This window comes from Microbulbifer sp. ABF4_107, from assembly GCF_056312215.1.
Genome location: NZ_CM149983.1, coordinates 3,744,118 through 4,202,500 on the forward strand (window position 1 = coordinate 3,744,118; position 458,383 = coordinate 4,202,500).

389 protein-coding genes, 1 tRNA gene, 3 pseudogenes and 1 other annotated feature (1 of these 394 cut by a window edge) are annotated in these 458,383 nt (G+C 57.9%); of the genes and pseudogenes, 180 read left to right on the top strand and 213 right to left on the bottom strand.

Translation table 11 applies throughout. From position 1 onward, the window contains the following. From ACYX4K_RS15330 to ACYX4K_RS15340, 3 genes are all read right to left on the bottom strand, one after another. Window positions 1-737, bottom strand: partial view of a monovalent cation:proton antiporter-2 (CPA2) family protein gene (locus ACYX4K_RS15330; RefSeq protein ID WP_475091278.1) — the 5' end (the start) only. It extends 1,153 nt beyond the left edge of the window; 737 of the gene's 1,890 nt are visible here — the first part of the coding sequence; its start codon is at window positions 735-737; its stop codon lies off the left edge, out of view. Between the two features lie 42 nt (window positions 738-779). Next, on the bottom strand, window positions 780-2,093 hold the full coding sequence (locus ACYX4K_RS15335; protein ID WP_475091277.1) for a cation:proton antiporter: 1,314 nt from the start codon (window positions 2,091-2,093) through the stop codon (window positions 780-782). 64 nt (window positions 2,094-2,157) lie between these two features. Continuing rightward, window positions 2,158-3,051, bottom strand: coding sequence for a pirin family protein (locus ACYX4K_RS15340; RefSeq protein WP_475091276.1), 894 nt, complete (start codon window positions 3,049-3,051; stop codon window positions 2,158-2,160). Between the two features lie 162 nt (window positions 3,052-3,213). Here ACYX4K_RS15340 and ACYX4K_RS15345 point away from each other — a divergent pair, with 162 nt between their 5' ends. The 4 genes from ACYX4K_RS15345 (at window position 3,214) to gstA (ending at window position 6,911) form a co-directional block, all read left to right on the top strand. Next, window positions 3,214-4,101, top strand: a complete 888-nt coding sequence (locus ACYX4K_RS15345) for a LysR family transcriptional regulator (RefSeq protein WP_475091275.1) — start codon at window positions 3,214-3,216, stop codon at window positions 4,099-4,101. Between the two features lie 53 nt (window positions 4,102-4,154). Continuing rightward, window positions 4,155-5,141, top strand: coding sequence for a Gfo/Idh/MocA family protein (locus ACYX4K_RS15350; protein WP_475091274.1), 987 nt, complete (start codon window positions 4,155-4,157; stop codon window positions 5,139-5,141). A 180-nt stretch (window positions 5,142-5,321) separates the two neighbouring features. Beyond that, window positions 5,322-6,293, top strand: a complete 972-nt coding sequence (locus tag ACYX4K_RS15355; protein WP_475091273.1) for a glutathione S-transferase family protein — start codon at window positions 5,322-5,324, stop codon at window positions 6,291-6,293. An 18-nt stretch (window positions 6,294-6,311) separates the two neighbouring features. After that, complete coding sequence (gene gstA, locus ACYX4K_RS15360; RefSeq protein ID WP_475091272.1) at window positions 6,312-6,911, top strand: glutathione transferase GstA; 600 nt, start codon at window positions 6,312-6,314, stop codon at window positions 6,909-6,911. Window positions 6,912-6,936: 25 nt separating this feature from the next. On the opposite strand, the gene ACYX4K_RS15365 is transcribed toward gstA, so the two are convergent. Then, window positions 6,937-8,190 carry a multidrug effflux MFS transporter gene (locus ACYX4K_RS15365; RefSeq protein ID WP_475091271.1) on the bottom strand — a complete coding sequence of 418 codons (1,254 nt, stop codon included), beginning with the start codon at window positions 8,188-8,190 and terminating at the stop codon, window positions 6,937-6,939. A gap of 210 nt (window positions 8,191-8,400) precedes the next feature. Continuing rightward, window positions 8,401-9,255, bottom strand: coding sequence for a transcriptional regulator HexR (hexR, locus tag ACYX4K_RS15370; RefSeq protein WP_475091270.1), 855 nt, complete (start codon window positions 9,253-9,255; stop codon window positions 8,401-8,403). A 293-nt stretch (window positions 9,256-9,548) separates the two neighbouring features. On the opposite strand from hexR, the gene uvrD reads away from it, so the two are divergent. The 4 genes from uvrD to ACYX4K_RS15390 all read left to right on the top strand — a co-directional run bounded on the left by uvrD (window position 9,549) and on the right by ACYX4K_RS15390 (window position 15,014). Then, window positions 9,549-11,765, top strand: coding sequence for a DNA helicase II (uvrD, locus tag ACYX4K_RS15375; protein ID WP_475091269.1), 2,217 nt, complete (start codon window positions 9,549-9,551; stop codon window positions 11,763-11,765). 189 nt (window positions 11,766-11,954) lie between these two features. Further along, window positions 11,955-13,094 (top strand): TRAP transporter substrate-binding protein, encoded by a 1,140-nt coding sequence (locus tag ACYX4K_RS15380; RefSeq protein ID WP_475091268.1) that lies wholly within the window; start codon window positions 11,955-11,957, stop codon window positions 13,092-13,094. 238 nt (window positions 13,095-13,332) lie between these two features. Further along, the gene (locus ACYX4K_RS15385) at window positions 13,333-13,842 is read left to right on the top strand and encodes a DUF6795 domain-containing protein (RefSeq protein ID WP_475091267.1); all 510 of its coding nucleotides are present in this window, start codon (window positions 13,333-13,335) and stop codon (window positions 13,840-13,842) included. Between the two features lie 2 nt (window positions 13,843-13,844). After that, window positions 13,845-15,014, top strand: a complete 1,170-nt coding sequence (locus ACYX4K_RS15390; protein ID WP_475091266.1) for a lipase family protein — start codon at window positions 13,845-13,847, stop codon at window positions 15,012-15,014. An 83-nt stretch (window positions 15,015-15,097) separates the two neighbouring features. Here the strand turns inward: ACYX4K_RS15390 and groL are convergent, their stop codons facing one another. Both groL and groES read right to left on the bottom strand, forming a co-directional pair. Continuing rightward, window positions 15,098-16,726: a chaperonin GroEL gene (groL, locus tag ACYX4K_RS15395; RefSeq protein ID WP_475091265.1), complete on the bottom strand. Its 1,629-nt coding sequence runs from the start codon at window positions 16,724-16,726 to the stop codon at window positions 15,098-15,100. Beyond that, window positions 16,723-17,043, bottom strand: coding sequence for a co-chaperone GroES (groES, locus tag ACYX4K_RS15400; protein ID WP_475091264.1), 321 nt, complete (start codon window positions 17,041-17,043; stop codon window positions 16,723-16,725). Before groES ends, groL begins: the two co-directional genes overlap by 4 nt. Window positions 17,044-17,270: 227 nt before the next feature. Here groES and ACYX4K_RS15405 point away from each other — a divergent pair, with 227 nt between their 5' ends. Then, window positions 17,271-17,867, top strand: coding sequence for a hypothetical protein (locus tag ACYX4K_RS15405; RefSeq protein WP_475091263.1), 597 nt, complete (start codon window positions 17,271-17,273; stop codon window positions 17,865-17,867). Window positions 17,868-17,908: 41 nt separating this feature from the next. Here ACYX4K_RS15405 and ACYX4K_RS15410 read toward each other — a convergent pair whose 3' ends face one another. From ACYX4K_RS15410 to ACYX4K_RS15420, 3 genes are all read right to left on the bottom strand, one after another. Beyond that, window positions 17,909-18,298 carry an acyl-CoA thioesterase gene (locus tag ACYX4K_RS15410; protein ID WP_475091262.1) on the bottom strand — a complete coding sequence of 130 codons (390 nt, stop codon included), beginning with the start codon at window positions 18,296-18,298 and terminating at the stop codon, window positions 17,909-17,911. Window positions 18,299-18,471: 173 nt separating this feature from the next. Beyond that, complete coding sequence (locus tag ACYX4K_RS15415; protein ID WP_475091261.1) at window positions 18,472-19,833, bottom strand: TRAP transporter large permease; 1,362 nt, start codon at window positions 19,831-19,833, stop codon at window positions 18,472-18,474. Continuing rightward, window positions 19,830-20,465 (bottom strand): TRAP transporter small permease subunit, encoded by a 636-nt coding sequence (locus ACYX4K_RS15420; protein ID WP_475091260.1) that lies wholly within the window; start codon window positions 20,463-20,465, stop codon window positions 19,830-19,832. Before ACYX4K_RS15420 ends, ACYX4K_RS15415 begins: the two co-directional genes overlap by 4 nt. 254 nt (window positions 20,466-20,719) lie before the next feature. On the opposite strand from ACYX4K_RS15420, the gene ACYX4K_RS15425 reads away from it, so the two are divergent. The 6 genes from ACYX4K_RS15425 (at window position 20,720) to ACYX4K_RS15450 (ending at window position 27,612) form a co-directional block, all read left to right on the top strand. Further along, window positions 20,720-21,787: a PstS family phosphate ABC transporter substrate-binding protein gene (locus tag ACYX4K_RS15425; RefSeq protein ID WP_475091259.1), complete on the top strand. Its 1,068-nt coding sequence runs from the start codon at window positions 20,720-20,722 to the stop codon at window positions 21,785-21,787. Between the two features lie 164 nt (window positions 21,788-21,951). Further along, on the top strand, window positions 21,952-23,331 hold the full coding sequence (gene pstC, locus ACYX4K_RS15430) for a phosphate ABC transporter permease subunit PstC (protein WP_475091258.1): 1,380 nt from the start codon (window positions 21,952-21,954) through the stop codon (window positions 23,329-23,331). Then, a complete protein-coding gene (gene pstA, locus ACYX4K_RS15435) occupies window positions 23,324-24,625 on the top strand; it encodes a phosphate ABC transporter permease PstA (protein ID WP_475091257.1) in 1,302 nt (433 codons plus the stop codon). Before pstC ends, pstA begins: the two co-directional genes overlap by 8 nt. 225 nt (window positions 24,626-24,850) lie before the next feature. Further along, the gene (gene pstB, locus ACYX4K_RS15440; protein WP_475093904.1) at window positions 24,851-25,591 is read left to right on the top strand and encodes a phosphate ABC transporter ATP-binding protein PstB; all 741 of its coding nucleotides are present in this window, start codon (window positions 24,851-24,853) and stop codon (window positions 25,589-25,591) included. A 25-nt stretch (window positions 25,592-25,616) separates the two neighbouring features. Next, window positions 25,617-26,312, top strand: a complete 696-nt coding sequence (phoU, locus tag ACYX4K_RS15445; protein ID WP_475091256.1) for a phosphate signaling complex protein PhoU — start codon at window positions 25,617-25,619, stop codon at window positions 26,310-26,312. Between the two features lie 499 nt (window positions 26,313-26,811). Further along, entirely contained in the window at window positions 26,812-27,612 is an 801-nt protein-coding gene (locus tag ACYX4K_RS15450) for a putative porin (RefSeq protein ID WP_475091255.1), read from the top strand. Window positions 27,613-27,690: 78 nt separating this feature from the next. Here the strand turns inward: ACYX4K_RS15450 and ACYX4K_RS15455 are convergent, their stop codons facing one another. Beyond that, the gene (locus ACYX4K_RS15455) at window positions 27,691-28,983 is read right to left on the bottom strand and encodes a M48 family metalloprotease (protein ID WP_475091254.1); all 1,293 of its coding nucleotides are present in this window, start codon (window positions 28,981-28,983) and stop codon (window positions 27,691-27,693) included. A 72-nt stretch (window positions 28,984-29,055) separates the two neighbouring features. Here ACYX4K_RS15455 and ACYX4K_RS15460 point away from each other — a divergent pair, with 72 nt between their 5' ends. The 4 genes from ACYX4K_RS15460 (at window position 29,056) to ACYX4K_RS15475 (ending at window position 31,508) form a co-directional block, all read left to right on the top strand. Further along, complete coding sequence (locus ACYX4K_RS15460; protein WP_475091253.1) at window positions 29,056-29,547, top strand: DUF4265 domain-containing protein; 492 nt, start codon at window positions 29,056-29,058, stop codon at window positions 29,545-29,547. Window positions 29,548-29,665: 118 nt separating this feature from the next. After that, window positions 29,666-30,445: a peroxide stress protein YaaA gene (yaaA, locus tag ACYX4K_RS15465; protein ID WP_475091252.1), complete on the top strand. Its 780-nt coding sequence runs from the start codon at window positions 29,666-29,668 to the stop codon at window positions 30,443-30,445. A gap of 18 nt (window positions 30,446-30,463) precedes the next feature. Beyond that, entirely contained in the window at window positions 30,464-31,078 is a 615-nt protein-coding gene (locus ACYX4K_RS15470; protein ID WP_475091251.1) for a DUF938 domain-containing protein, read from the top strand. A gap of 67 nt (window positions 31,079-31,145) precedes the next feature. Then, the gene (locus tag ACYX4K_RS15475; RefSeq protein WP_475091250.1) at window positions 31,146-31,508 is read left to right on the top strand and encodes a hypothetical protein; all 363 of its coding nucleotides are present in this window, start codon (window positions 31,146-31,148) and stop codon (window positions 31,506-31,508) included. 76 nt (window positions 31,509-31,584) lie between these two features. Here ACYX4K_RS15475 and phoR read toward each other — a convergent pair whose 3' ends face one another. The 4 genes from phoR to ACYX4K_RS15495 form a co-directional block, all read right to left on the bottom strand. Further along, entirely contained in the window at window positions 31,585-32,904 is a 1,320-nt protein-coding gene (gene phoR / locus ACYX4K_RS15480) for a phosphate regulon sensor histidine kinase PhoR (protein WP_475091249.1), read from the bottom strand. Between the two features lie 298 nt (window positions 32,905-33,202). Further along, window positions 33,203-33,907: a phosphate regulon transcriptional regulator PhoB gene (gene phoB / locus ACYX4K_RS15485; protein ID WP_043319916.1), complete on the bottom strand. Its 705-nt coding sequence runs from the start codon at window positions 33,905-33,907 to the stop codon at window positions 33,203-33,205. 130 nt (window positions 33,908-34,037) lie between these two features. Beyond that, the gene (gene ubiA, locus ACYX4K_RS15490) at window positions 34,038-34,937 is read right to left on the bottom strand and encodes a 4-hydroxybenzoate octaprenyltransferase (protein ID WP_475091248.1); all 900 of its coding nucleotides are present in this window, start codon (window positions 34,935-34,937) and stop codon (window positions 34,038-34,040) included. 27 nt (window positions 34,938-34,964) lie between these two features. Next, on the bottom strand, window positions 34,965-35,540 hold the full coding sequence (locus ACYX4K_RS15495; protein ID WP_475091247.1) for a chorismate--pyruvate lyase family protein: 576 nt from the start codon (window positions 35,538-35,540) through the stop codon (window positions 34,965-34,967). 344 nt (window positions 35,541-35,884) lie between these two features. Between ACYX4K_RS15495 and ACYX4K_RS15500 the strand changes: the two genes are divergently transcribed. Next, window positions 35,885-37,207 (top strand): dicarboxylate/amino acid:cation symporter, encoded by a 1,323-nt coding sequence (locus ACYX4K_RS15500; protein ID WP_475091246.1) that lies wholly within the window; start codon window positions 35,885-35,887, stop codon window positions 37,205-37,207. Window positions 37,208-37,281: 74 nt separating this feature from the next. On the opposite strand, the gene ACYX4K_RS15505 is transcribed toward ACYX4K_RS15500, so the two are convergent. The 4 genes from ACYX4K_RS15505 to ACYX4K_RS15520 form a co-directional block, all read right to left on the bottom strand. Beyond that, window positions 37,282-37,962, bottom strand: coding sequence for a hypothetical protein (locus ACYX4K_RS15505; RefSeq protein ID WP_475091245.1), 681 nt, complete (start codon window positions 37,960-37,962; stop codon window positions 37,282-37,284). A 260-nt stretch (window positions 37,963-38,222) separates the two neighbouring features. Then, on the bottom strand, window positions 38,223-38,927 hold the full coding sequence (locus tag ACYX4K_RS15510; RefSeq protein ID WP_475091244.1) for a hypothetical protein: 705 nt from the start codon (window positions 38,925-38,927) through the stop codon (window positions 38,223-38,225). Window positions 38,928-39,273: 346 nt separating this feature from the next. Then, window positions 39,274-41,403: an ATP-dependent DNA helicase RecG gene (gene recG / locus ACYX4K_RS15515; RefSeq protein WP_475091243.1), complete on the bottom strand. Its 2,130-nt coding sequence runs from the start codon at window positions 41,401-41,403 to the stop codon at window positions 39,274-39,276. After that, window positions 41,400-42,323, bottom strand: a complete 924-nt coding sequence (locus tag ACYX4K_RS15520; RefSeq protein ID WP_475091242.1) for a LysR substrate-binding domain-containing protein — start codon at window positions 42,321-42,323, stop codon at window positions 41,400-41,402. Before ACYX4K_RS15520 ends, recG begins: the two co-directional genes overlap by 4 nt. A gap of 233 nt (window positions 42,324-42,556) precedes the next feature. Between ACYX4K_RS15520 and ACYX4K_RS15525 the strand changes: the two genes are divergently transcribed. Both ACYX4K_RS15525 and ACYX4K_RS15530 read left to right on the top strand, forming a co-directional pair. Next, complete coding sequence (locus ACYX4K_RS15525; RefSeq protein ID WP_043319923.1) at window positions 42,557-42,811, top strand: GlsB/YeaQ/YmgE family stress response membrane protein; 255 nt, start codon at window positions 42,557-42,559, stop codon at window positions 42,809-42,811. 218 nt (window positions 42,812-43,029) lie between these two features. Beyond that, entirely contained in the window at window positions 43,030-43,908 is an 879-nt protein-coding gene (locus ACYX4K_RS15530; protein ID WP_475091241.1) for an NAD-dependent epimerase/dehydratase family protein, read from the top strand. A gap of 118 nt (window positions 43,909-44,026) precedes the next feature. Here the strand turns inward: ACYX4K_RS15530 and ACYX4K_RS15535 are convergent, their stop codons facing one another. From ACYX4K_RS15535 to ACYX4K_RS15585, 11 genes are all read right to left on the bottom strand, one after another. After that, window positions 44,027-44,410 carry a RidA family protein gene (locus ACYX4K_RS15535; protein WP_475091240.1) on the bottom strand — a complete coding sequence of 128 codons (384 nt, stop codon included), beginning with the start codon at window positions 44,408-44,410 and terminating at the stop codon, window positions 44,027-44,029. Between the two features lie 375 nt (window positions 44,411-44,785). Further along, the gene (gene spoT / locus ACYX4K_RS15540; protein WP_475091239.1) at window positions 44,786-46,903 is read right to left on the bottom strand and encodes a bifunctional GTP diphosphokinase/guanosine-3',5'-bis pyrophosphate 3'-pyrophosphohydrolase; all 2,118 of its coding nucleotides are present in this window, start codon (window positions 46,901-46,903) and stop codon (window positions 44,786-44,788) included. Between the two features lie 58 nt (window positions 46,904-46,961). Beyond that, the gene (gene rpoZ, locus ACYX4K_RS15545) at window positions 46,962-47,225 is read right to left on the bottom strand and encodes a DNA-directed RNA polymerase subunit omega (protein WP_231759024.1); all 264 of its coding nucleotides are present in this window, start codon (window positions 47,223-47,225) and stop codon (window positions 46,962-46,964) included. Between the two features lie 300 nt (window positions 47,226-47,525). Next, window positions 47,526-48,146 carry a guanylate kinase gene (gene gmk / locus ACYX4K_RS15550; RefSeq protein ID WP_475091238.1) on the bottom strand — a complete coding sequence of 207 codons (621 nt, stop codon included), beginning with the start codon at window positions 48,144-48,146 and terminating at the stop codon, window positions 47,526-47,528. Window positions 48,147-48,390: 244 nt separating this feature from the next. After that, the gene (locus ACYX4K_RS15555) at window positions 48,391-49,635 is read right to left on the bottom strand and encodes a sterol desaturase family protein (RefSeq protein WP_475091237.1); all 1,245 of its coding nucleotides are present in this window, start codon (window positions 49,633-49,635) and stop codon (window positions 48,391-48,393) included. A 168-nt stretch (window positions 49,636-49,803) separates the two neighbouring features. Then, entirely contained in the window at window positions 49,804-52,608 is a 2,805-nt protein-coding gene (locus ACYX4K_RS15560) for a CshA/CshB family fibrillar adhesin-related protein (protein ID WP_475091236.1), read from the bottom strand. A gap of 32 nt (window positions 52,609-52,640) precedes the next feature. Continuing rightward, window positions 52,641-58,835: an OmpA family protein gene (locus ACYX4K_RS15565; protein ID WP_476178722.1), complete on the bottom strand. Its 6,195-nt coding sequence runs from the start codon at window positions 58,833-58,835 to the stop codon at window positions 52,641-52,643. Between the two features lie 62 nt (window positions 58,836-58,897). Continuing rightward, window positions 58,898-59,953: a hypothetical protein gene (locus ACYX4K_RS15570; protein ID WP_475091234.1), complete on the bottom strand. Its 1,056-nt coding sequence runs from the start codon at window positions 59,951-59,953 to the stop codon at window positions 58,898-58,900. Between the two features lie 97 nt (window positions 59,954-60,050). Next, window positions 60,051-60,530, bottom strand: coding sequence for a hypothetical protein (locus ACYX4K_RS15575; protein ID WP_475091233.1), 480 nt, complete (start codon window positions 60,528-60,530; stop codon window positions 60,051-60,053). A 29-nt stretch (window positions 60,531-60,559) separates the two neighbouring features. Next, window positions 60,560-61,564, bottom strand: coding sequence for a hypothetical protein (locus tag ACYX4K_RS15580; protein ID WP_475091232.1), 1,005 nt, complete (start codon window positions 61,562-61,564; stop codon window positions 60,560-60,562). Window positions 61,565-61,851: 287 nt separating this feature from the next. Beyond that, entirely contained in the window at window positions 61,852-62,424 is a 573-nt protein-coding gene (locus ACYX4K_RS15585) for a TetR/AcrR family transcriptional regulator (protein ID WP_475091231.1), read from the bottom strand. Between the two features lie 235 nt (window positions 62,425-62,659). Here ACYX4K_RS15585 and ACYX4K_RS15590 point away from each other — a divergent pair, with 235 nt between their 5' ends. Next, the gene (locus ACYX4K_RS15590; RefSeq protein WP_475091230.1) at window positions 62,660-63,202 is read left to right on the top strand and encodes a carboxymuconolactone decarboxylase family protein; all 543 of its coding nucleotides are present in this window, start codon (window positions 62,660-62,662) and stop codon (window positions 63,200-63,202) included. Window positions 63,203-63,286: 84 nt separating this feature from the next. Here the strand turns inward: ACYX4K_RS15590 and ACYX4K_RS15595 are convergent, their stop codons facing one another. The 4 genes from ACYX4K_RS15595 to ACYX4K_RS15610 form a co-directional block, all read right to left on the bottom strand. Beyond that, a complete protein-coding gene (locus ACYX4K_RS15595; RefSeq protein WP_475091229.1) occupies window positions 63,287-65,368 on the bottom strand; it encodes a S8 family peptidase in 2,082 nt (693 codons plus the stop codon). 309 nt (window positions 65,369-65,677) lie between these two features. Continuing rightward, window positions 65,678-66,880, bottom strand: coding sequence for an MFS transporter (locus ACYX4K_RS15600; protein ID WP_475091228.1), 1,203 nt, complete (start codon window positions 66,878-66,880; stop codon window positions 65,678-65,680). 36 nt (window positions 66,881-66,916) lie between these two features. Further along, a complete protein-coding gene (locus tag ACYX4K_RS15605) occupies window positions 66,917-68,167 on the bottom strand; it encodes a glycosyltransferase (protein WP_475091227.1) in 1,251 nt (416 codons plus the stop codon). 7 nt (window positions 68,168-68,174) lie between these two features. Then, a complete protein-coding gene (locus ACYX4K_RS15610) occupies window positions 68,175-69,044 on the bottom strand; it encodes a YicC/YloC family endoribonuclease (RefSeq protein WP_475091226.1) in 870 nt (289 codons plus the stop codon). 158 nt (window positions 69,045-69,202) lie between these two features. On the opposite strand from ACYX4K_RS15610, the gene rph reads away from it, so the two are divergent. After that, on the top strand, window positions 69,203-69,922 hold the full coding sequence (gene rph / locus ACYX4K_RS15615) for a ribonuclease PH (RefSeq protein ID WP_475091225.1): 720 nt from the start codon (window positions 69,203-69,205) through the stop codon (window positions 69,920-69,922). 92 nt (window positions 69,923-70,014) lie between these two features. On the opposite strand, the gene ACYX4K_RS15620 is transcribed toward rph, so the two are convergent. Next, window positions 70,015-70,782, bottom strand: coding sequence for an exodeoxyribonuclease III (locus ACYX4K_RS15620; protein ID WP_475091224.1), 768 nt, complete (start codon window positions 70,780-70,782; stop codon window positions 70,015-70,017). A gap of 123 nt (window positions 70,783-70,905) precedes the next feature. Here ACYX4K_RS15620 and pyrE point away from each other — a divergent pair, with 123 nt between their 5' ends. Then, on the top strand, window positions 70,906-71,562 hold the full coding sequence (gene pyrE / locus ACYX4K_RS15625; protein ID WP_475091223.1) for an orotate phosphoribosyltransferase: 657 nt from the start codon (window positions 70,906-70,908) through the stop codon (window positions 71,560-71,562). A gap of 135 nt (window positions 71,563-71,697) precedes the next feature. Next, a complete protein-coding gene (locus ACYX4K_RS15630) occupies window positions 71,698-72,294 on the top strand; it encodes a hypothetical protein (protein WP_475091222.1) in 597 nt (198 codons plus the stop codon). 42 nt (window positions 72,295-72,336) lie between these two features. Here ACYX4K_RS15630 and slmA read toward each other — a convergent pair whose 3' ends face one another. The 4 genes from slmA to coaBC all read right to left on the bottom strand — a co-directional run bounded on the left by slmA (window position 72,337) and on the right by coaBC (window position 77,794). Further along, window positions 72,337-72,948, bottom strand: a complete 612-nt coding sequence (slmA, locus tag ACYX4K_RS15635; RefSeq protein ID WP_475091221.1) for a nucleoid occlusion factor SlmA — start codon at window positions 72,946-72,948, stop codon at window positions 72,337-72,339. 237 nt (window positions 72,949-73,185) lie between these two features. Continuing rightward, window positions 73,186-74,109, bottom strand: a complete 924-nt coding sequence (gene argB / locus ACYX4K_RS15640; protein ID WP_475091220.1) for an acetylglutamate kinase — start codon at window positions 74,107-74,109, stop codon at window positions 73,186-73,188. Window positions 74,110-74,149: 40 nt separating this feature from the next. After that, complete coding sequence (locus ACYX4K_RS15645) at window positions 74,150-76,495, bottom strand: phosphomannomutase/phosphoglucomutase (protein ID WP_475091219.1); 2,346 nt, start codon at window positions 76,493-76,495, stop codon at window positions 74,150-74,152. Between the two features lie 84 nt (window positions 76,496-76,579). Then, window positions 76,580-77,794 (bottom strand): bifunctional phosphopantothenoylcysteine decarboxylase/phosphopantothenate--cysteine ligase CoaBC, encoded by a 1,215-nt coding sequence (gene coaBC, locus ACYX4K_RS15650; RefSeq protein WP_475091218.1) that lies wholly within the window; start codon window positions 77,792-77,794, stop codon window positions 76,580-76,582. A gap of 141 nt (window positions 77,795-77,935) precedes the next feature. Here coaBC and radC point away from each other — a divergent pair, with 141 nt between their 5' ends. The 6 genes from radC (at window position 77,936) to ACYX4K_RS15680 (ending at window position 81,312) form a co-directional block, all read left to right on the top strand. After that, entirely contained in the window at window positions 77,936-78,610 is a 675-nt protein-coding gene (gene radC, locus ACYX4K_RS15655; RefSeq protein ID WP_475091217.1) for a RadC family protein, read from the top strand. A 411-nt stretch (window positions 78,611-79,021) separates the two neighbouring features. Beyond that, window positions 79,022-79,258: a 50S ribosomal protein L28 gene (gene rpmB / locus ACYX4K_RS15660; protein WP_010132080.1), complete on the top strand. Its 237-nt coding sequence runs from the start codon at window positions 79,022-79,024 to the stop codon at window positions 79,256-79,258. A gap of 32 nt (window positions 79,259-79,290) precedes the next feature. Beyond that, window positions 79,291-79,446: a 50S ribosomal protein L33 gene (gene rpmG / locus ACYX4K_RS15665; protein WP_043319942.1), complete on the top strand. Its 156-nt coding sequence runs from the start codon at window positions 79,291-79,293 to the stop codon at window positions 79,444-79,446. Between the two features lie 234 nt (window positions 79,447-79,680). Next, a complete protein-coding gene (mutM, locus tag ACYX4K_RS15670; protein WP_475091216.1) occupies window positions 79,681-80,496 on the top strand; it encodes a bifunctional DNA-formamidopyrimidine glycosylase/DNA-(apurinic or apyrimidinic site) lyase in 816 nt (271 codons plus the stop codon). Between the two features lie 61 nt (window positions 80,497-80,557). Continuing rightward, the gene (locus ACYX4K_RS15675; RefSeq protein ID WP_475091215.1) at window positions 80,558-80,716 is read left to right on the top strand and encodes a DUF5993 family protein; all 159 of its coding nucleotides are present in this window, start codon (window positions 80,558-80,560) and stop codon (window positions 80,714-80,716) included. Between the two features lie 20 nt (window positions 80,717-80,736). Further along, window positions 80,737-81,312, top strand: coding sequence for a disulfide bond formation protein B (locus tag ACYX4K_RS15680; RefSeq protein WP_475091214.1), 576 nt, complete (start codon window positions 80,737-80,739; stop codon window positions 81,310-81,312). Window positions 81,313-81,320: 8 nt separating this feature from the next. Here the strand turns inward: ACYX4K_RS15680 and sugE are convergent, their stop codons facing one another. The 4 genes from sugE to rsmD form a co-directional block, all read right to left on the bottom strand. Next, the gene (gene sugE, locus ACYX4K_RS15685; protein WP_475091213.1) at window positions 81,321-81,647 is read right to left on the bottom strand and encodes a quaternary ammonium compound efflux SMR transporter SugE; all 327 of its coding nucleotides are present in this window, start codon (window positions 81,645-81,647) and stop codon (window positions 81,321-81,323) included. 52 nt (window positions 81,648-81,699) lie between these two features. Beyond that, on the bottom strand, window positions 81,700-83,484 hold the full coding sequence (gene ggt, locus ACYX4K_RS15690) for a gamma-glutamyltransferase (protein WP_475091212.1): 1,785 nt from the start codon (window positions 83,482-83,484) through the stop codon (window positions 81,700-81,702). 76 nt (window positions 83,485-83,560) lie between these two features. Beyond that, the gene (gene coaD / locus ACYX4K_RS15695) at window positions 83,561-84,040 is read right to left on the bottom strand and encodes a pantetheine-phosphate adenylyltransferase (RefSeq protein ID WP_475091211.1); all 480 of its coding nucleotides are present in this window, start codon (window positions 84,038-84,040) and stop codon (window positions 83,561-83,563) included. Window positions 84,041-84,167: 127 nt separating this feature from the next. Further along, on the bottom strand, window positions 84,168-84,764 hold the full coding sequence (gene rsmD / locus ACYX4K_RS15700) for a 16S rRNA (guanine(966)-N(2))-methyltransferase RsmD (RefSeq protein WP_475091210.1): 597 nt from the start codon (window positions 84,762-84,764) through the stop codon (window positions 84,168-84,170). Between the two features lie 409 nt (window positions 84,765-85,173). On the opposite strand from rsmD, the gene ftsY reads away from it, so the two are divergent. From ftsY to ACYX4K_RS15735, 7 genes are all read left to right on the top strand, one after another. Continuing rightward, the gene (gene ftsY, locus ACYX4K_RS15705; RefSeq protein ID WP_475093903.1) at window positions 85,174-86,196 is read left to right on the top strand and encodes a signal recognition particle-docking protein FtsY; all 1,023 of its coding nucleotides are present in this window, start codon (window positions 85,174-85,176) and stop codon (window positions 86,194-86,196) included. 107 nt (window positions 86,197-86,303) lie between these two features. Continuing rightward, a complete protein-coding gene (ftsE, locus tag ACYX4K_RS15710) occupies window positions 86,304-86,987 on the top strand; it encodes a cell division ATP-binding protein FtsE (protein ID WP_475091209.1) in 684 nt (227 codons plus the stop codon). After that, window positions 86,971-87,984: a permease-like cell division protein FtsX gene (gene ftsX / locus ACYX4K_RS15715; protein ID WP_475091208.1), complete on the top strand. Its 1,014-nt coding sequence runs from the start codon at window positions 86,971-86,973 to the stop codon at window positions 87,982-87,984. Before ftsE ends, ftsX begins: the two co-directional genes overlap by 17 nt. Window positions 87,985-88,421: 437 nt before the next feature. Further along, on the top strand, window positions 88,422-89,276 hold the full coding sequence (rpoH, locus tag ACYX4K_RS15720) for an RNA polymerase sigma factor RpoH (protein ID WP_226703451.1): 855 nt from the start codon (window positions 88,422-88,424) through the stop codon (window positions 89,274-89,276). A 266-nt stretch (window positions 89,277-89,542) separates the two neighbouring features. Next, entirely contained in the window at window positions 89,543-89,920 is a 378-nt protein-coding gene (locus ACYX4K_RS15725) for a DUF423 domain-containing protein (RefSeq protein WP_475091207.1), read from the top strand. A 224-nt stretch (window positions 89,921-90,144) separates the two neighbouring features. Then, the gene (gene trmB / locus ACYX4K_RS15730) at window positions 90,145-90,882 is read left to right on the top strand and encodes a tRNA (guanosine(46)-N7)-methyltransferase TrmB (RefSeq protein ID WP_475091206.1); all 738 of its coding nucleotides are present in this window, start codon (window positions 90,145-90,147) and stop codon (window positions 90,880-90,882) included. A 90-nt stretch (window positions 90,883-90,972) separates the two neighbouring features. Further along, window positions 90,973-91,797, top strand: coding sequence for an outer membrane beta-barrel protein (locus ACYX4K_RS15735; RefSeq protein ID WP_475091205.1), 825 nt, complete (start codon window positions 90,973-90,975; stop codon window positions 91,795-91,797). A gap of 33 nt (window positions 91,798-91,830) precedes the next feature. Here ACYX4K_RS15735 and ACYX4K_RS15740 read toward each other — a convergent pair whose 3' ends face one another. Continuing rightward, complete coding sequence (locus ACYX4K_RS15740) at window positions 91,831-93,750, bottom strand: ABC-F family ATP-binding cassette domain-containing protein (protein ID WP_475091204.1); 1,920 nt, start codon at window positions 93,748-93,750, stop codon at window positions 91,831-91,833. Window positions 93,751-93,819: 69 nt separating this feature from the next. Here ACYX4K_RS15740 and ACYX4K_RS15745 point away from each other — a divergent pair, with 69 nt between their 5' ends. Next, the gene (locus ACYX4K_RS15745; RefSeq protein WP_475091203.1) at window positions 93,820-94,371 is read left to right on the top strand and encodes a TIGR02444 family protein; all 552 of its coding nucleotides are present in this window, start codon (window positions 93,820-93,822) and stop codon (window positions 94,369-94,371) included. A gap of 19 nt (window positions 94,372-94,390) precedes the next feature. Here ACYX4K_RS15745 and ACYX4K_RS15750 read toward each other — a convergent pair whose 3' ends face one another. After that, window positions 94,391-95,404 (bottom strand): histidine kinase, encoded by a 1,014-nt coding sequence (locus ACYX4K_RS15750; protein WP_475091202.1) that lies wholly within the window; start codon window positions 95,402-95,404, stop codon window positions 94,391-94,393. 468 nt (window positions 95,405-95,872) lie between these two features. Between ACYX4K_RS15750 and ACYX4K_RS15755 the strand changes: the two genes are divergently transcribed. Continuing rightward, window positions 95,873-96,673 carry an FKBP-type peptidyl-prolyl cis-trans isomerase gene (locus ACYX4K_RS15755; RefSeq protein WP_475091201.1) on the top strand — a complete coding sequence of 267 codons (801 nt, stop codon included), beginning with the start codon at window positions 95,873-95,875 and terminating at the stop codon, window positions 96,671-96,673. Between the two features lie 79 nt (window positions 96,674-96,752). Here ACYX4K_RS15755 and rsd read toward each other — a convergent pair whose 3' ends face one another. From rsd to ACYX4K_RS15815, 12 genes are all read right to left on the bottom strand, one after another. Next, window positions 96,753-97,220, bottom strand: a complete 468-nt coding sequence (gene rsd, locus ACYX4K_RS15760) for a sigma D regulator (RefSeq protein ID WP_475091200.1) — start codon at window positions 97,218-97,220, stop codon at window positions 96,753-96,755. A gap of 139 nt (window positions 97,221-97,359) precedes the next feature. After that, window positions 97,360-98,118 (bottom strand): LrgB family protein, encoded by a 759-nt coding sequence (locus ACYX4K_RS15765; RefSeq protein ID WP_475091199.1) that lies wholly within the window; start codon window positions 98,116-98,118, stop codon window positions 97,360-97,362. Continuing rightward, on the bottom strand, window positions 98,108-98,506 hold the full coding sequence (locus tag ACYX4K_RS15770) for a CidA/LrgA family protein (RefSeq protein ID WP_475091198.1): 399 nt from the start codon (window positions 98,504-98,506) through the stop codon (window positions 98,108-98,110). The genes ACYX4K_RS15765 and ACYX4K_RS15770 overlap by 11 nt, the downstream gene beginning before the upstream one ends. A 12-nt stretch (window positions 98,507-98,518) precedes the next feature. Then, window positions 98,519-99,019 (bottom strand): disulfide bond formation protein B, encoded by a 501-nt coding sequence (locus ACYX4K_RS15775; protein WP_475091197.1) that lies wholly within the window; start codon window positions 99,017-99,019, stop codon window positions 98,519-98,521. Between the two features lie 48 nt (window positions 99,020-99,067). Next, window positions 99,068-99,655, bottom strand: coding sequence for an acyl carrier protein phosphodiesterase (locus tag ACYX4K_RS15780; protein ID WP_476178723.1), 588 nt, complete (start codon window positions 99,653-99,655; stop codon window positions 99,068-99,070). Continuing rightward, window positions 99,656-101,248, bottom strand: a complete 1,593-nt coding sequence (gshA, locus tag ACYX4K_RS15785; RefSeq protein WP_475119938.1) for a glutamate--cysteine ligase — start codon at window positions 101,246-101,248, stop codon at window positions 99,656-99,658. 182 nt (window positions 101,249-101,430) lie between these two features. Beyond that, complete coding sequence (locus ACYX4K_RS15790; RefSeq protein WP_475091195.1) at window positions 101,431-101,805, bottom strand: hypothetical protein; 375 nt, start codon at window positions 101,803-101,805, stop codon at window positions 101,431-101,433. 334 nt (window positions 101,806-102,139) lie between these two features. Next, window positions 102,140-103,393, bottom strand: a complete 1,254-nt coding sequence (locus ACYX4K_RS15795) for a malic enzyme-like NAD(P)-binding protein (protein ID WP_475091194.1) — start codon at window positions 103,391-103,393, stop codon at window positions 102,140-102,142. Window positions 103,394-103,559: 166 nt separating this feature from the next. Further along, complete coding sequence (locus ACYX4K_RS15800; protein WP_475091193.1) at window positions 103,560-104,393, bottom strand: thermonuclease family protein; 834 nt, start codon at window positions 104,391-104,393, stop codon at window positions 103,560-103,562. 29 nt (window positions 104,394-104,422) lie between these two features. Beyond that, the gene (gene rpmE, locus ACYX4K_RS15805; protein ID WP_043319964.1) at window positions 104,423-104,635 is read right to left on the bottom strand and encodes a 50S ribosomal protein L31; all 213 of its coding nucleotides are present in this window, start codon (window positions 104,633-104,635) and stop codon (window positions 104,423-104,425) included. A 146-nt stretch (window positions 104,636-104,781) separates the two neighbouring features. Continuing rightward, window positions 104,782-105,096, bottom strand: coding sequence for a winged helix-turn-helix domain-containing protein (locus ACYX4K_RS15810; protein ID WP_475091192.1), 315 nt, complete (start codon window positions 105,094-105,096; stop codon window positions 104,782-104,784). Continuing rightward, window positions 105,093-105,668 carry a hypothetical protein gene (locus tag ACYX4K_RS15815; protein ID WP_475091191.1) on the bottom strand — a complete coding sequence of 192 codons (576 nt, stop codon included), beginning with the start codon at window positions 105,666-105,668 and terminating at the stop codon, window positions 105,093-105,095. Before ACYX4K_RS15815 ends, ACYX4K_RS15810 begins: the two co-directional genes overlap by 4 nt. Window positions 105,669-105,914: 246 nt before the next feature. On the opposite strand from ACYX4K_RS15815, the gene ACYX4K_RS15820 reads away from it, so the two are divergent. Together ACYX4K_RS15820 and ACYX4K_RS15825 are read left to right on the top strand one after the other, a co-directional pair. Continuing rightward, on the top strand, window positions 105,915-108,158 hold the full coding sequence (locus ACYX4K_RS15820; protein ID WP_475091190.1) for a primosomal protein N': 2,244 nt from the start codon (window positions 105,915-105,917) through the stop codon (window positions 108,156-108,158). An 80-nt stretch (window positions 108,159-108,238) separates the two neighbouring features. Then, the gene (locus tag ACYX4K_RS15825; RefSeq protein ID WP_475091189.1) at window positions 108,239-108,805 is read left to right on the top strand and encodes an SPOR domain-containing protein; all 567 of its coding nucleotides are present in this window, start codon (window positions 108,239-108,241) and stop codon (window positions 108,803-108,805) included. A gap of 10 nt (window positions 108,806-108,815) precedes the next feature. On the opposite strand, the gene ACYX4K_RS15830 is transcribed toward ACYX4K_RS15825, so the two are convergent. Beyond that, window positions 108,816-109,049 carry a DUF2798 domain-containing protein gene (locus ACYX4K_RS15830; RefSeq protein ID WP_475091188.1) on the bottom strand — a complete coding sequence of 78 codons (234 nt, stop codon included), beginning with the start codon at window positions 109,047-109,049 and terminating at the stop codon, window positions 108,816-108,818. Window positions 109,050-109,169: 120 nt separating this feature from the next. On the opposite strand from ACYX4K_RS15830, the gene hslV reads away from it, so the two are divergent. The 4 genes from hslV to ACYX4K_RS15850 all read left to right on the top strand — a co-directional run bounded on the left by hslV (window position 109,170) and on the right by ACYX4K_RS15850 (window position 113,388). Beyond that, on the top strand, window positions 109,170-109,709 hold the full coding sequence (gene hslV / locus ACYX4K_RS15835) for an ATP-dependent protease subunit HslV (protein WP_010132036.1): 540 nt from the start codon (window positions 109,170-109,172) through the stop codon (window positions 109,707-109,709). Between the two features lie 207 nt (window positions 109,710-109,916). Continuing rightward, entirely contained in the window at window positions 109,917-111,230 is a 1,314-nt protein-coding gene (gene hslU / locus ACYX4K_RS15840) for an ATP-dependent protease ATPase subunit HslU (protein WP_475091187.1), read from the top strand. Between the two features lie 63 nt (window positions 111,231-111,293). Continuing rightward, entirely contained in the window at window positions 111,294-111,671 is a 378-nt protein-coding gene (locus tag ACYX4K_RS15845; RefSeq protein WP_475091186.1) for a gamma-butyrobetaine hydroxylase family protein, read from the top strand. 103 nt (window positions 111,672-111,774) lie between these two features. Continuing rightward, window positions 111,775-113,388 (top strand): alkaline phosphatase, encoded by a 1,614-nt coding sequence (locus ACYX4K_RS15850; RefSeq protein ID WP_475091185.1) that lies wholly within the window; start codon window positions 111,775-111,777, stop codon window positions 113,386-113,388. 112 nt (window positions 113,389-113,500) lie between these two features. Here ACYX4K_RS15850 and ACYX4K_RS15855 read toward each other — a convergent pair whose 3' ends face one another. After that, window positions 113,501-116,374, bottom strand: coding sequence for a TonB-dependent receptor domain-containing protein (locus ACYX4K_RS15855; RefSeq protein WP_476178724.1), 2,874 nt, complete (start codon window positions 116,372-116,374; stop codon window positions 113,501-113,503). Window positions 116,375-116,755: 381 nt separating this feature from the next. Between ACYX4K_RS15855 and ubiE the strand changes: the two genes are divergently transcribed. From ubiE to ACYX4K_RS15900, 9 genes are all read left to right on the top strand, one after another. Beyond that, on the top strand, window positions 116,756-117,505 hold the full coding sequence (gene ubiE, locus ACYX4K_RS15860; RefSeq protein WP_475091183.1) for a bifunctional demethylmenaquinone methyltransferase/2-methoxy-6-polyprenyl-1,4-benzoquinol methylase UbiE: 750 nt from the start codon (window positions 116,756-116,758) through the stop codon (window positions 117,503-117,505). 220 nt (window positions 117,506-117,725) lie between these two features. Continuing rightward, window positions 117,726-118,409, top strand: coding sequence for a ubiquinone biosynthesis accessory factor UbiJ (locus ACYX4K_RS15865; protein WP_475091182.1), 684 nt, complete (start codon window positions 117,726-117,728; stop codon window positions 118,407-118,409). A gap of 1 nt (window position 118,410) precedes the next feature. Beyond that, window positions 118,411-120,045: a ubiquinone biosynthesis regulatory protein kinase UbiB gene (ubiB, locus tag ACYX4K_RS15870; protein WP_475091181.1), complete on the top strand. Its 1,635-nt coding sequence runs from the start codon at window positions 118,411-118,413 to the stop codon at window positions 120,043-120,045. A gap of 54 nt (window positions 120,046-120,099) precedes the next feature. Next, window positions 120,100-120,507, top strand: a complete 408-nt coding sequence (gene hisI, locus ACYX4K_RS15875) for a phosphoribosyl-AMP cyclohydrolase (protein ID WP_475091180.1) — start codon at window positions 120,100-120,102, stop codon at window positions 120,505-120,507. 8 nt (window positions 120,508-120,515) lie between these two features. Further along, entirely contained in the window at window positions 120,516-120,863 is a 348-nt protein-coding gene (locus ACYX4K_RS15880; protein WP_475091179.1) for a phosphoribosyl-ATP diphosphatase, read from the top strand. Window positions 120,864-120,941: 78 nt separating this feature from the next. Next, window positions 120,942-121,187, top strand: coding sequence for a twin-arginine translocase TatA/TatE family subunit (gene tatA / locus ACYX4K_RS15885; protein WP_475091178.1), 246 nt, complete (start codon window positions 120,942-120,944; stop codon window positions 121,185-121,187). Between the two features lie 51 nt (window positions 121,188-121,238). Next, window positions 121,239-121,952, top strand: a complete 714-nt coding sequence (gene tatB, locus ACYX4K_RS15890; RefSeq protein ID WP_475091177.1) for a Sec-independent protein translocase protein TatB — start codon at window positions 121,239-121,241, stop codon at window positions 121,950-121,952. Then, on the top strand, window positions 121,949-122,689 hold the full coding sequence (gene tatC, locus ACYX4K_RS15895) for a twin-arginine translocase subunit TatC (RefSeq protein ID WP_475091176.1): 741 nt from the start codon (window positions 121,949-121,951) through the stop codon (window positions 122,687-122,689). Before tatB ends, tatC begins: the two co-directional genes overlap by 4 nt. A 139-nt stretch (window positions 122,690-122,828) precedes the next feature. Next, window positions 122,829-123,572 (top strand): esterase/lipase family protein, encoded by a 744-nt coding sequence (locus tag ACYX4K_RS15900; protein WP_475091175.1) that lies wholly within the window; start codon window positions 122,829-122,831, stop codon window positions 123,570-123,572. Between the two features lie 39 nt (window positions 123,573-123,611). On the opposite strand, the gene ACYX4K_RS15905 is transcribed toward ACYX4K_RS15900, so the two are convergent. Beyond that, a complete protein-coding gene (locus tag ACYX4K_RS15905; RefSeq protein ID WP_475091174.1) occupies window positions 123,612-123,842 on the bottom strand; it encodes a hypothetical protein in 231 nt (76 codons plus the stop codon). Between the two features lie 115 nt (window positions 123,843-123,957). On the opposite strand from ACYX4K_RS15905, the gene ACYX4K_RS15910 reads away from it, so the two are divergent. Further along, window positions 123,958-125,058: an aminopeptidase gene (locus tag ACYX4K_RS15910; protein ID WP_476178725.1), complete on the top strand. Its 1,101-nt coding sequence runs from the start codon at window positions 123,958-123,960 to the stop codon at window positions 125,056-125,058. On the opposite strand, the gene dtd is transcribed toward ACYX4K_RS15910, so the two are convergent. Continuing rightward, window positions 124,989-125,435: a D-aminoacyl-tRNA deacylase gene (dtd, locus tag ACYX4K_RS15915; protein ID WP_475091172.1), complete on the bottom strand. Its 447-nt coding sequence runs from the start codon at window positions 125,433-125,435 to the stop codon at window positions 124,989-124,991. The genes ACYX4K_RS15910 and dtd overlap by 70 nt on opposite strands. 96 nt (window positions 125,436-125,531) lie before the next feature. Here dtd and ACYX4K_RS15920 point away from each other — a divergent pair, with 96 nt between their 5' ends. The 4 genes from ACYX4K_RS15920 to ACYX4K_RS15935 all read left to right on the top strand — a co-directional run bounded on the left by ACYX4K_RS15920 (window position 125,532) and on the right by ACYX4K_RS15935 (window position 131,729). Continuing rightward, window positions 125,532-127,670 (top strand): prolyl oligopeptidase family serine peptidase, encoded by a 2,139-nt coding sequence (locus ACYX4K_RS15920; protein ID WP_475091171.1) that lies wholly within the window; start codon window positions 125,532-125,534, stop codon window positions 127,668-127,670. A 48-nt stretch (window positions 127,671-127,718) separates the two neighbouring features. Then, window positions 127,719-128,729 (top strand): NAD-dependent epimerase/dehydratase family protein, encoded by a 1,011-nt coding sequence (locus ACYX4K_RS15925; RefSeq protein ID WP_475091170.1) that lies wholly within the window; start codon window positions 127,719-127,721, stop codon window positions 128,727-128,729. Between the two features lie 171 nt (window positions 128,730-128,900). Continuing rightward, a complete protein-coding gene (locus ACYX4K_RS15930) occupies window positions 128,901-129,740 on the top strand; it encodes a mechanosensitive ion channel family protein (protein ID WP_475091169.1) in 840 nt (279 codons plus the stop codon). Between the two features lie 102 nt (window positions 129,741-129,842). Then, complete coding sequence (locus ACYX4K_RS15935) at window positions 129,843-131,729, top strand: DUF885 domain-containing protein (protein ID WP_475091168.1); 1,887 nt, start codon at window positions 129,843-129,845, stop codon at window positions 131,727-131,729. 57 nt (window positions 131,730-131,786) lie between these two features. Here the strand turns inward: ACYX4K_RS15935 and ACYX4K_RS15940 are convergent, their stop codons facing one another. Continuing rightward, window positions 131,787-133,466: an NAD-dependent malic enzyme gene (locus ACYX4K_RS15940; RefSeq protein WP_475091167.1), complete on the bottom strand. Its 1,680-nt coding sequence runs from the start codon at window positions 133,464-133,466 to the stop codon at window positions 131,787-131,789. 235 nt (window positions 133,467-133,701) lie between these two features. Here ACYX4K_RS15940 and ACYX4K_RS15945 point away from each other — a divergent pair, with 235 nt between their 5' ends. Further along, complete coding sequence (locus tag ACYX4K_RS15945; protein WP_475091166.1) at window positions 133,702-134,091, top strand: acyl-CoA thioesterase; 390 nt, start codon at window positions 133,702-133,704, stop codon at window positions 134,089-134,091. 30 nt (window positions 134,092-134,121) lie between these two features. On the opposite strand, the gene ACYX4K_RS15950 is transcribed toward ACYX4K_RS15945, so the two are convergent. Further along, window positions 134,122-135,213: a GGDEF domain-containing protein gene (locus ACYX4K_RS15950; protein WP_475091165.1), complete on the bottom strand. Its 1,092-nt coding sequence runs from the start codon at window positions 135,211-135,213 to the stop codon at window positions 134,122-134,124. A gap of 108 nt (window positions 135,214-135,321) precedes the next feature. On the opposite strand from ACYX4K_RS15950, the gene ACYX4K_RS15955 reads away from it, so the two are divergent. The 3 genes from ACYX4K_RS15955 to ACYX4K_RS15965 all read left to right on the top strand — a co-directional run bounded on the left by ACYX4K_RS15955 (window position 135,322) and on the right by ACYX4K_RS15965 (window position 137,309). After that, entirely contained in the window at window positions 135,322-135,837 is a 516-nt protein-coding gene (locus ACYX4K_RS15955) for a macro domain-containing protein (protein ID WP_475091164.1), read from the top strand. A gap of 31 nt (window positions 135,838-135,868) precedes the next feature. Next, a complete protein-coding gene (locus ACYX4K_RS15960; protein ID WP_475091163.1) occupies window positions 135,869-136,615 on the top strand; it encodes a VIT1/CCC1 transporter family protein in 747 nt (248 codons plus the stop codon). A 127-nt stretch (window positions 136,616-136,742) separates the two neighbouring features. Continuing rightward, the gene (locus ACYX4K_RS15965) at window positions 136,743-137,309 is read left to right on the top strand and encodes a glutathione S-transferase family protein (RefSeq protein WP_475091162.1); all 567 of its coding nucleotides are present in this window, start codon (window positions 136,743-136,745) and stop codon (window positions 137,307-137,309) included. Between the two features lie 14 nt (window positions 137,310-137,323). Here ACYX4K_RS15965 and ACYX4K_RS15970 read toward each other — a convergent pair whose 3' ends face one another. The 6 genes from ACYX4K_RS15970 to thiI form a co-directional block, all read right to left on the bottom strand. Beyond that, window positions 137,324-138,121, bottom strand: a complete 798-nt coding sequence (locus tag ACYX4K_RS15970; protein WP_475091161.1) for a helix-turn-helix transcriptional regulator — start codon at window positions 138,119-138,121, stop codon at window positions 137,324-137,326. 74 nt (window positions 138,122-138,195) lie between these two features. Next, window positions 138,196-142,572, bottom strand: a complete 4,377-nt coding sequence (locus ACYX4K_RS15975; RefSeq protein WP_475091160.1) for an Lcl domain-containing protein — start codon at window positions 142,570-142,572, stop codon at window positions 138,196-138,198. 182 nt (window positions 142,573-142,754) lie between these two features. Then, entirely contained in the window at window positions 142,755-144,563 is a 1,809-nt protein-coding gene (typA, locus tag ACYX4K_RS15980) for a translational GTPase TypA (protein ID WP_475091159.1), read from the bottom strand. Window positions 144,564-144,819: 256 nt separating this feature from the next. After that, window positions 144,820-145,197: a VOC family protein gene (locus ACYX4K_RS15985; RefSeq protein WP_475091158.1), complete on the bottom strand. Its 378-nt coding sequence runs from the start codon at window positions 145,195-145,197 to the stop codon at window positions 144,820-144,822. A gap of 133 nt (window positions 145,198-145,330) precedes the next feature. Then, entirely contained in the window at window positions 145,331-145,939 is a 609-nt protein-coding gene (locus ACYX4K_RS15990; RefSeq protein WP_475091157.1) for a hypothetical protein, read from the bottom strand. Between the two features lie 191 nt (window positions 145,940-146,130). After that, a complete protein-coding gene (gene thiI, locus ACYX4K_RS15995) occupies window positions 146,131-147,597 on the bottom strand; it encodes a tRNA uracil 4-sulfurtransferase ThiI (RefSeq protein WP_475091156.1) in 1,467 nt (488 codons plus the stop codon). 390 nt (window positions 147,598-147,987) lie between these two features. On the opposite strand from thiI, the gene glnA reads away from it, so the two are divergent. The 6 genes from glnA to ACYX4K_RS16025 all read left to right on the top strand — a co-directional run bounded on the left by glnA (window position 147,988) and on the right by ACYX4K_RS16025 (window position 154,538). Next, window positions 147,988-149,391: a glutamate--ammonia ligase gene (glnA, locus tag ACYX4K_RS16000; RefSeq protein ID WP_475119913.1), complete on the top strand. Its 1,404-nt coding sequence runs from the start codon at window positions 147,988-147,990 to the stop codon at window positions 149,389-149,391. A 228-nt stretch (window positions 149,392-149,619) separates the two neighbouring features. Continuing rightward, entirely contained in the window at window positions 149,620-150,303 is a 684-nt protein-coding gene (locus ACYX4K_RS16005; RefSeq protein ID WP_475091154.1) for a DUF4124 domain-containing protein, read from the top strand. A gap of 310 nt (window positions 150,304-150,613) precedes the next feature. Beyond that, window positions 150,614-151,687, top strand: coding sequence for a nitrogen regulation protein NR(II) (gene glnL / locus ACYX4K_RS16010; protein WP_475091153.1), 1,074 nt, complete (start codon window positions 150,614-150,616; stop codon window positions 151,685-151,687). Window positions 151,688-151,755: 68 nt separating this feature from the next. Beyond that, on the top strand, window positions 151,756-153,174 hold the full coding sequence (gene glnG, locus ACYX4K_RS16015) for a nitrogen regulation protein NR(I) (protein WP_475093902.1): 1,419 nt from the start codon (window positions 151,756-151,758) through the stop codon (window positions 153,172-153,174). 138 nt (window positions 153,175-153,312) lie between these two features. Continuing rightward, window positions 153,313-153,648 (top strand): zinc ribbon domain-containing protein YjdM, encoded by a 336-nt coding sequence (locus ACYX4K_RS16020; protein ID WP_475091152.1) that lies wholly within the window; start codon window positions 153,313-153,315, stop codon window positions 153,646-153,648. 92 nt (window positions 153,649-153,740) lie between these two features. Further along, on the top strand, window positions 153,741-154,538 hold the full coding sequence (locus ACYX4K_RS16025) for a bestrophin-like domain (RefSeq protein WP_475091151.1): 798 nt from the start codon (window positions 153,741-153,743) through the stop codon (window positions 154,536-154,538). Here ACYX4K_RS16025 and ACYX4K_RS16030 read toward each other — a convergent pair whose 3' ends face one another. From ACYX4K_RS16030 to ACYX4K_RS16075, 10 genes are all read right to left on the bottom strand, one after another. Next, complete coding sequence (locus tag ACYX4K_RS16030) at window positions 154,539-155,663, bottom strand: AI-2E family transporter (protein WP_475091150.1); 1,125 nt, start codon at window positions 155,661-155,663, stop codon at window positions 154,539-154,541. Window positions 155,664-155,739: 76 nt separating this feature from the next. Next, entirely contained in the window at window positions 155,740-156,462 is a 723-nt protein-coding gene (locus tag ACYX4K_RS16035) for a D-Ala-D-Ala carboxypeptidase family metallohydrolase (protein ID WP_475091149.1), read from the bottom strand. 40 nt (window positions 156,463-156,502) lie between these two features. Further along, window positions 156,503-157,183, bottom strand: a complete 681-nt coding sequence (locus tag ACYX4K_RS16040) for a D-Ala-D-Ala carboxypeptidase family metallohydrolase (RefSeq protein ID WP_475091148.1) — start codon at window positions 157,181-157,183, stop codon at window positions 156,503-156,505. Window positions 157,184-157,349: 166 nt separating this feature from the next. Then, window positions 157,350-158,909: a phosphoenolpyruvate carboxykinase gene (locus ACYX4K_RS16045; RefSeq protein ID WP_475091147.1), complete on the bottom strand. Its 1,560-nt coding sequence runs from the start codon at window positions 158,907-158,909 to the stop codon at window positions 157,350-157,352. 362 nt (window positions 158,910-159,271) lie between these two features. After that, a complete protein-coding gene (gene hslO / locus ACYX4K_RS16050) occupies window positions 159,272-160,150 on the bottom strand; it encodes an Hsp33 family molecular chaperone HslO (protein WP_475091146.1) in 879 nt (292 codons plus the stop codon). Between the two features lie 131 nt (window positions 160,151-160,281). Further along, window positions 160,282-160,743 carry a DUF4124 domain-containing protein gene (locus ACYX4K_RS16055; protein WP_475091145.1) on the bottom strand — a complete coding sequence of 154 codons (462 nt, stop codon included), beginning with the start codon at window positions 160,741-160,743 and terminating at the stop codon, window positions 160,282-160,284. A 45-nt stretch (window positions 160,744-160,788) separates the two neighbouring features. Beyond that, a complete protein-coding gene (locus ACYX4K_RS16060; RefSeq protein ID WP_475091144.1) occupies window positions 160,789-162,345 on the bottom strand; it encodes a S1C family serine protease in 1,557 nt (518 codons plus the stop codon). Between the two features lie 355 nt (window positions 162,346-162,700). Next, a complete protein-coding gene (locus ACYX4K_RS16065; protein WP_231759125.1) occupies window positions 162,701-163,081 on the bottom strand; it encodes an RNA-binding S4 domain-containing protein in 381 nt (126 codons plus the stop codon). 208 nt (window positions 163,082-163,289) lie between these two features. Further along, a complete protein-coding gene (yrfG, locus tag ACYX4K_RS16070) occupies window positions 163,290-163,946 on the bottom strand; it encodes a GMP/IMP nucleotidase (protein WP_475091143.1) in 657 nt (218 codons plus the stop codon). 62 nt (window positions 163,947-164,008) lie between these two features. Beyond that, window positions 164,009-164,695: a lysoplasmalogenase gene (locus ACYX4K_RS16075; protein ID WP_475091142.1), complete on the bottom strand. Its 687-nt coding sequence runs from the start codon at window positions 164,693-164,695 to the stop codon at window positions 164,009-164,011. Between the two features lie 172 nt (window positions 164,696-164,867). Here ACYX4K_RS16075 and cysK point away from each other — a divergent pair, with 172 nt between their 5' ends. The 5 genes from cysK to ACYX4K_RS16100 all read left to right on the top strand — a co-directional run bounded on the left by cysK (window position 164,868) and on the right by ACYX4K_RS16100 (window position 168,417). Then, the gene (cysK, locus tag ACYX4K_RS16080; RefSeq protein WP_475091141.1) at window positions 164,868-165,785 is read left to right on the top strand and encodes a cysteine synthase A; all 918 of its coding nucleotides are present in this window, start codon (window positions 164,868-164,870) and stop codon (window positions 165,783-165,785) included. Between the two features lie 279 nt (window positions 165,786-166,064). Beyond that, entirely contained in the window at window positions 166,065-166,901 is an 837-nt protein-coding gene (cysQ, locus tag ACYX4K_RS16085; RefSeq protein WP_475091140.1) for a 3'(2'),5'-bisphosphate nucleotidase CysQ, read from the top strand. 187 nt (window positions 166,902-167,088) lie between these two features. Next, window positions 167,089-167,295, top strand: a complete 207-nt coding sequence (locus tag ACYX4K_RS16090; RefSeq protein WP_475091139.1) for a hypothetical protein — start codon at window positions 167,089-167,091, stop codon at window positions 167,293-167,295. 158 nt (window positions 167,296-167,453) lie between these two features. After that, complete coding sequence (locus tag ACYX4K_RS16095; RefSeq protein ID WP_475091138.1) at window positions 167,454-167,729, top strand: type II toxin-antitoxin system HicB family antitoxin; 276 nt, start codon at window positions 167,454-167,456, stop codon at window positions 167,727-167,729. 91 nt (window positions 167,730-167,820) lie between these two features. Then, window positions 167,821-168,417: an outer membrane protein gene (locus ACYX4K_RS16100; protein ID WP_475091137.1), complete on the top strand. Its 597-nt coding sequence runs from the start codon at window positions 167,821-167,823 to the stop codon at window positions 168,415-168,417. 60 nt (window positions 168,418-168,477) lie between these two features. Here the strand turns inward: ACYX4K_RS16100 and ACYX4K_RS16105 are convergent, their stop codons facing one another. Next, window positions 168,478-169,578: a hypothetical protein gene (locus tag ACYX4K_RS16105; protein WP_475091136.1), complete on the bottom strand. Its 1,101-nt coding sequence runs from the start codon at window positions 169,576-169,578 to the stop codon at window positions 168,478-168,480. A gap of 298 nt (window positions 169,579-169,876) precedes the next feature. Here ACYX4K_RS16105 and ACYX4K_RS16110 point away from each other — a divergent pair, with 298 nt between their 5' ends. Genes ACYX4K_RS16110 through ACYX4K_RS16125 form a run of 4 tightly spaced genes read left to right on the top strand, consistent with a single transcriptional unit; the run spans window position 169,877 to window position 173,418 of the window. After that, the gene (locus ACYX4K_RS16110; RefSeq protein WP_475091135.1) at window positions 169,877-171,277 is read left to right on the top strand and encodes a YjgN family protein; all 1,401 of its coding nucleotides are present in this window, start codon (window positions 169,877-169,879) and stop codon (window positions 171,275-171,277) included. A gap of 14 nt (window positions 171,278-171,291) precedes the next feature. Beyond that, window positions 171,292-172,377, top strand: coding sequence for a M48 family metallopeptidase (locus tag ACYX4K_RS16115; protein ID WP_475091134.1), 1,086 nt, complete (start codon window positions 171,292-171,294; stop codon window positions 172,375-172,377). A 22-nt stretch (window positions 172,378-172,399) separates the two neighbouring features. After that, window positions 172,400-173,026 carry a DUF2939 domain-containing protein gene (locus tag ACYX4K_RS16120; protein WP_475091133.1) on the top strand — a complete coding sequence of 209 codons (627 nt, stop codon included), beginning with the start codon at window positions 172,400-172,402 and terminating at the stop codon, window positions 173,024-173,026. A gap of 2 nt (window positions 173,027-173,028) precedes the next feature. After that, entirely contained in the window at window positions 173,029-173,418 is a 390-nt protein-coding gene (locus tag ACYX4K_RS16125) for a DUF2237 family protein (protein WP_475091132.1), read from the top strand. Between the two features lie 281 nt (window positions 173,419-173,699). On the opposite strand, the gene ACYX4K_RS16130 is transcribed toward ACYX4K_RS16125, so the two are convergent. From ACYX4K_RS16130 to ACYX4K_RS16200, 15 genes are all read right to left on the bottom strand, one after another. Next, a complete protein-coding gene (locus ACYX4K_RS16130) occupies window positions 173,700-174,494 on the bottom strand; it encodes a response regulator transcription factor (RefSeq protein ID WP_475091131.1) in 795 nt (264 codons plus the stop codon). 204 nt (window positions 174,495-174,698) lie between these two features. Continuing rightward, window positions 174,699-175,376, bottom strand: a complete 678-nt coding sequence (locus tag ACYX4K_RS16135; RefSeq protein ID WP_476178726.1) for a LuxR C-terminal-related transcriptional regulator — start codon at window positions 175,374-175,376, stop codon at window positions 174,699-174,701. A gap of 390 nt (window positions 175,377-175,766) precedes the next feature. Further along, window positions 175,767-176,786, bottom strand: a complete 1,020-nt coding sequence (locus ACYX4K_RS16140) for an AgmX/PglI C-terminal domain-containing protein (RefSeq protein WP_475091129.1) — start codon at window positions 176,784-176,786, stop codon at window positions 175,767-175,769. A 13-nt stretch (window positions 176,787-176,799) separates the two neighbouring features. Then, window positions 176,800-177,321 (bottom strand): ExbD/TolR family protein, encoded by a 522-nt coding sequence (locus ACYX4K_RS16145; protein WP_475091128.1) that lies wholly within the window; start codon window positions 177,319-177,321, stop codon window positions 176,800-176,802. After that, window positions 177,318-177,887: an ExbD/TolR family protein gene (locus ACYX4K_RS16150; RefSeq protein WP_475091127.1), complete on the bottom strand. Its 570-nt coding sequence runs from the start codon at window positions 177,885-177,887 to the stop codon at window positions 177,318-177,320. The genes ACYX4K_RS16145 and ACYX4K_RS16150 overlap by 4 nt, the downstream gene beginning before the upstream one ends. A gap of 54 nt (window positions 177,888-177,941) precedes the next feature. After that, window positions 177,942-178,631, bottom strand: coding sequence for a MotA/TolQ/ExbB proton channel family protein (locus tag ACYX4K_RS16155; RefSeq protein ID WP_475091126.1), 690 nt, complete (start codon window positions 178,629-178,631; stop codon window positions 177,942-177,944). Between the two features lie 37 nt (window positions 178,632-178,668). Further along, a complete protein-coding gene (locus tag ACYX4K_RS16160; protein WP_475091125.1) occupies window positions 178,669-178,962 on the bottom strand; it encodes a hypothetical protein in 294 nt (97 codons plus the stop codon). Next, entirely contained in the window at window positions 178,963-179,622 is a 660-nt protein-coding gene (locus ACYX4K_RS16165; RefSeq protein WP_475091124.1) for a tetratricopeptide repeat protein, read from the bottom strand. Then, window positions 179,609-182,524, bottom strand: coding sequence for a tetratricopeptide repeat protein (locus tag ACYX4K_RS16170; RefSeq protein ID WP_475091123.1), 2,916 nt, complete (start codon window positions 182,522-182,524; stop codon window positions 179,609-179,611). Before ACYX4K_RS16170 ends, ACYX4K_RS16165 begins: the two co-directional genes overlap by 14 nt. After that, a complete protein-coding gene (locus tag ACYX4K_RS16175; RefSeq protein WP_475091122.1) occupies window positions 182,521-184,644 on the bottom strand; it encodes a tetratricopeptide repeat protein in 2,124 nt (707 codons plus the stop codon). The genes ACYX4K_RS16170 and ACYX4K_RS16175 overlap by 4 nt, the downstream gene beginning before the upstream one ends. 19 nt (window positions 184,645-184,663) lie before the next feature. After that, window positions 184,664-185,227: an AraC family transcriptional regulator gene (locus ACYX4K_RS16180; RefSeq protein WP_475091121.1), complete on the bottom strand. Its 564-nt coding sequence runs from the start codon at window positions 185,225-185,227 to the stop codon at window positions 184,664-184,666. Between the two features lie 175 nt (window positions 185,228-185,402). Then, complete coding sequence (locus ACYX4K_RS16185; protein ID WP_475091120.1) at window positions 185,403-186,419, bottom strand: FAD:protein FMN transferase; 1,017 nt, start codon at window positions 186,417-186,419, stop codon at window positions 185,403-185,405. A 47-nt stretch (window positions 186,420-186,466) separates the two neighbouring features. After that, window positions 186,467-188,038 carry a hypothetical protein gene (locus ACYX4K_RS16190; protein WP_475091119.1) on the bottom strand — a complete coding sequence of 524 codons (1,572 nt, stop codon included), beginning with the start codon at window positions 188,036-188,038 and terminating at the stop codon, window positions 186,467-186,469. Window positions 188,039-188,085: 47 nt separating this feature from the next. Continuing rightward, window positions 188,086-190,593, bottom strand: a complete 2,508-nt coding sequence (locus tag ACYX4K_RS16195) for a LamG domain-containing protein (RefSeq protein WP_475093901.1) — start codon at window positions 190,591-190,593, stop codon at window positions 188,086-188,088. A gap of 82 nt (window positions 190,594-190,675) precedes the next feature. After that, on the bottom strand, window positions 190,676-191,896 hold the full coding sequence (locus ACYX4K_RS16200; RefSeq protein ID WP_475091118.1) for a hypothetical protein: 1,221 nt from the start codon (window positions 191,894-191,896) through the stop codon (window positions 190,676-190,678). Between the two features lie 372 nt (window positions 191,897-192,268). Between ACYX4K_RS16200 and ACYX4K_RS16205 the strand changes: the two genes are divergently transcribed. From ACYX4K_RS16205 to ACYX4K_RS16265, 13 genes are all read left to right on the top strand, one after another. Further along, window positions 192,269-194,977 (top strand): HzsA-related protein, encoded by a 2,709-nt coding sequence (locus ACYX4K_RS16205; protein WP_475091117.1) that lies wholly within the window; start codon window positions 192,269-192,271, stop codon window positions 194,975-194,977. 45 nt (window positions 194,978-195,022) lie between these two features. After that, window positions 195,023-195,841 carry an SH3 domain-containing protein gene (locus tag ACYX4K_RS16210; RefSeq protein WP_475091116.1) on the top strand — a complete coding sequence of 273 codons (819 nt, stop codon included), beginning with the start codon at window positions 195,023-195,025 and terminating at the stop codon, window positions 195,839-195,841. Then, window positions 195,811-196,479 carry an outer membrane beta-barrel domain-containing protein gene (locus ACYX4K_RS16215; protein WP_475091115.1) on the top strand — a complete coding sequence of 223 codons (669 nt, stop codon included), beginning with the start codon at window positions 195,811-195,813 and terminating at the stop codon, window positions 196,477-196,479. Before ACYX4K_RS16210 ends, ACYX4K_RS16215 begins: the two co-directional genes overlap by 31 nt. A 31-nt stretch (window positions 196,480-196,510) precedes the next feature. Then, window positions 196,511-196,996: a TlpA family protein disulfide reductase gene (locus tag ACYX4K_RS16220; RefSeq protein WP_475091114.1), complete on the top strand. Its 486-nt coding sequence runs from the start codon at window positions 196,511-196,513 to the stop codon at window positions 196,994-196,996. Window positions 196,997-196,999: 3 nt separating this feature from the next. Then, entirely contained in the window at window positions 197,000-197,230 is a 231-nt protein-coding gene (locus ACYX4K_RS16225) for a DUF4266 domain-containing protein (protein WP_475091113.1), read from the top strand. Window positions 197,231-197,405: 175 nt separating this feature from the next. Further along, the gene (locus tag ACYX4K_RS16230) at window positions 197,406-198,515 is read left to right on the top strand and encodes a DUF3570 domain-containing protein (RefSeq protein ID WP_475091112.1); all 1,110 of its coding nucleotides are present in this window, start codon (window positions 197,406-197,408) and stop codon (window positions 198,513-198,515) included. A 223-nt stretch (window positions 198,516-198,738) separates the two neighbouring features. Next, window positions 198,739-200,268, top strand: coding sequence for a TonB-dependent receptor (locus ACYX4K_RS16235; protein WP_475091111.1), 1,530 nt, complete (start codon window positions 198,739-198,741; stop codon window positions 200,266-200,268). After that, window positions 200,265-201,488 carry a TonB-dependent receptor domain-containing protein gene (locus ACYX4K_RS16240; RefSeq protein WP_475091110.1) on the top strand — a complete coding sequence of 408 codons (1,224 nt, stop codon included), beginning with the start codon at window positions 200,265-200,267 and terminating at the stop codon, window positions 201,486-201,488. The genes ACYX4K_RS16235 and ACYX4K_RS16240 overlap by 4 nt, the downstream gene beginning before the upstream one ends. Before the next feature lie 101 nt (window positions 201,489-201,589). After that, on the top strand, window positions 201,590-202,174 hold the full coding sequence (locus ACYX4K_RS16245) for an RNA polymerase sigma factor (protein ID WP_475091109.1): 585 nt from the start codon (window positions 201,590-201,592) through the stop codon (window positions 202,172-202,174). Further along, complete coding sequence (locus tag ACYX4K_RS16250) at window positions 202,174-203,217, top strand: FecR family protein (protein WP_476178727.1); 1,044 nt, start codon at window positions 202,174-202,176, stop codon at window positions 203,215-203,217. Before ACYX4K_RS16245 ends, ACYX4K_RS16250 begins: the two co-directional genes overlap by 1 nt. Before the next feature lie 449 nt (window positions 203,218-203,666). After that, on the top strand, window positions 203,667-203,864 hold the full coding sequence (locus ACYX4K_RS16255) for a transposase (protein WP_476178827.1): 198 nt from the start codon (window positions 203,667-203,669) through the stop codon (window positions 203,862-203,864). Next, window positions 203,827-203,943 (top strand) — a sequence feature (AL1L pseudoknot). (Overlaps the previous gene by 38 nt.) After that, window positions 203,935-204,657 (top strand): IS3 family transposase, encoded by a 723-nt coding sequence (locus ACYX4K_RS16260; RefSeq protein WP_476178728.1) that lies wholly within the window; start codon window positions 203,935-203,937, stop codon window positions 204,655-204,657. It overlaps the preceding feature by 9 nt. 377 nt (window positions 204,658-205,034) lie before the next feature. Then, a complete protein-coding gene (locus tag ACYX4K_RS16265) occupies window positions 205,035-207,764 on the top strand; it encodes a tetratricopeptide repeat protein (RefSeq protein WP_475091105.1) in 2,730 nt (909 codons plus the stop codon). 38 nt (window positions 207,765-207,802) lie between these two features. Here the strand turns inward: ACYX4K_RS16265 and ACYX4K_RS16270 are convergent. The 6 genes and pseudogenes from ACYX4K_RS16270 to ACYX4K_RS16295 all read right to left on the bottom strand — a co-directional run. Beyond that, window positions 207,803-208,391: pseudogene (locus ACYX4K_RS16270) on the bottom strand (IS21 family transposase); the annotation flags it as partial. Between the two features lie 190 nt (window positions 208,392-208,581). Continuing rightward, on the bottom strand, window positions 208,582-212,205 hold the full coding sequence (locus ACYX4K_RS16275) for an AAA family ATPase (protein WP_475091104.1): 3,624 nt from the start codon (window positions 212,203-212,205) through the stop codon (window positions 208,582-208,584). A gap of 326 nt (window positions 212,206-212,531) precedes the next feature. Continuing rightward, entirely contained in the window at window positions 212,532-213,095 is a 564-nt protein-coding gene (locus ACYX4K_RS16280; protein ID WP_475091103.1) for a condensin complex protein MksE, read from the bottom strand. Then, window positions 213,088-214,545 (bottom strand): hypothetical protein, encoded by a 1,458-nt coding sequence (locus ACYX4K_RS16285; protein WP_475091102.1) that lies wholly within the window; start codon window positions 214,543-214,545, stop codon window positions 213,088-213,090. Before ACYX4K_RS16285 ends, ACYX4K_RS16280 begins: the two co-directional genes overlap by 8 nt. A 1-nt stretch (window position 214,546) precedes the next feature. Next, window positions 214,547-217,558 (bottom strand): AAA family ATPase, encoded by a 3,012-nt coding sequence (locus ACYX4K_RS16290; protein ID WP_475091101.1) that lies wholly within the window; start codon window positions 217,556-217,558, stop codon window positions 214,547-214,549. Further along, window positions 217,551-218,264, bottom strand: a complete 714-nt coding sequence (locus tag ACYX4K_RS16295; RefSeq protein WP_475091100.1) for a hypothetical protein — start codon at window positions 218,262-218,264, stop codon at window positions 217,551-217,553. Before ACYX4K_RS16295 ends, ACYX4K_RS16290 begins: the two co-directional genes overlap by 8 nt. A gap of 488 nt (window positions 218,265-218,752) precedes the next feature. On the opposite strand from ACYX4K_RS16295, the gene ACYX4K_RS16300 reads away from it, so the two are divergent. From ACYX4K_RS16300 to ACYX4K_RS16315, 4 genes are all read left to right on the top strand, one after another. Next, the gene (locus ACYX4K_RS16300; protein ID WP_475091099.1) at window positions 218,753-220,735 is read left to right on the top strand and encodes a DUF2779 domain-containing protein; all 1,983 of its coding nucleotides are present in this window, start codon (window positions 218,753-218,755) and stop codon (window positions 220,733-220,735) included. Window positions 220,736-220,829: 94 nt separating this feature from the next. Next, window positions 220,830-221,621, top strand: a complete 792-nt coding sequence (locus ACYX4K_RS16305) for a hypothetical protein (RefSeq protein WP_475091098.1) — start codon at window positions 220,830-220,832, stop codon at window positions 221,619-221,621. 53 nt (window positions 221,622-221,674) lie between these two features. Continuing rightward, a complete protein-coding gene (locus ACYX4K_RS16310; protein WP_475091097.1) occupies window positions 221,675-221,896 on the top strand; it encodes a hypothetical protein in 222 nt (73 codons plus the stop codon). A 57-nt stretch (window positions 221,897-221,953) separates the two neighbouring features. Continuing rightward, on the top strand, window positions 221,954-222,229 hold the full coding sequence (locus ACYX4K_RS16315; protein ID WP_476178828.1) for a lysozyme: 276 nt from the start codon (window positions 221,954-221,956) through the stop codon (window positions 222,227-222,229). On the opposite strand, the gene brxL is transcribed toward ACYX4K_RS16315, so the two are convergent. From brxL to ACYX4K_RS16355, 8 genes and pseudogenes are all read right to left on the bottom strand, one after another. After that, window positions 222,226-224,277 carry a protease Lon-related BREX system protein BrxL gene (gene brxL / locus ACYX4K_RS16320; RefSeq protein ID WP_475091096.1) on the bottom strand — a complete coding sequence of 684 codons (2,052 nt, stop codon included), beginning with the start codon at window positions 224,275-224,277 and terminating at the stop codon, window positions 222,226-222,228. The two genes, ACYX4K_RS16315 and brxL, sit on opposite strands and share 4 nt — an antisense overlap. Window positions 224,278-224,316: 39 nt before the next feature. Next, window positions 224,317-226,632: a PglZ domain-containing protein gene (locus ACYX4K_RS16325; RefSeq protein WP_475091095.1), complete on the bottom strand. Its 2,316-nt coding sequence runs from the start codon at window positions 226,630-226,632 to the stop codon at window positions 224,317-224,319. Window positions 226,633-226,644: 12 nt separating this feature from the next. Next, window positions 226,645-230,364, bottom strand: coding sequence for a BREX-1 system adenine-specific DNA-methyltransferase PglX (gene pglX, locus ACYX4K_RS16330; RefSeq protein WP_475091094.1), 3,720 nt, complete (start codon window positions 230,362-230,364; stop codon window positions 226,645-226,647). Window positions 230,365-230,368: 4 nt separating this feature from the next. Beyond that, window positions 230,369-234,040, bottom strand: a complete 3,672-nt coding sequence (brxC, locus tag ACYX4K_RS16335) for a BREX system P-loop protein BrxC (protein ID WP_475091093.1) — start codon at window positions 234,038-234,040, stop codon at window positions 230,369-230,371. A gap of 14 nt (window positions 234,041-234,054) precedes the next feature. Then, entirely contained in the window at window positions 234,055-234,603 is a 549-nt protein-coding gene (locus ACYX4K_RS16340) for a hypothetical protein (protein WP_475091092.1), read from the bottom strand. Further along, window positions 234,587-235,387: a BrxA family protein gene (locus ACYX4K_RS16345; RefSeq protein WP_475091091.1), complete on the bottom strand. Its 801-nt coding sequence runs from the start codon at window positions 235,385-235,387 to the stop codon at window positions 234,587-234,589. Before ACYX4K_RS16345 ends, ACYX4K_RS16340 begins: the two co-directional genes overlap by 17 nt. Continuing rightward, the gene (locus tag ACYX4K_RS16350; RefSeq protein WP_475091090.1) at window positions 235,384-236,307 is read right to left on the bottom strand and encodes a helix-turn-helix transcriptional regulator; all 924 of its coding nucleotides are present in this window, start codon (window positions 236,305-236,307) and stop codon (window positions 235,384-235,386) included. The genes ACYX4K_RS16345 and ACYX4K_RS16350 overlap by 4 nt, the downstream gene beginning before the upstream one ends. Before the next feature lie 417 nt (window positions 236,308-236,724). After that, a pseudogene (locus tag ACYX4K_RS16355) lies at window positions 236,725-237,464 on the bottom strand (transposase); the annotation flags it as partial. 1,228 nt (window positions 237,465-238,692) lie between these two features. On the opposite strand from ACYX4K_RS16355, the gene ACYX4K_RS16360 reads away from it, so the two are divergent. Continuing rightward, window positions 238,693-239,364: a helix-turn-helix domain-containing protein gene (locus tag ACYX4K_RS16360; RefSeq protein WP_475091089.1), complete on the top strand. Its 672-nt coding sequence runs from the start codon at window positions 238,693-238,695 to the stop codon at window positions 239,362-239,364. Between the two features lie 63 nt (window positions 239,365-239,427). On the opposite strand, the gene ACYX4K_RS16365 is transcribed toward ACYX4K_RS16360, so the two are convergent. Together ACYX4K_RS16365 and ACYX4K_RS16370 are read right to left on the bottom strand one after the other, a co-directional pair. Beyond that, window positions 239,428-239,652, bottom strand: coding sequence for a hypothetical protein (locus ACYX4K_RS16365; protein ID WP_475091088.1), 225 nt, complete (start codon window positions 239,650-239,652; stop codon window positions 239,428-239,430). A 184-nt stretch (window positions 239,653-239,836) separates the two neighbouring features. Continuing rightward, the gene (locus ACYX4K_RS16370; protein ID WP_475091087.1) at window positions 239,837-240,529 is read right to left on the bottom strand and encodes an antitoxin Xre/MbcA/ParS toxin-binding domain-containing protein; all 693 of its coding nucleotides are present in this window, start codon (window positions 240,527-240,529) and stop codon (window positions 239,837-239,839) included. A 2,135-nt stretch (window positions 240,530-242,664) separates the two neighbouring features. On the opposite strand from ACYX4K_RS16370, the gene ACYX4K_RS16375 reads away from it, so the two are divergent. Beyond that, window positions 242,665-242,853, top strand: coding sequence for a helix-turn-helix transcriptional regulator (locus tag ACYX4K_RS16375; RefSeq protein ID WP_475091086.1), 189 nt, complete (start codon window positions 242,665-242,667; stop codon window positions 242,851-242,853). Between the two features lie 15 nt (window positions 242,854-242,868). Here the strand turns inward: ACYX4K_RS16375 and ACYX4K_RS16380 are convergent, their stop codons facing one another. From ACYX4K_RS16380 to ACYX4K_RS16410, 7 genes are all read right to left on the bottom strand, one after another. Beyond that, window positions 242,869-244,107 carry a tyrosine-type recombinase/integrase gene (locus ACYX4K_RS16380; RefSeq protein ID WP_475091085.1) on the bottom strand — a complete coding sequence of 413 codons (1,239 nt, stop codon included), beginning with the start codon at window positions 244,105-244,107 and terminating at the stop codon, window positions 242,869-242,871. 416 nt (window positions 244,108-244,523) lie between these two features. Continuing rightward, window positions 244,524-244,599 (bottom strand) — tRNA-Phe (locus tag ACYX4K_RS16385). Window positions 244,600-244,721: 122 nt separating this feature from the next. After that, window positions 244,722-245,003: an oxidative damage protection protein gene (locus ACYX4K_RS16390; RefSeq protein ID WP_475091084.1), complete on the bottom strand. Its 282-nt coding sequence runs from the start codon at window positions 245,001-245,003 to the stop codon at window positions 244,722-244,724. 8 nt (window positions 245,004-245,011) lie between these two features. Beyond that, entirely contained in the window at window positions 245,012-246,145 is a 1,134-nt protein-coding gene (gene mutY / locus ACYX4K_RS16395; protein WP_475091083.1) for an A/G-specific adenine glycosylase, read from the bottom strand. 174 nt (window positions 246,146-246,319) lie between these two features. After that, window positions 246,320-248,437, bottom strand: coding sequence for an AsmA family protein (locus ACYX4K_RS16400; RefSeq protein ID WP_475091082.1), 2,118 nt, complete (start codon window positions 248,435-248,437; stop codon window positions 246,320-246,322). Between the two features lie 97 nt (window positions 248,438-248,534). After that, window positions 248,535-250,811, bottom strand: coding sequence for a TonB-dependent receptor (locus tag ACYX4K_RS16405; RefSeq protein WP_475091081.1), 2,277 nt, complete (start codon window positions 250,809-250,811; stop codon window positions 248,535-248,537). 130 nt (window positions 250,812-250,941) lie between these two features. Beyond that, window positions 250,942-251,232, bottom strand: a complete 291-nt coding sequence (locus ACYX4K_RS16410; RefSeq protein WP_475091080.1) for a hypothetical protein — start codon at window positions 251,230-251,232, stop codon at window positions 250,942-250,944. A 151-nt stretch (window positions 251,233-251,383) separates the two neighbouring features. Here ACYX4K_RS16410 and hisB point away from each other — a divergent pair, with 151 nt between their 5' ends. From hisB to ACYX4K_RS16435, 5 genes are all read left to right on the top strand, one after another. Continuing rightward, window positions 251,384-251,971 (top strand): imidazoleglycerol-phosphate dehydratase HisB, encoded by a 588-nt coding sequence (gene hisB, locus ACYX4K_RS16415; RefSeq protein ID WP_066960431.1) that lies wholly within the window; start codon window positions 251,384-251,386, stop codon window positions 251,969-251,971. Window positions 251,972-251,984: 13 nt separating this feature from the next. After that, window positions 251,985-252,629 carry an imidazole glycerol phosphate synthase subunit HisH gene (hisH, locus tag ACYX4K_RS16420; protein ID WP_475091079.1) on the top strand — a complete coding sequence of 215 codons (645 nt, stop codon included), beginning with the start codon at window positions 251,985-251,987 and terminating at the stop codon, window positions 252,627-252,629. Window positions 252,630-252,840: 211 nt separating this feature from the next. Beyond that, window positions 252,841-253,584: a 1-(5-phosphoribosyl)-5-[(5-phosphoribosylamino)methylideneamino]imidazole-4-carboxamide isomerase gene (gene hisA, locus ACYX4K_RS16425; RefSeq protein WP_475091078.1), complete on the top strand. Its 744-nt coding sequence runs from the start codon at window positions 252,841-252,843 to the stop codon at window positions 253,582-253,584. A gap of 27 nt (window positions 253,585-253,611) precedes the next feature. Next, complete coding sequence (hisF, locus tag ACYX4K_RS16430; RefSeq protein ID WP_475091077.1) at window positions 253,612-254,373, top strand: imidazole glycerol phosphate synthase subunit HisF; 762 nt, start codon at window positions 253,612-253,614, stop codon at window positions 254,371-254,373. Window positions 254,374-254,506: 133 nt separating this feature from the next. Next, entirely contained in the window at window positions 254,507-255,472 is a 966-nt protein-coding gene (locus ACYX4K_RS16435) for an AraC family transcriptional regulator (protein ID WP_475091076.1), read from the top strand. Between the two features lie 510 nt (window positions 255,473-255,982). On the opposite strand, the gene ACYX4K_RS16440 is transcribed toward ACYX4K_RS16435, so the two are convergent. The 4 genes from ACYX4K_RS16440 to gpmI form a co-directional block, all read right to left on the bottom strand. Next, complete coding sequence (locus tag ACYX4K_RS16440) at window positions 255,983-256,228, bottom strand: DUF6316 family protein (protein WP_475091075.1); 246 nt, start codon at window positions 256,226-256,228, stop codon at window positions 255,983-255,985. 162 nt (window positions 256,229-256,390) lie between these two features. Further along, a complete protein-coding gene (locus tag ACYX4K_RS16445; RefSeq protein ID WP_475091074.1) occupies window positions 256,391-257,800 on the bottom strand; it encodes a S41 family peptidase in 1,410 nt (469 codons plus the stop codon). 181 nt (window positions 257,801-257,981) lie between these two features. Then, complete coding sequence (locus ACYX4K_RS16450) at window positions 257,982-259,139, bottom strand: murein hydrolase activator EnvC family protein (protein ID WP_475091073.1); 1,158 nt, start codon at window positions 259,137-259,139, stop codon at window positions 257,982-257,984. A gap of 54 nt (window positions 259,140-259,193) precedes the next feature. Next, window positions 259,194-260,738: a 2,3-bisphosphoglycerate-independent phosphoglycerate mutase gene (gpmI, locus tag ACYX4K_RS16455; protein WP_475091072.1), complete on the bottom strand. Its 1,545-nt coding sequence runs from the start codon at window positions 260,736-260,738 to the stop codon at window positions 259,194-259,196. A 380-nt stretch (window positions 260,739-261,118) separates the two neighbouring features. Between gpmI and ACYX4K_RS16460 the strand changes: the two genes are divergently transcribed. The 6 genes from ACYX4K_RS16460 (at window position 261,119) to smrA (ending at window position 264,777) form a co-directional block, all read left to right on the top strand. Further along, complete coding sequence (locus tag ACYX4K_RS16460) at window positions 261,119-261,535, top strand: rhodanese-like domain-containing protein (RefSeq protein WP_475091071.1); 417 nt, start codon at window positions 261,119-261,121, stop codon at window positions 261,533-261,535. 57 nt (window positions 261,536-261,592) lie between these two features. After that, window positions 261,593-261,844 carry a glutaredoxin 3 gene (gene grxC / locus ACYX4K_RS16465; RefSeq protein ID WP_475091070.1) on the top strand — a complete coding sequence of 84 codons (252 nt, stop codon included), beginning with the start codon at window positions 261,593-261,595 and terminating at the stop codon, window positions 261,842-261,844. Window positions 261,845-261,993: 149 nt separating this feature from the next. Beyond that, a complete protein-coding gene (gene secB, locus ACYX4K_RS16470) occupies window positions 261,994-262,497 on the top strand; it encodes a protein-export chaperone SecB (RefSeq protein WP_476178729.1) in 504 nt (167 codons plus the stop codon). A gap of 290 nt (window positions 262,498-262,787) precedes the next feature. Continuing rightward, window positions 262,788-263,234, top strand: coding sequence for an acyl-CoA thioesterase (locus ACYX4K_RS16475; protein ID WP_475091069.1), 447 nt, complete (start codon window positions 262,788-262,790; stop codon window positions 263,232-263,234). Between the two features lie 31 nt (window positions 263,235-263,265). Continuing rightward, on the top strand, window positions 263,266-264,129 hold the full coding sequence (locus ACYX4K_RS16480) for an SDR family oxidoreductase (protein ID WP_475091068.1): 864 nt from the start codon (window positions 263,266-263,268) through the stop codon (window positions 264,127-264,129). A gap of 51 nt (window positions 264,130-264,180) precedes the next feature. Then, window positions 264,181-264,777, top strand: a complete 597-nt coding sequence (gene smrA, locus ACYX4K_RS16485) for a DNA endonuclease SmrA (RefSeq protein ID WP_475091067.1) — start codon at window positions 264,181-264,183, stop codon at window positions 264,775-264,777. 453 nt (window positions 264,778-265,230) lie between these two features. On the opposite strand, the gene ACYX4K_RS16490 is transcribed toward smrA, so the two are convergent. The 3 genes from ACYX4K_RS16490 to ACYX4K_RS16500 form a co-directional block, all read right to left on the bottom strand. Further along, window positions 265,231-265,779 carry an META domain-containing protein gene (locus ACYX4K_RS16490; RefSeq protein WP_475091066.1) on the bottom strand — a complete coding sequence of 183 codons (549 nt, stop codon included), beginning with the start codon at window positions 265,777-265,779 and terminating at the stop codon, window positions 265,231-265,233. 93 nt (window positions 265,780-265,872) lie between these two features. Beyond that, the gene (locus ACYX4K_RS16495) at window positions 265,873-266,346 is read right to left on the bottom strand and encodes an META domain-containing protein (RefSeq protein WP_475091065.1); all 474 of its coding nucleotides are present in this window, start codon (window positions 266,344-266,346) and stop codon (window positions 265,873-265,875) included. A gap of 719 nt (window positions 266,347-267,065) precedes the next feature. Beyond that, entirely contained in the window at window positions 267,066-269,234 is a 2,169-nt protein-coding gene (locus tag ACYX4K_RS16500) for a TonB-dependent receptor (RefSeq protein WP_475091064.1), read from the bottom strand. 180 nt (window positions 269,235-269,414) lie between these two features. Between ACYX4K_RS16500 and ACYX4K_RS16505 the strand changes: the two genes are divergently transcribed. From ACYX4K_RS16505 to ACYX4K_RS16515, 3 genes are all read left to right on the top strand, one after another. Then, window positions 269,415-272,840, top strand: coding sequence for a PAS-domain containing protein (locus ACYX4K_RS16505; RefSeq protein ID WP_476178730.1), 3,426 nt, complete (start codon window positions 269,415-269,417; stop codon window positions 272,838-272,840). Window positions 272,841-272,938: 98 nt separating this feature from the next. Beyond that, complete coding sequence (locus ACYX4K_RS16510) at window positions 272,939-274,138, top strand: MFS transporter (RefSeq protein ID WP_476178731.1); 1,200 nt, start codon at window positions 272,939-272,941, stop codon at window positions 274,136-274,138. Continuing rightward, on the top strand, window positions 274,125-275,057 hold the full coding sequence (locus tag ACYX4K_RS16515; protein ID WP_475091061.1) for an alpha/beta hydrolase: 933 nt from the start codon (window positions 274,125-274,127) through the stop codon (window positions 275,055-275,057). Before ACYX4K_RS16510 ends, ACYX4K_RS16515 begins: the two co-directional genes overlap by 14 nt. 388 nt (window positions 275,058-275,445) lie before the next feature. Here ACYX4K_RS16515 and ACYX4K_RS16520 read toward each other — a convergent pair whose 3' ends face one another. The 6 genes from ACYX4K_RS16520 to ACYX4K_RS16545 form a co-directional block, all read right to left on the bottom strand. Then, window positions 275,446-276,123, bottom strand: coding sequence for a response regulator (locus ACYX4K_RS16520; protein ID WP_475091060.1), 678 nt, complete (start codon window positions 276,121-276,123; stop codon window positions 275,446-275,448). Beyond that, window positions 276,108-276,893, bottom strand: a complete 786-nt coding sequence (locus ACYX4K_RS16525; protein ID WP_475091059.1) for a 3-hydroxybutyrate dehydrogenase — start codon at window positions 276,891-276,893, stop codon at window positions 276,108-276,110. The genes ACYX4K_RS16520 and ACYX4K_RS16525 overlap by 16 nt, the downstream gene beginning before the upstream one ends. Window positions 276,894-277,030: 137 nt before the next feature. Further along, a complete protein-coding gene (locus ACYX4K_RS16530) occupies window positions 277,031-277,441 on the bottom strand; it encodes a hypothetical protein (protein ID WP_475091058.1) in 411 nt (136 codons plus the stop codon). Between the two features lie 99 nt (window positions 277,442-277,540). Continuing rightward, the gene (locus tag ACYX4K_RS16535; RefSeq protein ID WP_475091057.1) at window positions 277,541-277,813 is read right to left on the bottom strand and encodes a hypothetical protein; all 273 of its coding nucleotides are present in this window, start codon (window positions 277,811-277,813) and stop codon (window positions 277,541-277,543) included. Between the two features lie 378 nt (window positions 277,814-278,191). Then, window positions 278,192-279,286 (bottom strand): hypothetical protein, encoded by a 1,095-nt coding sequence (locus tag ACYX4K_RS16540; RefSeq protein ID WP_475091056.1) that lies wholly within the window; start codon window positions 279,284-279,286, stop codon window positions 278,192-278,194. Beyond that, window positions 279,283-279,462, bottom strand: a complete 180-nt coding sequence (locus ACYX4K_RS16545; protein ID WP_475091055.1) for a hypothetical protein — start codon at window positions 279,460-279,462, stop codon at window positions 279,283-279,285. The genes ACYX4K_RS16540 and ACYX4K_RS16545 overlap by 4 nt, the downstream gene beginning before the upstream one ends. Here ACYX4K_RS16545 and serB point away from each other — a divergent pair. Beyond that, a complete protein-coding gene (serB, locus tag ACYX4K_RS16550; protein ID WP_475091054.1) occupies window positions 279,461-280,492 on the top strand; it encodes a phosphoserine phosphatase SerB in 1,032 nt (343 codons plus the stop codon). The two genes, ACYX4K_RS16545 and serB, sit on opposite strands and share 2 nt — an antisense overlap. Before the next feature lie 6 nt (window positions 280,493-280,498). Here the strand turns inward: serB and ACYX4K_RS16555 are convergent, their stop codons facing one another. The 7 genes from ACYX4K_RS16555 to epmB all read right to left on the bottom strand — a co-directional run bounded on the left by ACYX4K_RS16555 (window position 280,499) and on the right by epmB (window position 293,056). Continuing rightward, window positions 280,499-280,690: a hypothetical protein gene (locus ACYX4K_RS16555; protein ID WP_475091053.1), complete on the bottom strand. Its 192-nt coding sequence runs from the start codon at window positions 280,688-280,690 to the stop codon at window positions 280,499-280,501. Window positions 280,691-280,863: 173 nt separating this feature from the next. Further along, the gene (locus ACYX4K_RS16560) at window positions 280,864-283,983 is read right to left on the bottom strand and encodes an efflux RND transporter permease subunit (RefSeq protein WP_475091052.1); all 3,120 of its coding nucleotides are present in this window, start codon (window positions 283,981-283,983) and stop codon (window positions 280,864-280,866) included. Then, entirely contained in the window at window positions 283,980-285,050 is a 1,071-nt protein-coding gene (locus ACYX4K_RS16565) for an efflux RND transporter periplasmic adaptor subunit (RefSeq protein ID WP_475091051.1), read from the bottom strand. The genes ACYX4K_RS16560 and ACYX4K_RS16565 overlap by 4 nt, the downstream gene beginning before the upstream one ends. Before the next feature lie 229 nt (window positions 285,051-285,279). After that, on the bottom strand, window positions 285,280-287,274 hold the full coding sequence (locus ACYX4K_RS16570; RefSeq protein ID WP_475091050.1) for a M1 family metallopeptidase: 1,995 nt from the start codon (window positions 287,272-287,274) through the stop codon (window positions 285,280-285,282). A gap of 208 nt (window positions 287,275-287,482) precedes the next feature. Then, the gene (locus ACYX4K_RS16575) at window positions 287,483-289,564 is read right to left on the bottom strand and encodes an EAL domain-containing protein (RefSeq protein WP_475091049.1); all 2,082 of its coding nucleotides are present in this window, start codon (window positions 289,562-289,564) and stop codon (window positions 287,483-287,485) included. Window positions 289,565-289,844: 280 nt separating this feature from the next. Continuing rightward, window positions 289,845-291,728, bottom strand: a complete 1,884-nt coding sequence (locus tag ACYX4K_RS16580) for a hypothetical protein (protein WP_475091048.1) — start codon at window positions 291,726-291,728, stop codon at window positions 289,845-289,847. A 278-nt stretch (window positions 291,729-292,006) separates the two neighbouring features. Further along, a complete protein-coding gene (gene epmB, locus ACYX4K_RS16585) occupies window positions 292,007-293,056 on the bottom strand; it encodes an EF-P beta-lysylation protein EpmB (protein ID WP_475091047.1) in 1,050 nt (349 codons plus the stop codon). A 107-nt stretch (window positions 293,057-293,163) separates the two neighbouring features. On the opposite strand from epmB, the gene efp reads away from it, so the two are divergent. Then, window positions 293,164-293,736: an elongation factor P gene (efp, locus tag ACYX4K_RS16590; protein ID WP_475091046.1), complete on the top strand. Its 573-nt coding sequence runs from the start codon at window positions 293,164-293,166 to the stop codon at window positions 293,734-293,736. Between the two features lie 222 nt (window positions 293,737-293,958). Continuing rightward, window positions 293,959-294,912, top strand: coding sequence for an EF-P lysine aminoacylase EpmA (gene epmA, locus ACYX4K_RS16595; protein WP_475091045.1), 954 nt, complete (start codon window positions 293,959-293,961; stop codon window positions 294,910-294,912). 25 nt (window positions 294,913-294,937) lie between these two features. Here epmA and ACYX4K_RS16600 read toward each other — a convergent pair whose 3' ends face one another. The 3 genes from ACYX4K_RS16600 to ACYX4K_RS16610 all read right to left on the bottom strand — a co-directional run bounded on the left by ACYX4K_RS16600 (window position 294,938) and on the right by ACYX4K_RS16610 (window position 297,724). Next, the gene (locus ACYX4K_RS16600) at window positions 294,938-295,804 is read right to left on the bottom strand and encodes a GNAT family N-acetyltransferase (protein ID WP_475091044.1); all 867 of its coding nucleotides are present in this window, start codon (window positions 295,802-295,804) and stop codon (window positions 294,938-294,940) included. 63 nt (window positions 295,805-295,867) lie between these two features. Beyond that, the gene (cysE, locus tag ACYX4K_RS16605) at window positions 295,868-296,686 is read right to left on the bottom strand and encodes a serine O-acetyltransferase (RefSeq protein ID WP_475091043.1); all 819 of its coding nucleotides are present in this window, start codon (window positions 296,684-296,686) and stop codon (window positions 295,868-295,870) included. Between the two features lie 30 nt (window positions 296,687-296,716). Continuing rightward, entirely contained in the window at window positions 296,717-297,724 is a 1,008-nt protein-coding gene (locus ACYX4K_RS16610; protein ID WP_475091042.1) for a serine/threonine protein kinase, read from the bottom strand. 97 nt (window positions 297,725-297,821) lie between these two features. Between ACYX4K_RS16610 and ACYX4K_RS16615 the strand changes: the two genes are divergently transcribed. Next, on the top strand, window positions 297,822-298,157 hold the full coding sequence (locus ACYX4K_RS16615) for an antibiotic biosynthesis monooxygenase family protein (protein ID WP_475091041.1): 336 nt from the start codon (window positions 297,822-297,824) through the stop codon (window positions 298,155-298,157). On the opposite strand, the gene ACYX4K_RS16620 is transcribed toward ACYX4K_RS16615, so the two are convergent. The 4 genes from ACYX4K_RS16620 to ACYX4K_RS16635 form a co-directional block, all read right to left on the bottom strand. After that, entirely contained in the window at window positions 298,154-299,299 is a 1,146-nt protein-coding gene (locus ACYX4K_RS16620; protein ID WP_475091040.1) for a beta-ketoacyl-ACP synthase III, read from the bottom strand. The two genes, ACYX4K_RS16615 and ACYX4K_RS16620, sit on opposite strands and share 4 nt — an antisense overlap. A gap of 272 nt (window positions 299,300-299,571) precedes the next feature. Further along, window positions 299,572-300,732 carry a hypothetical protein gene (locus ACYX4K_RS16625; RefSeq protein ID WP_475091039.1) on the bottom strand — a complete coding sequence of 387 codons (1,161 nt, stop codon included), beginning with the start codon at window positions 300,730-300,732 and terminating at the stop codon, window positions 299,572-299,574. A gap of 47 nt (window positions 300,733-300,779) precedes the next feature. Further along, complete coding sequence (locus tag ACYX4K_RS16630; protein ID WP_475091038.1) at window positions 300,780-301,670, bottom strand: hypothetical protein; 891 nt, start codon at window positions 301,668-301,670, stop codon at window positions 300,780-300,782. A 170-nt stretch (window positions 301,671-301,840) separates the two neighbouring features. Beyond that, window positions 301,841-302,563, bottom strand: a complete 723-nt coding sequence (locus tag ACYX4K_RS16635) for a double zinc ribbon domain-containing protein (protein ID WP_476178732.1) — start codon at window positions 302,561-302,563, stop codon at window positions 301,841-301,843. Window positions 302,564-302,768: 205 nt separating this feature from the next. Here ACYX4K_RS16635 and bioB point away from each other — a divergent pair, with 205 nt between their 5' ends. From bioB to bioC, 3 genes are read left to right on the top strand one after another with little or no spacing between them, the layout of a single operon-like run. Beyond that, complete coding sequence (gene bioB / locus ACYX4K_RS16640; RefSeq protein ID WP_475093899.1) at window positions 302,769-303,848, top strand: biotin synthase BioB; 1,080 nt, start codon at window positions 302,769-302,771, stop codon at window positions 303,846-303,848. A 14-nt stretch (window positions 303,849-303,862) separates the two neighbouring features. After that, the gene (gene bioF / locus ACYX4K_RS16645) at window positions 303,863-305,065 is read left to right on the top strand and encodes an 8-amino-7-oxononanoate synthase (RefSeq protein WP_475091036.1); all 1,203 of its coding nucleotides are present in this window, start codon (window positions 303,863-303,865) and stop codon (window positions 305,063-305,065) included. Then, the gene (gene bioC / locus ACYX4K_RS16650) at window positions 305,062-306,603 is read left to right on the top strand and encodes a malonyl-ACP O-methyltransferase BioC (RefSeq protein WP_475091035.1); all 1,542 of its coding nucleotides are present in this window, start codon (window positions 305,062-305,064) and stop codon (window positions 306,601-306,603) included. Before bioF ends, bioC begins: the two co-directional genes overlap by 4 nt. Window positions 306,604-306,609: 6 nt before the next feature. Here bioC and ACYX4K_RS16655 read toward each other — a convergent pair whose 3' ends face one another. The 7 genes from ACYX4K_RS16655 to ACYX4K_RS16685 form a co-directional block, all read right to left on the bottom strand. Continuing rightward, window positions 306,610-307,443 carry a cyclase family protein gene (locus ACYX4K_RS16655; protein ID WP_475091034.1) on the bottom strand — a complete coding sequence of 278 codons (834 nt, stop codon included), beginning with the start codon at window positions 307,441-307,443 and terminating at the stop codon, window positions 306,610-306,612. A gap of 27 nt (window positions 307,444-307,470) precedes the next feature. Then, window positions 307,471-308,124, bottom strand: a complete 654-nt coding sequence (locus ACYX4K_RS16660) for a DUF6515 family protein (protein ID WP_475091033.1) — start codon at window positions 308,122-308,124, stop codon at window positions 307,471-307,473. Window positions 308,125-308,269: 145 nt separating this feature from the next. Then, the gene (gene speB, locus ACYX4K_RS16665) at window positions 308,270-309,142 is read right to left on the bottom strand and encodes an agmatinase (protein ID WP_475091032.1); all 873 of its coding nucleotides are present in this window, start codon (window positions 309,140-309,142) and stop codon (window positions 308,270-308,272) included. 383 nt (window positions 309,143-309,525) lie between these two features. Beyond that, window positions 309,526-310,719, bottom strand: coding sequence for a carboxynorspermidine decarboxylase (gene nspC / locus ACYX4K_RS16670; protein ID WP_475091031.1), 1,194 nt, complete (start codon window positions 310,717-310,719; stop codon window positions 309,526-309,528). 111 nt (window positions 310,720-310,830) lie between these two features. Then, entirely contained in the window at window positions 310,831-312,024 is a 1,194-nt protein-coding gene (locus tag ACYX4K_RS16675; protein ID WP_475091030.1) for a saccharopine dehydrogenase family protein, read from the bottom strand. Window positions 312,025-312,107: 83 nt separating this feature from the next. Continuing rightward, on the bottom strand, window positions 312,108-314,030 hold the full coding sequence (gene speA / locus ACYX4K_RS16680; RefSeq protein WP_475091029.1) for a biosynthetic arginine decarboxylase: 1,923 nt from the start codon (window positions 314,028-314,030) through the stop codon (window positions 312,108-312,110). Between the two features lie 348 nt (window positions 314,031-314,378). Then, entirely contained in the window at window positions 314,379-315,059 is a 681-nt protein-coding gene (locus tag ACYX4K_RS16685; RefSeq protein ID WP_475091028.1) for a DUF6515 family protein, read from the bottom strand. A 236-nt stretch (window positions 315,060-315,295) separates the two neighbouring features. Here ACYX4K_RS16685 and panC point away from each other — a divergent pair, with 236 nt between their 5' ends. The 5 genes from panC to acs all read left to right on the top strand — a co-directional run bounded on the left by panC (window position 315,296) and on the right by acs (window position 322,202). Next, on the top strand, window positions 315,296-316,144 hold the full coding sequence (gene panC / locus ACYX4K_RS16690) for a pantoate--beta-alanine ligase (RefSeq protein WP_475091027.1): 849 nt from the start codon (window positions 315,296-315,298) through the stop codon (window positions 316,142-316,144). A 32-nt stretch (window positions 316,145-316,176) separates the two neighbouring features. Next, window positions 316,177-316,566 carry an aspartate 1-decarboxylase gene (gene panD / locus ACYX4K_RS16695; protein WP_231759215.1) on the top strand — a complete coding sequence of 130 codons (390 nt, stop codon included), beginning with the start codon at window positions 316,177-316,179 and terminating at the stop codon, window positions 316,564-316,566. Window positions 316,567-316,992: 426 nt separating this feature from the next. Further along, window positions 316,993-318,894: a GNAT family N-acetyltransferase gene (locus ACYX4K_RS16700; protein WP_476178733.1), complete on the top strand. Its 1,902-nt coding sequence runs from the start codon at window positions 316,993-316,995 to the stop codon at window positions 318,892-318,894. Between the two features lie 2 nt (window positions 318,895-318,896). Beyond that, window positions 318,897-319,823 (top strand): histone deacetylase family protein, encoded by a 927-nt coding sequence (locus ACYX4K_RS16705; protein WP_475091025.1) that lies wholly within the window; start codon window positions 318,897-318,899, stop codon window positions 319,821-319,823. A gap of 441 nt (window positions 319,824-320,264) precedes the next feature. After that, window positions 320,265-322,202, top strand: a complete 1,938-nt coding sequence (acs, locus tag ACYX4K_RS16710) for an acetate--CoA ligase (RefSeq protein ID WP_475091024.1) — start codon at window positions 320,265-320,267, stop codon at window positions 322,200-322,202. A 182-nt stretch (window positions 322,203-322,384) separates the two neighbouring features. On the opposite strand, the gene ACYX4K_RS16715 is transcribed toward acs, so the two are convergent. Further along, complete coding sequence (locus ACYX4K_RS16715; RefSeq protein WP_475091023.1) at window positions 322,385-324,934, bottom strand: TonB-dependent receptor; 2,550 nt, start codon at window positions 324,932-324,934, stop codon at window positions 322,385-322,387. 372 nt (window positions 324,935-325,306) lie between these two features. On the opposite strand from ACYX4K_RS16715, the gene ACYX4K_RS16720 reads away from it, so the two are divergent. The 3 genes from ACYX4K_RS16720 to ACYX4K_RS16730 all read left to right on the top strand — a co-directional run bounded on the left by ACYX4K_RS16720 (window position 325,307) and on the right by ACYX4K_RS16730 (window position 326,709). Further along, window positions 325,307-325,786 carry a YciI family protein gene (locus ACYX4K_RS16720; protein ID WP_475091022.1) on the top strand — a complete coding sequence of 160 codons (480 nt, stop codon included), beginning with the start codon at window positions 325,307-325,309 and terminating at the stop codon, window positions 325,784-325,786. A 30-nt stretch (window positions 325,787-325,816) separates the two neighbouring features. Next, window positions 325,817-326,233: a RipA family octameric membrane protein gene (locus ACYX4K_RS16725; protein ID WP_475091021.1), complete on the top strand. Its 417-nt coding sequence runs from the start codon at window positions 325,817-325,819 to the stop codon at window positions 326,231-326,233. A 92-nt stretch (window positions 326,234-326,325) separates the two neighbouring features. Further along, entirely contained in the window at window positions 326,326-326,709 is a 384-nt protein-coding gene (locus tag ACYX4K_RS16730; RefSeq protein WP_475091020.1) for a VOC family protein, read from the top strand. Between the two features lie 56 nt (window positions 326,710-326,765). Here the strand turns inward: ACYX4K_RS16730 and ACYX4K_RS16735 are convergent, their stop codons facing one another. After that, entirely contained in the window at window positions 326,766-327,317 is a 552-nt protein-coding gene (locus ACYX4K_RS16735; RefSeq protein ID WP_475091019.1) for a PadR family transcriptional regulator, read from the bottom strand. Between the two features lie 321 nt (window positions 327,318-327,638). Here ACYX4K_RS16735 and alaE point away from each other — a divergent pair, with 321 nt between their 5' ends. The 3 genes from alaE to ACYX4K_RS16750 all read left to right on the top strand — a co-directional run bounded on the left by alaE (window position 327,639) and on the right by ACYX4K_RS16750 (window position 330,497). Continuing rightward, entirely contained in the window at window positions 327,639-328,238 is a 600-nt protein-coding gene (gene alaE / locus ACYX4K_RS16740; RefSeq protein ID WP_475091018.1) for an L-alanine exporter AlaE, read from the top strand. A 352-nt stretch (window positions 328,239-328,590) separates the two neighbouring features. Continuing rightward, entirely contained in the window at window positions 328,591-330,018 is a 1,428-nt protein-coding gene (locus ACYX4K_RS16745) for a hypothetical protein (RefSeq protein ID WP_475091017.1), read from the top strand. Window positions 330,019-330,143: 125 nt separating this feature from the next. Then, window positions 330,144-330,497 carry a DUF4870 family protein gene (locus ACYX4K_RS16750; protein ID WP_475091016.1) on the top strand — a complete coding sequence of 118 codons (354 nt, stop codon included), beginning with the start codon at window positions 330,144-330,146 and terminating at the stop codon, window positions 330,495-330,497. Window positions 330,498-330,658: 161 nt separating this feature from the next. Here the strand turns inward: ACYX4K_RS16750 and ACYX4K_RS16755 are convergent, their stop codons facing one another. From ACYX4K_RS16755 to ACYX4K_RS16785, 7 genes are all read right to left on the bottom strand, one after another. Then, window positions 330,659-331,918: a DUF945 family protein gene (locus ACYX4K_RS16755; protein WP_475091015.1), complete on the bottom strand. Its 1,260-nt coding sequence runs from the start codon at window positions 331,916-331,918 to the stop codon at window positions 330,659-330,661. Between the two features lie 89 nt (window positions 331,919-332,007). Then, window positions 332,008-332,928, bottom strand: coding sequence for a hydroxymethylglutaryl-CoA lyase (locus ACYX4K_RS16760; RefSeq protein WP_475091014.1), 921 nt, complete (start codon window positions 332,926-332,928; stop codon window positions 332,008-332,010). 14 nt (window positions 332,929-332,942) lie between these two features. Continuing rightward, complete coding sequence (locus tag ACYX4K_RS16765) at window positions 332,943-334,946, bottom strand: acetyl/propionyl/methylcrotonyl-CoA carboxylase subunit alpha (RefSeq protein ID WP_475091013.1); 2,004 nt, start codon at window positions 334,944-334,946, stop codon at window positions 332,943-332,945. Between the two features lie 336 nt (window positions 334,947-335,282). Further along, window positions 335,283-336,080, bottom strand: a complete 798-nt coding sequence (locus ACYX4K_RS16770; protein ID WP_475091012.1) for an enoyl-CoA hydratase/isomerase family protein — start codon at window positions 336,078-336,080, stop codon at window positions 335,283-335,285. 179 nt (window positions 336,081-336,259) lie between these two features. Then, on the bottom strand, window positions 336,260-337,867 hold the full coding sequence (locus ACYX4K_RS16775; protein WP_475091011.1) for a carboxyl transferase domain-containing protein: 1,608 nt from the start codon (window positions 337,865-337,867) through the stop codon (window positions 336,260-336,262). Between the two features lie 175 nt (window positions 337,868-338,042). Further along, a complete protein-coding gene (locus ACYX4K_RS16780; RefSeq protein WP_475091010.1) occupies window positions 338,043-339,212 on the bottom strand; it encodes an isovaleryl-CoA dehydrogenase in 1,170 nt (389 codons plus the stop codon). A 69-nt stretch (window positions 339,213-339,281) separates the two neighbouring features. Further along, a complete protein-coding gene (locus ACYX4K_RS16785; protein ID WP_475091009.1) occupies window positions 339,282-339,677 on the bottom strand; it encodes a MerR family transcriptional regulator in 396 nt (131 codons plus the stop codon). Window positions 339,678-339,903: 226 nt separating this feature from the next. On the opposite strand from ACYX4K_RS16785, the gene ACYX4K_RS16790 reads away from it, so the two are divergent. The 4 genes from ACYX4K_RS16790 to ACYX4K_RS16805 all read left to right on the top strand — a co-directional run bounded on the left by ACYX4K_RS16790 (window position 339,904) and on the right by ACYX4K_RS16805 (window position 341,842). Beyond that, window positions 339,904-340,401 (top strand): RNA polymerase sigma factor, encoded by a 498-nt coding sequence (locus tag ACYX4K_RS16790; RefSeq protein WP_475091008.1) that lies wholly within the window; start codon window positions 339,904-339,906, stop codon window positions 340,399-340,401. A 9-nt stretch (window positions 340,402-340,410) separates the two neighbouring features. Then, a complete protein-coding gene (locus ACYX4K_RS16795; protein ID WP_475091007.1) occupies window positions 340,411-341,010 on the top strand; it encodes a hypothetical protein in 600 nt (199 codons plus the stop codon). 75 nt (window positions 341,011-341,085) lie between these two features. Next, complete coding sequence (locus tag ACYX4K_RS16800) at window positions 341,086-341,394, top strand: superinfection immunity protein (protein WP_475091006.1); 309 nt, start codon at window positions 341,086-341,088, stop codon at window positions 341,392-341,394. Window positions 341,395-341,500: 106 nt separating this feature from the next. Continuing rightward, on the top strand, window positions 341,501-341,842 hold the full coding sequence (locus ACYX4K_RS16805; RefSeq protein ID WP_475091005.1) for a hypothetical protein: 342 nt from the start codon (window positions 341,501-341,503) through the stop codon (window positions 341,840-341,842). Window positions 341,843-341,888: 46 nt separating this feature from the next. Here ACYX4K_RS16805 and hutH read toward each other — a convergent pair whose 3' ends face one another. The 3 genes from hutH to hutC all read right to left on the bottom strand — a co-directional run bounded on the left by hutH (window position 341,889) and on the right by hutC (window position 346,332). Next, window positions 341,889-343,439 carry a histidine ammonia-lyase gene (gene hutH, locus ACYX4K_RS16810; RefSeq protein ID WP_475091004.1) on the bottom strand — a complete coding sequence of 517 codons (1,551 nt, stop codon included), beginning with the start codon at window positions 343,437-343,439 and terminating at the stop codon, window positions 341,889-341,891. Between the two features lie 139 nt (window positions 343,440-343,578). Further along, a complete protein-coding gene (gene hutU, locus ACYX4K_RS16815) occupies window positions 343,579-345,252 on the bottom strand; it encodes a urocanate hydratase (protein ID WP_475091003.1) in 1,674 nt (557 codons plus the stop codon). Between the two features lie 351 nt (window positions 345,253-345,603). After that, window positions 345,604-346,332: a histidine utilization repressor gene (gene hutC, locus ACYX4K_RS16820; protein ID WP_475091002.1), complete on the bottom strand. Its 729-nt coding sequence runs from the start codon at window positions 346,330-346,332 to the stop codon at window positions 345,604-345,606. Between the two features lie 532 nt (window positions 346,333-346,864). On the opposite strand from hutC, the gene hutI reads away from it, so the two are divergent. The 3 genes from hutI to ACYX4K_RS16835 all read left to right on the top strand — a co-directional run bounded on the left by hutI (window position 346,865) and on the right by ACYX4K_RS16835 (window position 351,819). Beyond that, window positions 346,865-348,094, top strand: coding sequence for an imidazolonepropionase (hutI, locus tag ACYX4K_RS16825; RefSeq protein WP_475091001.1), 1,230 nt, complete (start codon window positions 346,865-346,867; stop codon window positions 348,092-348,094). Further along, entirely contained in the window at window positions 348,078-349,031 is a 954-nt protein-coding gene (hutG, locus tag ACYX4K_RS16830) for a formimidoylglutamase (protein WP_475091000.1), read from the top strand. The genes hutI and hutG overlap by 17 nt, the downstream gene beginning before the upstream one ends. A gap of 298 nt (window positions 349,032-349,329) precedes the next feature. Further along, complete coding sequence (locus tag ACYX4K_RS16835) at window positions 349,330-351,819, top strand: TonB-dependent receptor (RefSeq protein WP_475090999.1); 2,490 nt, start codon at window positions 349,330-349,332, stop codon at window positions 351,817-351,819. Window positions 351,820-351,888: 69 nt separating this feature from the next. On the opposite strand, the gene ACYX4K_RS16840 is transcribed toward ACYX4K_RS16835, so the two are convergent. Next, entirely contained in the window at window positions 351,889-352,473 is a 585-nt protein-coding gene (locus ACYX4K_RS16840; RefSeq protein ID WP_475090998.1) for an NUDIX hydrolase, read from the bottom strand. 203 nt (window positions 352,474-352,676) lie between these two features. On the opposite strand from ACYX4K_RS16840, the gene ampC reads away from it, so the two are divergent. The 4 genes from ampC (at window position 352,677) to ACYX4K_RS16860 (ending at window position 356,070) form a co-directional block, all read left to right on the top strand. Continuing rightward, window positions 352,677-353,888: a class C beta-lactamase gene (gene ampC / locus ACYX4K_RS16845; protein WP_475090997.1), complete on the top strand. Its 1,212-nt coding sequence runs from the start codon at window positions 352,677-352,679 to the stop codon at window positions 353,886-353,888. A 3-nt stretch (window positions 353,889-353,891) separates the two neighbouring features. After that, a complete protein-coding gene (locus ACYX4K_RS16850) occupies window positions 353,892-354,125 on the top strand; it encodes a hypothetical protein (RefSeq protein WP_475090996.1) in 234 nt (77 codons plus the stop codon). Between the two features lie 93 nt (window positions 354,126-354,218). Further along, window positions 354,219-354,992, top strand: coding sequence for a 4'-phosphopantetheinyl transferase family protein (locus ACYX4K_RS16855; protein ID WP_475090995.1), 774 nt, complete (start codon window positions 354,219-354,221; stop codon window positions 354,990-354,992). Window positions 354,993-355,380: 388 nt separating this feature from the next. Continuing rightward, window positions 355,381-356,070 carry a TetR/AcrR family transcriptional regulator gene (locus ACYX4K_RS16860; RefSeq protein ID WP_475090994.1) on the top strand — a complete coding sequence of 230 codons (690 nt, stop codon included), beginning with the start codon at window positions 355,381-355,383 and terminating at the stop codon, window positions 356,068-356,070. A 101-nt stretch (window positions 356,071-356,171) separates the two neighbouring features. Here the strand turns inward: ACYX4K_RS16860 and ACYX4K_RS16865 are convergent, their stop codons facing one another. The 4 genes from ACYX4K_RS16865 to ACYX4K_RS16880 are packed head-to-tail and all read right to left on the bottom strand — an operon-like array spanning window position 356,172 to window position 357,854. After that, window positions 356,172-356,555, bottom strand: a complete 384-nt coding sequence (locus ACYX4K_RS16865) for an energy transducer TonB (RefSeq protein ID WP_475090993.1) — start codon at window positions 356,553-356,555, stop codon at window positions 356,172-356,174. A 36-nt stretch (window positions 356,556-356,591) separates the two neighbouring features. Then, window positions 356,592-356,840 (bottom strand): DUF2164 domain-containing protein, encoded by a 249-nt coding sequence (locus ACYX4K_RS16870; RefSeq protein ID WP_475090992.1) that lies wholly within the window; start codon window positions 356,838-356,840, stop codon window positions 356,592-356,594. Next, a complete protein-coding gene (gene map / locus ACYX4K_RS16875; protein WP_475090991.1) occupies window positions 356,837-357,637 on the bottom strand; it encodes a type I methionyl aminopeptidase in 801 nt (266 codons plus the stop codon). The genes ACYX4K_RS16870 and map overlap by 4 nt, the downstream gene beginning before the upstream one ends. Beyond that, window positions 357,630-357,854 (bottom strand): ParD-like family protein, encoded by a 225-nt coding sequence (locus ACYX4K_RS16880; RefSeq protein WP_475090990.1) that lies wholly within the window; start codon window positions 357,852-357,854, stop codon window positions 357,630-357,632. The genes map and ACYX4K_RS16880 overlap by 8 nt, the downstream gene beginning before the upstream one ends. 203 nt (window positions 357,855-358,057) lie before the next feature. On the opposite strand from ACYX4K_RS16880, the gene ACYX4K_RS16885 reads away from it, so the two are divergent. From ACYX4K_RS16885 to ACYX4K_RS16900, 4 genes are all read left to right on the top strand, one after another. Then, complete coding sequence (locus tag ACYX4K_RS16885) at window positions 358,058-359,767, top strand: phytoene desaturase family protein (protein ID WP_475090989.1); 1,710 nt, start codon at window positions 358,058-358,060, stop codon at window positions 359,765-359,767. Window positions 359,768-359,855: 88 nt separating this feature from the next. Further along, the gene (locus tag ACYX4K_RS16890; RefSeq protein WP_475090988.1) at window positions 359,856-360,530 is read left to right on the top strand and encodes a pseudouridine synthase; all 675 of its coding nucleotides are present in this window, start codon (window positions 359,856-359,858) and stop codon (window positions 360,528-360,530) included. Window positions 360,531-360,732: 202 nt separating this feature from the next. Next, complete coding sequence (locus ACYX4K_RS16895) at window positions 360,733-362,319, top strand: bifunctional AfsR/SARP family transcriptional regulator/alpha/beta hydrolase (RefSeq protein WP_475090987.1); 1,587 nt, start codon at window positions 360,733-360,735, stop codon at window positions 362,317-362,319. Window positions 362,320-362,445: 126 nt separating this feature from the next. Then, entirely contained in the window at window positions 362,446-363,324 is an 879-nt protein-coding gene (locus ACYX4K_RS16900; protein WP_475090986.1) for a hypothetical protein, read from the top strand. Window positions 363,325-363,382: 58 nt separating this feature from the next. Here the strand turns inward: ACYX4K_RS16900 and ACYX4K_RS16905 are convergent, their stop codons facing one another. From ACYX4K_RS16905 to ACYX4K_RS16925, 5 genes are read right to left on the bottom strand one after another with little or no spacing between them, the layout of a single operon-like run. Beyond that, window positions 363,383-365,455 carry a TonB-dependent receptor plug domain-containing protein gene (locus ACYX4K_RS16905; RefSeq protein WP_475090985.1) on the bottom strand — a complete coding sequence of 691 codons (2,073 nt, stop codon included), beginning with the start codon at window positions 365,453-365,455 and terminating at the stop codon, window positions 363,383-363,385. 31 nt (window positions 365,456-365,486) lie between these two features. After that, a complete protein-coding gene (locus tag ACYX4K_RS16910) occupies window positions 365,487-367,757 on the bottom strand; it encodes a TonB-dependent receptor (RefSeq protein ID WP_476178734.1) in 2,271 nt (756 codons plus the stop codon). Window positions 367,758-367,794: 37 nt separating this feature from the next. Beyond that, window positions 367,795-369,030 carry an MFS transporter gene (locus ACYX4K_RS16915; protein ID WP_475090983.1) on the bottom strand — a complete coding sequence of 412 codons (1,236 nt, stop codon included), beginning with the start codon at window positions 369,028-369,030 and terminating at the stop codon, window positions 367,795-367,797. 2 nt (window positions 369,031-369,032) lie between these two features. Then, window positions 369,033-369,854, bottom strand: a complete 822-nt coding sequence (locus tag ACYX4K_RS16920) for a Rossmann-like domain-containing protein (RefSeq protein ID WP_475090982.1) — start codon at window positions 369,852-369,854, stop codon at window positions 369,033-369,035. Between the two features lie 3 nt (window positions 369,855-369,857). After that, the gene (locus tag ACYX4K_RS16925) at window positions 369,858-371,126 is read right to left on the bottom strand and encodes an ATP-grasp domain-containing protein (protein WP_475090981.1); all 1,269 of its coding nucleotides are present in this window, start codon (window positions 371,124-371,126) and stop codon (window positions 369,858-369,860) included. A 130-nt stretch (window positions 371,127-371,256) separates the two neighbouring features. On the opposite strand from ACYX4K_RS16925, the gene ACYX4K_RS16930 reads away from it, so the two are divergent. From ACYX4K_RS16930 to ACYX4K_RS16940, 3 genes are read left to right on the top strand one after another with little or no spacing between them, the layout of a single operon-like run. Continuing rightward, window positions 371,257-372,201: a GHMP family kinase ATP-binding protein gene (locus ACYX4K_RS16930; protein ID WP_475090980.1), complete on the top strand. Its 945-nt coding sequence runs from the start codon at window positions 371,257-371,259 to the stop codon at window positions 372,199-372,201. After that, window positions 372,198-373,262 (top strand): pyridoxal-phosphate dependent enzyme, encoded by a 1,065-nt coding sequence (locus ACYX4K_RS16935; protein WP_475090979.1) that lies wholly within the window; start codon window positions 372,198-372,200, stop codon window positions 373,260-373,262. The genes ACYX4K_RS16930 and ACYX4K_RS16935 overlap by 4 nt, the downstream gene beginning before the upstream one ends. Window positions 373,263-373,264: 2 nt before the next feature. Next, the gene (locus tag ACYX4K_RS16940) at window positions 373,265-374,491 is read left to right on the top strand and encodes a DUF418 domain-containing protein (protein WP_475090978.1); all 1,227 of its coding nucleotides are present in this window, start codon (window positions 373,265-373,267) and stop codon (window positions 374,489-374,491) included. A gap of 120 nt (window positions 374,492-374,611) precedes the next feature. Here ACYX4K_RS16940 and ACYX4K_RS16945 read toward each other — a convergent pair whose 3' ends face one another. Beyond that, window positions 374,612-376,963 (bottom strand): Tex family protein, encoded by a 2,352-nt coding sequence (locus tag ACYX4K_RS16945; protein ID WP_475090977.1) that lies wholly within the window; start codon window positions 376,961-376,963, stop codon window positions 374,612-374,614. 358 nt (window positions 376,964-377,321) lie between these two features. Between ACYX4K_RS16945 and ACYX4K_RS16950 the strand changes: the two genes are divergently transcribed. From ACYX4K_RS16950 to ACYX4K_RS16975, 6 genes are all read left to right on the top strand, one after another. Then, the gene (locus ACYX4K_RS16950; RefSeq protein WP_475090975.1) at window positions 377,322-378,581 is read left to right on the top strand and encodes an efflux RND transporter periplasmic adaptor subunit; all 1,260 of its coding nucleotides are present in this window, start codon (window positions 377,322-377,324) and stop codon (window positions 378,579-378,581) included. A 2-nt stretch (window positions 378,582-378,583) separates the two neighbouring features. Next, window positions 378,584-381,718, top strand: a complete 3,135-nt coding sequence (locus tag ACYX4K_RS16955; RefSeq protein WP_475090973.1) for an efflux RND transporter permease subunit — start codon at window positions 378,584-378,586, stop codon at window positions 381,716-381,718. Window positions 381,719-382,195: 477 nt separating this feature from the next. After that, the gene (locus tag ACYX4K_RS16960) at window positions 382,196-382,936 is read left to right on the top strand and encodes a 16S rRNA (uracil(1498)-N(3))-methyltransferase (RefSeq protein WP_475090971.1); all 741 of its coding nucleotides are present in this window, start codon (window positions 382,196-382,198) and stop codon (window positions 382,934-382,936) included. Between the two features lie 93 nt (window positions 382,937-383,029). Continuing rightward, window positions 383,030-383,392 (top strand): hypothetical protein, encoded by a 363-nt coding sequence (locus tag ACYX4K_RS16965; protein ID WP_475090969.1) that lies wholly within the window; start codon window positions 383,030-383,032, stop codon window positions 383,390-383,392. 21 nt (window positions 383,393-383,413) lie between these two features. Beyond that, window positions 383,414-384,073 carry an HAD family hydrolase gene (locus ACYX4K_RS16970; protein WP_475090967.1) on the top strand — a complete coding sequence of 220 codons (660 nt, stop codon included), beginning with the start codon at window positions 383,414-383,416 and terminating at the stop codon, window positions 384,071-384,073. A gap of 44 nt (window positions 384,074-384,117) precedes the next feature. Further along, window positions 384,118-384,282, top strand: coding sequence for a hypothetical protein (locus ACYX4K_RS16975; protein WP_475090965.1), 165 nt, complete (start codon window positions 384,118-384,120; stop codon window positions 384,280-384,282). Between the two features lie 45 nt (window positions 384,283-384,327). Here the strand turns inward: ACYX4K_RS16975 and ACYX4K_RS16980 are convergent, their stop codons facing one another. Beyond that, on the bottom strand, window positions 384,328-385,080 hold the full coding sequence (locus ACYX4K_RS16980) for a hypothetical protein (RefSeq protein WP_475090963.1): 753 nt from the start codon (window positions 385,078-385,080) through the stop codon (window positions 384,328-384,330). Between the two features lie 273 nt (window positions 385,081-385,353). On the opposite strand from ACYX4K_RS16980, the gene ACYX4K_RS16985 reads away from it, so the two are divergent. Further along, a complete protein-coding gene (locus ACYX4K_RS16985) occupies window positions 385,354-385,980 on the top strand; it encodes an OmpA family protein (RefSeq protein ID WP_475090962.1) in 627 nt (208 codons plus the stop codon). Between the two features lie 50 nt (window positions 385,981-386,030). Here the strand turns inward: ACYX4K_RS16985 and metF are convergent, their stop codons facing one another. The 4 genes from metF to ACYX4K_RS17005 form a co-directional block, all read right to left on the bottom strand. Continuing rightward, on the bottom strand, window positions 386,031-386,870 hold the full coding sequence (gene metF / locus ACYX4K_RS16990) for a methylenetetrahydrofolate reductase [NAD(P)H] (protein WP_475090960.1): 840 nt from the start codon (window positions 386,868-386,870) through the stop codon (window positions 386,031-386,033). A 103-nt stretch (window positions 386,871-386,973) separates the two neighbouring features. Further along, window positions 386,974-388,350 (bottom strand): adenosylhomocysteinase, encoded by a 1,377-nt coding sequence (gene ahcY, locus ACYX4K_RS16995; RefSeq protein ID WP_475090959.1) that lies wholly within the window; start codon window positions 388,348-388,350, stop codon window positions 386,974-386,976. Window positions 388,351-388,481: 131 nt separating this feature from the next. Continuing rightward, window positions 388,482-389,702 (bottom strand): methionine adenosyltransferase, encoded by a 1,221-nt coding sequence (metK, locus tag ACYX4K_RS17000; RefSeq protein WP_475090957.1) that lies wholly within the window; start codon window positions 389,700-389,702, stop codon window positions 388,482-388,484. Between the two features lie 52 nt (window positions 389,703-389,754). Further along, window positions 389,755-390,732: a metalloregulator ArsR/SmtB family transcription factor gene (locus ACYX4K_RS17005; RefSeq protein ID WP_475090956.1), complete on the bottom strand. Its 978-nt coding sequence runs from the start codon at window positions 390,730-390,732 to the stop codon at window positions 389,755-389,757. 320 nt (window positions 390,733-391,052) lie between these two features. Between ACYX4K_RS17005 and tkt the strand changes: the two genes are divergently transcribed. The 3 genes from tkt (at window position 391,053) to ACYX4K_RS17020 (ending at window position 394,855) form a co-directional block, all read left to right on the top strand. Then, window positions 391,053-393,053 (top strand): transketolase, encoded by a 2,001-nt coding sequence (gene tkt, locus ACYX4K_RS17010; protein WP_475090955.1) that lies wholly within the window; start codon window positions 391,053-391,055, stop codon window positions 393,051-393,053. Window positions 393,054-393,265: 212 nt separating this feature from the next. Then, window positions 393,266-394,291: a type I glyceraldehyde-3-phosphate dehydrogenase gene (gene gap, locus ACYX4K_RS17015; RefSeq protein WP_475090954.1), complete on the top strand. Its 1,026-nt coding sequence runs from the start codon at window positions 393,266-393,268 to the stop codon at window positions 394,289-394,291. 66 nt (window positions 394,292-394,357) lie between these two features. Next, window positions 394,358-394,855, top strand: coding sequence for a DTW domain-containing protein (locus ACYX4K_RS17020; protein ID WP_475090953.1), 498 nt, complete (start codon window positions 394,358-394,360; stop codon window positions 394,853-394,855). 13 nt (window positions 394,856-394,868) lie between these two features. Here the strand turns inward: ACYX4K_RS17020 and ACYX4K_RS17025 are convergent, their stop codons facing one another. Together ACYX4K_RS17025 and ACYX4K_RS17030 are read right to left on the bottom strand one after the other, a co-directional pair. Continuing rightward, complete coding sequence (locus tag ACYX4K_RS17025) at window positions 394,869-395,537, bottom strand: hypothetical protein (RefSeq protein WP_475090951.1); 669 nt, start codon at window positions 395,535-395,537, stop codon at window positions 394,869-394,871. Between the two features lie 525 nt (window positions 395,538-396,062). Continuing rightward, complete coding sequence (locus ACYX4K_RS17030) at window positions 396,063-397,358, bottom strand: hypothetical protein (RefSeq protein ID WP_475090950.1); 1,296 nt, start codon at window positions 397,356-397,358, stop codon at window positions 396,063-396,065. A gap of 224 nt (window positions 397,359-397,582) precedes the next feature. Here ACYX4K_RS17030 and ACYX4K_RS17035 point away from each other — a divergent pair, with 224 nt between their 5' ends. After that, window positions 397,583-398,101, top strand: coding sequence for a peroxiredoxin (locus ACYX4K_RS17035; protein ID WP_475090949.1), 519 nt, complete (start codon window positions 397,583-397,585; stop codon window positions 398,099-398,101). Window positions 398,102-398,154: 53 nt separating this feature from the next. On the opposite strand, the gene ACYX4K_RS17040 is transcribed toward ACYX4K_RS17035, so the two are convergent. The 3 genes from ACYX4K_RS17040 to ACYX4K_RS17050 all read right to left on the bottom strand — a co-directional run bounded on the left by ACYX4K_RS17040 (window position 398,155) and on the right by ACYX4K_RS17050 (window position 401,163). Then, complete coding sequence (locus ACYX4K_RS17040; RefSeq protein ID WP_475090948.1) at window positions 398,155-398,979, bottom strand: hypothetical protein; 825 nt, start codon at window positions 398,977-398,979, stop codon at window positions 398,155-398,157. A 10-nt stretch (window positions 398,980-398,989) separates the two neighbouring features. After that, window positions 398,990-400,126, bottom strand: coding sequence for a hypothetical protein (locus ACYX4K_RS17045; RefSeq protein WP_475090946.1), 1,137 nt, complete (start codon window positions 400,124-400,126; stop codon window positions 398,990-398,992). Window positions 400,127-400,353: 227 nt separating this feature from the next. Continuing rightward, window positions 400,354-401,163: a DUF2884 family protein gene (locus ACYX4K_RS17050; RefSeq protein WP_475090945.1), complete on the bottom strand. Its 810-nt coding sequence runs from the start codon at window positions 401,161-401,163 to the stop codon at window positions 400,354-400,356. Between the two features lie 343 nt (window positions 401,164-401,506). On the opposite strand from ACYX4K_RS17050, the gene ACYX4K_RS17055 reads away from it, so the two are divergent. After that, window positions 401,507-403,813: a zinc-dependent metalloprotease gene (locus ACYX4K_RS17055; RefSeq protein ID WP_475090943.1), complete on the top strand. Its 2,307-nt coding sequence runs from the start codon at window positions 401,507-401,509 to the stop codon at window positions 403,811-403,813. A gap of 113 nt (window positions 403,814-403,926) precedes the next feature. Here ACYX4K_RS17055 and ACYX4K_RS17060 read toward each other — a convergent pair whose 3' ends face one another. The 3 genes from ACYX4K_RS17060 to ACYX4K_RS17070 form a co-directional block, all read right to left on the bottom strand. Next, entirely contained in the window at window positions 403,927-405,864 is a 1,938-nt protein-coding gene (locus ACYX4K_RS17060; RefSeq protein WP_475090942.1) for a S8 family serine peptidase, read from the bottom strand. 206 nt (window positions 405,865-406,070) lie between these two features. Continuing rightward, window positions 406,071-406,886: a transglutaminase domain-containing protein gene (locus ACYX4K_RS17065; RefSeq protein ID WP_475090941.1), complete on the bottom strand. Its 816-nt coding sequence runs from the start codon at window positions 406,884-406,886 to the stop codon at window positions 406,071-406,073. A 9-nt stretch (window positions 406,887-406,895) separates the two neighbouring features. Continuing rightward, window positions 406,896-407,126, bottom strand: a complete 231-nt coding sequence (locus tag ACYX4K_RS17070; protein ID WP_475090939.1) for a DUF350 domain-containing protein — start codon at window positions 407,124-407,126, stop codon at window positions 406,896-406,898. A gap of 141 nt (window positions 407,127-407,267) precedes the next feature. On the opposite strand from ACYX4K_RS17070, the gene ACYX4K_RS17075 reads away from it, so the two are divergent. The 3 genes from ACYX4K_RS17075 to ACYX4K_RS17085 all read left to right on the top strand — a co-directional run bounded on the left by ACYX4K_RS17075 (window position 407,268) and on the right by ACYX4K_RS17085 (window position 409,093). Then, window positions 407,268-408,179, top strand: a complete 912-nt coding sequence (locus ACYX4K_RS17075; RefSeq protein ID WP_475090938.1) for an SPFH domain-containing protein — start codon at window positions 407,268-407,270, stop codon at window positions 408,177-408,179. A 16-nt stretch (window positions 408,180-408,195) separates the two neighbouring features. Further along, a complete protein-coding gene (locus ACYX4K_RS17080) occupies window positions 408,196-408,606 on the top strand; it encodes a hypothetical protein (protein WP_475090937.1) in 411 nt (136 codons plus the stop codon). A 115-nt stretch (window positions 408,607-408,721) separates the two neighbouring features. Continuing rightward, the gene (locus tag ACYX4K_RS17085; protein ID WP_475090936.1) at window positions 408,722-409,093 is read left to right on the top strand and encodes a hypothetical protein; all 372 of its coding nucleotides are present in this window, start codon (window positions 408,722-408,724) and stop codon (window positions 409,091-409,093) included. A gap of 112 nt (window positions 409,094-409,205) precedes the next feature. On the opposite strand, the gene ACYX4K_RS17090 is transcribed toward ACYX4K_RS17085, so the two are convergent. Next, on the bottom strand, window positions 409,206-409,403 hold the full coding sequence (locus tag ACYX4K_RS17090; RefSeq protein ID WP_475090935.1) for a CPXCG motif-containing cysteine-rich protein: 198 nt from the start codon (window positions 409,401-409,403) through the stop codon (window positions 409,206-409,208). Window positions 409,404-409,890: 487 nt separating this feature from the next. Here ACYX4K_RS17090 and ACYX4K_RS17095 point away from each other — a divergent pair, with 487 nt between their 5' ends. Together ACYX4K_RS17095 and fba are read left to right on the top strand one after the other, a co-directional pair. After that, window positions 409,891-411,054, top strand: coding sequence for a phosphoglycerate kinase (locus tag ACYX4K_RS17095; protein WP_475090934.1), 1,164 nt, complete (start codon window positions 409,891-409,893; stop codon window positions 411,052-411,054). A 268-nt stretch (window positions 411,055-411,322) separates the two neighbouring features. Continuing rightward, on the top strand, window positions 411,323-412,387 hold the full coding sequence (gene fba / locus ACYX4K_RS17100; protein ID WP_043320188.1) for a class II fructose-bisphosphate aldolase: 1,065 nt from the start codon (window positions 411,323-411,325) through the stop codon (window positions 412,385-412,387). A 78-nt stretch (window positions 412,388-412,465) separates the two neighbouring features. Here the strand turns inward: fba and ACYX4K_RS17105 are convergent, their stop codons facing one another. Further along, on the bottom strand, window positions 412,466-415,024 hold the full coding sequence (locus ACYX4K_RS17105; protein ID WP_475090932.1) for a S8 family serine peptidase: 2,559 nt from the start codon (window positions 415,022-415,024) through the stop codon (window positions 412,466-412,468). Window positions 415,025-415,139: 115 nt separating this feature from the next. On the opposite strand from ACYX4K_RS17105, the gene ACYX4K_RS17110 reads away from it, so the two are divergent. Further along, window positions 415,140-416,117 carry an alpha/beta hydrolase gene (locus ACYX4K_RS17110; protein WP_475090930.1) on the top strand — a complete coding sequence of 326 codons (978 nt, stop codon included), beginning with the start codon at window positions 415,140-415,142 and terminating at the stop codon, window positions 416,115-416,117. A gap of 193 nt (window positions 416,118-416,310) precedes the next feature. On the opposite strand, the gene rarD is transcribed toward ACYX4K_RS17110, so the two are convergent. Continuing rightward, window positions 416,311-417,240, bottom strand: a complete 930-nt coding sequence (rarD, locus tag ACYX4K_RS17115; RefSeq protein WP_475090929.1) for an EamA family transporter RarD — start codon at window positions 417,238-417,240, stop codon at window positions 416,311-416,313. Between the two features lie 134 nt (window positions 417,241-417,374). Next, window positions 417,375-418,607: a phosphoglycerate dehydrogenase gene (gene serA, locus ACYX4K_RS17120; protein WP_475090928.1), complete on the bottom strand. Its 1,233-nt coding sequence runs from the start codon at window positions 418,605-418,607 to the stop codon at window positions 417,375-417,377. Between the two features lie 154 nt (window positions 418,608-418,761). Here serA and ACYX4K_RS17125 point away from each other — a divergent pair, with 154 nt between their 5' ends. Beyond that, window positions 418,762-419,424: a fumarylacetoacetate hydrolase family protein gene (locus ACYX4K_RS17125; RefSeq protein ID WP_475090927.1), complete on the top strand. Its 663-nt coding sequence runs from the start codon at window positions 418,762-418,764 to the stop codon at window positions 419,422-419,424. Between the two features lie 327 nt (window positions 419,425-419,751). Here ACYX4K_RS17125 and coq7 read toward each other — a convergent pair whose 3' ends face one another. The 11 genes from coq7 to ACYX4K_RS17180 form a co-directional block, all read right to left on the bottom strand. After that, a complete protein-coding gene (gene coq7, locus ACYX4K_RS17130; protein ID WP_475090925.1) occupies window positions 419,752-420,399 on the bottom strand; it encodes a 2-polyprenyl-3-methyl-6-methoxy-1,4-benzoquinone monooxygenase in 648 nt (215 codons plus the stop codon). A 32-nt stretch (window positions 420,400-420,431) separates the two neighbouring features. Beyond that, window positions 420,432-421,727, bottom strand: a complete 1,296-nt coding sequence (purD, locus tag ACYX4K_RS17135) for a phosphoribosylamine--glycine ligase (protein WP_475090923.1) — start codon at window positions 421,725-421,727, stop codon at window positions 420,432-420,434. Between the two features lie 299 nt (window positions 421,728-422,026). Further along, window positions 422,027-423,601, bottom strand: a complete 1,575-nt coding sequence (purH, locus tag ACYX4K_RS17140; RefSeq protein WP_475090922.1) for a bifunctional phosphoribosylaminoimidazolecarboxamide formyltransferase/IMP cyclohydrolase — start codon at window positions 423,599-423,601, stop codon at window positions 422,027-422,029. 313 nt (window positions 423,602-423,914) lie between these two features. Beyond that, window positions 423,915-424,214: a DNA-binding transcriptional regulator Fis gene (fis, locus tag ACYX4K_RS17145; RefSeq protein WP_226704799.1), complete on the bottom strand. Its 300-nt coding sequence runs from the start codon at window positions 424,212-424,214 to the stop codon at window positions 423,915-423,917. Further along, window positions 424,211-425,248, bottom strand: a complete 1,038-nt coding sequence (gene dusB, locus ACYX4K_RS17150; RefSeq protein WP_475090920.1) for a tRNA dihydrouridine synthase DusB — start codon at window positions 425,246-425,248, stop codon at window positions 424,211-424,213. Before dusB ends, fis begins: the two co-directional genes overlap by 4 nt. Before the next feature lie 179 nt (window positions 425,249-425,427). Next, on the bottom strand, window positions 425,428-426,702 hold the full coding sequence (locus tag ACYX4K_RS17155; protein ID WP_475090919.1) for a DUF3426 domain-containing protein: 1,275 nt from the start codon (window positions 426,700-426,702) through the stop codon (window positions 425,428-425,430). A 311-nt stretch (window positions 426,703-427,013) separates the two neighbouring features. Next, entirely contained in the window at window positions 427,014-427,904 is an 891-nt protein-coding gene (gene prmA, locus ACYX4K_RS17160; protein ID WP_475090918.1) for a 50S ribosomal protein L11 methyltransferase, read from the bottom strand. 400 nt (window positions 427,905-428,304) lie between these two features. Beyond that, entirely contained in the window at window positions 428,305-429,648 is a 1,344-nt protein-coding gene (gene accC, locus ACYX4K_RS17165; protein ID WP_475090917.1) for an acetyl-CoA carboxylase biotin carboxylase subunit, read from the bottom strand. Window positions 429,649-429,664: 16 nt separating this feature from the next. After that, window positions 429,665-430,141 carry an acetyl-CoA carboxylase biotin carboxyl carrier protein gene (gene accB, locus ACYX4K_RS17170; protein WP_475090916.1) on the bottom strand — a complete coding sequence of 159 codons (477 nt, stop codon included), beginning with the start codon at window positions 430,139-430,141 and terminating at the stop codon, window positions 429,665-429,667. 88 nt (window positions 430,142-430,229) lie between these two features. Then, window positions 430,230-430,667, bottom strand: coding sequence for a type II 3-dehydroquinate dehydratase (gene aroQ, locus ACYX4K_RS17175; RefSeq protein ID WP_475090914.1), 438 nt, complete (start codon window positions 430,665-430,667; stop codon window positions 430,230-430,232). Window positions 430,668-431,042: 375 nt separating this feature from the next. Further along, window positions 431,043-432,911: a protein-disulfide reductase DsbD family protein gene (locus tag ACYX4K_RS17180; protein ID WP_475090912.1), complete on the bottom strand. Its 1,869-nt coding sequence runs from the start codon at window positions 432,909-432,911 to the stop codon at window positions 431,043-431,045. A 355-nt stretch (window positions 432,912-433,266) separates the two neighbouring features. Between ACYX4K_RS17180 and ACYX4K_RS17185 the strand changes: the two genes are divergently transcribed. The 4 genes from ACYX4K_RS17185 (at window position 433,267) to ACYX4K_RS17200 (ending at window position 437,090) form a co-directional block, all read left to right on the top strand. Then, the gene (locus tag ACYX4K_RS17185) at window positions 433,267-433,896 is read left to right on the top strand and encodes an N-acetylglucosaminyltransferase (RefSeq protein WP_475120209.1); all 630 of its coding nucleotides are present in this window, start codon (window positions 433,267-433,269) and stop codon (window positions 433,894-433,896) included. Between the two features lie 26 nt (window positions 433,897-433,922). Further along, window positions 433,923-434,450, top strand: a complete 528-nt coding sequence (locus ACYX4K_RS17190; RefSeq protein WP_475090909.1) for a copper chaperone PCu(A)C — start codon at window positions 433,923-433,925, stop codon at window positions 434,448-434,450. Window positions 434,451-434,650: 200 nt separating this feature from the next. Next, entirely contained in the window at window positions 434,651-435,229 is a 579-nt protein-coding gene (locus ACYX4K_RS17195) for a YajG family lipoprotein (protein ID WP_475090907.1), read from the top strand. Window positions 435,230-435,305: 76 nt separating this feature from the next. Beyond that, complete coding sequence (locus ACYX4K_RS17200; RefSeq protein ID WP_475090905.1) at window positions 435,306-437,090, top strand: EAL domain-containing protein; 1,785 nt, start codon at window positions 435,306-435,308, stop codon at window positions 437,088-437,090. A gap of 199 nt (window positions 437,091-437,289) precedes the next feature. On the opposite strand, the gene ACYX4K_RS17205 is transcribed toward ACYX4K_RS17200, so the two are convergent. After that, entirely contained in the window at window positions 437,290-438,306 is a 1,017-nt protein-coding gene (locus tag ACYX4K_RS17205) for an adenosine kinase (protein ID WP_475090903.1), read from the bottom strand. Window positions 438,307-438,594: 288 nt separating this feature from the next. Here ACYX4K_RS17205 and mrcB point away from each other — a divergent pair, with 288 nt between their 5' ends. From mrcB to ACYX4K_RS17220, 3 genes are all read left to right on the top strand, one after another. After that, window positions 438,595-441,291: a penicillin-binding protein 1B gene (gene mrcB, locus ACYX4K_RS17210; protein WP_475090902.1), complete on the top strand. Its 2,697-nt coding sequence runs from the start codon at window positions 438,595-438,597 to the stop codon at window positions 441,289-441,291. Window positions 441,292-441,402: 111 nt separating this feature from the next. Continuing rightward, window positions 441,403-442,395: a winged helix-turn-helix domain-containing protein gene (locus ACYX4K_RS17215; protein WP_475090900.1), complete on the top strand. Its 993-nt coding sequence runs from the start codon at window positions 441,403-441,405 to the stop codon at window positions 442,393-442,395. A gap of 292 nt (window positions 442,396-442,687) precedes the next feature. After that, window positions 442,688-443,044, top strand: a complete 357-nt coding sequence (locus tag ACYX4K_RS17220) for a response regulator transcription factor (protein WP_475090898.1) — start codon at window positions 442,688-442,690, stop codon at window positions 443,042-443,044. Between the two features lie 129 nt (window positions 443,045-443,173). Here ACYX4K_RS17220 and hemB read toward each other — a convergent pair whose 3' ends face one another. The 7 genes from hemB to ACYX4K_RS17255 form a co-directional block, all read right to left on the bottom strand. Then, a complete protein-coding gene (gene hemB / locus ACYX4K_RS17225; RefSeq protein ID WP_475090896.1) occupies window positions 443,174-444,184 on the bottom strand; it encodes a porphobilinogen synthase in 1,011 nt (336 codons plus the stop codon). 111 nt (window positions 444,185-444,295) lie between these two features. Continuing rightward, window positions 444,296-444,922 (bottom strand): GntR family transcriptional regulator, encoded by a 627-nt coding sequence (locus ACYX4K_RS17230; protein ID WP_475090894.1) that lies wholly within the window; start codon window positions 444,920-444,922, stop codon window positions 444,296-444,298. Then, window positions 444,922-446,106, bottom strand: a complete 1,185-nt coding sequence (locus ACYX4K_RS17235) for a benzoate/H(+) symporter BenE family transporter (RefSeq protein ID WP_475090893.1) — start codon at window positions 446,104-446,106, stop codon at window positions 444,922-444,924. Before ACYX4K_RS17235 ends, ACYX4K_RS17230 begins: the two co-directional genes overlap by 1 nt. A 127-nt stretch (window positions 446,107-446,233) precedes the next feature. Then, window positions 446,234-447,517, bottom strand: a complete 1,284-nt coding sequence (gene hemL / locus ACYX4K_RS17240; protein ID WP_475090892.1) for a glutamate-1-semialdehyde 2,1-aminomutase — start codon at window positions 447,515-447,517, stop codon at window positions 446,234-446,236. Between the two features lie 134 nt (window positions 447,518-447,651). Next, window positions 447,652-448,443, bottom strand: a complete 792-nt coding sequence (gene thiD / locus ACYX4K_RS17245; RefSeq protein ID WP_475090890.1) for a bifunctional hydroxymethylpyrimidine kinase/phosphomethylpyrimidine kinase — start codon at window positions 448,441-448,443, stop codon at window positions 447,652-447,654. Between the two features lie 106 nt (window positions 448,444-448,549). Then, the gene (gene hemJ / locus ACYX4K_RS17250) at window positions 448,550-448,984 is read right to left on the bottom strand and encodes a protoporphyrinogen oxidase HemJ (RefSeq protein ID WP_475090889.1); all 435 of its coding nucleotides are present in this window, start codon (window positions 448,982-448,984) and stop codon (window positions 448,550-448,552) included. Between the two features lie 72 nt (window positions 448,985-449,056). Continuing rightward, on the bottom strand, window positions 449,057-450,877 hold the full coding sequence (locus tag ACYX4K_RS17255; RefSeq protein ID WP_475090888.1) for a chloride channel protein: 1,821 nt from the start codon (window positions 450,875-450,877) through the stop codon (window positions 449,057-449,059). 124 nt (window positions 450,878-451,001) lie between these two features. Between ACYX4K_RS17255 and argC the strand changes: the two genes are divergently transcribed. The 4 genes and pseudogenes from argC to erpA all read left to right on the top strand — a co-directional run bounded on the left by argC (window position 451,002) and on the right by erpA (window position 453,876). Further along, entirely contained in the window at window positions 451,002-452,057 is a 1,056-nt protein-coding gene (gene argC, locus ACYX4K_RS17260) for an N-acetyl-gamma-glutamyl-phosphate reductase (protein WP_475090887.1), read from the top strand. A 241-nt stretch (window positions 452,058-452,298) separates the two neighbouring features. Then, window positions 452,299-452,852: pseudogene (locus ACYX4K_RS17265) on the top strand (DUF6776 family protein). Between the two features lie 112 nt (window positions 452,853-452,964). Further along, window positions 452,965-453,378 carry a bactofilin family protein gene (locus ACYX4K_RS17270; protein WP_475090886.1) on the top strand — a complete coding sequence of 138 codons (414 nt, stop codon included), beginning with the start codon at window positions 452,965-452,967 and terminating at the stop codon, window positions 453,376-453,378. Between the two features lie 144 nt (window positions 453,379-453,522). Then, the gene (gene erpA / locus ACYX4K_RS17275; protein WP_043320216.1) at window positions 453,523-453,876 is read left to right on the top strand and encodes an iron-sulfur cluster insertion protein ErpA; all 354 of its coding nucleotides are present in this window, start codon (window positions 453,523-453,525) and stop codon (window positions 453,874-453,876) included. A 30-nt stretch (window positions 453,877-453,906) separates the two neighbouring features. Here the strand turns inward: erpA and ACYX4K_RS17280 are convergent, their stop codons facing one another. Further along, window positions 453,907-455,031, bottom strand: a complete 1,125-nt coding sequence (locus ACYX4K_RS17280; RefSeq protein WP_475090885.1) for an anhydro-N-acetylmuramic acid kinase — start codon at window positions 455,029-455,031, stop codon at window positions 453,907-453,909. Further along, window positions 455,032-456,411 (bottom strand): peptidoglycan DD-metalloendopeptidase family protein, encoded by a 1,380-nt coding sequence (locus ACYX4K_RS17285; protein ID WP_475090883.1) that lies wholly within the window; start codon window positions 456,409-456,411, stop codon window positions 455,032-455,034. Window positions 456,412-456,785: 374 nt separating this feature from the next. On the opposite strand from ACYX4K_RS17285, the gene tyrS reads away from it, so the two are divergent. After that, window positions 456,786-458,093 (top strand): tyrosine--tRNA ligase, encoded by a 1,308-nt coding sequence (tyrS, locus tag ACYX4K_RS17290; protein ID WP_475090882.1) that lies wholly within the window; start codon window positions 456,786-456,788, stop codon window positions 458,091-458,093. The last annotated feature ends 290 nt before the right edge of the window (window positions 458,094-458,383 follow it).

Below are 458,383 nucleotides of genomic sequence, written 5' to 3' on the forward strand. Positions count from 1 at the left end.
GCCGGCGACAGATTCAGCGCCGACATGAGCGCCGCGGCACTCAAAACGATTAGCAGCGCGCAGGCGGTAAACAGTTCCCGGGTGCGGGTGCCCACCACAATGCGCAGCAGCGGCGTAAGCAGAAAGCGCCCGGCCAGAATCAGGCCGGTTACCGCACCCAATACCGCCAGAGCGTAGGTCCACCCCTGCAGGTCGTCCGGATCGCTGGCAATTTCCACGGTGGCCAGCAGCGGCAGCAACGCAAGAATGGGAATGACGGCGATGTCCTGGAACAGCAGTACGCTGAACGCATTGCGCCCGCCTTCGGTTTTGAGCAGGTCTTTCTCCGACAGCGACTGCAATACGATAGCGGTAGAGGAAAGTGCGAGCACCAGCCCGACCGCGGTCGCGGTGCGCCAGTTGAAGTCGAACAGCGCCATGGCCAGGCCACAGATCGCAAGCGCGGTCAGCAGAACCTGGGCGCCACCGGTGCCGAAAATGGCGCCGCGCAGCGCCCAGAGTTTCCGCGGTTGCAATTCCAGGCCGATCAGAAACAGCATCAGCGCCACGCCAAACTCGGCAAAGTGCAGCTCTTCGCTGGTATCCCCCACCAGGCCAAAGGTGTGGGGGCCGATCAACACCCCGGCGACCAGATAACCGAGCACCGAGCCAAAGCCCAGCCGCTTGGCGAGCGGTACGGACACCACTGCAGCGGCGAGAAAGATAACGGTCTGAAGTAGAAAATTGTCGTGCGGCATGAAAAATCGTAAGCGTTATATCGGGGCCGCAGCGCGGCAGTATCAGTCGGGTTGCGGCGTCGGCGGCTCGTTTTCGGAAAAGCTGGCCTCGCGACTGCGGCGGATCAGCGGCGCGATGGTAGAGCCCTGTACCACGATCGAGAAGAGTACCACGCCGTAGGTCATCACCACCCACAGGTGGCGCAGATCGTGAGTGGCGTCTTCAAACACACCGTCCACCACATAGCCGGCGGGTATCGACATTGCCAACGCCAGCGCAAGGCCGCCGCGCAGGCCGCCCCAGATCAAAATACGCTCGGTGTAGGGGTGGTAGCGGCGGTGGCGCTTCAGGAACAGGAACGGCAAGCCGACCGCAAGCACCCGCCCCAGCAGCACGATCACGATGGCGGCGGCGATCAGCACATAGTCGATGGGCTTGAAGTCGATGGTGATCAGGAACAGTCCCACCAGCAGGAACAAAATCCCGTTCAGGAACTCCTCGGTAATGGACCAGAAGTTATCCAGCTCGTGCTGACTCATGCGCGAGAAACCTTTCTCACGGGTGAAGTTGCCGATGATGATCCCCGCCACCACCATGGCCAGTGCGCCGGAAACACCGAGCATATTGGCCGCCGCAAAACCTGCCGTGGGTATCACCAGGGTCAGCAACAATTCCAGGCTGTGATCGTTGGTGGAGCAGATCAGCCAGTGGAACAGGCCACCGATGGCCAGACCCAGCGCGATACCACCGAGGGCCTCCACCATAAACAGATGGCTGATGGCGGCGACGGTAGGCTCGGTGCCCTGGAACGCCAGCGCATAAATCACCGCGAACACCACCATGCCGAAGCCGTCGTTGAACAGGGATTCCCCCTCCACCTGAATCGACACCTGTTCCGGAGCTTTCAGGCTTTTGATGATGGCGAGCACCGCAATGGGGTCGGTGGGGGAAATCAGTGCGCCAAACAGCAGGCAGTACACCAGTTCAACCGGCATACCGATCAGGCCGAAAAAGAAGTACAGCATGTAACCGACGGCGAAGGTTGAAATCAAAGTGCCGACAATCGCCAGCAGCGTAATCTCCACCTTCTGGTTGCGCAGCATCAGCAGGTCGATATGCAGTGAGCCCGCAAACAGCAGGAAGCCGAGCATGCCCTTCAGCAGCAGGTCCGGGAGGTTCATCAGCGGCAGCAGTTGCGCCACCCAGTCGCGCAGCTCGACAACTTCCAGTTTGCCGAGACCGGTGACGATCAGAGAGAGTGCAAGGGAACCCGCGGTAATGGCGATGGTGGTCTGCGTGCGCAGCACATACTGATTGATAAACCCGAGGAACACGGAAACGGCGGCGAGAAAGCAAAAGATGTAATAGACGTCCATGCCCGGGGGATTACCTCAAGTAGATAGGCGGCACGCCGGGCGGGTTACCCGGCGTGCGCGAAACTCAATCCGTAAGCGTGCCGTTATTGTAGTCGCGCACCGCCTGTTCGATCTGTTCGCGGGTATTCATAACAAAGGGACCGTAGTGGGCGACGGGTTCGTCCAATGGAGTGCCGTGTAACAGCAACAGTCCAACGCCCTCCTCTGGTGCACCTTGCGGCGCGCGCAATTGTAGCGATTCACCATCGCCAAACAACACCAGATTGCCGCGCTCCACCACACCGCGGCCGGTGTCCAGCGCACCGCGATATAGGTAAACCAGCACTGAGTGCTGCGGAGGCACCGGTAAGTTAATTTCTGCGCCGGGTGCCAGGCGCACATCGGCCACCGCCGCATCCGCGGCCGCTTCCAGCAGCGGACCACATTCCGGTTCTCCGGCAATCTGCCATTGCCCGGAGATCAGGCGGATCAGCGAGCCGCTCTCGTCCAGGGAAATCTCCCGTACCTGCTGCGGCTGGATATCGCGCCAGTCCGGCTTACTCATCTTGTCTTTCGCCGCCATGTTTATCCACAGCTGGAAGCCGTGCATGCCGCCCTCACCCTGGGACGGCATTTCCGAGTGAATAATGCCGCGGCCGGCGCGCATCCACTGGGCACCGCCCTGATTGATGGCGCCGCGGTTGCCCAGGTGATCCTGGTGCTCGAACTCGCCGCTCAGCATATAGGTGAGGGTTTCTATCCCGCGGTGTGGGTGCGGCGGGAAGCCGGCGATATAGTCATCAGGATTTTCCGAGCGAATCTCATCGATCATCAGGAAGGGACTGAAGTCCCGGGACTGGAAACCCGCCACCCGGTGAATCTTCACCCCGGCGCCATCGGCAGAGGGATGGCCCGCCACAACCCGCGCAGCGGGGCGGATGCTGGCGCTGTTTGCGCTATTTGATGTGACTTTAGACATGGTTCTGTTCCTCCATTTCCGGCAGTATAGGCCGATAAAATCGCCAGAAAATGGCAAATAATCGCAGCTAAGTTTCGACAAGCTCGATAGATTAATCGGAATTCCGTTTTACCCGGTGGTGCGAGGCGGAATCAGTTTTCGAATTCAGACGAAGGACAGTCTATGGCCAAGGTAACACTGGAACAGTGGCGCATGTTTCAGGCGGTGGTAGAGCACGGGGGCTTCTCCCAGGCCGCAGATGCGGTGCACAAAAGCCAGTCTTCCATCAATCACGCGGTGCACAAGCTCCAGGAAAGTTTGGGGGTTTCGCTGCTGGAAGTGCGCGGGCGCAAGGCGGAGCTGACCGATGCCGGGCGCGTGTTGTTGAATCGGGCCGGCGGCCTGCTGGACGAGGCCGAGGCGCTGGAATCCGTTGCCGCCAGTCTTGCGGAGGGTACCGAGGCGCAGTTGCGTCTGGCGGTGGATGTGCTGTTCGACTACGAGGCGCTGTTCAACGCGGTGGAGCGCTTTGCCAGTGAATACCCGCACACCCGGCTGGAAATTCGCGAAACGGTGCTCTCTGGCGGCGAGGAGCTGCTGTTGCAACAGGAAGTGGACTTCATTCTTACCGCGCGGGTGCCCCAGGGGTTTGTGGGTGAGCCCGTCTCGCGGGTAAAGTTCGTGCCGGTGGCACACCCGGACCACCCGTTGCATCAGCTGGGCCGGCCGGTAAACCGCGAGGACCTGAAAGCGGCGCGGCAGATTGTGATGCGCGATTCCGCTTTGAAGAATCGCCAGGATGCCGGCTGGCTCGGTTCCGACCAGCGCATCACCGTCACCAACGTGCACACTTCCATCGAGCTGATTGAACGGGGCCTGGGTTTTGCCTGGCTGCCGCAGACCCGCATCCGCGATTCCCTGTCTGCCGATCGCTTGCTACCCCTGCGCACCGAGGAACCCTGGGAGCGGGAAGCCACAGTGTATCTGGTGTACGCCGACCAGGATCGCGCCGGCCCCGCCGCCTGTCTGCTGTTGCGCGCACTGCGCGAGGGTTTGCCGCCGATCGAATGATCGCGGTTGGCGCCTCGCGAGGCCTTAGCATTATTTAAATTGGGATCTAAGAGATGACTGGTGAGAGCGACAAAATCCGCTGGGGCATTATTGGTTGCGGCAATGTCACCGAGCTGAAAAGTGGCCCGGCATTTAACAAGGTGGCGGGTTCGAAGTTGCTGGCGGTGATGCGCCGGGACCGGGAAAAGCTCGCGGACTACGCCGCGCGCCACGGGGTACCCAAAACCTACGCCAGCGCCGACGAGCTGATCAACGACCCGGAAATCGATGCCATCTATGTGGCCACCCCGCCGGGCAGCCACCGCGAGTACGCCCTGAAGATAGCGAGCGCCAACAAACACTGCTGTCTGGAAAAGCCCATGGCGCTCAATTTTGCCGAGTGCGAGGAAATCATCGGGGCGTTTGAGGGGCTGGATGCGCAGCTGTTTGTCGCCTATTACCGCCGCTCCCTGCCCCGCTTCAATAAAGTCAAAGAGTGGATCGACAGCGGTCGTATCGGCGCTGTGCGCCATATCAACTGGAGCTATGCGCGCACCCCTTCCGCCGCCGATCTGTCACCGGAGTACGACTGGCGCACCGACCCGGCGGTATCCGGCGGCGGACATTTTGTCGACCTGGCCTGCCACGGCCTCGACCTGTTTATCCACCTGGCCGGTGACATTACCGATGCCCGCGGTATCGCGGTCAATCAGCAGAATCTGTATGACGCTGAAGATGCGGTTTCCGCCTGCTGGGTATTTGAAAATGGCGCCACCGGTGCGGGTTTCTGGAATTTCGGCGCCAGTGACTACTGTGACGAGGTGGTAATCTGCGGCGCCAAAGGCACAATCCGCTTTTCCGTGTTTGCGGAGAATCCACTGCAGCTCGAAGCGGGCGATGACCGCGAAACGGCCGATATTGCCCACCCGGAGAATATCCAGTTCTTTCATATCGAGAATATGGTCAAACACCTGAACGGCGCGGATGCGCACCCGGTCGCCGGCGCCGAGGGCGGCAAGGCCTCGCGGGTGATGGACCAGATTCTGGCGGGGTTTCGATAGTGAGCCCCCTGCCCTTTCTCTTTTCTTGCTAAAAAAACGGTGTTTCCCGCCGAATAACTGCGATTTTAGTTTCGAATCTCCGAATTACACTGAACTGCATGACAGCTTCTTACACTTTCGTGGGGAGTGGTGTGTGGAACAGTGTGAAGCCCGGTGCGGATCCGGTAACAGGAGTGAAGAATGGGACTGCTGGTAAACGGCGAGTGGAAAGACAAGTGGTACGACACGGACAAAAGCGGCGGTGAATTCGAGCGCGAGGCGGCACAGCTGCGCAACTGGATCACCGCCGACGGCAGCGCCGGCCCCAGTGGCGAGGGCGGCTTCGAGGCGGAGAAAGGGCGCTATCACCTCTACGTTTCCCTCGCCTGCCCCTGGGCCCATCGCACCCTGATATTCCGCAAACTCAAGGGCCTCGACGACTACATCGACGTTTCCGTGGTCAGCCCCTACATGATGGAAAACGGCTGGACCTTCGATAAGGACGAGGGCAGCCGCGGCGACAAGCTGTTCGGCAGCGACTTCCTGCATCAGGTATATACCCGCAACCGCGCCGACTACTCCGGGCGGGTGACGGTGCCGGTGTTGTGGGACAAGCAGCGCGAGCAGATCGTCAGCAACGAGTCCGCGGAAATCATCCGCATGTTCAACTCCGCATTCAATAAACTGACTGGCGACGAGCAGGATTTTTATCCACAGGAACTGCGCGGGGATATCGACGCCACCAATGCGCTGGTTTACGAAAACGTCAACAACGGTGTGTACCGTGCAGGCTTCGCCACCAGCAAGGAAGCCTACGAGGCCGCCTACCACCGGCTGTTTGAAGTGCTGGAACAGCTGGAGCAGCGCTTGCAGAGTAACCGCTACCTGACCGGTGATCGCGTGACGGAAGCGGACTGGCGGCTGTTTACTACACTGATCCGGTTCGACGCCGTGTACCACGGCCACTTCAAGTGTAATAAACAGCGGCTGGCGGATTACCCCAATCTGTGGGGTTATGTGCGCGAACTGTACCAGTGGCCGGGTGTGGCGGAGACGGTGGATTTCCACCATATCAAGACCCACTACTACGCCAGCCACAAAAACATCAATCCCACCGGCATTGTGCCCGTGGGTCCGGAACTCGACTACAGCGCGCCCCACGGCCGCGGATAACGCTACGAGGAGAACGCCATGAAGCTGTTTTACGCCCCCGGTGCCTGTTCCCTGTCACCGCATATCGTCGCCTGCGAAGCGGGCATCGATCTCGAGCTGTGCAAGGTGAACCTGAAAACCAAGGAGACCGAGAGCGGTGGCGACTACACGGAAGTGAATCCGAAAGGCTATGTGCCGGCGCTGCAGCTGGAGGGTGGCGAGCTGCTCACCGAGGGCCCGGCAATTGTACAGTTTCTGGCGGAGCAGAAACCGGAGAAAAAACTGGCTCCGGAATACGGTACTCTCGATCACTACCGGGTGCTGGAGTGGCTGAATTACATTTCCACCGAGGTGCACAAATCCTTCCTGCCCCTGTTCTGGGGTGGAAGCGATGATGAACAGGCGGCAGCCAAAGAAAAACTGGCGAAGCGCTTCCAGTATGTGGAGGACCAGATGGCCGGAGACTACCTGATGGGTGACGACTTCAGCATCGCCGACGCCTACCTGTTTACCGTGTACAACTGGTGCAGCAAGGTGGGTGTGGATACCGGCAGTTGGCCCAAACTTGCGGCGTTTGCCGAGCGCATGGGCCAGCGGGAAGGGGTGCAGAAGGCACTGAAGGCGGAAGGCCTGATTTAAAGGCCTGCAGAGCCACGGCTGCGGGTCATACCCGCAGCGCCTGCTCCTCTATTTCGATCGGCCGGCGCGCCCGCGCTACAAACAGCGCCATGCACAGGGCGGCGGCGGAACAACACAGCATCCCCAGTGCGATCGGCACCAGAGTGCCGGTGTGCACCGCGTTCACTGCTCCACCCAGGACCCCACCAAAAATAAACAGCGAGGCGCCGTACAGGGCATTCGCAGTACCGCTGATCCTGGGGAAGAACTCGAGATAACAGGCCGCCGAGTTGGGGGTGATGATGCCGATGGCACCCATCGCCATCACCAGCGGAACCATCCACGCCAGCAACACCTGGTCCTGTCCGAAATACAGGGTGCTCGCCAGCAACAGCGCGCAGGAAAACAACTGCAGCCCCATACCCGCCAGCAGTATCTGGCGCGGTTCAAATACCTTCAGCAGGCGAATGTTCAGCTGCACCATCAACACCAGTCCGAGTACGCAACTGCCAAACAGCATTGGGAAGGTCGCGGAAGACACCCCGAAATGCTCCATAAACACGAAGGGCGCGGTGGTGATGTAGATAAACATACTGCCGCTGATCAGCGCCTGCCCGAACAGAAACCCCAGTGCGCGCGGGGTGCGGAAGATCTGCGCATAGCCCTTGAGCATACTGCGGCGGGATTCCCGCTGGCGGCGTGCGCGGCGGAACTTGGATACCGTCTCCGGTAGCACCCCGCGCACCAGTACCATCATCAGCAGACCGTACACCAGCAGGAAGATAAAGATCGCGTGCCAGTCGCCGAAGGTCAGCAGGGTCGCGCCAATCGCCGGCGCCGCCATGGGGGCTATCAGCATCATGGTGGCAATCATCGACATGATCCGCGCCGCGTCCCGCCCGTGGTACAGGTCGCGCACGATCGCCCCGCAGATCACCGTGGCAAACCCGCCACCCAGCGCCTGGCAGAAGCGCAGTGCCACCAGCAGTTCCACGGTGTTGGTAAACAGGATCAGTGCCGAGCTGACGATAAAGATTGCGAGCCCGATGGTGCCGGTGACAATGCGACCCCAACGGTCCGACAGTGGCCCACCAATCAATTGGCCCACCGCAAACCCCAGCAGATAACTGGATACCGAGTGCTGTACCTGCGCCACCTCCACACCCAGCGCCACGGCCATGGCGGGAATTGCCGGCAGGTAGGTATCAATGGCAAATGGCGTCAGTGCCACCAGTGCGGCGAGACAGGGGGCGAGCCAACGCGGCGGCTTGCCTTCGGCGTCGAAGAAATTCGGGGGCATAACAACTCAATTGAAGAGAATCTCGAGTACTTGTTGCAAGTACTCGGTTGAGGTGGCCGGCACCGGCTGTTCCGGCTAAAACCGAGACACCGGCGGGCGCCGGCATGGTAACGGGGGCCAAGGCCAGTTTCCATGACAGTTCGGGAATTTGCGGTCAGGGACAGGGGAGCCGGGGTCGAAGCGCGGCGCTGACCGAACGATCAGTCCGTGTCAGTGTTTCTCTTCCCGCAGATTGTAGAGGCCTTTCTTCAGCTTCAGCAGGTGTTCCTGCAGCTGTGGACCCTTGCGCTGGGCGACGCCGATCGCGAGGACATCGATCACCACCAGGTGGGCGATGCGCGACGAGAGCGGTGTGTACAGTTCGATATCTTCTTCCACGTCCACTTCCAGCGGGATGCTGGACTGGCGTGTCATGGGTGAGCCGCTGGGGCCGAGGCCGATTACGGTGGCGCCCTGCTGCTTGGCCATTTCCATGGAGCGCAGCAGCGAGGAGGTGCGGCCGCTCTGGGAGATGGCGACCACCACGTCGCCGGGCTGCATGCTCATCGCGGACATGCTCTGCATATGGTGGTCGGAGTGGGCGGCGGTGGCCATCTGCAGGCGGAAGAATTTGTGCTGGGCGTCGGCGGCTACGGCACCGGAGGCACCGAAACCGAAGAATTCAACCCGTTTGGAAGCAGCGATGGCGGCGACAGCGGCTTCTAGGGCGCGGCCGTCGATCTTGTCGCGCACGTTCAGCAGGGTGTCGACGGTGGAGTCGAAGACCTTGCGTTTGTATTCGGCGATGGTGTCGGTTTCGGTGACGGCGATCTGGCCGAAGCTGGGGCTGGAGGCGAGCTGCTGGGCCAGGTTCAGCTTGAATTCCTGGAAGCCGGAACAGCCGACGGCGCGGCAGAAGCGCACGACCGTGGGTTCGCTCACCTGGGCTTCGGTGGCGAGATCGACGATCCGCATATGAATGATTTCGCCGGGATTGGCGAGGATATATTCCGCAACCTTACGCTCAGATTTGCGCATGGAACTCAGCTGTTCGCTGATCTTCTGCGTGACTTCCGCTGGCTTCACGACAACACCTTCTCTGGTTCAAGCTGTGCAGTTTAGCGGCATGGCTCGGTGCTGGCGAGCCTTCCATTGGCCTGATACTTGTCCTGTGGCGGCCCTGCTACCGGGTCTGTCTGTGCGAGACACGGGCTAGGCGCCCCCCCTCAACCCATCCCTGGGGGCTCTTCCGCGAGGTCCCTCTCGCAGAAGGTCTCGCACAGACAGACCCGGCATCAGGGCTTTCGCATCGAATTTCAGTGGTTCAAAACCCTGTTTATATACCCAGTTATCACAAAACCCCTGATACAATCCGCCCCATGGACGTATCTGAACTCTTAGACCCCCTCAACGACCCCCAGCGCGAAGCCGTCGCGGCGCCGCCGGGCAATCAACTGGTTCTGGCCGGCGCCGGCTCGGGCAAAACCCGCGTGCTGGTGCACCGTATCGCCTGGCTGATGCAGGTGGAGGGGGCATCGCCCTACTCCATTATGGCAGTGACCTTTACCAACAAGGCCGCACGGGAGATGCGCGGGCGTATCGAGGAACTGCTGGGGGTGAATACCTTCGGTATGTGGGTGGGCACCTTTCACGGCCTCGCCCACCGCCTGCTGCGCGCCCACTGGCAAGAAGCGAAGCTGCCGCAGAATTTCCAGATTCTCGATTCCGACGATCAGCTGCGCCTGATCAAACGGGTGCAGAACGAGCTGGGGCTGGATGACAAGAAGTGGTCCCCACGGGAGACCCAGTGGTGGATTGGTGCACAGAAAGATGAGGGGGTTCGCCCGCAGTATATCCAGCTGACCGGCGATCCCTGGCTGCAGACCATGGTGCAAATTTACAGCGCCTATGAAGCGGCCTGTCAGCGCGCCGGTGTAGTCGACTTTGGCGAGCTGCTGCTGCGCGCCCACGAACTGTTGCGGGATAACGACGGCATACTCGCCCATTACCGCCGCCGTTTCCCCCATATCCTCGTCGACGAGTTTCAGGATACCAACACCATCCAATACGCTTGGCTGCGCCTGCTGGCCGGCGACCAGTGCACGATCACCGCGGTGGGTGACGACGACCAGTCCATTTACGGCTGGCGCGGGGCCAAAATCGAGAATATCCAGCACTTCGAGGCGGATCTGAAAGACGTGCAGACGGTGCGCCTGGAGCAGAACTACCGCTCCACCAGCACCATCCTGAACGCCGCCAACGCAGTGATCGCCCACAACTCCGGCCGCCTCGGCAAGGAGCTGTGGACCGAGGGCGACAAGGGCGAGCCCATCTCCCTCTACTCCGCCTACAACGAACAGGATGAGGCGCGGTTTATCGTCGAGCGTATCCAGGACTGGGTGCGCGACGGCAACCGCCGCGACAGCATTGCCATCCTGTATCGCTCCAATGCCCAGTCGCGGGTGCTGGAAGAAGGGCTGCTGCGCGAACAGGTGCCCTACCGCATCTATGGTGGCCAGCGCTTCTACGAGCGACTGGAGATCAAAAACGCATTGTCCTATATGCGCCTGATCACCAACCGCCACGATGACACTTCCTTTGAGCGGGTGGTGAATACCCCCACCCGCGGCATCGGCGCCCGTACCGTGGATACCGTGCGCGAATTCGCCCGCGAACACGGCTGTTCCATGTGGGATGCCGCCGCCAAGATGCTGCAACAGAAAGTCCTCGCCGCCCGCGCCGGCAATGCCCTGGCCAACTTTCTCAGCCTGATCGACGCGCTGGACGAAGAGAGCACCGACAAAACCCTCGACCATATCGCCGAGCTCGCCATCGAACAGACTGGCCTGCTCGACTTCCACGGCAAGGAAAAGGGTGAGAAGGGTCAGACCCGGGTGGAGAACCTGCAGGAACTGGTCAGCGCCTGTCGCGGCTTCGACGGCCTGCCCACCGTGGACGCTGATGGCGAGGCGGTGGACGAGGAAGAGATTCCACTGATCAACCAGTTCCTCGACAGCGCCGCGCTGGACGCCGGCGAAGGCCAGGCAGATGAGTTTGAAGACGCCGTGCAGCTGATGACCCTGCACTCCGCGAAGGGTCTGGAATTCCCACTGGTATTTATGGCCGGTGTGGAGGAAAACCTGTTCCCGCACAAGATGTCCGCCCAGGAACCCGGGCGCATGGAGGAGGAGCGCCGCCTCTGTTACGTGGGTATCACCCGCGCCATGCAGAAACTGTATATCACCTACGCGGAAAGCCGCCGCCTGTTTGGCAGTGAGACTTACAACAAACTGTCGCGGTTTGTGAGCGAAATCCCGGTGGAATACATCCACGAGGTTCGGCTGAAAACCGAAGTCTCCAAGCCCCTGTTTCAACCCAATTATGGACGAGCAGGCCAGTTCTCCGACCCGGCCCCGGAGTTCGACGACGACCTGCCGCCACTCGCCCTCGGCGGCCGCGTCGACCACGCCAAATTCGGTGAGGGCACCGTGGTGCAGTTCGAAGGCAGCGGCCCGCGTGCAAGAGTACAGGTCAACTTCGACGACGCCGGGGCCAAATGGCTGGTAGTATCCATGGCCAAACTACAGCCGCTGTAATCACGATCGACACCGTCATATTTTAGCGACAACGTCATCCCGGACTTGATCCGGGATCCAGAAACCACAGAACCGGCAGTAAACTCCGATACCCTGCCACACTCACTGGATCCCAGATACTTTTGTCATGCCGGACGCGATCCGGTACCGGGATGACGCAATAAAACGAAAAATAAAAATCAAACGGACATGAAAAAAATAAACTGGTATCCCCCCGTCATCCTAGGCCTGCTCGCCCTGCTGGTGCTTACCTTCGGCGCACTGGTGATTTCCCGCTCCGATCAGGTACAGACCGTCACTTCGATCGAAAACGCCGGCCAGCAGACCTTCGAGTGGAAACTCGTCACCACCTGGCCAAAAAACTTCCCCGGCCTTGGCAGCGCCCCGGAGCGCTTTGCCAAAAATGTGGAAGCCATGTCCAACGGCCGGTTGAAAATCAAAGTCTTCGGCGCCGGTGAGCTGGTACCCGCCATGGGTGTCTTCGGCGCAGTGTCCAGTGGCGCCGCCCAGGTAGGCCACGGTGCCGCCTATTACTGGAAAGGCAAAATCCCCGCAGCCCAGTTTTTTACTGCGGTACCCTTCGGATTAAACGCTCAGGAAATGAATGGCTGGCTGCACTACGGCGGCGGGCTGGAATTGTGGGAAGAGCTCTACGCACCGTTTGACCTGATTCCCATGGCCGGCGGCTCCACCGGCGTGCAGATGGCGGGCTGGTTCAACAAGGAAATCAATTCCGTAGCGGATCTGAAGGGCCTCAAAATGCGCATCCCCGGCCTCGGCGGTGAAGTGCTGAACCGCGCCGGCGGCACCGCCGTCACCATTCCCGGTGGCGAACTCTATACCGCCCTGCAGACCGGCGTCATCGACGCTACCGAGTGGGTAGGCCCCTACAACGACCTCGCCTTCGGTTTCCACCAGATCGCCAAGTATTACTACTACCCGGGCTGGCACGAGCCCGGTTCAATTCTAGAAATCATCATCAACAAAACCGCCTTCGAGAAATTGCCCAAAGACCTGCAGGCCATCGTCCGCACCGCCGCCCGCGATGCCAACCAGGATATGCTCGACGAGTACACCGCGCGCAACAACCGCGCGCTGAAAGAACTGGTGGATGAACACGGGATTGCACTGAGAAAATTGCCGGACGATGTCATCGCCCACCTGAAAAAAATCAACCAGGGCATCATGCAGGAAACTGCGGCCAATGATCCGCAGTTCAACCGCGTGTATCAGGCGTTCCGGGAATTCGAGTCACAGGTCATCCCCTATCACCGGATCAGTGAAGAAGCCTATTACGATACCCGTGACGTAGTACCCGAGCAGGAGTAGTCCGCCACTTCATCTATATACGTGCCGACAGAATTCCGCATCCATCGTTGGCACGTTATTCCCTCTATTTTATTGACTCCCGCGATCGCAAAAATTGGTACGATCGTGCGCATTTCGTAAATTGACTCTGACACCATTTTATATTTTTGACAAAGGTATCGCGCCCTTTAGTATAACTTCAGGTGCCGGTAAGTTCCGCCGTGCGTTGCACTTCGTTTTTTGATCCGGGCTTCAATACGTGGATATCAACACAATATTGTATCGATTCACTGTTTCTTTAATTGCATTAATATTTTCAGGTTCTCTGCACGCTATGTCGATATTTGATACTGGTAAAGCTTGTACGTTTTCTGGGGTTTCTGGCGTAATTTTACAAAATGGAGTGCCGGTAGCTGGTGCTAAAGTAACAAGAACTACAGACTTTCAGAAAAAAAAGCAGGATGAAACCATTACGGATGATAAGGGTTACTTCGAGTTTTCCGCTCGATTCGAGCGGAATATTGTCAATATCTTGCCTCAAGAATTTGTAGTCGGTCAGAAAATTACCGTGGCAGTGGGCGAAGAAGAGATAGAAATTTGGTCCGGCGTAAAGAGAAAGAAAGCTGAAAATTCGGAAGCGCGCGGTGTTCCTATATCAGTCACCTGTGAATTAGAGAGTGAAACAAAACTTATCAACGTAAACAATCAGCCTTTTTTTACCCGGTGCATTTGGGATGTTGAACCGGATGTCATTGATAATGGGTTTTAAAAATGGAACTTACACCTCAACAGTCTGCTAGTTTATCTAGAGATGTTTACGCCTTAAGCAAGATTGACAGGCTGGATCGTGCGATAGAGGTTTTGAATGTAAGGTATAAAAATCAAATCCGGTTTTTCGAAACCAATATGCTGAAAGGCAAGACCGGCGGGCCAGGTTTTATCAAAGTAAGAACAGCGTTCGGGTTTTTGCTCGTCGGCCAAGAAGCATTCCAGGGGCATGCTTTTATTTTGTTTCGCGGCACACAATATCTCGCTGACTGGCTGACAAATCTAAATATAACCTTGTCCTCTTCCGCAAGGGGCCAACCGGTTCATGATGGCTTCAAAAAGTCATTTCAGTCGATGTTGCCGCAGATACAAGACTTTGTTGCCACACTACCTTCCGGCACTTTTGTGCATTGCCTGGGACATAGCCTCGGGGGCGCACTGGCAACACTTGCTGCTGAATGGATTAAAGCCAACACCATACACCAACCGAAGCTGTATACCTTCGGCAGCCCAAGAGTGGGCTTGATCGGTTTCTCAGAAAACTGTACTCAGTTGCTCAACGACAAGAATATGTACCGAGCCTATCATCGTACGGATATTGTCCCATGTATCCCGATATGGCCCTTTGTACATACCCCGAGTACTGACAGGGAATATTTCCTACCATCTCCAGGGTTGATTCCGTGGGCGACATATCACGATATGGATCTGTATGTGGATTCGGTAAGCAAAAAAAGCTGGTCTGAAATTCATGCAATGCGTCCGGCTGCCCGTACCGATAGCGGCGTCGAAGCCTGGCTGCGATCCAAGGCCGCAATCGGACAGACGATGTCTGCAATTGAATGGTTGAACGATGCCATTATCTACGTGGTGAAAAAGTGCATGGAGTTCGCAGGGCGCGTAATCAATTTTACTGCCACCACCTATTTCACTCTAATGGACCAGTTGGCCATGGTGCTGAATAGCGGCGTAAAACTGCTCGTCGGCTCGGTGAGCCTGGTGGCGCTGCTAGTCAAGAAAATCATGCAGTTCCTTGGCCTCAAGCCCATTCTTGAATCCGCCAGTATCACACACGACTTTCTGCGTAACCTACTGTTAAAGCTATCATCCCGGGTTAACGAAATCAGTAAGCAGGCCCTGAGTGCGACGCTGGCTGAAGGGCGCGGTATTTAGCGATTAGGGGTGCACCGCGCCAAACAAAAAAGGGGCCTTGCGGCCCCGAAAAGAAAAGCACTGGGGATGGGTCTTTGGAAAAATCAGTAGTCGTAGGCGTCTGCCGCAGGCTCTGATTTTTTCTCTTCGGGTTTGTCGGCCACCATCACTTCGGTGGTGAGCATCAGGCCCGCGATGGAGCCCGCGTTCTGCAGCGCAGAGCGGGTGACTTTGGCGGGATCGATGATGCCGAACTCCAGCATATCGCCGTAGTCTCCGGTCTGGGCGTTGTAGCCGAAATTGGTGCTCGCGTTAGAGCGAACCTTGTTCAGCACCACGCTACCTTCGACACCGGCGTTGGCGATGATCTGGCGGAAAGGCTCTTCCATCGCACGCAGGGCGATATTGATACCAACCTGCTGATCGTCGTTGGCACCTTTGAGGCCGTTCTTGCGCAGGCTGTCGGCAACCCGCACCAGGGTCAGACCACCGCCGGCCACAATGCCTTCTTCCACAGCCGCGCGGGTCGCATGGAAGGCGTCGTCCACCAGGTCTTTCTTCTCCTTCATTTCCACTTCGGTGGCGGCGCCGACCTTGATCACCGCAACACCGCCGGCCAGCTTGGCCACGCGCTCCTGCAGTTTTTCCTTGTCGTAGTCGGACGTGGAGTTTTCGATTTCCGCGCGGATCTGTTTCACGCGGCCATCGATTGCGGATTTTTCTCCCGCGCCGTCCACCACTACGGTGTTGTCTTTACTGATCACCACGCGTTTGGCGCTACCCAGTTGCTCCAGTTCGACCTTCTCGAGGGTGAGGCCGACTTCTTCGGAGATCACCGTACCGCCAGTAAGGATGGCGATATCCTCCAGCATGGCCTTGCGGCGGTCACCGAAGCCCGGCGCTTTTACCGCAGCCACCTTGATGGTGCCGCGCAGGCTGTTGACCACCAGGGTGGCCAGGGCTTCGCCTTCGATGTCTTCGGCAATCAGCACCAGTGGGCGGCCGGCCTTGGCCACAGACTCCAGCAGCGGTACCAGGTCGCGGATATTGCTGATCTTTTTGTCGAACAGCAGGATGTACGGATTATCCAGTTCCGCCTGCATCTTTTCCTGGTTGGTGACGAAGTACGGAGACAGGTAGCCGCGATCGAATTGCATACCCTCCACGACTTCCAGTTCGTTCTGCAGGGACTTGCCCTCTTCCACGGTAATCACACCGTCGCGGCCGACTTTTTCCATGGCCTCGGCGATGATCTGGCCGATGTCCTCGTTCCAGTTGGCGGACACGGTGCCCACCTGGCCAATGGACTTGGTGTCGTCACAAGGTTTGGCCAGTTTCGCTAGCTCTTCCACGGCGGCCTTCACCGCGGTGTCGATACCGCGTTTCAGGTCCATGGGGTTCATGCCGGCGGCGATGGACTTGTGCCCCTCGCGCACTAGTGCCTGGGCCAGCACGGTTGCAGTGGTGGTGCCGTCACCGGCCACGTCGGCAGTTTTTGAGGCCACCTCCTTCACCATTTGTGCGCCCATATTCTGGAACTTGTCCTTGAGCTCAATTTCTTTGGCTACAGACACACCATCTTTGGTCACGCGCGGTGCGCCGAAGCTTTTGCTCAGCACCACGTTGCGGCCCTTGGGACCCAGTGTGGCTTTTACCGCGTCGGCGAGAATGTTTACGCCCGCCAGCATGCGTTCGCGGGCATCGTCAGAAAACTTGACTACCTTGGCGCTCATGCGGCTTTCTCCTGTTGTTTATCTTCCACTTGTTGCAGTACAGCGAGAATGTCGGATTCTTTCACGATTAAATAGGTCTCGCCGTCGTGTTTGATTTCGGTGCCAGCGTACTGGCCGAACAGGACACGGTCTCCCACTTTAACGGCCAAGGGGCGTAGCTCACCGTTGTCCAACGGTGCTCCGTCACCAGCGGCAATCACTTCTCCCTGGGTGGGCTTTTCGGCAGCCTTGTCCGGAATAACGATGCCACCTTTGGTGGTGGTTTCTGCGGCAAGGCGTTTCACAACCACCCGGTCGTAGAGCGGTTTGATACTCATCGGATTTCCTCCCAATAAGCATTTGGATGTTTCAATGGTTAATGGTTGGTTGCCGGGAAGGGAGTGCCCTTCCGACAAAGCCGAAAATAGGAGCGTTGAAAGGTTTTTCAAGGGGGCCAAAAACTAATTTTTTATAAAAAATTTTTATAAAAAAACGAGGTAAAAAAATAGAAGCGGGATAACGGCAGATTTATATTTACAGTGAAGAATAGAAAAAGGAGGAGCTGATGCCATCCGTATCGCAAACCACCTTTGAGCAGACACTTGCAGAATTTTTTCGCCAGCGCCTGCAGGACGGGGCCGACGATCTGGATCCGCGCCCCCAGGAAGAAACCCTCTGGTACCTGGGCAGCCTGCTGGCGCGCTTCGGCGACAGTGGCCAGGTGTTCAGTTACGACAGCGGCGAAATGTCGGTGCGACCACTGGCACTGTTGTATCGCGACGCAATTGAGGTGGACAGTCATTACCACCGCTGCCTGATCCTGCGCCAGCTCGGCGATCTGGCCCTGTTTATGGGGGCCCTCTTCCCGGACAACTATTCCAGACGGGGGATTAGTCGGGACTATTTTATCGGCATGGGCGGTGGTGCTTACGACTACCTCGGGGAGAATGCCCGCAACAACCGGCGGGTATTCAGCGAACTGGCCGAGCGCTTTGCGCGCTTACTGGAGCTGGTGGCGAGAGTGTGCGGGCGCGCCCGGGAGATGGATGCGACGGATATTCTGCAGTTGTTCCAGCGCTGGCGGGAAACCAACGATCCGCAACTGGCGGCGCAGTTGCGCAGATTGGGTGTGGTGCTGCCGGAGGTGGGAGGGATGCATTGAGGCCGATCACGGCCTCAATTCTAGGCGAATAAGCTACCCTATCAGGGCAGCGGCCGGGTGCGCCCGCGATCGTCGATGGCAACAAAGACGAATTCACCCTCGGTGACTTTCACCTGTTCACCTGTATCCACCCGGGTCAGCCAGACTTCCACCATGGTTTTAATGGACGATCGTCCTACTTCTACTGCTTCCGCGTAGCAGCTCACGGTGGAGCCGACGGTTACCGGGCGCAGGAAAACCATGCTGCCAACGGCGACGGTGGTCACGCGGCCGCGGGCGATGCTCTGGGCGAGGATGGCACCGGCCACATCCATCTGCGACATCAGCCAGCCGGCAAAAACATCACCCTGGGGGTTGGTGTCCTTGGGCATGGACTGGGTCTGGAGGGTCAGGGTACCGCTGGGTTGCGGTTCTTCATCAATGGCGGACATCGCGGGTGCTCACAAATTCTTAGATTTATTGGCCCGGCGGTGCATTCACCGTCACCTTGGCCGGGTGGCGCATTCTAGCACAATCTGGGTACTAATTAGCCAGAGCGTAGAGGGCAAATTCTGCGCCGCTGACGGTATTTTCTGCTGGTTGAGTCTACCCGAGCCGGATGTCACTACGACGTCAGGTAGCCTGGGAGCCAGGTCGCCAGCGCCGGCCACAGGGCCAGCAGACACATCACCAGCAGCTGAATCGCGATAAACGGTACCGCGCCTCGGTAAATTGCCCCTGTTGCCACTTCCGCCGGCGCCACGCCGCGCAGGTAAAACAGCGCGAAGCCGAAAGGCGGGGTGAGGAACGAGGTCTGCAGGTTCAGGGCGATCATGACGCCCAGCCATACCGGATCCAGCCCCATGGCCAGCAGTACCGGGCCGACAATCGGTACCACCACAAAGGTGATCTCGATAAAGTCGAGGATAAAGCCCAGCAGGAAGATCACCAGCATCACCAGCAGGGTGGCGCCAACCACGCCACCGGGCAGGCTTTCAAAGAAGTGGGTAACCACTTCCTCACCGCCAAAGCCACGGAATACCAGCGAGAACAGCGAGGCGCCGATCAGGATGGCAAACACCATGGCGGTGACCTGCAGGGTGCTCTGCCCGACCTCGCTGGCCCGCGCCCAGTTCAGGGCACCGCGGCCCCACGCCAGTATGCCGGCTCCCAGCGCGCCGACGGCGGCGGCTTCAGTCGGTGTGGCGGCGCCGGTGATGATGGAGCCGAGTACCAGCAGCATCAGTGCGATGGGCGGGAACAGGCTTTTCAGGGTCTGCAGCAGCTCTACTTCCTCCCGCTTGTCGCGGGAAACGCCAGGTTCGCGGCGGGCGATAAACAGCAGGTAGAGAATGTAGGCCGCCACCAGCAGCAGGCCGGGAATGATCGCGCCCATAAACAGGTCGCCTACACTCACCGGTTTGGGGTTGAAAATCCCCTGGCTCAACTGCGCCTGCTGGTAGGCGTTGGACAGGGTATCCCCCAGCAGCACCAGGGCAATCGACGGCGGAATAATCTGGCCCAGGGTACCCGTCGCACAGATGGTGCCGGTGGCCAGTTTGGGGGAATAGCCGCGGTTTAGCATGGTGGGCAGGGACATCAGGCCCATGGTTACCACGGTGGCGCCGACAATACCGGTGCTGGCGGCGAGCAGCGCGCCAACCACCACCACGGAGACCGCCATGCCCGCGGGGATTCCGGAAAAGACCCGCGCCAGATTGACCAGCAGCTCCTCGGCGATCCGCGCTCTCTCCAGCATCACGCCCATCAAAACGAACAGCGGCACCGCCATCAGGGTGCCGTTCTGCATAATGCCGTAGAGCCGGTCCGGGAACGCCTTCAGCAGTTCCGCGTCGAAGATGCCGCCGACAATGCCGAGGCCAGCGGCGAGCAGCGCGGTGCCGCCCAGGGTAAAGGCCACCGGGTAGCCGAGCATCAGTGCGGCGCATACCGCCAGGAACATCAGCAGTGGGATCAGCTCGATCATGCGCCCACCTCCGAAGCCGAACCCGGGGTCGCTTCCCGCACCAGCGGGCGGGGTTGTGACTCGGCCCCCTTGCGAACAGGTGCGTGAGTGGCGGGTTGAGAGGATAGGCTCCCGTCGCTGCCGGCCTCCACCTGCATCAGGGTATTTAATGCCCGCGCAAACTGACTCAATCCCTGCACGGCGAGGGTGGCGGCGGCCAGGGGAATCAGGCTTTTCAGCAGGTAGACACCGCCGAGGCCATCGGCGCTGTTACTGGTCTCGCTCACCGCCCAGCTGCTGGCGGCAAACTGCCAGCTGCCGTAGCCGATAAACACACACAGCGGCAGCAGAAAGATCAGGCAGCCCACCGCATCGACCCAGGCTTTCCCCCGCGCGCTGAGCGTGCGATAGATTACATCCACCCGCACGTGGGCGTTGGCCTGCAGGGCGTAGGCGAGACCGAGCATAAACGCGGCGCCGTGCAGATAGGCCACCGTGTCCTGCAGGGCCAGGGAGCCGCCGTCGAATCCGTAGCGCAGGGCCACGACAAGACTCTGGATCAGCACCATGGCCAGGGTAAACCAGCCGAGTAGCCGCCCGCAGTTGCTGGCAAAGCGGTCCAGGGCACCGGCGGTGCGTAGTAGAAACTTCATGGGAGGTCTCTCAAACCATCTTTATTGTTCTGTTATCAATGGGGGGAGCGTACCTGCTGGTCAGAAATTGCGCCAGTTGCGATGCTCGGAATGAACTGACCGCGTGAGGTTTGCTGGTCATAAACTGCGCTGCATTCTGTAATCTGTTTGTAACTTTTCATTCATAGAATCGTCACCAGTTCGAAATAGCATGCGCGGCGTGCAGAGACTACAGACTAATTCTCGACCAATTCGCGACCATTTCTGGAGAAATCATGAACAACCGTTCTGCGAACAAAAAAGTACTGGCCTCGGCCCTGGCGGCCCTGACCATCGCGGCGTCCAACGCTGCCCTGGCGGCGCGCGATCATATCAGCATCGTGGGCTCGTCCACTGTTTATCCGTTCACTACCGTGGTTGCCGAGCGCTTCAGCCGCGCTACCCAGTTCAAGACCCCGGTTGTTGAATCCACCGGTACCGGCGGCGGCATGAAGCTGTTCTGTCAGGGCGTGGGCGAGAGCACCGCGGATATCACTGGCGCTTCCCGTCGCATCAAACAGTCCGAGCTGGACATGTGTAACGATAACGGCGTGGATGTGGTAGAAGTACAGATCGGCTTCGACGGCATCGTGCTGGCCAACGCCAAGACTTCCAAGCCGTTTGAACTGACCCGCAAGGACATTTTCCTGGCCCTGGCCAAAGACGTACCGAACCCGGATGGCTCTCAAACACTGGTTGAGAACCCCTACAAAACCTGGAAAGACGTAAATCCGACCCTGCCGGCGACCAAAATCGAAGTGCTGGGTCCGCCCCCGACTTCCGGTACCCGCGACGCCTTCGCCGAGCTGGCAATGGAAGGTGGCTGTAAGAAGTTCGACTGGATCGCGGCCAAGAAGTCTTCCGACAAGAATGCCTATAAAGCGATCTGCCACAATGTGCGCGAAGATGGCGCCTACGTGGAAGCCGGTGAGAACGACAACCTGATCGTTAACAAGCTGGTTGCCAGCCCCAATGCCCTGGGCATCTTTGGCTTCAGCTTCCTCGACCAGAACGCGGACAAGGTGCAGGGTTCCGTGATCGAAGGTCAGGAGCCTACCTTTGAGTCCATCGCCGATAACAGCTACCCGGTCTCCCGCCCGCTGTTCGTGTATGTAAAGAAAGCCCACGTGGACGTGGTGCCCGGCATCAAACAGTTCCTGGCGGAACTCACCAATGATCGCGCCTGGGGCGAAGAAGGCTATCTGGCCGACAAAGGCATGATCCCGCTGCCCGACGCCAAGCGTCAGCAGGTTGCCACCAATGTGCGTAAGCTGAACGCACTGGGTAATCTGGCTGCTAAATAAGAACCCGCTACACAGGTAGATGGATTTACCGGCCAAGCCCCTTTCTGAAACGGGGGCTTGGCCGTTTACGTATATACGGCGTTGTTTTTATTCTCATGGAATTACGGCCCCAACTACGGATAATGGCCGGCGTTTTAATCCAATACAGATAACCGAGCGAATCGATGCAGACCCCCACTCTCTTCGCACTGCTGTTGCTGTTGGTTCTGGTGGCTTACGGTACCGGCTTTAGCCGCGCCATCGCCGCCGCCCGCAGTCGCGGTGGTGTGCGCAGTCTCGCCTCCCTGCCCAATTACTATGGGGTGCATACCGCACTCTGGTGCGGCCTGCCGGCCCTGGTGATTTTGGGGTTCTGGCTATTGTTTGACGACGCCATCATCCGCACCCTCGTGATGGGTGGTATTGCCGATAAGCCGGAGTCCATTTCTGGTCAGAATTTGCTCTACGCGCAGATTCAGAATCTGGCCGCGGGCAACCTGATTGGGGGTACCACCCCGCAGATCCAGGCGGCCGCGGATCATCTGCTCAGCCTGCGCGAGCGCGGCCAGTGGCTACAGACCACAATTACCCTGATTCTGGCGGCGGGCCTTGGTGCATATACTCTGCTGCGTATTTCACCGGAACTGCGTGCGCGCGAGAAGGTGGAAAAGGTCTTGCGCATAATATTGCTGGCCTGTGCCTCCGCTGCCATTTTCACCACCGTCGGCATCCTGATGTCGGTGCTGTTCGAATCCCTGCGTTTTTTCCAGTCGGTTCCGGTGACCGAATTCCTGTTTGGCCTGCACTGGAGCCCGCAAATGGCACTGCGCGCGGACCAGGTCGGCTCCAGCGGCGCCTTCGGTGCGGTGCCGCTGTTTACCGGTACCCTGATGGTGTCTGCCATCGCCATGTTTGTGGCGGTACCAGTGGGATTGATGTCCGCCATTTATCTGGCGGAATACGCCGGCAACAAGGTGCGTGCCTTTGCCAAGCCGCTGATCGAAATTCTCGCCGGTGTCCCCACGGTGGTGTACGGCTTCTTCGCCGCGCTTACCGTGGCACCCTTCGTGCGCGAAGTGGCCCAGTCCGTAGGGTTGGAGGCCTCCAGTGAGAGCGCCCTGGCCGCCGGTCTGGTGATGGGGGTAATGATTATTCCGTTCGTGTCGTCGCTCTCTGATGACGTGATCAACGCGGTGCCCCAGTCCCTGCGCGACGGCGCTCTCGGACTCGGTTCCACCAAATCCGAAACCGTGCGCAAAGTGGTGATCCCTGCCGCGCTGCCCGGCATTGTCGGTGGTGTTCTACTGGCAGTATCCCGCGCGATCGGCGAGACCATGATTGTGGTGATGGCCGCGGGTCTGGCTGCCAATCTCACCGCCAATCCGCTGGAGTCGGTGACCACGGTAACGGTGCAGATCGTGACCCTGCTGGTGGGCGACCAGGAATTTGATAGTCCCAAGACCCTCGCCGCGTTTGCCCTCGGCCTGATGCTGTTTATCAGCACCCTGATTCTGAACTTTATCGCCCTGCACGTAGTGAAAAAATACCGGGAACAGTATGACTGATCTGACTCAATCCAACTTGACCCAGAAGCAGGTCCGCGAGCGTATCGAAGCGCGGCTCGCCAGTCGTCACCGCAAGGAAAAAATCTTCCGTGGTTTTGGCATCGCGAGTATCGCCTTTGGCGTGCTTGCGGTACTGGTGCTGTTCACCGATATCATCAGCAAGGGCAGCAGTGCCTTTGTGCAGACGGATATCCAGCTGCAGGTGACCTACGACCCGGCCGCCCTCGGCATCGAAACCGTGGACGACGAAAGCCTGGCCTGGGCCAACTTTGATGCGGTGATTCGCAATGCCCTGCGCGAGCGCTTCCCGGAAGTAACCGGCCGTCGCGACAAGCGCGAGCTCTACTCGCTGGTATCCAATGGTGCCGGCTTTGAACTGCGCGAGCGTCTGCAGGAAAACCCGCAGCTGCTGGGCAAAACCGAAACCCTGTGGTTTAACGCCGATGACGATGTGGACACCTATGTAAAGAGTCTGTCCAAATCCAAAGAGGGTTTCCTCGGCCGCACCTCCGAGCAGAAAGCGGAATGGATTCTGGCGCTGCGCGAAAGCGGTGAGCTGGAAAAGCGCTTCAACACCACCTTCTTTACCAATGGTGACTCCCGCGAACCGGAACAGGCGGGTATCCGCGCGGCATTGGTCGGCTCGCTGTTTACCCTGCTGGTTACCCTGGCGTTGTCCTTCCCCATCGGTGTTGCCGCAGCTATTTACCTGGAGGAGTTTGCCCCCAAGAACCGCTGGACCGACTTGATCGAGGTGAATATCAACAACCTCGCCGCGGTACCGTCCATCGTGTTCGGTTTGCTGGGCCTGGCGATCTTTATCAACTTCTTCGAACTGCCGCGCTCGGCGCCGCTGGTGGGTGGCCTGGTGCTGACGTTGATGACGTTACCGACGATCATTATTTCGAGCCGCGCCTCGCTCAAGTCCGTGCCGCCTTCCATTCGCGAGGCGGCCATGGGCATGGGTGCCTCGCGCATGCAGGTGGTACTGCACCACGTACTGCCGCTGGCCATGCCCGGCATGCTCACCGGTGCGATTATCGGTATGGCCCAGGCCCTGGGTGAAACCGCACCGCTGCTGATGATCGGTATGGTGGCGTTTATCGTCGATGTGCCCCACGGCATTACCGATCCGTCCACCGTATTGCCGGTACAGATTTTCCTGTGGGCCGACAGTCCCGAGCGCGCCTTTGTGGAGCGCACCTCCGCCGCGATCATGGTACTGCTGGCAGTCCTGATCACCATGAACACCTGCGCAGTGTGGCTGCGTAAAAAACTTGAACGCCGCTGGTAACGCGCCCCGTTACCTGTGAATGCTAAGATAGCGAATCGAGAAAGAGCCATGAGTACCATGACCCTGAACGCCGGCGAAGCTGTACCGGCGCAGAAAGAAGCCACCCAACCGGTAGCGGAGCCCTCTTCAGTGAAAAACCCGGAAGTGAAAAGCAGAGCGGCTAATCCCAATAGCCAAGTGGACGGTACCGTCGGATCGCCGTTTTGCGACGACGCCAAGCTGCGCATGCGCAACGTGAATGTGTTTTACAGCGAGACTCAGGCGATTCACGATGTGAGCCTGGATATCGGCCGCAACCAGGTGGTGGCCATGATCGGCCCATCCGGCTGTGGTAAATCCACTTTCCTGCGCTGCCTCAACCGCATGAACGACACCATTGAGGGCTGTCGCGTGGAAGGCGAACTGAGCCTGGACGGCGAGGCCATCTACGGCCCCAAGGTGGACGTGGTGCCCCTGCGCGCCCGTGTCGGCATGGTGTTCCAGAAGCCGAACCCCTTCCCCAAATCCATTTACGACAACGTCGCCTACGGCCCCAAGATTCACGGCATCGCCAGCCGCCGCGCGGAACTGGATGAAATCGTGGAAAACAGCCTGCGTCGCGCCGGCCTGTGGAACGAAGTGAAGGATCGCCTGGACAAGCCCGGCACCGGCCTCTCTGGCGGTCAGCAGCAGCGCCTGTGTATCGCCCGCGCCATTGCCGTGAGCCCGGAAGTGATCCTGATGGACGAACCCTGCTCGGCGCTGGATCCCATTGCCACCGCCCGCATCGAGGAGTTGATCGACGAACTGCGCGAGAACTACACCATCGCCATCGTCACCCACTCCATGCAGCAGGCCGCGCGGGTCAGCCAGCGCACCGCCTACTTCCACCTCGGCAAGCTGGTGGAAGTGAATGACACCGAGACCGTGTTCACCAATCCCGAACACGATCTCACCGAAGCCTACATTACCGGCCGTTTCGGCTAAGGTTGGGGGGAGCCCACAAAACGCTATGGATATGCATTTCGATCAACACATCTCCCGCCAGTTCAACGAAGATCTTGAAAGCCTCAAGACGGAAATGCTGGAAATGGGTGGCCTGGTGACCCGTCAGGTAGCCGATGCCGTAGAAGCCCTCGCAAACGCCGACAGTGAGCTGGCGGAAAAGGTTTTGCAGGTGGAAGAGGAAATCGACCGCTGCGAAATGGAAGTGGACGAGCACGCGACCCTGATTATCGCCAAGCGCCAGCCGGCGGCGTCTGACCTGCGTATGGTGATGTCGGTAATCCGCATCGCCCGCGACCTGGAGCGCGTCGGTGACGAGGCCAGCAAGATCGCCAAGATGGCCATCGCCCTGACCGACGAAGGCACCGCCCCGCGCGGCTACACCGAGATCCGCCATATCGCCAACGCCGTACGCAAGATGCTCAATGACGCGCTGGACGCCTACACCCGCTTCGACGTCAAATCCGCCATGGAAACCCTGGCCAAAGACGAGCAGGTGGATATGGACTACCGCAGCGCAATCCGCGAGATGGTCACCTATATGATGGAAGACCCGCGCAGTATTTCCCGGGTGATGAATGTGCTGTGGACCCTGCGTTCGCTGGAACGTATTGGCGATCACGCAAAGAATATCTGCGAACAGGTGGTTTACCTGGTAAAGGGTGCCGATATTCGCCACGGCAATGAAAAAAATATGCGATAACAGCGCGCTGTAATCAACGGCAAGTTCGGATTGCTTGTATTAATTCCAGATTACATTTAATTACACCCTGAATAAAAATGGCCGAAATTGCGGCCATTTTTTTCACCTGAACTTTAGTGCCATTTTTAATTGAGAATCGCTTACAGGAATTAATCGCTTGTTTGGTAATGCCAAAGCGTAAAGAGTTAATCCCCTGCCTTACCGAAGCTCGCGTTAACACGCAATATTCCGTAATTTTTCTAAAACGAAATACATTCAGCTTCGGTTCAGTTCCCCAGCGACAAAATACCCTGGCGGCTGTAGTTAAACTACCGAATTCAAATTGTATTTGAGACGTCCGTCGCAATTAATTCTTTTCGTTGCACTTAAATTTTCCTGCACTTAGAATCCGCGCCGAATTTGTCCGGGTGCCTTATTGGCTGGTCTTTGAGAGAGGGATCAAACGGGCAAATCAAACGGGTACCAAAGTACAGATGTAAATTAAACAGGGAACACTTCTATGAAGTTCAAGTTTGCAGCACTTCCTCTGATGCTGGTTTCTGCGGTTGCTTCCGCGGAGCAATATAATTCTTTTACCGACGCTGAATACGAGAGCCGTGATAATGGCGTGGCGGACATTGATACACTGAGCTTTGACTCCAAGTATTACTTCGGCACGCTGGAGACTCTGGGCCCGCGCAAGGAATTCAATTACATTCTGCCGGTTTCCAATATTTACGGTGGTTTTGACTACGTAGATTATGACGGCGGTGATAGCGACAGTCTGAATGTTGGCGGTGAGTACTTCACCGGCCAGTGGAAAGTATTCGGTGAGGTGCAAGATAACGAATTCCGTGACGCTTACAGCGCTGGTGCGGGCTTCCTGTTTACTCCGAACTTCCTCGCTGAAGTGGAAGCAGTAAAAATTGAAGATACCGATACAGTTCTGTTTGCTCGCGCTCAGTACAACCATCAGCTAAGCGGCAATGATTACATCGGCTTTACCGCGCAGGTGGACGATGAGTTCGATTCTCGCGCAGTATCTGCAAAATATTTCACCGCTCTTTCGGGCGGCCAGTACTTGACCACCGAACTCTCGCTGATCGATATTGATGGTCAAGACCTGTTTTGGGGTGGTGAGGCTGAATTCTATTTCAACGAAAACACCTCCATCGGCGCGGGTTATAACGAAGCGGAAAACTACGAGTTTAACGCTACCCACTTCTTCAATCGCAATGTTGCGGCCAAAGTTTCCTATGGCTCCAGCCGCGATAATGACGATCTGGATGTATTCAGCCTGGGCGTAACCGTTCAGCTGTAATTTCCTCAAGGAAATTATCCAAAAAAAAGCGGGCGAAGAAATTCGCCCGCTTTTTTGCGTCTGGGGTCTGGTAAAAAATCAGCCCTTGTTGCTGAGCGCCTGCACCCGCGCCTGCGCCTTGGTGGCAATATCGCCGGAAGACTGGGCGGCGATCTGGTACTGGCTCAGTGCATTTTTGGTATTGCCCTGCTGCTCGTATACCTGGCCCAGGTAATAGTGTGCGTGGGGGGTGTCCAGATAGCTGGTGGAACGCTGCAGATCCCGCTCGGCGGCGGTGTAGTTCTTCAGTTGCGCATTGAGCATGCCGCGCATCAGCCAGTTGGAAAACAGCGTCGGGTTTTTCTGCACCGCGGTTTCGTAGGATTGCAGAGCCGACTGGTACTGCTTTTTCTGCGCGAGCAAATCCCCTTCCAGCGCGTAAAAGGCCGCTTCTTTCGGCTGTTGCTTCTGTGCTTGACGGGTCAGGGTCAGGGCGCGGTCGTACTCTTTCTTTTGAACGGCGGCCACCGCGTTGTCGTAACTTTTATACGCGTCTGCATCTTTCTTCAACTGGGCAATGGCGCGCTGGTATTCGTTGCGGTTGGTGACGCCGCCACCCAGCTTCTTCGCGTGTTCAATATTCGCATCGACGCGGGATTGTGACGGCGGGTGGCTGGCGAAGAGTGCGTCGAGGCCGCCGGACTGTTTGCCCTTGGAGAGCTCCACGAATTTCTTCTGTAGCCCCACCGCACCCTGCGGGTCGTAGCCGGCGGCCACCATATATTTCATACCGTATTCATCTGACTCCAGCTCGTTGTCGCGGCCGTACTTGGCGATATACGCGGAGCCGCCAAACTGGCTGCCCAGGGAAATCAGATCGCCGTAACCGGTGTTCTGGGTAGTGGCACCGAGAATGGCAATACCCGCACCGAGGATCTGTTGCTGGGACATGGCGGCGGCGGAGTGGCGGGCGGCGGCGTGAACGATTTCGTGGCCGAGGACCGCGGCCAATTCGGCTTCATCTTCCAGCAACACCAGCAGGCCGCGGTTGATGGCGATCTTGCCACCGGGCAGGGCCCAGGCGTTGGGAGTGGAGTTGTTCAGCACCACAAACTCGTAGGGCAGGTTTGGCTGATCGGAAACCTTCGCCAGCTTCTGGCCTACACGGCTGACATAGCTCTGCAGGGCCGGGTCGACCAGGTATTCACCGCCCTGGGTCTGCTGGGCCTTGGGGTATTGCTGCTCGCCCAGCGCCACTTCCTGGCCCTGGGACATCAGTGACAGCTCTTTCTTGCCGGTCACCGGGTTGACCGCACAGCCAGCGATACCGCCGGTCAGAGAAGCGGCAATAGCGGTGGCCAGCAGGCGGTTTGAGATTGAACGCGGAAACATGATCCTCTCCCTGTATAATGCGCTTCGCAAATTTTATCGCCGAATATTGTACACAGTCCGGAGAGAGAGGTTATGACGACCGCACTGCAGATTATCGAATTGTTTGCCGGTACCAACCCTGACGGGGAGCCGGTGGTCGAGCGCATGCAGGTGCGGGTCAATGAGGACGACAGCGTGCAGCTGGTGCGCTCTCCGGCGTTTATCAAGGGCATCGCCAGCGGCGACACCATCAAGGTGAACCGGGAAGATCCGGAGAAGCCCAGCTTCGAGCTGGTCAAGCGCTCCGGCAACCTGGCGGTGCGTATCTTCTGCCGCGAAGACAGCACCAAGCTCTCCGATCAACTGACCCCGCAGCTGGAAAAGCTCGGTGGTGAGCTGGATCTGGAAAGCCCACGCCTGCTGGTGTACAGCATCCATGTAAGCTGTGGTTTCGCCGAGATCGAGCAAATTCTCAACAGTGTCTGTGACGGTGCCAACAGTGTCTGGTACTACGGCAATGTGTACGATCCGGTGGATGGCCAGACGCCACTCAACTGGTGGCAGGACATTTTGAAGCCAGAATAATCCGACGCCCTCTCACCACCGTCATTCCGGCGTAGGCCGGAATCCAGCACTCCGGACTCTGGATCCCGGCATGATGCGCCGGGATGACGCAAGTCATTGACCGCTTTCGAGTTCCCCTATGCTTATCGTTATCTCCCCCGCAAAAACCCTCGATTTTGATAGTGAAATCCCCGCACTGGACACCACCCAGCCGGATTTTCTCAAGGAGTCCGCGGCGCTGATCAAGGAGCTGAAGGCCCTGAGTCCGCAGGATATCTCGAGTCTGATGAAGATCTCGGACAAGCTGGGGGTTCTGAACTACGACCGCTTCCACAGCTGGAAGCGCCCGTTCACCGACAACAATGCCCGCCCTGCCCTGCTCGCTTTCAAGGGCGATGTGTATACCGGACTCGAAGCGGAAACCCTGGGCAAGCGGGATTTTGCCTTTGCGCAAAAGCACCTGCGCATGCTTTCCGGCCTCTACGGCCTGCTGCGCCCCCTGGACTTGATGCAGCCCTATCGGCTGGAGATGGGCACTAAGTTTGCCAACAGCGGCGGCAAGAACCTGTATGAATTCTGGGATGGCAAGATTACCGAGGCCCTGAATACTCAGCTGCAGGCACTCAAGAGCAAGGAGCTGGTGAACCTGGCCTCCAACGAGTACTTCAAATCCGTGCAGAAAAAGAAACTGCAGGGGGAAATTATTACCCCGCATTTCAAGGACTGGAAAAACGGCCAGTACAAGATGATCAGTTTCTTCGCCAAAAAAGCCCGCGGCATGATGAGCCGCTGGGCCATCGACAACCGGGTAAAGAGGGCCGAGCAGCTGAAAGACTTTGATGTTGCCGGTTACACTTTCAGCGAAGAGCATTCCCATGGCAACGACTGGGTGTTCCTGCGCGACGAACAGCCGGCCTGACGAGGGCGGCAGGACAGCATGACGGATAGCGAACTACCAGACGCGCCCTCCACCGCGCGCAATCGCGAACCCATTTGCGACCAGCTGCAACGCCTGCTGGCCGCAAGCGGTCATGTGCTGGAAATCGGCAGTGGCACCGGCCAGCACGCGGTGTACTTCGCCCCGCGCCTGCCCCATCTCACCTGGCAGACCTCCGAGCGCCCGCAGAACCTGCACGAGGTGCAGGCCTGGCTCGGCAACCGCCCCGCGGCCAACCTGCCGGTACCGGTTGCGCTCGATGTGACCGGCGACTGGCCCGAATTGCGGGTGGACACGGTGTTTACCGCCAATACACTGCATATTATGCCGGCCGTCGCAGTGGACACGTTTTTCCATAAACTGCCGCGGGTATTGCAGCCCGGTGGTCAGTTAATCGTATACGGCCCGGTGAAAATCGCCGGCGAGTATATTGGTCCCGGCAATGCGGGTTTTGATGTGTGGCTGAAAGAGCAGGACCCACTGCGCGGGATTCGCGATCTGGAGTGGCTGGATCAGCTGGCGGCAGCCCAGGGGCTGCAGCGAATCGAAAACAATTACCTGCCTGCCAACAACCAGTTGTTGGTGTGGCAAATGAGTGAGAACCGCACTTTGTAGGACCCTGCAGGGAGGCTCCTACAGCGGGCGTTAAAAACGAACAATCGCAGGACAAGGAAACATCACTATGCCCCCATGGTTAGAAACCGCCCTCGCTATCTTCGCCGCTGTTGCTGCCGTGTTTTTCTTCGGTAAATATCGCGAATACGCTGCTGCATTGCACGAATCCGAGCGCATGAAGCACAAGCTGTCCAAGGACCTGGACCGCTACCGGGATGTACCCCAGCTGCGTGCCCTGCGCGACGGGCTTTTGGGCGAACGCAATCTGCCGGTGGATGACGAGGGCCGCGAACATATCCTGATCCGCGACAGCGCGCGCAAGCTGGTGCATATCACCGTGGAAAAGCGCAAATCGGAGGGGGTATCCCCGGATGCTCCAGTGCAGTACACCGCCGCGGGAGAGTCCCGGCAGCTGCAAGAGCTGGAGTAATCGTTGAAGTCTTTCCATGCTGGAAACGAAAAAGCCCCTCTCGGGGCTTTTTTTATAGCAGTCAGTTTTGTAGCCGTCAGCTAGTGGCGGTGCTGGCCTGGGTGAGCTTCTGCCGGGGGAAATTCAGGGTAAAGGTACTGCCGCGGCCGGGTACACTGGTTACGTTCATGTTGGCGCTGTGGCGTAACAGCACATGCTTGACGATCGCCAGACCCAGACCGGTGCCGCCGCTCTCGCGGGAGCGACCGGCGTCCACCCGGTAAAAGCGCTCCGTCAGACGCGGAATATGCACCGGGTCGATACCGATACCGGAATCCTTCACCGAAAAATGCCCACCGCTGGCATCCATGCGCCAGCGCAGTTCAATCGGTCCGCCATCCGGGCTGTACTTCACCGCATTAAACGCCAGGTTGGCAAAGGCGCTGTGCAGCTCACCGGCGTCCCCGGTAATCGTGCAGTCCTCATCGCAGGCCACAGAAATCTCATGCCGCTCACCGCTCAGTGAGCGGGCTTCGCCAGCCACCCGTTCCATCAGCTCGCGCACCGACACCCGGTCGCGCCCACTGTCGCGCTCGGATGTCTCCAGCCGCGCCAGCAACAGCAGATCGTTTACCAGACCGGTCATACGCACCGTCTGCTCACTCATCTGCCCCAGGGGCCTGTCCCAATTGCGCGGCGCCTGGCCACTCATCTGCAGCGTCTCCAGGTAACCCGCGATCACCGTCAGCGGTGTGCGCAGCTCGTGAGAAACATTCGCCACAAAATCCCGCCGCATCTGCTCCAGGTTATGCAGCCGGGTAATATCCCGCACAATCACCAGCGCTTCATCCTGACCGAAGCGCGTAACTTCCACCTGCAGAATCCGCGAATCATCCCCCGGCGCCGGCAGCGTAATCGGCTGCTGATTCGCCCGCTTGCCGCCGCTCATTCGCTCGTACATATGCTCGACAAAACGCGGGTCGCGCACAAAGTTGACCAACGGCTGGCCCGCATCGTCCGGCTGTAAACGCAACATTTGCCCGGCGGCAGGGTTCCACCACGCCAGATTGCCATCGTCCTCCAGCGCCACAATACCCTCGCGCAATGCACTGGTACTGTCCTGCACCCGCCGCAGCATCGCGTGGAGCTTCTGCTTCTCTTTGCGGTGGCGGCGCTGCATGCGGTAGAAATCGTCGGTGATATCCCCCCACACACCAAAATTCGTCGGCGCCGGGCCGCGGCGGCCGTTGGCGAGCCAGCGGTCAAATTGATTTTGTTGCCACAGCAACCAGAAAACATAGGCGGCAAGACCAGCGCACAGCGCCAGCCACCAGTGGCCGCTGGCAAAACCGAGAATGGTGGTGCCGAGGGCGATAATGATAAAGCGGGAAAACTCGCCAATACTGCGATCGAGCATGATGGTTTGGCCATCTTGTTTCAGGTAGGTAAACCCGGTAATAGGAAAAACTACCGAGGTTCTAAGCGAAGGTCGAGTGCCGGGTAGGCGTTTTTGAAAGCGTCGGCGACAGGGATGTCGCCGACGCAGCGTACAGGGAAGTATTCACAGCGGTTTAGCTGAGCACATCCGTGTGCTCAGCCCTACGGGCAGCTAAAGCTGCTGAAAATTGTTCCCGACAATTTTTTCAAAAACTTTTACCTGGTGCTCGGCCGCCACAGGACTCGCTACGGAGCCCTCTACAATTCTTGGGTGTAGGTTACACCCTTTCCGCGGTCTGTACAGAAAAGCGGTAGCCGGTGCCGCGCACGGTCTGGATGTAGCGCTCGTGGCCATCCACCGTCAGGGCCTTGCGCAGGCGACGGATGTGAACATCCACGGTGCGCTCTTCCACATACACGTTGCCACCCCACACATGGTCCAGCAACTGGGTGCGGGTATAAGCGCGCTCCTGATGGCTCAGGAAAAACGTCAGCAGGCGGAACTCGGTTGGACCCATATCCACCGGATTGCCATTGATCGTCACCCGGTGGCTGATCGGATCCAGCACCAGGCCACCCGCCGTCAGCGGCTCCTCCGGCGTGCTCGGGCCCGCGCGGCGCAACACCGCCTTCAGGCGTGCAACCAGCTCGCGCGGTGAAAACGGCTTGGTAATGTAATCGTCCGCACCGGTCTCCAGACCCTTGATCTTGTGATCTTCCTCACCCTTGGCAGTGAGCATGATGATCGGCAGAGAAGAAGTCAGCTCATCCCGCTTCAGGCGACGGGCCAACTCAACCCCGGAAACATCCGGCAGCATCCAGTCCAGCAGAATCAGATCCGGTTTCTCATCAATGACCAGCGCGTGGGCCGCCTGGGCATTTTCCGCCTCAAGACAACGGTAATCCGCCATCTCCAGTGCTACCCGTAACATATCCCGCACCGGGGCTTCGTCGTCGACTATGAGGATCGTCTTGCTGTGCATCTGCCTGCCATACCCTAACTGAAGTGATTGTCATTTAACTGACTATTCTAGAGTGGCCATTTAACGTCACTTTAGTGACAAAAATATGACAGCCGTACGGGAAGCGCGGCTTGCGGGTCGGTGTCTGCGCTTAATTCCACAGGTAGTGGGAAAATATGCCTGCAAACAGCGCCATACCCACCCAATTATTGTTCAGGAATGCCCTGAAGCAGGCTTCTCGTTGCCGTGCGCGAATCAGCCACTGCTGGTAGCAAAACAGCCCGGCAGCTACCGCAACACCGCCGTAATACAGGGGGCCCATATCCGCGCGCCCTCCCAGCATCAACAGAGCCAGGATCACCATGCCCTGCAGGCAGCCGGTCATCACCCGGTCCATGTCGCCGAACAGGATGGCAGTGGACTTCACCCCGATCTTCAGGTCGTCGTCCCGGTCCACCATGGCATAAAAGGTATCGTAGGCCACGGTCCACAGCAGGTTGGCGGTAAACAGCACCCAGGCCACCGCCGGTACCTCATCGGTGACCGCGGCAAATGCCATGGGGATTCCCATACTGAACGCCGCACCCAGCACCACCTGGGGCAGATGGGTGTAGCGTTTGGCAAAGGGATAACAGAAGGCCAGCGCCAGCGCCGGCAGCGACAGCAGAATGGTCAGCTTGTTGGTGGTGAGCACCAGTAAAAATGCCAGCAGCATCAGGCCGGCGAACAGCATCAGTGCGCCTTTCGGGGTGGCGGCGCCGGTGGCGAGGGGGCGCTGGTTGGTGCGCTTTACGTGGCCGTCGATGTTGCGGTCGGCGAAGTCGTTGATGGCACAGCCGGCGGCGCGGGTGAGAATCACACCCAGGGTAAACACTACAAACAGGTGCAGCCCCGGCCAGCCCTTTGCGGCAATCCACAGCGCGGCCCAGGTGGGCCAGAGCAACAGCAGCGAGCCGATGGGCCTGTCCAGCCGGGCCAGTTGCCAATAGGGCTGGATACTGGGCCAGTGCTGCGCGAAGCGCTGCTGGACTTGTTGGCGAATGGCTTGCATGGCAGTTCCCGTATTCTTCCTGTCTCTTCAGATCATTGGCGGTTTGTGGGGATTGAACCCGCTGAGGAAGGTCTCTGCAACCAGCAGGGGTTTGTCGTGCAGCCAGAAGGTGGAGCGGCGGCCCCAGGCGTGGGTTTCGCTCTGGTCCAGTTCCGCCAGCTGGCACTGGGAATTGCGCTTTAGCTGATTGAGGACGATGGGGCCACGGCGGATGTCCGGCTGGCTGAACAGGAGTTCGCCGAGGGGGCGGTTGTCGAGGCTGCGCAGGTAGCGGGATTTGCCGGCGAGGGTGCGCTCGGGAAGGACGCTGCGGGCGTAAACCCAGGGCTGGGTGTCGCTGCCGTAGAGCAGGACTTCGCGGATCAGGGCGCGGTTGCGCTCTTTGAGGTTGAGGGCGCGGCGCTCTTCGAGGTTGGGTGTGTGCCAGCCCTGGTTGAGTATTTGTACGCTAAACTCGCCGTGGCTCAGGTGTTTGAGGGCGGCGGTGAGGGACCCTTTGTGTTGCAGCCAGGGCAGGAGGTGGTCCGGCGGGGTGTGGCCGTGCAAGCTTTCGAGGGGTTGTGGGTGCCAGTCGCCGATGGCCTCAAAGGGGGAGTGGTACAACGCAGACTCCGCGCGGGGTTATGCTGGTTTGAATTAACCGCATTGTACCTGAGGCGGACACGAGGGGAACTCGCTTTGCCCCTTGGGGGTGGGGTGGATATAGTGACGCACTGCCTTTACCCAGTTAAGAGGCTCTGAACAAACCCGGTGGCGGTGGCGCTACCGGGCACAGTCTTGTGAGACACGCCGTGAACCCATCCATGGGGGCTCTGCAAAAACATCCTGTTTTTGAAGGTCTCACAAGACTGTACCCGGTATCACCACCTTCGCCCGAATATAATTAGCGCTGAAAAACGATCAGAAAATCTGCCATTTGAAAGGTGGATGCAAAAACAGGACGGACCATGGGGCTTACCAAAAAAATCGTACTGGCCATGATCACGGGGATCTTGCTTGGCCTGTTGTTCAATGTACTCAACTCCAGTCAGGTGTTGGGTGCGACGGTTACCGGATTTATCAACAATTACCTCACCAATGGCCTGTTCGACATCATCGGACGGATTTTCATTGCGTCGCTGAAACTGATGGTGGTGCCACTGGTGCTGGTATCGCTGATCTGCGGGGCCTGCGCGTTGTCCGAGGGCAGCCGGGTGGGTGTGCTGGCGGGGAAGACGCTGCTGCTTTATTTGTGCACAACGGCGGTGGCGATTTCACTGGCGCTGCTGCTGGCGCTGGTGATTCAGCCCGGTGTGGGTATGGAGCACCTTGCGACGAATACGCAGTTCGAGGCGAAGGAGTCGCCGCCGCTGTCGGATGTACTGGTCAATATTTTCCCGACCAACCCGGTAATGGCGATGGCGGAAGGCAATATGCTGCAGATCATCGTGTTTGCCCTGCTGCTGGGTTACGCGATTTCCCGCAGCGGCAAGCCGGGTCAGCGGGTGGCGGCGTTCTTTAATGATCTGAACGAGGTGATTCTGCGCATGGTGGGTGTGCTGATGGTGTTTGCACCTTACGGGGTGTTTGCGCTGTTGGTGAACAAGATTGCGCTGTTGGGACTGGAGGCGATTCCGACTCTGGCGAAGTATTTCGGGGTGGTGCTGCTGGCGCTGATGATCCACGCCTTCGGTGTCTATCCGCTGCTGCTGAAATTGCTGTCGGGGCTGAACCCGGTGAAGCTGATCAAGAAAATGCGCCCGGCGATGGCGTTTGCCTTCAGTACCGCGTCTTCCGCGGCGACGATTCCGGTGACGCTGCAGACGGTGGAGAAGCGTCTGGGTGTGGATAACAAGATTGCCTCTTTCACTGTTCCCCTGGGTGCGACCATCAATATGGATGGTACGGCGATCATGCAGGGGGTGGCGACGGTGTTTATCTCCCAGTTGTATGGGATCGAGATCGGTCTGATGGGTTACCTGACGGTGATTCTGACCGCGACTCTCGCGTCTATCGGCACCGCTGGTGTGCCGGGTGTGGGTCTGATTATGCTGGCGATGGTGCTGGGCCAGGTAGGCCTGCCGGTTGAGGGCATTGCCATTGTGATGGGTGTGGATCGTTTGCTCGACATGGTGCGCACGGCGGTGAACATTACCGGGGATTCAGTGGTGAGCACGATTGTTGCGAAAAGTGAGGGGGCGCTGAACGTGGATACCTTCAATGACGACAACTACAACAGTGTGGTAAGTGAGGGTGAGGGCAAGGGCAAAGGAAAATCTTCCGCGGCCTGATCGCCTTCCTGCAGCTAAAGAAGGGCGAGCGCGTTGCGCGGCTCGCCCTTTTTCATTTCTGGCACTTTTCGCAATTACAGCGTGGCCATATCCCGCAATTCGTCGGCTTCGAGGTTGTCCTCCATCGCCTCCACCAGTTCTTCAACCATTTCCGTAAGCGCTTCCTTGATGGCTGCTTCGGTGGTGTCTTCGCCGGCGCGATTGTCGTGATAGCTGCGCACCCGGTATTTCTCACTGATTTTCAGATTGTCGATACTGATGCGTTGTTCACGCAGCGCGGTGCCACTGCGGTTGCTCAGGACGTAGCGAAATTCGCCGTTCAGGGTCACATTACCCTGTTCCAGGTCGTGGTCGCTTTTGGGTTTCATCGCGCTCAGGTGCTTGATGACTTTGAGGTTGATCGTGTTCTGCAGGTTCAGCAGGCCATTCTCCGCAACCAGAGGTACTTCTTCATCCTCGAGGTACTCAAACAGCACCCGCGCCAGTTCACTGTGAATGTGTTGGGTGTAATTGCGGATTGCTTCCTTCTTAAGATCGGCGAGACCGCCACCGTTGCCGGCGAGTGCCAGCATCAGCTGCATATTGCCGCTCGAAACCGGCATGGGTACATCGAGCTCGATTTCAGTCGGGGCAATGACCAGACTGGGGGTGTGGTCGTCGTTCCCCCAGAAGCTGTCCTGGGCAATGGTACTGGTGGATAGCGCAAGGCTACACACACCGACGGCGAGTAGCCGACGGATTCCTTGGGTTCTCATGCATCGCTCCCTGTTTTGATTTTTATACCGGGATAATTTTTCTTGGCGCTGTTTGATTGGGCGCGCCACGGCGAATGGTTTCGCTCTGTAATTTTTAGACGTCCGTCACAGGCTGCCACTTATCGATGCGGAGAGCAAAAAATTTCGGTGACTTGTGCGTCAGTGGTAGTCAGTTGTGTGAGGTGGGTCGCAGCGGAGGATTTGGGGATCAATTAGGGGGTGGGCGCCACCAGGATGGTGGCGCGGAGTTGTGCCCGCTGTCAGCCGCGACTGCTCAGCTCGCGCAGGGCGTCGGCTTCCAGATCGTCTTCGATACGATCGATGACCCGCTTCACCAGCTGGTCCGCCATCTGGCGCAACTCTTCGGTGGTGTTGTCCTCCCCCGCATCGCCGCGCAAGGAAGTCTTGATCCGGTACTTACCCTTCAGTCGCAGATCGCCAATGTCAACACGCCTCTCCACCAGCAACCGCTCCCCGGGTGCCTGCAGACGCAGGTGGTAGTCGCCGCTGGCGCTCAGGCTGCCTCTCTCGATTTCGTAGTCGCCACCGCTCTTGAGGCCGCTCAATCGCTTTACTACGGAAATATCAAAGAAGTTGTAAAGAATGAACGAATTATTATCGGTGTACAGCGGGATGTTTTCATCGGCGAGGAGTTCGCGCAGGGCGCCGTCCAGACGGGTGCGCAGGTAGTTGGCAAATTCTTGGTTTGCGGTCTCTTTGGCGGCGCTGAGGGTGCCGTTGTTCGTTGCCTGCGCCAGCATGCTTTCAAAGTCATTCCCCACCAGTGGGGTGGGTACCTCTGCGGCCACTTCTGTTCGGGCGAGGGTGAGATGGGGGATGGGTTCGTCGCTGCCGCCAAACAGGCCCTGGGCATTTGCGCAGGTGTACGACAGTGCGGCGCACAACAGTACGCCGAGTGACGGCAGGTGGCGGATTAATTGGCCGGGGTGTAACAGATAGATCACCGGGAAGCTTCCTGATTGCTGAGGCTGACTGGATTGCAGCCACTTGGTTCACCGGCGCGGGGCGGATGAACGCGATTGATTGTGGTGTGTGACCGGCGATACGCCTGCCGGACTTCGGGAGGTGGTTTGATTCACCCTGTTATTTGGCTGCATAGCTCTTTTGGGCAGGCTGCCACTGCTGCGGCGGGAGCGCAAAAATATTAGTGACCGACTATGACTTGGTGGTCTCGGCAATAAGCCGGTGTTTAAAAATGCGTGCGCCGGTTCTCAAAACGGGCAATCGGGCGGTATGGGGACGGAGATCAGGGTGAGTTGAAAGCGGCAGAAGTTTTGCGAAGTCGTAACCTCAGGCTTCGGCAAAGCGTGGTTTGTTGTGCAGCCAGCGGCGCACCAGGGCCGCGCGGGACTCTGCTGTCAGTTGCGCTGCCGCGGCGATTTTCTGTACCTGGGGGAGCAGGTGGGCATCCCGCTGCAGGTCTGCGATGCGATGCTGGATTTCGCCGGTCTGGCGCGTGCCCAGAATCTCCCCGGGTCCGCGCAGACGCAGGTCTTCCTCGGCGATGGCAAAGCCGTCCGCATGGTCGCGCAGGGCCTGCAGACGCGCGCGGCCGTTGGCCGAGAGCGGAGTGGAGTACATCAGCACGCAGTGGCTGGCGATGCTTCCCCGCCCTACCCGACCTCTCAACTGGTGCAACTGGGCGAGTCCCAGACGCTCCGGGTTTTCGATAATCATCAGGCTGGCATTGGGCACATCCACGCCCACTTCGATCACGGTGGTTGCCACCAGCAAATCCACTTCGCCGGCCTTGAAGGCCTTCATCACGAGATCTTTAGCGTCCGGCTTCATGCGCCCGTGTACCAGTGCCACGCGCACCCCGTTCAGGGTATCTGCCAGTTCCTCGGCGGTGGACTCCGCAGCCTGAGCCTGCAGGGTTTCGGATTCCTCGATCAGGGTGCATACCCAGTAGGCCTGGCGCCCTTCCTGCACCGCACTGTGCACCCGCGCCATCACGTCGTAACGGCGCTCGCTGGAGATGGCCACGGTGTTGATGGGCTGGCGACCGGGCGGCAATTCGTCGATCACCGAGCAGTCCAGGTCGGCGAAGGCGGACATGGCCAGCGTGCGTGGAATCGGGGTGGCGGTCATGATCAGCTGGTGGGGTTGGGTACGCTGCTGTTTACCGGGAGCACCTTCAACCGAACCTTTCTCGCGCAACTGCAACCGCTGGGCCACGCCGAAGCGGTGCTGTTCATCGATGATCACCAGGGCCAGGCGGTGAAACTCGACGCCTTCCTGAAACAGTGCGTGAGTACCCACTATCAACTGGGCATCGCCACTGTGGATCGCGGCCAGTTGCGCGCGCCTTTCCGATACTTTCATGCTGCCGGTAAGCCAGGCCACGGTAATACCCAGGGGCTCCAGCCAGCCACTGAAATTGATCCGGTGCTGCTCGGCCAGAATCTCCGTGGGCGCCATCACCGCGCATTGATAGCCGGCGCCGATCGCCTGCAGTGCAGCGCGGGCCGCGACCAGAGTCTTGCCCGCGCCCACATCGCCCTGCAACAGGCGCATCATTGGCGCGCTGCCGGCGAGATCCTCGGCGATCTCCCGGCCCACACGCTGCTGGGCTTTGGTGGGGGTAAACGGTAGGCGCGCGAGAAAGTCCCGCTCCAGTGCCGCGTTCGCGGAAAGCGCCGGCGCATTGACCTTCGAGGCACTGCGGCGCAATTCCAGCAGACTCAGATGGTGGGCCAACAGCTCTTCCAGCGCGAGGCGCTGTTGCGCCGGGTGCTGACCCTCGGCCAGCTGCGACAGATCGGCATCTGCCGGCGGCTGGTGCAGGTACATCAGCGCGCCGGCGAGCGGCATCTGCAGTGAACGCGGCAGCAGGTCCGCGGGCAGCAGCTCGGTGACATTCCCCTCGGCGAGCCAGTCCAGTCCCTGGCCGATCAGCGCGCGCAGGCGCCCCTGGCCCAGGCCTTCAGTGAGCGGGTAAATGGGGGTGAGGGTTTGTGCGGTTGGCGAAACATCTTCCCCGAGAACCTCGGTTTCCGGATGGTAAAGCTCTACACCCGCGCTGCCGCGGCGGGCTTCGCCGTAGCAGCGCACCCGGGTACCGGGGGCCAGGCGATTTTTCTGCGCGGCAGTGAAGTGGAAAAAGCGCAGGGTAATACTGCCGGTGGAGTCCTGCAGGCGCACCGCCAGGCTGCGGCGGCGGCCGAAGGTCACATCGGCGGCGCGCACCTCGCCTTCAACTACCGCATCCATCCCCGGGCGCAGGCCCGCCAGTGGCACCACGCGGGTGCGGTCCTGATAGCGGGCGGGCAGATGGAACATCAGGTCCTGCAGGGAACTGATATGCAGTTTGGCGAGGGTTTCCGCCAGCTTGGCGCCAACCCCTTTGAGGGCGGTAACCGGTATTTCCGCTAAGGGTTTCGCTGGCGGTTTTTTTTGTTTGCTTGGCTTCTGGCTCACGGACTCTTCAGTTGGCACTGATTGATCGCGTCGCGCAGCATGTCGATGGCGCGGTGACGGGGAAAGCTGGCACGCCAGGCCAGAGCCACGGTGCGCTGCGGTGCCGGCGCCACAAACGGACGGGTCACCAGCACGCCGGTGGCGTATTGGGAGGCGGCCGCGGCGGACAGCGGCAGTACGGTGATACCGAGGCGCGAAGCCACCATATGGCGCAGGGTTTCCAGAGAGCTGCCGTCGGCGGCGGTGCGGATATGACCACTGCCCGCTTCTTTCTCGATGGACTGCTGCAGTTGCGGGCAGGCTTCCAGCACCTGATCGCGGAAGCAGTGGCCCTCACCCAGCAGCAGCACATTGTCTTCGCACAGCTGTTCCGGTTTCAGCGCTTCAAATTTTGCCAGCGGGTGGTCCGATGGCATCAGTACCACGAAGGGCTCGTCGTACAGGGGCTGGGTCACCACGTCCGGTTCGGTAAATGGCAGTGCGATGATCACCGCGTCCAGTTCGCCCTTGCGCAGGCGCCCGCGCAATGTGGAGGTGTAGCCCTCCTCCACATACAGCGGCATCTGCGGTGCCAGTTGCTGCAGCTGGGGAATAAAGTGCGGGAACAGATAGGGGCCGATGGTAAAGATGGCGCCCACGGAAAGCGGGCTGCTCAGCTGATCCTTGCCGGCGCTGGCGATGTCCTTGATCGCGGCGGATTGCTCCAGTACCAGTTGCGCCTGGGCGACGATACGCTCTCCCAGGGGCGTGGCCTGTACACGGGTCTTGGATCGCTCGAACAGGGCAACGCCCAGTTCCTTCTCCAGCTTTTTCACCGCGATGGACAGGGTCGGCTGGCTCACAAAGCAGCGCTCTGCGGCGCGGCCAAAATGCTGCTCCTGTGCCAGGGTGACGATGTAACGAAGTTCGTTCAGTGTCATGGCAAACGCAATCAGATGAATCTTGGCGATAGAGTTTATTCATAAACACCCCCTGGCGGCCAGTAAAACCGCCAGACACCTGTGTAAATGTCACAAACTAGAAAAAAATGCTATTAGCATTGTTTATACTTAGTAATTTTTGCTATTAACTAGCGCCGCAAACCGGTGATATGGCGCTTTATTTGCTATACATGGTAGGCAAGTGTTCGAAACACACAAAGCGGAGAATCGCTATGGGAATCTTGTCTTGGATAATTCTTGGTCTGATCGCCGGTGCGCTGGCCAAATGGATCATGCCCGGCCCAGATCCGGGTGGTTGGATCGTGACCATGATCATCGGTATTGTCGGCGCCTTTATTGGCGGCTGGGTGGGCAGTTTTGTCGGCCTGGGCACCACCGGTGGTCTGTCACTGGGTAGCATTATTACCGCGGTAGTCGGTGCCGTGATCTTGCTGTTTATCTATCGGCTGGTGAAATCCCGGGGCTGACCGCAACGCGGCAGTACCCCGGTGCCGGGCTCGCAGTGAACTGTGGGCCCGGTTCACAGACTTAGCGGTCTAAATTGGCTATAAAGAGCCAATAGACTGCATACTCACAGTAATTCACAGATTACACTCAACCAACTATTCTAAGCGGCGCCCGGTGGAATGTGGCGTGGCAACTATTGGGGTCGGAATTCGATACCCGGGGGTTTAATCGAGCGGTTATGGCAAAGGAAAAAGTCTGGATCTTCGGTTGCGGGGATCTGGGGACCCGTCTGGCACTGAAGCTGGATCGCAAGGCCTACGATGTATTTGGCGTGCGACGAAATCCGCTGCAGGCGCTGGCCCGCAAGCGTCGAGCGGACGTGGTCAACTGGCGTCGCGGCGACGCTACAAAAGCAGAAGATATCCACCGCCATCTGAGTAACGGTGCCGACGTGGTCATCGCCACCTTCACCCCCGGCGCCAGCACCCCGCAAGCCTATCAACGCGCCTACGTCGAAACCGCCACCTGCCTGCGCCAGGCCCTCGCGGATATGGAAAAGCCCCCGCGCCTGCTGCTGTGGGTCTCCTCCACCCGTGTCTACGGCCAGAGCGGCGACCAGTGGCTCGACGAGCGCTCACAGCCCCTGCCCGGCAGCTATCAGGGCGAAGCCCTGCTCGCCGCAGAAAAAATTGCCCAGCAGAGTGACGTCGACACCTGCGTTGTGCGCTTTGCCGGCATCTATGGCCCGGGTCGCGACCGACTCCTGTCCCAGGTCCGCGCCGGCCGCTGCGCCCCGCCGTCACCACCCCAGTTCAGCAACCGCATTCACGTGGACGACGCCGTCGGCTTCCTCGCCCACCTGATCGAGGGCCAGAAAAAAGGCATGCCGCTGGAAAAACTCTACATCGGCGCCGACTGTACCCCGGTCCCCATGTACGAGCTGCAGAGCTGGCTGGCGAAATCCATGGGCTACACCAGCGCCCACCTGCGTGAAGAAGTGGCCACCAGCGAACGGCGCTCCAAGAAAATGAGCAACAAACGCATGCTGGATAGCGGCTATGAAATGCTCTATCCCGACTATCGCGCCGGCTACCGCACCCTGCTGGAAAATGACTGAGCCGCAAAATAGCTCAAAAAGAAAAGCCTAAACGAAGTGCGCCGCCCTTGATCGATCAATCGCGAGCGGCGCATGGCGGTTCTCGGGCTAATTCCTCGGACTAAATCCGAGAATATCCTCAGATAACCAGAATCCCTTCCGCCTCAAACTGCGCACCCTTCGGCAGCTGGCTCACACCCACCGCAGCGCGCGCCGGAAACGGCTTGGTAAACATCTCCTCCATCACCTCATTCACCGTGGCAAAATTGGCGAGGTCCGTGAGATACAGATTCAACTTCACCAGATCATCCAGCGAACCGTTCGCCGCCTCACACACCGCCTGCAGATTCTTGAACACCTGCACCGCCTGCTCACGGAAATCGTCGGAAACCAGCTCCATCGTCTCCGGAACCAGCGGGATCTGACCAGACAGATAGATCGTGTTATCTACCTTCACAGCCTGTGAATAACTGCCGATAGCCGCCGGTGCTTTATCCGTTTTTATCACTGCACGATTGGGCATGGATGACCTCTCCCGGCCCGAACGGGGCCACTTAGCTGAAAAAGAAAGCGGGAGAATATAGCGCGGTTTGAAAGCCTTGGGGAGCAGCGGAAAGGTCCAAATCCCCAGATGCGGAACCTGTCCACATTCCAGGAATTTTCGAGCAAAACCCCACCAACTTTCACAACAAGGTCGCAACAACCATCCGCAAGAACAAAAAAATCCGCAGCATCCAAGAAGGCCCAGTGCCGGGGTCTATCCGACAAACGATTGCCGATGAGGTTGTTTGGCGGGTAGACCCCGGCACTGGGCCGGACCTGACAGGAGCACCGAAGGCGGCCCGGCCCTGTTCAGAGCAGACGGACGAACAGGGCGAAGTGAAAGAAAAGGCAAGAATTAAGGACGAGCGATTTTAATAACCGCAGGCAGGTTGCGAAGCCGCTTCATAACCTGAGCCAGATGCACCCGGTTAGCAACTTCCAGAGTCAAAGCAATCACACTGTGCTGAGCATCTTTCTCATCCACATGGATCTGCTCAATACTCGCACCCTCCTCGGTAATGCGCGTCGCCAAACGTGCAATAATGCCGCGCTCCGACTCCACCTCAACCCGCACATCCCCCAGGAACTCACCCTTCACATCCGGCGACCAGGCCACCGCCATAATATTCTCCGGATGCTCCCGCAACTCCGCCGCATTCCGACACGTATCCCGGTGCACCACCACCCCCTTACCGGAACTGATGTGCCCCATGATCGTATCCCCCGGAATCGGACGACAGCAGCGGGCAAAACTGATCAGCATGCCCTCCTGGGCATCGATGGTCAGCGGCGAGGAAATGCTGCTCGCCTCCGTCTCCGTGGTGCCCGGCGGCACCAGCAGTTTTGCTGCAGAAAACGCCGCGCGGTTACCCAGTCCGATCTCCTCGAGAAGATTGTCAAAGGTGTCGCACCTGGCCTCTTTCACCCCGCGCTTGATCTGCTCCTCTTCCAGGTCGGTAATTTTCAGATGGAACTTGGTCAGCGCCTTCTCCAGCAGGCGGCGCCCCAGCTCAATGGAATCGTGGTGACGTTGATGCTTGAGGTAGTGGCGAATCGCACTGCGCGCCTTCGCGGTTACCACAAAGTTAAGCCAGTTGGGATTCGGCTGCACATTCTTGCTGGTCAGGATCTCGACCTTCTGCCCACTCTCCAGCGGTTGCGACAGCGGTGCCAGGCGCTGATTGATGCGCACCGCCACACAGGAATTGCCAATATCTGTGTGCACCGAATAGGCGAAGTCCACCGCCGTGGCACCGGCCGGCAGATCGATAATCTTGCCCTTCGGGGTAAATACGTAAACCTCGTCCGGGAACAGATCGATTTTTACGTTTTCGATAAATTCCAGGGAATCGCCGGCGCGCTGCTGCATCTCCAGCAGGCCCTGCACCCAGCGGCGCGCGCGCACCTGGCTGGTACCGCCGGTATTCAATACCTCATCGCCGGAGGACTTGTACAGCCAGTGCGCGGCAATACCGCTGTTCGCCATCTCGTCCATTTCCTTGGTGCGGATCTGCACCTCGATGGGCACCCCGTGCATACCGAGTAGCACGGTGTGCAGCGACTGGTAACCGTTGGACTTGGGGATGGCGATATAGTCTTTAAATTCGCTGATCACCGGCTTGTAGAGGTTGTGGATAACCCCAAAAGTCCGGTAACAGGTATCGACACTGTCGACGATGATGCGGAAGGCGTAGACGTCCATGATTTCCTTGAACGACTTCTTCTTCGAGCGCATTTTCTGGTAAATGCTGTACAGGTGCTTTTCGCGGCCGATCACCAGCGCGTCGATATTCTCCCGCTCCAGGCGCAGCTCGATAGCGTTCTGGATTTTTTCCAGCAGCTCTTTGCGGTTGCCGCGGGCGGCCACCAGCGCTGCGCGCAGGCGACTGGCGCGCAGTGGATAGATGGCAAAGAAGGAGCGGTCTTCAAACTCGATCCGCACATCGTTCATGCCCAGGCGGTTGGCAATGGGAGCGTAGATCTCGAGGGTCTCACGGGCGATGCGCGCGCGCTTTTCCGGCTTGAGCGAGCCGAGGGTGCGCATGTTGTGCAGGCGGTCGGCGAGCTTTACCAGAATCACGCGGATATCCCGCGCCATGGCCAGGGCCATTTTCTGGAAATTTTCCGCCTGCTTTTCCGCAGGGCTGTCGGTCTCGAACTGGGTCAGCTTGGAGACGCCGTCCACCAGATCCGCAATTTCCTCCCCAAACTGCTCCGCCAGAGCCGCCTTGGGGATGCCGGTGTCTTCGATGACATCGTGCAGCATCGCCGCCGCCAGGCTCTGGGCATCCATATGCATGCCGGCCAGAATAGTGGCTACCGCGAGGGGGTGGGTAATGTAGGGTTCTCCGGAACGTCGCTTCTGGCCCTCATGGGCCTGCTCCGCGTAGAAGTAGGCGCGGCGGACGAACTGGATCTGGTCGGGGGGTAGATAGGACGAGAGGCGATGGGCCAGACTGTCGATAGTGTGCAAAGCCGCGATCGCCTCTTAAATTACCTGCAAATCCTGCATCAATACGTCGTAAATAGGATTACAGGTCCTGCTCGGACAGGAAGACCGGCGCCGGCGCGGCGTGCTGCACTGGCTCTTCTTCCGGCTCGTCCAGGATGCTGGCGTCAACGAAGCCTTCTTCGATTTCGCGCAGGGCGATTACGGTGGGCTTGTCGTTTTCTTCCGGCACATGCGGGTCACGGCCGCCGGTGGCGATCTGACGGGCGCGCTTGCTGCCGACAATCACCAGCTCAAAGCGGTTGTCTACGTGGTCGAGGCAATCTTCAACGGTAATACGTGCCATAAATCTTCTGTTCCAGTGTGTAAGTTCGCCCGGCTGGGCAAAATTGACGAATTCTGTTGTCTGTGCGGTCAGCGCCAGCACGGACGGGGTTGACTATTCTACCGGACCGCGCGGTGTACGCAAATCGAACAGTGCCTGTAAGTGCACCAAAAGTACGATGCGAAGGTGGCGATGCCGGGTATGGGTTTGCCAGACCTTCTGCGAGAGGGACCTCGCAGAAGAGCCCCCATGGATGGGTTCACGGCGCGTCTGGCAAACCCATACCCGGCAGCGTCACCGCCACGAAATCTGTTTAGAGCTCTACTGACTGCGCAGCAACGACTGCAGCAAGCTGGAGTGACGCTCCTGCTGTCGCACCAGCCGCTGGCGCTCCGCCACCATAATAGATCGCAGTTCGTTCAGGGCGGTGGTGAAATCGTCGTTGATGACCAGGTAATCGGTGGCCACGTAGTGGGACATCTCATCGATTGCCTGGGCCATGCGCTTGTCGATCACCGCCTGGTCGTCCTGGCCGCGGCCGGTCAGGCGCTCCAGCAGGGCCTGCTGGGACGGGGGCAGGATAAAAATGCCCACCGTTTCCGGCATCAGCTTGCGCACCTGTTCCGCGCCCTGCCAGTCGATTTCCAGAATCACATCGCGGCCGCTGGCGAGGGTTTCTTCGACCCACGCCTTGGAAGTGCCGTAGAAATTCTCGAAAACTTGGGCGTGTTCCAGGAAAGCGCTCTCGCCGAGCATGGCGATGAAGCCGTCGCGATCCACAAAATGATAGTTGATGCCGTCGATTTCACCGGGGCGCATGGGCCGGGTGGTGTGGGATACGGATACGGTGACCTGGGTGTCGGCCTCGATGAGCGCCTTTACCAGGCTGGTTTTGCCGGCGCCGGAAGGCGCGGAGACCGTATAGAGAGTACCTGTGGACACGGCGAACCTTGCTGCAAATAAGTGAATGGAGTGGGGCTTGTAGGGCGGGGATTATAACGAATGCGGATGGCAGGGTGCGAACGCAATACAGGCGACCCCCGACCGGTGCTGGGGGCAAAGTGTTGGGCTTTTCCGGTCCGCCTGCCACGGGGAGGCAGGTTTTCCGAACCCGGTCGGGGGTGCCTGCGGAATCTCAACCTGTGGGACTTTGGGGAAGTCCCGGGGCTACTGCGGATTCCTAGCGTTAATGACTAACGGAGGTGACTGTATCGTCTTTGTTGGTAAAAACCAACACCCACCAGACAGCCGCGCTTACCAGGCAGTATCCGGCAACCGCGGCCCAGATGGCGAGGGGCAACAGGGGAATGGTGGCGCCGAGCAGTGCCAGCCGGCCGATTTCCCACCCGCGGGTGCGGGGTTCGCCGTCGAGGATACGACCGTTGATGACCAGGCCGATCACCAGCATCAGCACCATCAGTGCGGTGAGTCCATAGCCGAGATCTTTGTTGAACTGCAGTAGTGCCAGGGTGGCTATCGAGTAGACCAGGTGCTGAGCCAGGGCGTACCAGCGCAGGCCGCGGGTAATCCGCGGGTCGAAGCGGTGGAAATTATCGAGGTCGCCACTGGGAACCGGCATCGCCGCTTCCGCATCCGCCGGGCGGTAACCGGTGGCGCGGAACCAGAGGGTGAACTTATCCTTCCAGCTTTTGGTGTACACCGCGTCCAGCCACATGCGTTTGAAGTGCTGCAGGTTGGCGGCTAGGGGGTCGAAGGTATTCAGGGGTTTGCGCACGCCGTAGATACAGGGTTCCTCGTCCAGCTCCTCCTGATAGGTGCCGAACAGCCGGTCCCAGATGATCAGCACACCGCCGTAGTTGCGGTCCACATACACCTTGTTCTGGGCGTGGTGCACCCGGTGGTTGGAGGGGGTGACCAGGATCCACTCCATCCAGCGGACCTTGGGGAATTTCTGCGTGTGTACCCAGAACTGGTAAATCAGGTCGATGGCGCCGGCGGTAATCAGCACTTCAGGGGGCATGCCGATCAGCAGCAGCGGCAGATAGAAAATCCAGCCCAGGGGCACCAGGTCGCTGGACTGGCGCAGGGCGGTGGTGAGGTTGTAGTCCTCGCTCTGGTGGTGCACCAGATGTTCCGCCCAGAAGATATTGATCTCGTGGCAGATGCGGTGCTTCCAGTAGTAGCAGAAGTCATAGGCGATTACCGCCAGCAGCAGGTGCCAGGGATTGTCCAGGGACCAGTTGATGCCGAGGCTCTGGTAAGTGGGTTCCAGCCACTGATACAGCGGGATATACAGCAGCATCAGGATGCCGACTTTCACCAGCCCCAGGATGCGGCTCAGGATGCCGGCACCGAGGCTGCCAATGGCGTCGTTCAGCCGGTACAGACCCCAGCCGCGCCAGCGGTCCAGCGCCAGCTCGATCAGCACGGCGAGAAGGAAAAAGGGAATGGCAGCGGTGACTAAACCCACGGGGACCTCGAAGATTGTCTGGCTATTGTTGTTGTGATCTTGCCAGCCATACTGCCACAGGCCGCCACCTGCACAATGTCCCCAAAGACCGGATTTCGAAATCCGTCGGGGATTTATCAGCCCCCGACGGGCGGACCGCCGGGCGCGACATAGCCCAGCTTGCCGGACTTACCTCACCCGCACACGGAATGAAAATTCCGCCCAGGGGTCGGCACCGCCCGACTGTGCGTTCATGCGCCCTGCGGGTTTCAGTCGAATATAGCGTACCGCTGAGTCGAAGCCGTTGGCGTCCGGCACCGGCGTATAGCTCCAGTCGCTCCCGTCGGTGGAGAAGTCCAGGTGATCACTGTTGCTGTTCAGTGCGCTGAATTGCCAGTTGAGCCCACTCGCTGGGCTGCCGTCGGTAAAGGCGACCGGACCGCTGCCCGCGCCGCCCATATCCCCCACGTAGAGATCCACCTGAGCCGGTAGTGCATCGCGCAGTATCAGGCTGTCCACATCCGTGAGCCCGTCGCCACTGTTGCTCAGGCGCAGGGTGTAATGAATCACCGCGCCGGGAATTGCCTTGGGACTTGCGGTGCCGTTAACCGGGTCCGACACGGTGTTGCTGACCTTCAACACCGAAAGCACGGGCGAACCGCCAACCTGAAAAGTGACCACGCGCGAGTGGGTCACCGTGCCTTCGGTGCCTTCATAGGCGGTGATACGCGCGGTCCAGTTTCCCCTGGCCGCAGCGGGCGGGATTGTGTAGGGGAATTCGTAGGTTTTGGTAGCGACGCCCGAGTCGTTAACTTCTGTCATGGCAGTCAGCGACTGTACGGTGTTTCCGTTTGCATCGGCGATTTCGATGGCAGCGCCGGTGATATCGAAACTGCCAAACGGGTCGCTCACCACAGCGCGGATAAATGCCTGTGTGCCCGCGCCATAGGAGGCCTGAGTTGTGGTGGCGGGATAGGCCGAGCTGTAGACAATTGCACTATCCACATTGATCACGGTGCTGGTATCAAAGGCCACATGGGAATCGCCAGTGCCGCAACTTGTAGAACTCAAGTATGTGTCTCGCTGCCCCGCGCCACTGGAATCGTTGGTTACCCTCATCCGGATGGCGGTGCCTGGATTCAACGTGACATCACTGGGAAGGTCGATGTTGAACATAATTGGCAGCCAGCTAAAAAGTTCTAACCCCACGGTTCGCGTTTGGCTGCCAATAGTGCCACTTGATGCGCCCACATAATCCAATTGGACGCTCACTGTGCGCGAGCGAGTGCTACCGTCGAGATAGGTGCTGCGGCGCATACACAGGGGAATTTGGATACTTCCGGCGGTTAACCTAAGAGGTGCCTGAGTTTGCGGCGTCATCGTCAGCGTGGTTGCACCCCCTTCACTCAAAGTCGTGTTTGAATTCGCTCCCGGTACAATTCGCTGCAGAGTATTGCGGTTCGCGCCGGAAATACTGGCGTAATAGGGGTAAAGCTTCTTGATGCCCTCTGACGGAGGGAAGGGAGAAGTAACAGTCACTGAAGGCGCCGTCACCTGCACGGTAGATCCGTCAACGGGGTGAATCACCACTGCGGTATTGTTGATTGTGTCACCGGGCATGGCGCCGGCGGCGATACGCGCTTCGAAGACAATTTCCGCGGAGCCGTTGGCCGGTAGGTCGATATCACGCACGTCCAGCGGCCCGGTACCGGCGGTGGAATAGTCGGTGGCACCCGCGGGCAAACTGACTACGGTGAAGTCTTCCAGCAGGGCATCGATATTGTCGGTGACACGGATACCACTGGCCGATACGCCGTCGGATTCATTGATCGTGATGGTATAGCGCAATATGTCGCCGGGATTGGCATCGGCGCCATTGATGTCCGAGACGCTTTTGCTGGAATTGGACAAATTCGCGATGGGTACTTCGGTTTCGTAGAACGTACATTGCACCGCATCCCCATACTGCAGAGTGCCGAAGTTGTAGGAAATAGTCTCCACGTTGTTCGGGAGCGGCGTGCTTGAACCCGTTGGGTTGGTACAAGTCAGCACCGTGCGATAGCGCGAGATCGCACTGCTGCTTCCGCTTGCCATCGACTGGTTGAGTGTCAGCGGGAGCGCGGCTGTGCTCGACAGGGTCGCTCCTGTAAACGGCCCCGGCCCGGTGCCGCTCGAGGTTCCCTCGGCAAGTACCGCACCGCTGTTGGTGGCGTTGATGGAGAACCGGAACTGGTCGGAGGCATCGACACGTCCGCCGGCGATCTCGGAATTGAGACGGATCGAGGCAAAGCGCACAGCGAACATGGCGCCCTGTAATCCGCTGCCGACGAGGGTAGTGGTGACCGCGGTTGGCGCGCTGGACCCGACAATGTGGGCGCCTACCGTGCCCGAGCGCCCGGTGATCTGAACATCGCTGCTGCCGACACCTGAAATGCCCGGATAGGACGAGCCGCTGGTTGGCCCTGCCCGGTCCAGCAGTGCCCAGTTTCCCCCGTTGGTCTCAAAGCGCAGGCTTTCTCCGCCGTTCGAAGACTCCCCATCACCGGCGACAAACATATAATTGGTAACCGTGCCTCCGGCCGGTGGCGCTAGGTTGATATTGGAAATGGTCGCCGTCGTGGTGCCCCCACTGACCTGATAGAGCACAGGCCTTCCGGCTATTCCGAGGAATGCGGTATTCCCCACGGCTGCGCCGGACCAGGACGGCGTGGCAGCCGCCCTCGCCGCCGAGCCACTGACCCTCAGGTTGAAGGTCATGACGGTGCCATCGGGGAGGTTGTAGGTGAAGTTTTGCCCTGCCCCGGAGCGTGCGGCGACGTCATTGTACGAGGAAAGGTCCAGCCAGCAGTAAGTCTCCCAATCCGCAGGGCCTGTAGAGCCCTGTGCGGTTGCGTGATAACAGTTGTCTGCCACTGCCGGGTTAGCCCACAGCGTCGAAGCCAGCAGCACGGCGAGCCCACAGAGAGCGATATAAAAACGTCGCAATCTCGCCAACAACGGTCTCTCCAACAACAGCCTCGCCAACATCACTGATCCTCCGCCGCGTCACCAAAGCCGAAGCGGGTGTTCTGGTCAAACTTGAAGCGCAGCTGCAGGTACGGGCCCTGGGCAGTGTAGCGGGCGGCTTCGAAGTCCCGGTCGCGGAAGCCGCGCAGGTTCCAGCCAAGGGTGATCCAGCCATTGCGCACCGGCGACAGCCCCAGCTGCGGACCGAACGAGTACACATGGGTGCCGGCAGTCCACGAGTTCAGTGCACTCGCCTGCAGCCCTACATCCATCCATTCGTTCAGGTCAAAGCGGAACTCGGTGCCGAGCAGGTCGGTATACCCGGAGTAATCGACGCCGTCGAAATTGTCCTGCACATACTTGGCGCCGTAATAGAGGGACCACTGACTGCGCTCGTAGCGCTGGAACAGGTTGCCGTGCCGGTCTTCTGCCTGCCACTCCCGGGATACCCGGTTGAGGGCAAAATTATTGATCAGGCGCCGGCTGCGGGCATCGGCTGCGGTCAGGCCGTCAAAACCGTAGATACCCAGGTTGGTCGCCAGCGCCGGGTCCCAGATACTTTCGTAGCGGAATTCGGTGCGATTGAGCAGTGACCACTGGCTGCCGAGCGGGCGCCAGGCCCAGGACAGGTCGAGGCTCGCCAGGTCCGCTTTCACGCCGCCGTTCAGTTCCGAGCGGAATGCGTCGAGGCTGCTGGCAAAGGCCACTCCGGCGCGGGCCTGGCGCAGGAAGCTGGTAGTCATTCCGAACCGGTCGCTGCTGTCACTGCGGCGGTTTTCCAGGCGCCCGCGCCAGCCCCAGAACTCGCCGCGCCAGGTGGCGCCGGCCGTGATTGCGACAAAGTCTTCGCTGATATTGCTGAGGGATGACTGGCCGAACGGGCTCTCGCGGTTGGCCTGTGGATAAACGTTGTCTTCGCTGGTGACATCCTGCCAGTCGCCATCCAGTGAGCGGCTCGCATCCAGCCCGAAATCCAGGCGCCAGTCTTCTCCCAGCGTGGCCACCTGGGTCAGCCCCAGCTGGCTGTAATGGCGCGGTGCGAAGTCGTCTACCCGCGACTGGTTCAGGGTGGTGGTCACCCGGGTGCCGCGCAGGGGTTCTACCTGTACACCCATTCGGCTGCTTGTGGTGTTCTGTGCATCACCGTCGGTAAATTCCTGGGCTGCCAGCAGGCGGGTGTTGTCGGTCAGCGCGTAGCTGGCACCGAGCAAGTATGTATCCGGGTAGTCCGCGCTCTGACGCTGCTGGTCGTCGAGGCTGGCCTCGGCCTGCAGGGAAACATCGAGCTTGCCCTCCATCAGCTTGCGCCGTGCGGTGACCACCGCCTGGGAGGATTCCGCCTGTTCAAATACCTGTGAATTGTCGGAAGCCGGCAGTTCGTCCACGATATGCTGGGCGCCGACGGCCAGGCTGCCGGCGTCATTTTCATAGCGCAGTCTGCCGCTGGCGGCGTTGCGGTTTGCGTCGTTGTCCAGGTTCTGCTGGCGGTAGGCCTCACCCTGCAGTGACCAGCCCGGGGCAAGGTACACCTGACCCTGGGCACCGGTTTTGCGCTGGCCGCTATCGCCGAGGTTCTGCTGGTTTACACCGAATTCCTGATCCTGACTGCGACTGTAGGCCAGCAGGTCAAAACGGCTGCTGTGGTGCTCCACTTCCGCAAGCCACGCGTCGCCACTGCGTGCACTGCCCTGATGTGTCCCGTCGCTCTGCGCGGACTCGAGGCGCAGCTCGCTGTCATCGGCAAAACGCCAGCTGAGGTCGACGCCGGTGAGGTCGGTGGTGCCCGCGGCGCTGTCGTCCCGCAGCCCGCTGATACCGATATCCAGGGTGTCTTCCCAAAGGTTCAGGCCCACGCGCCCGCCGCCATTGAACTGGCGGTTGTCACTGCCCTGGGTCTCGTATTCGGCAACGATGTATACCGGGTTGAAGTCCCCATCCCGACTGAAGATTGGTTCGCGGAAAAACAGGGTGCCGGCGGCGTAGTCGATCTCGTAATCGATAAACGGCGCCAGGCTGCGGCTGCCGAGAACCGTATCGCGATGAATGGCGTCCCGTGTTTCCAGGCGAATGCGCTCACTGTTGAGCACGATATCGGGGTAGCTGAGTTGGTAGAGGCCGGAGGTACCGTTGCCCTGAATTTCATCGCGCGCGTAATTCTGTTCGGTATCGGCGGCAAATACGCTGAATACCAGAGGGCCGTCACTGCGCTCCGCCTTGAATCCGTTCAGGGTTCGGCTGTAGCGGGACAGCTGTGTATGCACCAGACCGGTTTCATAGTCGCCGAATAGTGCATAGAACTGCCCTTTTTCCATCTTCACGTACAGCTTGTCGCGACTGGCGGCACCGTAAACCTGGGTGGTGCCGTCGCCGTACAGGGTGTAGTAGCGTGACGGATCGATGGGAGCCATCAATGTGGTGTCGCGGGGCTTGTCACTGTCGTAGGCCATGGTAAGCAGCCACTCTCCACGGACCTGGCCCTTGGCGTAGAAGCTCAGCTGGCCATCGGTATAGGTACCGGACTCCACGTCCTCGGGCAGCGGTTCCATCTGGTTTTTGATGGTGCTGTAGCCGAGTGTGCCCTCGGCGAAGCCCACGACCACCCAATCCCGCGCGGCCGGCGCAATCCAACCCTGCAGTTGCTGTTCACGCACGGAATCGACGTTGGTGCGGAAGCGGAAGTTCAGGGTAAAGGCGCCGGAGCGGGTGGTCGGCGCCAGCTCGATGCGTGCGATACCTTCATCGCCGACAACCTGATACTGGGGCTGCAGGCGGTCCATGCCCACCAGGTCCCGCTGCTGGCGGCTGTCGAGGCTCTGCCACGCCTCGTAGGGGGCGCTAATGTCGAGACTGCCGGTAATGCCGTCGCGCACCGGGTAGCCGTCGCGGTCGAGAATTCGAATGGCAATTTGTGGGCGGCTCACGCCGTCGGCGACCAGTTGCGACTGATCTGCCAGCAGCACAGCGCGCGCCGGGGTATTGGCAAAATGCACCTCGCGCTCGTGCTTCCGGAGCTGGGCACCGCTGTCGTCGACAACCGTGGCGTGCAGCAGGTTGCCACCCTCCGAAAGCGGAAGTGCCCGCCATACACTGATGGCGGATCGCCCGTCGGCAGACTTTTTGATCCCTTCGTAGCTTATGGCCGGTGCGGGCTCGCCATTGATGGTGAGGTGCACTATTTCACCGATATCGTGCGCAATGACCGCGCGCAGAGCCGGTGCTCTAGGGTTGTGTCGCTCCTGGGGAAACAGGAATCCGCGCTGGCCGCTCGCGCGCGCCAGCCAGTCTGTGTCGCCACCGGCGGCGCGAACGGACGACTGGTTTGCGGACTCCTGAGGTTGTGTCGGTTCCGGAGAGGCCGGCACTGCGGCGGAGATTGCGGTGGTGTGGTGGCCGCTGTCCCCGGAGACGGGGTCTTGCGCAAGGGTGGCGCCCTCGCCAGGTTTCCCGTCCACATTCGCGGCGCCGCAATCGAGTCGATTTTCTACCACCGGCAGGCGGATATTGGCGGCGCTGTCGGTATCGATCAGGGCGTTGATTTTGATGTTCAGCGGTTGTGTGCATCCACCGGTAGAGTCACTTACCGACTGCTGTGATGGCGCATCGCGCCGCCAAAGCTCTTCGGTTTCAAAGGTGAAGGTGCGACGCAGGCCGGAGACAGCACTGGTGGCGCCCGTTTGCGTGCTGTTTTGCAGCCGCCACAGGTACATCTCACCGTTCTGATTGGGGTCGGCGACAAGTTCACCGTCCAGCTCTGCGGTGCCCGGGACATACTGTAACTGTGAGGGAATCATTGCGGTGATGCGCAGGTTTCCGAAGCCGTGGCTGCTGGTATCGAGCTCCACCTGGTGCCGGTGCCGCCTGCGCTCACCGACCACAACTTCTCTGGTGCTTGCGCGGGAAAGGACGGTGACTTCCACGCGGCGATTCTTCGCCATCTCTGCAGGCGTATCGTTGCCGGCAATTGGCCTGGAGGGTCCGAGACCACCGATGGTGACGCGATCAGCGGACAGGCCGGTGGCACCGGCCAGTGCTTGTGCCACGGTGGTTGCGCGGGCGATGGACAGACCGTAATTGTCGCGGAACTTTTGCTGTGCGCGCACCGAAAGCCGCTGGGTATCGGTGTGGCCGGTAACCTCCATGGAGACCACGTCCGCTTTTTGCAGCTCGGCTTTCAGTGCTTCCAGCTGTTGCAGGGACTCTGGCAGCAGCTGGTCGTCGCCGGAGGCAAAGTTACCGTAGAAGGTATAACGGTGTGGCTGCGCCGGCTCCAGTATGGGGGTGACGGTCGGGCTTTGCGTCTGCAGACGGAGGCCCGCGCGGGCCGGTTGCAACTGAAAGTCCGCTCGCCACAGGCTGCCGCCCTGGGCGTCGACAAACTGGGAGTAGGTACTGCCGGCAAAGCGGGTATTGTCGATACAGGAGACCGCTTCCCAGCCCGCCGGGAGATTGTCGATATCCAGTTGTACCACATGGGTGCCGGGCCGGACGCCTTCGAAGTGATAGCGGCCATCGCTATCGGTAACCACGTAGGTGCCGTCGTCCAGCAGCAGGCGAACACCGGCAACCCCGTCGAGCTGCGACCAGGGTGTACCACAGGCGCCGGCAGAAACTTGTCCCACCAGAGTAAAGCGGTCGCTCATCAGTGGCTCGGTAACCAGCACCGCGGCCTGCCCCTGATTGGAGGACATGCTGCTACCGCCGGGGCTCAGGCCGCGCGCGGTCGCGCGGTTGACCGCGTCGCCAGTGGGTGCGCCGGCCACCACTTCCACCACATAGCGCACCTCAGTCTGTGCGCCCCCAGCCAGATCACCGGTGGCAATCTGCAGGGTGCGGCCATTCGCCGAGATATCCGGGTCGCCCTGGCGCTCGCCGTTTACGCTGAGAGAGCCACTGCGGTAGCGCATACCGAAAGGCAATTCGTCGGTGACCGTCACCGCGGTTGTCGGGGCGGTTACCTGACTGGTGATATTCAGGCGGTACTGCAGAAAATCACCGACCGAGGCGACTGCCTGTGATACGGATTTCTCCAGCAGCAGCGCGTCATCGCTCGGGTCCAGGGGGATATCCACCACCAGCGCGGGCCCCACCGGAACATTGAACAGGTCGCCGCGTGAGCCCGGCCCGACCTGATAGGGCGCGCCACTCGGTGAGGTGGGCATTTCGTCATCGGCCAGAATCGAAGGTGCGGTGTAGCCTCGCGGCGGAACCACTACCAGGCGGTAGTCACCGGGGGCGACATAGGGAAAGCGAAAATACGGGGAATCTGCACCCAGCACTTCGCCGGTGACCTGCTGGTGGTCGATCCGGGTCACGCCATCATCGGCAAAAACGGTTGCAGGGGTGCCGTCGGCGTTGACCAGGGAAACGGTTGCCCCGAGCACCGGGAGACCGTCCACCGCGTCGAACACGGTACCGAGCGGGTCTACTCGTACCTCGCCGCGCGCGCTTTCCCCCGCGCACATGGGGTCTTCGTAGCCGAGGGTTAAACGGGCATTAACCCCCAGTACCAGTTGGCCGTCGGCATCCCGAACCGGTATTTCGTCGATGGGTCCGTGGCTTTGAATGGCGGCACTGAACAGGCCACTATCCCGGCTGGTTTCCAGCAGGTACAGCGTTTCCCGCTCGGGGATGAGACTGCTCGGATTCAGTGCGCCGGTTTCGTAGCTGGTGTGCAGCGAAATCTCGATCGTTTCCCGCTGCTGGGGGTCGATATTGCGGTTCGCATCCTCCACCGAGATCAGGATGGGTTCACCGGCGTGATAAACGGTAGCGGGCGCACTGTTGACGGCGGAAAGTTCCAGCGCGGTTCCGTCGAACGCGGTCGCGGCTGTCAGTGGTACGCGGTTGTCCGATGTATCGAGAAACGCCCCGCCATCGAAGTATCGCGCTGCGGCACCGGAGATCTCACGTTCGCCAGGCAAGTGCTGGTAGAAATGCGCGCTGGAGGGGGTGCAGGCGGGCAGCTCCAGTCGCGTGACACTGACCGGGTTGGAATCCTGCGAGAGCGTTGCCGTGGGGTTTTTCGGGTGCAGCCAGCTGGCCTGCGCGATATTGCGAATCTGGTCGGCCTGGGCCAAAGCCTGGGGAGCAGGCAGCAGCAGGCCCAGCCACAAAAATGCTGAAGCGCATAACCAGGCAATGGGCTTGCCGGCGCTTAGGGTACGCAACGGACTTGCGTAGCCCGCCGTGGCCCGCCCTTGCGATCGCAGATCCAACTTGGGGTACTCAATGTAAAGGGCCCCGGGTATAGATCACCCCGGGAGCCCCCATACTGGCGTCAGTTCAGGGTGACCTGGAAACTGACCCAGACACTGTTGCTGGCGCCGACGGAGGTGAAGGTTGCAGTGACCTCGCCGCCAGATTCGGAGCCCAGGGGTGTGCCATCGGTATTGGCACCACAAGTCCCACCGGTACCGGTGGCGATGGAATTGGCCACGTAGGTGGTTTGACTTGGGAAGTCATCCGTCAGGGTAACGTCGGTGGCCGCCGCGCTACCGCTATTGGTAACAACCATGCAGTACTCAACGGTCGCACCCGGGATGAATTTGGGATCAGTTGTGCCGTTGAACGGGTCTTCGATCACTTCTGAACTTTTGGCGACCGCAATGCTGGCGGACTCCAGCGCGTAGGCACCGTAGCTGCTGATTGCGGCATCGCGCGCTCCATCGGTAGCGCCTGCGATATCGCCAAACACTGTGTCTTCACCGGTGGTGTTGGCGCCACTGGTTTCGGTCAGCGCGCTGCCATCACCGTCGAGCGCCGACGCGGTCAGCTCGACGCCAAGAATATCGCTGTCGGTGGCGGTGCTGGGGACATCGACAACCACAAACACTTTGGTCTGGTTGTCATCGCTGCCGCCCGCGTCGCCGGTGAGATTGTCAACCGTGGTGGCGGTGTCGGTACCGGGGTCATAAACACCGTTGCCGTTGGTGTCCCAGAATACGGTTACGGAACTGGCGTCGATATTGTCGGTTCCGAGAGCACCCATATCCGCATTCGCGGCGTTGATCGCACTCAGGTCAAAATCCAGAGTGTCGTTCGAGGTGTTGGTCAGGGTGTAGGTGGTGACCTGTGCGGTGGCTCCGGGAACGGTAGTCACCGGGCTGTCGTCGGGGGTCAGGGTCATGCGAATGACGCGGTCGACGGTAAACACTTCGTCATTACTGTCGACTGGTGTTTGTGCCACGCCGCCTACCTGGTATTCCACGCTGGCGGTGTTGGTTACCTGGGTGCCCGCAGCGGTTCCGTCTGCAAGCGCCTGGGGGGCTAGAACTGCCATGAGCAGGCCGCCCAGGGAGGCGAGTCCGCGGGCATTTTTATTGAAGAAGTTCACTGGGATTCACTCCTGGTTTATTGATCTTCCGTGCGATGAGCAACCGATAAATATCTAAGGTGTTCTTATTTCGCTGTTTTAAAAAAGGGTTCACTGTCTACTTCAGTACTGCCCGGTAACGCACCTCACCGGAGCCGCCGGCGGGCAGATTACCGTTCAGGATCCAGCGCACCGCCGTGACATCGTCCGCCTGAGCTGGTCGGGTGGAGCCGTCGTCTGCGGTGACGGTGAGGGTTGCGAGATCCGCAAAGTTACTGCCGTCGACACTGACCTCTATGGTGGTGCCGCTCCCCTCGGCAGAATCGGCGACATAGCGCATTTGCGCGGGGACCGGATTATTCACAACCAGGTTTTGCGCCGGCTCGTCACCGGAGTTGCGGTAGCGAATCACATACACAACTTCCTGGCCCGGTGCAGCGCGTTCCAGTGCTTCCAGCTTTTTCTCCGGGGTGCCACTGGCACTGTTCACTTCCACCTCGCGGTAGGCGCGGGTTTCCAACTCCACCGCGGCCGCGAGAGGCATGGCGATGGCGAATATCAGTGCGCCCAGTGCCCGGGCAATGAGTGTTGTTTTCAAGGCAACCTCCTATGGCTGTCCGTCAGGGCTCAGTCTATTTGCACCTGGAACGTAACGGTGTGTGTTGTTGGGGGGGTAACATCCCCAAGGTTTACATCGATACGTTGCGGAGACGCAGCGGATTCAAATGTGGCCTCATCATCGCCGGATGCGTCGGTTTTTGCGGTGCTGTCGAGGGTAATGGAGCCCGCAACATAGCTGGTGTTATCGGGGATGTTGTCACTGAGTACCAGGCCGGTAATGGTGCCGGTGCCGGTAGACTCGAAGGTGAGGGTGTAGGTAATGATTGAACCCTGAACCGCACTGGTGCCACCAAAGGGATCGGCGATGCTCTGGTTCTTGGTGAATGTGGTTTCCACCTGTGCAACTAGATAGGCGTTTTGTTCGCTCACCAGGGCCGTGCTGCTGCCTACTACCGCATCGCCGCCGCCGTCGCCCTGACCGGCAAACACATAGCCCGGAACTTCCGCTCCGGCATTGGCCTGAGCGGTCACCGATTCTACGGTCAGTTCGACGAGACCAGTGTCGCCGTTACTCAGTGCGTCGGGGATATCCGAAACCAGGAATACGGTGATGGCGCCGTCGGCATCCAGGAGCGGTGCGGCTGAACTGCCCGGGGTGAACAGGGTGTCGGTACCGGGGTCATAGCTGCCATTGCCGTTGGCATCGATATAGATCTGGACGTTTTCCGGATCAAAATCATCGCCGGTCAATGCACTGTCGATGTCCAGGTCATAGTTTTCTTCACCATTACCGGTGTTGGTAACCGTAAACGAAAGGACTGCGCCAGTTTCGTCGGAAACCACGGAGACATTGCCTGAGTCATTGGAAGTCACCGTTACGTCCAGCAACTCGTCGACCTTCAGCGTGGTTGTATTGGAGTCAACGGACTGGGAGGCACCGAGGCTATTGGTAAAGCTCGCCGTAGCGGTGTTGGTAATGTCGGTACCGGCATCTGTGCCGGCCGCGAATGAAATTTGGGACAGCGACAGTGCTACGCACCCGGCGAGCCAGTTGCGGACAAAGATACCCATGGTTACCCCTTAGTGGTCTTAATAGACGTAAATGTATTTCCGAACGAATACTTATATTTGTGATTAGAGTCACAGTAATTTTTGGTTTTTCACTGCGGCAATATTGACACGATTAGGTGCGAGATTACAGGTTTCGCGGGTGTTGCGCCTCATTAAACCAATAAAGAACGGAGAATTTTTGAGCTTTGGACGCGTAATTCAACGAGTACCGGCTGAATGGCGAGTGGGCCGAGCCATTGCGGGTCGGTCCGCACTCTCTGATCCCTGCGCGCGCTGCTGCGACAGGATCAATTAAACAACCGCGAAACCAGCTCCTCGACGGCGGCCCTGTCGCCGGTGGCACGCAAATAGCTGCGCAGGCCGATCAGCTGGATTTGCAATTGCCGCGCTGCCAGAGCGGTATCGGTGCTCACGGGCAGCTCACCGTTGGTGACGGCCCTGGCCAGCGCCTGCTGAAAACGCTGCTCGGTCGCTGCCAGCAGTCTGCGGGTCTCATTCAGTAATTCTGCCTCGCCCTCTTCCAGCTCCGACAGGGATTTGGCCAGCAGGCACAGCTCGCTGGGCGCATCGTCGCCCCCCTCCAGGATCACGTGGCGCATGAAGGCGCGCAACCCGCCGATGATTGTGTCGTGTTCAGTTAAAACCTGCGACAGCTGGCCTGCCATACTGTCTGCATAAAAGTGCAGAACTTCGCTAAAAAGTCCAGATTTGCTGCCAAATGCTGCATAAATACTGCCCGGCTTCAGGTTGGTAGCCTGCTGGATATCCCGCGTGGAGGTGCCGTGATAACCCTTCTGCCAGAACAGGCGTGTAGCGCTTTCCAGCACTTCCCGGCGATCGAATTTTGCCGTGTTGGCCATGGTGCTTCACCTGGTTGATGGGTTGATCAGGCGCTCAATTTTATGGCCGGGAGCCGGTTTCGGCAAATTTGCCAGGTCTTGAACAGCTGCTCAAAATTGGGTAGGTTGTGCATTCTTGATCATCTGCTCAAAAATATGGGCCGCCAGTGCGGTTGCCCGAGCTGATCACTATCACTTGTCAGGTGATCTACACGCCCAGAGGCACGAGAGGTAAGAGAGGAAAAAGAGGTACGATATGTCCGACTTCAAGATTCACGATATCGAAAGCGCACCGGAAGACAGCAAGCCGCTGTTGCAGAACTCCATTGATGCGTTCGGCTCTATCCCCAACCTGCACGGGGTAATGGCAGAGGCACCGACGGCACTGAAGTCCTATCAGGTGCTGCACGAACAGTTTCTCAATACTTCCTTTTCTGCTGAGGAAAAAACCGTTGTGTGGCAGGCAATCAATGTGGAGCACGGTTGCCACTACTGTGTGCCCGCCCATAGCGCGATTGCCAAATCCATGAAAGTGGACGACGAAATCAACGAGGCTCTGCGCAATAAAACGCCCTTGCCGACGGAAAAACTGGAAGTACTGCGGGAGACAACCCTGGCGGTAGTGCGCGATCGCGGTGTGGTATCCGACGAGGTAGTAAAGCGCTTCTACGATATGGGCTACAGCCAACAACAGCTGCTGGAAATTATTGTGGGTGTCGCGCAGAAGGTGATGAGTAATTACATCAATCACTTCGCCGATACTCCGGTCGACAAGCAGTTCCAGCCGTTTGTGAAGTAATCCGTTCCTGCCGGATAAAAACCCGCTACAAAAAAGGCCGGCAAAGGCCGGCCAATCAAGGAGGGGTCGTTCTTGTGACGGCTATCAGGGGGCGGCTTCAGCCTGCAGGGTTACGCCGGAGTAGGCACTGTATCCGCGGATACTGATATACCAGGTGCCCGCCTGCGGGTTACTGAAGCTGCAGCTCTCGTTGTTGCCCCAGCGATAGGGACGGCAATCGTAGCTGCTGGTGGTGGGCTGGCTGCCAAAGCGCACATACAGGTCGCCGTCACCGCTGCCTCCACTCATGAGCACTTCCAGTGATGCCATGCCACTGTTTACATCGAGGGTAAAGTGCTGCCAGGCGTTGGCCGCACCGGCTACGTTGGTTTCGGTCCAGCCGGTGGCGCCGCCGCCACTGCCGCCTTCGTCAAAGCTGCCCACCAGGCTGACGCCGGAGAAGCTGCTGTAGGCGCGTACCATTACGTGATAGGTGCCTGCCTGCACATTGCTGATGGTGCAGGTCTCGTTGTTACCGTTCAGGTAGGGGCGGCACTCGTAACTGCTAGTGGTGGGCTGACTGCCGTACTGTACGTAGAGATCCGCATCGCCGCTGCCACCGGAAATCTGGAAGCTCAGATTGCTCGCACCCGCCGGGACATCCAAGGTGAAGCGCAGTTCCTGACCTGAACTTGCAGAGAGGCCGGTCTCGGCCACGCCGTTGGTCAGCTCGCCATCGCCAGGCTGCGGGTCGCCACCGCCACCACCATTGGCCGCGTCTACTGCCGCCGCCGCGTCGACAATACCGCTGCCGCACTGGCTACAGGAACCGGGGAAGCCGCGCGCCGTATTCTTCAGGGTGGACTCAACCTCGTCCGGAGTAATTCCGCTATCAACGGCGTACAGCAGTGCCGCGGCGCCCGCCACGTGGGGAGCTGCCATGCTGGTGCCCTGGTAGAAGGCGTAGTTGTCACTGCCGGGGCCCTGAGAGCCGCTGTTGAGTGTGGAAAGTACGCCGTTGGAACTCACGGAAGTTTCGCCACCGGGCGCTGCCACATCCACCACACTGCCGTAGTTGGAGTAGTAGGCACGGCTGCCGGCGCGGTTGGTGGAGGCTACAGTGATAACCCCGTTACAGCTCGCCGGGCTGTAATTCCCGGCATTGGCATTGGAGTTACCCGCGGCCACTACCACCGTAGTGCCGAGACTGCGTGCGGTATTGATGGCATTTTGTGTGGTGGTATCGCAGCCACCGCCTCCGCCCAGGCTCAGGTTCAATACCTGCGCCGGGTTGGCGTTGGCCGGAACCCCACTGACACTGCCGCCAGCACCCCAGATAATGCCGTCGGCAATGTCTGAGGTGTAGCCGCCACAGCGGCCAAGTACGCGGATGGGTACGATTTTCGACTTGTAAGCAACGCCGGCCACACCGGTGCCGTTATTGGTAACAGCGGCAATCGTCCCGGCCACGTGGGTACCGTGCCAGCTGCTGTTGCGTGCCGGTTGTCCCGCACCACAGGCGCCCGCGGGGGACCAGTCACCCGGGTCACTGGCGTCGCTGTCACGGCCGTTACCATCCTGGGCCACAGTGGTATCGGAGATCATGTCATAGCCGGGCAGCAGGTTGGCATTGAGGTCCGCGTGCGGGCGATAGCCGGTATCGATCACGGCAACCACAACGCCCTCCCCCTGAGTCACATCCCAGGCCGCAGGCAGGTTGAGGCCGCCGGTGGCTTCAAAGTAATGCCATTGCTGGTTGTAGTTGCTGTCGTTGGGGGTTGCCATAGGTTGCATCAACCGGTCTGGCTCTGCGTATTCCACCTGCGGGTCCTGTTGCAGTCGCGCAATGATTGCGTCCAACTCCATTTTGCTTGCGCGCTTTTCCAGCTTCATCAATTGCGCACCGGTCGCCAGGCGGCGCATATGTTTGAAGCGGTGACCGGCCGTTTGCGCGATACGATCGATTGCGGTTTGGGACATGGCCATGGAGTTTGCACCGGCGAGAGTGCTTTTGTACTTCACGATGATGCGATCGGTAATCACCTCGTCCGCCGCCACAGACATGGCGGACAGTTCCGGCTCGACGGCATGGGCTGAATAGCTCGCGCCGAAGGTGGCACTCAGCAAAAGCGTCGCTGCGCCGAGGACGGCACCGGGGGAAGGTTTCAATAACGCTGATAATTTCATTGTTGCGAATTTCTCCATAATTATTTTTATCGGCGGCGCTGGGTAGAGCCGCCGTGAAAACACCGCGATACTCCTGTGCGGCAACCCGGGTTTTCCCCGCAATTTTGTTGCGGATTTATTTCCCAAGGTTTTGGTATAACGAGGAGGTTCATTGCGCCCGCAATTGAAAATGGGGACAACTCTTTGGATTTCGCGCCAAAATTAGGTCTTAATTGGTGCGATCGTAACCCATTGGGGGAGGGGTGTGATGGAGGTCTCGGCGCCTGGCACCGATTTGATTTTCGGTCAGGTGTACAAGGTAATTCGAATTCAGCGCGCGGTTTGCCGCATGGTAAGCGTGAAGCCCAGCAGGCCGAATATCGGACCGGGTAGCAGCAACCAGATTGCCTGGGGTCCGCTCAACTCGAAAAGTGTGCTGACACCAGCGATTGAAATGACCGTAATGGCAAATCCAATGGAGTTCTGAATGGCCAGCGCTGCGCCGACGATTTCACCGGGACAGGCGGTGGCGGAGAGTGCAGAAAACTGCGGCGAGTCCGCAATCACCGTGGCACCCCAGATCAGCAGCAACACCGCCAACCAGAGTGCGGGTAGTCTGTCCCAGAGCAAAACGAAAAGCAGTGCGCAAGAACCTGAGGTTGCAAGTGCACCCATGGCAATCGGTGCGCTGCCAAATTTTCGCGAAAGTATCCCGCCCAAAACACAACCCAGTGCGCCAGCGGCGATAATCCCGAAGGATAGCCCGGGAATTCCCAGTGCCGGAAACTGCTCGAATAAAGCCGTGCTTGAAACCAGTAGCGGAACCATCGCCCAGAAAGCGTAAAGTTCCCACATATGGCCGAAGTAACCCCAGGCGGCGGCCCGAAATTGAGGAATACGGAAAGCCTGTACCACCGCTGGCTGGCTGAACCCGCGATGTTCCGGCTGTGGAAGAGCGGCTGAAGTGGGTTGTGGCAGGTGTGGACCATCTCCAAGGCGGTGAATGAAAGCAGCGGCAATTACTGCCAGCACCGATGAAGCACTGATGATCCACTGCCACGGCACCCCTGCACCGATTTCCCGCATGCCGTGCGGCAAGGCGGTGCCGAGGGTAAGCATTGCCACCAGTTGCGCCAGCGCCACACCGGCTCGCTGCGGCTCCCAGCTCACGATCAATTTCATGCCCATGGGGTAAATACCCGCAAGACAAACCCCGACAAAAAAACGCAACACCAATGCACTGGTCAAACCGTCCGCCAGCCAGGCAAAGCAGGCATTAAACAGCGCCCCTGCCAGTGCGCTCAGGATAAAAATCTGGCTTGCGCGAAAGCGGTCGGCGATGCCGCCGAGGGCGAGTATCAACGTGCCCAGAATAAAACCGCACTGCACGGCATTGGTCAGCCAGCCCATATCGGTAGCGCTAATCTGCCAGCTCACTGCGAGAGAATCTGCGGCACTGTTCGCGCTGAACCAGAGCGACGTGCCCAACAGTTGAGCTACGGCGATGATGGTAATTGGGCGTGAGAGTGGCATGGAGATCACATGGAAAATATAAACCGAGCGTTCGGGTCAACTGGCACCGGGCAATTTGTTTTTTGCTTCGATCCAGCGGCTCATGAATTCTTCCGCGCGATGTTCGGTTCTTCTCAGAATACGCCCCCACATATTGCGATTGCGATGCGCTTCGAGGCAGTGGGTGGTGGACTCGATGCGTTCGATAAACGCCTGCGCGTGGGATGCATGGGAAAATCCCGTATGCAGCGCCCGAGCGCTGGCTTCGCGCACCGCCAGCCAGTCTGCCTCGTGCTGGTAGATACGCGCGGCGATTTCTGCAAATTGATCCGGACCATCTGATAACGCGTAGCCCCAGGCATCCGGTGATGCCATGGATTCCGCACCGATGGGCGTGGTGATGGTGGGTGTGCCGGAAAGCCAGCCGTCGAGAATCTTTCCTTTTTGCCCCGCCCCGAATCGCAACGGGGCGAGATTCAGGCGATAGCGCGAGAGCGTTGCGAGCGCATCGTCGGTACGGCCGATAATCCGCAACCCTGCCCCAGGTTTGTGAAATTGCTGCATGGCATGATCGGCATATGCCCCGTACACATGGCACTCTACACCCGGTAGCAGCGAATGCAGCGTTGGCCAAATATCTTCGGCCAACCAGCGCACCGCGTCGCGATTGGGCGCGTGTTTAAATCCGCCGATCATCGCCATATGCTGGCGCTCGGCAAAGCCGGGCAGAGCGGAAAAGTCCGGAATTTCCCGCACCAGAAAAGGCAGGTAGTGCAGTTGCCAGTCCGGCAGGCAGAAATGTTGCTTTAGCAAATCCACTTCAACCTGCGAAATCATGATGGTGAGATCGCAGCGCGCCATGGCGGCGATTTCGCGCTCGGCACTCGCGTTGAACAGGTTTACCGGCTGGCCGCTCTTCAGCGCCTGGTGGCGCGCCTCGCGCAGGCTGTGGAAATCGCTGGTATCGAGAAGGGTGAGCGCATTCGGGCACTGCTCGCGCACCCGCCAGCCAAACTGCTCCTCCATCATAAAGCGGTCGTAAATCACCAGGGTGGGTTTCAGTGCGCGTACCCAGGTGTCAAAACTGGATTCGTTCACATCGATCCGGTGCTCGCCAAATCCGGTGCTCGCCTGGAAGGGGGTGGGCTGCGCTGGGCTACCAATTTCTATTTGATAGCCCGCCTCGTGAAGCAGCTCGAGAATATCCAGAGTGCGCCTGCCGGCAGCCGTAGAGGCGGGTTCTGGCCACTGCTTGGCGATCAGCAGCGCCACTTTCCTGTCGGCGGCATTGGGGCTTTTGCGGGACATCAGCGGATTATTCGATGTTCTGCACCTGCTCGCGCATCTGCTCGATCAGCACTTTCAGTTCCACTGCGGCCTGGGTAGTGTCGGTGACCACCGCTTTGGACGAAAGCGTATTCGCTTCCCGGTTAAACTCCTGCATCAGGAAGTCCAGGCGGCGGCCGATAGGTCCACCGTTTTTGAGCACGCGACGGGTTTCGGTGATGTGGGCTTCTAGGCGGTCGAGTTCTTCATCGACATCGGCCTTCTGCGCCAGCAGGGCAATTTCCTGCTCGATACGGTCCTTGTCGATTTCTTCCAGTAGCTCTTCCAGGCGACCTTTCAGCTTCTCGCGCTGGTTCTGAAGAATCTGCGGCAGCAGTGCACGCACGGTGGTGACCTGCTCATTGATACCTTTGATGCGCGCCTCAATGAAACCGGCGAGCTCCGCCCCTTCCCGTTCGCGGTTATCCACAACCTGTTTGAGTGCCTGCCTGAAGCCGTCGAGAATGGCACCGGCCTGCTCTTCCGCATCGGTCTCCGCTTCCGCAATGACGCCCGGCCACTTGAGTACTTCCAGCGGGTTCAGGGGCTGGCTGTCGGGAGCGACCTGAGCGGCGGCCTTGACCAGTTCCTCCACCAGTGCCTGATTGACCTTGATACCCGCAACCTCGCCGCTGCTGGGCTTCAGGTTCAGTGTCATTTCCACCTTGCCGCGATTCAGGGATTTGCGTAGCAATTCGCGTAACTTTGGCTCCAGTGCGCGGCCGGCTTCCGGCAGGCGGAAGTGAGGCTCCAGGTAGCGATGATTGACGGAGCGCATCTCCCACACCGCAGTGCCGGTGGAATAATTGACTTCCGCGCGCCCGAAGGCGGTCATGCTGCGCACTTTGTTGTTGGCCATAATATTGCCGTACTCCGGAAATGCGTTGAGATCAGGGGTGAAAAAACAGCGGCAAAGCATAGCACAGGGTGATTGTGTGCTCAGATGGCTATAATGCCGGGCCTTGAAAGTTAACCATCACACTTTTCTTACAATTCCCGATTAATCAGAGGTGCTTTATGCAGCGACCCAGCGGCCGCAAACCGGAACAACTGCGCGATGTGCGCATCACCCGCAACTATACCCGGCATGCGGAGGGCTCGGTGCTGGTGGAATTCGGTGACACCAAAGTGCTGTGCAATGCCTCGGTGGCGGCGGAAGTGCCGCGTTTTCTGCGCGGTCAGGGCAGCGGCTGGATTACCGCTGAGTACGGCATGCTGCCACGCTCTACCGGTTCGCGCATGGGCCGGGAGGCGGCGCGCGGCAAACAGGGTGGCCGCACGGTAGAAATCCAGCGGCTGATCGGCCGGTCACTGCGCGCAGCCGTGGACCTGAAGGCCCTCGGTGAACACCAGATCACTTTGGACTGCGATGTCATCCAGGCCGACGGCGGTACCCGCACCGCGTCGATTACCGGAGCGTGCGTGGCACTGGTGGATGCCATCCGCTATATGCAGCGCGAAAAAATGATCGCCACCGATCCGCTGAAAAACATGGTGGCGGCAATTTCGGTGGGTATTTATGACGGCGCTGCGGTGCTCGATCTGGATTATCCGGAAGATTCCAATGCCGATACCGATATGAACCTGGTGATGGCGGAAGACGGCGGCATGATCGAGGTACAGGGTACCGCCGAAGGTGCGCCCTTTACCGAGCATCAGTTTGCGGAGATGCTGGCGCTGGGCAAGGCCGGTATTAAAGAGCTGGTGGAACTGCAGAAGAAGGCGCTGGCGGAATAGGTCCCCGGCGTTTACTTGCGATCGCCATACAAAAAGGGCCCGCTGGATTTCCAGCGGGCCCTTTTTGCATCTTGGTATCGCGTAACGGAAAGCTACACTTCCAGATCGTAATCCATGATCACCGGCAGGTGGCTGGAAAAATTGACGTTCTTGTTGATGGCGCCGTATTCAATCTTGTTTTTCAGGGTCTGGGACACGATCTGCATATCCGTGCGCCAGCCGTCGCCCTTGCCGGGTTCGCCGCTCGGCCACCAGGTAAACTCATCCGCGTCTTTCACCACCCGGCGGAAGGCATCGATATAGCCGATATCGTTGAACAGCTGGTCAAACCAGCGCTGTTCGTGGCGCATGAATCCGGGAGTGTCCTGATGGTCCTGCCAGTTCTGCACATCGGCGCGACGGTGTGCCATGCCCCAGTTTCCACAGAAAATAAAATCCCGGCGCTTGCGGCTTATCTTGGCCAGATGGGCTTGCATATCGTCGAAGAACTGGACTTTTACTTCCAGCGAGGCCTCATCCCTGGCAACGGGCGCCAGCAGGGAGCCAACGCTCAGGCGCTCAAAGTCTGCCTGGAGGTAGCGGCCGTACATATCCACGCCATTGGCAAAGCCCATCCCGTAAATCAGCGCTTTCGGCTGGGCACGGGTATATATGGCCACGCCATTTTCATGGGGGGTCCCGGAATCAAAGAAATAACTGTAGTAACCGTCCGGATGGAAGATGGGGTGATCCAGCTCCGGCTCCAGTGAACGGAGATCCTGGAGACAGATGATGTCTGCGTCCTGTTCCGCCAGCCAATCATAGAGTCCGCGCTGCGCAGCCTGGTGCACACCATCAACGGACAAGCTCACTATTCGCATTATTAGCCCCTTACCAGCGGACTGTGTAAAATTGCAGTCGTTATTCGTCTGAACATTTTTCGATTGCCGCTCCCCTTTCCGTGGGGACCTTCCTTCACCTTAGCCAATAGTTATCAAATTGCCATGCAGCAGTACCAGCGCGACTTTATACAACTGGCCCTGGAGCACGATGTGCTCTGTTTCGGGGATTTTACGCTGAAATCCGGGCGCCAAAGCCCCTATTTCTTTAATGCCGGCCGTTTCCACAGCGGTGCGGCGCTCGCCGCATTGGGCAATGCCTACGCGGAGGCGATTATTGCCTCTGGAGTGGAGTTTGATGTCATATTTGGGCCGGCCTACAAAGGCATCCCGCTGGGTGCGGTGACCGCGGTGGCACTGGCACAGAAAGGGGTTGATAAACCCTTCTGTTACAACCGGAAAGAGGCCAAGGACCACGGCGAGGGCGGAACCTTAGTGGGTGCGCCGCTGAAAGGCAAGGTTTTGATCATCGATGACGTGATTACGGCCGGAACAGCGGTGCGCGAAGTGATGCAGATCATTCAGGCCGAAGGTGCCGAGCCCGCGGGTGTGGTGATCGGTCTGAACCGGCAGGAGAAGGCCAACGACGATACGGATCTGTCCGCGATTCAGCTGGTTGAGCAGGAATACAGTATTCCTGTGATCGGGATTGTGGAACTGGACGATATTATTTCTTATCTTAAGTCGGAAGCTGCCAGCGACGAGTTGCTGCAGCGGATTATTGGCTATCGCCAGAAGTACGGTGTTTCCGCTGAAGGTTAGGCGGGTAGGAATACGTAATTAACCCTATGGGGCTAACTACACCGGACTAGTTGTGGGGTACTCTCAAACCCTCGGTGCTCGGGAGTATCTTTGATCAACGAGTGGCGTTTAGAGTGAACAAAAAATGAGGCAGGTGTGAAAACCGCAATCGCGCTGGCAATGGCCAGCGCTCTTCTGACAATGGATGTCGGAGCTGTAGACTCGGGGTGGGACGGCAAGAGGCTGTACCGCTATACCAACGAACACGGCGTTCAGGTGCTGGACGATGTGGTGCCTCCCCGTTATGTGGCCGGTGGTTACGAGGTGCTAACCGCTACCGGGCGTGTGCTGGAGGTGGTGGCTCCTGAGCTTTCAGGCAAGGAGCTGGAGGAAAAGCAACGTCGCGAAGCCCAAAAGGAAGCGGACCTGCAGTTGCTGAAGCGCTATAACAGCCTCGCCGACATCGAATCTGCGCGTAAGCGCAAACTTGCCATTGTGCAGCAGGATATTGCGATCCTGCGTTCTAATATGACCTCGCTCAATCGACAGATCGAGAGCGAAGAGTCGGTCGCCGCGCGTACCCAGCGCAATGGCGGTACCATTGCTGCAGTACTGCTTGAGCGGATTGAAAACCTGCGCAAGGAGGTGAGTGTGGTCAACGAGCGTCTGACATTGCGTGAAAAAGAAGCGGTAGCAATCAACAGCGAGTTCGACCAGGCTGCCAACCGCTACCAGGAAATAGCCGGCAACTGACGATTGATTCAGCCGGCTCGCTGTCCTCTCCCGATTCTTACCTTACCCTTGCGCAGCCAGTGCGCTTTCCCGGAAAAATCCCGCAACCAGTACCGGCCACTGCTCCGTCCAGTGCTCCGTCGGTTTGCGTTTGAAACCACTTCTTACGTACTGAACGATGCGCCCCTCGGCGCTGGCCAGCAGCAGGTTGGCGGCGGCAGTCAACGGAATCGCCGGGCGCAACTGCTCGCGGAGCTCCGCTTCACGGAGAATCTGCTTGAGTTGGGTTTCCAGACGGTCGAACAGCTGCAGGATGCGGCCGTGCAAGCGCTCGGTTTCACCGGTCAGGGCGTCGCCGGTAAGCAGGCGGGTAATGCCCGGGTTGCGCTCACAAAAGGCCAGCAACAGGTGTAGGATCTTCTGGCAGCGCGCCAGTGCGCTGGGCTCGTCCTGCATGATCAGCTTGATGCGGCTGAATATGGTCTCCTCGATAAATTCGATAAGACCTTCGAACATTTTGGATTTGCTGGGGAAGTGACGGTACAGCGCCGCCTCGGAGAATCCCACTTCTTTGGCCAGTGCCGCAGTGGTGATGCGGGCGCCGGGGCTGGCTTCCAGCATGTGGGCCAGGGCCTGGAGGATCTGCTGGCGCCGATTGATTTTTTCGCTGCTCATGAACTGCCTTTGCCCGGAGTATTCAGCCGGGATCTGATTTTGTTGTTGTGCCGGTATTGGTCTCGTTGCGTGGCTTTTCAGCGCTGGGGTGTCAGAAGCCCGCGTTCTTACAATAAAAAGATTACTGCGCCGAAAGCCTGTAAACCGGCGCCAGAATCGTAACGATTCGACGCCATGCCATCAATTGTTAGTGATCGTTAACACCGGTTATGTGATAGAGATCACGCAGGGTGTCGGTCAATCATCATCCGCATTGTCACTCAGGTTGGCGTTGGTGATCAGGGTGCCGACGCCGGTATCGGTAAAGATTTCGAGTAGCACTGCGTGCGGCACGCGGCCGTCGATGATGTGCGCGGAGGTTACACCCGCCTTCACCGCGTCCAGCGCACAGGCGATTTTCGGCAGCATGCCACCGTAAATGGTGCCATCGGCGATCAGGCCGTCAACCTCCAGGGTGGAAAGGCCGGTGAGTACCTCTCCCTCTTTGTCCTGCAGGCCCGCCACATTTGTCAGCAGCATCAGTTTTTCTGCTTTCAGGTACTCGGCAATCTTGCCGGCCACGAGGTCGGCATTGATATTGTAGGACTCGCCTCCTCTGCCCACGCCAATTGGCGCGATTACCGGAATAAAATCGCTGTTGAGCAGCATGTCGATCACGCCGGTATCGACACTTTCCACTTCGCCCACATGGCCGATATCGATGATTTCCGACGCGTGCAGACCGGCAGTCTCCTCTTTGCGGCGCAGCTTTTTCGCGCGGATCAGCAGGCCGTCCTTGCCGGTCACACCCACGGCGCGGCCGCCATTTTTGTTGATCAGGTTGACGATCTGTTTGTTCACGGTGCCACCGAGCACCATTTCCACCACATCCATGGTCTCGCTGTCGGTCACGCGCATGCCGTCCACAAAGCGGGACTCGATACTGAGCTTGTTCAGCAGATCGCCGATCTGCGGGCCGCCGCCGTGCACGACCACCGGATTCATGCCCACCAGCTTCATCAGGATCACATCGCGGGCGAAGCTGTTCTGCAGCTCCTCGTCCACCATGGCGTTACCGCCGAACTTGACCACCACGGTCTTGCCGATAAAGCGCTGGATATACGGCAGCGCTTCATTGAGAACCTGTGCGACGCGCAGGGCGGATTTCTGATCCAGGGACATAGCGTTTTCCTTACTGCTTGGGGAGACTGCCGCCTGGTGCTTAGGGAAGCACCAGAGAGGGGTCGATTTTCTGTAGTTGGTTGGCCACCTGCTCGCGAATACGCGCGAGGGCGGCTTCGTCGTCGGCCTCGAAGCGCAGGGTCAGTGCGGCGGTGGTGTTGGAGGCGCGCACCAGGCCCCAACCGTCGGCGAACTCGATGCGCAGGCCGTCGATGGTGTTGAGGTCTGCTCCCTCGAATTTAGCTTCGCTGCGCAGGCGCTCGATTAGCGCAAACTTGTCGCCCTCCGCCACCGGCAGCAGAATTTCCGGTGTGTTCACCATCTGCGGTAACGAATCGAGTAATTCATCGAGGCTCTGTTCGCGCAGTGCCATGATCTCGAGGATCCGTGCGGCGGCGTAAATGCCGTCATCAAAGCCGTACCAGCGGTCCTTGATAAAAATATGGCCAGACAGTTCGCCGCCCAGCAGCGCGCCGGTTTCCAGCATCTTGGTCTTCATCGGTGCGTGGCCGGTTTTCCACATAACCGGGCGTCCGCCGTACTGGGTGACCAGGTCTGCCAGCGCACGGGAGCTCTTCACATCGAATACGATATCGGAGCCCGGGTTGCGCGCGAGAATATCCCGTGCCAACAACATCACCAGCTGATCCGCCCAGACGATACGTCCGCTGCCGGTAATCAGCGTTACCCGGTCGCCGTCGCCGTCCAGGGCAATTCCCAGGTCCGCACTCTCCCCTTTCACCGCAGCAATCAGGTCCTGCAGATTTTCAGGGCGCGACGGATCAGGTGCGTGGTTCGGAAAGTTGCCGTCCACTTCGCAGTAGAGTGTTTCCACCGCGCAGCCCAGCTGCTCGAACAGCGCCGGCGCGAGGGTTGAGGTGGCACCGTTACCGGCATCAATCACAATATTGGGTTGCCCGGCCAGCGCTACATCATTGAAGATTTCGTCGATATAGGTGTCGCTGATGTCCTGGGCACTGTGGTTACCCTTTCCGCTGGAAACCTGGATGCTCTGCATCGTCCCTTGCAGCTCCCGCAGTTTGTCATCTGCCAGCGGGCGACCATCCATCACGATCTTGAAGCCGTTGTACTCCGCCGGGTTGTGGCTCGCCGTAACCATCACGCCGCTATTGGCATTCCTGCCCTTGGCACAGGCGAAATAGAGTACCGGTGACGGAACCAGCCCGAGGTCGACGGCGTTGCAGCCACTCTCCAGAATGCCCTCAACAAGGCAATCCCGCAGCAGCTCACTGCTATTGCGACCATCGCGCCCGACCAGCAACAACTTCTGTCCCGCCTGCAAGGCGATGGTACCCAGCGCGCGACCAAGCTGATAGGCAAAGGGCTCATTGATTTCTTCGCCGGCGATACCGCGAATATCGTAGGCACGGAATACGTGCGCGGGAATTTCGGTGCTCGGGGTGCGCATCAGGTCGCTGGCAGAGGCCTCTTCCACCTGTGGGGCTGCCGGCGCTGGAGAAGGTGCGGCGGCTACCGCAGTGCTGGTGTTCTCTTTCGCCTGTGGTGGTTTTTCCAGGTCTTCTTTACGCAGTCCGTTTCTGGTTGTGGCCTTGCCGTGGCGTCCGGCTTTTTCCCAGGGGGCAGCGCCACCCTCTGCGGGGACCAGCTGGCGCAAGGCTAACAGGCTGGCCAGCAGGCCAATGAGCGCAGCGCTATATATCCACAGGCCCGGAATACGGTGCTTGGTGGCGAAAATTGTCGATGGTGTGAACGATACTTTTATATAGCTCCCGGGCACCGGCGCGAAAGCGGCATCGCCACCGGAGGCTTGCGCCGGCGAATTCCATAGCGGGCGCGCCGGGCCGTCGGGAAACTGCTGTGCTATCTGGATACTGCCTGGCGTCGAGTCCAGCTTTGTCAGTTCGCGTTCGAATACGCTGAAGGGCTGCGCGACCAGCAATGCACCCCCCGGTTGCGGGCGCGCGCTGTAAAGCTGCCACTCGTCTCCTTCATTGCGCAGGAATTCAGGTTTCTGTTCGCCATCCTCCTGGCTGCGCTTCAGTAGATCCACCAGAGCGAAATTGAGCGGCGGCTTCCCGGTGCCCACCTGCAGCTCGTCGGTCCTGAAATATTGTACCGATGCCTGAGTAACTGCGCTGGTGCCGGTGCGAATGGCAGATTTATGTAGAGGCTGCAGGTCTTTCAGTTGCTGCTGCCGCTGGCCGAAAAAAATTTCCAGTTGTCTGGCATAGCTGTCGGCTTTTTGCTGTGCCGCTTCGCGCACACTGTCTGTATTGTGCTTGGAAATTACATTCGACATCAGCAGGTGCGCGCCGCCCACCCAGAGGGCAGTTGCGAGCAGAGCAGGCAGCGTCAGGCCACTGTGCCACAGAGGCTTGTTTTGAGTTTGTGCTTGTACGGCCACGACTTTTCAGTCTCCCCAGACCACGGTTCAGTTATTGTGGGCTCTGAATCTTGTGTGTTGTTATGTACTTGTTGGTTTCGTAATTTATTCGTTCGGAAATGCACGTGCTGCAATGCGTGCGATCAAATTTGTGGCGAGCTCGGATTTCAGCGCAGGCGGCAATGGCTGTTCGCCATTCTTGTCGATCAGCGTTACCTCGTTGCGATCACTATTGAAGCCCCCTTCCGGGTTACTTACGTCGTTGGCCACAATCATGTCGAGATTCTTGCGTGCGAGCTTACCCTTCGCGTGTTCCACAACTTTTTCCGTTTCCGCGGCAAAGCCCACCACAAACGGGCGCATGGTGGTGCGCGCGGCGATGGTGGCGACGATATCCGGATTTTTCACCAGGCTCAGTACGTCGCTGTCGTTGCCGTCTTCTTTCTTTATCTTCTGGTCTGCGACGATTGCGGGGCGGAAATCCACTACCGCGGCGGCGGCGATAAACAGGTCGCAGCGGTCGGCGGCTTTCTCAGAGGCGGCGAGCATTTCGTCGGTGCTGACCACATCTACACGCGTCACTCCTTTGGGCGTTTCCAGCCGTACCGGGCCGGCAATCAGGGTCACTTCGGCACCGGCACGCGCTGCGGCGGCGGCAATGGCAAAACCCATCTTACCGGAGCTGTGGTTGCTTAAATAACGCACCGGGTCCAGCGCCTCACGGGTGGGCCCCGCGGTGATGGTGACTCTTTTACCGGCCAGCACCTGCGGGGGCTGCAGAAAATTTGCCAGCCCTTCGACAATATCCAGTGGCTCCAGCATGCGGCCCGGGCCTACATCGCCACAGGCCTGGCTGCCCGCGTCCGGTCCCAGCAAGGTCGCGCCCCGGACTTGCAAGGTCTGTGCATTGGCCTGGGTGGCCGGGTGGCGCCACATGGCTTGATTCATGGCCGGTGCCAGTACTACCGGTGCTTCGGTGGCCAGACACAGGGTGGACAGCAGGTCGTCGGCCATGCCGGCGGCAAGCTTTGCCATCACGCTGGCGCTCGCTGGAGCGATCAGAATCGCATCGGCCCATTTGGCCAGCTCGATATGCCCCATGGCGGCTTCGGCAGCCGGGTCCAGCAGGGTGGTATGCACCGGGTTGCCGGACAGGGCCTGGAAGGTAAGCGGACGCACGAATTCCTGGGCACCGGCGGTCATGACCACGCGCACGCGGGCGCCCTGATCCTGGAGCCTGCGTACCAGGTCGGCGCTTTTGTAGGCAGCGATGCCGCCAGAGACGCCAAGCAGTATCCGTTTGTCGGCCAATTTGGGCATATTCTGTGTTTCCGAAACGCTGGGAGCGCGTAAGATTACCATCTTAGCGCCGGTGGCCATATGGGCCATGCGCAGTAGTTGCGGGCTCGCAGGGGAAGCGAGCGTTTACTTTGACTGATAAGTTCTACCCAGGGAGGGGAGATGGCGATTACGGACTGGCCGGCGGAGGAGCGTCCGCGGGAGAAGTTGCTGGCGAAAGGCGCGGCGGCACTGTCGGATGCGGAGCTGCTGGCGATCTTTCTGCGCACAGGGTTACCGGGTATCTCGGCGGTGGATCTGGCGCGGCAGCTGCTGGCGGATTTTGGCGGGCTTCGGCCCTTACTGGAGGCGGAGCGCAAGGCGTTCTGTGCCGGCAAGGGGCTGGGGGATGCGAAGTTCGTGCAGTTGCAGGCGGTACTGGAGATGGGCCGCCGGCATCTGGCGGAGGATCTGAAGCGATCGGATGCGCTGACCAGCCCGCAGGCGGTGCGTGACTATTTATCCGCACAGTTGCGGCATCGCACCCGGGAGGTGTTCTGCTGTCTGTTTCTGGACAGCCAGCACCGGGTGATTGCCTATGAGGAGTTGTTTGAGGGCACCTTGAACGCAGCGAGCGTATATCCCCGCGAGGTGGTACAGGCGGCCCTGAGTAAGGGAGCCGCAGCGGTGATCCTCGCCCACAACCACCCCTCCGGGGTGAGTGAGCCCAGTCAGGCGGACATTCATATCACCGGGCGGCTGAAGGATGCGCTGGCGCTTGTGGATATTCGGGTGCTGGATCACCTGATTGTTGGAGAGGGTGGAGGGTGTTCTTTTGCGGAGCGGGGGCTGATTTAGCTCCCTCTATATAAGGGACTTCGTAGTCACCGCCGTGGCGGCGAAGCGCCAGGGGTGGGTTTTCGAAATCGCTGTGAACCCATCCCTGGGCGCTCCGGCGGCGACGTCCTGTCGCCGACGGTTTCGAAAACCCACCCCTGTCACTCCGCCTTCCCCCCAGAGCGATGGCGCTACGTAGCCGGGGTGCGATTCCCTGAATTGTGGCGGGATTAACGCCTCCAACCCAAAGTGGCTGCTCAGACAGCAAAAAAGCTGGTCAAAACTTGCCCCACCTAGGGTGTTCTGGTATAAAACGCCGCTCTTTGCGGCCGGGCCAGATTCTGTACAGATCCCGCGGTCCGCTGGATAACGAATTTTGCATTTGCCCCGCCGCCGAGCTGAGGGCACGAGAGTTTTTAAGAGGCTAATCAGATGTCCAAGGTATGTCAGGTAACCGGTAAGCGCCCGGTAACCGGAAACAACGTTTCTCACGCCAAAAACCGCACCAAGCGTCGCTTCGTGCCGAACCTGCAGTCCCACCGTTTCTGGGTGGAAGCAGAGAAGCGCTTCGTTAAACTGCGTGTTTCTACTAAAGGTATGCGCATTATCGATAAGAAAGGTATCGATACCGTACTGGCAGAGCTGCGCAAGCGCGGCGAGAAAGTTTAATTACTGCTTAACCGCAGATTGGAGACAGAACAATGCGTGACAAGATTCGCCTGAATTCCAGCGCCGGCACCGGCCACTTCTACACCACTGACAAGAACAAGCGCAACATGCCTGAGAAAATGGAGATCAAAAAATACGATCCCGTTGCTCGCAAGCACGTTATGTACAAGGAAGGCAAAATCAAGTAATTGATTGCCTGACGAGTTCGCGAAAAAGCCCGGTTTTCCGGGCTTTTTTGTGTCTGATCGAAGTGAAAATCTGCAAATCGAAGGTCGTGGTGCCGGTGGAAGTTTGCGGGACCGTCTGCGGCCCGGATGGCCGCAGCCGAGCCCCCAGGGATGGGTTTACGGCGTGTCCCGCAAACTTCCACCGGCACCATGACCGCCACTGGACTCGCTAGTGGTTGCCCGGAACCCAAAACGATGCCTGAACTACCTGAAGTAGAAACTACCAAGCGCGGCCTGGCCCCCCATCTGGAAGGCCGAAAGGTAAAGCTGTGTGAGATCCGCCAGCACAGCCTGCGCTGGCCGGTGGATGCGGACTTTGCCGAGAAGATTCAGGGTGCCCGGATTCAGCGCCTGGACCGCCGCGCAAAATATCTGCTGGTGGAAACCGATAAAGGCCTCGCCATCTGGCACCTGGGCATGTCCGGCAGCCTGCGGATCGTCGACGGCAAACTGCCGCTGGAAAAACACGACCATATCGACTGGCTCCTCGACAGCGGCCAGCGCCTGCGCTTCCACGACCCCCGGCGTTTCGGCGCCCTGTTGTGGACAACCGAAGACATCGCCGATCACGAACTCATCGCCCATCTGGGCCCCGAACCCCTCAGCGATGAATTTCACAGCGACCACCTGTTCAGCGCCTCCCGCAGCCGCAAAGCCCCGGTAAAGACCTTCATCATGGACGGTCGTATCGTCGTCGGCGTCGGCAACATCTACGCGTCGGAAGCCCTGTTTATGGCCGGCATCCGCCCGCAGACCCCCGCCGGCAAAATCTCCCGCCCGCGCTACGAGCGGTTAGTGGAATCCATCAAAACCGTCCTCGCCGCCGCCATCGAACAGGGCGGCACCACCCTCAAGGACTTCGTCGGCGGTGACGGCAAACCCGGCTACTTTGCTCAACAACTCAACGCCTACGGCCGCGCCGGCCACCCCTGCCCTCGCTGCCCCGGTACCATCCGTGAGCAGATCATCGGACAACGAAACACCTTCTTCTGCCCCCGCTGCCAGCACTGATTGGGAATCCATTTGCACCCACCCTAAATTTGAGTCCGATATTCTCATCGGACGCATTTCCATGATTATGATGTTGCCCTTACTCACGGCACTCATCTCCGCCTGGTTCGCCTGGCGTGGGCACCGTTGTACCGCCATGGTCTGGTGGGGGATTACCGCGGCTATCTATGTGGCCTGGTGCTTCTACCATATGACGTCGAGCCTGAACATTTCCCTGTAACGCCACCGGAGACCTGCGCCGTGATTCACCAATTGCTTGGTCTGCGCCGCTGGACCGATTGTCTGAACGCTCTCGCCCTGCTCGGAATTAGCGGGGTACTCTGGTTCGCCTTTGCCTGGCAGATTGTGCTGCACGAACTGCCCTGCCCATTGTGCCTGCTGCAGCGGGTTGCCTTTGCCATGGCCGGGCTCGGTCTGATGCTGAACGTCTGTTTTGGTAGTCGCCCGGCCCATTACGGCATAGCGATTCTGTCGGTGCTGGCGGGGATGGTGTCGTCGGCGCGCCAGGTTCTGCTGCACATCGCTCCCGGTGATCCTGGTTTTGGTTCACCATTTCTCGGGCTTCATTTTTACACCTGGGCGCTGCTGGGCTTTTTTGCGCTGGGGCTGTTTCTCGGTGGGTTGTTACTGCTTGATCAGATGAAGCTGAAGGAGGCCGCCGATGTACCGCGCACACCGGGATGGCTGGGGAGGCTGGCGGTGTACAGTTTTCTCGCGATACTGCTGGTTACGCTAATAGCCACACTGCTGGAGTGTGGCGTTGGCCCCTGCCCGGATGATCCCACCAACTATCTGTGGTTGCCGGGAAGGTCTTAGATGTGAAATTAAACCGGCGAGGTGAGTTTGAGTCCGGCAATGCCGGCCACAATCAGGCCGATACACAGCAGCCGCGGCAAAGCTGTGGATTCCGCAAACAGGGCAATACCAAGAATCGCAGTGCCTACCGCACCAATGCCGGTCCACACTGCGTAGCCGGTACCAACGGGAATCGTCTTTAATGCCTGTGCGAGGAAATAGAAACTCGCGATCATGGCAATAATGGTGAGCACACTGGGCAACGGCTTGCTGAAGCCCTGGGTGTACTTGAGGCCGATGGCCCAGCCCACTTCCAGTACTCCGGCAATCAGTAGCAGTAGCCAGGGATTGGCCATGTGGATTTACCTCTGTTGATACCCGGTTTGTTGCGAGCCTCTTCGTGAACTTTTAGCGCCCGACGGCACTGCCTTCGCGGCGTGTGTCTGCGCCGCCATACAGCGCTCCGTCTTTCAGTGCGATACCGTGAATACCGCTGTTCAATTCCTTGCGCACCACCTTGTGACCCAGGGCTTCGAGCTTTTTCAGCTCGGTATCCGTCAGCGTGTCCGGCTCCACTTCCACCCGATAGCCAATCGCGCCGATATTGCCCGCGTGTATCGCCTCGGCAATCGGCATGCCCTTGGACAGATGGTAGAGAATGGTACGTGCAGTGTAATCAATAATCCGCGATCCGCCCGGGGAGCCGACAACCATGCGCAGGCTGCCGTCCTTGTTGAAGACGATGGTGGGCGACATGGACGAGCGCGGGCGCTTGCCCGGTTGTACACGATTCGCGACCCGCTCCTTTTCCGCATTGCGCGGTACAAAGGAGAAATCGGTGAGCTGATTGTTGAGCAGAAAACCTTTGACCAGCAGGCGCGAACCAAATCCGGTTTCAATACTGGTGGTCATACTCACAGCATTGCCGTACTGATCGACAATGGACAGATGACTGGTATTGGGCATTTCCGGGGACTTGGCTTCAATATGTTTGCCGGAAAGTTCTCCCGGTGCACCTGAGCGCGCCGGCATAGCTTTTTCCAGGTTGATCAGCTTGGCCCGCTGCGCCAGATAGTGCGGCGCGACCAGTTCATCGGTAGGCACCTCGACAAAGTCGCTGTCCGCCGAGTAGGTATTGCGGTCGGCGAAGGCCAGTTCGGAGGCTTCCACGAACAGATGGGTCAGTTCCGCACTGCCGACGTCCAGCTTTTCCATGGGAATATGCTGCAACATACCGAGGATTGCTCCGACGGTGGTGCCGCCGGACGACGGCGCCGCGGCCCCGCACACTTCATACTCGAAAAATTCGCTGCACACCGGTTTGCGCACCTTGGCCTGGTAGTCGGCCATATCTTTCAGGGTCATCACGCCGGGGTTGATGGGATCGTCGCGCACTGCATCGACAATGGCCTCGGCAATCTCACCCTCGTAAAAAGGCTTGGCACCCTTGGCCGCCAGCAATTTCAGGGTGGCGGCGTACTCGGGGTTTTTCAGGATATGGCCAACGGGCAGCGGCTCGCCTTCTTTGCCGAACAGGTATTCGCTGATGGCCGGGCGCACCGCGACGCGCGGCATCCGGTCCGCCAGATGGTAAAGGCGGGGCGATATGGCAAAGCCGTTTTCGGCAAGCGCAATCGCCGGCTGAAACAGCGCCTTCCACGGCAGTTTGCCGTCGCGCTTGTGGGCCAGCTCCAGCATACGCATCACACCGGGCACGCCTACGGAGTAACCGCCGATTACCGCTTCGAGAAAGCCGCGGGGTTTGCCGTCCTGAATAAAGTAATTTTCGTCCGCCGCCATGGGCGCAGTTTCGCGGCCGTCGTAGGAGTAGAGTTTCTTGTCGTCGGCGCGGTAGCTCAGGATAAAGGCACCGCCACCGATGCCGGAGGATTGCGGCTCCACCAGACCGAGTACCAGTTGTGCGGCAATGGCAGCATCCACCGCGGTGCCGCCCTTGGCGAGCATCTTGGCGGCGGCATCGGAGGCGTGGGGGTTGGCGGTGACCGCCATATAGGACTCGGCAGTGGCAGATTTGATTTCCGTGCGCCCGGTAGCGATCTCCGGCTGTACTTCCGTTTGCTCGGCTTGGGTGCCGGGCACAGCGGCACTCGCCGTGGCTATCAGCAGACTGGAAAGCAGCTGACCGGACAGGGCGGTGGAAAGAATGAGGGAGAGAAGCGGAATACGTTTCACTGGGCGATCCAAAATGACTGGAATCGCCCGAGTGTATCAGACTGCCAGCGCCGAGGCTGACAATCGACGGTGGGCCTTAGCGGCTGTATTTTTCCTGCAGGGCTTTCTGGACGCCGGGGGGGACGAACTTGGTGACGTCGCCGCCGAGGGAGGCGATCTCGCGCACCAGTGAGGAGGAAATGTAGGAGAGGTGCTCCGCCGGGGTCAGGAACAGGCTTTCCATCTGCGGCGCCAGCTGGCGGTTCATATTGGCGAGCTGGAATTCATACTCGAAGTCGGATACCGCACGCAGGCCGCGCACTACACCGTGGGCATCCAATTGGCGCACCAGATCGGCGAGCAGGATGTCGAAGCCGATCACCTCGATATTGTTGAGGTGGGCCAGCTCCTGCTGGGCCAGTTCCACCCGCTCTTCCATGGTGAACAGCGGATTCTTGCGAGTGCTGGCGGCAACGGCGACCACCACGTGATCGAACATGCGGCAGGCACGCTCAACCAGGTCCATGTGACCATTGGTGATGGGGTCGAAAGTACCCGGATAAACCACTTTTTTCATAAGCCAATTCGCCTTGCCGGCCAGAAGGGACGCGCATCTTAAACAATTTAGCCCCCGCTCTCAAAAAGTCCGGGGAAAATCCGTCAAACTCGGGTGAATGTTCGGGATTCACGCGCGAAATTTTGCATCAGCTGGCTTTAAAAAGTCGCAGGCAAACCTGCCCGGCCTGCTTTTCCTTTTCCAGCTGCCAGTTTGCAGGCGCGGGAACCTGGGTATTCCGCGGGGATTCCACGTAGATCAGGGTGTCCTCACCGATACAGCCGGCCTCCACTAGACCCGTCAGGGCTGCTGTCCACAGGTCGTTGGCGAAGGGCGGGTCGACAAAGATTACATCAAACGGCTCGGCGGGCTGGCTCAGGTACACCTCCGCCGGGCAGTTGTGCACCTGTGCGCCCTCGGCTTCCAGTAGATCCAGCTGCTGCCTCAGTATCTGCGCGGCTCCCCGATTCAGCTCCACAAAGTCGACCTGCGCGGCGCCGCGGCTCAGGGCCTCCAGGCCCAGCGCGCCGGAGCCCGCAAACAGATCCAGGCAGCGAGCACCGGGCAGGTGAAACTGCAGCCAGTTGAACAGCGTCTCCCGCAGCCGGTCGCCGGTGGGGCGCAGTCCTTCAATGGGGGCAAAGGCCACTTTGCGCCCGCGCCAGCGGCCGCCAATGATGCGCAACTGCGATGCTGCCGACGGGCGAGCACTGTCGTTAGGTCGGGGGCGGCGGTTTCTGGGCATTGGCAGTCCGGAAAAATCGTTACAGCGGCAATTAGAGACGGGCAACTGTGTGCTAAACAGTCAGCGGTGCTAAGATTAGCGCCTTTCCAGGGCCGGCTGCCAGCCGGTATTCGCCAGTCACCCTTTTCCTTCGAAGAATCCACACCCGATGATTTTTGATTTTCTGCGCAAGAAGAAGCCCGAGGACCAGGCCGCCGAGGAGGCGACACCCTCGACGGAGGCCCAGAACCCGCTGGTAGAGACAGCGGATGAGGTCGAGTTTGAGATTCCGGAGAACCTGCAGGCAGATGCCCCGGCCGAGGAGGCCGTAGAGCAGCCAGTGGAAGAAGAGACGCCGGTGGCGGCGGACGAGGGTGAAACCCTGTCGGCGGAAGAGGCCCCGGAATCCGGGTTTGATCCGGTGGCTGCGGTGGAAGCGCCACCTGCTCCCGAAGCGTCTGTTGCCGCCGCGCCGGAAGAACCAGTTTCTCCAGTTCCTACGAAAGAACAGGAAAAGCCCAAGAAAGAAGGCTTCTTCGCCCGTATCCGCCGCGGTCTGTCCCGCACCAGCAGCCAGTTTGCCGAGGGCATGGGCAACCTGTTCCTGGGCGCCAAGGAGATCGACGAAGATCTGATGGAGGAGCTGGAGACCCAGCTGCTGATGGCGGACGTGGGCGTAGACGCCACCACCGAGATTATCGATCGTCTGACCGAGCGGGTTTCCCGCCGCGAGCTGTCCAATGGCGAGGCGCTGTACACCGCGCTGCAGGAAGAGCTGGCTGGGCTATTGGACAAGGTTGAAGCGCCGCTGGCCATCGATCAGGCGAATAAGCCGTTTGTGATCCTGGTGGTGGGCGTGAACGGTGTCGGCAAGACGACGACCATTGGCAAGTTGGCGCACCGCTTCCTGAACGAGGGCAAGTCGGTGATGTTGGCGGCCGGTGATACCTTCCGTGCGGCGGCGGTGGAGCAGCTACAGGTGTGGGGCCAGCGCCACAATGTGCCGGTGGTGGCCCAGCATACGGGGGCCGATAGCGCCTCTGTCATCTTTGATGCGATACAGTCTGCCCAGTCCCGGGGTGTGGATGTGGTGATTGCGGATACCGCGGGTCGCCTGCACAACAAGTCCAATCTGATGGAGGAGTTGTCGAAGGTGCGCCGGGTGATGGGCAAGCTGGATGATTCGGCGCCCCATGAAGTGTTGCTGGTGCTGGATGCGGGCACCGGGCAGAACGCTTTGTCTCAGGCGGAGACCTTCAAGAATTCTGCCGGGGTGACGGGGTTGGTGCTGACCAAGCTCGATGGTACGGCCAAGGGCGGGGTGATTTTCGCGCTGGCGCAGAAGCTGGGGATTCCGGTACGCTTTATCGGTGTCGGGGAGCAGGCAGAGGACTTGCAGCCGTTTGTGGCCAAAGACTTTGTGGCGGCGCTGTTTAATCGCGCTCAGGGGTGATAGCACTGGAAGGTCTTGCAAGGCTATACCCGCTATCAGCGCCTTCGCATTAAACCGAAGTGCAATAGACGCGCTCTCGAAGAAACTAAAACAACAAAAACGCGCTCATGATCCAGTTTGATAACGTCAATAAACGCTACGAGTCCGGCCAGGATGCGCTGGGGCGGGTCAGTCTGGAGATCGATCGCGCGGAGATGGTGTTTCTCACCGGTCATTCTGGCGCCGGTAAAAGTACCCTCCTGAAACTGCTCACCGCCATCGAGCGCCCTACCCGCGGCAGCATCATCGTTGGCGGCCAGAATCTGAATCGGCTGCGTAATGGCCAGATCCCCTACTACCGCCGCAACCTCGGTATCGTGTTCCAGAATCACCAGCTGCTATTCGATCGCACCGTGTTCGATAACGTGGCGCTGCCTCTTTCCGTGTCTGGCTGCAGTAAGCGTGAGGTGGGCCGGCGGGTGCGGGCGGCGTTGGACAAGGTGGGGTTGTTGCACAAGGAGAAGCAGAATCCGATTGTGCTCTCCGGCGGTGAACAGCAGCGAGTGGGTATTGCGCGGGCGGTGGTGAATAAGCCGGCGCTGCTGGTGGCGGATGAGCCAACCGGTAACCTGGACCCGAAGTTGTCGGAGGAGATCATGAATCTGTTCCGGCAGTTCAACGGGGTGGGCACCACGGTGCTGATCGCGAGCCACGATCTGGAGCTGATTGCGCGCATGCGCCAGCGGGTGCTGACCCTGCAGCAGGGCCAATTGATCTACGACGGATACCCGAGCCGTGAACCAGCGTATTAAATCTTCATCCGCAAGAACCCAACCGCAAGCCCCCGAGCGCGCCCGCTCTACCGGCGCGGTGACCGCGCGCACCGGTGTGGGTGACCGCTTCGGCAGCTGGCTGGATCATCACCGGGAGATGTGGCGGGAGTCCTGGGTGCGTTTTTTTGCCTCGCCCATGTCCAGCGGTATGACGGCGCTGGTGATTGCCATTGCGCTGGCGCTGCCGGCGGCACTGCAGTTGGGGCTGACTAACTTCCAGAAGGCGGTGGCCGGCTGGGATGGGCAACCGCAGATTTCGGTGTTCCTACACAAGCGCGCCAAGCAGAGTGCGGTCACGTCCTTTGCGGACGATCTGCGCGGTGATCCACTGGTGGCGCAGGTGACGTACATTTCTCCGGAGCAGGCGCTGGCGGAATTTCAGCAGGCGTCCGGGCTCGGGGATGCGCTGCTGGGAATGGACAGCAACCCGTTGCCGGCGGTGTTGCTGGTGCGCCCACGGGGTTCCGACAGTGCTGCGCTGGAGTCTCTGGCCGAGCGCCTGCGCGAGAGTGCGCTGACCGACTCGGTGGTGCTGGATATGGCCTGGGTGCAGCGGCTGGCGAATCTCACCGAACTCGGCCGCCGTATGAGCCTGGGGCTGGCATTTCTGCTGGCGCTGGGGGTGCTGCTGGTGGTGGTAAACAGTATCCGCCTGCATATCGAGAACCGCCGGGACGAGATTCTGGTGGTGAAGCTGGTGGGGGCGACGGACGCCTTCGTGCGCCGGCCCTTCCTGTATACCGGGTTGGTGTATGGCCTCGTCGGTGGGCTGATTGCCTGGCTGCTGGTGAGCATTGGGGTCTGGTTGCTGGCGGGGCCGGTGAGCGGGCTGGCGAACCTCTACGGCAGTGGCTTCCGCCTCGATGGCCCCGGTTTTACCTATCTCATTGGCCTCGCCGGAGGCGCGGCCCTGCTGGGGCTGACCGGCGCCTGGCTGGCCGTGGCGCGGCATATTTCCGCGATTCAACCTCGCTAGTGCCCGCCTCGTCATCCCGGCCTCGAGCCGGGATCCAGAATCCCACGATGCTCAAACTCTGCACTGGATACCGGCCTGCGCCGGTATGACGGGGTTTACTTCATATTTTGGGGTGTAAAACAGAGGTTGACCGAATGGTCAGTCAAGAATCGTAAAGCGCGGAACTTCCCCTGTGGATAATCGCTCTAATCACCCGGAAATCAAGGGCTGGCGCGGTTTGCCGGCCTCCTGCAGCCGGGGTTCCATTTCCCGGTGCGGGTGCTAAACTGTGGCCAACTTTGCTCTCCCGGTGCCGCTTAAAAACTGATCGCTGTTCGTTTGAAAGTGCTCAGTTCAGGGCCGCAAGAGCAAGCCGCCGCAAACTACTGGTCTTGGTAAGAAAGAGTCCAAGCAGCAAGTGCCAAGCGGGGCAACCTGAGTTACGAGGAGAATCCTGAATGGGAACCAGTTTACAGCCGATTCACACACTGTCGCCGGGCGCCAATCTGAACGCCTACATCCAGACGGTCAGCGGCTTTGAGGTACTCTCCGCCGAGGAAGAAAAGAAGCTCGCGGAAGATCTCTACTATCACGAAAATCTCGAGGCGGCCCGTCAGCTGGTCATGTCTCACCTGCGCTTTGTTGTGCACATTGCCAAGTCTTACTCCGGCTACGGTCTGAACCAGGGCGACCTGATTCAGGAAGGTAACGTGGGCCTGATGAAGGCGGTGAAGCGTTTCAATCCGGAAAAGGGTGTGCGTCTGGTGTCCTTTGCGGTGCACTGGATCAAGGCGGAGATTCACGAGTTCATCTTGCGCAACTGGCGCATCGTCAAGATCGCCACCACCAAGGCGCAGCGCAAGCTGTTCTTCAACCTGCGTGGCCAGAAGAAGAAGCTGGCGTGGCTGACCAACGATGAGGCCAAGCGCGTTGCCGCTGAGCTGAACGTGGATGTGCAGCACGTACACGATATGGAAGGTCGCTTGGCGGCCCACGATGCGGCCTTTGATGCCGGCGTGGACGACGACGAAGATTCCGCGTGGCAAGCGCCGGCCCACTACCTGGAAGACCGCCGTTACGATCCGGCCACCATGCTGGAAAACGATAACTGGCAGGAAACCAGCGTGAACAACCTGACCGCCGCGATGGAACAGCTGGACGACCGCAGCCGCGATATCATCGAGGCGCGCTGGTTGAGCGAGTCCAAGTCGACGCTGCACGAGCTGGCCGACAAGTACGGTGTTTCCGCTGAGCGAATCCGCCAGCTTGAAAAGAACGCCATGAAAAAAGTCCGGGTGGCGATGGAGGCCTGACAGCCTTCTCACTGACCGGATTCAAGAACCGCGCTACTGGCGCGGTTTTTTCGTATGGGGGCTTTGTTCGGGGTTAGTGGGATTCGCCTTGAAGCTGGTCTGGTGGCGGTGAGGCACCGGGTATCTGTTTTCGGAACCACTGTGAACCCATCCCTGGGCGTTGCGGCGCAAACTTCCTGTTTGCGACGCTTCCGAAAACAGATACCCGGTACCTCCCCTTCAATTTTGACTGCTGCTCTTCGTAAGCCAGAACGAAAGGAATAACGATGGCTAAATTGTATTTATTGCTCGCCGCATTTTTTGGTGGCACCGGTGTGGTTCTAGGTGCGTTTGGGGCCCATGGTCTGCGCGACAAAGTCGCGGAAAACTTGTTGGAAGCCTATAAAACCGGTGTGCACTACCAAATGATTCACGCCCTGACCCTGATCGCTGTGGCGGTATTGATTCATCAGATCGGCGCAAAAACCTCACTGGTTGTAAGCGGTGCCCTGTTTGCTATCGGCATCCTGTTTTTCTCCGGCAGCCTTTACGGCCTGACCTTCGGCGGTCCCAGAATTTTGGGTCCCATCACCCCGTTGGGCGGCACCCTGCTGATCGGTGGCTGGATAGCACTATTTGTCGCCGCCTTGAATTACGGAAAATAATCGCCAACCAAAGGCGGTAAAAACACAGAAATACGAATTGAAGGCCAAGTGCCGGGTATGGGGTTTCAGAAGCGTCGGCGACAGGGACGTCGCCGCCGCAGCGCCCAGGGATGGATTCACAGGGGGGCGCCTAGCCCGGTTCTGAAACCCCATACCCGGTGCTGGGCCGCCCCACCACCAGCTACGGAGCACCCAAAAAAAGCTGCGGAGCTCAGAGGTAAGAGATGCAAGAAGAACCCAACAACGAACCAGGTAACGAGGAAGAAGACTTCCCCTACCGCACCGAATTCAAAAAGAAATCCATCCGTAGCTACGTGATTCGTGGCGGGCGTATGACCGAGGGCCAGCGCAAGGCCTTCGATAATTACTGGGGCCCGTTTGGTCTGTCCCTGTACGACGGCGCCATTGACCCGAAAGAAATCTTTGGCCGCGAAGCGCCAGTAGTACTGGAAATCGGATTCGGCATGGGCGACTCCCTGCTGGAAATGAGCGAAGCCGAAACCGACAAAGACTTTATTGGCATCGAAGTCCACCCGCCCGGGGTCGGTCGCCTGATCAACAACGCCGGCAAATCTGAAGTCAAAAACCTGCGCGTCTACATGGCCGACGCCATCGACGTGCTCAACGACTGTATTCCTGACGCCAGCCTCGACCGCTTCCAACTGTATTTTCCCGATCCCTGGCACAAAAAGAAGCACAACAAACGCCGCATCGTACAGCCCGAGTTTGTAAAACTCCTGTGTAGCAAACTGAAGCCCGGCGGTCTGATGCACATGGCCACCGACTGGGAAAACTACGCCGAACAGATGCTCGAAGTACTCGAAGCCGAAGAACTGCTGGAAAACACCGAAGGCGAAGGCAGCTACGCCCCGCGCCCCTCGTTCAGACCGCAGACCAAATTCGAGCGCCGCGGCGAACGTCTGGGCCACGGCGTTTGGGACCTGCTCTACAAAAGGAAATAAGCCGACAAACACCGCGGGTCAGATAGGAAATAACTCCCGGCCCGCTGTGCTATCTTCTGTCTACCGGTAAATGGATGCTCCGGAGCAACAATGACAACAAGCCCCACCCTCGTCTCAAATCAAATGCGCGCCTTACTACTGGGCGGTGCACTGCTCCTGCTGAGCGGACCGACCCTGGCCGATCAGGAAGGGACACTCAATCTTTATCTTAACGCCGGACAGTACTGGTTTGACGACCAGCGCCTCGACGGCACGCCCTACTTCGGATTTGAGCTGGACGACAGCTCGGGAGGCGGTATCGGCTTCGGCTACAACATTACCGACCGCTGGGCCATCGAAGGCGTGTACGATTATTTCAGCGTCAATGTCCGTGACACCCGCGAAGACGTCGGCGTGCAGAACTATCACCTCGACCTTATGTACCAGTTTGCCGGTCAGTTCTGCGGCAATTATCTGTGGCAGCCGTATGTGGTGGCCGGTGTCGGCGAGTTACGAATCGACGAGGATACCTACGGCTACCCGGATGACTGGCACCAGCGTCAGACGATGGTCAACTTCGGCGCCGGTGTGAAATACCAGTTTCTACCGCGCTGGCAGATCCGCGGTGATCTGAGGGGGTTCCAGGGGGTTGAGGAAGGCGGTATGGACAGCTTCCTGAGCTTTGCCATCGGGTATCAGTGGCAAGATGAGGTCGCCCCGAGAGACTGGGACGGCGACGGGATTTACAGCAATATCGACCAATGTCCGCAGACACCGCCGGGAATTGATGTGGACCAGCGGGGCTGCCCCATCGACAGCGATGGCGACGGGGTGCCGGACTATCTCGATCAGTGCCCCGGAACGCCCATGGGTATGGCGGTGAACGTCGACGGCTGCCAGCGGGAAGCCTACGATCCCAGCGACTTTTCCAAGTAAACGTCGATTGCGCCTATCGGGGGGAGAGGCAGATTACTCTCCCGCCCGAGCCGCTTCCAGCGCCTCCGATACTTCCAGCCATTCCATTTCCAGCTCTTCCAGGGACTCTTTCGCTTCCCCTTGGGCCCTGGTCAGGCGGGTAATTTCGTCCTGCTGGCCGCCGCTGTAGAGATCTTCATCCGCCAGCTTTTCATCCAGGACCTGTACCTCCTTCTCCGCCTTCGCCATCTTCTGCTCGATACTCTTTAGCTTGTTGGTGAGTGGTTTCAGCTGCTCGCGCAGTGCCGCCGCAGCGCGGCGTTGGGCCTTTTTGTCTTCCACCGGCCTGGCGGCCGTATCGCTAGCGGCCGACTCACTGCCGCTCTGCCGCTTCTCCTCGCGCTTGAACGCCAAAAGCCACTGTTTGTAGTCATCCAGATCGCCATCGAAGGGCTCCGCGCGCCCCTCGGCCACCAGGATAAATTCATCGGTGGTATTCGCCAGCAGGTGGCGATCGTGGGATACCAGGATCACCGCACCGGGGAATTCTGCCAGCGCCAGGGTCAGGGCGTGGCGCATCTCCAGGTCCAGGTGGTTGGTGGGTTCATCCAGCAGCAGCAGATTGGGTTTTTGCCACGCCAGCAGTGCCAGAGCCACCCTCGCCTTTTCACCACCGGAGAAGCCGCCTACGGCCTCGAACACGCGATCGCCAATAAACCCATAGCCGCCGAGGAAATCCCGCAGTTCCTGCTCGCTGGCGTTGGGGGACAGGCGCTGTACATGCAGCAGAGGGGAAGCCTTCGAATCCAGCGCCTCCAGCTGGTGCTGGGCGAAGTAGCCGATCTGCAGGTGCTCGCCGCACTGGCGCTCGCCGTGAATCAGGGGTATTTCCCCGGCGAGGGTTTTGATCAGAGAGGATTTACCCGCGCCGTTCGGCCCGAGCAGTCCGATACGGCGGCCGGGCTGAATACCCATTTCCACCCGCGGCAGAATGGTCTTGCCGGGGTAGCCGATCTCCGCCTCGCGCAGATCGATCAGCGGGTTGGACACCTTGTCAGACGACGGCAAACGAAAGCGGAACGGAGAGTCCACGTGTGCCGGAGCAATCTCCGCCATGCGGTCCAGTGCCTTCAGGCGGCTCTGGGCCTGCTTGGCCTTGGTGGCCTTTGCGCGAAAGCGCCGCACAAAGTCCTCCATATGCGCGCGCTGCGCCTGCTGTTTCTCGTACTGCACCTGCTGCTGTGCCAATCGCTCGGCACGGGCGCGCTCGAAGGCGGTGTAGTTACCGCTGTAGAGCACCAGGTCCTGATGCTCAAAGCTGACAATACCGTCTACCACCGCATCGAGAAAATCGCGGTCGTGGGAGATGATCAACAGGGTACCGGGGAAACGCTGCAGCCACTGTTCCAGCCACAGGGTCGCATCCAGATCCAGGTGGTTGGTGGGTTCGTCCAGCAGCAACAGATCCGCAGGGCACATCAGCGCCCGCGCCAGGTTCAGGCGAATGCGCCAGCCACCGGAAAAGCTTTTCACCGGGCGCTGCTGGTCGGCGTGGGAAAAACCCAGGCCGTCGAGCAACTGTGCGGCACGGGAAGGACCGCTGTAACCATCAATCGCCGCCATGCGCTCGTGCAGTTCCGCGATGCGTTTGCCGTCGCTGCCATCGGCCTCGGCGGCATCCAGCTGTCCCTGCAGCTCCCGCAGGCGGTGGTCGCCATCCAGGGCGTAGTCCAGCGCGCTGCGCTCGCTGGCAGTTACCTCCTGAGCCATATGGGCAATTTCCCAGCCGGAGGGAACCTCCACACTGCCGGCATCGCTGTCCTGCTGCTTCAACAGCATCTTGAACAGGGTGGACTTGCCGCAGCCATTGGCGCCGATGACGCCGACCTTGTGACCGGGGAAGATACGGCAGCTGGCGTCGTTGAGCAGGTCGCGCCCGCCCACCTGCAGCGATACGCCTTGCAGATTAATCAATGGAAACCTCTTTGAATTCGCCCGATTTTGACTAGGCTATCGGCTATAACAAACCGCCGGGATTCTAACGTGACAGAAACCGCACCTCCATCTCCACCGCTCTGCCCACTGCAAAACCCGCTGTGGCACTTCAGCCTGGAGTTTTACCGGCAGCCCTCGGTGGCCGAATTCCTGCTCGACTGCCAGGACAGTAAAGGTGCCGACGTGTGCCTGTTGCTGTGGGCCAGTTACACCAGTGCCTGTGGTCGTCAGCTCAGTGATGAGAGCTGGCGCGTGGCCGACCGGGGACTGGCGCCGCGGCGGCGCATGATCAGCAGCGTGCGCAACATGCGCCGATTGCTCGGGCGGCTGAATAAGCAGAGCCGTATCTACGAATGGTGCAAGCGCTGCGAGCTCCGTATGGAGCAGCGGCAACTCGCTGCGTTGTGGAAGTTGAATGGTGAAACCTGGCCGGAGACCCGTTCGCCGCTGGCGCTGGCGGGTGAGCAATATGGTTTGATGCAAAAAGATCAGGCCCGCTGGGCGGGCCTGATTGACGCCTACAGTGCTGCCGGCAGTGCCGGTGGCAGCGAGGCTGGCCGGGAACCGCGCGGCGGCAGTATTCCCGGCGTTACACTTTGACGGCGTTGTGAGCCAGGGCTCAGTGCTTGTGTTTGTGCTCTTCCGGACCGTAGTGCGGGTTTTCTTCAGTGGCGAACAGGCTGTTGGCCGGGGTGCTTGGGGTGATGCTAGGTGTTACCGGGTTGGCGGCCGCGGTGCTGGACTCTGGAACCAGTGGCTTTGGCTCTGAAGCCTTGCCCATAACCGGTGCAGGAGTTTCAGGTGCTGGGGTTACTGCGGGTTTCGCAGTCGGGGTCGCTGGCGTAGACGGTTGAACCGCGGGCTTGGCAGCGCCTGCGCCATTGGTTTTTTGTACCGGCTTACTCTCTGCGGCCTTCTTGGTTGTCTTCTTCGGCGCCGCCTTCTTGGCTACCGCCTTCTTAGCATCCGATTTGTCGGCAGTGGCCTTTTTCGGTGCGGCTTTCTTTGGCGCTGCCTTCTTGGGCTCAGCCGTTTTTGCGGCGGCTTTTTTCGCAGGGGCTTTCTTCGCGGTTGCTTTTTTAGCGGCGGCTTTCTTCGGTGCAGCTTTCTTGGCCGCGGTCTTCTTGTCAGCCGGTTTTTTCGCGGAGGCCTTTTTCTCTGTTGCAGGCTTGGCTGAAGCAGCCTTCTTCACCGACTTTTTCTTCTTCGGCTTGCTGGCGGCCATCACCGATTTCGCTGCAGCTTCACCGGCCTTCTTCACTGTCTTGGCGGTTTTCTCGGCCAGTTTGGCTGCAGCGGCGGCGGCTTTGGAATCTGCGAGGGATTGAGCAGCCTCTTTGGCAACCTTTTCAACTTTGGCCACGGCGGCTTTGGCCGCATCCACTTTTTTCTTGGCGGAGGTTTTAGCGGCTGGCGTTTTTGCTTTGCTGCCCGCGGTGCGCGCCGTGGCAAGCTTGGCCTTGGCTTTTTTCACCTGGGCCTGAGCCTTGTCGGCTTCCTTGGTGGCTTTGCTCAGGGCTTTGTCGGCATCGGCCGCTTCCTTGGCCCGTGCTTTTTCGAGTTGGGTGGCAATCTTGGCGATCTGTTTTTCCAGATCGGCAACGGAAATAGCGGCTTTGCGTTTGGCGGCCATGGTTCAAAATCCTGCGGTTGAAACGGGTTGTGTACATGCTCTTGAAAGAAACCCCGACGATTCCCATTTATTGATAGCAGAACCACCTCTCTGCCTGCGAACTTACTGTGAAAAAACGGGGCTGAACGCTGATAATAGCGCTGTTATTTCGGAAGTGCATCCCCGCCGCCTGTGGGAATTGTTGTGGAATTTACTGGGGGTTTTTTCTGGTGCAATTCAAAAGTGACAATTGTCAGGAAAATGAAACAACCGCGGTCCGCTGTGGTCCTACCTGGAATCCCCGGGTGCCTGCGGATTGCCGGTGTGCAGCCGTTCCCAGCATGGGTTAGACTTGACTGTCGCTGGGCCCGCTTGTGCTACTGTGATCTGCCGCACAAAGTGTGTTTGGGTCAGGGTGTAAAACAGCAGAGAAGGGTGGAACCCTGCTCGTACAAATAAATGCTTCACGGAAATAAAGAGACAATTCTCATGAATAAAACTTCTTTGGCTGCTGCGATTGCTCTGGGTATTGCACTGGTCGGCTGTAACAAGCAGGAGTCTGCAGGTTCCGCAGATATCAAACTGGAATCCCAAGAGCAGAAAGTCAGCTATATCATTGCCGAAGATATGGCCAACCGCCTGAAAAGCCAGGAAGTTGCTTTGGACCCAAAAATTGTCGCCATGGCGCTGGAAGATGTAGCCAGTGGTCGCGACTCCCGTCTGAGCGAGGAAGAAAAGCAGCAGGTTATCCAGGTATTCCAGGAGAATATGCAGGCCAAGCAGAAAGAGCTGATGGCCAAGCAGGAAGAAGAGTTCAAGGCTTCCGCGGAAAAGAACCTGGAAGAAGGTAAGAAGTTCCTGGAAGAGAATGCCAAGAAAGAGGGCGTGCAGACCACGGACTCCGGCCTGCAGTACAAGGTGGTCACTGAAGGCACCGGCCCCAGCCCCAGTGAATCCAGTGTTGTCGAGGTGGACTACAAGGGCACCCTGATCGACGGAACCGAATTCGACAGCTCCTACAAAAACGGCAAGCCGGTACAGTTCCCGGTGAAGGGCGTAATCAAAGGTTGGACCGAAGCCCTGCAGCTGATGAAAGAAGGTGCAAAGTGGGAACTCTACATCCCGTCTGAGCTCGCCTATGGTCCCGGTGGCGCGGGCGGCCTGATCGGTCCCAACTCCACCCTGGTATTTGAGGTGGAATTGCACAAAGCCAATGTTGGTGGTGACGAAGGCGCGGCCGAAGAAGAGGCGGCTAAAGAAGATGGCGCGGAAGATCAGGCGACCGAATAATCGGAAGCTGATTCACCGTCATCAAAAAAGGGGCCGCTGGCCCCTTTTTTTTATTCGCCTGAGTTGAGTGTCAAGTCGATCAGGCCAACTGGTTTTTGTGCGCAGTGTGCAGGGTATCGATCATAAGGTCTTCCGCGGCAAAGCGGGTTTCCAGTGCAACACCCAGCACCGACAGATCTTTTACCAGGGTGGTGAGATCATCGGTTTCCAGATATTTGTCGTTGAAATCTACCGCCACGTCGGTGGTGCCGTCGATTTCACGGTACAGGGCCTTGGCCTGCTGCAGACCCTCGGCATCGCCAAATGCCTGCCCTTCCTGAATTAGCTGGTCGTACACCTCAAAGTGGCCAGCGGAGACATAGTCCACCAGCTGCTGACACAGGGTGCGCACGCTGGCTTCCGCTTCTTTGTCGCCGTCGGCAAATTCCTTGTGCTCTGACAGCTGGCAAAAGCTCACCAACAGCGCCTGACGGGATTGCAGCCAGCGGTCAATAATCTGGCTGACGCCGCCCCAGCGCTCTTGCGCGTTTTTACAGTTCTCCAACATCTCCAAGTTTCCTTTTGTGACTTCTACAACTGCTCTTAGGAATGTAGAAGCTTCTGCCGCCGCGGGCAAGGACGGCGCGGGAAAAAACGACGGCAAAGACGAGTTCCGGGAATTGGGTCAGGTCGGGACCGACTTTGACTCAAATGTTGACCAGTACCGGAAGTAGCAAAGCAGTCAGCGCGCCGCAAAGCCCCATGGCGAGGGCGGAAAAGGCGCCGCACAGGGCGCTGATTTCCAGCGCGCGCACGGTGCCGATGGCGTGGGCGTTGACACCCAGGGTGAAGCCGGTGACCCGCTCGTCGGTGACCCCCAGCAGCTTCAGCAGGCCGGGACCGCACACTGCGCCAACAATACCGGTAAACGCCACCACGCCCGCAGCGAGGCTCTGGATACCGTTCATCTGCTCGGTCAGCGCCAGGGCCACCGGCGTGGTTACGGATTTGGTGGTCAGCGCGATCAGTACCGCAGCGCTGCCGTTTAGCAACATAGCAATCAGCACCGCCACCAGCGGCGCCAGTATCGCGCCCACCGCGAGGCCCAGTATCAGCGGCCAGCCGACTCTCCGCACCATTGTCAGGTTCTGTTTCAGTGGAATGGCCAGCGCAACCACGGCGGGCCCCAGCAACAGATACAGCAGGCCGCTGCCGCGCTGGTAACCGGCGAAGTCCACGTTCATTAGCAGCAGCCCGGCAAACACCAGCAGGCTGCCGCCCACCACCGGGTGCAGTATCGGTGTACCGGAGCGGCGGTAAATCTTCAGTGCCAGCCAGAAGCCGAGAATATTGAGCGGCAGTATGACCAGCGGGTGTGTGCAGGAAAGTGGCTCCGCAAAGTTGATGGCAACCTGCTGTACCTGTGCCAGCCACTCGCGCAGCGGCGTGATTGCATTACTCGCCATTGTCGCCACCCTCGCGGCCTCGTCCGTTGCGTCGGATCAGGTGATTCAGCAGCAGTGCGGTCAGCGCGATGCTGATCAGGGTACCCACCACCATGGCAACGATCAGGGCAAACCAGTCACCGCCGGACAGGTCGCGCAGGAAGTAGATGCCCACGGTGGCGGGAAGGAAAATCAGTACCAGCAGGCGCAGTATCTGCTCGCCCACCAGCCCAAGACCGCGCGGCACGCGACCGTAGAGCATCATCGCCAGCAGCAACAGGAGCATGCCCAGCACCGGGCCGGGCAATGGCAATGACAGTGCGGCAACGAGGACGCGGCCAGTCAGGTCAAAGGCCAGCAGCAGGCTGGCCCCCAGCAGCCAGCGCGGGAGTGCGCGCAGGAACGACACGGGAAGAATCGGTCAGTGCTTGCGGAAGGCTTGCCACAGGCCGAACAGGATCAGGCCCACAAAGCCCACCGCGGCCCAGCCGGCGATGGACAGGCCGAGCATGGTCCATTTTACTTCCGCGCAGTTGCCGTCGCCGGTGAGCAGGGTTTTGATCACTTCCGCCATGGGGAATACGTCCACCATGTAGCTGATGCCGGGGCCGCAGGCGGGCACCTGGTCTTCCGGCAGGCTCTGCAGCCACAGCTGGCGACCGGAGAAGTAGAGGCCGCCGATGGCCCACAGGGAAACCAGCAGGCCGTAGATACGACGACCGATGTTGGTGGCGCCGGTGGGGTTGTGCAGAAACGCAATCAGGGAGGTGAGGCCGACACCCAGAAACATGACCCGCTGGGTGATACACAGTGGGCAGGGTTCGAGGCCCATCGCATATTCCATGTAAAAGGCGATGCCGAGTACGGCGATGACGGCGAGGAACATGATCAGGAAGGTGATGCGTGGGCTTGGCAGGGTCATGTGATTATTGTCCGGATACTGATAAGCGATTCTTTAAAAAGCGATTTTCTAATTAATAGTCTGTCGGAACTGCTCGGCCTGCTGGCTGAGGTCGGCAAACAGTTGGCGGAATTCCTGTTCCAGTGCGCTTTGGTCCCGCTGCAGCAGTGGCAGCATGTCGGCGAGGGGCTGCGGGCGTCGCAGGCGCTGGCCGACCCGTTCGAGGGTGCGCCGGATGACGTTTACCTCGCGGTAGCCGGGCAGGAGTTTAAATTGCTCGGCTCTTTGAATAAACGTTTGTGCGTTTTCGGGGATCCACTGGTTGCGCTGGTGGAAGTTGGACCAGCAGTTGTGGGTAAAGGTTTCGAGCGGTTGCGGGTACCAGTGGTGCCAGTCGTTGGCGAGCAGGTGGTCGAACCAGATATCGAGGGCGATGCCGCCGAGGCGGCGCCACTGGGGGCCGAGGCGTTTGAGGGCGCTCAGGTAGGCGGGGTGCTGGTCACTCAGCAGGTCGATGCGGCGGTGCAGGCGGATGCCGTCTTCGATGGCTTTGGGGCGCTCCCCTTTCATGGGGCCTTTGACGAAGTCGCCCAGTAGCCCGCCCAGTTGCCAGTCCGGGTCCGGGCCCGAGAGCAGCAAATGGGCGAGGTAATTCACTCAGAGCCCTTTCTGGCAGAACACGTACTGCGCGTAGTACTTGCCGAGAAAGTCTTCGAAACTGCCGGTATCGGCGTCTTCTACCTGTTTTTGCTTGTCGAGTGACTCTTTTGCGAGACGCTCGAAATCGGCCTGCTCTTCCTCGTTCAGCGGGCGGTCCAGGAAATACTGGCGGTGCTGTTCCGCTTTGGCCTTGGCCCACTGGAAGAAGGTCTGGTTGTGCTCGTGCATTTCCGCGAGCATTTGTGCCGCCGGGGTGGGTACCTTGCCATCGACCTTGTCGCGCTGGGCGGAGACGGCGCGCTGGTAGTCGTGGCTGCCCCACGCCTGGTCAAGTAGTTCGGCCATGGGGGTGATCTCATCGAGCAGTTCGCCGGCCCAGTCGGTGAGCTTGCGCTCGCCGCCGTTGTGGATAAGTTGCAGGTCGGGCTCGCGGCCGCGGTCGACGATGCGGGTCTGGTTTTCCTGTACCGCGCGGTAGTCGGCTTCGTCGGTTACCGGGCTTTCGCTCAGTAGGCAGTGCAGCAGGAAGGCGTCGAGGAAGCGCATTTGTGGGGCTTCGATGCCGAGCGGGACGAAGGGGTTCAGGTCGAGGCAGCGCACTTCGATATATTCGACACCGCGGGCGTCGAGGGCGGAGAGTGCGGTTTCGCCCATACCGGCCGGGTTTTTCGGGCGGATCGGGGAGTAGAACTCGTTTTCGATCTGCAGCAGGCCGGTGGAGAGCTGCTGGTATTCGCCGTGCGCGTCTTTTACACCCTGCTGGTGGTACTCGGGGTAAGGCTTGCTGATGGCTGCGCAGAGGGTAGACAGGTAAGTCTGCAGATCGTTGTAACACACGATCAGGGACTTCTGTGCGTCGCTGGTATAGCCGAGGCCGCCCATGCGCAGGGAGGTGGCCTGGGGGGCATACAGGGTGCGGGCATCACCGTCGAAAGGCTGCAGCTGGTGCTCGCGGTTCTGCACAAAGGTGCCGCACACCGCGGGCGCGGCACCAAACAGGTAGATCAGCAGCCAGTAGTGGCGGCGGAAGTTGCGGATCAGGTCGAAGTAGCGGCGGGTTTTGAAGTCTTTCAGAGACTCTTCCTTGCCGCCCTCTTTTTCCTGCAGCCAGGTCCAGAATGCGTCCGGCAGGGAAAAGTTATAGTGAATACCCGCGATGGTCTGCATGGCGCGGCCGTAGCGCAGGCCGAGCCCGAGGCGGTAGATGGTTTTCATGGTGCCGCTGTGGGAGCTGCCGTAGCGGGCCACGGGGATCTCTTCATCGCGGCCGAGTTTGCCGGGCATGCTGTTTACCCACAGGCGCTCGTCGCCGATCTGGCTGTAGGTGTAGCGATGGATCTGGTCGAGGGTTTCCAGCGCCTGCTCCGGCGTCGCCACCGGCGGGGTGATGAATTCCAGCAGGGCTTCGGAGAAGTCGGTGGTGATGTACTCGTGGGTGAGCGCGGAGCCGAGGCCGATCGGGTGATCGGTCTGCGCCAGCTCACCTTCCGCAGAGACCCGCAGGCCCTCTTTCTCAATACCGCGGCGGATGCCCTTTAACAGCGCTAAACCTTGCGGCTGGGCCAGATCGGCCAGATCGAGTTTGGACAAGGGAATCTCCTGTGGCAGCCGGTTGGCTGATGGGCCGGGTGCGCCACCGGGACGCGGTACTTCTTAATCACAAAAAACGTCAATCACCAAAATGGCGATCCGGCCTAAATGGGGGCGCCTGCTGCTATCTCAAGTAAGTGGGCTCAGTAAACAAGCTCAAGAGTAGGCTCAAGGCAGGTCTGTCAGGGGCTCGGGAGCGGTTGGTCGGGCTGGCTCTCTGCCGCCTCGGGTTGCGGCAGCTCCTCGGACTCGGCGACGTCATTCGCTTCCGCGATTATTTCGGGCTCATCCACTGCTTCCCCTGGCACCGCAGACTCAAGCGGTGTCTCGCTCAGGGCTTCTTCCGGGACGATGGGCTGGCGCTTGGTGTCCAGCTCGCACTCCAGCAGCTCAATGCGCAGGGCGACGTTGCGAGTATTGGCCTCGAACATCTGATTGATGGCGACGTCCTTGTGTTCGGTGCGGAACAGCTTGGTGTTCTCGCGGCCGTCGATCCATTCGTTGCTTTTGCTTAAAAACTGCTGGTGCTGATTGGTCAGCACATAGACGTGGCTCATGCGGGGGGACAACTTTGCTCAGACATGGAACGCAGTTTAGCGGCGGTAGGAGGGAGGCTCAAGGATTGGGATGTAGGCCGTGTTGGTTCACACGTTGAGAAATCAGTTCGTGATAGTGAGCTAGGTGCGAAGGTGGCGATGCCGGGTACAGCCTTGTGAGACGTTGATTCGCTGCGCTCACCCTGCGGGCGCCTCCGGCGTCCAAAGCTCGCGCTTTGTCCGCGAGAGGGACCTCGCGGAAGAGCCCCCAGGGATGGGTTTACGGCGTGTCTCACAAGGCTGTACCCGGTAGCGCCACCGCCACCGGGTTCGTTCGCGGAACTTGCGAGTGGGGTTACACCGGCTTCAACGGATAGTGCGCCGGATACGGCAAGCGCGCCGCGCCGCTGTCCACCGCCGCGCGGGCCACTGCCGCCGCCACTTCCGGCAGCAGGCGCGGATCTGTGGGCTTGGGCAGGATGTATTCGGCCCCAAAGCTCATCTCTACACCGCCGTATCCGGCGCGCACTGCTTCCGGTACTTCCTCTCGGGCCAGCTTGCGGATCGCCTCGATGGCGGCGAGCTTCATGTCTTCGTTGATGCGCGTAGCGCGTACATCCAGGGCACCGCGGAAAATAAACGGAAAACACAGCACGTTGTTTACCTGGTTCGGGTAGTCCGAACGGCCGGTGGCCATGATCAGGTCATCGCGGGTCTGGTGCGCCAGCTCCGGGCTGATTTCCGGATTGGGGTTGGAGCAGGCGAATACCACCGGCTTGTCCGCCATATGTGCCAGTTGCTCCGCAGACAGCAGGTCAGGGCCAGACACACCCAGGAATACATCGGCGCCCTCGATGGCGTCATCCAGAGTGCGCATCTCGGTATCCCGCGCCCACTCTCCCTTGTAAGCGTTGATATCACTGCGCCCGGAGTGAATCACCCCGCGGCTGTCCAGCATGGTGATCTGGTCTTTCTTGGCACCGGCGGCCAGCAGCAGTTTGCAGCAGGCAGTTGCCGCGGCACCGGCACCCAGGCACACGATACGCACGTCTTCGATCTGCTTACCCTGGATTTCCAGCGCGTTCAGCATTCCCGCCACGGTCACGATGGCGGTGCCGTGCTGGTCGTCGTGGAACACCGGTACCGAGCAGCGCTGGATCAGCGCCTCTTCGATGTGAAAACACTCCGGGGCCTTGATGTCTTCGAGGTTGATACCGCCGAAGGTATTGGCAATCGCCGCGACGGTCTCAATAAACCGCTCGGGGCTGGGGCATTCCACCTCGATGTCCACGGAGTTGATATCCGCAAAGCGCTTGAACAGCAGGGACTTGCCTTCCATCACCGGCTTGGACGCCAGCGGGCCCAGATTGCCGAGACCGAGGATGGCACTGCCATTGGAGATGACCGCGACCAGATTGCCCTTGCCGGTATACAGGTAGGCGGCCTCCGGGTCCTTGGCAATTTCGCGCACCGGTTCGGCCACGCCCGGGCTGTAGGCCAGAGACAGGTCTTCCTGGGTTTGTGCAGGGGTTGTGAGTTCCACCGAAAGTTTGCCCGGTGTCGGCAAGGCGTGGTAATCGAGCGCTGCCTGGCGCAGTGAGTCGGTCATCAGGATGTCATCTCTTGGTTTGGAAGGCGGCCAACATTCTGCGGTTGGCAGCAGGTTACTGCGGAAATATTGATTTTATGGTGGGGGCGCTAAGTCCCCTTTTCCGAGGCGCGGAGAATAACCGAGACGACTGCAAGTCCACAAGCTCAAAAACTGAGCGCAAATGTTATTTTCTACTAATATTGATGGTGAATTCGGAGTCGGACGAAATAAAAAATCGTTTATTTTTTTTGTTTTGGGATGAATATTTCTTGCCTCTGTCGATCAGCCAGCCTTTCACCACTATTTTACGCCCTTGCCAATTGCGCCGGTTTGCGTGGCCATAATCCCGTTTAGGGTCCAGCCGCACTGCCACCGGGCCGTCCAGTTCTAGCCACAGGAAGCGGTTGTGATCCACCTTCTTGACGGTACCGGTCAGCAGTACAAATCCGCCGTCCCCGGGACGCACATCGGCGGCAGCCAGGGTCGGCCAGACACCGCTGCGCCAGACCCCGCGCTGGCGCTCCTTTGCCTCCTGTTCGCGGCTGGACAGGCACTCGGCCAGGGCGAAGTTGGGGGCCACGGCAATATGGAAGGCCAGGCCCGCGGACAGCAGTGCGGATTCCAGGCTGTCGCCGCGGTGGTTATAGACGTGGGCCAGGGTGCGGCCGTGGTTATCGTAGCGGTCGCGATCGTACACCAGCTCCAGATCGCCGCCGGCGAGAAACCGCTGCACAAACTCTTTCGCTTCTTCCGCCAGTGGCTGCGCCGGCCGCCGGCCGCGGGCCAGTTCCGGGGCGTTTACGCCGAGAAGGCGCACCCGGCGGCCGTCTTTCAGGCGCAGGGTGTCCCCGTCCACCACCTTCTGCAGGGCCACAACCTCGTCCGCCTCCCCCAGCACACAGTCGGCCAGCGCCGCTGCGGGGTGGAAAAGGCCGATCAGTAACAGGCAGGCACAAAAAAAGACGCCAAGGGAGTCCCAGGGCGTCTTTTTCGTCGCTGCCGGAGGTGCGCAGGGCATACCGGAGCGGGTCTCGATAGCGCTTTCTCTTACTTGGAGATGCGGCTGCCGAAACGTTTCTTGAAGCGGTCTACGCGGCCGCCGGTGCTGGCTTCGCGCTGCTTGCCGGTGTAGAACGGGTGGCAGTTGGAGCACACGTCCAGCTGGATGTCCTTGCCCAGAGTGGAACCCATTTTGAAGGAGTTGCCACAGGAGCAGGTTGCAGTGATTTCGGCGTAATTCGGGTGGATATCGTTCTTCATGATGGCCTCTATTCGATACCGCCACCCAGTCGTTCGCTGAGCACGGGATCGTCATTGGTGCAGGGGAAGCTTCCCCGGGCTGTTTAAAAAGTCGGCGCATACTATCAGATTAGCCCGCCGATTCAAGCGTAAATGCGGCTTCGGGGTCACGGCTCCCCGGCGGGGGCGCCCGCCGCGTCGATCAGTGATCGCAGCGCCGCCATATGGGACTCCAGTGCGGATCGCCCCGCACTGCTGAGGCCGTACCAGGTGGTGGGTTTGCGCTCGACGAAATCCTTGCGGCTTTGCAGGTAGCCCCGTTCTTCCAGCTTGCGCAACTGTGCTCCCAGATTGCCGTCGGTAGCCTGCAACTGGCTCTTCAGGCGGGCGAAACTGAGTTCACCGTGCTTGGCCAGCAACACGCAGGCGCCCAGGCGGATACGGTGCTCCAGCAGCGGGTCGAGGGAGGTCAGCGCCTTCATTGGGAGTCGCCCGTGTTCAGCGCCGCCCGGCGGCTGAAGCCCGCCCAGCACAGAGCGATACCCACGGTGATCCCGGTGATTGTCCAGATAAAAGGAGGCATGAGTACCACCAGTACCCCGTAGGCTACCAGCATCAGGATGCCGCACCACAGCAGCGGTCGCTCCAGGTGAACCCCGGCGAGGCTATAGGCGATACCGGTCACCAGCAGGAAGTTGGCCCCGCCCATCTCGGGTGTGATACGTCCCAGCATTAATGGCAGGAAGCAAAGCAGAAATGCGGCACCCACAAGGCACCAGTGCAGGCCGTAGCGCCGGCCCAGCTGAGAGTTGTTATAGCCGTGGCGCCGGCTCTCGCGGGCGCCGAGCCACGAGCTGAAAAGACCGCCGCCAGCACCGGCAAACAGCCAGTACACGCCGGCAAACCGGGGAGCCAGGTCCGGCAGGCTGAAGCCTACCGCGATCAGTGCCGCCCACAGAAAGTACAGGGCCGGGATACCGCCAGCAGCGGCGTCCTGGTCAATGGCGCCGCGAATATAATCCAGGTCACTCTGCAGTTTGTTTACGTCGTTCATGGTCACAGATCCTTGTTGCGAAAGGGGTCGGTAGTGCGTCCCGGGGTTAACTCTAAAAGATAGAGTTGATGTGTAGAGTACTCTGATTTTTAGAGTTTGCAAGGCGCGCGCGGCTCGCGGGTGGTTTTGGGTGCCATGAATTTGCGCGTGGTGGTTTGCCGATGTCGGCTGTAACCGTGGGCTTCAGCCGGTAAACTAGCCCGCTCAAAAAAATCCGCGCAGCAGAAATTGTTATTTGGGGGCCGCTTGCAGTTACAACCGGATCAGTATCGCTCGGACGCGACAAGCGAGCGCCCGCGCGTCATTTTGCGCCTGGCCGTACCGGTACCTCTGCGCCGCCTGTTCGATTACCTGCCGCCGGCGGGAATGCCCGACCAGGACTTGCAGCCCGGCCAACGCTTCCATGTACCTTTCGGCAACCGCGACCTGGTGGCTGTGCTGGTGGATGTGGTATCGGAATCGCCGCTTGCGGAGCTGAAGCCCGCCAGCGAGTGCATCGATCACCAGCCCATTTTCGATTCCCGCAGTCGCCATTTTCTGCAGTGGGCGGCGGATTACTATCAGGCGCCCATCGGGGAGCTTTACGCCGCGGCGTTGCCGGCCGCCCTGCGCAAGGGTAAGCCGGCGGACCACTGGGCGGAACAGTGGCTGGAGCTGACCACCGAGGGCAAGGGCCTGCCGGAAACCGCGTTGGCGCGGGCCAAGAAGCAACAGGAGTTATTGCAGCTGCTGTTGAGTAGCGGGCGCCAGAGTCGCACCGCGCTGAACGCCCGCGGGCTCAACAGCACCGTGTGCAAAGCGCTGATCGAGCGCGGACTGGCACGCTGGGTGTCCGGGCCCACTGCGCCGCCGCCGATGGAAGAGGTAGAGCCGCGCCCCGCGCCAGAGCTGAACGAAGAGCAGCGTCAGGTTATCGACGCGGTCCCGGCCACCGGCTTCAGCGCCTCTCTATTGGAGGGCACCACCGGCAGTGGCAAGACCGAGGTGTATCTGCGACTGATGGAGCGCGCCCTGCGCGATGGCAATCAGGCGCTGTTGCTGGTGCCGGAGATCGGCCTGACCCCGCAGACCCTGCGCCGTATCGCTGCGCGCTTTCCCGATTTTCGTATCGCCGCCCTGCACTCGGGCCTCGCCGATGGTGAGCGCGCCCGCGCCTGGCTTTCCGCCGCCAGCGGTGTGGCGGATATTGTGATCGGCACCCGTTCGGCCATTTTTACCCCGCTGCCGCGCCTCGGCGTGATCCTGATCGACGAGGAGCACGACGGTTCCTTCAAGCAGCAGGACGGTGTGCGTTACTCCGCCCGCGACCTGTCGGTAGTGCTGGCAAAAAATGCCGACGTACCGGTGCTGCTCGGCTCGGCAACCCCGTCTCTGGAAAGCCTGCACAATGCGCTCTCCGGCCGCTATCAACATCTGCGTCTGCGCCACCGCGCCGGCAATGCGCGCCCACCGGAAATCAGTGTGGTGCCCATCTTGCACCAGCAATTACAGGAGGGTTTTGCCCCGCAGGTGTTGCGGCATATCGGCGAGACCCTGAACCGCGGCGAGCAGGCGCTGGTTTTCATTAATCGGCGCGGCTACTCGCCGGCGCTGACCTGTGACGACTGCGGCTGGCTCGCCGACTGCCCCCACTGCTCCGCCAAACTTACCCTGCACCGGCGCCAGCGCCATCTGCGCTGCCACCACTGCGACTACCGCATGCCGGAGGTGCACAGCTGCCCGCAATGCCACAGCCGCAACCTCAACGCCCTGGGCGCGGGCACCGAGCGCAGTGAGGACTTCCTTACTCATACTTTCAACCAGTTCCCGGTGATCCGCGTGGACCGGGATACCACCGCCAGCAAACAGGCCCTGGATAAACTGCTGGAGCCGGCGCGCAACGGCGAGCCCTGCCTGTTGCTTGGCACCCAGATGCTGGCCAAGGGGCATCATCTGCCCAAGGTGACCCTGGTGGTGATCCAGGACGCCGACGGCGGCCTGTTCAGCGCCGACTTCCGCGCTCCCGAGCGCATGGGGCAGCTGCTGGAGCAGGTCGCCGGCCGCGCCGGCCGCGGCGACCTGCGCGGTCATGTGCTGGTGCAGAGCCGGTACCCGGAGCACCCCCTGCTTCAGTTATTGCTCAACAAGGGCTACGGCGCTTTCGCCCGCCAGTTGATGGAAGAGCGCAAAATCGCCCAGCTGCCGCCGCTGCGGGCCATGGCACTGGTGCGCGCCGAGTGCGAGGAGCCGCGTTGGGCCGAGGAGTTCCTGGCCAATGCCCGGGATTATCTGCAGGCGATGGCACCGCCCTCCCCGGCGCTTCAGTATCTGGGGCCAGTGCCCGCGCTACTTGAGCGCAAGTCCGGCCGCTTCCGCTTTTACCTTCAGGTCACTGCGGAGAAACGCGGCCTGTTGCAGAAGCTGCTGGCACAATTCAGCCAGTGGGCGGAAGGGAACCGAAACCGTCGTCTGCGCTGGGCGGTGGATATGGATGCGCAGGAGCTGTCCTAAATTCCACCCACAGCGCCGCGCGCAGGCGGTACAATTTCCCGCCTGTAGCAATCACGATTTACAAGACCGAGAGAACGCCCATGGCCCGCCGCAATACCCGCCGCCAACAATCCACCGGCAAACCCGCCTGGGTCTGGTTTGTGCTGGGCAACTTTGTGGGTGGCTTTGCGGTATTTGTATTTCTGCTAAACGACCTCAAAACCGGGCAGACCCAGGTGGTCAAGCGCACCGAAAAGCCCGCTGCCGAGCAGCCCGCGCCGGGGGAATCGAAACCGCGCTTCGATTTTTACAAGTTGCTGGAAGAGAATGAGGTGAAAGTGCCTCAGCCGAAGAATCAGCAGGTGCGGGTCCGCAATGAGAACGGCTCCGATGCAGAAACAGCGGTGCGCAATGAGCCCAAGTCCGACCTGGTGTATATCCTTCAGGCCGCCAGCTTCCGCGAAAAGGAAGAGGCCGAGCGCCTGCGCGCCCAGCTGATGCTGGCCAACCTCGACGTCAAAGTGGAATCCGCCACCGATAGCCGCGGCACCTGGCACCGGGTTCTCGTCGGCCCATACACCAATCGATCCAAAATGGCCGCCGCGCGCGGTGTGCTCGCCGAACACCGGCTGATGCCGCTGGTGCTCAAGCGCCCGGCGCAGGGTTAATTGATCGAGACTACTCGGTCTCCACAAACTTCCGAGTCAGCCAGTGCGCCAGCGGCGCAAATAAAGAAACCAGCGGGAAGGCAATGACCCAGGCCGCAATACCCGCATGCAGCCAGCGTTCGAGAAACCCCTCCGTCAGGCCGGTATTGATGAATGTCACCACGCCAGACATCACACTCGACATCAGTAGCGACATGAAAAGCGCAAAAACCAGGGTGTAATAACGGCGCTTGATACGGGCCACAGGCAGTCCTCTCGATACTTCTGAAAGATGGCCTTGAGTATAAAGCCGCTCCCACTTAGTTGAAATCCAGCCCCGTCGACCACACTTAGTGCTCTCGAAATGTAAAACACCGAGGCACACGTGGAACAATATCGCGGCACTACCATCCTCTCCTGCCGCCGAAACGGCAAAGTCGTAATCGGCGGTGACGGGCAAGTCTCCATGGGCAATACCATCATGAAAGGCAACGCCCGCAAAGTACGCCGCCTGTACAACGACAAAGTCATCGCCGGATTCGCCGGCGGTACCGCCGACGCCTTCACCCTGTTCGAGCGCTTCGAAGCCAAGCTCCAGGCCCACAACGGCCAGCTCACCCGCGCCGCTGTGGAACTCGCCAAAGACTGGCGCACCGACCGCGCCCTGCGCCGTTTAGAGGCCCTCCTCGCCGTCGCCGACGAAACCGCCAGCCTGATCGTCACCGGCAATGGCGACGTGATTCAGCCCGAAGACGACCTCATCGCCATCGGTTCCGGCGGCCCCTTCGCCCAGTCCGCAGCGCGCGCGCTGCTCGACAATACCGAGCTGGATGCGAGAACCATTGTGGAGCAGGGATTGAAGATTGCCGGTGATATCTGTGTGTACACCAACCACAACAACACGATTGAAGAGTTGAGTTACTAGAGCTTGTCGAAGTAACGAATTGCGAATTGAAGGGCGGGCGCCGGGAATAGGTTTTCAGGACTGTCGGAAACAGGGATGTTTCCGACAGAGCGTACAGGGATGTATTCACAGCGGTCCTGAAAACCTATTCCCGGTGACCGCCCGCCACCGAACCAGCGATAGAACTTTCGAAGCTGGAACGAAGCGAAAAGAATCCGAGTAAAGACCATGTCCATGACCCCCAGAGAAATCGTCCACGAACTCGACCGCCATATTGTCGGCCAGAACGACGCCAAGCGCGCCGTTGCCATCGCCCTGCGCAATCGCTGGCGCCGCATGCAGGTTAACGAAGAACTGCGTGCGGAAATCACCCCGAAAAATATTTTGATGATCGGTCCTACTGGCGTCGGTAAAACCGAAATCGCCCGCCGCCTCGCCAAACTCGCCGGCGCACCGTTTATCAAAGTCGAAGCCACCAAATTCACCGAAGTCGGCTACGTTGGCCGCGATGTGGAATCCATCGTTCGCGACCTCGTCGAAATGGCCATCAAACTCGAACGCGAGCGCGCCACCGAAGGCGTCAAACAGCGCGCCATGGACGCCGCCGAAGACCGCGTCCTCGACGCCCTGCTGCCGCCGGCACGCAACACCGACCCCAGCGAAAAAGATTCCAGCACTCGCCAGGTCTTCCGCAAAAAACTGCGCGAAGGCGAGCTGAACGACAAAGAAATCGAAATCGAAGTCTCCGCCGGTCCAATGGGTGTGGAAATCATGGCACCTCCCGGCATGGAGGAAATGACCAATCAGCTGCAGGGCATGTTCTCCAACATGTCCAAGGGCAAAACCCAGAAGCGCAAGCTCACCGTCAAACAGGCGCTCAAGCAACTGACCGACGACGAAGCCGCCAAGCTGATCAATGACGAAGAAATCAAAACCAAAGCGATCCAGTCTGCCGAGCAGAACGGTATCGTGTTTATCGATGAAATCGACAAGGTCGCCAAGCGCCAGGAAAGCGGCGGCGCCGACGTGTCCCGCGAAGGCGTGCAGCGCGATCTGCTGCCATTGATCGAAGGCTGCACCGTCACCACCAAGTACGGCATGATCAAGACAGACCACATCCTGTTTATTGCCTCCGGCGCCTTCCACCTGTCCAAGCCCTCCGATCTGATTCCGGAGCTGCAGGGCCGTTTGCCGATTCGCGTGGAGCTGAGCTCGCTTACCTCCAAAGATTTCCAGCGTATCCTGACCGAACCCAGCGCATCGCTTACCGAGCAGCAGAAAGCGCTGCTGGGCACCGAAGGTGTCAATCTGGAATTTGCCGACGACGGTATCCAGCGTATTGCCGAAGTGGCGTTTGAGGTGAATGAGTCCACCGAGAATATCGGCGCCCGCCGCCTGCACACGGTACTGGAAAGGTTGCTGGAAGAAGTTTCCTTTGCCGGTGGTGATGGCGATACTGCGATCACCATTGATGCAGCCTATGTGGACAGGCAATTGGGCGAGCTCAGTAAAGACGAAGACCTGTCTCGTTTTATTCTCTGACGTACAACACCTTGCAGGAGCCCGCAAGCAGGCTCCTGCAGGGTTAATCTTTCCGGACACACAATGCCCCCACCGCAAAAAATCCGTCTGCAAAAAGCCGACAAGACACTCATCCTCCACTACCCGGATGCAGAATTCGAACTCCCCGCCGAGTACCTCCGCGTTTACTCTCCCAGTGCCGAAGTGCGCGGTCACGGCGCCGGCGAAGGCACCCTGGTGACCGGAAAACTGCATGTGGGAATCGAGCGGGTAGCTGCCGCCGGTCGGTATGCCCTGCAGATCTTTTTCGATGACGGTCACGATAGCGGTATCTACACCTGGGCGTATCTGCGGGAGCTGTGTGAAACCCGGCAGGAGAAGTGGCAGGCTTATCTTGAGCGCCTGGAAAACGCCGGTCAGGGCCGTGACCCTGACGAAAGCCCAGTCAAACTGATTGGCTGAATCCGAAGCAAATCTGACGCATATTTCCGGTATCCTCCCACCCCAATCACCCGGCCACGCCGGGCGCTGATCATCTTCTAAATTGCCACCGGGGGGAATACTCGTGCAATTGAACCGCTTCACACTGGCTTTCGCGCTGGCCTTTGTCGTCACACTGGCCGCCTGCCACAGTGGAAAATCTGAAACAGTCGCCGCCGACAGCTCTTCAGCCAAACCCGCCGCACCCAGACTGCCGGATAATCAGCGCAACAGTAGCTGGTTCGAGGGTGCTCGCGACGCGATCGCCAGGGCGAGCACAGTCACTATCAACAACCAGCCCGGTGCGGCAAAAAACGTCATTCTGTTCGTCGGTGATGGGATGGGTATTTCCACGGTGACCGCCGCACGGATTCTGGCGGGGCAGCTGCAAGGGAAGCCTGGTGAGGAGTACCAGCTCAGCTTTGAGAAAATGCCGTTTGCGGGCCTGATCAAGACCTACAACACCAATCAGCAGACCCCGGACTCCGCCGGTACTGCTACCGCGATGCTCTCGGGGGTGAAAACCAAAGCGGGTGTCCTCAATGTCGATGAAACCGTGGCCCGCGGCGACTGTGCGGGCAGTCTCGAGCGACCGCTGACCACCGCGGTGGAGCTTGCGGAAGAACTGGGTAAACGCACCGGTATCGTGAGCACCGCGCGCATCACCCACGCCACCCCCGCCGCCGCCTATGCCAAAGTACCGGAGCGCGGCTGGGAGCATGCTGCGCCCGCAGAGTGCAAGGATATCGCCACCCAGATGGTGGAGTTCGCGTCGGGTGACGGCGTGGACGTCATCATGGGCGGTGGCCGTCGCAGTTTTCTGCCAAAGGACGTCACCGATATCGAGGGGAAAAACGGCAAACGTGAAGACGGCATCAACCTGATTGACGCCTGGCGGGAGCGCTACGGTCGCGAGGGCGGCAATGCGGTATACATCGAAGACCAGGCGGGCTTTGATGAAATCGATGTAACCGGCACCGACAAATTATTGGGCCTGTTTGCCAGCTCCCATATGCGCTATGAGGCGGATCGTAAAAACGACAAGGCCGGTGAGCCTTCCCTGTCGGCGATGACCGGCAAAGCCATAGAACTACTGAACAAATCAGAGCGCGGATATTTCCTGCTGGTCGAGTCAGGTCGCATCGACCACGGGCACCACGCCGGCAGCGCGTTTAATGCGCTGACCGATGCCGTCGAAATGGCCAAAGCGGTACAGGTCGCGATGGACGCTACCAGCGCCGAAGATACTCTGATCGTTGTCACCGCAGATCACAGTCACGTGATGACCATCGCCGGCTACCCCACCCGTGGCAATCCGATTCTCGGCAAGGTGGTCACCAACAATAGTGAGGGCGCTCCGGAACCGGCGGTGGCGCTCGCCGCTGACGGCAAGCCCTATACCACCATTACCTACGCCAACGGTCTCGGCCATGCACACTACGGAGACAGCACCGACGCAGATGATCGCTACGAAGACCCCGTCAGTGCCGGACGCCACGACATTGCTGCTAGCGATACCGAATCTTCCGGTTACCACCAGGAAGCACTGGTACCACTGGGAAGTGAAACCCATGCGGGAGAAGATGTGGGTGTATGGGCCCGCGGCCCCGGGGCGCATCTGTTATCTGGCACCAATGAGCAGAGCCTGATTTTTCATGTGATGGCGCATGCGGGTGGGCTGCTGGAAGGTAACCAGTAGCCAGGCCAAACAGGCAGGCACAAAAAAGCCGCACTCTGGAGTGCGGCCAATCGGTAGGGGCCAGATGGCCCCTTTTTATCACTGCGGATGCAGCCTCGATCAAGAGTTGTTGTTAGAAGGTGTAGTTCACGCCCAGGTAGAAGCTGCGACCCATGGTGTCATACATGCCGGAGCCTTCGCCGGTGCCCGTCAGACGTGCAGGCGGTGCTTTGTCTTCCAGGTTGTTGATACCACCGTAAACTTCCATGTTGTCCTGGTACAGGTAGCTGGTGCGCAGGCTGTTGTAGCGCACTTCACCGGTATAGGGAATTGCGACCGCGTACTTGGATTCCTGACCGATGTCGTACAGTGCCTGATCGCCAATATAGCGGTGGCCCCAGTTTACGGACAGGTCGCCATAGCGGTAGGTCACATTTAGGTTGTAAGCGTCTTCAGGGTCACCGATTTCGCCTGCAATCGGGTCAACGCTATCCGGTTCGTTCTGGAAGGAGTAGTCGTCACGCTCCAGCAGACGGGTTCCCTGCAGGCTGAAGGTCAGGTTGCCCAGTTCGGAATTGAACAGGTCAGCCAGCGCCAGATCGTAGCGAACTTCGTAGTCGATGCCGCGAGCGGTCAGCTTTGACGCGTTGAGCGCTGAACTGGTCAGGGAGGTCAGGTCACCATTAGCCGCGCGGGAAATGTTTCCGCAGAAAGCGTTCTCGATGGAGGCGCCGTCCACACATTTATCGAGAATGGTCTGTCCGTCATAGTAGGAAATCGCATCTTCGATTTCGATATCCCAGTAGTCCATGGTCAGGGTCAACCCATCGGCGAAACGCGGGGTAATCACGACACCATAGGTGAGGGTGGATGCGGTTTCTTCCTGCAGAGTGGGGTTGCCGCCACTGAAGCCAGGCAAAGTGGGGCCGCCGTTCCAGGGTGACTCATAGTCGGGGCTCAGGCCAAGTGCTGCACAGTTGGCGCGACGCAAATCGGGGTCAGGCGCGCTGCCCAACTCACGATAGTCACAGGGGTCGTTGACGTTGTAGAAGTTTTCGCCGAGCGGCGCAAACAGCTCATCAATATTCGGGGCGCGCACCGCCTGAGATGTGGTAGCTCGGACGCGCACATCGTCGATGATTGCCCAATCGAGACCCGCTTTCCAGGCGCCGGTGCTGCCGATCGTGGAGTAGTCGGCTGCGCGGTAAGCAGTGTCGAATACCAGGCTCTGCACACCCGGCAGGTCAGACAGCAACGGAGCCGATACTTCGACATAGGCTTCTGTTACGTCGTACTCACCTTCGGCAGCTGCCAACGCGTTCATGAAGGTTTCACCGTTTTTGATGATTTCGTCGTAATCAACAGCGCTGGTTTCTTCACGGTATTCAAAGCCGCCCACGACGGACAATGGGCCCGCAGGCAGATCGATAAGGTCGCCGGTAACAAAGCCTGAAGCGACAGTCTGGGTCATTTTCTCTTCGGAGCCGGTGTCATCCAGCATGATCCAGTCAACTGTCTCTGCGGAATTCAGGCCAAATCCAAACAGATTTAAAGGCTGGCAGCCGGCGGCGCGGGCATCGGCATCGGCACAGACGATTTCACCGTCGATCTCAACAGCGTCGATTGCCTGGGAGTAGCGCTCCAGATGCTTGTTATTGATGTAGTAAATATCCGCGTTGTACTCGCCATAGACAAGGCTGGTCTCATAGCTCCAGCCACCGCCCAGTTCGCCTTTCAGGCCGGTGACAAAACGCATGGTTTCACGTTCGGCGAGATTACCGCGATAGCCCAGGTCGGAGTGCATGCGGTACATGCCAAACGCCGGCACCTCGTCCGCGACCAAGCGATCGGACAGCTCTTTATCCAGGAACGGGTTGGTGGATGAGAAGACGTTATAACTGAAGCTTCCCTGGCCCCAGCTCTCCGCTTCGTGATTGACGTACTTGGCTTCGCCGAAGAGACGCATGGAGTCGTTGATATCGAAGTGACCCTTTACGAACACATTCGATGTTTCCATACGCGGGTACATCTGGTACTGACCGACAAAGGCATAGCCGTCACCGCCTGAACAGCGGCCATCGATATCACAGACCTCGCCGGGAACGACCGGGCGCGCCGAGCCGTCATTGTTAAACGTGTAGTCGCCGTAGGGAAGGAACGCGATGCCGTTGTCGCTCAGGAAAGGAATCCGGTAGTCCTCCACGGAAATGCGGTCGGGAATATTATCGTCAGCGATAACCGCGCCAGTTTCCGGGTCGATGTTGTCCGGATTGACCAGTGACCCGTAGCCTTTGGTGATCCAGTCGCGATCGGTACCGTAGACATCGCCGCGGGTGGTGTGCTGCACACTACCGGCGATATTCGCGCGGCCGTCGAAAAGGTTCTGACCGAAAGTTACGGACAGTTCTGTGGTTTCCGCGCCACCACGCTCGGTGTCGCTGCCAAAGGCGCTGATTTTTACGCCTTCAAAGTCGTCTTTCAGAATAAAGTTGACCACGCCGGAGACCGCGTCGGCACCGTAAATAGCGGAAGCGCCGCCGGTGATCACGTCGACACGCTCTACCAGGTCTTCTGGAATGGTATTCACGTCAACCGCAGAGGTGCCTACGGAGGAAGAGATGTGGCGGCGACCGTCCTGCAGCACCAGGGTACGGGAGGTGCCCAGGCCGCGCAGGTCCAGCAGGTTAAGACCCACGGTGCCGATATAACGGCCAGAGTTTTGACCGGAGAAGGTAGAGCGCAGCGCGGGCATGGTGTTCAGAAAGTCACCCAGATTGGTCTCACCACTCAGGCTGATATCTTCAGCGGTCAGCGAGGTAACCGGGGTCGGGCTTACCGCGTTAGGGCGCGCGATACGGGAGCCGGTAACGGTGACCTGCTCGATCATCCCGTCGTCCGCCTGGGATGCGTTTACCGATTGGGTGTCTTCTTGAGCAAAAGCGGGTGAAACACCCACAGCGGCCAGAATGGCGCCGCGGATGGCCATGGACAATGCATTTGTTTTCATTATTCCCCCTTAGGGCATTTACTTGGTCAGAAATCGGCATTTAGAGTTATTTGCCGTATACCTGTAACGAATGGGAGGAAAGTTCCTTCATAAGAAAATTCCGCAAAATTATATATTGCGAGTGATGCAATAAAATCGTTATACAGTTGTCCGATTTCGGTAATATTTTGATTTTCCTGCTAAAGATTTTGGGGTGTGGCGGGTAGTTCATCTTGCTGTTTGCTGTCTGATTACTCGCGGGGCGTTCTTTTTTTAAGCGGATGGCACACCTGCAGAAACTTGGGTGTGGGCTGTCGACCTGCGTGCGGCATATCCCTTTCCAGCGGCGCCCATGTACAATATCGTCCCTAATTTTCCCGCAGCGGCAGGCACAGGCTCACAATGACGGAACGCAAAACAACCCATTTCGGCTACCAGCAGGTGCCGGTGGATGAGAAGGCCGGACGGGTGGCGGATGTTTTTCACTCGGTGGCGGCCCGCTACGATGTGATGAACGATCTGATGTCTGCTGGCATCCATCGCCTTTGGAAGCGTTTTACCATCGAGCTGTCCGCGGCGCGTCCGGGGCAGGCGATTCTGGATATTGCCGGTGGTACCGGGGATCTGACGGCGCGTTTTTCCCGTATTGTCGGCCCAACCGGCAAGGTGGTGTTGGCGGATATCAATGCGTCGATGCTGAAGGTGGGCCGCGATCGTCTGCTGGATCGCGGTATAGCGGGCAATGTGGAAACGGTGCAGGCGGATGCCCAGTACCTGCCCTTCCCGGACAATACCTTTGATTGCATTACCATTGCGTTTGGCCTGCGCAATGTGACGGATAAGGATCTGGCGCTGCGCTCGATGTTGCGGGTGCTGAAGCCCGGCGGTCGGCTGCTGGTGCTGGAGTTTTCCAAGCCGGAGTCGAAGCTGCTGGAGAAGGTCTACGATCAGTATTCTTTCCGCCTGTTGCCGTTTATGGGCAAGCTGGTGGCGGACGATGCGGACAGTTACCGCTATCTCGCCGAGAGCATCCGCATGCACCCGGATCAGGAAACCCTGAAAGGCATGATGAGCGAGGCCGGTTTCGTGGACTGTGAGTTCCACAATATGACCGGTGGCATTGTGGCTTTGCATAAGGGCATCAAGCCATAACGCTTGGGCTTCGGCCCTTGTTCTGTGGCGGCGCCGCTACCGGTGCCTGTTCGCGGGACACGCCGTAAACCCATCCATGGGGGCTCGGCTGCGGCCATCCAGGCCGCAGACGGTCCCGCAAACAGACCCCGGTATCGACGCCTTCGCATGTGACTTCAGTGCTCTAAATGCACAATGAGAAGTACAGCGACGATTCGGACATGGACGAATTCAGAAAATAATGACCGATCCCACCTTCCGCGCCGGCTTCGACGCCACCCTGGAGACCGCCATCAACACTGCCCTGCGCTACGACCCGGGTAGCCGCCAGCGCCTGGCCAGACTGGCGGGCAAGGTGCTGGCGGTAAATCTCACCGCGCCAACCCTGTCACTGTTTCTGGTCATCGACGACGAGGACGGTGAAGAGGGGGGCTATATCGAGGTCCACAGCCGCTGGAGCGGTGAGGTGACCACGGAGCTGTCCGGCTCCGCGCTGGCGTTTATCCAACTGTTGAGAAACCGCGATGCCACCCCGGCCAAACTGGGGGTGACGGTGCGTGGTTCCAGCGCTCTTTTGGCGGAGCTGCAGTCGATCCTGCGGGACCTGGATATCGATTGGGAGGAGCCGCTGGCGAAGCTGATCGGGGACTCTCCGGCACATCAGCTCGGTACCGGTGTGCGACTGGCGGCGAGTTGGTTGAAGGATGCGCTGGGGACTGCGCCGCAGGCAGCGGCGGAAGCGGTGAGTGAGGAGTGGCGGATGACGCCGCCGCAGGCGCAGTTTGAGGCGTTTGCGGACGATGTGGCGGAGTTTACTCAGGGAGTGGACCGGTTGGAGGCGCGTATTGCCCTTTTGCAAGCAAAGATAGAGGGACGAGCAAAGATAGAAGGGCGTGCAAAGCCGGACGCTCGGGGGAAACGCTGACGTGCCGATTGCGAGAAGTCTGACCATTGCGCGGGTGTTCCAGCGCTACCGCCTGAATGAATTGATCCCGGCCGAACACCAGCCGCTGTGGCTGCGCACTCTGTGGGCACCAGCGAGGCTGTTGCCAGCCAGTGCTGCGAAAAACATGGGCCGCGGTGAGCGGTTGCGTCGCGCCCTGGAGGATCTGGGGCCGATCTTTGTGAAGTTTGGGCAGTTGTTGTCCACCCGCCCGGACCTGTTGCCGCCGGATATGGTGTTGGAACTGAACCGGCTGCAGGACAATGTGCCGCCCTACCCGGCGGAGCAGTGTATTGCCCGTATCGAGGCGGCGCTGGGTGCGACCGTGGATGCGCTGTTTGCGGAGTTTGAGCGCGAGCCTCTGGCGTCTGCCTCCGTGGCCCAGGTGCACGGAGCACGCCTGAAGGGTGAAAACGGTGAGCCGGGCGCGTCGGTTGTGGTGAAGGTGTTGCGCCCGGGCATCGACAAGATCATTCAGCAGGACCTCGAGCTGCTGGGCTTTATTGCCCGCTGGATTGAGCGCTATCTGCCGGATGGTCGCCGCATGCGCCCGGTGGAGGTGGTGGAAGACTACCGCCACACCATCGAGGGCGAGCTGGATCTGGTGCGTGAGGCGTCCAACGGCTCTGAGCTGAAGCGCAATTTCACCAATTCCCCTCTTCTTTATATCCCCGAGGTCTACTGGGACTACACCCGTGAGAATGTGCTGGTGCTGGAGCGTATCGACGGTATCCCGGTTACCGATCTGAAACAGTTGCGCGCGCAGAATACCGATATGCAGCTGCTGGCCGAGCGCGGGGTGGAGATCTTCTTCAAGCAGGTGTTCGAGCACAACTTCTTCCACGCGGACATGCATCCGGGGAATATCTTTGTCTCTCGCGAACACCCGGATCGGCCCAAATACATCGCCATTGATACCGCCATCGTCGGCAGCCTGACCCGTGAGGACCAGTACTACCTGGCGCGCAACTTGCTGGCCATGTTCCGGCGCGACTATCGCATGGTGGCGGAACTGCATGTGCAGAGTGGCTGGGTGCGCAGGGATACGCCAATCAATGCCTTCGAGTCGGCGATCCGTGCGGTGTGCGAGCCGATATTTGAAAAGCCCCTGGGGGAAATCTCCTTTGCGCGGGTGCTTATCAGCCTGTTCCAGACCGCCCGGCGCTTCGATATGGAAGTGCAGCCCCAGCTGGTACTTTTGCAGAAAACTTTACTCAATATAGAAGGGTTAGGGCGACAGCTGTATCCTCAACTGGATCTGTGGAAGACTGCTCACCCGTTTCTCGAGGGGTGGATGCGCGAGCGCATTCACCCAAAGACCATCGTCGGCGAAATCCGTCGATATGGGCCGGAGTGGCTGGAAAAATTCCCGCAACTACCGCAACTGGCGTTATCTGCCCTGGAGCAGGGGCGGGAGCTGGGACCACAGCTGCAGCAGTTGAGTGAGCAACTGGCGGGCAGTAAGCGGCGGGGCCGGGCTCGCTACGCGCGTATGATTGTGGGTGGTCTGTTGGCCGCGGGGGCCGCACTGGTGGCTTCTCCGGGACTGCTGGCACAGATTCCGGTTGCCAGCTGGGTGCTGGGAGCGACGGCTTTGGCCCTGTTGCTCTGGCCTTGAGTCGCCGGGGCCCTGAAGCGTACCCGTGAGCCTACAATAACGAATGCAGTAAGGATGCACAGCGTGAGCGAAACCAAATTTACCCAGGCAGTCAGCTGGAACAGTGACGGGTTGGTGCCCGCCATTGCTCAGGACTTCAAGTCCGGTCGGGTGCTGATGATGGCGTGGATGAACGAAGAGTCCCTGCGCCTGACGGCAGCAGAGGGGCGCGCGGTCTACTGGTCGCGCTCTCGCGGCAAGCTCTGGCGCAAGGGCGAGTCCTCCGGGCATGTGCAGCAGGTGCGCGAGATCCGCCTCGACTGCGACGGCGATACCATTGTGCTGTTGGTGGAACAGCTTGGTGGCATCGCGTGTCATACCGGACGCACCAGCTGCTTTTATCAGGTTCTGGAAGATGGCCAGTGGCATATCCGCCAGCCGGTGATTACCGACCCGAAAGAGATCTATTCAGGGGAGAAATAGGCCGCGTCATGAGTAACATGCTGACACAACTGGATCGGGTGCTGCGGATGCGCATGCACGAGGGTGACGCAGAGTCTTCCTACGTGGCGAGTCTGCATCGCAAGGGTCTGAACAAAATTCTGGAGAAGGTGGGCGAAGAGGCCACCGAGCTGGTGCTCGCGGCAAAGGATGCCGAGGGCAAGGGCGCGGAAAGCGATGAGCACCGCGCAATGATTTCAGAGACCGCAGACCTGTGGTTTCACTCGCTGGTGATGCTCAACCACCTGGGTGCCGATTCCCGCGAGGTACTGGATGAACTGGGGCGCCGTTTCGGGCTCTCCGGGCTGGATGAAAAAGCGTCCCGCGGCAAAGACTGAGCGACGGGAACTTTGCAATGAACAGCGCAGCACCAGCGCTGGGCGAACAGTGAAAGAATTTAATCAGGAGCATTTCTCATGGGTATTAGCTGGCAACAACTACTGATTCTGCTGGTCATCGTACTGTTGATCTTTGGTACCAAGCGCCTGCGCAATCTCGGTGGTGATCTGGGCGGTGCCATAAAGGGCTTCAAAAAAGCCATGAAAGAAGAAGATAAAAAAGGCGAAGACGAAGACAAAGAGCCGGAGCTGCTGGAAAAAGACGAAACTGCCAAGCCGCAGCAGAAAACTGCTACCGAAGAAAAACAGTCCCAGGACAAATAAGTCCCGGCAGACCGTTTTGGTCTCGTCCGTGGTTAACTGAGCGAGTCGCGCGTGTTTGATATCGGATTTTTTGAACTGTTGTTGATCGGTGTCGTTGGCCTTGTGGTCATCGGTCCCGAGCGCCTGCCCGACGCGGTGCGTACCACCGTGCGCTGGTGGACACAGATCAAGCAGACCCTGGGCAGTGCCAAGGAAGAGCTGGAGCGGGAAGTTGGTGCCGACGATATTCGCCGCGAGCTGCACAATGAGCGGGTATTGAAAGAGTTGCGCGAAAGCCAGCAGGCCATGGAGCGCACCTTTAGCGAGGCCGAGCGCAAGTTTGAACAGGATCTGAAATCCGTAGAAGCGCAGGCGCAAGCCCTGAAAGAGGATGGTGACAGTACATCCACATCACCTCCTTCAGAGCCTGATCCGGAGGCCGACAAGCGCCGCCGCGCTGCGGACTATCTTCCCGAAGAAGATCGCAACGCGCCTGTAGACGAAAAGCCTGAAGAAGATTACCTGCCCGAAGAGGACGAGGACGACGAGGATCTGGAAGATCCCGAGTATCCCGAGCACCTGCACGACCACGGTGATCCGGAACACAACCCGCACCACCCCGACCATTTCAAGCACGAAGAAGACGACGCCTGGGCGGAAGTGGATCGTTTGGATCCTGCCAGCCCTGAAAAGGCAGAGACGGTGGCTTCGCAAGAAGACGATGTACCGCCAACCAACGCACCGAGCAGTGACAGTCCCACCGATCCGGAAGACAAGCGTCAATGAGTGAAAAAGACCAGCCGTTTATCGAACACCTGATCGAAATGCGGGACCGCCTGCTGAAAACCCTGCTGGTGGTGGTGGCGATTTTTGCCTGTATGGTGCCCTTCGCCAACGACATCTACAATTTCGTCGCCGATCCGTTGCAGGCGCGTCTGACCGAAGGCGCCGGCATGATCGCCACCGAGGTCACCTCTCCTTTCCTGACACCATTCAAAACCACTTTTGTGCTGGCCTTTTTTGTCGCCATACCGTTTGTGCTGTATCAGTTCTGGGCTTTTATTGCGCCCGGTCTGTACAAGCATGAAAAGCGCCTGATTGCGCCCCTGATGATTTCCAGTATTTTTCTGTTTTATGCCGGTATGGCATTCGCCTACTTTGTGGTTTTTCCCCTGATCTTTGAGTTCTTCATCAGCTCCGCTCATGCAGACATCAAGGTGATGCCAGACATCCGCAGCTACCTGGATCTCGCGTTAAAGTTATTTTTTGCCTTCGGTTTCGCGTTTGAAATCCCTATAGCGACCCTGCTGTTGATCTGGAGCGGCGCAGTAACCGCAAAAGACCTGGCCAAGAAGCGTCCCTACGTTATCGTCGCCTGCTTCGCCATGGGCATGCTATTGACGCCGCCGGATGTCATTTCACAAACCCTGCTCGCCGTGCCCATGTGGATTCTCTTTGAGGTCGGCATCTTTTTCGGGCGATGGGTCAAGCGCGGCAAGCCGGAAGAAATCGAAGCCCAGTAGAAATCTGAAGCCGTCGTGCTCACGTATGTTTCTAAAGCGATATGTAGCTTTGCGAGCGTGAAAGGAGCAATCGAGGGTGGTTAGTTGGATCAGGGCGCGGCAAAACTTTGTGGCAGGCCCCACGGCGGTATTAACCGCTATGGCAATTGTTCTGTGTACGGTATTGGCTACCAAGGGCTTAGCCGCTACTGACGGAATCGGCGACGCTGACAAGCCCTGCGCTATTCTCTTACACGGAATTACCAAAGACTCTACTTCCATGGAAGCCATTGCAACTGCATTGCGCGGGGCCGGCTTCCACACGGTGAACCTTGATTACCCATCGAAAAAGTATCCTATAGAAACTCTCGCGGATATGACGATTCCCCGGGGTATTTCCGCCTGCAAGCAAGCGGGCGCCGCACCACTCTATTTTGTTACCCACTCTATGGGCGGGCTGCTCTTGCGACAGTACTACGAGCAGCGGGATGCCAGTGAGATCACTCGCGCCGTCATGCTCGGTCCTCCGAACCAGGGTAGCCGCCTTGGCAATTTTCTCTCCTGCATCCCCGTCATCAAGGACGTAAATGGACCCGCGGGAAAACAGATGGGTATCGATGAGCGGAGTCTGCCCAGCCGATTGGGCCCGGTAAAGTTTCCGCTGGGTGTCATTGCCGGCACGCGTTCATTCAATCCATTTTTCTCAGCGATTATCAGTGGTGATGATGATGGGATCGTGGGATTGCCGAGCACCTATGTGGAGGGTACATGTGCACGCGTGGCGTATCCGTTGACGCACAATGCCCTCACGGGTAGTTCAGAAGTGATAGAACAGGTGGTCGCATTCTTAACGTCGGGAGCGTTCACCGGTAATACAGTGGAGTCTTTTAGCTGCGGAGACTAAACCTCAACTTGATAAAGTATTGGCCAGCTCGGGTGAAGGCTACGTAAAAGCGACTATGCTGGAAAGCAACAGGACGGCGACAAAAAGCGTGATCAATGACTTCCGATGCATTGGATTGGCGAGAAGTATTAGTAGCGCCAATGGAGGGAAAATAAGCGCCGCAATAGTCATTCCTGCAGAGATCGCAAAAGATAGCCGTATCAGATAAATCCACAACACGGCACTGAGCACCAGCAAAAATACCAGTGAAACAGCGGCAACGGGCGGCATGGACGACTCCCTGATTAAATCTTTCCTCTATAGAATTAAATTAGCTGTTCAACCCCGGCACATCACCCTTCCGGGGGCGCGGAGGCGTCTCCTGCTGCGCCTTTCGGCACTGGTGATGGCGGTGGCGATCAGTGGGTGTGAAACCGTACATTTCTATTCCCAGGCTGCCACTGGCCAGCTCAAGATTCTGGCGGGTCGCAAGCCCATCGATCGCCTGGTGGTGGACGAACAGACGGACCCGAAACTGCGACAGCAGTTGGAGTGGGTTCAATCCATTCGTGCCTATGCGGCCGGTGAGCTGCACCTGCCGGTGGGCACCGCTTACAGCGACTTTACCCAGCTGGAAGACGAGTACGTGCTGTACAACGTCGTGGCTGCGCCGGAGTTTTCCCTGTCCCCCAAACGCTGGTGCTACCCCATCGCGGGCTGCGCCAGTTACCGCGGCTACTTCGACAAGCGCGATGCCCAGACCCAGGCGGGACAGCTGAGGGCCCAGGGCTACGACGTGTATCTGGGGCCGGTGCCGGCCTACAGTACCCTCGGCTGGTTTGACGATCCGGTGCTCTCGAGTTTTGTTGACTGGAAGCCGGATCGATTGGCCAGTTTGCTATTCCATGAACTGGCGCACCGCCGGGTTTATATTGCTGGAGATACTCAGTTTAACGAGAGTTTTGCCACGGCGGTGTCGCGTATTGCCCTGCCGGCATGGCGCAAGCGCAATGGTATTCCCGCTCCCAGAGTGGCGAACGTGGAGCAGGCGCGGCGGGTGAACGGTTTGATGGTAAGTGCGCGCAGGCAACTGCAGGAAATTTACCGTTCGGATTTGACCGATGACGAGAAGCGCGAGCGCAAGGCCAATACCCTGCAGCGACTGCGCCACTGCTATCGCAAAGAGTCTGAAGGCTGGACCCAGGACGAAAAATTCGCCCAGATGATCGAGAAAACCAACAACGCCACCCTCGCGCTGGTTAGTGAATATCAGTCACAAGTGCCGGCTTTCGTGCAGCTGTACAAAGATAGCGGCAGCGACTGGGAAGCTTTCTACCGAGCGGTAGAGCAACTGGGCGCCCAGCCCAAAGAGCAGCGCAAGGCGCAGCTGGAATCCCTTAGCAAGCGTGCCCAAACCTACCAGAATAAGGCGCAGAATCACGCTTCCAGCAAAAAGGTCACGGGCCCGTCATTACACAGTGATACCTGCATGTCCGCAGCGAACTGACCACCGGCGACAGGGCAGCCGTCGGCAATTTTGCTCTGCGCCTCGGCGAGGAAGTATTCATACAGTTCATTGGCCTGCTCTGGACTGGCTCCGCGGCTGAAACTTGGGCGCAACCCTTTGGCGGTGTCTGCCACAAGCGTGAACTGACTGACCACCAGCAGTCCGCCGGCGGCCTGTTGCACATTCAGGTTCATCTTGCCCTGGCCGTCGCTGAAAATCCGGTAGTGCAAAACCTTGTGCAGCAGCTTGTCTGCGGTGGCTTCCGTATCGGTGGCCTCGACACCGAGCAACAGCAGGATTCCGTGATCAATGGCGCCGACGGATTCACTACCGACTTCCACTTTCGCGTGTTTTACCCGCTGAATCAGGCCTTTCATCGATAACCTCTTCTAAAATTCTGTTGCCCGCTGGATGCTTGGCGGCGAATTTTCTAGATTAGCCCACTGATCGCCAATAAAAAACCGGAAGTCTCCATGAACAAGACCGCTTTGACTCTCATAGCCGGAGCTGCCATTCCCGTGCTGGCCGCAGTGGCTGCCATCGCCGCGCATAGCGACAAACCCGCGCTGGAATACCCCGAAACCGCAACCGTCGCGCAGAAAGATGATTACTTTGGCACCAGTGTCAGCGATCCCTACCGCTGGCTCGAAGACCAGGAATCCAAGCCGGTCAAAGACTGGGTAACCGCCCAGAACGACTTCTCGCTGCCCAAACTCAAGGCACTGCCCGGTTGGGACAAGATCAACAAGCGTCTTACCGAGCTGTGGCAGTACGAACGATACGGAGTGCCCTACAAGAAAGCCGGACAGGTTTTTTACGAGTACAACGATGGCACCTGGGACCAGAGCGTTTTTTACAGCACCCGCGATATCCATAAGGATGGCGGCGTGGTACTGGATCCCCGCGCACTCAGTGAGGATGGCACTATTGCGGCCAAACGTTATTCGGTCAGCCCCAATGGCCGCTACCTCGCCTATGGTACCTCCGACGGCGGTACTGACTGGACCGATTACCATGTGCGCGACCTGAAAACGCGCCGCCTGATTCCGGATCGCCTGACCGGGATCAAATTCAGCGGCGCCAGCTGGGCCAAGGACGAATCTGGTTTTTACTACAGCCGCTACCCGTTTAACCAGGACGGCAGTGCCGACGACAGCAAGCAGGTCTCCGTCTATTTCCATAAAATCGGCGAGCCCCAGAGCAAGGATCAGCTGGTTTACCAGATTACCGATCATCCCACCCGCAACCCGGGCGCAGAAGTCAGTGACGACGGCAAATACCTGATCCTCGGTATTTTCGATGGCTATGACAGCAACGGCGTTTACTACAAGGATCTGACGGATCCCAAGGCCGAAGTCGTCAAACTACTGGACGGCTGGGACGCTCTTTACACCTTCCTCGGCAACGACGGCAAAACGTTCTTTTTCGAAACCAATGCCGACGCAACCAATGGTCGCATTGTCGCCATCGATCTGGACAAGCCGGAAAAAGCCCACTGGAAAACCCTGGTGCCAGAGCAGAAAAACGCCCTGCAGGGCGCCAGCCTGATCGGTGGTCGCTTTGTGCTGCACTACCTGGAGGATGCGAAATCCAAGGTGCTGGTAACCGATCTGAATGGCAAGCAGCAGTACGAACTGAAATTGCCCGGTATGGGCACCGTGGAAGGCTTCTACGGCGACCCGGAAGACAGCGAAACTTACTATGCGTTTAGCAATTTCCTGACCCCGCCCAGTATTTACAAGCTGGATGTGGCCAGTGGCAAAAGCGAAAAGGTCAAAGCGCCGAAATACCCGGCCGACTTTTCCAGCTACACCGTTAGCCAACACTTTTTCACCAGTAAAGATGGTACCCGTGTGCCCCTGTTCCTGGTGAGCAAGAAAGGCCTGAAAAAAGACGGTGAAAATCCCACGCTGCTGTACGGCTACGGCGGCTTCAATGCGGCGCAGCTGCCCCAGTTCTACACCCGCTTTGCCGGCTGGCTGGATATGGGCGGCACCTTTGCCATGGTGAGCCTGCGCGGTGGCAGTGAATACGGTGGCGACTGGCACAAGGCCGGTACCAAACTGCAGAAACAGAATGTGTTCGATGATTTCATTGGCGCAGCGCAATGGCTGATTGATGAAAAGATCACCTCGCCGGAAAAGCTCGGCATCATGGGCCGCTCCAATGGTGGGCTATTGGTGGGTGCCACCGAAGTACAGCGCCCGGAACTGTTCAAGGTAGCCCTGCCCATCGTCGGCGTGCTGGATATGCTGCGTTATCACACGGCCTCGGCCAATGCGCGCCAGTGGTCGAGCGACTATGGCCTGTCGGAAAACAAGGACGAGTTCAAAGCGCTCTACGCCTACTCCCCAGTGCACAACACCAAAAAGGGCACCTGCTATCCGGCCACTCTGATTACTACCGCGGACCGCGATGACCGTGTGGTGCCCTGGCACAGCTACAAGTTCGCCGCGGCACTGCAGCGGGACCAGGGTTGTGACAACCCGATCTATCTAGCAGTGGAAACCCGCGCGGGCCACGGTGCCGGCAAGCCGGTGTGGATGCAGGTGGAAGACTTTACCAACCAGTATGCGTTTCTTGCCCATGAATTGGGGCTGGAGATCAAGTAGTCTCTGTTATCCAGGGGCGCATTCCGCGCCCCGGAATCGGAAGACACGATGCGCGCATTTGTAACCGGTGGCACCGGGTTTCTCGGCGCCAACCTGATCGAACAGCTGATTGGCGATGGCTGGCAAGTCACCGCCATGCACCGTCCCGACTCCAGCACCCGGCGTCTGCGGATGCTGGGGGCCACTCCTGTGCAGGCCTCTCTCGACAGTCTGGAGTCCCTGCAAAATGCCTTGCCGGCGGAGCTGGATGCGGTGTTCCATCTCGCCGGTAATACCAGTATGTGGCGTGGTGGCGATGCGCAACAGTGGCAGGATAACGTGGTGGGGTCTGCCAACCTCGCGCAGGCGGTGCGGCAGCATTTTGCCCGCCAGAGCAAACCGGGGCGCATGATCGTCACCAGTTCCATCTCGGCCTACGGCCACCAGCAAGGTGTCATCAGCGAGGCCAGTCCGCAACTGGCCACCAATCCCCGTTACCACTACCACTATTCCAAACTGCACGCGGAGCTTGCGGTGCGTGACGAGATTGCGCGCGGTCTCGACGCGGTGCTTCTCAACCCCTGTGCCATTGTGGGCAAGTACGATGTGTCCAGCTGGGCGCAGACCTTTTTCCTGCTGGCGGAGAACAGGTTGCCGGGGGTGCCGCCTGGCGCCGGTTCGTTCTGCCACGCGGGTGCCGTGGCGCGGGCGCACATCGAGGCGTTCCACCGCGGTCGCAGCGGTGAGAACTATATTCTCGCCGGCACCGATGCGAGCTTTCTGGAGTTCTTCCGCACCATTGCCGAGTTGGTGGGAGTGCCGGCCCCACGGCGCACCACCCCCGCGCTGCTCATTCATGGTATCGCTGCCGTGTCCGATGCGGTATCCCGAATCAGTGGCCGCGAACCTGCGGTAACGCCACAGAAGGCGAGTATGTTGACCAGTCGTGCGCTGGCTGACTCCACCCGCGCGGAGCGTGAACTGGGCTATCGCAATGCGATGCCGCTTGCGGATATGCTGCGCGAATCCCGGGACTGGCTGGTAGCGGAAGGCCTGCTGACTCTGCCCGCTTCAGGTTGACAATTATTTTCAGATATCGGTTATGAATCGCCAAAATCTTATTTTTATTCTGGTACTCACCCTGCTCGTATTGCAGCTGGTACAGCACTATTTCTTCTCCGGGGCCCCATAGCCCTCGGGGCCTTCCCTGTCTTATGCTTCGCACTGAATTTTGAATCGGGAGATTTCGCTGTGGACGGATTGAAAGCGCAAATGGAAGAGCTGTGGCCAGTGTTGATGGACGTGGGCCTGAACGTACTCTGGGCAATACTGGCCCTGCTGGTGACCTGGATCGCGGCAAAAATCGTCGCCCGCGCAGTGAACCGTCTGACCGAACGCGGTATCGATGAGACTCTGGTACCGGTACTGGAAACCCTCGCGGTGTGGGGCACCTATGTGGTGGGTGGCCTGGTGGTGCTGGACATATTCGGTGCCAATACCACCTCGCTGGTGGCGCTGCTGGGTGCCGCCGGTCTCGCGGTGGGCCTCGCATTGAAAGACACCCTGCAAAGCATTGCCGCCGGATTTGTGCTTTTGGGGCTGCGTCCGTTTCGCGTAGGTGAAACCATTCAGTTTGGCAGCACCATCGGCACAGTCCGCAAGATCGGCCTGTTTACCACAGAGATGGACACCCCGGACGGGTTGCGCATTTCCGCTCCCAACGACAAGGTGTGGGGCGAGACTCTGACCAATTTCACCCGTAATTCCAGCCGGCGGATCGAAATCATCGCCAGTATCGCCTATGGCGATGACATCGAAACCGGTATGCGCGTACTGCGCAATCTGGTGGCACAGGAGCCGCGGATTCTCACTGACCCGGAGCCTGCCTACGCGGTGCGTGCACTGGCGGACAGCTCGGTGAATCTGCACCTGCGTGCCTGGGCCAAGACCGATGAATACTGGGACGTGTACTGGGAACTGATGAAGAAACTCAAGCCGGCACTGGAAGCCGAAGGCCTCTCCATTCCCTTCCCGCAGCGCGAACTGCACATCGTCCATGGCGATGAGAAGAAAGTGCCCAAAATCGGCTGATATTTTGCAAAGAATCGGTATTGTTACATTCGATATCCCATCCCTGATGTTGAATTCTGATCGATTCCACATTCTTAAAACGCTTTTACGAGAGGCTAAATTATGCGCAAAGCGCTCCTGAGTCTGGTGATTGCAGCGGCTGCGGCCGGCTGCCAGCAGAATGAAGACCCGAAGAAACAGTCTGAGCAGGCAACTGCGGCACAAACCGGCGAGCAGGCTACCCAGCTGCCGGCGACACCGGAAGATCAACAGGACGAAACCAAGCGTCTCACCGAGTGGTTTGATGCCAAATTCGAAGAGGAACTGCAGTTCAGCCCGATCAAGCTCAGCTACCTGGGCCGCAAGGAGCAGTACAGCAAGATCGACGATATGACCAAGGCCGCAGACGAGCGCGAGCTGGCGTGGAAGAAAGCGACCGTCGAGGAAATGAAAAAGCAGTTTGATTACGACAAGCTCTCCACCGAGGGCAAAGAGTCCTACGATCTGTGGATTCAGCAATACGAGCAGGAAAAGGCAAACCAGCCCTTCGCAGACCACAGCTACTTCGCCAGTGAGCTGGGTGGGCCGGAAGCCCAGCTGCCGACCTTTATGATCAACCAGCACAAAGTGGAAACCGAACAGGATATGCGCGATTACATAGCGCGTATCGGCGGTATCAGCACCGCCCTCGGCCAGCTGCTGGAACGCGCCCAGGGATCGGCGAAAAAAGGCATCCGCCCGCCGCAATTTGCCTATGATCTGGCCATCGAACGTGCCGAGAAAGTCACCACGGGGCAACCATTCAGCGATGGCGAAGACGCGCCGCTGATGGCCGATGCGAAGAAAAAGATCGCGGCGCTGAAAGAGGCCGGCACCATCGATGATGCCACTGCGAAGGAATTACAGGAACAGGCCGCGGAAGCCCTGACCAGTAAAATGAAACCTTCCTACGATGCCTATATCGCGTGGCTGAAGGAAGACCGGGTAAACGCCGACGAGGAGCCGCGAGGCGTTTCCAGCCTGCCCGACGGGAACAACTACTACGCCAACCGCCTGGCCCATTACACCACCCTGCCGATGACTGCCGATGAGGTGCACCAGCTCGGCCTGGAGGAGGTGGCACGTATCCGCAAGGAAATGGAAGCGATCAAGGACCAGGTAGAGTTTGACGGCGACCTGCAGGAATTCTTTACCTATATCCGTACCGACGACGAATTCTATTACCCCAACACCGATGAGGGTCGCAAGGAATATCTTGAAGAGGTCGAAGGCTACCTCGCCGACATCGAAGCCAAGCTGCCGGAATACTTTGGCACCCTGCCCAAGGCGGATCTGGTAGTGAAACGCGTTGAACCTTTCCGCGAAGTTCCCGGTGGTGCACAGCACTACTCGTCAGCGACGCCGGATGGTTCCCGCCCGGGCACTTACTACGTGCACATGTCCGATATGAGTGCGCTGTCCAAGGCGGATATGGAGACGGTGACCTATCACGAGGGTAACCCTGGTCACCATATGCAGATTTCCATCGCCCAGGAGCTGGAAAATATTCCGCAATTCCGTACCCAGGCACATTTCACGCCGTATATCGAAGGCTGGGCGCTGTACTCGGAAAAACTTTCCAAGGAAATGGGACAGTTTAAAGACCCCTATCGCGATTTTGGCCGCCTGACCGCAGAAATGTGGCGTGCGATTCGCCTGGTAGTGGATACCGGCATGCACTCCAAAGGCTGGAGCCAGGAGCAGGCGGTGGAGTACTTCCTGGAGAATTCTGCGATTCCGGAGGGCGCGGTACGCTCAGAGGTACGTCGTTACCTGACTTATCCCGGACAGGCGACTTCCTACAAAATCGGTATGCTGAAAATTGAAGAGCTGCGCGCGAACGCAGAAAAAGAATTGGGCGATCAATTCGATATTCGCGCCTTCCACGACACGGTTCTTGGTGGCGGCGCGCTGCCATTGCCGCTGTTGGAGAAGCGGGTGAATGCCTGGGTAGAAAGCGTAAAAAACTGATCTATCCGGCATTCGAAAAATAGCGGGCCTGGTGCCCGCTATTTTTTTGCCCGTGAATCAGAATGCCACGCGACGGTAGCGCCGATAGTTGGGCGACCAGAAATTCTTTTCGATATTCTTTTCCAGCTTTTCCCGGGTGATACCCGGGGCCACGCCGTCTTCCTGTGCCTGCAGTCCCACCGCCATGGCGATGGCTTTGCCCACTTCGCGGATATCCGATAGCGACGGCAGCAGCGCGCCACTGCCCTTCTGCACCACCGGCGCATTTTCTGCCAGCGCGTTGGATGCCGCCATCAGCATATTTTCGGTTACCCGGTTGGCGTTGGCCGCGATGACCCCGAGGCCGATACCGGGGAAGATATACACGTTGTTGCACTGGGCAATCGGATACTGCTTGCCGTTGAGTTCAACCGGCTCGAACGGGCTGCCGGTGGCCACCATGGCTTCGCCCTGGGTCCATTGCAGTACTTCCTGAGGGGTTGCCTCTGCGCGGGAAGTGGGGTTTGACAGCGGCATAACCAGCGGGCGCTGGCAGCCCTTGTGCAGCGCTTCGATTACCGGTTGGGTAAACAGGCCGCCCTGGCCAGATACGCCGATCAGTATCGTGGGCTTCACCTGTTCGATCAGGGTTTGCAGGTCCCACTCCGGCGCCTGCGGATATTTGTCGGTGCTCTGAGCAAGCTTTTCCTGGAAGTCGTGCAGGCCTTTCATGTCATTGGTGACCAGGCCGTAGCGGTCGAACATGAAGATACGCTCGCGGGCGTTGGTGTCGCTCAGGCCATCATTCACCATCGCCGCCACCACCTGCTCGGCGATGCCACAACCGGCGGAGCCGGCGCCCACTACCAGCACTTTCTGTTTGGACAGATTTTCGTCTTTCGCCTTGCACGCCGCCAGCATGGTGCCCAGTGCCACGGAAGCGGTGCCCTGGATGTCATCATTGAAGCAGCACACCTTGTCGCGGTAGCGGTTCAGAATCGGCATGGCATTGGTCTGGGCGAAATCCTCAAACTGAATCAATACCTTGGGCCAGCGACGTTTTACTGCGGCGATAAACTCTTCGATAAATTCGTCGTACTCCTCCTGGGAGATACGCTCGTTGCGCCAGCCCATGTACATGGGGTCGTTCAGCAGGGTGCGGTTGTTGGTGCCCACATCCAGCGTCACCGGCAGCGTGTAGGCCGGGCTGATACCGCCACAGGCGGTGTACAGGGACAGCTTGCCGATGGGGATGCCCATGCCGCCGATACCCTGGTCGCCGAGACCGAGGATCCGTTCGCCGTCGGTAACCACAATGACTTTTACATTCTGTTTGGTGGCGCTGCGCAGAATATCGTCCATATGCTTGCGGTCCGCGTAGGACACAAACAGGCCGCGGTGGTTGCGGTAGATATTGGAGAACTCTTCGCAGGCGGCCCCCACCGTCGGGGTGTAGATGATCGGCAGCATCTCCTCGATATGCTGCTCGATCAGGCGGAAGAACAGCGTCTCGTTGTCGTCCTGAATGGCGCGCAGGTAGATGTGGCGCTCGAGGTCGGTATTGCACTGCTGGTACTGGTGATAGGCGCGGCGCACCTGTTCACTGATGGTTTCCACATTGGTGGGCAGCAGGCCGATCAGGTTGAATTCAATGCGCTCCTGCAGGGTAAAGGCACTGCCCTTGTTGAGCAGCGGGATTTCCAGCAGGGAGGGGCCGGCGTGGGGAATATACAGGGGACGTTTATCTTTTTGACTCATAAATCGATTCTGGTCTGTTGTGTGCTGCAGACTGGATGTGGACCAAAAACACAGCGTAGCGGATTTCGGCGCAGATTTTACGCGCACTTGACCAGATATGCCGCACTAGATTGCAAATGCAAACAATAGTCCGGGGTATCCGCAATTTATGGCCGATGATATCTGGATGCTGGACCCGCCAGCTGATTAAATCTGCGCTGGCGCTTTTATTTCGATTAGGCGAGAGAAAAATTCGATGTTCACTTACCAGATAGAGCCGCGCTTCAGCGAGACCGATGCCCTGGGGCATATCAACAATACCGTGGTACCCGTGTGGTTCGAGCAGGGACGCACGCCAATTTTTCAGCTGTTCAACCCGAATCTGAACCTCAATCAGTGGAATCTCATCCTGAAAAAAATGGATGTGGATTTTGTCGCACAGATTTACCTCTACTCACCGGTAGAGATTCGCACCAGCCTGAGTGCGGTGGGTAATACCTCGATGACCATTCACCAAGAGGTGTGGCAAAAGGATCAGCTGGTGGCGCAGGGAGACTGTGTGATGGTGCACTTTGACTACGAGCAGCAGGCCAAAGCGCCGATTCCGCCGGAGGTGAAAGAGAAGCTGTTGCAGCATTTGGTGTGACGGCTAACCGAATCAGGTGATCATTGGCCGTCAGGCGCTGATCACCTGGTTGCGGCCCGCGCCCTTGGCGCGATAAAGCCGCGAATCCGCCTCCGCCAGCAGCTGGCTCTGACCACTTGTGAGAGCGGCGTTGGTGCCACCTTCGGCAACGCCGAAGCTGATGGAAATACTCACCTCTTCCTCGTAGCGCGCACTCAGTGCTTCCACCTTGTGGCGCAGCTTTTCGGCGAGGATACCGCCACCCTGCACATCGGTATTGGGCAGCAGAATCAGAAACTCCTCCCCGCCCCAGCGCGCGACTATGTCATCGGCGCGGGTGTTGTTGCGCAGCACCTCCGCCACATCCCGCAGTACCTGATCACCAAAGCCGTGGCCAAAGGTATCGTTGATTGCCTTGAAGCTGTCCAGATCACCGATCAGCACGGTGTAGCGCCCTGCCAGTTCACGGTTGCGGCGCTCGAGTTCGTCGATGGCGCGGTAGGCCTCGCGGCGGTTTGCCAGCCCGGTCAGCGCATCGGTGCTGGCATGGCTCTCAAGCTCCGCGGTGAGCTTGTGCAGCATCTGCTGGGTCTGGTGGCGGCTGCTGTCGAGAATCGCGGTGAGCGCCGTCAGTGCACCGAATACGGCGATAAAGCGCGCGCGGTGGGCGGTGTCGTAGCTCGCCAGCAGGCCGGGGAAATCCGGGTAAAACAGAATCAGCGCGGTGGCGCCGCCGATGCCGGCGAGCGTGACCGTGCCCCATTTGTAGCCGTACAGATTGATAAACCCGGGCACCAACATCACCGCCCACATCAGGCCGGTGTTGTTCACTCCGCCGGACAGCAACAGGTAGAAATACAGCACCAGCAACAGAGCACCCACCAAAAGTGGTGTCTTGCTGCTTGGGCCGGCGATATTGACGCCCACGTAGGACAGCAGAATCACGCCGGCCACGGCGAACAGGCTGGCGGACAGAAACAGGTCCGCGGCCATCAGTGCGATGACACCCATGGCGCCGGTGATGGCAAGGGCGAAGATCAGCATATAGCCGGATGCCTGGATGCGCCGGCGCAGTTCCAGGGTGCGAGCTTGAGTGACCGGATCTGAGCTTCCGGTCGGAACTTGTGGTGTGGTGATATCCATGATTTTGTCGTTTTTCTAGGTGGCCTGGTCCATCAGCCCTTTGTCCCGCCGGTAGCGGGGGTCGAGCGGGCTATAGTAATGGCGAATGCCTTAGGCGCGGAGAGGCCCATGGGAAAGCTGCAACTAATTTGTGATGATGTTCTCACTCTGAAGGCGGATGCGCTGGTGTGCCCGGCGCATAAACACCTGATTCGAGGGCGGGGGCTGTCGGAACAGGTCTTCGAGCAGGCCGGCGAGGCGCTGGTGAGTGAGTGCTCGCAGCTGCCAGAATGCCCGGTGGGCGAAGCGCGGATCACCAGCGCGCCCAATCTGGCGGTGAACTATCTGATCCATACAGTCACGCCTCAGTGGAGCAGTGGTGACCAGTGGGGGGCGAAGGGGGTGGCGCAGTTGCGAGCGTGTTACGAGAGCGTGCTGGCACTGGCGCGAGAGGGAAACCTGCAGCGCCTGCTGTTCCCGGCCCTGGGAGCCGGCACCAATCGATTCCCTCATGAAATCGCTGCTCACCAGGGGCTGGAGGTTTTGCGCGAAGCGCTGGGTGACTTTTCCCTGCTGACAGTGTGCCTCCATTCCCCGACGGCCCTGGTAACCTGGCAAAAGGTGGATCAGCGCTTTTTCGGATAATACTTGTCGAGGAGGCACAGGAGTAAAGGCCATGCCAAACCCGGGTCGGCGGCAACTGCTACGCGATCACCTTCCGGGCAATATCGCCCGCCGGCTCGATCAACCACCGGCACCCAGTCACTTGTCAGACGCGGTACTCGGTGCCATTGATGGCTGCATAACGACCTTTGCCATTGTGTCCGGTGCCTTTGGCGCCGGCTTTTCGCCGGTAGTGGTGCTCGTTATGGGCGCCGCAAACCTGCTGGCGGACGGTGTCAGCATGGCGGTGAGTAATTATGAAGCGGTCAATGCGCAGAAGGCCGAGGTAGAACACGCGCGGCGCACGGAAGAGCAGCATATTCGTCTGGTACCGGAGGGGGAGGTGGAAGAAGTTCGCCAGATTTTCGCCAGAAAGGGGTTCAGCGGCGAGAACCTGGAAAATATCGTCAGCACCGTTACCGCCAACCGCGCACTGTGGATAGAGACCATGCTGCGAGAGGAGTACGGCCTGTCCGACATCCCTCCGAACCCTCTGGCATCTGCCTGCTGGACCTTTGGCTCCTTTGTTGCCGTGGGCATGGTGCCGCTGCTGCCTTTCCTGTTCCGTGGATTATCCATGCCGCGGCAATTTCTGTTGAGCACCTTGCTGGCGGCGTTGGTATTTTTCCTGATCGGCCTGGTGAAAGGCTGGGTACACAGCAGCTCGCTGCTGCGCGCCGGAATACGCACCTTTGCCCTGGGTATCTTCGCCGCCGCGGTGGCCTATTTTGTCGGCAAATTGTTGGGCGCACTGGTGTAGCCATTGGTGTGATTGGTTACTCTCGCCGCGACTGTGCCTGGTTGCCCGCGCCTGTATACTGGCGTCAGTCCATCAGCCAGCGTGCGCGGATGGCAAGCGAAAACAGCTAAAACAAGGGAGCAGCCACGTGATAGAACTTTTCGGCAGCCTGACCTCACCATTTGTTCGCCACTGCCGCTTGGCGCTTATGCAATCTGGCCTCGATTGGGAAATGGTAGAGCTGGATATCCACAGCAGCCAAGATCCGGATACCCCCACCATGCGTGTCCCCTATCTGGAAGACGGCGAGGTAAAACTGACGGATTCCACTTCTATCGTTCAGTACGTGCGTGAGAAATCCGGAGGGGGCTTTATTTCAAGTGCACAGGATATGGACCGCTATTGCCTTGCCAATACGCTATTGGATACGGCAATCAACCTGTTCCTGCTGGAGCGCAGCGGTCTGGATATCGAGGAAAATGTCTACACCCGTCGCCAGCAGGCTCGGGTAGAGCGAATTCTCAGTGAGCTGGATTCGGCGCCACTGCCTGAGGTGGGAAAGCTGAACGATGCGGACTATCGCGTGGCGGTGGGTGTGGCCTGGGGTGCGTTCCGCAATCGCTTCTCCATCGATGACCACAAAAATCTGCAGCAGCTACTAGCCATTGCCGGTAACGATGCCGCCTTTGCCAAGACAGCTCCCCCTTCCGCCTAGGGGGGAAGGGAGGTTCAGCCGTTGTGTCCCAGCCACAGCGCCATTAGCGCTGCGCGGCTGGTGACATTGAATTTGCGGTAGATATTCATTACGTGCTTGTGGGTGGTGTCTGGCTTCAGGTCGAGTCTGGAGGAAATCTCTTTTTCCGTCAGGTCGGTCAGGAGCCAGTGCAGCACTTTCTTCTCAGTGGGGGTCACTGGGTTTTCCGCTACCAGCAGGCCGTGGACCAGTAGCAGCTTGCGATGGAACCAGCCGAGGGGGCGCAGTATTTCCATCGCCAGGAGCAAGTCTGCCATTGCAAAAGGTGGCTCACCATCCATTCGATTGAAACAGTAGTAAGATTCCGCATCCCCGCCAGAAGGCGCTACCACAAACAGCGTATCGGTCACTCGCTTTTCCCGATAAAATTCTTGGTAGTGCGCGGTGTCGTAGAAGGCTGCAGATACGTGATCGCGCATCAGTGTGCCGCGAAATTGACCCGCCTGGCGAATGTGATTGAGGGTACTCTCATCCACTTCATATTTCCCCGCCGTCACCTCTCTGGTGTAGTGCTTGTGCAGCTGGCGATCAGAGGGCAGCTCCCGGTAAAAAAACACCGGCCCCGGGCGCCACCCGAGCATGTAGTCCCGCTCGGGATTCAGGTGCTCCAGGCACACCGCACTCAGCCAGTAACCGTGGTCGGCGCCGATCAGGGTGCTGATGGATTCGAGGAGAAAGTGCAACCCTTCAGTGGGAAACCGGGACGCGGGAAATTCAGCGAGGTGATCCCAGATCCGCTGCTTGCCAGCTTCAATAGATAAAGTCGATGTCACAGTCCTGTTCCCTGTGTAGGAATTGGCTATTCGGAGAGTCAGCCGGCTAATTTAGCACAGGGAACAGGTTGGGTTTATCGGAACATTTCGTCAATCATTTTAATGGAGGCATTCAGAATTTCACCCTGAACACGGTCGCTATGTTCGGTGCTGGTAAAGGTCTCCACGGTTTCGAAGCGCTCGAGGTTTTCTGAAATGAAGGTGTCGTAGGCCGCCCTGTTGTCATTCGCTTCCATGAAATTTGAAACCGTCATGACGGTGGAAATCACGGCGATACCGATAACCGCGACCGGTAACGCTGCCAGGCTGGCGGCCGTTGCAATCGCGGCCCCGCTGGCAATTGCTGCGCCACCATGGGGAAGGACCACAGCCAGTACCGCGGAGGATGTAGCGGCGAAATAGGTGCCGGCGCCAGTGATTACCGCCGTTCCCCCAGCGGTTCCCAGTGCGGCGAGATCGGCATCTGTTTCAGAAATGGATGTCAGAATGACATCGGGAAAGCCTGCGGTGGTAAACAGGCAACTAAAACTGATGCAGTTAATATTGTTGAAATATTCCTCCAGTTTCTGTTCGCCGGTAGTTACCAGCAGCGCCCGACGATCATTGATATGCGCCATAAGGATGGTCAGTAGCCAGATTTCGTCATTGTTTAGCGCGGTGTGATCCTGTTTGGCAAGCTCAAACATCAGGTTATTCATGGTGGCCAGCAGAATGGCACCTGCAATTTCACTTCCGCTGCGGGTGTCTTCTATCAATTGTGTAAAAATTTCAGCGGGAGGCTCTTCTGAGCCGAGCGGTGCATCGATATATTCCAACAGCGGCCCAAGTTCGGGAGTTTCGGCGGCGCCAGATTCCAAACTGTTGTGAAAACTTGCCAGAAAATCATTGATTATCTGCTGGCTGGTGGGGCTTTCAATCACGCGACGTAATCGTGGCCAATCAAGATTGACGCCGTAGGCCGGAGTTTGGGGCACTTCAACCACGATGCCCGGCGTATTAAAGGTAATCTCGATTGGATCTGGAATAGTGATTGGAGGCACCGTGTCGGGCGGATCGGGAAATGTTCTTAGGCAGCGGTGTGGCTCCGGGCATATTTCGTGCAGGAATCTACCCGTTGAACTTGTGTAAGCACGACAACGCATGATTTCCGAGTCGAGACTGGCGAACCGGTAATCGCACTCGTATTTAAGGTCGACCTCCGGGGCGCTGTTGACCGCAATACATCGCTCTTCATCACATCCGATATCCCAGCCAAACTCCCAGTTGCACAGATTGTAGGGGACCAATTCTGGATACTCATATTCACGACAGTAGTGATCTAGCCGATTTTTCTGCGCCTCACTACTGCCTGCCAGCTCTAGATAAACAGGTCCCTTTTCGTCGAAGCTTGCCCGCAGTCGGACATACAGCGTTTTTTCCTCGCGGATTGCCGCTTCGAAAGATGCTCCGTCGCTGGCGGTGGCCTGTGTTAGCGGAGCGCCTGAAAAGTCAGCTTCGGTGAACAGATCGAAGGTGTAGTGGGTGGCGTATTCTGAACGGATATTTTGCGCTGTCAGTAGAAACCGGAGGTCCTGCTTGAGAATGGGGTTCGCTGGCACCCGGATACTCAGGTAGCCCTGTACCTGACCGTCGTTGGCAATGATGTCTTCCAGCAGGAAGGGCTGAACAGGTGGTCCCGCAAGTACGGGTGAGCCTGTAACCAGTTCACTGAGGTCGACCGGTGTTGGGGTCGCCGGGTTAGTGCTGATCATCGCCCCAATACTGATCCTCACTGTAGCCGGCTCTGAGGTGTAGTGGCCATCACTTACTGTAAAACTGAAGCTGTCCTCACCACTTTGTCCACGGTAGGAATATTCCAGATTCGGTGGAGTGCCCTTCAGTTCTCCACGTTGCGGGTCAGAAACCACGGTATAGGTCAGCTCGTTACCCTCGGGATCTTTACCGGTGAGGGTTATATCCAGCTGACCAAAACCAAAGTATTCGTCGATTGGCGTCGTGCCTAAGTGTTGATGAATTGCTACCGGTGCCTGATTGCCGCTGACAAGGCGGAGTTTCAGGGCTTCGTGGGTTTTCCTGAGTACGGCCTGTCCGGTGCTAAAGTCCAATGCCTGGGCGTGCCATTTGTCGCCGCCGTCATTGCTCCAGTACTGCGATCCGGGCACCTCGTTTAGCCCGGGAAATTTGGACGCACCAATATGCTGGCCGCTGCCATTGTCATCCTGGCTGAACAGAGTTGCCAGTTCATCCTTACCTGGAACACGCCAGTCGTTTAAACCACACAGGTTTTCCTCTTGGGTGCGCTCGGCAAAAGCGCGGGTGTTGCAGTCGGATCCGCCGGTCAAGTTCCCGTCTACATTGCATTGCCCTACACCTGTGCCCTTGCTCAGGGTTTCACTGTCTGGATTGTGCCAGCTGAAGGTGCTCGCGACAGCGTGTAGCCCCTCTTCAACGCCGGGCTGTTTGACCTCCCAGACCAGACCGGTAGTGGTGTCTTGCACACAGGCCCACTGGCTGCCGTCGGCTTCACTGCCCGAGTCACTCCAGGCGAGGTTTTGCACTGCCAGTGGTAAACCGTCGGCGCCAAGCTTCACCAGGTGTGCCTCTCCCGGAGCTATAGGGTCTTCGGGGTCGACGGGATCTGGATCCTGCGGATCCTCAGGAGGGATCAGGCAATCATGGGGTGCCGGGCATATCTCATACAGGAATTCATTACTGGAAGCTTCGTAGGCGTGGCAGCGCATAACCTGCCCGGGTTCTGGCGAGTCTCGATAGGCGCACTCGAACTTGAGATCTACCGACTCCGAGTAATTGACCGCGCTACAGGAATCGTCGTCGCAACTGATTTCCCACGTCGTATCCCCATTGCACAGTTCATCGGGCAAAAGCTCAGGGTGCTCGAATTTCTCACAGTATTGATGCAGGGTATTTTCCTGAAGATGACGGGAACCGTTAATTTCAAAATACACCGGTGCAGGTGTATCGACATCTGCGAAAATGCTTAGGTACAGGTTTTTTTCGCTGTGGTGTGCGGCTTTCAGCTGCAGTTCTCCGGAGGCGGTAACCTCGTAAACTGGCGCGCCGGCAAACTCTGGTGATTCAAAAAGTCCCAAGCGGAATGGGGAAGGCTGATCAGAGCGCGAACCGTGAAGCCGCACGGTGTAATACAGGTCGCGCATAAGATCGTTGTTCTGCGGCAGCGCGATCTGCCAGTATCCGTTTACCTGACCATCGTCGGGTTTGAGGTCCTTGAGGATAAAAGACTGAGGTTTGTCGCCGCTGAGCTGCTCCGGTGTCAGCGCGGTGGGGTTTACCGGATCGCTGCTGACTCCGGGCGCTATCGCGATGGTTACGGTGGCGGGCGCGGAGGTCTGGTAGTTGTCGCTGACGGTAAAGGTAAACTCGTCTTCTCCGGTAAAGTCGAGTGCGGCGCGATACTCAAGATGGGGTGGATCGCCAACAAGTACACCATTTGTTGGTGCGGTGGCCAGTGAGTAGGTTAGTTCGTCGCTTTCGGGGTCTTCTCCGGTAAGGGTGACGCTGACAACGTACTGATCACCGGCATCGGTGCTGGGAATTTCTTCCACCGCACGGTCCACCCGTTGGGCGTTTGCCTGGGGAACCTGATTCGTACTGACCAGCCGCAGGTTCAATGCGGTCGATGGGACTGTCGCGACGGCCTCGCCACTGGCAAAGTCCAGAGCCCAGGCGGTCTGTGCGTCGGCGCTGTCGGCGCTCCAATAGGGGGTGCCTCCTTTGGCCTCCACGCTGGGGAATACCCCGATACCTGTGTGGTGGTATTGTCCTGCGGCCTGTTGCTCCACCAGAGTGTGCAGTTCATCCGCACTGGGAACCCGCCAGTTGCTGCGGCCACACAGCCCTTCCGCGCGAACGCGATCTACGAATGCGCGGCTGTTGCAGTCGGCACCACTGGTGAGAGTTCCGTCGACGTAGCACTGCCCCTGGCCGTTGGCATCACTGTTGGTATCACTTTCTGGGTCGAACCAGCTGAAACTGCTGTCGGCGGCATGGTGATGGCCAGAGCCGGGGCGCTTTACCTCCCACACCAGCCCGCTTTCGCGGTCTTCAATACAGGCCCATTGAGTGCCTTCCGTTTCACTGCCGGTATCACTCCAGGGCTCGGTCTGGGTTTGTAAGGGGGCGCCACTGGCGGTGAGCTTGATCAGATTCGCCGGCGTGGACGGCGGGATATCCTCCTCGACCGGATCCTCCTTCTGTTCTTCTCCAGGGGCTTCTTCCTGATCGCCCTCTCCTTCCTGTTGGTCTTCCTCGTCGTCTTCCGCTGCGTCTTCCTCGCCGTCATCAGGTGCTTCCGGAGAAGAGTCGGATGTCGGTGGAGGCAGATACCGGCGGCTGTCGAAGTTCAGCCCGCGATCACAGGCGGGCAGCGTCAGGACCAACAGGAGTAGAACAAGGCAATTGCGAATGAACATGCGTTCCCCAAATTTATATATCTAGCGATACTTTTCGGCGGGAAACTATCAGATGGTCGCGAAGTGTCCATTCCCTATTCAGGTACTGCGTGGGGAATAAGCGGGAATGTGGAATTTAAAATACATTGGCGGCAAATAAAAAACGGGGCCAATGGCCCCGTTTTTTATTTGATTGCGAAGAATTACTTCTTCGCGCGCTTGCGCATATTTTCCTGCAGGATCTTTTTGCGAATCCGGATGCTTTCCGGAGTCACTTCCACCAGCTCATCGTCTTCGATGAATTCCAGTGCCTGCTCCAGGGTGTGGCGGATGGGCGGTGACAGGGTCAGCGCGTCGTCGGTACCGGAAGCGCGCACGTTGGTGAGCTGCTTGGCCTTGGTGGGGTTTACCACCAGGTCGTTACCGCGGGAGTGAATACCGATGACCTGGCCTTCGTACACTTCCTCACCGTGGCCCATAAACAGGCGGCCGCGGTCTTGCAGGGCGAACAGGCCGTAGGCCAGGGTTTTGCCCTTGGTCATGGACACCAGTACACCGTTGATGCGCTTGGCCACATCACCCAGCTTCACCGGACCGTAGTGGTCGAAGATGCTGGTCATGATGCCGGAGCCGCTGGTAATGGTCAGGAACTGGTTGCGGAAACCGATCATGCCGCGAGAGGGCACGATAAAGGTCAGGCGCACGCGGCCCTTGCCGTCCGGTTCCATATTGGTGAGGTCGGCCTTGCGCAGACCCAGCTCTTCCATAATCGGACCCTGGTGCTGCTCTTCAACGTCGATCACCACCTGCTCGTAGGGCTCGTGGATCTCGCCGTCGACTTCTTTCTGTACCACTTCCGGGCGGGATACACCCAGCTCGAAGCCTTCGCGGCGCATGGATTCGATCAGCACCGACAGGTGCAGTTCACCGCGGCCGGATACCTTGAACTTGTCCGGGGAATCGCCCTGCTCCACACGCAGTGCCACGTTGTGGATCAGCTCCTGGTCCAGGCGGTCCTTGATGTTGCGCGAGGTCACGTACTTACCTTCTTTACCGGCGAACGGGGAATCGTTCACCTGGAAGGTCATGCTCACGGTGGGCTCGTCCACAGACAGTGCCGGCAGTGCTTCCGGGTGGTCCGGGTGGCACAGGGTATCGGAAATGTTCAGCTCGCCCACACCGGTGATACACACGATGTCGCCGGCGCTGGCCTGTTCCACTTCCACGCGTTCCAGGCCGAGGTAACCCATGACCTGCAGGACCTTCGCCTTGCGCGACTTTTCGTCGCGGTCGAGGATCACTACCTGCTGGTTCGGCTTCAGGGTGCCGCGGGTGATACGGCCAACACCGATCACGCCCACGTAGCTGTTGTAGTCCAGTGCGGAAACCTGCATCTGGAAAGGACCGTCGCTGTCCACCTGCGGCGGCTTGACCTTGTCGACGATCATCTGGAACAGCGGAGTCATGTCGTCCGCCATATCGGTTTCGTCCAGACCGGCGATGCCGTTCAGGGCGGAGGCGTAGATCACCGGGAAGTCCAGCTGCTCTTCGGTAGCGCCGAGGCTGTCGAACAGGTCGAACACCTGGTCCATTACCCAGTCCGGACGGGCGCCCGGACGGTCGATCTTGTTGATGACCACGATCGGGTTCAGGCCCTGCTCGAAGGCCTTGGAGGTGACGAAGCGGGTCTGCGGCATGGGGCCGTCTACCGCGTCCACCAGCAGCAGTACAGAGTCCACCATGGACAGTACGCGCTCTACCTCACCGCCGAAGTCGGCGTGCCCGGGGGTGTCCACGATGTTGATGCGGTAGTCGTTCCAGCGGATCGCGGTGTTCTTGGCGAGGATGGTAATACCGCGCTCTTTTTCCTGATCGTTGGAGTCCATCACGCGCTCGGAGTCGGCGCTGCGGCGGTCGAGGGTGCCGGACTGCTGCAGCAGCTTGTCCACCAGGGTGGTCTTGCCGTGGTCAACGTGGGCGATGATCGCGATATTGCGAAGATTGTCTATCACTGGGGGCCTCTGGGCGTAATGCGTGATTGGGTGCGACCAGTGGGTCGCACCAGAGAATTAGGTCAGGCGGGGGCTGGGCTGAGAGGTAAAACAGCGGCTATCCGGCCAAAGCGCGCGCATTATAGAGGTGAAGTGTGGCAATTGGGAGTCGGATTGGCGGAAATTTGTGCGGTTTTGAGGGCTGCCGGGCCCTGGCCCGGCTGGAAAGGCGGTTTGAAGCGGGTAAACCGGTGCACTTATCCGTGGAATTCAGACTTTACAGGCGGCGCATCGCACAGATTTTGTTGCCCGCCGGGTCACGCAGGTAGGCCAGATACAGCTTCAAGCCGCCGCCCTCACGTACCCCGGGCGGGTCCTCGCAGGGAGCGCCGCCGTTGGCGAGACCGGTTGCGTGCCAGCGGTCGGCCTGTTCCGGGCTCTCCACCGCAAAGCCGATGGTACTGCCATTGCCACAGCTCGCCGGTTGGCCGTCGATGGGTTTGGTAATCGCAAATACCCCGGTGTCGGTGAAGTAAAAGCAGCGGCCTTTTTGATCGATAACACCGGGCTTGTAGCCGAGCTCGCCGAGGATGGCATCGTAAAAGGCTTTGGATTCCTGGATATCGTTGGCGCCGAGCATGATGTGGCTGAACATCTTTAGTCCTTTTTGCATTATATGTAAGGGCGGTATACATGCCCTGCACTGTGAGGCGTAAAGGAAAATAAACCATGGGGGCTGTACAGGCCTCCTGTTTACGAGGTCACTAGGCCGGGTATTGTTGAAAACTCTATACGGTGAATCTTTTATCGAAAAAGGGTTTGGTCACTTTTTTACCTTTTGCGTTGTACCACTCTAACCGCTCTACTCCTGCTGCCGCTAGCGCAGATTTGTGAAAAAGTTTTTTATCAGTGTTTAGGTCAACCAAAGAGTATGCAGAGCCCCGACCGGTTTGCGCGTCGAATCCATCATATATCACAGAGTCAATATACCCTCCCACCACAATGTCTACATAACCCAAATGACCGAGTTCTATCGCCAACTGTTGAGCGACATGGTTCAGTTCACATCCCAGCAAGCGAATTTTCACGTGAGATACAGGCAGGGCCCAGAAACTATGCAGCCAGTTTGCGAGCTGAGCGGGGCTGCAATAAATCCGTTGCTCACCACGCAGGCCATTGCTAATTCCACTGACAGGTTGGTTAAAGCCAGCTTGCGCACCGTGCCCACTGATCAGGACTGTTGCCTCCCTCTCCACGTTGTTAAGACAGTGCCACGCTGTGGTATCTACAGTTGTGCAATTGGTTTTCAACCTGTATTTGGTGAGACTCGTTGCAAGAACGTTATCAATATTTTGCAAAAATGGATTTATATAGTACTGCGGTCGTGCTTGTGGCATGTCAATTCCCTCTGGTTTTTATCTAAGCTAATAGTGCACGACTCTATGCAGCATTAGAAAGAAACAGCTGACAAAATAAATTGAGGCAGGGTGAATTGTTTGTCTGCAGCAGTTTGTGATTGTACGTGCCTGGTTGTTGTAGGGAGCGGTCTTTCAAGTGGCGCATTTTTTGCGTTTGGAATATGCACGACCTACTTCTTGAGCTTCTGCGGCCGAAAAACCCCCACATTCCGATAACCCTCATCCAGCAGATGCGAAGCATGTAACTGGCTCATTACCCCGCGCGCGCAGTACAACAGGTACTGCTTTTCCTTATCCAGTTTCTGGAAGGCGGTGCTGAGACGATAGAAGGGGATGGTTTCCACTTCTGCATTTTCCAGCTCCAACGGGTTCACTTCTTCTTCGGTGGGATGGCGGATGTCGATGATGATGGCATCGCCGGGCTCGCTGAAAATATCCACCGGCGGTGCATCCTCGCCGAGGTCGTCCATCACCTGATCGATATTCTGCATCACCCGGTTGCCGATGGCGCGGTCGAGGACGGTGAAGTCGAAGCGGGTTTCCTCGTGTTCGATCTTTTCCATTTTTGCGCGGGTGGTGGGTTTTACCGAAATCACCCCGCAGTACTCCGGCATATTCGCGGCAAACTCCTCGGTACCGATTTCCCGCGCGGTGCGAATGATGTCGGTTTTGTCGGAGGTGATCAGCGGACGCAGTACCAGGGTGTCGGTGACGCTGTCGATTACCGACAGGTTTTTCAGGGTCTGGCTGGAGACCTGGGCGATGGCTTCGCCGGTTACCACTGCGTCCACTTCCAGTTCTTTGGCCACGGCGGTGGCGGCGCGCAACATCATGCGCTTGAGGGTGACCCCCATATAGGAATCGTCCACCTGTTCCAGAATCTCCGCCACCACTTCATCAAACGGCACGGTAACAAAGCGCACCCGGTGTGAGGCGCCGTACTTATTCCACAGGTAGAAGGCCACTTCTTTTACCCCCAGTTCGTGCTGGCGGCCGCCGAGGTTGAAAAACAGAAAGTGGGTGCGGATGCCGCGTTTCATGGTCAGGTAACTGGCGACGGTGGAATCGAAGCCGCCGGACACCAGTGACAGCACCGGGTCCTGGGTGCCAAGCGGGAAGCCGCCGAGGCCCTGGTGCAGTTCCTCGATCACGTTCAGCTTGTCGTGGCGGACTTCCAGTTTGACGGTGATGTCCGGGTTTTTCAGTTTTACCCCGGCGGCTTGGGTATTCATATTCAGGCCGCCGCCCACATACTGTTCCACGTCGAGGGACTGGAATTCGTGTTTGCCGGTGCGTTTCACCCGCACGCAGAACGTCTTGCCAGCCAGTTGCGGACCCCAGATCGCCAGGGTCTTCTGATAGATGTCATCCAGGTCGCCCAGCGGGAACTGCTGCACCCGTGCAAAGTTGGCGATTCCCGGGGTGTGCGCCAGTACCTCTTCGATACGGTCGGAAAGGTGGGATACTGCGTCCGGCGCAATGACGTCGATCTTTTCCCAGTCCTTCTGCACCTTGATACGGTCATCCAGCTGGCGCATCAGCTTGCGCAGGTTATCGGCGAGCTGTCGCGACATGCGCTTGCGCACGGGGTTGCTCTTGATGGTGATCTCTGGGAAAAATTTGACGACGAAGTGCATAGAGGTGTGCCGGAACCGCGGTTGAATTTGAGGCCGGGAGCGGATTTGGTGGCTTCCCGGAAAAGGTGGCGAATTATAAACTCGCAATAAGGAATTTGCTCGCGGCACCAAGTTGGTGCTTCTCGTGACTTTCTGGCCCCAAAATAGTGCAAATAGAGGTTTGAGGGCACCATTATTGGGACTATCGTGACCTGAGAGGGAGTGCTGGCGCTTGAAATAACGTGCTGGTTGGTTGATTTGCACCCGATTGCTCCCGCGGGTGGCCATTTCCAACGACCCGAATCACATTGTTACCGGTTTGCCCCAATTTGGCACACTCTTTGCTTTTACTGTTGCCACAAGATAAAGCGAATCGGCGCGAACATAACTTTTCATTCTTGGAGGACTGTAATGTCAAAGACGCTCGACCTGATCAAAGAGAGCGAAGCCAAATGGGTAGACCTGCGCTTCACCGATACCAAAGGTAAGGAACAACACGTTTCCATTCCGTCTAAGGAAGTTGACGGTGAGTTCTTCGAAGAAGGCAAGATGTTCGATGGTTCTTCCATCGCTGGCTGGAAGGGCATCAACGAATCCGACATGATCCTGATGCCGGATGACGAAACTTCGTTCATTGACCCGTTCACCGACGAAGCGACCGTGATCATTCGCTGTAACATCGTTGACCCGATCACCGGTCAGGGCTACGAGCGCGACCCGCGTTCCATCGCACTGCGCGCCGAGGAATACCTGAAGTCCACCGGTCTGGGCGACACCGTGCTGATGGGCCCGGAGCCCGAGTTCTTCGTATTCGACGACATCACCTGGGGTGCCGAAATGGGCGGCGCCTTCTACAAAATCAACTCTGAAGAAGCGGCCTGGTCTTCCGGCGCCTCTTTCGCAGAAGGCAACATGGGTCACCGCCCGGGCGTTAAGGGCGGCTACTTCCCGGTTCCGCCGGTCGACTCCCTGCACGACATCCGTGCCGCCATGTGTTCCGCCATGGAAGCCATGGGCCTGGAGATCGAAGTACACCACCACGAAGTGGGTACCGCTGGCCAGTGTGAAATCGGCGTTGGCGCCAACACCCTGACCAAAAAGGCTGACGAAGTTCAGATCCTGAAGTACGCGGTACACAACGTAGCGCACGCTTACGGCAAAACCGCCACCTTCATGCCCAAGCCGCTGGTCGGTGACAACGGTTCCGGTATGCACGTACACCAGTCCTTCAGCAAGGACGGCGTAAACCAGTTCGCGGGCGACGCCTACGCTGGCCTGTCTGAAACTGCCCTGTTCTACATCGGCGGTATCATCAAGCACGCACGCGCCCTGAACGCGATCTGTAACGCGTCTACCAACTCCTACAAGCGTCTGGTTCCGGGCTTCGAAGCGCCGGTAATCCTGGCCTACTCCGCGCGTAACCGCTCTGCGTCCATCCGTATCCCGTTCGTGCCGAGCCCGAAAGGCAAGCGTATCGAGACCCGCTTCCCGGATCCGACCGCCAACCCGTACCTGGCCTTCGCTGCACTGCTGATGGCTGGCCTCGACGGCGTGAAGAACAAGATCCACCCTGGCGACGCTGCAGACAAAGACCTGTACGACCTGCCGGCGGAAGAGCTGGCCGAGTACCCGACCGTTGCTGCCAGCCTGGATCAGGCCCTGGAAGCACTGGATCAGGACCGCGCCTTCCTGACCGAAGGTGGTGTATTCACTGACGACGCCATCGACGCCTACATCGAACTGAAGAAAGAAGAAGTACAGCGTCTGCAGATGACCACGCACCCGGTTGAGTTCGAGCTTTACTACTCTTGCTAATGTAAGTCCTGCCAATTAGCAGGTATCATCTCTGCGCCCCCGCCGGTTCTTTTGAAGGGCCGATGAGAAGGTGCAAAGATGACGAGAAAGCCCATACCGACAGGTGTGGGCTTTTTTTATGCGCCGAACTCGGTGGTATATGGCTGGAGTATTTATGCGGTTATATCGTTCGCGAGTACACTAGCCTTTAGAGAACGGAATGTTGCAAAGAAGATTGCGGGAGCGCCCATGATCAGATCCACCGCGCAGTTGTCCATACTCTGGCTTGCACTACTGGCAATGCCGGGTTTGGCCCAGGAGCACAGTGACGACAAATCCGCCGCCCAGGGGAATTCCTCCGGTAGCGCCGTCTACAAGATTGTCGGCCCCGATGGGCGCGTGACATTCAGCGACAACCCTCCCGCTGGAGAAAAGGCCGAAAAAGTGGAAATCGGCCCTATCAATGTCCAGCCGGCCACCCCCGGGGAGGGTCTCCCCACGCGCAAACTGTCGCCGCGCAGTGAAGCAGAGCGTGAGCGCGCCGAACTGGGGCCGGTGAATTTTGCCATTGTCAGCCCAGCCAACGATGCGACTATTCCCCCGGGGCAGCGCTTTATTGTGCTCGAAGTGGCGCTGAACCCGGTACCGCGGGACGGATATCAGTTTTTTGCGGTCATTGATGGCCAGCGCTGGTCCGGCAGCTCCTCCGGTACCAGCCTGGATATATCGGCGCTGGAACGCGGCACTCACACCATCCAGGCAGTATTGCTCGGTGCCAGCGGCGAGCCCCTGGCGCAGTCCCAGACCATCCAGGTACACGTTAAGCGCCCCGGCGGTCAGGTGCCGGACTTCCCCGCCGAGCAGGCCCCACAGATGCCGCGCTTGCCGCAGGCCCCCGGAGTGGCGAAGCCAATCAAGCCCCAGCCGCGCTGAGGCAGGCACAATACCTGCCCCTCCGACACAGCCCTCGCCAGCGTCCGCAGCGGGGGCTTCATTCTTTCTCGGTTTGTTCTCGGTTTGCAGTTGCGCCCCGCACTGACTCACTCGCCCGTACCCACGCCCCACAATGTGCTTCGGCGCTGGCCATTTTTTGCTCTGCGCACAATAATGGTGCGATCGATATTGGCTGCAGCCGCCAGTGGCTCGTAAATCTTCATATGGGCCCGATTTTTTGCGCCATTTTGGTTTGCTTCTTGCACTGCCATTAAGCGAACCGGACATGTGAATTACTTCGGAACCGCGAATGCTCAATGACCGCCAGTTGCGCCTGCTGTTGGACAACCTCACCTCGGCCGTTTTGGTGCTCGATGAAAACCTGTCCCTCTGCTATCTGAACTCCGCCGCGGAAGACCTGGTGGCGGCGTCCAGCGCCCGCGCCTGTGGCCAGCCCCTCGAGGAGGTGGTACGGGAAAACCCCGCGGCCCTGCAGGCGCTGCGCTCGTCACTGGCCAGTGGTGAGAAATACACCGTGCGTCGCGCCCTGTGGTTTTTGCACAACCTGGAAGAGTGCACCGTCGACTACTCGGTAACCCCGCTTACCGAATTGGGGCTGCTGTTGCTGGAAGTACAGTCGATGGACCGCCTGCTGCGCATTGCGCGCGAGGATGCACTGATCTCTGCGCAGGAGACCACCCGCAATCTGGTGCGTGGCATGGCGCACGAAGTCAAAAATCCCCTCGGTGGTATTCGCGGAGCGGCACAGTTACTGCAAAGAGAGCTGAGTGAGCTGGATGATGAAGGGCTTGGGGAGTACACCCAGATCATCATCGAAGAAGCCGATCGGCTGCGTAATCTGGTGGACCGCATGTTGGGGCCAAGGATTCCAGTAAGGCTGGAGCCGGTGAACGTGCACACCATCACCGAGCGCGTCGCGCAATTGGTGGAAGCCGAGTGCAGTGGCGAGCTGATTATCCAGCGGGATTACGATCCCTCGATACCGGATATTCCGGCAGACAGCGAGCAATTGATCCAGGCGGTATTGAATATCGCGCGCAACGCCATGCAAGCCATCGAAGAAAATATTGGCCTGGCGGAGGGCAGTCTGACCATTCGCACGCGGGTGCAGCGCCAGTTCACCATTGGCCGCCGCCACTGTTCGCTGGTGTGCCGAATCGACATCGTCGATAACGGCCCGGGGATTCCGGAAGACATCCGTGAGCGGATTTTTTATCCGATGATTTCCGGACGAGCAGAAGGGTCCGGGCTGGGACTTTCTATTTCCCAGCACATCATCAACCAACACCGGGGGCTCATTAAATGTGAGAGCCAGCCGGGACAGACCGAATTCCAGATTTATCTGCCGCTGGCCACGGACTAGCCGCGACGTTTTTACCAGGGCAGGTTGAAGACCGAAAGAACGAGTTGAATTAAAAACGCAGGCCGGAAATTACTATGAACAATCGCGTTTGGATCATTGATGACGACCGCTCCATCCGCTGGGTACTGGAGCGCGCGCTTTCCCGCGCCGGGATCGATACCACCTGTTATGAAAACGGCGATCGCGCCCTGGACGATTTCTACAGTGAATCACCGGATGTGGTGATCAGCGATATTCGCATGCCGGGCTCCGACGGCTTTAAGCTGCTTCAGCGTTTCCAGGCGGAACGCCCGTCGCTGCCCATCATCATCATGACCGCACACTCGGATCTCGACAGTGCGGTCGCCGCCTACCAGGGTGGTGCCTTTGAATATCTGCCCAAGCCATTCGACGTCGATGAAGCGGTGGCGGTTACCCGCCGAGCTCTGGCGCTGGCCAACGAGCAGCAGCCGGAAGAGCCGGTAGTAATCGAGAACGGCACCGGCAACAAGGAAATCATCGGTGAAGCGCCGGCGATGCAGGAGGTGTTCCGGGCGATCGGTCGCCTGTCGCACTCCAATATTACGGTGTTGATTAATGGCGAATCTGGTACCGGTAAAGAACTGGTCGCAGCGGCGTTGCACAACCACAGTCCGCGTAAAAACCAGCCGTTTATTGCCCTGAACATGGCTGCCATTCCCAGGGACCTGATGGAGTCCGAGCTGTTCGGTCACGAAAAAGGCGCGTTCACCGGCGCCAGCGCTCAACGCGCCGGCCGTTTTGAGCAGGCCAACGGCGGTACTCTATTTCTGGATGAAATCGGGGATATGCCCGCGGAGACGCAGACCCGTCTGCTGAGGGTGCTTGCAGACGGGGAGTTTTATCGGGTGGGCGGCCACACCCCGGTTAAAGTCGATGTCCGCATTATTGCCGCTACCCACCAGGACCTGGAGCGCCTGGTAGAAGAACACAAATTCCGCGAAGACCTGTTCCACCGCCTCAACGTCATCCGTATTCACATCCCTCGCCTGGCAGATCGCCGCGAAGACATCCCGCGCCTGGTGCGATTCTTCTTCAACAGCGCCGCCAAAGATCTGGGCGTCGAGCCCAAAATTCTTACCAAAGAAACCGAAGAATATCTGTCTGGTCTGGATTGGCCCGGCAACGTGCGCCAGCTTGAAAACACCTGCCGCTGGATCACCGTCATGGCTTCCGGCCGCGAAGTGCACATCGACGATCTGCCGCCCGAGCTCCACCAGCAGGGCGCCACCAGCGAAGCACCCCAGGACTGGCAGAAAGCCCTGCGATTGTGGGCGGATCAGGCGCTGGCTACCGGTCAGCGGGAGATCCTCAGCGAAGCGGTCCCCGCGTTCGAGCGTGCACTGATCGAAATCGCCCTAAAGCATACCGCCGGTCGCAAGCGCGACGCCGCGGAACTGTTGGGCTGGGGGCGCAATACCCTGACCCGCAAGCTCAAGGAATTGGGTATGAACGGGGCTGACGACTGAGCATTCATAGAAAAATGGTTATAACGGGCACCACCAGGTGCCCGTTTTGGTTATACTTGGTCCTGATTCCTGGCGACAGCGCCCAGCCAGGGGTGCCGCCAAACCTATCACCGCTGCCACCATTAAGTGTCCAGAACCATGAGTGAACTGCCCAATTGTCCCCAGTGCCAATCCGCGTATACCTATGAAGACCGCGACCTGTTCGTTTGCCCCGAGTGTGGCCACGAATGGAGCGCTGGTGATCCGGTGGAAGAGGAGGGGCTGAATATCAAGGACGCCAACGGCAATCCGCTGGCAGATGGCGACACCATTACCGTGATCAAGGACCTGAAAGTGAAGGGCTCGTCCGCGGTGGTAAAAGTGGGTACCAAAGTAAAAAACATTCGCCTGGTGGAGGGCGATCACGATATCGACTGCAAAATCGATGGTATCGGGCCCATGAAGCTCAAGTCGGAGTTCGTCAAAAAAGCGTGATGCGACCGGGCGCCACCGGCGGCGCCCGCATTCCCTCCATGGTCGGCGATGGCATTCTGGACCAGACTTAGTGAAAGTTCTGGGGTCAGCCGATGTTAGCCGACAACTTCTTCCACGCCATACCTCTGCCAGCGGTTTACTTCTTTACCGTGTTCTGGGTGATCGCTGCCCTATGGCTGGGGCTGGCGCTGGGGCGGCGATATATCCGACGGTTGGGTTCTGATAAAGAGCCTTCCATTGGCAGTGCCGTTACCGCAACACTGGGGCTTCTGGCCTTTCTACTCGCATTTACCTTCAATATGACCGCGGACCGTTACAACAAGCGCAAAGCGTTACTGTTGGATGAGGTCAATGCGATTCACACCGCGTATCTGCACGCCGACTTTCTCAAGCCTCAGGCGGCGCGCGCAACACAGGACTTGCTATTGGAATACGCCACGCTGCGGTACTTCGACCCGAAACGGGAGGGGGTACCGCAGAAGGTGCTGGACAGGAGTGTGGTGATTCACGAGGCGCTGTGGGCGCAGGTGCGGGCGCACGTGGCAGAGGGTTACCAGGGCGCGTATTTGCGGCAGTTTGTAGATCCGGTGACCGATATCATTAATGCGCACAACGCACGCGTGGTTATCGGGATGGAGTATCGGATTCCCGGCCCCATCTGGCTGGCACTCTACTTTCTGACCGGGTTGGCGATGCTGGCGATTGGCTTCCAGTTTGGCGTCAGCCGCAGCGGCTCGGTGCAGCTGGCGGTGACTCTGGGGCTGACCTTCGGCACCGTGATTCTTTTAATTGCCGATCTGGACCGCGCGCTGGAGGGAGTGATCATCGTCGACCAGACTCCCATGGCGGAAATGCGGGATATCCTGCGCGCGTCGGAGGCCCTGCGCTGACTAACCGGTTGGTTTGTCGCTGAGGTTTTGCGGCTCATCCAGTGTCAGTGCAGACTCGTCGTCCGGAGGCAGCAAGGGCTCATCTTCGGCAATAAACTCCCGCATAAAGATTTCCCAGAACGCCATAAACAGCGCGGCCAACAGAGGCCCGATCGCAAAGCCGCTAATGCCAAACATCAACAGGCCGCCAACGGTGGAAAACAGCACAATATAGTCCGGTAACTTGGTGTCGCGGCCTACCAGGATCGGGCGCAAGATGTTGTCTACCAGGCTGATTACCGCGACACCGTAGATCATCAGCACGGTTGCCTTGACGGAGTCACCGGTGGCGTAGAGGTACAGCGCGGCGGGGAACCAGATGATTGCGGCACCCACTGCCGGCAGCAGTGACAGCACCGTCATTACCACCCCCCACAGCAGCGGCGCAGGCAGCCCGAGCACCCAGAAAATCAGACCGCCCAGAGTGCCCTGAGTTACCGCCACTACCAGGTTGCCCTTGATGGTGGCGCGGGTCACTTCGGCGAATTTTGCCAGCAGCAGTTTTTCACGTTCGTCACCCAGTGGCAGGGCGCGAATCAGCAGCGCCACCAGTGAGTTGCCGTCGCGGATCAGGAAGAAGGTGAGGTACAGCATCAGGCCGAGGCTGACGAAAAAATTGAGGGTGTTCTGACCCAGCGCAAGCGCGTTTTTGGCGATCAGGCTGCCGGCGGTCATCAGTCCGCCCAGCAGGCGCTCTTTCAATCCATCGAAATCCAGCCCGAAGCGCTCGAGGGCGGCGTTGACACCGGGAAACGCCTGGCGTACCTGTTCTACTTTGGCGCCGAGATTGACTTCACCGGACTGGACCTTCTGATACAGGGCGGCTACTTCACTGATAAACGAACTGGCCACCAGCAGCACCGGAATCACCACCACCACGATGCACAGGATCAGCGTGGTCAAAGCGGTGAGGTTGGGCCACTTAGGAAAGCGGTTCAGCAGATAGCGGTACAGCGGATGAAAAATCAGCGCGACCGCACAGGCCCAGAAGATGGCGGTAAAAAATGGTTTGAGCAGAAAGGCAAAGGCCACGGTGACCATCGCCAGGGTAAATATGAACGAGCGTCTTTCCAGTCTTTCCTGCACCTGGGAGTCCCTGCTTTCTTGTTATCAAAAGAATCTAGGCGCAATGAAAACAGATAGACTGGCGCTTTGCCAGCGGTTACCAGCGTCGATAGCCGCAGGTATCCACATGGAAGCGGATGCCGCTGTAGATACCCAACCCCATGTTCCACTTGCGGCCGTACTTTTTGTGAATACGGCGCAATTTGGGTAGCAGCTGTTTACGGGTGTATTCGTCCTCCGGGATCATGTCGAGTCCACAGAAGTGCATATGTTTACTGGTGCGCGCGCCGCCTGCCTTGGCGTTGTAACCGGCGGTGCGCCAGCCGGACAGCACGATAACCGGGCCAATGGCCGGAATGATGTATTCCTTTAAGACCTTGAGGGTATCCACCATGGTCTCCCAGGTGTCCTCCGGAGGAATGGCAAAGGGGGGCTCGTCGATCTCTTGCCAGTCGGTGCCCTGGCGCATCAGTTCAAACGGCGGCACCACTTCATTTACGTGGTTGATTTCCAGAAAGCGTTCGAGCTTTTCAAACTTCGCGCGGTTGTCCCCCTCGTCGAGAAATTTCTCAAACGCCAGCGGAGTTGCTGCGGTATACCCTTTGATGCGGTAGATCAGCGGGACGTCCGGGTCGACGGGTTCCGGCTCGATATGGGCGACCGGAGAGACGATGCGCTCGGCCAGCTGCTTTACCTTTTCAACCGTGAGCACTACCAGCACCAGTGAAGCAGCGAGAACCAGTGCGACAATCCAGATGACCCGCCGTCGCTCGATATGGATGTCAATAAATTCGTGGTCTTCACTTTCTTTGATATCCATAGAATCGACTTACTACTAAACAGACAAAGGTATTAAATAATCACCAGCGGCGGAAACCGCAGGTGTCCACGTGAAATCGCACACCACTGTATATCCCGAGGCCCATATGGCTTTTGGGTCCGAGACGAGCGTGCAGGCTGCGCAGCTCCTCAATCAATTCCTTGCGGCTGATATTTGATTGCGGCACCAGGTCCACCCCGCAAAATGTCTTGTGCTTACTTTTCTTGGAGCCACCCGCCTTGCGGTTGTATTCATCGCTGCGAAAGGCGGAGACAATGTCCACCGGACCGATGGCGGGCACCAGTTCGTCGCGGATCAGCTTCAGGGTGGCGACCATATTCGGCCAGTATTCCTCGGGTGGAATAGCGAAGGGAGGCTCGTTGATATCCAGCCAATCAGAACCCTGGCGCAACAGGTTTTCGGGCTCTGTGGCGTCGGCGACGCCCGCCTGTTTGAGGAAGCGTGCCAGCTTCCCGAATTCACGCCGGTTGCGCCCCTGGCGCAGAAACTGATTGAGAGTAGCGTGGGTGGCGACCCGATAGCCCTTGAGTTCGTAGTAGGGCTTTTCTGCGGCCTTGTACTGCAGATACAACCACAGCGCCACTAGCAGCACCAGCAGCAAGCCGACAACCCCCGCCACTACCCACCAGTTGGTTTGCTGGTCCGGTGGCAGATGATCGTACTGACGTTTTGCCTTGGAAAATGGATTGCCCGATGGCATGTGCGCTAGCCGCTCGCCCGTAAAAACTGATCCTTTATTGACTATAGCCGTCTCTACTCAGGCTGCTGGTATCGGTATGTCAGGCACAAAAAAAGGCGATCCGAAGATCGCCTTTTACTGGGGGGCGGTCGCGACACCGCCGTGGATCAAACACTCTGGCCGGCAGTTATGCCTTGGGGCCGGCGCCTTTGATGCTGTCGCTTACCGCGAACTTCTCGATGTTCTCGGCAAACAGGCCGGCCAGTTTTTTGGCGGCCGCGTCGTAGGCATCCTGATCCGCCCAGGCGTTGCGCGGATTCAGGTAGGACTTATCCACACCCGGTACTTCGGTGGGGATTTCCAGGTTCATGGTGTCCAGCTTCTCGGTCTGGGCGCCTTCCAAAGCGCCGCTCTGGATCGCCGCAACCACCGCGCGGGTAACCGGGATCGGGAAGCGCTTGCCCTGATGTTGAGAAGAGCCGCCAGAGCCGCCAGTCCAGCCGGTATTGACCAGGTACACCTTGGAGCCGAAGTCCTCGATGCGCTTCATCAGCAGGTCCGCGTATTCGCGCGGTGCACGCGGCATAAACGGTGCGCCGAAGCAGGTGGAGAAGGTCGGGTGGATGCCCGCTTCCGCGCCCAGCTCGGTGGAGCCCACGCGGGCGGTGTAGCCGGACAGGAAATGGTAAGCGGCCGCTTCCTTGGACAGGACGGAAACCGGTGGCAGAACGCCGGTGACATCGCAGGTCAGGAAGATCACATTTTTCGGCTCGCCAGCGCGGTTTTCCAGCTGGCGCATTTCCACGTGCTCCAGCGGGTAGGAGCAGCGGCCATTCTCGGTGAGGCTGGTGTCGTCGTAGTCCGGTACCCCGGCGTCATCGGTTACCACGTTTTCCACGATGGCACCGAAGCGGATGGCATCCCAGATCACCGGTTCGTTCTTCTGGCTCAGGTTGATGGTCTTGGCGTAGCAGCCGCCTTCCATATTGAACACACCGCCCTTGGCCCAACCGTGCTCGTCATCGCCGATCAGGTAGCGATCCGGGTCCGCAGACAGGGTGGTCTTGCCGGTGCCGGACAGGCCGAAGAACAGGCATACATCGCCGTCTTCGCCCACGTTAGCCGCGCAGTGCATCGGCATCACGTCTTTTTCCGGCAGCAGGAAGTTCTGCACAGAGAACATGGCCTTCTTCATCTCACCGGCGTAGCGCATGCCCGCCAGCAGCACCTTGCGCTGGGCAAAGTTGATGATCACGCAGCCCTCGGAGTTGGTGCCGTCGCGGGACGGGTCACACTCGAAGTTGGCCGCGTGCAGGATGCGCCACTCTTCCTTGCCCTTGGGGTTGTACTTTTCTGCGCGGATAAACATGTTGCGACCGAACAGGTTATGCCAGGCGGTCTGGGTAGTGACTTTCACGGGGATATAGTGGTCTTCATCCTGGCCCACGTGCAGTTGCTGCTCGAAGCGGTCGTGGCTGGCCACGAAATCTTCAACGCGGCTCCACAGAGCGTCGAATTTTTCCGCGGGGAAAGGACGGTTTACGTTGCCCCATTCGATGCTGTCGGCGGTGGACGGTTCTTCCACCACGAAACGGTCCGCAGGAGAACGACCGGTGCGCGCGCCGGTTACCGCCAGAAGTGCACCGGTGTGAGTGAGGTGACCTTCACCGCGCTGCAGCGCCTGTTCGACCAGTTGTGCCGCGGAAAGGTTGGAGAACGCCTGCACCGACTCGTTTTGCTGTGCCATTCGCTTATTACCCATGAAAGTTGTATCACTGAAATAAATAGTAGGGGGTGCCGCCCGGAGTTGCTAAACAGATGCGAGATGGAGCCGCGATAAAACTGGCGCCCCAGGCTGCTGGCGCGCGCATTATTACAAACTTCAAATCCCGATCACAGGAATGTGTGTATAAAGTTTGAGCAAAAATGGGGTTATATGGGAATTTTTTCGCGGAAATTTATTCAAAATTATGATGTAGTTTTTTTACTTCATAATTTTGGGGAATATTGGGTGTTCTGTAGTTTTTACTACAGTCGGATTATCCGAGACGGTTGCCGTTTGGCTGGACCGGCGGGCACAAAAAACGCGCCGTTTGGCGCGTTTTAGATTCAGTGCAGAGTATGTGGCGGGGCGTTAAACAGCTCTTCGACCTTGTCGCGATCGAAGCGGTAGGTCTGATTGCAGAACTGGCAGTCCGCGGTAATCTCGCCGCCCTGCTCTTCCAGCAACTGGTAGACATCCTCCGGTCCCATCGCAATAAGCGCCCGCGCACTGCGCTCCGCAGAGCAGCTGCACTTGAAGCGGATATTCGCGGTGCCCAGGCTCGCCGGCTCCATCTGGTGGAACAGGCGGAACAGCAGCTCGTCATGGGGCAGGTTGTGCAGCTCCTCGGCGGTGACCGTCGAAGCCAGCTGCACCCCGGTCTCCCAGGCATCTTCATTCTCCACGGCAGTCGCCGCGTTGTTTCCCGGCAGTACCTGCAGCATGATCCCGCCCACCGTATCGGCACTGGACTCGATCCAGAAGCGGGTTTGCAGTTGTTCGGACTGGGTAAAGTAGTCCTCCAGGCACTCTGCGAGGGTATCCTTCTCCAGCGGCACAATGCCCTGGTAGCGCTCGCCGTCCTGCGGATCCACGGTAATCACCAGCGCACCGCGGTTGCCCACCAGCTCGCGCAGGGTGGCGCCTTCCTTGATCTCGGCACCGTCGGCCACACGCGCCAGGCCGCGCACGTCACTTTGATGGGTACACTCGGCCACCAGTAGGGGCACATCGCCCTCGCCGCGGGCCTGCAGCATCAGCATGCCTTCGAACTTGAGCGTGGTGGCGAGCAGGCAGGAAGCGGCGAGGAATTCGCCCAATAGTTTCTGTACCGGCAGCGGCAGCTGGTTTTGCGTCAGTACTTCCCGGTAGGCATCGGTAAGCGTGACCAGCTGACCACGGATATCGTGCTTGGAGAAGATAAAGCGTTCCAACTGATCCGACATGATGTGTGCCTCGCTGACTATCGGTGGAGTATGGGGTGGGGTACGGGGGGAGGCGATTTTAGGGGCTGCCCAGCGGAAATGCGATAGCCTTCCATGGTAGTGCGCGATCTGGACAACCGCACAGGCGGTGCCTAGCCACACAGTTGACGGATCTGCGCCTCCAGCTTGCGCGCCTCCGCCACTCGCTGGCGCTCGCTGATGGTCGATTCCTTGCCCTCCGCATCTACGAAGTACACCGGCCCCTGCAGTATGGAAAGCTGCTTGCGAGCGCGCTGGCAGGCGAGCTGCTGCTGCCGCAACAGTTGGGCCTGCTCGGATTGCTTGCGCGCGGCGTATTCCTGATCGATCTGGTTGCTGCGGCGGGTTTCGGGGAAATCCTGACGCCTTGTAGGGTCGGCGCCGTTGACCGGCTTTAACTGGCCGTCCAGAGATTCTGCCTTGGCCGCGGCTGGCGGGCGGTCGCCAAAGTGCACCTTGCCGTCCTTGTCGACCCAGCGGTATAGCTCGCCGGCCAATACCTGCTGACCTGCCAGCATGGCCAGCAGGATGACGCCCCGTGTCAGCCGGATTAATCCAGTGCCTCGCCAGTTCATCGCGTCCCCGTCCCCAGTTGCTATCTGATCTGTCGGTACTTGTTGTTATTGAACCTGGCCCAGCTCCGCTTCATCGGAAGCGACTTCGCCATCGTCATTGGCATCCGCCAGGGTGCCAAACAGCCCGAGAGAGTGGCGCTCGGGAATCTGGTAAGTCTGCAGGATTAGCGGTTGCTGTTCCCGCGCTGCCGCGCCGTCGAGCACCATGCGGTAGCCGGCGCCGTCCTTCAGTTCGATATATTCATGCTCGCTGCTTTCCATCAACCGCGCAAACTGCTGGAAGTCGCGGATTTTCTCACCATTCACGGTTTCGATGATCCAGTTTTTCCAGTCGTGGTAACCCAGGTTGACCGGTGCCGGCAACACTTTCAGCGCGACTACCAGCTCCCGTTGCTCCGGGCTCGACCACTGATTGCGCGAGTAGAGGTACTCGATCGGTGCCTTGGAGTGCCAGTTGCCCCCCCAGCGCTTGATCAGGTTCATATTCAGCGGCACAAACACCACGCCGCCATAGATGTAGTAGCGCGGGCGCTGATCGAACTTTTCGCCCTGTACCAGTGAGCGCGAGGGCGGTGTGGCGGCGATGGTGATTTCTTCGTTGTAGATCTTGCCGTCGCGGGCAAAGCGCACCGGCAGCTGGTCGCCAACATGGTACTTGTCCACCGCGTAGTGGTAGTTGGTGCGCTGGTGCTCGCGCCACTCGATGGTGCGGTCGGCGGCGATATCGAAACCGTCTACCTGCAGCAGTACATCCCCGGGCTTCAAGACCTGCGCTGCCGGGGCATCTTCAAACACCCGCACCACCAGTGCACCTTCCTGATCCGGCGCCAGACCCGCGGCGGCCTTCATGGAGGGGCTCTCCAGGCTCTGGGTTACCGCGCCGAGTTCCGGGAAGCCCTGGTGTACACCGTCTTTGGCGTCTTCCAGAACATGGTCAATGACACTCGGCGGAACAAAGTAACCGAGGTTTTCCGCGCCGTTGCTGTTGTTGGTCTGCATGGCGACACCGACGATTTTGCCGTTGGAGATCACCGGGCCACCGCTGTTGCCGGGGTTGATGGCGGCGTCGATCTGGCCGGCCATCAGGTAGCTTTCGGCGTGGGCGTAATACTGGTGTTCCACCCGGGATAGCACGCCGCGAGTGATGGACAGGGATTTGCCGCCGATGGGGTAGCCGTAGACGGTGACCTCTTCCTGCAGCTCGGGAAGGCTGCCAAAGGTGAGTGCGCGGGTGTCGTCGAAGAAGGCTTCGTCGTCGACGGTGAGCAGTGCGAGGTCGGCGTCGTGGGAGACGAATTTGACCCGCGCGCGAAACTTCTGCGCATCGCCGTGGCGCTGTACCTGGATAAAGCTGCCGTTGGCGATGACGTGGGCGTTGGTAAGGATTTGCTTACCTTTGATCACGGCGCCGGAGCCGGACAGTTGCTGGGCGTTGAGCAGGGCCCAGGGGTTGAAGTAGTCGGGGGCGGCGGCGGTGGTGTAGATCTTGATGATCGAGCGCTTGAGCTGCTCCCGCTCGCGGCTGTCGGCATGGGCGAGTTGGGAGAAGCAGAGAATCAGCAGGCCCAGTTTGAACAGGCAGGGTTTCAGCAGGTGTTTCATTACGGCGTCGGGTCTTTGATTATTTGTTGGTCTGGGGCAGTTTAGCACTTTGGCGGGTTTGTGCTCTGTTGTGGTGGTATTGGGTTGTGGGGTTCGTTCTTTTGGAGTTGGGTGGCGGCCAGGCGCCGGGTGACCCTTTTCAGGACCGCTGTGAATACATCCCTGTACGCTGCGTCGGCGGCGTCCATGCCGCCGACGCTCCTGAAAAGGGTCACCCGGCACCTGGCCTTAGCATTTAGCTTCTGCACTTCGTAGCGCTGGATCCCGGATCGAGTCCGGGATGACGGCGTATGGTGAAATCTTCATCGTCATGCCGGGCTTGACCCGGCATCCAGTGGGGGTGGCAGGGAGTGCATTAGTCTTGCGACTCTCGCAGGAATCGATGAATCTGCCGACGCTGTTTCTTGTTCGGTCGCTCGTGGGAAATATTTGCGTTGCTCGCCTTGCGATCCGCTGCGAACTGCTCGCGCTTGGCAATACTGTCTTCGGTTTCCCGATACAACGTCTGTGCGATATCCGCACCACGGCGCTGGTCGGAAAGTACAAGCACTTCCACCACTTTTTCATCCCAACCTTGGCGAATGGTCAGCAGTGTGCCGGTAGTAATTTCCTTACTGGCTTTCACCCGCTGCCCTTCCGCATGCACCTTGCCGCCTTCGATGGCCTGTTTGGCAATACTGCGGGTCTTAAAAAATCGCGCGGCCCAGAGCCACTTATCGATACGTACTTTTTCCATCAGGCTAAAACTGAACCCATTCAGAGCGAATAACGCTACGAAGTAAAAATATTCGATTGAAGGCGGAGCGTCGGGTGCGGGTTTTCAGGAGCGTGAGCGACAGGGACGTCGCTCACGCAGCTTACAGGGATGTACTTGTAGCGGTCCTGAAAACCCGCACCCGATGTTCCGCCGCCACAAAAGGTCAAGACGGAGCTGTCACGAAGATTCAGCGGGCCACTAAAATTTCATCAAAATCATGAATCGCCGGAAACTCGGTAATTTCCCGGACCGGGCTCTTGCTATCGGGCTGGCGGATACACAGCAGATGTTCGATGCCATATTCCTGCGCCGCACCCAACACATGCAGATTGTCATCCACAAACAGCGTACGCGCCGGGTCAAACGGCTGGCGCTCCTGGAGCGAATGCCAGAACAGCGTGCTCTCCTTCGCGTGGCCCAGATCGTGGGAGGAAACAATCTCATCCAGCCACTGATCAATCCCGGTAATTTCCAGCTTGTGGCTCAACCCATCTGGGTGCGCATTGGTCACCAGCAGCGCGCGTTTTTTCATTTCTCTCAGGCTGCGCAGGAAATTGTCCGTGTGCGGGCGCAGCGCAATGCGGTCCTCGATCTCCCGGTAGATCGCCGGCACATCCAGCTTCAACACATCCGACCAATACCGCAGGCAATACCAGTCCAGGGTGCCGCGCAACTCATCGGTCATACGGATCACCAGCTGCTGCGCCTCAACCACAGAGATACCGTTTGCCTCCGCATAGCGCAGGGGCAAATGTTCCATCCAGAAGTGATTGTCGTAATGCAGATCCAGCAGGGTGCCGTCCATATCCAGCAGCACCGTATCGATCCGGCTCCAGTCCAGCATATCCACCCTATTCTGCGGGCCCAGGCCCACAGTTGCACAAAAAATGGTCGCCCATTATGCCCTCAAGCCTCTCTGGCCGCCAAATCCGCGCGAATCAGGCCGATCACCAGCAGCGCCTGAGCGGCATAGTAAGTCAGCATGATCCAGGTGCCAGACAGCGGAATCGGGTCCACAAAGCGGTTCAGCGCGATCAACGCATCGGAGACCATAAAGGTGACCGCGCCGGCAAACAGCAGCGAGGAACCGCTGCGATGGGCTGCGGCAGACAGCGCCATAAACACGATCGCCACAATGTAAAACGCGACCGGCAACGCCAGTGCGCCGGCACTGGGCAGTACCTGTCGGGCCAGCAGCAGCGCCGCGATCACAATCGCAGTGCCGCGCAGGGCGAAGCGGCGGCTACCCAGTTGGAGGTTGCGCAGGAAGTTGCCGGCGTAGGTGAGCTGGGCCAGCAGGAAGGCGCCCAGGCCGAACACGAAGTGGTTGTGGAAGGGAATGGCCAGCAGTACATCCCCGGTGGCGGACAGGCCAAGAGCGACCAGTGCGAGCAATCGGGTCGTGCCGCCGAGCGAGGTCGCAGCCAACCAGAAGAGCGCGCCAATGGGCACGATTTTCAGTGCCGCCATCCACAGGGCGCTTGTGCCCAGTGCATCCAGGGTCATATACACCAGGGCACCGAGGGCAAGCAGGGCCAGCGGTGCCTGCTGCGAGCGGTTTACGGGGCGGGTTTCCATCGCTAACGTCGTCATGTTTTTATCCATCTTTTTATATTTGCTGCTTTGGGGGGTATTCTTGCCCGAGTATTCGCGAAAGTGCCGCGCCGTACAATTGCGCGCCGGGTGACATTTTCGACCACCCATTCCGTATCCTGATATCAGGTTTTAAACACGCCATCCCTTTTGTCCATTCAAGGAGCGACAGATGAAGGCCAATAACATCCTCGAAACCATCGGCAATACGCCCCACGTACGTATCAACAACCTCTTCCGCGACGATATCGAGGTGTGGATGAAGGTGGAGCGTTTCAATCCGGGCAGCAGTATCAAGGACCGGATTGCTCTGGGGATGATTGAGGATGCGGAGAAATCGGGCGCGCTGAAGCCCGGCGGGGTGATTGTTGAGCCGACCTCCGGCAATACGGGTATCGGTCTGGCTATGGTGGCGGCGGTGAAGGGTTACCGCCTGATCCTGACCATGCCGGAGTCGATGTCGGTGGAGCGGCGCAAGATCATGAAGGCACTGGGGGCGGAGTTGGTGCTTACCCCGAAAGAGAACGGCATGCCGGGGGCGATCGCGAAGGCAGAGGAGATTCTGGCGCAGCACGAGAACAGCTGGATGCCGCAGCAGTTTATCAATCCGGCGAATGTGACGGCGCACAAGAACACGACGGCCCAAGAGATTCTGGCGGACTTTTCGGAGGGGCTGGACTATCTGATTACCGGTGTGGGTACCGGTGGGCATATCACGGGTTGTGGTGAGGTGTTGAAAGAGTCGATGCCGAATCTGCAGGTGCTGGCGGTGGAGCCGGAGAAGTCGCAGGTGATTGCGGGCAAGGAGAAAGGTATGCACCGGCTGCAAGGTATTGGTGCGGGCTTTGTGCCGGAGGTGCTGAACAAGGAGGTGCTGGATGGGACGATTCCGGTGTCGGAAGAAGACAGTTTTGAGATGGCGCGTCAGTGTGCGTTGAAGGAGGGTATCTTTATCGGGATTTCTTCCGGGGCGTCGCTGGCGGCGTTGAAGCAGAAGGAGCAGGAGTTGGCCCCGGGCAGCCGGGTACTTGTGTTCAGCTATGATACCGGTGAGCGCTACCTGTCTATCGAAGACCTCTTTTCCGCGTAAATTACCCTCCCTTCTGGCCTGGCGGGATCAATCCCCAAATCCCGCCCGGGCCTGCGTATAATCTCGCCTTTCTTTTTTTCGGGTCGTCGGCCACTTGAGTGGCGGTGGCGCTACCGGGTACAGCCTTGCGATACACGCCCTAGGCGGCCCCCCGTGAATCCATCCATGGGGGCTCTTCTGCGAGGTCCCTCTCGCAGAAGGTCTCGCGAGGCTGTACCCGGTATCACCACCTTCTCGTCGACCCAAGTTGTATTCGAATAAAACTGTATCGGGGGAATCATGGAAAACGTAGTAAGCAGGGAACTGCTGGATCAGGTCATCGCCATTTCAGCGGAGGCGGGCGAGGCGATTCTGGAGGTGTACAACGCCAGTGGTGAGCTGGAGGTGGATACCAAGTCCGATGATTCTCCGGTAACCGCCGCGGACCTGGCGGCGCACAAGATTCTGGAGCCGGCGCTGGCGAAGCTGCTGGACGGGGTGCCAGTGCTGTCTGAGGAGGGCGAAATGCCTTCTTACGATGTGCGCGGTCAGTGGGATCGCTACTGGATTATCGACCCACTGGATGGCACCAAGGAGTTTATCCGCCGCAACGGTGAGTTCACGGTGAATGTGGCGCTGATTGAGAACGGTGAGCCGGTGCTGGGGGTGGTGCATGTGCCGGTGCTGGATATTACCTATGCGGGCGCGAAGTCCCTGGGGGCGATCAAGCGCGATGCGTCTGGTGAGAAGACGATTTCTGTGCGGGCGATGCAGCCGCGTCTGGAAGCGAAGCAGCCGATCGAGGTGGTGGCGAGCCGCAGTCACGGTGCTGGTGCGGTGGATGCGCTGTTGGAGCGTATTGAGGGCACCTTGGGTGAGACCGGGCTTAAGAATATGGGCAGCTCGCTGAAGCTTTGTCTGGTGGCAGAAGGTGCGGCGGATCTGTATCCGCGTCTGGCGCTGACCTGCGAGTGGGATACGGCGGCGGCGCAGGCGGTGGTGGAAGCCGCTGGGGGTGTAGTGGTGGACGACAAGTTCGAGTTGCTGCGCTACAACCAGAAAGATGAGCTGCTGAACCCGTTCTTTTATGTGATTGGCGACCGGTCCTTTGACTGGAAGGCGCTTCTGCTGGGCTAAGGCTCTCTTTTTTGGGCTAAATTGCCCCGCAGATAGTTGCTCCGGTGAAATCTGCAAAACTGGTCTAGGCTTTACCGTATACCCGCCCGTCGCCGTTGCTTTTAACGTCAGCAACTGGCGGTGGCCGGCTCCATCCACCTGCTCCATCCGTCTGCTTCATTCGAAACGGGGATAGGGAGGTAAAGCTATGACCAGTGCCCGCGCTGCCCATGTGAACATCAATGAAACCGAAACCCGCTATTTGCGTCAGCGTCTGCAAGTAGAGATTACCTGGCTGTCGCGCCAGATGCAGGACCTGTACGGTTCAGACCAGTTGCCAGACCATTCGCTGCGACAAACCTACCGGGAAATGATCTTTTCCCGTCGAGCGCTTCTTGGGCGCATACCTCGTTAATTTCGTTTTCCGCAGGAAAATATTTCTATTGCGGTGATTATTTCCGCAATTTTTGACGCGTGCGTCGCGCATTTTTTTCTTTGCCGAGAATTTTTTTCACGTTCGAACAATTGGGTCTACGCTTGGTGGGATAAAAGTTAACTTAAAAGAGAAAGCCCATGCGTTATCCGGTTGTGGTACACAATATTGAATTTGCCGGTTACGGTGCCATTGCGCCCGACCTGCCCCACTGCCACTGCCATGGAGAAACACTGGAAGCTGCACTGCAGAAAATGGCGGAAACGATTGCCGGCCGGCTCGACGAAATTCAGGACGCGGGTGACACGCCACCGGAACCCGGTGACCTGGAAAAACTGCGGAAAAATCCTGCGTTCGCCGGTGGCGTCTGGGCCATTATCGATATCGAACAGAACGCCTTCAGCCCCCGTTCCTGAAACGCAAACAATCGAAATACGGATTTTAGTAAGCATGCGCTGATACCGTTGGCAAGCCGGTTTCTGCGCGGTTAAACAGGGAAGTCAAATAATGAAAGCACTGGTATTTGCTCTCGCTTTGTTCGCCTCCGCTCTGGCCTCCAGCAGTGCGCTGGCGCAGTGGAACAATCCCATCGATGGATACTGTAACGGTGAATACCACATTGTTGGCACCGTGGGTCTTGGTGTGGGTGAACTGCAAATCAACGATGAGCAGGACTTTGCCGGGTACGCCAGTATCGGTGTAACCCCGGACGCGGGTATCTGGCAGGTGGAGCTGCGCTATACGGGCTTTGATGACGGCAGCGTTTCGGTGGATCAGTGGGGTATCGGCGCCAAGGTGGATTTCACCGTAAGCTGCGATGTGCAGTGTCTCTACTGGATGGTCGGCTGGAACTACGGTGAATTTGATGTGGATACCATCGAGCGCCGTGGATTGATCTACGACCTCGACGGCAGCGCCGACGATAACTACTGGAATGCCGGTGTCGGATACCGCTACAACTGGACCAAGGACTTCGATACATCCATCGAGTACAACTACAACGATGTCGACACCAAGTTTTATTATTACGATGGTGTCGACGATGTGCGCTTTGATCTCGGGCACCTGCGCACACTCACGGTCAACTTCAGTTATCGCTTCTGAGCGCAATCATCTGAAAGCGGGCCCGATGGCAGGAGCATCGGGCAGCCCCTTCTCAAATCTTCAAAGTGCGTAAGACAGGCTCATATTGAGACCGTCATCGCGCCCCAGCTGGTATCCGTTGTAGTGCGCGGACACACTGCTGGTCCATTCCAGCCCCAGTCGCACACCGGCAAATGGCCCTGACTGTGGCACCAGATTTGCGCCCACGGCCGCATCCACAAACTCTCCCCCGTAATTTTCCTGCAAGTCCGACGGACTGGCGTGATTGTGGGGGCCGTTGTAGTGGCCGTTGATGTCGTGCTGTTTGGTGTAACCCAGTCGCGCGGACACGCTCACCCAGTCAGCTACACGATAGGCCCCCCAGGCGGTAGCGCCATAGCGTTCGCCGAAGCTGAAGCCGGAATCGTTTTCGTCCTGCATGGGCAGGCGTGCAGTGGCCTGAGCCCCCCAGCTGAGCTGCTCGTGCCCACTGGTGTACGTTACCGAGGGCATCAGGTCCCAGGTGCCGGTACCCAATTGCATACCGTAGTGTACAAAGGTGCCGTCGGCGTTTTTCAGATCGACATCGCCGGTGGGCGCGCTGACCCCCAGCGTACCGTGAAGCTTGTAGCCGCGGTTATCCACAAGGCGGAACAGACCCGCGACCACCGTGTCTCCGGTACCGCTGGTTCCGTGGCTGTGACTGCCGTGCATGCCCATGTCGTGGCCCATGCCATCTCCATCCATCCCACTCATTTCACCCATGCCGCCCATATGATGGTCGTGGCCTGCACCGGTCATCGACATGGTCATATCCATAGACATGGTCTGGGGCATAAACATCAGGGTCAGGTTATCGCTGACCGCATACATGATGTCGAGCATATGCATTTCCATCGCCATGCCGGTGGGCACCATGGAGTAGCCTGCGTGGCCTGCCGCCGCGGCAGTGGTTTTTTGGGAGCCGGAATACAGATCGGAGTAGTCCTCGCGCATGTAGCGGTACCCGAACATCCACTCCCCCTGCTGGTGCAGGTGATCTGCCATTACCCCCGCCGGCGCGTGGCTTTCAGGCAGGTACGCTGGTGTCGCCGTGTCATGGCTCAGTGCAGGCATACTCCCGCTGGCGAGCGCGAGAACTAGTGGTGCAGAGTAAGTGAGAAGCTTCCCATGGCGATTCATTGCTGATTCCTTGTTATGCAAGCTTTGCCACGCGGTCGACAGACCGAGCGGGCGTTGATGGTCGTATTAGCGGTTCTGCCCAGTACCCAGTACCCAGTACCCAGTACCCAGTAGCACAGGCTACCAGTGCCCCAAACAGACGAAAGCGAGTGCGACGAAATGCCCCACCCTCTCCGGCCGCGGCAGGCTTGGGCCGAAGGATGACCCTCACACCGCCGCCCAATAGGTGACCCTGATCACTTGTGGCATCATTGAAGGGCGAATGCAGAAAACAAAAGAATCGAACAAGGAATGATCAGTGAACGATAAATACAATATTGAAATTACCGGTGAAGCGGTTGGGGGGAAAAGCCAGCACGAAGCCGTTGCGGCGCTGGCCCGTTACGCGGGCATTAGTGAAGAGCGCGCGCAGCAGATGTTTGCCAGTGCGCCAACCGTGGTGAAGCGCGATATTCCCGAAGACCTCGCCCAGCGCTACGAGCGCAAGCTGGCGGATCTCGGTATCGGTGCGCGGCGTGCCGTTGCCAGTGTGCGCGAAGAGGCATTGGCACTGGAGCCGATGGAAGCCGGCGAAGATTCGTCCGAAGAGGTAACCAGTGCGGCATCATCGACCCCTACAGCGCGCCAGTCCGTGGATGCTCCGTCACCACAGGCCAGCCAGGTACCACCCGGCGGTGGCAGCGCGGGTGGCGAAACGGAAGGCAAGCGTCATATCGGATTTGTGTTTTCCGGAAACGGGTACGAATACTTCAAGATCTGGATTGTGAATATCCTGTTGACCATCGTGACCCTGGGCCTCTATGCACCCTGGGCCAAGGTGCGAAATGCGCAGTATTTTTATGGCAACACCAGCCTGGACAACGCCAGCTTCGCGTTTACCGCGGATCCAAAGAAAATGCTTATCGGCCGCCTGATTGCCCTTGGGTTGTTGCTGGCTTTAACGGCGATTTATAACTTCTCGCCAATGACGGGTATTCTGTTGAGCATTGGTTTGATTTTTGTTTTCCCCTGGGTGTTGAATCGCACCTTTGCGTTCTATGCCCGCAACAGTACCTACCGCAATATCCGCTTCCGGTTTGTGGGCCGCTACACCGATGCGCTAATAAATTTTCTCGGCTGGCCAATCCTGGCTTCGCTGAGCCTCGGTCTGCTGTCACCGTTTATGCTCTATAAACAGAAGCAGTATGTGATTGATAACCACCGCTACGGCAACAAGAGCTTTGCGTTCCGTGCCAAGGTCGGAGATTTCTACGGACTGGTGTTTATCGCTATCGGCATTGGTCTGGCAGGGCTGATTGCCGGTTCCTTGGTGGGGGTGGTCTTGGCGCTGATCTATACGCCGCTGGGTGTTCTTTCCGGTGTTGCTGCCCTGGCTGGTTACGCGGCGGGTATCCTGTACTTCGTCACCAACATGCAGAACCTGATTTTCAACAACACCAGCCTGGCGGATAACGATTTCAAGGCCCGTTACCAGATGAAGTCTTTCGGATTGCTGATGGTGACCAACTTCCTGTTGACCGTGGTCACTCTCGGGCTGTTTATTCCCTGGGCCAAGGTGCGTGTTGCACATTATGCCGCCGAGCACACCGCAGTGGATGTAGCTCAGGACCTGGATAAGTTCGCAGCGATCAGCCAGCCGGATGAATCCGCCTTTGGTGAAGAGTTCGGTGATGTGTTTGATATGGAAGTGGGCATCTAAGAAATCCGTATACCATGCAATACATCATCAAAGGAAAATGGCAGGACGGCGCGACCAGCGCCGTTGTGCCTGCAGAGTTGCGTTGCCTGGAAGGACGGGTATACCTGTGTGTGGATGGGCGGGAAATCCTGCGCGCACCCCACAGCCAGCTGAAGTTGTCCGCCAGGCTCGGGCGCACACCGCGATACCTTCATTTTGCCGATCAAGCCGGCCAGTTTGAAAGCGATGACCATGAACACCTTGACCGCCTGAGCGGTGACCTGGGTGGCCGTGGATTTGCACTTATTCACCGTCTGGAAAACAGTCTCGGCATGGTGCTCATGGCCACGGTGGTGGTGGCGGCACTGATCTGGGGCTATTTTGTCTGGGGCGTGCCGGTGGGCAGCAAGGTACTGGCCGAGCGGATGCCTGCGGATCTGCTGGATCGATCCGCACAGGAAACCCTGTTATTCCTCGAGAAATTTCAATTCGAGGAAACCGCGTTAAGCCTCGAGCGGCAGCAGGAAATCCGTGACACTTTCCAGGCGTTTGCGCCGGAATACCAGATTGAGAAACTGCGCTTCTATCGCGGTGGAGACCAGGGGGCGAATGCTTTTGCCTTGCCGGATGGCACGATTATTTTTACCGATGAAATTATCGCACTGGCAGATACCGATGAAGAGTTGCTGGCGGTATTCGGCCATGAACTTGGCCATGTTGCGCACCGTCATTCACTGCGCCATGTGATACAGGGGTCGGCCCTTTCCCTGACGCTGGCCCTGATTACCGGAGAGGTCTCCGCACTGGGTGACTTGCTATTGACCGCACCGGTGGTATTTAGCCAGCTATCCTACTCGCGACAGTTTGAGCTGGAGTCAGATGATTACGCGGTACGTATGCTGCGTGAGCGTGGTCACTCCGCCGACGCCCTCGCGGATATGCTGACCAAGCTCTATCTCAGTAAGCACTGCGAAACCGATAGCACCTGTGACATTACTGATGACGAAACCGCAGGTGGCAATGCCGACACTGCAAGGGATCAGGAAGCCAACTGGTTAAAATACCTCAGTACGCATCCCCATCTTGAAGAGCGTATCGCGCTCACCCGTGACCGAGAATAGATACCGGAAAAGAGATGTACTCATGAGCGCAAAATGGTTACTGCGGTTCGGGTTGGTACTGCTCCTCCTGATCATGGCATACGCGGCACTGCCGTGGTATTCCGCCCGCCAGCTCATTGAGGCTGCCCAGCACAACGATGCCGCCAGGCTGGAGCGCTACGTGGATTTCCCCCAGCTGCGCAGTAATATTCGCCGGCGTCTTCAGGAAGAAATGCACCGTTCCATGGGTGGTGATTTACCTCCGGAGCTCGGAGACTTGTTCAATGCGGGTGCCGACCTGTTTCTCGGCCCATTACTGGAGCGCCTGATCAGCCCGCAGGGGATTACCCAGTTGATTCAGGGGCAGCGAGATTGGCGGGAGTTAGAGCGAGAGTTAAGTAATCTCGGAACCGGGCAGCGGCGTCAGGGCCCTGACGAAAATGACACCTCGCGGCACTCCGGGGATGCGAACTCCGAAAGTGGAAGTGGCACCGATCACGATCATCACTGGCAGCTTGAGCACTGGTACTTTGTCGGTCACAGTACAGTGGAAGTTATGTGTGGCAACCGTGAAGATAAAGAGCTGGTACAACTGCGGTTGCAGCGCAAAGGCCTGCGCTGGCAGCTGGTGGATATCCGACAGTTAGACGAACTTTCCGGGGAAGAATAAACATGGCCCTAACCCTGCAAATGCACGAGTCACTGAACGTGTTTGGAGACCCGCTGATTCCCTGTAGTACAGACCCCCTGACCGGTTTTTTCCGCGACGGTTGTTGCAATACCAACGATCAGGATATCGGCTCACACACCGTGTGTGTGGAAGTAACCCGGGATTTCCTGAAGTTTTCCGCAGAGCGCGGCAATGATCTCAGCACACCGGTGGAAGAGTTTGGCTTTCCCGGATTGAACCCCGGCGATCGCTGGTGCCTGTGCGCGGCGCGCTGGCTGGAGGCGCAGAAAGTGGAAATGGCGCCGCGGGTATTCTTACAGCGCACTCACGTGCGTGCGCTGGAAATTGTGCCACTGGAAATACTGCGCCAATACGCGGCCGATTTAAACTGACTCACAGCGTTTGATTGGTCGGGAAATGGTTAGAAGGGAAGTATTACGCGGGCAGTGAAAAGTGCTCTGAAGTAAGCCGTCCAGGCTTACCCAGAGCCAGCCTTGCGGCCGAAACCAACTCACAGGATGAAAATTTGTTGGTGAGCGCGAAGTCCATATCTGGTGCGGATGTCGTTAAGATTCCGCCCTGCTCAGTGGATAGAATGCGCCTCGCGAGGTTAGTGAGCAATAGCCCATTCGGGCCAAATGACAGAGGGTTATCTACCCTTGCACACCTTCCCTTAAATCAGACCCTCACTGATACTTTTTGAAACCAGTTGGCCGGTTGTCTTGCATCCGGATTTTTTTAGAATATTTTTCCGGTGATTCTTTACTGTGTGCGGAGAAATGTTCAGCAGCCTTCCCACGTCCGCACTTGTTTTTCCATCAGCCAGCAGGCGCACGATTTCCATTTCACGCTGGGTAAACAGCGAGGGTGCCGCAATACAATTCTGCGGATTGTTCATGACATCGATATTCAGGTAGCTCTCGCCGCCAAACAGATTCAGTAGCGAGAGCTTGTAGTTGCTGGCGCTGGTGAGATGGGTGATATCGGTGTGAATACCCAGAGTGCGCGCCACGCCAAATTGCTCGTCGGTATCCAGAATAATCGCCTGGTGGTTGAACAGCCGGTAGCTGCCATCGGCCACGCGCATACGCCCGCTATAGGAAATCTTGTAGTTTTTCACCTGATCCATACCGATGTGGTTCTTCAGGATCGACAGTGCAGTCTCTTCGGCTTTGGCGGCGAAGGGAACGTCATCAGGGTGCCCTCGCTCGATTAGCGACTGCACCGTGGCAATCTTGGGGTCAACGCCCAAAATCGCTTCGATGGATGGACTCACCAGCATCGGCTTGTCGAGATTCAGAAAATCGAGGACGTAGTAATAACAGGGGCCGCTGCTGAAAGTGGTGGCAATAAACTGATCGAGTTCATAGCGTTGCTGCGCAACACCCCGTTTGGCGAAAAACCCCGGGATATTGTGCCAGGCCCGATAAATCAGGTTGTTGTCTGCTTCGATGGTCTCGAGGTCCATGGAGAATTCCCTGTTTATCATCAGCCTGGACGGTCACGCATGGAAGTTGTGATCTGCATCACGAGATGCTCATCTTTATACCAAATAAGTGGGTAGCGGCACAGATTCCGTTCGGGGCTGGCTCTAGGAATCTGTGGCTGAGCGGCCGGATTAGTTTCCAGTTTGCAACTTAATTCAGGTAATACAGCTTAGGTCGCTTATGTCCTAGATCAGTCCGTCGATAGCGCAGCTTGCCAGAAGCTGACTCATGTTCTGGCAGCCAGCCTTTTTCAAAATACGTTTGCGATGGTTTTTGATGGTGTATTCGGACAGCGATAGAGCTTCACCGATCTGTGCGCTGGTCAACCCCTTGGATACCAGTTGAATGACAGATATCTCGCGTTCGGTAAATACCGGTTTGCTCGGGCTGGTTTTTTCCGCGTGATTGTCGACTTCAATATTGAGGTAGGAAGGTTGACCGTTCATGCCGATCAACGACAGACGGTAGTTATTTTCCGAAGTGAGATGTGAGATATCCGTGTGCACATTCAGTGCTTTGCCGATTCCACCTTTGTCATCGGTATTGAGCACAATGGACTGATGATTAAACAGGCGGTACTCGCCGGTTTTTACCCGAAAGCGAAAACAGTAGGAAAATTTGTAATCGGTAATCTTGTCCATCCCGATACGCTGTTGCATGACACGTATCGCGGTGGCTTCTGCGTTGGAAACAAATGCCATGTCATCCGGATGAATCAGCGCAAGAATATCCTGGAAGGTCATTGTGGCAAGATTGAGATCGTGAATCTGTTCTACCTGTGGGCTGATGTACAGCAGTTCCAGGTCGAACAGGTCAAAAATGTAGTGGTAGTGCGGGCCGTTACTGAATACCCGGCTGACCATTTCATCTGACCTGCAGTTTGGCCAGCTCGGTTTTGTTTTTCGCAAACAGCTCGTTGCGCTGGTTCCATACGCTGGTCAACATGTCGCTGTTCGGCTTCTCTTGTTTAGTTTCACTGGCCACTAGGGCGCGTCCTTTGTGATGTGTGTCTCATTTATCATGAGACACTTGTACCAGAAAGTTGTCGTATGGCGCAAATGTATTTATCTGGTGCCCCCTAAATAAGTCTGCGCAATACAGGATAGACATGAGAGGTTGTGTGGGTAATAGGGTGCGGGTGCAATAGGGCGCTGGGCCAGGCGGAATGTGAGTGAGGCTTTGCGCGAGCGGAAAATGGAGAGTGTGCTGTAGCAGCCACCACGCCGCGATGGCTGCTACAGGAGGTGTCATTATCAGGATGGCAGGAAATCGATCGAGTAATTGAGGGTCGATTTTTCCACATTGGCCGTGCCAAAGTTGATCAGGCGGATGCGCGCGAGCAGCTTGCGTTCCAGATCCTCGTCACCCAGCTCACTGCTGACCAGGCTCACCCCGGAGATAACCCCGTTGGGCTCGATCACCAGCTTTACTGTCACCTTGCCGGCCAGGGTCGGATCACGGCGCAGGGCGCGGTTATAAATCGCGAAGATAGCGCCCTTGTTGGCTTCCATAACCTGACGGATGGATTCCTCACCGCGGGTACCGCGTTCACGGCGGGCTTGCCTGCTGCTGGACTTCGCGGCCACTTCAGCTTCCGCCACTTCCACCTGGGTGGTTTGACGGCCAGACAGGGCGGAACCACCGGTGTTGCGGCTCAGCTGCCCGGTGTTGATGCCGCCACTGGCTGCCTTGGATTTATCCGTAATCAGTGAGCGGTCGATCTTCTGTGCATTGGCAGCGCCGCTGGCCAGGGAATTGGCATTGGCCACCTGGGATACGTCGAGACTATCGCGCATATCCATCAGGTCGTCCTGCAGCTGCATTAGGCCGCTGTTGGCTGCCTTTTCCCGCGCCTTGGCCACTTCTTCGGCCGGGGCCTTTTCCGTCAGCGGTTTGGGCTTGACGGTCTTGATCGGCTTGGGTTTGGGCTTTTCGATCGGCTTGGGCTCTTCCTTTTTAACCTCTTTGGGTTTTTCGATTTTCTTCTCAACCGGCTTTGGCTTGGGTTTTTCCACCGGCTTCGGCAGTTCTTTTTTCTCCAGAATCACACGCGCCAGTTGCGGCGGCAGCTGTTCTTTCTGCTCGCGGGTGAGTTCCGGAGCCGGAATAAACGTAAACAGCGCACCGAGCACCACAAACGCGGCAAAGCCGGATTTGAGGAACTTGATAAAGCGCTGGTCCTCTTCTTCCGTAGAGGCCCAGGGCAAAACCGAGTTGTAGTAGTGCCACGGCATCAGGGCCGGGCGGTTTGTGCTGGGGGAGACGGTAGTCATTCTCTGCCTCCCGTTATTGACCGGCGGCCGGAGCGGCCGGGTCTTGTGCGGATGTCTGTGTCACGGCCAGGTCGATATCCCGGTAGTCCGCTGCGGCGCAGGTGTTCATGATCTGCTTGAGCAGCGCGTAGGGCACCTCCTCGTCGCCGAGAATGGTCACCGGACGGCCCACTGCGACCTTGTCTTCCGGCAGGGGCTCGGCGCGGCTGGCGAGGTATTTCAACTCGTTCAGCAGCGGTTCGATCTGATCCTGCCCGTTGGGGATGTCCGCGACCTTGGCGATCATGCGGTTGCCCACTATCAGCTGGTCGCCATTGACCCGCACCACGGTGGTGGTTTCCGGTTTCTGGGTGGAAGTGGATTCCGGCAGGGTAATGGTTTTGTCTGTCTGCAGTACTTCCACATCCGAGGAGTTCACCAGCAGGAAAAATACCAGAATGGTGAAGATATCCATCAGTGAAACCAGGTTCAGTTTCGTTTCTTTATGCCGACGCGTCTTGCGCCCTTTCAGCTTGCCGCCGATCGTCGCTTTCATAGTCCGTTGCCTGCCAGCTGTTCATCTTGCCCCTGGCCACTCTGGGCCACGTCGTCCTGCTGTGATGAATATCCTTGGGGCGCATCCCCCAGGGAGATCTGCGGGAACAGTTCCGCATCCACCACGGACGCCGCCACCACCGCGCGGAAGGAGCGCGCGGTATCCATGGCGCTCACCAGGGTGCGGTAGGGGGTGCCGGGTTCCGAGAGAATCACCAGGTCTTTCTTGTCGATATCCTTATCCCGCAGGGCGCGCTTGATTTCCTGCAGTACATCCGACACCAGCTTCAAGTCCGGCTTGCCGTCCCGGTTGGGAATGCGTTTTACGCGAATTCCCGCCGGATAGTTGATGTCGATGTACTCGGCGCGCAGCACCATTTCCAGTTGCCGGTTTTCTTTCTGCTCTTCCACACTGGCATCGCTCAATCCCGGAAGGTTGAGGTTCAGCACGGAGATATGGGAAAACACCATATTCAGAAGCAATACCGGGACCAGAACGGTCATCAGACTCATAAACGAGGTGATGTCCAGATCCGGATCGGTTTCCAGCCTGCGTCGGATAGCCATGGCTCTCTCTTGTTCTAGTTCTTAACGTTTACGATTGTTGCGTCTGCGGTCGCGTTAGGCCGGTGCGCCGGATTTGGCGGCGGGACGCGCTGCGGATGCTTCCGCTTTCTGACCGCGGGTCAGGGTAATCAGGTTAAGAAACTTCACTCCGGCCATTTCCAGGCTGTCGATGATCTCGTTGGTCTTGTTCTGCAGCATGGAGTACGCCAGCAGCAGTGGGATCGCGGAGATCAGACCGAAGGCGGTGGTGTTCATCGCGACAGAAATACTGGAAGACAGCATGCTGGCTTTCTCAGAAGGATCCGCATTGGCAACCGCGGTAAACGCCGCGATCAGACCGATGATGGTACCCAGCAGGCCCAGCAGTGTGGCTATGTTGGCCAAGGTGGCGAGGTAGTTGGTGCGTTTTTCCAGGCGCGGCACGGCTTCGAGGATGCTCTCCTCAATGGCCATGGCGATATTCTCGTCCTTGCGCGCGTGCTGTGCGGTGCTAATGCCGGCGGCAACGAGCTGGCCCATGGGGGCCTGTTCGTTCTGGGCGAACTTCAGCGCTGCGGCAAAGTTGCGCTGCTGCATCATTGGCAGAATCTGGCCGTAGGCGCGGCGATTGGCAAGCTTGGCGCGGGACAGGAACACCCAACGCTCTACAACCAACACCACACCGATCACCAGTACCAGTGCGATGGGATACATAAAAGTGCCGCCGTTCTGAAAGAAGCGCAGCAGTGTGTTGAAAAACTCCATGGTCAAATCTCCGGGACTTAAAGATTTTTTGTCGAATTTACTCTTCGGCGTCTTCCGCCTTGAGTAGTTTTATTTCTCGGTGCAGTTCCGAGTATTCCTGGTGCTGGAAACTGTGGGTAATAGCGTTGGGCAAAGTGCTTTCAATTTTTTCCAGGCTCGCGGCCTGCTTCCAGGGGATGATGTAAAGCACCTTGGGTTGTTCCTGGCTGCCAATGATCGTGGATTCCAGGGTGATGACCTCGCCACCGTCTTCCTGTGCAGACGCGCTCGCGCTCAGGAAGAGAGCAATCAAGTTAAAAAGAAAAGCGGCAGTCAGTTTTGCACTTTTCATTTACAGTCTCCGCTCCAGATCCATAATCCAGCCCAATAATGCTCGGTCTTCCTCGGACTCAAGTGCCCTGGCTTCGCGGTAGTGATGCAAAGCCTGTTCCGGCTGGTGCAGGTAAAGATCAAACAGAATACCCAGGTTGCGGTGGCCCACGGCGAAATCCGGCCACTGCTTGAGGGCGCTTTCATAGGCTTTGCGGGCCTCATCAAAACGGCCCTGGTCGCGCAGCAATACGCCGAGGGAATTCCATGCGAAGACATTTTTCGGGTTGGCAGCCACGGCCTGTTGCAGGCTTTTTTCCGCCTGCTCGGGTTGTTCCAGTTTCAGCTGAACCTTGGCCAGGTTCAGCCAGGCACCGGATAGCTCCGGCCACTGGGTGATTACCTGTTGCAGCTCGGTTTCCGCCGCACCAAATTGTTGCTGCTCGAAATAGCTGCGGGCATTGGCCAGCGCCTGTTGCGCCGCACTGGGCACGCTTGCCGCTTCCGCCAGATAGGGATTGGGTGTGGCGACGCGCTGTACGATTTCGCCCTCGGCAATACCGACCGTTTCGGTTTCTGTTGCGCCGGAGCCGGTAGGATTGCTGGCGCAGGCGCTCAGCAGCAGTGCGCCTGCCGCGAGCAGGGCGAAGCCTTTCAGGGCTTTCAGATCAGTAGGCCGCATCGCTCCACTCCACAGTTGATTCCGGTTTGCGGTAACGGGCGGGCAACAGATTTTCCAGGGAGGAGAAGCTGTTCTTGATCCACTCGTCGTAGACGCCATCGGCGGTGCGCTTTACGTTGGCCTCGTGCAGTTCGATGGCTTTTTCCTCGAAGGGGTAAGCCTGTTCTTCCAGCAGGATTTCGTACTGCTCCAGTTCCAGTGGGTTGAGCCCGTTGGGTCGTTGGGAGTCCATCAGGTCGCGGCTCAACTGGCGATAGATTTCCGCGAGACGGAAGTTCGCCGCAGTAGTGAATTCGGCAATGCCGAAGTCGAGCACCTTTTTGTAATCCGCCACCGTGGTTTCCATCGCCTGTTTCTTATTGCGCAGGCTTTGCTTCAGCGGAAGGGTCAGTGCCAGGCGTTCAAAGCGGGCGAAGCTCTGGCCGGCCAGGTCGTTCTGGGCGAAGGCGGCGAGATAGCGGCCGCGGGGTTCCGATACCTTGTTATTCGCCAGGCTCTTCAACCACTGGTTGCGTTCGCGCTGGTTGCCGGATTTTTCATACAGTGAAACCAGCTGGTTCTGTGCTTCCAGGTTTTGCAGTGCGGGCTCGCGCCAGTCACGCGCGTACTGGCGGTAGGCGCTGATGGCGCGGTCGCGGTTGCCGGCCTGTTCGAACTGTTCTGCGGCCAGATACAGGGAGTCCCGGCGCACATTCGGATTCGGATCGTTCTGGGCCAGAGCCATCAGTTCACTGGCCGCCGCCTCCGGCATATCCATACCCTGGTAAATCACCACTGCTTTTGCGGTGAGGGTCGGGGTCAGCTTGTGCTGTGGATAAAACTTGCGGAAGTCCGCCAGTTCGGCCTGTGCCTGCGGCCAGCGCTGCAGGCGAACCAACTGATTGATGGCATCGTACTGGGCGGTGGCGGCAATGGGCGAGCGGCCACTATCACGCACCCGCAACAACAGGGCGATGGCTTCCTCGGTGGGTGCCACAAATTCCATGCTGTCGGTGGTCAGGTGGACCTGCTTGAGAATGACCTCGGCCTGTTTGTAAATGGAGGACTGCAGGCGATCGCGGGTATTCAGATACTCCGGGTCGTCAGAGCCCATCCCCGCCAGCAGCTGGTTGTAGGCTAGCTCCGCGGCCGGGTAGTTTTCTGTTTCAAACTGGCTGTGCCCCAGCAGCAACAGGATACTGCGTCGCTGTTTCGCGTTGGGCGGTGGTTGCCAGGCGGCGGCCTTGATGGCGGCGTCGATGGTCTCCTGGTGGCGGTACTGGGCAAACAGGTTGTGTGCGGCATCCAGTTGCACCGGAAGCGCGCGCGGGTCCTGTGACCAGCTGTCGGCAAAGCGCAGGCTGGTTTCGGTTTTGAGATCCAGCCACAGGTTGGCCTGTTCCTCGTTGTCCGCAATCTTTTTCTCGGCGTCGTGCATGCGCCCGGCCATCAGGATCGCGGCGTAGCCGGCCTCGGTGGCCTGGCGCGATGTCGGTTTAGGCGATGGGCCTGTTTCCGCCGCGAAGCCCCAGGCAACCCGACGATACGCGTTGAACGCCTGGGCGTATTGGCCGGATTCGTTAAGGCTTTCCGCCATCAGGAAGGTGAGTTCCGGGGCCTTGTCATCGCCCGGGAAGGTATCGATAAATTCGCCATAGAGCGCAGCCGCAGCAATAAACGCCTCGCGAGACTGCTGTTGCGCGTGCGCCGCGGCCTTGCCGCGGTTACGCGGGTCGGAAGCTTCCTTGGCCAGCGCCTGCGCTCGGGCGTGGTCGAAGCGCGCCAGCTCCTCCAGCCAGGGTTTCAGCTGAATCTTGAGCAGGCCGCGCTGCTGATCGTCGGCACTTTCCCAGTAGCCACCGCGACTGCCGTAACGGGTGACGAATTCGCGCTTGGCCGGAATTACCTCGCTGGGGAAATTGCCCTGCTGCAGAATTTCCACCGCGCGCACGTGCATGCCCGGTGCCTTGAAGCTTTGCGGGTATTGCTCTGCATAGGCCAGGAACGTTTCCGCACCGTCTCGGTAGCGCTCGCTCTCTGCGTACCAGTCGCCAAGCGCGCGGTACAGTAAATGGTGATAAGTGCGTGGGCGTTCGTCGACGACAAACGATTCGATGACCTCGGCACCACCCAGGTAATTGAACCCCAGTGCCAGCACCCGCAGGGTATCGTCAGCGAGACGACGCTCGCCTTTTTCCAGCTCGCCAAGGAAGCGCTGCTGCCCGTGGGTTTCGCCCAGCAGATCATCCATCAGAGCCAGGAACGTTTCACTGGCCGCCTTGTAGCGGGCGTCCTTGAACTGGCTCCAGCCGAGCATATAGCGGGCGTTACGTGCAAAGGGAGAATCGCCCTGCGCCAGGACGTCGCTGAAATCGCGCTCGGCGGCGCGATACTGTTTGCGACCGAATGCTGCTTCACCGCGGCGGAACAGCGCCTCGGCGATAAACGGGGAGTCCGGGTTGCGCTGTACGATATTTTCCAGCGCATCCAGCGCGCCGGGGTTGTTACCGTCCAGGGAACGGGCGCGCGCCAATCGATAGGCCAGGTAATCGTCGTCGGCAGAGGTCTGCAGCAGCGCCTCGTAGTGGCGCACAGCTTCCGCATAGGCCACCGCTATTTCCGGATTGTCCGCCTGTAACTGTTCCAGCCGCTCCATTTCCAGATCGGCGAGGCGCAGTTGTATCTGGCGGCGGGTCTGCGGATTCTGTTGTGCGGCCAGGGCGCGCTCATAGCTGTCGATCAGCGCCGGCAGCTCCAGCTTTGGCATTTCCACCAGTGGTTCCGGCGGCAGCACTGCAGGCGGTAGATCCGCGAGAGTCTTGCTTTTATCCACATAACCGGCGCAACCGCCGAGCGCGAAACTGGCACTCACCGCGAGCGCCAGCAGGTGTTTGCGGGGTGGACGTGAAAAAATAACGCTCACGATTCCGGCTCTCCCTGCTGGGCTGATTGCGGTTCTTGTGGAAGGTCTAGCGGCGGCTCTTCGGGAATACTGTCTAGCTGATCCGCGGGGGGGCTGCCGGCAAGATCCGTGGGGGCAGCTGCGGGAGAGGTTGCGGGTGTGCTAGCGGGGGGATCAAAGTGTCCCTGCATTGCCGCGTCCTGAATACGTGCGATAGCCAGGCGGGTGTGGGCCATATACTGCTCGACGCGCTCGCGCGCTCCGCTTAATGCGGTTTGCAGGTCGTTGCGAATCTGTTTTTCGATGATGGCACTGGCGCGGTCTATCGCGCTGCGCTGCTGGTCGATCCGCAGGCTGGCATCTTCCACACTGCCGGCAAGCAGGTTTAGTTGCGGCGCGTCGGCAGAAATGCGAGCCACCTTGCGCTGACTGCGCGCTGCGTCAACCAACTCGGCTTCCAGCGCAGTAATGGCTTTGCGCTTCTGCCACAGGTTCTGGTGGTATTCCTCCGAGGCCTGCCACTGCAGAATACCGCGAGCGCGCGCCAGGGTCTGCTGCTGGTAGTTGCTGGTTTTACCGGCACCGGTCAGGTACTCGTAGCGGGCTTCTGCATCGCGCAGCATCTGCAGGTACTCAGCGCCTTGGCTACTGCTTGAAGTTGCGAACATTGCCAGAGCATCTTTTTTCGCTTCTACTCGTGCCAGGGATGCCTGCAATTTTTCCAGTTGCTGCTCGGCAATCTGTACCTGCTGGTCGTATTGGGCGCTGTCGTGCTCACGTATGATATTGACGCGTCGTTGCTCGCGCTCATTGATCAGGGTGTGGAATTCTGGCAGTCGCTGCTGCCAGCGCTCCAGTACCCGGCGTAATTGCTGCAGATCGCGCAGCTCCGACAGCTGTAATTGAAGCCGGTCGCTCTGCATCATTTGCAGCAGGTAATGCTGGTTCATACGGATAAGCGCGGGAGTCTCAGCGTCTTCCAGCCAGCCATAACGCTGCAGGTCGATGCGCTCGTCACCGTCAATTTCCGCAAACTGTAGCTGACCGGCGGCATCGGTCAGCTTGATCAGGTCGTCGAGTGCACGCTGATACTGTTGCTCGGCATTTTGATAGCTGCGCAGTGCCAGCTTCGGGCGGTCCAGTGCTTCGTAGGTATAGGGCAGGGCCAGCAGGGCTTCTTGAACCTGGGGTAAAAGCCGGTTCTGGCGAATCAGGTAGCCCAGCGCATCGACCGCCTGGCTGTGTTCGGCACCATTGACCGAGGCCCAGCCAAGACCCAGTAGCGCATCCGGAGACCAGGGTGTATCCAGCCTTACCCGGCGGAATTCGTCTGCCGCCGCGGTGTAATCGCCTTGCAGAGTGAGGGCATAACCGGCGCCGATACGCGCCTTGTCGCGCAGGATATAGAGCTCCTCGCGCAGATCTGATGCCAGTTCTTTGTCTTGAGTGACGGCATCAACCAGATCCGCAGCGCGCTGGTACTCTTCTGCCGCCGCGGGAAAATATTCGCCCCGGGCGAAGGCCGCGGCCAGGTTATTGTGTCCAAGCGCGCGCTCCGCGACCGGCAGATCTGCCATGCGCAAAAGTTGCGCGGCCTGGCTCAGGTCGCCATTGCGGATCGCGAGATTCAGGGTAAGGGTGGTCTGGTGAATCGCTCCGGACTTTTCCAGCTGCAGGGCCGCAGTGTCCCAGTTCTGGTGACGGTAATTGAGTTCCGCCAGCTTCAGCCAGGCGATTTCGCGAAAATGCTCGATGCGCTGCTGGTTTTCTTCGTCAGCGGCTTTTTGTAACTGTTGCTCAAACAGTTCTGCCGCCTGGCGCTCGAGTCCAAACGCGAGGCTGATACCGCCGCGAATCAGTTCCGCATTGTCGGCATGATAAGAAATTCCACCGCGCAGGTCAGACACCATCAGGGTACTCAGGGCATCGAAGGTATTGCCCTGGAAGTAGTGGTACAGGGCGGCTCCGTAGCGCATGTCCTGCGCCTGCTGGAATTTCTCACCCCCGGCTTTAGCGGAAGCAGTGCCAGGGCCCGCCTCATCGATTTGTACATCCTCCGCCGCATAGGAGAAGGTACCGGCAATCAATCCGGTCAGTGCGAGCGCGAGGGAAGCTTTTTTGAACGCGACAGGTTTGAGCACAACAGACCCCACGGGGAACTCAGGGAGCCGGCCATTGGACGACGGTAAATTCCGGTTGCTGCTTGCCACCGGCGTCGGAGATGCGCAGTTCAATTACCGCGGGTTCATCGGTCTTGCTGAGTTCCAGGGTGGCTGCGCGCTTGAACTCGCGCTGCTCGGGACCGATGCCATTGAAGAACGCGGTAATCGTGTGCTCGCCGGATTTCAGGTTGCCCTTGAACAGGGGCTGGATGCCGCCGCGAAACAGCGCGTCTTTCTGATGTTCGGTGTACAGGTGGGTTTCCACCAGTTTGTTGTTGATATGTAGCTTTACCGAGTCCAGATCAAAAAAGTGACCGACATCCATGGAGACGTATACGGCAACCTGGCTCTGTGCGGGAAACAGAAGGTCCTCTTCCAGTACCAGCAGATCGCGGTTCAGTTTGAGCACTTCTTTTTTTAGCGATTCCAGGTCGTCGGTGGGGAAGTCGGCGTTCTGCGCTCCTGCCTGAGCTGCGACCGCAAGAGTAAATGCAGCGAACAGTACGAAAATATGGGTTTTGAGACTGTTGCGGATGGTGAAAGCGGAGCGCAGGGAAAACATGCTGGAACCTGAAAAATAGTGTGATCGGTTGTCGTTTAATTATTCGCACAATTGGACGCGCGATTATGCCCGGGTGTCACATTTTGGTTGTGACGCAGTTCACGTTTGCGTTGCGGCACGCAGGGTATTTCACGGTGGTGACAGATTTGGGCAGCTCCCCCAACGGTGCATCGAGCTACCGGTCCGCCAGGCCGCGGGAAAAAAACATGCGTCGATTGGCATCAATGACTATCGCTTCATATCCGTCCATCTTATCGATCAGTGCCAGCCCTTTACTTTTACCCAGTACAAAGACACTGGTGGACAGAGGATCGGTATCGAACCCGGCGGGGCCAATGACGCTGACGCTGATCAGTTTTTCTTCCGCAGGGTCACTTTCGGTTCCCTCGCTTTTTGATCCGCTGTCGGTGTCTGCTGGCTTGCCGGTGGCCGGGTTGAAGATATGGTGTACCCGGTGATCGTCGTCATCGATAAAAAACCGCTCGTAATCTCCGGAAGTGGAGATCGCGGTATTTTCCAGCGGTATCACCGCCGCATTTTTGCTTTTATCCCTGGGGTGGCGAATGCCCACCAGCCAGGGTTTACCCCGTTTGTCTCCCAGTAGCCGTGCATCGCCTCCGGCGCTCACATTGGCATTGGTGACACCGTATTGTTTCAGAATATTCACTGCGCGGTCTACCGCGTAACCCTTGGCAATACCACCGAGATCAATTTTGGTGCGGCTGTCGCCATAGCGAAGCGTACCGGCGCTACGGTTCAGCTGCAGGTGGTGATAGCCGATGGCGTCGCGCAGACTTTCGGTAGTTTCCCTGTCCACCTGTTTGCCTTCGCGGAAATTGTACAGGCTGCCCAGGGTGGCAAAAGTGATGTCGAAAGCCCCGTGGGTCTGTTTACTGTAAAACAGGGACTTATCCACAATCCGTGCCAGCTCGTCGGATATCTGCACGGGGCCCTGCCCCGCCTCCCGGTTGACCCGGGAGAGCTCGCTGTCTTCTTTATAGGGGGATAGGGCTGCGTCCAGACGGCGGAACTCGTCCATCACCGCGCGGTTAATCTGCTGCGCTTTTTTGTCGTCTTCGTGCCAGAACTGCAGGTGTATCTCGGTACCCATGATTGCCTGCTTGTCGTAGTGCCACTCGGCGTGTGTGGTGGCGGACCCCAGCAGGGTGCAGGCAATCAGAAGCAGGCGCATTGGGTACATCGTTTTATATTTGCTGTGTCAGTGCGTTAAGTACGGAATCACCGGATTGGTGCAAATGCCGTGAGACTGTCCATCAGGCTGGCATTGCCGAGGCCGTGATTGGGGAACAGGCTGGCAAAACTGCCCTGCTCTCCGTGCAGTGCCATGTAATTGAGCACCACGGTCTGTACCAGCTGGTTGACGTTGTTGGCGGCCGGACTGCCCGCGGTTTCCACATCGCCGGAGGGGCGCATATAGCCAAGTTGCTGGTGCCGCGCCTGCTCATCGGTGCTGCCACCTAACAGCTGCGGGCGGCCCGCGGGATTGTAAACCAGGAAGTAAGACGCCGCGGTTTGCTGGTTGTCTCCGGTCCACACACCCTTGCCGCGACCTTCCGCGGAATCGTCGATCATACCGTTACTGAATACGGAGCCATCACTGAATACGTACACCATCAGTGGCTGGCCAACCCGCGCGGCGTATTCCAGGCAGGCGCCGATACAGCGGCCGGCGCGCAGATCGCGAATCTCGCCGGTTGCGCGGTCACCGGTGTGATAGTCGTAGCCACCCATGGTAATGGTGCCCGCACCGGCGTAGCCGTTGACCACTAGTTTCATGGTGGAGGCGGCCTTCTGGAATTCGCGATCGCCGAAGAATTCATCGGAGGAGAAAATGCCACCGGGGCCGACGATATCAGGATCCAGCGCCGGGTCCAGCGCGCTCGGATTACCGAAACGATCCGCCAGATCTGCACTCTTCATATACCCGCATTTCACCAGATCCTTGATGACCGCATCATTACTGACCTGAGTATTTACCTTGCCCAGTTTGGCGTTGGAGATACGGTACATGGATTCCATGACTGCGACGGTATCTTCCTGGCTGAGCAGGCCCACAAGGTCACCCACGTCCACCAGGCCGGTGACGTCGGAGGGACGGTCGATTTTGGTGGGGCGCACTTCCGCGTTGATCAGGTCCATGGGTGCCATGGAGTTGCCGCCGGATTCACTGGTTTGTGAGCCGATCAGTGCAAGCAGTGAGCCGTTGGCTCCGGCGCGATTGATGCCGTACATGGGGTTGTGGGGATTGTTGCCGGTATCGTTTTCGGAGCGTGCCGGAATCACTGCGCCGTTGATGGCGCCGGAGGTGCCGGGGCCGACTTTTTCCAGAATACCGCGCAGCATCTGGCTGTCGCTGTGGAAGGCGAGGCCGAGGTCGGTGTTGTACAGCGGGTTGCCGAGGCCATCGGTGAGCGATGGCACCATGTCACCGGGCAGGCCCTGTTTGCTGTAGCCGGCGGTGCTGAGAAAATCGAACTGTCCGCCCTGTTTGCCGACAAGTACGTTGGAGCCGGCAATATTGGCGCCGCCAGCCAGGTCGAAACAGATAAACGGGATCTTGCCAGCGCCGTTGGCGCTGACGCCGCAGGTTGCGCGCATGGCTTCCAGGTCTGAAGACAGCGCGGCCTGGGCTGAACGCGGATTGGCAAACAGGCTGAAGACCGAACCGCCCAGCACCGTCGCCATACCCGCGCGAAAGCCCTGGCCGAGAAAGTCCCGTCGGCTCACCGGCCGGTGGTGGTCCGGGTGGCGCAGTGGTTGGTCCAGTTCAAAATATTTTTTCTTGCTCATGGCTCTTCCGGGGTCCCCGTTTATCGAGGTAGTCCGTTGTATTGAAATCAGTGAATCAAAATCATCGCACTACCCATAGCCGCCGCACAGGTAGCCTTCACAGTGGTCGTGGTGCGATCCGCGCTACAGCTTCCGCCGCACTCCGTCATGGTATCGATCAATCCGTCCAGCTCCGCGCGCACCGCGCTCTCATCCGGAGCGCTGGCCAGCTGGGCGGTGTGCCCACCCATGGCGGCAGACCAGGTGATTGGGCGGCCCAACAGCTTTTCCAGCAGTGGATCGATGATCTGGGCGCGCTTGGTGTCATCGTCGAAGGCGCTGTTCGCCCCGGCAGAGAAGTCGAAGCCCGGGAAGTAGCTGGCGCGTGCGGTCTCGTCGTCCACCAGTGTGCTGCAGTACTTCACCGCCAGCTGGGTGATGCCCATCTGCTGAGCGGCGAGGAAGCCGCGCACATCGGATTCAACCGGTAACTGCTGTTTCACCTTTTCCCAGGTGTCGACCACCGCCGGGTGCGCGCTGGAGATGCCGGTGGCTGCAGATAGCGCCGCGTGGATCTGTTCGAAGCGGCGGATACCGATACGCGGTTGCGGAGTGAGATCTGAAGGCATGGCCGGCGCCGCCGGGGTGGCTTCCACACGCACAAACTCTTCGTTGCCCAGGCGCTCGAAGGTCAGGAAAAATTCGTCAGAAGTCGGGCCTTTTTCCAGGGTGATGATGGTACCCAGGGGAGACAGCTTCTGACCGGTTGCCGGATCGTAATCCGCCGCGGTTACGGTTGTGTCGAGATTCGCCCACGCCTGACCAACCACCGCTTCGCGGCCGTTGATGCCGATGCGCATACCTTCAATTTCGATGCCGTCCGGTGTGACGCCATCTTCAAGGGTGATGAATTTGGGTTCGCTGAACAGGTAACCGTGGTTGTCGTATTGCTGTACTTCAAACATTACGTAGCCCTGGGGCACGCCGGTTTCCTCTTCCACCTTGAACAGCAGCAGGTACTTTTCTCCCACGCCGGCTTCGTAATTGGTGAGGATGTCGTCCTGGGTCAGGGCGCGGGAGTGAATGGCCAGCAGGCGGATGGAGCCGTGCCACTGGTTTGCATTGGATACCTCGCTGCCCAGTGCCAGGGCGAAGGTGTCATCCCAGGTGGACAACAGGCCCGGTTCTACCGGGTCGGCGTCGCCGGTAAATTCACCATTCACATACAGACGGCGGCCGTTGATCGGGTCAAAGGTCGCGACCACATGTTGCAGGGTGGCCTGCACCCGCTCCGCCATATCCTCAGTGATCAGCGCCGGCATGCCGTTGGCATCGGTGCTGGCGTCGTTGCGGTTCTGGAAGGTGTAGTTGTACATCGCCTGGCCGAGGGTGAAGTTGCGGATGTCGTTGCCACCGGAGTAGCTGACGATCCGCGCCGGGCCTTCCTGCACCACGTTGGCGGGGGCGACCCAGGCTTCGATGGTGTATTCACCGGTGCCGCTCAGGGTGTCGAACAGGCGTTTGCTGGTGGCGGTGGCAGCCTGGGCCTTGCCGCCGGCCAGCTGGATACCCCAGGAACCCAGCCACTCCACGTCCCCGGACAGGTTCAAATCGATGGCGGGGTTGATGCCCGAGGTGTCGTATGCGGTGGTGCCGCTGCCGGATTTGAACTCGTACAGGGCAATGGCATTGTTTTCAATACGTCCGCCGCCACTGCTCACCACGCCGTCGGTAAGAAACAGCGCTTTGCTGATTACCCAGTTGGGATCCACTTCGGTGAGGGAAATACCATCGGCGAAATTGCGAATGGCCGCTGCCATGGTGTCGGCGTTTTCTGAACAGTCACCCCAGCAGTTGTGGAAGTCGCTACCCAGGCGTACCACGAAGCGGGAATTCTCCGGGCTGTCCAGATCGATCCGCGCTTTTGAGGCCTCGTAGGCCTGGTCGATATCGCTACTGGCAAAGTACGGCTGTTGCGCCGTTTCAGCGTCTTCGCTGTGGCAGCTCGCGCAGTACTCTTCCAGCAGTGGGTAGACGGTGGTGGCAAAATTGCCGCTGGCGGCGGGGAAACTTTTGCTCGCGCCGACTTCGCGCTCGGTGGGTGGAGTCAGGGTGATGGTGCTGGCCTCGGAGCCCGCCGCAGATGCCCAGTCCTCAATGTAATTGGTGATGATTTCCGCACAGGCGTCGGCGCTGGCGAGCCAGCAGTTGTGGCCGCTGGCCACTTTGGTAACCAGGCGAGATTCTTCCGGTGAGCTCAGGTTCACCAGCTCGCGGCCTTCGCCGTGGGCCAGGTTGATATCGTCACTGCGCACAAAACGCGGGCTCTGGTTGCCTTCGACATGACAGCTGCCGCAGCGGTTTTCCGCCGCCAGGTTGTCCCAGATATAGCGTTTGTAATTCTGCACGTCCTCGCTTTCCGGTGCGGGGCCGGAATAACTGGTATCACCGGAGTCCGGATTGGTGTTTGGTAATTCCTCGGTGGACTGGCCGCTGCCGCCGGAGCAGGCGACGAGTACGGCGGAGCTGAACACGGTCGCCAGTAGTGCGGCGCGGCGCAGACGCGGCGGTGTCATGACCTGACACAGATCGAATATGGCTTGCAGCGGGGTTTTGGTAACAAAAGAATCACTGAGTGCGGTTTGGTGTTTCATGAATTTATTCCCCCGCACAGTAAGCAGCAGTATCGGCATATACCTGCTTCAGTTTGTAGCCATTGCTGGTGAAGCTGTCGGTGATGCTGTCGATACGATTGCGGTCGCTGCTGTCTTCCGGTGCGCGCAGGCACACCTGTTCGAATACTTTGGTGACCTGGCACTGGGCAAAGGCTTCACTGTTGGCAAGTTCCCGCCCCATGGATTTTGCACCGTTGCCAGAGCCGGGCAGCGCTTCGCTCCACCCCAGATGGAGGTTGGGCCCCTCGCGCCAGTAGTTGTCCCATTTGTCGTCGGGAATGACAAAGCCGTAGGGGAAGGTGGCGCTGTTGATATGGTTTTTCGCTTGCACGCGTGTTCCGGTGGTCGGGTCGGTTTCACCGGCGCGGTTGTAGTCGAGTCGGCCATTTTCGCCGGTGGGATCATTGTCCACGTCGTACTCGAAGTTGTAATACGCGAAGGCCTGGGTCATGGGGTCCATGCCACTGTGGCAACCCACGCAATTGTTCTGGAATACGCGACTGTCGCCGCCGGGACTGCGGCTTACATCCTGGCGGATACGATCCGGCGGTCTTGAGGTATCGTGCACCTGCTCCAGATCGCGGCACAGATGGTTCATCAGGGTGAAGCGGAACATAGCGCGGTTGGTGCCGGCATAGAAAAAGGCCTTGGCGCCGCCGCGGGTGGTCATCACTCCGGCGGTGGCTTCACTGGGAAGGCCGGTAACGGAAGATTGTGTCTTTCGCTCCAGCGTCGTCTGCAGTGGATACCCTGCGGCTTCCAGTGACTCGTAATGGTCGTTGTTGGCACTGTTGTAAGCGGGCAGGCCCAACCCGGAAGCGCCGGTGTAGATAATATCGCCGGAGAGAATCTCGCGAAAATCCACGTCGTCGCGCACCATACCAATGACTGTTGCGGTGTAATCGTTCAGCGGTGCAAAGTTGTCGCCATCGCGGTTGGTCCACGGCGTCACCAGGTTTTTCAGGGTGACGTTGTAGAACGCATCATTTTCCATCGCCCGCTCAGCCGCGGCGTTGGCATCGCCACTGGCGATGTCTTCTGCCATGGCGGTGAGCACTTCGATGCTGGGTTTTACCCCGGTCAGCCGGCTGTGCATTTGCGCCGCCTGCTCTTCCGGGCCGGCGACGGCAGACATGGGGAGCGAGGCGCCGAAGCAGGCGGTCGCCGCGAGCAGTGCGCGCGCGGCGGGCGAATTTATTTTCATGATTGGATTTGTTCGCGTCTGGTTCTCGTGCCCGGGTTTCGCCAAAGGGGTTTTGCCATCTGGGTCTGACCGTGGGGACTGTATGCGTTGTAACCTCGCCAGATAGTAAAGAATGCGGAGGGATACGCCAGCGGCAAAAATATAAAGCGTGTTCTGGTTGGCAAATTACTTGTGCACAACTTGAGATTACCCAGACCAAACGGGAGAATCAGAAATTATTCTGGCGTCATTGGCTGGCGAATATCCAGCTATTCTGCGGCTGCTGCGGTGAGTGAGTACTACGTGGCACGGGTGAGCTGTCGCTAAAAATTCACAAAAATTGTTGAAAAATACAACGCCGCGCACAGGGGTGGCGATAAAAGAGGTGGACTCTTGAACATTTTTTGCACGCGGGCTGCGGCGGTTGGCCGGAAATTGTCACTACTGTCGATTTTTTCCGCAGTTGCCCTGGTAGGGTGCGGTGGCGGGTCTGGTGACGGGTCCAGTCTCGGCGGTGGCGACCAGGCGGAAGACCCGGTGGTGGTGGATTACCCCGTGGTGTACGTGCGTCGCGCACTCAATCGCGATGAAGATGACGCGCTGATGGGTGACAGCATCTATATGCCCTCCGCGTTTAATCCCGGTGCCGAGCTGTTGTTGCGCGACCGCGCCACTGCGAGTGCGCCGGAGCGCTCTCTGACGGAAGGGCTGTTTGTCAGTGACGAAGAAGCGGGCATTGTTTATGAAGGCGGCTACGACGTAAAAGATCTGGCGGTGTCAGCCGATGGTAGCCAGCTGGCATTTTCCATGCGCGCGCCGGATATCGATGGCCTGGACGACGATGAACAGCCCAGCTGGAATATCTGGCTGTATGAATTCGACACGGCGCAACTCAAGCGGGTTATTCAGTCTGACCTGATCGCCGAGGAAGGGGATGATATATCCCCGGCTTTTTTGCCTGACGGTCGCCTGGTGTTTACCTCTACCCGCCAGCGCCGCTCCCGCGCGTTACTGCTCGACGACAACAAGCCGCAGTTTTCCGCCCTGGCTGAAAACCTGGATGAAGCTGCGTTTGTTCTGCATGTGATGGAGTCCGACGGTAGCGATATCCAGCAGATCTCCTACAACCAGAGCCACGACCTGTCGCCAACAGTGCTGTCCAGTGGCCGCATCCTGTTCAACCGCTGGGATAATATGGGCGGGGTGGATCGCCTCAGTCTCTACACCGTAAAACCTGACGGTACGGATCTTCAGTTTTATTACGGTTACCACAGCCAGGCGACAGGCACTGGCAGCGGTGAAGACCCGATCCCGGCAACCTTCAGCAAACCCCAGCAGATGCCGGATGGTCGAATTCTCGTCACCCTGCGGGCCCCGGAGGGTATTACCTACGGCGGCGATATGGTGGTTATCGACGGGGAGAATTACACCGAGGCCTACAGTGAGCCGGAGCAGGAAGGCGTGTTGGAAGGGCAGGAATCCCTGTCCGTCGAGCAGGTGATTACCGATGGTGGCCTGTCGCCCCATGGACTGTTTGCCAATGCCTGGGCGTTTCACGATGGCACCAGCCGCCTGCTGGTGAGCTGGAGTGAATGCCGGGTGATCGACCCGGAAACCGAAACCCCGCAGCCCTGTACCGACGAGTGGCTGGCGACACCGGATATTGTCCCCGCCGACCCGCTCTACGGACTGTGGATATACGACTACGGCGAAGGCACCCAGCGCCCGATCATACAGCCGGAGGAAGGCATGATGATCAGCGAAGCGGTTACTGCCGATACCCGCCCGGTAGCGGAATTTATTCCCCAGCCGATTCCCGGTATCGATATCGACCGCGACCTCTACGAAGAGGGTATGGCGGTACTGGATATTCGCAGTGTTTACGACTTTGACGGCAGCGCAGTACTGGATATTGATGTGCTCGCCGATCCACTGCAAACCACTGCCGCCGAGCGCCCGGCACGTTTTCTTCGGGTGGTCAAAGCGGTCGGTATACCCGACCGCGACACGCTGGATTTTGACCGCTCCGCATTTGGCCGCAATCGCAGCCAGCTGATGCGTGAAATTATCGGTTACACCCCGGTGCAGCCGGACGGCTCGGTGCGGGTCAAGGTGCCTGCGGATATGCCCCTGGCGATTTCCGTTGTGGATGCCAATGGCCGCCGGATCGTAGGGCGCCACAACAACTGGCTGCAGTTCCGTGCCGGGGAGGTGCGCAAGTGTCAGGGCTGCCACACCCGCGATAGTGAAGTGCCCCACGGACGCACGGACAAAGAACCGGCTGCGGCCTGGGCCGGCGCAGCCACCAGCGCCGCACCCTTCCCCAACACCGAACCTGCGCTGATTGCCGACATGGGCGAAACCATGGCGCAGGTACTGGCGCGTATCGCCGGCCATCCGGAACTGGAAGGAGACCTCAAGTTTGTCGATCACTGGACCGATCCGGCGCTGCGCGACAAGGACCCTGCCAGCGAATTGCTGATGAGTGATCTGCCGACCCCGGCGCCTACCAGCGTGGCCTGCCAGAGCGGATGGAGCACGGATTGTCGCACCATCATCCACTACCCGGACCACATCCAGCCAATCTGGGATCTGCCCCGGGAAATTACCGACGAGATGGGTGTGGTGCTGGAAGATCGCACCTGCACCGCCTGTCACAGCAATCGCGATGCCGACGGCATGGCGCAGGTGCCGCCGGGCCAGCTTGACCTGCGCGGTGATCAGTCCGGGGTCAATACCAATTACAGTACCTCCTATGTGGAGCTGATCTTCGATAACCCGACACAGGAGCTGCGCGATGGCGCTGTGCAGAATGTGCTGGTGCAGGATACGGACGACAACGGCAATCCTCTGTTCGAGACCGATGAAGATGGCGAATTAATTCTGGATGCCGATGGCAACCCGATTCCTGTTATGGTTACCGTCAATATTCAGCGGATCATGGACACCAACGGCGCCAACGCCAGCCGCTTCTTCAATGTGTTTGAAGCCGGGGGCGTACATGAGGGAGAATTGTCCGCTGCGGAGTTGCGTTTGATTTCCGAATGGTTGGATATCGGTGCGCAGTATTACAACAATCCATTTGAAGCGCCGGTTAACTAAAAAATGAACAGGCAGCTCGGTTTCAGAGCACATGGGGGCGTGGCAGTGAGCACGGCCCTTTTTATCCTGGGGGTGCTGGGGAGCATTGCGCCTCCCGTTCACGCACAGTCGGATACTGCCAGTGATGAACTGGTCACCGACAGCTTCTCCGCACACCAGTTCGGCGAGCGTCAGCCGCAAACACTGTCATTCGACAGCGAGCAGGTCATTGTCGGGGCGGAATTCCTGAACCTTTACACCGGCCCTGGTCGCGGTTACGTGATTGATCACGTGGTCGAGTACGGTGAGCCGCTGTGGTTACTCAAGCGTCGCACCGACTGGGTCAAGGTGATGACCCGCACTGGCAAGACGGGTTGGGCCAAGATTGCCGAGCTGGACGAAATCTACACCCCGCAAGGTGAGCAGGTCGCAGTACCCACGCCCGGAATTGACGACTATCACGAGCAGAGCTTGCGTATGGGGTTTGCCTACGGTGACTTTGCCGGTGCCAACTCCATGGGACTTTCACTGGGTTACCGCTTTACCGGCAATATTTCTGCAGAAGTGCGCGCGGCGCAGACCATCGGCGCCTATTCCGATAGCCAGACCTATCAGATAGCGGTAGTACATCAGCCGTTTCCGCGCTGGCGTCTGTCCCCGTACTTTCTGCTGGGTACCGGGGTAAACATCACCTCTCCCAACGCCACCATTGTTGCGACCGAAGACCGCAAGGATACCGCCATGCTCGCGGGTCTCGGTGTTACTACCTATTTATCCCGTCGCTTTGCCCTGCGCGCGGAAGTTGCCAATCATTACCTGCTCACTTCGCGGGACGAAAACCAGGAGATAGTCGAATGGAAACTCGGATTCGACGTATTTATGTAAAACTCGCGGGCCTGCTGCTGGCGGGCGCCGCGGCGGTCCCCTTTTCCTCTGCCGCACTCGCACAAGCGGGGCAGGAAATCGACGATATTATTTCCCCGGACCTGGAGCGTCGCGAAATCCGCGAGGCCAAAATCGACAGTGAGGACTTCGAGTTCACCCTGTACCTGGGTGGCATTCTCAGTGTGGAAGACTTCGGTACCAGCCGCATGATCGGCGGCAGCCTCGCTTACCACATTAATGAAGATTTCTTTATGGAGGCGGCCTACGCCCAGTCCACGCTCGGGGAGTCCAGTTACGAGCGGCTGAGTGGGTCGGCGCCGCTGCTGACCGAGGACGAGCGCGACCTCAGCATGTACAACCTGTCCCTGGCCTGGAATTTCCTGCCCGGGGAGATTTTTATCCTCGACAAGTTTGCCCTCAACAGCAACCTGTACCTGATCGGCGGCGCCGGCAATACCAATTTTGCCGGTGAGGAACACTTCACCTACAACATCGGCGCCGGTGTGCGCATGCTGGCCCAGGACTGGCTCGCACTGCGCCTGGACGTGCGCGACCATATTTTCGAGCACGAGATTTTTGGCGAGCCATTGAATACCAATAACCTGTCCGCCCAGCTGGGCGTGTCGATTTACTTCTAATCACAACAAAGAAAACCATTGGAGTTATTCCATGCGTAAACTGATAGCCGCCCTCTGCACCAGCGCCGCTCTTCTCGCGGGAGCCCCCGCCATTGCCAAGGTGCCAGCCAGTGATTTCACCCTGGCTTCCCTCAAAGATGGCAACCTCAAGCTGAGCGAACAGCGCGGCGAAGTGATCATGCTGAACTTCTGGGCCTCCTGGTGCGGTCCCTGTCGCGAGGAAATGCCACTGCTGAACGACCTTCACGCCCGTTACGAACCTGTGGGTTTTCAGGTGTGGGGTGTGAATGTGGATGCAAATCCGCAGGATGCCCAGGCGATGCTGAATAAGATTCCGGTAGATTTCCCGGTGCTTTTCGATTCCCAAAGTGATGTGAGCAAGTTGTTTGGTGTGGAAGCCATGCCGAGCTCCGTTTTTATCGACCGGGACGGCAACGTGCGTTATGTGCACAAGGGCTATCGCACTGGCGACGAAGCCGAATACAAAAAAATCATCAAGGAATTGATTCGGGAATAAGCCATGACCATGCGCGCGCTTCTGTTATTGCCGGCTCTACTGTTGTTGGGTGGTTGCGAAACCATCATGCCCGAGCCCTGGGTAAAGCCGTACGAGCGGCACTACCTCGCCGACCCGATCATGAGTTTTGAGCGGGATCCCGTGGCGGCCGGTTTTATGAACCACGTCTATGAAGCGCGTGAAGCCGCCCGCGGCGCCGAAGGTGGGTCTGGAGGCGGTTGTGGCTGCAACTAAAAAATTACTTGAGAGCTACTGCGCTCCACGCTTTGGCGGTCGGCGGTGCTGGAGCGCCAGCCCGGGCGTCTCCTCACGCACAAAAAGTGCGCTGCGGGCGCTGTGCTCCGGCGCTCACCAAATCGCGTTCGCTCGCGACGCTCTCAAGCGATTTTTACTCTGTTTGGTTTTCGTGGTGTCGCCAGTGGTGAATGCCGCGGTATTGTCGGAAGAGCGCGCGGATACCCTGTATCACAGCTATAGCGGCGGTGGTGTCACCATTGATGGCCCTTCGATCCTGGTGCGTAAAAATATTGGCAATACGGTATCCCTGTCGGCCAACTATTACGTGGATATGATTTCCGGCGCGTCCATTGACGTGGAGGCCACCGCCAGTCGTTACACAGAGCAGCGGGATGAATTTTCTGTGGGGGCGGATTACCTGGTGGATAAAACCACCATGAGCCTGAGTTACACCAATTCCAGCGAAAACGACTACCAGGCGGAGACGGTTGGCTTCGGTATCTCACAGGATTTTTTCGGCGACCTCAGCACCCTGTCCATGCGTGCCACTTACGGCAGCGACGATGTGATGCGCAATGGCGACGAGAACTTTCTTGAGCACGCGGAGCACCGCCGCTACTCCCTGGGCTGGAGTCAGATTCTCACCACCAAACTGATCGCCGAGCTGAGTGTGGAAACCGTAGCGGATGAAGGGTTTCTGAATAATCCCTACCGCAGCGTGCGCTATCTGGACTCTAATTCCGGAACCGGGTTCAGTTACCAGGCGGAACTCTACCCGACTACCCGCAACAGCGACGCGGTAGCCCTGCGCGCAAAATACATGCTGCCTTACCGCGCCGCGGTAAAAACCGAATATCGCCGCTACGCGGACAGCTGGGGTATCGAGGCCGACAACCTGGAGTTTCGTTACACCCACCCACTGGAAAGTGAGAACCTGATTCTTGAAGGCAAGCTGCGTTTCTATAAGCAGGACGGTGCGGACTTTTACAGTGATCTCTTCCCCTATCTGAACGCGACCAATTTCCGCGCTCGGGATAAAGAACTGAGCGATTTCAGCAGTACCGCGATCGGCTTCGGGGTTTCCTACCAGATGCCCGAGCGCTGGGCACTGTTCAATCGTAAAAATACACTGAACCTCTACTGGGACTACATCCTGTTCGATTACGAGAACTTCCACGATGTTCGTGTGCACGATGGCGATGGCAGCTACCTGCCCGGTGAAGAGCCTGCCTATAGTTTCAATGCCCACGTAGTACGTGCGTTCTGGTCCATGTGGTTTTAATTGTTCGAAACCAGACGAGGTCCGCAGATTGGGGGATTGGTTCTCCCGCTGCGGCGCGTCTTATCTTGTCACCCCGCTGACTATTGTTGTATGTTTTCCACACAACAGAATAAGTGATCGGGTGTGAGCCGAAAGCCGTGGTGGTTGTGATCTAGTACCGCCAGCAAGCTGCCGTCGCACGCCCGACCCCGCCCGCGCGGGCATCAGCGATGACGAACTGCCTATGCTCAAGACCTACCTCAGGTCAATGTGCGCCCGGATCCTGGCGACGCAGCTGAGTGCCATTCCGGCCGGCATTGCTGTTGCCGAATCGAAAGTCCAGGATCCGACGCTTTCTGGATCCGCACTCTACAGTTTCCAGCTCCCGGCCCAGTCCCTGGAGCAGTCACTGCTGGCGTTCTCCCGCGAAACCGGCCTCGCAGTTATGGTTGGCGCGCAAGGGCACGCCCACCTCGATGCGCCCCCACTGACCGGAATGTTCAGTATCGACGAGGCGATGCGCCTGCTGCTTGCCGAGTCCGGGTTACAGTATCGTCGGGTGGACGGGCAGGGCATCGTGATACTGCCTTCCCCTGAGGAGTCTGCCGAACCGGAAATAGAAACCCGAATTCCCGAAGACGTCCGCCCGTTGCTGGAAGAAATCGAGGTGGTCGCCAGTAAGCGTCGTACAAACCTGCAGCGCACACCGATGACGGTGACCGCGCTGCACGGTGGTCTGTTGCAGGAGCGCAACATCGACAGTCTCGAGGCGCTGGCTGCGGAGGTGCCGAGTCTGCAGGTCACCCGCAATGGGGACCACACCGCATCCATGCTGTATCTGCGGGGTGTCGGCTCTGACAACCACACCGAGGCGGGAGACTCCGGCGTGGCGACCCATGTGGACGGCATCTTTAGCAGCCGGGTGCAGGGCACTGCGGTACTGCTGTATGACCTAGATCGGGTCGAAGTCTTGCGCGGCCCCCAGGGTACCCTGTTCGGGCGCAACTCCACGGGCGGTGTCATCAACTATCACACAGCGCGCCCGGAGCGCGAGTGGTCGGCGGAACTCAGCACGTCCATGGGCAGTTTTCAGGAGCAGAAGCTGGCCGCGGTCGCCAACGCACCGCTGAACGAGGACTGGTCGCTGCGCTGGGCTGCGGTCAAGCACCTGGCGGACAGCCCCATCGAATACAGCGATGACTCCGTCTATGCCAGAGCCGGTGACCGCTATAACAATACCGACCTGTACAGTTATCGCCTCAGCTCCGCCTGGCAGCGTGAAGGCCTGTTCAATTGGTGGCTGAGCTACGAGCGCTTTGAAGACCGCGGGGCGGGCAGTCTGCCCATAGTGGATTACGACACGCCGGTAGTCATCGACACCCCCGGGCGCACCGAGCTGGACCAGGATGCCTGGCGCAGCCGCTTGGAGCTGCAGTTGCCATCTGCGCACACCCTCACGTACATCAGTGGCTACGGGATTACCCGTCGCAGCCAGGACTGGGATGCGGACCGCACCGGCCCGGTGGGCAGTGAGACCGATCCCGCGCTGTATCACCAGAGTAATCGCACCATCTGGTCGCGGTATCGCGCGCGCCAGCACGAAGTGCAGTTGAAAAACAGCGATGACCAGCAGTTGCGTTGGTTGCTGGCGTATTTTCACTTCGCGGAAAAAAATGCAATCCGCTTCGATCTCGAGCACCAGCTGGCCAATGGCAGTGGCTGGGGGGAGCGCCGGCGCACAGTTTTCAACAGCCGGATCGCGGCACACGCATGAGCGCGGTTTACGGGCAGCTGGATTACGATATTACCGACAACTGGCAGGTCAGTGCCGGTGCCCGGAGCGGACGCGATCAGCGGTACGACCGAGGTGGGCGCAATATTGCCTGCCCTGATCTGATCCGCACCGATCGCGGCGGTGTACTTGGCGACATTGCGGTAAACGATGCCTCCGCATCGGCCGATCAGTGCTATGTGGCCAACTACAACGATGTGGATCGCGCGTGGCGCAGCACGACCGTGATGACACGCGTCAGCTATCAACCCAGTGATGACCTGCTGCTGTATTTACTTTATGCCGAAGGGTTCAAACCCGGAATCGTGCAGGATGGTGCGAGCCTGCAAGGGGAGTACGACGGCGCGGGCGATCCGGCCTATCAATCTGCACTGGCGGCACTGATTCGCCGCAATAACAGTGGCGCCGCCTACGTCGGGCCGGAGACCAGTGCCAATGTGGAGCTGGGGTTCAAGCTGGGTTTGCTGGATGGCGCCATGACCCTGAACGGCGCCCTCTTTGACACCTGCTACCGGGACCTGCAGGTGTCGGGGATTGCGGTAGAGGAGGACGGCACCGAGCTGATTCGCAGCACCAATGCCCCCAGTGCCACCATCCGCGGCCTCGAGCTGGAGCTCAACTGGGCGTCCAGTCACAATGGTCGGGTCAGTGGATTCCTGTCCTGGCTGGACGCGCGCTACGACCATTTCCTGGCCGTGGACAACGAGTACCCGGACCATGGCCGAACCTGGAACCCCGGTGCCGACAATCCGGAAATTACCAACCTGGTGGACTTCAGTGGCAATCGCCTAAAGCAGGTACCCGGTCTCAGTCTCGGGCTCAACTACCGGCACGGCTTCACCCTCACCGACCGCCTGCGGGCCACCGCCCGCGGGGGCCTGCGCTACACAACCAGTATGTACTTTGACGAGGCCAATCGGGGTAACCGGACCGGTTGGCTCCTGGAGAACGACAGCGGCGACTGGGTAGAGGATCCCGCCGGTGCCACCCGCAATATTGACCGCCGCGATGCAGCCACCCTGCTGAACGTCGGGTTGAAGCTGCAGCCCGTAGATGGCAACTGGTGGTTAGATCTCTACGGGGACAATCTCACAAACACCCTGCTGGCGAGCGATGTGCACGAAGCCGATGTGGCCACTCCCGCCTACTACTACAACCCGCCGCGCACCTTTGGCGTGCGCCTGGGACTACATTTTGACTGAATCGCAAAAAAACCTCCCCGCAGGGGGGACGTTCTTTCCCGCCCACCCGTTCTAACGACGAGAGTAGTATCCGATAACAAAAACAATGGTGAAGAGAATCCATGGCGACAGCGTTGGCGAGCCCGATGACGCCCGATAGTGACGACCGGAGGGTGCCCGAGATCGAAAGGGACCTGGATTTCTACTACCGCGAGTATCAGCAGGAACTGTGTCGATATGCGGTGAGTAAGTTCGGTTTGTCCTACAGCGAGGCCGAGGATCTGGTGCAAGAGGCATTTGCCCGGATGGCACCGCAACTGCAACAGGGCGATATCGAGCATGTTCGCGCCTTTCTTTACCGCTCCGTCCACAATGCAACCATCGATGCGTTGCGCAAAGGGCAGGTGCGGGAAAGTTACGCGCAATCCGTGCAGGGCGACCCCGACCGTGAACAGGATAGTCGCAGCCCCGAGCGGGTAGCGGCTGGCCGGCAGTTTCTCGGCCTGATCAGTCGCGCCCTGTGGAGCATGCCCCACAAGCGCCGGCGGCTGTTATTGATGAACCGTGTCGACGGGCTCTCCTACGCGGAAATCGCGCGTCGAGAAGGGCTCTCCGCCACGGTAGTGAAAAAACACGTGGCCAAAGCCCTCGCAGGATGTCAGGAAGCCCTGCGGGTCAATGGTGGTAAGTACGGTGGAGAAATATGATGGCGACTGGTAACAGTCATCCGCAAACCGATATCCGGCGGATCGAAGCGGAAGCCCGCGAGTGGTTCATGCTGCGGGCTGAACGTCCGCTATACGCCGCTGAGCAGGACGCATTCGACACCTGGCTGCAACAGGGGGGCAACCGAGACGCCTACCAGCAGCTGGAGCAGATTGACCGCAGTCTCGCTGTTCTCGCCGCTAGTGACGAAGGCGCTCGACTGCGTCGGCCCGGTGCTTTTATCAGTCTGTTACAGAACCTCAGAAGCTACTTGGGCGTCAGCCCCCTGAGTGGCCTCGCGTTTGCCTGCACCCTGATTCTCGCCGTCGGCGTTGTGTTTCTGGCGCCCTGGCAGAGCGAGAGTGATTCTGCACATGGCTATGCATCGGAGCTCGCGCAAACCCGCCAGGTCACCCTGCCCGATGGTACCCTGGTAACCCTTGGTGGTGACTCCGCCATTGAAACGGATTTTGGAGCCGCCGCGCGCAAGGTCAAACTGCTGCGCGGCCAGGCATTTTTCGCCGTGCGCAAAGATTCCAGTCGCCCGTTTATTGTGCGCGCCCAGGGCGCTGAGGTGCGCGTGATCGGTACCCGCTTTGACGTCAACGCCGGCAACAAAATGAACCCGGCGGTAAAAGTGACGGTGGAAGAGGGGATCGTCGATGTGGCAGCCAGGCCGCAGGGTCAGTCTGGCGCAACCGCAGGCAGCAAAGTGCGGCTGACCGCGGGCCAGCAGGTCAAGGTGCGCGAGGATCAGGTGAGTCGCATCAGTAAAGTTGACGCCGCACAGGTCGCCGGTTGGCGCCAGGGCAAATTCAGCTACCGGGATGCCCCCCTTGCGGAAATTGTCGCCGATGCCAATCGCTACCGCAAACAGCGTATCGTGATCGGTACTCCGGAACTCGAAGATTTACGTGTGACTACCGCATTTACCGCTGATCAGGCCGAAACCTTGGTGGCCATGCTCGAGCAGTCGCTGCCGGTACGGGTATTCCGGGAGCCAGACGGGCGGGTGATTATCTGGCCCGGTAGTGTGGAGCACTGAATTTACCGTATTGAAAAGCTTCGTATAAGCGCCCGGGGTCATCCCCGGGCATTGTGCTTTCCGGTACATACAAAAAAGGCCGCACCCTATCGGGAGCGGCCATTTTTGGTATGGTGCCCAGAGGCGGAATCTAAACATCTTCTGATGTTCCTTTCGTGTTTAAAGGCTAGATGGCTGATATCAGTGATAACCACAGCTATAACCACAGAATAGTGAGTTCTCTAAATTTGCAAGTCAGATTTTCATAGCCTAGAAAGCCAAGATATTGAATTGTAGTAATTGCCGCCTTCTTTACTTTAGTGTCATCATTACCGAGTTGGCCTGGCGCTGGGTCGTTCCATACGAATTTTGTGTTGCACGAATAGACTCGATTCCTTGCTCTGAGCTAATTGGATTGAGTGAGTGAGGTATGGACCTCTGACCTTTCGCAGTGGGCCGCCATCGAGACCGTGGCTAGCAAGATCGGCTGTACTACCCAGGCTCTGAGCAGCTGGATCCGCAAGGCGTCTCGGCCGACACCTTCTGCCGCGGGCGCCGATGACCGCGTCGAGGCGATGGAGCGCGAGGTTCGCGAGTTGAAGCGGGCCACGAGGCCCTCAGCCTGGCCAGCGCTTTTTTCGCCCAGTCGGAGCTCGATCGCCGTCTGAAGTGATTTGGACCTTCATCGACGTCCATTGAGACCGGTTCGGGGTCGTGCCCCTCTACAGGACGCTGCAGGTGGCCCCGTCAGCTTATCGCCTCCTGCGCAATCCTATGCAGAGATTGGACCGCGCTAAGCGGGACGAAGCCCTCTCTGCGGACAATCACCGCGTCCGGACAGCGAACCGAGAGGTCTATGATGCCCGCAAAGTCTGGCGCCAGATGCACCGCAGAGAATCTGCCTATGGCACGCTGCACCGTGGAGCGCCTGATGCAGGGCATGGGTCTCCAGGGCGTGGTCTGGGGCAGGAAGGTTCGCGCCATGCTGCAGGACTCAGCGGACCCTGTCCCCGGGACCTGATCAACCGCGAGGTCAAGTCTGAGCTGCCAAACCAGCTCTGGGTGGCCGACTTTACCTACGTATCGACATGGGAAGGCTTCGCCTATGTAGCCTTTATCGTCTACGTCTACTCACGCTACATCGTGGGCTGGGGAATCGGCCGGAACATGCGTACGGACTTTGTTCTAGATGTGTTGGAGCAGGCCCTGCACGCGCGGAAGCCGACTCCGCACCGGCTGATACACCAGAGCGACCGTGGTTCGCAATACCTGTCTATCCGCTATGGTGAACATCGTGGTGAAGCAGGTATCGAGCCCTCGGTCGGCAGCGTAGGCGACAGCTACGATAGCGCCTTAGCCGAGACCATCAACGGTTTGTACAAGACCGAGCTGGTCCACGAACATGGGTCTTGGAAAACCATAGAAGCGCTGGACTGGGAAACCCTAAACTGGGTGTCCTGATTCAACCAGCAGCTCCTCTTAGAACCCATCGGCAATATCCCGCTGCGGAGTTTGAGGCATTATAGAGCATAGACAGGCCGCCCTCCCGCAAGCCGCCTGGCTCAAACTAAACGGCCTTCGTGAAACCCGGGGCGGTCCACACTCCCTCCTGTCGACCTGAAAACTCAACAACGGTATTCTTACCCATAGCGACGTATTCTTAGTTGGTTGGTTTTGTTTGGCGACAACAAATGAACCAGATACGCTGCACTCTGTATATCCCTCAAACACCAGATTCGGTCAAAACTCGATCTATTTCCGGGCATACTATTTGAGGTTTTATAGTCCCTACTGGAATTGACCCTATATAGAAATCACAATAGTAAGGTTAAAACTCAATGGAAGAAGTTGCCTGGAAAAACCTATTTATCGGAAGAGAAAAAGAAATTGCAGAATTGCAAAAGGCCTGGAAATCAGTAAAAGAGGGTAAGCCGGCATTTATTGTTTTACGAGGAGAGCCGGGGAACGGAAAGACGCGAGTAGCTCGAGAGTTTTATCGGTGGCTAAGCACGACCAAAGAAAATGCAAGCGATTATTGGCCAAAAGATTTGGATGTTGGGGAAATGGCAATAAATCCATCTCCAAGCTCGTTTTCAAGAAAAACAATAAGTATTCCTTATCTTTGGTGGGGAGTGCGGTGCTTGGATCCGGCAGAGAGGAATCATGGAGAAAGAACTCCATGTGCGCTAAGAGAGAAGAAGTACCATCTTGAGACCCATATAGAAGCAATAAAATACTTAGAGAGAAAAATAGGTCGTGGAATAAAAATCGCAAAGCAGATTGGCATGACGATAGGAAATCCAATTCTGCTTGGATTACCTGAAACTGTATCTAATATACTAGATATGGTTTCTACTTGGCGCGAAGAGCAGAAAGAAAAAGGAATGTTATCTGAGTCCAATGAAGTTTCACAAAAAAGACTAATAAAAGAAGATTTAAAATCTCTTCATGAATCGCTCATAGAAATTTTGTCAATAAAAAATAAGGCCACATCAACTTTACCAATTATTATTTTTTTGGATGATGCACATTGGTTGGATGAGTTTAGCTTGGAAGCAGTTGAAGATTTATATAAGGAGGCCATTGAGAAAAAGTTGCCTCTAATGCTAATTGCGACACATTGGGAGCGTGAGTGGCTAAGGCAAGAAAGCGCTAAGCAAACTGAAGCATCAACTGATAGTTTGGCCTTCCTGTTTCGAAGGCTTAATGCTTATAAGGAGGAGGAGAGTTATCACGGTATTGTTGATTGCGCTCCTATTGGTTCTTTCACCAAGATAATAAGCTTCGCTTTTCCCGGGTTGACAAGTGAGCAACAAAATTTTATAGATCGGCAATCTGCTGGAAATCCTGAGATTCTAAATGCAATCTTGCAAGAACTTTTTAAGTTTCCTAGTTACTTTGAAGGAAAAGATTCTAGTAGGGCTTTAACAGATGATGCGATGGTTATCTTAAAAAGATCTAGCTTTAAGCTGCATGACATACAAGAACGTCGATTCGATGGCTTGAGTGAAAATCTTAAACAACTACTCACGCTTGCTAGCTTTCATGGGATGAGGTTTTTATCGGATTTAGTTTTAGAAGTAAGTCGATTGTTGGATTGTCGGAAATGTGGGAGCATAGATTTATTAGAAGAGTCGGTTTATCCATATGCAATTCTCGCAAAGGATGGTGGATCCATATATGAATTCAGAAGTAAAGTTGAATTTGATGTTATTAAAAGTAGAATTGAAAAGTTCCCATCTCTACAAGCTGAAGTCTCCCAGTGCTTGTTACTAGCTTCAAAAAAATGGATAACGGAAGAAAAATATCAATCATTGCCGATCCAGGAGAAAAGAAGCTTTTTCTATCTTTTAATCTATAAGTGCGAAAAATTTATAAGCTTGGATAGCCAGATATACCAAGTAATTCTTACGCAGCTTTTCTTTATCGACTTTAGCCTAGGTTATCTTACTCAGGCTAATACGTGGTCAAACAAGCTTCGTCAAATCCTTGATAAGTGTGGGGGCCTGCAGGTCGGAGTTGAGGAGGCTGTAAAACTCGCAGCAATATGGCATATACGTGGTCAGCTTGAATCTGCGCTAACACTTTATAAGTCAATTTTGGAGGATAAGGAAAGTGAATCTACTGCAAATGTTGATGCTGAAGAACATCTAGATGGAATTGCATCTATACAATGCGAAATATCAAATATTTATGAAGAACTTGGAGAGTGCAGTGCTGAAGTAGATGATGAAAGAATAATTGAGTCAGCTTGGAGATCTCTTTCTCTCTGTAAGTTTCTAGTGTCTAAATTCGGGGATGCTCCAATTCGTTTGGAACGATTGGCCCTTAGTTACTGTCGAATCGGAAGGCTCTTGAAGTCTGAGGACGATTCGATTGAAAATATTGCTGCTTATAAAGATGGGATTTCTATATTGAGAAGGCTGATTCTTGAATATGGCGAAACTCAGAAGCGTTTGAAATATCTATTATGCAGCCTAGGAGAGGTTGGTCTACTATTTGAACGGAAAGGTGAGGTCGAAAAGGTAATTTCTATATATCAAGAAAAAATCGAAATTCGCGTAAAACTCATGAAAGAGTATAGCGAAGTAAGAGTTAATCGAGTTCTTCTACTTCAGGAAAAACTTAAAATTATTGAATTTTATCTTAACTTTAAAAATACAGAGTATGCTTTAGCTGCATACCATGCAATTATCGACTATACAAAAGACCTTGAGCTAGACGGTTTAGATTTTAATTTGACTATGGTGCTAGCTTTAGGTTACGCGAAAATCGGTTCATCATTTGCTCTCAATGGCATGTTTGTAGAGGCTATCGAAGCTTTTCTTTCTAGTATTTATGCTCACGAAATTCGAATACAAAAAGGATATAAAATTCACACTGATATGGTTGAGGCCAAACTCCAACTTGCGAATTTGTTATTGGGCCAAGGGAATAAAGAAGCTGGAATATCGTATTTAGCTTCTGTATTAAGTGATTGTGAAAAAATTGAAATGGAGTATGGCAATAAGAAGAGAGTCTTGGCTTTCGTTGGTGATGTTCGTAAGAGGGCTAAAGAATTGTCGTAAGCGCTCAATTAACTCCATCTAAAGAGGGTGTTCATAACGTGGCGGCAGGCGCGGATGACGCCGCTGCGGAGATTGTCCGGCAACACCACCTCGGGGCAACTGCCGAATTAGGCCAGCATGCGCACATGGCTGACCAGTCAGTCCGGCAATGGCTGACTTCGTGTGGCCTCAGCGAAGGTTTAGTTGGAAGCACCGAGCACGCCGACGAACACCTGTGCGGCGTGGATCTCGCCGGTGTCGAGATCGATGATCGGGCCGTCTGCCCGCAGCAATCAACGAAGCACTTCTCGCCCGCCCGATGCTGTTGGCGCATGGAGCGCTTCCGCTTGGCGCACCACTGGCGGTAACGGTCGCAGAATTGGGAGTAGTTGTAGCAGCAGTTGGGGTGCTGCTAGGTGTATTCCTCCCACAGCAACTGCTTGATCACCTCCTTGCGCTTCAGCTCCTGGTGGAGCTGCGCCCAGTTCGGCTGTTTGAAGCGACGGATACACGGGTATCGGAGCTGGTATAGAAACAGGCCGCCAGGGCGAAATCGTCGAGCAGCGGCTAGGACAGCTCCAGTTCTGCGGACAGGCGCAAGCGAAGAGTTTCTCGGACGTTGCGCATTGTGATTCTCGGTGCTGCCACGCCCGGCCTTCCAAAAGGCTGGAAGCGTAGCAAAAGGCTTGAAGAAAAAATGCGTTATGAGGTGTTCACGATGAACTAGAATGGGTGTTCAGGATGGGTCGGAATATGCAAATAGCACGGTTATTATTTGAAAGGGATTCATGGTGCATATCAATGCAATATGGGCAATATTGTAATTGTGTATCTTGATCTAAGCGGGAGTGGATTCAAGACCAGTTTGTTTAAAAAAATTAGAGAGCAAAACCTTTGCTTCATCGCCATTTAGGGATTCCTTGATTGATAATTGCTTAGCAAAAGCATCTAAGAAGCCTCTGTTTTGCTCAAGTAGGCTCGTAGCCTGCTGCTCGGCCAGTAAGAGCCATTCAGTCACCTTACCCTGTGCCAGAGAAAGCAATTCACTTTCCTCAAATTTTGTCAATAACTCCAGATTGACAGGGCCGATATCATCATCGAGTCCAGCCTCGTAAATCGCATGTAAGGCCAATTTTGTCGCTTTCGAAATATCATCTGTTGCACCAGAGCTCATTCCACAATCGCCAAAACACAGGCGCTCGGCAGCCCTCCCAGATAAAAGTACAATCAATCGCTGAAATAATTTTTTCTTGGATAAACCCTCAATCTTTTCGGAAGAACGGAGAGCTACGAAACCCAAGGATTGATTACGTGGCTCAATAGTTATGTAATCTAGCTTAGACTCTGGAAATAAAAGAGTTGTAGCGATCAAGTGCCCGGTTTCATGATAGGCAACTCTTAGTTTCTCATCTTCATTGAGGTAGTTGACACCGGTTGGCGAGCCGTAGCGGACTTCGGACACTACCGAAGTGAGTAAATCGTAGTCACAAGGTTTATCATCGGTTAGCGCCAAATAGACTGATTCTCTGACCACTTGATCTATTTGTGCAAAGGAAAATCCTTGACAGGATGAGGCCAGATTCTTTATCTGGTTTGGTCCGAGCGACAATTCGTGCTTCTTGCTAACAACACCAAGGTAAGCGGCCCGATCATCAAGACCTGGCAAATCGCAGGGGAGAACTTCATCAATCCTACCGGGGCGGAGAAGTGCGGGGTCTAGCAGCTTCGGGTGGTTTGTTGCTGCCAGGAAAAGCACAGGGAACTCATGCTGTTCAAATCCCTGAATTTCCGTAAGAAGAGTGTTGACCGTTAGGTTGGCATCCCGGTCGGAAGCGCTTGAGGCGCCGCCTCTTTTTGCGGCAATAGCATCAATTTCGTCGATAAAAACAACCGATGGTGCATATCGTCGTGCCACCTCGAAGAGTTTTCGAACCTTCTCTGAGTTGCCTCCAATGGTTTGTGCACTGAGGTCTGCCGCTGATACAGAGAAGAATGGAACACCACACTCGCCGGCAACTGCACGGGCAAGTACAGTCTTACCCGTCCCCGGGGGGCCTGCCAGCAGGTATCCTGGAGGAGGACGAACACCGTACTCTTTGAGGCCGCTTGGATCTCGAAGCCAGCCGACCGCACGTCTCAACTTCTTGATGGCGCGTTTGAGTCCAAAAACATCGTCAAAAGATGTATTCGGCAAACTTTTTTCAAAGAAATTGGTATCTCTGACGTCACCAAAGTCAATGACCTGCTCGTAATTCAGCTCATGCAGTTCTACAGATACTGTTTCACCATCTATGCCAATTTTAGTTGTATAGTCAAGTCTTTGATTACGCTTAATACAGACTTCAATAATTGCTCCTAAGTCATTGGTCTCGTCATATAGATAGTTACTTTTTCCATTATTCTGATAATCATTATTTTCAGCATAACCTAGAAATTCAAAATATTTATTAATGATATGTTGAAAATCTATATTCACTTGAATATTTTTTATGGAGTTAGGGCTTTCAGCAGCGATACCCATAAAAATTTCTGCTCGGAACTCCCGAACGGCTGAAATCAGTTTCCTGGGGCCAATTTCTGGAATATTTGCGGAAAGCAGAAAAAACCAGAAGTCATCGGGAAAATTGAAATCAGGTTCATGCTGATGTTTTGATCGGACCTGTATTTCTTTCTGTAAAATTTCCTTCAGACCGTTAATGCCTACAGGAAAAAATAGAGCCGCAACTCCCCTTGCTAGTCTGTTAACAAATTCAATAGGTAAAGTATGTCGGGATGTTGCTGAGGTATTTCGCAAAACATCAAAGGCCGTTAAGCGGCTTTTATTGTTGGTCTGGGTGAGGACCTCTTGTCCAATATTAGAAGTAAAGATAAAAATTGCCTGGGAGAAATCAACTTCCTCCATGGAAGTCGCATCTTTTGCCCTGCCCTCATCGAGAACACCGAGCAGCGATCTGATTACTTCAGGGCTTGCTTTCTCGATTTCATCCATGAGGATGATCTTTCTTGGCATATTGCGGACTGCTGTCGTCAGCTCGCCAAGGCCCGCATCAGTATATTGAGAGCCACTGCCGAAAAGTCGTCCGACATCTCGACTATCCGATAACCCCTCCATTGAGAACTGTACAATCTCATAGCCAGTTCGTTCAGTTTCGCGCAAGCCGTTAGCCAGCTCTCTCGCGAGTAATGTCTTTCCTGACCCTGACGCACCTACAAAGGTATATATCTGCCTGCAGCCACTGTTCTGCCCAACAAAGGATCCAATGTAACCTCGAACTACCTGCTCGATGGCCTTATCTTGGCCAAAAACCTGCGATTCTAGATGGCAGCGCAACTTTTCTGACGAAGCTAGAAAAGGAATTACTTTAGCTTCCTCTAGGTTCAGATTCCTTAGCTGAAGAACAAGCGGATTTTCCAATTCCATCAAGCTGGAAACTATTGACTCTGCCCACTCCGCCTTGGTCGACGTCAGTGAAGCATTTATCAGTGCGTCGGAAATGTCTCCGAATGATAATTTTCGGTATAGTCGCTTCGCAATCTGATACCAGGGCGCGGAAGAGGAGGAGCCAGTGTCAATAGTGCGTCGAGAAACTACCTGATCAAGTTGTACTCTCAGAGAGTATATTTTCTGAGGGAATACTACTGAGTGAGCAGGTTTCCCAAAGAATGTACCTAATGCATTCATTAGGTCGCGGCTGGACAGCATTGCGGTGAAAACAAATTCCAAGCCCGCGGAGTTGTCAAGAGCTTTCGGTTTCTCTATCAGCTCTATAATGCTGGAAGCGCTCCCACGTGCCAGGCAATCTCCCGCAAAAATTATTGATATTTCTTCTTTCAGCCAGAGTTTTTGCTTAGAAGCGATTACGCTCACTACATCATCCATTATATTTGGCTCCAAACTTTGAATAGTCTGTTTTTGTTGTTTCTCCTCTGAATCAGCCGGTTGGTCCTCAAACCCATCCTTGATATCAAATGTGATAGAAGAAAATTGGTCATTGCAGTAGGTGTTGAAAACTTGCCGTCTCAAATGGGGTAGGTCTTTACCAAATACTGCAGAAATCAACTTCCCGGGTATGACCTGGCTCGAATCGGTAAGACCGTTTACGTGATGACGAATACTGTCTACCACTGGTTCGAAATCAAAATATCCTTTTCTCTTCTCTACAAAGACCAAGTTTAGATTCTGGGATAGTGCCTTCAGGAGATCTAATAATGCTTGGTTTTCCTGTAATTCATATTTATCACACACGAGATGGCACAGGCTTTGCTTTTCTATTCGCAAACTGTATTGATGTGAAATGCGCTGCTTCCCTATATCCGGGAGCAGGCAGTCAACTAATAAAAGACTGAATGGTAGGAGGCAGTCAAAATCTGACGCAATCTCAGGGTCGACTTCCAGCTCCCCACAACATATTTTCTGGCCAGAAAGAAATTTGCGGGTCAGTAATTCTTTGGAAATTTTCATTATTCGCATTATCCGATTGCGATGAAATACGGTAGATTTCCTTATCTACAGTTCCAGGAAACCGTGAGATAGAGGTATATATACGATTGCTACGCTGCTTTTGTCAAAGATCTTTTCACGGCAAATTCACTCTAAGCCTGTATTTAAATCATGGGGAGTTATAGTGGTCAGTGGCAAGCCGCTAGTATTCTAGAAGCTTGATAACAGCGTGTTTATGGATAGATACCGCCTCGTGTCATTACGTAATGGCTTTGCGTTCTGAGCCAGATTGTGGCAGTTTCAGGGCTGCTGAACCAAACGGTTCTATCCTGTTGTGCCCGCAACCTTCAACTGATCGCTCCTTGCCCATTCATGGCCTCAATTTCAAGCTGCATCCGATCCATAAGCGCCACGCCTCCTGTGCTCAGCACCAGCCGGTCCAGATGGTTCCAGTAGGCCAGCTTGCGCATCACCAGAATGTTTTCCACTTCCTTTTCGAAGCTGCCTTTAAGTCCAACTGCGCGCAGCATTTGCTGGTATTCATCCACCATCCCGATCTTCCCCACTTGGTCACGGGTCAGGCCCGCCCTATGGGTAGTCACGATACTGGTCAACTGCGGTAACTGCGACGTACCACGGACCAACACTACCAGCATGACCTGAATGCGCATGGCGGCGTCGGATAAGACATCGCTTTTGTTCAGCTCGTTCAGAAAAAAGCACCCACCCATTTCCTTCAGCTCGTATCCGATGCAGCTGTAGAGCTGGATGTAGTGCTCCCGGTTCAATGCTGAAGATAGCTCGTCATACAGCGGGTTGGGTACTAGCAGATCCCCCTCCATCACTTGCTTGTTGATGACCCAGCCATTGATGAGCTCGTTGTAGATTTGCCGACTGTACTCTTTATCCACGGGCATGCTCCTCAGTTGGTGTCCCGTTCTCGCTGACGACGGGCGTATAAGTTCGTATCTGGTAGGTAAGGGTCTGACCCGCGTAGGCGATTTGCAGCTCTGGTCGTGGCGGTGCCAACGTCACCTCTCCAAGCCCCTGAACACAGGGAACCGCATCAAAGATATCTTTCATCGTGTATCCCGGCATGGCGCGCACCAGGTGCTCGTGCAGCGTGCGATATATATCCGGCGAATCCTCGCCGTAAGGAAAGCTTTCCATCGCCGCCAGTATGCGGTCCATGTTGTTGCGCCGCGCGATTTCCTTTTCGCTCAAGCCCCCGGACACCGCCACCAGCTTCGCCTCGGGAATCTGCTCCTCGGCCTCCAGCCGCACTCGCAGCAGCTCGTCTAATAGCGCGGTGCCATCTTCCTCTGGCCAGCTGATTTTGCTGTTCTGGGATCGGTTGAAGCTCTTCAGAGTGCCCAGTACGCGCACGGGTCTGAACACCTCATCGTCCGGACGCAAGCGCCAGTCGCGCAGTTGCCCCGTCTGTCGCTCCTGCACGGCGCTGCGCAGAGCGTTGTAAAGGTCCTCGACGCGGTTGTACCGGCGTCGCTCGTCTTCCGCGAACTTGATGTAGGTATCGAGGCTTTTGGCGATATCCCCGATCTCCTGCGCATTGCTCAGGATATGCAACTGTACCCGGGTCAACCGGCTCACGTGCTCGGTCATCTTGCGCTGGCGAAAGCGGTCGATGATCTGCCGAACAAGTGCCATGGGCGCGTGGCTGCCATCCAGTTCGGTCACGTCGCGGTGGATGTCCAGCCGCTCATCCAGGAACTGCAGGGTAGGAGTGACATGGCGCTCGTGGATATGCAGGATCGACTTCAGTGCCTCCCGCATCTGGTCCGTCTGCTGCAGGTCGGTGAACGCATGCTCATCGACCTTACTTGCTAGCCGCTCCGCCTGGCCGCGCAGCGCGCGCAACGCAATCCGCAGGCGCGAATCCACATGTTGCAGGGTGTAGTAGACCGCTTCCACCATCTCCTCGAACTGCGGTTCCCCAGGGGCCCACTCCACATGGAAGTTACTGACCTGCTTGTAGCACTGCTCAAGCTGGGCCATCAGCTGGTTCAGCTCCGCCGACGAAAGCTCCCGCATTCGTGTGTTGTCGAGGTGGCGCAGCATCTCCAGCACGAAGTCCTGAAGCCGGAAGCGCCCGGAGCGGCTGTCCTGATAATTGAGTAGCCCGTTCTGTTCCAGGTTATCCAGTGACAGGGTATCCAACTGTTTCTGCTGGTCTTTCTTGTCGAGGTGTGCAGTGGATTTCACCAGCAACTGGTTGTAGTCGCTGATGGTGAATTCCATCGACGGGTTGTTCTGCTGGCGCTCCACCTTGTCCATCAGTGCAAAGAATAGGTTCTTGTGCTCAAGGATGGTGATCAGTGTGCGATCCGTTCTGACCGGCATATCAGGCCTCGTCCTCCGCAGTCACCACGGTCTCTGCGGCGGATTGTTCCGATGCGGCATTCTCGCCGGTGCTGCCGGGCAGGGTCACCTCGCCGCTTAGTGCTTCATGCCGGATGACGTGCACCGCCTGACATTTGCCCACGGCAAAACCCTCGCTCAGCTTGCGGGTATAGATGTCGTGCCAGCGGCCGATGTATTGCACGATGTAGCCGTTGTTGTGGGGGTTGGCCACCAGCAGCACCATGCGGCTGCCCTCCACTACCCGGCGCAGCTCCGGCAGGTTCTTCTCGTCGAGGCTGCCTACCTCGTCAAACACCACCGGCAGAGTGAACACCACGTCTTCAGGTACCAGCTTCTTCATCAAGATCGACAGTAGCACCGCATTGATCATGCCGTTGGTACCGTGGGACTGGGAGGTGTCTTCTTTCTGGCCCCGGATTTCGTAGATGAAGCGCACTCCGGTGATGATCTTTTCCAGGTTCAGCTTGGTGGAGCCGCGCGCGCTGGTCAGATACTTCTCGCTGAAGTCCATCAGCCGGCGGTGGAAGGATTCACTCATCAGCTCGGTGGTACCGCGCCCGTAGTCCTGCAGCTCCTTGCGCAGTTCGATGAACGCCTGCAATGCCTGGATACGGATGCTGACCCCGGACAGGTTGGAAATCCGGATGCCTTCCAGCGTTTCGTTGATGCGGCTCTGGAAATTCTCGATGGCCACTCCCATGCTCTCCAGCATGCTCATTTCGATGCTGGTGCGGTGGTTATGGTTGGCGATCTGGGATTTGTGGTCGTGCTCCTTTCTGTCGATGTTTTCGAACTCGGAGCGGATCTGCTCGTAGATGGCCTGGAACTCGGTGTCGTCGAGCTGCGGTTTGTGGGTAATCTCCGGCGGCACGTCCATGATGCCGGCCCCCGCCAGCACCCGGAACCGGTGCTCCGCTTCCTGGACGGCACCGGTCACCGCCCGCAAGCTCTGTTCCAGTGGCTGGTAGTGGGCGCTGAGCTCACCCGGATCTGTGATCAGCTGTGCGCTGCTGCTCGCGGGACGCGCGCTGTTTTCAAGCTCTGGGAGACTGCGCACCGCGTGGTTGAGCTCCTGCCTGGTGGTCTTGATGGCGTGTTGCAGGTCGTCCAGCGCGCGGAGTGCCTCGGTGACTTCTTCCTGCTCTGCCAGCAGCTGCCCGAGGTGCTCCTCGGCGTATTTCAGCTCGATGTCGTATTCATCCTGTTGCGCACGGAGCGCCTCTTGTTCCACCAGCCGGTTTTGCACATCGTCCTGGATGCCGGGCAAGCGCTGCAGCAGGGCGATTTCGCCCCTTAGCTCGGCGATTTCGGTTTTTTTCTCCCCCAGCATTTCTTGAGACAGGGGGCCGCTGGCGGAGATGAGTCGGTTGAGTTCGCTGATGCGTTTATCCACCCCCTCGATGTCCCGCCGTACTGCATCCAGCCGGTTTTCGGCTTCCTTGCGGCTGCTCTCTTCGTCGTAGTGATTGACGCGTGCGGTTGGCAGGGTCTCTCCGCCCAGCACCAGGTGACCCTCCTCGTTGAGGGTGAATAATTCCGCGAACCCTTGAATGGTCTTTGCCTGGCTCCCCATTGGGGTGATGCTGAGGCGACGGAAGTCGGCGTTCAAGCTGTTGAGCACGGTCGCGCTATGATGGTCGAGGTGGTTCAGGAAGCATTGGCCGAAGTCGGCGATCAGTGCCTCCAGCTTGGCTGCCTCCTGCTGCGCGGTCTTTTTCTCTCCTAGTCGTCTCTCTAGTTCGGCGGTGGCGCTCTCCTTGGACTCCATGCTGCGGAGCGCTTCCTCTTCGTCACGAAGGATTCCTTGCAGGTATTCCACCACTTCCTGCGGGTCTCCGCTTTCGCACATCAATTGGTTCTGCTGGATGATGGCCTCGGCCTCCTGCAGGTTTTTCTGCCCGGTGGCGAGGTTCTTTGCGAGCAGGCTAAGCCCGCCCTTCACTTCGCTAAGCTTGCGGTTGGCGAGGTTGCGGCTGTCCTTGGCGCTGTTGAGCTGACCCTGCAGACTGGCCTTGCGGCCATGCAACTCCTGCAATTGCGGCTCGAGTCCTTCCTGCATTGGCTCCAGTGACGCTCGCAGCAGCCAGTAACGCTTGTGGGCTTTGATCTTTTCGGTATTGAAGGTGTGGTAGGCCCGGTTAAGTGCCTGCCAGTCGTCGCTGTGGTTCTTGATGGCCTGAATCTGTAGAGCGTTGCGCCGCAGGCTCTCGCGGTCTTCGCTGATCTGCTTGAGGTCGATGTTCACTGACTTTTTGGTGAGCGCGATCTCGCTGTCGATGATGTTCGCGATGGCCTGGGGGAGGTTGCCGCCGCTCGCGCCCTTGATGTCAAACGACAGTTGCAGCAGGGCCTTGATAGACTTCAGCAGCGCGCCACTCGGGGGTTGCACCGTGGGCATGATGCAGTAGCGGGTTTCCCGGCGCCCGGGTGTGTAGCGGGTGTACATCGCCGTACGAATCCGCTCCTGATCGTCAAACACCTCGCCGTGCATCTGCAACAGGGTTTGTTGCACGTCGCTCAGCGCCATAGCTTCCGGGGGCTTGCCCAGGCCGTTATTGGCCTCGGAATGGATATCCCAGAATAGGTGGCGGATGGCCTCGTAGGGCTTGTCGATCATGATGCGCGCGTATCCCAGTTCTTCCTTGCTGCGGTGCAGCACCACACAGAAGTCGCCCACCGGGTTCTCCGCTTCCAGAATCAGGAAGGAATTGGGCGCGGGGAAGTAGTAGTTGAAGCTCTTGATGCCGGAATACACCTCCCCGCCCGACTTGAATTCAAACTTCTGCTCGCAGTTACGGAAATTGACCTCTGGCAACAGGAACAGCTTCAGAGCGTTGAGCCCGGAGGTCTTGCCTTCGTTGTTGCGCGAGAGCAGAGCGGCGGTTTCATTGAGCGGGATCTCGACGTACGCGGCGTTGCCCGAGTTCACCATGATGAGGGTTTTCAGCCGGTACTTGTCGCCATCGACCAAAGAGTGTTGCGCGTTATTCATTAAGCGGGTCCAGATAGGTTTCCTGCTCGAGCTTTTTACCGGTGAGGTACAGGCGTTGGAGGAGGGAGGTGAGTTCTGGGTGTGCGCGTCCGGCACAATGTATCGCGGTGCGCTCGTCCTGGCTCATGCTGGAGGTGGCACGGGTGAGATAGGCGTCAATGTTGTCGGGCACAAGAAAGCGTGGCTGCAGGCCGGTATCCGCCAGCAATGCCTTGATGCTGCCGTAGATCTTGATACCGCCGGCGTCTAGGTCCAGGAGGGTGTGCACCTCCCGGTACCTGGTATACAGGGTGCGATTACAGGCTTTGGCAGCCGCCTGCCCGGCGCCAAATAGCAGGGTAATCTCACTGGGGGCGACAGACAGGCCGCAGCGTTCCACTAGTAGGGCAATCGTTTCTTCAAAGCGGATGAAATTCTGCAGGTTTTCGACGATGACAAGGACGTTGCCGGCAGTGTGATCGTCGACCCATGTATGGCCATCCCGGCTGAAGGCGACGCGCGGCCTATCCCAGTCGATGTGCTGAATCATCAGCGCGTTGCCCTCGACCCGCGCACTATGGGACTTACCGCTATGGGCTGCGCTTACGCGGTCGATGATAGGGGCGGGCGCCGGGAACCGGGATTCAATCTCCTGCAGAGCCCGATCGTCGAGTATTTGAATAACGCTCTCGCTGGCGAATTGGGACTCGGGTTGTAGGCACCTCATCAGATGTCCGGGCAATACGCCATTTCTGCCCATGGCGTTCCGAAACCGGCCCCAGTTGATGGGGGTGCCGGCCCGTATAGCACGGAGGTATTCGTGGGGTTTGTGCATAAGATTTTATTCTTAGGTATGGGCGCGATAACGGCAATTCATCCTATACATGAATGAACAATGGGGCCAGCTTCGAACGGGTATGCCGTCCCTGGTGCAACTGGGTCGCCAATCCTCGCCCACTACTGGCCCCGGAGGGCCCCCATTTGCCGAACCCTATAATTCGGCAAAAAAATCTAGTCGTCTACTAATCCTGGGCACCAATTTAGGTGGCGGGGTTTCCTACTCAAACCGAGGTGTTCAATGAGTAGGCTATTATGTTCCGCTGATCCCTTACACCGGTTCGTATGATCGCGGATTGCCGCTAGAGAACATCGTAATGAGCTTCTATCTGCGTAAATTTGTGTAGGGTAAGGGGGCTGTCGGAAAAGGGAGGCGCCATGCATAAGAATTCGCTCCATCAAAAGTTGCCGGCGCTGTTAACCAAGTCGCGCTTCAGGCGAGCCCTTGAATGCCCCACCAAGCTTTATTATGGCGAACAACCAAACTATGCCAACCAGAGCCTGGAAGATGACTTCCTCGCTGAGCTGGCCCGTGGCGGATTCCAGGTTGGTGCCCTAGCGAAGTGCTATTTCCCTAATGGGGAAGACCTTTCAGACCTGGATACCGATGCCGCCCTGGTGCGCACAAAAGAGTTATTACGCCAGGGAAAAGTCACGATTTTTGAGGCCGCATTCCAGTATGACCAGCTACTGGTGCGTGTGGATATTCTCATCAAGGATAGTGACCGCTACCAGCTGATCGAAGTCAAAGCGAAAAGTTGGGAGCCGGCAAGCGATCGCTTCCTGAATAATAAAAGAACCGGCATCCTAAGGGAGTGGGAACCTTACGTCTGCGATGTTGCATTTCAGAGAGTGGTGCTTGAAAAAGCGCTGAACACCAACAACATCGAAAGCTATCTTATGCTGGCCAATAAGCAGGCCAGCGCCGCTACTGACGGGTTGAACAGCAAATTCCTGGTGGTAGGCGAGCAGCATAAGGTGGTGGTATCTCCCGACCTAACTGACGAAGACCTAGCCAATGAGCTGCTCATAAGAGTCAGTGTCAAAGAGCCGTTAGACTTTGTCCTGGCAAAAGGCGAATACCACGGACTGTCCTTCGAGGGCTACATTGCGGTCGCTGTTGATGCCCTGCAAAAGGGGGCGCGCTTGGCCGGGCGTATTGGTACGGTTTGCAAGAAATGCGAATTTCACTGTACCCCGCAAGACGACATCAATGGATTACAAAGTGGTTTTCGCGAGTGCTGGAAGGAGGCACTGGGCTGGCAGGATAAGGACTTTGGAGATCCTTCGGTACTGGAAATTGCCAACTTCCGCAATGCCGATAAGCTCCTCGCCCAAGGCAAAGCCAAACTGATAGATGTCGAAAAGGCCGATATAAACCCCACGCCTGACAGCAAGCCTGGTCTTTCCAATAGCCAACGCCAGTGGCTGCAGATTACCAAGGTGCAGGAGGGAGACAGCAGGCCGGAAATCTGTATAGATGAACTGCGAGAAGAAATAAATCGCTGGACGTACCCACTGCACTTTATCGATTTCGAAACCATCACCGCCGCGCTTCCCTTCACTCGCGGTCGTCACCCCTACGAGGGCGTGGCCTTCCAGTTTTCACACCATGTGGTGCAGGAGGATGGCACTGTCGCACACGCGCACCAGTTCCTGGATACCACCCTGGGACATTTTCCCAGCTTCGACTTTATCCGCAAGCTCAAGGAAGCATTGGATAGTGACGACGGCACAATCTTTCGTTATTCAGCCCATGAAAACAGTATCCTCAACCTGATCCACCGCCAGCTGCGGGATAGCGGACTGTCGGATAAGGACGTCCACGAACTGTGCACGTTTATCGAGTCCATTTCCCATTCAACGAAAGGTAGTGAAAGAGAGTGGCGTGGACCGCGGGATATGGTCGATATGCTGGAATTGGTCAAGCGCTATGCCTACTACCCGGCGACCAAGGGTTCCAATTCCATCAAGTATGTACTGCCGGCCGTGCTGAGCGACTCTGCCTTTCTGCAGGAGAAATACGCCCAGCCAATTTATGGCGCGGCAGGTGGTATTCCCAGTCACAACTTTACAGACTGGCAGTGGATACAGAAGCAAAACGGCCAAGTTCAGGATCCCTACCGCCTGCTGCCGCTCATGTTTGAAGGTATGCCGGAAAATCTTGATGAACTACTGTCGGAAAGCGACAGCCTGGCCAATGGTGGTGCGGCGCTGGCGGCATACGCAAAGATTCAGTCCACGGAGATGGGCGATTATGAGCGCAAAGAGCTGCGGGCGGCGCTGTTGAAATACTGTGAGCTGGATACGCTGGCTATGGTGATGATTTTTGAAGCGTGGCAGGCAGCGGTGAGAAGCTAGATCGCTATCTGAAATCCGGCTTTATTGCCCGTGCGGTTCCTAGTAATGTTCAGTATCCATAAGAAAAATTCAATGATATAGCGATTAGTAGCTGATGATCGATAGCAGTATCTCTGGCCCCCTATTTATCGGATGGGATGTTGGCGGTTGGAACTGCGACCGCAATGCCAATAGCCGTGACGCACTGGTGGTGCTGGACAGCGAGCGAAACATCCTAGGCCAGCCTTGGCGCGGTAATGTTCGCAGGTTGATCAATGAGGCCGCCAATACGCAGGAGTGGATAAAGGCTCTACTAGCTTGTTGTCAGATAGAGGCTTTCGGTAGCCCACCATCGGTAGTGTTGGCTATCGATACGCCGCTGGGTTTCTCCCAGGCCTTCCGGCAGCTGATTTCCGGTAAGGGAGCGGCTGGAACTATTGAGACATCCGCTGATAATCCCTACCTATTCCGTTATACCGAACGGATCCTCTTCCAGCGAGGTTTGACACCACTTTCTCCGGTCAAGGATATGATCGGTAGCCAAGCAACCAAAGGCATGCATGCATTGGCGCGTTTTGCGCCCGAGAGTCCGGCCACGGGGCTCGGGACTGACGGCAGCAACCTTACTGCGCTCGAGGCTTATCCCGCTGCCTGTAAGCCTTCGGCACTAGTGCTTGAACTACTCAAATCTTACCGTCACACGCCTGCTGCTAACCAGGTTGATGCTTGGGAAACTACGGGGTTTGGTTATGGCATCAACCACGAGGACGAGCGCGATGCCTTACTCTGCGCTCTGGTGGCGTGGCTCTATCACTTCCACCCAGATGACCTATTCCAGCCTGATCTAGCTACACCGCAAGGCGAAGGCTGGATATTCGTGCCTAGTGATTCCCTGACTGGCGGTTAGCGACTCCATCATCTAGAAAGATATGAAAATAATAACAAGGGCCTTAACGGCGCATGGATCTCAGTCAATTCCTTACTGAATATGACGATAGCCTTGGTGGTGACTTAAACATAGACCCGCTGGAGTTGCAGGTGATCTGGTCGGCCTTCGGCCAGGATATCTTCCGCTATCGTGTGAGTTCCACCTCCAATGACGTGCGCAATTACACTCTCAACCTGCATCATCACTGTCTGATCAAAGAACTGGTAGCAGATGAGCGGTTGAGACTTAGCTAGCAGCTGGGCAAGACCTCTGAGCGGCTCGGCACACTCAGTTTCAAGTCCGCCTGTCTGATTTACCTCGAAGACGCTGTTTTGAGTCTAATCGATGTGCCGCTGACCCATGGGCAGTTTGATGCGCTGGTGTCTTTCACGTTCGACCTGGGAGCTGGCGCCCTGCAGCGGTCGATCCTACGCCATAAGGTCAACCTCCAGGCTCACAACGAAGTACCGGAACAGCTCGTGCGCTGGGTTTGGGCGGTTAGAAGGAGGCCAAATGGCCTTGCTCGTAGAAGACGAGCTAAGGCCATTTCGTACAGATCTTTTGATTTTGAAATAACTACAGCTTAATCCAGCAAAATCGCCTTCTGCATCAGCATCTGATTATTCTGATAAAACGGTACATCTGTGTTGCCCAGAACCGATGCAGGAATGTTCGCCAACTCGGCTAAGTTATCCATAGGCACAACAACGGCCTTAGCCCCATTTTCTGACAACATAGTTATCTTATCTGCAAAGTTAATAGATCTTTCAATCGCGCCACCTACGGATATGTTGCCTAACACTGCAAGGCCAGGCTTCAGGTTCTTCTTGTACAGCGCTGAGACTATGGCTATATACACTGCGGATCCTACACCAGTTGAAATCGAAGCACCGAGCATATTGGTTACTTGGATTGTAATGTCATAATTTTTTAACGAGTGCTGCTCACTCAGAATATTTTTCTCATTGGCTTTAATATACTGATAAGTATTCTTGATGTTTTCCTTAACCCCAGTGTTACTTACACCAGAAATATTTAGCCTACCGGAACCAAAGGTGGTCACAGCCTCAATTCGTACCAATGCAACATTATCCCCGTCACTAGTACTGGTATAACAGACGCCAGGAGGTAGTGGTGTGTTCTCAATAAGATGAGACCCTTTTTCTTCTGGCAATCCAACAAAATGCTCTTCTTGAGTTTCTTTGTCGATGTACGAGAAGTTGGTATCCCAAAATTCCATACCGCCGATTCGCTTTAACTGTTCCTTGACGCGGCGACGCATTTCGATGGCTATCTCGAGGTATTCACGGACATCTTCTTTAGTATATTCACCATTAGGATGCAGAAGTTTAATAAGACCAGAGACCGTCTTTTTCACAGGCTTAGTGTCACGTTGTTTCAAGTGTGAACCTAATGAAAAAAAGTCTTCAAGTGCATCAGTGTAGGTGACACGACGAAATGACTTCAATGCTTCTGAAAAATAGTCTGTACTAAATCCAAAATTAGATGTGAAGTGCTTAGGGGCAAACTTTATCATTTCCCAACCTGGCAGATAGAAATGAATGCGATCGAGGAAGGCGGTATCGTTATTCACTTCGTCAGAAAGTGGACTAAATAAGTGAGAAGTCTGTAGAACCGTCTCGACTGGCTGATTTATATTACCGTTTAGGATTATTGAAGCAACCCCGGTGATTTCACCGCCTGCACCAGCGCGTGAAAAGGAGCCAGACTCCATGTAATCTTTCATTAAAGGAACAGCGTCCTTTTCCTTGAAGATCTTGTCCGTTGCTTCATCGAAACATATCGCGTCCCACTGACCAACGGCTCCAACTTTTCCAGTTGATCCATGTACAAACAGCTTGGCAACTGTTCCTTGGCCACCTGAAATAAGCACAGCATAGGGTGTAAGTTCTTTAAAAACGAAGGATTTACCTGTTGATCGAGGTCCTAACTCTACGAAGTTGAAGTTGCTCTCAACCATTGGCAATAGACGAGCCAGTAGCAGCATTTTAACGCGCGTTGTCATCCCTTCTGCATCAGGTTCATATCCACAGCTACGTAACAGTACATTCAGCCATTCATCCCTAGAAAACTCATTTCTTTTCTGGATTATCTTGCTGTTATCAAAGGTTGATAGCTGAATAGGCTTTATATTTGTGACGACGAATGGATAGATGTTCTGGCCAATTCTTATATCTGGATCATATTCAACATCGATAATGGCCCAGATCCCTCCCATCAACATTTTTTCATGCTCTTTCACAAGACTATCACGAATATTACCGTTATTAATGTTGCTATTTTGAAGCTGTGCCCAATAGATGTCCTTTTTTGAATCTAACTTAACAGATATTTTGTCGATTATTTTAAATCGACCTTTCTCTCTGATTTTAGAGTGAATTAGAGAGCTTTCTTCAGGGTTAACGTAATGCTCGCTAAGAATCTTCTTAACGTTCACCATGCCTTCTTTAATTTTTACTTCATCATCTGTAGAGCAGGAATTGGCAATCAAGTATTCCAAAACAAATACCGGCACGTTAGCGCCGACTTTTACCATGCGTACCAGGTCTTTTTTAACCACATAGCCTCTAAAGTGCTCTAACAGCTTGTGGTCTAAATCATTCAAAATGGCCATCGCCCATTCCTCTCTCGCATTCTTAAAAATAACAGGCCTTTAAAACAATCCACCAAGATCTCTATCGTTGTTCTTTTTCACTACAACCCGATCCAGAAGTTGCTTTGTCATCGCATCTACCAGTTGCACCTCAACTTCATCATAGCCATCAAAGGTGTATTCTTTGGTGGCGTTACCATTACACTGCACAGTAATTATATCGCTCTTGTTAACCTGGATTTTATTGAAAAAGAATAGCAGTATTACCTTACGTTCTTGTGTAAATAAATTGCCTTCGCCACTTTCAGCCACATTACCCGCACAGAGTTTTAATTGATACAGCTCGCCAGTCACACTGGCTAAGGCGTGTTTATTGGTAATCATTACCGGTAGTTCACCCATGCCATCATTTTCTTGCTCCCAGCAAAAAAAAGGCGTAACCAGTTCCTGCGGGGCTAAGCCGCCATGCGCAAATCCATAGGTGCCAGGGGTTTTAAACGGGTTCATATTACGGGCGAAGTAGAGATAGTTGTAGTCTTTATAGCCCTTAGCGACCTCAATAAATTGAGGCGTTAAATCATCTTGCTTATCACTGGTCCAGATAAAACGCTCATCAATGTAGTTTGGACCTGAAGGCTTAACTACAATCTTATCTGCTTCGCTCAGCAAGCCAGTCAATACGAAACCATGGTCGGTGATTAAATATACTTTCCCATAGCCGATATTGAGCAATTGATTGATCTTTTCAGCAAAAAAATCGATAGATTCTGGGAAGTATTTGAGCGCCTTATGATTGAGCTTGTCACCCATATCATCGATGTCTTTATAGGTACAAATAAGCACTTGCCCAGAAAGGACCTCATCACTTACTTCGTCTAAGCGGATGTAATCGATATTAATGCTTGGATTTTTTGCTGAAAGATACTTTTCTCGCTTGTTTTGAACTGCCTCAATCACACCGTTAGCGATGTAAATATGGCTCATGTTGTTTTCAGTTTCAGAGGGGCAGTCGGCCAAAATATGTTGGCGAGTAAGCTCACTATGGCTTCCAAGCTGCTTCACCTTGATAGCAACCTGTTCGGCAATTTCATACGCCACGCCATCACCTACAATAACGGCTATTTTGTTGCTTTTCCCTGGGCGGGCATTCTGAGTGTCGCGGTCAATGATCGCCTGTAAGATACCCGTCTGATCTTCCCGATACTGATCGAAATACTGGAACCACTTATCTAAAAACAGCGTGACGTATTCTTTGTAGCGCTCTTGAAATGGCTCTAAAGCATCGCGTTGTTGCAAAAATTCGGTGTACAGGTTGCGTATGGCAGTATCGAGTGGGCAGAAGTGCTTTTTATAGAACTCAACGCATTCAGCAAAGCTGCTTAAATACGCCATATCCTTCGGGTCAAAGTCGAGCAAGGTAATAATGTCGTTCCAAAACACAATGCCAAGCGCCTGAGCCTGTTTGCTTTGATGGCGTTGTTTGAGCCTAGCAATCAGCTGTGCCGACTCTCCTTGTGCCAGAGACTTGTTGGCCAGTTTTGCCCCTAGCTCCTTTAACCAAGCCTCATCCACTTGCCTGAACGGATGGTCTGGATTAACTTTCCAAATGTCAGCACTGTTTAAAAAAGAGGGCTCTAGCTTGTATTTTGCAAGGTATGACCCAAATGAGCCGCGATAGCTCATGGAGTCCAACCAGTTGCTGTACACTGCTAACAAGGTCTTGTCGCAGTTATTCGTCGTTATGCCGTTTAACATGGCCGTGACAACTTCAGATGCTAAAGTCGCGGCGGGCTTGTCGATATATTCTTGGCCAAGTAACTCATTCACCTTGCGGTAAAAGGTCTCGCGTAACTGCGCGTCGTATTTCTCGGTGGCATAGGCTTCTGGGTCATGTACAAAGGGCAGTAGCTCTTTGTCTAAATCGAATATTTCAGAAGCCCCTTTGTGGCTTAAATCCATCCAGTAGGTGCGATCTTTACCCACGCTCACTTTTGCCGCAGCGATCAATTCGTCTTTCGGCAAATTGATATTCAAATTCAGGGTCTGGTGGACCTTGTCTTTAATGTAGTTCTGCAAATAACGAATTTCGATGCAGCCATTGGTCTCGCAATACTCACGTGCAAAGCTTAAATCCTCTTTGTTGAGCTGCGTGTAGATGAGGTACTTATGTTCGGACGTTGGATTTTCTTTCAAGGCCTTCTCAATGCGATATTTCGCTTCCAGCTCATCCAGTTCGCCATTGGTGCGATATACATCACAATCACTTTTTAGGCTCTTTAATAGAAAATCCGCCTCTCCGCTCTCATCAATAAACACGGCTACAGGGTGCTGTTCTAGAATGCGCGCTAAATCGTCTTTAAACCAGGTGTCAATCATAGTTGGGCATCCTTACCAATCGGCGTTCAAGTATTTTTTCAGCTGACCAGCATTCAACACGTCATAAGCCAGCATTTTCTTTTTCTGCAAAGGCGCAATGTTCTTGCCCACCCCGTCATCGAGAATCGGGTTATAGCCTTCGGCTAATAGCTCGTCGATTTTCTTCTTAAAGGCGTCGATTTCCTTTAATTGCTTGAAGATGCGCTCTTTCTCGTTTTGCGCTTCTGCGCTTTCATTACCGGCAATATCACTCTGACGGTTTTGTAAAGCGCGTTCGCGGTTTTCGATATACACAGAACGCAAGCGTAACAAGTTGTCGCGGCTCCACTTATAAATGATGATGTAGCAGTCGAAGCCTTGCTCTGGGCCGCTGGTTAGGTGCCAGATAAAAGGGGTTTTAGGTAGGTTGGGAAACATATTCAGATGGTTGGATAAGTCAGCAAATAAATTTGCATTCAAGTATTCATTGATAGGTCGGCCAAGTACTGAATCAAAACTTGAGTATTGAGCCAAACTAAAGCCCTTTTCTAGAAACTTCTCTTCAATTCGGTCTAGTAGTACCTTTTCACCGGCATTGGGCACTAAGGGGATAATCCCATCTTCATCTTCCATCAGTATTTCACGGGCCATGTTAGAAAGAAATTCCATAGCCATCGTTTTCATATGTTGCTTAGGGACAATGCTTCCCTGTTTAAACCAGTACCAGACATTAATTGGGTTTACTTGATGATTAGTGCAGAAAGCTTCGTATTCATTGTTGCTTTGATATATTGAAGACAACCCATTCTCGACATTATCCTGCTCTTCCTCACTGAATTGAGTCGTTGGGAGGCTTTCTATGAATTCGCGAATATTTTCAATGGGAAATATCTTTGAAACATTGTCTTCTGCTAAGAAGGCATTTCTAGCCTCCTGTGATACCGGGAGGCCACCGATACTTTCTCCTTGCTTGGCAATTACCATTGCTTTGTCGTGATCCGTCAATGCATACGCTTCATATATCCTCTCATTGATTATCGCTTCATTAATTAAGCATTGTGTAGATTTGTAGTTACAGTCATTAATTAGCGCTTTAAAAGACTGTTTGATGTCTGTACCAATACTTTTGATTAAATCGCCAGAATAATTGGGCTCATATATTCTTTGTGAGGCAAGGTTCTGCGTGATTGCTACGTTAGTTTTTGAAAGCCTTTCAATTTCTGCTTTTAATTTGGGGGCAGGATCAAGAAAAGGTATTCGCTCAATGTCGCCGGACTGAATACTTACAGTTGGATTGAGGCAATCCGATATGTAATAGACAATATTTGAATTTAACAAACCTAGAAGATAGTGGTAATCGTCTCTGTCCTTCCCAAATATGGATTTGCCAGATCTTTCAAAAATACAATAAGGCGGTTGGTACCTTACAGATAAACCTTTAGATGTGGAGCCACTAAACGCTAAGCCTTCCTCAAAATAATAATGGTCATATGAATATCTAATAGATGGGCACTTTTTCTTTAGTGACTTTAACTCTTGCCCTTCTTTTTCCCATTTGAAAACTAGCCATAAATTTCCATACCATTTTTGATAATCACCACCTTTATTAATAGTTGCCCATTTATACGTGTCTATGTTTTCAGAGTTAAGTATTTCGTTTTTCGATACTTCCCACCAATAACGATAAAAGCGCTCATTATTTCCACCAGAAGATATTCCGTTGCAAACATCAAAGTGGTCAGAGACCGACGGTAGTGTAAACTTCTCTCGAAAATCGTCAGAAATCCAGTATATAAACGGAAAATTTTTAATCGTTTTTAGTTTAGATTGTTTAGTCGTATATAGCAGTTCATGCTCTTCACCAGCACAACATTTTTCATAGGCATCAAACAAGGCCCCGAGACGCTTTGTTTCATATAGATGATTCAGCTTTATAAAAGAAGCTTCTGTTTCTATATCTCGTCCTTTTTCCAGAACATAGAGAGCGCTATCGACACGGGCAGACGGATTAAACATGCCCAAGTAACCCCATTCAACAAAAAGGCTAATGTTGGTGTTGTCTAGTATAAATTTTCGTGCATCTGAAAAAGATTTTATATACATGAATGTAGGGGGGTGAACCATGGCCACAAGGCCTCGTTCACTTACAAATTCAACTGAACGTTTAATGAAGCTGGCGTATAGATTTGTATTGAACTTATACGGAAACTGGTAGTTTTCATCTAAGTAGCTTTTTAGTTCGGGCCCAAAATCTCTGTCGTCAGTATAAGGCGGATTAGCTGTCGCCACGTCGTATTCAGTCGTTAATAACTCTAAAAACGTAATCGCATCTCGCGTTTTACTGGTTAGAAAAGTATTCGAGCCTGTGCGAGCATATTGTTCAACTGCTTTGGTGAGGTTACTAAAAAAGCTGGCTGCAAAGTCTTGATGCTCTGAAAGTTCTGCCTTCGCAAATAGATCATCCTCGGCACGCTCTTCAATGGCGTGTAGCTGTTTGTTCAGCTGCTCATCGATATGCACCAAGGAGCCGAACTTATAGGCATATTTCAGATCGTTCCAGATTTTTTCAATCAGCTCTTGCTGATTGCGTTCGATACCTGTCCCTTGCTCAAAAATATGGCGCACGTCATTGTATTCTGGTAGGTAAAAGTCTGACGATACGACTCTGAAATTCAGCTCACCCACTGTGCGGCGTTTTTTCTTGGCTTTGATAAATAAGCCCAGCTGGGCCAGCTGGATAGCACGATCGTCTAAATCGATGCCATACAGGTTATTTTCAATAATGAGTTTAGGAATATCTTTTTCGTCGTAATCCGCACCATAGTTTTCAATTTGGTCCAGATAAAGCTCGTAGTAGAAATCGAAGGCGTACAACAAAAAGTTGCCCGAGCCACAGGCTGGGTCAATCGTACGTACTTCATGCAACGGTTTTAGTGTGCGCGTTTGCGTTGTTGGCGCATTGGCTATTTTATAGTGCTTTTTGATTTCTGAATTGGGATACATCTCGAGGTACATCTTACCCAGTGAATTTTCCACCAGAAACTGCACCACCCAGCGCGGGGTATAGACCTGCGATTGTAGAGACACTTTGTTGTATTCGGTTTTATCACCACTGTCTTTGTGTGCCTTCTTCTTTTTATTGTTATAACTTTCGTACATCCAGCCCAGTACGTCATCACTTTGCCAGATGACCTCTTCTGATGAATCGTTAGCCTGTGCGTCAGTATCAACTGCATTAAAAGCATCGATAATATCATTTAAGCTCACGGCATCGGGTAGTACCGCGTAGGGGTAGGCTTTGCTATACAGCGGCAAGGTTTGCCCCAGTTCATCAAAGGCGGATTTTAAATAATCGCGAATACCTTCCAGCTCTTCATCGCGCATGTGCGGATTCATTTCTAACCAGGCTTTATGCCCAAATGAACGATCACCATGCTCGCTTTGTTTGGTTAATATCGGGGGGAATAAGCTGGCAGCTTCCATGACTTTGATGGCCGCTAGACGGTTGAATAGCGTAAAGGTTAATTCATCCAGCAACTTTTCACGGGCGCTTTCATAACAGCCTGTTTCACCGATATGATTATCCAGCATAACGACGAAGCGTTCTCGATTGGCTTTGACTTCCTCTGGCAGTTTTTCTACCTGGGCGGCGTCCAACTGCTTGGTTTTACCAAAGCCAAGTCTAGCGAACTGCTTATCGAAGGCGGCTTCAATCAGCTCTCTTAAATGGTCTACGTGGTCAGCTAATTTCATGGGGTTACAGTTCTTCGTTATTGATATCTACAGACAATTCGATTTCGTCATCGGGCTTGGCGGCAGCGAGCGCCGTTAGCTGCGTAGTCAGCAAGGTTTTGTATTCCTGTACTGTCATCACCCTGCTGGGTACTTTCAATGCTACCTTGCGGGGCTGTTTCGGTGCTGGTGTTGGGACTGAAGTCGGGGCCGGTGCAGGCTCACCACAAGCGGGATGCGGAGTGGGGACAGGTTCAGGCTGCGGTTCTTCTGTGATAAAACTGCTTTGCACAATAAGCAGCTCGCTATCTTTTAGCGGTGCTTGGGCGGTGTAGTTCAAAATATCAGAGAGTGAAAAGCCGCTATTTGAGCAACTAATGCTGTACTCAAGTACAGGCTCACCGACGACACGCTTGTCAGCATAGGCTTTTAGGGCATCAAGCTTTTGCTGGTTTTGTTGGTTCCGCCCGGCCGGGTAGCCTTTTAGTTCACGTAAAGCGGCATCGATTTTACCGCTGAGAATTTGATACTCATGACTCATTCCAGCAGAAGCGGTCTTAACTAACTTGTAATAGGCATCTTTGACAACTTGTACTTGCTGCTGAATGTTGCCAAAGTTTTTCACCATATCATGCTTGAATAAGCGCTCGAATTCCTCATGGGCCTCTTCAATGTTGTTGTCGCTGCGATCTGCTTTTGTCAGCTCACTACGAACATCGCCAATAAAGCGCCTGAAATCTTTAACTTTGGGGAAGTTCTTTTTGATGAATTTTTGCGCTTTTAATATGGCTTGGATCGCGTCACTGAAAGTGTCGCTATTATTAAGCAAGTACTCGACTTTTTCGATGTAGTTACTCTCAGTAACCTTACCTGCGTAGCCTTGTAAGTCTTGCTTTAAACCAGCCACTTTAGGGAATAATGCGTCGAAGTCCTGAACAGTATCACTCAGGTTGGTAATAGCGCTGATAAAGTGTTCAGCCATTAAGCGAATGCTGTCGGCTAGGTCAAAGTCGTTTGTATTCCAATCTACCTTCTTGCCGATATGATCCTGTGTTTCCAGCTCCATAAGCAGTTGCACTGCCTGGTTCTTTTGCGCAGCGCTCAACGTGGCAGTAATCGACTTAAAGGATGCTGATTTAAACTTAGTGGTATTGGTAAAGGCATCATGAACGGCTTTTTGTTCATGAGAAAAATAGGTGTCGCCATTAAACTTAACGGAAAGCCGACCTGCACGAAATAATGCTGCAAGTGTTGCAACCAGCGTCCCGTAGTTATAGCCCCAAGGCGCGCCGGATAAGTCCGTTTCTAAGGATTTACCATCCATATAGCGCGACTTTATCTTGGCGTTGATCTCTTCAACAATTTTAAGGTGATCGCCGGTGAAATTGCCGTGTCCGTCGAAGAATGCAAAATCATTGGCGGTAAATAACTTATTCAGGCTTTCTTTGTGTGTGCTGAAAATCTTTGATACCAGACTATCTGAGAGCTGACTAGATAAGCGCTTGGTGTAGATATTTTTTACCATTTTTCGCTGGTTGTCAGCGATAGTCCCTTTAAATTTATCAGCGTTCAAAAGGTGCTCGTCGAACATGTAAATAAGGGATGCATTATGATAGGCGTCTTGTATTAGTCCCCTCAAAGTGCGTTGTTTCTCTTCTCTTATGATTTCAAATTCTCTAATGATCTGACGCTTATCGGCGTCCTTTTCATTGGAGTATTTCTCCTCCATGTAGGCGTAGCGCATAACTTCGCCTATTAACTTATCAATTTGGGAGAATTCAGCGGTATCTGGTACTAAGGTGATGAGGTCTTTCTGGTACTGTGTATCTTGCTTTAACTGCTCGATAAAATCCTGACGATTATCATTGATATTGAACAAGCTATAGGCTGTGACTTTTAAGTGCTTGCTACCCGCTGGTGCTAACTCATCGTCTTGGTCCGATAGCACACTAAATTTGAAGGTGTCACTGCCTTCGCTGTAGGATGCAACAGCATTAAAGGTTTTGTAGTTCTTTAGATACTTGATTAACTCACGCTTTTTACTGAACAGTTCGACATCAAAATCTTTCATCTCCTCGAGCATTTTGCCCTCAAGGTCTGAGGTGATTTTGTAGTTGTTATTTGATAGCAGCAATACTTTTGCTTCGAGCAGCAGCTTAAGCGCATCTTCGATTGCTGGTTTTAAATCGTAGTAAGACGTGATGTCCGTGATGTAGCTTTTTGTGATGTTTTCGACCGTTGGTGCTACTACTTCAAAGTCGGCTAAAAGATGCATGGTTTTAAGCAGTTTTTCGCCATCAATGCTACTTCCATTTTCCTTTAGTATTTTTCGGCTTGTATCGTATTTATTGACCAATCCTACTGGCGGCGCGGTTTGGGCCTCATCACAGATCGCGAATCCTGGCGTAAAGCTATAGAGCTCTTTGTCACGCATTTGCTTACGCAATACGTCAAACGTAGTGATAATCATGCCTCGAGCTGCGATTTGGGTAGCAACTAATGCGTTTGAGCTAAATAAGAACTTTTGCAGAATATCGAACTGATATTTGTGGAATGGGTAATAAACAGCAAAATCTTCAGCTGATTCCGTTTTGGTTGGAAATGATGACTTGAGGTTCGTTGCGTCGCTGATTAGACCTTCATTCTTCTGGTGATACGCGAGTAGGTCTTGTTTTGCGTGCTCTGTTTTTTGAAGCAATCGACTGCGAATGATGACGTCTACCTCAGTAGATTCGAGGTGGATCTTGGTTTTAAAACGATCGGTAACCTTGGTCAAGCTGCTGCGACTGACGTTGGCATTGTTAATCACATCGTCGAGCTTTTCTTGTGCAATCGCTATGGTCCAAACTTTATTGCTTATGCTCGATAGTGATTCGCTAATCCCTTCCAAATCTAATAGCGTGAATTTCTTTTGGCTTATCGCTTCACTCGCCTCATCGAAAACAAAGACAAGTGTTTCTTCTGAATTAAACTGTAGGTATTTTTCCAATTCAGTTTTAAATTTACTGGCAGAAAAGTCTTCTATAGCAGCGCTGTATACATTTTTGGTGTCTTCATAGTCTGATTCGCTGTAGCCCATCTCTGAAAAGGCTTTTCGCATGACTCTGGCAACATGGCGATTGCTTTTCTTGAGTTCATCCCATTCTTTTGATTCGATATTTTGGGCGATCGCTTTGAACTCGTCATACTTGCCATCGAGAAGTAAATCGAACTCCATGTATCCGTAAATATCATCACGAAAGCCGAGATTCTTTAGAAGATTGGCAAATAGAGTGAATGCTAGCCCACGTTCGGTGTTCTGTTTTGCGACATCCAGAAACACCACGCGGCTGCTAATTGCATCAAGATTGCGTATGGCATTTTCAATAAGCCCTGCATCACTAACACCCTTTAAGCGTGGAATGAAGCGATCTCGAGCAGGGGTGCCGTTGATAATCTGGTTGTCGATGATGTAGCCTAGCATCTTTCCGAAGTAAGACTTACCTGAGCCATAAAACCCGGATAACCAAACACCGGTCTCTTTGATGTTGGACGTGAACTGGTTTGTAAAGTCGTAGAGGTGGCGACCAATACCTTCGGTAACGATGTATGATTCGATTTCCTGCTGGATTTCTGTTTCTGATCGATCTTCAAGGTCGATAACGTTTTTAATGTCTTCTTTAAGATCTAACGTTAGTATTTCGTTAATGGTTGTCATGCTGTTTTTAATCCTTATTTCACTAACGTGCAGCGGTATTTAGATGCTGGCTTAAAATTCAAAAAGAAGATGTTATTTTCGGAAATTTTCGATGGATAAAAGATAACAAGTGGATGTTTTAAACCCATAACATCCCTGTGTTCCATGATGTTGACATTTTCTATACCTGTTCCGTACAAGCACCCACTGCGAATAAGCACTGGAATTTTGTCTTCTTCACAAGCGTGTTTAATGGCTGAAATAATCATGTCAAAAAGGTCAGGTTCCGGGTCTTCAGATCTAAAGACTACATGTGGCGTATTGCTAAAATCTCTGTAGTACTCGGAAAAAGCATCCCAGCCATCGATGTCGATGAATTTAACCAGCAGCTGGCTAATATCTATAAATTCCGCTTTGTCGCCATAAAGGTCTCTTGCTTTTTCAGTGTAGAGATTTTCTTCATTGGGTTGATAAGAGAACAATATGCTGTTGCCACCATTGGCTTGCCGACGTAGCTGGTCTTGGTTGTCGATGTTAAAGTTCAAGTCAGCAAACTTTTGTTTGTGATCAGCAATATAGGGCATCGCATATATCCTTATGGCTATGAGTTAATTCGATATTGAGTGCCACGCCATTAAAGCTCATATCAAAGAAGCCTTTCATTGAAAGTTTTTTGAAGCGGTCTTGAATATCTTCTTTGGCTATAAAGCATGCAGGGAGCAATTTATGTTCAAAAATATTTTTTATCTCAGGTGAGAATAAATTGCAGAAATATATAAAAAGCACTAATGCTTCAGACGTAGGGCGAATATGATTAAAGGACTTCACCCGACCCGCTGACACGAAGTCAAATTTAGTCATTAAATTCAGATACTTGGTTGCTAGTCGGTAAACGGTTTCTTCGGACCAACCTAGTTTGCCTGCATCTCGGTTGCCAGATACACCTTTGATATATGCAATAATATCCTCTTTAGATATTTGAGCGCGTCCCGAGAAATAGACTTTGGAGAATACTTCGATAGTGATTTCTCTAAACAGTCTGTTGTTTAAGCAAAAATGCCAGAGAAAGGCGAACTTCTTGTCTTGCAGAGGGACATTTTCACAAAAAGCTTTACTAACTAATTCTCTATGTTCATCGCTAACAAAAGTAAGAATTGATTTATTGATCGCCCAGCTAACTTTAGTGCGTGTTTTGGAAGCTCTCATATCAAACTCATTGTCATCAGTGATTTTTGAGTTAGTCGATTCCGGTTCACTAAAGTAAGTGTTGATAATGTTAAAAATCAGGCTGTAGTCTTTTATGCCCGCTATATCTTTGATAGCAGTGTTGTACTCACCTGAAATTTTATGGTTAATGTTTTCTGTCATTGACTAAGTCTTTCTTTGTTCTGCTCCTCACATTGATAGCCTGGTGCAAGGATTAATTTTTCTACGCCATATAACGTTTGCCTGTTTTGAAGCCATAGGTGGTTTTCAGGGCCACCCAGTTTATGGTCTTCGGAACAGTCAATATTCCACTTGCGAAGCAGATAACCAGCGACTGCTGCACGTGTCTGTACAAGCAAAAAAGCACCCTGAATGCCATATTCGACTTTAATGGTTTCTGGATGTTTTAGATTCGGGTGTGGAACGATATGTAAATCGACGATGCGATTCCATTGGTTGTCTGCTGACTTGGTTTGCTCTGCAGGAATATCTTGATCGAGTTGTTTTGGCGACTCGATTCGATTGATAACAAAATCATCGAAAGCTGCTTGCGCTCGATCGTATGCCCTTACATGCCATCGCAGACCGTTATCTACCATCGCGAAAGGTACGATCTCTCTTTCGGTCAATCCGCTAGATAATGACCGATACTGAATCTTCAAAACTCGGTTGTTGTGAATGGCGCGCGTTATACATGCCAATGTGGCAATGTTGGGGAAATTGAGCTGTGTGGGCGCCTCACAGGTGATTATCGACTTTTGGTTGCCAACGAAATCATCACCAAAGCCATGTAGCAATGCTGCGATTGTCTGGCTACCAGTGTATTCAAAAAGCGGGGTAAAGCTTTCACGCTGGATGTAGGTTTTGGCTTTGGTGTCGTATTCGATGTTTTTGGGGGCGAGTGCTTTGTAGAGTGAGAGATCGCGAGAAGCGGCTGCTTCCTTGATGCCAAAACGTGATACCAGATCAGATCGATTTACCGAGCCCAGGAAATAGAGCTTGAAGTCTATGTGGAATAGACGCTCCCGCTGAGACTGGTTTACTGCTGCCAACTGTTCTTCGATGACTTGTGCGTTGGGCATTCGATTCCCTGTTATCTATGGGCTAAAACATTCATATTCGCAAACTGCTGAGCCGGTTACTGGGTTGCCAAAGGTGCTGCAAACCCGTTAGGGCTGCATGTACTGTTTAATAGTGTGCATTCTTAATTGATATGTTAGTGTGTGTCAATATGATAACCACGATCATTTTAAGATCTTATGCTACTTTTTCCTCCGCTTACCCAATTTACCAATCAAGCTCCTTCGCTGAATTCGTTAAGTAAGCTACTGACTTTAAAGAGTTCGCTGTTCTCAGTTCATAGACTTAGGCCTATGGGATGGGGAGAGGCACTGAGAGTATTCGGCCGTTCAGATAAGAATTGCCGGTAGAAGTCCGTGATTACATAGGTGGCGAAGTCCCTAAACCCCTGCCGCGCAAGGCGTGCAGCTCGAATCCGTAGCCAGGTAGCACCAGCGAGAGCCGGCCCAGATATAGGTGATATCGCCACACCATACATGGTTTGGCTTTCCAGGTTGAACTCGCGATCGAGCTCACTCGGTATGTCGACTCGCTCAACCGTTGCCTTCTTGTACTTGTGGGGGCCTGGCTGCGTGCAGATCAGGCCAGCTTCGCGCATCAGGCTACGGACTTTGAAGCGTCCAATGGCGATTCCCTGCTCGCAGAGCAGCCCTACGATTGTTCGGCCGCCAGCGTCGCTACGGCAACGTTTGAAGGCCTCATTGACCCTGGCTCGAAGCTGGATTCTGGGTACGTCAATAGCGCCTTTTCTTGTACTCGTAGTAGCATGATCGAGTTACTTAAAGCGCTTCACAGACCAGCTCCACAGGCTCTTGCTCACTTAATCGGTTTATCAGCGCGTACGATTTATCTCGTCGGACATCAAGAGAGCGGAAGCTTTTTTTGGTATCTCTTTCTCCCGTGCGAGGCGGTTGACCCGGGCTTCCAGCCCTTGGGTTCTCTGCTGCTCTGGCGTAAGGGCCTCGCTGGATGGCGTTTCACCGCCACGTTCAGCCTCAAGCTGCTTCACTCAGCGGCGGATAGCGGTGGTAGCGTCATCCAGTGACCGGGCGGCCTAAGATGCTGAATATCCCTGGTCCACGACTAGCCGGGCAGCATCCAGCTTGGACTCTGGGGAGAAGGATCTAAGTTGTCTGCTCTTTGAACAGCTCTGTCTCAGGCGGCAACTTTACCACCTAAATTGGTGTCCGGGATAAGTAGACCATTACAGCCTGACTACACAGTGTGGCAAGCTCCTTTCGAATTCATAGCGAGGCCACGCGTCCTCATCCTCCAAAATCCCCTTGCCGGATCTGCATCAATAGGCCAAGAACTTTTTCTCGCCCTCTGTTGCTGGCAAGCAGGGCTAAAGGGGCGCATCCCACTGCGGGTACATGGCTCAAAAGCCATAACTTGGCTTTTTCCTCGCTCGAAAAGACACTAACTGCGACAGTCCACACATCAAGCAGCTGGCGAATTCCCTCAGTGCCGTTTTGAAGTGCGCATTCCGTGGGTGCGTTATCTGTATTGGCCACGGAAGGCAGTTCGATTTCAGCCTGATCAGCAGGATGCTGGCCCGATCTAGCTTGTCACGGTCGACGGCAAAAGATCCCAGGGAGAGATATTCGTTCGGGTCAATATGGCTCTCATGATCAAGACCTAGCAAGCTCAGTCTCTGGGGGGGGGGGGCAGCTGCCAATGTTCAAAGAGCTTGAGCAGTGTCTGGCCGATCCGGCCCCTCTCCTCGGGTGCTCCTTTCATAAAGTTTCTTCCTCATTACGTAGTTGCTGCTAGTCGGGTTTTACGCCATCCCTCGTATGCTCCGGCCAACAAATAACCTCAGCCAATACACATTCTTGGCTCATCCAATCACCTATACACACCCAGGCAAACCAGTCCCCGGCTTCAGGTATTGAGCAGCCGCTACTATCAGCCAGCGCGACGCAGTATGCTTGATTCGCGACTTTGAACCGGTACAACAGTGACACATGACCGGAATAAGTAGGGGTTCTCTGAAAATCGGCTATCTGTTGTGGCAGCTCAAAAAAGCAAGCCTCAGCTAGCAGGTCGTGCCCTTTGTCACGTAGGGCGGTACGAAGTGCATGTCGAATTGTGGATAGCATGATCTCTCTCCTGTTAAGAGATATCACCATATCCACAGTTGAAAAAATGCAACCTTTCCTGTTTCGGTCCCTTTGGCTGCTCGCTATAGCCTAGATAGTGGCGACGGAGTAATGGCACACTGGTGTGAACTGGAAAGCTTACAGTTATCGAGTCCATGAAGTGGCCGATGCGTGGGGGAACACATAGCCCATGTTGTGATTTCAATGTGATCCTCCCAAAAAATGCGGGCACGAACAGTCGCAACTAGACTAAAGAACACGGTTTCCTTTAATTGATCTTAAATCATGAGTGATTTGACTAACAAAGTTTCAATGGTCAGCAGGTATGGCGGGACTCTTGATGAACAGCTAGCGGAGCTGATCGAAAACTCGAGCCAAATTTTCGAGAGTGATAGTTTGACGCGGTTTCTCAAGGCCGCTAGACAGCTCAATGCTCGCGGGCTGGATCCGGCTAAGATACTCGAAAGCGCTTTGTCTGAATTAGGTGAAGATGAGGCGGTTCAAGCCGCGCTCAGCCATCATGAGCTCTTTATACTAGGTGGTGGAGGGATATTACCGCTGGCGTCAGAGCAAGAAATTGCAGATGCCCGCATAGCCAGGCAGAAACGATACCAGCAAGCATTATTTAATGGGCTGTCTGCCCGGGAAGTCGCAGAGAAATTTCAAATAAGTGACGCAAGTGTGCAGCAACTGGTAGATGAGGGAAAGCTTTTTGCAATTGGCTCTGATGAAGAATATCGATTTCCGCGCTTCCAGTTCACACCAAAGGGGATTCTTCCGCATTTGGACGAATTACTATCGGCAATGAAGGGTTGGCACCCACTGACAATTATTCGTTTTTTTACAGTTCCTGACCCAGATATAAATCTCGGAGTTGATAGAGCTGCCTCTGTCGCCGAATGGCTCGCTGCAGGTGGCGATGTAGCAGTAGTTCAAGCGTTAGTGGAGGGACGCTGACACAGTTTGGCAGAGTTTAAATTGGTGCTTTCGAATGTCTCGGTTTTTCTGCAATGATCTTCCTTAATCCTCGCCAATAATTGGCACGAACTCGCCTTCTTCGAACGTGCCAATGGTCACTATCCCATGTTCATCAATACGCTCCAGCTTGCCCGGGTGCGCCTTGGAGGCCTGATATCGAACAGTGGCTCTTGTAACGATGCAAGCCAAGTGGCCACTCTCCCTTGCCAGATCTACCGCGTCGAACACTTGCTTCGCGTCGAGTACCAGATTGGGCTTTGTGTTCATCTGAGCTCCGCCTTAGTCATAATAACCTCCGCATAATCTTCACTTTCCCACCTAGACTAGCTGTGTGCTGAGGAGTGGTTGAGTGGTCAGCCACCTTAGGGAAAGAGAGAGCTAAAAGTTAGCGTCAGTGCTACCCAGAAGTCCAACTTTTTTAACTCTACTCGGTAGGGCTCCTCCGAATTTTTTAGCCGAAGTCAGCTGACTCAATTCGTTTGAGCGCATTGAACACCTTTTCGCGCCCTTGCTCTGATTGTAGAAGGGCAACTGGCGTGTCACCGAGCGCCGGAATAGCCGTCCTTATCCAGTCCTTGGCTTTTTCGTCATTTCCGAATATTCGCAATGCCGCGGTCCAAATATCAAGCATTGCGATCACATCTTCATTTTCAAAATTGCCTACTTGCGCGGGAAATTCTTTACCTGCTGGTGCCATAGCGAGCCATTCCCGATCATTCGAGTTTAGGCTGAGATCGGGGCTCCCATCGGTCAAAGACTCAATAGTCATTCTTTGCGCGGCACCATACCCATCCAGGTAATCGCGGACCATGTACATTCCTAACATGCCATTGCGCTCTATTACATCAAGGGGCGTTAAACCATCGAAATGCTTATTCGGCTGTAAAATCCATCGGTATGCGATTTCTCGGTTCTGAGGAAACAATATCCGCAGCGCTCTGTGTATATGCAGAAGGATTTCCACGCGATCCAGCTTGTCGCGGTCTTTGGCGAGGGAACGTTTTAGGGACTTGTTTATGCCGTTGTCTGTGGTTTCGGTCAGGCCCAGCGCTATATGTTTCTGGGCACAGGATAAATTCCAATTTTCAAAGAGCCTGAGCAGCATTTGCGAAATGCTTGGGTTGCTATTTTTTGATTCGTTCATATCCCAGTTTCCTAGTTCACGCTAGCAAAGTGCACAGTCTTCATTCTCATGCAGAACCACCAGGAGAATTGATCTTCAGGATAAGCCCCCGGCTCACCGATGTGTGAGGGCGCGCTTCAGGACGAGGATCAGCTTTTGGTCGCTGGTGTTGCTGCGATTGTTGTTTACGCCGGACACAGGCACGACAGCAACGCGGGGAGGACTGGGTTGCCGACGGACTGGCCAAACTTATTTTGGCTGTTATTGATCGCCGTAAGGGCGATAACGCCGAAAAAAACTTGCCGGCGGTGCCGATGGCGCGCCAAAGCTTGTGCACACGACGGTCCTTGCGCTCTGCGACAAGGTACTCCGCCAAAAGGGCACTGATCGTCTGATCGCCTGATCGTAGATTACGGGTTGGCGTTTTCTGGAAAGCATTTTGGGGCAACCTATAGCGATGCAATAGGTGCAAGCGTGCCCGATGGAGCTGGGGGCGTGGGTTTTGAGTACCGCCCGCAGAGGGGGCGCTCGTGGACGAGTTAGCGGTCGAGGATGACGGCAAGCATGTCGCCGGCACGATGCATGCGGTGGCGGGTATTGCGTGGTGGGCGTCGGCCCGAAGACACATCGCGGTAGGCGAGAGTCAGATTGGGAACGGTGGAGAGGGGAGAAGGGCGACCTTGATGTAGTGCGGCGGCTTACCGGTTTGCACAAAGCGCACAAAGCCGAACGGGGCCGGGGCAAACCGGCAGCCGAGAGGCAGATAGCCTGTACTGGAAGCTGGATGATGTGGTTGGGCCAAACGCGAGGAGACTTGCTTGCTGCAAGGGTCTTGGTCTTGACCGGTTAATGGCCGCAAGGCGCGCGCCAGCCCTGACCCACGCGGCAGGGCCCGGTGGCATATAGAGGGGGCGCTCATCGAGGGCCAGCCTGGCGGGCTCTTAGCTCAGGGGGTAGCAGCACTTGGGTACGGGAGACCCAGGCAAAAAGAGCCAGGGAGCACACGTTAGAACAACCAGAAAAATAAGCATGAAGCTAGGCTAGCGAGGGCTTAAGCAATGCTCAAGGGGTACGTTTCCCCTAGAGATTCCATTCCAGATAGCCCCCCTAGGGGATTAGTGTAGTTATTACTCCCATTTCAATCTCGGAGTAATAAACAAAGTGGCCGGGAATGGGAGTAATAAACAAAGTGGCCGGGAATGGGAGTAATAAACAAAGTGGCCAGGAATGGGAGTAATAAACAAAGGAGCGATGAATGAGAGCAAATGGAAATAGAACCTGTCAGGTGAAAATACGCTATTTGCATTGGGTGTTGGCCGGAAAGGGCGGATGTGGAAAAACCGTGGTGGCTCGGTTGCTACTGGAGTCATTGGTATGCGCAGGGTACAGCGCCCGCGGGATCGAGCTTTCCGAACGGTTTGGTGGGGCTGAAGGTATCGCGGGCGCAACGCCCGACCTGGCAGTAGGTGCCCCCGAAACAAACCCGCGTCATCCAGCATGTCTCACCAAGTTGCACGCGGAACCGAGGGGATTATTCCACGGGGAATTTGGGCTTGATCACAAAACATACATACCTTTGTAAATCAATGGCTTATAAAAGGTTATGAGTTTGTACCGGCCGGTACAAAACGTGCAAACGGGGAAAAGGGGAGCCGGAAATCACCTTGTCTCAGCTGAGACAAATCGCGCAAACGGGGAAATGGGGATCCAAAAATGGCCTTGTCTCCGGGGAGACAAAACGTGCAAATGGGAAAATGGGCAGCCGAAAAAGGCCTTGTCTCGGGCGAGACAAAATGTGCAAACGGCGAAATGGGGAGCCAGAAATCCGGCTTGAGCGAGCTGGAACAAATCACGTAGACATTGACTAAAGAAAGTCAAAATAAGGGCTTTGTCAGTTGTTAAACCGCGCAAAGGATGGAAGGGAAAGTCGATTGTAGAGGATGGTAAAAGAGTACAGGCCGAGATCAGATCCTACCGGGCAGCATGATGGCCGAGGCCGCCGAATAACCACGCCCACACGCTGGAGCTGGTGCGGATCAGAATGGTTCAGATGTGGATATTCGACGTCAGCGTGGGGTATTCGCGGGGCGCCCATGCCGCTCGGGTTCTCCCCCTCGTGGTATACATGTTCGTGATAAATCATCGAGGGTATTGTCATGAGTGAATATGATGAGCATCGGCTTCTGCGCCGGTCTGAAGTGGCTAAAATTCTCGGAATAGGTGAATCAACGTGGTCTCGTTGGGTTGCAGAGGGTAAGGCGCCGCGCGGGATTTACCTTTCGTCACGCGCAGTCGCTTGGCGGTACTCCGACATACAAAAGTTCATCGAAGAGCGAACGGGCTAAGCGAGCAAGGATACTTCAGCTCGCCGAGCTTTTGAGCTGATCTAGGTAGTCAGCCCAGCGCTGCATCAAGGCGCGACGTTCGGATAAAAATGTTGTGCGGTTGTAAGCTCGGCCGAGCGAATCACGCACGCGATGCGCAAGCTGCGCTTCGATGAGCTCTACTCGTTCGTGAAGTATTTCATCAAGCAATGTGCGTGCACTTGCCCTAAATCCGTGTGCGCTATGATCCGGCCTTTTGGTGTGGCTTTTTTGGCTATTAATTCGATCTTTGTAGCCGAGTTTTTCTAAGGCACGATTTAGCGACTCTGGATTCGCGTGATTTTGGTGGTCGCGTTGACCGCGAAACACGTACGGTAGGTGACCAGTGTAGGGATGAATTGTTCTAAGCAGATCGATTGCCTGCCGTGACAGGGGAACTAGGTGATCCATTTTATTGCTTTTCCCTTCCTTTTTATCTTGCCAGGGAATAATCCAAAGAGATTCTTCCCAATTGATATTTTCCCAGCGCATTTTGGCCAGCTCGACCGGACGCTGAAAAACCAGCGGTGCGACCTGCAGCATGGTACGGATGACCCTAGACCCCCGGTAATTGTCGATCGCGCTAAGCAGGCGCCCGAATTCGACCGGCTCCACAATTGCCGCATGATGCTCGACCTGTTTCGGTGGCAGCACGCCCTGAAGTACCGCAGCCGGATTGTGGCGGGCGAGTCCGGATTGAACGGCAAACCTCAGTATCTGATTCAAAACTTGGCGCGCATTGTGCGCTGACTCCAATGCGCCGCGGCCTGCAATCTCCTGTAGGAGCTGTGCGAGTTCAAATGTCTCAATCTCGGTAATTGGGCGTGATCGCAAACGCGGAATTAGATCATTGTCCAGTAGCGCCCGCCGCTTCTTCCGTGTCGACGGTGCCCAGGTTGGTTCACGGAGTTTGTACCAGTGTTCTGCCACCTGCTCGAATCGATTATTCTGGAGTTGAAATTTCTCCCGCTGTTGTTGTTCGCGCCAAACGCGGGGATCAATCCCGTCTGCCAATAGTTCCCGGTAATCCTGGCGAACGGTACGGGCCTTCTTGAGAGTGACAGCGGGGTAGGTACCAAGGCCGATATCGCACCTTTGCCCCTGCCAGACATAGCGGAAGAGCCAGCGTTTGGTGCCACTGGGAAGTACCTCGATCAGCAGGCCCTGCCCATCGCTCTTTCTGTACTTTTTATGTTCTGGTTTCAGAGACTTCAACTTGGGGTCTGTCAAATACATGTGGCTTGCTCTCCTATCCTCTCTGGCGCGTAGGGAGCGCCGATGATTGTTGCCTCGCGGCACGGCGTTCCAAGGGTGCCTGTCGCGTAGAGGTAAATGCTGGCAAGGAACGGGTAGGGCAGGCGCGGCGAGCACCGGGGATAGAGGGTGTGCTCACCTACGGCGTGGTAGGAAGGTGGGTGCTTGAATTCGGGGGATTGGCGTAGGGTAACAATCCGCGCTAACGCCCATGGTATAAGGGCTGGAGGCCAATTGTGTGGGTACGAAATTGCGGAAAGGCGCTGTAACCACACCTGTAACCACAGATTGTGGGTATACAGCGAGTGGAGGCGAGTCGTTCTGAGAATACAAAAAAGCCAGTAGACCTTGCGGTTACTGGCTTTTGAGCAAATCGGAGAAAATCCGATAAGAGTAGATGGTGCCCAGAGGCGGAATCGAACCACCGACACGGGGATTTTCAATCCCCTGCTCTACCGACTGAGCTATCTGGGCATTGCTGATTCGGGGTTGTCCCCGGCAGCGAGGCGCGTATTAAACCTGCTCTCTCGGGGGGAGTCAACCCTTTGATTGATAAATAGTTTTTGCGATTGATCAGGGGGTTGGCGAGCGGTCGCTTACTTGTCGCCGTCTTGCTCGGGGACGAAGCCTTCGGCGTCGTCGTAGTCTTCGCCGCTGAAAAATTTGCTCATCTGGTCGGCTAAATAGGCGCGGGAGGAGGGTTCCATCATGTTGAGACGCTTTTCGTTGATCAGCATGGTCTGGTGGGCCATCCACTCCTGCCAGGCCTTGGCGGAGACGTTGTCGAAGATGTCCTGCCCTTTGGGGCCCGGGAACGGCGGGTTGGGGAGGCCTTCGAGTTCTTCCTGGTATTTGCGGCAGAAGACGGTGCGGGACATGGTTTCTCCTAACAGGGTGCCAATAGTGGGGCCCGCAGTGCCAGCAGCTGTTTGACCAGCCTGGTGATGGGTGCGGGCAGGCCCAGATCCTGGCCGGATCTAGGGCGGTCGAGCTGGCGCAGTTTATACCAGCCGCTGGCCCCTTCCGCCACCTGGCAGGGCCTGCTGGGCAGACTTATCCACACCGGGTGGATATCCAGATGGAAGTGACTGAAGGTGTGGCGCATGGGCGGCAGAGCCTGAATCTCGCTGGCGTCCAGATCCTGCGCTGCCAGCCATTCCTGGGCGCTGGCCTCGCCGCCGTCGTCGCCCTCCAGCTGTGGCGGTATCCACAGGCCACCCCAGATACCACTGGCGGGGCGCTGTTCGAGATACAGCTCGCCGTCGTGCTCGATCAGCAACAGGGTAGTCTGGCGCTCGGGCTTCTCCTTTTTCGGTTTCTTGCCGGGGTAGTCCGTGGGGTTGCCCTGGGCGTGGGCGATACAGTGACTCCCGAACGGGCAGCGCTCGCAGGCGGGTTTGGCGCGGGTGCACAGGGTGGCGCCGAGATCCATCATCGCCTGGGTATAGTCGCCGGTACGCTCCGCGGGGGTGTAGCGCTCGGCGATTTCCCACATCTGCTTTGCCACGGCGGTCTGCCCCGGCCAACCTTCAACGGCGTGGATACGGGCCAACACCCGCTTGACGTTGCCATCGAGAATCGCCGCTTTCAGACCCATGCTGATACTGGCAATGGCGCCGGCGGTGGAGCGGCCGATACCTGGCAGCTCGCTTAGTGCCTCGACATCCCTTGGGAATTCTCCGTCATGATCGTTCACCACGGTCTGCGCACATTTGTGCAGATTGCGCGCGCGGGCGTAGTAGCCGAGGCCACTCCAGTGGGCGAGAACCTGATCTTGGCTGGCGGCGGCGAGGGCCTGCACTGTAGGAAAAGATTCCATAAAGCGCTGGTAGTAAGGGATAACCGCCGCGACCTGGGTCTGCTGCAGCATGATTTCCGATACCCACACCCGGTAGGGGTTGATGTCCTGCTGCCAGGGCAGGTCGTGACGGCCGTGTTGGTCGAACCACTTCAGCAATGAGGACTGGAATCGGCCCGGGGTCTTGGGCTTGATGGCTGACTTGTCGATGGGATTGGGCATGAACGTAAACAAAAATGGGCACCGCGAAGGGTGCCCATGCTACTGCGTTATGTGTTTTCGTCATACCGGCGAATGCCGGTATCCAGTTAGTGTTGGCAGTTCAGTGGAGCTGGACCCCGGCCTTCGCCGGGGTGACGAGATGAGAGGCCGGGGCGACGGTACGTGGTATGAAGATCAGTCGCCGCGGTTGAACAGGCCTTTGAATTTGTCTTTCAGCTTGTCCTTCAGCTCGTCGGTTTTCTCTTCCACCTTGTCCCCGTACTTTTTCTCCGCCTGGTATTTCAACTCATCGCGGATCAGGTCGTCGATGCGACGGCTGTCGGGTTTGCAGGTAGTGGCGCCGGCCTCGTTGAACTTGGCGTTGCAGCGCAGTGGCAGCGGGCGGTTGCGCCAGCGGGAGTTCTGTACGGAACAGCCGTTGCCGGAGGTGCGCTCGCCGACAAGGGCGAGGCCTAGGGCGAAGTCAAAATCCTGTTGCTCCAGGTTGACGGTGCCATCGCCGGTGAGTGCGATATTTTCGATACCCGCATTGATGCCTTCCACCTTCGCCACATCGCCGTCCAGGTTTACGCTGGCACGCAGATCCTGCAGGCGGGTCTGTGCTGGCCACTCTACTTCGGGCATGGGGGTCTTTTCCGCATAGCTCACCAACTGGCACATGCCTTTTTCCAGGTTGAATGGCGCCAGTGCAAGTTCCTCGGAATTGAGTTGCACCGCCGCGCGCAGGTTTTTCTGCAGAGCGAGGGTGTCGGCGCCGCTGGTCTGACCTACCCAGGTGAGGTCGGTCTTGCCGGACAGGGTGACCTTTTTCTGGTCTGCGGGCTCCGGCTCATCACTGGCGAACAGGGCCTCCTGCACTTTGGAAATTTCCACTCCCGTCAGGCCGCCGCTCAATTCGCCGCGGGCGGAATTGCCACGGGCGTTGAATACCCCGGTGCTGTTCAGGGCGCCGCCGTAGACACCGGCGGCCAGCTTGTTCAACTGGTACAGGCCGTTGTTTATGTTTACCGCCAGCTGAGGATTGTCGATATCGAAATCCAGCGCGTGCAGCTTGTCCAGGGTCAGGTCCAGCTTGGCGTTGAATCCGCGCATGGCTTCCAGTGGCAGTGCCACCGGTTGTGCAGCGGCGACATCTGCGCTCAGTTCGTCCTGCTCGGAGGTGGTGGCTGGCGGTGGCAGGTAGTCGTCCACATTCAGCTCACCGCCTTTCAGGTCCAGGGAAACACTGGGAACGGCTTTGGCATTGGTGGCGGCCTGGAAGCTGGCGCTGCCGTTGAACGTATTGTCGTCCAGTGCCAGCTCCAATGGCTGCAGGTTCATCTGAGTGTCGGTGCCGCTGATATCGGCGTCGATGCGTAGGCTTTGTAGCGCACTGCTGCTCTGCGGCTTGTACTCGCTACCCACCGCGGCGAGCCAGCCGGCAATTGGTTCCACATCGACCTTCAGGTTCAGCTGAATCTGCCAGGGCGAATCGGCTTCGACGCGGCGCACATTGCCGCGCAGGCTCACCTCGGCCTTGGCACCCTCGGCACCGGTGAGCTTGATATTGGCCGGCTGCAGGCGCAGGCCGTTCAGCCCCTCATCAATCGCGAGACTGCTGTGGATATCCAGGCTCACCGGCTCGGGTAGATCACTGCTGGCCAGTTCTGCCTGCAGGCGTACGTCGCCGGGTTTGCCGCCGGGGACCAGATTATCCGCGGCGATGTGCAGTTTGCTGATGGCGTACTCGGTACCGTTCTGCTTGTCGGTGTAGCGCAGAACGCCGTCTTCCAGACGCAGTTGCTCCAGCGCCAGCTCCAGTCCACTACCTGAAGCGGATTCTTCCTGTTTGGGGATGTCGAGGGTGGGTGGGGTTTCGCGCTTAGTTTTGGCGTCCTGTTCGGCCTTGGCTTCCATCGCGTCGGTGATCAGTTCCCAGTTGCCCTTGCCGTTTTTATCCACGGTGAGCGCCACCTGCGGGCCGAGCAATACGATTTCCTTGGCTTCGATACGCTTGTCCAGCAGTGGCATCAGCGCTACACCGACCGCCACCTTGTCCGCTTCAAGCAGGGATTCACTGGGCAGTGCCAGGGGCGCAAGTTTTACCCCTTCGAGCTTGAGCGCGATATTCGGCCAGATCTGCCAGCCGATATCGCCGTCGAGGGTCAGGGCAATACCCTGGTCGGCGGCGAGCTTTACGATTTTGGGTTTGTATTGATTGGCATCGAGACCGGAGAGGAACCAGGCGATGACGCCGGCAAAAAGAACGAAGAGAACAACGAGGGTAATAAGACCGCGTTTGATCCAGGCCATACAGAGCGCATCCTTAATCTGAATTTGGCGAGAGCGTAGCGTTACCCGAAACGAGTGTTTCGGGTAACGCGGATGCGACTATTGAAGCAGTTGCCGGTCAGAATTGGAACCGGATACCCGCTTCCACGCTGCGCCCCGCTTCCGGCGCGAAATCGCGCAGCAGGGAAGTGGAGTTGCGGATCTCTTCATCCAGCAGGTTGCGGGCGCTGGCGAATAGAACCGCATCGGTGCCACCCAGGTTCAGGTTGTAGCGCGCGGTTAGGTCCATGCGGGTATAACCCTCGGTGGTTTCCTCGAAGGCGCCGGCGCGGTCCTGGGCTGCGGCTTTGGTGGTGCGCAGTTCCCAGTTCAGCTGGTCGTAGTTACCGCCCAGTGCCAGGCCTACACGCAGCGGCGGCATGCGCGGAACCGCGCGGTGGTAGTCGGCGACTTCCTCGTGCTCATGTTCGTGCTCATCGTGGTCCGCCTCTTCTTCGTGCTCGTGCTCATCGTGATGCAGCGTGAGATCACTGGTGAAGCTGGCGCGTACGCTGTCACCGAACAGTTCCACATAGTGACCGCCGGCGAAGGGGAAGCGCACGGAGGCTTCGGCACCGTAGAATACCGCGTCGCGATTGGTGTAGCCGTAAATCGCCAGCTCTTCATCGTGGTTTTCTTCGCCGGTGTTGGCGGCGTAGATATAGTCGGTCACCCGGTTGTAGAACAGGTTGGTCTCGACCTGTACCGCGTGCCAGCCGGATGCCTCCTGGTTGTGGTGGTGGTAACCCAGCTCCAGATTGAAGGACTTCTCTTTGTCGAGATCCTCTTCACCTTCCAGGTAGCGGGCTTCCGCCAGGTGGGCGCCATCGGCAAACAGCTCTTCCGCGACCGGCGCGCGCTCCGCGTGGGTGAGTCCAAGGCTCAGGTGCTGGTGCTCCGCGAGGAAGTACTGGATAGAACCGGACAGTCCCAGCAGATTGAAGTCCTGGGTTTCACCCTGCTCCGGATCGACGGTGACCTGCTCGACACGGCCGCCCAGATCGAGGTGCCAGTCGCCCCAGGCGCGCTCTTTCATGGTGAACAGACCGATGCTCTGGGTATTACTGGGCTGTACAAACGCCTCGTCGCCAACCGCGGCAAAATCCTTGTTGCTCAGCTGCATGCCGTAAGCGCCGCGCCACAGGCCGCCGTTGTCGTGAGTCAGCTCCACGCGGCTTTCCCAGGCTTCGTTGGTAAAGCGGGTGCCTTCGTGGAAGTGGTCTTCGTGAGACTCCAGCTCTACGTGCTCGTAATCGTTGTAGCCGAGACGCACGCTCAGCTTGTCCCAGTACTCGCTGTTGAAGCGGTGCTCACCCTTGATGTCGTAGCGGGTCTGGGTCATGGCGATGCGCACGCGCTCTTCACCATGCTCCTCATGTTCTTCTTCGTGCTCGTGTTCGTGCTCTTCCTCGAGGGCGTGATCTTCGTCTTCGTGGTGCTCGTCTTCCCCGTGCTCATCTTCGTGGCTGTGCTCGTGGGTGCCCAGGGGAATGCCGTAGTTGTTTTCCAGGCGGTTCACCGAGAAGCCCAGGAAGCCCGTATCGGTTACCCAGGACAGGCCGGCGCTGGCGCTCTTGGCGCGGGCGTTGGTGTTGCCGACGAAGCCATCCGTGTTGAACTCTTCCTCGTGGTGCTCTTCTTCGTGGTGCTCTTCACCTTCGTGCTCTTCGTGGTCGTGCTCTTCATGCTCACCGTGTTCACGGATGGCGAGGCCCGGAATCTGGGTGTCGTCGTTGTCGCGGTAGACTCCGTCCAGGTACCAGGCCACGTTGCCCGCACCACCGGTCAGGCGAAAGACGCCGGCGTCCTGGCTGTTGGCGGTGTCGTGGCGCATTTCAACCGCGCCTTCCATTTGCTCCGGTACTTCGGTGGGGATACGGCCGTCGAGTACGTTGACCACGCCGCCGATGGCGCCGCTGCCATAGCGCAGGGCCGCCGGGCCGCGAAGGATTTCAATGCGCTCTGCCAGTAGAGGCTCAACGCTTACCGCGTGGTCGGAGCTGGTATTGGAGGCGTCGGCCACGTCCAGGTTGTCGTTCAGCACCTTCACCCGGTTGGCGCTCTGGCCGCGGATGACTGGCAGGCCTACACCGCTGCCGAACGCGGCATTGGCAACCCCCAGCTGATTGTTCAGGGTCTGCCCCAGGGTGCCGGCGGCCTCCTGGCGCAGGGCCTCACCGGATAGCACCGACACTGGCGCGGCGACCACATCGGCCGGCTTTGCCAGAGGTGAAACAGTGACGTTTACCTCTTCGATAGATTCTTTCTTGTCAGCAGTCTGTGCGGAAACGGCAGAAGGCACAGCAGAAGACAGCGCGCAGGCAACAGCCAGCGCCAGAGTGTTTACTCGGTACATTGTTGGTTATTCCTGTAGATTACAGGCAACGGCCACCCAAAAGGCCGACGCCAGAATACATAAGCGTTATTTGGCGACTAGCCGAAATGGCAGGCCATAGCAGGCGAGCCGGGGCTAGCAGCGAGAGCGATTAGCTGAAGGGCTGGAATGCGGGCGGGCCGCGGGCAGACTGGCTTTCCGGTTGGCAATCGAGGGCTGCAGGAGCCTGCTGTTCGATATACAGCGGTGCCCTATCTGCGGAAATGAAAGTGAACACACTGCCTGCGGGCGCAGGTGTGTGGTTGTTGGACAGGTCGCACATGGCGTGGGCCTGCTCTTCGACATGAATATGCTCCGCCAGCGCCGGCTGCGCGAGCATCAGCGCGAACAGCAACACAAAGCTGACCCACACAGGGGTCTTGTGGCGGGGAGTTATATTCATGGGGCGTATGATATTTGATCTCTACGGTGAATCAAGTTTCATCTGTCACTAACGTCCAAAATCCACCGCGTTTGAGCGTATAATTCGCGCCTTCTGTCTCAGGGACCGGCCAAAGGGCCTGTCCCGCTCTCCAATCAAGGATGTAGACCTCATGCGCACCGCCAGCGTCAACCGCGACACCCTGGAAACCAAGATCCAGGTCAGCCTCAACCTCGACGGCAAAGGCACCGGCAAATTCAACACCGGCGTCCCCTTCCTCGAGCACATGATGGACCAGATCGCCCGCCACGGCATGATCGACCTGGACATCACCTGCGACGGCGACGTGCATATCGACGACCACCACACCGTGGAAGACATCGGCATCACCCTCGGCAAGGCCATCAACCAGGCTATCGGCGACAAGAAAGGCATGACCCGCTACGGCCACGCCTATGTGCCCCTGGACGAAGCCCTCAGTCGAGTCGTCATCGACTTCTCAGGGCGTCCCGGTCTCACCATGAACGTGCCGTTTACCCAGAAGCGTATCGGCAACTTCGATACCGAACTGTTCTACGAATTCTTCCAGGGCTTCGTAAACCACGCTTTGGTAACGTTGCACATCGACTGCATCCGCGGCTTCAACGCCCACCACCAGATCGAGACCGTATTCAAGGCGTTCGGCCGCGCCCTGCGCATGGCCCTGACCCCGGACCCGCGCATGGAAGGCGCCATGCCCTCCACCAAAGGCGTGCTGTAAGGCTGGGATGACAATGCAAAAGATCGTCGTCCTCGACTACGGCATGGGCAACCTCCACTCCGTCGCCAGCGCCCTGCAAAAGGTCGCCCCCGGTGATGAAGTCGTCCTCGCCACCACCCCGCAGGAAGCCGAAGGCGCAGACCGCCTTATCGTCCCCGGCGTCGGCGCCATCCGCGACTGCGTAGAAGGTTTCATCCGCCCTGGCTTCGTACCGCTGCTGAACCAATGTGTCGAATCCGGTATGCCCATCCTCGGTATCTGCGTGGGCATGCAGATCATGATGGCCAGCAGCGAAGAAAACGGTGGCGTCGACTGCCTGGGTATCTTCCCGCAGCCGGTGAGATTCTTCGGCACAGACCTGCATGAAAATGGCGAAAGGCTGAAAGTCCCGCATATGGGCTGGAACCGTGTGCAGCAGAAAATCGACCACCCCATGTGGGACGGTATCGAAAGCGGCAGCCGCTTCTATTTCGTGCACAGCTACTATGTGCCTTCTGAAGGCAATGAAGCCGTTGCTGGCGAGACCGACTACGGTGTGCCATTCGCCGCGGCTGTCACCCGCAACAATATCTTCGCCACCCAGTTCCACCCGGAAAAGAGTGCGGATGCGGGTATGCAGTTATTGAAGAATTTTGTCGGTTGGAACGGTGCGGCGTAATAACTGCGGCTAACAAAGTAAATAACTACATGCGAAGGCGGAGTGCCGGGTAGGAGTTTTCAGAAGCGTCGGCAACAGGGATGTTGCCGACGCAGCGTACAGGGACGTATTCGCAGGGGGGCGCCTAGCCCGGTTCTGAAAACTCCTACCCGGTGCTCTGCCGCCACAGGGCGTCAACAAAACAGGGCCCCGAAACAGGAAGTTAAACAAAATGATCGTAATCCCAGCCATTGATCTGAAAGACGGCGAGTGCGTACGCCTGCGCCAGGGTGAAATGGAAGACGCCACCGTCTTCTCCGACGACCCGGTCGCCACCGCCGAACACTGGCTCAGCCAGGGCGCCAAACGCCTGCACATCGTCGACCTCAACGGCGCCTTCGCTGGCAACCCCGTCAACGGCGACGCCGTCAACGCCATCGCCCGCCAGTTCCCGCAATTCCCCATTCAGATCGGCGGCGGCATCCGCGATCTGAAAACCATCGAGTGGTACCTCACCGCCGGCGTCAGCTGGACCATTATCGGCACCGCCGCGGTAAAGAACCCCAAATTGGTCAAAGAAGCCTGCCGTGAATTCGAAGGCCACATCATCGTCGGCCTCGACGCCAAAGACGGCCTCGTCGCCACCGAAGGCTGGGCCGAAGTCTCCGACGTGCAGGCCACCGAACTCGCCAAGGAATTCCAGGACTGCGGTGTCAGCGCCATTGTCTACACCGACATCGCCCGCGACGGGATGATGCAGGGCGTAAACCTGGAATCCACCATGGACCTCGCCCGTGCCGTGCAGATCCCCATCATCGCCTCCGGCGGTGTCAGCTGCATCGAAGATATCGAAAAGCTGCTCGAAGCCGGCGACGACAAAACCGAAATCTTCGGCGCCATCACCGGCCGCGCCATTTACGAAGACAAGCTCGATCTGCGCAAAGCGCAGGAGCTGTGTGATAACTGGACCAAGTAACTGACATCAGGTAATCGGGATACAAACATGGGCCTCGCCAAACGCATTATTCCCTGTCTCGACGTCGACGCCGGCCGCGTGGTCAAGGGCGTCAACTTTGTCGATATCCGCGATGCCGGTGACCCGGTGGAAATCGCCCGCCGCTACAACGAGGCGGGCGCCGATGAGGTGACCTTCCTCGATATCACCGCCACCCACGAAGGCCGCGATACCACACTGCACACCGTGGAAAAAATGGCTTCCCAGGTATTTATCCCACTCACCGTTGGCGGCGGTGTGCGCGAGATCCAGGATATCCGCAACCTGCTAAATGCCGGCGCGGATAAAACCGCGATCAATTCGGCCGCGGTATTCAATCCCGACTTTGTGCGCGAAGCCGCCGACCGTTTCGGTAGCCAGTGCATCGTTGTCGCCATCGACGCCAAGCAGGTGGCGGATGGCAAGTGGGAAATCTTCACCCACGGCGGACGCAAGCCAACTGGCATCGACGCGGTGGAATGGGCGAAGAAAATGGACAGCTACGGCGCCGGTGAAATCCTGCTGACCAGTATGGATCGCGACGGCACCAAAAACGGTTTTGACCTGGCCCTGACCCGCGCCATCTCCGACGCGGTCTCCGTACCGGTGATCGCCTCCGGTGGTGTCGGTAACCTGCAGCACCTGGCCGATGGTGTATTGCAGGGCGGCGCCGATGCCGTGCTCGCGGCGAGTATTTTCCACTTTGGTGAATACACCGTGGGCGAAGCCAAGCAGTTTATGCAGGATGCCGGTATCGAGATGCGCCTGTAGCCGAAAGTGATTACCGCGACTGTTGCCCGCAGAAGTGTGACTGACTCACCAGTTCTGGAGTTTGACCTGCGGGTTTCCGATATTCTCGGAAAATAGTGCTATAAATTAAGGTCCGGCAACTGGCTGGTTCGTTATGGGCTATTTTCGATTCAACTCGCAGGATTACTCCGAAAGCGAGCGCCGCACGGCGCTGGCGGAGACCTATGCGCCACTGTGCGGCCTGGATGTGGACGTCGGTTGTGAGCAGTTGGATGTCAATGTCGCGGTGCGGTCGCTCCCGCGCACAGTAGTGGCAGACTCTTTTCTGGTTGATCACAAAGCCTGGCGTACCCAAACCCATATTGCCGACGGCGACGATTCCATGATGCTGGTGATTCCGCGCCAGGGCGTATTGGGTATTGCCTCTGGTGGTGCCAACGAACAGTTCTGTACGCCAGGGGAGCTCTATTTACTGCCACTGGAAGACCCTTATGTGAGCCGGAATGAGGGGGCTCACTTTGTTACCAGTATTGGCCTGCCGAAACAGTTTCTGGAAAGTCGGCTCGCTGCACCGGACCGGGTGATTGGCAAGCGTTTTCGGCCTTGCGACGCCAGCGCATTCGAGTTACTTCTCGGCTATTTGAAGAACCTGTATCACGCCAAGGACGATTTATCAGCCTCTGCAGCGAAGCTCGCCGAAATCCAGATTATGGATCTGGCTGCTCTGGTGCTCGGGGTTGATAGCGATTGTGAAGTGGCGGCTGGCAACCGCGGTGTTCGACATGCCCGCTATCAGGCCATGCGCAACTATATCAAGTTGCGCATGTTCGACCCGGAATTAAGCGTAGATGTCGTGGCTCGCCACTTCAATATTTCGCCCCAGTATCTGCGCAAGATTTTTGGTGAATTCAACTTCACCTTTACCGATTACCTCAATGCCATTCGCCTGGACTGGGTGTACCAGCAGCTGGTCAACCCGGCCAAGGCGCGGGACTACATCTCTACTCTTGCCTATCATGCAGGCTTCAGTAATCTGGCCTGGTTTAACCGCGCCTTCAAACGCCGCTTTGGTCTCTCCCCGTCAGACGTTCGCGAGAAAGTCACCGAGCACTCGTCATGATCAGCCGCACCGTATGGGGCGCAGATTGTCGCAAATAGTATGTATCCGGGCAGCGGATAGTATTGGCGCGAAAATTCCTTTTTCGGTTGAATCAAACTAGCCTTGGGGTTGTGAACCTCACGCGATTTCAGAAATGGCGAAATGCCAATGGATTGGCGTGGGCAGCGGGGTTTACGTGGTTAATCTCGCTGAATTGCGTGCGGTTTGCAGCCTCGGGGCGCTTGGCGCGAAATTGCCTGCGGGATAGTGGCTTGAAAGATATGCGGCTAGTATCTGCCCGGGTAGCGAATAGTATCAGGGCGTGCGCCATGGTGCGCTTTACTTAATAAGCAGCTTGATTTGCTTCTTTGCATTGACGGTAGCACTACCTGCCCCGGCGCTTCAATGGAGTTGGAGTGAGTTGTTCGGCAAATGGACTTGCTGATTCCGGGCTTATCAGGCTGTCTCCAGCAGTAACTTTTTAGTACCTTCAAAATTCTCAAGTGCCAGGTTCCCTCCCTGGCATTTTTTTTAGAACCTGTTCGCACTGCGCCAGCGGCGCGCGCGCAGGCTGCCAAAAGGGCGAACATTGCCGGTGTAGTTTTGAGCCGGATTGAGAAATAGTGCCGCCGCTTTCTCCGCCTCCGCCTTGCACGTATAGGGCCCAAAAGTTTTTCCACCTCGGGCGGTAAAATACCAGTCATCCCCGAGTTTATAGAATCGATCCGAACGAGGTGGAATCGCTTTTCCCTGTTCGCCACGACGATACTGCTGCATGACACCCTCGCTACTGCTTAATCACAAAACTGCACGAACTTTGCTGCCGGACAAAATAAAACCGGCGACCCTGAATTCAGTCTAGCTACTTGGTAGCTCGCTCAAAACACAGGGGCGCCGGTTGTTATTTTTGTTGGGACTTTAGGGCTCAAAGACGACCGGTTAGAGATCTTCCGGCTGTACGCGCGCCACTTTATCTCTGGGTTCATCCGCTTCTGCCGTACGCTTCTCGCTGCTTTCGGCGGGGATGCGACGCACGTAGAGATTCAGCCCCTTGAGCACGTTCAGCGCTTCAAAAACCTGGTTGTCGCGGCTGTACCAGTCGTCCTGGTCGGCCTTGGCCCGCTTGCGATCTTCTGAACCACTTTCCTTGCCGCCATTGCCATTCCCAAGGTGACCAGCGAGGTCCGCTTCGGTGGTACGAGTACGGCCGCCCACTCGGGTTACCTGCACTCTTTCTACGGTAATGTCGGGCTTGATACCCTGGGCCTGGATGGAGCGACCCTTGGGTGTGAAATACAGCGCCGTTGTGAGCTTGATGGCGCGGTCATCGTTGATCGGAATCACCGTCTGCACCGAGCCCTTGCCAAAACTGTCGGTGCCCATAACCACCGCGCGGCGGTGATCCTGCAGTGCGCCGGCAACAATTTCGGCGGCGGAGGCGGAGCCGTCGTTAATCAGCACAACCAGTGGTGCACCTTTGCTGAGGTCGCCGGGGCTGGCGGAATAGCGCAGGTTGGAGGATTCATTGCGGCCCTCGGTGTAGACCACCAGGCCTTCTTCGAGAAAGGCGTCGACCACTTCCACAGAAGACTGCAAAACGCCACCGGGGTTGTTGCGCAGGTCAATCACCAGCCCTTTGAGCTCGCCTTGTTTCTTGAGCTTTTTCATCGCGCGCAACAGGTCGCCGCCGGTGTCCAGCTGGAACTGGCTGATACGCAGATAGCCGTAGCCATCTTCGAGCATTTCACCGCGCACGCTGTAGACGCGTACCTTGTCGCGCTTGAGAGTGACGTCGAACGGTTCTTTGTGGCCCTTGCGTCCGATGGTCAGCGTCACTGGCGAGCCCACCGGGCCGCGCATTTTCTCCACCGCATCATCCAGGCTGACGCCACGCATGGATTTTCCGGACATGCGCAGGATGACATCACCGGCGCGCAATCCGGCGCGTTCGGCGGGGGTGTCATCCATGGGAGTGATGATGGTGATGTAGTCGTCTTCAATACCGACTTCGATACCCAGGCCGGCAAATTCACCGGTGGTGTTGGCCTGCAAATCGGTAAAGGAGCGACTGTCGAGGTAAGAGGAGTGCGGATCCAGCCCCTGCAGCATGCCCTTGATGGCAAACTCCAGCAGGGTGCTGTCGTCGACTTCTTCGACGTAGCCCCGGCGGATCTGTTCAAAAACCTTGGCGAAGCTGCGCAGGTCTTCCAGTGGCAGGCGGGATTCGGCTTCCAGCGAGATTCGGTCATCGCTGCTTTCGAGCTGACCGGCCTGGCTGAGTCCCATCAGCGGCAGAGCGGTGAGTGCCGCGACGCCAATCAGGCGAGCGAGCATTTTGGGGGTGAACATAATCTGCACGTCCTTGGCATTTATCGTTACTTTCCAACAGAAATTGTAGACCCGGCGATAGCGCAGGGTTCTGAACTTGGCGGAGATTGGAACTGGCGTGCTGACCGGGAGGTAAAACTGCAAGGGGAATTATGTTAGGGACGAGGTGTATGGCGACCGCAGGGAGCGCGGTCGCTGGAGGTCAACCTCTACACCAGGCAGTGGGGTCCTGGGGTTTGCCGTTGCGGCGGATTTCGAAATAGAGACCGGGCTGGCTCATACCGCCGGTGTTGCCGACCTTGGCGATGGTGTCGCCGCGCTCTACCCATTCCCCGATGGCGCGGGTGAGGGACTGGTTGTGGCCGTAGAGGCTCATGTAGCCGTCGCCGTGATCGAGGATGATCAGCATGCCCTGGCCACGCAGGTAGTCGGAGAAGACCACACGCCCGCGGTGAATCGCTTTCACCGGTGCGCCTTCACTGGCGCGCAGGGTGACCCCGGTCCAGGTAATGCCGTTGGCGCGGCGCTGGCCGAAGGCGTTGGCGCGACGGCCGCTGGCGGGCCATTGCATACGCCCGCGCTGTTTTGCGAAGGGGGTGTCGTCGCTGGGGTTGATCAGGCTGGCAATGGCGCGGCCCACATGATCCACCAGTTTTTGCAGGCGACTGCGATCGCTATTGAGCTGATCCAGTTCGCCGCCTTTGCTGGCGAGCTGTTTGGCGAGTTTGTCGAGGGTGCGCTGGCGATTGTTCTGGGCACTGACAAGTAAGCGGCGCTTTTCTTCCAGCTGGTCGCGCTCGCGGGCGAGGGTGTCCCGTTCCCGTTCGATACCGGTAGTGACGGTGGAGAGCTGATCGAGAGTGGAAACGTAATCTTCGATAACGCGGCTGCGTTGCTTGAGGAAGTAGTCGTGGTAGCGGAGTTGGCGGGCGATGTGCTGGGGGTCTTGCTGGTTGAGGAGCAGCTTGATCTGCTCCTGGCGTCCGAGTCGGTAAGCGGCGGCGACTTCCTGCTCGACCCGCCGCTGCATACTTCGCCGGGATTCCTGTAGCTGTTGCTCTTCCTGCTTTAACTCCTGCAGCTTCTCACCGCGGGACTGCATGTCCGATTTGATCTTGTCGATGCGCTGCAGCAGCTCCGAGATGTCTTTCTCGTTGGATTCCAGGTCTTTCAGCAGCTGGTCGCGCTCGCCTTTGACCTGGTTGAGCTCCTGCTGCAGGGTCTCGATGCGCTGCTTGATTTCCGCCAGGCGCGCCTGCTGTTCTTCGTCGGCCGCCTGCGCGAAGCAAGCGGGCACCAGAGACAGTGACAACAGTGCAGTGAAGAAAATTGCAGAAAATTTCTTGCTCGAAAGCTTCATGGTGTCAGCAAATTCCCGCTTGTAGTTTGCGCCCGCGATGCGGGCGCATTCCAATTAGTTGATTTTAACCAGCGGCTCGCCGTTCATTTCCACCGGCTGCGGCAGGCCCATCAGCGCCAGCATGGTCGGTGCCACGTCTGCCAGGCTGCCGCCGTCACGCATGGTGACATTGCGCTCGCCCACGTACACAAAGGGTACCGGCAGGGTGGAGTGCTGGGTACTCACCTGGCCGGAACCGGCGTCGAACATTTCTTCCACATTGCCGTGGTCGGCGGTGATCAGCACCTCGCCCCCGGCAGCCAGAGCGGCTTTGGTTACGCGATCCACGCAACCGTCCAGGGCTTCCACCGCTTTAACCGCAGCTTCGAAGACGCCGGTGTGGCCCACCATGTCGCCGTTGGCGTAGTTGCAGACGATAGCATCGAATTTGCCGCTTTCGATGGCGGCCACCAGTTTGTCGGTCACTTCCGGTGCGCTCATCTCCGGCTGCAGGTCGTAGGTGGCCACGTCCGGCGATTTGATCAGGATACGCTCCTCGCCATTGTAGGGCTCTTCGCGTCCGCCGCTAAAGAAGAAGGTCACATGTGCGTACTTTTCTGTCTCGGCGATACGCAGCTGGGTCTTGCTCTGGTTCTGCAGGTACTCGCCGAAGGAGTTCACCATCGGCTCTGGCGGGAAGGCGCAGGCGGCGTCGATGGAGCTGGCGTATTCGGTGGTCATCACGAAGTCGGCCAGTTTCGGGGTGACGGCGCGCTCGAAGCCGTCGAAGTCCGCTTCGGTAAAGGCGCGGGTCAGCTGGCGCGCGCGGTCCGGGCGGAAGTTCATAAAGATAAGTGCGTCACCATCTTTGAGCGGCGCGGGTTCGCCGATCAGGGTGGGGGCCACGAATTCGTCATTCTCGTCGCGGGCGTAGGCGGCTTCCAGACCGGCCAGGGCGGAGTCCGCCTGATGCTCGGCTTTGCCCTGGGTAATCAGGTCGTAGACCGGCTGCACGCGATCCCAGCGGTTGTCGCGGTCCATGGCGAAGTAGCGGCCGGCGATGGTGGCGATGCGCGCGGTGCCCAGGGCATCGCACACCTGGGTCAGGCGCGCCAGAGGGGTTTCCGCACTGCGCGGTGGGGTGTCGCGACCGTCGGTGAAGGCGTGGATATACACCGCCTTTGCGCCGCGCTGGGCGGCCAGGGTGGCCATGGCAACAATGTGGTCGTCGTGGCTGTGCACACCGCCTTCGGAGGCCAGGCCCATAATGTGCACGGCGCCGTCTTTGGCGATGGCCTTGTCCACCGCGGAGGTGTAGGCCGGGTTCTTGAAGAAGTCGCCGTCTTCGATCGCCTTGTTGATACGGGTGAAGTTTTGGTACACCACACGGCCGGCGCCGAGGGTCATATGTCCCACTTCCGAGTTCCCCATCTGCCCTTCCGGCAGGCCCACCGCCATACCGGAGGTGTGGATCAGGGTTTTCGGGCGATTGCCCCAGATCTGGTCCCACACCGGGCTCTTGGCCGCGGCGATGGCGTTGTGTTCGCTGTGCTCACTGTGGCCGAAGCCGTCCAGAATCAGCAGTACCAGGGGGCGCTTGGGCGAAGACTCGGATGCCATGGGATCGGAATTCCTGTGTTGAATGTCTGAGAAAAGCTGGTGTGTCAGGTCGCGTAACCGGTAACTGGCCCGCTCGTAAGCAGAAAGACCTACCGGAATATCCTCCGGCGTCATTGCCAGAACGCGAAAACTTTGGGGGTGCACTACCGCAGGTGGCGGATTTTAACCTGTTTGAGCCCCCGAGGTCAGTATGTACCCAGCTATGGCCGCGATTGACCGGCCCAAATGGCTGATTAAGAAGTGGTCATCATCGTGTATACTGCGCGGCCTTCAGGCCATCGCCTATAAGAGTTTTACTCTGGGCGGCGGCAAACTGGTCGACCGTAAAGTCAGCGGTTTGATCGCATCAAAACAACAAATTGTGAAATTTCGGGGGCGAAGTGGACTTTTTCGTCTTTATCAGCGAGCAGTGGCTGCTGGTGAGTGTGTTGGTGGCATTGATCTATACATTGGCCATCACCGAGCGTATCAAGGCGGGCAAACCCGCATCGGCCCACGCGGCCACCCAGCTGATCAACAGCGACGGCGCCAAGGTCGTAGACCTGCGCGACCGCTCCGACTTCACCGCCGGGCACATTGTGGACGCCATCCACATCCCTCACGGTGAGATGGAGGGGCGTATGGGAGAGCTGGCACCCTATAAAGAGAAGACCATTATCCTCGCGGACAAAATGGGTCAGCACGCAGGCCCCGCCGGTCGTATGCTGAAGAAAGCGGGCTACACCGTGCGCCGCCTGGAAGGTGGCATGTCCGAGTGGGCAAATCAGAAGCTGCCGCTGGTAAAAGGCAAAGGCTGATTGCCGCGGCTGTAGAGTGTTAACAGGAATCGAGTGACGCAAAGAGGTTATCTGGTCGTGAAAGAAGTTGTTATCTACACCACCCGCTACTGCCCCTTCTGCATCCGCGCCAAGTATCTCCTGGACAACAAGAATGTCCCTTACACGGAGATTTCTGTGGACGGAGATCGGGCCCTGCGCGCCGAAATGACCGCCAAAGCCGGCCGCCACACCGTGCCGCAGATCTGGATCGGCGATCACCACGTGGGCGGCTGCGACGAGTTGATGGCCATCGAGCGCAGCGGCGAGCTGGAATCCTTACTGGCGTAACAGCCCCCGCGCGGTCAAAGAATTTCCCGAGTATTTTCTAGAATGTGCCTTGAAAGGGCTTTTCGAGGCCCCCATTAGAAGATTCCATACAGGGAGTCTTCTATCAGGGAAGGCAATTACAAACATTATTGAGTGAACAGGCTTGTAACATGGCTGAAGAACAAAACGGCGCTGCGGTTAACGGCGAAGATCAACAACAAGTACAATTCGCGATGCAGCGCATTGACCCGAAAGACCTGTCCTTCGAGACCCCGATGGGCGCCGAGATTTTCAAAAAGCAGTGGAAACCGGAAGTCTCTCAGGAACTGAACACCAAAACCGCCAAGATCGACGAAGATCTGTACGAAGTGGCCCTGACCCTGACCATCACCGTCAAGGTTGAAGGCGAGACCGCTTTCCTGGTAGAAGTACAACAGGCCGGCCTGTTCGGCATCAAAGGCCTGGAAGGTCAGCAGCTGGCTCAAGCGCTGAACACCGCCTGCCCGAACATCCTGTTCCCCTACGCGCGCGAAGTCGTCGACAACGTCGTCACCAAGGGCTCTTTCCCCGCCCTGATGCTGCCGCCGATCAACTTCGACGCTCTGTTCGCCGCCGCTCTGCAGCAGGCGCAACAGCAAGCCGCCGAGCAAGGTGGTGAGAAAGCTGACGCCTAAGCTTCAGTGATACTGAAAAAGGCTCCCTTGGTTTCGACCGAGGGAGCCTTTTTTGTATCTGACGTAATGTTTCACGGATGCTGAGCTTGTTAAGTTACGCGAACTTTGATGCGAAGGCGCTGCTGCCGGGTGCAACTGTGCGAGACCTTCAAAAACAGGGCCGAAGGCGCCGCGCTGAAGCGGCTGGACACTTTTTGCAGAGCCCCCAGGGATGGGTTGAGGGGGGGCGCCTAGCTCGTGTCTCGCAAACATGCACCCGGCAGTAGCGCCGCCAATGAATTGGAAAAGATATGCAGTGGGACTTGCCCCAACCCTATACCTACAAAGTCCGCGTCAATGCAGAGCACGTCGATGGCCTGCACCACGCCAACAACGCCGAATACGTGCGCTGGTGTGAGCGCGCCGCCTGGTCGCACAGTGTCGAGCTGGGTCTTGATGTCACCAATTATCAAGCCATGGACCGGGGAATGGCCATTCGCCAGGCCGAGTACGACTATATACTGGCGGCAAAGGAAGGCGACGAGCTGCTGATCGGCACCTGGCTCACCATGGTGGACGGCCGCCTCAACATGACCCGAAAGTTCCAGATCCACCGCACCGGTGACCAGGCCCTGATCCTGCGGGCCACCTGGCAAATGGTGTGTATCGAACTCTCCAGCGGCAAACCCAAGCGCATGCCGCAAACCTTCAAAGACATCTATTGCCCCGCGGTGGTCGAAGACCCCCGCAATCCCTAGGCTGGAAATCACCCGAGACCGAGGAGCGCCCATGACCGACCCGATCACCCTCACCAAGAACACCGGCGCCCTCAAGGGCAAAACCATCTTTATCACCGGTGCCAGCCGCGGCATCGGCCGCGCCATTGCGCTCAAGTGCGCCGCCGACGGCGCCAACATAGCCATCGCCGCCAAGTCCGCCGAGCCCCACCCCAAACTTCCCGGCACCATCTACTCCGTTGCCGAGGAGATCGAAGCCGCCGGTGGCAAGGCCCTGCCCATGCAGGTCGACGTGCGCGACGAAGAGCAGGTGGCGGAAGCCCTCAAGAAAACCGCCGACACCTTTGGCGGTATCGACGCCGTGATCAACAACGCCGGCGCCATCAACCTCACCAGCGTTGAAGCCACCCCGCCCAAGCGCTACGACCTGATGATGGATGTTAATGCCCGCGGCGTGTACCTGACCGCGCACCTGGCCATTCCCTACCTCAAGCAATCGGACTGCGGGCATATCCTCAGCCTGTCGCCACCACTGAACATCGAGCCCCGCTGGCTGGGTCCGTTTGCCCCCTACGCCCTGTCCAAATTCGGCATGACCATCCTCAGCATGGGGCTGGCAGAAGAACTGAGCAAAACCAGTATTAGTGTGGCCACCCTGTGGCCGCGGACCCTGGTCGCCACTGTTGCCATCGAGTTTGCCGTGGGCAGCCGCGAAATGTTCGAGCAGAGCCGCAAGCCCATGGTCATGGCCGATGCCGCCTACGAAGTGCTGATTACCGAAAACCAGGGGCTCAACGGCGCCCAGCTGATCGACGAAACCCTGCTGCACGAACGGGGGGTGGAAGATTTCACCCAATATGCGCACAATCCCGCCAAGGCCGGCGATCTGGCAGTGGATCTGTTCCTCGATCCCTGAGGGTACCGGCAGCGGCGCTGTTCAGGCCGGTACTCGAAGTGGGGAGATGTTGTGGACAAGAGTGAACAGGACGATTTTCGCGGTGCTATGGGTGCCCTGGGCGATGTAAAGCCGCTGCCGTCCGGTCAGCGACAGAGCGCGCTGAAGAAAGAGACCAGAGATCCCCTCAATCAGCGCGCCCGCCGCGAGGCCGCCACCGCGCAGACCTACCGCGAACTCAATCCCCTCGGCGGCGAGTATGTGGAGCCGGTGGAGCCCTTCGACCCTATAGAATTCAAGCGCGACGGCGTGCAGAACGGTGTTTACCGCAACCTGCGCCTGGGCAAATACACCGTGGATGCGCGGCTCGACCTGCACAATCACACCGTGGAAATGGCTCGCAGCGCGCTGTATCAATTTGTGCGGGACTGTGTGGAAGCCGATGTGCGCTGCGCACTGGTAACCCACGGCAAAGGCGAAGGGCGCAAAACCCCGGCCATGTTGAAAAGCTGTGTGAATGCCTGGCTACCCCAGTTGGAGGAAGTGCTCGCGTTTCACAGTGCGCAGAAACAGCATGGCGGTCTCGGGGCGACTTACCTTCTGTTGAAGAAAAGTGAGCGCAAGCGCCAGCAGAATCTGGAGCAGCATCAGCGGCGCTCCCGCCCCTGACCCCGGCCGTTAAGATCGCGCTGCAAAAAGTTACCCGGAGATGGGAAATTTTCCTGTTTCGTAATTTGTTTGTAACGGGCGCCGATTACATTACTCACACAACGAAATTTTGCTTGTCCGGTTGTTTCATCGCGCAACTGACTTGTTTTCGTTGTTCTTCTCTCTTTGCATCGCACCAATCTTTATTGGTGATTTTTGCTTCCGAGTTTGGAAGTGCCTCCACTTGGAGGATTGGACTCGAGCTCGCAGTTGCGAATCGAGACCCTTCTTGAATGGTTCTTCAGGCGGCCCTATGGCCGCCTTTTTTCGTCGCATCACCGGAAATCTACTGCGCGTGCGCCTGACGGCGTCCGGCGCTGCTCACAATGCTCATGTACTAAAGTACACTCCGCTTGCTGCGCTGCGGCGGCCACCATCAGCCACCCGCTCGCTACGATTTCTGATGATGCGAATTTAAGGGGAAGAGCTCGGCAATTCGCCGGTCTGTTTGAACTCTATTCGAGTACCTTCGCCGCCCTGCAGCGTCAGTATGTCGCCCGCGACGCTGGCGCGATCAATACGCGGTAGCGCTTTCAGAAAGTCCTTCTCCAGTTCGCTGCTGTCTTTGCGACCCACCATACGGGAGATTTTCGGGGCCTTGATCCACTCGATCGAGCCATCGTCGGCCAGGTCGAACTTGCCGAGATAGGGGTTGGAACCGGCGTTGCCGCGTACAAAGCCCAGTTTGTCGCAGGTGAGGTAGGGGCGGTCGCGGACCATTTTCTGCCAGAAAAGTCGCGACTTCTGCTCGCGTCCGTCCACGTTTATGCCGTGCAGTATCCACTGGTAATTGCAGATGTCGCCCGGGGCCATGGGCTCGGTGGCTGACAGCTGCTGCGGGTGGGACGAACAGCCGGAAAAGAACAGTGAGGCCAGCAATAGCCCGGCCAGTGTCGCGCAGAGTGCCAGGTGTGACCCGGAAACCGGTGAGAATTGCGGGCGCGAGCGGTGTGAGAAGTCCATCGGGTCTGTCCGGTAGCCGTTTGCAGTATTAAACCGCAAAGCCCGCGCAACGTCTGTGACCCAGGCGGGCTATTTAGTAGCGCTTAATGACGCTCAGTTACCCGCCTTGATGTATTCGATATACCGGTCACCTGAGGCGTCGCGCAGGATCAGGCGACCACCGCCGCTTTTGACGAACGCCTGTGTCGTGCCCGCCAGTGCACCCAGGTACTGGGATTCCTGCTCCATCACCTGTGGCGGTCCGGCCATTTTTGTCGAGGCAAAACTACCGGTATCCCACAGGATCTGGCCGTTCGCCGTAATCTGCATGGCGCCGCGGTAGGTATTGATACCGCTCTTGCCCATGGCTTCACCGCCGCTGTTGCACAGGAAGGTAAATTCCTGCGGCTGGTCGACGGGGACGGCCTGGCCGTTGATGCGCAACAGGCGCATTTCCCATTTGTCGCCACAGACACTACTGACGCTGCCGGGAGTCTGGCTGGGGCCCGAATCCTTGCCGCCCATATTCATACACCCCGCAATCACCAGCGCGAGCCCAAATAGCCATATCGGTAGCAGTTTTTTCATTCTCGAATCTCCTTCCTGTGCTACGTCCGTGTAGATAGATCAAGCTTAGTCAGCCAACGTCCATGCGAGTGGAATTGGGCGACAGCTTGTGGCGGAAATGGTCACAGCGTGTGGAGAATGCGGGCGCCAGGGCCCGCAGGGAATTCAATTTGGCGTCACGACTGGCGCACGCAACGCACCACCACCTTGGAGTCGAGCTCCTGTTCGAAGCAGCGAAAGCGGGTGCCGTTGACGTTGAGCGAGCGCGGCGCCTCGCGACTGCTGGTGCGCGGCCTTCGGTCTGAGGACCGCACGGAAAAATGGGCTGGGTCCATATGTGGGGGGACGGCGCTGCTGAAGGCGCGATTTGTATGATTTTCCGTGGGCGCGGTTGTAGTACAACCGGCAACAACTCCTGTCGCTATGACCGCCGTCAGCAGAATACTACTCAATTTCTGCACGCGGATACCTCGATGGCTGATTCAAGTAGCGGCGTCACTGCCGCCCTCACTTTCAGATTAGAAGAGGTTGCCGCCAAAGTGTGAATTTGCGCGCCAATTTAATAAATCCCGCGCCGGATGGAGAAATCCCCGACAGATAGGGGCGTGAATAAGGGCCTGAACGAGCGCGCTAATTCGGCGCCAAACAAAAAAGGGGCCCAGTGGGCCCCAAGTGGAAAGTGCAATGACTAAGCATGAATCACGCGTTGCACAAATTTGCGAAGATGACAGTGACGGTACTCAGAAGTTGTAGCTACCTGTGAGCGCGATAGTGCGAGGTGCGCCGTAGAAGCCGGTATCGAAGGCGCCGCCGAAGCCGTAGCCACCAACACGATACTCTTCGTCAGTCAGGTTTTTACCGGCGAGGCCCAGATTCCAGTTGCCGTTCGCGCTGTAGTAGGTCGCGGTCATGTCGACCAGGGTGTAGGCCTCCTGGTCGAGAATGCTAGGCGTCTCGAAAATCTGGGTGTCTGCGCGATAGGAAACGGTAGGCAGGAATACCAGCTCGCCCCCGTTACCCACAGGCAGTGAGTAATTCAACTGGAACATGGCAGTGGTATCCGGCGTGTTCTGCATGTCGCGGTCGTCGGACACATCCACTCCACCGGAAATGAACTCGACGAATTCAGTGTCGGCCAGACCCAGGGTGAAGTTAGCCAGCAGGTTGTCGGTCATTGCCAGGGTGGCTTCAAGCTCCAGGCCCTGAATACGCGCCTGGCCGGCATTCAGTACCGCACTGGAGAAGCCTCCGCCGGGATTGAGCTGCTGGATGGTGACTTGCATATCGTCGTAGTCGGCGCGGAATGCTGCTGCGTTAAGGCGCAGGCGATTGTTTAGCAGGTCAGACTTTACACCGAACTCATAGGTGTCCACGGTCTCTGGATCAAATCCATCTACGGTGGAGGGCAGAGTGCTGGCATCGCCGCGCATATCGAAACCGCCGGACTTGAAGCCCGCGCTGTATTTTGCGTACAGCAGAACGTCGTCATTTACCTGGAAGTCCACACCGAGATGCGGAGTGAATTGACCCCAGCTATCGCTATTTTCGTAGTCTGTCAGTGCGCCGAGGAAAACAGCCGGATCCTGACCGGGGTTATATTTTCCAGCAAACAGCGGGCTGTAGATGCCTGCGAAATTTGCCTTGAATACTTCCGCGTCTTTTTCATCTCTGGTGTAGCGGCCGCCGACACTCAGATTCCAGTCCGGTGCAAACTGCCAGTTGTAGTGGGCATATGCAGACAGGCTGGTTGTATCGACAGAGCCGGCCACTTGCTGGGTAAGATTGATATATCCAAGTACCGCGTCGAAGGCGCCCGCAGCGGTACCCGTGTAGTAGTAGAGACCGCTTACCAGGTCGGCATTGTCACCCTGCCAGATCAGCTGGAACTCCTGGGTAGTTTGATCGTCCTCGTAAAAAGCGGGAACGTCAAAATCCGGTCGACTGGTGCTGTCGAAGTCGATAGCCGTCTCAGTTTCGCCCTGGCGATATGCTGTGATCGATTTTACGGTAACGCTGTCGGACATTTCCCACTCGGCAATCAGCGACATACCGCTGGTTTCTACCAAGTTGTCCGAAGTCATGTTTGATTCGGTGTCGTAGATGCTGTCCAGAACGGGCTCGCCACCGAGGCCCGGGGCGAAGCGATGGCCGTGTTTGGAGGCAGACTCGTCCACGGTTTTGTCACCGGCAAACCGCACCCAGACAGCGTCTGAGGGGTTCCACTCAACAGCAAAGCGGCCGCTGATGATGTCCTTGTTGTATTGATCCTTACCAGTAACCACGTTTTCACCGTAGCCGTCGCGCTGGAAGCTGGCGATGGCACCGCCAATGTTGACGGTTTCGGAAATCGCTGTAGAGCCGGAGACTTTCAGGTCGCGCTGGTTGTAGGAGCCCAGGCCACCACCAATTTTCAATTCGGTGTCACCAGACATCTTCTTGGTGACATATTTCACCGCGCCGCCAATAGTGTTCTTGCCGTACAGGGTACCCTGCGGGCCGCGCAGAACTTCCACTCGCTCTACGTCGAGGATGTCGAGCACGGCACCTTGAGGGCGTGCCACGTAAACGTCGTCAATATAGATGCCTACGCCCGGCTCAAAACCCCAAAGCGGGTCCTGCTGGCCGATACCGCGGATAAACGCGGTCAGGGTCGAGTTGGTGCCACGACTGGCTTGCAAAGTGGTGTTGGGGGACAGTTTCTGAATGTCGGTCAGGTCGCTGATACCGTTTTGCATCAGTTGGTCAGCGCCAATTGCAGTCACGGCAACCGGTACTTCCTGCATGGACTGCTCGCGCTTCTGCGCGGTCACGGTCACTTCTTCCAGTTGGGGGTCTGCGTAGGCGAGGGACGCTCCGCAGGCGAACATGATGCCTGCGGCTAGGGGGTTGAATTTCATTGGATTGCGCATGGCTCTCTCCGATCACCGGTTTATGGTTTTTATCTAAGTTACGGATCTGCACTGTATCGGCTGACGGTGCTGTTGCCTGCTAGACCAAGGTATGACGATGGTTCTGCGCGCAGAGCAGGACAAAAAACGCACGATCAGTTACTCTGTGCATAATAAACAAAATAATGAATGAGGCGCCAATTGTTCAGCCTTACCCTGCTGGCCGCCGTGGGCCTGAGCTACCTGCTGTTGCTGTTTGCCATCGCCTTCTGGGGGGATCGGCTGCCGGTCGGGCGTATCCGCCCGGTCAAACCCCTGCTGCTCGCGCTCGCCGGTACCTATACCAGTGCCTGGATGTTCTTTGGCGTGCCCGCCCAGGCGGTGAGCGAGGGATGGGTGCTGCCCCCTACCTTTGTCGGCGCCTGCCTGATGCTGATCTTCGGCGCCCCCCTGCTGATGCGTTTTGTGCGCCTGTCCAAGCAGCAGGGATCCACCTCTATTGCGGATTTTATCAGCGCGCAGTACGGCGGATCCCAGTGGCTGGCGGCTGCGGTCGCGCTATTGGCGGTGGTGGCCATTGTTCCCTACCTGTCCCTGCAGTTGCGCGCGGTGGCGGACAGTTTTCTGCTGCTGGCGCAGGCGGGTGAGGGCTCAACGGACACTAGTGCCTCGGTGGTCACTGCGGTCGTGGGCATCACTCTGGGCCTGTTTGCCCTGCTGTTCGGCACTCGCCATATCGACAGTTCGGTGCACCGCAACGGCATGCTGCTGGCGGTGGCGTTCGAGGCACTGGTCAAGATCGGCGCGCTGGTGGCGGTGGCGTGGTTCGTACTCTACTCCGCCTTTGACGGCACTGCCGACCTGGCGCGCAGCGCCCTGGCCAGCGAGCGGGTGGCGGCAATTGCCGAGTCCCGCCCGGCGGATACCGGGTATTTTGCCGTGGTGGTATTGGGGATGGCGGCCATCTTCTGCCTGCCGCGGCAATTTCACATCCTGATGATCGAGAGCGACGGCGAGCGGGATATCGGCCCGGTGCGCAAGCTGATCCCGGTATATCTTGCGCTGGTATCTGCCGCGGTGCTGGTGGTGGGATACGGCGGGTTGCTGTGGTTGCCGGACACCTACACCAATGCCGAGCGCTTCGTGCTTGGCATCCCGCTTGAGAGCGGCACGCCGTGGCTTGCCCTGCTGGCGTTTATTGGTGGCCTTTCCGCCGGCTCCAGCATGGTCATCATCGCCACCATCGCCCTGTCTACCATGATCGCGAACACCATGGTGGTGCCCCTGTGGCTGAAACGCCTGCAGCAGCGCCCCGCAGGTGTTGCCCTGGGCAGTGACCTGCGGCGGGTGCGGCGGGTGATTATCGCCCTGCTGATGCTGGCCGCCTTCGGGGTGAGCGAGTTGATTGGCTCCGGCGTGAGCCTGGGTACTTTCGGACTGCTGTCCCTGGCATTGGCCGCACAGTTGGCGCCGGCGATGATCGCCGCGGTGACCTGGCCGGCACGCTGGCCGCAGCTGCGCGCGGTGGGGGTGATTGCCGGGCTGGTAGTCGGCGCCCTGATCTGGGCGCTGTCTGCGCTACCGGCGGCGCTGGGGCAATGGGATTTGATCGCCAACACCCTGGGACTGGAGTGGCACGCGCTCACCACCAGCTGTGTGTTTGGGCTGGGGCTCAACGGGCTCACTTTGATCGGCGTTTCCCTGCTGCAGGGGCGCTGGCTGCCCGGCGGTGCCGCGGTGCAGGCCGCACCGGTGGACAAGGCGCGGCTGCGACAGCTGCTGGCGCGCTTTGTGGGAGAAGATGCGGCGGCGCGGGCGCTGGCATCCCTGGGGCAGGGTGCAGGAAGTGAATCGACCGGCAGTAGCGCGGCGGATACTTCCCAGAGTTACCGCGAAGCAGTGGAGAAAATCCTTGCCGGCATCGTTGGCAGCACCAGCGCCCAGCGCCTGGTGCGCCAGCTGGGCGAACCGGAAAGCACCTCCCATGAGCTGGAGCAGGCGTCCGATATTTACCAGTTTGGTCGGGGGCTGCTGCAGAGCAGTATCGATAATATCGACCAGGGTATTTCGGTGGTGGATGCCAATCTCAACCTGGTGGCCTGGAATCGCCGCTATCTGGCGTTGTTCCACTATCCGGCGGAAATGATTTATGTGGGGCGTCCGGTGGCGGAGCTGGTGCGCTACAACGCGAGCCGCGGCGAGTGCGGGCCCGGCGATGTGGAAGAGCATGTGCAGAAGCGGGTCGAGCACCTGCGCAATGGCACCGCCTACCGGGTACAGCGCAATCGCACCGACGGTACGGTTCTCGAAATTCGCGGCAACCCGCTGCCCGGTGGTGGTTTCGTAACGACCTATACCGACGTTTCCGATTACCAGCGGGCGCTGGGCGAACTCACCGAGATCCGCAATTCCCTCGAGCAGAAAGTAGCGCACCGCACCGCGGAACTGGAGACGGTCAACGATGAGCTGCAGGAGTTGAACCGTGAACTGCAGGCGGCCAGTGCCGGCAAGACCCGCTTCCTCGCGGCCGCCAGTCACGATCTGGTGCAGCCCCTGAACGCCAGTCGTCTGTTTATCGACGCCCTCGCCGCCCATCCTTTGGAAGACAGCAGTCGGCAACTGCTTACCCGCGCCGACCGCGCGCTCGCCTCCGCCGAGCAACTGATTACCGACATGCTGCAGATTGCGCGCATGGATGCGGGGGATATTCGCCCCAGCTTCGCGCCGGTTTCCCTCGACAGTATTCTCGACGACGCGGTGGCCCAGGCGAGGGTTGCCGCCGGCAGTCGCGGTATCCGCTTGCGCTATCGTCGCAGTCACCTGTGGGTGCACAGTGATGAGAGGATGCTGCGCCGGGTGGTACAGAACCTGTTGGACAACGCGGTCAAATACACCGCCCGCGGCGGGGTGTTGGTGGCCGCGCGCAAGTGCGGTGCCGATATTTCTCTGGAGGTGTGGGATACCGGTGAGGGTATTGCCCGCGAACAGCAACAGGCGATCTTCCGCGAGTTCTGCCGGCTGACGTCTCATGATCCTGAGAATACCGCGCGACAGCACGGTTACGGCCTCGGCCTGGCTACGGTGGAGCGTCTGTGCCGCCTGTTGAACAGTCCGATCAGTCTGTCCTCGGTACTTGGCCGCGGCAGTGTATTCCGCGTGCGTCTGCCCCGCGCCACCGCCCGTGTAAATCCGCGCTCGGCCATTGCGGCGGTGCCGGGGCGCGGCGCCAGGCTGGATCTGAATGTGCTGTGTGTGGATAACGAGCCGTCGATTCTGGAGGCGATGAGTGCTCTGCTCGGCGGTTGGGGCTGCACAGTGCACTGCGCGCGCAATCGCGCCGAGGCGCTGGCCGCGGACGAGCCGGACCTGCTGTTGATGGACTTCCACCTGGATGACGGTGACAACGGCATCGACCTCGCCGCCAAGCTGCTGTCGCGCTGGGGTGGCGGCATCCCCTGCGTGATCATCTCTGCGGAAAACACCAACACCGTGAAAACCCGCGCGCAGAACGCCGGCTGGCAGTTCCTGCAAAAACCCCTGCGCCCGGCGGCCCTGCGTGCGCTACTGCAGCAACGGCAGAAAACCCGTGTGCGCGAACCGGCAGAGCCTGCGACCAAGGTCGTATAGCGGTGGTGGTGCTGGAAAAGCACTCTGTCATTGAATAATGAAAATAGTATTTCGCCTGTAGGAGCCTGCCCTGCAGGCGAACAAGAGCGGTGTAAAAAATGAAAAAATATGTTTTGGAAATACTCATGTTCAGCGCTTATGCGCTGTTCGCCGCAAGTTGGGTTTCGGGGGCCATTCTCACCCCGGCGATCCAGTCTTCCTTTGGCGAGGAAGGCTTCGCCAACGCCACCTGGGGTAGCAACGTCATCACCATCGCCAAGATCGTCGGCAACCTGGCGGCGGCAGCGCTGCTGATGCGCCTCGGTGCCAAGCGCGCCTTTGCCATCGCCATCATCCTGATTGCCGCCGGCGGTTTCGGTGCGCTGGCGGGTAGCTACGGTGCCTGGCTGATGTCGCGTCTGGCGCTGGGTCTCGGCGGCGCCCTGGCCATCGTGTATTTCGCACCGGTGGTTCTGCACTATTTCGCCGCCAAAGAGCGGCCGCTGATCAATGGCATCAACGCTGCCGCTTTCAATACCGGTAACCTGCTGGCCCTGCTCACCACTACCACCCTGCTGAGCTGGCTGGGCAGCTGGCAATCCGTGGTGGTGCTGTACGGCGTGATGGTGCTGGCGCTGGGCGTGCTGTGGTGGCTGACCGCGGAGAACTTCTCGCTGTCTGGCGGTGGCGACAAGCCCGCGGAAGAATACGGCTTCAAGCATGGCGCGAAGGAAGGCTTTAACTGGTGGCTGCCTCTGGCCTACTGCGGTGTTCTTTTCTGCTACATCGCGGTATTCGCACTCTTCCCGCTGATCGACGGCTTCGCGGTGGCGAGCCACCACCTGTCTGCGGTCATGATCGCCGCCGGCATGCTCGGCACAGTGGCCGGTATTATCGTCACCAAGCGCTTCCCGCTGCGCCTGCCGGTACTGCGCTTTGGCGGTCTCGCCCTGGTCATTTTCGCGGCCCTGATGGTCACTAGCCGCGACCCGATCATCGCCTACACCGCTGCGGCCCTCGCCGGCTTCTGTATGTTCCTGCCTATGACCGCGCTGGTTACCCTGCCGCAGGAACTGCCCGGCATGACCCCGGCAAAAATTACCGTTACCTTCGCCATGTTCTGGTCCATCTCCTACGGCGTTGAAACCGTGCTGATGTACGGCGCAGGTGTGCTCGCGGATATCACCGGCGAACCGGCAACCGCCGCCTACTTCGCGGTGGCCTGCTCCGCGTCCCTGTTTGTGTTTTCTTTCCTGCTGCCGGAAAGTGGCAAGAAACCCGAAATGGAAAACCTGGAGGCGGACAATGCGACAGCTTGAACCCAAACTGGCCGAGTGGCTGGAAGCGGTCAATGCACAGATTGCGCAGTTGAAAGCCGCGGGCTTTGAAGCGACCCCGGTAAATGCCCGCGAAAGCCTCGCCAACCTGACCCGCAATTTTGTAGAGCCGGGCCCGGAAATGGCGGTGGCGGATACGGTGGTAAAAGGTGGGGAATATTCCGTGCCGGTGCGCATTTACCAGCCGGAGGATGCGGCCGAAAGTGCATCCATTATTTACTGCCACGGCGGCGGCCACATGGCCGGCAGCGTCTCGGTTTACGATCCAATCTGCCGCCGTGTTGCCGACGCGTGCAAGCGCAATGTAATTTCCGTGGAGTACCGTCTGGCTCCGGAAAATCCCTACCCGGCAGCGCTCAATGACCTGATCAGTGTGGTGCGCAACCTCGGCGAAACCCTGGATCGCAAAAACGTTGCCCACAATGGCCGCTGGGTTCTGATGGGTGATTCCGGCGGCGGTGCCCTGGTCGCTACCGCCACGCGAATCCTGCAGCACCAGCCTCATACCATCGATGCCCAGGTTCTGATTTACCCCAGCCTCGACTACACCATGCAGGCGCCGTCCATCGAAGAAAATGGCCGTGGCTATTTGCTGGAGAAAGAAAAAATTCTCTGGTACTTCGAAAACTATTTGCAGAGTGGTGAAAATCCCTGCCAGACATCTCCGCTACACGGTGAGTTCACCAAAAACATGCCTGCGTCTATGGTGATCACCGCCGAGTTTTGTGCGCTGCGGGATGAAGGTGTGGAATATGTGAATAAAGTACGAGCCGGTGGTGCCAATGCCGAGCATCTGCACTTTGACGACATGATTCACGCTTTTCTGAATATCGAAAATATTGTTCCCGATGCGTGTGGCCGGGTCTACCGCCATGTTGCTGAGTATCTTCAGGGGATTTAGTTCAGTGGTATGGGTTTGGTGCTCTGGTCTTCTAATGTGGCGGCCAGGCACCGGGTATCCGTTTTTGAAACCGCTGTGAATACATCCCTGTACGCTGCGTCGGCGACGTCCCTGTCGCCGACGCTTTCAAAAACGGATCCCCGCCACCTGCCCTTAAATTTGGGCATCACTACCTCGTAAGCAACAAATTTCCTTACGGAATGTAATGGTCAAAATTGAAGGTGGAGTGCCGGGTGCAGGTTTTCAGGAGCGTCGCAAACAGGATGTTTGCGCCGCAGCGCCCAGGGATGGGTTCACAGCGGTCCTGAAAACCTGCACCCGGTGATCCACCGCCACAGATCCAAGGACCAAGCTCCGAACAAAAAGGCTACGAAGTAAAAAACCAGACTCAGAGTTGAATCAGTACCTGAGCCTCACGAATTAGCTGCTTGCGATCCCGTAACTCCAGCTTGCGTAAAATCGCGGTCACGTGGCTTTTTACGGTGGGTTCGGTGATATCCAGGTCGTAAGCAATCTGCTTGTTCAGCATCCCCTGGGCAATCATCTGAAAAATTTTCAGCTGTTGTGGCGTCAACTGGCCGAGCTTCTCCGCCAGCGCCGATTCCGTCTCAGCCTGTAATGCCTCTTCGCTAAACCACTGGTCACCAGCAAGCACAGTCTCGATACACTGCAGAATCTCATCCGGTCGCGCCGTTTTGGAAAGAAAGCCGCTGGCCCCCAGGCTGGACGCCTGCTGGATCACCGAGTGCTTGTCACTGCCGGAAACCACAACCACCGGCACCGCCGGGAAATCGTTGCGGATACGCGCAAGCCCCGAAAAGCCCTCACTGCCCGGCATATTCAAATCCAGTAATAGTAAATCGACTTCAGATTGGGAAAGCCGCTCAAGGGTCGAATCCAGATCCTCACTCTGCAGCAGATCCGAATTGGGGAAATGACTGGAAAGGGTCGTCGCCAATGCATCGCGGTAGAGCGGATGATCGTCGGCAATCAACAACTGATAATTCACGGCAGCACCCTGCAGGATAAATTGATCGGGTGCGAAGGATACTACTGCGCGGTCCATCCACCGTCCACCGGCAGCGCCGCACCGGTAATGGTGCTGGCAAAATCGCCACACAAATACAGCGCCAGCTCGCCAATGGCCTCAGGCTTGCTCGCCTTCGCCATCGGTTGCTTCGCGCCTACCAGCTCCGCCCGTGCAGACTCCAGGTCTACCTGCTGCTCACGGCTGATTGCCTCGATCTGCGGTTGAATCAGCGGTGTCTCTACCCAGCCCGGGCAGATCGCATTGGCGGTTATATTGCAATCCGCGTTCTCCAATGCCAGTACCTTGGTCAGGCCGATCAGTCCGTGCTTGGCGGCGCAATAGGCCGCCTTGTGTTCGGATGCCACCAGTCCGTGCACCGAGGCAATATTGATCACGCGACCCCAGTTCGCCGCGCGCATCGCCGGCAGCAGGTCGCGGCTCAGGTAGAAGCCTGCACTGAGATTGATGGCGAGAATCTGTTGCCATTTTTCCGCGGGAAAATCGTGGGCGGGGGCGGTGAACTGGATGCCGGCGTTGTTTACCAGTACCGAGGGGTTGCCGATGGCTTCGCGGGTGTCACTCACCAGCTGCGCGCAACCTTCCTCGGTCGACAGGTCGGCGCTGCTGAAGCCGCTTCTACCACTGTAGTGCGCGAACTCTGCCAGTAGTGCCTGCGCGCTGTCCCGGTCGGCGAGGCCATGCAGCATCACGTGATAGCCGGCGCGCCCGAAACAGTGGGCCATGGCCAGTCCGATTCCACTGGTGGAACCGGTGATCAGAACGGCGTGTGATGAATCTTTGTGCACGGCAAACTCCCGCATGCATTTTTATTTATGAAGATCCTAGCAGCGGGAGGAGATACGGGTCTGTATGACCAAGGTATGAAACGCGAGAAGCCGCCCTCAGGCGGCTTCTCTCATCGTGAGGGTTTCAATACACCCTGTTAGCGGCGGCGACCACCGCGAGCCGGGCGGGAAGGACGATGCGCCGGACGACCTGGACGATGAGCGGGGCGACCTGGGCGATGTGACGCGTGCGGAGGGCGATGCCCAGGACGGCCGGGACGATATCCAGGTTTACCGGGGCGATAGCCCGGACGGTTGTAGTAGTGGCGACCGTGATAGCGATAGTAGCCACCGCGGTAGTAACGGGGATAGGCGCCGTAGCGGTAATAGCGCGGTGACGAATAGTAGAAGGAGACACTGCCCGAGGGGTAGACATAGGGGCGTGAGTACGGGTAGGTGGAATAGCCTGTGGTGCTGGAGCTGTAGTAGCCGTCCGAGACACAGGCACCCAGGGTCAGGCTGCCGAAAACCGTTAAGGCCATTAGGGCTTTTTTAACGATGCGATTCATGTGAGACCTCCGCGAGGCGGTTTTTGGTGCGGGGCTGTACGCGTTCACGCGGGCAGTAGGTGCACCGGGTTCATTGACTGATCAGCGATGAGAAGGCAATCAGCGGGGCTGATTGACGCGGTGCCTGGGCAGATCGTGGCGATAGTCACCACTGCCGCGCTGGTAGTAACTGGGGTTGCGCACGTTGTGGCATTTCCCGTTCTGGTGGCAGTGGTAGTAACGGCCTTTTACCGAGTAGTAACCGGGGCCTTCGCCAGTTCGGTTTACCGCTGTGGTCGTGTCAGTCATGTCCTCCATGCTGGTGCAACCAGTGAGCGTCAGCAGTGCCGCTGCCCCCAATGCCCCGGCGAGTCCTCCGAGTGAACGCTTCATGAAAACCTCCGCGCCCGCAGGCGGGTAACTTTCTTACTTTCCTTCGAGCCACCCACCGGTCAAAACCTTCTGTTGACAACCGGCGAAAATGGTTCGAAACCCAAGTGAAAGTTATTAAAGGGTGGCGCAGGAGCAATCACGACCCGTTGCGATGAATATCAACAACTAAAAAGTTATGACGGGGGGAAGGGATATAAGTGGAATTGTCGAAAGGAAGAGGTGGTGCCGCTATCCGGTGCGGGTTTGCGAGACACGCCGTGCACCCATCCCTGGGGGCTCTGCGAAAACATCCATGTTTTCGAAGGTCTCGCAAACCCGCACCGGATATCGACACCTTCGCATCTGACTATGTACTGAATAGCTGGTTTCGTTCGCGATTCACGCGCTAACCAGCTGCTGCAATTGATTATCCAGCAACTGCTGCAATTTCGGATTCAACCCGGTCACTTCCGCGCCCCAACTGGTGGTGTGGCACTGGATACGATTTTCCAGCGACTCGTCATCCAGCAGTTGCGGATGCAGGGTCAGGCCGCGGGACTGGCTGAGCAGTTGTTCGCCGTTGAAATCGAACTGTTCCGGTTTTGCCGGCAACACGGACAGCGCCAGTTGCAGGCCGGTGGCGCGGCTGGACTGTTGCAGGCCGCGCAGTAGCAGGCCTGCGCATATTGCGCGAAAGGCGGCGTCTTCACCGGCGAAGCCGAGACCCACAAATGGACCGGCACTGGGCAGCGGGCGGGCGTCGTAGATTCGAGTGAGCAGCTGCAGGCGCTGTTCCAGTTCACTCTGCAGATTATCCAGCGCGCTGCGGGAAAGCTGGTTGCCGAGCTGGGCCCAGTTCAGCGGGCGCAGGTAGAGGCCGGCGGTGACTTCCGGGGGCGGTTTGGGTTGGGCTTTGGGGACCAGTAGTGGTTTGCGCTGCTGGGGTTTGGCGGATACCAGCTGGGTAATGGCCAGCGCGCAGGCGGCGCTGAATGGCAGGGCGAAGATCAGGCACAGCAGCAAGCTCGCCCAGGGGTAACCGACCCCGGAGCCGGGCTGGATATTCAGCGCTACGCTACCGGCGAAGCTGTCGTGGAGTACCACAGGCTCGGTGATCATCTCGCCGCGGTCGCGCACACCGGTCTGTGCCAGGGGACTGGAATCCACGTCCTGGATGGTCACGCCGTGCACCGCGGGCAGCTCCAGGGTCTGCTGTGCCAGTAACTGCAGGCTGATACGGTCACCGGCGACGATCTGTTGCAGACTCTGGCCCGCGAGCAGTCTGGCGGCGGCCTGGGCGCTGGCGCGGTCTTGGCGTTTGGCTGTGGATAACTGCTGGCTGTAGGCGTGGCCGAGGGTGGCGACACAGAAACCGGCGAGGGTCAGCCAGATGGTGGCGGCGAGCAAATGGCGCTGTTGGTTGCGGCTAAGACCGGCCAGCCACTGGGGCAGGCTGGCTGAGAGTCCGGACAGGCTGGCGAGAAGGTTTTTCATCTTGTTATGCATTCGCTGGCAGTACAGCCGCTGATTTTATCCCACTTCTTCAGCGAAAAAACGCGCCGGGCTATAATGCGCGGCCATTTCGCCGGGTTGCGGCAGGTTTTGCTGCCGGGCCGGTCAATTTGCCGGCAATCGCCGCCGGCAGCCGTTAACAAGAAAGAGTCAGTCATGGACGCCAACTCCCCCACTTCCCAGTACGCATCCCTCGCCGCCCACTGCGCGTCCGCCTTTGCCTTTCCCGTCGCCCGGGCGCTCCCGGAAAAGCCCGCCGCGGTAACCGCTCCCTGGTGTCTGACAGTACTTGCCGGAGACATTGAGGCAGCGCAGCTGGAAAAACTGGCCGCATTTGTGAATGCGGACCAGTGGCGCCCGGTGGCACTGGATATCCTGGCGGCCCGCGCCGACTGCAAGGTGGTACGGATTCAGCTGGAGGGCGATATCGCCTTTGCCGCGGCGCGCCTCGCGCTGCTGGATCTCGGGCAGTCACTGGGACTGGAGCTGGTGTTGCAGGCGGGGGTAACCCAGCGCGCACCGAAACTGGCCTGCTTCGATATGGATTCCACCCTGATCCAGGCGGAAGTTATTGACGAGCTCGCCAAGATCGCCGGCGTTGGCGACCAGGTGGCGGAAATTACCCTGTCTGCCATGCGCGGTGAGCTGGACTTCCAGCAGAGCTTCCGCAAGCGCATGAGCCTGCTGAAAGGCTTTACCGAGGCCAGCCTCGCGGAAATTGCCCCGCGGATTCCGATTATGCCCGGTGCCCAGCGTCTGCTGCTCGCCCTGCGAGCCCTCGGCTGCAAGAGCGCGATTCTCTCCGGCGGATTTACCTATTTCGCCAACTACCTGCGCGAAAACCACCTGGCGGTGGATTTTGTGCACGCAAACCTGCTGGAGTTCGATGGCGGCGCACTGACCGGTAATGTGATCGATCCGATTGTGGACGGTGCGCGCAAGGCGCTACTGCTGCAGGAGATTGCGCAAGAGCTGGAGCTGCCCCTGGATCAGGTGATTGCGGTGGGAGATGGTGCCAACGATCTGCCGATGCTGGCATTGGGAGCGCTGGGAATCGCCTTCCACGCCAAGCCCAAGGTGCGCGCCGAGGCGCCGCAGGCGATTGACGGCTTTGGCCTGGATGCAGCGCTGTACCTGTTTGGCCTCAACGACCGGCAAATCGCGCAACTGCTGCACGAAGGCGCGTAATTTCGCTCAGTGAAGGGTAGTGTAGGCGCCAGCGAGTCCCGCCACCGGTGCGAATTCGCTGACCACGCTGGCGAACGGAATTGGCGGTTTGCGCTTGTTGTTGCCGTCCTTGTAGCAGGCCTGTTTGTTACAGGCGGCCATAAACAGCGCGAATATGATCAGTACAATGGCGGCGAGTGTGCGCTTACCCATCAACATGTTGAGTCCCTGTCAGCGTTTTGCAGTGTCTTTCCGATGATGCCGGTGGTGTTGTGACCGGCAATCAATAGACGCACCGGGCCCGGAAAAAGTTGCACCCGGCACGTGAAAGTGCGCAGAAGATTAAGAGAAAAGCGTCGGCGCCGATAGCCCCCGGTGATAATCGGCGCCAATCAATCTCCTTTTTGCACCGGATGCTCTGCTTCGAGCGCATCCACGTCCCGCGCTACCTGGCCCGGTGATCCGGTGCGCCGCGCCAGCACATCGTAAGCCACCGGCACGATATAGACGGTAAACAGCGTTGCCGCCAATACCCCGAACAGCACCACGGTACCGATCACCGCGCGGGTTTCCGAGCCGGCACCGGAGGACAACAGCAGTGGCAGCGAACCGGCAGCGGTAGTGATGCCGGTCATCAGAATAGGGCGCAGGCGGGTTTCCGAGGCCTGGCGCAGAGCCTGGCCAAACTCTACACCGCGATCGCGCAGCTGGTTGGCAAATTCCACGATCAGAATGCCGTTCTTGGCCGCCAGCCCCACCAGCATGATCAGTCCCACCTGGCTGTAGATATTCAGCGACTGATTGGTGAGCAGCAGGCCCAGCAAGGCACCGGCCATGGCCAGGGGCACGGTGAACATAATCACCAGCGGGTGCACGAAGCTTTCGAACTGGGCGGCGAGTACCAGGAATACCACCAGGGCTCCCAGCAGGATCGCGAACAGAATGGTATTGCTGGAATCCTGGAAGCTCTTGGACTGACCCTTGTAGTCGATCACCGGCGAACCCTCGAGATTTTCCTCCGCCAGCTGATTCAGGTATTGCAGAGCCTCGCCAAGCACCAGGCCGTCCGCCAGGTTGGCGTCGAGGGTAATGGAGCGCACCCGGTTATAGCGCTGCAGTTGCGGTGAATCCGCGTACTCGCTCACTTCCACCAGGCTCTGCAGGGGAATCATTTCACCGGTAGTTTTTGAGCGCACATAGAGATTCTCCAGGCTGTCCGGGGTGCGTTGCATTTCCCGCTCGCCCTCGAGGATCACGTCGTACTCTTCACCGTTATTGATAAAGGTGGTGGCGCGGAGCGAACCGAACATGGTCTGCAGGGTGGTGCCCACATCGCTCACCTGCACACCGAGATCCGCGGCGCGCTCGTAATCCACATTGATGCGTAGCTGCGGCTGGGTTTCCTTGTAGTCCCAGTCCACACCCAGCAGGCCCGGGTTGGATTCGTCGATGGCTGCACTCAGCTGATCCCGCCACTGGGTCAGCTGCTCGTAGCTGCTGCCACCCAGTACAAACTGCACCGGCTTACCCAGGCCACCGCCAAAGCTCTGGCGCATTACCGGGAAGGCGCGCACCCCGCTGAGGTCCTTAACCGCTTCGCGCACCTGGTTCATCAATTCAAATCCGGATGGCCGCTCGCCCCAGGGGGCCAGGGTGAAAATCACCATGCCGGTGTTGAAGGTGGCGGAGGTGCCGAAGGAGCGCGGCGAGCGCACCAGCAGGCGGTTTACGTAGCCTTTTTCCACCAGCGGCATCAGCCGCGCCTCGATAATGTCCATGTACTCCTGCATGTACTGGTAGCTGGCGCCTTCGGGGCCGTTCACCAGCAGGAAGAAGGAACCGCGGTCTTCCCGCGGCGCATACTCGGTGGGGATAAGCCGGAACGACAGCGCGGCAAACGCCATCACGCCCACGAACACCAGGCCGGCAATCCAGTGCCTGCGCAGCAGCACATTCAGGCCGCGGCCATACACCCGCTGGATGCGGGTCAGTGCATTGTCCATAAAGCGTGTGGCGGCATTGTGCTGATCGTTGGGGCGGATAAGTTTTGCCGCCAGCATCGGCGACAGGGTCAGTGCGGTGATGGAAGAAAAGATCACCGCCGCGGACATGGTGAGTGCGAACTCGGAAAACAGCCGGCCGATATCCCCCTCAAGAAAAGTAATCGGCACAAACACCGCCACAAGCACCAGCGTCGTCGCCACCACCGCGAAGCCCACCTCGCGCGCGCCGCGATAGGCGGCCAGCAGCGGCGGCTCGCCGTACTCGTCCATGCGCCGGAAAATGTTTTCCAGCACCACGATGGCATCGTCCACCACCAGGCCGATGGCCAGCACCAGCGCCAGCAAAGTCAGTAGGTTGATACTGAAACCGAAAGCGTACAGAAGAATGGAAGTAGCGATCAGAGATACCGGCACCGTCACCGCCGGCACCAGGGTCGCGCGCCAGTTACCCAGGAACAGATAGATTACCAGGGTGACCAGAATCACCGCGATGACGAGGGTGGTGTACACCTCCTTGATCGCCTCGGACACAAATACCGAGGCGTCGTAACTCTGGCTCAGGCGCATGCCGTCCGGCAGGGTCTTGTTGACCTGGTCCATCTCCGCCTTGGCCGCTTCTGCCACCGCCACAATATTGCCGGTGGACTGGCGGGTAATACCGATACCCACCATGGGTTCGCCATTGCCGCGGAAGGTGGAACGGTCTTCTGCGGAACCCAGCTCGACGCGGGCCACGTCACCCAGGCGCACCACATGGCCGCTGTCGCCGGTGGCGATCGCGAGCCGCGCAAAATCCTCGGCACTCTGGAACTGGCGCTGCAGGCGCAGGGTGAACTGGCGATCGGTGGATTCCAGATAGCCCGCCGGCAGCTCGCGGTTTTCCGCGCGCAGGGCCTGTTCGATATCCGCGCTGGTAACGTTGTGCGCGGTCATGGCGCCGCGGTCCAGCCAGATACGCATGGCAAAGTCCTTGGCCCCGCCCACCCGCACCCGCGCCACGCCGTCCAGCACCGAGAAACGGTCCACCAGGTAGCGATTGGCATAATCGGTGAGTTCCGGCACGGTCATGCGATCGGAGGTGAGATTCAGCCAGATCACCACGTCGTCGCTGCTGTCGACCTTTTCGATCTCGGGGGGATCCGCCTCTACCGGCAGGTTGTTCAGCACCCCGGAAACCCGGTCGCGGATATCGTTGGCCGCGCCATCCACGTCGCGGTTGATATTGAACTCGATGGAAATCCGCGAGCGCCCGTCGGTGCTGGATGAGGTAACTGTCTTGATCCCCTCGATCCCGGCAATGCGGTCCTCGATCAGACGGGTGATACGGGTCTCGACAATATCCGCCGAGGCACCCGGGTAATTGGTGTCGATGGATACAATGGGCGGGTCGATATCCGGGTATTCCCGCAGTGCCAGCCGGTCAAAACTGATCAGGCCGAACACCACCAGCAACAGCGCCAGAACCAGCGCAAAGACCGGGCGTTTGACCGCCGTATCACTGATGATCATTGGCTGGCCGCTCCCTCTTCAGCGGTAATGGAAACCGCCTGGCCGTCGCGGATATGCAGGGTGCCGCGGGTCACTACCTGATCCCCCTGATTGAGACCGGAGAGCACCTCCACCTTGCCCCGGTAGCGCTGGCCAATTTCCACCTCGCGGCGCTGCACCATATGCCCGCCCTCGGTTTTCTTCACCACAAACACCGACTGGTCGCCCGCCAGCGGCACCAGCGCCGCCTCGGGAATGGTCAGGGCCTGGCGCGGATTGCTGATGATCTTCACCCGCAGCAGCATCCCCGGCTTGAGGTCGCTGTCCGGGTTGTCGAGACGGCCGCGTACGGTAAAGGCGCGGGTCTGCGGATCCACACGCGCTTCCACAATCATCACCTCGCCATTGAATACCCGCTTGGGGTGCGCCTGACTCATGGCCTCAATTTTCATGCCGCCGGAAATCGCGGACAACTGCCGCTCGGGTACGGTGAAGTCCAGCTTCAGCCGGTCGATTTCCTGAATGGTGGTGATCTCGGTGGTGGGGGTGGCCAGACTGCCCACGCTGATATTGCGCAGCCCCAGCTGACCGTCGAACGGCGCGCGGATAATGCGATCGTCGATGCGCGCCTGCAGGCCATCGATCAGCGCGCGGGTCTCTGCCACCTGGGTCTGCACCGCTTCCCACTGCTCGCGGGTGGTCAGGTTTTTGTTCACCAGGCCACGCAGGCGTTTTTCATCCCGCTCAAAGCGCTCTAATGTGGCGCGTGCCCCCGCCAGTTCCGCCAGTTCCTCACCGTGGCTCAGTTCCACCAGCACCTCACCGGCTTTCACCTTTTGGCCACTTTCGAAATGAATCTTGCTGATATGTTCGGTGACCCCGGCGCGCAGGGACACGAATTCCCAGGCTCTCGCAGTGCCCAGTGCCTCTACCGGATTGGAGATCTGCTCCAGCTCCACGGTGGCCGCGCGCACGGGTACTGGGCCGGCATTGGGTCCCTGGGCGTGGAGGGTGGATGGGATGGAGAAAGTGGCGAGCAGCGTGAAGACGCTCGCGCGAATGGGTCCGAAAGCGCGGATCAATTTCATGATGATTGGAAATACCTGATGGTCAGCGGCGTTATGTCGTTTCCTGCGGGCACAAGTCTGGCACCAAGTGCAGCAACTTTCAGGCCAGAATAAAGGGATGAAATGTCAGGATTGAGGAGATTTACATAAATTTACCTCCCGCCAAATGGGCGGCGGGAGGCAATTCGATGAGCAGTGAATTTCCCGCGATGAGTCGGGATTGCTCCGGTGGGAGAGGTGTGCTGGCGAATCAGTTGCCGTAAATAATCTTGCTGTTCACCTTCACGGTCAGCGGGTGGTAACCCGGCTTGGCTTTCTCGAAGATACGCTTGGCTTCGTCGGTCTTGCCGTTTTCCACCAGGTTGCGATACAGCGGGCGCAGGAACTTGTTGCGGCCGATACTTACCAGGAAATCTTCCAGGCGTTGGTTGGCCGGCTCGTAGTCGTTGCGCACGGCGATCATCAGCCAGCTGAAGGCGATTTCGTTGTTTTTCGACTGGGTCAGGTCAAAGGTCCCGTCCAGTTCTTTCAGCTGATCTTCGCTCAGTTTTTCCGGCATGCCGTCGAGGAAGTATTTCCACTGATGGAAGGTCCAGCCCTTGGTGTCGATATCGCTGGCTTTCATCTCGCCGTTCAGCCATTTCTCGCGGATCGGGTCCAGCTTGGTGAAAGCGTCGGACGTGGGCTGCGGGGCACCTTCGGGAATACCCGGTTCAAAGATCCACTCCTGAATACGTGCGCGATCCAGTTTGTCCGGGTACTGCTTCAGCAGCGTCTCATCCAGATACTTCACAAAGTCTTCGGTGGTGATGCTCTGGAACGCGAAGTGATTGAAGTATTCCATCAGGAATTTGTCGAAATTCTCGCGGCCCACTTTCTGCTCCAGTTCGTACAGGAACAGGGAGCCTTTTTCGTAGGGGATATTCGAGAAAACTTCGTCCGGATCGCGGCCGCGCAGGTCGATGGCCATGATCTCGTCTTTGTCCGGGCGGTCCGCAAGGTCGGCCTTCAGGTCGTCGTAACCCAGGGCCATTTCCATTTGGTAGCGCTCGTCACCGTACACAAACTGCATGATGCGGTTGGTGAGGTAGGTGGTGAAGCCTTCGTTCAGCCACAGGTCGCGCCAGCTGGCGTTGGTGATCAGGTTGCCGGACCAGGAGTGGGCCAGTTCGTGGGCGATCAGCGCCACCAGGCTCTTGTCACCGGCGATCACGGTGGGGGTGATAAAGGACAGGCGCGGATTTTCCATACCGCCGAAGGGGAAGCTCGGGGGCAGGATCAGCAGGTCGTAGCGGTCCCAGCGGTAGGGGCCAAAGTTTTCTTCGGTGACCTCGAGCATGTCCTCGGTGTCTTCGAACTCTTTTGCCGCGGCTTCCAGCAGTTCCGGCTCGGCGTAAACGCCGGTGCGCTCACCCATGGCCTTGAAGTCCAGGTTGCCGATACCGATGGCGATCAGGTAGGACGGAATCGCCTGGGGCATTTCAAATTCGAACACGCCATCCAGTTCCGCTTCCGGATCGTTGTTGGCACTCATCACCGCGCGCAATTCCTGCGGGGTGCGGATGGTGGCCTTGTAGGTCATGCGCACCTGCGGGGTGTCCTGCAGGGGAATAAAGCTGCGCGCGTGAATGGCCTGGGCCTGGGTGAACAGGAAGGGGTGTTTCTTGCCCGCGGTCTGCTGCGGCTCCAGCCACTGCACGCCGGAGGCGCCGGGGGAGGTCTGGTACTGAATGGCGACCTTGTTGGCGCCCTTGGGCAGGTTGATCTTCAGCGGGGTGCCCAGGTTCGGGTCGGTTTTGCCCATGCTGAATTTCACGTCCTGCAGGCTGTTGCCCACTCCCGCGCGCACGGCAGTGACGTCGATATCGCGGGTGTCGAGAATCAGCGCGGGGCTTTTCTGGGTGAGGCGCTGGATGTCGAGGATGGCTTCGCCCTTCAGCACCTTGTTGTCAAAATCGGCGGTGAGGTCCAGATCGAGGTGCTTGACGCGATAGTCGTCTGTGTTCGCAAAGGAGTGGTAGTCGACACCAGATTCCGGGGCGCCTTTCTCTGCCATCGGGCCCTGCTTTTCCTGGTTGGCCGGCGCGTCCTCGGTGCTCTGGCTGGCAGCGGGGCGCTCTTCGATCTGTTTCTGTCTTGCGGGGTCTTCCGATTTGCTGCAGGCGCTCAGTGTGACGAGGCTGCAGGCAAGCAGTCCGGCGCCGATCAGACGGCCGAAGCTGGTGTGGAACAATTGGGGCAGCATGGCGGGCTCCGTGATTGTTGTACTTGTGGATTCAGAACTGGGTAAATTCATCGCGGCACAGAATACCCAATTGGGGCCGTGACGGGAAAATTTGGTTTGAGTGTGGTCTTTAAGGTAGACCGAAATTGAAGCTGCAGGGGGAATGGAGCTTGGAGTGATAGAGGGGCAGGTGCCTGCCCCTTTGGTCGAATGCAATCAGCCCGGTGTATCAATCCAAACTGAAATCAAAACTCATCTCTTCCCCGGGTGGCTGCACATAGTAGCCCTGGATATAGTCGGTGCCGGTCTGCCACAGGGTGGGCAGCATGCTGGCCTGTTCGACGTGGGGGACGATGACCTGGGTGTCGATTTCTTTCAGCTGGCTGACGAGTTTGACCAGCGCTTCGCTGTCTTCGCCCTCGTCCTGTACCTCGCGCACGAAGGAAGCGTCGATCTTGGCGATGTCGACCTTGACGTGTTCGAGGGCCTTGAACGGGCTGAGGCCGGTGCCGAAGTGGCACACGGCAACGCGGCAGCCGAGGTCCTGTACCTGTTTGGCAAAGTCGCGAGCGGCGTGAAGATTGCTGTTGATGTCTTCGGCGCGCAGCTGGAAGGTGACGGTTTTCGGGGTGACCTTGGCAGCTTTGAAGGCGACGCCGAGCCACGCCGGGAGGCTGCTGTCTTTGAGCGAGGCGGCGGTGAGGTGCAGCAGCACCGAAACCGGCTCGCCCTTGGCATTTTGCGCGGCGGCGGCCTTGACCGCGTTGAGGATTACCCAGCGATCCATTTTGTTGGACAGGCCGGCATCGCCGAGCGCTTCAAGGAACGCGATGGGGGCGAGTTCCTCTTTGCCGTCGACCATGCGCACCAGTACTTCGTAGAGCTTTTCGCCACTGCCCTGCAGGCTGAGAATCGGCTGATACAGCAGTTTGAAGTTGCCGGCCTCCAGCGCCTGGGTGACACGGGCGCGGTGATAGGTGTCGGCGTCGCCCTGCTGCTCGCTGTCGGGTTCGTACAGGGCGAAGCCGCCGTTGCCTTTCGCGGTGGCCTGGTCATGGGCCTTGGAGGCCTGCTCGAGCACCTTGTCGGCGTTGCCGGACGTTTCGCTCATCAGGGAAATACCGATGGACGCGGTGATGTGCAGGGTTTTGCCGGCGGACTCAAAAATGGTGTCGGCTACCTTTTGCAGCAGTTCCTTTGAGCGGGATTCGGCGCTGTCCGGCGTGGTTTCCGGCATCAGCAGGCAGTAACTCTCCTCGCCGTAGCGGGCGATGATGTCCCCGCGACGGGCGCTGCTTTGCAGCAGTTCGCCGAATTTCTTGTGCAACTGGTCGGCGCCGGCGACCCCGACGACCTGCTGAACGGATTCTTCAAAGCGGTCGATCTCGATAAACATCAAACCGCCGGTGCGCTGGGAGCCGGCGGCGGCCTGGATCGCGTTGTCCAGCAGCTGCACGAAGCGCTGGCGGTTGTACAGTCCGGTGGCGGCGTCGCGGTTCTTGGCTTCGCTGAGTTGGGCTTCCAGCTCTTCCGTATTGCCACTGCTGGCGGCAATGCGTACCTGCAGGCAGCGCTCGTCGTCGTAGACAGTGGACAGCACTTCTGCCTTGGTGGCCAGCGGCGTGCCGTTGGCGGTTCTGGCGGTGAACTGCCACTCCTGGGCTTCCACCTCGTTGTTGTTGATGGCGCAGTTGCGCAGGAAGTCCCGCGCGTCCGGCTGCTCGCCTTCGGTGAGCATGTCGATCAGCGGCTGGTATTCCACCTCGTCGCGGTCCTGGTAACCGAAGCGCTCGGCAAAGGATTCGTTGGCGTAAACGATCAGACCATCGGATATGTAGGCGATGGCATCTTTGGAACTGTCCAGTAGCTCCTTGGCGCGATTCAGGGTGGCGTGGTAGCGGCGATCGTGCTGGCGCGCCTGGCGGCGCTCCTCGAGTGCGGTGATCTCGCGCTGGATCACCAGTAGCAGGTGCTGGTCTTCATCGATGGTGACCACATCGCGGGCGCCGACCTTGAGACCTTCCACCACCGGCTGCGAGCCCTCGCGCTCGGTCAGCAATATAGCCGGGACGTCTTTCTGCAGCTTGTTGATGGTGCGGATCGCGGTAGCGGCTTCCAGCTGCTTGCCATGTTCGGCGGCGATCAGCAGGTCCCAGGCGTGCTCTTGCAACAGCTTGGTCAGAGCGGCTTCACTGGCGACGTGCTGGGCGCGGTTCGGGCGGCCGGCGTTCTGCAGCATGCTCACCAGTCGCTGGGCCTCGGCCGGGACATCGTGGATTAGTAGTAGGCGGATGGTGTTGTCGCTGCTCATTGTGTTCCTGTTGTACTGCGTCGCGGCGGTTTGTTTTTGCTATCTGAAGACCGCTTCCGTGCAGCTGCCCCTAGCTCTTGTGATGCGAGGGTGCGGGGTGATCCAGTACCGCGAACCCGCTAGTGTAGTTCGTGGTATTTAACGTGAACAAGTGCACGGTCGCCACTATGGGATATGGTTCCAAATTCCTGCGACAAAGCGGTGATTTCAACGAAATTCTTCGTCAAAGGCACTGGTCGCAAGATCCATACCGCAGTTCTGCAGCCCTGCTATACCGCGATCACGAAAATTCGAAGATGGCGAAGCTGCCGGTGCGCAGGGTCTGCTGGCTCAGGGTGACGGTGCGGGACTGGCCCGCGGCGACGATGTCGACGGTGTCTCCTTCCTGAAACAGGGGGGTGGGTAGCAGCAGTTCCGGTGGATGACCGGCGTCACCGGTAAGGAGCCCTGCCATGGGATCGGTGCGGCGCCCGTCCTTGGTATAGCGATGTACTCGCACCGCACTGGAGTGGCCGCCCAGCAATTCCACTCCCGCCCGGCACTGGTCCGGGAGCCCAAACTGCCAGCGCACCATTCCCACCTCCCAGCGCTCTTTTACTTTCAGGGCGATCAGATTGCCACTGTGCAGGCGTCCCTGGGTGCTGGGAGGCAGGCGCAGGCCGGCGCCGCTGTCGCTGGTATTGAGCAGGGTTGCAGGTATGGGGGCATAGCGCTGTTGCGGCGCTGTGGCTGCGGGGCCTGTGCCGCGGGAGACCGAAGGCGCGCTGGGCAGCGCGCCGCTATTGCCGTAAGCGCTCTTTCCGTAGGTGTAGTCGTCCGAGATGGAAACCTCGTAGTCCCTGCGCGCGCGGCCGGTGCGAAAATCGATGGAATCGACTTCCATTACCAGACTGCTGCCCTGGCCGGTGTCATTGCTGAATGCGGAAGATAGCGGAGCGGTCTCGCCACCCTGCTTCAGCTGATAGCAGATGGCGCTGATACCGATCACTACCTGGCAGCGTATGTCCACCGGGGTGCGCAGACTCGTGCGGGCCTTTTCCCCGGCCCAGATGCCCTGCACTTGGGTCAGCATATCCATGGACAAGTTGCCGGGTCGGCGCAGGCGTCGCTGCAGCTGAGACAGCGGTCTGGTCAGGTCTATTGGCCAGCCCAGGGGCATGGAAAAGTGTCGCAGGTCCACCCGGCTGCGCTGCAGGCGCACCGCGGGAATCGGTGGCTGATCCAGCTTGATGTTACACAGCAGGGTCTGCGCGGATTTTTCGGCCTTTTCCAGTAGCGCTGCCCTGCCGGCCCAGCGATCGCAGCACAGCCATAGCTGGAGCTGCTCATTCTCCGCCAGTTGCAGCGGGTTGGCACTGGCAAACAGGGCCGCTTGCAGGTAGGGCTGACAGAGTCTCTCCCAGCGATGGAGACGACGGCGCGCACTGGGGTTTTGCGGTTCCAGAGTACTGCCTGCCAGGGGATCCAGCACGCGCCGCTGAGACAGGTCGTGCTGACGGGCAAGGAACAGCAGGCGGTGTATGCCCGCCCAGCTGCCCTTGGGGGGCGCAAGATAGAAGTAACTGCTGATCTGGATCAGGCGGCGGTAGCTGTCGATCCCCCGATGCAGGGTCCGGGCAAGGCGGCGACGGAAGAACAGGGTGTGCGGCTCGGCAGAGAGCTGGCCGCAGACACTGGTGTAGGCCTGGGCCAAATGCTGGTAGAGGATCACCGCGGTGAGCAGGTCGCGGCGCTGTTCCTGGGTTTGGTTGTGGGGCGCGGCGTCACTCTGTGTCAGTTGCCCCAGAGCCAGAACGCCACAGTGCTCGGCGACGACCGGGCGCAGGACTTCCAGGCTTGCCAGGCGCAGGCGTACCGGCGCTCGCCAGCGGGCAATCTCTGCCAGCAGGCTGCGCAAGGTGCCCGCGTTGCGCTGGGCCCGCTGATCTGTGGGGTTTTCCCGCAGGTAGCTATGTAGCCAGCGTTTCAGTTGGCGATGGTTGCGGCAGCCACAGGCAAGCCTTTTCAGGTCGAGAACCGGCGGTGGGATTGGTGTGGCATGTGCGGCGCGCGTTTGGGCGCCCTGGCGAGTCGCGGGGTTATCGGGTCTGGTGTCAGATGTTGCCCTGGCTTCGCTGCCGGGGTGGGCCCGTTGCCCGAGTTCAGTATCTACTGCGTCCTGCATTGTACTAACCGGAGTTGCTATACGCGCAGTATACGGAGCGGCGTAATTTGCACAAACGCACCAGTTGAAAATTGCGTCCAAAATGTCGACTAAATCGCGAAAAAACTTATGAATATGCGCGAACAGGTTGCCTATTGGCTCTTTTGGGGTGGCTCTCCGGCGGGCTGGGGTGGATGTTTTGTGCGCAGGGGGATACCTGTAAGCAAGCGCGGAGCCGCCGGTGAATGGTTGGATGGCTCGCCGCTATTGCCGTGGCGACAGGTGATTTGCCGGAGGGATTACATCGGAGTTTTGGATTTTTCCGCCGGTATTTCCCGCACCAGGCGCGGCACCAGATAACCCGGCAGGCGCTGGCGGGCGGCTTCGACCAGTTCGCGGGCGCGATCGTCGTCTACTTCGAAGTGTGCGGCCCCCTGCACCCGATCGAGTTGGTGTAGGTAGTAGGGCAATACACCGCTGGCGAACAGCTTTTCCGACAGCTCGGCGAGGGCATCTTCGCTGTCGTTTACACCCCGCAGCAGTACCGCCTGGTTCAACAGGGTGACACCGGCGGTGCGCAGTCGCGCCAGTGCTGCTGCGACCTCTTTATCGATCTCGTTGGCGTGGTTGCAGTGCAGTACCAGTATCGGTTTCAGGCGGCTGTTGGCGAACCACTGCAAGAGCTCGTCGTTGACCCGCGACGGCGCGACGATGGGCAGGCGCGTGTGAATGCGCAGCTTGTCCAGCTGCGGTATCTGTTCCAGCTCTCCAGCCAGCCAGCCAAGTTGCTTGTCGCTCATTACCAGTGGATCGCCGCCGCTCAGGATGACTTCGCGCAGGTCCTTTTGGCTGCGGATATATTCCAGGGCCTGTTGCCACTGGCTGCGGTTGAGGTGGTTGTCGCTGTAGGGGAAGGCGCGGCGGAAGCAGTAGCGGCAGTTGACCGCGCACTGGCCGGCAGTAATCAATAGCAGGCGGCCGCGGTATTTGTGCACCACGCCCGGCACTGGATTGGCGTTGGCCTCTTCCAGCGGGTCGTCATTGAAGCCGGGGTTGGGCTGCAGTTCTGCTGCCGTGGGCAATACTTGCAGCAGCAGCGGGTCCTGGGGGTCGCCGGGGCGGATACGCTTGAGGAAGGGGCGCGGTACCCGCAGTTGGAAGGTGTCTGACGCGGCGGTCAGTGCTGGCAACTGTTGCGGGGCCAATTGCAGGAGGTCGAGCAGTTCCTGTGGGTCGGTGACCAGGTCGGCCATTTCTTCCTGCCAGCGGCGCGCGGGCGCAGTTTCGTCTCGGTCGCTGGCGATTTCGACGCGGCTGATTTCACGGGCGGGCTGGCGGTGCTGTATCATAGCGGGCTGTTTTTTGGCGCGGTGGCTGGTTACTGCTCAATTGCCCCTGGCGGGCCGCGCGAAGTTTAATCAATTTGACGGCGTTATGCTGATATTTCGAGGAGCTCATGGGTACATATTCCACTAACGAATTCAAAGGCGGCCTGAAGGTAATGCTGGACGGCGACCCCTGTTCCATTGTGGACAATGAGTTCGTGAAGCCCGGTAAGGGCCAGGCGTTCAACCGTGTGAAGCTGCGCAACCTGAAGACTGGCCGCGTGTGGGAGCGCACTTTCCGTTCCGGTGAGAGCCTGGAGTCTGCGGATGTGATGGACCGGGATATGGAATACCTCTACAACGACGGTGAGTTCTTCCACTTTATGGAGCCGGAGACGTTTGAGCAGCATCAGGCGGATGCGAAGGCGGTTGGCGATGCGGCGAAATGGTTGAAGGAGCAGGATGTTTGCGTGGTCACTCTGTACAACGGTGCGCCGCTGGCGGTGACGCCGCCGAACCATGTGATTCTGGAGATTACCGATACGGATCCGGGTGTGCGTGGTGATACGGCGCAGGGTGGCACCAAGCCGGCGACGCTGGCGACCGGTGCGGTGGTGAAGGTGCCGCTGTTCCTGGAGATCGGGGAGACCATCAAGGTGGATACCCGTACTGGGGAATACCTGGGTCGCGCCAAGGAAGACTAATGCTTTCCTGCCACCGTGGGCCCCGTTCTGGGCGTGCGATGGCGGCGAGTCACCGGGGATGGGTTTTCAGGACCGCTGTGAATACATCCCTGTACGCTGCGTCGGCGACGTCCCTGTCGCCGACGCTCCTGAAAACCCATCCCCGGCGCCTCGCCTTCTCTTCTGACTTCTCTGCCATTCGGCACGACTAAACTGCCTTAATCATTCTGGTTAATTCCTCTCATGTCTGACTCCCATTGGCGTCCTACCGCCTCACTGGAAAACCTTCGCCGCCGCGCCACTCTGCTCGCGGATATCCGCCGCTTTTTTGCCGAGCGGCAGGTGCTGGAAATGGAGGTGCCGATTCTGTCTCGTCGCGCTACCAGCGACCCGCATATCGATTCCATCGTGGCCGATTGCAGCGGTGCGCCGGCGTTTCTGGCGACGAGCCCGGAATTTGGTCTGAAGCGGCTGCTGGCGGCGGGGATTGGGGATTGTTATTACCTGGGTAAGGCGTTCCGCAATGGGGAGGCCGGGGGGCGGCACAATCCGGAGTTCACGATGCTGGAGTGGTACCGGGTGGGCTGGGATGACCACCGGTTGATGATTGAGGTGGGGGAGTTTCTGTCGTGGGTGCTGAAGATTTCCCATGTACGCTCGTACAGTTATCGGGCGCTGTTTCTACAGCATCTGGATGTGGATCCCCATCGGGCGTCGTTCGAGGAATTAAAGGTGGTGCTGGCGCGGGTGTTCGAGATTTCGTTTGAGCCGGCGGGGCGGGATGAGTGTCTGGACCTTTTGATGAGCCACCATATCGAGCCGGCTATGGGTGAGGGCATTACCCTGGTTTACGACTTTCCGGCAAGTCAGGCGGCACTGGCGCGGGTGGAGGAGGATGAGCTGGGGATGCCGGTGGCGCGGCGGTTTGAGGCGTATGTGGGTGGCATGGAGCTGGCGAACGGTTACTGGGAGCTGACGGATGCGCCGGAGCAGTTGCGGCGGTTTGAGGCGGATCAGCGGTATCGGGAAGATAATGACAAGCCGGTGAATCCGTTTGAGGAGCGGTTGGTGCAGGCGCTGGCCGCGGGGATGCCGAATTGTGCTGGCGTTGCACTGGGGGTGGACCGGTTGCTGATGCTGGCCTGCGGGGCGGGGCGGATCGATGAGGTCATTGCGTTTCCGATCGAGCGGGCCTGAGCCCGCGCAACTTTCTACTGGATAATCAGGCGGATTTCCGATTTTCATCCAGCTCATTATCCGGCGAGTGATGATTTGTGGCCGTGCGCGCACTGCCTCGCTCGGGAATAAATTCGTAACAGGTGACTTCACCGACGGCGTAGAAGCCGGCATTCAACCACAGGCCTTGCTGATCCTCGCCGACCAGTGCCACCGCGTGCTTGTGGTGGCTATTCATCACTTCTTTTACCAGCTGCTGGAACATGGCGGTACCGAGACCGCGGCCGCGGTGGTCGGGTAGTGTGCACAGGTCGTAGAAGCCGAGGGCGTCTGCGGAGGAGAACAGGCATCCGGTGGCGACGGGTTTGCCATCCAGCAGGCCCAAATGCAGTTTCAGGCGGCTGTGTTTGTGCTCCGGCAGTTCTGCCAGCTGGTGGTAGAACTTTTTGATCTGCGCGGTCTCCCGCGGGCAGTCCTGCATTTCCGCAATAAGGTCGCCGTAGACGATGATGTCCTCGGCGGTGCTGACGGGTTTGATTTCCAGACCTTCGGGGGGTGTTTCGTCGCTTGTCAGCTGTTTTACCTCGGCCGCCATGGCGATCTGCGGTGCCTGACGGCTGAGATTCAGGGCCTCCATTTCGGCATCGTCGAGAGATTTGCTGGCACAGTGCCACAGGGCGAAAGGCGCGTGACGTTCGGCGAAGTAATCCACCACAAAGCGCTGCAGGATGCGCGGTTGCATCACCGAGTTGCTGACCACCTGGTTAAAGCGTGAGGACAGCAGACCGCTGTCGGTGCGCAGCAGGCCGGTAATTTCCTTGGTCTGTTTGGGGTTTAAGAGATCGGCGCAGTACCCGGCTTTGTTTTCCAGGTTGCGGCATACGAGGTTTTTAGCGCTGAGACTGTATTTCATGGTTACAGAATAGTCCTGCCGTGGGTTGGCCGTATCTATTGTTCGCAACCTGTGACAGCAGAATCAGCGCAATTGATCCACCTTGGAGATGGCGCACTGGTCCATGGAGATGGCGGGCTGTTCACAGCTGGCGGTGCCGATGACTTTGGCGGGCACGCCGGCCACCAGAGATTTCTCCGGCACCGGTTTCAATACCACACTGCCCGAGGCAATCTGCGAGCAGCGGCCGATTTCGATATTGCCGAGGATTTTGCTGCCGGCGCCGATCAGTACACCACAGCGTACCTTCGGGTGGCGGTCGCCGGATTCCTTGCCGGTGCCGCCAAGGGTGACCGACTGCATGATGGATACATTGTCTTCCACCACCGCGGTTTCACCGATCACGATACCGGTGGCGTGATCCAGCAGAATGCCCTGCCCCAGTTGCGCGGCCGGGTGGATATCCACCCCGAACACCACCGAGATACGGTGCTGCACAAACAGCGACAGCGAGCGGCGGTTCTGTTGCCACAGCCAGTGGGCCACGCGCCAGGCCTGCAGGGCGTGGTAGCCCTTGAAGAACAGGAAGGGCTCGTAGAGCGAGTGGCAGGCGCTGTCGCGCTGCTCGATGGCGGCGAGATCCGCGCGCGCGGCAGTGCCGATGGTGGCATCGGAATCGAGCGCCTCGTCGATCACTTCGCGAATCAACAGTGCCGGCGCCACCGGGCTGTCGAGTTTGTTGGCCAGGTGAAAACTGAGCGCGGCTTCCAGGGTGTTGTGGTTGAGAATGGTGGCGTGCAGAAAGCTCGCCAGAATGGGCTCCCGCTCCACCTGCACCGATACGTCCCGGCGGATGCCTTCCCAGATCAGGTCCTGGGTCACTTCGGCTTTGGCTGTTTCCATCAGAGTTTGCTCCTTCTAGTGCTGATTGGTTCAGACCGCACCGAGGGTTAATGGCGGCTCCTGCAGGGCGGACAACTGCTCCCGCAGTGCCAGAATATGTTCCGCCCAGTAGCGCGGCGAATTGAACCAGGGGAAGGCCATGGGGAAGGCCGGATCCTCCCAGCGCCGCGCCAGCCAGGCCGCGTGGTGCATCTGGCGCAGGCAGCGCATGGGCTCAATCAATTGCAGCTGGGCCGGATCGAAAGGGTAGAAGGTTTCATAGCCTTCCACCACGGTGTCGAGGTAAGCGGTGGCCTCGGCGCGGTCACCGGAAATCAGCATCCAGATATCCTGGATCGCCGGGCCCTGTAGGCAGTCGTCCAGATCCACAAACCAGGGGGTGTCGTCCCGCCACAAAAAATTGCCGCTGTGGCAGTCGCCATGTAGCCGGATGGTCGGCCAGTCCTGCTCCAGCACCGGGGTAATCTGCTCAATGATATGCGCGGTAGTGGTGGCATAGGCCTCCACGTTTTCTCGCGGCAGGAAATCGCCGCCCAGAATAAATTCTCGGCTGTCGATGGCAAAGCGTTGCAGGCTCAGCGAGGTACGGTGCTCGAAGGGACGCGCCGCGCCCATGGCGTGAATGCGTCCGAGCATGGTGCCCACCTGTTCCAGATGGTCGAAATTGTCCAGCTCGATCTGGTGGCCGCCGCGGCGGGGAAACAGGGCAAAGCGGAAGCCGTGGGCCTCGTGCAGGGTCTGGCCATTGAATGCCAGTGGTGCCACCACCGGAATTTCCGCATCCGCCAGCTCCAGGGCAAACTGGTGCTCCTCGTTGATCTGCGCATCGCTCCAGCGACCCGGGCGGTAGAACTTCGCGATCAGCGGCTGCGCCTCGTCGATACCCACCTGATAGACGCGGTTCTCGTAACTGTTGAGGGGAAAAATACGCGCATCCGAGAGCAGCCCGAGGCTCTCCACGCAGTCGATCACCCGGTCCGGGGTGAGTGCATCATAGGGATGAGATGAGGCTTGAGAGGAAGTTGACGATTCGGTCATGGCGGTGCTCCAGTGAGCCTCGCAAAGCTCGGATTGGCAGGGGGCGCTATGCTAACGCGGTTGCCAGTGGCGGGCCAAATCAAAAAAGGAGCGGGCAGTGAAGTACATTTTTGAAGTCAAAATGAAACAGGGCCACAGTGCCGAGGAGTATGCAGAAGCCTGGGTGCGCGCCTCCGAACTGATCCAGCAGGCCCCCGGTGCTCAGGGCACCGAGCTGCACCGCAAAATCGGCGAGCCGGACAAGCTGATCGCCATCGCCCGCTGGCAATCCAAAGCGCACCGCGACGCCATGGAAAACAATCACAGTCCGGAAATCGAAAAGATCATCAAGAGTGCCGCGCCGTTTGTGGAAATTCGCAGCCTGGGCGGGTATGAAGAACCGGAGTGGGTAGTGCTGCCGCCAGACGGCGGCAGCGGAAACAGATCTGATTAGACGGCGATTTTTTCCAGCGCCAGACTGCCAATGGAATAACCCGCACCAAAAGAGCAGATCACCCCGGTGCTGCCCACGGGCAGATCGTCGCTGTTGCGGTTAAAGGCAATTACCGAGCCCGCACAACCGGTGTTGGCGAATTCATCCAGCACGATCGGCGCGCGCTCTGGTGTGGCGTCGTCGCCCATCAGTTTTTTCGCAATCAACAGGTTCATATTGATATTCGCCTGGTGCAGCCACCAGCGACTGATCGCATTGGGTTCAAAGCCCAATTCCTGAACCTGATTTTCCAGGTGCGCCGCCGCCATCGGACAGACTTCCTTGAACACCTTGCGACCGTTCTGGCGGAACAGCTTGCCCTCGCCGAACGGATCCACATCCGCGGCGCGGGAGGTGTAGCTGACGTTGGAGCGGATATTGTTGGAGAAAACGGTCTTCGCCTTGGTGCCGAGAATTTCCCACGCGGTTTCCGCGTTGCAATTGTCCTTGCGCTCCACCACCGTGGCCACCGCCACATCACCAAAAATAAAGTGGCTGTCGCGATCGGTGTAGTCCACCTGTGGCGAGGCCAGTTCCGGGTTGATCACCAGCACCGCCTTGGCGGAGCCGGAGCTGATCGCATCCACCGCACGCTGCAGCGCGAAGGTCGCAGAGGAACAGGCCACTTCCATATCAAACGCAAAACCGTCGATGCCCAGCTCGCCCTGGATTTCGATGGCAATCGCCGGGTAGGCGCGCTGCAGGTAGGAAGCACCCACAATCACCGCGTCGATATCTTCCGGTTTCTTGTTGGCCTTCTCCAGCGCCAGCTTCGCCGCCTTAAGACCCATCTCCGCCTGCAGGCACAGCTCTTCATCGGCGCGCTCCGGTAGATAGGGGCGCATACGCTCCGGATCGAGAATGCCCTCTTTGCTGATCACATAGCGGTTCTTAATCCCGGAGGCCTTCTCGATAAATTCTGCGGAAGAATAGGGTTTCGCCTGTAGTTCCCCGGACTCGATCGCATCGGCATTCTCGCGGTTATATTTCTCCGCAAAGGTATTGAGCGCCTGCACCAGCTCTTCATTGCTGATGGATTCCGGCGGCGTCCACAGCCCGGTACCGCTGATCACGATGCCGCGGGGCATTTTGAATTCACTCATGTTTCTGGGTCCCATCATCCTGTGCGTTACACCCGCGTGGGCCCTGTTCTTGGCGGGCCGGTTCGGGCGAACTCTATTTATAACGTTAGCAGCCGGTGGATTTTTGCGCAGCCGCCAAAAAGGGCGACTATTGTGGCGCCTGGAGTCACATTGGTCTAGAAACGAGCACGGGAGTACCGGTTGGTCAGGTTGGGGATCTGGCTGAGATGTGGGGGGAATTGGCCATGGCCGCTAAGCAGATACTTGGCGGCCTTTGAGTAAGTGGATTGAAGCTAAGCTGCCCAGTTCTGGTTGCCTTTGCCCAGAGTGTTCTGGCAAACGCCCTTGAGGCTGCGAGCGTGGCCACTGAGATCGTTATAGACGCTTTTCCCGATAATGTAACAACCGAGCCCAGCGGCGATGGTGCCAGCGGGACCCGCGGCTTGCATGGTGAGGTTAATGGCTTTTGCGAAAGTGTCGAAGCCGAAAGTGCCTACTGCACCACCCACACCAAGTTTAGCGATTATCGGTAAGAATCTATCTGAGTGCGCGCCATTGGTTTCGCGGTCCCATAGGTCATTTGTGTTCCGGTTAATACCTGCCAGGTCGAACCCTACCTGCTCGCAGAGTGTTTCCAGTTCTTTGGTTTTAGTGCCTTTGCCGCGAGGGTTGGAAAAGTACACGACCTGACGAGCGCGGACTTTTGAATCGTTTTCTGAATGCTGAAGCTTGGGGCCAGTTTTCAAAATCTTCATGGCGCGGACTAAAGTGCCAGCACCCTCGCCGTGAGCGAGCCAGTGTACGCGGGATTTCTGTCCCATGGCCTGCTGAAGCAAGGACGCCAGTTGATTGCTTTGGTGGTCGCTGCGGTAGCCACCATTTTGCCAGAAAAGGGAGTAGTGCTTGTTAGGTTTATCGATGGCGTGGCCGCGCAGCTCGCCAGCGTAGGCGTTGCGAATATGGTCGATTAATTTTGCGCCTGCTCGCTCTTTGTCATCAAACTTTCCTGCTACTGCGGCGTAATGGGCTTCCTTCCAGCGATGACGGAGATCTAATTTTGTATTTTCGATATTGTCTGTGAACCAACCTTCTCCCTTTTCCCCCGCTGAATATTTGACACGATAGAGACCTGTAGATTGTTGGTCACCTGCGGCCTGATATTTCTTATCCACATCCAAGTTTAAAAGCTTTACGTTCCCGTGCTCATCAATAAGGTAATGAATGGCAAACCCAGGCTGCGCTAAATGAGCGGGCTTATTCGAGCGACCACCAGCACGAGAGTTCAAGCTATATGCGGCGCGCATAATGGATCCTAGATAGTAGTCGCCTTCATGCGACTTCTTTATTGCCATCCAGTCAGCATAGTGGTCACTATGCACATAGATATTTCGGCTGGCATTTGGGTTGGAATGTTTCGGGATTAGTATTTTCCAATGATTATCTGGGGAACTCATAACTTGATCCTTGTTGAATGAATCCTTCGTTGCAGTCAATTAATGTGTCAGGGAGTAAATACGGGGTGTGGGCTACCGGGTTTGAGAATAACTATTTCCGGCTCATTGTTTTTTCCAGCGCGCCACTCAGGGTATTGCCATGATTCTGGTTCGCGATTCTCGCTAGCTCTGGCGTCGGGCCATTTTTTCTGTGCTTCAGATAGCTGCTCTATTGCTGTAGGAGCAAGGTCTAACTGAATCGAATTCAATATCGAATCTCTGACATTATTCATATTTTTGAGGCAGTCCTCTGCTGGCGCGTAGCCAAAATAACGGAACGAAATACTTAGGCAGTAGCGGTGTTCGAGAGGAAGAACTAATACACTAGTTCGAGATGCTAGCTCGAAAGGTTCGGGTTCAGAGGTGCAGTCTGAAAAATCACGGTGGGATTCAAAATAGATACCCGTTACTCCAGATTTTCGCTGTAACTGCCAGTTGAATGGTCCATTTTCTTTTGGGAAAGTTGGCTGTGCAGGTCCACCTGTACCAAAGTAGAGGGCTCGGTCGATTACTTGCTCTAGATGTGCCGGATTGAAACAGCTCATTCCTTCCGGCATGGCGTCTTGGCGTGAAATAGGCATGCTAAACGCTATAAAGCCATAGGGGCGAGAGCGCCAGGGGGGCCCGAAGAATTCCCAGTGGCGATTTGCCTTTGGCCCATGGTAGAAGGACGACCCACTCCGCTGCCATTCCGGTAACTCCTCATCGGTATAAAACATATCCGGGTCGTGTAGGTTGATGTGGCGTGGCGGAGGCTCCCGCCGGAACCCTTCGGAATCACTATGCGGTGGCAGCAGCATGGTTAGGCGGCTGCCGGAAATGTCGATCTCGATTTTCTCCCGCTGATTCAGGCCGGGAACGTAGGGGTGTTTGCGCGAGGCGAAGAGTCGTTTGAGCATGGAGAAATTTCGGGTTTGGCCTGATTGATAGGTTCATCGGATGTAACTTTACCGGAACATTCATAGGGATCCTAGCGGCTGGGAATTACCTGTTATTACAGGGTTTTAACTGGGACACCTGTGAAAATTATTCGGGTGTTTTGCGTGCGGGCTAAGGGTAATCCGGTTCTCTATGGCACTCGCGCCAATGCAAATGTACTTATGTTCTTTGCACCAGCATCCAGCAGCGACTGCGCCGCCGCCTCCACCGTAGCACCGGTGGTAATCACATCATCCACCAGTCCGATATGCAGTCCCTGTACCTTAGGATGCGCCTTAAAACTGCGAATCAGGTTTTTGCGCCGTTGGGTACGTTTCAGCTTCTGCTGGCTACCGGTGGCGGTGATCTTGCGCAGGGCGCGGGCGTTTACCGGGATGCGCCAGTGTTTGCCGAGGATATCCGCGATCAGCTGGGCCTGGTTGTAGCCGCGTTCGAACAGTTGCTTGCGCCAGTGCATGGGTACCGGCACAAGCAGGTCCGGGCGTTGATCTCCTTTTATCTGCGCTTTCAGCTGTTCGGCGGTGAGTTCGGCGAGGGTGCGGCCGGCGGCGAGGTCGCGGCGGTATTTGAAGCGCTGTACCAGTTGCGATATCGGATAGGCGTAGGTCCAGCTGGCGTAGCTGTTGGATTGGGGAGGGGGGTGTTGCAGGCAACCGGCGCAGGTGTGGTCGCTGGGGGCCGCCAGTGGGAGAGCGCATCGCTGGCAGGGGTGTTCCAGGCCCGGTAACTCCTGCTGGCAAGGGCCGCAGATGCCGAACTGCACCTCTTCCCCGCTACCGCACAGCAGGCAGCGCGCCAGGTGCCGGTCTACCGAGCGGCTGATAATCTGACCAAAAAGACGGTGTAACGCCACTGCAATCCTCCCTGATCGCAATTCTCCATTCAGCACCCGGATCGACACTTGTAAACCAGAGCTGGTTCTCTTGGTTGACAGCGAAGGGGGCACCGCTAAACTGACGAGCTTTACGGAATAACCCGGTTGTACGACCGATCACGACGCGGTGACCAGCGAGTCCCGCTGTCTGAGGAGAATAATCCCTGTGACTGCCAACCCGCAAATGTCTTCCGCGTCTTCGACCTACGGCCAGGTGCGCCACGACTGGACCCGCCAGCAGGTGCTGGACCTGTTTGCTATGCCGTTCAACGATCTGCTGTTCACCGCGCAGACGGTGCACCGCCAGCATTTTGACGCCAACCGGGTACAGGTGAGCACCCTCTGCTCCATCAAGACCGGCGCCTGTCCGGAAGACTGCAGCTACTGCCCCCAGAGTGCCCGCTACGATACCGGCCTGGAGCGCGAGAAGCTGATGAAGGTCGAGGCGGTGGTGGAAGAGGCCCGTGCGGCTAAGGCCAGCGGTGCCACCCGCTTCTGTATGGGTGCCGCCTGGCGCTCGCCGAAGAAAAAAGACATGCCTTATGTCACCAGGATGGTGAAGGAAGTGAAGTCCCTCGGGCTCGAGACCTGCATGACCCTGGGGATGCTCTCCGATGATCAGGCAAAAGACCTGGCGGACGCCGGCCTCGATTATTACAACCACAACCTGGATACCTCGCCGGAATACTACGGCGATATCATCACCACCCGCACCTACGAAGATCGCCTGAACACCCTGTCCAATGTGCGCGCGGCGGGTATGAAGGTGTGTGCCGGTGGCATTATCGGTCTGGGGGAAGAAGAGAAAGATCGCGCGGGGCTGCTGATGCAGCTGGCGAATCTGTCTGAGCAGCCGGAATCCGTGCCCATCAATATGCTGGTGAAAGTCGCCGGCACCCCGCTGGAAAACAACAAGGATCTCGATCCGTTCGAGTTTATCCGCTGCATCGCCGTGGCCCGCATCATGATGCCGAGGTCCCACGTGCGCCTGTCCGCCGGCCGCGAATCCATGAACGATGAGATGCAGTCCCTGGCGTTCCTCGCCGGTGCCAATTCCATCTTTTACGGGGAAAAACTGCTCACCACCGGTAACCCGGAAGCCAACAAGGATATGCAGCTATTCAACCGCCTTGGTATCAAGCCGGAGGAATACCACCAGCACGAAGACGAAGCGGCGGTGGAAGCGGAGCTGCAATCCCAGATTGCAGACCAACAAAATGAAACCCTTTATAACGACCACTTCTACGACGCCGCCAAGGCGTAAGTGCATCGGTTGTTGTGTCCAGCCTACAGAATTTTCTGAACACGCGCCTGGCCGAGCGCCGGGCGCAGCAGTTGTATCGCCAGCACAAAATTCTCGATGCCGCGCCGGGCCCGGTGGCGGTGGTCGATGGCCGCGAGCTGATCGCGTTCAGTAGCAACGATTACCTCGGCTTGGCCTCGCATCCTGAGGTGATCGCCGCGCAGCAGCGCGGCGCGCTCCTGGGCGCGGGGGCGACCGCCTCCCATCTCGTCAATGGCCATTTCGATATTCACCGGCAGCTGCAACACAAGATCGCCGAAGTCACCGGGCGCGAGGCCGCGCTGTTGTTTGGCAGTGGTTATATGGCCAATGTGGGCGCGATCAACGCGCTGGTGGGGCGCGGTGATTTTGTGGTGCAGGACAAGCTCAATCATGCATCGCTGATCGACGGCGGGCGTATTTCTGGCGCCCAGTATCTGCGCTTTGCCCACAATGACCTGCGCGGCCTGGAGCGGCAGCTCCGGCGCGCACGGGAAAAGTCTGACGGAAAAATCCTGCTGGCGGTGGACGGCGTCTACAGCATGGACGGTGATAGCGCGCCGCTCGCTGAAATGGCGTCTTTGTGTCAGCGCTTTGATGCCTGGTTGATGGTGGACGAGGCCCACGGCCTCGGCGTGATGGGCAGCGATGAATTTCCCTGTGCCGGTAGCGTTGCCGCAGCGGGGCTGGATCAGGATTCTGCACCTATCGTCATGGGTACACTGGGCAAGGCCGCTGGTAATGGCGGTGCCTTTATTGCCGGTTCTCAAGCTCTGATCGATTATCTGACCCAGTTTGCCCGCACCTATATTTACACCACCGGCATGCCACCGGCGGTGGCGGCGGGCTGTCTGCGCGCACTGGAATTGATGCAGCAGGAGCCATTGCGGGAAACCCTGCAGCAGCGCATTGCTTATTTTCGCGAGCGCGCCGCCGCACTCGAACTGCCGCTGGAAAACTCCACCAGTGCGATTCAGCCGCTGGTGCTGGGCTGCGAAAAAACCGTAATGGATGTTGCCGGACAGTTGCAGAAAGCGGGCTACCTGGTCGGGGCCATTCGCCCACCCACGGTGCCCGCTGGCACCGCGCGCCTGCGTATCACCCTCTCGGCTGCACACACGGAGATTCAGATCGACGGATTACTGTCTGCACTGGTCGAGGCGCTGGCAGCAATCAAAGGTCGCGAGGTGGCGGTATGAACCTGGCGCTGATCCACGGTTGGGGCGGCGACGCGCGCTGCTGGCAGTCACTGTTCGTACAGCTGGAAGGATTGTTCGGGGAGACCGTCAATATCGAGCTGCCGGGCTTCGGTGCGCGGGCGCAGGAGTCCTGGCCGAATACCGACGAACTGCTTGCTCAACTGGAAGCACAGCTACCCGAGGATTGTGTACTGATCGGCTGGTCCCTGGGCGGAATGCTGGCAGCGAGAATGGCGGCGACAAGCAGTAAAGTTCGCGGCCTGATTACCATTGCCAGCAATGGTAGCTTTGTTGCACGGGACGATTGGCCGGGAATGGATGAAAGTGTCTTTGCAGAGTTCTGCCGCGCCCAGCGTGAGGCTCCGGAGAAAAACGTCGCGCGCTTTTGCGGCCTGGAGGCGCGCGGTGACTCGGAGATGCGCAGCTTGTTAAAAGCCCTGAAGGGCTGGCAGCCTGCGCCGATTCCGCAAAGCTGGTCGGATGCACTGAACTGTTTGGGTGAGCTGGATAACCGCGCTTTACTGGCGAATCTAAAAATCCCCGCGTTGCATATTTTCGGCGATGGGGATGCATTGGTCCCGGTCGCTGCAGCGCGTGAAATTGAGGTCCTGAGCGCGCAGGTCGAAATCATTCCCAATTCGGGTCACTGCCCGCATCTGAGTCGTCCGCAAGAAATTACCGGGCTCATCAAGGGCTTTGTTGCGCCACTAAACCATAACTCAGCACCACTGGAAAAATCCTCGGTGGCGCGCGCCTTCGGTCGTGCGGCCGCAAGCTACGATGCCGCGGCCCATTTACAGCGCGCGGTTTGCCGCGAGCTGTTGAGCCGCGCCGGAGAAAGCTGGTCGCCGAAACGGATTCTCGATCTCGGCAGCGGCACCGGCTACGGCAGTGCGCTGTTGCGCAAACGCTTCCCCGATGCGGAAATCATCGCCCTAGATATCGCCCCGCAGATGCTGGGCTACGCCCGTGAGCATCGCCCGGCGGCGAATGGTTACGTGGCCGCGGACGCGGAGCAGTTACCGCTGGCGGACGGAACGATCGATCTGGTGTTTTCCAGCTTCGCCCTGCAGTGGTGCTACGATTTGCCGAAACTGTTTGCCGAGATCCGCCGCGTAATGAGCCCTGCTGGCAATACCCTGATTTCCACCCTGGTGCCGGGCACCTTGCGAGAACTGGAAACGAGCTGGGCGGCGGTGGACGATGCGGTACACGTAAACCGTTTCCTGGAGGTCGACGACTGGCGCAGTGCCTGCGAAAGTAATCATCTGGATTGCGCAAGCAGCACCGAACAGCGCGCCTTACACTTCAATAAGCTCAAAACCCTGATGCAGGAACTGAAAAGTATCGGTGCCCACAACGTCAATCGCGCAGCGGGCAAGGGGCTGCTGAGCCGGGAAAAGTTGCGCACGCTGACCGAAGCCTATGAACGGCAGCGCACCCCCGCAGGCCTACCGGCCACGTATCAGGTGCTGTATCTGCAATTGGCACACCGTGACGCTGATGCGGCTGCATTGGGCGTAGCCGCATCCGTTTAACGGCCGCTATTGGGGAATAAACGCCACCACCCGAGTCGGGCCACCACTGCCACCGCGAATTTTCATCGGCAGTGCAATCAGCGTGAAGCCCTTGTCTGGTAATGACTTGAGATTCGCCACATTTTCCAGAGCGGGAATGTTCCGTTTGAATAATTCCCGGTGGGTTCTGAAAAGCCTGGATGCACCGTAATCAATGCTCGGCGTATCCAGCCCCACCGCTTTCACCCCGCGCTTCTCGGCGAGAAAAATCGCCGCCTCCGGCGATAGCCCCGGGAAGTTCAATTTTGCCACTGCCGCGTCACCGCGCTCGGCGGTGCCCATATATTTTTCCGCATCCGGCCAGTACTGCGCATTGCCGGTATCGAACAGCACGATGGTGTCTTTTGCGATAGTGCCGTGCTGATTTTCCCAGCGTTCAATATCCGCGACGGAAATCAGGTAATTGCGGTCCGCCTTATCTTTTTTACCGACTTGATCTGCTACGCGGATCACGATCCCGGGGCCAATCAACTGCTCAAGGGGTATTTTGTCCACGCTGATATGGTCGCGGGCAAAGTGTACCGGTGCGTCGACATGGGTACCGCCGTGCTCAGCGGTCGCCAGGTTGTAGGCGGAGTAGTAATAACCTTTGTCTGTCTCCCCGGCGAACACTGTGCTCTTGGCAAACTTATCGGCCGTCGGCCAATAGAGAGTGTCGTCGGCGAAATCGTGGGACAGGTCAATCCAGCGGCCCTGGGGAAAAACGTCGGCCAATGGTGGGGAAGAAAAAGCCGTGGTGATCCACGTGGTTGCCAGTAGGGTGATTGCCAGGAGTCGGGACGTCCGTGTCCGCAGGTGCATAACAGTTCCTTGTTGATTTATTCGCGATTAAACCTGCACCACCACATACACCTCGCGGCCATCCCGCTGGGTGGGCATAAAATAGTGGCCGCCGTAGCGGTAGTACTGGATGCCGTTGATTACTTCTGCGCTATAGCCAGTGGGCAGGGTCTCCACCACCTGGCCAGGGCTGTAGGCGGCCCCGTGAGCTACCGGTCCCGATGTGGTTGTTGTGGTGGTAGTAACGGTGGTGGTGACTGCAGCCGGTGCAGGAACCACCACGTAGCGGTTCACCGGCGGTTGCCACTGATAGTAGGCGCCCCCGTACTGATAGTAGGTGAAGCCACCGACCTGAACCCGCACCGCACTGGCGGGCAACGTCAGCACCGCAGCTCCCAGAGGTGCCGCCACGGTCACGTAGCCCCGGGGGCCTGGGCGATAGAAGGCGCCGCCACCGTAGAAATAGGGCCGACCGCCCACGTTCAGGTTTACAAAGCCACCGGGCAGTACCGGAACCGTCACACCGATGCCAATTCGTGGACCCCGGTAGCGTGGGCCCCAATATCCGCGATGATGATGGCCCGGGCCGTGATAATGGCCGCGATGACCGCCGTGTGCGGAAGCTGGCGGTGCGGCAAAGGCCATCGACAGCAGGGCTGCGACGCCTACGCCGAACGTCAAAATTTTTGCCGTTTTGTTCATTGAATCCCCCGCGAAGCGAGCACTTACTATTGAACAAATAATAAACGCATCTGGCGATGCGCGCTACGGGCGGCGCCCAATCGATCGTTAAGAATTGTCATTTCAGCGCATTGGTGGCGGTGACCCGTGGGCCACTGCACTGCTCTCAATGTCGATTGCGCTGGACGATACCCATCAGTTTGTACAGCAGCTGTGCCGCGCCAAATTCGTAGGCGTGGAAGGCTTCGATGGGGGCGAACTCCAGCAGGTCAAAGCCGATGATTTCCCGCTGCTTGGCGACAGATTCGAACAGGTTGAGAGTCTGGTACCAGCCGAGACCGCCGGGTACCGGGGTGCCGGTAGACGGGAAGACCGATGGGTCCATGCCGTCGATATCCAGGGTGAAGAACACCTTGCTGGGGAAGTCTTCCGGCAGCTCGATGGACTGGATCTGGGTGGGCACCAGCTGGTGGGCGTCCAGGTAGCGCACGTTGTATTGCTTGCGCGCTTGCATCTCTTCTTCACAGTAGGCGCGAATCCCCAGCTGATACAGCGGGATACCCGCTTCACACACCAGGCGCATAACGCTGGCGTGGCTGTGTTTGTGGCCTTCGTAGCGGTCGCGCAGGTCGGCGTGGGCGTCGATCTGTACCACGCCGAAGTCGCTGATCCCGGCGTCCAGGTAGCCTTTGATAATGCCCCAGGTGACGGAGTGTTCTCCGCCGATACCCACGGGCATTTTTCCCTGTCTGAGAATATCGGTGGTGGCGCTGGCGATATTGTCCATGACTGTTTCGGCGGGGCCGCTGACGTCTACCGGGTCGCGGGTGTAGATGCCGAGTTCACAGGGGGACGAAAAGTTATCGAAGGTTTCCAGCTGGTGGGACGCTTCGATAATCGCCGCCGGGCCCTTGCCGGTACCACCGCCGTAGGAGACGGTTTCTTCGTACGGTATCGGCAGAATATGGAACAGGGCATCTTCGGGCTTCGGCTGCTCGATTTCGGAACCGAGGAAAATGTTGGGGTCTTCTTGGTGCATGGGTTCTTTGTAACCGTTTGTGGCGGCGGAGTGGCGGGTGCAGGTTTTCAGGACCGCTGTGAACCCATCCCTGGGCGCTGCGGCGCAAACATCCTGTTTGCGACGCTCCTGAAAACCTGCACCCGCCACTCCACCTTCGCTTCAAGTATTCAGCTCCGTGGTATTTGAGTACGTATTCCTCTCAAGTACCTTACGAAGCAGTATGGCTAGATATTAAGGTGAAGTGCCGGGTGAAAGGTTTCAAAAGCGTCGGCGACAGGGACGTCGCCGACGCAGCGTACAGGGATGTATTCCCAGGGGGGCGCCTAGCTCGGTTTTGAAACCTTTCACCCGGTGCTTCACCGCCACCGCAATTGCTTCAGAGCTCCTGCGGTGGGTGGGCGTCACGAGAGGCGACTTTTAAAGTCCTCGTACCCGAATTCTTTGATCATTCGCAATTCGTCGGTATCCGAATTCCACAAAGCAATGGAAGGTAAAGGAATGCCGTTGAAGGTATTGGTTTTGACCATGGTGTAGTAGGCCATTTCTTCAAACACAATCCGGTCGCCGATTTTCAGTGGATCGGCAAAACTGTATTCGCCAATTCTGTCACCCGCGAGACAACTCTGCCCGCCCAGCTGATAGGCGTGGGGGAGTTCCTCCGGCAGTGATGCACCGGTGATTTCCGGGCGGTAAGGCATCTCGATCACATCCGGCATATGGCAGGTAGCGGAGACATCGAGGATCGCCTGGTTCTTGCCGTTCCAGGCCAGGTCGACCACCTCGCCGACCAACACACCGCAAAATAGCGCAACCGCTTCGCCGGGCTCCAGATACACCTGCACATCGTGCTTCTCGGAAAAAGCTTTCACGGCACTGATCAGTTCTTCCACCTGATAATCGCAACGGGTGATATGGTGGCCGCCGCCGAAGTTGATCCACTGCATTTGCGGAATCAGATCGCCAAACTTTTCTTCCACCGCCTTGATGGTGCGCTCCAACGGCTTGAAGTCCTGTTCACACAAAGTGTGGAAATGCAGGCCGCTAATACCGGTTAAGTCTTCGCCGTCAAACAGCGAGCGCACGATACCCAGGCGCGAGCAGGGCGCGCAGGGATCGTAGATCGGGGTGTGACCTTCCGAGTGTTCCGGGTTGATGCGCAGGCCGAACTGCAACTCCGGGCGCTTCTTCTGCGCTTCCAGGCACAAAGACTTGTAGCGTTTCCACTGGGAGAACGAATTGAAGATTACATGGTGCGCGAACTCGAGGATGTCTTTCAGTTCCTGCTCTTTGTAGCCGGCACTGAAAACGTGTACCTCTTTGCCCTTATCCTTGCCGCCGTACTCTTCGAAGCCCAGTCGCGCTTCGTTGATGCCGCTGGCGCAGGTGCCGGAAAGATACTCCGCGACGATGGGCCCGATGCTGAACATCGAAAACGCTTTCAGCGCGGCGAGCACCTTGGCGCCGCTGCGCTTTTGCACATCGGCGAGGACTTCGAGATTGTCGCGCAGGGCGATTTCGTCCACTACGAAGCACGGGGTGGAAACGCGGGTGGGGTCGAATTCGCCGAAGTAGTCTTTGCGGGGAGTGAGGTCCATAGGTGGGAGGTGTGGTTCCTGAAAGTCTATCGCGTGGAATACTGGACCCCGGCCTTCGCCGGGGTGACGGTGATCGTCATACCGGCGAAGGCCGGTATCCAGATGGAAAGGTTAAACGAACGGTTTGTCCAACCAGGTTTCCTGCCAGGGCAGGCCGTACTTGTTCAGGTCGTCCATAAAGGGATCGGGATCCAGCTGCTCCATATTCCACACGCCGGGCTTCATCCACTTGCCTTCCATCATCATCTTGGCGCCGATCATGGCCGGCACACCGGTGGTGTAGGAAATGGCCTGGGACTGCACTTCCTTATAGGCCTCCTGGTGATCGCAGATGTTGTAGACGTAGTAGATTTTCTCTTCGCCGTCTTTCACACCCTTGATGATGTTGCCGATACAGGTCTTGCCCTTGGTCAGCGGGCCGAGGCTCGCCGGGTCCGGCAGCAGTGCCTTCAGGAACTGAATCGGCACAATTTCCTGGCCCTGGAATTCAATCGGCTCGATGCTGGTCATGCCCACATTCTGCAGCACTTCCAGGTGCTTCAGGTAGCTGGCACCGAAGGTCATCCAGAAACGCGCGCGCTCGATTTCCGGGAAGTGCGTGGACAGGGATTCCAGCTCTTCGTGATACAGCAGGTACAGGTCTTTCTCACCGATACCTTCCGGGAACTCGAATACCCGCTTTTCTTCCATGGGCTTGGTGGTCACCCATTTGCCGTCTTCCCAGTAGCGACCATTCGCGGTGATCTCGCGGATGTTGATCTCCGGGTTGAAGTTGGTGGCAAACGGCAGGCCGTGATCACCGGCGTTACAGTCCAGGATGTCCAGGGTCTTGATGCGGTCGAAGTGGTGCTTCTTGGCATAAGCGGTGAACACGCTGGTGACACCCGGATCAAAACCACTGCCCAGCAGCGCCATCAGGCCGGCTTTCTCGAACTTGTCTTTATAGGCCCACTGCCAGCTGTACTCGAACTTGGCCTCTTCCGGCGGTTCGTAGTTGGCGGTGTCCAGGTAGTGCACACCGGTTTCCAGGCACGCATCCATAATGTGCAGGTCCTGGTACGGCAGGGCCACGTTGATGACCATGTCCGGTTTGACCTTTTCGATCAGCGCGACCATTTCCTTGACGTTGTCCGCATCCACTTCCGCGGTATCGATTTTGCGCGGCAGCATATCGGCGATCTTGTCGCACTTGGATTTGGTGCGGCTGGCGAGCGTAATATTCTCGAATACTTCTTCAACCTGCGCACATTTGTGTGCAACCACCTGACCGACGCCGCCGGCGCCTACAATCAGAACGTTGGCCATATTTTTTCTCCCTGATTCTGATATTGGGAAAACCAATGAATTGTTATTTAAAGCTATTTTGTGAGCGACGGAATTTCTGCCCGCTATTTCTCAAAATAGGTGTAACCACTCATGCTCGCGGTGTAGGTATGCAGAATATCCTTCCGCTGCTGCGGCGTGATCCGCTTCTCTTTGACCGCCCGCTCCGCCAGTTTGCGGAAACGCTCAAACAGATCCTGGGGTGAGTACTCGACGTAACTCAACACGTCGGCAATGCTGTCCCCGTGAATTTCACGGCTGTAATCCACACTGCCATCTTCTTCAATGCGCACACTCACCACGTTGGTATCACCAAACAGGTTGTGCAGGTCACCCAGGGTTTCCTGATAGGCACCCACCAGGAAGGTCCCGAGAATGTACTCTTCGCCCTCTTTCAGCGAGTGCACCGGCAACGTCTTGCGCACATCCTGGCGGTCGATAAAGCGATCGATCTTGCCGTCGCAGTCGCAGGTGATGTCCGCGATAATCGCCGAACGGGTCGGCGCTTCATCCAGACGGTGCACCGGCACCAGCGGGAACAGCTGGTCGATGGCCCAGATATCCGGCAGGGACTGAAACACACTCACGTTCGCGTAATAAATGTCGGACAGCACCTCAGGTAAGGCCTGCAAGTCCACCGGTATCTGCTCCACCTCGTCCAGTAGCTTGCGAATTTTCTGCGCGCACTGCAGGAACAGATTCTCCGCCAGCGCGCGGTCCCGCAGGCTTACCTGGCCGTGCAGGTAGAGTGCGCGGATCTCGTCGCGATAGTAGAGGCCATCGTTGTAACTCTCCTGCAGATTTCGCGGCGTCACACTCTGTAGCGCGTGCTGCAGGTTCTTCAGCATCGGGTGCGCGTCTTCGCCGATCTGGTCTTCCTCCAGCTCGATAGGTTCGAAGCTGGTGGTATCCAGAATGTTGAACAGCAATACCGACGAATAGGCTACCGTGGCGCGGCCGGACTCGGTAATGATCACCGGATGCTCCACGCCCTCACTGTCCAGGGTGCCCATGATGGCTTCCACCACGTCCACACAGTACTCGTCCAGGGAGTAGTTCTTGGAGTGGGTATAGTTGGTTTTGGAGCCGTCATAGTCCACCGCCAGGCCACCGCCAAGATCCAGGTAACCCATGGCTGCGCCTTCTTCCACCAGGTCCGCGTAGTAGCGGCAGGCTTCCAGCACACCGGTGCGGATGTCGCGGATGTTCGGCACCTGCGAGCCCAGGTGGTAGTGCAGCAGCTTCAGGCAGTGCAGCATATTGTGGTCGCGCAGCTTGTCGACCATCGCGATCAGGTCGTTACTGCCGAGGCCGAAAATACTGCGGTCGCCACTGGTGGCATTCCAGTAGCCTCCCACCTTGCTCGCCAGTTTTACCCGCACGCCGATATTGGGCTCGACCTTCTCGCGCTCGGCACAGTGGATGATGGTGTCCACTTCCGAGGGGGTTTCCACCACGAAGAATACCTGTACGCCGAGACGCTGGGCCTGCAAGCCCAGATTGATGAACTCTTCGTCCTTGTAGCCGTTGCACACAATCAGCGCGTCGGTGTTGTCGAGGATCGACAGCGCCGCGATCAGCTCCGCCTTGCTGCCCGCTTCCAGCCCGTGACCGAACTGACGACCGGCCTTGGCGATCTCTTCGATCACCTGGCACTGCTGGTTCACCTTGATCGGGAATACGCCGCGGAACACATTCTTGTAGCCGCTGCTCTCGATGGCGCTGCGGAAAGAATTGTTGATGCGTGCGATCTGGGCGTCGAGCAGGTTTTCAAAGCGCACCAGCAGGGGCATGCCAAGGCCGCGCTCGGTGGCGCCGTGGGCGATATCCAGCAGGGAAACCGCATGCAAATCACCGGCTTCGTTCTTCACTTCCACGGTGATTTCGCCGGACTGGTTCAAATTGAAGTAGCCGGCGCCCCAGTTGCGGATGCCGTAAAGCTCTGCGGAGTCTTCGCAGGTCCAGTTTTCGATTTGTTGCTGTTTCATGGCGCCTTTTCAGTTGGAAGAACCTCTGGGGTTCTGAAAGCGTTCTCCGAATTGAGTTCCGGTGTGTTGTAAATGACTGTAAGGGACCGTACCAGGGGTCCGTTTGGGGCGCGAATCTTGGGGCCAGAGTGTGTGGAAAGCAATAACTATAGAAAAGAAATTTTGCCTTTTTTTAAAGCTTAAAATTAAATTTTTGTTCGGTTTTTTAGCAGGAATACTTCTAAGGCAGAAAGTGCCCGGAAACTGGCGTATCAAGCCTCGTTGTTCAGGCGAAAAAAAGGCGACTCAAGGGAGTCGCCTGGGAAAATAACCGAATGTTCATTCGGTTATTGGGGCTGGAGCGAACGATTAGATGAATCCGGGGTTGGCGACTACCAGATACCCGCGGCGGGCGCGGTCCCAGCGGTAGTAGGTGTCATAGGCGACGTAATAGTTGAAGCCATTGAAGGTCACGCTCACTGCAGTGCCCGGCAGGGTGCGAACAAAGGCGCCGACCGGTGCCTGCGTGACCACATACCCTACACCGTGGGGGCGATAGAAGATGCCATCGCTGTAGTAGTACCCGAAACCGCCAAAGCGGATGCTGACATAACTGCGCGGAAGGCGTTTCCAGCGGTAGCCGTACCCGTAGTGGCTGGGACGCCAGCGGTGCTTGTGTGGCCGGTAGTGAGGGCGATACTTGGGACGATGCGGTTTGTGGTGGCCGGCATAATAGGGTTTGCCGGGCTTGCGGTCGCGATGGCGTTTGTCGTGGTGACGATTCTCCACCTTGCGGTGGTTGCGGCGATCCCGGTCATCCCGGTTTTTTCGGTGGTCCTCACGTGCATTGGCACGATCCAGATGGCGGTTCACCGCGTCCCTGCGCCGGTTTTCAATGTCGCGAACCTTGGTGTGATGCCTGTCGCGCTGCTGTTTTACATATTTATCCCGCTGTTCTCCGCGGTGATGGCGATCGTCACGGTCCGCAAGGCTCGGCGCAGCCGCAAGGAGCAGGCCGGCAGCGGCAAAGACGCTGATCAATCTCTTCATGGTCGCTCTCCCCAGCCGCCGAGGCGGCTGTCTTGTGCCCTTGAAGTGGGCTTCTCGATAACTTGGAGTGCAGTTTGCCCCGCGTACACTGAATCCTTCCTGAACCACCAGCGGCGTACCGGGGTGATGGCAAAAACCGAATGTGACCAATGGTTTCAACTGGTTCACGTCATTTGTTCCGCCGGACGCGGGGGGGTAATATGCCGCCCGTGTATACCTCTGGCGGAACCCCGTTCATGCAAGTTTTTCACCATGTGGCCAGCCTGCGCGAGGCGCTGGCCGAAGCCCGTCGCGCTGGCAAGACCATCGGGTTTGTGCCCACGATGGGTAACCTCCACGATGCCCATATCGAGCTGGTCAACCTGGCGCACCAGCACTGTGATGTGGTGGTGGTTTCTATCTTCGTCAACCGCTTGCAATTCGGATTGAACGAGGATTGGGACACCTATCCGCGCACCATGCAGGAAGACATGGCGAAGCTGCGCGCGGCCGACTGTGACTACCTGTTCCACCCGGAAGAAGCCGAGATCTACCCCAACGGCATGGACCAGCAGACCAAAGTGATCTGCCCGGCGATGACCGATGTACTGTGTGGCGCAAGCCGCCCGGGGCACTTTGAGGGGGTCACTACCGTGGTGGCCAAGCTGTTCAATATCGTGCAGCCGGACAAGGCAGTGTTCGGCATCAAGGACTTTCAGCAGCTGGCAGTGATCCGCCGCATGGTGGAAGACCTGTGTATTCCGGTGGAAATTGTCGCGGCGTCGGTGCATCGCGAGGACGATGGTCTGGCGATGAGTTCGCGCAATGGCTATCTCACCGAGGAGGAGCGCCCGAAAGTGGCGGTTCTGAATCAGTCGTTGAACTGGGTGAGTGATGAAATCAAAAACGGCCGCAAAGATTTTCCGGTGCTGGAAGAAGAGGCGCGTGGGAAAATTCAGGACGCAGGTTTCAAGGTGGATTACTTCTCCATCTGCAACAGCAAGGACCTGCAACCCGCCGCCCACGATGACCGTGAGATCACCATTCTGGGGGCGATGTACACCAGTGGTGCGCGGTTGATCGACAATGTTTCGTTGAGTGTTTGAAAAGTTGGTAGTAGAAATTTAGGAGTCAGGTTATGCAAATTGAGATGCTGAAGGGCAAACTGCATATGGCGGCGGTCACCCAGGCGGAGCTCTGGTATGACGGCTCCTGCGCGATTGATGAAGATCTGGTGGAGCTGGCCGGGCTGCGCGAGTTTGAGAAAATCGATATTTACAATGTATCCAACGGCGAGCGCTTCCACACTTATGTGATTCTTGCGGAGCGTGGCTCCGGGATTATTTCCATGAATGGTGCTGCCGCCCGCCGGGTGCAGGTTGGGGACCGAATTATCATCGCGGCCTATGCGCAGATGTCTGAGTCTGAAGCGGATACTTTCAAACCCAAGCTGGTTTATCTGGATGAGCAGAATCGGGTTGAGCGCAGTACCAATACCATTCCTGTTCAGATGTCAGAGCCTGCTTAATTTTGGGCCTCTGTGGTTCCGTTTATCTTTCCTTTGGTGGCGGCAAAGCACCGGGGATTGGTTTTCGGAACCGCTGTGAACCCATCCCTGGGCGCTGCGGCGCAAACATCCTGTTTGCGACGCTTCCGAAAACCAATCCCCGGCACTCTGCCTTCGATGTGAACTCCTGAGCTTCGTTAGTTGCTGCCTGAAAGAACTCTGCACTTAATGTTAAGGGCAGGTACCGGGTGGAAGTTTTCAGGAGCGTCGGCGACAGGGACGTCGCCGACGCAGCGTACAGGGACGTATTTACAGCGGTCCTGAAAACTTCCACCCGGTGCCTGACCGCCACCCCACCTGCTTAGAGGGGGTCACAATCCGGTCTTGTGACCAAGAAGCCACCCGCCTACCATAGGCCAAAAACCTCGGTAGGAATTCAGCCTCCCAATGTCATTCCTGACAAGCCCCAAGACCAACGAACCTCTCGCCTGGGATCAGCTGCTAAAGAGCGGCTGCCGGATATTCCTCGGCTCTCACGCCGCTGTCCCCAATGAACTGATGGCCGACCTGGTCGCCAATAGTCGTGGCCTCAATGATATTGAAGTGACCCACGTCTTTACCCTGTCGGATAATTTCTGGGCCCAGCGCAAGTACGCCGAGCTGTTTACTGTAAACGCCCTGTATATCGGTGGCACCGCCGTGCGCAATGCGGTGGCGGAGGGGCGGGCGGACTATACGCCGACGTTTCTTTCCGAAGTGCCAAAACTGTTCAGTGATCATGTGCTGCCACTGGATGCCGCGCTGATCATGGTCAGCCCACCGGATGAACTGGGTTACTGCTCCCTGGGAGTGAGTGTCGATGTCGTGTCGTCCGCGGTGAAAAATGCCAGCACGGTCATTGCCCAGATCAATCCCTGTATGCCGCGCACCAACGGCCACACCTTTATCCACCGCGACCAGATCGACGCCTGGATGACCGCCGAGGCTGCAATCCCCGAATCACCGCCGCCGGAAATGGATCAGGCGGTCGAACAGATCGGGCAGTATGTGTCGGTACTGGTAGAAAATGGCTCCACCTTGCAGATCGGCATGGGCAAGGTGCACGATGCCGTGCTGCGCTACCTGGGCAATCACAAAGACCTGGGTGTGCACTCGGAAATGATTTCTGACGGCGTGGCCCAATTGATGAAAAGCGGTGTGATCAACAACCGCAAGAAAACCTATCACCGGGGAAAGACCATCACCAGCTACTGCATGGGTTCGAAAATGCTGTACGACTTTATCGACGGCAATCCCCATGTGGAGCTGTATCCGGCGGAGCATGTCAGCTCCCCGGTAAAAATCGCCCGCAACGACAAAATGGTCGCCATCAACAGTGCCATCGAGGTGGACCTGACCGGGCAGGTGGTTTCCGATTCCATCGGTAGTCGCCTGTACAGCGGTATCGGCGGGCAGGTGGATTTTATTCGCGGTGCAGCCCTGAGCAAGGGCGGTAAACCGATCATCGCTTTGCCGTTTACCGCGAAGGATAAAGATGGCAGGCTGGTCTCCCGCATCGTCGCGTCGCTCACCCCCGGTGGAGGCGTAGTGACCTCCCGCGCCCATGTGCATTACGTCGTCACCGAATATGGTATCGCCTCCCTGCGGGGGAAAAGCGTGCGCGAACGTACCCTGGAAATGATTCGAATCGCCCATCCGGATTTTCGCCGGGAACTGCTGGAAAAAGTGCGGGAATTCTACTGGGTGCCGGAATACCAGGAGCAGGCGCCCACCACCGTGCCGGAGCTGGGCCCGGTGGATCAGAAACGCTACACCTTTGACGGCATCCCCTATACTCTGCGTCCCCTGCGCCCGTCCGACGAGCGCAGGCTTCAGGAGTTTTTCTACACCCACAACAAAGAAACCCTGATGATGCGTTACAACCACCATGTCACGCAGATGTCCCGGGAAAAATCCTGCAGTCTGGTCAGTGTGGATCAGCGTAAAGATCTCGCCCTGTGCTTTACCGATCTCGATGGGGCCAGCGAGGTCATTCAGGGTGTTGGCCGTTATTACTATTACCAAGCCGACGACAGCTGCGAAGTGGCGTTCGTCATCAAGGAAAGCCGTCGCGGCAAAGGTATTGCTTCCACTCTATTGGAAGAAATGGAAAGCATCGCGCGCAAACGGGGCATTCAAAAAATGTTTGCCTGCGTGCGTCGGGACAACAAGCCCATGCTGAAAATTTTTGAAAGTAACGGCTTCACCACACGCATGGGGGACTCCATGGATGAACTCTATCTGGAACTGGATCTCACCCAAGACGAAAACAAAACAGACCGTGATGGCGACAGGGACGCGAGGGACTGACTATGGCGACCGTTGGATTTTTCTCAGACCCCGCCTGCAGCCGCCACGATATGGGCGAAGACCACCCGGAGTGTCCCGCGCGGCTCGATGCCATCCAGGACCAGTTGTTAAGCAGCGGCATGGAATACGTGCTGCGCTTCTTCGACGCCCCCCAAGCCACCCGCGCGCAGCTCGAGCGGGTACATACACCGGAATACGTCGCCTCCCTGTTTGATCGCGCCCCCAGCGAGGGCATCGAAGTCCTCGACGAAGATACCCGCATGACCCCCCACACTCTCGCCGCCGCATTACACGCCGCCGGCAGTGGTATCGACGCCGTGGATCGCGTCATTGCCGGGGAAATCAACGCCGCTTTCTGCGCCGTCCGCCCACCGGGCCACCACGCCGAGCGGGACAAAGCCATGGGCTTCTGCCTGTTCAACAACATCGCCATCGCCGCCGCCCACGCCCGCGCACAACACGGCCTAGAGCGCGTCGCCATTCTCGACTTCGACGTCCACCACGGCAACGGCACCGAAGACTTCGTCGCCGGCCGCGAAGGTTACCTGCTCTGCTCCAGCTTCCAGTCCCCCTACTACCCGTTTAGCGGCACCGGCGACCTGCCCGGCAATATCGTCAACTCCCCCCTCGAAGCCGGCGCCGGCGGCGATGCCCTGCGCCAAGTCGTGACCACCCAATGGTTGCCCGCGTTGGAAAAATTCCAACCGCAGATGCTGTTTATCTCCGCCGGTTTTGACGGACATGTCGAAGACGCCATGGCGCAGCTGCGCTTCAAGGAAGAAGATTATTTGTGGGTAACCGAAAGACTGCGGGAGTACGCGGACAAGAATTGCGAAGGCCGAATTGTTTCCGCACTTGAGGGCGGTTATGCCCTGTCCGCACTGGGGCGCAGTGTGGTTGCACACCTCAAAGGTCTGATCGGCAGCTAACAGGTCGAACACACTGCTCTTGAAGCTAAGGCCAAGTGCCGGGTGGTGGCTTTCAGGAGCGTGAGCGACAGGGACGTCGCTCACGCAGCGTACATGGATGTACTTGCAGCGGTCCTGAAAGCCACCACCCGGTGCCTGGCGGCCACGAGGTGAAACAGTGGCCACCCCAAACCAAAACCAGAACCAACAAAAAGGCACCAGAATCCAACCCAAAGGTGGGAAACCCAAAACCCCTCACGCTATGATGATATGAAAGAAGAGGTGACAGCGTTGTCATTTCTTGGCCGCCAGTGGTATAACTTATCGGGATAAATGCCCCAGGGTCCGCACGCGGACGCACCCGGGCAAACAACTGCGATGAATGCGCCGAAGCGATTGCTCACTTACAGCTCGCTTAACGGATGGCGCAGCAGCCCGATAATACTAATAAGGGAGAAAACGATGTCTGAAGTGCACACCTACCCGGTGCCCGAAACCTTCGCCGCCGATACCCTCGTCAACAAAGACGACTACCAGCGCATGTACCGCCAGTCGGTAGAAGACCCGCAAGCATTCTGGTCCCAGCAGGCCAACGACTTCCTGCAGTGGAGCAAGCCGTTCACCAAAGTGGTGGAAGAAGATCTGAAAAAAGGCCATGCGGCCTGGTTTGCCGACGGCGAACTGAATGTCTCCGTCAACTGTATCGATCGCCACCTTCCCACTCGCGCCGAGCAGACCGCGCTGATCTGGGAGGGCGACGATCCCGCCGACAGTAAAAACATCACCTACCGGGAATTGCACGAACAGGTTGGTCGCCTCGCCAATCTGCTGAAAGCCCGCGGCGTGAACAAGGGCGATCGCGTGTGCATCTACATGCCGATGATCCCCGAAGCCGCCTACGCCATGCTCGCCTGTACCCGCATTGGTGCGGTGCACTCGGTGGTCTTTGGTGGCTTCTCCCCGGACTCCCTGAAAGACCGTATTCTCGACTCCGACTGTCGCCTGGTGATCACCGCCGACGAAGGTGTGCGCGGTGGCAGAAAAGTACCGCTGAAAGCCAATGTAGATAGGGCGCTCGCGAGCTGCCCGGACGTACACACCGCCATCGTGGTCAAGCGCACCGGTGCCAATATCGATTGGGACAGCAAACGCGACATCTGGTACGCCGAATCCGTCGCCGAACAGAGCACCGACTGCGCACCGGAGCCAATGAACGCGGAAGACCCGCTGTTTATCCTCTACACCTCCGGCTCCACCGGCAAACCCAAGGGTGTATTGCACACCACTGCCGGCTACCTGCTCGCTTCCACCATGACCTTCAAATACGCCTTCGATTACAAGGAAGGTGATGTGTTCTGGTGTACCGCGGATGTGGGCTGGATTACCGGCCACAGCTACATTGTGTACGGCCCGCTGTGTGCCGGTGCCATCTCGCTGATGTTTGAAGGTGTGCCTACCTATCCGGATGCCTCCCGCTGCTGGCAGGTGGTGGAAAAACACAAGGTGAATACCTTCTACACCGCCCCCACCGCAATCCGCGCTTTGATGGGTGCCGGCGATGACTTCGTCACCAAGTGCGACCGCAGCTCGCTGAAACTGCTGGGCACCGTGGGTGAACCGATCAATCCGGAAGCCTGGGAGTGGTACTACGACGTGGTGGGCGAAAAGCGCTGCCCGATCGTGGACACCTGGTGGCAGACCGAAACCGGTGCACACCTGATCACGCCGCTGCCCGGCGCCACTGCGCTGAAGCCGGGCTCCGCGACCAATCCATTTTTTGGTGTACAGCCGGCACTGCTGGACGAGAAAGGCCAGGAAATCGAGGGTGAAGGCGAAGGTGCGCTGGTGATGAAGGCCAGCTGGCCGAGCATGATTCGCAGCGTGTACGGCGATCATCAGCGCATGATCGACACCTACTTCTCCACCTTCCCCGGTTACTACTTTACCGGCGACGGCGCGCGCCGCGATGCCGATGGTTACTACTGGATTACCGGGCGTATCGATGACGTGCTGAATGTTTCCGGGCACCGTCTGGGTACCGCGGAAATCGAGAGCGCCATCGTGCTGCACGAGGATACTGCGGAGGCGGCGGTGGTGGGTTATCCCCACGATATCAAGGGCCAGGGTATCTACTGCTACGTGACTCTGAAAAATGGCCGCGAGCCGTCGGAAGAGCTGCGGAAGGAACTGATCGACCTGTGCGTACAGGAAATCGGCCCCATCGCCAAGCCGGATATCATCCAGTGGGCCCCGGGACTGCCGAAAACCCGCTCCGGCAAGATCATGCGCCGTATCCTGCGCAAGATTGCCAGTAACGAGCTGGATTCACTGGGGGACACCTCGACCCTGGCGGATCCGTCCGTGGTAGACGAGCTGGTGGATCATCGGGCCAATCGTTAAGTACCGCTGTTGCACACTTGTTTCGTTAATTTCTAACTAAGTGGCGGTGGCGCTACCGGGTACAGTCTTGTGAGACACGCCGTGAACCCATCCATGGGGGCTCTTCCGCGAGGTCCCTCTCGCGGAAGGTCTCACAAGACTGTACCCGGTATCGCCACCTTCGCCCTTAACTTCCCGTCTTATTAGAAGGTGTAGCTGAAGCCCAGCTCGTAAGTAGAACCGAACTCGTCGTACTGGGACAGGCGACTCTCGTTGCCGAAGTAGTAGAACTCCGGACGGTCGTTGAGGTTCATGGCCGCCGCGTTGATGGTCAGGTTGTCGTTGACCTCATACTTCGCGGTCAGGTCCACCTGCATGAAATCGCTGGTGTAGCGATCGTTCAGTGCGCTGTCACCGAGCTCGTCCAGGTACTTGTCGCGGTAGTTGGCGGCCAGGCGGATATCCCAGGCACCCTTGTCGTAACCGAAGGCCAGGTTGGCGGTGTTGCGGGCCTGCTTGACGTAGGGAGTGGTGCGGTCGCCAAAGGCGGAATCCGACGGCAGGTCGGTCTCCCCATCGGCAAAGGTGTAGTTGACCATCGCCAGCAGGCCGTTGTCCCAGGCGTGCTGCAGCGCCAGCTCCGCACCCCAGATGCGGCTGTCGTCCGCGTTGATGTAGGTTTCCATACGGTCCCACACGCGGTCGCGCAGTTCGGCGTCGCTTGCGCTCACTTCGACGATGGCGTCCTGGATGTCTTTGTAGAAAAGACCGCCGCCGATAAAGGTGCCTTCACCGACGTAGTACTCGTAGCTGACATCCAGGTTCCACGCAGTGGTGGGTTCCAGGTAGGGGTTGCCGCCCTCGATCTCGTTGTCTTCCAGATCGATTTCCGCACCGGCACTGGCTTCACCGAAGCCCGGGCGCACCAGGGAGCGGAACAGGCCGAGGCGCAGAACCTGGTCGTCGGCCAGTTGCAGCTGCACATTCACCGACGGCGCGAGGAAGCCGTAGTCGTTGTTGTAGGCCACGTCGCCGGCGTACGCATCGCCGTCGAACTGTTTGCCGCGGTAGGTGGCGCTGGTGTCTTCGTAGCGCAGGCCGTAAACGTAGGTGGCGAAGTCGGTATTGGTGGTGGCCATCAGGTAGCCGGCGAAAACATCTTCTTCCGCATACCAGTCCGCAGCGATGGATTCTTCTTCCTCGTCGCCACTCATTTCATAGAGGTCGCCCGGTGCACGGCAGCTGGTGCCGTCGGACAGGGCGAAGCTGCCATTGCCCAGAGTCGGGATCAGGTCGCGCACGCCGTCAAAGGTGGGCGAGGGGCCGTGGTTGTTGCCGAAGTAATCGCCGATTACACGGTTGTCGTGCTCTGCCAGGGTCACATCGTCAATGGGCTCGTAGCCGCAGAAGTCGAACTCGTTGTCCTTGTCGCGCTGGCGGTACTTGATACCGTACTGCAGCTCGGTCACCTCGCTCAGTTCCAGGTTCATATCCACACGCAGGCCGAAATCCTGGTCTGTGGAGAGGGCGGTTTCACTTTCCAGTGCCTTGAGGAAATAGTTCTGCGGGTCGTACAGCTCGGCGGCGTAGTTCAGCACCGGTTTTTTCGGGTCGCTGTTGTCGTAGGTCATCGGCGTATCGAGTTCGATACTGCGGTAGATGGCGTTCCACTTGTTGGTGTCGTCCTGCTCCGCCTGTGAGCCGAAGATTTCCGCCTTCAGGGTGCTGCGCTCGCTCAGCTGGAATTCACCGCCGAACTGGGCGGAGCTGATGCTGCGCACCTCGACGCGCGGGCGGGATTCGGTATCCATGCGCTGGGTGGGATAGGTGGCGATATCACCCTCGACAACTGCGTCGTCTTCCAGGGAGCGGGTTTCCCACTTGGCCCGATCTTCGGTGTCGGTGTATTCGTTGTGGAAGAAGCGCGCGAAGTAGCTGTTGCCGCTGTCGGCCTGATAATCGAAGTTCAGCACCACACCCTGGCGCTCGCGCTCCAGGTCGTAGTAGCGCATTTCGAAATCGGAATCGATGGCTTCGTCGCCCCAGCCACCGGTTTCATTGTTGCGCGCGACGATGTGACGGGTCTGGTCGCTGACCACCATGGCCACACCCAGTTCGCCGTCTTGCAAGCGGAAACGATTGGTGGCGGTCAGTGCCAGTTTGGGGTTGCTTCCGTCTTTGGTCAGCTCGTTGTAAGAGGTCTCGGCTTTGACCTTGCTGTGGAAGCCGTCGTATTTGAAGGCGCTGATGGTTTCCAGGTCGATGGCGCCACCGATGGTGTCAGCATCCAGATTTGGGGTCAGGGTCTTGTACACGGTCATGGAGTCGAGCATGTCCGAGGGCACGCCGTCCAGCATTACGCCGCGGCGGTTTTCCGGAGAGGCGGTGCTCACGCCGTTGATGGTCATGGCGTTCAGGTCGGTGTTCATTCCACGCACGGATACGTAGCGGCCTTCCCCCTGGTCGTTTTCTACCATGATGCCGGGCAGACGGCGCAGGGATTCGGAGACGTTGGTATCCGCAAAATTGCCCATGGCGTCAGAATCTACAACGCTGGATGCTTTATCGGAAGTCCGTTTTTTCTCCAGTGCGTTGGCCAGTGCCGCGCGGGAGCCTCCGTAGACCTCGACTTCTTCCATGCTTTCGACACTTTGCTGTGCCGTTGCAGAACCGGAAGCGGCAAGGCCGATTACCAGGGCAAGTAGTGTCTTTTCGCCGGAAAATCTTGGGAATTTGCGTGTGTTTTGGCGCATGGTAAGAGTCCTTAAATTATATTGTCCTGAACGTTTTTGTTGATTTACCGGCCGGGGAGAGTAGGGCGTTTTTATTGCAACGGAGTGAAAGTATTGTGAATGACCGATTGCGCGGCCCAGGGTCATCTGTATGGATTTATGCTGACCTACGGCGCACGGGGAATTTCCCCGAACCGTTTCATCGGGGGAGGGGAGCCAATTTGGAATGACGGGCAGGCTTGATCGCGGGTTAGAGCGCGGTGGACCCAAGGGGTTTTTGTTGGGGGAATACTACTGAGCGTATACTGAGGCGCAGTAATATCGATGTAATGGCCGTACAGTAAGGAAGGCGGCCTCGACGCCGCTGTTAATAACAATACGCGAGAAAACTCAATGCTACTTCAATCATGGGGCCGGGCCGCGTTGCTTCTGGCCTGTCTCAGCTTGTGGGCCGGCGCCAGTGTGGCGGACTCCGGCAACGATAAAGCCAATCACGATCCGCAGCTCGCAGCTGAACTCGGTGCCGATAAATATGGGATGCACAAATATGTGCTGGCGTTGCTGAAGGCGGGCCCCAACCGCGATCAGGATAAAGTGGCTGCAGCGGAGTTGCAGCGTGCCCATTTGGCAAACATTCAGCGATTGGCGAATGAGGGTGTACTGGTGCTCGCCGGCCCCTTTCTGGACGGTGGTGAACTGCGTGGTATTTATATCTTCGATGTAGATACCGTGGAAGAAGCGCGCAAGTTGACGGAAACCGACCCGGCAATTCAGGCTGGGCGCCTGGTCATGGAGTTGCACCCCTGGTACGGTTCCGCGGCGGTGAAAACCGTTAATGGTGTTCACAGCAAACTTGCTCAACAGTCTCCCTAATCACCCAATAATCAATACAGAGTCCGACGCGTGAACGAACAGCAGTACCTGTGCGACCACTACCGTTTTAACGCGGAACAGCGGTTAAAAGCCTTCAATTTTTTTGTAGTCCTGTCCATGTTTGCCGATGGCGGTGTCTTCACTGCCGTGGAGAAGGGATTTCACCCTCTGATTCTGGTATTGCTCGGCGGTTTTGTGGTGATTGTATCTGCGGTGTTTTGGGTGATGGATATGCGCAGCCGTCAGCTGCTGAGCCTGGCGGTGCCGGGGCTGCGTGCGGCCGAAGCGCAGTTGCCGGAAGCGGCACGGGTATTCACCCGCGATGTCCATTCACAGGGCAGCTGTATCCGCTATACGGTCGCCATTCGCGCCCTGATACTGGGGCAGTTTTTCTGCGGTAGCGCCGTGGTCATTTACGGATTTCTGGCGTACTTCACCGTTGTATAGCATCTCCCCGCGGGGCACTGCCAGCGGCTTTTTTAGCTCCTATCTATACTGAGTTCTTTCAGTGGGAAAATGTTCGCGCCAAGGGGGCTACCATGCTGGATCATATTGGTCTGATCGTGCACGACTACGACCGCAGCAAAGCGTTTTACCAGGCCGCTCTGGTACCCCTTGGGTATGAGTTGGTCATGGAAATGGGCGACTGGGCCGGGTTTGGTTGGGGCGGTAAACCCCAGCTGTTGATCAAGGGCGGCTCCAGCACATCACCCGCACTGCAACTTGCATTCAGCGCGGAAGACCGGGACACCGTGCACCGGTTCTACAAGGTCGCGCTGGAAGCCGGTGCCTCGGAGAGTGTGGGTAATGGCGCTCCGGGACTGCGCCCGGAAATTCACGATAATTACTTCAGTGCCTTTGTACTTGACCCTGACGGGCACAAGATCGAAGTTGTGTGCCATATCCCTGCGGACGCCTTTTGATCCGATAACCACAGCGGGCACACTTTCCACCATCCATATGGCCGGGTATTACGCGCTCAGCGTCGCGGCCTGATTTCCTCGTCCAGGCGAGCCAGCAACTGCTCTGCCCAGCGAATCCAGGTTTTCTCCGTTTCAATGCCCAGCAACAGTGGCTGATGGGATATCCACAGTCTCTGTTGCTGTTCTGCCGGGCGTCGGTAGAAACGGGCATTCTGTGCCTCGTAGGTGGCAAGTTTGTCCCGGTGTTGAACCAGGTGGTTGGCGAGCTCTGCGCGCATCTGCACCGCAGACAGGTGGTGGCCGGCAAAAACCTGAATCAAGAATGGGTCGCGGATCTTTTGTGCAGCGGCGGGCTGTGTAATCCAGGATGCCAGCGCATCCCGCCCGGCATCGGTCAGGCTGTAGATCTTTTTGTCGGGGCGGCCATTCTGGCGCTCCTCGACACAGTCCAGCAGTCCCTCGTGGTGCAGCTTGTGGAGCTCCCGGTACATCTGCTGATGACTGGCGCTCCAGAAGTGGTTGACACTGCGCTCGAAACGGCGTTTCAGGTCGTAGCCACTGCCGGGCTCGATATCCAGTAGGCTGAGCACGGCAAATCTAAGGGACATTGTGGATCTCGACAGTCAAATCAAAGGGCGATGTATGCGCAAAGTTGCATAGCCCCGTAGTGTACGGTGCCTTCCCTGAAGGAGGTAGTTTCAGGGGCGGAGGACGATATACTCCGGGCAGCCCTATTAGGATGTTAATTGCGGATATTTACTTGAGGTAGGATGCTCATGTTGGGTATTAATGAAAATATAATATGAAGGGACTGGAAATTACGGTTTTGGTGGATATAATCGCAGCCGCCACCAAAAGTGGCTGAATAATGTTCAATAGCAGTAATCCGCCGTGGCCAAAAGCCACCGAACGTCAGGTCCAGTGTCAGCATGTCGCCCCAATCTCTGTCTCAGGCTACCGAAGCCATTCCTGTCTCCCCGCCGGTGATGGCGCTGGAGGACGAAAAGCCGGTTGAGACATCCCAGTGCACCAATTCCCAGCTGAATCAGCGCCGCAACCGTCGCACCCGCTGGAGTGAGTGGCTCCTCGATGTGTTCGCCATGAACAGCTTCTCATGGGCAATTGCGATACCCATCGAGTTGATGCTGGCGGGAATGAGCTGGCGGGAACACCTGAAGGTTCGACTGCTCGCGGTGGTGTTCAACACCTTGATCGCGCGCCCGTTCAGTCTCTACCGAAACTGGATTGTGGGGCGTTTTGGCCGTGGCAGCGCGTTGCACAACTATGGTGTGGATACCTTTGTATTCCTCAGCTTCCAGCTGCCTCTTTACACGGCCAATATGCTGCTCGGAGGTGCTTCTGCGGGTGAAATCGCCACTGCCTGCGCGACCTTTGCTCTGATCGCGGGTGTACTCGGGCGGCCCTACGGTATGTACCTGGATTGTCTGCGGCGACTGTGGAGCCGGGGTCTGGGGCACCGCAATGGCGCGGATTGCGACCCGGCTGCGGCCGAGTTGGAGCGGGCGTAATAGCTTGTAATGCCCGGTAGTTGACTTGCGCATGGGTCCTGCCTTCAAATGCGCCCAGCAAGAACTCCGTCGCATTTTGAAATTTTGGCGTAGAATAGTCTTATGCGGTGCCTGGTTTGGTGTAAGGCCATGCCAGTACCGGGCAGGATGCCCTGGTCGCCGCCAGACACAAGTCTAAAAGCGCACAGTGTGCGTATACAGGATACGAAAGACTTGCCGGGCCGCCCAACCCGGCGAGATATCCACCCTGAGTAAGTCACTTCCCGTGGAATTCCCGCGAGAAATCATTCCGACAGGGGTATGGGCCGGGTTGCAGGAATAGCCCGAACTTTTAGTGGTTACAAGGAAGATAATGACCATGACCTACTGCCGTACGGTGAGTAGCACCTGCGATGGTGCCAGCGCCAGAGCGATCCGCCGGCTACCTACCCAGTGTTGGGTAGCGGGTGGCCGTATTATTGTGGCTGTTGCCGCGCTGACCCCCACCTTTGCCTCTGCCTTTCCCGGGCAGGCCATACTCCTCGAGAATCGCCTCCCCCTGATTTGGATTCTGCTTACTGCGGTCGCCCTGGTTGCCAGTCTTCTGGTGAGCATGCGCCTGCGTGCCCGGCTGCAAGCCGCGCAGGATGCGGCGGCTGCCAAGGTTGCAGACCTGCAGGCGGAAAACGCAAAGCTGTTCCGCCAGGTGCAAACCCGGGTGCACGAGTTGATGGAGCGCGACAAGCAGCTTGAGGAGGCGAGGGTTGCTGGGGAACAGGCGGAGGAAGAACATCGGGACTTCCTGTCCCTCAGTGGGCACCGTATGCGCAAGCCACTGGAAACACTGGTAAGCACCATGAGTCTGCTGTCCCGTGGCGGCGATGATGAGACCCGCCACCTCGCAGAGGCCGCGCTCGGACAGTGCCGTGCGTTGCGCAGTACCATTGAAGAAATTCAGCGCGCTGGCCAGGGCAGTCCTCAGGGGCTTGGGTCTGCTGCAGCGCCCCCCGTGTCGATCGAGGAGGCGCAGCGTGAGCTGTATATATTGCTGGTGGAAAACGACAGCCACCCAAGTCTGCGCCCGCGCCTCGAAGCCAGTGGCCACAAGGTGCGCCGGGAAACCAATGGCATCGATGGCGCCGAGGCGGCGCTGAAGGCGAAATACGATCTGGTACTGATCGATGTGCGTTTGCCGCTGATTGACGGTGTCGAGACTGCGCGCAAGATTCGCGGGGATTTTGCCAATGAGAGCCTACTGATCTTCGGCATGCTGGACAGCGTCAACAAGGGAGATCGCGAGCGCTTCGCCGGCCGCGGCCTCTCCGGTGTTCTCCCTTCCAACCCCTCGGACACACAATTGGTGCAGTTGTTGAGTTGGGTGGATCAGAAAACCCAGCCGAAATCGACGCCGAGCAAGCCTGCGCGTGCCAGCAAGGTGCTGAACTCCAGTACCCTGGAGCGCCAGCGAGATACCCTGGGACATCTGGCATTCTCCGAATTGCTTGGCGACCGCCTCGCCAACTTGCCGAAGAAGATCACCGCGCTTACCAGTGCTCTGACCGGCCGCCACTGGCTCGATGCACAGCACCAGGCCCAGGCGATTGCCGCTGAAGCAGAGAGTGTTGGTTTGGAAGTGGTCGCTGCGCGCTTGAAGGCGCTGTCTGCGCGGCTGTCCATCGACAGCGAGCGGGATTATTGTCGCCACCAGCGCACGGAAATACTCGGGCTGATGCGTTCCTCAATCCAGCAGCTGAAAGCCTGGCGGGAGAAAAATGTGCATACCGAGTGGGCACTGCGCTAGCTTGCTACAGGGTGCGAGTGCGACAGACAACGGGGTGGCCGCGACAACTTGCGTGCCCGTGTGCTTATCGGTGGCGGAATTAGCACTTACACTTAAGCGTTGAATAATCGATTGGAAACTGAACCATGTCCGAGCATTATCCCGCCGAGCAACAATCCGAACGCGAGCGCTCCGGGCGCGACATCGCCACTCTGGTATACCTTATTCAGGCGATCAGCATTTTCACCGCGGTGCCGTTTTTTGTTGGCGTGATTATCAACTATGTGAAGCTGGGGGATGTGCGCGGCACCGTTGCCGAGTCACACTTCCGTTGGCAGATTCGCACCTTCTGGTACAGCCTGTTGTGGTTTGTGATTGGCTGGGCAACCGTGTGGATTCTGGTGGGCTTCGTGGTCTGGGGAATCAGCTGGGTGTGGGTGTGCTATCGGGTGATACGCGGCTGGTTGACCCTGTCGGAGAACCGGCCGGCCTATTCCTGAGGCGGTACGGTGACAGAATTTTGATGTTCCGGTTTTAGTAGTACCGGTTTTAGTAGTACCAATTTTAGAAGTACCGATAAACGGTGAGAGAAACCGTTGGAGCGGCCAATTGGCCGCTCTTTTTTTGCCTGCTGGCTGGCGGTATTGCCAGTGGCTGGTCGTTAGATTCCGCCCATCAATGCCAGTACAAACAGGTCGGCGGGCAATAGCTGTCCATTCACTTCGAGATTGCCGCGATCCAGTTGCAGGTGCATGGTCAGCTGGCCGTCCTTTTCCTGCATAAACCCGTATTGTTTCAGCGCACTGGCCTGCATGATCAGGGGTGACTGCATCAGGGCCTGCTCCGCAGCGGAAATATTTGCACTGCCGTTCAGGTTGTCGAGCCAGAACAGTTTGCTGTTCTGTACGTTGCGGTTGCGTGGCATGCCCTTCCAGTCCACGTCCAGCTGCAGCTGTAACGGGCCATTTGCGGTCTGGATGTCCAGCTGTTGCTGTGCCTGCAGTGGGCGCTGGAACACCACCGGCCAGCTGCGCTGGTGGGAGGGAGTCAACATCAGGTTGTAGAGAAAGTGGTGCAGATCGTCGTAGCTGATGGATGGCAGGTTGATCTGCTGAGTCATGCTGCTGGCCGGTGTGGAAGACTGGATCTCGGGCAATTTGATCCCGGCCAGAACCTTGAGGGTGCGTGGTGCCACCAGTTCACTGGCGTACTCCAGCTCCACGTCCCGCAGCTCGAGTGGGCCGTTGTCGTTATTGGCGCGCACCAGCGGCAGTGTGGCATGCAGGGTGCCGGCACCTGAGGGTGCCAGGGCAAATTCGCCCTGAGCGGACTGCAGGTACAGTGCTTCGCGGTGGCCGTCCATGCGCACAAACTCGCCCAGCTCAAAGCGGCTGTCTCGCTGCTTGCCCTGGTAGTCCGTCACAAAGCGGATCTCGCCCCCCTTGAACAGGATCTGCTGGTCCGCCACGACACGCTCGATGGGCTGCAGAAACAGGGTATTGATCACCCGGTTGTTGGCAGCCACCAGTGTTTCCAGCACGACAGGGCTGTCGTCCACACTCGTGCCAATAGGACCGTAGTAGGCTTCCAGCTGATGGCGCAGCACCGGTTCCAGCTGTTTGCCGGTGAGGCGGGTTTCCGCATAGAGGGCGCCCACTCTGGGGCCGCTGCGGGTAAACAGAACCGGGCCGTGCTGGATTTCACTGAAGGTTTCAGTGGCGCCCTCTTTCCCTTTTAACAGGGTCAGCGCCTCAGCGCCGAACCAGCCGCGCTGGTAACCGTTCAGGTCAATATTCGGCTGCTGGGCGAGTTGCTGTTGCAGAGCTTCCTCGACCTTGGGGCCAATCAGGCCCGGTGCGATGAGCGCAGCCAGCAACAGCACGGCGGTGGTGGTAATCAGGAGTATACGTAAGGCTTTCATGTGGTCAAAAATCGGGCGTCGTAAACGAGGGGCCCGATAGTATCAGATCGCGATGAATCTGGTGACCTTGTGCGCAATACCGCCGCGGCTCAGTCGCCGTCGATGACGCCGGGCTCGCCGGCAATGGCGCGGGCAACTTTAGAGCCGCTGTCGCGCCCCAGTGCCCGTGAGATAAAGTTGCCGGCCCTGGCCAGACGGGCGAGGTCGACGCCGGTGTGAATACCCAGTCCGTCCAGCATGTAGAGCACATCTTCGCTGGCCACATTGCCGGAGGCGCCGCGGGCGTAAGGGCATCCGCCGAGCCCGGCCACCGCGGAATCCACCACGGAGATTCCGGCCTGCAGGGCGGCGTAGATATTCGCCAGCGCCTGACCGTAGGTATCGTGGAAGTGCACCGCCAGCTTTTCCAGGGGCACCTGTTGCGCCACGGTTTCGATCATATAGCGGGCCTTGTCCGGAGTGCCGACGCCAATGGTGTCGCCGAGGCTAATTTCGTAGCAACCCATATCCAGCAGCGCTTTGCTGACCTCGGCCACCTTTTCGGCCCTGATGTCGCCCTCGTAGGGGCAGCCGAGCACACAGGACACGTAGCCGCGCACCGGAATGCCGTCGATGCGGGCCTGCTCCGCCAGGGGGCGGAAGCGATCCAGGCTCTCCTCAATGGAGCAGTTGATATTTTTGCGGGTGAAGCTCTCCGACGCCGCACCAAATACCGCGACCTCGTCCGCCCTGGCATCCCGCGCGCGCTCGTAGCCCACCATATTGGGGGTGAGGGTGCTGTAGGTGACGCCGGGCTCGCGGCGGATACCGGCGAGCACTTCCTCGCTGGCCGCCATCTGCGGTACCCATTTGGGGCTGACGAAGCTACCGGCCTCAATCACCTTGAGACCGCTGTTGCTCAGCAGGTCGATGAGTTGCACCCGGGTCTCTACGGAGATGGGTTGTTTCTCATTCTGCAGGCCGTCTCGCGGGCCTACTTCGACCATTTTTGCTCGCTCCGGAAGTGCCATCGAAAATACTCCAGTTAGCCTTCGGCGGTTTCTGCGCTGAAGTCGATCAACAGGCTGCCGCCATCCACCAGTTCGCCGGCGGCGCAGAAGAATTGATTTACGGTGCCATCTGCCGGCGCACGCAGGGTGTGCTCCATTTTCATCGCCTCCATCACCAGCAGCGGCTGGTCTTTGCTGACCCTGGCTCCGGGCTCCGCCAGCAGGGTGACGATGGTGCCGTTCATCGGTGCTTCCAGGCCGTGAGCGGTATCGGCGCTTTCGCCGGTGTCCGGCGGCAGGATTTTAAAGTCCACCTGCTCGCCACTGACAAACACCGTGCCTTCGCGATCGTGGGATACGCTGGAGTAATTCACCCGGCGCCCGTCGAGCACTGCCACATTCTGCCCGTGCAGAGCGGCAACGGTGCCGCTCTGGTTATCTACTGCGGCGCTGCACTGCCAGTGCAGATTGTCTTCGCTACCGGAGTAACGGATTTCAATCTCACGGCCGTGCACTTCGACTTTTTGACTGCGCCAAACGGTGAGGCCGTTGCGCCAGTTGTTGCCGCTATGCCATGGAGAGAAAGGGTCGGCTTTCGGCGCGGAGCGGTGTTGCGCACGCGCTTCGCTGTGGAACAGAAAGGCGGCAATGGCGGCACACTGCTGGGAGCGCAGCTGTTGTTCCTGCTGCAGGATTTCCTGTTCGTGATCTTCGATAAAGTGCGTATTGACGCGACCGTTCACGAAGGCGGTGTGATTGATGACCCGGCGCAGAAATTCGATATTGTGGCGCAGTCCGGCAATCTGATACTGCTGCAGGGCGCGATCCATTTTTGCCAGGGCCTCGCGGCGGTTGCGACCGTGCACGATCAGTTTGGAAATCATCGGGTCGTAGTGCACGCTGATTTCGTCGCCGGTCTGCACGCCGGTGTCCACGCGCACGGATTTGTCTTCCGCGGGCGGTTGGTGCCGCAGTAACTTACCGGTAGCCGGCAGGAAGTCGTTGTCCGGATCTTCCGCGTAGATACGCACTTCAAAAGCGTGCCCGATAATACTGAGTTCTTCCTGGGCCAGTGGCAGGGAGTCACCAGCGGCCACCGACAGCTGCCAGGCAACCAGGTCCTGGCCGGTAGTCATTTCGGTAACCGGGTGCTCTACCTGCAGGCGAGTGTTCATCTCCATAAAATAAAACGAACCGCCGGCATCCAGCAGGAATTCCACGGTACCCGCGCCCACGTAACCGATGGCGTGGGCGGCGCGCAGGGCGGCCTCGCCCATTTTCTTGCGCGTCTCGGCGGACAGGCCGGGCGCCGGGGCTTCTTCCACCACTTTCTGGTGGCGGCGCTGTACCGAGCAGTCGCGCTCGAACAGGTATACGCCCTTGCCCTGCTTGTCACAGAACACCTGGATTTCCACGTGGCGCGGATTCACCACGTAGCGCTCGATCAACATGATGTCGTCGTTGAAGGCGTTGCGCGCTTCGCGCTTGGCGGCGTCCAGTGCTGCGTGGAATTCGTTGGGGTTGTCGACCCGACGCATACCCTTACCACCGCCACCGGCGGCCGCTTTGAGCAGTACCGGGTAGCCGATGCGGTTGGCGTGGCCTTCGAGAATGCCGGGGTCCTGGTTCTGGCCGTGGTAGCCGGGCACCAGGGGTACATTGGCCTCTTCCATGATCCGCTTGGCGGCGGATTTGGAGCCCATGGCGTCGATGGCGGCGGCGGGTGGGCCGACAAAGATGATGCCGGCTTCTTCGCATGCGCGGCAGAAGTGGGCATTCTCGGAGAGGAATCCGTAGCCGGGGTGGATGGCGTCGGCGCCGGTGCGTTTGGCGGCGGCGAGGACTTTGTCGATGTCCAGATAGGATTCTTTGGCCGGGGCGGGGCCGAGGTGTACGGCTTCGTCGGCCTGCTGGACGTGCAGGGCGTTGGCATCTGCGTCAGAATAAACCGCGACGGTGGCGACGCCGAGGCGACGCGCGGTGCGGATAATACGACAGGCAATTTCGCCACGGTTGGCGATCAGCAGTTTGCGAATCATAGCTGGCTCTGTTTGGTCTTTTCCGGGCTCTATTCGAGCTCTGTTCCGGCTCAGTGGCGGCCGGTCACCGGGTGTCGGTTTTCAGGACCGCTGTAAACCCATCCCTGGGCGCTTCGGCGCAAACATCCTGTTTGCGACGATCCTGAAAACCGACACCCGGTGCCCGGCCTTCGATTTGAACTTTTGTACTTCGTTAGTTCTGGATTCCGGATGCTTTTGTCATGCCGGACTCGATCCGGTATCGGAATGACGAAGTTGCTGCATCAGTAGTTTGTACATCGTCATCCCGGACCTGATCCGGGATCCAGCCTGCGAGGCCTAAATCTCGCTCGAGGCCTAATCCTCGCTCGAATTCATCCAACTGGGCGCACGCTTCTCCAGAAACGCACTCAAACCTTCCTGCCCTTCCGGCGAAACTCGAACGGCAGCAATCAGCGCGCTGGTCTGCCCCTGCAACTCGTCGTTAACAACACGGTTGGACATGGACATCGCCAATTGCTTGGCCATGGTTACGGCGTTGGGGCCGTTGTCGGTAATACTGTTCACCAGCTTCTGTACCGTCAGGTCCAGCTCGGCTTCGGCGACCACCTCGGAAACCAGGCCGATTTCTTTCGCGCGCTCTGCGGAAAATCGCTCGGCAGTCACAAAGTAACGGCGCGCCTGACGAGCGCCGATGGCGTTGATCACGTAAGGGCTGATGGTGGCCGGCAGCAGGCCGATTTTCACTTCGCTCAGGCAGAAACTGGCGCGCTCGGCGGCGACGGCGATGTCGCAGCAGCTGACCAGACCAACCGCGCCGCCAAACGCAGCACCCTGTACACGGGCGATGGTGGGGGCGGGGAAATTGTCGAGTTTGTGCAGCATGGCGGCGAGGGTCGCGGCGTCGGTGCGGTTCTGCTCTTCACTGTAATCCGCCATGCGCTTCATCCAGTTCAGGTCGGCGCCGGCGGAGAAGTTTTTGCCATTGGACGCGAGCACCAGCGCGCGCACTCCACCACTGCGGGCGAGGTTGTCGAAGGTTTCGCCCAGCTGGCGAATCAGATCGTCGTCGAAGGCGTTGTGGATTTCCGGACGGTTGAGGGTAACCGTGGCAACGCCTTCGTTGTCGATTTCGCACAGCATTTTTTCGGTCATGGTGATTCCTTGAAGTTGGCTATAGCTACGGAGTCGGAAAGGTTCTGATGCCGGTATTTGTTTGCTGGACCTTCAAAAACATGGATGTTTTTGCAGAGCCCCCAGGGATGGGTTTACGGCGTGTCCAGCAAACAAATACCGGCAGCAGGACCCGCACCATACTATCCCCGTGCTCAGAACTACATTCGAAAGACCCCGAACTTGGTTTCTTCAGGCTCCTTGTGTGTGGCCGCGGCCAGACACAGTCCCAATACGGTGCGGGTATCTTTCGGGTCGATCACCCCGTCATCCCACAGTCGCGCGGATGCGTAATACGGATGCCCCTGGTGTTCGTAGTCATCAATGATCGGCTGCTTGAACTTGGCGATTTCCTCCTCGCTCCAGTCCTCACCCTTGGCCGCCATCTGGTCTTTCTTCACCTGCGCCAGTACACCCGCCGCCTGTTCACCGCCCATCACCGAAATGCGCGCGTTGGGCCACATAAACAGGAAGTTGGGATCGTAGGCGCGGCCGCACATGCCGTAGTTGCCGGCACCGAAAGAGCCGCCGATCAGAATCGTGATCTTGGGCACTTTAGCGGTGGCAACCGCGGTGACCATCTTGGCACCGTGCTTGGCAATACCGCCGGCCTCGTACTGCTTGCCTACCATAAAGCCGGTGATGTTCTGCAGGAAAACCAGCGGAATATTGCGCTGTGCGCAGAGCTCAATAAAGTGCGCGCCTTTCTGCGCGCTCTCGGCAAACAGAATGCCGTTGTTGGCCACAATACCCACCGGGTAACCGTGAATCCGCGCAAAGCCGGTCACCAGCGTAGTGCCGTACATCGCCTTGAATTCATCAAACTCGGAGCCATCTACAACCCGCGCGATAATCTCGCGTACATCGAACGGCTGGCGGGAATCCTTCGGCACGATGCCGTAGATCTCTTCCGGCGGATAAATCGGCTCGATCGGCTTCTGCACATCGAGACCGGGATTCTTCACCCGGTTCAGTCGCGATACCGAATTGCGCGCAATCTGCAGCGCGTGGGTATCGTTATTGGCAAAGTGATCGGAAACCCCGGAAGTCTTACAGTGCACCTCCGCACCGCCCAGCTCCTCCGCAGAAACCTCCTCCCCGGTCGCCGCCTTCACCAGCGGTGGGCCGGCGAGAAAAATCGTCGCCTGCTCCTTCACCATAATCGACTCATCCGCCATCGCCGGCACATAAGCGCCGCCTGCGGTACAGCTGCCCATCACCACCGCGATCTGCGGAATGTTCTGCGCAGACAGATTCGCCTGATTGAAGAAGATACGCCCGAAGTGCTCGCGATCCGGAAACACATCGTCCTGGCGCGGCAGGTTGGCACCGCCGGAATCCACCAGATAAATACAGGGCAGGTTGTTCTGCTCCGCAATCGCCTGTGCGCGCAGGTGTTTTTTCACCGTCAGCGGATAATAGGTACCGCCCTTTACCGTCGCATCGTTAGCGACGATGACACAGGGCTGGCCGGCAACGGTACCGATACCGGTCAGAATCCCCGCCGCCGGCACGTCTTCACCATAAACGTCGTACGCCGCCAACTGCGAAAATTCCAGAAACGGGCTGCCCGGATCCAGCAGCGCGTCGATACGATCGCGGGGCAGCAATTTACCGCGAGAAACATGCTTCTCCCGCGCGCGCTCACTGCCGCCCTTGGCGATGGTTTCCAGCTTTTCGCGCAGGTCATCCACAATGCTCTGCATCTGCTCGCGGTTTTCTGCGAATGCCGGATCCCGGGAATTAATCTTGGTCTGAATCTGGTTCATAAAAAATACGAGGCCAATTCGTAGTCAGAATCTGGATGCGAAGGTGCTGGTGCCGATGCCGGTTCTCCAGACCTTCTAAAACAGGGATGTTTTAGAAGAGCCCCCAGGGATGGGTTCACGGCGTGTCTGGAGAACCGGCATCGGCAGCAGCACCGCCACCGAAGTAAAATAGGACTTAGCGAGTCTCGTTAAAAAGTTCGCGCCCGATCAACATGCGACGGATCTCAGAAGTACCGGCGCCAATCTCGTACAGCTTGGCATCACGCAGCAGGCGACCGGTGGCGTACTCATTGATATAACCGTTGCCACCCAGCGTCTGAATCGCCTGCAGCGCCATCTGCGTCGCACGCTCCGCAGTAAACAGGATCACCGCTGCAGAATCTTTGCGCGAATCCTCACCGCGGTCACAAGCCTTGGCTACAGCGTACAAATAAGCGCGGCTCGCATTCAGATCCGCATACATATCCGCAACCTTGCCCTGCATCAACTGGAATTCACCGATCGCCTTGCCAAACTGCTTGCGATCGTGAATATACGGCACAACGATATCCATACACGCCTGCATGATGCCCACCGGTCCACCAGACAAAATCGTACGCTCGTAATCCAGGCCGCTCATCAGCACACGCACACCGCCGTTCAGCTGACCCAGAATATTTTCCTCTGGCACCTCGCAGTCCTCAAACACCAGCTCACAGGTGTTGGACCCGCGCATACCCAGCTTGTCCAGCTTCTGCGCCTGAGTGAAACCCTTAAAACCGCGCTCAACAATAAACGCCGTAATACCGCCAGAACTGATACCCGGCTCCGTGCGCGCATAAATCACATAAGTGTGCGCATCCGGACCGTTGGTGATCCACATCTTGTTGCCGTTCAGAATAAAACGGTCGCCCTTCTTCTCCGCCTTCAACTGCAGGCTCACCACATCGGAACCGGAGTTCGGCTCACTCATCGCCAGCGCACCAATGTGCTCACCGGAACACAGCTTCGGCAGATACTTCGCCTTCTGCTCCGGGGTGCCGTTCTTGCGAATCTGGTTCACACACAGGTTGGAGTGGGCGCCGTAGGACAGGCCGACAGACGCAGACGCGCGGGAGATTTCCTCCATCGCCACCGCATGGGCCAGGTAGCCCATATTGGAGCCGCCGTATTCCTCTTCCACGGTCATGCCCAGCAGACCCAGCTCACCAAACTTCTTCCACATATCGGCCGGGAACAGATTGTCCTCATCGATCTGCGCCGCGCGCGGGGCCAGTTCTGCCTGACAGAACTTGTAGACCATATCCCGCAGCATATCGATGTCTTCACCGAGATCGAAGTTCAGGGTTGGGTAAGGGGTATTCATGGGCTGCTCCGCAGTGAATCAGTCAGAGTGTTGTTCAATTAAAAATCAGTGAATTTTCAGTTGTTATATCTATTCGCTGTTGCGTTCTTTCAGCGCCGCCTGGGTGCGGGTACTTGCCTCATCCAGCTGCGCGAGCATCTTCTCGATATCCTGCTGCTGCTCGCGCAACTGCTGGCGCTTGGCGTCAATACGGTCGAGGAGGCGGTTGAGCTGGTCCACATTGCCGTGGGCCGGGTCGTACATATCGATGATTTCCCGGCTCTCATCCAGCGAGAACCCGAGACGCTTGCCGCGCAGGATCAGCTTCAGGCGCACCCGATCTTCCGGCGTGTATACCCGGGTCTGCCCGCGCCGCTCCGGGCTGATCAGCCCCTTGTCTTCATAGAAGCGGATGGTGCGGGTGGTGATCCCGAACTCCTGGGCCAGCTCGGAGATGCTGTAGTTGTCGGCAGTGGTGGTGCTCATATTGGACGATTCCTCAGATCTGCCCGAAGTCTAGTTGACGTTTACGTTAACGTAAACGTCAATCTGGGCCAAATCGTGACTGAGGTGTATCTCCTAGTCTCGATAGCCATGGCTGGCGGCCGCAGTCCCAGGTGGAAATTTATGTAAGGTTTTCGCGCCTCTGGGTACAGTAACTGGCAATACCCGCATCAGGCGGCCCCGAATACATGGAAAGAAGAACCACAACTTGGACGCCCGCGAACAACTATTCCAGCAATTGATTGACGACTGCGGCGGCGGTATTGCCCGCCTGGCAGGCAGTTATGTGCGCAACCAGGCCGAGCGCGACGACCTGGTACAGGAGATCTGGCTGGCCATCTGGCGGGCGCTGCCCGGTTTCCGCGGGGATGCCAGCCTGCGCACCTTCGCCTACCGCATCGCCCACAACCGCAGTGTCACCCAGCTGACCCGCCGCCGCGATGGCGAGGATAGCGACCTGCTGGAAATGGTTGTCGATGAGCGTCCCGGGCCCGAGGCGCAACTGGAACAGAACCGCGATGCCGAGCGGCTGATGCGCGCGGTGTCCAGATTGCCGCTGGGAATGCGGCAGGCGCTGACCCTGCGTTTTGAAGGTTTGAGCTACAGCGAGATTTCCGAGGTGCTGGGTATCAGTGAATCCAATGTGGCGGTGCGCCTGAACCGGGCGCGCGAACGACTGACTACCCAATTGAATGAAACGGTGTGAAAACTGCACATGAAGAATGAAGACGACGGCCTGCAGGAACTCGCGAACCTGTGGCAGCAGGCCCCGGTGCCAGTGCCGGTACCGGAAGCCATACGCGCGGAGATCGGCAGGCAGGAGCGGCGACTGCGTTTTTACGCCTGGTTTGAGTGGGTGGCGTCAATTGCGGTTGGTATCGGTGGTGTGTTTCTGATGCTCAACAGCGAAATTGGTGATGCCCCCTGGCGTGCTCTGCTGGTGGTCGTGCTATTGGCGTGGGCCATGGCTTTTTCTGTCATCAACCGCCGGGGGGTGTGGGAACCCCTGGAAGACTCCGTGCGGGGCTATCTGGACCTGGCACGACTGCGTCTGACACGCAAACGCCGCATGTTGCGCTTTGCCTGGTTGTTTTTTATTGCGGAGCTGGGAATTTTCGCCCTGTGGCAATGGCTGTCGGGTTTCGGCTGGCTGGAGCCCATTTTCGTGGGGGACGGGGGATTTGCCGTAACCTGGATTTCGGTGTTCGCACTGGCAATGGGTGCCTGGAGTATCTGGTACTGGCGCCGCATAAAAAGTGGCGAGCAGAAGATAGAACAGTGGCAGCGGGAAAATATCGAAGCGACGGAACAATAAATTGTAAGAAATCCGGTTTGCCGGGTACTACAGCAGGTGTGATTTCAATAAATAACTCAATCAGAGGCTGTAACCATGCTGTCCAACCTGGAACAAAAATTTTCCGACTTTCTCGATCTGTTTGCACAAATGGATCCGATTCAGACCATTGGATTCGTCATCCTATTTTTTGCAATCTGGTTTTTACCCAGTCTTCTCGCGATCTTTTTCAATCGCGGGCACCTGGGGAAGATCTTTCTCGCGAATATCCCGGCGGGACTGTCCTGGATCGTCTGGGTGGCATTGCTGGTATGGGCGGCCACGGGCAAGGTGAGCGGTAAGCTGGCGAAAAAATACGGAAGTACTGCTTCCGGGGAAACGGTTAATGCAGAGGGGAGGGCTTGAGGAACTGAGCGCCGAATTTGGCGTGGTAAGTGGCACACCTATCTCATGTGTGCCATATACCTTGGTTAGCACATCTTCGGGAATCGTGAATAAGGGAGCCTCAAAAATGGGCAAATCAGCCAACCAGCCCCACCAGCACCACGCCAAGTGCGGCCACACCGCCATCAAGCACGGCGACCATATTGACTACCTGCAGGACGGACATTTGCATCACCCGGAACAGGGCTGCAATAAAGAGCACGTGCTCGAATTCACCGCCACCAACCCGAATGAATGCCGGCCTCTGAATCCCGCCTGCGACCCAGACCACACTCACGGCCCGAATTGCGGGCATGAAATGGTGCCCCATGGGGACCACTTTGATTATCTGGTGAATGGCCGCCTGCACCATGTGCATGGTGATCACTGTGATGATCATGGGCCGGTAGAGGTGGTAAAAGGGCACTGATTGCCGGCGGAGAAGGTTCCGCCGGCGTACTTTGATAGGTAAGCGATTACTGGTTGCTGGGTAGCATTTCTGTAGCCAGATACGCACGGTAGTAGGCACTGTCCAGCAACTGCTTGGCTTCCTCAATATCTGGTGCAAAGTAGCGGTCCTTATCGTAGAAAGGTACGCGCTCGCGCAGGGCGGCCTTGGCTTTTTCCAGCTTTTCGGTGGTCTTTAGCGGCGCGCGGAAGTCGAGGCCCTGGCACGCGGCGAGCAGTTCTACGGCGAGAATGCCGCAGGTGTTATCCGCCATATCCCGCAGGCGGCGGCCGGCGAAGGTGGCCATGGATACGTGGTCTTCCTGGTTGGCGGAGGTCGGCAGTGAGTCCACGCTTGCCGGGTGGGCAAAGGTTTTGTTTTCGCTCGCCAGTGCCGCGGAGGTTACCTGCGCGATCATAAATCCGGAATTCACTCCGCCGTTGTCCACCAAAAACGGCGGCAGACCGGACAGGTTGGAGTCGATCAGCAGCGCCATGCGACGCTCGGACAGTGAGCCGATTTCCGCGATCGCCAGCGCCAGATTGTCTGCCACCATCGCCACCGGTTCCGCGTGGAAGTTGCCACCGGAAATGATGTCGGAGTTTTCCGGATTTTCCTCATCCGTAAACACTAACGGATTGTCGGAAACCCCATTGGCTTCCGCCAGCAACACTTCAGAGGCGAAGCGGATCTGCTGCAGGCAGGCGCCCATTACCTGGGGCTGGCAGCGGAGGCTGTAGGGGTCCTGGACTTTCTCGCAATCTTCGTGCGACTCGCCGATTTCACTTTTCTCCCCCAGCAAATCGCGATAGCTCGCGGCCACATCCCGCTGCGCCTTTTGTCCGCGCGCCATATGAATGCGATCGTCGAAGGGGCGGCGGGAGCCTTTGGCGGCTTCCAGGGTGAGGGCGCCGGTTACCACGGCACCGGCGAACAAATCTTCCGCGCTGAACATGCCCTGCAGGGCAAACGCGGTGGACGCCTGAGTGCCGTTCAAGAGTGCCAGGCCTTCCTTCGGCGCCAGTACCAGCGGGCGCATTTCCGCAAAGCGCAGGCCTTCGGCCGCGGCCTTGCGTTCGCCATTGATAAAGCACTCGCCTTCACCCAGCAGCACCACACTCATATGTGCCAGCGGTGCCAGGTCACCGGAGGCGCCCACGGAGCCCTTTTCCGGAATGGCCGGGTAGACGCCGGCGTTGACCAGTTTGATCAGTGCCTGAATCACCTCCAGGCGGATGCCGGAAAAACCGCGCGCCAGGGAATTGATTTTCAGCACCATCAGCAGGCGCACGGTGTCTTCACTCATGAAGTTGCCGGTGCCGGCTGCGTGAGACAGGACGATGGCGCGCTGCAGGGTTTCCAGGTCTTTCTTTTCGATGCGGGTGTTGGCCAACAGGCCGAAACCGGTGTTGATACCGTAGACGGTGCGGCCCTGTTCCAGTACGTCGGCGACGGTTTTTGCGGAGGCTGCGATGGCGGCGTGGGCGGACGGGTCCAGTGTCAGTTTCACCGGCTCGCGGGCGACGCGGCGCAGTTGTTCCAGGCTCAGTTGGCCGGGGGTGATTTGCAGTTGGTACATAAATTTATTCACCGGTTTAATTCGTTTGCACTCGTCATACCGGCGAAGGCCGGTATCCAGCGAATTGGCAGCGGAGTTTTCTGGAGCTCCGATGCTGGATGCCGGATCAAGTCCGGCATGACGAGTTAAAAAAGTTTGATCAGTCCTTGAGCATCGGCAGATCCAGCCCCTGCTCTTTCGCGCAGTTCTTGGCGATGTCATAACCCGCATCCGCATGGCGCATAACGCCGGTGGCCGGGTCATTCCACAGCACACGCTCGATGCGTTTCTTCGCCGCCTCGGTGCCGTCACACACGATGACTACACCACTGTGCTGGCTGAAGCCCATGCCCACACCGCCGCCGTGATGCAGCGATACCCAGGTGGCGCCTGAGGCGGTATTCAGCAACGCGTTCAGCAGCGGCCAGTCGGAAACGGCATCGGAACCGTCCATCATGGATTCGGTTTCGCGGTTGGGGCTGGCGACGGAGCCGGAGTCGAGGTGATCGCGGCCGATCACCACCGGTGCTTCCAGTTCACCGCTGGCCACCATTTCGTTAAATGCCAGTGCCAGGCGTGCGCGGTCTTTCAGACCGACCCAGCAGATACGCGCGGGCAGTCCCTGGAACTGGATACGCTCGCGGGCCATATCCAGCCAGTTGTGCAGTTGCGGATTGTCCGGGATCAGCTCTTTTACCTTGGCGTCGGTTTTGTAAATGTCTTCCGGGTTGCCGGAAAGTGCCGCCCAGCGGAAGGGACCGACGCCTTCGCAGAAAAGCGGGCGAATGTAGGCGGGCACGAAGCCGGGGAAATCGAAGGCATTCTCCACCCCTTCTTCAAATGCCATCTGGCGGATGTTGTTGCCGTAATCCAGGGTGGCGGCGCCGCGCTCTTGCAGGGTAAGCATGGCCTGTACCTGCACGGCCATGGATTTTTTCGCTTCCTTGACCACCAGCGCTTCGTCGCGCTTTCGCATTTCAGTGGCTTGATCCATGGTCCAGCCCTGGGGCAGGTAGCCGTTCAGCGGGTCGTGGGCGGAAGTTTGGTCGGTAACGCAGTCCGGCAGGATATTGCGCTCGACAATTTCCGGGAAAATATCCGCAGCGTTGCCCAGCAGGCCGACGGAAATGGCTTCACCCTTTTCCATCGCGTCGTTGATCATTGCCAGGGCTTCGTCGAGGCTGGTGGCCTTCTTGTCTACGTAGCCGGTGCGCAGGCGGAAGTCGATGCGGGTTTCGTCGCATTCGACGGCGATCATGCAGAAGCCGGCCATGGTGGCAGCCAGCGGCTGGGCGCCACCCATACCGCCGAGGCCGCCGGTCAGTACCCATTTGCCTTTCGCTTGCCCGTCAAAATGTTTGCGCGCAACTGCGGCAAAAGTTTCGTAGGTGCCCTGGACGATGCCCTGGGAGCCGATGTAGATCCAGGAGCCGGCGGTCATCTGGCCGTACATGGCCAGGCCTTTTTTATCCAGCTCGTTGAAGTGTTCCCAGTTGGCCCAGTGGGGCACCAGGTTGGAGTTGGCAATAAGTACACGAGGAGCGTCGGCGTGGGTTTTGAATACGCCGACGGGTTTGCCGGACTGGACCAGTAGAGTCTCGTCGTCTTCGAGGCGCTTGAGGACTTCGACGATTTTGTCGTAGCACTCCCAGTCCCGCGCGGCGCGGCCGATGCCGCCGTAAACAACGAGATCTTCCGGGCGCTCGGCGACGTCCGGATGCAGGTTGTTCATGAGCATGCGTAGGGGGGCTTCGGTGAGCCAGCTTTTTGCGTTCAGCTTGGTGCCGGTGGGTGCGGCAATTTTGCGGCTGGGATCGTGACGTTTGTCGGTCATGGTTGCCTCGTCTATTTCCAAATTCTGTGGGTAGTTTTGAATTTGATTTTTGTGGGCTTTTGGCCCTGTGGTATTTGGGACTCCGGATTTTGGTCCGGTGGCGGCGGGGCACCAGGTGTAGGTTTTCAGGACCGCTACAAGTACGTCCCTGTAAGCTGCGTCGGCGACGTCCATGTCGCCGACGCTCCTGAAAACCTACACCCGGCACCCCGCCCTCGATTCGTGCTTCTGTACTTCGATTCTCGTCATCCCGGACTTGATCCGGGATCCAGTGCCTCCGAGCTGGCAGCGCATCTGGATGCCGGATGCTTTTGTCATGCCGGACTTGATCCGGTACCGGCATGACGAGCCTTAAAAGCGCAGTTGTGCTCCGAGTCGGTATCGATTCCCCGGATGCACCAGCCGCGCAAAACTCACCGTGCCCGCACTACTTTTTGTACGCCGCCAGATCTGCAGGCACGCCGTTCCCGGTTCGATTTCCAACGCTGTGCCAACCGCCTCATCGGCCTCAATCGCTTCTACCGTGGTATCCAGCTCCGTCAGCGGCGCCACGCGGGTCAGGTATTCATTGGGTGTGGCCGCGTGGAAGTCCTGCTGCAGGTATTCCGGCACCAGTGTGGGGTTGGTATAGCGTTCTTCGAACTGGATCGGCAGGTCGTTGTCCAGGTGGACGATGATGGAGTGGTAGACAGCACTGCCCTCGGTGAGGCCGAGAGCGACCGCGACTTCGGTGTTGGCTTCGGTCTGCTCCAGCTTGAGGATGCGGTTGCTATAACTGTGACCGCGGGAGGCAACTTCGTCGGCGATATTGCGCACTTCCAGCAGGGAGCCCGCGGGCACCGGCTCGGCGACGAAGGTACCGAGGCCCTGGGTGCGGATCAGCACCCCTTCGTCGGTGAGTTCGCTGAGTGCGCGGCGGGCGGTCATACGGCTGACGTTGAAGTCCTGGGCGAGCTGGTTTTCCGAGGGCACGCGAAAGTGCGCGGGCCATTCACCGGATTCGATCTGCGCGCGGATATGCGCCTTGATGGCGGCGTAGCGGGGCTGGCTGCCGGTGTCTTTGGATAACTGACTGCTCATACTTGTGTGGTCTTTGCCTGCTCGGGTAGAGTGTCTGCCTGGTTGTGCATTCTTGTATATACAAGTTTGTTGGTGGGGCAACTATGGATTTGATGTGGGAGGCTGTCAATAGGTGGGTGGTTGTTCGCCTGCAGGGCAGGCTTCTACGGGGAGTTCGTACAGGTTTTGTCATGCCGGTACCGGGTCGAGTCTGGCATGACAAAAGCATCCGGCATCCAGATGTGCTGCGAGTTTGGTGGCGCTGGATCCCGGATCAAGTCCGGGATGACGAGGTGCGAAGCACAAGAGTTTGAATCGAAGGTTAGGTGCTGGGGGCGGGGTTTCAGGATCGTCGGCAACAGGGACGTTGCCGACGAAGCGTACAGGGACGTATTCACAGCGGTCCTGAAACCCCGCCCCCAGTGCCTGACCGCCACGGCAAGAGACCAAAGTGCCCGGCCGCCACGGAACTACATTCGAGCACCGTGAGAATCCGCGCCAAATTCCCCCAACAGGGCTATCGTTACAAATAACGCCAATTCAGTGAGCGACTATGACCGAACGCTGTGATCTGCTGATTACCAATATCCACGCGGCCACCATGGACCCCTCCCTGCCCGGTGCCTATGGCGCGGTGGAGGATGCCGCGGTGGCGGTGACGGGCAACAAGATTGTCTGGATCGGGCCGCGCCGGGAGCTGCCCGACTGCACCGCCGATCAGGTTATCGATGGGGAAGGGCAGTGGCTGACCCCCGGGCTGATCGACTGCCACACCCACCTGGTATATGGCGGCCACCGCGCCGGCGAATTTGCCCGTCGCCTGGGTGGGGAAAGCTATGAAGAAGTGGCCCGCGCCGGCGGCGGTATCCTCTCCACCGTGCGCGCTACCCGCGCGGCCAGCGCTGACGATCTCTACCGCAAGGCCGAACCGCGCCTGAAAGCCTTGATGAATGAGGGCGTCACAACCATCGAAATCAAATCCGGCTACGGTCTCGATCTCGACACCGAGCTCAAGCAGTTGCGGGTCGCCCGCCGCCTCGCCCAGCACTACCCGGTGAACATCCTCACCACCTGCCTCGCCGCCCACGCCCTGCCGCCGGAATACGGTGGCCGCGCCGACGATTATATCGACCTGGTGTGCAACGAAATTCTGCCCGCTGTGGCCAAAGAGCAATTGGCGGATGCCGTGGATATGTTCTGCGAAACCATCGCCTTCTCCGTCGAGCAGTGCGAAAAAGTCATCAAGGCGGCACAGGCACTCGATCTGCCGGTAAAAGTCCACGCAGAGCAGCTCGCCGCCACCGGCGCCACCAGAATGGCCGCGCGCGCCGGCGCTCTCTCGGTAGAGCATATCGAATACATCACCGCCGAAGATGTCGCCGCCATGGCCGAAAGCGGCACCGCCGCGGTGCTGCTGCCCGGTGCTTTTTACACCCTGAAAGAAACCCGTGTGCCGCCCATCGAATCCCTGCGTGCTGCCGGTGTGCCTATGGCGATCTCCACCGACCTCAACCCCGGAAGCTGTCCCATCGCCTCTCTGAGACTGATGATGAATATGAGTTGTAACCTGTTTGGCCTCACTCCGGCGGAAGCGCTTGCCGGGGTGACTCGGTCTGCCGCACGCGCGCTGGGTATCTGTTGTTCTCGCGGCGTGCTGCGCGCGGGGCTGCGTGCCGACATGGCCCTGTGGCCGATGGAAACTCCGGACCAGCTCGCCTATGAAGTGGGCGCACTGAAACCGGCAGAGATTTTTGTTGGGGGGCACCATGTTACAGCTGGCTGATATGCGCTTGTGGAGTGGCCGGGTCGACAGCGAAGACGGCAAGGCCGGCAAGCGCTGGCACCAGGACATAGTGCCCCTGCACCTCGACAGCCCGCCGGGCTTCTCCATTCTCGGCTTCGCGTCCGATGAAGGGGTGCGCCGCAACAAGGGCCGCATCGGCGCTGCCAAGGGGCCGCGGATTTTGCGCCTGGCCCTGGCCAATCTGCCCAAGACTTTTGGCGCGCCGCTGTACGACGCCGGCAATGTGCGGGTGGAAAAGGATGATCTCGAATCCGGCCAGGCGATGCTCGGCGCACGGATTACCGAACTGATGAGCGCCGGGCATTTCCCCATGGTGCTCGGCGGTGGCCACGAGATTGCCTACGGCAGCTATCAGGGAATTGCCCGCTGGATGCGCGAACAGCACCGGGACAAGACCCTCGGCATTATCAATTTTGATGCGCACCTGGATATCCGCCTGCCCGCACCCCAGGGGTCCTCCGGGACGCCGTTTTACCAGATTGCCGAGCAGTGCGACCTGAATGGGCGACCCTTCAACTACCTGTGTGTGGGGGCCGCAGCCACCGCCAATACCCCCGCCCTGTACCACCGCGCAGAAGAGTTGGGAGCACAGGTGATTTCCGACCGGGAAATCGTGCCCTGGCGCATCGAGCTGGTACAGAAACAGATCGCCGACTTTATCGACCGGGTGGATTTTGTCTATCTCACCATCGACCTGGATGTACTGCCGGCGGCGGTAATGCCAGCGGTATCGGCCCCTGCGGGACGCGGCGTAGCGTTCGAGCTGTTCGAGCCGCTGCTCGATACCGTGCTGGAATCGAAAAAGGTGTGCCTGGCGGATATGGCCGAGTTCAATCCCTATTTCGATATTGAGGATCACGCGGCGCGTACGGCGGCACGATTGGTGTTTCAGATTGCCAATGGCATCAAGGGCTAGTCGCCGGAGATTCTGAGAGTGCTGAGCCGATGGGCGGGGCTGCATCTCATGGTTGGTCGTAGGCTGTGATCAATAGTTTGTCGCATTTTTCAACTCACGAGTGGGTGATAAATCTGATTTTTGCGGCAAAAAAAGTTTTTGCTTCTGTTTGAAGTAGTGACGCGCTAGTCATTGTGGTAGTTTCCCGAGAGACAGTCGGATAGAAACGCTGCCCTGCAATTGGTACGGGGGTGCCAATTTGGGGGCGGTGAATATCCGTTTGTCCTGCAACCAAGTAACAATAAATTTGGGGAACCTTATGACTAAGCACCAGTTTACAGGGCGGCGACCCGTTGCCCTGGCCATCGCCATTGCCGCTGGCTCGGTTGTGCCCGCGTTAAGCCACGGCGTGGAAATTGAAGAGATCATCGTGACCGCACAGAAGCGCGAGCAGAATGCGCTGGAAGTGCCGGTTACCGTGGACACTTTTTCTGCCTCCGATATGGACAACACCAATGCGCTGAAACTCAGCGACATGGCGGATTTCGTTCCCGGGTTTGAGGTGGGCTCCGGGATCACCCAGTCCGCTCTCAGTATCCGGGGAGTGCGCAGCTCCAATATTAGTGCCGGTGGCGACCCCTCTGTGGCCGTGTTTTACGACGGGGCCTATGTGCCATCGCCAGCGACTTCCATGTCCTTTGCCGACATGCAGCGCGTGGAGGTTTTGAAGGGCCCCCAGGGAACTCTGTTTGGCCGTAACGCTGCCGCCGGTTCCGTTAACCTGGTGCCCAACCAGCCGCAGGCGGATTTTGAAGCGTTCGTATCCGCTCGCACCGGCAATTACGGCCTCGCGCACCTTGAAGGCATGGTAAATGCACCGGTAACCGACGCGCTGTTCGTGCGCGCCAATCTGATGAGCTTTCAGCGCGATGGCTTTGTCGAGAATGTCTACCCCGGTGCTGAAGATGCCGGTTCTGAGGATATCGTCACCGGTCGCGTTGCCGCCCTGTGGCAGATCAGTGACAGCACCTCGGCGCAACTGTCCTACGACTGGGATGAAGTGGACAATGCCGCGCGTCAGGCGATTGGTGTGAGCGAATTTGCCTACAGCCAGAACCCTTTTGACTACAAGGTTGAAAACGATCTGGTGGACGGTGGCGAGACCCGTTCCATGTCTGCGGTCAACGCCAAGTTGAACCACACCTTCGACGACAACTGGAGTCTGAAATGGGTGTCCAGCTATCGCCAGTGGGAAACCACAAACCGCGAGGAAGAAGATGGCACTGCGGATATCACCCGCTACCTGGACACCAATAATATTTTCGATTCCGATATCGCCTACCACGAGCTGCAGGTGAACTTTGTCGGTGATCGTCTGAATGCGGTGATGGGCGCCAACTATTCCAAAGAGGATATTTATCAGCGCACCAATGTGACCGCTTCTGCGGCGTCCGTTACCCGTCTGGTGACCGGTGACATCGTCAACACCCAGCAGCTGCGCGACCAGATCGCTTACGGTGCTGCTCTGCAAGCGGGTGGTATGCCCGGCGACGGGGCAGCCGGTGACGCTGCCGCGGCCTATGCGCTGGCCGCTCTGGATTCCGTGGAACACCTGTGGGATGAGACAGACTGGGCGACCTTTACCAGCCTGATTGGCATGGGTGGCGCGCCGCAGGCGGATGTCTATTACGATGCCATCGCTGCCGACCTGGGCACCGGTATGCTGTTTGGCCCGGAGCAGTTTGGCGGACTCTACTGGACCGAGGCGGTGGAAAATACCGGCGACTTCACCAACTACGGCGTATACGTGGATCTGGACTACGCACTCACCGATCAATTCAGTGTGCTCGCCGGCCTGCGGTACAGCACCGACGAAAAAACCTTCACCTGGGAAACACCGGGAACCAGTTTCCGCGCGCTACGCGACGGGGTGAGCGAAGTCATTTTCTCGACCGACGATGCCTACAACGTGGGTGCGGGGGTACGCCGAGCCTCTGACGACTGGAGTGCCACCACCGGACGTCTCGTTGGCCAGTACCAGTTCAGTGACGATGCCATGGCGTTTCTGTCGTATTCCACTGGCTACAAATCCGGCGGCTTCGACTCGCTCAACCTGCTCACCGCGGAGAATCCCATCGCGCCGGAGGAGGTGGAAAATATCGAACTTGGCGTAAAAGGCAATCTGCTGGACGGCCTGCAGGTGCAGCTCAGCTACTTCGATATGACCGTCGACAACCGTCAGCGCAGTGTCGAGAGCAAGCCGCCGCAGTCCGCCAATGCTCTGCCTCGGGTGATCAACGGCGACCAGAAATTCAACGGTGTGGAAGTGACCGTGGACTGGCTGGCAACCGAGTCCCTACGTTTTGGTCTGGTGACCACCGTGCGTGATGAGGACTCCCAGTGGGAGGACTACTACGACGCCGAAGGTGAATTGCAGTCCGAGCGCGCCAAGTCCTCTGTGGATACCGCCTACACCGCCACCATGGACTGGGCGCCGGCGATTTCCGTGGGTGAGTTGAACCTGCACATGAACTACATCTACGCCGAAAACAGCGATGCCCTGGAGCCGGGTTTCCTGGCAAGTTTCAGCGACATCGATGGCGTGGGTGAGGACGACAAACGCCTGAATGGACGCCTGGTGTGGATGAACAGCGGTGGTCAGTACGAACTGGCACTGTGGGGCCGCAACCTGCTGGATAACGAGCGCACGGATATCCCCAGTGGTCGTTCCATGGCGGTGTTTGGCACTCCGTACACCTCTGTTGCCGAGCCGCGCACCTACGGTGCGGAAGTGCGCTACAACTTCTGATTGCGCTGGCTTTAAACGAAAAACGCCGCCCGTTTTGCGGGCGGCGTTTTTTTGTGGCGGAAAGCAAAGTCAGCGCTCGGGCACTTCTGTCTCCGTTTTTTCCGGGGCCGGGGGCACCTCTCTGGGAGGTCTTCGCGCCTCCAGATAGCGCTTGATATAGGGCTTGTGGGTATAGATCACATCGTCCGGTAGGCGGTGCAGATCGAAGAAGCGATAGCCGTAGATTTCCCCGTCGCGGATCGCTACCTGCTTGTCCTTTAGGCGGCCGCGAATGGCGATATTGATGATCCCCGAGCGCGGTACCTTGTTGACTTCCAGCACCTCGAAGTCGTCGATCTTGATATCCAGTTCCTCGCGCAGCTCCCGCCGCGCGGATTCCTCAAACGACTCGTTACGCTCCACCCAGCCTCCCGGCAGCGCCCATTTGTCCTGATAGGTGTGGCGTACCAGCAGCAGCTGATTATTGCGCTCCACAAAATACACCATGCCCACGACAAATTTGTCAGTGAGCGCATAGGAGATATTCCAGCGGATTTTGGGGGGCAGTTTCCGGTAGAGCTCGTACTTCAGACCGGGAAAAGCCACAAACGCCCCCACTACCAGTGTGCCCAGCAGCAGAAGTATCAGAAAAGCTTTAAGTAAAAATGATCGCATGTCCGGTACGGCTTACTCGCGGTCTACTTCTCGGGTGAATGGGTAAAGTGTATCCGACCAGAGCCGGCGCTTTCGAGTAGTTGTTGCCCGCTGGGGAAAATTTCCGGGCTATAGTGCAGTCTCAACAGCACTTTCTGACGGCTTCATAGTCAGACACTTACAAGCTCCGGTGGTTTCAGCCACCCACACAATAAGGAATCACCATGCCTCAGCCCTTTTCACTGTTCGATTTCGCCAAAGGGTTGCTAGCGTCGCTCAGCCTGCTGTGCGGAGCGATTGTGCATGCGGAACCGGGCGCCAGTGCTGCACCGGATCGGCTGGAGTCCGTGGTGATAGAAGCCATTCAGCCCGTGGTTGAAAAGTACCGGGTTCCGGGAATGGCCCTGGCGCTCACCATTGATGGCGAGCCACACTTTTTTACCTTCGGGGTAGCTGCACTGGACGGCGGGGCACCCGTTACCGAGCACACCCTGTTTGAGGTGGGCTCTGTCAGCAAGACCTTTACCGCGACACTCGCAGCCTACGCTGAAGCAAAAGGCGCGCTGGATTTCCACAAGCCGGTCAGTGCCTATTTGCCGCCACTGCGCGGCAGCGCCATGGATCGGGTTTCCGTGCTTAATCTCGCCACCCACACTGCCGGGCACTTTCCGCTGCAAGTACCTGACGAGATCGCGGATGATACGCAGCTGCTGGCGTATTTCCGCAACTGGCAACCGCAATATACCCCGGGCAGCAAGCGCACCTATTCAAACCCCGGCAGTGGCCTGCTTGGGCTTGTGGCTGCGCGCAGTCTGAATCAGCCATTTGCCTCCGTAATGGAAGAGCAGGTTTTCCGCGGCCTGGGCCTTTCCGAGACCTATGTACAGGTTCCGCAGAAAAAAATGAATGACTACGCCGAGGGACACAATAGCAAGCACCAGCCGGTGCGGGTGAATATGGGGTTGCTTGGCGAGGAGGCCTACGGGGTGCGCTCCAGTGCTGCGGACCTCACCCGCTATCTTGCGGCACAGATGCAACTGGTCAAGGTCAGTGAAGATCTGCAGAAGGCGCTCGCAAAAACCCGAACCGGGTATTTTGAAACTGACTATTACGTGCAGGATATGGTTTGGGAACAGTACACACTGCCGCTACCCCGCGAGCGCTTACGGGCGGGGAATTCCCGTGAGATGATCGCGGGTGATCGCCCGGTCAGTGCTATCGAACCGCTGGCGCCGCAGGGCAACGTGCTCGTCAATAAGACCGGGTCCACTGGTGGCTTCTCCACCTACCTGGCATTTATTCCGCAGCAACGATTTGGTTTTGTGATGCTGGCAAACAAGTATTTCCCCAATGAAGAGCGGGTCGACGTACTGTACAAAATCCTGGAGGCGCTCCTGCCAGCAGTAACTTCTCCGTCCAACGTCACAGAGGATTGATTGATGAAGTCCGCAACGGCCGTTTCACTATTGGTATCTGCACAGCTGCTGGTTGCGGCCTGCAGCAATCAGCAGATCTACGATGGCATTCAGCAAAACCGCTTAACCGATTGCGAAAAGTATCCCGATTCCCAGTACACGGAATGCGTGGCGCGCTACCAGAAGGACTACCGAGAATACGAACGGGAGCGGCAGGCGCTACTTAAGTCGGGGGCTCAGCTCCGGAGGAAAGAGTAATTATCGAGCTGCTTTGGAAGGAATCCGCTTTTGGCACGCTGCGTGCACTGGCTAAGGAATCGAATGAGGTAAGCAGTTCTGGAAAAGTTTCCGATGCAGCAGGCAACAGTAAAGATTATGCCGCGGGATGACCGCCCGTTTATCGGCGAGGTCGAATCGCAGGTGGATCCGCGCACCGGTGTGCGAATGGTCAGCTGTGCCTTTGATGTGGCCTGCTACCACCCGGGCTGGTACGACGAGCTGGGCATCGCCATGCCCCAGTCGATCGCGCGCTCGGTGCCAAAGCGGCAGGCGGAATTTCTCGCCGGTCGTTATGCGGCGGCACTGGCGTTGCAGCATCTGGCACCGGTGCACAACCAGAGTGTCCAAGTTGGTATCGGGGCGCAGCGAAACCCGCTGTGGCCCAGTGGTGTGGTCGGTTCCATCTCCCATGTGGGCAGCGTGGCGGTGTGTGCGGTGAGCCGCAGTGGGCAAATGGACTATCTGGGCATCGATGTGGAAGTGCTGATGTCCACCAAAATCTGTCGCGAAGTGGCGACCATTGTCTCCACCCGCCGGGAGCGGGACCTGCTCCAGGCTGAGGGCATGTCCGAGCGCGTGGCCCTCACCTTGATCTTTTCCGCCAAAGAGAGTCTGTTCAAGGCGCTTTACCCCTCGGTTCGTGATTACTTCGGATTCGAGGTGGCCGAGGCAACCGAGTTGCGACTGGGGGACCAGACGCTGGTTCTGCGCCTGAGCGAGCGCTTTGCCAAAAGGCACAAGTTGCCGCGGGAATACGAATGTCAGTTCACTCTGGGTGAGCACTGGATCCAGTCGGTTACCTGTGGGACCTTCCCCGAGCGCGCGAACTTGCGCTTAATAGACTGAGACGGTCTCGGGCGTGAGCATACACCGCTTACTATGTCTTCTGAGAGTGCTTGCTTAGCGTGTCACCTCCAAATAGCACCGGGCGGCTTTTGCCCGGCACCCACCTCACATTCTTTGCCGCTTCCTTGAGTGATAACACGCTGGGATAACGCGAGTTGCTGCGCCGTTTGTCCGGATAATCGGCACTGGCGCTGCACTGGCATAAGTGATCAAATTGCCCCAAGTTTGCGCGTATTTCATTGGTTTTCGCCGATATTAACCGCCAGGTAAGGATATCTGCGCCAGCGAAGTGCACAACTTGTACGATTGACCAATAATTGACCATTGTATAGGGTGCAAGTTTCGTGCATCCGGCGCACCCGAACTCATCCCCTTTCGAGGTATAGACATGGTTTCCAGTAGCGGAGCTGGCGAGAAGATTTCCGCTGCTTCCCCCCGCAAGCCTGCGGCGACCAACAAGAAAGCTGAAAAGCGCGAGATTGCCAAGGCCAAGATCCTGAATGCCACCCTGGATCTGATCGCCCGCAAGGGGCTGGCAGCTCTGTCACATCGTTCCATTGCCAGCGAAGCCGGTGTACAGCTGGCAATGACCACCTATTATTTTGGCACCATCGACAACATCCTGGTTGCCGCTTTCGACGAATACTGCAAGTCCATGGAGCCGGTCAATTCAGACCTGCGGCAGGCGCAACAGGCACTGCTGTCTCGCTCTCTGGACAGCAATGGCGAACTCAAAGACCGGCAGCAATATATCGAGGGCGTTGCAGAGGTCTTTGCCCAGCTGATTGATACCGGGCCCACCGCGCGACTGCGGCAATTGCGCATCGAGTGTCAGTACCTGTACGAGCAGCATCCCTCCGATGCGCTGGCGGAGAAAATCCACGGCTACAACGACTGGCTTTCCGGGATCGCCCGCGAGTTTATCGAGCCATTGCGCACCGACGCCCCGAGCCTGGATGCCCAGATGTTTATGTGGATGGTGCAGTGCCTGGAGTTTTCGGCGGTGACCAGTGTGGGGATCGACGGCGCCAACAGCCGCGAGGTGCTGCTGCGCATGTTGCGGGGAATGAGTTTCTGAGGGGGAGCTTGCCAGTTGCCTCAACCTGAACCGGAGGCGTTGTCGCAAATTGGCTAGAGTTTTTTTCCAGACATTGAGGCTGATTATCCTCAGCCAGCGCGTCAGCTTTCTTCTCGGGTGAGCTGGTAGTTTATCGTGGTGGTGTAAGTGCACCAGCTTCCATGCCAGTTGAATTTCCAGGATTTGACCGCGGTCAATGCTGACTCGTCAAAAAAACCGGTGGGCTCGGAATCCACAATTCGCAAATCGAGTAGCTTGCCCTCGGGGTCGAGCTTCCCGGTTACCTTGGCCCACCCTTCCACCGGGCGGTAAACGTTTCGGCTCGGGTATTGCGGCAGATCGCCGGCGATCTGTTCCAGGTGGCCGGGGCACTCCGGAATACTGGCGGCAAACCCGTGAGCAGGTAGCAGACCGGCAAATAGTAAAGCGAGGTGAAATACCCCGGATGAGCTGGCAACACCGCGGCGGAAGCTCACTCTATTCATTCGCAGTTTCCCTCAAAGTGCTACAAAAAACCGGTTTTACAAGACTTCCGGTTGTTCCAGTTCCTGAATCACGTATCCGGCTTCTTCGGCTTTCTCGTTGAACACCTGTTGTGCGTCGAAGATTCCGCGATTGTAGAAATGGGGCCCGAGCTCGGTAGCGAAGAAATCGATTAAAAATTCCGCCTCGAAACCACCGATATCCTGTTCCAGCTCATTCTCAAAGTAGGTCTTTATTTTTTCGACCATGCGCTCTTTCTGGTCCTGGGAAAATTCAATTTTTTTCACGATACACCCTTTGAATACCGGCGTGACTCAGGCTCTTCCACCCGCAGTGTTAGTACCTCGTAACCGTCTGCCGTGACCAGCACGGTGTGCTCCCACTGCGCAGACAGTTTTTTGTCCCGTGTGACTACCGTCCACCCGTCCCGCATCGTTTTGGTTTTGTGGGTCCCCTGGTTGATCATTGGCTCGATGGTGAAGGTCATTCCCTCTTGCAGGATTTCCCCGGTTCCTGGACGGCCAAAATGCAGGACCTGCGGGGCTTCGTGCATCTCGCGGCCGATGCCATGGCCGCAGTATTCGCGCACCACACTGTAGCCGTGCTGTTCCGCGTGCTTCTGAATAGCGTGACCGATATCACCCAGTCTTGCCCCGGGACGCACACAGGTAATTCCCTCCCACATGGCGTCATAGGTTGCCTTGACCAGTTTGTGCGCGGCGGGTGCGACATCTCCAATCAGGTACATCTTGCTGGAATCGGCGACAAAGCCATTCTTTTCCAGCGTGATGTCCAGGTTGACGATATCGCCGCTTTTCAGCTTGCGTGACGCGCTGGGCATCCCGTGACACACCACCTCATTGATCGAGCAATTGAGGGTGTAAGGATAGTCGTACTGACCCTTGCTGGCGGGCCGCGCCTGCAACGTGTTGACAATAAAGTCCTCCACCTGGCGGTCTATATCCATGGTGGTGACGCCCGCGGCAACAAAGTTGTCCAGCATCGCAAAAACCTGACTGAGCAGCCGACCGGACTCGCGCATCAGCGCCTGTTCCCGAGGTGTTTTCAGTTGCGCCTTATTCACGGGGTTCACTTGCCTCCCGGGTGAGGAGTTCCAGGGTCGGTGCGGCGCTGCGCAGCAGCCTCCCGCACAGCTGGTTGTAGTTCAGATCCGGGTTGAGTTCCGCGAGCATGCCGATGCGAATCCAGAATTCAGCCTGGGCGTTGATGGAGCGCGACATGGCGCCGCTGGCCTGGCGGATTTCGTCGTGCAAGGCGTCGGATATTTTTACGATTCCCATGGGTTACCTGTCGGGATGAATCTAGCAGTAGTATGCGATATGTATATGAATCGTATATTCGTCCCGTGGGCCTGGCAAGGGGGGACCGAGAATCTGGCAGGGAATGAGGGACTGCCACATTATGCAACTGATTGCATATGGTCCCGGCGATGTCTAAGGTGGTGGGGTAGCGCACAATAACAATAGAAAGCCCGAGGAATCCCATGCCCGACTCCAAACCCTCAGTGGCTGGCAGTCCGCAGCCCAGCCGTTTGCGTATCGGCCGCCGCTATCGCGCCAGCCGCCTCAATGGACCCTACGATGCGATTGTGATTGGTTCCGGTATCGGCGGACTGACCACCGCCGCGCTCCTCAGTGAAGCAGGCAAGAAGGTGCTGGTGCTCGAGCAGCACTACACCGCCGGCGGTTTTACACACGCCTATGACCGCAATGGTTACGAGTGGGATGTGGGTGTGCACTACATTGGCGATGTGGGGGAGCACCCCACGATGACTCGCAAACTGTTCGACTTTATTTCCGGGGGGCGCTTGAAGTGGGCACCGATGGATTCGACGTACGATCGTATCTGCCTGGGTACCCGGCAGTACGACCTGGTAGCGGGGCGGGAAGCGTTTGTTGCCGAACTGTCGCGGCGGTTTCCCGGTGAGCGACAGGTCATCGAAGCGTATCTGCAGCGAGTGATGGCCGTGGCTGCGGCCATGCCATTGATCACGATGGAAAAACTGTTGCCGCGCTGGTGTTCGCCGATTCTGTCGCTGGTTAAAAAGCTACGCTGGCCACCCTACCTCAACAAAACCACTTATGACGTATTGCGCGAGCTGACCGACAACGAGGAGCTGATCGCGGTACTGACCGGGCAGTGGGGCGACAACGGCATGACGCCGAAAACCGGCAGTTTCATTATTCACGCGCTGATCGCCAAGCATTACCTGTACGGGGGGTATTACCCCGTGGGTGGTTCAAGTCAGATGGCGGAAACGATTATTCCGCAGGTTCAGAAATCCGGTGGTGAGGTTTTCACTTACGCGCAGGTGGAAACCCTATTGCTGGATGGCAAACGGGTGACCGGCGTGCGCATGGCCGATGGGACCGAGATACATGCGCCGGCGGTCATCTCCAATGCGGGAGTGTTCAATACTTTTGAAAAGTTGCTGCCGCAGAGCGCCGCGCAAGCGGCTGGCTATCCCTGTGCGCTGGCACAGGTAAACCCGTCCATGAGTCACCTGTGTCTGTATATCGGTTTGCAGAAAACAGCGGCGCAGCTGGCTCTGCCGAAAACCAACTACTGGATATACCCCAGTGCCGACTACGAGGGCGATTTTTCGGCATTTCTCGATGACGAGCGCGCGGAAATCCCCCTGGTATATATTTCCTTCCCTTCAGCCAAGGACCCGAGCTTTGAGCAGCGCTACCCGGGGCGCGCCACCATCGAAATCGTGGCGCCGGCCAAGTTTGAATGGTTCCAGTCCTGGAAATCGGAAACCTGGGGCAAGCGCGGTAGCGACTACGAAGCGCTGAAGCAGCGCTTCAGTGAACGCCTGCTGGAGCACCTGTTTACCCATTTCCCGCAATTGCGCGGGCAGATCGACTACTGTGAGTTGTCCACACCTCTCTCCACACGCTATTTCTGTGAGTACCAGCGCGGAGAAATATACGGACTGGACCACGATCCCGATCGTTTCCAGCAGGCATGGTTGCGGCCGAAGACCCGCATCAAAGGCCTTTACCTGACCGGACAGGACATCATGAGCTGCGGTGTTGCCGGAGCCATGTTTGCCGGCGTTGTAACCGCGCAAAGCCTGCTTGGCTGGCGCAAGGGAACGGCGCTTTTACGCAGGGTGTTCGGCAGTCCGTCCGTGCACAGTGAAATCTCCCCGGGGCAAACTGGCAGCCACACGGGTGAGGCGCGCTAAAGCCTGGTGGCGCTGTTACCGCAACAGGCGCGCAAATCCGGGCGAAATTGCGTAAGCTTGCGCGCATTCGAGACTGCCCCGAGACCGAGTGTTGCGCCCCTACAATCCCCCCTCCTCCCCCTATCTGGATGTTGTCTACAGTGACGCCCAGCTGCTGGTACTGGACAAACCCAGTGGCCTGCTTACTGTGCCCGGCCGCGATCCGGCACACAAAGACAGCCTTGCCAGCCGCGCCCAGGCCGAATACCCGGATGCGCTGATCGTACATCGCCTGGATATGGATACCTCGGGGTTGGTGGTAATGGCGCGAGGCGCCGATATGCATCGGGCGCTGAGTGGCCTGTTCCAGAATCGCCAGGTGGAAAAAAGCTATCTGGCGCGGGTGTGGGGCGAGCCTGAAGGGGATGAAGGGGAGGTAGACCTGCCACTGATCTGCGACTGGCCGAACCGGCCGCGGCAGAAGGTCTGTTTTGAATCGGGCAAGCCCTCACAGACCCGCTGGCGCAAGCTCGATAGTGACGGTACTACCACGCTTTTACAGCTTTTCCCGGCAACCGGACGCTCGCACCAGCTGCGCGTGCACATGCAGGCCATTGGTCACCCTATTCTCGGCGATCCGTTTTACGCACATCCGGAAGCCTTGAGCGCCGCCCCGCGATTGTTGCTGCATGCACAGGAGTTGGGGTTTGAGCATCCCGTACTGGCACGACCAATGCATTTTTTCTGCAATGCGGGACCTGAGTTTCAGTTCCCTGCGGGGTGAAAGCGCCGCAGCTGGCAGAAATTTTCGCTGTCTAGCAAAGCGAAAAACCCGTTTCAGCGCAAAGGCTTCGCAAACCTGCGAAAATTTTGTGATTTGATAAACAGTGGCCGGGTATCATCCGGATGCGGGCACAGGGGTTGCCGGCTGGCTGCACCAGCAATGACTGCGACAGGTGCATTACAAGTGTTAAAGGGAGTTACCGGTGGCGGTTGCGATCAATACCCTGGGTGGTCTCGCCCTCATCAATGATAATGTCGAAATTAAATTGCCCGCGTCCAAGCGCACGCGGGCACTGCTGGCGTACCTCGCCATCACGGCGCGCCCACATCGTCGTGACAGTTTGTGTGAGGCCTTCTGGGAATCGCCGAACGACCCTCGGGGTTCATTGCGCTGGTCGCTCAGTAAACTGCGGCCGCTGGTCAATATCGCAGGGTGTGAGCGATTGCTGGCCGACCGTGAACGGGTGGCACTGGATGTCAGCGATATCGCGATCGATAGTCGGGCGCTGGCGCAAGAGTTGCTATCCCCCTCGCTGTCCGTTTCCCGCCTTGTCGAAATCTCCAGGCAGCTGAACACTCCGTTTCTGGAAGGTCTGGAGCTGCCGGAGCAGGAAATCTACCAGCGCTGGCTGATCGGCGAGCGGCGCGAACAGGAGCGGCGTTTGTCGGAAGTCTGTGCGCGTCTGTCCCGGCACCCTGACTGCTCTCTGGATGAACAGCTTTCCTGGGCACAGCGCTGGCAAGAGCTCGCACCCCTGTGCCCGAACGCCGCGACCACCCTGGTGACCCTGCTGGATCGCATGGGGTTCTCCACCGAGCTTGCGCGTATCGCCCGGGAACTGGAGCAGCGCTTTCATAGGGCGATGATTCCCTGGTCTGCCGGGGACCGCCTGCCGGTCGGCGCTGGCCCGAGCGTTGCGCCGGAAAGCCCCAGCGGGGCCGAGTTGCTGGCGCGACAAAAAATTCACTTCTGTCGGTCCAGTGACGGTGTGCGTATCGCCTACGCCTCGGTGGGTGACGGGCCGACAATTATCAAGGCGGCCAACTGGCTAACGCACCTCGAGCGCGACTGGGATGCCCCCATATGGAGTCCCCTGTTCCGGGAGCTCGCATCGGACCACCGTTTTATCCGCTACGACGAGCGTGGCAATGGGTTGTCCGACTGGAATGTCGACGAAATTTCCTTCGACTCGTTTGTCGCGGATCTGGAAACGGTGGTCGATGCCTGTGGGGAGCAGCGGTTTTCCCTGCTGGGTATTTCCCAGGGCGCGGCAGTCTCTATTGAGTACGCGGTGCGCTACCCGGAGCGGGTGCGGCACCTGATTCTGTTTGGCGGCTACGCCGCGGGCTGGCGGATTGGTGCCAGCGACGCTCTGACCCGTGAGCGCGAAGCGGTGATGACACTGACCGCTACGGGCTGGGGCCAGGATAACCCGGCCTACCGGCAGATTTTCTCCTCGACGTTCCTGCCCTCTGCCAATAGCCAGGAGCTTGCCTGGTTCAATGAGTTTCAGCGACGTACTACTTCGCCGGAAAATGCGGTGCGCTTCCTGTCGGTATTCAGTGATATCGACGTGCGTGCACGGCTGGCGCAAGTGCGGGTGCCCACTCTGGTTCTCCATTCGCTGGGTGATCAGCGAATCCCCGTGGAGGTGGGGCGAAATCTGGCCGCCTCGATACCCAATGCGGAGTTTGTCGGGCTGGATAGCAACGGCCACTTGCTGCTGGGGCGTGAAGCCGCTTCTCGCGACTTCCTGCGGGCAGTGCGCGAGTTTATCGCGCGGCACTGATATCAAGGGATCCTCAACAACTTCTGTCCGATTACCACGCTTTTTCAAATGCTGACTAACACGTCACTCCTGTAGCCTTGTGGCCAATGAACCACTCGGGAAACGCTACAGGGAGTCACAGTCACAATGCTTACGGCAACGGAATTTACCCGTCAGTTAATGGGGTTGAGAGAGCAGTACCGGGCGGATAATGCCTGGGTGGGGAACTGGCGCACCGGTAGTTGGAACGACGAAAACACCATGGCGCACTACATCCACTGTGCGTACAACCTGTATCGCGCGACCGCCACCAACATGTTGAAGCTCACTCTGCTCGGCGGCACGCAAATTCGGCTTGATGATGCCTATATCCGCAATTTTGGCATCACCGGGGCCAATGGAATACAGGACAGGGTCACCAAGGAACATGTCTACGCAGAGGTCATGCGGCGCATCGGGCGTACGACCAACCCCAGTCCCACAGCCGACAGAAATCCGGCGGCGGTTGTGCGCAGTGGCAGTATTCTGAGCGAGAAAGGCTGGACCCCAATCCTGAATGACGCCCTGATTATTGGCGCCGCCTGCGGTCGACAACAGTTTGCTCTCGCACTCACGTCCACGGAGCAGTTGCGCTGGGAGCGAATCAATGGCGACAAGGTAACCCGGTTCGCGGTGAATGCCTCGCGCTTTGGTGAAACGCCAGCGCTGAAAAACGCCTGGAAGTCCTTTTTCAATGCCAGCAAAAAAATGTTTTTCGATGGCGGAAATCCGCGGGTGTTCGCGCGGGAGTTACTCGGCCTGTACTTTTTTGGCTATACACCGGAATACTCCTGGCACCAGCTGGTTTTCCGGCCACCACAGGGGGGTGTGGTACGTCCCACATTCAACCTGTATCTCGATCAGTTGCGCAATGTGAACTTCCACACCGGGGATAAAACCCGAATTATGCAGGCCATTTCTGACTTCCTGTTCAACGAGCCCGAGGCACTGGGGCAACCCTGGACCCGTAGAGTGATGGCAACCTAGACCGGGTACCCAGGGCAGTCTTCGGCGTTGATCAAATGAAGCTATAACTGGAAGCCTGTCAGAAAGTCCGATCTACAGTAAGCATGACCCTGGCACCTCGCTGACGTTCGGTGAGCTCAATAGTGTCGGCGATACCATTGCGGTCGTTTTCGTAGAGCCAGCGCTCCCATTTCTGCTGTTCATCTCCGATCTGGTCCGCTTGCAGGCGCACTTTGAACGCATCGAAAATGGCCGTTTCTACAAATGCTGTCCAGTAGCCGCGGGTGTGAAGATAGCTGTACTCATCCACGAAAAATTCTTCGCTCTCCTCACGACTTTGGTACCCGACGCCCCACGAGAGACTGTAGAAGGGGATATCTTGCCGAAAGTCCGCCTTATACGAGGGGCCGCTGATGTCCGTCAGTGGCCGAGTTTCTCCGGTCACCGGGTCTTCAAATTCAGTATCGATATAGTTTCCGTTCAACACCAGCTCCGCATTCGGAATCAATGCGGTTAGCGGCAGGTTCAGCGTTGTATCCACACCGTGGCTGATGGCATCTCCAGCATTTCCCAGCGCGGATGCCCCGGAGGGCAGAATAATGCGTTCGAGAACATCCTGGTGCCATTCTCGATAGAGCGTCAGCGCGAGTACGCCATTTTCAGAGAATCGATAATCCACACTGGTAGCGGCACGGTATTTTGAATCCGGCCGCAGGCGGGGGTTACCGGAAAGCTGGCGGTTATTGACCAGATCGGCGCTTGCTGCAAAGTCGCTGAAGTCCAGTTGGCCAACGGACCGGCGTAGATCAATCCTGAACTGTGTCGATTCGCCGGGGTCATAGGCAATGGCGAGTGATGGCTTTAAAAAAAACAGTGACTGTTGATCATTGCTGTCGCCGGTAACTGTCAGCTGTGAATATTCCGCCGCCAGGCCGGAATCCACCGTAAATCCGGAAAGCTGAAAGGTCGTGTTTGAAAAAATTTCGGCGCGTTGCTCTTTCGCTTGCGAGTATGACCCGTCAGTGGTTTCCGGTGTGTTCAGGTCAAGATCTCGGCTCGAAAAGTCGAGCCAGCTGCGCAGATGGCTGTAAGCCGCTTCTACGCCAAACTCGGAGCGTGTGAGCCGCTTGGGGGAATCTGGTGTGAAACTCAACAGCGTGCGCAACACATGCTCACCCTTGCGCTCTTCGAAGGCTAAGTTAGACATGCTTGCGGGGCTGCCCAAAGGGATTTCCATGAGCGAGTCTGAGTCTACTTTCCAGTTCTGAGCATTATTGATAGAAAGAATACGCAACTGCAGTTGATTGCTCAGAGGCTGCTGCCATTCAATCCCTACTTCTCCGGTGTAGTAGCGGCTGTCTCGGTCATTGTCGAAATGCCGTTGTGAGGGGATGCTTGACTGGTGATCCGGGACATCCTGCCTGGTGGTTTCCGTAAGGTACTGGCTCCAGCCGATGCGTCCGTTAACCAGTAACTGATTCCCACTGGAGAATTTCTGCTTCGTATCTCCGGAAAGAAAGACCTCATTGAGTGTGCTGGGGCGCGTTTCTTTCTGTCGCCCCATCAGGTCGCGATTATTGGAATAGCTGCGAATCTCTGCCGCACGGGGTTGACGCTCCTGGGTTGCACTGAGCTTGATTGCGCTCTCCCACTCGCCAAAAGTATCCGAGAGGCCAAACTCTGCAGCCGAAGATAGCTCCTCGCCCTCTGTGCCACCCAGTGAGAACGTGAACCGTTTTGCCGCGGTGGAATCTTTGCGTATGACATTGGCGAGGACGGACTGTCCAGAAGCATCGGACAAACCTGAGGCGCCTCGAATAATCTCGATCTTCTCCACCAGTCTCGAAGGAATACGTGACAGTGCTTCCTCGACACCTCCGGACTTTGTGGTCGGGCGCCGGCCGTCGATCAGCACATTGCCAGCCCCCGCCACAAATCCTCGAACATCATCGTCGGTTTCTTTTAGGGAAAACCCGGGTAGACGTGAAACCATATCCAGTGCGGTCTGCGGGGTGTATCTGGAAAAATATTCCGTCGAGTAAACCTCCCGTTGTGCGCTCAAGGTTGTGTTGGACTGGGCCTGTGACGGCGAATGTGTCAGAAGCGCGGCAGTGCTGCCAGCAATCCACAACGATATCCATATCGGTTTCACGTTAGTTCTCCCGGTTGCTCAACGAGTCCGTTTAAAATTGATAGTCAAGGACTATCCTGGCGCTGCGAGGTGCGCCCAGCATAAGCTGGTTGGCGTAAATGAAACCGGGGCTATCCTGGTGCAGGTAGAAAACGTCGGACCAGGATACATAGTCTTCGTCGAAGAGGTTGTCGATCCGCGCCGTAATCCGATAGTTCTCCGCGCGATAGGCCGCAAACAGGTTGGTAAGGGTATAACCCTTGAGCACTACGGTATTGGGGTTGTCCCCATAGCGGTCGTCGATATAGTGCACCGAGCCGCCGACTTCTAAGGGCAGGTCGGCGACGTTATCAACACTGGTAAACAGACTGGCGGTCAACTCGGGGACGTTGGGCGGTGTATTGCCAGCGAAGGTGTCGATATTGGCTGAGCGCTGGAAGGCCGCATCGGTATAGGCCGCATTGGCTCCTATACGCCAGTCATCACTGAGGGTAAACGAGGTGGAGACCTCCAGCCCTTTGGATTGTCTTCCGCCCACGTTGGTGACGCTGTCCAGGGAAAAACGCTCGTAGACGTCGTCTCTCTCAATACGATAAAGCGCGATGGTGGACTCGGCATCACCTTCAAGCCAGTTCGCTTTCAGGCCGATTTCTGCTTGCGCAGCATCGGTGAGGTCAAAGTCCTGATTGTTATTCACCAGAAATATATTTGAACTGACCGGGTCTTTGGCATTGCTGTACTGTGCATAAGCCACGACGTCATCGGAAATACTATAGACCCCGCCGAGCCGCCAGCTCACCCAGTCGTACTCTCGCGCAAAGCCGTTATTTTCCGATACCCCTTCCGCATTGAAGTTCTCGCGGGTGAGATCCAAAGCCTCGTGGCGGATGCCGGTGACAACACTGAGATTATCCGTGAGTTCCAGTGCGTTGCCGAAAAATACCGCATAGGTGTCGATATCTGTTGGGCTAACGCCGCGGAGTTCCCGAGGACCGTAGCTACCTGGTTCTGGATTCCATGGGTCGATTCCATCGCCTGCTTCCTGGGCGACGCTGCGACGAAAGCCTCGCGAGCGAACAAAATCCAGCTTGGTATTCTCAATGCCGAATACAGAGCGGCTTTCGACACCGCTGAACTCTGAATCGATATTGAGTGTTAGCCGACTTCCGAGTACTTCCTGCTCGTGATCCAGAATAAAGTAGCCGTAATAGCGCTGTACTTCACCTTGCTGAGTGCAGGTCCCCACCACATCGGTACAGTACACATAACCCTCGGCATTCTGCCATGCACGGTCGGCATCGAACTTGAACAGGGTATGCTGTAGGCGCATGTTGTCGTTAATCTTCCACTCGCTGTCCAGGCGCAGGAAAAGCTGGTCTGACTCAGCATAGGCATCGGCAACATTGTAGTTGTCAGTGCGCATTGCGCCATCGATAACTTCATCGCGTTCTGTTTGGATAACATCTAGAGGGTCGCGCGCGGCCGATCGTGGAACCAGCGGGGTACCGTAGTAGCTGCCGGCGTCGTCTTTCAAGTAGTCAGCACTCAGTTTGAAGTTGAGCTTATCGCTGGCTTCCCAGAACACACTGCCAGTCAGGTTGTTGGATTCGGCGTTGGTGCGGTCCACATAGCCTTCGCTGTCGTAGTGGCTCAAATCCAGGGTGTACCAGAGATCCTCTTTGATCTCCCCCTGGCTGCCAACCCCGATGTGTTGACTGTCAAAGCTACCGTAGCCAAGTTGCAGGTTAGCGCCCTGATCCATATCCGCGGATGCCGATTTGGTGATCGCGTTTACGGTGCCCGCCACGGAGCCGATACCATTCAACACGGATGCTGGGCCACGTAGGATTTCCACGCGCTGCAAATTGAAGGTGTTTTGCGGACGCATCACCATGGTGCTGGGCCCTATCCACAATCCGTCACGCAATACCGTAATCTGGCCGCGGGTAAAACCGCGCATGGAGAAAGTCGAGGGCGCGGAGGGCTGTTCACCAGTCACCACGCCAGGTAGGTTCGCCAGAGAATCTGAAAGCTTGGTGTATCCTCGTGCGCGCATCACTTCTGCATCAATAACCTCAATGGTGGCTGGTGTCTCCATTGCGGTGAGGCCAAGGCGGTTCGATGTAGTGGAAGTCTCATTCAGGCCGAGATTACCCACAGGGCTTCCGAAGACAACCATGTGCTCGATCGCTTTACTCTCTTCAATGTCTGATGGTTCGACATTCTCCACCTTCGAATCGTCTGCTGCTTGCACATAACCGGCAAAGACGATGGATGAGAACAGTGCACAATAACGCAAGCGTATTCCAGTATTGATATTCATAATATTGAACCAGGTTTTAGTGAAGGGATAAATTGCGCTAAGCGCTTGCAGTATTTCCGGTAGGGGAATTTACGGTTTGGTTTTTGCTGATCAGCTTAAATAGCAGGAGGGTGCTTATTAGTCCGATTAAGCTGTAGGTTAACCAGGGCAATACCGAGAGTTGATACAGGCGGGCGGTATCGATAAGTATCCCGCCAAGCCAACTCCCCAGTCCGCCACCAACAGCCAGCCCTAAAGAACTGAATCCCATATAGCTGCCCAGTGCCTTTTTGTTTGCGAGGCTGGCCGTGATAGTTTGCTGAGTGGGCCGCGTCATCAGAACGCCGAACGTGTAAATAGCCACCAACCCCAAAAAGACCGGGAAACTGGTTGCAAACCCGATAGCACCGCAGGTCAGCGACATAATGAGAAGACCTGTAAGGAAGATCTGTAGAGTGCTGAACCTCCGTTCCAGTCTTTTTACCAGGTGATATTGGGCAAGTATCGTTATTACTGCACTCATGGCATACATGAATCCGACGCTTTCCTGATGTGCACTCAATTTTTCAGCCCAAAGTGGAAAGCTGAGATTGAACTGTACGGACGTAAACCAGTAACCCATCATGAACATGGTGAAAAAGACAAATCGTTTGTCGTTTAATACCAATGCCAAGTTGCTAATGCTCGAATTTCTGGCTTCTTGCGGGCGACAAGTGGGGATAAATACGGCAGCAATCAGGCTGTTCGCCAAAAAACATAGTGCGGCAACGTAACAAACGACCTCAAAATTAAATTGTAGGAGTGCTATACCTAAAAGTGGTCCGAGTGCTGTGGCGATACCGCTGACCCAATTGCTCAGCAGGTAATAGTGCGCTCGGTCTTCTTCTGTAGTAAGGGCTACAATGCTAGCCTGGTAGGGCGCTTCGAACAGGGCGCCACCTAAAGCCGAGAGTGTCATTGCCAGTATTAGACCGGCAGGCTCAGAGGCTGTGGCCAAAACTGCAAAGCCAGAGGCTCGCACCAACACGCCAATACAGATCATTGGTTTGATGCCGAACTTATCACTCAGTAAACCTCCGGCAATGGTCAGCCCCTGCTGAACGATCTGTCTGACAGCCAGTGCGATGCCAACGATTGCGGTTGCCATACCCAGGTTGCTGACGAAGTGCACCGCCACCAGCGGGATGACCATGCTGAAACCGACCACCATAAAAAAGGTGTACACCAGCAGCCAACGCAAGCTTGATTTATGCGGGCCCGGAAGATCGGAGTACGGTTGGACGTGTTGTGACATATCTAATCTGCGCGATACAGATAAATAGAACTTGGCTCCGCACTAAACTGTGAATAGGGAAATGGCTCAGCGCAAACAGCGCTTACACCACTGCCCAAAAACTGCGGCGCAATAGCGTTGCCCGTCTGTGCATAGACCAATAGTGGAATATTCCTTTCTTTGACAGCCTGTAAAATTGTGTCAAACGAACCATTGGAAAGGGTCATGCCGGTCACAATCAGACGGTCGGCGCGACGTAAGACCGGATCCATATCCCGGGTCACATTTATCCCTGTGCTGGTGCGTGTCATATTGAAATCGCAGGGTAGACACTGTGCACCTCGCTTTTCAATTTCTTCCACAATCGGATTGACCACACCGATAAGCCCGACATTTTCATCTGCTTCCACAGCATGCAGGCTGACAATAGCCCGGTCTCGTGCGATTGCTCGTTCGTATGGTGTGCCCTGGGGCAGTTCAACTCTGGTTGCCTGTGGCTGGTCGCGGTGTGGCTTCAGTAGTGCAAAATAGGCGTCGAGTGCAGCGATACGTACCGGCAGTGCCGCGCACTCAAGTAGGTTAGCCAGGTTGATACCGGCAAGCGATTCTGTATCGATTTTATCCAGTTGCTCAGCTTCAACACAGCACCCGCCAAAAGCCGATCCTACGCGCAGGAGTAGATAAAAATTTCGGTAGCGGTGGCTTGCGCCGGGAAACTTAGTGAACTGTCGGACGGCAAATGCGCCGGCTACGGAGCATTGATGTGCATCCAGTTCATACTGCCCCTGTAAAACCCGTGTGATCAGACTGTCAACGGGAAGCTCTTTCTGTGATTTATATGTCATGACTCAGGCTTCCGCCTCTACTCGAATATCAGGCGTGAGTCGCATGATTGCCTGTTCTGCATAGTCTCGGGCTTTATTGCCGCTCTCATCGTGTGTGATGACAAAGCCGAGGTAGCAGGCATTGTCAATTGGCGGGTAAATGTCTTGAGACTGAGCTTGCTTCAGTGTCCATCTCTGCACGTTTGCACAGTTCTTCAGTTGCTCCTCACCATTGATCGCGATCAGTTTTCCGCGGGATTGAGGGACCAGGAATTTGATGGCAGCACTTCCCTGAATATTCTCCAGGCTGGAGAGATCTGGTTTCCTGTCGAGTGCCAGCTCAATGTGCACGTTGAGCAGGTCAATACCGGTCACCCTTTGGATAAGCTCGACAATGTAGTTGCCGCCGGGGCGGGGGTTGATCTCTACCAATCTAGGTCCGTTGGATGTCAGTTTTATTTCCGTATGACTGATTCCGTGATCGTGACCAACGGCTTCCAGCGTCGCGCGAACAAAATTCACGATTTCAACGGATTGTGCTTCTGGTAAATCTGCCGGAAACATATGCCCGTCTTCAATGAAATATGGCAGCCCGGTCAGGGATTTGTCCGTTATCCCTAAGATCGATGTTTTTCCTTGATGCGTAATCGCTTCCACGCTCACTTCTGGACCATCCATGTACTCCTCAAGCAGGCAGATGGTATCTCTTGGTTGATCGCGAAAGTTATGGGTGAAACTCGTCAGCTTGTCATACGCAACACGCAACTCGTCTTCATTGTTTACCAGCTGTACATAGGCACTAGATGCCAGGTCGGAGGGTTTGGCAATCAAGGGATAGCCAATGTCGGCAGCGGCTGCCCGTGTGCTGGACCAGCCACTGCCGGCGCTGAATCTGGGATTGGGTAACCTCGCACGCTCAAGCGCTTTCCGAACCAGGTGCTTGCGTCGGATGGTTTTGACATTGGAGGAGAATGACTGGGGTAATTTTAGAGCGCGGGCGACCTGACACACGGTATCAACATAGTAGTCACAGATTGTTAATACGCCGTCGAACTTCAGAGCCTGGTGCTGAATGGAGAGGAACGCTATGAGTGCATCGGTATCGTTGGTTTCGGCGGTAAGAATATTTTTCGCATAGAAAAATATCGGATGCATTTTCTCGGACGTCTCGTCCAGATAGTGGCTGGGGTTTCGGGTGATAAAAGTGAATGTGTGACCAAGATCACGAATGGCTTTTGGGAAAAGCCTGCCGGTGCCCTCAACCCAGTTCTCGATCAGTAGCAAGTGTGCCATGGGAATTCCCTTTGTGAGCGACCAGAAAAAATCCTATTCTGGTTTTAATCAGCTTGTCGGTTGTGTTATACCGTAACACCAAGGGGGCCGTTCAGACAACCCGGAATCGACAAGAAGGAACTTGCGCCAAATGCTGAATGAATATCAGGCCAATTTTAATTCTCGGAATAAAACTGTTTCGGGTGGAGGAGCAGTCCAGGGGCGGAAACCATTTGTTGGCGTTTGCCGTGGAGCGCTCGGAGAATTGTTCCAGGGACCGGCCGCGGACGATGCCGATGAAATCGTGGTGGTTTCGTCATTGATCCCAAAATATAGTTGGGCGTATTTCACGCCATGTGAAACGGGCTTTAGCAGTTTGCAGGATCAGAGACTGGCGACGCCTGAGCGTGTGAATGCGTTTCACGCGCTGGACCTGTTTTGTCGGGATCATGAAGTGATCTGGCCGAGCGGTTACTGGTCCTTTACCAGTGATCTGGAAGTTGCAAGAGGCATGGCCAGTTCTACGGCAGATATTGTCGCAATATTGCGCTGTGCTGCGAATTATATTCAGCACCCACTGACGACCGATGAGGTGATACGGATTCTGGCGAAAATTGAGCGATCGGACGCCGTGTTCTTGAGTCAGCTGTCCCTATTCTGCAGCTCAAATCACAAAGTCATTCATCAGTTCGATAAAATTCCTTCGTTATACGCGCTTTACATGCACGAGACAGCGACCGTGGATACCAATGGTACCAAGTCGCTTTTGGTCGATTTCTACAAAAGTAATTACAGTCACTACCGGGATCTCTTTCAAAGCGCGGAACTTGCACTTTCATCGGCAGACATCAAAGCAATGTGTCATGTCTCAACAAAAAGTGCGGAGCTTTCGAATGAAGTGATCCCGAAGCCCCACTTTCAGTCAATTTTTAGCGCGCAGTCAGATTTTTCAGCGGATGGCGTCATTGTGGCGCACACCGGATCGGTGGTAGGACTGCTTTATTGCCAGCCACCGCCTGTCGATGTGTTTCAGAGAGTGGCAGAGTTTTACCGGGAGCTCGGTGGCTACTGTCAGTTTGCAGATATTCGCGCATGATCCACACACATATTTCTGAAGCTATAAAAACGCCCGATCTGGTACATCTGAAAGGAAACCTCTACTTTGCCCGGTTTGAGTCCATGAAAGTGTATTCAACCCTTGCGGCAGTCGAGAACCTGCTTGAAAGCGGAGTTGTGGCGCCGGGACAAACACTGCTCGACAGCTCGAGTGGTATATACGCTTATGCGCTGGCGTTGGCCTGTCATAAATACGGGCTAAACTGCCACATCGTTGCATCGAAAACTGTTGATCCGGCACTCAAGCTACAGCTCGAGATTCTTGGCGCAACGGTTGAACCTGCAGCTTCTGCGCCCAATCTGAAGATGGATCAAAATAACCGGGTGCAGCGCATACAGCAAATATTACAGCAGCGCGATGATGTGCACTGGATGCAGCAGTACCACGACAGTATTCATTACCGGGGTTATCGGGAGTTTGCCCGGCTTTTGGCGGAGAACTTTTCAGAGCAAAAGCTTACCCTGGTGGGTGGAGTGGGGTCGGGTTGCTCAACAGGTGCGACGGCGGGATATTTGCGAGAGATGGGCCGGGAGGTGTGCCTTCATGGTGTACAGCCATTTGGCAGTGTGACGTTCAATTCCGAGCATGTAGAAGATCCAGATATTATTATCGCAGGTATAGGCAGCTCAATACCATTCAGGAATGTTCGTGCGAATCTATACGATTATATCCACTGGATTTCCTTTGATTACAGTCGGCACGGGTCCATCGAGCTATTAAAGAAATATGCAGCTTTCTCCGGCCTGTCAACGGGTTCCTGTTATACCGTGGCGCAATGGTGTGCGAACACTGTAGCAGCGGATGATCCCTGTATTTTTATCGGCGCTGATTTGGGATACCGGTATCTGGAGCCGGTGTTCTCGGCGCATAAAAATGCCAGAGATGTATCGAATTTTTGTCCAAAAGTAATCGACTCGGTAATTGATCTTTGTCTGGATTGGTGCCTGATGGATTGGCAGCGCCACGGTGTTTCCCACAACCGGAATTTAGACTATGAGGCCAGAGAAATAGATCATCAAACCGCATTGGTGGAGGCGTGACAATGTCTGGAAGCATACAGCCGACAAAGGATCGGGTGGTTCTGCTCGATGCAATGCGTGGTTTTGCTTTGTGCGGGATTATTTTTGCCAACCTGGTGAGTTTCACCGGATTCTACTCTTTGAGCTTTTCTCAGGTTCAGGCGTTGCCCGGGATTGATCGGGCTGTTTTGTTTGCGATCGATTATTTTGTGGAAGGGAAGTTTTACAGTATTTTTGCCATGTTGCTTGGCGCCGGTTGTTGGTTGCAGTACGCCCGCTTTCAGAGCCATCGACAAACGTTTCCAGTATTCTGGCTGCGGCGTATGCTAATTCTGTTTGTGTTCGGAGTATCCCACATGTACCTGATCTGGCATGGGGATATTCTGACCTTGTACAGTCTTCTTGGTGTCTGTCTTCTCCTGTTTCTGCGGCTTGAGAATCGCCTGCTGATGCCGTGCATAGTGGTGCTTCTGATCTTTCCTTTGGTTATTCACGTTGTCCTGGCAATTTCACATACGCATCCCTTTTGGAACGCGCTGAAATCGGCGGCGGATGCCCTCCGGCAATGGTTGGGATACCAGGGGGTAAGCCTGTTGGCATTGCGGGCAGGTGGTGGTGCTGAGGAGGTGTTTTGGGGGAACGTATTGAGTGCGATTCCCCGCGCTATGTCGTATCTGAAAACAGGGCGCCCGTTTCAGGTTCTGGGGCAGTTCTTACTGGGTATTTATCTGGTTCGTCTATATCTGCAAGGGAATGCGTCTAGTCCCAGTTGGCGCAGTGTGTTCTGTTTGCTGGGCCTGGGGGCCCTGTTGAATCTGGGCTATGCGTATATCAAGTATGAAACAGGTAGTCCGTTTTCTTTGGGTGGTTTGGGACTGGTTCAGGGTGTGATTTACCACTGTGGGTGTATCGTTCTGGCGCTGGGATATATGGCGCTGTTCTACCGTCTATGGCGTGCGGGTGCCAGCTTCGGCAGTTTGGCGAATGTGGGGCGGATGGCGTTGACGATGTACCTGATGCAAAGCATTTCTTGTGTGCTACTTTTCTATGCCTATGGCTTCGGGTTGATGGGGAAGTTGCCCTTTTATTCGATCGTCTTTTTTGGCATCGGAATTTTGCTGGTCCAGTTCCTGTTCGCACGATTCTGGCTGAGCAGGTTTCAGTTTGGCCCTGTCGAGTATTTGTGGCGGCGCTTGAGCTACTCGGCAGAACGGAAGCGAAGCGCCGAGGCCCGTTCCGGTATTGCATGAAAATCGAGCCATGAATTAGGCTCGGGTGGTCCATCATCGCGACCGATGTTTATCGGCTGGATCCAGGCAAAAAAATGGGCGGCCAGTGACCGCCCATCCTTATTTGTGAAGGGGAAAAAATTATTTTTTCCCCTTCATCGCCGCCGCGAGCAGGTCGCCCATGCTGCCGCGGCCACCGTTGCCGCCGCCCTGCTGTTGCTGACGGCTGCGGTTGTTGTGGCGGGTCGCCTGGCGAGACTCGCGGTGGTCGCCTTTCTTGACGCCGCCGCTACCCTGTTCACCGGGCTCGTCAGACATGCGCATGGACAGGCCGATACGCTTGCGCGCCACGTCCACTTCCATCACTTTCACCTTGACGATGTCGTTCGCCTTCACCACTTCGTGCGGGTCTTTTACGAACTTCTCACTTAGTGCAGAGATATGTACCAGACCATCCTGGTGCACACCGATATCCACAAACGCACCGAAGTTGGTGACGTTGGTGACGGTGCCTTCCAGCACCATGCCCGGGCGCAGGTCCTTGATTTCTTCCACGCCGTCTTCGAACTTGGCGGTGCGGAATTCCGGGCGCGGGTCGCGGCCGGGTTTTTCCAGTTCGCTGATGATGTCTTTCACCGTGGGTACACCGAATTTTTCATCGGTGTAGTCCGCGGGATTCAGGCGGCGCAGGAAGGCGGAGTCGCCGATCAGGCCGTTGATCTCGCGGCCGTTCTTTTCTGCGATTCGCTTCACCACGATGTAGGACTCCGGGTGCACACCGGAGCGGTCCAGCGGGTCTTCGCCATTGTTGATGCGCAGGAAGCCCGCGGCCTGCTCAAACGCCTTGGGCCCGAGGCGCGGTACTTCTTTCAACTGGGCGCGGCTCTTGAAGGCGCCGTTCATATCGCGATAAGTGACGATATTGGCGGCGATGGAGGCGGACAGGCCGGACACGCGGGTCAGCAGTGGTGCGGAGGCGGAGTTCAGCTCGGCGCCGACGCCGTTCACACAGTCTTCCACCACCGCGTCCAGGGAGCGCGCCAGTTGCGACTGGGATACGTCGTGCTGGTACTGGCCCACGCCGATGGATTTGGGTTCGATCTTCACCAGCTCTGCCAGCGGGTCCTGCAGACGGCGGGCGATGGAGATGGCACCGCGGATGGTCACGTCCAGGTCCGGGAATTCTTTCGCCGCGAATTCGGACGCCGAATACACGGAGGCGCCGGCCTCGTTCACCATCACCTTCTGTGCGGTCAGCTTGAACTGCTTGATGGTCTCGCCGACAAACTTGTCGGTCTCGCGGCTGGCGGTGCCGTTGCCGATGGCGATCAGGCCCACGTCGTATTTCTTGGCCAGTGTGGCGATCACCGCAGCGGATTCCGCCAACTTGTTCTGCGGCGGGTTCGGGTAGATGGCGGTGTGGTCCAGCACCTTGCCGGTGGCATCTACCACGGCCACTTTCACCCCGGTGCGCAGGCCCGGGTCCAGGCCGATGGTGGCTTTCTGGCCGGCGGGGGCGGACAGCAGCAGGTCTTTCAGGTTGCGGGAGAAGACCTTGATGGCTTCCTCTTCCGCCTTTTCCCGCAGCTGGCCCAGCAGGTCGGTTTCCAGACTGGTGAGCAGCTTGATACGCCAGGTCCAGCGCACCACTTCACCGAGCCATTTGTCGGCGGCGCGGCCGTGGTCTTCGATCTCCACGTGGCGGGCGATCATCGCCTCGCACGGGTGGGCCTGGGTCGGTGCGCGCTCTTCGTCGCCCTCCAGCCCCAGGTTGATCGCCAGAATGCCTTCGTTGCGGCCGCGGAAGATGGCCAGCGCCCGGTGGCTGGGTACCTTGGACCAGTCCTCGGCGTATTCGAAGTAGTCGCGGAACTTGGCCCCTTCCTCTTCCTTGCCGTCCAGCAGCTTGGATTTCACCTGGCCCTCGCGGCTCAGGAAATCACGCAGTTTGCCCAGCAGCTCGGCGTCCTCGGCGAAGCGCTCCATCAGTATGAACTTGGCACCGTCCAGCGCGCCCTTGATGTCTTTGACGTGCAGGGCGGCGTCTTCGTTGTCGCTGTTGAGGTATTTCTGCGCTTCCTCTTCCGGATTCAGGGTGGGATCGGCGTAGAGGGCGTCGGCCAGCGGCTCCAGGCCCGCTTCGATGGCGATCTGGCCTTTGGTGCGGCGCTTGGGCTTGTAGGGGAGATAGAGGTCTTCGAGGCGGTTCTTGGTATCGGCGGCGTTGATCTGTTGCGCCAGTTCCGGGGTCAGCTTGCCCTGCTCGTCGATGCTTTTGAGGATCGCGGCGCGGCGCTCTTCCATCTCGCGCAGGTAGCGTAGGCGGTCTTCCAGGGTACGCAGCTGGGTGTCGTCCAGTTCGCCGGTGACCTCCTTCCGGTAGCGGGCGATAAACGGCACCGTGGCGCCCTCGTCCAGCAGTCCTACGGCGGCGGCCACCTGTTGTGGGCGCACGTTCAGTTCTTCGGCTATACGGGCGTTGATATCCAACATCTTGTTATCTGCTTCCTCAGAAAGTCACTTGGTGAGTCATCGGTATTTCATCCGTTCGACGGCTGCGCCGGATCAGGTCATAGAAATGGGCGCGCGAATGACCGGCGCAGGCGATAGTGCAGGAGACTCCCCTGTCCAATCCCTCGTGTCGGTCACAAAAAAGGGCGGCCATTATGGGCCATGCGGCGCCGGTCACCAAGATTGAAAATGCCATGAAAGGCTGGCAGGAAATCGGCCCCAATGGTCATTTGCGGTCAGCTGCATTCTGCTGCGACGGCCTGCAGCCGGGGGTGGTTCCAAAGTGGTGCGAGCCCTGTAGAATGCGCAACTAGTTAAATTTTGATCAACGGAAATACCTGTGAATTCTCCGAAAAAAAGCTCCGGTAAAAATAAGGTTCTGGGAATTGTTGCTGTAGTGGGCGTGGCCGCTGTAGCCGCAGTGACTCTTCTGGCCCCCAAGCCTGAGGAAAAAGTTGCAGAAGCGGCGCTGCCGCCGGTGGCCGATGTGGTCTACGCGACCCCCGGCCGCCAGACCCTGCTGGTGCCCAGCCAGGGCTCGGTGCGTGCGCGCCACGAGATTGAAGTGGTGGCCCGTGTGGGCGGGGTGATCGAGAGCGTGAACGACGCTTTTGTACCCGGTGGATTCTTCAAGCAGGGGGATTCCCTGATCCAGATCGAGCCGGCGGATTACCGCCACGCCCTGACCCGCGCCGAATCCCAGGTGGCCAATGCCGCCGCGACCCTTGCTCAGGAGCAGGGTATGGCCAAACAGGCCAAACGCGAGTGGCGCGACCTGGGCACCAAGACCGCCAATAGCCTGTTCCTGCGCGAGCCGCAGCTGGCCGCCGCCGAAGCCGGCCTCGCGGCCGCAAAAGCCGATCGCGATCAGGCCAAACTGGACCTGGAGCGCACCGGGGTGAAGGCGCCATTCCCCGGCCGCGTGGTGGAGACTCTGGTGGATATCGGCCAGTACGTGACTCCGGGCACCAAGCTCGCGCGTATTCACAGCACCGGTGTGGCGGAAGTGCGCCTGCCGCTGACCGACCATCAACTGTCTCTGCTGGAGCTGCCTTTGGGAAGTGCCATCGAGAATGGCCCGGCGGTACGGGTTGCCGCCAATCTGGCCGGTAAAGAGCGCGAGTGGCGCGGCCAGATCGTGCGCACCGAAGCGGCGATCGACCCGAATAGCCGCTTCGTTTACGCGGTCGCCCAGATTCAGAATCCCTACGCCGGCGAAGCGCCGCTGATCAACGGCCTGTTTGTCGAAGCGCAGATTGCCGGCAAGACCTACGACGACATCAGTGTGCTGCCGCGCCAGGCCCTGCACGAAGGCAGCCATATTCTGGTGCTGAACGAGGAAAACCAGCTGGGCTTCCGCGATATGCAGCTGCTGCAGGCGGTGGGCGACCAGGTGTGGCTGCGCGGCAATCTCGCCATCGGTGAAAAAGTTGTGATCTCCAGCCTCGGCTATTCCCGCGAGGGCATGGTGCTGACCCCAAACCCGCTGAACGAAAAGCCCTCCGGGCTGATGCTGGGCGAAAAAGCGCCGGCGGCTGACGCGGAAAAAGAAGACTCCGACAGCAGCGGTGCCACCGCTTCCGCGCAGGGGGCCCGCTGATCATGCAAGGCATCATCGGATGGTTCGTCCGCAACAGTAAGGCCGCCAATCTGCTGATGATCATGATCATCATCGGCGGCATCTTCGGTATTTCCCACGTGGGCCGCGAGGTGTTCCCAGCCATCAACCCCGGCATCGTCAAGGTCGACATCAGCTACCCCGGCGCCGGCCCCGCGGAAGTGGAGCAGCAGGTGACCTTGCGGGTCGAGCAGGCCATCGCCGAGGTGAAGGGCATCAAGGAGATCAACTCCTGGTCCGCCCGCAGCCACAGCACCGTGCGCATAGAGTCCCAGGAGGGTTACGACGAGCTGCGCCTGCTGAACGACATCAAGGTGCAGGTGGATTCCATCAGTACCTTCCCCTCGGACATCGAGCGCCCGGTGATCGCGCTGGAAGAGTGGGAACAGCAGATGATGATGATCGCCATCGGCGGTCCCGTCTCCGACCGTCAGCTGAAGCAGACCGCGCTGGACCTGCGCGACAAGCTGATGCTGCTGCCCGGTGTGCGTCGTGTCGATGTGTGGGGTGACCGCGCGGATGAAGTGTCCATCGAGGTTTCCGAAGTCAATCTGCGCCGCTACAACCTGACCTTTGACGATGTGGCCAATGCGGTGCGCCGCTCTTCTCTCGACCTGCCGGCGGGCCGTGTGCGTTCCGACCGCGGTGATATCCAGGTGCAGACTCGCGGCCAGGCCTATACCCAGGCGGACTTCGAGCGCATCCCGCTGCTGAGCCGCGCCGACGGCACCCAGTTGCTGCTGGGCGATGTGGCCGCAGTCAACGACGGCTTTGAGGAAGAGGGATCCATCATCCGCTTCAACGGCGAGTCTGCCATGAACCTGCGGGTCATGCAGGGCGAGCCGCTGGACGTGGTGGCCACTGCCGATGCCATCAACGAGTTCATGAAAGAGGCGCGCGAAAATCTGCCGCCGGGGATGGAGTTCGAGACCTGGTTCGACTTCTCCGAAGCCTATGAAAGCCGCATGAGCATGCTGTTCTGGAACGCGGTCACCGGTCTCGCGCTGGTGTTTGTATTGCTGATGCTGTTCCTGCGCCCGGCGCTGGCGGTGTGGGTAACGGTGGGTATTTTCACCGCGTTTATGGGCGCCTTCTGGCTGCTGCCGGTGACAGGTGTGACCCTGAATATGCTGTCGCTGTTCGCCTTCCTGATGATTCTCGGGATCGTAGTGGACGATGCGATTATCGTCGGGGAAGCGGTGCACGCCGCCCACGACCGCGGGGAGACCGGGCTTCAGGCCGCGGAAACGGGGGTGAAAACCGTCTCCGCACCGGTGATCTTCGCCGTGGTCTCCACCATGGTGTTCTTCATTCCCATGCTGTTCCTGCCCGGGGTGACCTCGCAGATGATGCTGGCGCTGCCGGTGGTGGTACTGCTGTGTCTGGCCTTCTCCCTGGTGGAGTCGCTGCTGATCCTGCCGGCGCACCTGGTAAACCTGAAACCAGAGAAGAAAGCGACTTCCGGTCTCGGGCTGAAGCTGCAGGCGGTGCGCGGCAAGTTTGCCCGGGCCATGCAGCAGGCCGGTGACAAGTACTACATGCCGCTGTTGGAGAAGTCCCTCAGCAACAGTCGCGCAACGGTAATGATCTTCTTTGTGGCCCTGATCCTGTCCTTTGCGGTGTTCAAGGGCGGTTATATCGGCTCCGCCTTCTCCCCGGAAGTACCATCGGACATGCTGGAACTCCGCACCACCATGGCTCAGGGTGAATCGTTCGAGGAGTCCAAACGGGTACTGCAGAAGTTTGAGCGCGCCGGCGCCCAGCTCGCCAAGGACCCCGAAATGCTGGCGCTGAACGGTGGTGAGCCGTTTGTGGAAAACACCATGGTGTTCCTGTGGCGCGGCAACGTCACCGTACTGCTGCAGCTCACCGACGGAGAGCAGCGGGATGTCACCTCGGAACAGCTGGCGCTGAAGTGGCGCGAATACGTGGGTGAGCTGCCGGCCAGTGTGGAAGAGATGAAGATCCACCACACCATCAACGACGGTGGCGCGGGCATGTCCCTGAACCTGAGCACATCGTCCGGTGATATGGATGAACTGCGCCGCGCCGCGGATGTGGTGAAAGAAGCGCTGAACAACTTTGCCGGCGTTTACGACGTGCGCGATAACCTGGTGGCTGCCCGCCAGGACATCGAGATCCAGCTGAAGCCTCACGCCACCAATATGGGTATCGGCCTCAGTGACGTGGCCAAGCAGGTGCGCCAGGGTTTCTACGGTGAGGAAGTCCAGCGCATCCCCCGCGGCCGTGAAGACGTGCGGGTGATGGTGCGCTATCCACAGGAAGAGCGCGCCAACGAAGACCAGATCGACCGGATTCGCGTGCGTACCGCGGAAGGTGAAGTGCCGTTCAGTGCGGTGGCCGATGCGGTCTATGTGCCGGGCTACACCACCATCCGTCGCAACGATCGCGAGCGCACGGTGCAGGTGACTGCGGAACTGATTCCGGGCTCATCGCCGGCCTTTGAAATTCTCAAGCAACTGCGGGAAGAGAACCTGAAGCAGTGGGAGGCGCGCTTCCCGGGCTTCAGTCTTAAGACGGCGGGCGAGATGCAGGAAGAGGCGGAATTTGGCACGGCAATTCTGGCGTTCTTTATTCTGTCGCTGTTTGCAATCTATGCGCTGCTGGCGATCGCGTTCCGCTCGTACTCTCAGCCACTGCTGATTCTGACGGCGGTGCCGTTCGGCTTCTTCGGCGCGATTCTGGGGCACCTGTTGATGGGCTATGACATCAGTATTATGTCGATGCTGGGCTTCCTGGCGGCGGCGGGTGTTGTGGTGAACGATAACCTGGTGTTGATGGACCGGATCAATCAGCTGCGGGCGCAGGGGCTGGCGGTGATGGATGCGGTGGTACAGGCGGGGCGGGATCGCTTCCGTCCGATTATCCTGACTTCCATTACGACATTTATCGGTCTGGTGCCGATTATGTTCGAGCGCTCGATCCAGGCGCAGTTCCTGATTCCGATGGTGGTGAGCCTGGCGTTTGGTGTGCTTTGTGCGACCTTCGTGACTCTGATTCTGGTGCCGAACCTGTATAAGGTGATCGAGGTGCTGCGGGTCAAGTTTAAAGGCGAAAAGGCTTCTGAGGAGTTGCCGGTTAGCTTCGAGAAAGTCTGATTGGGCTGCGCGCCGCTGGGCTCTTTTGGGGCCGGTGGCGCCCCTGATCGGGACGGGGTAATCCGATACTCCACAACCTCATCGGCAATCGTTCCGTATCGAATCACCCCGCCCCGATCAGGGGCTTCGCATTTTACTTCTTACGAAGCGCGAACAACGGAATGAAGGGGGAGTGCCGGGGATTGGTTTTTGAAAGCGTCGCAAACAGGATGTTTGCGCCGCAGCGCCCAGGGGTGAGGCAAGCGTTTACGAAGCACCGCTTCGTGCGCAGCCGAACGACGCCAATCTATGATTGGCGGCCGGGCCCGCTTGCGGGGGTTCACAGGGGGGCGCCTAGCTCGGTTTCAAAAACCAATACCCGGTGCTTCCCCGCCACCGGGCTCCAAACAGAGCTTTTCTGGGGCTCGAAGTGCCCTACAAACATTTCCTGTCCTGTATTACCCTTCACGCAATGTTTTCCTAGAGTTGGAACTCCCTTTGCGTATTCCCCGTATTTTTTCCTCCGAGCCGTTGTCCGGCCAATCTGAAGTCCAGCTAGACGAAGCCGCTTCGCGTCATCTGGTGAAGGTGCTGCGCCTGGGGCCAGGGCGTCCGTTAGTTCTGTTTGATGGCTTGGGTGGGGAGTATGCGGCGGAGTTGATGGAGGCTGGGAAGAAGGTGCGGGTCAAGCTTGGTGCCTTTGTTGAGGATGATCGGGAGTCGCCGTTGGGGATTACTCTGGCGATTGGTATTTCTCGCGGGGATCGCTTTGACTGGGTGATCCAGAAGGCAACAGAGCTGGGGGTGGCGCGGATTCAGCCGTTGTTTACGGAGCGCTGTGAGGTGAAGCTGTCCGGTGATCGGCTGCAGAAAAAGCTGGGGCAGTGGCAGCAGATTGCGATCAGTGCCTGTGAGCAGTGCGCGCGCAATCGGGTGCCGGCGATTTTGCCGCCGTTGAAGTATCCGCAGTTTCTTGAGCAGGCAAAACAGGACGATACTCTGAAGCTGGTGCTCCACCACCGCACCGAGGCGACACTGGCGGAGCTGGAACAGCAGTCCGGGCGGCCGGATACCGCGCTATTATTGGTGGGGCCGGAAGGTGGGCTGTCCGCGGATGAGATTGCGCTGGCATTGCAGCAGGGCTTCCACCCACTGCGTCTGGGCCCGCGGGTACTGCGGACCGAGACCGCGCCGGTCGCAGCGCTGTCTGTTTTACAGTTCCAGTGGGGCGATATTTAGCCCTGCCTCGTCATTCCCGCGCATGCGGGAATCCAGAATTCCCGGTACACCGCTATCCACACAGAATAAGCGGGCACGAAAAAAGGTGAACCTATGAAAGCATTAGTCTGGCTGATCGGTGTGGCTATTACGGCCATGTCTGTTCTGGTGATTCTCAAGCCGCAGATCGCGCGGGATATTGGCGAGCGGATGAATCCGCAGTTGTTTTATTTCGGCTGCTGGGCACGCATAGTGATCGGCATGGTGTTCCTGCTGATCTCTGATACCCGCAGCTGGGGAACCCTGTTCAATGTGCTGGGTATATTCCTGATTGTGATCGGCGCCTACGCGCTGCAGTCGGGCTATGAGCGCACCAAGGAATTTGTACTGGGTATCGTGCACGGCAATGAAAATTTTGTGCGTGTGGCCGGCGCGGTGGGGGTGTTGATCGGTATTCTGCTGATCTCGGCGACCTGAATAACGAAAAGTGGATGTGTGATGGATAGTTTTGCGTCGAATACGCGGCTGGTCATTTTTGATTGCGATGGGGTACTGGTGGACAGCGAAAGCATCGTCTGCCGGGTGCTGGCCGAGGAAATGACCAAACTCGGCATGCCGGCGACAGCGGAAGAGCTGGATGAACAGTTCAGTGGCCGACCTTCGAAAGACTGTATTGTGGATATCGAAACCCGCTACGGTGGGCCGTTGCCGCAGTCCTATTTCAATGCCACCGAGAGCCGTATTCGCGAGGCCTTCCATACCGAGCTGGAAGCGGTGTCTGGTATCCATGAGGTATTGGATAAGCTGCAAACCACAGACCTGCAAACCTGCGTTGCGTCATCCGGCCCCCACGCCAAGATGCAGATCACATTGAATAAGACTGGATTGTGGGACTATTTCGACGGGCGTATCTACAGTGCCGATGACGTTGGCCGCGGCAAGCCCTGGCCGGATCTGTTTTTACACAGCGCGGCGCAGTTCGATATCGATCCGGCACACTGTCTGGTGGTGGAAGACTCCATTGCCGGAGTAAAGGCCGCGGTGGCGGCGGGTATGCCGGTGATTGGTTACAGCCACAATAGCACCCGTGCGCGGCAACTCGAAGCGGAAGGGGCGCGGGTTATCAATGATATGCAGCTGCTGCTGGACTATTTTTAGTAGCAGGTTTTAATCACTGACTATAAAGATTGGAGCGACGGGATATGAGTACACTAAAACGGATTCTGATCGCGTTTGCATGCCTTTTCGCGGCGATTGCCTGTTATGTCTTTGGCATCCCCGCGGGTGGTGCCGTTTTTCTGGTGTTGGGTTTTCTGCTGGAGGGCGCCTTCTGGTTCCAGCTGACCCGCCGCAAACGGGACAGCTGATAAAAACGCACTGGTGGCGCCAGGCCAATGGCACTACGGTCTGGGTTACTCGGTGAGTCGCACCTGTACCGACGCGCTGCGGCGGGTGTCTTTGTCATCCACAAAGGTGCGCGTATAGCGGACCTCGTAAATACCCTGAGCGATTAAAGTGCTCACCAGTCCCTGGGGCAGTTCCACGGTTTCCCGCAGCGGCTTGCCCGCCTCCGCGGTCAGCGGTTCCGATACCTCGTGTATCACCCGGTCGCCCACCATAAACTGTCCGCTCACCGAAGACGCACGGATCTCACCGAGATCGCTGTCCAGATTCCACGCCATCATCAGCTTGCGCGACTTGCCGCTCACCGTCTGAGAGGGTGGCGAGGCCTGCACCTGCGCCAGCCGACCGCTGGAATCCAGGTCAAACAGAATATGGTTTGAAAGGCTGCCTGCGGCACCCGCAAATACCCGGCGATAGCCCACGCGACGCACTCCCTTGGCGTGCCAGCTGCGCGCCTGTACCGGAGATATCTGCACGATTTCGGTAACCTCACCGCGGTCGCCACTGAACTCCAGAATCTGATCCACCACCGCCAGTTCCTGGTTGTTGTCCAGGTTCACAAACACCCCCCGCGGTGACGCTGCACCCCCTTTGCTGGCGACTCGCCAGGTCACGGTTTCCCGATATCCCTCGCTGGCATTCAACCAGGCATCCCCGGGGTCCACCGTCACAATCTGCTGTGCAGTGACCCGCGAGCCGAACACCAGGGAAAGCGCAATAGCGCATATCCCGAGGATGGTAAGCAGTAGCTGTTTGTTCATTGCCGTCTCCCTGGGGGCAAAAAATAGGCTCTTGGTATTTTGATTAGGTTAGGGTGCACTCGGTCAACTCAGAAATCCCCCTATTCCCCGTTGTATTCCTGCCGTGAGCGCCCGGTTAGGGAAAAGATTCTCCCGACCCTAGTATCTAGAGAATCTAGCGACCGAAAGTGTCTGTCGTAAGCAGTTGCTGGCTGCTGACTACAAGGATCTTTCGGAATGCAGCCACCCGACCGACTCGAATCAGATTGCAGTCATTCGAAGGAGCCGGCTCTTATGCCTACTGTCTTTTTCCGCAAACCGCTACGGCGTCACTGTTCGGCACTTGGCGCTCTGCTCAGTGCCCTGCTTCTCACCGGTTGCCCCGATCCCACTAAAAAGTACTCGTTGGATCCGGGCGAACTGGTAAGCAATGGTGTGGGCGAAAAGAGTGCCCGCGAGGCTGCGCCTTTTGGTGACGATATGGTCCGCTACCTGATGGGCCAGGCTCGGGAGCGCGGTGATACCTTTGTATTGAATGTGGACTTCGAACCCGGCGGCTTCGCGCCAAAAATGGACACCCTCGCCGACATCGAAGCATTGCTGATTATTATGCGTGACTTTCCCGCGCTGAAAATTGTTGTGGAAGGGCACACCGATAATGCCGGTGATCCCGACAAAAATCGCAAGCTGTCGCAATGGCGGGCCAACTGGGTCAAACAGTTTCTGCTGGAGCGAGGGATACATTCAGAGCGGATAGAGGCCACCGGGCTGGGTGATTCGGATCCGATCGCAGACAATGAAACCCAGCGGGGCAGAGAGCAGAATCGCAGGCTGGTGGTGCGGGTGATCGACTTCCAGGGCAAGCCGGTCAATGTGCGGTTGGGACGTCCGCAGAAATTGAACAAGGCGCTGAATCAATAACTAAGCCTATAAAAGAAAAACCCGGTGACATTGCTGTCACCGGGCTAATTTTATTCTTTGTTGGCGAGATCCAGAGCGTTCAGGATGTCGGCCGTCGGCCCTACCTGATTCATGGTGTAGAAATGCAGCCCCGGTGCGCCGCCTTCCAGCAGCGTCTCACAAAGATCCGTCACAATCTCCAGTCCCAACTTTTTCACATCTTCCGGATTGTTGAAGCTCTCCATGCGGTACTTCAACCAGCGCGGAATTTCCGCACCACAGTTGCGGGAGAAGCGCGCCAGATTGGTGAAGTTGGTAATCGGCATGATACCCGGATAGATCGGCGCATCGATACCGGCCTTTTCACACTGATCCAGGAAGTAGAAATAGGCATCCGGATTGTAGAAGTACTGGGTCAGGGCACTGTTCGCGCCGGCCTCGAACTTGCCCTTCAGGAAACGGATATCCGCATCATAGCTGTCCGCTTCCGGATGGATTTCCGGGTAAGCCGCCACTTCCAGGTGGAAGTGATCACCGGTGTGGCGGCGGATAAATGCCACCAGTTCGTTGGCATAAACCAGCTGCGCCACGGAGCCCATACCGGACGGCATATCACCGCGCAGTGCGACGATGCGATCGACACCGGCATCCTTGTAGCGGTTCAGCAGGCCGAGAACGATCTCTTCATTGTCGCCACCAAATGACAGGTGTGGCGCGATGGAAACACCCTTTCCGCGCAGTTCGCACACAATATTTGCGGTGGTATCGCGGGTGGTGCCACCGGCACCGTAGGTGACCGAGAAGAATGCGGGGTCGAAGGCCTGCAGTTCCTCGCGGGTATTTTTCAGTTTTTCCCGACCCTCTTCGGTCTTGGGTGGGAAAAACTCAAAGCTGATACGTAAATCACTCATTATTCTGTTCCATTCCCTCGGCTTTCTGGATCCCGGATCAAGTCCGGGATGACGGAGCATCGTCATGCCGGCGAAGGCCGGCATCCAGTACCTGAGAGGTCAATTAATACTTGTAGCTTTCCGGCTTGTAGGGGCCATCCACGGAAACACCGATGTACTTGGCCTGGTCTTCGGTCATGCGGGTAATCACACCGCCAAAACCTTCCACCATGTACTTGGCCACTTCCTCGTCCAGGTGCTTCGGCAGTACTTTTACGTAGAGCGCGGAAACCTTCTGGTCCGCCGGCAAATCGGCAAACTTCTCGTTGTACAGGTGGATCTGCGCCAGCACCTGGTTAGCGAAGGAGCCATCCATAATGCGGCTCGGGTGACCGGTGGCGTTACCCAGGTTGACCAGGCGGCCTTCGGACAGTAGCAGCAGGTGGTCGTTGGTGGCCGCATCGCGCACGATCTTGTGCACCTGTGGTTTCACTTCCTGCCACTGCCAGTTTTCGCGCATAAATGCGGTGTCGATTTCGTTATCGAAGTGACCGATATTGGAAACCACGGCGCCGGACTTCAGTGCCTTCAGCATATTTGCGTCGCACACATTGACGTTGCCGGTGGTGGTGACGATCAGATCGGTATTCGCCAGCAGGTCCTTGTTGATAGAGGACTCTGTGCCGTCGTTTACGCCGTTGATATAAGGGGAAACCAGCTCGAAGCCGTCCATGCACGCCTGCATGGCACAGATCGGGTCCACTTCGGTGACTTTTACGATCATGCCTTCCTGACGCAGGGAAGCGGCGGAACCTTTACCCACATCGCCGTAACCGATCACCAGCGCTTTCTTGCCGGACAGCAGATGGTCGGTACCGCGCTTGATGGCATCGTTCAGGCTGTGGCGACAGCCGTACTTGTTGTCGTTCTTGCTCTTGGTGACCGCGTCGTTCACGTTGATCGCCGGTACTTTCAGGGTGCCCGCTTTCAGCATGTCCTGCAGGCGGTGTACGCCGGTGGTGGTCTCTTCACTGATGCCGTGACATTTGTCGAGCAGCTCCGGATATTTGCGGTGCAGCAGTTCGGTAAGATCGCCGCCGTCATCCAGAATCAGGTTTGGCTGCCAGCCGGCCACGTTCGCGCCGATAGTGCGCTCCAGACACCACTCGTATTCTTCTTCCGTTTCACCTTTCCAGGCGAAAACCGGAATGCCGGAGGCGGCAATCGCCGCGGCGGCGTGATCCTGGGTAGAGAAAATATTGCACGAGGACCAGCGCACTTCCGCGCCCAGGGCCACCAGGGTCTCAATCAGGACCGCGGTCTGGATGGTCATGTGGATACAGCCCATGATGCGGGCGCCCGCCAGCGGCTGCTCTGCGCGGTATTTTTCACGCAGGGTGATCAGCGCGGGCATCTCGCCTTCGGCGATTTCAATTTCCATGCGGCCCCAGTCGGCCAGGGAAATGTCGGCGACTTTAAAGTCTTTAAATTCGGTGCTCATTTGGTTCATTACCTAAATCTTTGAAGTTTTTCCCCGTCATACCGGCGAAGGCCGGTATTCAGTTTCGTGGCGCTGGATTCCGTACCGGATCAAGTCCGGCATGACGGGCGCCGGAATGACGAAAATATGAATTAAATACCAGCTTGTGCGCGCAGGGGCTCGGCCTTGTCTGTCTTCTCCCACGGGAAGGCGGTAAAGGTTTCCACCTGCTCTTTACCGTTGGCATCGATCCACTTGTAGCTGTGCTCAAACGGTTCGCGACCGAAGTGGCCGTAGGCGGCGGTGAGCTGATACATGGGGTGCAGCAGGTCCAGCGCTTTGGAAATCGCGTAGGGGCGCAGGTCGAAGTTTTCCCGCACCAGTTCGATCAGGCGCTCATCGCTCACCTTGCCGGTACCGAAGGTGTTGATGGAAACCGAGGTCGGTTCGGCGACGCCAATGGCGTAAGACACCTGAATCTCACAGCGGTTGGCGAGGCCCGCGGCCACAATGTTTTTCGCCACGTAACGGCCGGCATAGGCCGCAGAGCGGTCCACTTTTGACGGGTCTTTCCCGGAGAAGGCGCCGCCACCGTGACGGGCAGAACCGCCGTAGGTGTCCACGATAATTTTGCGTCCGGTCAGGCCACAGTCACCCACGGGGCCGCCGATGACGAATTTGCCGGTAGGGTTGATGTGGTACTTGGTGTTTTCATGCAGCAGGTCTGCCGGCAGAACGTGGTGCACGATCAATTCCAGCACCGCTTCGCGCAGGTCTTCCTGGGAAACTTCTTCGTTGTGCTGGGTGGACAGAACCACCGCGTCGATCGCGCAGGGCTTGCCGTTTTCGTCGTAGCGGAAAGTCACCTGGCTTTTCGCATCCGGGCGCAGCCACGGTAGCAGGCCGGACTTGCGCGCTTCCGCCTGGCGCTCTACCAGACGGTGCGCGTAGTACACCGGAGAAGGCATAAATGTCGGGGTCTCATCGGTGGCGTAGCCAAACATCAGGCCCTGGTCACCGGCACCCTGGTCTTCCGGTTTCACCCGGTCAACGCCCTGGGCGATATCCACAGACTGCTTGCCGATCACATTGATCACGCCACAGGTTTCACCGTCGTAACCCACTGCGGAAGAGGTGTAACCGATATCGGTAATTACCTTGCGCACCAGATCTTCCAGGTCCACCCACGCAGAGGTGCTGATCTCACCGGCAATTACCGCGATACCGGTTTTCACCAGCGTCTCACAGGCAACCCGCGCATTCTTGTCACGCGCCAGCAGCGCGTCCAGAACCGCATCGGAAATCTGATCGGCAATTTTGTCCGGATGGCCTTCGGATACGGATTCCGAAGTAAAAATGCTGTATTCACTCATGTGATTTCTCCATTTGCGCCCCGGGGCGCTCCTTGTTCCGCTACCTGCGGAATTAAACTTTCAAAAATTCCTGAATCTGAATCTGAAAACCATTGCGCAGGGCACTGTGTTCACTGCGCCCTTTCTGTAGGCCCGCCTCTGCGGCCCACTCAACTAACTGCTGCGGCGCAAATCCGAGCCACAAATCCCCGCAGGCGTCTCGCGCCCAATCCTGCCCGTGATCGTGCAGCTCGGTAATCAGCAGCTGCCCACCGGGCTTCAGGGACTTCTGTAAATCGTGAAAAATCTGCGCAGGCTCCGGCGTGTGATGCAACACCATATTCGCCACGATGCAGTCCGCGCTTTCAGGGCGGGATGCCGCCGCGCGGGTGTCGTCGCAGACAAATTCGATATTCTGCAGCCCCTTCTCGTCGGCAAAGGTCTCCGCCCGTTCCAGCATCGTCTTCGACAGATCCAGTGCCGTCACCGTGCCAAAACGATTCGCCAGCTCCTCCAGAAACTCACCCTCACCGGGGCCGACTTCCAGCGCGTGACGCCCCGGTTTCAGCAGCTGTGCCACCTGTGGACCATAGACGCTATAACTGGCGATCAACTCCTGCTGCTCGCGGAAGCGGTTGCCGTAATCCGCGAAGAAGCGACGCGAGGCCTCGGCGCGCTCGGAAGCAATCTGCTCCACGGTGGCCGCGCGGGACTCGCTCAGAGACAGTTGATCGAGGCCGCTGAACAGCTGTTGCAGTAACACGCTGCCTGCGGTGCGGCGGTAGAACAGGTTGTTGCCCTCGCGGCGCTTGCTCACCAATCCCGCCTGCGCCAGCACCTTTAGGTGGTGTGACAGGGCCGGCTGGCGCAGCTCGAAGATGCGGCACAGCTCCAGCACGCTGTAGGAGTCCTGGCTTAGCAGGCGCAGTATCTCCAGCCGCAGCGGATCGCCGGCGGCCTTCAGGGTCGCCGCCAGTTGCGGGATCGGGTCGCTGACGTGTGATTCTTTGTTGGCATCACCCGTCGCAGACGGTTGGCTGGAGTCAAGCATGGCGCGGAGTCTAGCAGCGCTGCACACCTATATCAAAATATTTTGATTTAGGTGTATCGAAAAAATTTGATGCAGATGTAACTAACGCCGCGCGAACGGGCCGATGGGTAGTGGGATTGCGATTTGTTAGGAAATTGTTGCTGTCATCGGCAAAGAATTGAACCCGTGGCCTTTGCGCCCGGCGGGGGTTTACGGGAAAATACGCCCCCGTTTTGCCGGCCATCGACAACCTCCGGCCGACGGAATCGCGGCAAGCTGGCCGTCAGAGCCGGGCCCGCAGCGCATCTGATGAACCGAAGATCCCAAACCGAGAGATCCCTATGTCTTCTACTCCGTCTCGCACAGAAAAGGCTAACGCCATTCGGGCCCTGTCCATGGACGCGGTCCAGAAAGCCAAAAGCGGCCACCCGGGCGCCCCCATGGGTATGGCAGATATCGCCGAAGTGCTGTGGAACGACTATCTGAAACACAATCCGGCCAACCCCGAGTGGGCGGACCGCGACCGCTTCGTGCTGTCCAATGGCCACGGTTCCATGCTGCTGTATTCCCTGTTGCACCTGACAGGCTATGACCTGTCCATCCACGAGCTGCAGAACTTCCGCCAGCTGCACTCCAAGACCCCGGGCCACCCGGAATACGGTTACGCCCCGGGCGTAGAAACCACCACCGGCCCCCTGGGCCAGGGCATCACCAATGCCGTGGGTTTCGCACTGGCCGAGAAAGTCCTCGCTGCCCAGTTCAACCGCGACGGCTACGAGCTGGTTGACCACAACACCTACTGCTTCCTGGGCGACGGTTGCCTGATGGAAGGTATCTCCCACGAAGCCTGCTCCCTGGCCGGCACCCTGGGCCTCGGCAAGTTGATCGCTTTCTACGACGACAACGGCATCTCCATCGACGGTGAAGTGGAGGGCTGGTTCACCGACGACACGCCCAAGCGCTTCGAATCCTACGGTTGGCACGTCATCCCGAACGTGGACGGCCACGACCCGGCTGCGATCAAGGCCGCCATCGAAGAAGCCCGCTCTGAGACCAGCAAGCCCACCATCATCTGCTGCAAGACCGTGATCGGCTTCGGCTCCCCCAACAAGCAGGGCCGCGAAGAGTGTCACGGCGCGCCGCTGGGCGACGAAGAGATCGCGCTGGTACGCGAAACCCTCGGCTGGAAACACGAGCCGTTCGTCATCCCCGAAGACCTGTACCACGCCTGGGACGGCCGCGCCAAAGGCGCCGAGCAGGAAGACGAGTGGAACGATATCTTCGAAGACTATAAAGAAGCCCACCCGGAACTGGCGGAAGAGTTTGTACGCCGCATGAAAGGCGACCTGCCCGCGGACTTCCTCGCCAAGGCCGACGAGTACATCAAACAGTGCCAGGCCGACGGCGAGAAAATTGCTTCCCGTAAAGCCAGTCAGAACAGCCTGAACGCCTACGGCCCGCTGCTGCCAGAATTCCTCGGTGGCTCCGCCGACCTCGCCGGCTCCAACCTCACCATTTGGTCCGGCTCCAAAGGCGTCACCGCCGACGACGCCAGCGGCAACTACCTCTACTACGGCGTGCGCGAATTCGGCATGAGCGCCATCATGAACGGCATCGCCCTGCACGGCGGTTTTGTGCCTTACGGCGCGACCTTCCTGATGTTTATGGAATACGCCCGCAACGCCGTGCGCATGGCCGCGCTGATGAAGCAGAAAGTCATCTTCGTCTACACCCACGACTCCATCGGTCTCGGCGAAGACGGCCCCACCCACCAGCCGGTAGAGCAGCTGACCGCCCTGCGCGCTACACCAAACCTGCAGACCTGGCGCCCCTGTGACGCCACCGAATCTGCGGTGAGCTGGAAAATGGCCGTATCCCGCAGCGACGGCCCCAGCGCCCTCATCTTCAGCCGCCAGGGCCTCGCCCCGCAGGCGCGCACCGAAGAGCAGCTGGCCAACGTCGAAAAGGGTGGCTACATCCTGCGTGATTGCGACGGCGAACCCGAAGCCATCATCATCGCCACCGGCTCCGAAGTAGAGCTCGCCACTGCTGCCGCGGACCAACTGTCCGGCCGCAAAGTGCGCGTCGTCTCCATGCCGTGCGCCGAAGCCTTCAGCGCCCAGCCCGCCGACTACCGCGAATCCGTACTGCCTTCCAGTGTACGCGCCCGCGTAGCTGTAGAGGCCTGCCACAAGGACTACTGGTACAAGTTTGTCGGCTTCGACGGCGCTATCGTTGGCATGGACACCTTCGGTGAATCCGCACCGGCGGGTGACCTGATGAAGCACTTCGGCATCACTGCTGAGAAAGTTACTGAAGCTGTCGAAGGGCTGCTGAAGTAATTACTAGGTAAGCTGCTTACGTAGTTCAGCGGCTTATCGAGAAGGGCAAGTGCCGGGCATAGGGTTTCGGAAGCGTCGGCGACAGGGACGTCGCCGACGCAGCGTACAGGGATGTATTCACAGCGGTTCCGAAACCCTATGCCCGGTGCTTGACCGCCACCGCACGGGACCAGAGCATTGACCGAAGGCGGTGGACAAGGCCCGAGGAATACATGCCCAACCAAGCACCAATAAGGCTCGCGATAAACGGCTACGGCCGTATCGGACGCAGTGTCCTGAGAGCCCTCTACGAATCCAACCTGCGCGACCAGCTGCAGATCGTCGCCATCAACGAACTGGCCGACTGCGCCACCATTGCGCACCTCACCAAATACGACACCGTTCACGGCCGCTTTCACGGCAAGGTCGAAGTGCACAACGAAACCCTGCACATCAACAGCGACCAGATCGCCGTCACCCATCACCGAGACCTCGAAGACCTCGACTGGCGCAATCCCCAGATCGACATCGTCCTCGAATGCACCGGCAGCTTCACCGAACGTCAGCGCGCCGAACTGCATCTAAAAGCCGGTGCCAAAAAAGTCATCTTCTCCCAGCCCGCGCAAAGCGACGTCGACGCCACCATCGTCTACGGCGTCAACGACACCGCGCTCAACGGAAATGAAACCATCATCTCCGCCGCCTCCTGCACCACCAACTGCAGCATCCCCGTCATCGCCGCACTGGAAAGCGCCTTCGGCATTGAGGCCGGCGTCATTACCACCATCCACTCCGCCATGAACGACCAGCCGGTAAACGACGCCTACCACCACACCGACCTGCGCAAGACCCGCTCCGCCATCTCGTCGATCATCCCCGTCGACACCGGCCTCGCCCGCGGTATCGAACGCATACTCCCCGACATGGCCGGCAAATTCGAAGCCCAGGCCATGCGCGTGCCCACCATCAATGTGTCCGCCATCGATCTCTCGGTACAACTGAAAAAATCCGTCACCCAGGCCGAAGTCAACTCTGTACTCAAGACCGCAGCGGAAACCCGATTCTCCGGTGTGCTCGGTTACAGCGAAGAACCCCTCGCCTCCTGCGACTACAACCACGATCCCCGCTCCGGCATCGTCGATGCCAGCCAGACCCGGGTGGCCGGCAATAAACTGGTCAAGGTGCTGATCTGGTTCGACAACGAGTGGGGTTTCGCCAACCGTATGCTGGACGTCACCCGCGCGCTGCAAATCCAGTGACGAGCGGACGGTGACGCGCGGACAGAAAGTTCAGTAGAGAGCGTAGATAGAGAGCGTAGATAGAGAGTGCAGATAGTCCTTCTCACCCACGAACGCGAGTTGGAGCGCCCAACCAATACCGGGCGGCTGGCGCTGGATGTGTGTAGCGAAGATGCGTCTGTCAGTCTGCGCCGTCTTGTGTGGCACCGTACCGAACCGGATGCAACATTGCTCGCTTTGCTGGCGCAGTCGCGTACCGGGGTACTGTATCCCGATAGTGAGGTGCAAATTGGCGGCAGCCAGACCGCTTCCCTTGGGATTGCAGAGTGCGACGTTTTTATCCTGCTCGATGGCACCTGGCAGGAGGCGCGTAAAATGTATAACCGCAGCCCGTACCTGCACGAGGTGCCGAGAGTGGATCTCAAGGTCGGCGGCGTCTCGCGTTTTACCCTGCGGCGCAATCAGCGCGCGGGTTGTCTGTGTACGGCAGAAACCGTTATTGAGATTTTGCGCGCAAAGGGGCGCGCGCAAGCGTCGGAAAGCCTCGGGGCCAGGTTTAATCGGTTTCTAGCGGAATCTCCCTGAAAATCTTGCTCACTCAATCGGGTCTCACCCGCTCTTCTTCAATCCTGGCTACATTTGCAATCACCCGCAGCGCAACCAGTGTGTGGATCGCCGCGAGCTGGGTTTGCTGCCGCGCAAACGCGTTATATTCCGCGTAGTCGACATTTACCTTGCAGACGCTCTTCTGTTTACAGGGAGCCTCTCTCTTGTGGTAGTCGGGCTGCGTGACGGTAATCTCGCTCTTGCCGAAATTGTTGCCGAGAAATGAATCCGAGTACTCGCAGAACTGGTCGTAATGACAGGGTTTCCAGAAATCGACCCAGGTGCGCTTGTTCAGTTCACTGTTGATCGTTGCAGAGTAATCACTGGATAAATTGATCACAGTTTCTGCGGCGATATTGTCTGGGATATCCTGAAGCAGGTTGATGCTCAGAGATTTTTTCCGGTCACCGGTGAGGGATCGATACTCAACGTCAACTTTTTCGCAAAGGCTGTCATCCAGTGCGTTCGCAATGGGCAGCGGGAACTCATCGAATTCATCTTTCTGGAAAGTGCTGTGATAAATCGGCAATACGTGTGATGGATTTGCCAGATCCTGAATGTAGTGGGAAAAGGCACCCAGAGATTGGGAAATTCCAGCCTTGTCGCCGGAATTGACGGCATTGTTAATTTCGCGAATGGTTTTGCTCAGGTGATAGTCCATTCGCGGAGACGCAAAGCCGGCTGCCCTCCGCGGGAGGGCTTTTTCCTTATCGTAAAAGTGCCAGTATGCGAGTCTGCGGATACTCAGGTCATCCTCCCCCTTTGACGCCTCACCGGCGGCACAGGCATCGATCCAGGATGTAAGACTTTTATCTTGCTCACAACGGCTTTGGAAGTGCTGTATGGCCTGGCAGGTAAGATGCTTGTGATTGCTGGGTGAGAATGACAGCGCTGTGAGTGGGTACGCAAATAGAATGCTAGTTGCGCATGTCGCGCGCGCAAATCGCGGAAGAGACCATCCGGAAAAATTTTTGGGCATCGACCTTCCCTGCAGGCTTGTTATTGGTGTTTGCTGAGAATGTTATCCCGAAACCGAGGGTCCATGCGAAAATTTGTCGATCGCCGCAATCTCGGCCGCATTCTCGGCCCCGACCCCGACCCCGACCCCGACCCCGACCCCGCTTCAGCGGTGCCTCCGCGTGTCAGGCCTGTGATGCTGTCTAGATCGCGCCTTCGGTGCGCCTACCTAAATAGTGCCACAGGAACCCAGGCGATTTTTGTACGGCTGGTAGTCGAGAAGAAATGTATTGTACTCCGTGCGAAATGCTGCGCAGGACGCTGTACTGTCATCCGAGGTGCCGCAGCATCGAATGGCCTCACGCAGCGCCTGCTCCGATACCGCGTCGAATGACTGGGAATGTCCTGCGCCGTACATAATGCTGTCCTCCCAGGTTTGCACCGGTCGCCAGGAATTATTGCCGTGGGCGCCGCCGTAATAGCAGCCGGTACCCTGCAGGCAATCCTGGCCAATGTTTTCAGAGCCCCACACCGGCGTACATTGAGAGCCGAAGTAATCGTCAACGGTATCCTCTGACCAGCCGCAGCAACTGTAGTTGCCATTTTCATCGGTTTCACACGTGCCATCTGCGGTGCGCATATAACTGGTACAGCTCGCTCTGTCGGTGAGCGTCGGGCAGGTAGCGTTTGCGGACTGCACATACTCGGATGCTGGTTTGAAACTATTGCACCATTTGCTGCATCCAGGTCCGTCCAAATTTGCCCATTCTCTGGATAATTTGCTGGGCCACCCCTCTGCACTTATTCCGTCATTACTGATGGGGCTATCGTATAGATCGGCGAGACCGAAATTATGTCCAATCTCATGGATGACGATGTTGCGCAACTGGTGCAGGGTGGTTTCGATATTCAGCCAGTCCTTGTCGCTGGCAACGTAGATAATCTCGCCACCGGAAGCACCGTAGTCACTTTCACCGATAACGACCTTCAAAATACCGTGAATATCGTCGCTGGCGCACTGCTCTAAAATGGCTCGGTGCACCTGCTCAGTGTCACAGCTGAAGCCGCCCTTGTCCCTGTGGGTACATCCCAGAGCGGAAAAGCCCTTCAGGTCGATTTCGTAGAAAGCAAACTGGCTCTGGAATTCGGAGAAAGGTGTCAGTGCGCGGAACTGATTGGTTACGGCATCCTGCACGATTTCACTGAAGAAGGGAGCAGAATCCAGATTGGCAAAAAGCACCTTGAAAGGGGCCTCGCTATTGCCGGCAAATGGCGTGCAGGAAGTCAGCTGGGCATATTCACCGGGATTCAGCGGGCTTTGTGATTCTCCGCTGCCGGTGGCTGGAGTGTTGCCGTCGGACGAATCCAGATCGTCTCCCGGAGCGTAAGATGGTGCGGGAGGCTGTAACTCTGTGTCTTCTACCGCGTCGTTTCCGCCTCCGCCGCCACAGGCGGCCAGTGTCAGCAAGGCGATGGCGCAAATCAGGCGCAGGGTAAGGTTTGGGCGAACGGAGAATTCAGGCATGTCAGGGGCTTGGGGCTATCAATTATTGTGTGTTGTCCCTGCGCGGCAATGAAATGACTGCCTGGTGCCCTTTTCCCTGATGCGGATTGCGCAAAATTGCGCCATTTTATGAGGCGTTTCCCGTTGAAGCCAGCGCTAAAAAGCCTGAAACTGCAACTGAATATCAAGTCACTTTTCGTGGGCGCGAGCGCCCGGCGGAATTGAAATCGTTTAAGGAGAGTAAGGTGAGAAAATTGTTTCTTTGGCTGAGTATGCTGACAATCGCTGTTCCGGCGTTGGCATTGGAGGTGGGAAGCCCGGCACCGGAATTTTCCCTTCAGGCGTCGGATGGGAAAACCTATTCCCTGTCTGATTTTAAGGGACAACAGGCAGTTGTGATCGCCTGGTATCCGAAGGCGTTCACCAAAGGTTGCACCATCGAGTGCAAATCTCTGGCGGAAAATGGCCACCTGATTCGCGAATACGATGTAGCCTATTTTATGGCCAGCACCGACGAGGTGGAGGACAACACCAAGTTCGCCGCGGAACAGAAGGCCGATTTCCCATTGTTGAGCGACCCCTCGGGTGAGGTGGCAGCGGCCTATGAGGTGAAAATGCCTGTGCTGAATATGGCCAAACGCGTCACCATTTATATCGATAAGGCAGGGAACATCGCCAAGATCGACAAGGACATCAAGCCTGCCACCAGTGCCCAGGATATGGCGCGCACTCTGGGTGAGCTGGGGGTTGCCAAGAAATCCTGATCTTAAAGTAAGAGATAATTGAGGCCGCAATTGCGGCCTCAATTATTTGGTGACTACCAGAGTGAGTCACCGCTCTCTGGTTCCGCCCCGGCGGCTTCGTTGCTTTTCCGCAGTAGATGCCGCTCCAGCGTTTCTCCCTTCATTTCGATCCCCGGTGCACGGTCCGATTGGGATGGATCTTCAATGATGGACAGTTTGTCCATAAAGTCCCAGAAGCTTACGAAAACTTTTTCGAGATCTTCCTGTGGTGGCTCGGTGCCGGGCTTCCAATATCCTTCAGGGAGTAATGACACCACCAGCAGGTGCTCATCGGTGAATGGGGTATAAAACGAGTAACTCCGGTCGACGGTGTAGCTGCCGTGATTAGATTGTATCCAGTGCCGGCCCTTGAGTTTATGGTGAATCAGCTCGTTGATTTCTTGCGGATAAATGAAGTCTTCCGGATCCAATTCTTTCGTGTTGGTAATATCGAAGACGCGATTCACAAACTCTTGCTTATCCCGTAAGCCGGAGGGCGATACCTGAAGTTCCGGGGCGGGCCAGCAAATGTCGATTTCAACGTTGCAGTAACCAATTGTTGCGAGTTGCTCGCCGTAGGGGACAAAGTGTCGCCAGAAAATCGATCCTACACGCAAGTAGCTGTAACGGGGGCGGCTTCCATTAAACGGACGGTCCAGCCCCGGGAAAATGTATGGCTCGTAAATATCGTGATTGTAAATATCCGAAGTGTGGGGAATGTACCCGGGGTGGTACTCGTGTGGTTCAGACGGTTCACCAGAAAAAATCAGCTGATTGCTGGATAGATCGAAGCAGCTAATTGAACTGTCTGTAAATGGGATGTATTCGGCGTGCTCAATGCCAAGCGTTGTCATGCGCATCTAGTACTACCTACCAATTCACTCTGGATTTCAACTCACTGACCAACCTCACAAAGTTGTGAGCCTGGTTTGAGCTAATCGCTGCTGGGTTCTGCGCGTAATGAGTGATCGCCCTGTTCACATTGTTTAGGAGTGTGTTTGCCGGTTTAAGGTTATTTTCAAGTGCAGTCCAGCTTTTGCTATGTAACTGCAGTCCTCTGCGCGTTGCATTCAGGTCGAGGGCCTGGAAGGTTCTGGCGCCGAGACTTTTCATGCTCATATTCTTGTTGAACTTAGCCTGGAGCCGGTTTATACGAGGTAGCAGGCTGCCGAGGCTGGAGCGGGGCTCCACGAAGCTGAATTCATGGTGGGACAGGCTGGCAATACCTTTGGATTCAACCAGCGCCAGGGCCTTTTCCAGAAGCTTTGCACCGTGGCCGAAAATATACCAGTGATGGGTCTGGTCTGTTTGTGCCCAGTATTCATTTTGCGTATTGATCAAGACCTGAGACAGCTCTTCGGGACCGGCCGATTCTGGTGTTACCTTTTGCTCAGGTGTTTTCCATGTTCCCAGATTATCGATAATGTTGGTTGGGCTGTAGTAGAGCGCAAAGTTGGTGCCGAGTTCATTTCCCTTTGCATTTTTAGCGAGATATTCTCCGACTGCAGTAGTTGTACTTTTAAGGTCGTAGGTCAGAGCTCGTTCATTAAAACTTGCGGCTATGGTCCCCAAGGGAGATGAAATTTTCAGGTCATTTGCCGCTTTGGCGATCCACCGGGTACGCTCAAAGTTGCAGTTATATAGTCCGCCCGGATTTCCCTCTCCACGATTCAAATTCTGCTGAATCTTGCTGATGTACACCCCTTCGCCAAAACTACTCGGTGCTCCAGACTGCAGGACGCTGTAGGTGATAATAACGGAATGACAATCAAGTCGATGCTGGTGAGCGTTGGTTTGGTTGGACTGGCTGCTTATTCCGGCCGCTGAATTCTTGAGGCCGATCATTTTCTGCAGTGCCTGCTGGCCGTGGAGCTTGTCTTCTTCGACAAACTCCAGATAAGTGGTAAGCAGGACGGGGTCAATAAACACCCGGCGACCATCCTTACCAACTGTTTCCTTGCTCAAAAAGATATATTCACTAAACGGCCGGGCGACTTCCTGTTGCATATTAATTCCATTGCAGCGTCATAACTCAAGCCGGTTATTCTAGCGATGGGTTTTCCGTTGTTGAATGCCGAAAGGATTGTAATTTGTTGAAATATCGGATTTTGTTTTGTACGTCTGTACCGGTTTGATCGTTTTATCGAAAAAAAGGCCGCGCTGAATGGGGTTCAGGCGGCCGAACACTTGGGGGTATAAATTGGTTCTGGGGCGGGACTACTGTCGTATGCCGGCTATTTGGAATCGATCAGCTCGATACCGTTCAGCTCAGGAATGGCACTGTGTAGCGCCAGCTCGAGCTGGTCCAGTTCCTGTACCTGTTCACACAGGCTATCCGCGCGGGCTTCTAACACTTCGGCTTTCGCTTCCACTACCTTCTCCGCTTCTTCTGCCGCAGCTTCGGCGCGCTCCTCGATACTGGCCCCGCCGGTGAACGCGGCTTTCATTGCATGCCAGGCAATCTTGCCGGCAAAGCGTGTGGCGAGATCTGCAATCTGCGGCTCCAGTTCGCTTTCGAATTTTCTACTGAAGTTGCCTTCCACCCAGGGGCTGCCAAAAGTAAACACTTCTCCCGGTTGCTCCATTTCTTTGGCTACGGTATCGCGCAGGCGCCGAGCGTCGGCGAGGTAGGCGCGGGTGTCTGAATCATCGGGGCCGGCGAGCGCTACCAGGGCGATGCCCATGCCTTCGGTGGCAACATCAACCGCCGCGATGGCGAGAGCGGAGACTTCCCGCCCCGCACTGTGCAGCCCCTGCTGGTAGCCCTCCATCAACTCCTGCTGCTGGGCGGTAAGGATCAGGCCGGTGTCACCCACCGCGAGCTGGTCTGGCGCATTGAAGGCAAACAGCGGTTCTGCACTGTCTTTATCCCGGACTTCGAGGAAACCGGGGCCGACGGTAATCTGGTGGTGAATATCGATATTGCACTGCCGGGAGTACGTCTCAGCAGCTTCGTTCTCCTCGGTCGATGCTGCCGCCATTGGTGCGGAAACCGTGACGAGGGTGGATGCGGCGGTGAACAGTAGGGGGAGCAGGGGTTTCATTACTCGATCCAATTCAGTGGTTTCCTCTAGGACGTGCCTGGCCTCTCATTTGGATGCAGTGGTACTCAAATGGTCTCAATCACTGACCATCGGCCCCTCATTCCTCAGGTTCAGGGTTTAGGGCGGGACGTAGATGAATCGTCTGGTGATAGCCGGAAAATTGGTGACGTCTGCCGGTGGACTGGCGTTCTGCCAGTGGTACCCTTCAAACCCACCCAAAGAATAACAATTCATGTATAGGCAAAACCTCGGGGGATTCATGTTGCACCGGCTGTTCATCGTATTTTTCTTACTGTTCAGTACCCTTGCTCACGGCGAACCTATTTCGGCAATAACTTCCGGAATGGATAAGCAGCAGGGACTCTTTGATTATTACTGGGATGAAAAGACCGGGCGGCTGTTACTGGAAATCGATGAGTTCGACCGCGAGCTGTTGCTGCTCGCCGGTCTCGCCCAGGGGCTGGGTTCCAACCCCGTTGGCCTGGATCGCAATCAGGTGGGTGAGAGCCGGGTGGTGAAGTTTGAGCGTGTGGGCAACAAGGTGTTACTGCACCAGATCAACCTCAAGTATCGAGCCCTGTCGGAAAATCCGGCCGAGCGCCGCGCGGTTTCCGAGGCCTTCGCGTCTTCGGTGATCTGGGGCTTTGAAGTCATTGGTGAGGAAGGTAACAGTGTACTGCTGGATTTCACCCCGTTTATCCTGAGCGACCAGCACGGCATCGCCGCCCGTCTCAAGCAGACCGGCCAGGGCAGCTACAGCCTGGATGGCAGCCGCTCCGCGGTCTATCTGTCGCGCACCAAGAGCTTCCCGAAAAACAGCGAGTTTGAAGCGCAGCTGACGTTTACCGGCAGCGAGCCGGGCAAGTACCTGAAAGAAGTGGTGCCAACACCGGAGCTGGTGACCCTGCGTCAGCACCTCTCCCTGGTGGAACTGCCGGAAGAGGGCTACACGCCCCGCCGCTTCCACGCCAATTCCGGCTACTTTCCGCTGATCTATCGCGATTATGCGACCGCCATCGATCAGCCCATGGATCAACGCCTGATTTTCCGGCACCGTCTGGAAAAACGCCCGGGCAGTAACGAGCCGGTGGAACCCATTGTGTATTACATCGACCCGGGCGTGCCCGAACCGGTGCGCAGTGCGCTGATCGATGGCGCCAGCTGGTGGAACGAGGCCTTTGAAGCCGCCGGTTTTGACAATGCCTTCCAGGTAAAACTGTTGCCCGAGGGCGCCGACCCACTGGATGTGCGTTACAACGTGATCAACTGGGTGCACCGCTCCACCCGCGGCTGGTCCTACGGCTACTCCATTTACGATCCGCGCACCGGTGAAATTCTGAAGGGCAACGTTACCCTGGGGTCCCTGCGCGTGCGCCAGGACTTTCTGATCGCCCAGGGTTTGCTGCAGCCCTACGGCGATGAAAATGCGGATACGGAAAAACTGAAAGCCATGGCGCTGGCGCGTATTCGCCAGCTGTCCGCCCACGAAGTGGGTCACACCATCGGTCTTGCGCACAACTTTATTGCCAGCGCGGAAGATCGCGCCTCGGTGATGGACTACCCGGCACCGCTGGTAACCATGAACGGCAAGCGCCTGAACGTGCAGGAGGCCTACGACAGTGGCATTGGCGCCTGGGACAAGCTGGCGATCCGTTACGGCTACGGAATTGCCGAAGGGGATGAGTCGGAATATCTCGAACGTGTGCTGGAGGACGCGAAGAAACAGAAACTGCGCTTTATTACCGACCGCGATTCCCGCACCATCAACAATGCCCACGCTGAATCCCACCTGTGGGATAACGGCAGCGAGCCACTGGAAGAGTTCCAGCGAATGACGGAACTGCGCAGGCACGCCCTGGAGAATTTCGGTCCCGCCGCAAATAGGCCAAGTGCCGCGCGCTCGTCTCTGGATGAAACCCTGGTGCCGGTCTACTACGGGCATCGCTATCAGGCGGAAGCCGTGGGTAAACTTATCGGTGGACTGGATTACGATTACCTGTACAACGATGCCGGTTCAGAAAGTTATCACATGGTCGACGCCGACCGGCAGCAGCAGGCCATCGATGCTCTGTTACTTACCCTGCAGCCGGAATTCCTTACCCTGCCGGAAAAGGTACTGAAACTGCTGCCTCCAAAGGCATTTGGTTACAGCCGCAGCAACGAAAGCTTCCCCGCCTATACCGGCGTGGCCTTTGACGCGATTGCCATGGCGGAAGCGGCTGCGGGGCATACCTATTCCATCCTGTTACATCCGGAACGTGCCGCGCGGTTGCAGCAACAGCAGGCGCGCCGCGGCGACGGCCCGGGGTTCAATACCCTGCTCGCGCAACTTACCGAGCAGTCACTGGAGAAGGATAAATACCAGGGGCTGCAGGCAGCGATCCACCAGCGGGTCAATCACGTGTATATCCATCAGTTGATGTTACTGGCCGGTGACAAAAGCGCACCGGAATCCGCCCGCGCTCGCGCCAACTTCGAACTGGCCAGATTCCAGCACGCGATCGGAGAAATGAAATTGTTTGGTGATGATCCCCAGGGATACAACGCCCATTATTTTTATGAGGCCAACCGTATCGCAGCGTTTATGAGTGGGGATCTGACAGTGGACAAGGGTGACCTGAAACCCATGCCGCCGGGATCGCCGATCTGATCCCGGGGCCGATTTACGGCCCCCGACAATCAATCCAGCAATCAGTCCGACAATCCCGAAAGAGCCGCGTAAATTACGCGGCTCTTTTCGTTTTTGACTGTGTATTTGCGCAATTAGAAATAACAGCGGCCACCCCAGCGGAAGCGACAGGTGGCATTCACATTTTTACTCACCGAGTGGCTCGCGCCCGCGTCGTCGGTCACTGTCAGGGTTACGCTGTAGGTGCCGTCCTCGGCGTATTCATGGCTGGGATTCCGGGCAGTGGAACTGCTGCCGTCGCCGAAGTCCCAGTGCCAGCTCTGGATGCTGCCGTCGCTGTCGCTACTGGTGTCGCTGAAGCTGGCGGTGGCGCGGGCCACGGAAAATGTGAAATCCGCAACCGGTGGCTGGTTGGGTTCACTGCTATCTGGATCGGTGACGGTCACGCTCTGGCTGCTGCTGGCACTGGCGCCCTGGTCATCCGTCACCGTGAGGGAAACCGAATAGGTGCCGGCTGTGGCGTAGGTGTGGCTCGGGCTCTGCGCGTTGCTGCTGTTGCCGTCGCCAAAATCCCAGGCCCAGTCGGTGATATTGCCGTCGGCGTCGCTGCTCTGGTCCTGGCAGTCGATGCTGAGTTCATCCTCGCTGCAGCTGAACGCGGACACCGGTGGCTGGTTGCCGCCGCTGACTGCATTCAGTGCCGCGCGCGCATCCACAATGCCGGCGCCACAACCGCCACTGCAACTGCCGGGAAGCGCACGTGCGGTGTTTTGCAGCGCGTCGCTGACCTGATCCGGGGTAAGACCTGGGTTTGCCTGGTACAGCAGCGCCGCGACACCGGCCACATGTGGCGCCGCCATGCTGGTGCCCTGGTAGAACTGGTAGCTCTCGCTCGTGGGGCCCTGGGTGCCGCTGTTGAGGGTGGAGAGAACACCGTTGCCACTGACATTGGTCTCTCCTCCCGGCGCGCTGATTTCCACCGTCGCTCCGTAGTTGGAGTAGGAGGCGCGATTGCCCTCGCGATCGGTGGCCGCAACCGTCACCACGCCTGCGCAGTTGGCGGGGGAGAAATCCGCTGCGTTGGCGTTGCTGTTGCCCGCGGAAATCACCACCGTGGCGCCATTGTTCCGCGCGGTGTTGATCGCGCTCTGCATGGCCGCACTGCAACTGCCCTGGCCGCCCAGGCTCAGATTGATGACCTGTGCCGGGTTTGCATTGGCGGGCACCCCGGAGACGCTGCCGCCACTTGTCCACACGATGGCATCAATGATATCCGAGGTGTAGCCGCCACATTTTCCAAGCACTCGCGCCACCAGCACTCTGGCGCCGTGGGCGACACCGGCAACGCCCCGGTTGTTGTTGGTCATGGCGGCGATGGTGCCCGCCACATGGGTTCCGTGCCAGCTGCTGTTGCGCGGTTGGGAAGGATTGAAGAATCCGCATTCCCAGGCGCGCAACCAGTCACCGGGATCACTGGGATCACCGTCGCGGCCATCACCGTCATTGGCCACGGCGGTGTCGTCGATAAAGTCGTAGCCCGGAATGATGTTGTCGTTCAGGTCCGAGTGGCTGGTGATACCGGTATCGATCACCGCGACCACGACCTCGCTGCCATCGTGGGTGTCCCACGCCGCCTCCAGGTTGATGCCGCCGGTGCTTTCGAAATAGTGCCACTGTTCGCTGTAGCGACTGTCGCCGGGAACCGCCGTGTGCTGCATCAGCTGGTCTACTTCCACGGTTGCCACACCGGGCTGTCGGCGCAATACCGTGAGCAGGTTTTGCAGGGCGGCTTCCGGCAGGGCCTGTTGCAGGGACAGCAGCTGGAAGCGACCACCGGCAAGGTTGCGTGCGAAACGCAGGTCGGTGCCGGTAATGTGCGAAAGTGTCGCCAGCCTGGTTTGGCGCTCTGCCTGCGCCGGCTCATCACTAAACCTTACTATCAGGCGCTGCGGCAGTGATGAGGTGTCATTCAGCGGAATGCCGGCTGTCGGTTGAGCCGAGGCCGTGCTGCCGAGCAGATAGAGGAAAAATACGGACAAGATACGCGTTGCGTGGCGGCAATAGGTGTTCACTTCAGCTTCCTGCTGTGACCGGCTGAATCCGCAGCCTGGATGAATGTTGCACGGGTGTCGTCAGTCGATCTGACAAGTAGTCGCGGGCGCACAGTTCCATTGCGCTTAACAAAAAGCCTAGCAGGGGCGCGGAGTTTGCGGGTATGGGTGAAAAGTATGAAAGCGCGGCGGAGAAAAGGCTGGGGCTCAGAGGCCCTTTGCGCAATCTAGCCGCGGATAAACTGGGACTTGCGAATCCAGTGGTCGCCACGATAGCGGCGCGTGGGGGCGGAAGTGGTTTTGGCCCAGAAGTAGTCCCGATTGAACTGAAATTCCACTTCGTAACCCTCTGCCAGTGCCGCCAGTGGCATTGCCTGCCAGCTGGCCTGGCGGCGTTTACTGGTGGCCTCCAGCAGGTATTCGGTGTTATCCACAATCGCCACCACCCAGGCGTGACCCTGCCCCTGATGGGTGCCAAGGGCAACCCGCGCGTCGACGCCGAGGTTGATCAACCAGTCAGCGAGCAGAATGGCGTGGTCTTCACAGTCACCGCGTTTCTGATAATAGGCCTGGCGCGAGGTCTGCCAGATATCGGCGAGACCCGCATACTGCAGGTGGTCGTACTGATACTCCTTGCGCACCGCCAGCGTGTACAGGGGCACCCACAGGGACTTGGTTTCAAATGGCTGGAAGCCCACCAGATAACTGTTGGCAAAGTGGTGCAGCCGGTCGAGACCGCGGGCGGAGGCGGTGACAGACTCCAGACCTTGCCAGTTCCAAACCGAGATATAGCTGCTTTCGTGCTCTGAGCGCTTGGCGACGGCCTGCTGTACCATGGCTTCGGTCAGCGGCGAGCCGCTGCCGCTGATGACCACGCTACCGCGCTGGTTGTCCTTGACTTGGGAGGTGTCTGTCTCGCTGCGGATCTCTGCGAGCTGGCGTTGGCTCAGTACCTGTTCCTCCGCCAGTGACTTCCACTGACGCGCCAGTTCCGGCCCCATCAGCGCAACTCCCACCAGAATGAACATCAGCCACTGTCTCACGGGGTGCTCCTAGCCTTTCAGACCGAATGAGATAATCAGGGCAACAAAAATAAGGATGGTCGATGCAAAAATGGCCACGGCGATGTTGCCGTTTTTCAGCTCGCCCTCGATATCCACATGCTTGAGCAGTTTCTTGTCGATGACCAGCAGCGCCACCATGCCGATCAGCAGTGCCAGTAGTGTATAGAGCAGGTTCAGCCCCAGATTGAACAGGGTCGCGGTGAGGAATTCTGATTGCACTTGGTAGGTCCATCTCGTCAGGTAAGGCCGTCAATTAGATCACAGCTTCACCGGATTTTCCTCCGCTTGCTCCCTGCCCCATAGCTCTTTATGGTATTCCATCGAATGAAAGCCCTCGGGAATGAAAGGAAATAAAAAGGAATGCCAAAGCTGACCAAACTGACACGACTACTACTGATGCTACCCCTAGCTGGGCTGGTCCTCGGGCTTTCCGCCTGCGCCGATCGGGTGGAGGTTCCACCGGCCCATGTAGGGAAGATTCTTACCAAGAACGGGTACAAACCGAACACGGTGCCGCCGTCCAAATTCCGCCTGGATATGTGTCTCTACTACTGCGACAAGCTGGTCACACTGGCTATCGCGGATTTTGGCCACATGGAAAAATTCAAACTGTTTATGCCCAGGGACCAGCTCAATATGAGTTTTGATATCCGCATGACCGGCGCGGTGAATGAAAAATACATCGACAATATTTTTGACCGGATGCCGCCCCACAACGGCAATATTTCCGTAAACCAGGTGTACAACACCTATGCCCAGCCGGTGATCCGCGATGTGGTGCGCCGGGTAATTGCCAAATACTCCATCAATGAAATCGCCTCCAGCCGCGAGATGTTGAGCCAGGAACTGTTTACCGCAGTGGCCACCTCCCTCGATGGCACACCGATCAAGATCAAGCGCCTGGGCATTGCCGATGTACAGTTTCCCAAGGTTATTACCGAGGCGAAAGAGCGCGCAGCGGAGCGGCGCGAGCTGATCGAGCAGGAGAAGGCCCAGTTCGAGATCCAGAAAATCCAGATGGAGCGCGACTTGGAGCGGGAAAAAATGAACCGTGCCATCGCCCGTGAAAAAGCCATGGGTCAGAAAGAGGTCAACGATCTGCTGGCCAAGTCGGTAACGGATAAATACCTCTCCTACCGCACCCTGGAAGTGCTGGAAAGCATGGCGGAATCCAACAACAAGGTCTTTGTTCCGGTGGAGGCGTTGGGCACTATTGGCCTGCAGCAGGCGGTATTTTCCGAGCAGATGAAACAGGTAGCGCGCAAGCGCTGATTGTGGGAGTCATACGATGGAGTTCAATTCGCAGATCGCCAACTGGTTGATGAGCGCCCTCGGGGGTCTCGCCAGCTGGATCGTGATCGCCGCCTGTGTGTTGTTGGCGCTGAATATTTTTCTGCGTGTGCAGTTTCTGCGTCAGCGTGGCGAGGGCTTGCACTGGTTGCTGGACCGCTCGGTGGTGATTCGCCTGCTGTGTCTTCTGTTTTTTATCTGGGTACTGATCGGCTTTAACAGCAATGCGCCGAAACTGGTGCTGGCACCGGATTACAGCGATGAACAGCAGGCTACAGAAAGAGCTTTGCAGGAAAAGCGGGGAGGGATAGAAAATATTGCTCCGAAAACCGCGGATGCAGAGGAAACGAGTGAGCGTTTGGCGGATCTGAGAGACGAGCAGAAAGAGGATTCGAAACGCGAGAATTAATTTCTGACCTCTGCGGGGATTGAAGTCATTTCAATGGTTTTATTTTTTAAAATTCATTGGGATGTCCAAATGCCGTGAGTAGACTACCGGGCACATTGGAGATGAGGAGATCATCATGCGTTACCTGTTACCTGTAGTTCTGTTTTGTTCAATCGCTGGTTTTGCCCAGGCCGACAGCACAATGACTCAGCTGCCGTCCGGTGCACAGGAAGTGCAGATCATGGGTAATACCTATTATAAAAGTGGCGACACCTTCTATCGTTTTAACGAGCAGGGTGGCTACTTTTATGAAACCAATCCGCCTCATGCAATGGATCGTCAGACCACTACGCACCAGTCTGTGGTAACCCAGCCTGGTCCGGGTGTGACTGCCGACCAGATTGAAGGTTGTCGTAACGTTGCGGCTGACAAGTCCAACGCGGTGCCCAATCGTGGCAGTTCGGTTTACATTAATGAGTACAACAGCTGCATCAATGATCTGCAGTAAGGCGTACTCCCGAAGCTGACAGGTGATACCTATCTTGTGACCTGACAGGTTCGTGAAATTAAAAGGCTTGCCGTATTTGCGGCAAGCCTTTTTTATGGCTCGCGCGGCAGGGCTAGACATCGTTCTCGTGTTTTAGCTGTACCTGCCAGTCACCCTCCATGTCCACGCTGACGAGCACCTGGATCGGACGACAGCACACGGTGCAATCCTCAATATAGTGTCGGCTGCCTGCGGAGGTATCGATCAGCATCAGGATGGTTTCACCGCAATAGGGGCACTGATCACTAAACTCTTCCACGCGCGCTTGCATTCCGTCCTCCGTACTCTCACTCGCTGTTTACCCAATATAGACCCGGAACCCGATCCACTGATTTTCGGTGCGGGTAGCCAGTGCGTGTTGGGGCCGACAGGAATTTTTTGCGTTCTTGTAAAAATGACAGCGGTGTCACCGCTGTATCCGCAGTGTGCGGTAATTCATTTACAAAACGGATTGATATACTCGCGCCTGTTCGAGCCGGCCCGGGGTAGCTGCAATAGCGCGACCCGGGGCGGTGACCGCCGGCGGCGCAAAAGCGTATAATCCGCGCCCGCTTTCCCCGCTCTAGCGGTGGGGGGAGTGAGTATTCAGGGCACCTCTTGAAATCGTAGCGAGCGGGTGCCTGGTGGTGGCCGCCGGAGCGGAGGCAGCGGAGTGTATAGCGATACATGAGCATGCCGAGCACCGCCGGACGCCGCCAGGCGCACGCGCAGTAGATTTGTAGTGGTGCCCTTCAGCAACCAGCAAAAGAGGATTGGTAATGGCGGTTAAATTGATGAAGGACCAGGATCTGGCGGGCAAGCGCGTTCTGATCCGCGAAGACCTGAATGTGCCGGTAAAGGACGGCGTAGTGACCTCCGATGCGCGTATTCGCGCGGCACTGCCCACCATCAAGGCCGCTGTAGATGCCGGGGCCAAGGTCCTGCTGATGTCCCACCTGGGCCGCCCTACCGAGGGTGAATTTGCGGAAGAGTTTTCCCTGGCGCCGGTGGCGGCACACCTGGGCAAACTGCTGGGCAAAGATGTGCCGGTCGTCAAAGACTGGCAGGGTGGCATTGAATTGGCAGACGGTGAAGTCGCACTGCTGGAAAACGTGCGCTTCAACAAGGGCGAGAAGAAAGACGACGAAACACTGGCCCAGCAGTACGCGGCCCTGTGCGACGTGTTTGTGATGGACGCCTTCGGCACCGCGCACCGCGCCCAGGCCTCCACCCACGGTGTGGCCAAGTTTGCCCCGATCGCCTGTGCCGGCCCGCTGTTGGCAGCAGAGCTGGATGCGCTGGAAAAAGCCCTGGCCAACCCGGCGCGCCCGATGGTGGCGATCGTCGGTGGCTCCAAGGTTTCCACAAAACTGACCGTGCTCGAGAGCCTGTCGGACAAGGTGGATCAGCTGATCGTCGGTGGTGGTATTGCCAACACCTTCCTCGCAGCCAGTGGCAAGCCTGTGGGTAAGTCCCTGTGTGAGCACGACCTGCTGGATACCGCCAAGGGGCTGATGGCGAAGTGCGATATTCCGGTGCCCACCGACGTGGTGACTGGCAAGGAATTCAGCGAATCCGCGGCGGCGGAAACCAAGCCCGCCGATGCGGTGACCGAAGATGACATGATTTTCGATATCGGTCCGGACTCCTCTGCGGCGCTGGCGGACATTCTCAAAAACGCCAAGACCATCATCTGGAATGGCCCGGTCGGTGTGTTTGAGTTCGATCAGTTTGGCGGCGGTACCGAGCGCCTGTCCAAGGCGATCGCCGGTAGCGACGCTTTCTCCATTGCCGGTGGTGGCGACACCCTGGCGGCGGTCGACAAGTACGGCATTGCCGAGCAAGTTTCCTATATTTCTACTGGGGGTGGTGCTTTCCTCGAATACGTGGAAGGCAAGGTACTGCCGGCAGTGGCGATGCTGGAGAGCCGTTCAGCGGAATGAATAGCCGTTCAGCGGAATGAATAGCCGCTCGGCGGAATAGATAACCGCGAGTAGCCGACCTCGCGTTAAGCGGGGTCAACGTGGGCGGCTGGTCACAGACCGCCCGACTCAAATTTACGCTCACGACAACCAATCGTCGTGGTCGAGACCCGAATTAAAAAGAGATGCGACCGGAGCCCCGCTTCAGGAATCGCACGACAAAGTGGGGATTTCACAGGAAACCCACGCACTCAATACCAGCTAAATTTCGACGAGAAAGGGTTTTTTCATGGCTTTAATCAGCTTGCGTCAAATGTTGGACCACGCTGCCGAATTTGGATACGGCATCCCTGCGTTCAACGTCAACAACCTGGAGCAGATGCGCGCCATCATGGAGGCGGCCGACGAGACCGACTCTCCGGTGATCGTGCAGGCCTCCGCCGGCGCGCGTAAATACGCAGGCGCTCCCTTCCTGCGCCACCTGATTTTGGCCGCTGTGGAAGAATTTCCACATATTCCGGTAGTGATGCATCAGGACCACGGCACCAGCCCGGCGGTGTGTCAGCGCTCTATCCAACTGGGTTTCAGTTCGGTGATGATGGACGGCTCTCTGATGGACGACGGCAAAACACCGGCGTCCTACGAGTACAACGTGGACGTGACCAGGCGCGCGGTGGAAATGGCCCACGCCTGTGGTGTTTCCGTGGAAGGTGAGCTGGGCTGCCTGGGCTCGCTGGAAACCGGCATGGCCGGTGAAGAGGACGGCGTTGGTGCGGAGGGCAAACTGTCCCACGACCAGCTGCTGACCGACCCGGAAGAAGCCGCAGACTTCGTCAAGAAAACCCAGGTGGATGCCCTGGCCATCGCCTGCGGTACCAGCCACGGTGCCTACAAGTTCACTCGCCCGCCCACCGGCGATATCCTGGCGATCGATCGCATCAAAGAAATCCACGCGCGTATCCCCGATACCCACCTTGTCATGCACGGTTCTTCCTCTGTGCCCCAGGAGTGGTTGAAGGTGATCAACGAGTTTGGCGGTGAGATTCCGGAAACCTACGGCGTGCCGGTGGAGCAGATCTGCGAAGGTATCAAGCACGGTGTGCGCAAGGTGAATATCGACACCGATCTGCGCCTCGCCAGTACCGGTGCGGTGCGTCGCTTCCTGGCCCAGAACCCGTCCGAATTCGATCCGCGCAAATTCCTCAAGGTCACTACCCAGGCCATGAAAGAAATCTGCGTGGCCCGTTACGAAGCGTTCAACGCGGCGGGTAACGGCAGCAAGATCAAGCCGGTCAGCCTGGAAACCATGTTCCAGCGTTACGAGAAAGGCGAGCTGGTACCGAAGATCAACTGAGATTGGTTCAGCCAAAAATAGCGGGCATTGCGCCCGCTTTTTTGTGCCTGTGTTTTATGTCAGGGAAACTGCACGAGACTATTTTGCTTTCGGCTGTGGTTCCGCCGCGGGGTTCAGGTAGTCCGAGAAAAAAATCAGATCGCTATGGCTGGCATCCACGGTAAACGTGGTCTCCGCACCGGGATAGTATCCACAGGACTCGCCCGCCTCGCACAAAATACCATTGCCGTTGTGATCCGAGCCGCTGACGAGGCGGAAATTGCCCGCCGGCACATCCACAAACTGAAATGGGTAAGCGCCATTTTCGGTATCCAGAGTAACCTGTTCCACAAGAGCGTAATTCCCAGAGCCATCTGCAACGAGTAGTTGCAGGTACTGTTGACCGGCACTGACAGAGCCGGCCACAGGTTCGGCGTGGTGGAGCTGTACTGGCAGTAAAAACTGACGGGCGCCGGAGAGCGGGAATATGACGGTGCCGGTGTGGTCGCCATAGGGCAGCGCAGTGCGGTCTACCCACACGGTGTATTGACCGAAGCCGCGTGCATCCACGGACTCTGCTGTGTCTACCCGAACAATCCACGGCTGGTCGCCGCCGGGAGCCCCGTCAATGGCATTGTCGCCACCACTGGTATCGGAAATCTCCACCGTCAGCCTGCGGTAGCTGCCGGCGAAATCCAGGTGGCCGGGTTCCGCGCGGACGCTCTGTTGCGGGGTCTGGTTGGCGGAGAGGGCGGCGGATTCCGCGTCAATCAAGCCGTAACCATACTCTTTGTCTTTACCGGCTTCGCCGATATCCCGAGTCAACTCTCCTTCCTTCAGCAGTGCATCCACATCGTCCGGCGAGAGTGCGGGGTTGAGCGATTTCATCAGTGCGAGGGCGCCGGCGACATGGGGTGCCGCCATCGAGGTGCCCTGCAGGTTGCCGTAACTGGCGGTGTTGGTTGCGGCTTCGGTGACATAGGTGCTGAAAATTCCATCTTCAGTATTGAGGCGCATGTCTCCCCCCGGGGCCGCGATATCGATCCAGTTGCCGAAGTTACTGTAATAGGCGAGAGCGTCCGCGGTATCGGTGGCGCTGACCGCAATCACACCGCGCAAGGCGGCGGGGTAGGAGGGTGTCTCTGCCCCATCATTCCCGGCCGCGGCCACCGCGATGACGCCGGCACTGCGCGCGGCGTCGATGGCATCCTGCATGATCTGCGAGTAGCCACTGCCGCCAAAGCTCATATTGATGATATCGGCGCTGCGGGTGGGCAGAGCGCCGGATGCATTGGCGAGCCCGGCGGCATACAGTACCGCTTGCGCGGCGTCGTAGCTGGTGCCGCCGCCGACCCCCAGAACCCGCAATGGCATGATCGCGGTGTCCCAGCCGCTGCCACTGACCCCTTCAGTATTATCGGTGTCCGCGGCGGCCGTGCCGGCGACATGGGTGCCGTGCCAGGAGCTGCGCGGATCGCTGGATAGGTCGCCCGGATCTTCCGGGTCGGGGTCCGGCCCGTCCCCATCCCTGGCCCGTTGCGGGTCGCTGATCAGGTCGTAACCGTCCCGTAGTTTGTTTGCGAGATCCGGGTGTGCACTGAAAATGCCGGTGTCGAGCACCGCAATCACGGTGTCGCTGTTGCTCTGGCTCAGGCTCCAGGCCGCGGGCAGCTGGATATTCCGGTAATGCCACTGGCGCAGGTACAGCGGGTCGTTTGGTGTGGCGCTACTTTGGTAAACGAAATTGGGCTCGACCTGTAAGGAATCGCTCTGTGCCAGCAGCGATTTGCGCGCGTACAGCAGCTGTAGCCGCTGCAGCAGTGGGCCGGTGAGATCGGGATGGACAGAAAGTGCCGCGCTCAGTGCATCGTCCAGCAGCGTTGGCGACAATACCTGCCGCTGCCAATCCTGCGCAGCGTCGCCGCCTCGCTGAACCAGCAGCTCACCGGCCACCATGGGGTCGGCAACGGATGGGCTGGCCTGAGTGTGAGACTGGTTTTGCCGATCCAGCCGCAGGGTGTAGTTGCTGTAACCGCGCGCGGCATTTACCCGCAGCAGAAAGTCGCCGCTTTGCGGAACCGTCAGCGACTCGAATTCGTCGATATCGGTACTGGATGCAATGGGCTCCCCTGAGTTCTCCGCGGTGTAGAGGAAAAGATCCAGATCATTCTGTAGTGGCAGCAGGGTCTGGTGGCGGTGAATCTGCAACAGAACTTGTGTGCCAGACACGGCGGAAAAGGTGTACCAGTCATCGCTATCGGTCTGGTCCCGAAAACGGCCGCTGGACTCGCCGGTGGCAGCGGCGGTAGCGAAGCCACCTATCAGGGCGGGCACTGTCACGGGCTGCGCATCGGCCGCCCGGTTATTCGCTGTCGCGCTGGCGTGTGCGTCATTGGTATCGGCGTCACTGCCGGAAAATGGTCGCGCCTGGACGCGGCCGCTCAGGTTAAAAAGCCCTGAATCACCACCGCTGGAAGTGCTGCCCGAGGAGCTTCCAGAGGAGCTTCCAGAGGAACTGCCCGAGGAGCTGGAAGAACTGCTGGCGTCCCCGCCAGACGACCCACCCGGTGTATTCCCGCCGCTACCGGATCCGCCTCCACCGCAGGCAGCGAGAAGGATTGTCACGGTAAACGCGGATATCAGTCGTGTAGTTGTCATATCTGGAGGATGTCGATTCGTCTTACCGGATGCTCCCAGAATCTTCCCGGAGTCTCAAGGTACCCCGTCGCAGGCTGGGGATGGCGGCGGCAGGGAAATACAGTACCATTGAGTCATGGATCTGTTGAAAGACTTCAGTGCCGTCGATACCAGCCCGGTCATCCACCGGCCGGATTACTCCGCCCTGCGCAGCCAGTTACCCACGCTGGATTTTTCCTGCGGCCAGCCCCTGCCGGAATCGGTAATTTCCTACCGCAATTTCTATCGCCTGAATTTTGCCGAAGCCAGCGGAACCGGTATTGGTACTTTTTCTTCCGCCGGATTCGAACTGGTGGCGCAGTACTGGCGAGTGGCCGACCCCAAGGGCACCCTGTTTATTTGCCACGGTTACTTCGACCATACGGGGATATACAGTTCCGCTATTCGCTTTGGTCTGGAGCGCGGTTTCAATGTGGTGTCTGTGGACTTTCCCGGGCACGGTCTTTCCAGCGGTGAGCCCGTGGCCATTGATACGTTTATGCAGTACCGGGAAGTTCTGGAAGCCCTGCTGAGCCGTGCTCGGGGCAAGATGCCGGGGCCCTGGCACGCCATGGGGCAGAGCACCGGCGGCGCTACCCTGCTGGCGTATCTGCAATTCAGTCAGTGGCAGCCGTTCGACAAGGTAATGCTGTTGGCGCCACTGGTGCGCCCGGCGAACTGGCATCTGCGCAAGTGGATGTTTTACCTGGGGCGCTTTTTGTTGCCGCACCCCAGCCGGGGGTTCAACATCAATACCCACGATGCAGAATTCGCCCGCCGTCAGGCCCACCGCGACCCGCTGCAGTCACCGGTCATGTCAATTCGCTGGCTGGGGGCAATGGTGGACTGGTTGTCGCTGTTTCCGAAGACCCGGCGCAATGCCAAGGCAGTACTGGTGGTGCAGGGCACCGACGATAAAACCGTCGATTGGCGCTACAACATGGGCGTGATTGGCGACCGTTTTCCCAACAGCAAGCGCGTCATCGTGCGCGGCGCACGCCACCAGATGATCAACGAAACTCAACCCTACCGACAGAAAATTCTCACCGCCCTCGACGAGTGGCTGGCCCAGTAAGCTGCGCGCTAGTGGTCCATGCGGAAAGTTGTGTAACTGTTCGCTTCGCCAAAGCGTCCAGCTCTGCGTTGAGAAAGCTTGAAATAGAACCACTATTCCTGCGCTTTCTCGCCTTGATCTGAACACTTTGGCTGTGCTCCTTAGTTACCGAACTTTCCGCATGGACCACTAGTTTCCCGCTCGCACTTCCATCTTACAAATTCGCCTTGCGCAGCTGCCGGCGCTTGCGCCGCTGCACCAGTGCGTCCGCGGAGTAAAATCCCAATGCTGCCCACACAAAAATAAAGGTCACCAGTTTTGCGTGATCAAAGGGTTCATCGAACAACAGCACCGCGAAGAAAAACATCAGCGTCGGTCCGAGATACTGCAGAAACCCCAGCGTGGACAGGTTGAGCCTGCGCGCGGCGATATTAAACAGCAGCAGCGGGGTCAGGGTTACCGGGCCGGCCAGCAGCAGTAAGCCGTTCAACTGCCAGGAATTGTTCAGCAGGTTGCTGGTAGGGCTGCTGGTCCAGAACAGGAAACCCAGCGCAAGTGGCAGCATAAACAGGGTCTCCACGGTGAGGCCGGTCAGGCTGTCTACCGGAGTTTGCTTGCGCACCAGACCGTAGAACCCGAAGGTGATCGCAACGCCCAGCGCTACCAGCGGCAGGCGGCCGAACTGCCAGAGTTCGTAGCCGATACCTACCGCCGCCAGCATTACTGCCAGCCACTGCAGTGGCCGCAGTTTTTCCCCGAGTACCAATACTCCCAGCAATACGCTGATCAATGGGTTGATGTAGTAGCCGAGGCTGGCATCCAGCAGGTGATTGTTGGTGACCGACCAGATAAATATCAGCCAGTTGGTGCTGATTAGTGCGGTGGAAATCAGCAGCGCCAGCATGGTTTTATGCGAGCGCAATACCGCGCCCATACCGTGCAGCTTTCCCAGTACCGCTAGCAGCACAATCGCCAGTAGCAGCGACCAGATGCTGCGGTGCGCGAGTATCTCCGGAGCTGAGAGATATTCCAGCAGCTTGAAATACAGCGGTGCAAACCCCCACAGGAGGTAGGCGCCGAGGCCGGCCAGCAAACCTGCGGCGGCTGAATCGGAACTCGCGTTGTTTGCAGTCTGGTTTTGCACTGGGGGATCTGCTCGCTGGGTCGACAGGGAAAGGCGACAGGAAAAAAGAAACCCGGACAGCGGGATAACGCTGGTCCGGGTTTCCGAAAGTGTAACAGACCTCCGTGAGGTCTGTCAGAAGCCTGAGGGTGCTGTTAGAAAAGTACGCGGCAGCGCAGGGTACCGGGGATGTTCTTCAGTTTTTCCAGCGCCAGGTCGGAGTATTCCGCATCCACATCGATCACCACGTAGCCCACAGATTCGTTGGTCTGCAGGAACTGCGCGGAGATGTTGATACCGTTGTCGGAGAACACCTGGTTGATCGCGCCGAGTACACCGGGCACGTTCTTGTGAATGTGCAGCAGGCGGTGTGCGCCGGCGTGGCCGGGCAGTGCAACCTCCGGGAAGTTCACGGAACTGGTGGTGGTGCCATTGTCGGAGTAGAGCGCCAGTTTGTCGGACACTTCCACGCCGATATTTTCCTGGGCTTCCACGGTGGAGCCGCCCACGTGCGGGGTCAGCAGGGCATTGTCGAGGCCGCGCAGGGGTGACTGGAATTCGTCGTCGTTACCGCGGGGCTCCACCGGGAATACGTCGATGGCGGTACCGGCCAGGTGGCCGCTCTTCAGCGCTTCCGCCAGCGGCTCGATTTCCACTACGGTGCCGCGGGAGGCATTCAGCAGGATCGCGCCCTTCTTCATCTTTGCGATCTGCTCGGCGCCGATCATCCACTTGGTGGAGGGCAACTCCGGAACGTGCAGGGAAACCACGTCGGACTGCGCCAGCAGTTCGTCCAGGCTGTTCACCTGGCTGGCGTTACCCAGTGGCAACTTGGTCACCACATCGAAGAAGATCACGCGCATACCGATGCCTTCGGCGAGCACGGAAGTCTGCGAGCCGATGGCGCCGTAGCCGACAATACCCAGGGTCTTGCCGCGGGCTTCATAGGAGCCCACCGCAGACTTCTGCCAGCCACCGCGGTGGCAGACCATGTTCTTCTCGGGAATCCCGCGCAGCAGCATAATGGCTTCGGCAATCACCAGTTCGGCTACGCTACGGGTGTTGGAATAGGGTGCGTTGAACACCGCAATACCCAGCTCGGTGGCTGCTTCCAGGTCCACCTGGTTGGTACCGATGCAGAAGCAGCCTACAGCGATCAGCTTGTTGGCGCTCTCCAGTACCTTGCGGGTCAGTTGGGTCCGGGAGCGGATCCCGACGAAGTGCGCGTCGGCAATCTTCTCGATCAGCTGGTCTTCCGGCAGTGCGGTCTTGATGTACTCGACGTTGGTGTAGCCGCGGGAACTCAGCAGGTCCACGGCGGATTGGTGCACGCCTTCCAGCAGCAGGATTCGGATTTTGTCTTTTTGAAGAGAAATCTGAGGTGCCATATCGAGTCTCTTGGCCGTGCGTAATGATGAGATTACGCGAAAGGTTGTCGAAATATAGTTGGAGACCGCCGGGAACCCGGCGAGGGCGGCATCATAACATAAGGGCTATATAAAGCTTTATACGCAATATCTATCCTAGGTATCGAATCTGGTTATGTATAAACACGAATTTACCTGCAAAACACCTGTGGAACTGCCGCTGGGCAAGATTGTATGCGTGGGGCGCAACTATGCGGCTCATGCGGAGGAGCTGAACAACCCGGTTCCGGAGGAGCCGCTGTTGTTTATCAAGCCGGCGACTTCGGCGGTGCCGATGGCGGAGCCGATCCACTTACCGCGGGGCCGGGGCAGTTGCCATTTCGAGGGGGAGCTGGCGCTGTTGATTGGCGAGCGTCTGACGGACGCGAACCCTGCTGATGTCCCCGCGGCGATTGCGGGTTTGGGGTTAGCCCTGGATCTGACCTTGCGTGAGCTGCAGTCGGACCTGAAGCAGCTGGGGCAGCCGTGGGAGAAGGCCAAGGGCTTTGACGGCGCCTGCCCCCTGTCGCCGTTTGTGAAGCTGGATTGGCTGCCGGACTGGGACAATCTCACCTACACCCTGTGGCTGAACGACGAGATCCGCCAGCGGGGTAAATCCAACCATATGCTGACGCCGATTCTGGATCTGGTGGCTTATATCAGTAGTTATTTCACGCTGTTGCCGGGGGATGTGGTTTTGACCGGTACACCTGCCGGGGTGGGAGAGTTGCAGATTGGGGATCGGGTGGTTATGGGGTTGGAGGAGGATTGGTTGCGGTGTGAGACCGCGGTGGTTTGACTGCCGGTTTCGGGGTATTGGTTCTGTGGCGCCCGAGCACTGGGTATTCGTTTTCGGAACCGAGCTAGGCGCCCCCCTGTGAATACATCCATGTACGCTGCGTCGGCGACGTCCCTGTCGCCGACGCTTTTGAAACCTATCACCCGGTACTCCAGCTTCTATTCCGACCAATTACTTCGTAGTGATGAAGGTTGGTGCGAAGGTTGTGATGCCGGATGGGGACTTGCGAGACCTTCTAAAACAGGGATGTTTTAGAAGAGCCCCCAGGGATGGGTTCACGGCGTGTCTCGCAAGTCCCCATCCGGCAGCACAACCGCCAAGGAGGTGTTAAAGGCGATAGCTTGCGGAGGTCATCGCTTTAGATACGAGGGTCATTAATCCCTTAACCGGGCTGGGGAACCGTGCCCCCCCAGCATCCAGTGCAGCGTGCTGATGCTTGGCCTCATCCACCAGCATCTGCTCCACCACTGCGCGGCTTTTCTCGTCTTGCGTGGGCAGCTCCTGCAGGTGGCTTTCCAGGTGTTTACACACCTGTTCTTCGGTAGCGGCAACAAAGCCCAGACTGACCTTGTCACTGATCTTGCCCGCCGCAGCGCCAATCCCAAAGGAAAGCCCGTACCAGAGCGGGTTGAGCACACTGGGGCGGCTGCCGAGTTCGTCCAGGCGCTGTTCGCACCAGGCCAGATGGTCGATCTCTTCGTCCGCGGCGTGTTCCATCTCCGCCCGTACCTGGGGCAATTTGGCGGTGAGTGCCTGGCCCTGGTACAGGGCCTGGGCGCAGACTTCGCCGCTGTGGTTGACCCGCATCAGGCCTGCCGCGTGGCGACGTTCACTGTCGGCGAGTTCTGCTTCATCCACAGACTTCGACGGCGACGGGCGCTCGTGACAGGGCGAGCCGGGGCTCAGGGTGCGCAGGGCGCGGTCCGCCTGCAACAGCAGGCGGTCGAGTCCGGTCAGTTGGCGATGGCTGCTCACTGATGTGTTCCTCGAAATGCTCGAAACAATACTTACGCTTTCTCGGCTTCTTCCCGCTCTACCGCGCGGTAACCGATGTCTTTGCGGTAAAAGGAGCCTTCCCAGTAGATCTTGCGCGCGCACTCGTAGGCGTTGGCCTGGGCTTCCGCCACGGTGTCGCCGAGGGCGGTTGCGCACAAAACGCGGCCGCCGCTGGTGACGACGCGCTCGCCGTCCAGTGCGGTGCCGGCCTGGAAGACCTTGGCGTTTTCGCTGTCTGCCTTGTCCAGGCCGGAGATGGGGTCGCCCTTGCGATAGCTGCCCGGGTAGCCGTGAGCGGCGAGTACCACGCCCAGGGCGGGGCGGGTGTCCCACTCGACGGTTACCTGATCGAGGCGTTTTTCCAGTGCTGCCATGCACAGCTCTACCAGATCGGATTTGAGGCGCATCATGATTGGCTGGGTTTCCGGGTCGCCGAAGCGGCAGTTGTATTCGATGACCTTGGGTGCGCCCTGTTCGTTGATCATCAGGCCGGCGTACAGGAAGCCGGTGTAGGGCATGCCTTCGCTGGCGAGGCCGCGCACGGTGGGCTCGATGACTTCTTTCATCACCCGGTCGTGGACTTCCGGGGTGACTACCGGTGCCGGGGAGTAGGCGCCCATGCCGCCGGTGTTGGGGCCGGTGTCGCCATCGCCGACGCGCTTGTGGTCCTGGCTGGTGGCCATGGGCAGGATGTTCTCGCCGTCGACCATGACGATAAAGCTGGCTTCTTCGCCGGTGAGGAATTCTTCGATGACGACACGGCAGCCGGCGTCGCCGAAGGCGTTGCCGCTGAGCATGTCGCGCACGGCCAGCTCGGCCTGTTCTACGGTTTCGGCGACGATGACGCCTTTACCGGCGGCGAGGCCGTCGGCTTTGACGACGATGGGGGCGCCCTGTTCACGCACGTAGGCAACGGCCGGTTCGACTTCGGTGAAGTTCTGGTAGGCGGCGGTGGGGATGGCGTGACGTTCGAGGAAGTCTTTGGTGAAGGCTTTGGAGCCTTCGAGCTGGGCGGCGGCTTTTTCCGGGCCGAAGATGTTGTGGCCGCGGCTGTTGAAGAAGTCGACGATGCCTTCGACCAGAGGTACTTCGGGGCCGACGATGGTGAGGTCGATGCCTTTTTCTTCGACGAGGTCGGACAGGGCGGAGAAGTTGTCGACGCCGATGTTGACGTTCTGGAGTTTGGGTTCGCGGGCGGTGCCGGCGTTGCCCGGTGCGACGAAGACGGTGTCTACGGCGGGGTTTTGGGCGGCCTTCCAGGCCAGTGCGTGTTCGCGGCCACCAGAGCCGATTACCAGGATGTTCATTCTTGAGTTTCCCCGTGCCTGTTATTTAGGTGGGCTAGTTTAGCATTGTGCGCTGGGTTGCCGGGTAGGGACTGGGAGTTGGGAGGTATTTAAGAGTGCTTCGTTGCCAGTCCTGTGGCGGTCCTGGAGCTGGTGCCCCTTTCCGAGACACGCCGTAAACCCATCCCTGGGGGCTCGGCTGCGGCCGTCCTGGCCGCAGACGGTCTCGGAAAGGGGCACCAGCCCCAGAACCTTCCCGTATAGCGCGGGAATATTACGTACCTATGTCGGTAAGCGTAGTTAGTCGTCAGAAGTCGCGGTTAGTGACGGAAGTGGCGCATACCGGTAAACACCATCGCCATACCGTGCTCGTCCGCTGCGGCGATGACTTCTTCGTCGCGCATGGAGCCACCGGGCTGGATCACGGCGCTGATGCCTACTTTGGCGGCGTTGTCGATGCCGTCGCGGAAGGGGAAGAAGGCGTCGGAGGCCATAACGGCGCCCTTCACTTCGAGGCCGGCGTGTTCGGCTTTGATGGCGGCGATGCGGGCGGAGTTGACGCGGCTCATCTGGCCGGCGCCGACGCCGATGGTGCGGCCGTCTTTGGCGTAGATGATGGCGTTGGATTTGACCATCTTGGCGACTTTCCAGGCGAACAGCAGTTCGTCCAGTTGTTCGTCAGAGGGCTGTACCTTGGTGACCACTTTGAGGTCTTCCCTGGCGACCATGCCGTTGTCTTTTTCCTGTACCAGTAAACCACCGGTGACGCGCTTGTAGTCGAAGGCGGTGGGGCGGGTGCTGTCCCATTCGCCGCATTCCAGCAGGCGTACGTTCTTTTTCGCAGACACGGCCTGGGCGGCTTCGGCGCTGACTTTGGGGGCGATGATGACTTCGGAGAACTGCTTGTCGACGATCAGCTGGGCGGTCTCGGCGTCCAGTTCGCGGTTGAAGGCGATGATGCCGCCGAAGGCGGATTCCGGGTCGGTGGCGAAGGCCAGTTCGTAGGCGGTCTTGATGTCCGCTGCTACGGCCACACCGCAGGGGTTGGCGTGTTTGACGATGACGCAGGCGGGTTCGTCGAACAGTTTGACGGTTTCCAGGGCGGCGTCGGTGTCGGCGACGTTGTTGAAGGAGAGTTCCTTGCCCTGCAGCTGGCTGGCGGTAGAGACGGACGCTTCTTCTGCGTCGGCTTCCACGTAGAAGGCCGCTTTCTGGTGGGGGTTCTCGCCGTAGCGCATGTCCTGGGCTTTTTCGAACTGGACGTTGAAGGTGTTGGGAAACTCGCGGGCTTCGTTTGACGTGTTACGCGCGCCGAAGTGGTTGGCGATCATGCCGTCATACTGGGCGGTGTGTTCGAAGGCCTGCACCATCAGGTCGTAGCGGGTTTCGTAGCCCAGCTGACCGCCGCCCGCTTTCATTTCCTCGATCACGGTGTCGTAGCTGTGGGCGTTGACCACGATGGCGACGTCTTTGTGATTCTTGGCCGCGGAGCGAACCATGGTAGGGCCGCCGATGTCGATGTTTTCGATGGCGGTGGGCAGGTCGCAGTTGGGATCGGCGACGGTGGCCTTGAACGGGTAGAGGTTGACCACGACCATGTCGATGGGCTTGATGCCGTGTTCATCCATTACCGCGTCGTCTTTGCCGCGACGGCCAAGGATGCCGCCGTGCACTTTCGGGTGCAGGGTTTTGACGCGGCCGTCCATCATTTCCGGGAAACCGGTGTAGTCGGAAACTTCCACCACCGGAATGCCGGCTTCGCCCAGCTGGCGGTAGGTACCACCGGTGGAGAGGATCTCCACGCCCATGGAGGAGAGTTCGCGGGCAAATTCCACAATGCCGGTTTTGTCGGAAACGCTGATCAGCGCGCGGCGAATGGCCACCTTGTCAGTCATAGCTGTTGGTCCGTCGTAGTTTCTGAAAAGGGTAATTGTTTACGAAGTCGCTAAGTCAGAATCGAAGCCAAAGTGCTGGGTACGGAATTTCGAAACCGTCGGTGCCAAGGATGGCACCGCCGGAGCTACATGGATGTATTTATGCGATTTCGAAATTCCGTACCCAGTGGTTTGGCGCCACTGCACCGGATCTGAAGTGCTGAGCGGGCAAATTGCATCATTAGCAAATAGCGAGGGGGGATGAGCCTGGCCCATCCCCCCTCGTCGAATTTTTACCGCTCCGGCCTGTGTCTGCCGGTAGCGGCTGGTCGCCTTACAGCAGACCGTAGCGCTTGAGCTTCTTGCGCAGGGTACCCCGGTTGAGGCCCAGCAGCTGTGCGGCGCGAGTCTGGTTGTGGCGGGTGTGCTTCATCACCACTTCCAGCATCGGCGCTTCAATCTCGGACAGCACCATATCGTACACATCGGTCACCATCTGACCGTCCAGGTGACGGAAGTAGTTTTCCATCGCCTGTTCAACCGCATCGCGCAAGGCCTGCGGTTGTTGTAGTTGAGTCTGGCCCCCAGTGGATACCACATCGCTGGTATCCGGAATCAGTGCTTCGTTAGTCATGCCGCTTTTGCCCCTCTAGTTATTCGGCGTTCAAACCACTCACGAACGCTGGCATGTTGTGCTTCTGCGCTTTCTAATTGGTTAAAGGTCTTGCGAAAGTCCTCGCTGTCCGCGAGTGTTTTCACGTACCAGCCCACGTGCTTGCGAGCGATACGTACCCCCATAACCTCACCGTAGAAACGGTGCAGTTCACTCAGGTGAGTGCTTAATATATCCCTGACTTCATCCAGTGAGGGCTCCGGCAGCTGCTCCCCTGTTGCCAGGAAGTGCGCAATCTCCCGAAAAATCCATGGACGTCCCTGAGCCGCGCGGCCAATCATGACCGCTTTGGCGCCGGTGTAGTCCAACACCATGCGGGCCTTTTCCGCGCCGGTAATATCGCCGTTGGCAAAGACAGGTATCTTTACCGCGGACACAATCTCGGCAATGGTATCGAATTCGGCCTGGCCATGGTAGCCACAGGCGCGGGTGCGTCCGTGAACTGCCAGGGCAGATATCCCGAGATCCTCGGCCATTTTGGCAACCGTCACCCCGTTGCGGCTATCCGGACACCAGCCAGTGCGAATTTTCAGCGTCACTGGTACTGAGACGGATGAAACCACCGCTTCCAGAATGTCGGCGACCAGTTTTTCGTCGCGCAGCAGGGCGGAGCCCGCCGCTTTTTTACACACCTTCTTTGCCGGGCAGCCCATATTGATATCGATGATCTGGGCGCCGCGTTCGACGTTTGCCCGGGCCGCATCGGCCATCATCTCGGGGTCGCCACCGGCAATCTGTACCGAAATGGGGCCCGCTTCACCGGCGTGATTGAGGCGCATCCGCGATTTGCGGCTGTTCCACAGGCTGGTGTCGGAGGTGACCATCTCGGAAACCACGAGACCGGCGCCGAGTTCTCGGCACAGTTTGCGGAAGGGGCGATCGGTAACGCCGGCCATTGGCGCCAGAATCACTGGCGCCTTTATTGTGTAAGGGCCTATGGCGAAGCTGCCTGGCTTTTCCGTGGGCAACTTGCCCTCCCGCGGGTCTGGTCTCATTCGGTGTCAAAGAGCGGCCTATGATAGCGGCTGCCCGCCGGCTGGAAAAGCGAAAAAGCGCGCAAATTGTTCGATGGCTGGTCGTTTAGGGCGAACTTTGTGCAAATTTTTGTCGGTTTTGCCGCCAGCACACCCGCTCGGTTCGCGGGCGCGGGATGGGGTTTCGGTGGAAGCCGGGCTTACTGCGGCGAAATACGCAGTTCGTAGTTCACGGCTTCCGCCCCGGGATCGACGATATCGAGTGCGATATGCACCGGGTTACCCGCGGGCATCAGGCGGCGCCCGGAGAGCTCACCACGCAAGTAGTCCTGAGGGCTGAAGCGACGGCTGGCCACCGGCGTGTTCTTCAGGTCAGTGAAGCGCAATTGCAGGGTGGGGAAAGGCTGGTCAAAGGGGGCCCGGTTCAGCAGCACCGCTTCCACCGCCAGGGCACCAGCGATTTGCGGGTGGCTGCGCACTACCAGGTTGGCGGTGTGGATGGCATTGATATCCACTTGTGGTGGCAGGGTACAGCCGACGATGGGGCATACCTGGGCATAGAGGTCGCGCCACGGGTCCCGTTTGCTGAGGGTGTCGAACTGGAAGTAGGCAGCCTGCGCGACGAGGCCGAGCAGCAGCACAACCGAACCCAGCGCCCACAGCCAAACCGGTACCCGATTGTGACGTTTGGGCTGCCAGGTGACCTCGATGGGGGCGGGACCGATGGCTGAGATCAGCTGGTCTTTGGGTAACAGGGGTGCGGCTTCAAGTTGCCCGGTGTCCAGGTGGCGCTGGTCCAGCTCCGCAGCATCGAGGTTGCCATCTGGCAGGGCGCTGAATGGTTCTTCCCCCGCGGGAGAGGTGTCAGGCTCTTCCGGGGCGAAAAAGTCGTGCTCCTCGGCCGGGGTGATGCTGTCTTTGGGGGGCTGGTGCTGGTCGGCGAAGAGGTCTTCTTCCGGTTGCAGTGCCGGCGGTTTGGAATCGATACCGCTGGATTCTTCACGGGCGATTTCTTCTGCCCACGGGTCTTCGGAGACGGCGCCGAGCTGGTCTATCTCGGATTCGATGTCTAGTTGCTCGCCGTGGTCGCTGACTTTTTCGCTATCGAGGTCCTGCCACTGCTGTTCACCGAAGGCGTCGTCGATCAGGGGGCTCTGGCGCTCTTCTTTCTTCTCTTCTGTTTTGGGCGGCTGGGCCTTCTGCTCGGCTTTTTTGGGCCGCGGCAGGTCTTCGTCGTCGTCGCCGTCGAGGTCAATATCATCGTGGATGAGGAAGTCGTCGTCTTCGAGCAGTTCTTCGATGGCTTTCTTGGTCGCCGGCTGCGGGTCCCCCTCGTTGAAGACGATATTCTCGTCGGCGCGGAATACCTGCAGGCAGGAACCACAGCGCACGGCGCCACGGGCGGCGCGCAGCTGTTGTTCGCTGACGTGAAATGAGGTGCTGCAGTGGGGGCAGCGGGTGACCAGTTGCGACATGGAATTCGACGGTTATTGCTTTAGCGGGGGAGTTTATCAGCCCCGTGCCCTCTGGCGTAGTGCTGTGGCCCGGGAGCTGCGTTGTTGCTTGGGTGGCGGCGCTGCTGCCGATGGTCCTTTGCGGGACACGCTACAAGCACCCGCAAGCGGGCCCGGCCGCCAATCAAGTTTGGCGTCGTTCGGCTGCGCGCGAAGCAGTGCTTCGCAAACGCTTGCCCCACCCATCTGCGCTCGGACACGGCCATCCATGGCCGCGTACGGTCCCGCAAAGGACCGTCGGCATCAGCGCCTTAGCGTTTGGCTTCGGTTTACTACCTAGCCCTTGTACCGCTCAGGCGCACCCATTCTTCTTTTTCGCCATTCTGATCAAAGTCGATCCACTGGCTGTAGGCGCTTTTTACCTTCTCAGCTTGGCTATTGAGAATGCCCGACAGGCAGATACGACCGCCGACCTTGGTGCGCTCTACCAGCTGCGGTGCCAGCTCGACCAGCGGGCCGGCGAGGATATTGGCGAGCATGATGTCGGCACTGGACTTCTCCGGTTTGGGGGCCTTTTCCGGCAGGTAAACCGGGAAACGCTCGGGATCCAGGCCGTTGCGCACCGCGTTGTCGCGGCTGGCGAGCAGCGCCTGGGGATCGATGTCGGTGCCCATGGCGGATTCGGCGCCGAGCAGCAGTGCGCCGATGCCGAGAATGCCGGAGCCGCAGCCGAAGTCGACCGCGGTTTTACCTTTTACCGGCTCGCCGGCCAGCCATTGCAGGCACAGGAAGGTGGTGGGATGGGTGCCGGTGCCGAAGGCTAGGCCAGGGTCGAGCATGATGTTGACGGCTTGCGGCGCTGGCGGTTCGCACCAGCTGGGGCAGATCCACAGGTTGTCGGCACACTGGATGGGTTTGTAGTGGCTCATCCACTCCCGTTCCCAATCTTTGTCTTCCAACTGTTCCCAGCGGGCGTTGGGGAGGAGTTCGCAAAGGTAGGAGGCTGCTTTGGCTTCGGTGACGCTGGTGTCTACTTCGGCGTCGAACAGGCCGGTGACGAGGGTTTCGTCCCAGAGAGGTGTTTCGCCGAGGCCGGGCTCGAGGATGGGTTGGTCGGCATTGTCTTGCAGGGTGACGGAGACTGCGCCGGCGAACAGCAGGGCATTTTCGATCTTCTCGGCCTGTTCGCGGTTGGTGTTCACTCTTAGTTGGAGCCAGGGCATTGGGTTCGTCCGGGTTTTGTGGTCTTTGGGTGCTCGGATAGTTCGTGGCGTCACCCCTGCCGGTAAGACTTTGCGGGACACGCCGTAAACCCATCCCTGGGGGCTCGGCTGCGGCCATCCGGGCCGCAGACGGTCCCGCAAAGTCTTACCGGCAGGGGCGACTTCCATTCGAAATTCGGTGCATTCTACAAGTGAACTGGGAAGCTAACAGGGTAGGGAGGGAATTGCTGAAGGGAAAGTGCCGGGGATCCATTTTCAAAAGCGTCGGCGACAGGACGTCGCCGCCGCAGCGCCCATGGATGGGTTCACAGCGGTTTTGAAAATGGATACCCGGTGCTTTTCCGCCACGGAGGCTAACCAAAACAGCTTACCTCCGGGGCGGGTAAAGAACCCGAGAGAATTATTCGAGCCCCAGTTTCTTCTCGAGGTAGTGGATGTTCACCCCACCCTTGGCAAATTCCGCATCGCGGACCAGTTCTTCCTGTAGAGGAATGTTGGTCTTGATGCCGGTGATGATCGTCTCGCTCAGCGCTACACGCATCCGCGCCAGGGCGGTTTCGCGGTCTTCGGCGTGGGTGATGATCTTGGCGATCATGGAATCGTAATTGGGTGGCACCGAATAACCGGAGTAAAGGTGTGAATCCACGCGTACACCCAGGCCGCCCGGCGCGTGGAAGTTTTCCACCTTGCCGGGGCTCGGGAAGAAGGTCTTCGGGTCTTCCGCATTGATACGGCACTCGAAAGAGTGGCCGGTGATCTTGATGTCTTCCTGTTTGAAAGACAGCTTCTCACCCGCACAAACACGGATCTGTTCCTTAATCAGGTCAACGCCGGTCACCATCTCGGACACCGGGTGCTCCACCTGAATACGGGTGTTCATCTCGATAAAGTAGAAACGCTCGTCTTCGTACAGGAACTCGAAGGTACCGGCACCGCGATAGCCGATATCGATACACGCCTGCACACAGGCGTCCTGCACGTCTTTGCGCACCTTGTCCGGGATGCCCGGCGCCGGGGCTTCTTCCAGCACCTTCTGGTGGCGGCGTTGCAGGGAGCAGTCGCGGTCGCCGAAGTTGACCGCATTGCCCTGGCCGTCGGACATCACCTGGATTTCCACGTGGCGCGGGTTCTGCAGGAATTTTTCCATGTACACGGTGCTGTCGCCAAAGGCGGCACCGGCTTCGGACTTGGTCACCGAGATAGCGTTGATCAGAGCGCCCTCACTGTGCACCACGCGCATACCGCGGCCACCACCGCCAGCGGCGGCCTTGATGATCACCGGCAGGCCGATACGACGGGCGATTTCCAGGCACTTCTCACCGTCGTCCGGCAGCGGGCCGTCGGAGCCCGGTACCGTGGGTACGCCGGCCTTTTTCATCGCGGCGATGGCGGAAACCTTGTCGCCCATCAGGCGAATGGTGTCCGCGTCCGGGCCAATAAAGGTGAAGCCGCTTTTCTGCACCTGCTCGGCGAAGTCCGCGTTCTCGGCCAGGAAACCGTAGCCCGGGTGCACGGCAACCGAGTCGGTGATTTCCATCGCCGCGATGATCGCAGGAATATTCAGGTAGCTCTGGGGAGACGGGTTGGGGCCGATGCATACGGCCTCGTCCGCCAGGCGCACGTGCTTCAGGTCGCGGTCGATCTGGGAGTGCACCGCCACGGTGGCAATGCCCATTTCCTTACAGGCGCGCAGCACCCGCAGGGCGATCTCGCCGCGGTTGGCAATCAGTATTTTCTCAAACATGCGTAAACGCCCCCGCTCAGGAAATGACGACGAGCGGCTGATCAAACTCTACCGGTTGACCGTCTTCCACCAGGATGGATTCGATGGTGCCAGCTTTGTCGGCTTCGATCTGGTTCATCATCTTCATGGCTTCGACGATGCAGATCACGTCGCCGACTTTTACCTGCTGGCCCACTTTTACAAACGGGTCGGCGCCCGGGCTGGAGGCGGCGTAGAAGGTACCCACCATCGGGGATTTCACCGGGTGGCCAGTCAGCGCCGGTACGGATTCTGCGGCGGGCTCTGCCGGTGCGGCGGCCGGTGCCGGAGCGGCGGGGGCCTGCGGCGCCATTGGGGCAGCCATCGGCATGGCCATCTGCGGCATCTGCATGGCGGCGGCGCCACTGGTGCCGCGGCTGATGCGCACGGACTCTTCGCCCTCTTTAATTTCCAGTTCGCCGATATCGGACTCTTCGAGCAGTTCGATCAGCTTCTTGATTTTGCGGATATCCATAACGTTCACTCTCGATTTTTTGATTGCTGGTTCCCCGGCGCGCAGCCGGGGAATGAAAAATCTGTATTGCCTTTGTACGGGGTAGTGCTTAGTTCAGCCGCTTGAGGGCCGCCTCAAGGGCCAAAGTGTAGCTATCTGCACCGAACCCGCAGATAACACCCTGCGCCAGATCGGATAAATACGAATGGTGGCGGAAAGCTTCACGGGCGTGGGGGTTGGACAGGTGCACTTCGATAAACGGGATCGATACGCCCGCCAGGGCATCGCGCAGGGCGATGCTGGTGTGGGTAAAGGCGGCGGGGTTGATGACGATAAAGTCCACCTTGTCGGCGAATGCCCGGTGGATGCGCTCTACCAGCTCGCCCTCGTGGTTGCTCTGCAGGCTGTCGAATTCACAGCCGGCGGCAGCGCACTGGGCGCGGGCGGCTTCGTCGATCTGGGCAAGTGTGGTGGAGCCGTAGATGGTCGGCTCGCGGGTGCCCAGCAGGTTCAGATTGGGGCCGTGTAGCAACAGCAGTTTCGCCATTCTGTGCCTCGCTCTATGCCTCGCCCGCAGATTTGGAGGGGCGCGCGAAATTGTGACTAAAATCCGGAAAAAGTCATGTAACTGCCCGGAAAACAACGTCAAACGGCAGATTTACCGAAATTGCGCCGGAGTTTGCCGCAAAAGTGACCCTCTGTCCATGCCTCAAATGTCAAAATAGAGAAGTTGCGCGCAGTTCGCCGAAATTCGCGCCCTAATTAGCGCAAAGTTTTAAGAGGGGTGGCTGCTTCACCTATTTGAATGGCTGGAATGACGGTGGTCTGGGCTGATTCTGTGGCAGTGGCGCTACAGGCGGTAAATGTGTGGCGCCGGCGGCATTGCTGCCCGCCGGCTTTCGGGAGGCTGTTGGCGTTGGTTTTACCGGCTTTCCACAACCGCTTGGTCGCTGACAGCGTTGCGCATGGCGGTCAGCAGTCCATCGCGGGTGAGTATCTGCGGCAGTATCTGGGGCTCACCGCCACCGGCGGGGAACAGCAGGTAGAGAGGCACGCTGGAGCGGCCGTAATGGGCCAGCAATTCGGTGATCTGCGGGTCCTGGTTGGTCCAGTCCCCTTTCAGCGCGGTGAAACCCATGTCGCCAACGGCGGCCTTGATGGCGTCGCTGGACAGCACCACTTTCTCGTTGGCCAGGCAGGTGATGCACCAGGCAGCGGTCATATTGATCAGTACCGGGCGGCCTTCGCTGCGCGCGCTTTCCAGCGCTTCCGGGGAGTAGGCTTGCCAGTAATCGCTTTTGCTCTGGGCCAGTTGACCGGGTGCGGTGCTCAGGTTGGGCAGTACCCAAACCGCGCCGGCGATTGCCGCAATGGCGACGCCGCTGCGCAGCCAGCGCTTACCGTTAAAGGTGGCCGCTGGCCACAGCCACAGGGCGAAGGCGATGGCCACGGCACCGGCGAGTACCAGTGCCACGCCATCGCTACCGGTCTGGCGCCCCAGAACCCACAGCAGCCAGACCGCGGTCAGGTACATGGGGAAGGCCAGCAGCTGCTTCAGGGTGTCCATCCAGGGGCCGGGGCGCGGCAGGCGCTGGGCAAGAGCGGGAATATAGGTGAGCAGCAGGAAGGGTGCGGCCATGCCGAAGCCCAGTGCCGCAAATACCGCCAGCGCGATGGGTGCCGGCTGGGTAACCGCAAAGCCGAGGGCGGAACCCATCAGCGGCGCGGTGCAGGGGCTGGCAACCACCGTGGCCAGTGCGCCGGTGGAGAAGGAGCCGCCGAGGCCCTTGCTCTCGCTACCGGCGCCAAGGCCCATCAGGTGGCCGCCAAATTCGGTCAGCCCGGACAGGCTGAGCCCCATGGCGAAGAACAGATACGCCAGCGCGGCGACCACAACCGGAGACTGCAACTGGAAGCCCCAGCCTACCGCTTCACCAGCGGTGCGCAGCGTAAGCATCAATGCCGCAATCAGCAGGAAGGTGGCCACCACGCCGGCGGTATAGGACCAGCCGTGCAGGTGCTGGCGGTCGCCGTTGTGGGTAATCGCCAGGGCTTTGATCGAGAGTACCGGGAACACGCAGGGCATCAGGTTCAGCAGCAGACCGCCGCCGAAGGCCAGTGCCATGGCCAGTAGCAGGCTGCCACCGCTACTGCCCGCCGTACTGGTGGCTTGCAGGGGCTTGGCGGTGTTTGTGGTTGCGCTGCCGCCGGAGCCAAATCCACCGCTGCCTTCAATGGCGGTCGCGGTTTTCTGTGTCAGGTCCAGTTCGAAGTTGCGTATCTGCGGCGGATAGCAGAGCCCCGCATCAGCGCAGCCCTGGTAGTGCACCTGTACCTGGGCTCTGCCTGTTCCACTAGCCAGTGCCAGGGGTACCTCCAGTTGCCAGCGATAGACTTCGGTTTCTTTTTCGAAGTAGTCATCCCAGATGACTTCACCGGCCTCAAGGGTAAGAGGCAGCTCGCGCTTGTTATCGCCGTCCACCAGGTACACCGAGAGCTTGTCCCTGTAGAGGTAGTATTCCGGTGCAATCTGGAACAATGCAGTGGCATTGCCGTCGGAGAGAAGGAAGTCCAGCTGGTATGCCTGGTCCACCGGCAGGAATTCATCCTGCCCGCTACTGAGAGCTGCGAACGGATTGTCGGACGCGCGGGCTGGGGTGGTCAGCACCAGGCCCAGCAGCAGCGCGGCGAGCATGGCCGCGGCTGCGGTGATCAGGCGGGCTCGCAGCCCCTGCCTGCCCGGGCTCAGGTGTTGGAAATAATCTCCGACGCTGTATGTCTTCGCAGTCATTGGCAATAAAATTCTTTATAGTCGAGCTGAATTGGACTGTTGTGGCCGGCCGGTGTTCCCTCGGGAACAGAGTGGCTTCGCTGGAGTGACTGGCGCCTCTTGCAGCGATAGGGGCCGAGCGCAGGCAGTATAGCGGTGGTCTTGGTACAAAAAAACAACAGTGGCTGCTGCGGCCACTGCCTGCGTGGAGGTGGTTATCAGAAAGTTGATATCGGTCGCAATTCGGAAGCGGGTTGGTAGGGCTCGGTACTTGGGTGCCGTGCGTCGTATGCCGGTGCCATCCAGATTGACGGTTTGCCTCGCCCTTGCATTGCTCGCGGGGTGCGCGACGCCACCGCCGGAACCGCCTCCGCCAGTGGTTGCGCCGCCGCCCCCGTCGGGACCCAGTCAGGAACAAATCCGCGCGCGCACCGTCCGCCATTTTCTCGGGCGCGCGGAAGAAGCGCAGCGGGAGGGTTTTATTACCATGCCGGCGGGTGCCAGCGCCTACGATTTTTACCTGCAGGTGCTGCAACTGGACCCGGGCAACACCCAGGCCGCGGCCGGTATCCAGACTCTGGTCATGCAACTTGTGGATCAGGCCCGGGATGCGTTGCGCCAGCGTTCGTTTGGACGGGTGAACAGCCTGCTGAACACCGCCGATGAGATCGCCCCGGGCAACCCGCTGTCTGCCGAAGTGCGCAAGCAGGCGCAGCGGGAGCAGCAGCGCGCCCGCGAGGACGTCACCCTGGATGGTCCGGGTGCGCAGACGGTTGCCCTGCCGCCTGCTGAGCTGTCGGCCCGCTCTGAAGCCATGGTGCAGATACTCACCGGTATCGCGCAGCGTATTCGGCAGCATCAGTTGCGGGTCATTATTGTTGCGCGGGATGACAGTGAGGGGCGCTGGATCTACGGGCAGTTGCGCCAGGCCGTGCCCGGTTACCGTGTGCGCGGTGATATAAAACTCGGCAATCCACCCCGATTACTGTTACAAAAGAGCCCGTGATCTTTGGATGCGAGGGAAGAAGCATAATGACAAGAATCCACTCCTTGATTGCCGTGTGCATGACGGTCTGTTTGGCTGTTGTGGCCCGGGCCGATACTCCGCTCGCAGCAGGCGCAAGCGCATCGACGGTCGATGCGCTCGGGTATGCCAGAGAAATGCCTCCCGGCGCACCGATGGGGGCGGCCTATCTGCATCTGCGTAATCGCGGTGACAGCGCGCGAACACTCGCGCATATTGCGTTGCCCGGCCACCCCGGAGCTCGGATTGAGCTGCACACCACTCAGCAGGTCAATGGTGTGAGCAAAATGCGGCCAGTGAAGGAAATTTCTGTCCCCGGCAACGGGACCCTTGAAATGCGCCCGGGTGCCACCCACCTGATGGTGCACGGCGTGCGTCTGAAGGCGGGTGACACGCTTGAGCTCCAGTTGATCTTTGTCGACGGTGGCAGCCAAAAACTGAAGCTGCCTGTGCTGGGGCTGAACGACTCTCTACCCGCGGGCATAAGCGGGGGTGAGGTGGAGGAGCACCACCACCATCATCATGGTCACGGGTAGATAAAATCGGGTTCCGCAAACGAGAAAAGTGAGCAGGTAACAGAAATTAGTCTCTCTTTCTGTTGTCATCAGTCCGCGAAGACCGATGTCTCTCGATCCCTATTGGATTCAACTTTATTGAATTCAACCTTTTTGGTTTCAACATCGAATAGTAGCGGCGCCGTGTGTGACCGCTCGCTAACAACAAACTGGAGAACGTTATGAAAACACTGGCCGCAATACTGGTGACAGGTTTTGCAGTCATGCTTGGTGCCTGCGCCCACAGTCCGGTACAGGTGGAGATCAAGCCGCAGGTTGCGGTCGCGCCGGACAATATCGGTAGCGGTTATACCCTTTCTGCGCGTGGCACCAACCAGTTGGGTGGAGAAGGGCTCGGCTCGCTGGGTGGGATCTACGCGGACTCTTCCAATGTCACGCTGGCCAACAATATTGAGCGGGCGATGTCCGATGCGCTGTATCAGGGCTTTGAGTCGTGGTCATTCCGCGGTGTCGAAGGTGCGGGCGATGTGCAGGTTGTGGCCAATCTGACCGAGCTTACCTATAGCAGCCCGAACAAGCTGTACACCACCAAGGTAGATTCCGGTGCTGCGATTCAGCTGCAGGTGACGGTCAAGGGTGCGACCTTTTTCGGTAACTACAGCACCAGTGGCAAGGATCGAAACCTGATTAAGCCCAGCCAGGAAGAGGTAGAGAGCACGATTAATCAGCTGCTCAGCGCGACCTTGCAGCGGGCGTTTGAAGATGAAAAGCTGAAAGCATTCCTGCGCCAGCACCTGTGATAAGCTGGCCGAGTCGTTTGCATGCACTGTGTAAACAGCAAGTGTGACCGTGAAGGCCCATTGAACTGGATGTCCCTTGACTGAATTCGACCCCAATAATGCCACTTACCATGGCCTGCTCGATAATGCGGCGCCGGATCCGCTGCCCGATGGGCAGTTGACTGCCGCGGCGGCGGAGCTTGCGCTGGGTGAAGTGGCGGACGGCGTTGTGATTACCGATCGCTACGGCCGTATCCGCTACAGTAATCCGCTGGCCGGAGAGCTGTGTGGAAACCTGATGGGGTTGCTACCCGGGCAACAGCTTTCCGAGAGTCTTTCGCTACAGGGCGAACAGGGCGAGCCACTGGATCTGGCGTTGAGCAGTGGTGAGGGCGAAGAGGTGCCCAGCCGTCGCGAATTCCGCGCGTTCATTCGCCGCGACGAGGACCACCGCGGGGCTGAGGGCGAGCTGGTAGAGCTCAGTATCCAGATCCATAGTGTCAAAGAGGGCGTCAATCTGGAGGGTTATGTGCTGGTATTGCGGCACACTTCCGAAGCCCGCCGCATTTCCTCCCGCCTCAGCTGGCACAGTAGCCACGACGCCCTGACCCGCCTCCCCAATCGGCAGACTTTTGAACACACGCTGCAGCAGCTGCTGACCAGTGACACCGGTCCCCGCCAGCACCATATTCTTTTGTATCTCGACGTTTACCAGTTCAAGGTGGTGAACGACACGCTGGGCTACAGCGCCGGCGATGCGCTATTGATTGCACTTGCCGGTATTCTCACCCGCTGTCTTGGCAAGGGTGACCTGCTGGGCCGGGTTGGCAGTGACGAGTTTGCCCTGCTATTGCGCGACTGCACGCTGGAAGAAGCCAAACGTATTGTCACCCGCCTGCGGGAGGCGGTGAACGAGTTTGTGTTCGAGTGGGAGAGCAGTGAGACCCGCCCGGCGTTGTCGATCGGGGCGGTAAGTGTGGATGCCCATGCACCGCCCGCCAGCCAATTGTTGGCATCGGCCAATGACGCCTGTAGCGCGGCGCGGGATCAGGGGCGCAACCGGGTAAAATTTTTCGGGGATTCCCGCAAGGCGCTGGAGAAGCGTCGCGAGAGTACCTGGCTTGCGGAGATCCACGCGGCGATTCGCGAGGACCGCTTGATGCTGTACCGCCAGCCAGTGGTGGCGCTGCAGGAAAAAAACCGGGTGCACCATTACGAGGTGCTGGTGCGCATGCGCGGGCGCGATGGTGACGTGATTTCTCCGGGGCTGTTTTTACCGGCGGCGGAGCGCTACGGCATCATTGATGATGTGGATCGCTGGGTGATCCGCAAGATCTTTCACTATATGGCGCTGGAGCAGAGCAGTGGTTCCGGTGGTTTCCACTATGCGATCAATATCTCCGGGATCAGTCTCGGGGATGAGTACTTTGCGGATTTTGTGCTGCGCGAGTTGACGGAGGCCGGTGTGGCCCCGTCCCGGGTGCAGTTTGAAATTACCGAGACGAGTGCGATCAATAACCTGGACCGGGCGCTGATGTTTATTCACAAGCTGCGCGCGGCGGGTTGCAGTTTTGCCCTGGATGATTTTGGTCGCGGTGCCTCTTCGCTGGCGTACTTGCGTCAGTTGCCGGTGGATTATCTGAAGATCGATGGGTCCTTTGTGCGCAATATGCTGGAGGATGAGATCGATAGTGCGATGGTGAGTACCGTGGATCATCTGGCGAAGCGGATGGGGATCAGTACCATTGCAGAGTTTGCGGAGACGCCGGAGCTTTTGGAGAAGCTGCGGATGATGGGGGTGGATTATGCGCAGGGGTTCGGGATTGCCGCTGCTGCCTGTTTGCCTGAGATTAGTGGGCCGCGGCCTTCTTCTGTAAATTGACTCCTTCTGGGCCTTGGGTGGTTTTGAATTTCCTTTGGTGGTGGCCAAGCGCCGGGTAAGGGTTTTCAGGACCGCTGTGAACCCATCCCTGGGCGCTGCGGCGCAAACATCCTGTTTGCGACGCTCCTGAAAACCCTTACCCGGCGCTCGGCCTTCTCATCGGCTGTATGACTTCGTTGCCGAGTAATCTTTATCGCTTTTACGCGTTTGCCGTCTGTTCCAGCAGCTCCTTGTGCTGCTCCGGGCGCAGTCTCGGTCCATACTGACTCACCACCTGTGCTGCCGCGCGGCAGGCTAGCTCACCGGCTTCGGCAAAATGCATTCCACGATTGATTCCGAACAGGAAGGCGCCTGCGAACATGTCGCCGGCGCCGTTGGTGTCGATGGCCTTTACCCTGGGGCTGGCGACGCGGGTTTCCTGTTCGCCGTCCCACATCAGTGCGCCGTCGGCGCCGAGGGTGATGGCGAAGGCTTTGCAGGAATTGCGCAGGGTCTGGGCGGCTTCTTCGAGGGAGTCGGTGTTGCAGTATTTGAGGGCTTCTTCGCGGTTGCAGAACAGCAGGTCGACGCCACCGCCGATCATTTCTTTGAGGCCGTCGTGGAACAGTTGCACCATCATGGGGTCGGATAGGCTCAGGGCGGTTTTTACGCCCCCGGCTTCGGCCTGTTCGCGCAGGGCGATGGCGGCGGCGCGGCCGGTGGGGGAGGAGACGAGGTAGCCTTCGATGTAAGCCCACTTGGATTGTGCCAGGGCCTCGCTGTCGAGCTCACTGACGGAGAGGTCGGCGCTGATGCCCAGGTAGGTGTTCATGCTGCGCTCGGCGTCGGGGGTGATGAGCACCAGGCATTTGCCGGTGGTGCCGCTGTCGGCGCTGTTTAATACCTGCGGGTAGGCGACGCCGGCGGCGGCGAGGTTGTCGCGGTAGAAGGTGCCGTTGTCGTCGCTGGCGACTTTGCAGGAATAGAAGGTGCTGAGACCGAAGTAGCTTGCGCCGATAATGGTGTTGGCGCCGGAGCCACCGCAGGCGTGGCTGGCGGTGACCAGGTGGTTTTTGAGATCGTCGACCAGCTGCTGCTGGCGGCTGTCATCCACCAAGGTCATTACGCCCTTGTCTACCCCGAGAGACTGCAGGTCACTATCGGTGACTTCGATTTCCGTATCGAGCAGGGCTGCGCCGATGCCGTAAAGTTCGTACTTGTGTGCGGGGTTTTGCATGGGGTAGAGCGTCCGTAATGCTTGCCTGAATGTTCTTGATTGGGCGCATTATGGCGGCCAGCCGGTGCAGTGCAAGTTTGCCGGCGCTCGTCGGCGCTGCAGGGTGGGGTGAAATGGCGACGGTTCGACGGTCGTTGGCGCGCCGTGACCCGCCGGGTTTGACTTGTGCGCGGCCGACCTTATAAATGCCCGCTATAACAGCTTGAGGCACGCCCGAAACAGGCGGATTTGCCCAGGCCCGATGTACTTGTTACTCCATTTCTTTTTCTGATCGTATTCCGGATTTCTATGCCAGCGAAACAACGCCGCTCCAATAGCAAACGTACCAATCGCAGTGAGGGACGCCTTGGCCGCTGGATCAAGCGGCTCAGTCTGCTCGCCCTGCTGGGTGTTCTGGTGCTTGCGGGGTACATGGTGTGGCTCGATATGCAGCTGCGCGAGCGCCTCGATAGTCGCCAGTATCAGTTGCCTGCGCGGGTGTTCGCCCGTCCGCTGGTACTGAAAGAGGGCATGGTGATGCGCCCGGACGAGCTGGAGGCGGAGTTTGCGGCGCTCAATTACAAGAAGGTGCCGTCGATTGATGAACCCGGCCAGTGGCAGCGGGACGGCATGGAGTACGTGGTGTGGCGGCGGGACTTTATCCATGCCGACAAGCGCGAGCAGGCCGCCAGGGTACGCTTTCGCCTGCGCAATGACGAGCTGAGTGGACTGCGTGACGAAAGCGGTGCGACGATCAAGGAATTCCGCCTGGATGCCGCTCCCATCGGCACACTGCTTGGTGGCGGCGATGACCGCACGCCGGTGCGGATCGAGGAAATTCCGCCGTTGTTGGGGGCAACCCTGATCGCGGTGGAAGACCAGGATTTTGCCCATCATTTTGGCGTCTCCCCCCGCGGTATTGCCCGCGCCATGGTGGCCAACTTCAAGGCCGGCGGTGTGGTGCAGGGCGGCTCTACGATCACCCAGCAGCTGGTAAAAAATATATTCTTCGACCACAAGCCCAGCCTGTGGCGGAAGTTTAACGAAGCGCTGATGGCGATCCTGATGGAGATCCATTACGACAAGGCCTATATCCTGCAGGAGTACATCAACGAGGTCTGGTTGGGGCAGCAGGGCAGTCGCGCCATTTACGGCTTTGGACTGGCCGCTGAATTCTATTTCCACAAACCCCTGAATCAATTGGAGCCCCATCAGATCGCACTGCTGGTGGGGCTGGCCAAGGGTGCGTCCTATTACAACCCCTGGCGGCACCCCAAGCGCGCGCTGGAGCGCCGCAACACCGTGCTGGATGTGATGCAGGAGCAGGGTTTGATCAGCGCCGAGGATCTCGCGCGGCTGAAGAAAAAGCCGCTGGAAGTGGCCACTGTCGGCGCGGCGGCCCAGAACCCTTATCCGGCGTTTACCGAGCGTCTGCTGGAAGAGCTGCGTCCCTATTACTCGGTGGAGGAGCTGCGCACCGCAGGCCTGCGGGTGTACACCACTCTGTCGCCCTCGGTTCAGCAGCTTGCGGAAGACGCCATCAGCGATGGCGCGACCAAGCTGGAGAAGGATCGCGGGATCAAGGCGGATTCCCTGCAGGGCGCCACGGTCATTCTGGAAAACCACAGCGGCAATGTGCTCGCCATGGTCGGCGACCGCCGGCCCCACTACCCGGGCTTTAACCGCGCCCTCGAGGCGCGCCGTCAAGTTGGATCACTGATCAAGCCGGCGGTGTATCTGACCGCCCTGGAGCGCGCTCACGAATACAACCTGGGTACCCTGATCGACGATGCGCCGCTTCGCGAGGTTGGTGATGATGGCCAGGTGTGGATGCCGGCCAACTTCAATAACCGCAGCCACGGTCAGGTGCCGCTGTATGTGGCACTGTCCCGTTCCTACAACCAGGCCACCGCGCGTCTGGGGTTGGACCTCGGGATTGAGAACGTGCGCCAGACGATCCGTCGCCTGGGGGTGCAGGCGAGCCTGCCGCGGGTGCCATCGCTGTTTCTGGGGGCGGTTGAATTGACACCCTATGAGGTGGCCGGGATGTACCAGACCATGGCCAACGGTGGTGAGCATGTGCAGCCGCGCACCTTGTTGGCGGTGTCCGATGCCGAGGGTGCGCAGGTACAGCGCTTTCGTCCCAAGACCAATCGCGGCGTGGACGAAGTCCCAATCTACCTGCTGCGCTACGGTCTGGAGCAGGTCATGCGTGAGGGGACCGGCAAAAGTGCCTACCGCCGCCTGCCCAACAGTGTGCCCTTTGCCGGCAAGACGGGAACGACGAACGACTATCGGGACAGCTGGTTTGCCGGCTTCAGTCCGGGCGTGACAGCGGTGGTATGGTTGGGCCGGGATGACAACGAGCGCACCAGTCTCACCGGCGCCACCGGTGCGCTGAATATCTGGACCGAGATCATGCGCCAGCTACCCCATCGTCACGGCCGCATCCAGGCGCCGCGCGGGGTGGAGTGGAAGCCCATCAATGAGAAAGGCGAGTATATGGACCCGCGCTACTGCCAGGGCGGGCGCGAGGTGCCGATTTCCGCGGAGAGTCGGCTGGTCACGGATCCGCGCTGCGAGCGCCGAGGATGGTTCCGCAACTGGTTTGATCGGGACGATGAAAATGTGGCGCCGCGAGAGGACATGACGCCCGGCTGGGGGATTGACCCGGAGCAGCAGCGCCGGGAGCGCCAGCAGAAAGAGCAGCAGGAGCGTGAGCGCCAGTTGCGCGAGCAGCTCGACCGCGAAGGGCAGCCGGTGCCCCAGCAGCCGCAGCAATACCCACCCCAGCAGCGCATTCCGCAGACGGAAGCGGAGCGCTTGCAGCGCCTGGAGGAGTCCGGCCGCCTGCAGGAGCAGCGCTATCTGGAGGAGGAGCGTCGCGCGCAGGAAGAGCGGCGTCAGCTCGAGCAGCGCCTGCAGGAACAGGAGCGCCGCCGCGGTGCGCCTGTGGAAGACGCCCAGCCCTGGCCGCCGCAGGAGGAGGACGATCAGTGGCCCTGATCCGGCCAATATGATCGCGTCACCCGGTCGATTACAGGATTTCGTACTGGCCTTATACGCAGACGATCGTTCATAATCTTTCGCCGGTAACGATTCCAAATCCGTCAGACGATGCAGTATCGATTCGACAATTTTATTCTGGATATGGCGCACCTTCGCCTGACCGCAGATGGTCAGAGCGTGGATGCGGATGCGCGCCAGTTGCAATTGTTGGCGTTGTTGATTGCTGCTTATCCCGAATGCTGTGCGCGGCAGTCCCTGCTGGAACAGCTGTGGCCAGATACCGTGGTATCCCAGTGGTCGCTGGGGCGGTTGGTTTCCGACACTCGTAAACGGTTTCGTGAGTTGGGTTACAGCGGTGAGTTGATCCAGACCCAACACGGGCGAGGCTACCGTTTGTCGCCCGAGGTCGCGGAGCAGTTACACCGGATTGAGCCCGTCGCAGAACCCGGTCCGGCACTTGCGTCAGCCCCGGAAAAGTTGGCGGAACTCGCGCCGCACTCTGAAGCGGACCCCATCCGTGAGCCGGCCGCTGCGCTGGAGTCCCCACCGCGGGGGCGCAGCGGAGTGCTTTCCGGAGCCCGTGACCGCAGTTTCTGGCGGCTTTTTTCCGCGGTCGCGGTGGTGGTGGTTGTCACCGCACTGGTGGTGTATCTGATCACCGCGCGCCGAATTCCCGACGATGGGGCGCCGCTGGTTATTGGCGAGGCACCGGACGTGCGCGGGCGAATCCTTTGGGTGGATGACAACCCGGACAACAACCTCAGTGAGCGCAGTCACTTCGAGTCAAAAAATATTGCGATTTACCTGGCGACCAATACCGAGGACGCCATGACCCTGCTGTCCATGTATCGCTACGACGCGGTGATCTCAGACATGGGCCGCGGCAGCGAGCCTCTCGCCGGGTTCAAATTGATGGAGCGCATCCGCAGCAAGCGCGACCATACCCCCTATTTTCTCTACACCATAATGCCGTCGGAAACCCAGCGACAGCTGGTTCATCAGCGCGGCGGAAATGGTGTGGCAGTGACCGCCGAAGAGCTGTATCAGATGGTGCTTCCCCTGTTTGAGGCGGATCCTGCTCCCGTCTCCAGCCCGCTGTGATTAGTCCCAAACAGCACGGGCTTGGTGATTTTTTGTCCGTTCGCAATCTCTCTGTTTTGCCCCTCCAATACCCTGAGACCCCCGTCATTTCTTGTGTTCACAAGTATTCACAAGCTTTCAAAGACCTCCGGCCAGCTCGCTGGCTACATTAGCCCCATTGACCCTCTGGAGCCACCCCACGCGGGTGAGGCTATTCGGCAAAGACCGGAAACCGGGGGAGCTCGAGAATTTAAAGCTGGTGTTTTGAGTCACGGCTTGATGGCCGGGTTTCAGTGCAATGGACGGGGGAGTCATGTTGGGGTCAGGACTTGGGGCGGTGCTGTTGAGGGCTGGGGAAGCATCCGGTGAAAAAAGTGCGGCTGGTGTTGCGCAGGCACCGGGCGCCGTCGATGTCGGGCCGGCACCAGTGCGGACACTGGAAACAGCGCAAAACGATGCTGTGGTTGCGCGGGAAGGTGCCCCGTTCAGCCGGCGGGAGCGCCAGGTGCTGGAGCAAGTTGCCAGTGGTGCCACCAGTGCCGAAATTGCCGAGCGGTTGCACATTTCTATTCATACGGTCAAAAACCACCGCAAGAGTATTCTGCGCAAAGCGGGCTGCCGCAACTCGGGCCAGCTGGTGTCCCGCTGCGCGGCACTGGGCCTGATCTGATACCGGGCAGTCTCAAGGGCAAAGTAGGTACCGCAGAGAGGTTCCGGGGACTTGGTATTAGATACCAGGATCGAGGGGCCGGTTGCCGCATCGTACGGCCTCGGCCCCTGACGCTTTTCTCCTAGGCCATCACCGCTGCAGCAGCTTCGCGGCCTCTTCTGCAAAATAGCTCAGTACCCCGTCTGCCCCGGCGCGCTTGAACGCGAGCAGGGACTCGAGAATCACCGCTTCGCGATTGAGCCAGCCATTTTCAAACGCCGCGCAATGCATGGCGTACTCACCGCTCACCTGGTAGGCAAAGGTGGGCACCTTCAGTTCGTCTTTCACCCGACGCACGATGTCGAGATAGGGCATGCCTGGCTTCACCATGATCATGTCTGCCCCTTCCGCCAGGTCCAGCGCGCATTCGTGCAGAGCCTCGTCGCCGTTGGCCGGGTCCATCTGGTAGCTGAACTTATTGGCGCCCTTCAGGTTGCCAGCAGAACCCACCGCATCGCGAAACGGCCCGTAATAGCTGGATGCATATTTTGCGGCGTAGGACATGATCTGGGTATTCACATGGCCATCGCGCTCCAGCGCGGTGCGCACGGCACCGATGCGCCCGTCCATCATGTCGGAAGGTGCCACCACATCGGCGCCCGCTTCCGCATGGGACAGCGCCTGCTGTACCAGCACTTCCACCGTGTCGTCATTGACGATATAGCCGGCGTCGTTCATCAGCCCGTCCTGGCCGTGACTGGTGAACGGGTCCAGGGCTACGTCGGTGATGACACCCAGTTCTGGAGCGGCATCTTTGAGCGCGCGCACCGCGCGCTGGGCCAGTCCGTCCTTGTCGTAGGCGGCGCGGGCGTCGTCGGATTTTGCCGAGGGGGCTACCACCGGGAACAGCGCCACCGCGGGAATACCCAGTTGCACCAGCGCTTTGGCCTTGGCGGTGAGTAGGTCCACGGTCAGTCGCTCCACCCCGGGCATGGAGGCCACTTGCTGGGTTTCACCGCGGCCCTCAATCACGAACAGCGGCAGTATCAGGTCGTCGGTGCTCAGGCGATTTTCCCGCACCAGGCGGCGGGAAAACTCGCTGGCGCGCAGGCGGCGCGGGCGGCTGTGGGGATAGGGGCCGCGATGGGAACTGAAACTCATGTTGTGGGCACTCCGAAAATTGGATGGGCAGGGCGCGACTTGGTGATTGCGCCTGCTCGACAGGCGCGCATGATAGCAAACACCAGAACACGGGTTTCACTGGCACGGGTTTCACTCACGTCGGTCTTTGAGGTGCTCCACCAGCACGCGCCCCGCGGCGGCAATATGCCGCTCAAGCAGCGCGCATGCCGGAGCGAAGTCTCTCTGCTGTAGCAAATCGAGCAGTTGATGATGCTCCCGCTGGCTGGTGGCCTGGTAATCGAGAGTGCGATTCTGATAGCCGATGTAACGTTCGCACTGGCGCTGTAGCTGTTCCACGGTGTTAAACAGCGCAACCCGAGCAGCGGCGCGGTATAGCGTGGTGTGGAATTGCCAGTTGCGCTGGCCCAGCGCGGCCGCGTCGAGTGCCGGGTTCCGATCCATGGCATCGAGGATGTCCCGCGCCCGCCCGAGTATCTCGCCGCTGAGGTTCGGTGCCGCGCGCTCCAGTAGCAGAGGTTCCAGGTGCATACGCATCAGGTACAGGTCTTCCGCTTCCTGTGGGTCCAGCACCGGCACGGCCACGCCCCGCTTGCCGTGTTCGCACAACCAGCCTTCCGCTTTTAATCGCGCCAGGGTGTCCCGCACCGGGATGCGGCTGACACCGTAGCGCTCCGCGATCTCCGTCTGTTTGAGTGGGGTTCCGGGGGCAAAATGCCCCCGTTGCAGGTCCTGTTTGAGTTGCTGGTAAAGGTCCATTACCGCCCCCGCTGCAACAGCCAGTGGCAAGTGAGGCCGCCCGCGAGCCCCCAAAACGCGGAACCGATTCCGAAAAAGCTGACTCCGGAAGCGGTAATCAGCAGGGTGATCAGCGCGGCCTCACGACTGTCGGCGTCCGCAGTGGCGCCGGCAAGACTTGTGCCGATCACTCCGATCAGTGCCAGTCCGGCGACACCGGCGATCATCGCATGGGGGAGTGCCGCAAACAGCATCACCACGCTTGCGCCAAAAAGTGCCGTCAGCAGGTAAAACACGCCTGCAGCGATGCCGGCAATATAGCGCCGTCCGGGATCGGGGTGTGCCTCTGGGCCGGTGCAGATGGCGGCGGAAATGGCCGCGAAATTAAACGCAAAGCCGCCGAATGGTGCCAGTACCAGCGCGGCCAGCCCGGTGCCTCCCACCACGGGTGACACGGGGACCCCGGAATAGCCGCTGGCGCGCAGGATGGCGACCCCCGGTAGATTCTGTGAGGTCATGGTGACGATAAACAGCGGCAGTCCCACACCCAGCAATACCGCCGGGTTAAACACCGGCACCACCCACTGCAGTTGGCCAAAGGACCAGCTCAGTTGCTCTGTGTGAATTTCCCCGAGTAGCCAGCTGGTGCCAAAGCCCACGGCCAACACCAGCGGGATGCAGTAGCGCGGTAGCCAGCGCCGTCCCAGCAGGTAAGTGAGCAGCATCGCGCCCACCAGTGCAGGGCTGGCCTGCAGGGAGGTGAAGATAGAGAGCCCAAACTGCAGCAGAATCCCCGCGAGCATAGCGCTGGCCAGGGGTAGTGGCACCCGCGCCGCAACCCGCTCGAAAGCGCCAGAAACTCCCAGAACCAATGTGAGCACGGCGCTGAACAGGAAGGCCCCAACCGCCTCGGGCAGGGAAACCCCGTGCAGGCTGGTTATCAGCAGTGCGGCCCCGGGGGTGGACCAGGCGGTAACCACCGGCGCGCGGTAATACCAGGAGAAGCCGATGCAGGTGAGGCCCATACCGAGGCCGAGGGCCCCGATCCACGAGACCATTTGTGCCTCGCTGGCGCCGGCAGCCTCAGCCGCCTGCAGCACGATGGCAACGGAGCTGGCAAAACCCACCAGCACGGCGGCAAAGCCCGCACTGATGGCGGACAGCGTGGCATCGGCTATGAGAGAGCGCTGCGCGACCTGCTCCATAAAATGTATACCTAATTGGAAATGTATACATTTTTGATCAGGTGAGGATCGGGCGCAACAGGGACTTGCGTGAAAAGCCGTTGCTGCTCCGCCACCGCTTGAGTCGGGTCGCGGAGCAGCAGTGTGGTCAGTCGAGGCGGGCAAACACGCGTCGCGCGGCGGCGATGGTGTTGTCGATATCTTCATCGCTGTGGGCGGCGGACATGAACCCGGCTTCGTAGGAGGCCGGTGCCAGGTATACGCCCTCTTCCAGCATGCCGTGGAAGAAGCGGTTGAAGCGCTCGGTGTCACAGGCCATGACCTGCTGGTAGTTGCTGACCTTATCCGCGTCGGTAAAGAAGAAGCCGAACATGCTGCCCACCTTGTTGGCGGTGAGCGGGATACCCGCCTCTTTGGCTGCGGCCAGTACGCCATCTACCAGGCGATCGGTCTTCGCGGTGAGTTCGTCGTAAAGGTTTTCTTTCTGGATCAACTGCAGGGTCTCGAGGCCCGCCACCATGGCCATGGGGTTCCCGGACAGTGTACCCGCCTGGTACACCGGACCCAGCGGCGCGATCTTTTCCATGATTTCACGCTTGCCACCGAAGGCGCCCACCGGCATACCGCCACCGATCACCTTGCCGAGGGTGGTGATGTCGGCTTCGATACCGTAGTGGCCCTGAGCGCCGGTCAGGCTGACGCGGAAGCCGGTCATCACCTCATCCAGAATCAGTACCGCACCGGACTGGTCGCAGACCTCGCGCAGGGTTTCCAGAAAGCCCGGCAGTGGTGGAATGCAGTTCATATTGCCCGCCACCGGCTCGACGATGATGCAGGCGATCTGGTCGCCGATCTCGGCGAAACACTTTTTCACACCTTCGATATCGTTGTAGGTGAGCGTGATTGTGTGGTCGGCGAGCGCTGCGGGGACACCGGGGGAAGAGGGTACGCCCATGGTGAGTGCGCCGGACCCGGCTTTGACTAGCAGCGAGTCCGAGTGGCCGTGGTAGCAGCCTTCGAATTTCACGATCTTGTCGCGCCCGGTGTGGCCGCGGGCCAGGCGGATGGCGCTCATGGTGGCCTCGGTACCGGAGTTGACGAAGCGCACCAGGTCCATATTCGGCCATACGCGGCACAGCTCTTCCGCCAGCTCGGTTTCCAGCTCGGTGGGGGCGCCGAAGCTCAAACCGGACTGTGCCTGCTCAACCACCGCGTCGATCACATCCGGGTGCGCGTGGCCGAGAACCATTGGGCCCCAGGACTGCACGTAATCGATGTAGCGCTTTTCGTCGGCGTCGTACAGGTAGGCGCCCTCGGCGCGTTCAATAAATACCGGAGTGCCACCCACTGCGCGGAAGGCGCGCACCGGCGAGTTGACACCGCCGGGGATGACTTTCTGGGCTTCGGCAAAGAGGGATTCGGATTTGCTCATAGAAATACGGACACCGGATTTGAAAGTGTGAAGGGAATTCGGGATCGGAAATTGCGCCGTATTATCGGCGGCGTCGCCATCGGTCGCAAACCGGATGGCGAATTATCCACTGGGCGGGGCCGGGAGGCTTTCGATCAGTCCTTGCAGGTCCAGAACAACCGGTTGGGGACCGGGCGCCCCATTCCCAGGCGGCGGCTGTCGGCGATGGCGCTCCAGGTGAACTGCTGGCTGCGATTGACCGCCTCCAACATGGTGAGGCCGTGGGCGATGTGGCAGGCGATGGCGGTGGTCAGTGTGCCACAGGCTCCGTAGGCTGCCGGAGGGAGTCGCTGCCAGCGGAATTCACGCACCAGGCCGCGCACGTCGTAGAGGCGGTTTTCCAGTTGTTGATCACAGGCGGGTACGCCGGTGAGCAACAGGTAGCGGCAGCCGGTTTCCAGTAGCTCCTGGGCCTGGGCATCGTGCACATCGGCCTCGCCGGCCATGGCGCGGGCTTCGCGTCGGTTGGGGGCTACCAGGGTGGCCAGCGGCAACAGCAGGTCACTCATGGCTTTCCACAGAGGGGGCGCCAGCAGGCTTTCTTTGTCGGCGAGGGTCGCATCGGGGTCGATGATCAGCGGGATATCCGGGTAGTCCCGCAGCACACTGTGCAGCGCGTGGACATTTTCTACCGAGCCCAGGTAACCGATTTTGATCGCGGCCACCGGCATATCTTCAAGTACCGCGCGGGCCTGCTCCACCAGCAGGCTGTCGTCCACCGGTGCCACTCCCGCCAATTCACTGGTATCGCCCACGGTGATTGCCGATACCACGGAGGCGCAGTGGCACCCCAGGCTTGCAGCGGTTTCCGTATCGGCGGCAATACCGGCACTACCACTGGGGTCGTGGTGAGTGACGGTGAGGACAATAGGCTGGCGTGTATCCATGGGCGTTTGGGAACTCCTCGCAGATTTCCTAATTCTAGCCGGGGCCGCTGTGGCCGGGTGGCCTGGCGCGCCCCTGTCGCGGTGGATTGGCCCCTGGGAGGCCGGTTTAGAATGGCTTCACCACCGCAAGAATCACAATGGCCAGCAGTGCCAGTACCGGGAGTTCATTGAAGATGCGGAAATAACGACCGCTCTTGGTCACGGTGCCCGCGGCAAACTTTTTCACATAGCTGCCACAGATATGGTGGTAGCCGATCAGCAGCACCACCAGCGTCAGCTTGGCGTGTAGCCAGCCGGCAGCCCTCATGTATTCGGGGTTGTAGGACTGATTGATGTAAATCAGCCAGATGCCAAACGCCAGGGTGGCAAGCATAGACGGAGTGGCAATACCCCGGTACAGGCGGCGCTCCATGATCTTGAATCGATCCCTGCTTACCGAATCGGTAGCGTCGATGTGATAGACGAACAGCCGCGGCAGGTAAAACAGTGCGGCAAACCAGCAGACCATTGAGATGATGTGAAAGGCTTTTACCCAAAGCATCGAAGCTCCTTTTCCGGAGGAATACCGGTTTAATCGATAGTGCAGTTCGTCGTTCGGCGTTCTCAGAGAGGTTTATTGCCGGTAATAATGTTCTATGTGTTGCGGCAGGATGATACCCGCCACATCGCTGTTCAGTACACCCGGGCTTCCCTGGTCGTAATCGCGCCCCACGTAAAGGGCACCCGCGCCGCGTTTCTCCAGTTCCTGCTGGGCCTCCAGCAGGGTGGCTCGCCAGCTTAGCGGTGCCAGCTGCAGACGCTCCCCGGGCAGGCGCAGCAGGTCAATTTTCTCTGCTTCGCTCTGCTCCGGTTCACCTTCTTCCCCTTCCTTTTTCGGCCGCTGCAGGAAGTTCGCCAGATCCGCCGTGCGCAAGGCCTGAGCGCCGTTTTCTCCATCCACCAGTAGCCATGCGGGCTGCTGGTGGATCAGCCGTTCTGCCTGGCTGCGCGCGAGAAGTTGCGGTGTGACGGTCACTGCCCGCTCCATGGCGCCAGCAACCCCCACGCGGCTGAGCATTTGCGCGCGCCATGAGGGGGTGCCGCTTTTCCCGAGGGCGCGCAGGGATTCCTGATATATGCCTTCGGTGGAAAACAGCTGGCGGCTCACCAGGCAGGCCACCACGATGGTCATCATGGCGGGAAACAAGACGTTGGGGTTGTAGGTAAGCTCGAGTATTGCCAGCAGCGCGGCGAGCGGCGCATTGAGAAGCGCTGCCATCATCGCCGCCATTCCCACCATGGCATAGAGCCCGGGGCTGGCGGTAGCAGCACCGAGCCAGAGGTTGGCCAGGTGGCCGGCGGCACCGCCAATGCAGGCGCCGAGAATCAGGCTGGGACCGATTACCCCGCCGGGGATGCCAAGGCCCGTGGCCAGCGCGGTGGCGGTGAGTTTCGCGAGGACGATGGCGGAGAGGGTGGCGATGCCCAGTTGCCCGAGCATGGCCATTTCCAGGGTGTCGTAGCCGGTACCCAGTATCTGTGGCACCCAGAGTGCGAGCACACCGGTGGCAGCGCCGGCTGCTGCAAATCGCCACAGTGGGTGGACGCGCAATTGCAGGGGTAACAGTCGGCGCTGGCTGACAATAAACAGGGCGGCGAGCGCACCAACCACCAGCGCGCAAAAGAACAGGATGGGCAGTTCCGCCAGGGACTGTAGCTGCGAGGCGGGTACACTGAACGCCGCCTGGTGACCGAAGGCAAGGCGGGTCGCCGCACTACCGCTGACTGCGGCGATCATCACCGGTAAAAAGCCCGCAACCGTGTATTCGAGCATCACCACTTCCATGGCGAAGATAACCCCTGCCAGCGGCGTGTTGAACGAGGCGGCGATCGCCGCGGCCACCCCGCAAGCGAGCAGGGTGCGCAGGGCGTTGTTTGGCAATCGCAAACGGTGTGCGACCCAGCTGCCGCTGGCGGCGCCCAGATGCACCGAAGGCCCCTCGCGACCAATGGACTGGCCGCTCAGCAGAGCGAGGGATCCGGCAAAAAACTGCAGCAGAGCATTCTTTACTGGCATCTTGCCCTGATGGTTGTGCAGCCGGTCGAGTACGTGCACTACCCCAACCGGGCGCCCGGAAGGCGCAACCCAGTGGAAAATGATCCCGAGCAGGATGGCGCCGCCGAATGGCAGCAGGAAGCGCCAAAGCGGTGGCAGGGATTCAAAATCTTCCAGGCGCGGCAGGTACAGGATCGCCGGGCCCTCACTCAGCTGTCTGAAGCCGATCACTACAAGCCCCGCGCAGATACCAATCACCAGTGCCAGGAGCACCAGTAGCGACAGTGCTTTTTGCGCGGAAAGATCGAGCTGCAGTCGGTCCAGCAGTCGCGGGCGACGGCTCTGGAGCGGAGGGGCGGATGGGCTGGTAGGAGGCTTCGACTGCGTTCGGCGCCGCACGGTTAATCCTTTAATCAGGGTGGCTTATGGTAGAGTGCACGGCTCAGTATACAGGGGGCATCAGCCGGCAACAGGCGGCCCCGGCAAGGATTGAAACCCGCAGGCAGGTTAAAGGAGCAGATTTGTGAGTGTCATCAAAGCGGCGATCGTAGGCGGAACAGGATATACCGGTGTAGAGCTGCTGCGCCTGCTGTCTGGCCACAATGGGGTGGAAGTGCGCGCGATCACTTCCCGAGCCGAGTCGGGCACTTCCGTGACGGAACTCTTTCCCAGCCTGCGCGGTCACTATGACCTGAAATTTACCGCCCCCGATGTGGACGAACTGGCGGCCTGTGACGTGGTGTTTTTTGCCACGCCGCATGGAGTGGCTCAGGCTCAGGTGCCAGAGCTGATTGCTCGCGGAGTGCGGGTGATCGATCTGTCGGCGGACTTTCGCCTGCAGGATATTCCCACTTGGGAAAAGTGGTACGGCCAGCAGCATGGTTGCCCCGAACTTGCCGCCGCGGCGGTGTATGGCCTGCCCGAGGTAAACCGCGCACAGATCGCTGGTGCTCAGTTAATCGCTTGCCCCGGTTGTTACCCCACTGCGATTCAGCTCGGGTTCCTGCCGCTGCTGGAGTCAGGGTTGGTGGAAACGACCGGTCTGGTTGCCAACGCGGCCAGTGGTGCCAGTGGTGCCGGTCGCCAGGGCAAAACCGATTTGCTGTTCGCCGAGAACAACGACAGCTTCCGGGCATACGCTGCCGGCGGTCACCGCCACCTGCCAGAAATCGAGCAGGGGCTTGGGCGCGCCGCAGGCGGCCCGGTCGAACTGACCTTTGTGCCACACCTGCTGCCCATGGTTCGCGGTATTCACGCCACGCTGTATGCGAAACTAAAGGACTCGTCAGCCGCCGCTTCCGCGCAGGCAGCCCTGCAGGCACAGTTTGAGCAGCGCTACGCCTCCGAGCCGTTTGTGGACGTGATGCCGGCAGGCAGCCACCCGCAGACCCGCAGCGTGAAGGGAACCAATGTGTGCCGCCTGTCGGTGATGCGGCCACAGGACCGCGATACTGTGGTTGTCTTGTCGGTCATCGATAATCTCGCCAAAGGGGCGTCGGCGCAGGCAATCCAGAACATGAATATCATGTTTGGTTTAAATGAGAACCAGGGGCTAGAGAGCCCGGCACTGCTGCCTTAGAATCAAAGGCAGAACGAAAACAAGAAATCAGACGACAACAAAACGACTCAAACTCATGGCGCGCAAAGTCAAAGGCAGCAAACAGTACCGCATGAAGGTGGTGCCTCACCGGCCCATCCACGGCGTTTTTTCCGCGCTGGGGGTGAGCCTGCTGGTGTTGTCCACCAGTGCCGGTGCCTTTTTCGCCGGTCAGTATCAGCTGAGCAAGAGTCTGGACGAGAAGACCCGGGCCCACGCGCGGATGCTCGACGAGGTGGATCGCCTGCGGGCGGACATCGAGACCTTGCGCGTGCGCGCCACTACAGCCGAACAGTCGGTTGCCATCGGCGAGCAGGCCAGTGAGTCGGTGCGCGCAGAACTGGTGTCGAAGGACAACCAGATTGCGGAGCTGCGCCAGGAAATTTCCTTTTACCGCGGCATTATGGCGCCGACCGAAGGTAGCGATGGCGTGTCGATTGGCCGTTTCAGTATTTCCGAGTCCGGCGATCGACGCTACCAGTACAAGTTGTTGGTGCAGCAATCTGCGGCCCGTCACCAGCTGGTGACTGGGGCAGTGCGATTCACCATTGTCGGACAGTCAGGGGGGAGGCCCGCCGCTACGCCCTGTCGGACCTGTCATCTCAGGTGGATAGTGAGTCTATTCCCCTGCGATTCAAGTATTTTCAGAATATTGAGGGAGAGTTGCAGTTGCCGGAAGGCTTTGTGCCGGAAGGCGTGGAACTGTCGCTCAAATCCAGTAAGCGCAAAGGTTTCAGTATTGATCAGCGCTATGGCTGGCTGGTACAGCAGAGCTGACTCGCTGATGGCGTGTGTGCGCCGGTGGAGGTTTTGGTGCGATAGGCCACACTTAACTCCATACAATTCATGAGGTTTCGGTTGAATTATGTTGAAAAAGAAAGAGAAAACTATGGCTAGCACTGGTGGCAACAGCACAACCCTGATCGCCCGTCACACCGAAGTGACCGGTGACCTGCATTTTCGCGGCAACCTGGTGGTTGAGGGCAAGGTGAAAGGAAATATCAGTGCCCACAGCGACACTGACGCACGACTGCAGGTTGTCGACGGTGGCACTATTGAGGGGGAAATTCGTGTCCCCAATGTGGTGGTCAACGGCAATGTGAAGGGCGATGTGCATGCCAGCGGTCACCTGGAGCTGGCCTCCAAGGCGATGGTTGAGGGCAATGTGCATTACAAGCTGATCGAAATGGTCAAAGGCGCCCAGGTGAACGGCTCCCTGGTATCCAATGTGGAAGTGGATACTGCCGATGAGACCCGTATGCTGGGCTACAACTCTGAAGAAGTAATTACCGACGCAGAGTGATCTTATCGGGCCAGTGGGTGAAGTCCGGTTGGTGAAGCCTGGTCAATGGGTCAATACTTGACCCGTTTGCTGGGTTTTATCCATAATGCGCCCCGTCAGCACCCGCAATTGGGTGGGGGCTGCAAACTGTGTTGAGAAAGTTCTATGTCCGAAGCTGTTTCCTTTTCACCCGAGCCGATCCAGGTGACCGAGCAGGCCGTTGCCAAGGTAAAGGGCTTGCTGGAAGAGGAAGGCAATCCTGAGCTGAAGTTGCGGGTATTCGTGACTGGTGGCGGTTGCTCCGGCTTCCAGTACGGGTTTACCTTTGATGAGCTGGTGGCGGAAGACGACGCGATCGTCGAAAAAGACGGGATTCAGGTCCTGGTAGATGCCATGAGCTACCCGTATCTGGTAGGTGCCAGCGTAGACTACGAAGAGGGACTGTCCGGTTCCCGCTTTGTGGTGCAGAACCCGAATGCATCCTCCACCTGTGGTTGCGGCTCGTCCTTCTCCATCTGAGGCGTTTCTGCCGCTTGATTCCCGTGCCGCTCAGGCCGGGAATATTCCTCCCAGAATGGTTTCCTTTGCTGCTCCGGTCACTGCGGGGCAGTTCCCGCTGAGGCCTTGCATGGTCTGGTGTGCCAGCCAGGCAAATCCAGCACCTTCTACCCAGTCCGCATCAATCCCGTAGTGATCGGTTGGCGATACCGTCCAGGTAGGCAGGCGTCGGCGCAACCGCTCCATCAGGTCGCTATTACGCGCTCCGCCACCGCACACCAGAAGCTCACCGCCGCGCGCAAATTCATGCACGCCGTTGGCAATGGTTGCCGCGGTAACCTCCGCGAGTGTGGCCTGCACGTCGGCCGGGGTCACTTCGAGCCCGGCACTGGCGCGCTCCAGCCAGCTGGGATTAAAGGCTTCCCGGCCGGTACTCTTGGGTGCCGGTGCGGCAAAGAAGGGGTCGTTCAGTAGCCGGTTGAGCAGCTCGGGGTGCGGGTTACCGCTGGCGGCCCAGGCGCCGTCGGCGTCGTACGCTTTGTCTTTGTGCAATTTTACCCAGTAATCCAGCAGTGCATTGCCCGGCCCGGTGTCGTATCCACGCACGCCACCCGAAGCGGCCAGCTCGGTGATATTGGCCATTCCGCCGATGTTCACGACCGCTCGATCGCGGTCGGTGCGAAATACGGCGTTGTGAAAGGCGGGCATCAGTGGTGCACCCTGCCCCCCCAGCGCCATATCCCGGCGGCGGAAATCCGCAACCGTGGTAATGCCTGTAATGGCTGCGATGGTGTTTGGGTCGCCAAGCTGGAGGGAGAAGGGAGTGGAAACTGCACCTGGCGGGCGGTGGCGGACCGTCTGGCCGTGACTGCCAATGGCCCGAACCGCCTCCGGTTTGATGTTGGCCTGTCGTAACACTTCCAGGGTAGCAGAGGCAAACTCTTCGCCCAGCTGCCGATCCAGCTGTCCTGCCCGATCCAGCTCGGAAGGTCCGGGAGCACACAGCGCGAGAATAGCTTCGCGCATTCCCGTGGATATCGGATGTCCTATTGCCGCACGAGTCTGGCAATGCAAGCCGTTTCCTGAATCAGAATCCGATTCGGTGAACTCCACCAGCACCGCGTCGATACAGTCGACACTGGTGCCGGACATCAGGCCAATATAAAGATCCGTCATTCAGTTTACGGAGTCCTTTTCGTCGTCGGCCTGCGCCAGGGCGGGCTGCTCAAAACGTTCAAGCTGAGCAATCAGCGGTTGGGTTTGTGCCAGGAATCGGTCCATCTCCGAGCTGGCTACCGCTTTGGCTTTGGGCAGCTTGCGCACAATAGTGGCCGGGTTGCGGTGGCGGCCGTCTACCAGAAATTCATAGTGCAGGTGCGGGCCAGTGGCGTAACCCGTTGAACCCACGGTACCGATTACCTGGCGTTGCTTGACCCGTTGACCACGCTTCACGTGGCGTTTGTTCAGGTGCAGGTAGCGGGTGATATAGCGCTCACCGTGCTGGATAAATACATAGTTACCGTTGGCTTTGCTGTAACCCGCCTTGATCACGCGACCGTCGCCGGCGGAGTACACAGGAGTGCCGCGGGGGGCTGCATAGTCGGTGCCGTTGTGTGGACGTCGGGTCTTGAATATGGGGTGCAGGCGGCGCGGGTTGAAATGGGAACTGATACGGCCGATATCCACTGGAGTTCGAATGAACGCCTTGCGCATGCTCTTGCCGTCGGGGGTGTAGTAATTGATGTCGCCATTGCTGTCGATATAGCGCACCGCACTGAAGGTTTTTCCCTGGTTGGTAAAGGTAACGGCCTGGATGGCGCCATTACCGATTTTCTCACCGTCGAGAAATTCTTCGTCAAAAATCACGCTGAACTTGTCGCCCTTGCGAATATCCAGTGCGAAGTCGATGTCTGAGCCGAAGATGTCGGCCATTTCCATGATGAGGTTATTGCTCAGGCCCGCTTTGCTGCCGTCAACAAACAGGGAGCTCTGGATCTCCGCCTGGCGAAATGCGGTATAGCGTTCTGGGTCGCGCTGGTGCAGCGCGTATTTGTACTCGTCGGAGCTGTCGCGACTGAATTCGACCTTGCTGAGACGGTCCCGGTGTAACTCGAGGGTCTGCAGGCTGCCGTCGCCATCGATCTGGAACGTGAGCTCTTCGCCCGGTACCAGCTTGGCCAGTTGCTTGGCTTCTTTGCCGCTGGCGAGCAGCTGGTACATCTCGGCACTGCTGATTCCGGCGCGCTGGAACAGATCGGAGAGGGTGTCACCATTGCGTACGGTCTCCTGAACCACGCGCAGCCCCTCCATTACGCTGGGGCTTTCCATTGGCACCGCCACGGAAGTTTCGGGTGCTGCCGGTGCTGGCTGCTCGGTGGTTTCCGGCAGGCTCAGGGTGACTGGCAGCGCGGTGCGCTTGGCTTCCACTTCCGGAGGGGAAACAAACAGCGCGAGCGCCAGTGCGAAACTCGCCGCTCCGGCTGCCAGAGCGTGGGTACGCGGGAAGTGCTTGCCCATAGCGCCCAGCAGGCGCGGGTTTTTGCGTCGATTTTGCATGGTTCTATATAGACGTAGCGCTGATTGTGATTGTTGTGTAGTTCTGGTTCTGGAGCCGATGGCGCGCAAGTTGCCGCCTAAAAAACGAACACCGGGGCGACTTTATAACAAAATTACCGCCTTGGTTCACGGGATAATTGACCTGTCTTTCCATGATTCGGTTCCTCGCTTCCGGGAGAAAGTCAGCCGTAAAGGTGCTTTTGCGTTGTGCATGCGTGGGATGGGTCGGGCACATCGTCGAGCCGGTCGTGACTGCCTGGATCCGCTTGTATTTGCTGCTGGATTCGGTACATTTGCAGCCCAATTTTTCGCCGCCGAAACCCACATCCGCGGCAATCAAATAGCTCAATCTGAATTTACCGCAAGGGGATACCATGGCCGGAGTGGATGCGACACTGCTGGACGATCTCACCCGCCGCGGGTTGGTCAATCAGGCCACCGGCGACGGAGAACTGGAACAGCACCTGGCAGAAGCAAGTCGCACACTGTATTGCGGCTTCGACCCCACGGCAGATTCCCTGCATATAGGCAGTCTAGTCCCGCTGCTGACACTCAAGAGGTTTCAGGCGGCAGGACATAGACCGATTGCTCTGGTTGGCGGCGCAACCGGCCTGATTGGCGACCCTTCCTTCAAGGCACAGGAGCGCTCGCTGAATACGCCGGACGTTGTTTCCAGCTGGGTGGAGAAGATCAAGGCGCAGGTCAGCGCGTTCGTAGATTTTGAGTCTGGCGACAATAGTGGCCTGGTAGCCAACAACCTCGATTGGACCCGGGACCTGAATGTCCTCGACTTCCTGCGGGACGTCGGCAAACACTTCTCCGTCAACAATATGGTGAACAAGGAGTCTGTAAAGCAGCGGATCCAGCGGGAAGGTGAGGGCATCTCGTTTACCGAGTTCGCGTACATCCTGCTGCAGTCCATGGACTTCTCCGAGCTCTACAAGCGACACGACTGTACCCTGCAAATTGGTGGATCCGATCAGTGGGGCAATATTACCGGTGGTGTGGATCTGACCCGTCGCCAGCATCGCGGCAAGGTGTTCGGTTTGACCCTTCCGTTGGTTACCAAAGCCGATGGCACCAAATTCGGCAAAACCGAAAGTGGCACCATCTGGCTGGACCCGAAGCGCACCTCTCCCTACGCCTTCTACCAGTTCTGGCTGAATACGGCGGATGCGGATGCGTACAAATTTCTCAAGTACTTCACCTTTATCAGTGTCGACGCCATCGATGCGCTTGAAAAGGCAGATGCCGAGCGTGCCGGTAAGCCGGAAGCCCAGAGCGTGCTGGCAACTGAAGTTACGCGTCTCGTGCATGGCGAAGAAGGGCTGGCCGCGGCAGAGCGAATCTCGCAGGCACTGTTCTCCGGTGGTATCGACGACCTGTCCCAGGGGGATCTCGAGCAGCTGCGCCTTGATGGTTTGCCCAGTTCAGAGCTCCCGGCGGCATTCGCAGACCAGAGCCTGATCCAGTTATTGGTGGATGCGGGATTGGCGCCGTCCGGTAAGCCGGTAAAGGATGCCCTCGGGCGAAATGCTGTGCTGGTGAATGGCGAGAGCGTTGGCTTGCAGAGTAACGGCGAGCCGGCGGGTGTCTTCACTGCTGCTCGCGCACTGCACGGCAAGTACTTCATTGTTCGACTGGGCAAAAAGAAGTACCACCTTTTCTACATGGCGGGCTGATTGAAATTTAGCGAAAAAGAGCGTGAAAAATCTTTTTTACAGTTTTGTCATAAAAGTGCTTGCGTGACCTCCGGCAGGCTCGTATAGTTCGCGCCCTCACCGCTGCAGGGGCAGCCCCGAAGCGCGGTGAGCTGGCAAGATAACTGATTGATTTTCAAAGAGTTTTCTCTAAATAAGAAAATCAAAAAGTACTTGCCAAGGTCGAAGAGGCCGCTATAATGCGCGCCACTTCAGCGGTCACCCAGGGCGGTGGTCGAGAGGCCAGAAAGCGTTGATTTATAACGGTTTCG

Excerpts from the sequence above, each read along its gene's own strand:
- ACYX4K_RS15335 (WP_475091277.1), bottom strand. The coding sequence starts at position 2,093 with ATGGACGTCTATTACATCTTTTGCTTTCTCGCCGCCGTTTCCGTGTTC.
- ACYX4K_RS15340 (WP_475091276.1), bottom strand. The coding sequence starts at position 3,051 with ATGTCTAAAGTCACATCAAATAGCGCAAACAGCGCCAGCATCCGCCCC.
- ACYX4K_RS15345 (WP_475091275.1), top strand. The coding sequence starts at position 3,214 with ATGGCCAAGGTAACACTGGAACAGTGGCGCATGTTTCAGGCGGTGGTA.
- ACYX4K_RS15350 (WP_475091274.1), top strand. The coding sequence starts at position 4,155 with ATGACTGGTGAGAGCGACAAAATCCGCTGGGGCATTATTGGTTGCGGC.
- ACYX4K_RS15355 (WP_475091273.1), top strand. The coding sequence starts at position 5,322 with ATGGGACTGCTGGTAAACGGCGAGTGGAAAGACAAGTGGTACGACACG.
- gstA (WP_475091272.1), top strand. The coding sequence starts at position 6,312 with ATGAAGCTGTTTTACGCCCCCGGTGCCTGTTCCCTGTCACCGCATATC.
- ACYX4K_RS15365 (WP_475091271.1), bottom strand. The coding sequence starts at position 8,190 with ATGCCCCCGAATTTCTTCGACGCCGAAGGCAAGCCGCCGCGTTGGCTC.
- uvrD (WP_475091269.1), top strand. The coding sequence starts at position 9,549 with ATGGACGTATCTGAACTCTTAGACCCCCTCAACGACCCCCAGCGCGAA.
- ACYX4K_RS15380 (WP_475091268.1), top strand. The coding sequence starts at position 11,955 with ATGAAAAAAATAAACTGGTATCCCCCCGTCATCCTAGGCCTGCTCGCC.
- ACYX4K_RS15390 (WP_475091266.1), top strand. The coding sequence starts at position 13,845 with ATGGAACTTACACCTCAACAGTCTGCTAGTTTATCTAGAGATGTTTAC.
- groL (WP_475091265.1), bottom strand. The coding sequence starts at position 16,726 with ATGAGCGCCAAGGTAGTCAAGTTTTCTGACGATGCCCGCGAACGCATG.
- groES (WP_475091264.1), bottom strand. The coding sequence starts at position 17,043 with ATGAGTATCAAACCGCTCTACGACCGGGTGGTTGTGAAACGCCTTGCC.
- ACYX4K_RS15405 (WP_475091263.1), top strand. The coding sequence starts at position 17,271 with ATGCCATCCGTATCGCAAACCACCTTTGAGCAGACACTTGCAGAATTT.
- ACYX4K_RS15410 (WP_475091262.1), bottom strand. The coding sequence starts at position 18,298 with ATGTCCGCCATTGATGAAGAACCGCAACCCAGCGGTACCCTGACCCTC.
- ACYX4K_RS15415 (WP_475091261.1), bottom strand. The coding sequence starts at position 19,833 with ATGATCGAGCTGATCCCACTGCTGATGTTCCTGGCGGTATGCGCCGCA.
- ACYX4K_RS15420 (WP_475091260.1), bottom strand. The coding sequence starts at position 20,465 with ATGAAGTTTCTACTACGCACCGCCGGTGCCCTGGACCGCTTTGCCAGC.
- ACYX4K_RS15425 (WP_475091259.1), top strand. The coding sequence starts at position 20,720 with ATGAACAACCGTTCTGCGAACAAAAAAGTACTGGCCTCGGCCCTGGCG.
- pstC (WP_475091258.1), top strand. The coding sequence starts at position 21,952 with ATGCAGACCCCCACTCTCTTCGCACTGCTGTTGCTGTTGGTTCTGGTG.
- pstA (WP_475091257.1), top strand. The coding sequence starts at position 23,324 with ATGACTGATCTGACTCAATCCAACTTGACCCAGAAGCAGGTCCGCGAG.
- pstB (WP_475093904.1), top strand. The coding sequence starts at position 24,851 with ATGCGCAACGTGAATGTGTTTTACAGCGAGACTCAGGCGATTCACGAT.
- phoU (WP_475091256.1), top strand. The coding sequence starts at position 25,617 with ATGGATATGCATTTCGATCAACACATCTCCCGCCAGTTCAACGAAGAT.
- ACYX4K_RS15450 (WP_475091255.1), top strand. The coding sequence starts at position 26,812 with ATGAAGTTCAAGTTTGCAGCACTTCCTCTGATGCTGGTTTCTGCGGTT.
- ACYX4K_RS15455 (WP_475091254.1), bottom strand. The coding sequence starts at position 28,983 with ATGTTTCCGCGTTCAATCTCAAACCGCCTGCTGGCCACCGCTATTGCC.
- ACYX4K_RS15460 (WP_475091253.1), top strand. The coding sequence starts at position 29,056 with ATGACGACCGCACTGCAGATTATCGAATTGTTTGCCGGTACCAACCCT.
- yaaA (WP_475091252.1), top strand. The coding sequence starts at position 29,666 with ATGCTTATCGTTATCTCCCCCGCAAAAACCCTCGATTTTGATAGTGAA.
- ACYX4K_RS15470 (WP_475091251.1), top strand. The coding sequence starts at position 30,464 with ATGACGGATAGCGAACTACCAGACGCGCCCTCCACCGCGCGCAATCGC.
- ACYX4K_RS15475 (WP_475091250.1), top strand. The coding sequence starts at position 31,146 with ATGCCCCCATGGTTAGAAACCGCCCTCGCTATCTTCGCCGCTGTTGCT.
- phoR (WP_475091249.1), bottom strand. The coding sequence starts at position 32,904 with ATGCTCGATCGCAGTATTGGCGAGTTTTCCCGCTTTATCATTATCGCC.
- phoB (WP_043319916.1), bottom strand. The coding sequence starts at position 33,907 with ATGCACAGCAAGACGATCCTCATAGTCGACGACGAAGCCCCGGTGCGG.
- ubiA (WP_475091248.1), bottom strand. The coding sequence starts at position 34,937 with ATGCAAGCCATTCGCCAACAAGTCCAGCAGCGCTTCGCGCAGCACTGG.
- ACYX4K_RS15500 (WP_475091246.1), top strand. The coding sequence starts at position 35,885 with ATGGGGCTTACCAAAAAAATCGTACTGGCCATGATCACGGGGATCTTG.
- ACYX4K_RS15505 (WP_475091245.1), bottom strand. The coding sequence starts at position 37,962 with ATGAGAACCCAAGGAATCCGTCGGCTACTCGCCGTCGGTGTGTGTAGC.
- ACYX4K_RS15520 (WP_475091242.1), bottom strand. The coding sequence starts at position 42,323 with ATGACACTGAACGAACTTCGTTACATCGTCACCCTGGCACAGGAGCAG.
- ACYX4K_RS15525 (WP_043319923.1), top strand. The coding sequence starts at position 42,557 with ATGGGAATCTTGTCTTGGATAATTCTTGGTCTGATCGCCGGTGCGCTG.
- ACYX4K_RS15530 (WP_475091241.1), top strand. The coding sequence starts at position 43,030 with ATGGCAAAGGAAAAAGTCTGGATCTTCGGTTGCGGGGATCTGGGGACC.
- ACYX4K_RS15535 (WP_475091240.1), bottom strand. The coding sequence starts at position 44,410 with ATGCCCAATCGTGCAGTGATAAAAACGGATAAAGCACCGGCGGCTATC.
- rpoZ (WP_231759024.1), bottom strand. The coding sequence starts at position 47,225 with ATGGCACGTATTACCGTTGAAGATTGCCTCGACCACGTAGACAACCGC.
- ACYX4K_RS15580 (WP_475091232.1), bottom strand. The coding sequence starts at position 61,564 with ATGGGTATCTTTGTCCGCAACTGGCTCGCCGGGTGCGTAGCACTGTCG.
- ACYX4K_RS15585 (WP_475091231.1), bottom strand. The coding sequence starts at position 62,424 with ATGGCCAACACGGCAAAATTCGATCGCCGGGAAGTGCTGGAAAGCGCT.
- ACYX4K_RS15590 (WP_475091230.1), top strand. The coding sequence starts at position 62,660 with ATGTCCGACTTCAAGATTCACGATATCGAAAGCGCACCGGAAGACAGC.
- ACYX4K_RS15595 (WP_475091229.1), bottom strand. The coding sequence starts at position 65,368 with ATGAAATTATCAGCGTTATTGAAACCTTCCCCCGGTGCCGTCCTCGGC.
- ACYX4K_RS15600 (WP_475091228.1), bottom strand. The coding sequence starts at position 66,880 with ATGCCACTCTCACGCCCAATTACCATCATCGCCGTAGCTCAACTGTTG.
- ACYX4K_RS15605 (WP_475091227.1), bottom strand. The coding sequence starts at position 68,167 with ATGTCCCGCAAAAGCCCCAATGCCGCCGACAGGAAAGTGGCGCTGCTG.
- ACYX4K_RS15610 (WP_475091226.1), bottom strand. The coding sequence starts at position 69,044 with ATGGCCAACAACAAAGTGCGCAGCATGACCGCCTTCGGGCGCGCGGAA.
- rph (WP_475091225.1), top strand. The coding sequence starts at position 69,203 with ATGCAGCGACCCAGCGGCCGCAAACCGGAACAACTGCGCGATGTGCGC.
- ACYX4K_RS15620 (WP_475091224.1), bottom strand. The coding sequence starts at position 70,782 with ATGCGAATAGTGAGCTTGTCCGTTGATGGTGTGCACCAGGCTGCGCAG.
- pyrE (WP_475091223.1), top strand. The coding sequence starts at position 70,906 with ATGCAGCAGTACCAGCGCGACTTTATACAACTGGCCCTGGAGCACGAT.
- slmA (WP_475091221.1), bottom strand. The coding sequence starts at position 72,948 with ATGAGCAGCGAAAAAATCAATCGGCGCCAGCAGATCCTCCAGGCCCTG.
- argB (WP_475091220.1), bottom strand. The coding sequence starts at position 74,109 with ATGTCCCTGGATCAGAAATCCGCCCTGCGCGTCGCACAGGTTCTCAAT.
- coaBC (WP_475091218.1), bottom strand. The coding sequence starts at position 77,794 with ATGCCCAAATTGGCCGACAAACGGATACTGCTTGGCGTCTCTGGCGGC.
- radC (WP_475091217.1), top strand. The coding sequence starts at position 77,936 with ATGGCGATTACGGACTGGCCGGCGGAGGAGCGTCCGCGGGAGAAGTTG.
- rpmB (WP_010132080.1), top strand. The coding sequence starts at position 79,022 with ATGTCCAAGGTATGTCAGGTAACCGGTAAGCGCCCGGTAACCGGAAAC.
- rpmG (WP_043319942.1), top strand. The coding sequence starts at position 79,291 with ATGCGTGACAAGATTCGCCTGAATTCCAGCGCCGGCACCGGCCACTTC.
- mutM (WP_475091216.1), top strand. The coding sequence starts at position 79,681 with ATGCCTGAACTACCTGAAGTAGAAACTACCAAGCGCGGCCTGGCCCCC.
- ACYX4K_RS15675 (WP_475091215.1), top strand. The coding sequence starts at position 80,558 with ATGATTATGATGTTGCCCTTACTCACGGCACTCATCTCCGCCTGGTTC.
- sugE (WP_475091213.1), bottom strand. The coding sequence starts at position 81,647 with ATGGCCAATCCCTGGCTACTGCTACTGATTGCCGGAGTACTGGAAGTG.
- coaD (WP_475091211.1), bottom strand. The coding sequence starts at position 84,040 with ATGAAAAAAGTGGTTTATCCGGGTACTTTCGACCCCATCACCAATGGT.
- rsmD (WP_475091210.1), bottom strand. The coding sequence starts at position 84,764 with ATGCCCAGAAACCGCCGCCCCCGACCTAACGACAGTGCTCGCCCGTCG.
- ftsE (WP_475091209.1), top strand. The coding sequence starts at position 86,304 with ATGATCCAGTTTGATAACGTCAATAAACGCTACGAGTCCGGCCAGGAT.
- rpoH (WP_226703451.1), top strand. The coding sequence starts at position 88,422 with ATGGGAACCAGTTTACAGCCGATTCACACACTGTCGCCGGGCGCCAAT.
- ACYX4K_RS15725 (WP_475091207.1), top strand. The coding sequence starts at position 89,543 with ATGGCTAAATTGTATTTATTGCTCGCCGCATTTTTTGGTGGCACCGGT.
- trmB (WP_475091206.1), top strand. The coding sequence starts at position 90,145 with ATGCAAGAAGAACCCAACAACGAACCAGGTAACGAGGAAGAAGACTTC.
- ACYX4K_RS15735 (WP_475091205.1), top strand. The coding sequence starts at position 90,973 with ATGACAACAAGCCCCACCCTCGTCTCAAATCAAATGCGCGCCTTACTA.
- ACYX4K_RS15750 (WP_475091202.1), bottom strand. The coding sequence starts at position 95,404 with ATGGCCGCCAAACGCAAAGCCGCTATTTCCGTTGCCGATCTGGAAAAA.
- ACYX4K_RS15755 (WP_475091201.1), top strand. The coding sequence starts at position 95,873 with ATGAATAAAACTTCTTTGGCTGCTGCGATTGCTCTGGGTATTGCACTG.
- rsd (WP_475091200.1), bottom strand. The coding sequence starts at position 97,220 with ATGTTGGAGAACTGTAAAAACGCGCAAGAGCGCTGGGGCGGCGTCAGC.
- ACYX4K_RS15765 (WP_475091199.1), bottom strand. The coding sequence starts at position 98,118 with ATGGCGAGTAATGCAATCACGCCGCTGCGCGAGTGGCTGGCACAGGTA.
- ACYX4K_RS15775 (WP_475091197.1), bottom strand. The coding sequence starts at position 99,019 with ATGACCCTGCCAAGCCCACGCATCACCTTCCTGATCATGTTCCTCGCC.
- ACYX4K_RS15790 (WP_475091195.1), bottom strand. The coding sequence starts at position 101,805 with ATGAGCCACGTCTATGTGCTGACCAATCAGCACCAGCAGTTTTTAAGC.
- ACYX4K_RS15795 (WP_475091194.1), bottom strand. The coding sequence starts at position 103,393 with ATGACCGACTCACTGCGCCAGGCAGCGCTCGATTACCACGCCTTGCCG.
- ACYX4K_RS15800 (WP_475091193.1), bottom strand. The coding sequence starts at position 104,393 with ATGCCCTGCGCACCTCCGGCAGCGACGAAAAAGACGCCCTGGGACTCC.
- rpmE (WP_043319964.1), bottom strand. The coding sequence starts at position 104,635 with ATGAAGAACGATATCCACCCGAATTACGCCGAAATCACTGCAACCTGC.
- ACYX4K_RS15810 (WP_475091192.1), bottom strand. The coding sequence starts at position 105,096 with ATGAAGGCGCTGACCTCCCTCGACCCGCTGCTGGAGCACCGTATCCGC.
- ACYX4K_RS15815 (WP_475091191.1), bottom strand. The coding sequence starts at position 105,668 with ATGAACGACGTAAACAAACTGCAGAGTGACCTGGATTATATTCGCGGC.
- ACYX4K_RS15825 (WP_475091189.1), top strand. The coding sequence starts at position 108,239 with ATGGCCCGCCGCAATACCCGCCGCCAACAATCCACCGGCAAACCCGCC.
- hslU (WP_475091187.1), top strand. The coding sequence starts at position 109,917 with ATGTCCATGACCCCCAGAGAAATCGTCCACGAACTCGACCGCCATATT.
- ACYX4K_RS15845 (WP_475091186.1), top strand. The coding sequence starts at position 111,294 with ATGCCCCCACCGCAAAAAATCCGTCTGCAAAAAGCCGACAAGACACTC.
- ACYX4K_RS15855 (WP_476178724.1), bottom strand. The coding sequence starts at position 116,374 with ATGAAAACAAATGCATTGTCCATGGCCATCCGCGGCGCCATTCTGGCC.
- ubiE (WP_475091183.1), top strand. The coding sequence starts at position 116,756 with ATGACGGAACGCAAAACAACCCATTTCGGCTACCAGCAGGTGCCGGTG.
- ACYX4K_RS15865 (WP_475091182.1), top strand. The coding sequence starts at position 117,726 with ATGACCGATCCCACCTTCCGCGCCGGCTTCGACGCCACCCTGGAGACC.
- hisI (WP_475091180.1), top strand. The coding sequence starts at position 120,100 with ATGCACAGCGTGAGCGAAACCAAATTTACCCAGGCAGTCAGCTGGAAC.
- ACYX4K_RS15880 (WP_475091179.1), top strand. The coding sequence starts at position 120,516 with ATGAGTAACATGCTGACACAACTGGATCGGGTGCTGCGGATGCGCATG.
- tatA (WP_475091178.1), top strand. The coding sequence starts at position 120,942 with ATGGGTATTAGCTGGCAACAACTACTGATTCTGCTGGTCATCGTACTG.
- tatC (WP_475091176.1), top strand. The coding sequence starts at position 121,949 with ATGAGTGAAAAAGACCAGCCGTTTATCGAACACCTGATCGAAATGCGG.
- ACYX4K_RS15900 (WP_475091175.1), top strand. The coding sequence starts at position 122,829 with ATGGCAATTGTTCTGTGTACGGTATTGGCTACCAAGGGCTTAGCCGCT.
- ACYX4K_RS15905 (WP_475091174.1), bottom strand. The coding sequence starts at position 123,842 with ATGCCGCCCGTTGCCGCTGTTTCACTGGTATTTTTGCTGGTGCTCAGT.
- ACYX4K_RS15910 (WP_476178725.1), top strand. The coding sequence starts at position 123,958 with ATGGCGGTGGCGATCAGTGGGTGTGAAACCGTACATTTCTATTCCCAG.
- dtd (WP_475091172.1), bottom strand. The coding sequence starts at position 125,435 with ATGAAAGGCCTGATTCAGCGGGTAAAACACGCGAAAGTGGAAGTCGGT.
- ACYX4K_RS15920 (WP_475091171.1), top strand. The coding sequence starts at position 125,532 with ATGAACAAGACCGCTTTGACTCTCATAGCCGGAGCTGCCATTCCCGTG.
- ACYX4K_RS15925 (WP_475091170.1), top strand. The coding sequence starts at position 127,719 with ATGCGCGCATTTGTAACCGGTGGCACCGGGTTTCTCGGCGCCAACCTG.
- ACYX4K_RS15935 (WP_475091168.1), top strand. The coding sequence starts at position 129,843 with ATGCGCAAAGCGCTCCTGAGTCTGGTGATTGCAGCGGCTGCGGCCGGC.
- ACYX4K_RS15940 (WP_475091167.1), bottom strand. The coding sequence starts at position 133,466 with ATGAGTCAAAAAGATAAACGTCCCCTGTATATTCCCCACGCCGGCCCC.
- ACYX4K_RS15945 (WP_475091166.1), top strand. The coding sequence starts at position 133,702 with ATGTTCACTTACCAGATAGAGCCGCGCTTCAGCGAGACCGATGCCCTG.
- ACYX4K_RS15950 (WP_475091165.1), bottom strand. The coding sequence starts at position 135,213 with ATGGATATCACCACACCACAAGTTCCGACCGGAAGCTCAGATCCGGTC.
- ACYX4K_RS15955 (WP_475091164.1), top strand. The coding sequence starts at position 135,322 with ATGGGAAAGCTGCAACTAATTTGTGATGATGTTCTCACTCTGAAGGCG.
- ACYX4K_RS15960 (WP_475091163.1), top strand. The coding sequence starts at position 135,869 with ATGCCAAACCCGGGTCGGCGGCAACTGCTACGCGATCACCTTCCGGGC.
- ACYX4K_RS15975 (WP_475091160.1), bottom strand. The coding sequence starts at position 142,572 with ATGTTCATTCGCAATTGCCTTGTTCTACTCCTGTTGGTCCTGACGCTG.
- ACYX4K_RS15985 (WP_475091158.1), bottom strand. The coding sequence starts at position 145,197 with ATGTTCAGCCACATCATGCTCGGCGCCAACGATATCCAGGAATCCAAA.
- ACYX4K_RS15990 (WP_475091157.1), bottom strand. The coding sequence starts at position 145,939 with ATGCCACAAGCACGACCGCAGTACTATATAAATCCATTTTTGCAAAAT.
- thiI (WP_475091156.1), bottom strand. The coding sequence starts at position 147,597 with ATGCACTTCGTCGTCAAATTTTTCCCAGAGATCACCATCAAGAGCAAC.
- glnA (WP_475119913.1), top strand. The coding sequence starts at position 147,988 with ATGTCAAAGACGCTCGACCTGATCAAAGAGAGCGAAGCCAAATGGGTA.
- ACYX4K_RS16005 (WP_475091154.1), top strand. The coding sequence starts at position 149,620 with ATGATCAGATCCACCGCGCAGTTGTCCATACTCTGGCTTGCACTACTG.
- glnL (WP_475091153.1), top strand. The coding sequence starts at position 150,614 with ATGCTCAATGACCGCCAGTTGCGCCTGCTGTTGGACAACCTCACCTCG.
- ACYX4K_RS16020 (WP_475091152.1), top strand. The coding sequence starts at position 153,313 with ATGAGTGAACTGCCCAATTGTCCCCAGTGCCAATCCGCGTATACCTAT.
- ACYX4K_RS16025 (WP_475091151.1), top strand. The coding sequence starts at position 153,741 with ATGTTAGCCGACAACTTCTTCCACGCCATACCTCTGCCAGCGGTTTAC.
- ACYX4K_RS16035 (WP_475091149.1), bottom strand. The coding sequence starts at position 156,462 with ATGGATATCAAAGAAAGTGAAGACCACGAATTTATTGACATCCATATC.
- ACYX4K_RS16040 (WP_475091148.1), bottom strand. The coding sequence starts at position 157,183 with ATGCCATCGGGCAATCCATTTTCCAAGGCAAAACGTCAGTACGATCAT.
- ACYX4K_RS16045 (WP_475091147.1), bottom strand. The coding sequence starts at position 158,909 with ATGGCACAGCAAAACGAGTCGGTGCAGGCGTTCTCCAACCTTTCCGCG.
- hslO (WP_475091146.1), bottom strand. The coding sequence starts at position 160,150 with ATGTCGGATCAGTTGGAACGCTTTATCTTCTCCAAGCACGATATCCGT.
- ACYX4K_RS16055 (WP_475091145.1), bottom strand. The coding sequence starts at position 160,743 with ATGAACTGGCGAGGCACTGGATTAATCCGGCTGACACGGGGCGTCATC.
- ACYX4K_RS16060 (WP_475091144.1), bottom strand. The coding sequence starts at position 162,345 with ATGAAACACCTGCTGAAACCCTGCCTGTTCAAACTGGGCCTGCTGATT.
- ACYX4K_RS16065 (WP_231759125.1), bottom strand. The coding sequence starts at position 163,081 with ATGGAAAAAGTACGTATCGATAAGTGGCTCTGGGCCGCGCGATTTTTT.
- yrfG (WP_475091143.1), bottom strand. The coding sequence starts at position 163,946 with ATGCTGGACTGGAGCCGGATCGATACGGTGCTGCTGGATATGGACGGC.
- ACYX4K_RS16075 (WP_475091142.1), bottom strand. The coding sequence starts at position 164,695 with ATGACGACGTTAGCGATGGAAACCCGCCCCGTAAACCGCTCGCAGCAG.
- cysK (WP_475091141.1), top strand. The coding sequence starts at position 164,868 with ATGAAGGCCAATAACATCCTCGAAACCATCGGCAATACGCCCCACGTA.
- cysQ (WP_475091140.1), top strand. The coding sequence starts at position 166,065 with ATGGAAAACGTAGTAAGCAGGGAACTGCTGGATCAGGTCATCGCCATT.
- ACYX4K_RS16090 (WP_475091139.1), top strand. The coding sequence starts at position 167,089 with ATGACCAGTGCCCGCGCTGCCCATGTGAACATCAATGAAACCGAAACC.
- ACYX4K_RS16095 (WP_475091138.1), top strand. The coding sequence starts at position 167,454 with ATGCGTTATCCGGTTGTGGTACACAATATTGAATTTGCCGGTTACGGT.
- ACYX4K_RS16100 (WP_475091137.1), top strand. The coding sequence starts at position 167,821 with ATGAAAGCACTGGTATTTGCTCTCGCTTTGTTCGCCTCCGCTCTGGCC.
- ACYX4K_RS16105 (WP_475091136.1), bottom strand. The coding sequence starts at position 169,578 with ATGAATCGCCATGGGAAGCTTCTCACTTACTCTGCACCACTAGTTCTC.
- ACYX4K_RS16115 (WP_475091134.1), top strand. The coding sequence starts at position 171,292 with ATGCAATACATCATCAAAGGAAAATGGCAGGACGGCGCGACCAGCGCC.
- ACYX4K_RS16120 (WP_475091133.1), top strand. The coding sequence starts at position 172,400 with ATGAGCGCAAAATGGTTACTGCGGTTCGGGTTGGTACTGCTCCTCCTG.
- ACYX4K_RS16125 (WP_475091132.1), top strand. The coding sequence starts at position 173,029 with ATGGCCCTAACCCTGCAAATGCACGAGTCACTGAACGTGTTTGGAGAC.
- ACYX4K_RS16130 (WP_475091131.1), bottom strand. The coding sequence starts at position 174,494 with ATGGACCTCGAGACCATCGAAGCAGACAACAACCTGATTTATCGGGCC.
- ACYX4K_RS16135 (WP_476178726.1), bottom strand. The coding sequence starts at position 175,376 with ATGGTCAGCCGGGTATTCAGTAACGGCCCGCACTACCACTACATTTTT.
- ACYX4K_RS16140 (WP_475091129.1), bottom strand. The coding sequence starts at position 176,786 with ATGACTACCGTCTCCCCCAGCACAAACCGCCCGGCCCTGATGCCGTGG.
- ACYX4K_RS16145 (WP_475091128.1), bottom strand. The coding sequence starts at position 177,321 with ATGAAAGCGACGATCGGCGGCAAGCTGAAAGGGCGCAAGACGCGTCGG.
- ACYX4K_RS16150 (WP_475091127.1), bottom strand. The coding sequence starts at position 177,887 with ATGGCTATCCGACGCAGGCTGGAAACCGATCCGGATCTGGACATCACC.
- ACYX4K_RS16155 (WP_475091126.1), bottom strand. The coding sequence starts at position 178,631 with ATGGAGTTTTTCAACACACTGCTGCGCTTCTTTCAGAACGGCGGCACT.
- ACYX4K_RS16160 (WP_475091125.1), bottom strand. The coding sequence starts at position 178,962 with ATGAAAAGTGCAAAACTGACTGCCGCTTTTCTTTTTAACTTGATTGCT.
- ACYX4K_RS16165 (WP_475091124.1), bottom strand. The coding sequence starts at position 179,622 with ATGCGGCCTACTGATCTGAAAGCCCTGAAAGGCTTCGCCCTGCTCGCG.
- ACYX4K_RS16180 (WP_475091121.1), bottom strand. The coding sequence starts at position 185,227 with ATGTTTTCCCTGCGCTCCGCTTTCACCATCCGCAACAGTCTCAAAACC.
- ACYX4K_RS16185 (WP_475091120.1), bottom strand. The coding sequence starts at position 186,419 with ATGCGCCTGCTTCTGATTGCCTGCACCCTGCTGGGGTCCGCCACCACA.
- ACYX4K_RS16190 (WP_475091119.1), bottom strand. The coding sequence starts at position 188,038 with ATGAGCAAGAAAAAATATTTTGAACTGGACCAACCACTGCGCCACCCG.
- ACYX4K_RS16195 (WP_475093901.1), bottom strand. The coding sequence starts at position 190,593 with ATGACACCGCCGCGTCTGCGCCGCGCCGCACTACTGGCGACCGTGTTC.
- ACYX4K_RS16200 (WP_475091118.1), bottom strand. The coding sequence starts at position 191,896 with ATGAAAATAAATTCGCCCGCCGCGCGCGCACTGCTCGCGGCGACCGCC.
- ACYX4K_RS16215 (WP_475091115.1), top strand. The coding sequence starts at position 195,811 with ATGGAAACTCGGATTCGACGTATTTATGTAAAACTCGCGGGCCTGCTG.
- ACYX4K_RS16220 (WP_475091114.1), top strand. The coding sequence starts at position 196,511 with ATGCGTAAACTGATAGCCGCCCTCTGCACCAGCGCCGCTCTTCTCGCG.
- ACYX4K_RS16225 (WP_475091113.1), top strand. The coding sequence starts at position 197,000 with ATGACCATGCGCGCGCTTCTGTTATTGCCGGCTCTACTGTTGTTGGGT.
- ACYX4K_RS16235 (WP_475091111.1), top strand. The coding sequence starts at position 198,739 with ATGCTCAAGACCTACCTCAGGTCAATGTGCGCCCGGATCCTGGCGACG.
- ACYX4K_RS16240 (WP_475091110.1), top strand. The coding sequence starts at position 200,265 with ATGAGCGCGGTTTACGGGCAGCTGGATTACGATATTACCGACAACTGG.
- ACYX4K_RS16245 (WP_475091109.1), top strand. The coding sequence starts at position 201,590 with ATGGCGACAGCGTTGGCGAGCCCGATGACGCCCGATAGTGACGACCGG.
- ACYX4K_RS16250 (WP_476178727.1), top strand. The coding sequence starts at position 202,174 with ATGGCGACTGGTAACAGTCATCCGCAAACCGATATCCGGCGGATCGAA.
- ACYX4K_RS16265 (WP_475091105.1), top strand. The coding sequence starts at position 205,035 with ATGGAAGAAGTTGCCTGGAAAAACCTATTTATCGGAAGAGAAAAAGAA.
- ACYX4K_RS16275 (WP_475091104.1), bottom strand. The coding sequence starts at position 212,205 with ATGAAAATTTCCAAAGAATTACTGACCCGCAAATTTCTTTCTGGCCAG.
- ACYX4K_RS16285 (WP_475091102.1), bottom strand. The coding sequence starts at position 214,545 with ATGCCGGTCAGAACGGATCGCACACTGATCACCATCCTTGAGCACAAG.
- ACYX4K_RS16290 (WP_475091101.1), bottom strand. The coding sequence starts at position 217,558 with ATGAATAACGCGCAACACTCTTTGGTCGATGGCGACAAGTACCGGCTG.
- ACYX4K_RS16295 (WP_475091100.1), bottom strand. The coding sequence starts at position 218,264 with ATGAGGTGCCTACAACCCGAGTCCCAATTCGCCAGCGAGAGCGTTATT.
- ACYX4K_RS16300 (WP_475091099.1), top strand. The coding sequence starts at position 218,753 with ATGCATAAGAATTCGCTCCATCAAAAGTTGCCGGCGCTGTTAACCAAG.
- ACYX4K_RS16305 (WP_475091098.1), top strand. The coding sequence starts at position 220,830 with ATGATCGATAGCAGTATCTCTGGCCCCCTATTTATCGGATGGGATGTT.
- ACYX4K_RS16310 (WP_475091097.1), top strand. The coding sequence starts at position 221,675 with ATGGATCTCAGTCAATTCCTTACTGAATATGACGATAGCCTTGGTGGT.
- brxL (WP_475091096.1), bottom strand. The coding sequence starts at position 224,277 with ATGGCCATTTTGAATGATTTAGACCACAAGCTGTTAGAGCACTTTAGA.
- ACYX4K_RS16325 (WP_475091095.1), bottom strand. The coding sequence starts at position 226,632 with ATGATTGACACCTGGTTTAAAGACGATTTAGCGCGCATTCTAGAACAG.
- pglX (WP_475091094.1), bottom strand. The coding sequence starts at position 230,364 with ATGAAATTAGCTGACCACGTAGACCATTTAAGAGAGCTGATTGAAGCC.
- brxC (WP_475091093.1), bottom strand. The coding sequence starts at position 234,040 with ATGACAACCATTAACGAAATACTAACGTTAGATCTTAAAGAAGACATT.
- ACYX4K_RS16340 (WP_475091092.1), bottom strand. The coding sequence starts at position 234,603 with ATGCCCTATATTGCTGATCACAAACAAAAGTTTGCTGACTTGAACTTT.
- ACYX4K_RS16345 (WP_475091091.1), bottom strand. The coding sequence starts at position 235,387 with ATGACAGAAAACATTAACCATAAAATTTCAGGTGAGTACAACACTGCT.
- ACYX4K_RS16350 (WP_475091090.1), bottom strand. The coding sequence starts at position 236,307 with ATGCCCAACGCACAAGTCATCGAAGAACAGTTGGCAGCAGTAAACCAG.
- ACYX4K_RS16360 (WP_475091089.1), top strand. The coding sequence starts at position 238,693 with ATGAGTGATTTGACTAACAAAGTTTCAATGGTCAGCAGGTATGGCGGG.
- ACYX4K_RS16365 (WP_475091088.1), bottom strand. The coding sequence starts at position 239,652 with ATGAACACAAAGCCCAATCTGGTACTCGACGCGAAGCAAGTGTTCGAC.
- ACYX4K_RS16370 (WP_475091087.1), bottom strand. The coding sequence starts at position 240,529 with ATGAACGAATCAAAAAATAGCAACCCAAGCATTTCGCAAATGCTGCTC.
- ACYX4K_RS16375 (WP_475091086.1), top strand. The coding sequence starts at position 242,665 with ATGAGTGAATATGATGAGCATCGGCTTCTGCGCCGGTCTGAAGTGGCT.
- ACYX4K_RS16380 (WP_475091085.1), bottom strand. The coding sequence starts at position 244,107 with ATGTATTTGACAGACCCCAAGTTGAAGTCTCTGAAACCAGAACATAAA.
- ACYX4K_RS16390 (WP_475091084.1), bottom strand. The coding sequence starts at position 245,003 with ATGTCCCGCACCGTCTTCTGCCGCAAATACCAGGAAGAACTCGAAGGC.
- mutY (WP_475091083.1), bottom strand. The coding sequence starts at position 246,145 with ATGCCCAATCCCATCGACAAGTCAGCCATCAAGCCCAAGACCCCGGGC.
- ACYX4K_RS16400 (WP_475091082.1), bottom strand. The coding sequence starts at position 248,437 with ATGGCCTGGATCAAACGCGGTCTTATTACCCTCGTTGTTCTCTTCGTT.
- ACYX4K_RS16405 (WP_475091081.1), bottom strand. The coding sequence starts at position 250,811 with ATGTACCGAGTAAACACTCTGGCGCTGGCTGTTGCCTGCGCGCTGTCT.
- ACYX4K_RS16410 (WP_475091080.1), bottom strand. The coding sequence starts at position 251,232 with ATGAATATAACTCCCCGCCACAAGACCCCTGTGTGGGTCAGCTTTGTG.
- hisB (WP_066960431.1), top strand. The coding sequence starts at position 251,384 with ATGCGCACCGCCAGCGTCAACCGCGACACCCTGGAAACCAAGATCCAG.
- hisH (WP_475091079.1), top strand. The coding sequence starts at position 251,985 with ATGCAAAAGATCGTCGTCCTCGACTACGGCATGGGCAACCTCCACTCC.
- hisA (WP_475091078.1), top strand. The coding sequence starts at position 252,841 with ATGATCGTAATCCCAGCCATTGATCTGAAAGACGGCGAGTGCGTACGC.
- hisF (WP_475091077.1), top strand. The coding sequence starts at position 253,612 with ATGGGCCTCGCCAAACGCATTATTCCCTGTCTCGACGTCGACGCCGGC.
- ACYX4K_RS16435 (WP_475091076.1), top strand. The coding sequence starts at position 254,507 with ATGGGCTATTTTCGATTCAACTCGCAGGATTACTCCGAAAGCGAGCGC.
- ACYX4K_RS16440 (WP_475091075.1), bottom strand. The coding sequence starts at position 256,228 with ATGCAGCAGTATCGTCGTGGCGAACAGGGAAAAGCGATTCCACCTCGT.
- ACYX4K_RS16445 (WP_475091074.1), bottom strand. The coding sequence starts at position 257,800 with ATGTTCACCCCCAAAATGCTCGCTCGCCTGATTGGCGTCGCGGCACTC.
- ACYX4K_RS16450 (WP_475091073.1), bottom strand. The coding sequence starts at position 259,139 with ATGAAGCTTTCGAGCAAGAAATTTTCTGCAATTTTCTTCACTGCACTG.
- gpmI (WP_475091072.1), bottom strand. The coding sequence starts at position 260,738 with ATGGCATCCGAGTCTTCGCCCAAGCGCCCCCTGGTACTGCTGATTCTG.
- secB (WP_476178729.1), top strand. The coding sequence starts at position 261,994 with ATGGCTGAAGAACAAAACGGCGCTGCGGTTAACGGCGAAGATCAACAA.
- ACYX4K_RS16475 (WP_475091069.1), top strand. The coding sequence starts at position 262,788 with ATGCAGTGGGACTTGCCCCAACCCTATACCTACAAAGTCCGCGTCAAT.
- ACYX4K_RS16480 (WP_475091068.1), top strand. The coding sequence starts at position 263,266 with ATGACCGACCCGATCACCCTCACCAAGAACACCGGCGCCCTCAAGGGC.
- ACYX4K_RS16490 (WP_475091066.1), bottom strand. The coding sequence starts at position 265,779 with ATGGACTTCTCACACCGCTCGCGCCCGCAATTCTCACCGGTTTCCGGG.
- ACYX4K_RS16495 (WP_475091065.1), bottom strand. The coding sequence starts at position 266,346 with ATGAAAAAACTGCTACCGATATGGCTATTTGGGCTCGCGCTGGTGATT.
- ACYX4K_RS16500 (WP_475091064.1), bottom strand. The coding sequence starts at position 269,234 with ATGCGCAATCCAATGAAATTCAACCCCCTAGCCGCAGGCATCATGTTC.
- ACYX4K_RS16510 (WP_476178731.1), top strand. The coding sequence starts at position 272,939 with ATGAAAAAATATGTTTTGGAAATACTCATGTTCAGCGCTTATGCGCTG.
- ACYX4K_RS16515 (WP_475091061.1), top strand. The coding sequence starts at position 274,125 with ATGCGACAGCTTGAACCCAAACTGGCCGAGTGGCTGGAAGCGGTCAAT.
- ACYX4K_RS16520 (WP_475091060.1), bottom strand. The coding sequence starts at position 276,123 with ATGGACCGCGCAGTAGTATCCTTCGCACCCGATCAATTTATCCTGCAG.
- ACYX4K_RS16530 (WP_475091058.1), bottom strand. The coding sequence starts at position 277,441 with ATGAATCGCATCGTTAAAAAAGCCCTAATGGCCTTAACGGTTTTCGGC.
- ACYX4K_RS16535 (WP_475091057.1), bottom strand. The coding sequence starts at position 277,813 with ATGAAGCGTTCACTCGGAGGACTCGCCGGGGCATTGGGGGCAGCGGCA.
- ACYX4K_RS16540 (WP_475091056.1), bottom strand. The coding sequence starts at position 279,286 with ATGAAAAACCTTCTCGCCAGCCTGTCCGGACTCTCAGCCAGCCTGCCC.
- serB (WP_475091054.1), top strand. The coding sequence starts at position 279,461 with ATGGACGCCAACTCCCCCACTTCCCAGTACGCATCCCTCGCCGCCCAC.
- ACYX4K_RS16545 (WP_475091055.1), bottom strand. The coding sequence starts at position 279,462 with ATGACTGACTCTTTCTTGTTAACGGCTGCCGGCGGCGATTGCCGGCAA.
- ACYX4K_RS16555 (WP_475091053.1), bottom strand. The coding sequence starts at position 280,690 with ATGTTGATGGGTAAGCGCACACTCGCCGCCATTGTACTGATCATATTC.
- ACYX4K_RS16560 (WP_475091052.1), bottom strand. The coding sequence starts at position 283,983 with ATGATCATCAGTGATACGGCGGTCAAACGCCCGGTCTTTGCGCTGGTT.
- ACYX4K_RS16565 (WP_475091051.1), bottom strand. The coding sequence starts at position 285,050 with ATGAAATTGATCCGCGCTTTCGGACCCATTCGCGCGAGCGTCTTCACG.
- ACYX4K_RS16570 (WP_475091050.1), bottom strand. The coding sequence starts at position 287,274 with ATGCTGCCCCAATTGTTCCACACCAGCTTCGGCCGTCTGATCGGCGCC.
- ACYX4K_RS16575 (WP_475091049.1), bottom strand. The coding sequence starts at position 289,564 with ATGAGCAGCGACAACACCATCCGCCTACTACTAATCCACGATGTCCCG.
- ACYX4K_RS16580 (WP_475091048.1), bottom strand. The coding sequence starts at position 291,728 with ATGCAGGACGCAGTAGATACTGAACTCGGGCAACGGGCCCACCCCGGC.
- epmB (WP_475091047.1), bottom strand. The coding sequence starts at position 293,056 with ATGATACAGCACCGCCAGCCCGCCCGTGAAATCAGCCGCGTCGAAATC.
- efp (WP_475091046.1), top strand. The coding sequence starts at position 293,164 with ATGGGTACATATTCCACTAACGAATTCAAAGGCGGCCTGAAGGTAATG.
- epmA (WP_475091045.1), top strand. The coding sequence starts at position 293,959 with ATGTCTGACTCCCATTGGCGTCCTACCGCCTCACTGGAAAACCTTCGC.
- ACYX4K_RS16600 (WP_475091044.1), bottom strand. The coding sequence starts at position 295,804 with ATGAAATACAGTCTCAGCGCTAAAAACCTCGTATGCCGCAACCTGGAA.
- cysE (WP_475091043.1), bottom strand. The coding sequence starts at position 296,686 with ATGGAAACAGCCAAAGCCGAAGTGACCCAGGACCTGATCTGGGAAGGC.
- ACYX4K_RS16610 (WP_475091042.1), bottom strand. The coding sequence starts at position 297,724 with ATGACCGAATCGTCAACTTCCTCTCAAGCCTCATCTCATCCCTATGAT.
- ACYX4K_RS16620 (WP_475091040.1), bottom strand. The coding sequence starts at position 299,299 with ATGAGTGAATTCAAAATGCCCCGCGGCATCGTGATCAGCGGTACCGGG.
- ACYX4K_RS16625 (WP_475091039.1), bottom strand. The coding sequence starts at position 300,732 with ATGAGTTCCCCAGATAATCATTGGAAAATACTAATCCCGAAACATTCC.
- ACYX4K_RS16630 (WP_475091038.1), bottom strand. The coding sequence starts at position 301,670 with ATGCTCAAACGACTCTTCGCCTCGCGCAAACACCCCTACGTTCCCGGC.
- bioB (WP_475093899.1), top strand. The coding sequence starts at position 302,769 with ATGTCTTCCGCGTCTTCGACCTACGGCCAGGTGCGCCACGACTGGACC.
- bioC (WP_475091035.1), top strand. The coding sequence starts at position 305,062 with ATGAACCTGGCGCTGATCCACGGTTGGGGCGGCGACGCGCGCTGCTGG.
- ACYX4K_RS16655 (WP_475091034.1), bottom strand. The coding sequence starts at position 307,443 with ATGCACCTGCGGACACGGACGTCCCGACTCCTGGCAATCACCCTACTG.
- ACYX4K_RS16660 (WP_475091033.1), bottom strand. The coding sequence starts at position 308,124 with ATGAACAAAACGGCAAAAATTTTGACGTTCGGCGTAGGCGTCGCAGCC.
- speB (WP_475091032.1), bottom strand. The coding sequence starts at position 309,142 with ATGCACCAAGAAGACCCCAACATTTTCCTCGGTTCCGAAATCGAGCAG.
- nspC (WP_475091031.1), bottom strand. The coding sequence starts at position 310,719 with ATGGACCTCACTCCCCGCAAAGACTACTTCGGCGAATTCGACCCCACC.
- ACYX4K_RS16675 (WP_475091030.1), bottom strand. The coding sequence starts at position 312,024 with ATGGCCAACGTTCTGATTGTAGGCGCCGGCGGCGTCGGTCAGGTGGTT.
- speA (WP_475091029.1), bottom strand. The coding sequence starts at position 314,030 with ATGAAACAGCAACAAATCGAAAACTGGACCTGCGAAGACTCCGCAGAG.
- ACYX4K_RS16685 (WP_475091028.1), bottom strand. The coding sequence starts at position 315,059 with ATGAAGAGATTGATCAGCGTCTTTGCCGCTGCCGGCCTGCTCCTTGCG.
- panC (WP_475091027.1), top strand. The coding sequence starts at position 315,296 with ATGCAAGTTTTTCACCATGTGGCCAGCCTGCGCGAGGCGCTGGCCGAA.
- panD (WP_231759215.1), top strand. The coding sequence starts at position 316,177 with ATGCAAATTGAGATGCTGAAGGGCAAACTGCATATGGCGGCGGTCACC.
- ACYX4K_RS16700 (WP_476178733.1), top strand. The coding sequence starts at position 316,993 with ATGTCATTCCTGACAAGCCCCAAGACCAACGAACCTCTCGCCTGGGAT.
- ACYX4K_RS16705 (WP_475091025.1), top strand. The coding sequence starts at position 318,897 with ATGGCGACCGTTGGATTTTTCTCAGACCCCGCCTGCAGCCGCCACGAT.
- acs (WP_475091024.1), top strand. The coding sequence starts at position 320,265 with ATGTCTGAAGTGCACACCTACCCGGTGCCCGAAACCTTCGCCGCCGAT.
- ACYX4K_RS16715 (WP_475091023.1), bottom strand. The coding sequence starts at position 324,934 with ATGCGCCAAAACACACGCAAATTCCCAAGATTTTCCGGCGAAAAGACA.
- ACYX4K_RS16720 (WP_475091022.1), top strand. The coding sequence starts at position 325,307 with ATGCTACTTCAATCATGGGGCCGGGCCGCGTTGCTTCTGGCCTGTCTC.
- ACYX4K_RS16730 (WP_475091020.1), top strand. The coding sequence starts at position 326,326 with ATGCTGGATCATATTGGTCTGATCGTGCACGACTACGACCGCAGCAAA.
- ACYX4K_RS16735 (WP_475091019.1), bottom strand. The coding sequence starts at position 327,317 with ATGTCCCTTAGATTTGCCGTGCTCAGCCTACTGGATATCGAGCCCGGC.
- alaE (WP_475091018.1), top strand. The coding sequence starts at position 327,639 with ATGTCGCCCCAATCTCTGTCTCAGGCTACCGAAGCCATTCCTGTCTCC.
- ACYX4K_RS16745 (WP_475091017.1), top strand. The coding sequence starts at position 328,591 with ATGACCATGACCTACTGCCGTACGGTGAGTAGCACCTGCGATGGTGCC.
- ACYX4K_RS16750 (WP_475091016.1), top strand. The coding sequence starts at position 330,144 with ATGTCCGAGCATTATCCCGCCGAGCAACAATCCGAACGCGAGCGCTCC.
- ACYX4K_RS16755 (WP_475091015.1), bottom strand. The coding sequence starts at position 331,918 with ATGAAAGCCTTACGTATACTCCTGATTACCACCACCGCCGTGCTGTTG.
- ACYX4K_RS16760 (WP_475091014.1), bottom strand. The coding sequence starts at position 332,928 with ATGGCACTTCCGGAGCGAGCAAAAATGGTCGAAGTAGGCCCGCGAGAC.
- ACYX4K_RS16765 (WP_475091013.1), bottom strand. The coding sequence starts at position 334,946 with ATGATTCGCAAACTGCTGATCGCCAACCGTGGCGAAATTGCCTGTCGT.
- ACYX4K_RS16770 (WP_475091012.1), bottom strand. The coding sequence starts at position 336,080 with ATGACCGAAAAAATGCTGTGCGAAATCGACAACGAAGGCGTTGCCACG.
- ACYX4K_RS16775 (WP_475091011.1), bottom strand. The coding sequence starts at position 337,867 with ATGAACCAGATTCAGACCAAGATTAATTCCCGGGATCCGGCATTCGCA.
- ACYX4K_RS16780 (WP_475091010.1), bottom strand. The coding sequence starts at position 339,212 with ATGAATACCCCTTACCCAACCCTGAACTTCGATCTCGGTGAAGACATC.
- ACYX4K_RS16785 (WP_475091009.1), bottom strand. The coding sequence starts at position 339,677 with ATGAGCACCACCACTGCCGACAACTACAGCATCTCCGAGCTGGCCCAG.
- ACYX4K_RS16795 (WP_475091007.1), top strand. The coding sequence starts at position 340,411 with ATGAAGAATGAAGACGACGGCCTGCAGGAACTCGCGAACCTGTGGCAG.
- ACYX4K_RS16800 (WP_475091006.1), top strand. The coding sequence starts at position 341,086 with ATGCTGTCCAACCTGGAACAAAAATTTTCCGACTTTCTCGATCTGTTT.
- ACYX4K_RS16805 (WP_475091005.1), top strand. The coding sequence starts at position 341,501 with ATGGGCAAATCAGCCAACCAGCCCCACCAGCACCACGCCAAGTGCGGC.
- hutH (WP_475091004.1), bottom strand. The coding sequence starts at position 343,439 with ATGTACCAACTGCAAATCACCCCCGGCCAACTGAGCCTGGAACAACTG.
- hutU (WP_475091003.1), bottom strand. The coding sequence starts at position 345,252 with ATGACCGACAAACGTCACGATCCCAGCCGCAAAATTGCCGCACCCACC.
- hutC (WP_475091002.1), bottom strand. The coding sequence starts at position 346,332 with ATGAGCAGTCAGTTATCCAAAGACACCGGCAGCCAGCCCCGCTACGCC.
- hutI (WP_475091001.1), top strand. The coding sequence starts at position 346,865 with ATGACCGAACGCTGTGATCTGCTGATTACCAATATCCACGCGGCCACC.
- hutG (WP_475091000.1), top strand. The coding sequence starts at position 348,078 with ATGTTACAGCTGGCTGATATGCGCTTGTGGAGTGGCCGGGTCGACAGC.
- ACYX4K_RS16835 (WP_475090999.1), top strand. The coding sequence starts at position 349,330 with ATGACTAAGCACCAGTTTACAGGGCGGCGACCCGTTGCCCTGGCCATC.
- ACYX4K_RS16840 (WP_475090998.1), bottom strand. The coding sequence starts at position 352,473 with ATGCGATCATTTTTACTTAAAGCTTTTCTGATACTTCTGCTGCTGGGC.
- ampC (WP_475090997.1), top strand. The coding sequence starts at position 352,677 with ATGCCTCAGCCCTTTTCACTGTTCGATTTCGCCAAAGGGTTGCTAGCG.
- ACYX4K_RS16850 (WP_475090996.1), top strand. The coding sequence starts at position 353,892 with ATGAAGTCCGCAACGGCCGTTTCACTATTGGTATCTGCACAGCTGCTG.
- ACYX4K_RS16855 (WP_475090995.1), top strand. The coding sequence starts at position 354,219 with ATGCAGCAGGCAACAGTAAAGATTATGCCGCGGGATGACCGCCCGTTT.
- ACYX4K_RS16860 (WP_475090994.1), top strand. The coding sequence starts at position 355,381 with ATGGTTTCCAGTAGCGGAGCTGGCGAGAAGATTTCCGCTGCTTCCCCC.
- ACYX4K_RS16865 (WP_475090993.1), bottom strand. The coding sequence starts at position 356,555 with ATGAATAGAGTGAGCTTCCGCCGCGGTGTTGCCAGCTCATCCGGGGTA.
- ACYX4K_RS16880 (WP_475090990.1), bottom strand. The coding sequence starts at position 357,854 with ATGGGAATCGTAAAAATATCCGACGCCTTGCACGACGAAATCCGCCAG.
- ACYX4K_RS16885 (WP_475090989.1), top strand. The coding sequence starts at position 358,058 with ATGCCCGACTCCAAACCCTCAGTGGCTGGCAGTCCGCAGCCCAGCCGT.
- ACYX4K_RS16900 (WP_475090986.1), top strand. The coding sequence starts at position 362,446 with ATGCTTACGGCAACGGAATTTACCCGTCAGTTAATGGGGTTGAGAGAG.
- ACYX4K_RS16910 (WP_476178734.1), bottom strand. The coding sequence starts at position 367,757 with ATGAATATCAATACTGGAATACGCTTGCGTTATTGTGCACTGTTCTCA.
- ACYX4K_RS16915 (WP_475090983.1), bottom strand. The coding sequence starts at position 369,030 with ATGTCACAACACGTCCAACCGTACTCCGATCTTCCGGGCCCGCATAAA.
- ACYX4K_RS16920 (WP_475090982.1), bottom strand. The coding sequence starts at position 369,854 with ATGACATATAAATCACAGAAAGAGCTTCCCGTTGACAGTCTGATCACA.
- ACYX4K_RS16925 (WP_475090981.1), bottom strand. The coding sequence starts at position 371,126 with ATGGCACACTTGCTACTGATCGAGAACTGGGTTGAGGGCACCGGCAGG.
- ACYX4K_RS16930 (WP_475090980.1), top strand. The coding sequence starts at position 371,257 with ATGCTGAATGAATATCAGGCCAATTTTAATTCTCGGAATAAAACTGTT.
- ACYX4K_RS16935 (WP_475090979.1), top strand. The coding sequence starts at position 372,198 with ATGATCCACACACATATTTCTGAAGCTATAAAAACGCCCGATCTGGTA.
- ACYX4K_RS16940 (WP_475090978.1), top strand. The coding sequence starts at position 373,265 with ATGTCTGGAAGCATACAGCCGACAAAGGATCGGGTGGTTCTGCTCGAT.
- ACYX4K_RS16945 (WP_475090977.1), bottom strand. The coding sequence starts at position 376,963 with ATGTTGGATATCAACGCCCGTATAGCCGAAGAACTGAACGTGCGCCCA.
- ACYX4K_RS16955 (WP_475090973.1), top strand. The coding sequence starts at position 378,584 with ATGCAAGGCATCATCGGATGGTTCGTCCGCAACAGTAAGGCCGCCAAT.
- ACYX4K_RS16965 (WP_475090969.1), top strand. The coding sequence starts at position 383,030 with ATGAAAGCATTAGTCTGGCTGATCGGTGTGGCTATTACGGCCATGTCT.
- ACYX4K_RS16970 (WP_475090967.1), top strand. The coding sequence starts at position 383,414 with ATGGATAGTTTTGCGTCGAATACGCGGCTGGTCATTTTTGATTGCGAT.
- ACYX4K_RS16975 (WP_475090965.1), top strand. The coding sequence starts at position 384,118 with ATGAGTACACTAAAACGGATTCTGATCGCGTTTGCATGCCTTTTCGCG.
- ACYX4K_RS16980 (WP_475090963.1), bottom strand. The coding sequence starts at position 385,080 with ATGAACAAACAGCTACTGCTTACCATCCTCGGGATATGCGCTATTGCG.
- ACYX4K_RS16985 (WP_475090962.1), top strand. The coding sequence starts at position 385,354 with ATGCCTACTGTCTTTTTCCGCAAACCGCTACGGCGTCACTGTTCGGCA.
- metF (WP_475090960.1), bottom strand. The coding sequence starts at position 386,870 with ATGAGTGATTTACGTATCAGCTTTGAGTTTTTCCCACCCAAGACCGAA.
- ahcY (WP_475090959.1), bottom strand. The coding sequence starts at position 388,350 with ATGAGCACCGAATTTAAAGACTTTAAAGTCGCCGACATTTCCCTGGCC.
- metK (WP_475090957.1), bottom strand. The coding sequence starts at position 389,702 with ATGAGTGAATACAGCATTTTTACTTCGGAATCCGTATCCGAAGGCCAT.
- ACYX4K_RS17005 (WP_475090956.1), bottom strand. The coding sequence starts at position 390,732 with ATGCTTGACTCCAGCCAACCGTCTGCGACGGGTGATGCCAACAAAGAA.
- tkt (WP_475090955.1), top strand. The coding sequence starts at position 391,053 with ATGTCTTCTACTCCGTCTCGCACAGAAAAGGCTAACGCCATTCGGGCC.
- gap (WP_475090954.1), top strand. The coding sequence starts at position 393,266 with ATGCCCAACCAAGCACCAATAAGGCTCGCGATAAACGGCTACGGCCGT.
- ACYX4K_RS17025 (WP_475090951.1), bottom strand. The coding sequence starts at position 395,537 with ATGGACTATCACCTGAGCAAAACCATTCGCGAAATTAACAATGCCGTC.
- ACYX4K_RS17030 (WP_475090950.1), bottom strand. The coding sequence starts at position 397,358 with ATGCCTGAATTCTCCGTTCGCCCAAACCTTACCCTGCGCCTGATTTGC.
- ACYX4K_RS17040 (WP_475090948.1), bottom strand. The coding sequence starts at position 398,979 with ATGCGCATGACAACGCTTGGCATTGAGCACGCCGAATACATCCCATTT.
- ACYX4K_RS17045 (WP_475090946.1), bottom strand. The coding sequence starts at position 400,126 with ATGCAACAGGAAGTCGCCCGGCCGTTTAGTGAATATATCTTTTTGAGC.
- ACYX4K_RS17050 (WP_475090945.1), bottom strand. The coding sequence starts at position 401,163 with ATGAAACCCCTGCTCCCCCTACTGTTCACCGCCGCATCCACCCTCGTC.
- ACYX4K_RS17055 (WP_475090943.1), top strand. The coding sequence starts at position 401,507 with ATGGATAAGCAGCAGGGACTCTTTGATTATTACTGGGATGAAAAGACC.
- ACYX4K_RS17075 (WP_475090938.1), top strand. The coding sequence starts at position 407,268 with ATGCCAAAGCTGACCAAACTGACACGACTACTACTGATGCTACCCCTA.
- ACYX4K_RS17080 (WP_475090937.1), top strand. The coding sequence starts at position 408,196 with ATGGAGTTCAATTCGCAGATCGCCAACTGGTTGATGAGCGCCCTCGGG.
- ACYX4K_RS17085 (WP_475090936.1), top strand. The coding sequence starts at position 408,722 with ATGCGTTACCTGTTACCTGTAGTTCTGTTTTGTTCAATCGCTGGTTTT.
- ACYX4K_RS17090 (WP_475090935.1), bottom strand. The coding sequence starts at position 409,403 with ATGCAAGCGCGCGTGGAAGAGTTTAGTGATCAGTGCCCCTATTGCGGT.
- ACYX4K_RS17095 (WP_475090934.1), top strand. The coding sequence starts at position 409,891 with ATGGCGGTTAAATTGATGAAGGACCAGGATCTGGCGGGCAAGCGCGTT.
- fba (WP_043320188.1), top strand. The coding sequence starts at position 411,323 with ATGGCTTTAATCAGCTTGCGTCAAATGTTGGACCACGCTGCCGAATTT.
- ACYX4K_RS17105 (WP_475090932.1), bottom strand. The coding sequence starts at position 415,024 with ATGACAACTACACGACTGATATCCGCGTTTACCGTGACAATCCTTCTC.
- ACYX4K_RS17110 (WP_475090930.1), top strand. The coding sequence starts at position 415,140 with ATGGATCTGTTGAAAGACTTCAGTGCCGTCGATACCAGCCCGGTCATC.
- serA (WP_475090928.1), bottom strand. The coding sequence starts at position 418,607 with ATGGCACCTCAGATTTCTCTTCAAAAAGACAAAATCCGAATCCTGCTG.
- ACYX4K_RS17125 (WP_475090927.1), top strand. The coding sequence starts at position 418,762 with ATGTATAAACACGAATTTACCTGCAAAACACCTGTGGAACTGCCGCTG.
- purD (WP_475090923.1), bottom strand. The coding sequence starts at position 421,727 with ATGAACATCCTGGTAATCGGCTCTGGTGGCCGCGAACACGCACTGGCC.
- purH (WP_475090922.1), bottom strand. The coding sequence starts at position 423,601 with ATGACTGACAAGGTGGCCATTCGCCGCGCGCTGATCAGCGTTTCCGAC.
- fis (WP_226704799.1), bottom strand. The coding sequence starts at position 424,214 with ATGACTAACGAAGCACTGATTCCGGATACCAGCGATGTGGTATCCACT.
- dusB (WP_475090920.1), bottom strand. The coding sequence starts at position 425,248 with ATGAGACCAGACCCGCGGGAGGGCAAGTTGCCCACGGAAAAGCCAGGC.
- ACYX4K_RS17155 (WP_475090919.1), bottom strand. The coding sequence starts at position 426,702 with ATGTCGCAACTGGTCACCCGCTGCCCCCACTGCAGCACCTCATTTCAC.
- prmA (WP_475090918.1), bottom strand. The coding sequence starts at position 427,904 with ATGCCCTGGCTCCAACTAAGAGTGAACACCAACCGCGAACAGGCCGAG.
- accC (WP_475090917.1), bottom strand. The coding sequence starts at position 429,648 with ATGTTTGAGAAAATACTGATTGCCAACCGCGGCGAGATCGCCCTGCGG.
- accB (WP_475090916.1), bottom strand. The coding sequence starts at position 430,141 with ATGGATATCCGCAAAATCAAGAAGCTGATCGAACTGCTCGAAGAGTCC.
- aroQ (WP_475090914.1), bottom strand. The coding sequence starts at position 430,667 with ATGGCGAAACTGCTGTTGCTACACGGCCCCAATCTGAACCTGCTGGGC.
- ACYX4K_RS17180 (WP_475090912.1), bottom strand. The coding sequence starts at position 432,911 with ATGACTGCGAAGACATACAGCGTCGGAGATTATTTCCAACACCTGAGC.
- ACYX4K_RS17190 (WP_475090909.1), top strand. The coding sequence starts at position 433,923 with ATGACAAGAATCCACTCCTTGATTGCCGTGTGCATGACGGTCTGTTTG.
- ACYX4K_RS17195 (WP_475090907.1), top strand. The coding sequence starts at position 434,651 with ATGAAAACACTGGCCGCAATACTGGTGACAGGTTTTGCAGTCATGCTT.
- ACYX4K_RS17205 (WP_475090903.1), bottom strand. The coding sequence starts at position 438,306 with ATGCAAAACCCCGCACACAAGTACGAACTTTACGGCATCGGCGCAGCC.
- mrcB (WP_475090902.1), top strand. The coding sequence starts at position 438,595 with ATGCCAGCGAAACAACGCCGCTCCAATAGCAAACGTACCAATCGCAGT.
- ACYX4K_RS17215 (WP_475090900.1), top strand. The coding sequence starts at position 441,403 with ATGCAGTATCGATTCGACAATTTTATTCTGGATATGGCGCACCTTCGC.
- ACYX4K_RS17220 (WP_475090898.1), top strand. The coding sequence starts at position 442,688 with ATGTTGGGGTCAGGACTTGGGGCGGTGCTGTTGAGGGCTGGGGAAGCA.
- hemB (WP_475090896.1), bottom strand. The coding sequence starts at position 444,184 with ATGAGTTTCAGTTCCCATCGCGGCCCCTATCCCCACAGCCGCCCGCGC.
- ACYX4K_RS17230 (WP_475090894.1), bottom strand. The coding sequence starts at position 444,922 with ATGGACCTTTACCAGCAACTCAAACAGGACCTGCAACGGGGGCATTTT.
- ACYX4K_RS17235 (WP_475090893.1), bottom strand. The coding sequence starts at position 446,106 with ATGGAGCAGGTCGCGCAGCGCTCTCTCATAGCCGATGCCACGCTGTCC.
- hemL (WP_475090892.1), bottom strand. The coding sequence starts at position 447,517 with ATGAGCAAATCCGAATCCCTCTTTGCCGAAGCCCAGAAAGTCATCCCC.
- thiD (WP_475090890.1), bottom strand. The coding sequence starts at position 448,443 with ATGGATACACGCCAGCCTATTGTCCTCACCGTCACTCACCACGACCCC.
- hemJ (WP_475090889.1), bottom strand. The coding sequence starts at position 448,984 with ATGCTTTGGGTAAAAGCCTTTCACATCATCTCAATGGTCTGCTGGTTT.
- ACYX4K_RS17270 (WP_475090886.1), top strand. The coding sequence starts at position 452,965 with ATGGCTAGCACTGGTGGCAACAGCACAACCCTGATCGCCCGTCACACC.
- erpA (WP_043320216.1), top strand. The coding sequence starts at position 453,523 with ATGTCCGAAGCTGTTTCCTTTTCACCCGAGCCGATCCAGGTGACCGAG.
- ACYX4K_RS17280 (WP_475090885.1), bottom strand. The coding sequence starts at position 455,031 with ATGACGGATCTTTATATTGGCCTGATGTCCGGCACCAGTGTCGACTGT.
- ACYX4K_RS17285 (WP_475090883.1), bottom strand. The coding sequence starts at position 456,411 with ATGCAAAATCGACGCAAAAACCCGCGCCTGCTGGGCGCTATGGGCAAG.
- tyrS (WP_475090882.1), top strand. The coding sequence starts at position 456,786 with ATGGCCGGAGTGGATGCGACACTGCTGGACGATCTCACCCGCCGCGGG.